This window comes from Ruegeria discodermiae, from assembly GCF_030758345.1.
GTDB lineage: Bacteria > Pseudomonadota > Alphaproteobacteria > Rhodobacterales > Rhodobacteraceae > Ruegeria_C.
The window spans coordinates 1-404,441 of record NZ_JAVAMO010000003.1 but is presented as its reverse complement, the minus strand read 5'-3'; the positions used below and the strand labels follow the sequence as shown (position 1 = coordinate 404,441).

The following is a 404,441-nucleotide window of genomic DNA, read 5'->3' as shown; positions in this document are numbered from 1 at the left end:
GGCCGTTCTACAGCGTGAAGGAAACGCAAAAGACGCAGTCGTGGGGCACTGTCGGATTGTATTCGGGTGGAAACCCTTTCGCCTCGGCTCGTTCGCGTTCCGGGTTTCTGTCTCACCTCCACTCCTTGGTGGTTAAGATGTGCCAGAAACCCTCGCTTAACAAATCGACCTCAACCGCCCAATTGGCGCTGGTGTCAGACAATTACCTGACAACGGACAGGTTTTTCACGGTCCATTTCTAGCTCGTCTCTCAAATCCCGATATCGACAATCGCCCGGGCCAAGATTGGTACCGTCTGCACGTTGAGGCCTGCGATGTTCATGCGGCTGTCGCCAACCATGTAGATGCCATGCTCAAGGCGCAGTTTCTCGACCAGGTCCGGCGCCGCTCCGATACGTGAGAACATGCCACGATGTTGCGCGATAAAGCTGAACCGGTCCGAACCGGACAGGCGCTGCAATTCATCGGCAAGTTGCTGGCGCAGGCCCAGCATCGAGAGACGGACCTCTTCCAGCTCCTGCTGCCAGTCGGCACGCAAATCGGCGTCATTCAGGATCGTGGTCACCACTCGCGCACCGTGATCGGGCGGGAAGGAATAGTTCTGGCGGTTAAGGAAGGCGAGCGTGGATTGGTTCAGACCCACCTGCCCTGCATCCTGGCTGATCGCCATCAGTAGGCCGGTGCGCTCGCGGTAGACTCCGAAATTCTTCGAACAGCTTGCCGCGATCAGGCATTCCTTGACCGAGGAGGCGACCAGCCGCGTCGCTGCCGCGTCTTCCTCCAGCCCATCGCCAAAGCCCTGATAGGCAATGTCGATCATCGCGATCAGGCCCTGTTCGTTGATCAGATCGACGACCGCCTGCCATTCCACCAGGTTGAGGTTCGCACCGGTCGGGTTGTGGCAGCAGCCATGCAGCAGGACCACATCGCCGGGGCGAGCCTGTTTCAGGTCTTCCATCATGCCACCGAAATCCACCCCGCGCGTCTCGGCATCGAAATAGCGATAGGCCACCATTTCCATTCCCAGATAGTTCAGGATCGAGACATGGTTGGGCCAGGTCGGGTTCGATACGAAAATCCGTGCCGAGGGGTTGGCCAAGCGCACCAGCTCAAACGCCTGCCGACAGGCTCCGGTGCCGCCTGGCGTGGCGACGGCAGCGATATTGGCGCGCGGCACAGCGTCGCCGAGGATCAGGTTGATCATTGCGTCCGAATAGGCCGGATCGCCAGCAAGGCCGGTATAGGCTTTTGACTCCTGCTCTTCCCAGACCTTCTGTTCAGCGGCCTTGACCGCGCGCATCACCGGTGTGATGCCCTCGGCATTCTTGTAGACACCAACGCCCAGATCGATTTTCTGGTCGCGGGGGTCTTCGCGATACATCTGCATCAGCGCCAGAATCTTGTCGGCGGGCTGCGGCTTGAGGTTTTCGAACATCAGGTTTCTCCGGTTGCGACGGGCAGGGTGGGGAAGGCCCCCCATTCAGCCCAGGAGCCGTCATAAAGGGAATGGTCGGACTTGCCGAGCCGCTCCAGCGCGAGCGACAGGATGGCGGCGGTCACGCCCGACCCGCAGGTTGTGATCGCGGGTTTCTTGAGGTCCACGCCGGCGCTTTCGAAGATGGCACGGCAGGCCTCGGGCGTTTTCATCGTGCCATCTGCATTCAAAAGCAGGGTATGCGGCACATTGCGTGATCCCGGAATATGGCCCGCGCGCAGCCCTTCGCGCGGTTCGGGGTCTGTACCCGCAAAGCGACCCGAGGGGCGGGCATCGATGATCTCGTGATCGTGCAGCTTGGCGGCGGCAGACACTTGCGTCACATCGCGGATCAGGTGGTTCTGAACCCGCACGGTCATGTGCCGATCGCGCACCACCGGCGGCAGATCTTCGATCTCGCGGCCTTCGGCCTGCCATTTGGGAAATCCGCCATCCAGCACGGCGACATTCATCTGGCCCATCAGCCGGAACAGCCACCAGACCCGCGCCGCAGACATCAGCCCGGCACCGTCATAGACCACCACCTGATGGCCATCCCCGACGCCCATGGCCCGCAGGCGGGACATGAACTTTTCCACTGGCGGGGCCATGTGCGGCAGGTCGGAGCGTCGGTCGGAAATATCGTCGATATCGAAAAACCGCGCGCCGGGGATGTGGGCCTCCTGATATTCGGCTTGGGCATCGCGGCCCTGTTGCGGCAGGTACCAGGACCCGTCCAGCACTCGCAGGTCGGGATCCTTGAGATGCGCCGCCAACCAGTTGGTGGATACCAGAGTTTTCGGATCGTCCTGCATCAGAGCCTCCGCCGTTGCCGCAAATTGGGCTTATACAAGCGGGTACTCTCACGCAAGGCGTGATCAGCCCGGACTAGCCATGATCCTTGAGCAAACGCTGCTTCTGACGCGACCAGTCGCGTTTTGCCTGGGTTTCGCGCTTGTCATGGGTTTTCTTACCCTTGGCGATGCCAATCTTCAGCTTGGCGATGCCCTTGTGATTGAAATAGAGCACCAGAGGCACCAGCGTCATGCCCTTGCGCTGGGTGGCGTTCCACAGATTGGACAGCTCTTTGCGCGAGACAAGCAGTTTGCGCCGCTGCCGTTCCTCATGTTTGAACGACTTGGCCTGCTCATAAGGCGCGATATAGGAGTTCACCAGCCACAGCTCGCCCTCTTCCACCGCTGCGTAGCTTTCGGCGATGTTCGAGCCCCCCGCGCGCAGCGATTTGACCTCGGATCCTTCCAGCATGATGCCGCATTCGATGTCGTCCTCGATCGCATAATCATAGCGCGCGCGCCGGTTTTCGGCGATCACCTTATAGTTGGGGTCTGTTTTCTGCTTGGCCATGGGGCGCAGATTTAGGCGGGCTTGCCCTCGGGTGCAAGCCATGTCGCATCCGGGGGTGGTTTCGGCCTGCTCAGGTCGCAAATTGGCAAGCGGCGGGTGGTTCGGGCTGACAGGCTGGCCTCATGACCCATTTGCATATTCCTCAGAGACTGGATCGCCGGGCCACCGGCTGCGACCTCGTCGCCTGAACCGCTCTGCGGGCCAAAGGCCCTTGAGCGTGACGGATGACGGCAAGAGTTGGAAATGCAAATGACGGGTTCCCCAAGGCTGCGGCTGGCCATCGATATCGGTGGCACCTTTACCGATACGGTTCTGGTTTCCGGAGAGGACAGGATCGTTGGCGCGACCAAGACGCTGACGACCCATGGCAACCCCGCCGAAGGTGCGATGCAAGGCGCGCAACATGTGCTGGCGCAGGCTGGGCATGACCTTGGCGATCTGTCGGGATTCATCCATGGCACCACGCTGGCCACCAATGCGCTGATCGAAAAGCGCGGGGCACGGGTGGCCACCATCACCACCGAGGGCTTTCGCGACATTCTGGAGATCGCCTATGAGAGACGCTATGCACAATATGACCTAAGCTTGGAGAAGCCCGATTTTCTGGTGCCCCGCGACCGGGCCTTCACGATCCCCGAGCGCATGGCCGTCGATGGCAAAGTGTTGCGTCCGATTGACGAGACGGCGGTCGATCCCTTGGTGAAGAAGCTGGAGGCAAGCGGGGTCGAGGCGGTGGCGATCTGTCTGCTGCATTCTTATGCAAACCCCAGCCACGAACACCGTTTGCGCGCGCTGCTGCGGGCAAAGCGCCCCGATCTGACGATCTCGATCTCATCCGATGTCAGCCCCGAAGCGCGCGAGTTCGACCGGCTGAGCACCACCGTGGCAAATGCCTATATCCAGCCGCTAATGGCCTCTTATTTGGATCGATTGCAGGCTCTGTTTAAGGCCCAAGGGCTGCAATGTCCCATCCTGATGATGACGGCAGGCGGGGGGATGTGCACGCTTGAAACGGCTAGGCGATTTCCGATCCGGCTGGTCGAGTCCGGACCGGCAGGCGGTGCGGTGCTCGCTGCTCATATCGCGGCGCAAGCCGGGCTGGATCAGGTTCTGTCGCTGGATGTCGGCGGAACCACGGCCAAGCTCTGCCTGATCGACAAGGCGCAGCCGCAAAGCGCGCGCCAGTTCGAGATCGGGCGCGCGGCGCGTTTCATCAAAGGCTCCGGCATGCCGGTGCGTATCCCGGTGATCGAGATGATCGAGATCGGCGCCGGGGGTGGTTCCATCGCCGCGGTCGACCGGCTGGGACGGCTGACAGTTGGTCCCAAAAGCGCTGGATCAGAGCCTGGTCCTGCGGCGTTCGGGCGTGGCGGCATCGCCCCCACGGTGACGGATGCCGATATCGAATTGGGGTTCCTGCGACCCGAAGGCTTCGCCGAGGGGCGGATCGCGATTGACCCGGCGGCGGCGCGCGCAGCGCTTGCGGATCAGATCGGCGCACCGCTTGATCTGAAGGTGACCGAGGCCGCAGATGGGGTCAGTCGCATCGTTCAGGAAAGCATGGCCTCGGCGGCGCGGATGCATGCTGTGGAATCGGGCAAGGATTTGAGCAGCCGTATATTGATTGCGTTTGGCGGCAACGGACCGCTGCATGCCGGCCGGGTCGCGCGCTCTGCTGGGGTGACACGCATCCTGATTCCGCCCAACCCTGGCGTCGGGTCCGCAGTCGGCTTCCTGTTCGCGCCAGTCTCGTTTGAAATCGTGCGATCCCGATACGCGCATCTTGAGAGTATGGACCTGTCGCAGATCAATAAGCTGTTTGACGAGATGATGGCCGAAGCAGGCGCTGTCGTTGCGCAAGGCGCGGGAGAGGCTATGCGGACCACCCAACGCAGCGCCTTCATGCGCTATGGCGGGCAGGGTCATGAAATCGAGATCGCGCTGCCGGACCATGCCCTGACCGATACCGATCTGCCTGACCTGATCTCTGCTTTCGAGGGCGAATACAGCAGGCAGTTTTCCAGGCCGGTGCCGGGGATGACGATCGAAATCCTGAACTGGTCGGTGCGGGTGTTCACCGATCGCCCGGCCGCAAAAGTTATCCGTAAAATCCCAATGCTTAGAGACTACTCATGCGAGGAAACCACGTGGATCACCAGCGACCTGGATGGAACACCGCAACGGGCCGCACATGTCGCCCGCGCTGACTTGCGGCCCGGAGATCTACTGCACGGCCCCGCGCTGATCACTGAGCCCCAGACCACGACCCTTGTGTCCAGCGACTTCACCGCGCAGGTCGATGCGATGGGCAATCTGGTGCTGACCCGCCGCCCGACAGGAGGTGTTGCATGACAAACGCCCATTCCCCCGCACGGTTGCAGGTCATGTGGAACCGCCTTCTGGCCGCGGTCGAGGAGCAGGGCCAAACCCTGATCCGCGCCGCCTTCAGCCCGATTGTGCGCGAATGCGGTGATATCTCGGCTGGGCTTTTCGATGCGCGGGGCCGGATGCTGGCGCAGGCGGTAACCGGAACGCCGGGCCATATCAACACGATGGCCGAGGCGGTGAAACACTTGATGCGGCGCTTTCCCACCGCGCAGATGCAACAGGGCGACATCTACATGACCAACGACCCGTGGCTGGCCTCCGGGCATCTGAATGACTTTCTGTTGCTTATGCCCGCCTTCCGGCAGGGCGGGGTGGTCGGCTTCACCGCCTGTACCTCGCATCTGGTCGATCTGGGTGGGCTGGGCATGGGGCCGGAAGGGTCGGATATCTATGACGAGGGGCTGCTGATCCCGCCCTGCAGGCTGGTGTCGCAAGGCGCGATGAACGCGAACCTGATGGAGATCATCCGCGCCAACAGCCGGGAACCTATAGCGAATGAAGGCGATATCTATGCCCTGATCGCCTGCTGCGAGGCTGGGGCAAACCGTCTGGTCGAGACGATGGAGGAATTCGGCCTCGACGATCTGGAGGAACTGGGGGGCTATATCATCGATACCTCCAGGAGGGGCACGCTGGAGGCCATCGCAAACGTGCCGAACGGGGTCTATCGCAATGTGTTGCGGACCGATGGCTATGAGAGCGAATTGGAGCTGCATGCCACACTGACAGTCTCTAACACTGGCATGCATGTGGATTTCACCGGGACGTCGGGCTGTTCTGGCAAGGGCATCAACGTGCCGCTTAACTACGCGACGGCCTATACGGTCTTTGCGCTGCGCTGCATTGTCGGGCCGGACATTCCCAACAATGCAGGCTCGCTGGCACCGTTCACCGTTGATGGTCCCGCCGGGTGCATCCTGAACGCGCAGCGGCCCGCGCCGGTGGCTATGCGCCATACGCTGGGGCAGTTGACGCCCGATCTGGTCTTTGGCTGTCTGCATCAGGCGCTGCCCGATCTGGTTCCCGCCGAAGGCGCCTCCTGTATGTTCGATCTACCCATGCGGCATACGCCCGAGGTGGCGCGGGCGGGTGGACGCAGCTTTGCCATCGAGCCGGTCCACAATGGTGGTACCGGCGCGCGGCCCTATGCGGATGGCCTGTCGACCACCGCCTATCCCTCGGGTGTTTATGGCTCGCAGGTCGAGATCACCGAAGCGGTCGCCCCGGTCACCATCTGGGCGCGCGAGTTGCGTCCAGATTCCGGTGGTGCAGGCACCTATCGGGGCGGATTGGGGCAGCGGATCGAAATGTCCTCGGCCAATGGTGCGCCGTTTTTGGTGTTTCTGTCGGTCGAACGTCTCAAACACCCGGCTCTGGGCCGCGCGGGCGGGCATCCGGGCGCAGCGGGCCGCATTCGCCTGCGCGGCGCAACCAAAGACATCCCTGGCAAATGCGAGCTGCGTGTCGGACCCGAGGATCACCTGATCTTCGAGACCCCCGGCGGCGGCGGGTTTGGCCCACCCGACAAGCGCGATGCAGACGCCATCGCGCTTGATCTGAAGCGCGGGCTAGTCACCGAAGCGGGGGTGAGGCGCGATTACGAAGGGGGTAAGAAATGACCTGCCCGGTTCCATATGTGGCCGCGATGGCCCCATATACGCTTGCCGATCTCGGCGGCGATCTGATCTCGATGGCGCAAAATGAAAGCGCCTTTCCTCCAAGCCCGAAGGCGCTGGCCGCCGCCCAGGACGCCTTGACGCAAACGCAGCTTTACCCCGATCCCGATTGGGTTGATCTGCGCCAGGCAATTGCGGAAACACACCAGTTAGACCCTGATATGATCCTGTGTGGCGCAGGATCGATGGAATTGACCGGCTGTCTGATCCGGGCCTATGCGGGTGATGGCCGCGCGGTTTTGGGCACCGAATACGGTTATGCGTTTGTGGCCTCCGCCGCGTTGCAGGCGCAGGCGGTTTACCGGCAAGTGCCGGAATCGGGGCTGACCGTGTCGATCGACGCGATCCTCGATAATGTAACCCCGGATGTGGCCGTGGTTCTTCTTTGCAATCCGGGGAACCCAACTGGCACGATGGTGCCGAGTGTCGAGGTCTTGCGCCTGCGCGCCGACCTGCCGGAGCATGTGCTGTTGGTGGTTGATCAGGCCTACGCCGAATTTTGCGATGCGTCCAATGACCCTTCCGGGATTTTTGCTTTGGCACAACGCGGCGATACGGTGATCCTGCGCACGTTTTCAAAGGCCTACGGGCTGGCGGGCGCGCGGGTGGGCTGGGGCTGTTTTCCGCCCGCTATTGCAGCGCAGGTTCGCAAACTGCTCAACCCCAACAACATCGCCGCCGTATCGCAGATGATGGCCGCGGCGGCGATGCGCGACCGGGCGCATATGCAAGAGATCGTGCGTAGAACCGAAGCCATCCGCAACCCGTTTGCTAGTCGCTGTCGCGCGCTCGGACTTGACGTGCCGCACAGCCATACGAATTTTGTTCTGCTCAGGTTCGGCAGCGTTGATCAGGCGGCGGAGGTCGATCAGGCGCTCAGGCGCGCCGGTCTGCTGATGCGCGGCATGGCGGGTTATGGCCTGCCAGACTGCCTGCGGGCCACGATCTGCGACGCAGCGGTGATGGAGCGCGCGCTGTCCATTTTGAAGGAGGCATTGTCATGACCGCTGAAAACCGGGGATTGGCGCGGATCGGGGTTTTGGTGCCCTACACCAACACCAATCTTGAACCGGACCTGATGCGGATGCGGGTGCCGGGCACGACGCTGCATGCCCAGCGTATGGGTGGGTATGATGTGGATGAGATCCCCGGATCGGACCAGATGGCCGGACTGGGCGCCTCTGATATCAGCCATGATCTGCGGATGATCGCGGGGGTGCGCCCGGATATCGTGCTCTATGGCTGCACCAGCGCTACCCTGTCTCACGGACCGACATTCGACACTAAACTGGCGAAATCCATCATTGATACCTGTCAGGCAAAATGTGTGACAGCCGCCGGTGCGCTTGTTGCCGCGCTTCAGGCGCTGGGGGTTCGGCGCATCGGGTTTTCTTCGCCCTATCTGGGCGAGATCAATCAGCAGGCGGTGCGTTTTTTGGAAAGCAAAGGGATAGGCACATTACGCTGCGCTGATATCGGCCGTGCGCTTGGCAATTACGGGCAGGGCGAATTGACGCCTGCTGAGATTCACGACCTGGCCCTTCGGGCCGATCACGCGCAGGCAGAGGCGATTGTCCTCTCCTGCACCGATATGCGGTCGGTTGAAGTGGTCGAAATGATTGAGGAGGCCCTGGACAAACCGGTCGTCACCTCCAATCAGGCGATGATGTTCTGCGTGATGCGGGCGCTGGGCCTGCCCCGGCATTCTACGCTGCCGGGGCGGTTGTTTGAGTGTCTGTGACGGTTCAGACGGCCCCTTCGTACTCGCCCCGCGCGGGATAATTGTTGGTAATCGCAAAATCCAGCGCGCCCACGAGTTCCGAGAAATGCGGCCGTACAAACGGCATGGTCTGAACTGAGCCATAGTAAAGCGTCTGCTGCGGGGTCACCATGAACAGGCCCGGCTCGGAAAACAGCGCCGGTTCCTCGATCCCGATCGAGGTCTTGCCGCGTGAGGTCGAGATATAGAGCCCCCATTCCCGCGCTTTTTCCAAAGGTAGATCATAGCCGAAGCGCAGCTTGGTTGCGCCGATCTTGTCGACCATCTCACGCGTCCGCTCTTCGCCATCGGAACTGAGAGCGACGGTCTTCACGCCGCGTTCCGCGAAATCGTCTACCCGCTTTTCTAGCTCAGTAAGGTAGGTGGCGCAGAGCGGGCAATGCAGACCGCGGTAGAAACAGATTACGGTTCCCTTGTCCGACCCGTCCGTGGCGAGATCGAATTGGCCATGGTCCAGCGTTGGGACGGACAGATCGGGGGTTTTCTGGCGCGGCATCAGCATGTTTTGGTCTCCTGTAAGTGGGGCTTGCCGATGGAGATAGCGCAAGTTAAGATCAGGAAAATATCAAAAACATGATCAAGACCCCGAAACATGGACCGCCTTTCTGCTCTCATGTCGCGATTTACCCTCTCCGTGCGCTCCTGTGCGATAGAGGAGGCGAATTTCGTGATCATCGCAGAGGCGCGCAACAGCCGCCCCGCATATCTGATCTACAGCGCGGGGGAAGAACTGGGCTTGCTAGAGCCTGACAAAAGTGCGGTTTTGCTGAGCGCACGTGTCACATGGGGAGGGCCGCAGAACCCGTTGCTGGCGGCATTGCCTGATGAGGTTCGCCAGGACCTGACCAACGACCTCGAGATGCAGGCGATAGTTGATCTGCTTCTCGCCGAACAAACAGCCGCGCGTTGCGGGTCGGCCTCGGTTCTAAACCGGCTGGGCGAGGTGTTGCTGGTCCGGCTGATGCGTCGCCAGATCGAACAGGGAGAGATGCAGGTGGGCCTGTTGGGTGGTCTGGCAGATTCCCGGTTGAGTCGGGCCATCGTTGCGATCCATCACCAGCCCGGGCATGACTGGCGGGTCGATCTTCTGGCGCAGGAGGCGGGTCTGTCGGTCAGCCGCTTTGCCGAGCTTTTTCGCCGGTCGGTGGGTACCACGCCGCTCGCTTATTTGCGGAGATGGCGATTGACCCTTGCGCGACAGGATCTCGAAAGGGGCGACCGTGTGCAGCGGGTCGCAAACAGATACTGTTACGGTTCGCCCGAGGCCTTGAGCCGCGCGGTTTCGCAGGAATATGGGCAGACCCCGATCCAGATCAGGAAAGCGGCCGCCGCTCAAAACGACGCGTTTCCAGTCAGCTAAGAGCCCTGAGGGTGGCTGCGATCAGATATTTGTCGTGACCCACCTTTGCGCCGAAACCGTCTCCCGCAATTTAAACCGCACTCAGGTGGTGCCATATCGGCTCATCATCATCTCGACGGCGCTTTCCACAACCTTTGCCATTTGCGCCTCGCTCAGGATGTCACCCCCCAGGATCACCGGCCAGAAGGCCTTGGCCTTGAGCAGAGCGAGGAACTGTTCGGCGGCCTCGTCGGGTTCATCTACGCTAAGCTGCCCGTCGGCAGTCGCATCACGCAGCATCTCGGCAAAGACCCGTTTCGAATCGATCTTGCCTTGAACCGACGCGGCGAGTTGCGGATTGCGCAGATTTTCGCTGATAAGCAGCCGGGCGATGGCCATCACCTCGGGCGAGGTCAGCAGGTGCCCTTCGGCCCGGGCGAGGTCGGTCAACTGGTCGCGGATGTCGCGGTCAGGGTCGTAGGCCATGCACAGCGCGTCGGCGAATTTCTCATAGAAGAGATGGACGATCGACTGGTACAGCTTTTCCTTGCTTTCGAAATACTTATATACCGTGCGCTTGGAGACCTGGGCGCGCGCTGTGATGCGATCCATGCTGGCCGCGGCAAAGCCCTTTTCCTGGAACTCGGCCACGGCGGCATCAATGATCTGCGCGTGCTTCAACGCATTGAAAGTGTCGCAGCTTGTCATACCTTCCACCTATAAGGCCAAGCTTCGGCATGGGTCAAATGGCGGCGTAAACTTGTGAGTTTACAGTCGCGCATCTCTTAAGTAGAGTAAACCTGCCAGTTTACCCGATGCGGGAAACAAGCGTGAACAGGAGATCCCTCATGGCACTGACGTTGAAATTGAACGGCGAGACACGAGATGTCGTCGCCGAGCCGGGCACCCCTTTGCTATGGGTTATCCGCGATGAACTGAAGCTGACCGGCACCAAATTCGGCTGCGGCGTCGCCTCCTGCGGGGCCTGTACCGTACATCTGGATGGAGAGCCGGTGCGGTCCTGTCAAACCTATGTCGAAGATGTGGAAGATGCCGAAATCACCACCATTGAGGGCCTTAACAGTGATATCTCGGCCGCTGTGCAGCAAGCCTGGACCGAGCTGGACGTGGTGCAATGCGGCTATTGCCAGTCGGGTCAGATCATGTCGGCGGTTGGGTTGCTGAGCGAAAATGCCAAGCCCACCGTCGAAGAGATCGACCTCTATATGGATGGCAATGCTTGCCGCTGCGCCACCTACCAACGCATCCGTGCCGCGATCCAGCGCGCATCCGATATCATGGAGGCCTGATATGACCTTGAACACATCACGCCGAGGGTTCCTCAAAAGCGCGGCCGCCGCTGTTGCCGTTCTCTATGTCGGGGCCCGCCCGGACGGGGCCATCGCCGCAGCGAATGCGGATGGCGCTATGCTCAATCCCTTCGTCAAGATCAGCTCTGACGGGACTGTCACCGCCATCGTCAAGCATTTCGAAAAGGGACAGGGACCCGCGACCGGTCTAACCACGTTGATCGCCGAGGAGCTGGGCGTTCCCATCGAAGATGTAGACTATGAATTCGCGCCCTCCGATGCCGGGACTTATAACAACTTGCTCTTTGGTCCGTTCCAGGGCACGGGCGGATCGACGGCCATGGCGAACTCGTTCATGCAGTATCGTCAAGCCGGTGCTGCGGCGCGGGACATGTTGCTGCAAGCCGCCGCAAATGTCTGGGATGTCGATATGGCCGAGCTGTCGCTAGAGGACGGCGTCATCAAGGGGGCCGGGCACGAAGCGCCGCTGGCCGAATTTGTCCGGGCCGCTGCCGGGATCACGCCCGCAGCCGAGCCGCGCCTGAAAGACCCCTCAGAGTTCAGGCTGATTGGCAGCGCCAATGTGCGCCGCAAGGACACGCCGCCTAAGATCAATGGCACGGCCATGTATGCGATGGACCTGCATCTGGACAATCAGATGGTCGTCGTGATCGCACATAGCCCGCGCATGGGCGGCCTTGTCGCCAGCTTCGACGAATCCGATGCCAAGGGCATCAAAGGCTTCATCCGTGCCGCAGAACTGCCCAACAAGGCCAGCGTTGCCGTGTTTGCAGAAAACACCTGGGCCGCATTGCAGGCGCGCGATGCACTGTCGGTAGAGTGGGATTTCTCGGCCGCCGAGGCGCGGTCCTCGGACGCGATCCGCGATCAGTTGATCGCCGCCGTGACTGCCGACCCGGAGTATAACGTGTCGGGCACTGATCAGGCTGAAGTCGCGGCCAGGATCGACGGTGCGTCAACAGTGCTGGATGAGACATTCTACTTCCCGCTGCTAGCCCATGCCCCGATGGAACCACTGACCTGCACTATTGAGGCGACCGCAGATGGCGGTGTCCTGCTGCATGACGGCTGTCAGATGCCCACGGGCCCGCATATGGCGCTGTCGCAGATCCTGCAATTGCCGATGGAGAAGGTGCAGATCAACACCCTGTTTGCCGGCGGATCCTTTGGGCGCCGTGCAACGCCTGACGCGGATTATCAGGTAGAGGCCGCGCTCGCTTTTGCGGTGACCGACCGGACCCGACCGGTGAAACTGGTCTGGTCGCGTGAGGATGACATCACCGGCGGCTATTACCGCCCGGCTTTTGCCCACCGGGTACGCGTGGGGCTGGACGACAGCGGCAATATCGTTGGCTGGGACCACCGGATCGCCGGTCAGTCGATCATGAAGGGCACCCCGTTCGAAAGCTTCATCGTTCATGACGGCGTCGATCACAGCTCGATCGAAGGTGTCCCGGATTCGCCCTACAACATCCCTGGTCAGTTTGTTGGCCTGACCGATGTGGCCAAGGCGACAACGGTTCTGTGGTGGCGTTCGGTGGGGCATACCCATACGGCCTATGTCATGGAAAGCATGATCGACATGGCCGCCAAGGCCGCCGGTCGCGATCCGGTCGATTTCCGGCTGGCTCTGCTGGAGGGCGGCGATAAGGATCAGGCGCGGATTGCCGGGGTTCTGAAGCTGGCCGCAGACAAGGGTGGCTGGGGCAAGGCGGCCGAGGGCCGGACGCAGGGCATCGCGGTGCACAAGTCCTTTGACAGCTACGTCGCGGAAGTGGTCGAGATATCGGGCGACGCCGACACCGGCGTGCAGATCGAAAAGGTCACCTGCGCGGTCGATTGCGGCATCGCGGTGAACCCCGATGTGATCAAGGCCCAGATGGAAGGTGGCATCGGCTACGGCCTGGGTCACGCCATGCGGGACGAGATCACGCTGACGGACGGCGAGGTGGATCAATCCAACTTCCCGGATTACGAGCCGCTGCGCATCGGGGATATCGGCGCTATCGAGGTGCATATCCTACCCTCGACCGAACCGCCGACCGGCGTTGGTGAGCCGGGCACGCCGCCTTCGGCCCCGGCTCTGGCCAATGCGATTGCCGCGACGGGGCTCCGGGTCACAGCCTTGCCGATGATCAATAACGGCGTGGAATTCATGTAACGCCAACAGCACCGTCGGCCTTGCTGGCGGTGCCTTTATCCACCCAGAGGGTGGCGCGAGAGCAGTCGGAACCTGCCAACCTCTGCCGCGCCCATCAGGCACAGGTCGGAGATCGGGTAGGGGTTGGGAACGCAGCCTTCGAAATACCCAGCCAGCACGGGTTGTAGCTGGTCCTGTTCATCTTGCCGCAGCGGTCCGGTCAGGGTCATGTGAAACTGGAACGCCTCCATCACAAACGGATATCCCCATTGATCCAGCAGCGCGCGCTGCTGTGGGGTCAGACGGTCGGGATTGCGCTTGGCGCGCTCTTCGACGCTCAAAGGCGCGCGCCATGTATTGGTCGCCTCGATGACCTGCGCCGCCAGATCATTGAGCGGTCGGGTTTCACCGCCCGGGCGAAAGGCCAAAAACGGGCCCAGCGAGGCTACCGACATCCGGTCCAGCGTTACTGGGCTCAATTTGCGCGCAAGATCGTCTGTCATGTCCCGAAGACTGTCGAGGGTCATACCCTGCGCCGGACGGAAAGGTGGGCGCAATGTGCCATGAAACCCATACTTTCTAGGTCGCGCTGTTAGTTTGCGATTCGAACTAGGTAGCCCATCCAACGCGGCAGGCACCGGAGTAAGGCCCGAAATCGAGTCCCAGCCGAGCCATTGAGCGGCCTTTTCGGCCAGTATTCCGCGCGGGGGCGTGTGAAATACTGCGTATCTACTGTAATTGTTCATTTTCGCCCTGGTGCCGTCGCCCGAGTTTTTCCTATAACTATTTGTAAATAATGGAAAACCTGTTTGTTTGATACAAGAATTATCCCGACTTACGGGAATCCCCGTATTTTCGACTCAACGGAAAATAGGTTAACACTGTCATCAGAGGTATCATAAGTGATGCGCCCCCAGCTCACACCTCCCCAAACAGGGACTGATCAATTACCGGTCAGTCCCTGTTGACTTTTCAGGACCCCTCCGATCACCCGCCTGCAATCACAACGTCAGTGCCCCAATCAGCGCAGGCCGCATTCAACTTGGCCGAAACTGGCCTGTCGGTGATGAAACAGTCCAACGCGCCCAATGTGGTGATCCGCGCCGGGGCGTTGCGTTGCAGCTTGGTGTGGTCGGCAACCAAGATCACCTGTCGGGACTGGCGAATGATGCTGCGGCTGACGCCCACTTCGCGAATGTCGAAATCCAGCAAATCTCCGTCCGGATCGAGTGCTGAGCAGCCGATGACCGCGTAGTCGAACTTAAACTGCTGTATGACATCAGTGGTGATGGTGCCAACAAGGCCCCCATCGGCCCGGCGCAACGTGCCACCGGTCACATTGACCTGACAGCCCGGGTTGGCGGCCAGAATGTTGGCGACGTTCATGTTGTTGGTCACCACAAGGATGTTCTCGTGGCTCAGAAGTTCCCCGGCAACTGCCTCGGTCGTGGTGCCGATATTAAGGAAGATCGAACAATCATTGGGCAGCCGCGCGGCGCAGGCGCGGGCGATGTCGATCTTGCCCGCATGGTTCAGCCCGCGCCGTTCTTCATAGCCGATATTGCTTGTGCCCGAGGGGAGAACCGCCCCGCCATGCACCCGGTCCAGCTTGCCGGCCTCGGACAACTCGGTCAGGTCGCGCCTGATGGTCTGCAGCGTCACGCCAAAATGCTGCGCCAGCCCTTCGACCGTGACCTTGCCATCGCGGCGGGCGATCTCGATAATCTCGGGATGGCGGAATGTCTGGGCCAATTCAGTCTCCTGTCACAGCAGCCCGCAGTGGCTGATGCATCTTGCACGGGGCTTTTCTCGGATTGCTATCACAGAAGACCCATAAATAAAGCAAAAAGGCGTTTAAACGAAATCAAATATCTTCCTTTTTGTTCGTTTTTTTGAGATAGAGCGCCATGGGAATAGATTCGGCCCAGGAGGCTCTGATGTCGACAGATGGCGAGACAGGCGTTTGCGATCTTTTTATCATTGGCGGCGGCATCAACGGCTGCGGCATTGCACGCGACGCGGCCGGGCGCGGCTATTCAGTGACGCTGGCCGAGATGAACGATCTTGCCTCGGCAACCTCATCAGCTTCGACCAAGCTCTTTCATGGCGGGTTGCGCTATCTTGAATATTTCGAGTTCCGGCTGGTCCGCGAGGCACTGATCGAGCGTGAGACGCTTCTGAAAGCGATGCCGCATATCTCCTGGCCGATGCGCTTTGTGCTGCCTTATCACAAGGATATGCGGTTTGAGAGCGAGACGCCGACGTCGAAACTGCTAAACCTCTTCATGCCCTGGATGAAGGGGCGCCGACCGGCCTGGCTGATCCGGCTGGGGCTGTTCCTTTATGACAATCTGGGTGGACGCAAAATCCTGCCGGGGACCTCGTCGCTCCGGCTGCGGGAAAGCGCTGAGGGCAAGCCGCTCAATCCCAAGTTCGAAAAGGCCTACGAATACTCCGATTGCTGGGTCGAAGATGCTCGCCTTGTGGCGCTGAACGCGCGCGATGCCGAGGCGCGCGGGGCAAAGATCATGACCCGTACCAAGGTGCTCAGCGCTAAGCGCGCGGATGACCTGTGGCATGTGACGATCGAAACCCCCGATGGCGAAACTCGCATCATCCATACCCGCATGCTGGTTAACGCTGGAGGCCCATGGGTCGGTGACATCATTCATACCAAGATCCATATCAACAGCCGCGCGGATGTCCGCCTAGTGCGCGGCAGCCATATCGTGACGAAGCGTCTCTATGATCATGACAAGTGCTACTTCTTTCAGGGTACAGACGGTCGGATCATCTTTGCGATCCCGTATGAAACCGACTTCACCCTGATCGGCACCACCGATGCCGAGCATCACGATCCCCATGACAAGCCGCGCTGCACGCCCGAGGAACAGGCTTATCTGCTGAACTTCGCTAACCAGTATTTTCAGACCCAGCTGAGCGATGCCGATGTGGTCTGGACCTATTCCGGTGTGCGCCCGCTTTACGATGACGGCGCCAGCTCGGCGACAGCCGCGACGCGGGATTACAAACTCAAGGTTGAGGCCTCAGGCGGCGCGCCCGTTCTAGACGTCTTCGGTGGCAAGATCACCACCTATCGACGGCTCGCGGAATCGGCGCTTGAGAAGATCACCGAGCATCTGCCGAACCCGAAAGGCCCATGGACCGCTGGCGTGCCGCTGCCGGGGGGCGATTTCCCGGTGGACGGGTTTGATCGGCTGGTTAGTGACCTTGCACGGGACTATCCGTTCCTCGGCCCCTACCACGCATTTCGTCTTGTCCGGGCCTATGGCACCGAGGCCAATGCAGTAATGGGCGATGCCAAAAGCCCCGAGGATCTGGGGCAGGATTTCGGTGCGACCCTCACCGAGCGTGAAGTGGTCTGGATGATGACCCATGAATATGCGCGCCGCGCCGAAGACGTGGTCTGGCGGCGGACCAAGCTGGGTTTGCGGATGAGTGGCGAGCAGGTCGAGCAGCTTGACGCATGGATGCAGCAGCGCCAGAACGGTGAGGTGCCCGGCGACGCCGCATGACAGATGGCGAGCGATCCGGCGATGACCAGACAGGAGCCGTTTGCCACGATGATCGCCAGCCTGATGATGTATCGGCGTCCCGAGTTGGACGGGGCGATTGCCCGGTATTGGGGTCTGATACGGGCCAATCTTGCCTTGTCAGGCGTCACCGCTCCGCAGGAATTGTCTCAGGAGGCCGAAGAATTTGCGGTCTGGACCGATCCGGAACTGGTGCTGAGCCAGACCTGTGGCATGCCCTATCGTCTCTGGCTGAAGGACAAGGTCGAACTGGTCGGAACGCCTGACTTCGGGGTTGAAGGCTGTGCGCTCGGTTATTACCGCTCTGTGCTGGTTGTGCGCGCGGATGACAGCCGGAACCGGGTCGAGGCCTTCGAGGCCGCGATATTCGCTTTCAATGAGAGTTTTTCGCAATCCGGCTATGCCGCGCCGTTTGCGCATACAATGACGCGAGACTTCTGGTTCGAACACAGGCTGCACACCCATAGCCATCTGAACTCGGCGCGCGCTGTTGACGAGGGCAAAGCCGATATCGCCGCGCTGGATGCGGTGAGCTGGCGGTTGATCAAGGCTCATGAGCCTTTTGCGGAAAAGCTGCGCGTTTTGGACCAGACAGAGCCGACCCCGGGCCTGCCGCTGATTACGGCAAAGGGACAACCCGCCGATAGGATCTTTGACGCGGTGCAAGTTGCCATATCGCTATTGGACGATGCTGATCGCCGCCTTCTGGGGCTGAAAGGGATCACCCGCATCCCGCGTGAGGCCTATCTCTCCATCCCGAACCCGCCTGAAACCGCCAGCGATTGAGCGCGCTTACAGTGGTTCACACAGCAGGGGTAGCAGATCGGATACGCGACTTTCTGCCTGTGTTAGACCCAAAACACGGTCGCTGACCGCAATCGCGCGGGTCTCACCCAGACAGGGCGCGGCGAAGGACATGTACTTTCCGATGATCTCCTCCTCGGACATGGGAACTTCCACCCCGCCGCGTGCATGCGTATCGCTAGAGCGCAGCACCTGGCCATCCGATGTCTCGACCTCTGCATCAGCGGTGCGGCAGGCCGGGAAACGGGCGTTGTGACCCTCGGTTTCGGCCACTTCGATCCGCTGTATCAGGGCGGCGACCACCGGGTCTGTCAGACCCGCCCCGGAAATCTGCGCAACGCCGATCTGCCCATGCACCATCTGGCTGGCAACGGCAAAGCGCAGCGAATACTGCGCTTGCGACGTGGTTTCGGGCATGCCGGGAAACAGGCAGGCGGCCTCGTGAAAGCTGTTGATCCGAGCGCGGGTGATCTGCTCGTGGGTCAGGCCATGGTCCTGCATGATGCGGGCAACGGCATCTATGGCGGCATGCGCCCAGCGGCAGATCGGGTAGGGTTTGATATATTGCTGCTCCATCTGCCAGACTTGGCCGAGATCATTCCAATGCGGCTCTATATTGGCATCTTCGACGGTAATCGCGGGCGCGCCGGTAAAGCCGCGCTCGGCAAGGATAGCGGCAGAGATACCGACCATCGCGCCCCAGCCGGAGCCATCATGGAGCATGGTCGGGTTGGCAATCTCGCGCATCATCTGTGATCGGGGGCCATGATATTCGGCGATGCCAAGCGCCTGTCGCAGTTGATCCGCCGAATGTCCCCGCAGCCGCGCGGCCACCGCTGCCACGCCAAGGGCGTTCCACGCGCCCGACGTGTGGTAATCGCTGACCGAGGCATGCAGCGCCAGACCCGCCCGCCCGGCGATCTCGTAGCCGATGGTGATGGCGGCCAATGCGTCGCGCCCGCTGAGATCCGGCAGATGCTGTGCCAGCGCGGCAAGCGCGGGAATGACAGCGACGCCGATATGGCCCTTGACCGGATTGAACCCGTCATGCGCGTCCAGATTGTCGGTCTGCGTCGCTGCAGCATAAGCTGCACCCGCCATGCTGACTTTGCGCCCGTCAAACAGCATTCTTGCAGCATGACCGGGATCATTACTGGCATAAAGCAAGTCTGCTGTGTCGCGCGCGATCACACCGGCTTCCATCGGGGTTGAGGCTGCGACGATACCGAGCGTGTCCAGCATCATGAGCGCGGCCGCATGCAGGGCGCTGTCGGGGATGTCCGACGGTTTCAAATGCAGGGCGAAGTCTGCGATCCTGTTGAAACGCTCGGTCATGGTCGTTCTCCCTGATCAGTTGCGCAAATGAAGGCCCTCTGGATCGAAGGGCGGCGTGGCAAGGCGCGTCGCCCGATGCGGCTTGCCGAGAATGAAAATCTCCACCTCATCGCCGGGGCTGGCCAGCACGGGGTCGGCAAACCCGATCGCAAGGGACTGGCCAACCGAATAGCCATAAGCGCCCGAGGTGACCCGACCGACCGGACGGCCATCGGGCAGAAAAATCGGCTCACCGCCGCTGGCATCGGCGTCATGGTTGGCCTCGACCGCAAAGACCGACAGCACCTCGCGCGGTGCGTTGTCCTTGATCTGCAGGTAGGCCTCCTTGTTGAGGAAATCCTTGTCGAGCTTGATCAGACGCTCCAGCCCGACTTCTTGTGGCCAGTATTCGGGGCTGTATTCCCGCCCCCAGGAGCCATAACCCTTTTCGATCCGCAACGCCCCCAGGGCGCGCCCGCCGACCGGCCCGCCGCCAAGGTCGTGCGCAGCCTCCAATAGCGCTGTATAGAGCCTGATTTGATCCCCTTCGGCGCAATGCAGCTCCCATCCCAGATCGCCAGTGAAGCTGACACGGATGGCAAGGCACGTAACGCCCGCCACCTCGATTGTTGCCGATCGCATGAAGCGGAAGGCGTCGTTGGACAGGTCGGCATTGGTCAGCCGCTGCAGCAAGTCACGCGCCTTTGGTCCGGCGACGTTGAACCCGGCAATGCGATTGGTCGCACGCTCAAACGTGGTGCCTTCGGGCCTTTCGACCATATCGAAGAAGCGCTGGTGATAGCGTTCGGCCATGCCCGAGCCGACCATCATATAGGCGTCCGCGCCGGTCTTGGTGATCGTGAAATCCCCGGCGATCCCGCCGCGGATGCCGATCAGCGGGGTCAGGCAGGACCTCCCTATATCGGACGGCACACGATTGGCTACCAGATGGTCCAGCCAGTCTTGCGCGCCCGGACCTTTGACCACGTAGTTGGCGAAGTTCGAGATATCGATGACGCCCACTGCCTCGCGCAGCATCCTGACCTCGCGCCCGACCGGTTCCCACCAGTTCTGGCGGGTGAAGCTGTTGGTGTCGACCGTCCCCGGTTGATCCGCAAACCACAGGGGATGTTCCCAACCGGAATTGAGGCCAAAGACGGCACCCATGTCCTTTTGCATCTCGTAAACGGGCCGCATCCGTGCGGGACGCCCTGCCTCGCGTTCCTCATTGGGGAAATGGATGGCGAAGCGATGCGTGTATTGATCCTGCACGCGGGCCTTGGTGAAAGCCTTGTCCGCCCAGTCATCAAAGCGCGCCAGATCCCAGGCGAACATGTCATATTGCGGCTCGCCCTCGATCATCCATTGCGCAGCCAGCAGCCCCAACCCGCCGGATTGCGAGAAACCGGGGATGATGCCGCCGCAGAGGAAATAGTTCTTCAGTTCCGGTACAGGCCCCCAGAGCGCGTTGGCATCCGGCGACCAGATCATCGGGCCGTTAATGACGCGCTTCACCCCGGCAGTGGCGGCAACCGGCACGCGTTCGGTCGCACGCATCACATTGTCCATGATCCGGTCCAGATCGTCGGGGAACAGGTCATGGGCGAAATCCAGCGGCGTGCCGTTCTCGGCCCAGAAGCGCATGTCTTTCTCATAGGCTCCGATCAGCAGCCCGTTGCCTTCTTGCCGGAAGTAATATTCGCCATCGCGATCGGCGATGGAAGGCAGGCGACGACCGAGGGCCGCAACCTCATCAATCGCATCGGTCACAAAATACTGATGCTCGGTCGGCTGCAGGGGCAGGGTCAGCCCCGCCATCGCCGCCACCTCGCGGCCCCACAGCCCGGCGGCATTCACCACCCATTGGGTGTGAATGTCCCCCTTCTCCGTGCGCACGATCCAGGATCCGTCCGGTTGCGGATCCGTCCCTAACACGGGGCAGAACCGCTCGATCGTGGCGCCCATCTTGCGGGCACCGGCGGCATAAGCATGCGTTACACCAGAGGGATCGACATTGCCGCCATCGGGTTCATACATGATGCAGCGGATGTCGTCGAACTGCGCCAAGGGGTGCAATTCCATCGCCTGTTCGCGGCTGAGCTCATGGAAATTCAGGCCATAGAAGCGCGCCTTCGCCTCTTGCAGGCGCAGCTGATGCTCACGCGCTTCGGTCTGCGCCAGATAGAGCGAGCCGGGCTGAAACACGCCGCAGCCCTGACCGGTTTCCTGCTCCAGCTCCTTGTAGAGGTTCATCGTGTAGTGCTGGATGCGGGTGACGTTGTTGTTGTCATGCAGCCCGTGAATGCCCGCTGCTGCATGCCATGTGGACCCGGATGTCAGCTCATCGCGTTCAAGCAGGAACACATCGGTCCAGCCCAGCTTCGCCAGATGATAGAGGACCGAGCAGCCGATCAGCCCGCCTCCGATGACGACGGCCTGTGCGTGGGTTTTCATAACGTGTGCGCTCCCTGCTTCCCCGTGCTGGGGATCAGAAAGCCACAGGAATCGAGTGGTGTATGGCCCGTTCCCGACATGGTGCGTCGGGAACGGGGTTGGATTAGCCGCAGATCGCCTTCATTGCGGCAAGGAACTGCGCCACCTCATGCTCGCTGTTGTAGTGGCACATCGAGACACGCACGCAGGCCTCCTGCCCAAGCGGGGTCAGGATGTTGCCGGAGTAATGATCGGCCTTGCGCAGATGGGTGCGCATGCCCTGATCGTTCAGCTTGCGGACCAACTCCACCGATGGGATGCCGTCGACCCAGAGCGAGACCAGCCCCTCGCGCGCGGGGTTGTCGATGCCGCCGATGATGTGCATGCCGTTCATGTCCTTCAGGCCCGGCAAGTTGCCGGTGCCGTGGATCATCGCATCGGTCAGCGCCTTTTCCTGGGCGTGAATGGCTTCTCCGGCTGCCACAAATCTGGCGCGGCGGTCGGATTCCCCGGATACTTGCGCGCCGAGCCATTCGAAATAATCCGCCAGATCCGACAATGTCGCGTAAGAGCCGGTATCGCGCGTACCCATCTCCCAATTGTCTTCGGGGCCGTCGATCAATGCGTTGTGGGGCAGGTGGGTCAGACCGTCCGAGATCCAGGCCAGCCCGTAACCGTGGCGCGAAAACACCTTATAAGGCGAGATCACATAGCCGTCGACATCATAACTGTCGATGTCTATCCGGCCATGGGCAGCGTGTTGGATGCCATCCACGATGATGACCGCCTGGGGCGCCACCGCCCGGATCGCCGCCGAGACTGCGGCCACATCCACCCCCATGCCGGTGACCGGCGACGTATGGATGATAGTTGCAACCTTGGTGTCGGGCGTCACCGCTTGCGCGTAGGCCTCGGCAGTGATGGTGCCGGTTGCGTCGTCATGCGGGATCAGGACGTGGCTCTGCCCGGCGATCTCGGCCCAGCGGGCGCAGGCGCTGCGCGTGGCAGGATGTTCCAGCGTAGAGCCTAATACGACGCCCGCTCCGGTGCCCAGACAGGCATTCATGATCAGGCGGAACAGCAGTTCGGTCCCGCTTTCGCCGACAAAGAACTGCCCGCCCTTGGCGTTCATGAAGGCTCGCATATCTTCCTTGGCCTTGGTGATGACCCGCACCAGCTCATGGCTGCCGGGATTGTCGCGGCCCTGATTGTCCGGGATCGCCGCATAGCGTGTTGACGTGTCGACCACCGAATTCAGGGTCAGTGCCCCGCCTGCGTTTTCAAAGAAGATGCGCGGACCCTGCTGTGGGCAGTGATCGATCTGGGCAAAGCGGGCGCGGATGCTGGTCAAAAGTTCCGGAGAGATCGATGGCATGGAGGCAAACCTTATTGGGGCAGTCACGACGAACAGACCCCAGCTTGCGGCGGTTTTCCAGCCTTGCCGCGACCTGAAACTATCACCTCAGCGACGTGATCTTGAAAATGTTCATATTTTGTTCTATATACCTTCTGTTAAGGAACAAGGATGTCTCTCATGGTTAACACCGCCCGTGACGCCTGGTTCAATGAGCCGGGAAATGATTATCACCTGCTGCCGGTGACCGATCGGCAGATGCAGTTTGCCACTGCAATTGCCACGCGGTCCGCACTGGAAATCCCGCCGGAGGCGCGGCGCGACAGGCGGCGGATGTCTGAATGGATTTCTGCGCATAAGGGACATGGCGCGTCGCCCTTTGATGCCTATCCCAGTGGTAAGCAGGTGTCTTATGCCGAGCGTCTGTCGCGTCTCAAACGCCGCCCGATCCCGCATGAGTGTTTTCGCAACAAGAAACGGATGTCAGAGTGGATTGACCGCAATCGCTGATGCTCAGGTCCCGCCATTGCGCGGATGCGTGCGCGTGTAAGACGCAATGGTGGCCGCAACAAACAGGCCAAGTAGCACATAGCCCGTAACCGCCTCTGCCACTGCCACACCACGGCATAGCCCGACGGGCTGCAGGTCGCCATAACCGACCGTGGTGAAGGTCACGTAAGAGAAATAGAGCATGTCGGAAGGCTTTTCTGCGCCAATGACGCAAAGGTCGCTATAGCCGAACGCGCCATAGACAGCGGCAAACAGGAATGGCACCACCTGAATGAAAGAAATCCCCATGATGACCAGTTGCCGCCGCGGGCTTTCCACAAGCACCACATGCAGCCAGATCTGCACCAGCAGCCAGATCGCCAACCCGATGGTGGCGATATTGCCAAAGGCATCCCCGGCCTGTTTCTCATCGAGATGGGACAGAAAATAAAACGCCGCACTGCTGACAAAGACCATGGCGGCGGCCCCCAGCAGAGTGCGGCGGAATTCATTTGCCAATGTGATCTGTTCGGACATTGCTGAACCGTCTGGGGGCTTCTCCAGTGGAACCATCACGCTTCAGCGCGCGCTGTGCAAGCCTTTGATGTTCGGCCCCTAAACCTGACCTAGATGCTCTTCGCCACGGGCGCGGGCCAGCGCGATCTGTTTCTGGCGCTCGCGAAAGCGGGTCTTGTCGGCCTCGCTGGTCTTGTCAACACACTGGTGGCAGGACACGCCCGCCTCGAATTCGGGCCGGTTGCGATCTTCGGGTAAGATCGGGCGGCGGCAGCCATGGCAGAGCTTGTGCGGCCCCTCGACCAGCCCATGGCCGACCGAGACACGGTTATCGAACACAAAGCACTCGCCGTTCCAGGTGCTGTTTTCTTGCGGCACCTCTTCGAGATAGCGTAGGATGCCGCCCTTGAGGTGGAACACGTCCTCGACCCCTTGGCCAAGCAGGTAATTGGTTGATTTTTCGCAGCGGATGCCGCCGGTGCAGAACATTGCGACCCGCTTGTTGTGGAACCGGTCCTTGTTGGCGGCCCACCATTCGGGAAATTCGCGGAAACTGTCGGTCTTGGGGTCGATGGCCCCCTCGAACGTGCCGATCGCGACCTCGTAGTCGTTGCGTGTATCGATAACCACCACATCGTCGGAGCGGATCAGATCGTTCCAGTCCTCGGGTTCCACATAATGCCCGACGCGCGCCTTTGGATCGACATCGGGCTGTCCCATTGTGACGATCTCTTTCTTCAGACGCACTTTCATCTTGCCGAAAGGTGGGTGATCGCTTGTCGCCTCTTTCCATTCCAGATCCGAGCAGCCCGGCAAAGCGCTAATATGGGCTAGCACCGCATCGATTCCCGCGCGCGGACCAGCAATGGTGCCATTGATGCCCTCGCCCGCCAGCAGGAGTGTGCCTTTCACGCCTTGTGCCTGGCACAGGTCCAGCAGCGCAGGCTTGAGGGCGGCAGGGTCCGCGAAGCGGGAAAAGTGGTAAAGGGCGGCGATCGTGTACATGGGGAAGTCCAGCTTGGTTTGGTGCCAAAAGGGCAGATAAGGCCGCCTCAGGCTCTGCACTGGGCCGCGGGCGTTTCCGGCGGCTTTGCTTTAGTCCCGATGGGCCGCATCCGCAAGACGCCGATTGACGCGGGGCGGCGCGATGCCTAGGCATTCAGAAAAACGGAGGATGACATGTCTGCAGCCCTTTTGGTCATCGATGTTCAAAACGATTTCTGCCCTGGCGGCGCGCTGGCCGTGCCCGGCGGGAACGAGATCGTGCCAGAAATCAACCGTATGATGGAGGGGTTCGAAACCGTCCTGCTGACCCAGGACTGGCATCCGGCGGGGCATTCCTCCTTCGCCAGTAGCCATGCTGATGCTGCGCCTTATGACTTGGTCGAGATGCCTTATGGCCCGCAGGTGTTGTGGCCGGATCATTGCATTCAGGGCTCGACCGGTGCCGCGTTTCATCCCGATCTGCGCACCGATGCCGATCTGATCCTGCGCAAGGGGTTCCGGGCCGCGATCGACAGCTATTCCGCCTTTTTCGAGAACGACCATGCCACCCCCACCGGGCTTGACGGCTATCTGCGCACGCGCGGGATCACCGAACTGACGATGGTCGGGCTCGCCACCGATTTCTGCGTGCATTTTTCGGCGGTGGATGCCGCCCGGCTGGGCTACGGCGTCACCGTACGGATGGAGGCCTGCCGGGCCATTGATCTGGACGGGTCGCTGGCGGCAGCGATCGAGGCGATGAGCGGTGCGGGTGTCATCCTGACCTGAAAGAGCCGGGTCGCGAAATCTTAACCTTTGTCAGGCACTCCGTTGAGGATAACGGAACAACTGACCGGGGTTGGGTCATGTCGCATGCCGGGTCGCCGCCGACCGACCAACGGACCGGATTTGAAAGCAAATACAGCCGACGCGGGCTGCTACGTCGCTACGCGCGCTGGCGCATTGTCAATTTCGGAACGCGCCAGATCGTGACCATCGTCGGCGGTCTTGCGCTGGTGCTGACCAACGGGCCCGCCTCGGGGCTGATCGCGTTTCTGGTCGCGCTACTGGGTGAAGCGGTCGATTGCCTGTATCTACGCTCTCTGCCGGTGCCGATACCGGCGGGGCGGGGGTACCGACGGATACGACAAATCTCGACTCTGACCGCCGCGTTTCAGGCGCTGACAATCGTGTTTTGTGTCTATGTCGGCTGGACCGGACCTGTCACCGGGCAGTCGCCGTTTTTTGCGATGGCGTTTCTGACCGGGGCCGCGATCGATGCCGGCCTGACCATGCCCTATCACCGCTGCGCCGCGATCGTGCGGCTGAGCATCTATGGTGCAACCGCAATCGCGCTCAATATCGGCGCGTTCCTGACCAGTTCGGGCAACACTGCCGCCTTGCTGCCGAACCTGTGCGGAATTCTTCTGCTGGCTTATATGGTTTTGCTCTTTCAGGGATTCGTGAACCACAATTTCAAACGTCAGCGCGCCTCAACGCTGGAGCTGCTGCGCAACAGCCGGAGGCTTGAGCGGCGGCAACGCGACGCGCAGCAATTGTCGCTTGTGGCCCGAAATGCCAATGACAGTGTCGTTCTTTCGGATTCGCAGGGTCGGATCACCTGGGTCAATGAGGCGTTTACGCGGATCACCGGCTATAGCGCGCAGGAAGCGATCGGGCGATTTCCCGGCGATCTTCTGAACACGCCAGAGACCGACCCCGAAACGCTTCGACGGCTCAAGGCGGCGATCGCATCAGGCAATGAATTTAGGGGTGAAATCCTGAATGCCGCCAAATCCGGGCAGCATATCTGGATCGAGATCAATCTGGTTCCGGTCAAATGCCCCGATGGGCGGGTCGAGGTCTGGGTTGCGGTCGAACGGGATGTGACTGCGGCACGCGCGCATGCCAGCGAAATGGCGGCGGCGCGCGAGGCGGCGGAACGTGGCGCGCGCGCCAAGGCTGAATTTCTGGCGACGATGAGTCATGAGTTGCGCACGCCGCTTAACGGGGTGATCGGGATGGCCGACGTCTTGCTTGAGTCCGAGCTGGATGAGGATCAGCGCGAAAACGCCCTGACAATCCGCAGCTCTGCGCGGGCGCTTCTGACCATCATCAACGATATCCTGGATCTGTCCAAACTTGAGGCGCGCAAGACGGTCCTGTGCCCGGTGCGTTTCGACCTGCTGAGTTGCCTGCGCGAAAGCACGCAATTGCTGACTCCGCAGGCGCGGTCCAAGGGTCTGCAGCTCATGTTCAGGGCGCGGACAGCGGTGCCGCCGCTGGTGCTGGGGGATGAGGGTCGCCTGCGGCAAATCCTCATCAACCTGATCGGCAATGCTCTGAAATTCACTGCCGAAGGCTGCGTGGGTGTCACCTTGTCGATCGCGCCGCGTGGTGATGCGCATACCGTGAAGATAGAGGTTTTTGATACCGGAATCGGGATCGCAGAAGACAAGCTGGATCATGTCTTTGATCGGTTTTCACAGGCGGATGCAGATATCAACCGCACCCATGGCGGTACCGGCCTGGGGCTGACCATCTCGAAAGAGCTGGTCGAGGCGATGGGCGGATCCATTACGGTCTCTTCCGTGCTCGGAAAGGGCACCTGCTTTCGCATCACGCTGCCCTTTGGCTTTGCGTCGCAAGCACAGATCGCTAATGGCAAGGCCGAGCCGAGCCCTGGCCTTGAGCTTGACGGCATGCGATTGCTGGTGGCTGACGACAACAAGGTCAACCGGCTGCTGATCCGCAAATTCCTCAAGGATGTGCCGCTGAACCTGGAGTTTGCCCATGACGGTGCGCAGGCGGTCGAAGCGGTACAGCGCAACCCGCCGGACCTGATCCTGATGGATGTCGCCATGCCGATAATGAGCGGGCTGGAGGCGGCGCGGATCATTCGCGCCCGCGATGGTGCGCAACCAAAGATCATCGCGCTGACCGCCAACACCTTCGATAGCGACCGCGCGGCCTGTCATGCCGCCGGTATGGATGATTTCCTGTGCAAACCGATCCGGCGGGATGACCTGATGGAACGGCTGGTGCACTATGCGCGGGCGACAGCCTCGGCCCGATGCGCGGCTCATTGAAATTGCCTTGGCGCAAAACCTGCCGTATCCATGACCGGCAGAAAGCCCGAGGTATGCCGTGGATATCGCGACGCGCGTCTATAACCATAAGTGGAAGATCGACCCGATTGTCCGGTCCCTGATCGACACGGATTTCTATAAACTGTTGATGTGCCAGTCGGTATTTCGCAATCGGCCGGATACGCATGTCCGGTTTTCGCTGATCAACCGGACCCTCTCGGTCCCGTTGGCGGATCTGATTGACGAGGGCGAGCTGCGCGAACAGCTCGACCACATTCGCTCGCTGCGCCTGAGCCGAGGCGAGAGCACATGGCTGCGCGGCAACACCTTCTACGGCAAGCGCCAGATGTTTCGACCCGACTTCATGGAATGGTTCGAAGGGCTGCGCCTGCCGCCCTATCACCTAGAACGGCGCGGTGATCAGTACGAATTGACCTTCGAGGGGCTATGGCATGAGGTTATGCTGTGGGAAATCCCGGCGCTTGCGGTGCTGATGGAATTGCGTTCGCGCGCCGTGATCAACGACATGCGCCGCTTTGAGCTGCAGATTCTCTATGCCCGCGCCATGACCCGCGTCTGGGAGAAGATCGAAAAGCTGCGTAGCATCGACGGTCTGGGCATTGCCGATTTCGGCACCCGTCGCCGCCATTCCTTCCTCTGGCAGGACTGGTGCGTGCAAGCGATGATCGAGGGGCTTGGGCCGGCCTTTACCGGCACCTCGAACTGCCTGATCGCGATGCGGCGCGAGGTCGAGGCGATCGGGACGAACGCGCATGAGCTGCCGATGGTCTATTCCGCGCTGGCCGAAAGCGACGAGGCACTGGCGCAGGCTCCTTATGATGTGTTGAGCGACTGGCACGAGGAACATGACGGCAATCTGCGTATCATCCTGCCAGATACCTACGGTACCAAGGGCTTTCTGGATCGTGCGCCGGATTGGCTTGCGGGCTGGACCGGTATCCGCGTCGATAGCGGCGATCCCGCCAAGGCGGCGCAGATTGCCATCGACTGGTGGCGCGCGCGCGGCGAAGACCCGCGCAAGAAGCGGATTATCTTTTCCGATGGTCTCGATGTGGACATGATTGCGGCTCTGCACCGGGAGTTTTCTGATCAGGCGATGGTCTCGTTTGGCTGGGGTACGCTGTTGACCAATGATTTCCGCGATCTGGTGGCGGATAATGGGCTGGCGCCCTTCTCGCTGGTCTGCAAGGCTGTGTCAGCCGATGGGCGGCCCACCGTCAAACTGTCGGATAACCCGGAAAAGGCGATGGGCCCGGCGGATGAGATCGCGCGCTACAAGCGGGTGTTCCAGGTTGGCGCGCAGGAAAAGATCGACGTGGTGGTCTGAGCCGCCTCAGCCATGATAAGCCGCGACGGTTTTCAGTTGCGAGAAGCCATACAGCGCCTCGAACCCTTTCTCGCGGCCATGGCCGGATTTGCCGACCCCACCAAAGGGCAGTTCCACCCCGCCCGCCGCGCCATAGTTGTTGATGAAGACCTGACCGGACCGCAGCCGTTTCGCTAGCCGCATCTGTCGCGCGCCGTCTCGGGTCCAGATACCTGCGACCAGCCCGTAATCGGTGCCATTGGCGATTGTCAGGGCCTCTTCTTCGGTATCGAAGGGGATGATGACCTGAACCGGGCCGAATATCTCTTCGCGTGCGAGCCGGTGTCCGGCGGGGACATCGGCAAACAGCGTGGGGCGCACGTAATGCCCCGCCTTCGGCGCATCAGCCAGCACGCTGCCTTGTGCGACCACATTGAGGTCAGAGCCAAGGTCAAGATAGCGCGAGACGATCTCTTTCTGCCGACCCGAAATCAGCGGCCCGACTCTTGGGTCCGACAGAGCGTGGCCAACAGTCAACGTGCCATACGCCGCCGCCATCCGGTCGCGCACCGCGTCATAGACCCCGCGCTGCACCAGAATGCGGGAGGCCGCCGAACAGGTCTGGCCCGCATTCTGGATGCCTGCATTGACCAGAAATGGCAGCGCGGCGTCCAGGTCCGCATCGTCAAAGACCAACTGCGGAGACTTCCCGCCCAGTTCCAACGTCACGGGCACCACATTGCCGCCCGCCGCCTGCTGCACCAAAGCGCCGGTTGCGACCGACCCGGTGAAGGAGATGTGATCGACATCGCCATGCGTCGCCAGCGCCGCCCCGGCCTCGGGCCCCAGCCCGGGGACGACATTCAGCGCGCCTGCGGGCAGCCCGGCCTCTTGGGCCAGATGGGCAAAGGCGAGCGCGGTCAGGCAGGCCTCTTCTGCCGGTTTCAGGACCGTTGCATTGCCTATTGCCAACGCAGCACCGACCGAGCGGCCGATAATCTGCATCGGATAATTCCACGGCACGATATGGCCGGTCACCCCATGCGGTTCGCGCAGGGTATAGATGGTATAGCCGTCGAGATAGGGAATGGTTTCCCCATGCACCTTGTCAGCGGCCCCACCGTAAAACTCGCAATACCGCGCCAGTGCCAGCGCGTCGGCGCGGGCCTGTGTCAGGGGTTTGCCCACATCCATCGCTTCCAGGCGGGCAAGGTCTTCGACCCTGTCACGGACCAAATCGGACAATCGCAGCAGAATGCGACCGCGGTCTGCTGCGGTCAGCGCCCCCCATTCCGACCCAAGTGCGGTACGTGCAGCGGCAACCGCGTGGTCCACATCCTCGGCCCCGCCGCGCGCGATCTGGCAGAGCTCGCTTCCATCGGACGGGTTGGTCAGGCTCAGCGTCTGGCGGTCCATCGCGGGTTGCCAGTCTTTGCCGATCAGGCAAAGCGTCGGGTCGAACCAGATCGGATCAGACATGAGGGTGGCTCCTGTGCTGGGTGTCGATATCGGGAAGAACCGGGGCGGCTGCGATCAGCGCGCGCGTGTAGGGATGGGTAGGATGCGAGAAGACCTGTTCGGTCTCGCCTTCTTCCACGATCCGACCCGCGCGCATCACCAGCACCCGGTCGGTGATCGTGCGCACGACACTCAGATCGTGGCTGATGAAGAGATAGCTCAGGTCATGGCTCTCGCACAGTTCAGCCACCAGATCTAGAATGCGCGCCCGGACTGAAACGTCCAGCGCCGAGACCGCCTCGTCGAACAGGATCAGATCGGGCTTGATGATCAGGGCACGGGCGATAGCGATCCGCTGCCGCTGTCCGCCAGAGAACTCGTGGATGTATTTGCCCGCATCGTCGGGTGACAGGCCAACGGCGCGCAGGGCCTCTGCCACGGCGTCGGCGCGTGCTGCGCCGGAGGGCGATTTTTCAAGCAGGTGATAGGGTTCGGTGATCAGCCGCGCGACGCGATGGCGGGGGTTGAAGCTGCCAAACGGGTCCTGAAACACCACCTGCATGCCGCGACGTACGGCAAGATCGGCACCGCGCTCCGTGTAGACCGACGCGCCGTTCAGCAAAATCTGGCCGCCCTGCACCGGCTCAAGACCCAGGATCGCCCGTGTCAGGGTCGATTTTCCGCAACCGGATTCGCCGACAAGCCCCAACCGCTCGCCTTTTCGCAGCGTGAAACTCACCCTGTCGACTGCGCGGTGATACTCAGCTGGCGCGAACAGCTTCGTGCGTGGCAGCCGGTATGCGCGCACCACGTTCTGGACCGAGAGCAGCGGTTCAGAGCTGTGTTTTTCCGGCAGGTCAACGCTGTGGCGCGACGCTTCGAACAGCATGCGGGTATAGGGGTGGCGCATCCTGGCGAAAAGCTGGCGTGTCGGCCCGGTTTCCACCACTTCGCCCGCACGCATCACCACGATACGGTCCGCCATGTCAGAGACCACCGCCAGATCATGGGTGATCATCAGCAGCCCCATGTCGAACTCAGCAACCAGCCCCTTGAGCAGGTCGAGGATTTGCGCCTGCGTGGTGACGTCCAGCGCGGTTGTCGGCTCATCCGCAATCAGCAGGTCGGGGCGCAGGGCGATGGCCATGGCGATCACCACCCGCTGGCGCTGGCCGCCCGACAACTCATGGGGAAAGCGGGTGGGTGAGAATTGATCCGGGGGCAGACCGACACGGTCGAGCATCTCATGGGCTTGTGCGCGGGCCTGATCTTTGGGCATGGCGCCATGGATCAGAATGGTTTCGGCCACCTGATCGCCGATCGTCTTGACCGGGTTCAGCGCGCTCATCGGCTCTTGAAACACCATCCCGATCCGGGCGCCCCGCAAGGCACAAAGCCGCGTTTCGGGCAGGGTGGTCAGCTCGGTCCCGTCCAGTTGGATCGCGCCGCTGATCTCGGCGCCTTCGGGCAGCAGTTGCATAATCGAAAACGCGGTTATCGACTTGCCCGAGCCGCTTTCACCGGTGACGGCAACGATTTCACCCTTGGCCACGGTTAGATCGACATCGCGCAGGATGGGCTTGCCCGCGATGGACAGGTTCAGGCCTTTGATCTCAAGCAGGCTCACGTGCGCACCACGCGGATGCGCGGGTCGAGCCAGTCACGCAGCCCGTCTCCCATCAGGTTCAGCCCCACCACGATTCCGATGATCGCAAGGCCTGGAAAGATGGCGATATGTGGGGCGATGGTCACCAATGTCTGGGCATCGGCCAACATGCGGCCCAGCGACGGGGTTGGTGGCTGCACGCCCAGCCCGACAAAGGACAGTGCCGCCTCGACTTGAATGCCGAGGGCGAACTGGATGGTGCCCTGCACGATCAGGATGCCGAGGATATTGGGCAGGATATGCTCGGCGCTGATCCGCAGGCGTGACTTGCCCGCAACCCGCGCGGCAAAGATGAACTCTCGCTCCCACAGGCTGAGCGCACCGCCGCGTGTGACACGGGCAAAGACCGGGATGTTGAAGAGGCCAAAGGCGATGATGGCATTGGTGGCAGAAGGACCGAATACGGCGGTGATCAGGATCGCCATGGCCAGCAAGGGGAAGGCGAAGATCACGTCATTGGTGCGCATGATCATCTCGTCGACCCAGCCGCCCTTGCGCTGGCTGGCCAGCAAACCCAGCGGGATGCCGAAGGCAAGCCCGATCGCCACCGCCACGATGGCCACACCCATTGACGTGCGGATACCGACCATGATCATGCTGAGGATATCGCGGCCGAAATGATCGGTGCCCATGGGATGGGCAAGGCTGGGGGGCAACAGTTTGTTGGGGATGTCCAGCTGCGCGTAGGGGTAGGGCGTCCAGACCAGAGACACCAGTGCCAGCCCCAACATCAGAGCCGTCAGAACCGACCCGATCCACATGCCCCGGCTCATGTGCGCGTCCTCAGTCTTGGGTCGACAAGTGCATAGGCCAGATCGACGAGGAAGTTCACCGTGATCACCACGAAGACCAACAGCATCACCACCGATTCCACTACAATCAGATCGCGCGAGTTGATCGACTGGAAGATCAGCCGCCCGAGACCCGGCAGATAGAACACCTGCTCGATGATGATAGCGCCCGCCAGCAGGAACGAGACCTGCAGCCCGATGATGGTCAGCACCGGGATCAGCGCGTTGCGCAGCCCGTGCCGCCAGAGCGCCTGCCCTCGGCTCAGACCCTTGGCGCGGGCGGTGCGCATGAAATCCTCGCCCAGCACATCCAGCAGGGCGGAGCGCATGACGCGGGCGAGGATCGACGCCTGTGGCAGGGCCAGCGCGATGGCGGGCAGGGTCAGCGCGTGCAGCCCGGTCCAGACCCCTTTGTCCCATCCGGGAAAGCCGCCCGCATTGAACCAGCGCAGGTTCACGGCAAAGACCAGCACCAGCATCATCGCGAACCAGAAATTGGGGATCGCGACGCCCAGCTGGGTGGTGCCCATCATCGCGGCATCGCCCATCTTTCCGCGTCGCGAGGCGGCGTAGATGCCTGCCGGAAAGGCCAACAGGATCGAGATCACCAGCGCATAGATCGTCAGCGGTAGCGAAACCCAGAGCCGGTCCGCGATCATCCCCGCCACCGGGGTGCGATAGGTATAGGAGGTGCCGAAATCCCCTTGCAGCATACCGCCAACCCAGGCGAGGTAGCGGTCGGGTTTTGAGGCATCCAGCCCAAGCTCGGTGCGCAATGCAGCCAATGTGTCGGGCTGCGCATTCACGCCCAGCATGAACAATGCCGGATCACCCGGCGCAATCTCGATCACGGCGAAAATCACCAGGGAGGCGACCGCAAGGCTCAGCACCAGGGAGATAAGGCGTTTCAGCGTGTAGCGCAGCATTGGGGCCACGTTAGGCCTGCGTCAGGCGCGGGTCCAGCATCTAGGGCGTGACCAGGAAGTTCAGGACCGCAAATCCGATGATCGCCGCATAAGACAATGGATAGATCCATTTGATCGCGTAATTGTCCAGCTTGGCCGCGGACGCCTCGCGCCCGGCCAGTTTCATGCGTCGCAGCATCACGTTGAACACGATCGCGGCCCCGGTCACCACGAACATCCATTGCAGGATGAAATCCAGAAAGGTCAGATATCCCAGCTTGGGCAGATCGTCGGAAATGACCCAGTTGAAGGCCACAAAAACCAGCAGGTTCGCGCCCGCGATCTCGATGCGTTTGCGGTACTCGTCCAGAAAGAACAGCGACCAGCTGACCGAGACCAGCACCAGCATCGGCAGGAAAATCCGGATCGCGTAGTACAGCACATGCCGTCTGCCGGTGAATTCCAGCGCCACCTTGTCACTCTCCAGCCCCGACAGGCCCACAACGGTTGATTTCTGCATCTGGGCGTTTTCGAGAATCCATTCCTCTTCGCCCAGCAAATCCCCAAGACCGGATTCCTCTTCCAGGATCGAATAGCGCACGGCGCGTGAGGGGAAGACGGAAACCACCTCGTAATAGAAGCGCTGCGTGTCGAACGGGTATTTGCGGAAGTCGAAATAGGGGGCTTGCAGGGTCAGCGATGATTTTTCGAAATAATTGGCTTCGCCCTCGCTGGTCACGGCAATGACCGATTGATGAATCCAGCGGTTCGATTGCTGGTTCTCGATCACGAAGGCGGGCACGATCGCAGCGTTTTCTGTGGCGTATTCCAGAAAGGCGTCGGTCTTGAACACCCGGACATCGCGTTCGTAATCGGCTAGCTCATAAGCCAGCGCGGGGTCTTTCCAGCGAAACCGCAAGGTCGCGACGGCGCCGTAGTTTTCGGATTTCTGGTCAACGAAGGTGATCTGGTCGATATGGATGCCGATCCCCACATCCAGCGGTTTGCCCGGTGTGCCCAAGGGGCGCCCATGGTCATTTTGCAGCAATCCCTGCGCCATAGCCTGTCCAGTCAGCATGAGCAGCATCAGCACGGTTGCCAGTAAGGCTGTCAGGGAAAAGCGGCGCAAATTCATCTCTTGAATGTCAAGCTGGCACGAGAGGGCGACGCATCCGCGTGGCGCGCCGCCCTTTTAGTCATTCTGACCAGGATATGCTGGTCAGGTCGATGGCCGCTGTGGGGGCGTCCGCCCACAGCCCCTGCACCCCGGCCTTGGCGACGCTGAGCTTGGCCCATTGGAACAGGAACCCATTCACGTAATCCTCCGCGATGATTTGCTGTGCCTGTTTGAGCAGGGCGTCGCGTTCTGCCGGATCGGTGGTGGTGTTGAGCGTCTCCATCAGGGTTTGGAATTCGGGATTGTCGTACTGGAAGTAATAGTCGGGCCGCGCATAGATGCCGATATCCATCGGCTCGGTGTGGCTGACGATGGTCAGGCCGAAATTCTTGCCCTTGAAGACCGATTCCAGCCATTGCGCCCATTCCACATTGATGATCTCGGCGGTGATGCCGACCTCAGCCAGTTGCGCCGCGACGATCTCGCCGCCGCGCCGCGCGTAAGATGGCGGCGGCAGATGCAAGGTGGTCTCGAACCCGTCAGCCATCCCGGCCTCGGCCAAGAGCGCCTTCGACTTTTCGGGGTCGAAGGCCGAATTGCCGGTCAGATCCACATAAGCCGGGTGATGCGGCGCGAAGTGGCTGCCGATAGGTGTGCCATAGCCGAACATCGCTCCATCAATGATCGCCTGACGGTCGATGGCATGGGCGATCGCCTGACGCACCCGGATATCATCAAAGGGCGGCTGTTTGTTGTTGGTGCTGAGGATCGTTTCGCCTTCGTTCGAACCGACCAGCACCTGAAAGCGCGGGTCAGCCTCGAATTGCGGCAGGTTTTCCGGCGCGGGGAAGTTGTCGAACACGTCCACATCCTCGGCCATCACGGCGGCAAAGGCGGCGGTGGGGTCCGAGATGAATTTGAACGTCGCACTTTCCAGCGCCGGGGCGTCGCCCCAATAGGCATCGTTGCGGGTGAGTTCGATGCGATCCCCCTGCACCCATTCCGCGAATTTGTAGGCGCCGGTGCCGACCGGGTTGGTCTTGATATCAGCGATGCTCGCCTCGGATACGATCACCGCGTCCCCCCAGGCCAGATTGAACAGCAGGCTGCCATTGGGGTTGGCCAGGGTCACCTGAACGGTCAGCGGGTCCAGCACGGTGACCTCGGCAATCCCGTCAAACAGCGCCTTCTGGGCGTTTGCGCTGTCTTCGGCACGGGCGCGGTCGAGGCTGAATTTCACGTCCTCGGCGCTCATCGGCGCGCCGTCATGGAAACTCACGCCCTCGCGCAGCTTGAAGGTATAGGTCTTGCCGTCGTCTGAAATCTCCCAGCTTTCGGCCAGACCCGGCACGATCGAGCCGTCGCCCATGAAGCGAGTCAGCCCCTCGAAGACATTGGTATAGAGGACTGAGTCGATGGCCTGCGCCGCAGCGCTTGTGGGGTCCAGATGCGGTGGTTCCAGTTGCAGCGCGATGGTGATGTCGCTCTGGGCATGGGCCGTTGACCACCACAGACCGGCGACCAATGCACCCGCCAGTTTCACAGACCGCGAATCGAAAATCCCCATAGTATCCTCCCAGAAATCCCTTTGGCCTTGGCCCGGCCTTTGGCCAACTCTGGTCGGAAACCTTAGGTCATTCAAGTATATGTTGGCGCAACCGGTCTTCATCTGGCGCGTGACAGTTGGTATCTCCGCCGGAACCGCAGTTCGTCGAAAGCAAGCTCATGAGCGCCACAGCCCGCAAGACAGCCCCGAACGCCGATGACATCCTGGGCCGGAAAGGCGGCGATCCGTTGGTCAGCCTGACCGCCTACACCACGCCGATGGCGCAGATGATGGATGGTCATTGCGATTTTGTGCTGGTGGGGGACAGTGTGGGGATGGTCCTGCATGGGCTGCCCTCGACGCTGGGCGTGACGATGGAGATGATGATCCTGCACGGTCAGGCTGTGGCGCGCGGGCTCAGCCGGTCGATGATGGTGATCGACATGCCGTTCGGGTCCTACGAAGAAGGCTCGGCGCAGGCGTTTCGCAACGCCGCTCGCCTGATGGCCGAGACCGGCGCGGGCGCGGTGAAGCTGGAGGGCGGGGTCGAGATGGCCGAAACCATCCGCTTTCTAGTGCGGCGCGGCATTCCGGTGATGGCGCATATCGGGCTGACCCCGCAATCGGTGAACACGCTGGGCGGCTATAAGGTTCAGGGCCGCGAGGAGCAGGCCGAAGCGGTACTGGCGGATGCGCGCGCGGTCGCGGATGCGGGCGCGTTCTCGGTGGTGCTGGAAAAGGTGCCCCAGACCCTGGCAGACCGGATCACCGCCGAGGTTGCAATTCCCAGCATTGGCATCGGTGCCTCGGCGGGTTGCGACGGCCAGATTCTGGTGGTTGATGACATGCTGGGCTTTTTCACTGCCTTCAAACCGAAATTTGTCAAACGCTATGCCGATCTTGGTCCTCTGGCCGAGGCGGCCATCGCCGAATACGCGGCTGAGGTGCGCGCCCGCACCTTTCCTGCTGCGGAGCATGTGTTTGCGGATCAGGCCCCGCAAAAGGCCCCGAAATCATGACCCGCATCCTGCGCCGTTTAAATGATCTTCGCGCTGAGACGGCGCAGTGGCGCTCTGAAGGCCAAAGCGTGGGTGTGGTGCCGACGATGGGCGCCCTGCATGAGGGGCATCTGTCGCTGGTCGAGGCGGCCAAGGCGCAATGTGATCGGATCGTTGTCACGATCTTCGTGAATCCGATGCAGTTCAACAGTCCCGGCGACCTGACCAGCTATCCCCGGGTCGAGGAAGAGGACGCTGGCAAGCTGTCGCCGCTGGGCGTCGATCTGATCTACGCGCCCACCCCGGAGGAGGTCTATCCCTCAGGCTTTGCCACAACCATCACGGTTGACGGGCTGACCGACATGATGGAAGGGCCAAACCGGCCGGGTCATTTCGATGGTGTCGCCACGGTGGTCGCCAAGCTGTTCCTCAAGACCCAGGCCGACCGGGCCTATTTTGGCGAGAAGGATTATCAACAGCTTCTGGTCGTGCGCCGCATGGCCGCCGATCTCAACATCCCCATCGAGGTGGTTGGATGCGAGACCGTGCGCGAGGCATCCGGGCTGGCCATGTCGTCGCGAAACCGGCGGCTGAGCGAGGCGGGGATGCGTCAGGCGGCGGCGTTGCATCAGGTGATGCGCGAAGTGGCGCAGGCCTTGGCTGATGGTACGCGGTTCGCGCCACTGCAGGCCGACGCGGTGCGGCGGCTGGAACAGGCGGGCTTTGATCCGGTTGAATACCTGGAATTGCGGGACGTCGAGACGCTCGCGCCTCTGGACAGCGTCAGCACCGATGCAAGGCTCTTTGCAGCGGCCTTCATCGAAGGTGTCCGCCTGATCGACAATATCGCCATCCCCGCGCGCTGAGGGCGCGCGTTCAGTTGGTGGCCGAGATGATCAGATCGGGACCAAAAATCGTGTCGGCGTATTTTTCGAGATAGATTTTGAGCCAGGGCGTGAACCTCTCGGGGTGCCGGGCAACCTCGGCCTGCAGATCGTGATAGTTGATCCAGCGCGTGTCCATGACCTCATCGGGGTTCGGGTCTTCTGCGACCGTCTTGCGGGCATGCGCCAGGAACACGTCGACCACCTCATGCTCAATCAGGCCCGAGCCCACATCAGCGCGGTATTCAAGCTGATGGCGGAATTCCGGGTAGAGCCCGGTGATTCCCAGCTCTTCGCGCAGGCGGCGCACGGCGCAAACTGACGAGGCCTCGTCCCAGTCGGGATGGGTGCAGCAGGTATTCGCCCACAGGCCGGGCGTGTGGTATTTGCACATGGCGCGCTGCTGGATCAGGATGTTCATGCCGCGAATGACAAAGACCGAAACCGCCTTGTGTTTCAGGCCGTGCTGATGCGCTTCCAGTTTGCCATACGGAACCAGCTTGCCATCGACCCAGGCCGGGATCATCGCCGCCATATTGATGTCTCCCTTCGGCCTGTCTGCGCAGGCCCTGACTTGTGCTGATTGCACCGGCCTTTATCCCGCCGGCGACAACAGCGCTGTAGCCAAAGTGAACCCAATCGGCCAGCCGTTCAATCGTGCGAAAGGCCGCAGGGGGGAACCTGCGGCCTTTTGTCGGCATCTCAAAACTTTGCCGGTCCTTTACTCGCTCGCGCTGGTCAGGAAGGCATAGATATCTTCGCCACCTTTTTTCAGCTTGAAGGTCATCTTGGACTTGGCTTTGGGGTCGTCCAGATAGGTCTGCAGGAATTTCTTGGGGTCCGTGGTATATTCGACAAAGGTCGTTTCGTCCCAGACCAGCCCGCCCTCGCCTGCTGCAACAAGGCTGGGGCCGTACTTGTAACCTTCTACCGTGCCTGCAGTCTGGCCAATGATACCATAAAGGTTCGGCCCGGTTTTGCCGCCCTTCACGATGACTTCGTCCGAGGCGGTGACGACCGCGTGGCATGCTTTGCACTTATTGAAGGCTTTTTTGCCCGCTTCTGCGTCGCCTTCAGCCAATACCGGCGTGGCGATCATCAGAGCGGCGATAGCGGCGCTAAACGTGTATTTCATACTCTGGCTCCATTTGCGTGGCTACCGACAAATGGGCGGTCGAAGTAGCCAAAGTCAATCGGATAGAATGCCGCGCCGCCCTCGCCTCGCGCTTATGGCAGTTCGCTTTTTGCGCTGCCTTGACGGATGTCAATCCAGCAGGGCAAAAGGTCGCCCTCAGCGGGGCGCGCCAGATAGGTTGCCCGCGCGATGGCCCGGCTGAGGCAGAGGGCTGCGGCATGGCCGATCAGGGTCAGGTCGACCTGTGGGTTTCGCAACTCGCGCGCGCTGGTCGAGACGCTGAACACCAGATCGCCGTCGCCGGGGCTGTGCGCAGGCACCACAGCGCGCGCGATCCCGTCATGGGCGGCGACGGACATCCGCTTGCATTGCGCCTTGCTTAGCGCGGCATCGGTGGCGACGATGGCGATCGTGGTATTGGCGCGCTCGTCGCCTTTGGGCGCAAACAACGCCGATTTACGGCTGCTCAGGTCCAGCCCCAACCCTGCGCGCACATCCGGGCCAAGGCCTCCGAACTCGCCGTTCAACTCAAACGGCGCGGCCCAGAAATGCGTGTCGCCCGGCGTGGTGACGCTGCCCATCGGATTGGCTGCGACCAGCGCGCCAACTGTCACGCCAGAGGGCAGAACCAGCGAGGCAGAGCCAAGCCCGCCCTTGAGATTGGCGCTCAGTGCGCCGGTGCCAGCGCCGACGCTGCCAAGGTCGAACATCGTATCCGCCGCTGCAAACGCCTCGCCTCCCAAGGTGGCATAAGGGTTTGTCGCCCAGCCCTTGTCGCCGCCATTGACCAGATCGAACAGGATCGCGCCGGGCACGATGGGCACCACAGCCTCGCCGACCTGAAAACCGCGCCCGGCCTTGCGCAGTGCTTCGGTCACGCCCGAACAGGCATCGAGCCCAAAGGCTGAACCGCCCGACAAGACCAGCGCATCAATCTGCGAGACGGTCTTGTCAGCGGCCAGCAGATCGGTTTCGCGCGTGCCCGGCGCGCCGCCCATCACATGGACCGAGGCGGTAAAGGGCGCGTCCGCCGTCATGACCGTGACCCCGGATTTCAGCGCCTCATCCTGCGCGTTGCCCACGCGCAGCCCGGCAATATCGGTGATCAGGTTGAGGGGCCCCGGTTCCATCGTCAGATACACCGCCCGCCATCCACCTCAAGCGCCGCGCCGGTGATCATTGAGGCCTCGTCTGAACACAGGAAGCAGGCCGCGTTGCCCATATCCTGCGGGGTCGAAAAGCGACCGATCGGGATGGTCGACAGGAACTTCGCGCGCATCTCTGGTGTGTCCTCGCCCATGAAGGACTTCAGCAGCGGGGTCTCGCCCGCCACCGGGCAGAGCGCGTTGACGCGAACGCCATCGGGGGCCAGCTCCACCGCCATCGTCTTGGTGGCGGTGATCATCCAGCCTTTCGAGGCATTGTACCAGTTCAGTTTCGGGCGCGGCGACAGCCCGGCGGTCGAGGCGATGTTCAGGATCGCGCCGAATCCCTGCGCCTTCATCTGCGGCACCAACGTGCGGGCGGTCAGGTATACCGATTTCATGTTTACCGCGACAACCCGGTCGAAATCTCCTTCGCTGACCTCTTCCAGCGGCGCGGGCATGTGAGTCACGCCTGCATTGTTGACCAGAATGTCGATCTGACCAAAGGCGTTTTCGGCCATATGCGCCATCTTCGCAACCGACACCGCTTCGGAAACGTCTGTCTCGCATGCGGTGCCGCCGATCTCAGCCGCAATCTGCCCGGCCGCCTCGCGGTTCAGATCGGCGATCAACACGCGCGCGCCTTCCTGCGCGAATTTGCGCGCGATGCCCGCGCCGAAGCCTGACGCGCCGCCGGTGACAATGGCAGATTTCCCCTCCAGCCGCATGGCCGCACCTCCTCCTGCTCTTGTGTTGTGCGAACCCTAGCAGCGCGCTGACGGGATGCCAGCCTATTCGTCGCTGATCCGGCCCCGCAATGCCTTGACCGCGCCGCGCGCTTTTTTGGATTCCAGCCTGCGCCGCACGGATCCGTATGTGGGCTTGGTGGGCACCCGGCGCTTCGGTTTGACTAGCGCGCGGGTAATCAGTTCGACCAGCCGTTCGCGCGCGATGTCGCGGTTGCGCGCCTGCGAGCGGGTCTCGTCGCATTGGATGATGATGGCGCCATCCTTGGTCCATTTCCTGCCGGCCAGCCGTTTCAGCCGCGCCTTGACCGGGTCGGGCAGCGAGGGCGAACGGGCCGCTTCGAACCGCAACTCCACAGCGGTGGAGACCTTGTTTACGTTCTGCCCGCCCGGCCCCGAGGCGCGCACGAAGCTTTCGGTAAGCTCCCAGTCGTGAATGGTGATAGTGTCGCCGATCCTGAGCATGGGCGGAGCTTAACCGGGCCGTGCAGAAACAAAAAGGGCCGCCCTGGCGGGACGGCCCTTCGAAAGTTCAGGAGGTTGGGTCGGTTAGATCAATCGACCAGCCGGAGCGCGCGCTCCGCCAAGGGCTGCCCTAGCAGGCGATCCCCCCGGTTGTTCCGACACCTCTCTCCAATCTCTTTCTCGACACTGGATCACCTCCTTTTCTAACTGTTGCGGTTACCAAGGAGCGTGACACAAGCTGTGCCGATCTCAAAGCGTTTTTTATGCGGGCTGCGCAGTTGCTGTCAGTCGCGCCACGATCAGGCGGAACGGGATCAGCGCCAGCAGCGCCAGCGCCAGCTTGACCAGCCAGTCGGCAAAACCCAGCGTCACCCAGAGCGGCGCTTCGGGCCCGGTGAGCAGGAAGGGCACGGGCTCCCACGCCCAGGAAATCGCAGCGTCGGCATTTGCGCCGAAGACCGTGACCGAGGCCGAGAAGGCGATGGTGAAGAACAGCGCCGTGTCCAGTGCCGAGCCGACCAGCGTCGAAACCAGCGGCGCACGCCACCAGCGGCCTGCGCGCAGGCGATCAAAGAGCGCCACATCGGTCAGCTGTGCGATCAGGAAGGCGGTGCCTGAGGCGACGGCGACGCGCAGCGGCACGGCGGGGCCGAATTCAAGCATGATCTGGCTGCCGATCAGTGAGCAGAGGATGCCGGTGACAAAGCCGGCAAACACAACCTTGCGCGCGGCCTTCACGCCGTAAACGCGGTTCATGATGTCGGTGACGATGAAGGCGCAGGGGTAGGTGAACGCGCCCCAGGTCAGCAGACCGTCGAGGATCAGGAACTGAACCAGAATGTTGGAGGCAACCACAATGGCGGCCATGGCAAGAATGCCGGGGAGGTAGGTACGTGTCATATCTTGGTGCCCGTTTTGACAAGGTAGCGGCGACTTGGCCCGATTCATTTCAGGCAGGCCGCGCTGATAGCCGCTGCTTACGGCTTTGGCAAGTCATTCCGGCAGGGTATATTCCACGATCTCGGTACGCAGGAAGAACATGAAATTGTCGTCCGAGATCATCGTCGCACGCAGTTTGCCCTCACCGTCGCGCCAGATAGAGACGCCTTCAAGGTTTTCATGGGCACCGGAGCGCGTGTCGAGCACCGTTTCCTCGTTTGTGGCAGCCGTGTCGCTCACCGTCCAGCGCCGCAACCGGCTGCGAAACCCCAAAGCCCCGGTCGCGCGCTCCAGAACATATAGTCGCCCGTCCGGGCCAAAGTCGGCCCCGACCGGCAGGTAATCATCGCGCTGCGGCAGCTTGTACGGGGTCGACCATCGCCGCCCGTCCCAGCGATAGACCGGGATGGAGCCATCTGCGGCGCGGCTGCTTTCGGGCATGGTGTAAAGCCGCCCCTGCGCGTCGATTGCGAGCGGTTCGAAGGATCCGTTGCTGGCCAGATACTTGAACACCTTGGGGCGCGGCAGCACTTTTGACCGGCTTTCGGGATCGGTATAGTGGGCGAGGCGATGCACCCCTTCGAACGAAATATAGTGGCCGCCGTCAGGGCCTATGGCCAGACCCTCGGAATCGCCCGCGCGTCCGATCAGGGGTTTGTTCTTGCTGGATCGCACCCAATTGGCGGATGTGACCTTTACACCGCTGACGCGCCCGTCCTCGCGCTGCAAATCTGCGCTCACAAGTATCGAGCGGTCGCTGAGCGCTAGCATCGAGCTGCCGTCATCTGACACTTCAAGCCCTGAAAACCCGCCGAACCACGGGGCCTTGGCGGTCCACAGATAGCTCCCCGCGGGAATCGCGCCGGATCGCTCCACCGCATGCACGCTGCCCGTCAGGATCAGGGCGCAGATCAGCGCGATTGCAGAACGGCAGCGCATTGCTGGGGCAGGTCGGAAAGGGTGTATTCACCGCGCTTCTTGGGCGCGGGTGCGTTGGGGTCACGCGGTTTGGGCGGTGGCGGGTTCAGGATATTGTTGACCCATTGCTGCGCTTCGGCACAGCCGTCCCCCTTGGGTGGCGGATCCTGATTAACGCAGCCACGCATGCCCTTGGGACAGCTCAGCCGCACATGGAAATGATAATGATGGCCCCACCAGGGTCTGATCTTGCGCAGCCATTTGCGGTTGCCCTTGGCGTTCTTGCACATCTCGACCTTGGCGCCGGGGAAGACAAAGATCCGCGCCACCCGCTTGTCCTTGGCGGCGGCTTTCAGGATTTCGTGATGCTGCCGGGTCCAGTTGGAATTGACAAAGGCACCCTCGGCGCGGCGCAACGAGATGGAAGAGATGTTTTCACGGTTCCGGCGCGACAGGTTCAGCTTGTCGGCCGGCCGCATCCAGATATCGATGTCCAGACCGATCTGGTGGCTGCGGTGCCCGCTCAGCATCGGGCCGCCGCGCGGCTGGCTGATATCGCCGATATAGAGCCCGTCCCAGCCCGGCTGCTTTGCCGCAAAGCGGCTCAGGTCCTGGATGTAGTCGATGGTTTCGGGGTGGCCCCAGTTGCGATTGCGCGACAGGCGCATCGCCTGCCAGGTCGGTCCGGTCTCGGGCAGTTGCACCGAACCTGCGGCGCAGCCCCGGGAATAGCTGCCATAAGCGGCGGGTTTTTGCCGGGAGCCATGGTCCTGCGCCCCGAACAGCTGCTTTGCCAGCGGAGCGGCATCAGGTGTACCAGCCATCCCGGCCAGTGCAGCAATCGTCACAAGTGCCCGTAAAAACATCAGGTCTGATCCCCTTCCGGTCTTACCCAGCGCAACAATATGAGGCCCAGAATAAACAACGCGATCACCGGGGAAACCCCCAATCTCGCATCTCCGAATACACCGGTCGCCACGCCGATCATCATGGGCGCCAGAAAGGCAGTTGCGCGACCCGAGAGGCCATAAAGCCCGAAGCTTTCGGTCGGGTGATCCGGCGCCGTGTGGCGCACCATCAGTGACCGGCTGGCCGATTGCAGCGTGCCGCCCATGCCGCCGATCAGGACACCGCAACCAAAGAACAGGATATCAGGAAGCGAGGACCCTTCGGGTAGCGTGATGCCGAAAATCTGGGTGCGGTCCATGCCGACGATCAGTGTGCAAACCGCAATCAGGATGAGGATGCAGCCACAGATGACCGGTTTCGGCCCCAGACGCTTATCCAGTTTGCCGCCGAAATAGACAAAGATTGCCGAGGCCAGAACGCTGACGATACCAAAGATCCCGATCTTGATCAGATCCCACTCCAGCACCAGCCGCGCATAGACTCCGCCAAAACTGTAAAGCCCGTTCAACGCATCGCGATAGAGCATTGAGGACCCGAGATAGGCTGACAGGCTGTAGCGATGCCGCAGATCCGCGATCGTCTGACCCAGCAGGCGAAGCGCCCCGGAAAACGAACCCTTCTTGCCGGTCCGCGGCCCGTCCCGGACCCACAGGAAATAGGGGATCATGAAGACAATGTACCAGGCCGCCGTCATTGGCCCGACAAAGCGGGTGCCTTCCATCTGCGCGGCGTTCAATCCAAATGCCGGGTCCAGGCCGATCAGGGTCTTGCCATTGGGCTGCTCGACAAAGAACAGCAGCATGATGGCCAGCGAAATCAACCCGCCGAAGTAACCAAAGGCAAACCCGCTGCCCGAAACCTCGCCCACATCCTCTTTGTCGCTGATATCGGGCAATTGTGAGTTGATGAAAATCAGCGCGTATTCCGCCCCAACAAAGCCAAGCCCGAAGGCCGACAGCATCAGCCACATGTTCGACCCGTCCGGCAGTGTGAACCACAACGCCGCAGAGCCCACCGCATACATCACCGAAAAGGCGAAAATCCACGGTATCCGACGACCGGTGACATCGGCAAACGCGCCCATCAGCGGGGCGCCGAAGGCAATGATCAGCCCGGTGATGGTCAGACAATTGGCCCAGACAACCTGCGCCCGCGCCGCCGCTGCCTGCCCGGAAAGCCCGGTTGTCGCAAAATACTCTGCAGCGACACCTGCAAAATAAGGCCCGAAGATGAACGTAACCAATAGCGAGTGATAGGGTTGGCTGGCCCAATCAAAAAACCACCAGCCCCAGACGCGTTTACGCGCGGATATTTCTGCCATGCCCGTCCTCAAATGCTCTGCTTAGAATAAGAGGGGCTGGGCGCGAATTAGACAAGCTTTTCCTGCATTGGTGGCCAGGGACGCAGCGCATCGGCCGCGCACCAGGCGGCAACCCAGTCGGGCATCGGGGGGGAGGCTCGATCCTGATGCCCCATCTCGCGCAGAACCTCGGCGGGTGGTACAATGCCGTTCTTGTCGGTCACGGCAGAGCGAAACAGGACGTGACTGGCGCATTCACCGTTCCGCTTCCACATGCTTTGTTCCAGATAGATGAATTTCTCATCCCAGCAGACCGCGCGCGAGCGCATCTCGAACTGCTCGAACCCGCGAATACGGCGGCGAAACCGGACGGTGGACCCGGCCATGGTCATGGCCCAACGCCGCCGGGTGATCGCTTTGATCAGCCCGACCCGCTGCGCTGCCATGGTGCGGCCAAGATCATAAAGCGTCATGGCGCGGCCATTGTTCAACTCAAGCCAGATATCCAGATCCCACGGCCAGCACCTATGGTTGGAGATGTGGGTTTCTGTCAGGTCAAGCGGGGACATGCGGCGCGCGACAAGCAGGTCCTTGACCAAGCGGACGATCGGGAACATGGGGCTCTCCAAAACGGTTTCCCGGTACACATGCCAAAAGTGACGCGAGCGTCAATCACGACGGCGCGGCATCCTTGCGCTTTTGCATATCAGCGATTACCTGTCGGGCAGATCATGAAGGAGAATTCTGACGATGATGGCAATCTACGGACCGCTGCAGCTGATCCTCAGCGTGGTTTATTTCTTCATCATCGTGCATGTGATCATGAGTTGGTTGATTAATTTCAACGTTCTCAACGTGCACCAGCAGCTTGTCGGGCAGATCTGGTACGGGTTGAACCGGCTGCTGGAGCCGATTTATCGCCCGATCCGTAACATCCTGCCGGATACCGGAGGTCTGGATCTTGCGCCGCTGGTGGCCTTTATCATCGTGCTCTCGCTGCAAAACTACATCCTGCCGACTCTGTTTGGCTTCATGTAGGCGTCACGCCCTCTTGTTCACCGATTCTTAGTGTGTGACACTGCCTGCCAAGAGCAGAGCAAAACACAGACCACAGGATCACCTGCCCATGCTGGACGCAGCGCCGCTTTTGCGGGATGTCTTCGGATTCGATGCCTTTCGCCCCGGCCAGGAAGAGATCGTCGATGCGGTGAGTTCCGGGGAAAACGTGCTGGCCATCATGCCTACGGGTGGCGGCAAATCTCTGTGTTTTCAATTGCCAGCGCTGCTGCGCGAGGGCGTGACGGTGGTGATCTCGCCGCTGATCGCGCTGATGCGCGATCAGGTCCGCGCGCTGCAAGAGGCGGGCGTATCCGCCGGTGCGCTGACCTCGGGCAACACGCCGGAAGAAAACGATGAGGTTTATGCCGCGCTAGAGGCCGGCGCGCTCAAGCTGCTTTACATCGCGCCGGAACGTCTGGCGGCGGGCTCGGCCATGGGGATGTTGCGGCGCATCGGCGTCAGCCTGATCGCGGTGGATGAGGCCCATTGCGTAAGCCAGTGGGGCCATGATTTTCGCCCCGACTATCTGCGCATCGGCGAGTTGCGTCGCGCGCTGGGCGTGCCGCTGGCTGCCTTCACGGCTACGGCGGATGCCGAAACCCGAGACGAGATTGTCAGCAAGCTGTTCGAAGATCAGCCGCCGCGCATCTTCCTGCACGGGTTCGACCGCCCCAACCTGCATCTGGCCTTTGCCGCCAAAGATAGCCCGCGCCGACAGATCCTCGATTTCGCCGATGCGCGGCGCGGGCAGTCCGGCATAGTCTATTGCGGCACCCGTAACAAGACCGAGGCTTTGGCCGCTGCCTTGCGCGAACAGGGCCACAAGGCCTGCCACTATCATGGCGGGATCGAGGCCGAGGATCGGCGGCAGGTGGAAATCCGCTTTGCCCGCGAGGATGGCCTGATCGTGGTGGCGACGGTGGCCTTCGGGATGGGCATCGACAAGCCCGATATCCGCTGGGTCGCTCATGCCGACCTGCCCAAATCCATCGAGGCCTATTATCAGGAAATCGGCCGTGCCGGGCGCGATGGTGCCCCGGCCGAAACGTTGACCCTGTTTGGGCCGGACGACATCCGTTTGCGGCGCGCGCAGATCGACGAGGGGCTGGCCCCGCCCGATCGCCGCATCGCGGATCATGGCCGCCTCAATGCGCTGCTGGGTCTTGCCGAGGCGCTGGAGTGTCGCCGCAAGACCCTGCTCGGCTATTTCGGGGAAGAGGCCGAAAGCTGCGGCAAATGCGATCTCTGCGCCCAGCCCGCCAAGGTGATGGATGGCACCCAGCCGGTGCGTATGGCCCTGTCGGCTATCCTGCGCACCGAGGAATGGTTTGGCGCCGGGCATCTGATCGACATTTTGGTGGGCAATGAAACCGACCGCGTGCGCGATCGGCGCCATGATCAGTTGCAGACATTCGGCGTCGGGCGGGCGCATAGCAAACAGCAATGGCAGGCGATCTTTCGGCAAATGATGGGCCACGACCTGATCCGCCCCGACCCCGAACGTCACGGTGCGCTGCGCATGACCGAAGCGGCGCTGCCGATCCTGAAAGGCAAGGCCAGCATCCGTCTGCGCCAGGACACGATCAAGGCGGCGGGGCGGCGTCCGGCGGTCAAGGCGATGGTCTCGGACGAGGACGCGCCGCTGCTCTCGGCACTCAAGGCCAAGCGCCGGGCGCTGGCTGAGGCCGCCAAGGTGCCCGCCTATGTGATCTTTCCCGACCGCACCCTGATCGAAATGGCCGAAAAACGTCCCGCGACGCTTGATGATATGGCGCGGATCAGCGGGGTTGGGGCGAAGAAACTGGACCGCTATGGCGCGATGTTCCTGCAGGTGATCACCGGCGCGGACGAAAGCCATCACCCGCAGCAGCGTAAACTCGCGGGTGCGGGCAAGGCGGCGCTGTTCGATCAGTTGCTTGAAGTGCAGACGGAACTCGCGCGGGGGGCCGATGGCACCCATAAACCGCTTAGTTGCTCGGCGGCGCAACTAGCCAAGGTCGCGCAGCTTAACGCGGATGACCAGACAGGGTTGCAGCGGGTACTGGGCGAAAGCCGGGCGGAACGTTTTGGCCCGGCGTTTCTGGACGTGCTGCGCGCTGCGGACTAGGTCTGTACTCAGACATGAGAAGGGGTGGATATGCTTGTAGTGATTTCTCCGGCCAAGCGGCTGGACTGGGCAGAGCGCGACATCGCGCTGACACGGCCCGATTTTCAGGATGATGCCATCCGGCTGGCGCGCACGGCACGCAACCTGACGCTGGGCGATCTGCGCAAGCTGATGGGGTTGAGCGATGATCTGGCGCGCCTGAACCGCGACCGGTTCCGGTCGTTTGCCGAAGACCCCGCAGCGGATATGGTACGCCCGGCGGCGCTGGCCTTTGCCGGGGATACCTATCAGGGGCTCGAAGCCGCCTCGCTGGATGCGGACGAGATGCGCTGGGCGCAGGATCACCTGCGCATCCTGTCAGGGCTCTATGGCGTGTTGCGGCCCTTGGATGCGATCCAACCCTATCGGCTGGAAATGGGCAGCAGGCTGAAGACCCGGCGCGGCAAATCGCTTTATGATTACTGGCGCGATCAGTTGAGCAAGGCGCTCAACGCGCAGGCCGCCGAGACCGGAACAGATGTGCTGATCAACTGCGCCAGCCAGGAATATTTTGGGGCCGTCGCGTCCGCCGCGCTGAAATTGCGGGTGATCACGCCTGTGTTCATGGAGGACAAGGCGGGCAGCCCCAAGATCGTCAGCTTCTTTGCCAAGAAAGCGCGCGGGGCGATGGCGCGCTACATCATCCGCAATCGCCTGACTGATCCGGCGGGATTGCTGGAGTTTGACACAGGCGGATATGCCTATCAGCCCGAGATGTCCGACCCCGACCGACCGGTTTTCCTGCGGCCTTATACCGTCGCTGCGCAGGCGTCGCCCGCGCAAACGGTCAGCGCCTGAGGTCGATTGTCATCAGAGAGGAGCGATGGCGGGAAAACTCTGACCGGTGGCGCGTCGCAACTCGTCAACGGCGTGCGCCAGCGCCGGGCCGACACTGTCGTGAATTCTGTCATCGCTCAGCACGTCCGATGTTGCGCCGCTGAAGAATGACACGGGTGCGCCAAACTCCGAGGGCCGATAAGGCGTCGCCAGCGCATTGATGGAGCGCGCGAAACGATCCGGACCACTGACAAACGCATAGCCATGGGCCAGCAGCTGGTCGCGGGCCTGTTCGGTCAGCCTTGTCAGCGCATCCCCCTGATCCGCGGGCAGGAGCGCGGCGAGCTTGCGGGTCTCTTCATCACTTAGCGCCCCGATATAGGCCGCCCCCGAGGAAGAGGAGAGCATCGGCATGCGATACCCCACATCCAGCCAGATCGAGTGCGACCCCGCTGGCCGCCAAGTCTTGACCATCAGCATCTTGCCGTCATCCTGAATCGCAACCCCGATCAGCGTGGCGGTCTCATCGGCCAGGCGCTGCATGATCGGCGTGGCGATCTCGACAAACGAAAAGGAGGCCGCTGCGATATTGCCAAGCGCGAGTGCTGCGGGGCCAAGCCGGTATTTCTCATGATGGCGCCCATGGGTCAGATAGCCCAGAGCGCAGAGTGTGAAGGTCAGCCGCGAGACCGTAGAGCGGGGGATGCCGGTACGCTCCGACAGGTCCAGATTGCCCAGCCCGTTATCGGTGGGGCGGAAGGCACGCAAAATGCTCAGGCCGCGCGCCAATGTGTTGGCGTAGCGCTTGTCACTATCGGGCATCGGCAGAGTTCCTGCTTGTCTCAGAGACGCCGCTGAACGCGATGAAGCGGTCGAGATGGTGATCAACATCGCCAAAGAGGTGGTCGACCATCACCAGACGACGGGCATGATGGGACATGGCGTATTCGTCGGTCATGCCGATACCGCCATGCATCTGGATACACTCCTCCGCAACCAGCGCGCCGACCCGCCCGATCAGGTTCTTGGTTGCACTCACATGGCGCTCGCGGGTGAGGCGGTCGGCCTCAAGATGACCGGCGAGATTGATCACCGCCGAGCGTGCCTGCTCGATCTCGATCAGCATATCGGCCAGCCGGTGCTGCAGCGCCTGAAAGCTGCCGATCGGGACGCCGAACTGCTTGCGCTCTTTCAGATACTCCACCGTCAGCGCCTTGCCCGTTTCCATCGCACCCAGTGCTTCGGCGCAAAGTGCCAGCGTCGCGCGGGCATGGGCCGCCTCCAGCGCCGTGTAAGCTTTGCCCGGAGGTCCCAGTCGCTGGCTCTGATCGACGGTGACAGCCTCCAAAGTGATACGGGCCGAGGACGTGCCGTCGACATTGACGTGCCCATGGCAATGCACGCCGACTGACGTTGAGGGGATCAGAAACAGCGAAACGCCATGCTTGTCAGCCGGATCGCCCTCTTCACGGGCAGAGACAAGTAGCATTCCGGCCTGCGCGCCGCCCAGAACATGGGCCTTGGTGCCGTTCAGCACGATCGCTCCGTCTGATGTGCTGGCGCGCGTGGTCACATGATTCAGATCATACCGCGATTGCGGCTCGGCATGGGCCAGAGCGAGAATGGTTTCCCCGGCAATGACCTGTTGTATCACATCGCTCTGACCCTCCGCATCCAAAGCGGCCAGCAGCCCGCCTGCCAGCACGGCTGATCCCAGAACAGGTTCGATCACACCGGCGCGGCCCAATTCCTCGAACACGACCATCAGATCGGTGCCGGTCCCGCCATAGCCGCCCTGTTCCGGGGCAAAGACAGCGCCGAGAATGCCCAGCTCGGCCAGTCCCGCGAACACGGCGGTATCATAGGCCTGACCGGAGGTCAGTACCGCCCGCCGCGCCTCGTGGCTGTAGCGATCCTTCAGGAAGCGCTGCAGCATGTCCCGCAGCATCATCTGGTCGTCACTCAGTCCGAAATCCATCTGCCTACCCTGTCAAAGCCCGAGCGCCGATTTGGCGATGATCGTGCGCTGGATCTCGTTCGAGCCGCCGAAAATCGACAATTTGCGCATGTTGAAATATCCCGGCGCGGCGGCAGGCGCATGTTCCGGGCCGAGCGGGTCTGCATTGTCGCCGCCATCCAGAAAATCGGGCAGGTAGGGCATTGCGTCCGGCCCCATCGCGCGGCGCAGAAGCGCGCTCAACTCCTGGCGCAGCAAGGTGCCCTTGACCTTGAGCATCGAGCTTTCGATGCCCGGCGCATGTCCTTTGGCCGCCGCGCTTATCATCCGCAGGTTGGTGGTGCGCATCGCCATCAGATCAATCTCGGCCTGCGCCATGCGGGCCGCGAAATGCGGGTTCTGATCCAGCGGCCTGCCGCTCGCCATGGTGTGCGCCGCCACATGTTTGAGCGTCGCAAGCGCGGCGTCGGAAAACCCCACGCCCGCAATGTTGGTGCGCTCATGGGTCAGCAGGTATTTGGCATAGGTCCAGCCCTTGTTTTCTTCTCCCACGAGGTTTTCGGCAGGCACACGAACATTGTCGAAAAACACCTCGTTCACCTCCGCCTCGCCATCGATCAGCACGATGGGGCGAACTGTGACGCCGGGTGTATCCATGTCGATCAGCAGGAAGGAGATTCCCTCCTGCTTCTTGGCATCGGGATCGGTACGCACCAGGCAGAAGATCCAGTTGGCATGCTGCCCCAGCGTGGTCCATGTCTTTTGCCCGTTGACCACGTAATACGCGCCCTCGCGCACCGCGCGGGTCCTCAGCGAGGCCAGATCGGACCCCGCGCCGGGTTCGGAATAGCCCTGGCACCACCAGTGCTCGCCGCACAGGATCGGCGGCAGAAAGCGTTGCCGCTGGTCCTCGCTGCCGAATTCAAACAGCACGGGCGCGAGCATCTTCAACCCAAAAGGCACGATGCGCGGGGCGTGGGCGCGGCAGGCCTCTTCCTCGAAGATCTGGCGCTGCACCGCGTCCCATTCTGCGCCGCCATATTCGCGCGGCCAGTTCATCGCCAGCCAGCCGCGCGCGTTCAGCATGGTGTGCCAGTCCTGCATCTCTGCCTTGGTCAACCGCTTGCCCAGCCGCACCTTGTCGCGGGTTCGTTCGGGTAGGTTTTCAGCGAGAAAGCGGCGCAGCTGTGCCCGGAATTGCTCTTGCTCTTGTGTATAGGCGAGGTCCATCAGAAAATCTCGAACAGGCCAGCGGCCCCCTGGCCACCCCCGATGCACATGGTCACCACGCCCAGCTTCGCGCCCCGGCGCCTGCCTTCCAGCATCAGGTGCCCGGTCATGCGCGCGCCGGTCATGCCGAACGGATGCCCGATCGAAATCGAGCCGCCATTGACGTTGCAGATCGCAGGATCAATGCCCAGCCGCTCGCGGCAATAGAGCGCCTGACTGGCGAAGGCCTCGTTCAACTCCCACAGGTCGATATCCTGTATCGTTAGTCCGTGGCGTTCCAGCAGGCGCGGCACCGCAAAGACCGGCCCGATGCCCATTTCATCCGGTTCGCATCCGGCAACCGCAAAACCCTTGAAGGCCCCCAGCGGTTCGACCCCTTCACGCGCGGCCACATCCTCATCCATCAGAACCAGCGCCGCCGCCCCGTCGGAAAGCTGCGAGGCGTTGCCTGCGGTGATGAACTGTCCCTCGCCGCGCACCGGGGCGAGGCCCGCCAACCCCTCCAGCGTGGTGTTGGGGCGGTTGCAGTCATCCATGGCAAACGTCACCTCCTTGCGGGTGACCTCGCCGGTGTCGCGATCCTTGAAGGCCTGCGTTACCTTGATCGGCACGATCTCGTCATCCAGTTTCCCGGCGGCCTGCGCGGCGGCAGTGCGCTGCTGGCTTTGCAGCGCCAGTTCATCCTGCGCCTCGCGGCTGACATTGTAACGCGCGGCGACGATATCGGCGGTTTCAATCATGGACAGGTAGAGGTCGGGTTTATGCGCGCTGATCCACGGCTCTTGTGCCTGCGGTGGGCGCGAAGGCGGCATCTGGCTGATACTCTCGACCCCGCCAGCAAGGGCGGCGGGGGCCTTTTCCATCGTGATTGCATGGGCCGCCATCGCAACCGCCTGCAACCCGGACGAGCAGAACCGGTTCACAGTTGCCGCCGCCACGGTGACCGGCAGCCCGGCCCGGATCACCGACTGCCGGGCGATGTTGCTGCCGGTCAAGCCTTCGGGATAGCCGCAGCCGACAAAGGCGTCTTCCAGCAGGGCAGGATCGATACCGGCCCGGCTGACCGCATGTTCGATGGCATGGCCCGCCATGGTCGCCCCATGGGTTTCGTTGAACGCCCCGCGATAGGATTTGGCCAACCCGGTGCGTGCGGTAGAGGCAATTACAGCTTGTTTCATCGCAATGATCCTTATGTGTTCAGGCTGGCAAAAGTCTTGCCCTCGGCCACCAACCGCTGCAGCAGCGGCGCGGGCTGCCAGAGGAAGTCATCCTCGGCGGCAAATGTGGTGATATCGCGCAGGATCTTATCCGGCCCCACCGTATCGGCATAATACATCGGACCCCCGCGCCAGCGCGGAAACCCGTAGCCGTTGAGCAAGGTGACATCCACATCCAGCGGGCGTTGCGCGATGCCTTCCTCGACCACCCGCGCGGCTTCGTTGACCATCGCCGCCATGTAGCGGTCGACGATTTCCTGATCGGAAAGCGCGCGTGCTATGACGCCCTTGGCAGAGCGTTCTTCTGCGATGATACCGTCAACCTCGGGATCGGGTGCGGGGCGGCCTTCGCCATAAAGGTAATAGCCCCTGCCGGTCTTGCGGCCAAAGCGGCCCATCTCGCAGAGGCGGTCGGCGAACTCGGCATAAGCCTCGCGCGGGTCGCGCCTGGGGGCCAGGCGCTTGCGGGTGGCCCAGCCGATATCCAGCCCGGCCAGGTCGCTCACCGCATAGGGCCCCATGGCGAGGCCAAATTCGACCAGCGCGCGATCGACGTCGAACGGGCTGGCCCCCGCGATCACCGCGCCGTCCAGCGCCTTGCGGTAATGCGACAGGATGCGATTGCCGATGAACCCGTCACAGACCCCCGCGCGGACCGCGACCTTGCCAAGGGTCTTTGCCAGCGCAAAGCCCGTCGCGGTGACCTCTGGCGCGGTCCGGTCCGCGACCACGATCTCCAGCAGCTTCATGACATGGGCTGGCGAGAAGAAATGGAGACCGATCACATCTTCGGGACGTGCGGTCATCGCGGCGATGGCGTCCACATCCAGATAGGAGGTGTTGCTGGCCAGGATCGCGCCGGGTTTGCAGACTGCATCCAGCTTTTCGAACACCTCTTTTTTCACATCGATGCTTTCAAAAACCGCTTCAATCACGATGTCGGACTGAGCAAATTCCTGGTAATCTGTTGTGGTTTTAAAACAATCAGACATGATTTCGCCATATTGTGCCTCACCCAGCTTACCCCGTTGCATTGCGCCTTCCAGCAGGCCGGAAACCGTCGCATATGCCCGATCTGTGGCCTCTGAATCACGCTCAACCAGGGTCACCTTGAGACCGGCAAGCAAGGCGTTCGTGGCGATGCCTGCGCCCATGGTGCCGCCGCCGACCACGCCCAGAGTCTGGACGTCGCGCGGGGCGACGCCCTTAATCTCGTCCAGCTTTCCAACCTGCCGCTCGGCAAAAAACGCGTGGATCATCGCGCCGCGCTGATCCGACGCCATCAGTTCCTTGAACAACGCCCGCTCCTGCGCAAGACCCTCGGCAAATGACAGGTCAATCGCGCCCCGAAGCGCGTCCAGAGCCTTTTGCGGGGCGATCTGACCACGCGCGGACTTTGCCAGCTTGGCGCGCGCCGCATCCATTGCACCCGGCTCCGGCGGATTGCAGACAAGGCGGCTGGTAGGGCGCGGTGCAGCGCCCGTTTCGATCAACGTTTTGGCATAGCCCAGACTCGCGTTCCGGATGTCGTCGCCGCTCGCAATCTGGTCGATCAGGCCAAACTCAAGCGCGTCTTGCGCACCGATCTGGCCACCCGAGGTGATCATGTTGATCGCATTGGACATCGGTACCAGCCGTGGCAAGCGCTGGGTGCCGCCGGCACCGGGCAACAGGCCCAGCATCACCTCTGGCAGCCCGAAGCGCGCCGAAGCCAGGGCAATGCGGTAGTGCCCGCCCAGAGCCAGTTCCAGCCCGCCGCCCAAAGCGGTGCCATGCAAGGCGATCACCACCGGTTTGGTCGAGGCCTCGATCTGGTCGATTACGTCGGGAAGCGAGGGCTCCATCAACGGTTTGCCAAATTCGCGGATATCCGCCCCGGCGACAAAGGTTCGGCCCGCGCAGCAGATCAGGATGGCTTTGACCTCCGCCATCTCTGCGGCCTGCGTGACGGTGTCAGAGAGCCCGGCGCGCACGGCTTGGGACAGTGCGTTGACCGGCGGGTTGGAGACTTGGATCACGGCAATATCGCCGTGAAGCTCCATCGTGACTGGGTGCGACAAAACCGGCCCCTTTCTCATTGCTGCCTCATATCGGCAGAGGGATAGAAGATTGCCATAGAAATTTCAATATGTGGAATTTGACGCCTATAAGTGGAATTTCACAAATCCGCGCAGCGAGACCTGACGCGGCAATCCGGGCCCTCTCACGTTCAGATTTGATCTTCGGATCAGTGGCGGCCTTCGCGCAGCCAGCCTGCCAGGATGAAACCGGCAGCGAGGAACAGGACCAGCCAGGGCGGTAGCAAAGCGGTTTGCGTCACATCGCGGGTTTCATAAGCGCCACGTGGTGTCAGCCCGATCCAGCCCCGACCAGCTGCGGGACGCCCTTCGCGCACCGATCGGATCGAGGGCAGCCCGTCTTCCAGACGTATGACGCCACCGCGCATGGTGGCCAGGATCGGGTCGAGAACCTCGCCCGTCGCAATAGTCTGTTCGAATTCGCGCGGGGCGGCGGGGCCAAGGCCGATCACCGCTTGGCGCTCGCCTTCCTGCAAGCGATAGAGGCCAATCTCTGGCCCCGTATAAAGCGCCTCAAACCGACCGGGTGAGACCTCCTGCAAGGTGACAGTCTCGGTCTCGCCATTGGGGCGGGTGATGGTCACCGGACCGACCTCTTCCTCAAGCGTGCGGCGGATGATGCGCATGGTGCGGCCCTGCGCATCGGCCCAGAGCGCCTCTTCCTCAAGCTCGGGTTCCTTCATCATCCAGTGCGCCAGCCTGCGCAGCAGTTCCAGTTGCGGACCGCCCCCCTCATATCCCCGGCTCCAGAGCCAGGCGTGATCCGAGGCCAGCAGCGCAACCCGACCTTCACCGACCCGGTCCAGGATCAGCAGCGGACGGTCGTCAATCCCGCTCATCACCACATTGCCGGACCGGGGGAAGACATCGACCTGGCGCAGCCACGCACCCCACTCCTCGATCCCGCCCAGATCGGCGGTAACCGGGTGGCGCTCGCCCAGTTCGGTCACCTGCGGCATGTAGCGTTCCTCGATCACGCGGGCGGTGGGTTGCGCGGGCAGGGTCGGCCCCAGCGGCGAGCGATAGATGCTGTCGGCCGTGGCAAAGTCGGGCCCGGCTGCGACCAGAACCGCGCCGCCATCGGCAACATATTGCGAGACATTGTCCAGATAGATCGCAGGCAAAATCCCGCGCCGCTTGTAGCGGTCAAAGATGATCAGGTCAAAATCGTTGATCTTTTCCAGAAACAGCTCACGTGTGGGGAAGGCGATCAGCGATAGCTCATCCACTGGCACGCCATCCTGCTTTTCGGGCGGGCGCAGGATGGTGAAATGCACAAGATCGACGGCGCTGTCGGATTTCAGCAGGTTGCGCCATGTGCGCCCGCCGGGATGCGGTTCGCCCGAAACCAGCAGCACCCGCAACCGGTCACGCACGCCGTTCATCTGGATCAGCGCGGTGTTGTTGCGGTCCGTTAGCTCGCCCTCGGCGGCAGGAACGGAGAATTGGATGACGTTGCGCCCGCCATGGGTCAGGGTCACAGGTAGTTCAATATCCTGCCCGATGGGAACGGTGAAGGTATCCGGCTCGGCCCCATCGACCGAGATCTGCAGCGGGGCGGAGCGCTGATCAGCAGGCGCAGCACCACTATCCTCGATCCGCAATGTCAGGGTCACCGGCTCATCGATGATGGCGAAGGCAGGCGCGTTCTTGACGATCAGGCGGCGATCCCAATCGTCGGATCGGCCCGATAACAAGAGGTGCATCGGCGCGGGCAGTTGCGGGGCCATGTCGGCATCATGCACACGACCATCCGAGAGCGCGATAATCCCGGCAACGCGCGCGCGCGGTTCCTCTGCCAGGACCTCGGAAAGCGCACTCATCAGTTGAGTGCCTGCGTCGCCTTCACCATCGCCGACGCGAACCCGGCGCAATTCGGTGTTGTCGCGGGCCTCGATCGTGGCGGCAAGGGCATCTGCCGCTTCTTGGGTCTGCTGCTGCCGGTCTGCGAGGGTCTGGCTGGCGCTCTGGTCTTCCAGCAGGATCACGATATCGCTGAGCGGCGCGCGGTCCTCGATCTGATAGGCCGGGCCTGCCAGCGCGCCCAGCAAGACGAGCGCCGCAAGACCTCGTAATGCCCAGCCTGACAAGCCGCGCCAGAGCGCCAATATGACACCGGCACCAGCGAGAATTGCCAGTACCAACAGCGCGGGCCACGGGATCAGCGGGTCAAAGACGATACTTCCTGTCATTGTCCCAACCTGTCCAGAAGGGCGGGCACATGCACCTGATCGGATTTGTAGTTGCCGGTCAGCACATGCATCACCAGATTGACGCCAAAGCGATAGGCCAGTTCACGCTGTCGCTCGCCCGCAAATCCGCGCCCAACCGGCAGCAGGGGGCGGCCGTTGCGGTCGATGGCCCAGGCTGCGGCCCAGTCATTGCCACCGATGATCACCGGGGTGACCCCGTCATTGAGATTGCGAAAGGGCATGCCTTCGATCTGTTCGGCATCGGGTGGGGCGGCTTCGACCCAGACATCCGCGCCCTGGTGGCGGCCGGGGAAGTCCTGCAGCAGATAGAAGGTGCGGGTCAGCACGTGATCGCGCGGCACCGGTTCCAGAGGTGGTACGTCCAGCGGGGCAGCCAGTTGCTGCAATTTGCGCCCGTTCGGGCTGCCTGCGCCGAACCGCGCGATATCTGCATCGCGCGTATCAAAGAGGATCATGCCGCCTGATCTGAGATAGGCGTTCAGCTTTGAATAGGCCGCATCCGAAGGTTGCGGCTGATCCGGCGAGATCGGCCAGTAGAGGAAGGGGAAGAAGGCCAGTTCGTCGCGCTCAAGGTCGATGCCGACCGGCTCCACCGGTTCCACAGACGTGCGATAGCTGAGCGTTTCGCTAAGCCCCCGTAATCCGGCTTGCGCCACATCATCGACATTGCGGTCGCCGGTCAGCACATGGGCCAGAACCAGCTCAGCGGTGGCGGACAAGGCGAAATCATTTCCTTCACCCTCCCGCGCGCGCGCGTCCGGCGAGACCAGCGAAAAGGCCAGCCCGAGCATAAGGGCGGGGGCCAGGGCCGCCATCCGCAAGCGCCCCGACAGCGCCAGCGAGGCGATCACATCAAGTAGCAGCAAGAGCAGCGCCAGGCTCAGCAACGGGCCACCCAGCGGGGTTTCGCGTTCGATACTCAACCCCTCGACCGGGATGTTGGCGGGCCAGGTCACGGGCACCAGATCGGCCTCGGCGGTCAGCACATTGCGGGCCAGCCGCCGGTCTTCGCTGGCATAGATACCGGGACGCAGATCGGGGCCAAGCGGGTCTTCGGCCAATGCAGCCCCCTCGACACCCGGCAGGTTGCCCGCCTCTTCCAGCGCGCCAAAACCGTCCAAAACCTGCACCGGGGTCCATGTTGTGCCCGCCAGATCCTCAGCCTCGGGTGGTTTTGCCGAGGAAGAAACTGCGAGCCGTTCCAGCATCTCGACGAACAGTCCCGATAGTGGCAGGCTTGACCATTCGGCATTGGCGGTGACGTGGAACAGCACGATCTGGCCCTGACCCAGCGGTTTGCGGGTGACCAGCGGCGTGCCGTCGCTGAGCGCGGCGATGACCCGGTCGGCCAGCGTCGGGTCCGGCTGCGCCATCACCTGCGCGGTGACCCGGACATCGTCGGGCACCGGCAGGCCAAAGAACGGCGAGGTGTCGGGGAAGGGGGCCAGCGCCTTGGGTTCGCCCCAGCTCATCGCGCCCCCCACAGACCGTCCGCCGGAGCGCAGGCGCACCGGCATCAGCGGATGCTCGTCATTGCGGCTGACCTCACTCGCGGCAAGGCGCGGCCCGGCAAAGCGCAGCAACAAGCCGCCTTCTTCGACCCATTCGGTCAGCGCGGTTTCTTCGGCACCTGACAGCGTAGCCACATCAGCCAGCACGATGACATCAGGTTTGGCGGGCAGGATATCGGTGAGCGCGCCGTTCAGCAGTTCGGCAGTTGGTTGCAGCGCCTGTTCCAGGTAGTGCAGCGGTGACAGCAGCTCCAGCCCTTCGCGGTCTTCGCGCCCGGCGATCAGAGCGACCTCACGGCGGCGCAGGCTGTCATCGGCCAGTGTCACGGCACCGGCGGAGCGTTGGCCCTGCAATTCGAACCGAGTGATCCGCGCGCGCAACTCCGAGGGCAGAGACAGCGCGGTTTCGGCATGGGTTTCCCCCGCCGCAAAGCTTGCTGTGGCCGAGGCCAGAACCCGCGCCGTGCCGCCTGGGTCGCGGCCATGGGCCAGAATGGTGCCCTCCTGCGGCAGCGTTGACGGGCTGCGAATGGCGCGCAGTTGAATGGCACCATCCTCAAAGAAAGAGGGCAACAAGCCCAGAACCGGTTTCTCGGTCTGATAGACGCTGAGGGGGCCAGCACTGTCGAGCGCGGCCAGAATCCGGTCGCGGCCCGCATAGTCCAGCCCGTCGCTGAACCAGCGGGTTTCAAAGCTCTCGTCGATGGAGCCAATAGCGGTCTCGGCCCCCGTGATCTGGGCGATCGCGGGTTGCCACGGCATCGGCTCCAGCCCCGGAAGACGGTTGCGCCAGACATCGGCGCTCTGGAAGACCGGTTGTTCCGGGGCGCTCAGGCGCAGGATCGACACTGGTCTGCCGGTGCGCCCGGCCTCGCCAAGCTGCGCATCCAGCAGCGCCATCTTGTCGGGCCAACCCGTGGCCCCGGCCCAGCTTGCATCCAGAACGATCAGCAACGGGCCAGAACCGCTGGCCTCGCGCGAAGGATTCAGCACCGGCCCGGCAAGGCCGGTGATCACGGCGGCCACGGCCAGCATCCGCAACAGCAGCAGCCACCACGGTGTCCGGTCCGAGACGCTTTCATCATCGCGCAGACCCAGCAGCAGGGTGACGGCAGGGAACAGGCGGCGGATCGGTGCGGGCGGGACCGCACGCAGGATCAGCCACAGAACCGGCAGCGCCAGCAGACCCAGCAACAGCCAGGGCGCGGTGAAGCCTATGCCGCCGATCACGGTCACCGATGGCCACCATCAAGCGCGCGGTAAATCCACAGCAGCGCCGCCTGGGCACTGTCGCTGGTATGATGCAGCCCAAACTGCCATCCGGTCGCGTGACATAGCTGGTTCAGCCTGTCCTTCCTTTCCGCCAGCCGGGCGATGTAACGCGGCTTCAGGTCCCCGGCCTTGAGGGTTTCGTGGCGAAACGTGCCGCCGACACTCTCGAAGATGGTCCGCCCCTGATATGGGAACTCTTCTTCGCTGGGATCAAGGGTCATCATCAAAACCCCGCGCACGCCGCGATCGGCGGCCTTGGTCAGGGCCAGTTCCACCTCGTCCAGATCGCCCAGAAAATCCGACAGGAACACGGCGCGCGCATGCGGGATCATGGCGCGATGTTCAGGGGGCTGGTAGTCGGGCTCGGCATCCTGCGCCCAGGCCTCGGCCAGACGGATGATCTGTGCATTGCCGCGGCGTGGTGGCAGCGTTGTGCCGGTCAGTCCAACGCGCTCACCACCCCGGATCAGCAGGATCGCGATGGCCAGCCCCACCAGCCGCGCGCGATCCGCCTTGGTCGGCAGGGCCTTGTCCGAGGCGAACCGCATTGAGGCCCCCTGATCGACCCAGAGCATCACCGATTGCGCAATCTGCCACTCGCGCTCGCGCACGAATTGCTGATCGCCGCGCGCCGAGCGGCGGTGGTCGATCAGGCGCTTGCTATCGCCGTGCTGTGCCGGGCGGTATTGCCAGAAATCGTCGCCCAGACCGGCGCGGCGGCGGCCGTGATCGCCCAGCAGGACGGTGCCCGCCAGATGCTCGGCCCGTGCCAGCAGGGGCGGCAGGCGCGATGCTTCGGCCTCGGATCGTTCCCTGAGGGTCAGGGCAGGCGTCACGCGGCGGCCTCGGTTCGGCTGAGGCCCTGCGCGGTACTGTCGATCAGATCGGAGAGGCGGTCACCGCGCGCGCGGGCGGCAAAGTTCAGCGCCATCCGGTGGCTGAGAACCGGGCGGGCCATGTCCAGCACGTCTTCGGCATTTGGCGCCAGCCGTCCTTGCAACAAGGCGCGCGCGCGCACGGTCATCATGAGGGCCTGTGCGGCGCGTGGTCCGGGGCCCCAGGCCACGGTTTCGGCCACCTGTTCGGACACGCCCACCTCATCAGGCCGGAAGGCGCGCACCAGATCGAGGATCAGATCCACCACCGACTCACCCACCGGCATCCGCCGCAGCAGGGTCTGGGCGGCGAGCAATTCGTCGCGGGTGAACACCTGCGTCGCCTCGGCCTCGTCCACACCGGTCGTGGCCAGCAGGATGTCACGTTCGGTCTCGCGGTCGGGATATTCCACATCGACCTGCACCAGGAAACGGTCAAGCTGCGCCTCGGGCAGAGGATAGGTGCCCTCCTGCTCGATTGGGTTCTGGGTGGCCAGCACATGGAACGGCTCGCCCAGCACCCGATCCTCGCCAGCGACGGTCACGGTCTTTTCCTGCATCGCCTGCAGCAGCGCCGATTGCGTCCGTGGGCTGGCGCGGTTGATCTCATCCGCCATCAAGAGCTGGCAAAAGATCGGCCCGGACACGAAGCGGAAATGGCGCGAGCCATCCTCGGCGGTGTCCAAAACTTCGGAGCCCAGAATATCAGCGGGCATCAGGTCGGGCGTGAACTGGATGCGGTTGCCATTTAGCCCCATCACGGTCGACAGCGTTTCGACCAGCAGGGTCTTGCCCAGACCGGGCAATCCGATCAACAGCGCATGACCGCCACAAAGCAAAGCGGTCAGCGTCAGGTCCACCACACGCTCCTGTCCGATGAAGCGGCGGGTGATCGAGGCCTTGGCCTGCTGAAGCTTTTCTTCCAGCGCTTCGATCTCGGCAACAAGGTCGGTTTGATCGGACATGACATTCCTTTCCATGGGCGTATATGGTTCTGAGTGTATCTCTCTCACCGGAAATGGCAAAACGAATGCGCGAACAAAAGACCGTTACACCCTCGGCAGATGGCATTGCGGCGTCAGTTCGCGCAGCCGCCAAACGCGGATTGCCGCCGGTGCATCTGTGGAACCCGCCCTTTTGCGGCGACCTGGACATGCGGATCGCGCGGGACGGGACGTGGTTTTATCTTGGCTCCCCCATCAGCAGGCCGGAACTGGTGAAGTTGTTCTCGTCGGTGATCAAGAAAGAGGATGGCAAGTATTTCCTCGTCACCCCGGTGGAAAAGGTCGGCATCACCGTGGATGGCGCGCCTTTTGTCGCCGTGGATTTCGAGGCGACAGGCAGCGGCACGGATCAGGTGTTGGAGTTTGTGACAAAGACCGAGGACAGCGCCATCGCAGGGCCGGATCATCCGATTCGCGTTGTCCGGGATGCACAGACCGGCGAGCCGTCGCCCTATGTTCATATCCGCGCCGATCTTGAGGCGCTGATCGACCGCAAGAGCTTTTATCGGCTGATCGAACTTGGCACCCATTCCGATGGCTGGTTCGGCGTCTGGTCGTCGGGTCAGTTTTTCCCGATCATCCCTTCGAACGAGTTGGATATCTGATGGCCAAGCGCGGGATTTGTTGACAGGCGCGGCTTTCTCGATTTATTTTTGCCGTAAAAATAAAATGGGAGAAAGCCGTGTATCTGGGACTTGATCTGGGCACGTCCGGGCTGCGCGGGCTGTTGATTGATGGCGATGGCCGTGTTGTCGGTTCGGCCGAGGCGTCCTATTCCAACCCGCATCCGGCACCGGGCTGGTCCGAGCAGGACCCGGCGGATTGGATCAAGGCCTGTCGGGCCGTGATGGCAGAACTGTCTGCGGCCTATCCACGGGAAATCAGCGCCTTACGCGGTATCGGGTTAAGCGGCCATATGCATGGCGCGACGCTGCTCGGGGCGGATGACACGGTGCTGCGGCCCTGTATCCTGTGGAACGACACGAGATCGGCCGAACAGGCGCAATGGCTGGATGCGCAGGCCGGTATCCGCGAAAGTTCGGGCAATATCGTGTTTCCCGGTTTTACCGCGCCCAAGCTGCTCTGGGTCGAAGAGCATGAGCCGGAGGTCTTTGCGAAACTCGCCAAGGTATTGCTGCCGAAGGATTATCTGCGCCTGTGGCTGACGGGCTCGCATATCAGCGATATGTCCGATAGTGCCGGAACCAGCTGGCTGGATGTCGGCGCGCGCGACTGGTCCACGCTGGCGTTGGAAACCAGTCATATCCGGCGCGAACAGATGCCGGAACTGGTCGAGGGCAGTGCTGCGGGCGGTCGATTGCGCGCAGCACTCTGCACCGAATGGGGCATCAAAGGCTCGGTTGTGGTGGCTGGCGGGGGCGGTGACAATGCGGCGGCGGCTTGCGGGGCGGGTTGTTTTGCCGAAGGCACCGGCTTTGTCTCGCTTGGGACCTCTGGTGTGCTGCTGGCGGCGCGCGACAGTTTTGCGCCCGCGCCGGAAACGGCGGTGCATTCCTTCTGCCACGCGGTGCCCGGGCGCTGGTACCAGATGGGGGTGATCCTCGCGGCCACCGATTGCCTGAACTGGCTCTCGCGCAGTGTCGGGCAAAGCCCCGAGCAACTGTCGGCGGCCCTGCCGCGTCAGGTCTCCGGGCCCGGTGCGCTGACCTTCCTGCCTTATCTGTCGGGCGAGCGGACGCCGCATAACGATGCCGCCATTCGCGGGGCCTTTGTTGGTCTTGATATCGGGATGGAGACTGACGCCCTGACCCGCGCGGTAATGGAAGGTGTCGCCTTCGCCCTGCGCGACAGTCTTGAGGCGTTGCGCAAGACCGGTGCCAATCTGGAAACGGTGCTTGCGGTCGGCGGCGGCACGCGGTCGCGGTTCTGGCTGGAAACGCTGGCCTCGACGCTGGGTCTGTCATTGGCCCTGCCTGCGGGTGGCGAGTTCGGGGCGGCCTTGGGCGCAGCCCGTCTGGCGATCTGTGCCGAGACCGGCGCAGACCCGGCGCAGGTCATGACCGCGCCCGAGATTTCGGAAACCATCGCGCCGAGCAGCGATCTGACGGCGCGCTATGACGAGGCCTACCAGACCTATCGCGCGCTCTATCCTGCGCTACGTCAGGCTGGGGCATGAGCAGGCTGCCATACACCCTTTCCGCCGCGCTATGTCTGGCATGCGCCGGTCTCGCAAGCGCCGATCTGCCCGATTTGGGGCCGCCCCCTGACTTCATCGACCCGGATATCGAGCGGGCTGCTCTGGGGCAGCTGCTGTTCTATGACCCGATCCTGTCCGGCAACCAGAATATCTCTTGCGGCACCTGTCACCATCCCCGGTTCGGCACCTCGGACGGGGTGTCTCTGTCATTGGGCGAAGGGGGTGTCGGTCTGGGGCCAGAGCGGTCCCCCGACCCTGAAAACCTGCCCGAACAGCGATTGCCGCGCAACGCGCCAGCGCTCTGGAACCTCGGTGCGCAGGAATTCACGGTCATGTTTCATGATGGTCGGTTGGAGGCTGACGAGGCGGAACCAAACGGCATTCGAACGCCGCTGGGCAGCGACATGACCACCGGTTTCGATTCGGTTCTGTCGGCGCAGAGCATGTTCCCGGTTCTGTCGGGCGATGAGATGGCCGGGCATTATTCGGAAAACGAGATCAGCCGATCGGTACGGCTGGGGATGCTCAGCCAGGAGGGCGGGGCCTGGGATCAGCTTGCTGCCCGCGTTCAGGCCATTCCCGCCTATTCCGAGCGGCTGGAGGAAGTGCGGCGCGCAGATGAAAGCGACGGCTTCCCCCTGATCTCGAACCTGATTGCAGATTTCATCCGCTTTGAATGGCGCGCTGATAACAGCCCCTTTGACCGCGCCATGCGGGGTGAGGCGGCGCTGGACCCCGCAGCGCAGCGCGGTATGGATCTGTTTTATGGCGAAGCGGGGTGTTCCTCGTGCCATTCCGGCTGGTTCCAGACCGACCACGCCTTTCACGCCATCGCCCTGCCGCAGATCGGCCCCGGCAAGGCGGCCCGCTTTGAAAACCACGCGCGCGACGAAGGCCGGATGCGGGTCACCGGTGATCCCGAGGATGCCTATGCCTTCCGCACGCCCTCGCTGCGCAATGTCAAGCTGACCGCGCCGTACGGGCATAACGGGGCCTATTCCGATCTGGATTCGATGATCCGGCACCATCTGGACCCGCTGGCGGGATTGCAGCGCTATGACCCGGGGCAGGCGCGTCTGCCCGCCCTGACCGGAGCCGAGGACACACGGGCGCTGAACGACCCGGAGGAGACAGCGCGCATTGCGGCGGCAAATGATCTTGCGCCGGTGTCTCTAAGCGACGCCGAGATCGCGGATCTGATCGCGTTTCTGGGGGCGCTGACGCATGACGCAAAGCGGCTGGGCGTGCCCGAGACCGTGCCAAGCGGATTGCCGGTGGACCGCTAAGGTCGCAGTGCAATCCGAGTGTTGGCCGCAACACTTTGCCAGACAGAAGGGGAACCACCTGGCCAGATCACCCGGATATCGGCTGACTTTTCCGCGCCCAGACCGAAATGCTGGGGCCCCGTGCTGCCGCCTGAATGGCCACCACCAGCGGTGATCTCCCGCGTCTGCAGGCCTTGCGCGCTGCGCACCTCAACAAACGCCCCCAGCGCCTGATGGTTCCGCGCGATGCCTGTGACATCCACCAGCAGCCAGTTGCCCTGCGCGCCAGTATTTTCGTAGAGCTCCATCGGCGCCCGCCGGTTCACCACCGCAAGATCGAGCGCACCGTCGAGGTTCAGATCGACCAGCGCCGCCCCGCGCGAGCGCGCCATTGAGGCGACCCCTGCCTCCGCGGCCCTCTCACCAAACCGCCCGTCATGTTGCTGCATCAGGAGCGTGTTGGGGTCTTTCATGGCGGCATCCGGCATCTGTTCGACATTGCCTTTGGCCACGAAGATGTCATCGCGCCCATCGTTGTTCACATCCCCAAATGCCGCGTGCCATCCGGTTGAGGGCCGACCGTCGCCGCCCGTATGCGGACGATGCGCCGTGGTGCCCCGGTCATAGGTGGCGTCGCGCCAGACCGGCCCGCCCGGCGCGGGATCGAAGCTCTGGAACTTCTGGTCGCCCATCGAGGTCAGATAGACTTCGGGAAAACCATCACCGGTCAGATCGCGCGAGGCGATGCCCATGCCCCAGAGGCTGTAGGGCAACCAGCCTTCGGCCTCGGCATAAAGGCGCGGGGTCTCTTCCATCGCCCACATCTGTTCCTGCCCGCCACGTACGTAGTAATGCCGGTCATTGCTGATCCTCAGATCGGCGCGGCCTGTGCGACTCCAGTCGGAAAACAGCATCGAGAGCGCGCAAAACCCGGGCTCCAAGTGTTCCGGCGGGCCATAGCGGTCGCCATCCGGGCGGTAGAGCAGGGTGGTATCGCAGGCTTCGAACGGGCCATCGGGATGGGTGCGGTCCACATAGGTGCCGAAAGCCAGCGTCGGCAGGCTTTGACCAGCTTCCCAGGTGGTGGAAAACGCGGTGGTCCAGTGATCGCCCGAGGTGAAACCCAACTCCTCGAAAGGCGTGAAAGTGCAATCGCCCTGACCGCGCAGCAAGAGATCCGGTCCGACCCGCAAAATGGCGAGGTCGAGCACGCCGTCGCCGTCAATCTCGACCGGATAGGCCCCGGTCACACCGGTCAGCGACAGGCTGTCCGGCGTGGCTTCCTCAAACTGCAAAGGCGCGCCCGGTCCGTCCGTCCGGTTGCGCATGAGCTGGGCAGGGTTCGCGCCACCGGCTGCATAAAGCTCAGGCAGATCATCCCCGTCGCAGTCAAACGCAGCAACGCCACCGCCCACGAAATGCTCCCAGCCGCCATCATAGACATGCTCGGGAATCGGGCGCGGTTCAAAGTTCGGCGTCTGAGGTTCGGCATGGCCGGGCCATGCCAATAGCAAAAGCGGCAGCGCCTTAAGTGATCGCATTGGTCACCTCTCGGGCGGCGCGGGCCGAGACCTGTTCGATCCCATATGCTGCGGCCCCCTTGGCCCACATCAGATCGCCCCAGTGATGCACCTTGATCTCTGGCAGCGGTGCGTCGATTTCGACGACCGAGCGTTTCACGCTGTCCAGAACGCGTTCCTCATAAAGATGGTCAAAGGCGATCTGCGCGCCTGACAGCACAATCAACTGAGGATCGAAGATATTGATCAGGTTCGACAGGCCCATGGCAAACATCTGGCCCGCCCGGTCCAGCACCGATTGCGCCAGCCGGTCGCCCTCGCGCGCGGCGGCCAGAACGTCACCCACGTTGTTCGGACGCTCGCCCATCGTCTGAATGTTGGCCTCGCGCAGCAGCGCATAATCGCCGACATAGGCCTCAAGACAGCCGCGCTGGCCGCACTGGCACAGCGCCCCGCCATTCTGCACCTTGGTATGTCCGAATTCCGCCCCGCAGCCGCGCGCGCCGCGATAGAGCTTGCCATCCAGGACAATCCCCATCCCGACGCCATGTTCGATGGTTACAACAAGAAAGTTGCGATAGCCCTGACCGTCACCAAAGAGCTGCTCGGCAATCGCGACCAGATTGGCGTCATTGTCGATGAAAACCGGGCTGGAGAGCTTGCGCGCCAGGATATCGCCGAATTGCACATTGCGTTCGGTCAGGGACGAGGACCAATGCACGAAGCCCTTGGCCGCGTCGATCTGGCCGGGCAAGCCGATGGCGATGCCGGATAGGGTGCGCATTTCAATCCCGGCCTTGGCACAGGTGGCCGCAACGGCTGTCTTGATCTCGTCCGCCAGTTCCTCGCCCGACATGCGGGCGTTGCGCAGATCATGCTCGTGCAAGGCAATCTCGGTGCCGCTGAAATCCACCAGCAGCACCGCGATGCTTTTCTGAGACACTTTCAGGCCTGCGATTCTATGCGCCTCACCCCTCAGTTTGAGCAAGACACGCGGACGGCCACGCTTGGCCTTGGCGCCGCCTGTGCCAGCTTCCTGGCTGATTTCCTCGATCAGGCCTTCCTCCAGCATATCGGCGGTAATGGCGGTCACAGTCGCGGGGCTGAGTCCCGTAGCGGACGCGATATCAATACGCGCGATTCGGTCGGCGGCGCGGATTTCTTCGAGGATTCTCAACCGGCTGACCTCTCGCTGGTCGGCTGCCGCAGGGGTGGGTCTGGGCGCGTTCATGGCGTTCAATCCTCTTTTGGCTCGTGAAACATTATACTGCGCAACAAGCTGTTTCAGGTTCTTTTGTCTAAGCCTAGCATATTTATTTTGACAGGAAAAATAAATATGCTAAAACAAGTCATGCTGAGGCCAAACCATCAGCACGCAATTTCTCAGGGAGGAGGAACACCATGAAAAAACTCGGACTCACTGCTGTTGCCGCAATGCTGATGAGCACAGCGGCATATGCACAGACTGTCGGCGTAAGCTGGTCGAATTTTCAGGAAGAACGCTGGAAGACGGACGAAGCGGCGATTGTCGCAGCGCTTGATGCGGCCGGTGCCGAATATGTGTCGGCGGACGCGCAATCATCGTCCAGCAAGCAATTGTCGGATGTGGAAAGCCTGATCGCTCAGGGCGTCGATGCGCTGATCATTCTGGCGCAGGACACGCAAGCCATCGGACCCGCAGTTCAGGCCGCCGCTGACGAAGGTATTCCGGTCATCGCCTATGACCGCCTGATCGAAGACCCGCGCGCCTTTTATCTGACCTTCGACAATGTCGAGGTGGGCCGGATGCAGGCCCGCGCGGTGCTCGAAGCGATGCCCGAAGGCAATTACGTGATGATCAAGGGCTCGCCCACCGATCCGAACGCGGATTTCCTGCGTGGCGGCCAGCAGGAGATTCTGCAGGAGGCGATTGACAGCGGCAAGATCACCATCGTGGGCGAGGCCTATACCGATGGCTGGCTGCCTGCGAATGCGCAGCGCAACATGGAACAGATCCTGACCGCCAATGACAACAATGTCGACGCGGTGGTTGCCTCGAATGACGGCACAGCCGGTGGCGCTGTTGCGGCGCTGACTGCGCAGGGCATGGAAGGCACGCCGGTCTCGGGGCAGGATGGCGACCACGCCGCGCTGAACCGCGTGGCCAATGGCACCCAGACCGTGTCGGTCTGGAAGGACGCACGCGAGTTGGGCAAGGCGGCGGGTGAAGCTGCCGTTGCGATGGCTGGTGGCGCGTCCGGCGCGGATGTCGACGGGGCAGGTGAATGGACCTCGCCAGCCGGTACCACCATGACGGCCAAGTTCCTGGCTCCGGTTCCGGTCACCAAAGACAACCTGACCGCTGTGGTTGATGCCGGTTGGATCACCAAGGACGCACTCTGCCAGGGCGTAACGGGCGGCCCGGCACCGTGTAACTAAGGCCATGTAATCAAGAACCATCGGGTGCTGCGCCAAGGTGCGGCACCCCACCCCCTACCACCGCTGAAACGAAGAGGTCTGACATGACAGACACAACGTCTCAGCCAATCCCCGAACGGCAAAAAGGCAACCTGTTCCAGCAACTGGAACTGGACCTGCGGCTATTGGGCATGATTGGCGCTTTCGTCATCCTGTGTATCGGTTTCAACATCCTGACGGATGGTCGGTTTCTGACACCGCGTAACATCTTCAACCTCACGATCCAGACCGTCTCGGTCGCGATAATGGCCTGTGGCATGGTCTTTGTGATCGTGAACCGCCATATCGACCTGTCGGTTGGGGCGCTGCTGGCCACAACCTCGGCCATCATGGCGGTGACGCAAACGCAAATCCTGCCGCATACGCTGGGTATGGGGCTGGGCAATCCGGCGATCTGGCTGATCACCTTGGTGGTCGGGCTGACGGCAGGCACGCTGATCGGTGCCTTTCAGGGCTGGATGGTGGGCTATCTGAGCATTCCCGCCTTCATCGTGACTTTGGGTGGCTTCCTGGTCTGGCGCAATGTGGCCTGGTATCTGACCGACGGGCAAACCATCGGCCCGCTCGACAGCACCTTCCTGGTCTTTGGCGGCACCAATGGCACATTGGGCGAAACCACAAGCTGGCTGTTAGCCGCTCTGGCCGCGGCACTGGCGATCTGGGGCCTTTGGGGCGCGCGCCGCGCAAAAGCCGGACATGGTTTCCCGGTCAAACCGGCCTGGGCTGAGGCCACGCTCTGCGCGATCACGGCTGGGGCCATCTTTGGTTTCATCTGGATCCTGAATTCCTACCACATCCCCAAACGCCGTCTGGAACGGATGTTCGAGGCACGGGGTGAGACCATGCCAGAAGGGCTGGAAGTGGGCTACGGCCTGCCGGTCTCGGTGCTGATCCTGATAACGGTTGCTGTTGTGATGACGATCATTGCACGCCGGACCCGCTTTGGCCGCTATATCTTTGCCACCGGCGGCAATCCGGATGCGGCAGAGCTGTCAGGCATCAACACGCGTCGCCTGACGGTCAAAATCTTTGCGCTGATGGGCTTCCTCTGTGCGCTTTCCGCGGTAATTGCTTCGGCGCGCCTGTCCAACCATTCCAATGATATCGGTACGCTGGACGAGTTGCGGGTGATCGCGGCTGCCGTGATCGGCGGCACCGCGCTGTCGGGCGGGTTCGGCACGATCTATGGCGCAATCCTTGGAGCCCTGATCATGCAGGCGCTGCAATCGGGCATGGCCATGGTCGGCGTCGATGCGCCATTCCAGAACATCGTGGTTGGCACGGTGCTGGTTCTGGCGGTGCTGATCGACATCATCTACCGCAAACGTGTGGGGGCAAAGTGATGACACGCAATCCAAAAAGAGCCGCAGGCGAAACGCCCCTTGTGGAAATGGACGATGTCTCGATCTCTTTCGGGGGGATCAAGGCAGTGGATCACGTCAGTGTCGATCTTTACCAGGGCGAAGTTGTGGGCCTGCTGGGCCATAACGGTGCCGGGAAGTCGACCCTGATCAAGATGCTCTCGGGCGCCTATCAGAAGGAAACCGGTGAGATCCGCGTGAATGGCCAGACGGTCGACATCCAGAACCCCCGCGATGCGCGCGCGCTGAATATCGAGACGATCTATCAGACGCTTGCGCTGGCGGATAACCTCGACGCGGCTTCGAACCTGTTTCTGGGGCGCGAGCTGGTGACGCCGCTGGGACTGGTGGACGATTCGGCGATGGAGGCAGAATGCCGCAAGATCATGGGCCGCCTCAACCCGAACTTTCAGAAGTTCAACGAGCCGGTCTCGGCGCTCTCGGGTGGCCAGCGCCAGTCGGTTGCTATCGCGCGGGCGGTCTATTTCAACGCCAAGGTCCTGATCATGGACGAACCCACGGCGGCGCTTGGCCCGCATGAGACCCAGATGGTCGCGGAGCTGATTCAGCAGCTCAAGGCGGACGGGATCGGCATCTTCCTGATCGACCATGACGTGCATGCAGTGATGGAATTGTGCGACCGCGCGAGCGTCATGAAGAACGGTCAACTGGTCGGTACCGTCGAGATCGACGATGTGACCGATGACGACCTGCTGTCGATGATCATCCTCGGCAAGAAACCGGGGGAAGAGGCGGCCTGAGCCTCTTCCCATTTTGAAAAAAGGAACCACGGGATGAGTACCGGATTCTTCGACGGCATCGAGAAGGTCAGCTATGAAGGCGAGGGCAGCGCCAATCCGCTCGCCTTCCGCCACTACAACCCCAACGAGATCGTCATGGGCAAGCGCATGGAGGATCACCTGCGCTTCGCGGTCGCCTATTGGCACAGCTTTGCGTGGGAGGGTGGCGATCCTTTTGGTGGCCAGACCTTCATCCGGCCCTGGCATCCGCAGGACGATATGGGCCGCGCCAAGCTGAAAGCGGATGTGGCGTTCGAGATGTTCGATCTGCTGGGCGTGCCCTATTTCTGCTGGCACGACGCCGATATCCGGCCCGAGCAGGGTAATTTCGCCGACAACCTCGCCACGCTGGAGGAAATCACCGACTATATCGGTGAAAAGATGACGGCCAGCCGGGCCGGTCTGCTTTGGGGCACGGCCAACATGTTCAGCCATCGCCGCTGGATGTCAGGCGCCTCGACCAACCCCGACCCGGAGGTTTTTGCCTTTGCCGCCGCGACGATCAAAAGTTGCATGGATGCCACCCACAAGCTGGGCGGGCAGAACTACGTGCTCTGGGGCGGGCGCGAAGGGTATGAGACGCTGCTCAACACTGACTTGGGCCAAGAACTGGACCATATGGGCCGCTTCCTGAACATGGTGGTCGATTACAAGCACAAGATCGGGTTCAAAGGCGCCATTCTGGTCGAGCCGAAACCGCAGGAGCCCTCCAAGCATCAATATGACTACGATGCGGCAACCTGTATCGGCTTCCTTCGTAAATACGGGCTGGAAGGCGAGGTGAAGCTGAACCTCGAACAGGGTCACGCGATCCTGGCCGGTCACAGTTTCGAACATGAGATCGCGGTGGCAGCTGCAGAAGGCATGCTGGGTTCGATCGACATGAACCGCAACGACTATCAGTCCGGCTGGGACACGGATCAGTTTCCCAACAACACGCCCGAGGTCGCACTGGCTTATTACCATATCCTGAAGGCAGGCGGTTTCGACACCGGCGGCACAAATTTCGACGCCAAGCTGCGCCGTCAGTCGCTGGACCCACAGGACTTGATCGCGGCCCATGTGGGCGGCATGGATATCTGCGCGCGCGGTCTGAAAGCCGCCGCTCAGATGATCGAAGATGGCGGGTTGGAACAGGCGTTGGCCGAGCGCTATGCGGGATGGTCGCAGCCGGAGGCGCAGGCCATGCTGGACAGCGATCTGGGCAGTATTACCGACCGCGTTCTGGCCGATGCGATAAATCCCGAACCCCGCTCTGGCCGACAGGAGATACTGGAAAACTACGTCAACCGCTTCGTCTGAGGCCTTAGGTCTCGGTCCAGTGGTGACAGGCCACCGCGCGGCCGGGTGAGATGGTTTCCAGCATTTGGCGGGCCTCGCGGCAATCCGCACGCGCCAACGGACAGCGCGGATTGAAATGGCAGCCGGGCGGCGGATCGAGCGGCGAGGGGATCTCGCCCTCGATCGGCGCGAAGTCGCGTTTGCGCTGATCCAGACGCGGAGCCTCAGCCAGAAGCGCCTTGGTGTAGGGGTGTTTGGGCGCGGCGAACAGCGCTTCGGTCGGGGCGCTTTCGACGATGCGGCCCAGATACATGATCGCGACCCGGTCGGCGATATGCTCGACCACGCTCAGATCGTGGCTGATGAACAGATAGGTCAGGCCCAGTTCTTCGCGCAGGTCCATGAACAGGTTGATGACCTGCGCCTGGATCGAGACATCAAGCGCCGCGATCGCCTCGTCACAGACCAGAAATTTGGGCTTTACCGCAAGGGCGCGCGCGATGCCGATCCGTTGTCTTTGCCCGCCCGAAAACTGATGCGGATAACGGCGCTTGAGCGACGGGTCCAGCCCGACCTTGCTCATGACCTCATCCACGTAATTCGACGCGTCCGAAGCCGAGACCAGCCCGTGCACCCGAGGCGCCTCACCGATGATATCCTCGACCCGCATCCTGGGGTTCAGGCTGGCGAACGGGTCTTGAAAGATCATCTGGATCGCCAGCGTGGCGGCACGTTTCTCGGCCCCCGTCAGCGCAGCGATATCCTTGCCATCGTAAAGCACCTGACCATCGCTCGCCCCATGTATCCCGGCCACCACACGGCCCAGCGTGGACTTGCCGCAGCCCGATTCCCCCACCAGCCCCAGCACCTCGCCCGGCGCGATGGAGAGGTCGACCGCATCGACCGCATGTACGGTCTCTTCCCTGATTTTCGAGCCGAGGCGCTGGGCGATCTTGCCCGCCACGTCCAGCCGTTTGGTGAACCGTTTCGACACGCCCCGGATTTCAAGCAGCGGCGCGGTCACGATGCGACCCCCACGGTCTGCGGGTGATGACAGCGCAGGTGACGCCCGTCGATATCGGTGATCGGCGGCGCGGTGTCACAGCCCGGCGTTGCGGCCCGGCAGCGTGGGGCAAAGGCGCAGCCCGTTGGCATCGCCAGCATGTTCGGCGTCATCCCTTCGATCTGATAGAGTCGCTGGCCGCGTTTGTTCGCAGATGGCACGGAGCCCAGCAGGCCCACCGTATAAGGGTGCAGCGGTCTGTCGATCACGTCATCGGTCGCGCCCTGTTCAACGATCCGCCCGGCATACATGACCGAGATATGATCGGCGAGGCCCGCGACGACGGCCAGATCATGGGTGATCCAGATCATCGCCGTACCGGTCTGCCGGGTCAGTTTCTGCGCCTCGTGAATGATCTGGGCCTGAATGGTGACATCCAGCGCGGTGGTCGGCTCATCGGCGATGATCAGGTCGGGGCGGTTGAGGAAGGCCGTGGCAATCGCCACCCGCTGGCGCATCCCGCCCGAGAGCTGATGCGGATAGGCGCGCAGCCGTTCCTCGGGTGAGGGGATGCCGACAAGGCCAAGCGCATCGCGGCTGCGCTCCCACGCGGTCTGGCGGGGGATGTCCTCATGCGCTAGGATCGCCTCGATCATCTGGGTGTCGATGCGCAGCACCGGGTTCAGCGTCATCATCGGGTCCTGAAAGATCATCGCGATCCGGTTGCCGCGCAGTTTCTGCAACTCGGGCTCCGGCGCATTGGCGATCTCGGCCCCGTTGAACCGGATCGATCCGTCAACAATCCGCCCCGGCGGATCAATCAGGCCCAAGATCGAGAACCCCGTGATCGACTTGCCCGACCCAGATTCACCCACCAGCCCCATCACCTCGCCCTTGCGCACGGTGAAATCGACGCCATCGACGGCTTTAACCACTCCGGCATGGGTAAAGAAATGCGTGCGCAGCGCGTTGACCTGCAGCACGTCGCTCATTTCTTCAGCCTCGGGTTCAGCACATCGCGCAACTGGTCGCCAACAAGATTGATCGACACCACCGTGAACAGCAGCGCCAGACCGGGAAAGACCGATATCCAGTAGCGCCCCGACAGCATGTATTCGAATCCGTTGGCGATCAGCACGCCCAGCGACGGCTCGGTTTGCGGCAGGCCAACACCAAGAAAAGACAGTGTCGCCTCCAGTGAGATGGCATGGGCAGTCTGTACGGTTCCCACAACGATCAGCGGTGCCAGACAATTGGGTAGGATATGGCGGAATACGACGCGCAAGCGCGACAGGCCAAGACATTGCGCGGCCTCGACATATTCCTTGTTGCGCTCGACCAGAGCGGTACCGCGCACGGTGCGGGCGTAATAGGCCCATTGCGCCACCACCAGCGCCAGGATGATCTTGTCGATCCCTTTGCCCAGAATGGCCACCAGCATCAGCGCCACCAGCGCCGCCGGAAAGGACAGTTGCAGATCGACCACCCGCATGATGATGTTTTCGGTGCGCCCGCCCGCATAAGCCGCCAACAGCCCGATCGCCATGCCGATCGCCAGTGCGATGATGCCGGAGGCGACACCGACCGACAGCGAGATGCGCAGCCCGTAAAGGATCGCGGAATAAAGATCGCGCCCCGACCCGTCCGAGCCCAGCCACATGGTATACCCGGCAAATGCTTCGGACCCGGGCGGCAGGCGCCCATCCAGCACATCGACCTGCGCCAGATCATAGGGGTTTTGCGGCGTGATCCAGGGGGCCAGCACGGCCAGCAAGATGATCAGCCCCAGCACACAAAGCGCCACGGTTGCGATGCGGCTTTCAAAAAACTCCGAGACGAAGCGGCGAAAGGGGGTTTCGACCTTTGCGGCCGGGGCAGCGGTCTCGGGGGCGATCACGTCACTCATGCGCCCTGATCCCGCAGACGCACCCTCGGGTCGAGGATGGAATAGAGGATGTCCACGATCAGGTTGATGAGGACAAAGAACAGAACGATGATCATCAGATAGGCCACCACAACAGGCCGGTCGAGTTGCAGGATGGCGTCGATCAGCAGCTTGCCCATCCCCGGCCAGGCAAAGATCGACTCGGTCACCACCGAGAACCCGATCAGGCTGCCAAACTCCAGCCCCATCACCGTGACCACAGGGATCATGATGTTCTTGAGCACATGCACAAAGACGATGCGGCGGGTCGACAGCCCTTTGGCGCGGGCGTATTTGACGTAGTCCTGCCCCATCGCCTCGCGCACGCCAGCGCGGGTTAGCCGGATCGCCAGCGAGATTTTCAACAGCGCCAGGTTCATCGCGGGCAGCAATACATGCGACAGCCCGTCCCGCGTCGCGAGGCTGGTCTCGATGCCAAGGATGTGCCCAGTATCACCGCGTCCTGTTGAGGGGAGCCAGCCCAGCTCGACCGCAAACAGCATGATCAGCATCAAGCCAACCCAGAAAGTGGGCAGAGAAAAACCCAGGATCGACCCGGCCATGATGCCCTTGGACAGCGGGCTGTCGGGATAGAGCCCGGCATAGAGCCCCAGCGGCACGCCCACCGCGACGGCAAGAAACAGCGCGCTGAAGGCAAGTTCCAGCGTGGCGGGCATATGATGCAGGATCAGTTTCAGCGCGGGTTCCCCAAAGATGAAGGAATTGCCCAGGTTGCCCTGCGCAGCGCCACTGACAAACAGCAGATATTGCTCCCAGATCGGCCGGTCCAGGCCAAGGCGACGGATGGTCGCCTCGATATCGGCCTGATCGGCGTCAGGGCTGACCAGCATATGCACCGGGTCACCAATGACATTGACGCCGAAGAACACGATCACCGACATCAGGAACACCACAAGAATGGCCTGCATCAGCCGCCTTATGATGAAAACTGTCATGGGGGTTCGCCTTGCCGGTCAAGGGGCCGGGCCACGTATCGCAGCCCGGCCCAAGTGTTTACTGTTTCACGACGCCGGTCGCGAAGGTATATTCATCGGTGCGCGGGATGTACTCCAGCCCCTTCTTTGCCGCCCAAGTGTTGACCTGGAAATGGGTCGGGATAATCGCCGCATTTTCGATCGCCATCTCGGTGGCCTTGGCCAGCAGTTCCTGCCGCTTGGCGTCATCCACGGTGCGCAGCGCTTCCTCGATCACCGCATCAATCTCAGCGTTGGAATGGCGGCCACGGTTGGACGAGCCAAAGCCCTTGTCCTTGTCATAGGTGTGGATCAGCGATTTGAGCGGGGACGAGGCCTCGCCCGAACCCGCGCCCCAGCCCACGAGGATGAAGCTGAACTCCGGCAGGCCTTCGGGGCTGCCTTTCGAGGCGCGCCCGAAATAGACCGAACGGGGCATCGTCTCGACCGAGGTCTTGATCCCGACCCGCGTCAGCATCTGGCCAATCGCCTCGGCGATCTTGGCGTCGTTGATATAGCGGTCATTGGGGCCATGAATGGTCAGTTGGAAGCCGTCGGGATAGCCAGCCTCGGCCAGCAGTGCCTTGGCGCCTTCGGGGTCATATTCCATCGGCTCAAGATTCTCGGAAACGCCGAAGAAGCCGTCCGGCAGCAATTGCCCGGCGGGCAGGGCGACCCCTTCCATCACCCGGTCCACAATGGCATCGCGATTAATCGCCTTGGAGATGGCGGTGCGCACCTTCGGATCCATTAGCGGGTTCTTGATCTGACCCCCGTCAGTGCCTTTCACGAAGGGCGAATTCTCGCGGAACTGGTCCAGATGCAGATAGATCACCCGGTTCGACACACCCTGGCTGAGCTGGATATCCTCATTGGCCTCAAGCGTGGCGATATCGGTGGTCGGAACACCCGCAATCATGTCCACATCGCCCGCCAGTAGGGCCGCAACCCGGCTGGGGCCGGATTTGATCGGGCGGAATTCCACTTCGGTCCAGGCTGGCGTATCGCCCCAATAGTTATCATTGCGCATCATGGTGATGCTCTCGCCGGGCTTGTAGTCACCGAATTTGAACGGACCGGTTCCCACCGCTGCGGTGCCGGCGTTGAAGTCCTCCGTGGTGGCGCTGCACCCGGCGGTGTCGGAAATGATCGGGATGGTCGAGATATCGTTCGCCATCAGCGGGTAGGGCTCTGCCGTCTTGATATGGACGGTATAGTCGTCGATCTTTTCAGCGGTCTTGCCCTTGAGATAGGCCCCGAAGCTGGAGGGCGAGTTCGGCACGTCTGGCGCACGGGTGATGGTGCAGATCACGTCATCGGCGTTGAACGGGCTGCCGTCGTGGAAGGTGACACCCTCGCGCAGTTTGAATTCCCATGTCAGATCGTCGATAGGTTCCCACGACACCGCGAGGCCGGGTGTGAGCGCCTGTTTCTCATCCTGTGCGACCAGACGGTCGAAGATATGGAACGCAATGGCGTTGTTGGGGCCGAGATTGTGGAAATGCGGGTCCATCGCGGTTGGCTCAGAGGCCAGTCCGATGGTCAGTTTCTCCGCAGATACAGATGTCGCGGCAAGCGCAAACAGGCTTGTCGCCACGGCAATGGCCGTTGTGACTTTTGTCATAAATCAGTCTCCCTGTGCGGGCGGTATGTTTTGCGCCCAGAACTGGCGCGATCTCCGCTTCACTGAAGGGATGCTACTCAAGTGGCGTTTCATTGCAATGGTTAAGCCTGAATGCGCCTCCCCGGCGACAGGTGACAGTTATGGTCTGCAAACGCGATAGGCAACGCAATTGGCGCTGGGAGTTTGCTGTCGGAGTTTTTTGGGGGGGTGTTCCTCGGCGCCGCGTTCAGGGTGGGGGCTGTTACACGCTGCGCCGAGGGAAGCTTTATGCAGCTACAGGGATTGTATCGCCTGCGTTTGCGGCGGGACTACGGAATGAATGGGACTTTATTGTGACACGCTGGCGTTGTGCTCCGGCAGGTCGAAACGCAGGCTCAGATGGTTGCAGCCAGCCCGTCTTTCATAGGCGATCTGATCCGCAAGCGTCCGGATCAGGTGCCAGCCGAACCCGCCCTCGGGCAGATCATTGGGTTCGGGGGGCGGCAGGGTGCGAGCTGACAGATTACGCAGTGGCAGCGGAGTGCCGAAGTCGGACAGCTCGATCTCAACGACCTGGGGTGCTGTGGAAACGCTGACCCGGATGCGACCGGGCGCACGCGGGCTATAGGCATGTTCGACGATGTTGTTGAGCGCTTCGCTGAGCGCGATGCGTATATCCTCCATTCGCGCCGGGGCGATGCCCGGTTTCGCGATATAGTTGCAGATATCCTTCACCGCTTGGCGCGCGGCCAGCGGTGTGGCGATCACGCTCAGGCGCAATCGGTCAGAGGCGTGGTCCAGATCCACCCGACTGTCTCACCGTGTTTGCGCCGACAGCGCCGCGTCGAGAGTGGGGAACAGGTTGAAGATCGTATCCATCCGGGTCAGACGAAAGACCTTCTCGACAATCGGGGTCAACCCCGCCAGATCCAGGCTGCGCCCTTCGCCAAGCTGCTTCATCGACGCCACAATCGCGCCCAGCCCGCTGGAATCGATGAACTCCACTTCTGACAGGTCGAGAATGACGCGCCCGGTGGCGTCGGCGGTCTGGGTGCGCATATCCTCTTTGAACTGGATCGCCATAGCGGCATCGATCCGGTCGACACCGACTGTGATGATGTGCGCATCACCGGCCACGGTGCTGCTCAGGCTCATATTCGAATTTCCCCCATTTTGAGTGCGATAGGTAGAAATACGCTAGACGGCAAATCTTACCATTCGGTATTCAAATGACGACAAATTGGGAGGATGTTCATGAAAGAGGTGGTGATCGCAGGCGCGGCCCGGACGCCGATGGGTGGGTTTCAGGGGGCTTTGGAACCGATGAGTGCGCCCGCGCTTGGCGGTGTCGCCATCCGCGCCGCACTTGAGGGTGCCGGTCTGAGCTCGGTCGATGAGCTGTTAATGGGCTGTGTTCTGCCTGCAGGTCAGGGGCAGGCCCCGGCGCGGCAGGCAGGCTTTGCCGCCGGTCTGGGCGAAGATGTGCCCGCCACCACGCTCAACAAGATGTGCGGCTCGGGCATGAAGGCGGCGATGATGGCTTATGATCAGATTGCGCTGGGCCATGCGGATACGATGGTTGCAGGCGGGATGGAGAGCATGACCAACGCGCCCTATCTGCTGCCCAAGATGCGCGGCGGCGCGCGGATCGGCCATGGTCAGGTGATTGACCACATGTTCCTCGACGGGCTCGAAGATGCCTATGACAAAGGCCGGTTGATGGGCACATTTGCCGAGGATTGCGCCGAGAAATACCAGTTCACCCGCGACGCGCAGGACGAATACGCGCTGCAATCGCTGTCCAACGCGCTGTCGGCGCAGGAAAGCGGGGCATTTGATGGGGAAATCGCAGCGGTGACGGTCAGAACCCGCAAGGGGGAGGCCCTCATTGCGGATGACGAGCAGCCCAAAACCGCACGTCCCGACAAGATCCCGACCCTCAAACCGGCCTTCCGCCCCGAGGGGACGGTGACGGCGGCAAATGCCTCTTCGATCTCGGACGGGGCGGCCGCGATGGTGCTGACCTCTGCCGAGGCCGCTGCCGCGCAGGGTCTCAAACCGCGCGCGCGTATCTTGGGCCATGCAAGCCACGCGCAGGCTCCGGGCTGGTTCACAACCGCGCCGGTGCCGGCGGCGCAGAAACTTCTCACCCGTCTGGGCTGGAGTACGGATGACGTTGATCTGTGGGAGGTGAACGAGGCCTTTGCTGTAGTCCCCATGTCCTTCATGCATGAAATGAGACTGCCGCGCGACAAGGTGAACGTGAACGGCGGGGCCTGCGCGCTGGGTCATCCCATCGGCGCCTCGGGCGCGCGTATTATGGTGACGCTTCTCAACGCGCTGGAGAAACGCGACCTCAAACGCGGAGTCGCAGCGATCTGTATCGGCGGCGGCGAGGGAACCGCGATCGCGATAGAGCGTCTTTAGACCTGCACCGCCCGTTACGCCGCGTAAGCGCTTGTCGCTGGCCCTGTGATTGGCGCAGCCTGCCGCCAAGGCAGGGAGACCATGCGACATGCGAAAGCTGAAGATCTTGTTCGGGTTCATTAACCTGTTGATGCCCGAACCACTGGTGGCGCTGATCTATACCGGGCGGCGCATGACGGTTGCGGGCCGCGTGATCGACGCCAAGGCGCAGGTTGTGAGCGATCTGGTGGCGCTGATGCGTGACCCCGATGAATTGCCACCTATTGAGGAAAGTCGCCGTCAGCTTGCGGCAATGGCCGAAAAGCTTGGCAAACCCTGCCCCGAAGGCGTTGCGACATCCGACATTCCGTTGCCGGGGGCTGTGGGCGACCGGCCTGCGCGAGTCTATGTTCCCGAGGGCACTGATATGCGAGGGGCGCAGCCCACGCTGCTCTACCTGCATGGCGGTGGCTGGATACAGGGCAGCATCGAGACCCATAACGGGCTGTGCGGGACTTTGGCCACGCAAGCCGGGGTGCGCGTGATCTCTTATGACTACCGTTTGGCACCCGAAGATCGCTTTCCCGCGGCCCCTGACGATATCCTGGCCGCCTACAACGCATTGATCTCGGCGGAGACGGATCTCTGCGTCGCGCCTGAGCAGCTTGTGGTTGGCGGTGATAGCGCCGGTGGCAACCTGACCGCTTGCCTGATGCACGATCTCGTTAGGGCTGGTATCCAACCTCCCCGAGCGCAGCTGCTGATCTATCCCGGCCTGGACGCGCGGCTGGAAACGCCATCGATGCGCGACCTGCGCGACCAGCCCCTGTTACCCGCCACGCGGATCGATTGGTATCTCAACCTCTACTTGCCCGAGGAACAGGACCGGCTGGACCCGCGCGTCTCGCCGATGTTCTCGGAGACGTTTGCCAGCCAGCCCGAGGCGCTGATCATTGCCGGTGGGCATGATCCGCTTTGGGATGACGCGCAGATCTATGCGGCCAAACTGACCGAAAGCGGGGTCAAGGCCGAGTTGTTGAACTATCCCGGCCAGATCCACGCTTTTATGTCCTTGACCAAGGTGATCCCACAGGGCAACGACGCAGTCGACAAAACCGCCGATTGGCTGCGGCGTGTTCTGAAAGGGTGAGCACAGCCCAGCAAGGGAAACCAGATAATGCGCGTTGACTATGCAACATTGGCCCAGACCATCACCTCGCTGACGGAGGGTGAAAATGATACCGTCGCGCTGATGGCCACGATCGCCTGCGAGGTGCATCATTCCGATGACCGGTTCGACTGGACCGGCTTCTACCGCGTGACCGAGCCCGAGTTGCTCAAGATCGGCCCCTATCAGGGTGGGCATGGGTGCCTGGTCATTCCCTTTGCGCGCGGCGTCTGCGGTGCGGCAGCGCGTACTGGCGAGGTGCAGCTTGTCGCCGACGTGGACGCGTTTGAAGGCCACATCGCCTGCGCCTGTTCCACACAGTCGGAACTTGTCTTGCCGGTGCGCGACAAGAAAGGCGAGATCATCGCGGTGTTTGATATCGACAGTGATCAGCCCGACGCCTTCACCGAAACGGATGCAGAGGCGCTGTCGCAAATCCTGTCCGGGGTCTTTGCCCGTTAGCGCCTTGGGTCTTTGTGCAATCAGGCACGGGGTGCTGGCAGCAGCCCCGCCTTTTGCAGCTTAGGCACATACCTGCGGCTAAGTGGTATCTCGGTGCCGTCGGTCAGGGTGACGATTGCCCGATCCTTGCTGCGCCGCACGTCCTTGATGCCGGATCGGGCCACCCAATGCGAGCGATGGATCTGATAGCCCTCAATCGGGGCGGCCTCTTTCATCGCGTCCGAAAAGCGCATCAAGATAAGCTCTTCGCCCTTGTCGGTGCGCACGCTGGTGTAGTGATCTTCGGCTGACAGGGACAGCAAACTGCCGCGTTTGGCGAAGGGCAGGCGGTCAAGGATCGCTGGCGTCTGGATGGGCTGCGATCCAAGCTGATGGAGGTGTTGCAGCGTGACCGTGATGACCATGGTCGCCCCGATCACACTCAACGCGAAGGATGCCATGTTGTTGGGCGGACCCGATCCAAAGGCCAGCAGGTTCAGCCCCAACACGGCGGCCAGTATGAAAACCCCGGCCACCGCGCCTTGCACCAGCCAGCCCACAAGGCCGCTCAATCGGGTGTTCGACAGCCAGGTGCCGAATGTCTGCGCCACAAGGAAGCCAATCGCATAGGTCACCCAGACCATCACCAGCATGTAGATCAGATGAGGCGCGAGGGTCATCAGGTCTCTCAGACCAAACGCGTCGATGATCATCAGAACAAGCGCGACGGCGCACAGGATCGTTGCCGTGGTGGGGTGCCTCACATGCTGCTGCAACTCGCGCAGCGCGAATGCCACGCGGGCGGGACAGGCGCAATTGTCTCGTATCTGGCGCATCTGAACTTGTTACCTCGGGGCGGGTGCCGATCAGAGTAGACGCGTTTCCAACAGCGCGAAAGGCCCAGAGGTGACGCTCGACCCGATCCTGAATGCTCCGCCAGCGATCCAGATTCACGTCTTTGCGGCGATACCGGCGACAGTGCTGGGCCCGTTCGTGATCTACCGCAAGAGGCGCGATCTGCTGCATAAATCACTCGGCTATGTCTGGGTTGTCGCAATGGCCGTGATGGCGCTGTCGTCTTTCTTCATTTCCGGTTGGAGGATCATTGGCCCGTTCGGACCCATCCACCTGCTCTCGATCTTTGTTCTCCACGGCCTGATTTCCGGCCTCATTGATGCGCGGGCTACCCGCATTACCGAGCACAAGGCCACCATGCAGGGCGTCTATTGGTGGGGGATCGGCTTTGCGGGGCTCCTGACGCTCATGCCGGGCCGTCGTTTGAACGAGACACTTTTTGCGAGCCATCCTGAGAATGGCTACTGGGTGATGGCGGCGGGGCTGTTATTGCTGATCGCACGCTGGTGGTTCGCGCAGGAGGGCAGACTCTTTTCGGTTTAGCCGCAGATCAGATGAGCCCGTTGGATGCGGCGAGCCCGACCAGCCCCGCTTGCACCATGATTATCCCCCACAGCCAGCGCGAAAACGGCTGTTTGCGGGTTTTGTGACGGAAAATCCAGCGGCTCAGCAAGGCTGCGGGGCTGCCGCCCAGGGCCGCACACCAATGCAATCTACGCTCGGGCACGCGCAGCCGTTTGCGCCGGGCGCAGAGTTTGTCCCAGCCGAACAGCGCGATCGTCAGGCCGTTTATGGCCCACAGGAAAAACACCACATTCCACATGCCCCGGGTGATACCGTCAGCGAAAATCCAAGCGCAATGAAAAAATGCTTGGAAATTTCACGGAATCGGGGCTAAATGAAAAACAGCGCAAAAATTTCACGAAGTTGACGGAGGGACATGTGAACGATCAGGCCCCGCAGCGAGCGACATTGGGGGTCGATATCCGCGCCTTGCGCAAGGCGCGTGGCCTCACACTGTCCGATATCGCCGGTAAGCTGGATCGTTCAGTCGGCTGGCTCAGCCAGGTTGAGCGCGACATGTCCGCGCCGACCATCTCGGACCTGCGCCAGATCGCGGAATGCCTGGGCGTGCCAATGTCGATGCTCTTTGCCCATTCCGCAGCCCCAGCCGAGGAGCAGGGCTATGTCGTTCGTGCCGGTTCGCGCCGCCCGATGGGCTCAGGCGAAGAGGGGCTGATCGAAGAGCTACTCTCACCCGATCTGAGTGATGAATTCGAAATGGTGCATTCGACCTTTCAGCCACGCTCTCAGATGCAGACCCCGGCAGATCGCCCGACCCAAGAAGTCGGCTATATGGTGTCCGGGCAGCTTGATCTGACCATTGGAGGGCGTCGGTTCACCGTCGGCCCCGGGGACAGCTTTCGCATCAAGCAGGAAGTCTATCACTGGGCCAACCCTTATGACGTTCCCGCCGTGGCCGTCTGGGTCATCGCCCCGCCGGTGTATTGATGAGCATCGAGGCCTGGACCATATTCGCGCTGTTCTGGGTGGTGTTTGTCACCACACCGGGGCCGAACGCGGTAAACTGCATTTCGAACGGGATGAGCCTGCCTTTTGCCAAGGCCATGATCGGTGTGCTGGCGATCCTGACGCAGGCCAGCGCCTTCCTGATCCTGTCGGCGCTGGGCGTTACCGCGCTGATCGCCGCCTCGCCCACAGGCTTTTTCATTGCCAAGCTGATCGGCGCTGGCTTCCTGATCTATCTGGGCATTCGCGGCTGGATGAACGCCTCAAGGCCGGCGCCCGCCACAGAACGGCCCGCCCGCCACGTCTATCTGCACGCGCTGGCCATTGCCACGATCAACCCCAAAAGCGTTGCGGGGTATCTCGCCGCGTTTTCCCAATTTGTGCAGCCGGATGTGCCGATCTGGCAGCAGATGGGGGTGATCATGCCGACCGCGCTGATCATCACCGCGCTTAGCTATACCGGCTTTACCCTGTTGGGCGCGCTCATGGGGCGGGCAGCATTGGGGGCGGTCTTCAACATCTGGGTGCGGCGCGTCATGGCGGGCTGCTTTGTCTTCTACGGGCTGTTGCTGGGTGCCAGCAGTACCCCTGCGGCGCGAGGATAGAGCGATGCACACGGGATCCTGTCTCTGCGGTCAGGTTGCGTTCACCATCGACGGCGCGCTCGCGCCGCCCTCGGCCTGCCATTGCACCCAGTGCCGCAAGCAGTCGGGCCATCACTGGTCTTCGACCGAGACTCACCAGGACAATCTGAGCTTTAACGCGAGCGAGACGCTTGGCTGGTTTCGTGCTTCTGACACCGCAAAACGCGGGTTTTGCAGGAATTGCGGGTCTTTCCTTTTCTGGCAGCACGCGGACGAGGACACGATCTCGATCTCCATGGGGGCGTTCGATGCGCCCACCGGACTGACCCTGAACCGCCATATCTTCGTGGCGGACAAGGGCGATTATTATGAACTCAAAGACGGTCTGCCCCAACGGGCACAATGAACGGGAACTAGAAAATGGCTGAATTTCCGACAACGGCACGTGTGGTCATCATCGGCGGGGGCGCGGTGGGCGTGTCGACGCTTTATCACCTCGCGAAGGCGGGCTGGACCGATTGTGTCCTGCTGGAAAAGAACGAGTTGACCGCCGGGTCGACCTGGCACGCGGCGGGTAACTGCCCGAACTTCTCGGGTTCCTGGGCGGTGATGAACATGCAGCGCTATTCGCTTGAGATGTACCGTACCCTGGCCGAAGACGTAGATTATCCGATGAACTATCACGTCACCGGCGCCCTGCGTCTGGGTCACACCAAGGAACGCATGCAGGAGTTTGAGCGAGTCGCCTCCATGGCCCGGTATCAGGGTCTGGAAATGGATATGCTGACCCCGCAAGAGGCGTTGGATTATTATCCCTTCATGGAAACCCACGATCTGATGGGTGTTCTATGGGATCCCCTTGATGGCGACATCGATCCGGCACAGCTGACCCAGGCCATGGCCAAAGGCGCACGCGATCTGGGTGCAAATATCCAGCGTTTCTGCCCCGCCACCGGCGTCAGCCGTGATGGGGACGAATGGGTCGTGCATACCGACAAGGGTGACATCAAGGCCGAATTCGTTGTGAACTGCGCGGGCTATTACGCCAAGCGCGTCGGCGAATGGTTCAAGCCCTATGGTGGGCGCGACGTACCGCTGACCGTCATGTCGCACCAGTATTTCCTGACCGAAGAAATCCCGGAAATCGAGGCCTGGACCAAGGCGAACGGTAAAAAGCTACCGATGATCCGCGACGTAGATACCTCTTATTATCTGCGTCAGGACAAGCATGGCCTAAACCTCGGCCCGTATGAGCGGAACTGCAAGGCGCATTGGGTCACGCCGCAAGATCCGATGCCGCATGATTTCTCGTTCCAGCTCTATCCTGACGATCTTGAGCGGCTGGAATGGTACATTGAGGACGCCATGGGCCGTGTGCCGCTTCTCGGCACCTCCGGCGTTGGCCGTGTGATCAATGGCCCGATCCCCTACGCGCCCGACGGGTTGCCGTTGATGGGCCCGATGCCCGGCGTGAAGAACGCGTTCGAGGCGCACAGCTTCACCTTCGGTATCGTTCAGGCCGGTGGTGCGGGCAAGGTCATGGCCGAGTGGATCACCGAAGGCGAGACCGAGTGGGACATGTGGGCCGTCGACAGCCGCCGCTATACCGAGCACGCGGATTTCGACTTCTGTCTGAAGAAGGCGCTGGAAACCTATGGCCACGAATACGCCATGCATTTCCCGCATCACGAATGGCCCGCAGCGCGGGGCAAGAAACTGTCGCCCAACCATGACCGGCTGGTTGCTGATGGCGGCCAGATGGGGGCCTATAACGGATGGGAGCGGGCCAACTGGTTCGCCAAAGAGGGCGACGACACCTCCGAGGCAGCGACCGAGACCTGGCTGCGCGATGGCCCTTGGGCGAATCGCGTTAAGGAAGAGGTCGAGGCAGTGCGTGATGGCGTTGGTGTCATCGACATGTGCGGTTTCTCGCGTTTCACGCTCACGGGCGAAGGTGCTGCGGAATGGCTGCGCGGGACGGTTGCCGGGGCGCTTCCCAAGGTGGGGCGGATGAACCTGATCTACCTCAGCGACAATCGCGGCCGCATCCTGACCGAGATGTCCTGCATCCGTCATGGCGAAGATGATTTTACGCTGATGACCGCAGCGGTCGCGCAGTGGCACGATTTCGAACTGCTCTGGCGCAACCTGCCCGAGGGGCTGACGCTTACCGATGTGTCGCGTGACTACACGACGATGCTGGTCACCGGTCCGAAGTCGCGCGACCTGTTTGCAAGCCTCTCCGATGCCGATCTGAGCGCAAGCTGGCTCAGCCTGCAATCCGCCACGGTTGCCGGGCATGAGGCTATATTGGCCCGAGTGTCCTTTGTCGGCGAGTTGGGCTGGGAGGTGCATGTCGCAACCCAAAATGCGGCCGAGGTCTATGCCGCTATCCGCGATGCCGGTGCGACACCCTTTGGCATGTATGCGCTCGATTCCATGCGGATCGAAAAGGGATACCGGACCTGGAAGGGTGATCTGTCGACGGATTATTCGATGCTGGAAGCAGGCCTCGGTCGCTTCGTCAAACTCGACAAGCCGCAGGATTTTCCCGGCAAGGCCGCGTTGCTGTCGGAAAAACAGCAAGGCTCCAAGAAAGGCTTCGTCACGCTGGTCATCGATGCGGGCGATGCTGACGCGCCTTATATGTCGACCGTGTTCAAGGGTGATGAGGTGGTGGGCGAGACCACATCCGGCAACTATGGCTATCGCGTGAACAAGTCGATCGCGCTGGGCGTGGTGCGTGCCGAATTGGCCGCGCCGGGCACCGAGCTTGAGGTGGAGATCTACGGCGAGCGCCGCAAGGCCATCGTGCAGACGGATGCGCCGCTCTGGGATCCAGAAAACGAGCGACTGCGCGCATGACAGCACCCGTGACTATGTCCGGCGTCCATCTGACCCGCCATGGCGGGCCGAAGGCGCTGGAATGGCGCGAGGATATTCCTGTTCCGGTCCCCGGACCGGGGCAGGTTCTGGTTCGGGTGGCCGCGGCCGGGGTCAACAACACCGATATCAATACGCGGGTGGGCTGGTATTCCTCGGATGTCACCGGCGCCACCGATGCGGTTGATCAAGATGTCGAGGCGGGCGGTTGGGGCGGTGCCTTGGCCTTCCCGCGCATTCAGGGCGGCGATCTGTGCGGAATTGTAGAACAGGTCGGGCCGGAGACTGGTTTTGAACCCGGTCAGCGGGTGACCTGCCCGATCAACCTGCCACGCCCAAGCCCCGGAAATCCGCAGGGCTTCATCGCCCTGGGTTCCGAGATCGACGGGGCCTTTGCGCAATATTGCCTGGTCGAGGCGGGTGACCTCTATGACGTCACCGCAGCGCCCCTCTCGGACATTGAGATCGCCGCCATTCCCTGCGCCTATGGCACGGCAGAAAACCTGCTGACCCGAGCTGGTGTCACGGCGGGCCACAGGGTTCTGGTCACCGGCGCGTCCGGCGGTGTGGGGCTCGCAGCGGTTCAGCTTGCGGCGCTGCACGGGGCCTCGGTGACCGGAGTGACCAGCCCGGTCAAATCCGCGGTGGTCCTGCAAATGGGTGCCAGTGACACGTTTGACCGGGATTCCGTACCGCCGCAGGACAGCTTCGATGCGGTCATCGACGTGGTGGGCGGCCCGGCCTGGCCCGACCTGATCCGCGCTCTCAAACCGAGGGGGCACTACGCGGTCTCGGGCGCGATCGCGGGTCCCATGGTCGAGGCCGATCTGCGCGAGATCTATCTGCGCGACATCACCATTCACGGCTGCACCCATCAGCCACCAGAGGTGTTCGGACGTCTGGTGGCGCTGATGAAGGCGGGTCACGTCAAGCCCCTGGTTTCGAAAACCTATCCGTTGCGCGAGATCACACGCGCGCAGGAGGAGTTTCAGGCGAAGACCCATCCCGGCAAACTGGTGCTGATCCCATGACGGATATCACGCTTCTGGATGGCTCGATCGGGCAGGAACTGGTCAAACGCAGCGGCGATCGCGCGACGCCGCTCTGGTCGACGCAGGTGATGATCGACCACCCGACTCTCGTGGGCGAAGTGCATGCCGACTACTTTCGCGCCGGGGCCACGATAGCCTCCACCAATAGCTACGCGCTGCACCGCAACCGGCTGGAGCGTGTCGGGCTTGAAGGCGAGTTGCTGCATCTGGTCGATACTACCATTTCCCAGGCGCGTCAGGCACGCGATGCCAACGGGTCGGGCCGGATCGCGGGCGTGCTGGGGCCGCTGCTGGCCTCCTATCGCCCGGATCTGCATCCGCCCGTGGATCTGGCAAAAGAGAGATATGGCGAGCTGGTGGCGCGGATGCGCGATCATGTGGACCTGTTTCTGCTCGAAACAGTGTCCTCTCTGCTTGAGGCCGAGGGCGCGCTTTTGGGCACCGAGGGCTGCGGCAGGCCGGTCTGGCTGGCCCTGACCGTCAAGGATGAAGACGGCACGCACCTGCGGTCGGGCGAAGACCTCGCAGACATTGCCCCGCTTGTTACACGTTTCGAACCCGACGCGCTGCTGATCAACTGTTCCCGCCCCGAGGCGATTCCGGCAGCGCTTGACCGGATCAAGGGTATTGGAAAACCCTTTGGCGCCTATGCCAACGGTTTCACCCGGATTTCCGAGGCGTTTCTGACGGAGGCGCCTACGGTCGATGCGCTGGAACACAGACAGGACCTTGGCCCCACCGCATACGCCGATCACGCCATGGGCTGGGTCGCGCAAGGTGCCACGATTGTCGGCGGCTGTTGTGAGGTCGGCCCGGACAATATCGCTGAACTGGCCCGAAGGCTGCGCGCCGCTGGCCACCAGATCGTTTAGAGGCGGCGGGAATGGCGGGCGAAACGAACCAACAGCCACGCGTGATCCATTTCGATGTGATCGTCGCGGATGGATTCGTTCTGACCGAGGTCGCCGGTGTGGTCGATGTGATCCGAACCGCCAACAGGGTCTTCCCCAAAGCGCAGTTCACATGGCTCTATCGGTCGCGCCGCGGCGGGCCCGTGTCGTGCCGCGCGGGCGCGCGTGTCGAGACCGAAAAGACCGACCGCAACGCCAATGCGGATTATGTCTTCGTGATCGGCAATGCCGATCCTGATCACCCGGACCTGTCGCTGGGGCGCATCGTGCAGGATTATACCTATCGCGGTGCGCAGGTGTTCCTGCTGGCAGAAGCGGCGACGCGTTATATCCGCGAGTTTGGCGGCCAGTCGGGGCAGCACACCACCCATTGGGAAAACTCCTTCATCCTGCGGGAACGGATGGAGCCGTTTGACGCCCGCCACGCGCTGGCCGCGCAGGTGGGGCAAGTGGTGACCTGTGCGGGTATGGGATCGACCATCGACGTGACGCTGGAACTGATCGGGCGGCATATGTCCAGCGCGGCGATGATGACGGTGTCCGACATCTTTCTGCATGAGCGGGTGCGCGACTATGCCTCTCCGCAACCCTATTCCGGCATCAAATCAACCACCACCGGCGATGAGAAGCTGGATCAGTGTATCAAGATCATGCAGGCCAATATCGAAGAGCCGATTGCAATTCATGAACTCGTTGGCACTTTGGGCCTGTCAAACCGATCGCTGGAACGCAAGTTCAAAACCTTTCTGGGGGCCACTCCCAACGGGTTCTATCGTGAGATGCGCCTGACCAAGGCCAACAATCTGCTGCTCAACACCACGATGAGCATCCGCGAGATCGGGCTGGCCTGCGGGTTTCCGAACGGGTTTTCTGGCATTTACAAGAGCTTCTTCGGCGTCACCCCGTTTGCGATCCGTCGCCGCCGCCGGAGCCCGGATCATCCCTGATTTCCGGCAAAGCTTGACGCTTTTTACAGGTTTTCCGCCGCATACCCGTGGCAAGACAGGCGCAACGGCAGAATCGGAGGTAAAACCATGGCAGATCTTCCCAGCAAGGCGCGTGTTGTCATCATCGGGGGTGGCGTGATCGGGTGTTCGGTCGCGTATCACCTGACCAAAAAGGGCTGGAGCGATGTTGTGCTGCTGGAACGCAAGCAGTTGACCTCTGGCACCACATGGCACGCGGCTGGTCTGATCGCGCAGCTGCGCGCGACCGCCAACATGACCAAGCTGGCGAAATACAGTCAGGAACTCTATGGCTCGCTGGAAGAAGAGACTGGTGTAGCAACCGGCTTCAAGCGCTGCGGCTCAATCACCGTCGCGCTCACCGAAGAACGTAAGGAAGAGATCTATCGCCAGGCCGCCATGGCGCGCGCCTTTGGTGTCGAGGTCGAAGAAATCTCCAACGAGCGCGTGCAGGAGCTCTATCCGCATATCAACCTCGACGACGTCAAGGGCGCGGTCTATCTGCCGCTGGACGGGCAGGGTGATCCGGCCAATATCGCGCTGGCCCTTGCCAAGGGCGCACGCCAGTGCGGTGCCTTTGTCAAGGAACGCACCAAGGTGACCGAGATCGTCAAATCCGGGCGCAGGGTCACCGGCGTTGACTGGGTATCGGATGATGGCAGCGCCTCGGGCCATATCGAATGCGACATGGTGGTGAACTGCGCTGGCATGTGGGGCCATGAAGTGGGCCGCATGGCGGGTGTGAACGTGCCGCTGCATGCCTGCGAGCATTTCTATATCGTCACCGAAAACATCGAAGGGATGACCCAGTTGCCCGTGCTGCGGGTGCCGGATGAATACGCCTACTACAAGGAAGACGCGGGTAAGATCCTGCTGGGTGCATTTGAGCCCGAGTCTAAGCCCTGGGCGATGGACGGTATTCCGGACTCGTTCGAATTCGACCAGCTGCAGGAGGATTTCGATCACTTCGAACCGATCCTGGAAAAGGCGGTGGAACGCGTGCCACTGCTGGCCGAGGCAGGCATTCACACTTTCTTCAACGGTCCTGAGAGCTTTACTCCAGATGATGCCTATCATCTCGGACTCGCGCCCGAGATGGACAATGTCTGGGTTGCCGCCGGGTTCAACTCGATCGGTATCCAGTCTGCGGGTGGTGCCGGTATGGCACTGGCGGAATGGATGGATACGGGCGAGAAACCCTTTGATCTGGGTGACGTGGATATCAGCCGGATGCAGCCGTTTCAGGGCAACAAACAGTACCTCTTCGAACGCTCCAAGGAAACGCTGGGCCTGCTCTACGCCGACCACTTCCCCTATCGCCAGAAAGCCACCGCGCGCGGCGTGCGCCGTACACCCTTCCATCACCACCTGTTGGAGCACGGCGCGGTCATGGGCGAGCTTGCTGGCTGGGAACGCGCAAACTGGTTCGCCAATGCCGGGCAGGAGCGGGAATACCAGTATAGCTGGAAGCGCCAGAACTGGTTCGAAAATTCCGCCGCCGAACATCGCGCGATCCGCGAGAATGTGGGCATGTATGACATGTCCTCTTTCGGTAAGATCCGGGTCGAAGGGCCGGATGCCGAGGCGTTTATGAACTATGTGGGCGGCGGCGACTATTCGGTGCCCACGGGCAAGATCGTCTATACCCAGCTCCTCAACCGCTCCGGCGGGATCGAGGCGGATGTGACCGTCACCCGCCTGAGCGAGCTGGCCTATCTGGTCGTCACCCCGGCGGCCACCCGTCTGGCCGACCAAACCTGGATGGAACGCCACAAGGGCGATTTCAACGTTGTCATCACCGATTTGACCGCAGGCGAAGGCGTGCTGGCAGTGATGGGCCCGAACGCCCGGAAACTGCTGCAAAAGGTCTCGCCTGGCGATTTCTCGAACGAGGTGAACCCGTTTGGCACCGCACAGGAGGTCGAGATCGGCATGGGTCTGGCCCGCGTTCACCGCGTGACCTATGTGGGCGAGCTGGGCTGGGAGGTCTATGTCTCGTCCGATATGGCCGGGCATGTGTTTGAAACCCTGCACGAGGCCGGACAGGACATGGGCCTGAAGCTTTGCGGGATGCACATGATGGACAGCGCCCGGATCGAAAAGGGCTTCCGCCATTTCGGCCATGACATCACCTGTGAGGACCACGTGGTCGATGCGGGCCTCGGGTTTGCCGTCAAGGCCAACAAGCCTGCCGACTTCATCGGCAAGCAGGCGGTGATTGAGCGCAAGGAAAACGGCCCCAAGAACCGATTGGTGCAGTTCAAGCTGACCGACGCCGAGCCGCTCCTGTTCCACAACGAACCGATCCTGCGTGATGGTGAATATGTGGGCTATCTGAGCTCTGGCAACTATGGCCATACGCTGGGGGCTGCTGTTGGTCTGGGCTATGTCCCTTGTGAGGGTGAAAAGGCCGCTGACGTGCTGGCCTCGACCTACGAGATCGACGTGTGTGGTGTGAAGGTAAAGGCTGAAGCCTCGCTCAAGCCGATGTATGATCCCAAATCGGAACGGGTCAAAGCGTGATATCCGGGGTCGGGGCTCTGCCAGACACGCCATGCAGCGGTGTCCCGACCCATCAGAATCCGTGATGAGCAACCTCACAGATATGAGTGTTTCCTTTGACCGGTGACCTGCCCTAAACACGGCTGGTATCATCCGGAGACCGGCCATGGCATTGACAGCATCTCCTGTCGAAGACGTCGACACGCCAAAGGGGCTGACGCTTGCGATCACTGCTTATGTGATGTGGGGGTTTCTGCCGCTTTATATGAAGCTGATGGCGCATATTCCCCCGGTCGAGATCGTCGCCCATCGCATCATCTGGTCGGTGCCGATTGCGGGGCTGCTGCTGGTGGCGCTGGGACGCACCCGCGACCTGAAGGCGGCGCTGAGCAATCCGCGGATGCTGGGCATGGCCTGTCTGACGGCCGCGCTGATCTCGGTCAATTGGGCGATTTATGTCTGGGCGATTGCCAGCGGCAACGCGCTGGACGCCGCCCTTGGCTACTACATCAACCCGCTCTTCAGCATTGCGCTGGCATCGCTGCTGCTGCGCGAGCCACTCACCCGCACCCAATGGGCGGCGGTGTTGCTGGCTGCTCTGGGCGTGGCGGTGCTTATTTTTGAAGCCGGAGAGCTGCCCTGGGCGGCGCTGGGCCTGATGGTCAGCTGGGGGTTTTATGCCTTCTTCAAGAAATCCCTGCCGATCGGTCCCAACCAGGGCTTCCTGCTGGAGGTGCTGATCCTGCTGATCCCGGCCCTGGCCTATGTCACCTGGCTGGGGGCTGCGGGAACGGGTCATTTCGGGCTGCTGTCGACCGACACATCCTTGCTGCTTGGCGCCGGGCTGGTGACTGCGGTGCCGCTGCTGGTCTATGCAAACGGGGCCAAGCTGGTGCGACTCTCGACCATCGGCATCCTGCAATATATCGCGCCAACGATGATCTTTCTGACCGCGATTTTGGTCTTTGGCGAGCAGATGGACACGGCCCGTATGATCGCCTTTCCCCTGATCTGGGCAGCTCTGGTCGTCTATTCGATCCCGCTGGTCCGTCAACTGCGCGCGCGGAGCTGATCGCGGATTACTTGCACGATCTGCTCGGCCCAGAGATCATAGAGCCGCGCGCCGGGATGGTATCCGTCCTGTGCTGCCAGCGACGGGTCATCCGGCAGGTCATGTGACAGGTGGTGAGCCTGCGGAAATTCCCGAGTGAGGGCATGTAACCCCTTGTCCAGCCGGGCGGCTTGCCGACCCAACACCCAGGCCAGCGGTTGCGGAAGGGCCGGAAAGTGCTCCATCTGCGGGACGCCTGAGACCACCACGCAGCGCGTCTGCAACGGGCCGGTCAGATGCGCCAGCAACGCGCGCTGCTGCGCCACAAATTGCGCCCGTGTTCGCCCTCGGGTCACGTCATTAACACCCAACGCGGTCACGGCCACGTCCACCTGTTCCTGGGACTTTTGTAAGCGGTCCAGCGTGTCTCGGGTTGTGTGGCCGGTGGTGGCCTCCAATCGCCAGTCGACGGTGAAGTCGCGCGCAAGTCTCGCAACGATCTGACCGGACAGCGCCTGATCTTGTGTCGTCACACCCACCCCGGCTGCCGAGCTGTCACCCGCGATCAGCAGGCGCAGCGGCGGTCCGTCGCCTGCGCGACCAGCGCGTGCGCCGACAGGCTCGGGCAGTAGTTGTGTTTTGCGCCGCACCATGAGGCCTTGCGCCAGCAGCACAGGCACCAGCGGCAGGCGCAGGATCTGATCCGGCGCGATCAGGACAGCGCCTCTCGGAAATGCAGGAACCGCTCATCGGTCATCACCCGCGCATTCATCGCATCGCGCAGGGCACCGACGGTCTTGTAGGGGCGCATGACCACCTCGAAATCCTGAATGAGCCCATCATCGTTCAGCGTGATCAGGTCGACTCCCACCGCATCCAGATCACCGACCTTACACTGAAATTCCAGCGCCCAATCCTTGTCATCGCCCAAGATGCGGCGGTAGCGGAACTCAGTGAACACCTGACCAACATGGCCTAAAACTGCGGCCACCGGTGCGCGGCCTGTCCAGGTCTTGTAGTAGGTTGGTGGCTGGAACCGAACATCCTCGGCCAATATCCCGGCGATCAGTGTTTCGTCACCTTTTGCGATGATCTCCTGCAATCTGGTGATGGTTGGATGCATGATTTCTCCTCTTTTTTGCAGCAAGCCTTGCGGATGTCCTGCCCGCAGGCAAGGACGACGTTGCGGGAGCGTTGTGGCTGCGATAGGCAGGCGCGCATGTCCGAGAGTTACGATCCCCCGCAGACCGCACTTGATATACTGCATGAAGACGCGCAACTGATTGTCGTTAACAAGCCTGCAGGGCTGCTCTCCGTGCCGGGCAAGGGCGCGCATCTGGCAGATTGCCTGCTGAGCCGGGTGCAGGCCGCCTTTCCGCAGGCGCTTCTGGTGCATCGGCTGGATCGGGATACCTCCGGCGTCATGGTCTTTGCCCAGACGCCCCATGCGCAGCGCCATCTGGGGCTGCAATTCGAGAAACGCCAGACGCGCAAGACCTATGTGGCGCGGGTCTGGGGCAGTTTGGAGCCCAAGACCGGCACGGTCGATCTGCCGCTGATCGTCGACTGGCCCAACCGGCCGAAACAGATGGTCTGCCATGAGACCGGCAAGCCCGCCACGACCGATTGGCGCGTCCTGCGCCATGAGGGCAAGACCACCCGCGTGCGGTTGATGCCCAAAACAGGCCGCTCGCATCAGCTCAGGGTGCATATGCTGGCGCTGGGCCATCCCATCCTGGGCGATCCGTTTTATGCCACCGGCCCGGCGCGGGACCATGAGCGCCTGATGCTGCATTCCGAAGAGCTGCGGCTTAAGAACCCCGAAGGCGGCACCTCGATGAAGTTCCGTGCCAAGCCGGATTTCTGAGCGCTACTTCTGTTCCCAGCTTTCGCGCGCGGCCAGAACCGTCTCGCGCCGTTCCGAGGCCCAGCGGACCAGCGGCATGTAGTGCTGCACAAACTCGCCCCCCAGACCCGTCAGTTCGTAATGCACTTCGATTGGCGGGCCGGGGATGACGGTGCGGGTCAGATAACCGTCACGCTCCAACGCGCGCAGGTTCTCTGTCAGCACGCGCTGGGTGATATCGCCCACGCCCCGCTTGATCTCGGAAAACCGCAAAGACCCTCCTTTCAACGACAGCAGGATCAGCGAGCTCCATTTGCCCATCACGGTGGTCAGGATCGCGCGGATCGGGCACTGTCCGTTTTCATCCATCTTGGTCTCAATGGTCAGCGGCATCGCGGTTCCTTTCAGGATACCAGGTATGGATTTAGTGCGTAATTGACACTTGGTTCCAAATTAATACCTCTATGCGGCATACACTTCAACTCTTGCCGGAGATCCGCCATGACCCCCAAGGAACTCGTATTACAAGCCGTGTCTGCGCTGTTCATCGACTTCGATCCCGAGGCCGCCAAAGAGCTGCTCGCGCCGGACTACATCCAGCACAACCCCGCCGTTCCCACCGGGGCTGCGGCGATCATCGGTTTCATCCCGGCGCTGCAGGAAAGCGGTGTGACTGCAACCATCCACCGGGTGATTGCCGAGGGTGATCTGGTGGTGCTGCACACCACCTATGACAACGCGCAGGCCTTTGGCGCTCAGACACTGGTCGGGTTCGATGTCTTCTGGGTTGAGGATGGCAAGGTGGCCGAGCATTGGGACAATCTGCAGCCTGCGGTGCCCGCCTCAGAGACTGCTAATGGCAATTCCATGACCGACGGGGCGACCGAGGTGACCGACCTGGACAAGACCGCCGAAAACAAGGCGCTTGTTGAAAGCTTCTTGCGCGATGTGCTGAACGGCGCCGCCCCCGAGCGGATCACTGACTATGTCTCGACCGAGACCTACATTCAGCACAACCCGATGATCGGAAACGGCCTTGACGGGCTGGGCGCTGCGCTGGCGGCAATGGCCGAGGCGGGGCAGGTCATGGCCTATACCGACACGCCGATCATCGTGGCCGAGGGCAATTTTGTCTTCGCCGCCTCCGAAGGTGTGCTGGGCGAGACACCCACCGCGTTTTTCGACCTGTTTCGGGTCGAGGACGGCAAGATCGTCGAACATTGGGATACGGTGTCCGAGATCCCGTCAGAGATGGCGCATGAGAACGGCAAGTTCTAGGCGGTTGCGGATCTGTATGGCCTGATCAGAGGCCGCATTCTTGACAAACAAGACCTGTGGGCCTTACGAGGACCACAGGTTCGGGTCCCCTGCCGCTCGCGGCCCTTGGGCTATGGTGAAACCCGATACGACATCATCTGTTGCCACTTTCCGGCGCAGTGACGACAATGCGAGCCTCGTCTTTTCAGATGCGCCCGTTACAGGAAACGAGGCAAGAAATGACTGACAACACTATCGCATCACTCGAAGATCTGAAGGCCCAGGCCAAGCGCCTGCGAGAAAGCCTGCGCGAGGCCGGGACGTCCGTGTCGCATAGCCAGACATTGGAGCTTGTCGCCCGCCAACATGGCGCGCGCGATTGGAACACGCTTTGCGCTCTGGCAGGCAATCGTCTGAAATTACGGGTCGGCGACAGGGTTCAGGGGCACTATCTGGGCCAGCCCTTCGTCGCCGAAATTCGGGGGCTGACCGTCATCGGCGATGGCGGGCATCGCCGGATCACGCTGCATTTCGATGAACCGGTCGACGTCGTGCGCTTTGACAGCTTCTCGTCCTACAGACAGCGTGTCAGCGGCGAAATCGGATGGGACGGGCGTTCAATCCGGCGCACCTCTGATGGCCAGCCGCAACTGGTGGTGCGCCCGACTTGAACGTCTGAGGGAAAGGCTGGCCAAGGCGGACTTAACCGCCTTGGTCCGCTTTACATGGTCATTCGGCCGTCCAGCCGCTGACCGCTTTCACTTCGAGGAAATCCTCGATCCCGAACACCCCACCCTCGCGCCCGTTGCCTGACATCTTCATGCCGCCAAAGGGTGACCCGGCGGCGCGGGACTGGCCGTTCATCTCGACCATGCCCGAGCGCAGCAGGCGCGCCATCCGGTTGGCGCGTTCAGGGTTGCCGGTCTGCACATAGTTGGTCAGCCCATAGGGCGTGTCATTGGCGATCTCGACCGCTTCTTCTTCGGTATCGAAGGGAATCATGGTCAGGACCGGGCCAAAGATTTCCTCGCGCGCGATGGTCATCTGATTGTTGGCATCGGCGAACACTGTCGGTTTGACATAGAACCCCTTGTTGAACCCTTCGGGCCGCCCGGTGCCGCCCGCAACCAGCCGCGCGCCTTCGTCAATGCCGGTCTGGATCAGGTCCTGAATCTTGGTCCATTGCACCTGATTGACCACCGGCCCGATATGGCGACCCTCGTCTGAGGCGCTGCCAACGGCGACTCTTGCCGCAACCTCAACGGCTGTTTCGACGGCCTGATCATAGACCCCGCGCTGCACCAGCATCCGGCTGGGCGCATTGCAGCTCTGGCCGGTGTTGTTCATCATATGCAAAACACCACGTTTGACCGCCTTTTCATCGGCGTCGTCGAACACCAGATTTGCACCTTTGCCGCCCAATTCCAGATGTACCTTCTTGAGCGTATCGGCCGCGTGTTTTGATATCGCCACACCAGCCCGCGCCGACCCGGTGAAGGACACCATATCCACATCCGGATGCCCCGAAAGCTGCGTGCCAACCCCCGGACCATCACCATTGACCAGGTTGAACACGCCGGGCGGGAACCCGACCTCATCCATCATCTCGGCAAAGATCATCGCGTTCAGCGGGCTTTCTTCCGAGGGTTTCAGCACCATGGTGCAGCCCGCCACTGCTGCAGCGCCAACCTTGAGCGTCACCTGGTTCATGGGCCAATTCCAGGGCGTGATCAGGGCTGCGACACCAACCGCCTCGCGGATGATCCGGTCATTGGGCGCATGATCCCCCAAGGGGCTGTCGAAGGAGAAGGCCTTGGCCGCGCGCACGAAATTCTTCAGGTGCCAGATGCCCGCGCCAACCTGCTGGGTTCGCGCCATATCGATCGGCGCGCCCATCTCATGTGACATGGCCTGCGCCAGGTCTTCGCTGCGGGACTGGTAAATCTCGGCCAGCTTTTCGACCAATGCGATTCGTTCAGCGGCCGGGGTGGCCATCCAGCCCGGAAGCGCGGCCTTGGCCGCGGCAACGGCGGCATCCGTATCTGCCTGCGTGCCCAGCGAAATCACCGCGCAGGGTTCTTCGGTCGAGGGATCGATCACGTGATGATCCTGCGGCTTGGTCGGGGCGACCCAGGCCCCGTTGATGTAAAAATCGCGCTTTTCCAGCATGTCTGTTCCTCCGAGGCATATAACCCGACCAATCGGTCGGATATTTGTGCGCACACTGGCACGCCAATCTGCGCGGGGCAAGGCTCTTGGTAGGTTGCGGGGATTTGTGCCGTTTGGCGCAATGATATGGGATGTACTCCCGGGGCAGAGGGGCTAGGCTCTGCGGTGACCGCGAGTCGTCTTTTCAACCCAATGGGAGGCTAGAATGGGTTTACGCATTAACGATACCGTTCCGAATTTCACCGCCGAAACCGATCAGGGAACCGTCCAGTTCCATGACTGGATCGGCGATAGCTGGGCGATCCTGTTTTCGCATCCCAAGGATTTCACACCCGTTTGCACCACCGAATTCTCGGCTGTGGCGCAGCTGAACGACGAATGGGCGGCGCGCAATACCAAGGTGATGGGTGTCTCGGTCGACGGTGTGGAAGATCACAAGAAGTGGAAGAAGGATATCGAGGCCTATGGCAACGCCAATCCCGGCTTCCCGATCATTGCTGATGACGGTCTTGAAGTGTCGAAAGCCTTCGACATGCTGCCTGCCGAGGCTTACCTGCCCGATGGCCGCACCCCGGCTGACAGCGCCACAGTGCGCTCGGTCTTCATCATCGGGCCGGACAAGCAGCTGAAACTGTCGATGACCTATCCGATGACTGTGGGCCGCAACTTTGCCGAGATCCTGCGCGCGCTGGACGGGCTGCAAATGTCGGCCAAGGGCGTGGCAACCCCCGCGAACTGGGTACCGGGTGAAGACGTGATCATTCCGCCGGCGGTCAGCAACGACGAAGCCAAGGAGAAGTTCGGCGAGTTCGAGACGATCTTTCCCTATCTGCGCAAGACCAAGGCGCCGCAATAAGGCAACCGGGCTTGGGGGGCGTCTGCCCCCCAAAGCCTGCTCTCCCCCGAGGATAGTTTCAATCAGATGAAGCTGCGGAACGCTGCGGATGCAGGTGCAGCTTCGCACGGTAGAGCGCGCGCTTGATTTCGCGGGTGAGTTTTTCGCTGGCCGGGACCGTCTTCTGAATGGTCGACCCGCCGATCTGTGCGGCGACCTCCTGATTGCCGGTCCCCATCAGCGCATGCACCGGTTGGCCGGTGATCCAGTGCATCTGCAGGAAGGTATCCACGGGCCGGTCAATCTCTCGCGTGGCGGCCAGCAACCGTTTGGCGGCGTTGAGGCCGACAAACTGGCACTGGCACTGCAGTGCGATTACCCTGGGCAGGATCAGGCGAAGCCCGTCGCGCTCGATCAGCGTTTCGGCAGCCACTTCGCGCTGTTTCACCGGCAGGCGGATATAGTGATCAGGTGTCGCCACCGCATTCAGGATCTCCAGCGCGGTTGCGAATCTGTCCGGGTCGATCTGCAGGTCGTCCTCGCAGGTGATGGCTCCGTCGATCCCTTCGTCGACCATCTTCTGCCAGATGCGCCGATGGCTTTCAAAGACGCCGATTTCGGTTGGCAGCAGGGAAAACGGATAATGCGGCCGGTGCAGGTTGCCCTCATGGCATGTCACATGGGCGATCTGCGCCGGGTCACGGCCCTTTACTGCCTCGATCCATTCCGCCTGCGGCAATTGGGTGCGCAGCAGTTCTGCATTGGGACGGCGCGCAGTGCTGGAGGACATATGGATGATGAAGCTGCGCATGCCTGGCGGGGTCTTTCCGGGGCATCTGCATCGGGTCCCCTATATTTTGTTTTGGTATAGGCAGAAAGCGTGCGTGGTTCAATTCATCCGCCGCACCGGTCGAGCATCGAGCGGCGCTGCCATGCGCAAGGGTGATTTTTCGCCGCTTGAGTGAGATTTTTCAGAATAAGATCGACAGGTTGCGGTGCAGATGTATCATTGCTCACGAGAACGTGTTCTCGCCCGGCGCCTTCAGAGCCGGGATTTCAGAATTAACAAATAAAGGATTCAACCGATGAAACTGAAAGCTGCTTTGATCGGCTCATTCGTTCTGGCCCTCGCTGCCTGTTCGCAGCCCGAGCCGGAACCGGTCTATGTTCAGCCCACCTTTGACAAGGCAGGGAATGCCAGTTGCCCGGGCGGCTATCAGCTTGCCACAACCGAAGCAGGCGCGACGGTCTGCTCGCCGATTACCCAGTAATCCGTTCCGCAGGTGGCCGTTTCAGGCCGCCTGCATCCGCGACGCGATCTGCCCCTCGCGCGCCGCGTGAGGTTGCGCTATGACAGCGCCATGTCACAGATTGAATCGCTCTTCGTCACCCGCCTGTATCGTGCTGCCCTGTCCGAATTCGAACCTCGAATCGATGCGGGCGAGCTGGAATCCTCCTGCGTCGTCATTGCCGAGGATGATGAGGCCGGGCAGGACTGGTGCGAGGCGAACGGCTATCCCGGCTACACGTCCTATGCGTCGCTGACCGATCTGCCCTGGCGGTTCCCGATCTTCGCCGATCTGGTCAAGGTGCTGGATGCCCATGTGGCGGCATTTACGCAGGATTTGGAGTTCGATCTGGATGACCGGGCGCTGAAGCTGGAAGATCTGTGGATCAATATCCTGCCCGAGGGCGGGATGCATGCCAGCCATATCCACCCGCACAGCGTGATCTCGGGCACCACCTATGTGGCGATGCCCAAGGGTGTCAGCGCGCTGAAGCTGGAAGATCCCCGCTCGGCCCGGATGATGGCCTCCCCGGTGCGCCGCAAGGAGGCGCGGCGCGAGTTGCAGCCTTTCATCTATGTCAAACCCGAGGTGGGGGACGTCCTGCTATGGGAAAGCTGGCTGCGCCACGAAGTGCCGATGAACATGGCCGAAGAAGAGCGGATCAGCGTCAGCTTCAATTATCGCTGGGACTGAGGCAGCGTGCCGCAGCGGGTTGATAGCGCCGCTTGATTGCTCTGGCGAAAATACGCGTTCCCATATACTCCAAGGCCCTGTGACGTAGCTCCGTCAAAGGGTTTGCATCCTTTCCCGTCAGGCAGAGGTGCAGGATTTTCTGATCGAAAATGGTCTGTTTTGCAGGGACATGCGTGCCATCGAGAAAGCCATAGCGAGGCACGATCCATATTGCAGTGACCTGCTTCAGAAGCGCGAGGGACACCTTGAAATGTCGCCGCATGCTTATCTGGGCGAGGACAATCTGGCGGTGATTGCCGCTGCATCCGAAATGAGCTCGCACGTGGCTGAACCCTGACCTGGCTTGCGTCTGCCTACACTTGTTTCATTCCGTCCGGACGCGATTTGACGTTACGGAATTCTATCGCTGATGCAATTTTTCTTAAAAACGAGAAATCATCCTGGCCTAAGGTCGGGATGGGCTCAATGACACGCCCCGCGGCGAGTCAGGCACGAAAGAGCATGCAATTAATTATAGTGCAGATGGCGCTTGCCACTGGGTTCAGAGCTGTCCGGCAATACGGCACCGAAGTTTCAACTGCCTGTGTGACCAACCCCTTGAGTTCAGCGTCACCATTCAGCAGCGCCAATACGGAGGAGAACCGAAATGAAAAACTGGTTGAAAACACACGACCCTGGCATACCTGCGGAAATCAACCCGGATCCGTATTCCTCGATCGTGGCGTCGTTCGAAGAGGCTGCCGAAAAATAAGCTGACAACGTCGCCTTTGACTGTTTTGGCCAGAAAATAACCTGTGCGTCGGTCGATGCGGCAGTCACCGCCTGCGACGGTGTTGCGGAATGTGCCTGCATTGGCCAGCCTGATGAAAAAACCGGCGAGTTGGTCAGCGCCTTTGTGGTCAGGGCACCCGGCGCTGAGGTCACAGAGGAACAGATTTCGCGCATTGCCGCCATGAGATGACGGCTGACAAGACCCCGCTCAAGATCACGTTCCTCGACGAATTTCCGAAATCCAATTTCGGCAAGATCTTGGGCCGTGAGTTGCGCGGCTGACGAATTGTCGGCCCGTCTCAAACCCGGTTGGCTACGCCCGCGTCTTCAAGGCGACCGGCGCGACCGGGTGACCCGCGATCCAACCATCGGACGTGGGCTTTGCTCAGGATTTGCCACCGGGGGTGAACGCGCTCATCAAGCCCCGCAGCAGGTCAGCATTCACGGAAGCGCCGGCAATCCAGCTGTTCAGGCTCTTTTCGGGCGAGAAGCTCTCGGCGTCGGCGAGAATTCTGGTTTCGACCGTTTTCAGCCATTCCTCCTGGAACTTCTGAATACTCGGCAGCCCGAGAAGTTCGTGCGCTTCGGCTGGCGTGAGTCGATGGTAATACTGATCTGCATAGAGGGTTCCTGTTGCTGTTTATTCGGAATCCCAAAATCCCATTGGCCGGTTTGATCAAGCGTTCATCATGCAACGAATCCATCTCATGCGAAGGCGGTTTGACCTGCAGGCCAGTCCAATTGCCGCCTTTCTAACGTTGTTCTGCAACGGCATTTGCCAGAGTGCTCTTATGTCACAATTTAATGGGCCAAGCCGTTTGGCAATAGCGTTCCCCTGAAGGCCAAGGTTGGATTGGCCCAGGATTGACGAACACTCAAAGTCGATGCCGTACATCAAATTGAATGTTTCGGGAGAACCCCAAATGACCGCGCCTGCGAGCTACTCAACACAAACTCTTGCCGATGCGGTTGGTCACGACTTTGGCCCGTCCGACCCGTTCGAAATCACCCAGGAGATGATCAACAATATTGCCGATGTCACCGGCGATCATCAGTGGATCCACGTCGACGTTGAAAAGGCAACCAAGTTCGGTCCCTTTGGCGGACCAGTCGCGCATGGGTTTCTGACTCTGTCATTGTTGGCTGCCGCGACGGAGAGTTCGGGTGTGGTACCGCCAGATGCAAAAGCCGTGCTAAATTATTGTTCGGGCAAAGTGCGATTCCTGGCCCCGGTTCTTGCCGGATCATCGGTGCGGTCGAACTTCAAACTGGTCGGTGTCCTGAGGCGGGGCGCTGGCGCAGCAATTTGCGCATGATTTCCAGAAGCGGTGCCACACGCTGACCCTCGCCGCGACGGCGGCGGGTCTGGTCATGGTGCCGGGCAATGTCGACGTGCTGCGCAAGATGGTAACCCACAAGCGGTACACCGACCCGGACTACATGATGAAAGTCGAGACCGAGCTTTATGGTGGCGAGGTGGCCTTCAAGAAGGAAATGCTGAAAAACCACACCATGGCGATGAAGGCAGGCGACAAGCGCGGCTATCTCTATCAGCTGCTGGCCGGGCTGGGCTGGACCAGCTACCTTTGGCTGCCCCGCATCAAGATCCCGACGCTTGTTCTGATGGGCAAACAAGACCCGGTTGTTCCGCCGGTTAACGGTAAGATTCTGGCGAGCCGATTGCCGAACGCAACGCTCGAACTTGTCGATTGCGGTCACATGTTTGTGCTGACACAAGCCGAGGCGATCGCGGACCGGGTCGAGCTGTTCACCCACGAAAAGGCCTTGGCGGAAACCTGATCCTTCGCTATGAACGAGGCTGGCAACACGATCGACATCCAAAAAGCTGCGGCAATCCGAAAGGTTCGGCGCAAGGCCACCGGTATCCTGGTTGGCCTGTCGCTGATATTCGCGGCCAGTTCCGCGATATCGGAACCGCCCACATGGCTGTTGCTGATCCGCGCCATGGCCGAGGCTGGTATGGTCGGCGGTCTGGCGGATTGGTTCGCGGTCGAGGCGCTTTTCCGGCACCCGCTGGGGCTGCCCATTCCGCACACGGCCTCGCTGCCCAAAAATCAAAAGCGCGCGGCTGGCAATATCGCCCGTTTCATCGATGAGTATTTCCTGGCGCCAGAGCAGCTCATGCGGCAATTGCGGCGGACGAACCCGGCGCTAAGGGCGGCCAACTGGCTGAACAGGACCGAAAACGCCAAGGCATTGAGCAGGACATTGTCAGAGCTTCTGCACGGTATCCTGCAAAGCCAGCTGCGTGGTGGCATTGGCCCGGCCCCAACGGCCTATCTGCGCGACCTGACGACAAAGCTCGTCGGCTCGCCCACTCTGTTGCGACAGTTCATCAAGTTGCTGAAAGGCAGCGTGCACAGCCAGTTGCTGAACGACATCCTGCTACAGGTGCGCGAGGTGCTGGACAAAAACCGCGACACGGTGATGACGGTGGTGCAGGACCGAAGCCGCTGGTGGATCACCACCTCTGTCGACAAGCGCATTACCGAGGTCCTGGTCGACGGCGTCCTGTCGATCATTGACGCACCCTCGGACCCGAAATCGTCGCTGCGCAAGGACTTCGAGACATCGATCACGATACTGATCGACCGTTTCCAGGAAACGGGCGGATCGCGGAGAATATCGATGAAGGGTTCAAAGCCTTTACCGAGTCGGCGAAATTCGACAAGTCCCTGCAGCAGGTTATGGCGGCGGTTCTGAACGAAGTGGACAAGAGCCTCGTCGAACACCCGGACCGGGTCGCCGACCTCACGGCGAAGGCGCTGCAGGACTTTGCCATGAGGTCCAGGACTCCGATGCGTTGCTGGACCAGCTCAATGCGCGCTTCGCCAGCGGGTTTGAGGCCGTGCTGACCGAAATCCGGCCTGCGATCGTCGACTACATCGCCCAAAGTATTGCCGATTGGGACAGCGACCAGCTTGCCACGCGCATGGAATCAGAGGTCGGGCGCGACCTTCAACTCATTCGGATCAACGGCGCGGTCCTGGGTGTATCTGCTGGTAGAGCCGCGTTGCAGCATGAGCATGTTGCACTGCAGCATTGCCCTCCCTATCTCCGTCTCATCGCGATATTCTGGAGAGATATAATGGCTGCCAAAGCAACTGCCACCAAGACCGATGCTACCGACGCCGTTACGAAAGCAACCAACACGATCGCCAATGTTTCGAACACCGTTTCCTCGCTGTTCGGCGCTTACGTGACTTCGGGCCGCAAGGTTGTCGAAGGCGTCATCGAAGTTGACAAAACCCTGCTGGGTTATACCAAGAACGCCGTTGAGGGCTACGTTGCCCTGGGCAAAGACACCATGCAGGCAAAATGCCTGAACGACGTCATCGACCTGCAGGCCGCACATGCCCACGCGTCGATCGAAAACGGTGCCGCAAACGCACGTGAAGTGATCGAGATGAGCCACACGCGCGTAAAGGAAGCTTATGCACCGCTGAAAGAAATCATCGACACCTATCGTCCGGGCAACGCTGCCTGAACATCGGTATCAGATGCCTGACAGTGCTGGGGCCGGCCTCACCCATTGTGGTGAGGATCGGCCCTTTCCTTTTTTGAAGGTTGGAATCCAAGGCACCACCATCCTGCGGTGCTTTAGCGGGCTGACCCCTGTTTCGCGTTTGAAGGCCCCCACAAACGCGCCTGCGCGAACCAACGACCAGGAACAAAAAAACCAAACCCGCACACTCTCATGGCGGTTGGGGAGCCTTGGCGGACAGGTCAATTGCTATGCCTTCAACGCATAACGGCCAGTCCCGATCATCGGTTGTTGACCCAACCAAGGGCACCTAAATGACCGTTATCGGTAACAGACCAGATACTCCGTCAGGAAATTCGTCCTGATACACTGAAAGGAAAATGACATGACATATACACTGACAAACACATCCGCCCCTATCGGAATTTTCGCGCGCCTGAACTCGTTTTTTCAAGAAGCGAAAGAGGCCCGCGCCCGCCACGCGCTCTATGTCCAGACCGTCAGAGAACTGGAGCGGCTGACAGACCGCGAACTGGCTGATGTCGGCCTGTCGCGGAGCAATATCACCGACACTGTGCATCGTCACGTTTACGGCAACTGATTTCGATCACACCGCCACTCGCAGGAAAGCGCCCTCGGTTCTCCGGGGGCGTTTTTTGTTGCGCCGAACCGGCGTGTTAGCCGGATAGCAGGCGGCGTTTCTGGGCCATTGCCTCGCGCTGCGTGCGTTCGATGCCGGTGCGGAAGGACTGCTCGACGAAGTCGAGATGCGCTAGCGCGGCCGCTTCGGCCCGTTCCGGATCGCCGTCGATCACGGCCTGTCCCAGTGCAAGATGCTGTTCAAGCAGCCGCTTGCCGGTTCCATCAATGGATTTGAGGTATTCGCGGTTATAAAACACACCCTGACGGGTCAGGTGATAGATCGAGGCCATGATGTGAATCAGCGTCGCGTTCTGGCTGGCATCGACAATTGCGGAATGCAGTTGGTAATCCGCCTCGCGCGAGCTTTCCTGATCATTCTGTTCCCAGGCACGCTGCAGCCGGTCGAGGATTTCGGTGATCCGCTCCTTGTCGGCCGTGGTGGCGCGCTGCGCGGCCAGCCTTGCGGCAAAGCCTTCCTGTTCGCGGCGATATTCCAGGTAGTCGAAAAATGCCGGTTCGTGGCGGCCGTAAAGGTCCAGCAGCGCGGGCATCATCGCTTGCCCCGTCAGGGGCGCGATAAAGCTGCCCTCGCCATGGCGGGTGGTGACCAGCCCGCGCTCTTCGAGAACCTGTAGTGCATCGCGCAGCTTGGGGCGCGAGACATTGAGCGTTTCGGCTAGGTCGCGTTCAGAGGGCAGTTTGCGGCCCTGTTTCAGGATCCCGGCGGCGATTAGCGCCTCGATCTGAGAGATCACGGCTTCTGAAACCGATTCGTGATCAATCGGCTCAAACAGCGACGTCGGGGTCAATTTGCTTGGCATAGCTCGGGCTCCGCGTTCTCTCGGTATGGTAAACTATATTAACCTCATGCGCGATCTTTTCAACAAAAACCGGACACCGGTTCTGAATTCATAACCTGCTGAATTAATAACAAAAGTGTTGCAAGTAAGGGTCAGTCAGCGAATCCGCGTGCCGCGCAAACAAGCCCAACTTCACGGGAATCCGAGCCTCATTGCGTTTCAAGTGGTAAATAAAATTGTTGACCTGACTTAGTGGTAAATTTAATAAACCACTCCAAGACGCAGGAAGTACCAGCGTCCTGACCAAGGGCGACACCGTCCATGACACTGTTGGAGGAGACATCATGAAAAACGTTCTGACCGGCCTGGCTGTTGCGACCAGCCTTTTGGCAGGCCCTGCCATCGCCGCTGATAAGATGCTGCTGAAAACCCCGATCGCGTTCTCGACTGCGCTGCCGGGTCTGGGCTCGCCCATCCCGCGTGTGGCCGAACAACTGGACCTGATGTCGGGTGGCACGCTGAAAATGAAGGTTTACGAGCCGGGCAAACTGGTGCCGCCGTTCGAGATTCTGGATGCCGTGTCATCCGGCAAGATCAACTCAGGCTACACCACCGCAGGCTATTGGGCGGGCAAAATCCCGGCTGCACCGCTGTTTTCCGCCGTGCCTTTTGGCCCGGAAGCGGGCGAATACATGGCCTGGCTCTATTACGGCAACGGCATGAGCCTGTATCAGGAGATGTATGACCAGGCGGGTTTCAACGTCAAAGTCATCCCCTGCGCCGTCATCGCCCCGGAAACCTCGGGCTGGTTCGCCACCGAGATCAATTCTCCCGAAGATCTGAGCGGCCTCAAGATGCGTTTCTTTGGTCTGGGCGGCAAGGTGATGCAAAAGCTCGGCGTCGCTACTTCGCTACTGCCCGGTGGTGAGATTTTCCCGGCGCTGGAAAAAGGCGCAATCGACGCCACCGAGTTCTCGATGCCCGCCATTGATGCCCGTCTTGGCTTCCACAAGCTGGTCAAGTTCAACTATTTCCCCGGCTGGCACCAGCAGGCGACCGTGTTTGAACTGCTGATCAACAAGGATGTCTGGAACGAGGCTTCGGAACAGCATCAGGCGATCATCGAAAACGCCTGCAAGGCTTCGATGGCGGACAGCTTTGCCGAAGGCGAGGCGATCCAGCATGCGGCGCTGATCGACAATGTCGAAAATAACGGTGTCGAGATCAAGCAGTGGAATGACGACATGCTGGCGACCTTCCAGAGCACCTGGGAAGAGGTTGCCGCCGAAGAAGCTGCCAATGACGCCTTCTTTGCCAAAGTCCTGGGCGACATGACCGAGTTCCGCGACGGCTACGCCGTCTGGAAAGAAAACGCGTTCCTCCCGCGCAAGTAATCAAACCTGCGCGCACCCGGGAGCGGCCGTTTCAATCCGGGCCGCTCCCACCCTGATTTTCAGAATTTTCCAGATCTGTTGGCCGCATTCCCGGTCCGACCCGTCATGCCCTGAGGAGGAGACCATGTCACAGAAGCTGCACACGCCCGATGATCCAATCGAAGTCTATGAGACTCTGCTGGAACATCCTGATGTTGATAACCAGAAACTGGCCACCGGCATCGACAAGACCATCAAGGGCATCGGCAATGTGGTGATGTGGGCCAACCTGCTTTTGGTTGCGGCCATCGTGTCTCAGGTGGCGCTGCGCTACCTGCTGAACCAAAACTACCCTAAGCTGGACGAGATACAGTGGCACTTCTACGGGCTGGTCACCATGATCGGCATCTCTTATGCGCTGGTCACCGACAGCCATGTGCGCGTCGACGTGCTGCATATGCAACTCAGCCGTCGCGCGCAGCGGCTTATCGAGGTTGTGGGCATCCTGACCCTGCTGACGCCGTTCATCTATCTGATGATCGATCAGGGCTATGACTATTTCTACGAAAGCTGGCGCGTGAACGAACGCTCTGACAGTCCCACCGGCCTGCCGGCTCGTTGGGCGCTCAAGGCGGTGATCCCGGTCAGCTTTGTCCTCCTGGCCTTTGCGGCAATTGCCCGGCTGTTGCATGACGCACACGCGCTGTTGTTCGGCCCCGAGGCTGAGCGCACGGGGTCCGGCCTGCGGCTGATCTTCTGGGCGCTGTTCGGTTTCGCGGTGGCGGCGACCGCGCTGACCTTCCTGGTGCATAGTACCGAGGAAAAGCTGGTCATCGTGATGTTCGTGACCTTCATCGCGCTGCTCTTTACCGGGTTCCCGGTGGCCTGGGCGCTGGCCGGTGTCGGCGTCGCTTTCTGCGGCCTCGCGTATCTGTTCGACAATGGCATGATGAACTGGACCGGGCTGGAAGAGACCCTGACCGGGCTCGACTACCTGACGCTCGGCGCGGTGGTGAACCGGGTCTATGCAACCATGTCGAACGCGGTTCTGGTGGCGCTGCCCATGTTCATCTTCATGGGGCTGATGCTGGATGAATCCGGTGTGGCGGAACGGCTGATGACCTCGATGCAACGCCTTTTTGGCACCGTGCGCGGCGGTTTGGCGATCACAGTGACCTTGATCGGTATCATCCTCGCCGCCTCGACCGGTATCATCGGCGCTTCGGTTGTGTTGCTGGGCGTGTTGTCGCTGCCTTCGATGATGCAGCAGAAATACGCGCCGACTCTGGCGGCGGGCGTGGTGTCGGCCTCTGGCACGTTGGGTATTCTCATCCCGCCTTCGATCATGCTGGTGATTATGGCCGATCAGATGGCGCTGTCGGTGGGCGATCTGTTCATGGCCGCCGTCTTCCCCGGTGTGATCATCGGCGGCCTCTACCTGACCTATATATTCATCATCGCGCTGATCAAACGCGACGTGGCTCCGGTTCCCGAAGGCGCCAAGCGCCCCGACTGGGCCGCCGTCAAGGACGTGATGATAGCCGTTCTGCCCACGTTGGCGCTGATCCTCGCCGTGCTTGGCTCGATCTTTGCGGGTCTGACCACGCCGACCGAAGCGTCTGGTGTCGGCGCATTAGGCGCGACCTTGCTGGCCATCGGCTATCGCAAGCTGACGCTGACCAAACTGGTCAACGTGCTAAAGGCGACCTTCAACACCACCGCCTATATCTTCGCGATCTTCCTGGGCGCGACGGTGTTCTCCTATGTGCTGCGCGAGTTGGGCGGCGATGCCCTGATCGAAGACATGATCGCGGGCACCGGGTTCGGTCCCAACGGCACGATCCTGTTTATCCTCTTCATCGTGTTCCTGCTCGGTTTCGTGCTGGACTGGATCGAGATCACGCTGATCGTGCTGCCTCTGATGCGTCCCATCGTGAACGGTCTGGGTGTCGATATTCCCGGCTTTGACGCGATTGACGAGCCTTCGCTGGTCTGGTTCGTGATCCTTGTCGCGGTCACCTTGCAGACCTCGTTCCTGACCCCGCCGGTTGGCTTTGCGCTGTTCTACCTGAAAGGCGTCTGCCCACCCGAGATCAAGCTGTCGCATATCTACAAGGGCATCATCCCCTTCGTGTTGCTACAGCTGACCGGTCTGGCGCTTGTCTTCCTTTGGCCCGCGCTGGCGACCTGGCTGCCCTCCGTGGCCTACTGAGAAGGAGGCTGACATGGATGACGCAACCCTCATCTCCTCTTTCCGCGATATTGTCGGGCGACGCCATGTGCTGACCGGCGCGCGGGCAACCGAGCGGTTCCGCAAAGGGTTCCGCTCGGGCGAGGGCGAGGCGCTTTGCGTCGTTCAGCCCGGCACCCTGATGGAGCAATGGAAGGTCCTGCAGGCCTGCGTTGCCGCCGACAAGATCGTGATCATGCAGGCCGCAAATACCGGCCTGACCGAAGGCTCGACGCCGTCGGGCAGCTACGATCGCGACGTGGTGCTGATCAACACCCGCCGCATGGACCGGATCGAGGTGCTGGGTGAGGGCGAGCAGGTGGTCGGTTTTCCCGGCTCGACGCTTTTTGCACTGGAAAAGCTGCTGGACCCGCTGGGGCGCGAGCCGCATTCGGTGATCGGCTCGTCCTGCATCGGGGCCTCGATCGTGGGCGGGGTGTGCAACAATTCCGGCGGCTCGCTGGTCGAGCGTGGGCCCTCTTACACGGAAATGTCGCTCTTTGCGCAGATCGACGCGCAAGGGCAGCTGAGCCTCGTGAACCATCTTGGCATCGACCTTGGCGACACACCGGAAGAAATCCTGACCCGGCTTGAAACCGGTGATTTCAACCATGATCCTGCCGCGACTAACCGCAAAGCTTCGGCCTCGGATTATGCCGATCAGGTGCGCAAGGTGGATGCCACCACGCCCGCGCGCTTTAACGCCGACAAGCGCCGCCTCTATGAGGCGTCGGGCTGCGCGGGCAAGCTGGGCGTGTTCGCCGTGCGGCTCGACACCTATGCCAAGCCCGAGCGGCAGAAGACCTTCTATATCGGCAGCAATGAGACTGCCGACCTAACCGAACTACGCCGCCACATCCTGGCCGAATTCGACACTCTGCCCGTTTCTGCCGAGTATATGGAGCGTGAGGCGTTTGACGTCACCGCCCGCTACGGCAAGGATACGGTGATGATGATCGACTGGCTCGGCACCGACCTGCTGCCGCGCTTCTTTTCGCTGAAAGGCGCAGTGGATGCCCGCCTGCGCAATGTGCCCGGTCTGTCGAATTTCACTGATCGGTTCATGCAGTTCATGGCGCGGCTGACCCCACAAGTGCTGCCGAAACGCATCCGCGACTTTCGCGACCGCTATCGTCACCATCTGATCCTGAAGATGCGTGATGACGGCATCGACGAGGCTGCAAGCTTCCTGACCTCGTTTTTTGCCGGGCGCGACGGCGACTTCTTCGAGTGTAGCGATCGCGAAGCCAAACTCGCCGCCCTGCAACGCTTCGCCGCTGCCGGGGCAGCCGTGCGCTATATGGCGATTCACAAGAATGACGTTGCCGATATCATCCCGCTCGACATTGCCCTGCGCCGCAATGATCGCGACTGGTATGAACACCTGCCGCCAGAGATCGAAGAACAGTTGGTGGCCAAGCTCTATTATGGCCATTTCATGTGCCACGTGCTGCATCAGGATTACGTCGTTCGCAAAGGGGCGGATGCCAAGGCACTCAAGGCGCGGATGCTGGAGATATTGGATCAGCGCGGCGCGGAATATCCGGCCGAGCACAATGTCGGCCACCTCTATCCTGCCAAGCCCGATCTGGCCGAGTTCTATAAATGCTGTGACCCGACCAACTCCTTCAACCCCGGCATCGGCAAGATGTCAAAGGCCCGCAACTACGCCGAAGAGACGGCGTGAGACGCGGGCCTCAATTACTGCTGATAAGGGTCCAGACTGTCCCGCAACCCGTCGCCGAGGAAGTTGAAGGCCAGCACCACGATAATGATCGGTAGCATCGGGATCGCGGTCCAGGGGTAGATCTCGATCGAGGCGAGGTTTTGCGCATCATTCAGCATCACGCCCCAACTGACCGCAGGTGCCCGCAGGCCAAGGCCGAGGAAGCTCAGCGCGGTCTCCCCGAGGATCATCGCCGGGATCGACAGCGTGGCCGAGGCGATCAGATGCGACATGAAGTTGGGCAGCAGGTGCTTGCGGATCACCCGGCCAGACCCCGCGCCCATCATCTCGGCAGCGCGCACATATTCCTCTTCGCGTAAGGACAGGAATTTCGCCCGCACGGCACGGGCCAGGCCGGGCCAATCAAGAATGCCCAGAATGACCGAGATGATGAAGAAGACGGCCACCGGCGACCAGTTCGACGGCACCGCCGCTGACAGGGCTAGCCACAAGGGCAGTTCCGGCAGTGAGCGCAAAATCTCGATCACCCGGTTGATGATCCAGTCGGTCCTGCCCCCGAAATACCCGGCGATGGAACCAAAAAGGATGCCTAGGGTGAACGATACGGTAATGCCGATCAGACCAACAGTCAGCGATAGCTGCGCGCCATAGAGAATACGGCTGAACACGTCGCGGCCCAGCCGGTCCGAGCCCCAGAGGAACATGGTCGCGCCTTCAGGGGCGCAGAACAGATGGGTATCGGACGGGATGAACCCCGCCAGCTTGTAATCATCGCCGTTGCAGAAGAACCGCAGGTTCTGCGGATTGCTGGTATCGGGGATGAACTTCCACTGGAAGGTCTCCAGATCCGGCTCGGCGGTGATCGGGTAGATGAACGGCCCTAAGAACTCCCCCTCATGGAAGAAATGCACCGCCTGTGGCGGGGCATAGAGGTGATCGCCATTGCGCTCGTTCGGCGTGTATGGCGCGATGAAACCCGCAAAAGGCAGCATCAGATAACTCAGCAGCAGGAAGATGCCCGAGAACAGCCCAAGCTTGTGGGTCTTGAACTTGCGCCAGACCAGTACCCAGTTCGGCGCATCCAGATCGCGCCGCTCAAGCTGTTGCAGCGAGGCTTCGGGATCATAAGGCGCATCGTCGACATAGCGACCGTCGGGCAGTTTGGTCATGTCTCGCGCCCCTCATAGCGAATGCGGGGATCGAGCAGCACCAGCAGCACGTCCGAGATCATGGTGCCCACCAGCGTCAGCAGCGCCACGAACATCAGGATGAAGCCCGACAGGAACAGATCCTGCGTTTTCAGCGCCGTCAGCAGGCTGGGTCCGATGGTCTGCAGGCCCAGCACGACCGAAACCAGAACCGAGCCCGACACCATCGAGGGCAACAGGTTGCCGATATCGGCCACGAAGGGGTTGAAGGCCACGCGCAGCGGGTATTTGGTCAGCATTCGCGTTGGCGACATGCCCTTGGCGATGGCGGTCTCGACATATGGCTTGCCCAGCTCGTCGAGCATATTGGCACGTAGCCGCTGCATCATCGCCGAGGCGCCCGAGGTGCCGATCACGAAGGTCGGCACGATCAGATGGAGCAGGATCGACTTGGCCTTCTCCCAGCTCATCGGAAGCCCTTCAAAACCCGGGTCCATCAATCCGCCAATCGGCAGGTCAAACAGCTTGTGACCGTAATAGAACATGATCAGCGCCAGCAGAAAGTTCGGCGTGGCAAGGCCCAGATATCCGATAAAGGCGGAACTGTAATCGACCCAGGTGCGCGACCGCGCTGCGGCCAGAACCCCCAGCGGCAGGGCCACCAGATAGACAAAAAGAACAGCCGCCAGATTGACCAGTACGGTCAGCCACAGGCTTTCGCCGACAATCTCGGAAACCGGGCGGTCAAACTCGAAGGACCAGCCGAAATTGCCCTGGATCAGCCCCGAAAATCCGTGCGGACCGGGCAGGAACCCCATCCAGATCATGTATTGCTGCCAGAGCGGCCGGTCGAGCGCGTATTCCTTGCGCAGGAACTCGGCCTTGGCCACGCCCGCCGATTGGCCCGAGGCCTGCAATTCCGCGATCTGGTTGCTCAGATAATCGCCGGGCGGCAGGTTGATGATGGCGAAGACCAGCACCGACACCACGAGCAGCGTGAGCAGCATCGTGATGAAGCGATAGATCGCATAGCGCAGGATGACCATTCAAGCGTCCCCGTCACTCGGCAAAAAAGAACTCGTCCATCCGGTGCACGCCGAAATGCGCGCCCGGGTCCCAGGCCCACATCCCCTTTTCGGGCACGTTGCGCAGCTTGTTTGACACCACCACCGGCTGCGGCGCGCCTGCCAGAATGCCGATGCCATAGACCTGGTCGGCATGGATGGCCAGCATTTCCCGCCAGGCCGCTTCGCGCGCTTCGGGCGTTGTGGCCTCGTCCCAGTCATGCAGCAGCTCCATCAGACGCTGCGCCTCGGGCAGGTCGGGGGCTTCGCCCACATCGCCGCCGGTCTGGTAATACTGACCCCATTTCGGCCAGGCCAGGAACACCTGATCGGTGGGGGCCAGATAGGCAGGCGACGTGTATTCGCGCGGCAAGCCGTTATCCCAGCCATACCAGACCGAGGCCATGGAACTGCCCGCAAAGACCCGATTGCGCAGGATGTCGCGATCCAGCGGGCGCATCACCAGCTTGACCCCGATCTCGCGCCAGGTGTCGGTCACGATCTGCAGGGCGTTCTCGACCTCCTGCCGCTCACCGGCGGTTTCGATGATGAACTCCATCGGGCGCCCGTCGGGCAGCAGCCGCGTCCCGTCAGGCGCGCGCTGGTCCAGCCCGGCCTCGTCCAGCAGGCGGTTGGCCTGTTCGGGGTCGAACTGCGACCAGGCCTCTCGGTTGTCTTCCTCGAAGAAAGGGCTTTCCGGCAGCACCGTCATCGAACCGGGCTTGGCCAGTTTGAAATAAAGCGCCTGGTTGATCGTATTTCGGTCAATCCCCAGCGACAGCGCCCGGCGCACCCGCGCATCGCGCAGCACCTCACGCCAGACATCGTCCTCGTAATTCAGGTTGGGAAAGATCGCGATCTGCGAAGCGACGCCGGTGCTCCAAAGCTGCGTTTTGTAATCACCTTCTGCCTCCCCTTTTTTGAGGATCGAGGCATCGCGGAAGTCCAGCCCGCGCGCCTGCAGGTCGGATTCGCCCGCGTTCGACTTGGCCGCCACCAGACCGGGGGCCACGATCTCCATCTCGACCACGTCGATATAGGGCAGCTGCACGCCGTTGGTGTCGATGCGGTGATAGTAGGGGTTGCGCACGAAATTGTGCCGGATCTTCTTGCCCGAGCTTGCGTTCACCCAGGGCTGCAGGGTGGGCAGCTTGTGATTGTCAAACTTGTAGAGATTGTCGACCTTGTTGTGCAGCGAGGCCCAGCTTTTGACCCGCTGATCCTCAACCTGTGCGGCCAGCTTCTCGGAATCGGCATAGTCGCCGTGATACTCTTTCAAGAATTCCGAGGGGCGATAGATGAAGGGCGGGCGGGCCTGCGCCAGCGCCTGCAGGAAATCGGGATTGGGCTGGGTCCACTCATAGATGATGGTCTGCTCATCGGGAAAGCTCACCTTGGGCAACTCGCCCTCGACACGCAGGAAGTCGGGCGGGCCCGAGGGGCTGAGCAGTTCGTTATTGGCCACATCCTCCCACCAATAGCGGAAATCTTCCGAGGTGAAGGGTGACCCGTTGGACCATTTATGGCCGGGGCGCAGATGCAGCGTGTATTTGCGGTTGCCCTCGTTTTCGAACGAGGCCAGAAGATCGGGCTTGATCTCGTAATTCTCGTCATACCCCACCAGCCGCGCATAGCCATAGACCACCATCTGGCGGATATCCTTAGAGCGGGTGATCATCGTGTTCAGCGTGCCGCCCTGGGTGCCGAATTCACGTCCCTTCGCCCCCAGATCGACGACGATCGGGTCGGCAGGCAGGCGTTCGTTGATGGGCGGCAGATGGCCCGCATCCACTTCGGATTTCCAGAAACTGCTTTCCTGCAGATCGGGCAGGGTGGTCGCGCCGACCGGCAGCAGCCCGGCAAGGACCAGCGCGGGGGCGAGCAGAAAACGGTTGTAACGAGTGTCAAACATGGCAACGTACCTTATGGCCAGGCTCCAGTTCCACAAGCGACGGTATCACCTGTTCGGTGAAACGAAAGGCGTCGTCCCACTTTTCCGGTGAGCCTGCGCCCTGAGCCACGAGTTTCAGGTTTATAGGCCGGTCTATATCAGGTTCCGGCTGCGCCGCGATCAGCGCTTTGGTATAGGGGTGTTTGGGGTTGTAGAACAACGTGTCGGGTGGGGCCTGTTCGACCACCAGCCCCTGCCGCATCACCGCCACCTCATCGGCAATCCGCGCCACCACGGCCAGATCATGCGAGATGAATAGATAGCTGAGGCCAAGACGTTCCTGCAATTCCTCCAGCAGGGTCAGGATCTGCTCCTGCACCGATACATCCAGCGCCGAGGTCGGCTCGTCGCATACGATCAGCGTCGGGTCCAGCATCATCGCGCGCGCCACTGACAGGCGCTGGCGCTGGCCGCCGGAAAACGCGTGCGGGTAGCGTTTGAGCATATCGGGGTTCAACCCGACCCGGCACAGCATCTCTTCGGCCTTGCCGCGCTGTTCGGTGCGGGTGCCGATGCGGTGAATCTCCAGCGGCTCGGTCATCGCGTCCTGCACCCGCATCCGCGGGCTGAGCGAGCTATAGGGGTCCTGAAACACCATCTGTGCCTGACGCTGGAACCGGGTGCGTTCAGCGCGGGACATGTTGTGGACCGCGATGGGCTCAGCGCCCGGCTGGGCGCGAAACAGAATCTCGCTACCCGGATCGGGCAGCTCCGCCCCAAGCGCGATCCGCGCGGCGGTGGTCTTGCCCGAGCCGCTTTCACCAACGATGGCCAGCGTTTTGCCGCGCGCCAGCTTCAGATCGACACCGCGGCAGGCATGGATCTTGATCGCGGGTTTCCAGCCCGACCCGGCGCGCATTGTATAGGTTTTCGAGACCTTGTTCATCTCAAGGATCAGATCGTCCTGCGGCATCGGCAGGCCAACAGTGTCGCGATCGGGGATTTCCGGCGCGGCGTTGAACAATTGCTGCGTATAGGGATGCGCGGGCGCTTTCAGGATCGCGGCGGCGCTGCCCGCCTCCATCACCCGGCCCTTGTGCATCACCACAACTTGCTCGGCCATATTGGCCACGACCCCAAGATCATGAGTGACCAGGATCAGTGCCATGCCGGTCTCGCGCTGTAATTCCTTGATCAGCCCCAGCACCTGTGCCTGCGTGGTCACGTCCAGCGCGGTTGTCGGCTCATCCGCGATCAGCAGGTCAGGCTTGGCCACCATCGCCATCGCGATCATCGCGCGCTGGCGCATGCCGCCCGACAGCTCGAAAGGGTAGGACCGGTAGGCGCGCTCTGGATCGGGAAAACCGACCCGTTCGAATTGCTGCAGAACCTGCCGCTTCGCGTCGCGCTCGCTGGCACCGCTATGCAGCCACAACACTTCGCTCACCTGATTGCCGATCCTGTGCAGCGGCGATAGCGAGCGCATCGGCTCCTGAAAGATCATCGAGACACGATCGCCGCGAATGTCGCGCAGCTTGCGCTCGTTAAGCTCCGACAGAACCAGCGGCGCGCCCGTGCCGCCCAGCGTGACCCGCCCCGAGGTGATCCGCGCCGTGCGCGGCAGGATGCGCAGCACCGCGCGACAAGAGATCGTCTTGCCGGAACCGGATTCCCCGACCAGCGCAAGCGTCTCGCCCTGGGCGACGCTGAAACTGACATTCTTCACAACCGGCTCGGCCCCACCGAAACCGATGCTCAGATCGTCAACTGAAAGCAAAGGGGTCATTCAGCCGGTCCTGGAACCATGGCCTCGCCGAAACATGTTGATTTTTTCATCCCCGTATACATTTTGCGTCACTTTCGCTTGCCGGTGCCCATGTAGTCAAACCCGAATTTGTGACCGGACCTCACGAAAAGCGGAGCTTGGCCCAATCCACCCTACACAATCGGCCAGCGATTTGGCATCACCTGCAGGACGCCGCGCGCATGTCGCCGCGATTGCAACGGAGTATCCCGCGTGAGCCAGACCCAGACCAGACTTGATCTTTTCATCGACCGGATGGTCTCGCAGCGGGCCTGTCTCGACTATGCGATTGCCCTGACCTCCGGCATGACCGGCCCGGTTTTCGAGCTTGGCCTCGGCAATGGCCGAACCTATCACCATATGGCGCAGCGGATCAGCGGTCGCGATATCTACGTGTTCGAACGCAACCCCGCCGCCCATCCGGATTCGACGCCGCCCGAGGAACAGTTGATCCTGGGCGATGTGCGCGAAACCCTTCCGGCGGCGCTAACCCGCTTTGGGGCCACAGCAAGCCTGATCCATGCCGATCTGGGTGGGCATAACCGCCAAAAGAACGATGCTTTCGCGCGCTTCGTCTCGCCGCTGATCGAACCGCTTCTGGCACCCGGTGGCCTGATGGTGTCGAGCGACCGGATGTATTTCGAAGGGCTGAGCGAAGAGCCCTTGCCGCCCGAGGCCGTGCCGGGGCGCTGCTTCATCTATCGCGCGCCCTCATCGGCCACATAGAGGAGAGCCAGCATGATCTTTTACGATTGCAAGACCGCCCCCAGTCCGCGACGGGCGCGGATTTTCATCGCCGAAAAGGGGTTGGAGGTCGAATCCCGCGACGTGGCTCTGGGCGAGGGCGCACATCTGGCACCAGAGTTTCGGGCCATCAACCCAAACGCCACTGTTCCTGTGCTGGTCACCGACGAAGGCGCGGTGCTGACCGAAAACCTTGGTATCGCCGCCTATCTTGAGGCCAAGTTCCCAGAGCCGCCCCTGATGGGCGAAACGCCCGACGAAAAGGGCCTCGTTCTGATGTGGAACGCGATCATGGAACAGCAGGGTGGTGCGCCGATCGCCGAGGCGCTGCGCAACTCCAGCCCCCGCTTGGAAGGCCGCGCCATCGTGGGCCCCGTGAACTTCCAGCAGATTCCGGAACTGGCAGAGCGGGGCAGGGTACGGGTCGGACTGTTCTTCGACCTGCTCGAAAACCGCCTGTCTGAGGTGCCCTACCTCGCGGGGGAACGCTTTACCCTGCCCGATATCAGCGCGTTGGTGTTTGTTGAATTCGCCCGCGCGATCCGCATGGCCGTCCCCGATGAAAACACCGCCACAGCAGATTGGTATGCCCGCGTGAAGGAACGCCCCAGCGCCTCTCTGTAAGCTCGCCAGAGCCAATGCGCTGAACTGCCCGACCAGACTGTACAGAAATGTCTAGACAGATGTGAACAGTCTGGCTAGCGTCTCATCCGACAGGTCCAAGGGAGGCTCGGATGAAGTCGCATTACCGCGTTGTCGTGATCGGTGGGGGCGTTGTCGGCGCCTCGGTTCTTTACCATCTGGCCAAGCTGGGCTGGTCTGATGTCTGTCTGATCGAACGCTCGGTGCTGACGGCGGGGTCAAGCTGGCACGCTGCGGGCGGCATCCACGCGCTGAACGCCGATCCCAATATCGCCGCGTTGCAGGCTTATACGATCGACCTGCTGCCCGAGATCGAAAAGGAAAGCGGCCAGAATATCGGCCTGCACATGACCGGCGGTCTGACCATGGCCGGAACGCCCGACCGCTGGGAATGGCTGCAATCGGCCTATCGCGTGTTCCAGTCCATCGGGATTGAGGATTGCCGCCTGGTCACCCCCGAGGAAGCGGGCGAGTTGAACCCGATCATGTCCACCGAGGGGCTGCTGGGTGGCATGTGGGCCGACCGCGAGGGCTATGTGGATACCACCGGCACCGTCCATGCCTATGCCGTCGCCGCCAAGAAACGCGGCGCCGAGGTGATCGAACACAACCGGGTCATCGAGCTGAACCAGACCGACGAAGGCTGGCAGGTGGTGACCGAGAAAGGCACGGTCACCTGCGAGCATGTGGTCAATGCGGGCGGCCTCTGGGCCAAGCAACTGGGCCGGATGGCCGGGATCGAACTGCCGGTCTCGCCGCTCAAACACCATTACCTGATCTCTGACACCATCCCGACACTGGAAAAGCTGGACTTCGAAGTGCCGATGACGGTCGATCTCGAAGGCTTCACCTATCTGCGTCAGGACCAGAAAGGCGTGCTGCTGGGCATCTACGAGATCGACCACGAACACTGGGCCATGGATGGCGCGCCCTGGGACTACGGGATGGAGCTGTTCAACGAACAGACCGACCGGATCGAGAATGAGCTGATCCTTGGCTTCGAACGCTACCCCGACCTGCAGAATGTCGGCGTCAAGACATGGGTGAACGGCGCGTTTACCTTCTCGCCCGATGGCAACCCGCTGGTCGGCCCAGTTCCGGGCATGCGCGGCTATTGGTGCGCCTGCGCCGTGATGGCCGGGTTCCTGCAAGGTGGCGGCGTCGGTAAGTCGCTGGCCGAATGGATGATCCATGGCGAGCCCGAGGCGGATGTCTATGGCATGGACGTGGCGCGCTATGGCGATTTCGCTCAGAACAAACGCTATATTCGCGAAACCACCGGCCAGTTCTATTCCCGCCGTTTCGTGATGACCTATCCCAACGAACAGCTGCCTGCCGGTCGCCCCCTCAAAACCGCACCCGCCCATGATGCGATGACGGCGGCGGGCTGCAAATGGGGCGTCAGCTGGGATCTGGAAGTGCCGCTCTACTTCGCACCAAAGGGGTTCGAGGAAACGCCGACCCTGAAACGCTCCAACGCTTTCGATATCGTGGCGGAGGAATGCCGCACAATCCGCGAAGGTGTCGGTCTGCTCGATATCACCGGCTTTTCCCGGTTCGAGGTGACCGGACCGAATGCCGAGAAATGGCTCGACACGCTGATGGCCTCGAAACTGCCCGCGCCGGGTCGCGCCAAACTGGCCCCGATGCTGAGCGAGACCGGCAAGCTCAAGGGCGATCTGACGGTGCTGAACTGGGGCGACGGCAGCTGGTGGATCATGGGCAGCTACTACCTGCGCGCCTGGCATATGCGCTGGTTCAACGATCATATGGAAGAGGGCGTCTCGGTCCGCGATCTGGGTGAGGAGATTTGCGGCTTTGCTTTGGTTGGTCCGAAGTCACAGGCCGTAATCGAGAAAGTGGCTGAGCAGGACATCTCGGGCCTGAAATTCATGGGCTGCGGCAGCTTCGACATCGGGATGCTGCGCACCCGCGTGGCGCGCATGTCGGTCACGGGCGAGAAAGGCTACGAGATCAATTGCCGCTATGGCGATCATAGCACCTTGCGCCAGATGCTGCTGGAGGCCGGAGCAGAGGACGGCATCCGCGAATGCGGCTTCAACGCCATGCTCTCGACGCGGCTGGAAAAGAGCTTTGGCATCTGGTCGGCGGAATTCACCCAAGGGTATACGCCGGGCATGACCGGCATGGATCGCTGGATCGACTGGTCCAAGGAATTCGTTGGCAAGATGGCGGCTGAGGCCGAACGTGACGGCAACGGCCCGGCGCAACTGCTGGTAACGCTGGAGATTGACGCAGACGGCGCTGATGCCAGCGGCTATGAGCCGATTTGGGCGGGGGATGAGAAGGTCGGTTTCGTCACCTCGGGCGGCTATGGCCATACCACCGGCAAATCGCTGGCCATGGCGCTGGTGAACCGGGATCAGGCCGCGGTTGGCACCGATCTGTCTGTGCATGTGGTGGGCGTGGAACGCGCCGCGAAGGTCATCGCGCCCTCGCCCTATGATCCAGATGGCAAGGCGATGCGACTATGAGCCGACGAGGACGGCGGGCGCGGTCGGCAGAGACCCCATCACGCAAGGTGGATTACCACAACCTGCGCAATCCGTTTCCACCGATGAACGCCTTCAGCGAGGACCGGATCGAGGCGCTGCATCAGGCCTCGCTGACGGTGCTTGAGGATATCGGTATCAAGGTTCTGCTGCCCGAGGCGTGCAGGCTTTTTGCCGAGGGCGGCGCGCAGGTGGACGGCGAGATGGTCTTCATCGGGCGCGATATGGTCGAGGCCGCCATTGCCTCCGCCCCCAAATCGATCCTGATGAAAGGCGCGGTGCCGGACCGCGACATCACGCTGGAACTGGGGCGGCTGGTGTTCCAGCCCGGCGCAGGCGCGCCCCATGCCACCGACCTGGAGCGCGGTCGCCGGCCCGGCACGATCAGCGATTTCCGCGAGATGGTGCAGATCACCCAGGCCTTCGATGTGCTGCATATGGTGCCGCCTTTGGTCGAGGCGCAGGACGTGCCGGTGGAACTGCGCCATTATGCCATGACCGAGGCGGAACTGACCCTCAGCGACAAGGTGCCGTTTCTCTATTCCCGCGGCACGCCGCAGGTGATGGACGGGTTCCAGATGATCCGGGACTTCCGTGGTCTCTCGGATGCCGAGTTCCAGGCGCAGCCCTGGTGTTACACGATCATCAACACCAACTCGCCCCGCGTGATCGACATGCCCATGGCGCAGGGGTTGATCGACTTTGCCCGCGCCGGGCAGATGTCCATCGTCACGCCCTTCACGCTGATGGGGGCGATGGCGCCTGTCACTGTGGCGGGCGCGATGACCCTCAGCCATGCCGAGGCGATGGCGGCGATCACGCTCACGCAACTGGCCAAACCCGGCGCGCCGGTCTGCTATGGCACGTTTACCTCAAACGTGGACATGAAATCCGGGGCGCCTGCCTTTGGCACGCCGGAGCATTTCACCGCCTCGCTGGTGGCCGGGCAATTGGCGCGCAGGCTGGGCCTGCCCTGGCGTTGTGCCGGGGGCAGCGCGGCCAACATCAACGACGTACAAGCCGCCAATGAAACGCAATTCGCGCTCTGGGGCTGCCTGATGGCGGGGGCAACCGTGGTGATCCATTCCGCGGGCTGGCTGGAGGGCGGGCTGACCGTGTCCTTCGAAAAGATCATCACCGATCTGGAAGTGCTGCAGATGGTGGCAGAGCTCTGCGCCGGAACACCCGCCACCGATGCCGATATCGCGCTGGATGCGCTGCGCGAGGTGCAGCCCTCGGGCCATTTCTTTGGCGCGGCGCATACGATGGAACGCTACCAGACCCAGTTCTATGAGCCGCTGGTGGGCGACTGGTCGAATTTCGGCACCTGGACCGAGCGCGGCGAGGTCGATGCCAACCACCGCGCCACCGGCATCTGGCAGGGCATTGTCGAAAACAGCACCGCACCTGCACATGACCCCAACCGTATCGCCGGTCTGACCGAATTCATCGCGCGCCGCACCCAAGAGGGTGGCGCGCCGCCGGAAAGCTGAGCAACATGAACACAAAACCGATCCTGCATCGTGACGATCCCGAGGCCGAACCGCTGGTTGGCAACATAAAAGTCACCCGCGACGACTGGCTGAACGTGGCTATGGATGTGCTGATCTCGGACGGGGTCGAGCAGGTCAAGGTGATGAACCTGGCCCAACGGATGGCGGTCTCTCGCTCGTCCTTCTACTGGTATTTCAAGTCGCGCCAGGATCTGTTGGATGCGCTCTTGGCGAAATGGCAGGCCACCAACACCGCCGCCCTGATCGCGCAGGCAGAGGCTCCGGCCAAAACCATCACCGCCGCCGTCTGCAACGTGCATCGCTGCGTGGTGAACACCGATCTCTTTGATACCGCACTGGATTTCGCCGTCCGCGACTGGGCCCGGCGCGAAGGCAAGGTTCGGCGTATGCTGGACCAGTCCGACGCCAGACGTCTGGCTGCGCTACGGGCCATGTTCGCGCGGTTCGGTTATGAAGAGCTGGAATCCGAGACCCGCGCGCGCGTCCTCTATTACATGCAGATCGGCTACGATCTGGCCCAGTTGAACGAACCGCAGGACCTCCGGCTGTCACTGGTGCCGCATTACCTGTTTGTCTTTACAGGCGTTGAACCTCTGCCCGAGGAAATCGAGGAATTCACCGCCTACACCCGCAGCTTCTGGAAGGAAGATCAGCCATGAGCAACCCTGACGCAATCATCATCGGAACCGGTGTCATCGGAGCAGCCATCGCCTTCGAGATGGCCAAGGCGGGGCATAAGACCCTGTCGCTGGACCGCAACGCGCAGGTGGGCCATGGCTCCACCGCCGGGTCCTGCGCCATCATCCGGATGCATTATTCCACCTTCGACGGCACCGCATTTGCGTGGGAGGGGTATCATTACTGGCGCGACTGGGCCGCGTATCTGGGCCTGCCCGAGGATGCCGATCTGGCGCAGTTCCGCGAAACCGGCTGTCTGGTGATGAAAACCGAGGCCAATGGGTTTCTGACCAAGCATATGAAGAACTCCGCTGCGTTGAACTGCCCGTTCGAGGAACTGACGCCGCAGCAGATTGCCGACAAGCTGCCGGTCTACGCGCTGGACAGCTATGCCCCCGCCAAGCGCATGGATGATCCGGAATTTGGGCAGCCTAATGGCGGGCACCTGAAGGGCGGTGTGCTCTGGCCCAATGGCGGCTATGTCACCGATCCGGCGCTGTCGGCCCAGAACCTGATGCAGGCGGCGCGCCAGCACGGGGCCGAGGTCAGGACCGGCGCAGAGGTGGTCGAGATCCTGCAAGCGGATGGTCGTGTGAAGGGTGTGAAACTGGCCAGCGGCGAGGAAATCCACGCGCCCGTCGTGGTGAATGTGGCCGGGCCGGGCTCGGCGCTGATCAACGGCATGGCCGGGGTGCTGGACGACATGACCATCGAGACCCGTCCGCTGCGGCAGGAAGTGGTGCATGTGCCCAGCCCCGAAGGTTTCGATTTCGAGAATGACGGCCTGATCGTCTCGGACAGTGACATCGCCTGTTATTGCCGCCCGGAACATGGCAATCACATCCTGGTGGGTTCGGAAGACCCGGAATGCGACCCGCATCAGTGGTGCAAGGATGACACCCATTACGACAGCAACTTCACCGATCAATGGACCACTCAGGCGATGCGCTATGCGCAGCGCGTGCCGACACTGGGCATTCCCTCGCGGATGCGCGGGGTTGTGGACCTTTATGACGCCTCCACCGACTGGATTCCGATCTATGACAAATCCAGCCTGCCGGGGTTCTACATGGCCTGCGGCACCAGCGGGAACCAGTACAAGAACGCGCCCATTGCGGGCAAGATGATGACCGCGCTGATCGACTATTGCGAGGGCGGTGCAGATCATGATGCGAGCCCGCTGCAATTTGAACTGCCCTATCTGGGTAAACAGATCGATGTCGGCTTCTATTCCCGCAAACGTCCGATAAACGAGGAAAGCAGTTTCTCGGTGCTGGGCTAGACCAGGTTGGCCAGAACACACCGCCTTGGGGTTTGAACGCAGCGGCACGGGCGGTGCCGCTGGACCTCCTGCGGGTTCCGCCTAGTTTCTGCGGTCAGGACATGACCCGGAGGGTGCCCCGTGCCAGAGCCAGAAACCCGCGTATTGATCCTGGGCAGCGCGCCGGATGCGATTGCGGCGCGCGACTGGCCGAAAGCACCCTTCACCCATATCGTGGCGATCAACAACGCCTGGCGGGTTCGGCGCGATTGGGATTTCCTGATCCACCCCGAGGATTTCCCGTCAGCCAACCTGCCGCCCGAGCGTGCCTCCGACCAGCGGATCGTGACCGCCGCCGACTACGTGCCCGCCCAAAACAGCTTTGGCGGGTTTGTTTTTGCGGGCGGCACCATGGCCTTCACCGCAGGGTATTGGGCGCTGGCGGTTCTGAACCCGTCAGTGATCGCCTATTTCGGCTGCGACATGGTCTATCCGGCCACCGGCAAAACGCATTTCTACGGCACCGGCGCGCCCGACCCGCTGCGTGCGGACGTAACCCTGCGCTCGCTTGAGGCGAAATCGGCCCGCCTCGCGCTCTTTGCCGCGCGGCAATCCTGCCGGATGGTGCGCCTGTCGCAGAGGGAGAGCCGCCTGGTTCTGCCCTCGGTACCGCTTTCCGATCTGGGCCACGAGGCCCTGCCCGACGCCACGCAGATGACCGGGGCATTGGCCGCCGAAGGCGCGCTGGGCTATGCCGTGCCGTCGGGCCGCTATTGGGAGAGTGAGCAGACCTTCGACCCCGCCGCCATAGATGCGGTCGACCGTCTGTGGCTTGAGGCTTATGCGCGTGCCACCGGTGTGCCAATTCCCGAAAGCTCTGCCGCCACCGATGCCCGCACCTCCGATGCGGCCTCGGCGCGCACCGGACCATAGCCGCGAATGTTATCGGGGGCGGCGAGTATCCGGCCCCAGCTTTCGGCATGTTCGGGGCTGGGGTCCGCCATGGCCTGATCGATCACCCCGTCATACCAGCCCAGCAGATCCCGATGCATCCGCGCTTCGTGATGATAGCGGAACGGATTGAACACCGATCCACGCAGCCACCGCGCCGCCGCCAGCCCGCGCAGCACCGGGCGCAGCCAGCGCCCGAAGGCCCGCTTCACGGGCCGCCCGCGCGCATCCTTGCGAAAACCCAGCAGCGGCGGGGCCATGTGATAGCGCAGGCGATAGTCGCCCTCGAACTGCCCGGTCAACTCTGCGGAAAAGCGCGCGTCACTCATCAATCGCGCCACTTCGAATTCGTCCTTATAGGCCATCAGCTTGAAGAGGTTGCGGATCACGGCGCGAAGCGTTGCCTCCGGTGCATCCGGCAGCGCCGCGCGAAACGCCGCGATCCGGTTGGCGTAGCGCTGCGCATAGCCTGCATCCTGATAATCGGTGAGGAAGCTCGCCCGGCGCGCGATCATCTGATCGAGGTTTTCCTCGTCCGCCTGCGGGTCGTGATAGCCATCCAGCCGGGAGGGATCAGCAGCCATGCAGCGCCCGATGGCAAACGCCAGACGGTTGCGCTCGACCGCCACCCCGTTCAGCAGGATCGCTTGCGCCAGCGCGATACCCGAGACCGGCACCAGCCCACGCTGCCAGGCAAAGCCCAGCAGGATCACATTGGCAAAGACCGTATCGCCCAGCAGAGCCTCGCTGGCCGCGTTGGCGTCGAACCCGGCCACCTGTTCGGCACCAACCGCCGCCCGGATCGCCTCTTCGCGGGCATCAACCTTAAGCCGCGCATCGCGGCGCAGCACGATGTCGCCGGTGGGCATCTCGGCGCGGTTCAACACCACTTGCGTGCCCGCGCGATAGTGCGCCGAGGCTTTGGGCGCAGAACTCACCACGATGTCACAGCCAATCACCGCATCCGCCGCACCCTGATCGATGCGCACCTGATTGAGGTCACCGGGGCGGTCGGCCAGCCGGATATAGCTGAGCACCGTGCCGAATTTCTGCGCAAAACCGGTGAAATCCAGCACCGAGGCGCCCTTGCCCTCCAGATGCGCGGCCATGGTGATCAGCGCGCCGACCGTCACAACACCGGTGCCGCCCACGCCGGTGACCAGCAGGTCATAGGGCCGGTCCAACGCGGGTAAATCAGGTACCGGCAGGCCCTGTTCCAGCCTGTCGAGGTCCAGCGTCACCGCGCGCTTGCGCCGTGTCGCGCCTTCGACCGTGACAAAACTGGGACAGAACCCGTTCAGGCAGGAGTAATCCTTGTTGCAGGAACTCAGATTGATCCGCCGCTTGCGTCCAAACGGCGTCTCTTTCGGCTCCACGCTCAGACAGTTGGATTCGACCGAACAATCACCGCAACCCTCGCAGACCAGATCGTTGATCCAAACAAAGCGTTTGGGGTCCTCCATCTGTCCACGCTTGCGGCGGCGGCGTTTCTCGGTGGCGCAGGTCTGTTCATAGATCAGGACGGTGACACCGGGAATGTCCCGCAACTCGCGCTGCACGCTGTCCAGCGCGCTGCGGTCATGGAAACTGGTGCCCGCCGGAAAATCGGCGCGACGGAATTTCGAGATATCGTCCGAGGCGACGGCGATCCGCTCCACCCCTTCGGCGCGGCAGGTCTGGGCGATGCCTGCGACGCTGATCGGGCCATCCACCGGCTGTCCGCCGGTCATCGCCACCGCGTCATTATAGAGGATCTTGTAGGTGATGTTGGTGCCCGCAGCGACCGCCTGCCGGATCGCCAGCGAGCCGGAATGATACCAGGTCCCCTCACCGAGATTCTGAAAGATATGCTTGCCACCATTGAACTTTGACGCGCCCACATGGGGCACGCCTTCACCGCCCATCTGCGCATAGCCTGCCGTCTGACGGTCCATCCAGCTTGCCATCACATGGCAGCCGATGCCGCTGGCCGCCCGCGATCCTTCGGGGATCTTGGTCGAGCTGTTATGCGGGCAGCCGGAACAGAAATAGGGCGTCCGCGTCGCGCCCTCGACCTGGATCAGGGGCGGGGGTGTGGCGGTCAGGGCGCGGGCTTTGGCGGGCAGGTGTTCGTCGGGGAAAAACCGGTCCAGTCGTGCCGCCACGATGGGCACCAGCATCAGCGGGCTCAACTCTCCGGTCCAGGGGATCAGCGGCTCGCCATGGCTGTCATATTTGCCGACCATCTTCTGCGGCTTGTCGCCCGGCCAGTCATAGAAATACTCCTTGAACTGGCTCTCGATGATGCCGCGCTTTTCCTCGACCACCAGCACCTCGGCCTTGCCGCGCACAAAGCGCAGCGCGTTGCGGCGCGCCAGTGGCCAGACCATGGCGACCTTGTAGATGTCGATGCCCAGACGGCGGCAGGCCGCCTCGTCCAGCCCCAGCAGACGCAGCGCTTCCATCAGGTCCAGATGGCCCTTGCCGGTGGTGACAAAGCCGAACCGCGCATTTTCGATGTCATAGATCCGCCGGTCGATCGGGTTGGCCTCGGCAAAGGCGCGCACGGCGCGCAGCTTGTGGCGGATGCGGGTCTCGATCTCGGGCGAGGGCAGGTCGGCAAGGCGAATATGCAGCCCGCCCGCGGGCAGGTCGATCTGCGGCAGGATGAAGCGCCGGTCGGGGCGCAGCGTGATCGAACGTGCGCTTTCCACCGTTTCCGAGACCGCCTTGAACCCTACCCAGGTGCCTGAGAACCGCGACAGGGCCAGGCCGTACTCGCCAAACTCCAGATATTCCGCGACCGAGGCCGGGTTCAGCACCGGCATGAACCAGCTCAGGAAGGCCGCATCCGATTGATGCGGCATCGACGAACTGACGCAGCCGTGATCATCCCCCGCCACCACCAGCACACCGCCTTTGGGGGCCGACCCGTAAGCGTTGCCATGCTTGAGCGCATCGCCCGACCGGTCAAGACCCGGCCCCTTGCCATACCACATGGAAAACACGCCCTCGACCTCGCAGGCGGGGTCCAGAACGGCCTGTTGCGCGCCCAGCACCGCCGTTGCGCCCAGATCCTCGTTCACGGCGGGCATGAAGGTGATGCGATCCGCCTCCAGCCGGGACTGAGCGCGCCAGAACTCCAGATCAAGCGCCCCGAGCGGCGAGCCGCGATAGCCCGAGACAAACCCGGCCGTGTTCAGCCCGGCGGCGCGGTCGCGGCGGGCCTGATCCATCATGACCCGCACAAGCGCCTGGGTTCCGGTCAGAAACACGTTTCCCTCTGTCAGATCATAGCGATCCTGCAGGCGATAGGTTTGAAACGGCGTCTCGTGACGGGTCATTGGAAAGCCCTGCGGTCTGGTATGTGTTTCTGAAAGGATAATCCGGCAGGGGCGGAAAGGGATTTCTGGCTGTATTGAATTTCGCGGAAAATTGGGTAAATTAACCGTAAATTGCGAACAGACAGAAAAGACTGACCACACAAAGCATGATCGATGACCGCGACCGCCAGATACTGACCCTCTTGCAGCAGGATTGCCGCATCTCGAATGCGGACCTGGCCGAGGCGGTGGGCATGTCACCCTCCGCGCTTTGGCGGCGGGTACGGGCGCTGGAGGAAACCGGCGTGATCGACCGCTATGGCGCGGTGGTGAACCCCGAGGCGATGGGGCTGGGCTTTGAGGCCATCGTGCATGTGCACCTGACGCGGCACGATCCCGAAAAGATCATCGAGTTTATCCGCGCCATCGAAACCAGCGCGGCGGTGCAGGAATGTTATGCCACCACCGGTCAGGCGGATTATCACCTGCGCGTGCTGACACGCGATCTGGCCGCCTATAACCGCTTTCTGGATGAGTTTCTGTTCCGTTTGCCTGCGGTCTCCAGCGCGCAGACCAATGTGGTACTGCGCACCATCAAGCGGGGCAGGCCGGTCACGGGATAAATGTCAGGTGGCGAAGGTCAGCCAGGCCCAGACCATGGCCACATAGGTCATCTGGTGCAGGAATTGATCAAACCCGACCGCATGCCAATAGCGCGCCTGATTGGGCTGCAACTCCATCTTGTCGGAATAATGCGCCTTGCCGTAATCGATGTTGAAATGGATGAACCATTCCAGCGCGATCAGCAGCAACAGAAACGCAAGCGGAGTTCCCACAATCAGCAGCACGATGGCCGAGCCGACGGCATGCACACCGGCATGAAGGGCGCGCCCCATATGCCAATACTCTCCGCGTCCAGAGAGCATGAAAGGTGTTTGCAGGAAGTAGTCGGCGAACATGTGTTTGATCTGAAACAGAAAAAACAACAAGATCACCGTGCCGATGGTGACGGACAAAAATGCCTCCCAGACTTTCGCTTATCGCAGATTACGGGCAAATTTCAGTGGCTGTAAGTGAACTTCTTCACATTAATAGCAGAAAAATCCGTGCTATTCCATTTGCCTGTGACGATCCGTGCGGGCTACGCTGTCGCTGTGGTAGCATGGTTAAGGCGCTATATTTCAGCGGCATAGCTCATATAAATCGGGGCGGGGAACATCGAACGGACGCTTTTTCAGTTCATCTGGAAATACTCAAAGCGCGACCAGCTTATTCTGCTGGCGGTGACCTCGACGCTGTTCCCGGTGCTTTATCTGACGCTGGAACTGCCAAAACGCATCATCAACGACGCCATCGGCGCCGCCAACCCGGTGATCCAGGTCTGGGGCATGACGTTCGAGCAGGTGACTTATCTCGGCATCTTGTGCATCGCGTTCCTGCTGGCGGTTCTCGGGCACGGGCTTCTCAAGATGCGCATCAACACGATGAAAGGCGTGCTGAGCGAGCGGATGCTGCGGCGCTTCCGGTATCAGCTGATCGCACGCGTGTTGCGCTTTCCGCAGCCCTATTTCGAACGGGTCAGTCAGGGCGAGCTGGTCTCGATGGTCACCGCCGAAAGCGAGCCGATGGGCGGGCTGATGGGCGATGCGATCAGCCAGCCGGTGCTGCAGGCGGGGCAAATGCTGACCATCCTGTCCTTCCTGTTCCTGCAAAGCGTCTGGTTCGGGTTGGCGGCGATTGCGCTGATCCCGCTGCAAGCCTGGCTGATCCCGATGCTGCAGCGCCAGATCAACCTGCTGAACAAGACCCGCATTCAGGAAGTGCGCGTGCTGGCCGCCCAGATCGGCGAAAGCGCGGCGGGCGCCTCGACCCTGCGCGCCAACGGGGGCTGGCGTCACCGGATGGCGCTGGTGACCCAGCAGCTGGGCCGCCTGTTCGAGATTCGCTTCCAGATCTACCAGAAAAAGTTCTTCATGAAGTTCCTCAACAACTTCATTTCGCAACTGACGCCGTTCCTGTTCTATTCCGTCGGCGGTTATCTGGTGCTGCAGGGCGCGGTTTCGCTCGGGGCGCTGGTGGCGGCGCTGGCCGCTTATAAAGATCTGTCGAGCCCCTGGAAGGAGCTGCTGGCCTATTACAACCAGACGCAGGACATGTCGCTGCGCTGGGATGTGATCCTGGAACGTTTTGCGCCCGCCGGGATGGTCGATGAAAAGCTGTTTGACGGCGACCCCGAAGAGCGTCCGAATCTGAGCGGCGATATCGTTCTGGATCATGTCTCGGTCCGGGACGCGGATGGCAATCTGGTGCTCGATGATCTGGACATCACCCTGCAAGCCGGGGGCGTGATCGGCATCGCCGCGCCCAGCGAAGAGGATCGCCGCGCGCTTTCGGCCCTGCTGACCCGCGAGTTGCTGCCCGCCAGTGGCAAGGTCGTCGTTTCGGGTCATGACCTTTCCTCGCTGCATCAGGCGGTGCTGGCGGCGCGGATCGGCCATGCCACGTCGCGCCCGGTGATGTTTCAGGGCACTTTTGGCGACAACGTGATGATGCCGATGCGGTTCCGTCCCAATGGCACGCCGGGCGAGGATGCCGAGCGCAAAGAGGCGATCCGCGCCGGTAACAGTGCCGATTCCTATTCCGCCGACTGGCTTGATCCCGGCCTGGCCGGGCTGGAGGACGCCAAGGCGCTGCGGGCCTGGTGGCTGCGGTTGATCGAGGGTCTGGGTTCTGGCGCGGCATTGTTCCGGCGCGGCACCGAGCAGCGGTTTGACTCGCTGCTGCATCCCGAACTTGCGACACGGCTGGTTGCACTGCGCCCGAAAGTGCAAGAGGCGGTGCAGGCGGCAGGGCTGGCAGATCAGGCCTATCTGATCGATCCCGACCTTTATAACCCGGCGCTTCCCGTGGCCGAGAACCTGCTCTTCGCCACTGCGCGGGTGCCGGTCACCCGCGATCTTCTGGCGCGCCAGGCTGAGTTTCTGAGCCAGTTGCGGCAATTGGGTCTGGACGAGACGCTGGTCAGTCTGACTCAGGATGTGATCGACATGCTGCGGCAGATCTTTGGTCTGGACGGCACCGATCATCCGCTGTTCCGCAAGCTGGGTTTAGACCCAAAGACCTATGAAACCGCCATCGAGCTGATCGAAAAGACCCGCGAAAACGGCCATGCGCTGAGCGATGCCGAACTGGCCAACCTGCTGGCGGTGCCCTTCGCGATCTCGGCCGACCAGATCGGCCCGGCCTTTTCCGAAGAGCTCAAAGCGCGCATTCTGGAACTGCGCCACTCTCATTCCCAGGAGTTGATGCGCTGCATCGGCGATGTCTTTACCCCGCTTGATCCGGCGACCTTTGCGCCCGGCTTGACGGTTCTGGAAAACGCGCTCTTTGGCAAGGTCAGCCAGATGGGCGGCACAAAGGCGGATGAGCTACGCAAGCTGGTAGCTGGTGTGCTGATCGACAGTGAGGTTCAGCCGCTGGTGGTCGAACTGATCTATGACATGCCCGTCACGCTGGGCGGGCAGAACCTGTCGGCCACCTATGCCGAGCCGCTGGCCTTCACTCGCGCCACCATCAAGAAACCCGATATCCTGATCCTCGACAACGCGCTGGCCAGCTATGACATGACCACACAGATCGCGGTCTACCAGAACCTGCGCGCGCTGCTGCCCGATAGCACCGTCATCTATATCAATGACGGGTTCGAGACGCCGGATGTCTTTGACCAGTATATCGAGGTGAAGCAGGGCCGCATCGTCAGCGAAGAGGCCGAGGACATGATCGCCGAAGACGGCGTCTCTTCGGCCGACTTGACCCGCAAGCTGCGGGCACTTGAACAAACGCCGCTCTTCTCCGGGCTGGACCGCAGCCAGCTGCGCCTGCTGGCCTTTGGCGCGCGCTGGTACAATGCCGGGGCGGGGGATGTGGTGTTCCTCAAGGATGATGAACCGACCGACGGCGCCTATGTGATGATCAAGGGCGATGCCGGGCTTTACCTGCCCAAACCCGGTGAAGAAGCGGATGAACTGATCCTCACCGTCGGCCCCGGCGCGCTGGTGGGCGAACTGGCCCTGATCCGCAAGGTCCCGCGCGCGCTGAGCATGGTGGCCGAGACCGACATCACCTGCCTGCGCATCGGCGAAGAGGAATTCCTGGCCGTGGTCGAGCACGACGCTGCCGTGGCCTATAAGCTGCTGCAGGTGGTGGCGGGGTATGTCTCGAACTAGAGGCCTTGTTTCGCCGTTCGTTCCGGTGCGTGAAGCTTTCTGAATCGTCACTCCAATGGCAGCCGCATCCTGCTTTTCATCTCACCTGACAGCTTGGCCTCAAAATCTATCGGGCCAATAGCGGGGCCTTGCGCAATGATCTCGTCCAGCAGAATAGCGACCATATCGGGCAGAATCTCGGCCATCCGTTGAAACACTTTTTCCGGGTCGCGTGCGACCTGCCCGTTTGCATCACCCGCAAAGATCGGACAGGACACACCAATAACGGGCCCTGCATCGACCTCGGTGGTCATTTTATGGACGGTCCAGCGGGTCCAGGGATCAGATCGCTCAACAAGGTCCTGATAGGGTTGTGCGCCAGCACCATGCCCCGCAGGCAGGTCGGCTGGATGAAAATTGATCGCACCCAGCGTCGGAATGGCCAGTATCTCCTCGTCAAGAATCTGGCCACAGCCCGTCACAACAATCAGGTCCGGGGCGCAGTCCGCAAGCCATCGGCGAAACCAGTCGGTTTTCAATTCGCCCGTGTAGACAGGTAACCCCGACTGCAATGCCACCTCAATCAAGCTTGCCGTTTGCGTCAGCCGCGCCTCAGGCGGATAAAACCGCCAAATGCGCCTTTTCATGCTGATTTTGGCCGTTTCCTCAACCGCATCGTCGGTCGAGACGGCAAGAAGCCGTATCTTGTCGGGCCAATCTTGTTCGTAAGAGATAAGCCCGTTCAGAAGGCTCTGTCCGATGTTGAAAGCCGCAAGCACGACAATCCTCAGGCCGGTTTCCGGTCGCGCGCGTTGCTCACTTGGTGCAGGCAAGATCAATTCGCCCCAGCGCGATCCCTCGACAGCAACGAATTTCCGGTCAGGGCCATCGCTTTCAAGCACACTGTTTAATCGGCTTTGGTCCATCGAACCTGAAATTCCCTGACCTGTCAGTTGCCGTTTCGGCAAGGAGTGAAAACGCACTTTGCGCGCTGCCTGTTAGCTGAGCAATGGCTGATTTCTCGCGCCTCGATTTCTGAGCCATCGGCTCCCTATTTTGATCGATAGCATGAAACACGGCGTCACTTGGGTGGCGCGCCGCCCATGAACGCATTGCCATCCGTATAGTTGCAGGGCGCCTCCTGCATCTGCAGATGCAGCCCATCGCCCTCATAGGGATGCGCGCGGGCCAGTGCCTGATCGACCTCAATGCCGAGGCCGGGCGTGTCGGGCGGGTTCACGAAGCCGTTTTCGACCTTCAGCGTCCCGCCGATCAGGTCGGAGTGGAACGGCGTGTCGATGCTCTCGATCATCAGCAGATTGGGGATCGAGGCAGCGAGCTGGATGTTGGCGGCCCATTCCACCGGTCCGGCGTAAAGATGCGGGGCCATCTGGGCGTTATAGGCCTCGGCCATGGCGGCAACCTTTTTCATCTCCCAGATACCGCCAGCGCGCCCCAGAGCCGGTTGCAGGATTGTGGCCGCGCCCGCGCGCAGCACCGGGGCGAATTCGGCCTTGGTGCAAAGCCGCTCGCCGGTGGCGACAGGGATCGAGGTGGCGCGCGCGACCTTTGCCATTTCATCGACATTGTCGGGCGGGATCGGTTCCTCGAACCAGAGCGGGCCATAGGGCTCGATGGCCCTGGCCAGCCGGATCGCGCCGCCGCTCGAGAACTGGCCATGGGTGCCAAACAGCAGATCGGCCCGGTCACCCACCGCATCGCGGATCGCCTCGCAAAACGCAACCGACAGGGAGATGTAGCGCATGGCGGGCATATGACCGCCCCGGATCGTATAGGGCCCGGCCGGGTCGAATTTTACTGCCGTATAGCCCTGTTGCACCATCTCGGCGGCACTTTCCGCCGCCATCTGCGGCGAGGTCCAGAAACCGTCCAGCGGATGGTGGGGCAGGGGGTAGAGGTAAGTATAGGCGCGCAAGCCGTCGTTCATCCGCCCGCCCAGCAGCGCATGGACCGGGCGATCGCGGTCCTTGCCGAGGATGTCCCAGCAGGCGATCTCAAGTCCCGAAAACGCGCCGATCACCGTCAGATCGGGGCGCTGGGTGAAACCGCTGGAATAGGCGCGGCGGAACATCAGCTCGATACTCTCGGGGTTTTCGCCCAGCATATGCCGCTCGAACACGTCGCTTATCACATGGGTCATCGCCTCCGGTCCCACCGAGGAGGCATAACACTCCCCCCAGCCGGTAACACCGGTATCGGTGGTCAGTTTGACCAGTATCCAGTAGCGCCCGCCCCAGCCCGGCGCGGGCGGAGCGGTGATGATCACGTCGAGGTCCTGCAGTTTCATCACTCTTCCTCCGATATGCGGGGATCAGCCCGCAGCCCCGTCCCGGTCAAACAGGATCACGTTGCGCTTGGCGCTGCCGGTCTTGGTGTCTGCAATCGCTTCGTTGATCTGATCCAGCCGCCAGCGGCCCGAGATCAGCTCGTCCAGTTTCAACCGCCCCTGCTGGTAGAGGTCGATCATCCATGGAATGTCCCGCTGGATCACCACATCGCCCATTTTCGACCCGATCATGCCTTGCCCGATGGCGGCGAGGATCACCGGCTCATAACTAGCCTGCGCGCCGGAATGCGGCATGCCGATCATCACGACGCGCCCGCCGCGCCCCAGATAGCGCGGCGCCTGCTCGTAGGCCGGGATCGCGCCGACCGTGACCAGCACCGCATCTGCGCCGCGCCCGCCCAACGCCTTGTAGGAGGCTTTCCACGGCGCGTCCTGCGTGCCCAGAACACCATGCGTGGCGCCGAATTCCTTCGCGATCTCCAGCTTTTCCTCGCTCATGTCGACGGCCACGATCCGGCGGGCACCGGCGATACGCGCGCCCTGAATGGCGTTGAGGCCGACACCGCCGGCCCCGATCACCACCACGTCCTGCCCGGCGCGCAGCTTGGCGGCGTTGACCGCTGCGCCGACGCCAGTGATAACGCCACAGGACAGCAGGCAGGCGGCCTCGCGGGCCATATCCGCGGGGATTTTCACGATCTGGCGGTGGCTGACCACGACCTTTTCCGCAAACGCGCCGCAGGCCATCGCTTGATCCACCGGCGCGCCACCCGCATCCTTCAAAGGTCCCGCCATCGTGTCATGCGGCGTTTCGCAGAGTGTGGGCGCGCCGCCCGCGCAGCTGGGGCAATCGCCGCAGGCACGGATCAAGGTAACCACCACCGAATCGCCCAGCTTGAAATCGCCGCAGGCATCGCCCGTCGCGGTGATGACTCCGGCGGCCTCATGGCCATAGATGGCGGGCAGGTTGCCGCCCCAGGCGCCCTCGGCGAAGGTGATGTCGGAATGACAGATGGCGACCGCGTCCAGCGTCACCTCGACCTCTCCCAGACCGGGCGGGGCCAGCGTCACCTCTTCGATGATCAGCGGTTCCCCAAATGCGCGGCAAACCGCGGCCTTGATTGTTGCCATGAAACTCTCCCCTGCTTCGGGTCAACGGTGGACCGGGGAATGGGGCTTCGCAAGACGGAAATCGTCAAAACCGGGTCGCTGCTAGACCTCTCGTCGGGGCACCCGCAGAAAAACGACCAAACCAACCGCCATCAGACCCAGCGCCAGCAGGAACGGCGCGCCGGGCAGGAAGACGGGCGCGCCTTGGCTGGTGAAGGCGGCAAACACACTGGTCATCATGAGCGGCGACAGGACCATCGACAGGGCCTGAACGGCGGCCATGACGCCCTGCAACTCTCCTTGCTGGTCGTTGGCCACGCGTTTCGACATCATGGCCTGCAAGGTGGGCGTAACCACGGCCCCGAGCGCGGTAATCGGGGTGAACAGCAAGGCAAAGAGGCCGCTGGTGACAAAGGCCAGCACGCCGAAGCCCAGAAATTCGAACAGGTGGCCATAGATCACCGTGCGCCGCTCGCCGAACCAGCGGGTGATGTAGCGTAGCAAGCCGCCCTGAACCAGCACCAGGGCGGTGCCATAGACGCCCAGCGACAAACCGATCATCTGCGGTGACCAGTCGAACCGTGCCAGCGTGAAATAGGCCCAAATCGCCGGATAGACATAGATCGCAATCGAATAGAGCAGATAGACCCAGAGCAGCCCGGTGATCCCCGGTATCTGCATCATGGCCCGGAATGCGCCCAGCGGGTTGGCGCGCCGCCAGGTGAAGGCGCGCCGGGTGGCGTCGGTCACGGTTTCCGGCATCACGAACCAGCCCAGCACGAAATTCAGCCCGGCCAGCAAAGCGGCAGCATAAAACGGCGCGCGGGTGCCCATCTCGGCCAGCAATCCACCGATCATCGGACCGATCACAAAGCCCACGCCAAAGGCGGCGCTGAGCAGGCCGAAATTGGTGGCCTTTTCTTCGGGTCTGGACTGATCTGCCACAAAGGCCGCCGCCGTGGCATGGGTGGCCGCCGTGATGCCGCCCACGATCCGTCCGATCAGCAACAGCCAAATCGAGCCCGCCACCGCCATCACAAGATAATCCAGCGCCATTACAATCAGCGACACCAGCAGGATCGGGCGGCGGCCATAGGCGTCCGAGAGGTTGCCCAGCACCGGCCCGAACAGGAACTGCATCACCGCAAAGACGCTGCTGAGCACGCCGCCCCAGAGCGCAGCATCCCCCAGCGTGCCGCCTTCGACCTCCAGGATCAGGGTTGGCATGATTGGAAAGATCAGCCCGATCCCCATGGCGTCGATGACCACGGTGGTCAGGATGAACACCAGGGGCAGACGCATCAGGGCTCGATATGTCCGATTTGTGTCAGGAATTCCGTGATGAGCGCGGCGTATTCTTCGGGCTGTTCAACGCAGGGCAGGTGGCCCGCGCGGCGGATCAGCTTGAACTCCGACCCCGGTATCAGCCCGACGGTTTCGCGCACCAGATCGGGCGGGGTGGAGCCATCCTCGGACCCGGCGATGCCCAGCGTGGGCAGGCGCAACCCGCTGGTGGGTGTATAGAAATCAGTGCCTGAAATGGCGGCGGAACAGCCCAGGAACCCCTCCAGCGGTTGCCGGATCAACATATTGCGCCAAAGCGTCAGTTCCGGCGTGGCGCGGAAGGCGCGGGAAAACCAGCGCTCCATCGTGGCATCGGCCAGCGCCTCGATCCCGCCCGCGCGCGCGGCGGCGATGCGCTCGTCCCACATGGCGGGCATACCGATCTTGGCCGCCGTATTCGACAGAACCAGCCCGCGCACCAGATCCAGCCGCTTCACTGCCAGCCCCTGCGCGATCATGCCGCCAATGGACAAACCCACGAACACGCAATCACGCACGCCCAGATGATCCAAAAACTGCTCGGCATCGCGCACCAGCGCGCCCATCGCATAAGGCCCGTCCGGCACCGAAGACAGCCCATGCCCGCGCTTGTCATAGCGGATGATCTTCAGCCCTTCGGGCAGATGTGGCAATATCGGGTCCCAGAGCCGCAGATCGGTGCCCAGCGAGTTGGCAAAGACCACCGGCGCGCCATCGGGGTCGCCATCAACGCGGTAGTGCAGCTGCACCGCACCCAGATCGGCCATCTGCATCGGCATCACCCTTTTTGTCCGTTGTCCAGCCGGACATGGGCCATGATCTGCCCGTGATCCGAAGCCAGCTTGTTATAGGGCGCCTCGGGATGGCTGCCATCGGTCAGGTGGTCGTTGAAGACGCTGAAATACTCCATCTCGCCGATCGCATTTGCATAGGCATTGTCAAAATGGCGCGACATGAAGATCTGGTCGATGCTCTCATAAACGCCGCCAAAGGCTGAGGTATAGACCATGTCGCGCAGGGATTTGCGGATGAACATCTTTTCCGCCGAGCGCAGGCGCACCCGGTCGACCGCTTCGGTGATCTCGCGGTTTTCCTTCGGCGTGTAGCGCTGATTGGGGTGCTTGGCGTCATGGCGCAGCATCCAGGAATAGTTCTTGAATGGCACCTCGCCGGCGATGATCTCGGAGCTGGCGGCATGTTCGCCATCGTTGAAATCGCCCAGCACCATCACCGGATGTCCCTTGTCCAGTTCCGCCACGATCTCGCGCCTGAGCACCCAGGCCTCGGCCATCCGCCGCAGGGCGGCGCGCAAGGACCCCATGGCGCGGCCCACCGGATCGTAAGAGGTCAGCACGGCCTCGGGGGCAAATTCGGCACCTTCGGGGCGGGGATATTCGCCCAGTTTCGATTTCAGGTGGCAGTTGAAGACGGTGATCACCGTGCCGCCCACCGCGATGCGCACCTTGAGGATCGGGCGCGACAGCCGTTCCAGCCGGAAATGGCCTGCATCTCCACCACCCAGCGCCGACATCGGAATCTCTACCGGCTTGTCGAGTAGCTGGATGACCTGGGGGTCTTCGGTAAAGCCATAGCGCGACAACACCGCCAGACCGGGCCGCCGCTCGCCGGGCGCGCCATCATTGATGTTGGGGGCAAAGGCCAGCATCGCCTGCTCATACCCGCCAAAAGCCAGTTTCCGGAAGATCGCCTTGCGGTGATAGCGTTTCGAGGCATCGGGGATGGTCGCCTCATTGGCCGCCATGCCACGCTGGTCGGTCTCTTCGATCACCTCGCGCAGGGTCTCGTCGTCAAAGACCTCTTGAAAGCCGACGATATCAGCATCCATGGTCAGCAACTGGTCGGCTAGCCAGTCTTTTTTCCAGGCGTATTCCTCTTCGGTGTAATGCTGAAACCGGTAATATTCCTGATCCGCGCCGATCAGGTTCTTGACGTTGAAAGAGGCAATGGTGAACCGGGTCATGATCTACTCCGCATAGCGCTCAAGGGCATGGCGGAACTGGGTGGCATCCACATTGCCGCCCGAGGCCACGACGATCACCGCCTCGCCCTCGATCTCGCCCCTGCGCAGAAGGGCTGCGGCCAGCGCCACCGCGCCGCCCGGTTCCAGCACCAGTTTCAGCCGTGCAAAGGCCAGCGCCATTGCGTGCAGCGCCTCGTCCTCGGACACGGCAAGCCCCGGCCCGCAGAGGCGTTTGATGATCGGAAAGGTGATCTGGCCGGGCTGCGGCGTCAGGATCGCGTCGCAGATATTGCCGCCCTCGCGCGGGTTGCGTTCGATCTGGCCCGACGCAAGCGAGCGGCGCATATCGTCGAAGCCTTCCGGCTCGCAAGGGCGCGCGCGCAGGCCCGGCGCATGCCCCTCCAGCGCCAGCGCAATACCCGAGGTCAGCCCGCCACCGCCGCAACAGACCAGCACATCCGCTTCGCTCACACCTGCGGCCTTGGCCTGCCGCGCGATCTCCAGCCCGGCCGTGCCCTGCCCGGCGATCACCTGCGGCTCGTCATAGGGCTTGATCAGGGTCAGGCCGCGCGTTTCGGCCAGTCCCGTGCCGATCTCTTCGCGGCTTTCACGCTCGCGGTCATAGAGCACCACTTCGCCGCCCAAAGCTCGGGTGTTGTCGATCTTCATGCGCGGCGCGTCCGAGGGCATCACGATGGTTGCGGGCACGCCGTGGAGCGCTGCCGCATGGGCCACGCCCTGCGCGTGATTGCCCGAGGAAAAGGCGATCACGCCGCGCGCGCGGGTCTCGGCATCCAGCGCCGAAATGGCCGACCACGCGCCGCGAAACTTGAAGCTGCCAGTATGCTGCAGGCATTCCGGCTTGATCAGAACGCGCCGTCCGGCAAGCTCGTCCAGAAAGGGCGAGGACAGCAGGGGTGTCTCGCGGGCATGGCCCTTCAGCCGGTCTGCGGCAGCTTCGATAAGGCTGAGGTCGGTCATATCTGTTCCAAAACCTGGTGAATAATGTCGAGCGCCTCGGGTTCGTCCAGAAACGGAACATGACCGCGATCGGGTACTTCGGCAGAGACAAGGCCCGGATGACCATCATGCATCTTTTGCAGCGTTTCAGCGGTGAAGAGGTCGGAATTCGCGCCGCGTATCACGCCGGTCGGGATGGGTTTCAGCGCCTCAAACAGAGGCCAGAGATCGGGCGGCGGCCCGGCCTGCGCCTGTTCCAGCAGCGCGTCGCGCAGCTTGGCGTCATAGCGTAGGGTAAGCCCGCCCTTGGTCTCGTCATACTGAAACGCCGCCTGCGCGCGCCAGCGCTCCAGCGGGACGCCGGGAAATTCGGGGTCCATGAACTTTTTGAGGCCCACTGCCGCCTGATCCAGCGTTGTGGAATTGGGTGCTATGCCGACATATCCCATGATCCGTTCCAGCCCGGCAGAGGCGATCTCGGGGCCGATATCATTCAGGATGACTGCCGCCAGACGGCCGGGATGGGTCGCGGCCAGAACCATCGACACCAGACCGCCACGTGACGTGCCCAGCAGCGCCACCTTGTCCAGGCCCAGATGGTCGAGCAACTCGATCACATCCTGCGCCTCGCGCCCGATATTGTAGTTCATATGGTTCGGATCAAAATCCGAGCCGCCGCGACCGCGAAAATCCAGCGTCAGCAGGCGCAGGCGGTCCAGATGCGGTTTGACGAAGTTGAAATCATCGCCATTGCGGGTCAGGCCCGGCAGGCAGAGCAGCGGCACACCCGTGCCCGCATCACTGAAGTGCAGCTTTAGACCGTCGGTTGTGGTGAAAGATGGCATCAGGCCCTCGCCAGGTCGGGGATGGAGGTCAGGTCGGACAGGATATGCGCCGGTCGCCAGGGCAGGCGGTCAACGGGTTCGCCCGCGCGGTTCACCCACGCCGTGACAAAGCCATATCCGCTGGCCCCGGCAGCGTCCCAGCCGTTGGAGCTGACAAACAGCACCGCGTCGCGGGGGCCGCCAAAGCGGTTCTGCACAAGGTCATAGACCTTTGAGTCGGGTTTGAAGGTGCCAACTCTTTCCACTGACAGCACTTCATCCAGCACATCACCGATCCCAGCCGATTGCACGGCCCCGTCCAGCATCTGAGGCGAGCCGTTTGACAGGATGGCGGTTTGCAGCCCGGCGGATTTCAACGCGGCCAGCATCTGCGGCACTTCCGGGTAGGCCTGCAATTCCCAGTAAAGATCCAGCAGGCGCTGGCGCAGCGCGGGCTGCCCGTCAAGCGCACAGGCCTCAAGCGCCCAGTCCAGCCCTTCCTGCGTGACGGTCCAGAAATCGGTATGGGCACCGGTGATGGCGCGCAGCCAGGTATATTGCAGTTGTTTCAGCCGCCAGTGATTGGCCACTTCGGCCCATTTGTCTGACAAGGCGGGAAATTCTGGTTCTGTGGCGGCCTGCCGCGCGGCGGCGGCCACATCGAACAGGGTGCCATAGGCGTCGAAAACGCAGGTTGTGATTGCCAAGATGCTGCCTCCCCTTTCGGGGCACAGTGGCACAGGTTTTCATCCGGTGAAAGATGCCAGCAGTCAGGTGTGAACAGGTGCAGCCTGACGCTCAGTCGGCGCTGCTGCCATAGCCAAGGAAACCGCCCGTCATGTCGATCACCACAGCCAATCGTGAGCTGTGCGTGCCTCTTTCAGCCGGTTGGGTCGCGCCCGGATATTGGGCGATTTGCGACATATCGGACTGAACCACGGAAATGACGAGGATCAACGCCACCGCTCCGCCTGCGCCATAAGTGGCGAGGCGGATGGTGCGCAGCAATCTGCTGAGCAGCGAGGGTGCGTGTGAGGGCGCGGGTTTGGTGAAATCGAGTGCGGTCATGGGATCAGGGTGATCTGCACTTGCGACAAAAAAACGGCATCGCAATGACGATGCCGTGGTTTTTGTCGCTTTGTTGAATCAGTGGAAACGATACTTACATCGCTTCCGGCTGCGGCATGCCCAACACATGGAACCCGCCATCGACGCGGATGATCTCGCCCGAGGTATAAGCCCCCGCATCCGAGGTCAGGTAAACTGCCGTGCCGCCCACGGCCTCCAGCGTGGCGTTGCTGCGCAAGGGCGCGTTCTGGTCGCAGAATTTCAGCGTCTTGCGCGCGCCACCGATGGCTGCACCCGCCAGCGTTTTCATCGGGCCGGGCGAGATGGCGTTGACGCGGATACCATCGGGGCCGAGGTCATTGGCCAGATAGCGCGTCGCTGATTCCAGGGCCGCCTTGGCCACGCCCATGACGTTGTAATTGGGCACAACCCGGTTCGAGCCCTGGTAGGTCAGGGTCAGGATCGTGCCGCCATTGTCCTTCATCATCGGATAGGCGCGGCGGGACACCTCGATCAGCGAATAGGCCGAGATATCCATCGAGTTCTTGAAATTGGCCCGCGTGGTGTCCAGGAAGCGACCGGTCAGTTCGGACTTGTCCGAATAGGCGATGGCGTGGACCAGAAAGTCGATTGTCGGCCAGCGGACCGCCAGTTGTTCAAACGCGGCATCCAGCGAGTCATCATCGGTCACATCCACATCGACCATGAAATCCGAGCCCACGCTTTGCGCCAGCGGTTCCAGCCGCTTGCCAAAGGCTTCGCCCTGATAGGTGAACGCCAGTTCGGCCCCCGCCTCGTGCATCGCCCTGGCGATGCCCCAAGCGATGGAGCGGTCATTGGCCACGCCCATGACGAGGCCCCGTTTTCCCTGCAATACTTGTGACATCATCTGTTACCCGTTGTATTTCGACAGGATCATCGACCCGTTGGTTCCGCCAAAGCCGAAGCTGTTTGTCATCACGCTGTCGAGCCCAGCATTCAGCACGGTCTCGGTGGCGATTTCCTCGGGCTTCAGGTCAGGATCGAGCGTCTCGACATTGATCGATCTGGTGATGAAATCATGCTCCAGCATCAGCAGCGAAAAGATCGCTTCAAGCGCGCCCGCCGCGCCCTGCGCATGACCGGTCATGGATTTGGTCGAACTGATCGGCGGCTGTTTGCGGTCGGCAAAGACACGGCGCACGGCTTCAACCTCGCCCACATCACCGACGGGGGTCGAGGTGCCATGGGCGTTGATATAGCCCACCTCGCGACCCTCGGGCAGGGTCGACAGCGCCAGCGCCATGGCCCGCTCGCCGCCTTCACCGGACGGGGCCACCATGTCATGGCCATCCGAAGTGGCGGCGTAGCCGGTGACCTCGGCATAAATCTTGGCGCCGCGCGCCTTGGCGCGCTCCAGCTCCTCCAGCACAACGATGCCGCCACCGCCTGAAATCACGAACCCGTCGCGATTGGCGTCAAAGGCGCGCGAGGCCTTGTCCGGCGTGCCGTTATACTTGGACGACATCGCGCCCATCGCGTCGAACAGGCAGCTAAGCGTCCAGTCCAGTTCCTCGCCACCGCCTGCAAACATCACGTCCTGCTTGCCCAGCATGATCTGTTCGGCGGCGTTGCCGATGCAATGCAGCGAGGTCGAACAGGCCGAGGTGATGGAATAGTTGATGCCTTTGATCTTGTAGGCGGTGCTGAGGTTGGCGCTGATGGTCGAGCACATGCATTTCGGAACCGCAAAGGGCCCAATCCGCTTGGTCGCGCCGGTTTTCAGCACGGTCTGATGCGCGCTCAGCATGGCACTGGTCGATGGCCCACCAGAGCCTGCGACCAGACCGGTGCGCGGGTTCACGACATCGCTTTCCTCAAGTCCGGCATCAGCAATGGCCTGACCCATGGCGATATGGGCGTAAGCCGCACCGGGACCCATGAAGCGCAGGGTGCGCTTGTCGACATGCTCCTTGACGTCGATATCCAGCGCGCCCGCGATCTGGCTGCGGAATCCGTATTCTGCCATTTCGGCGCTGGCGGTGATCCCGGATCGCCCTTCCTTGAGCGAGGCGAGAACCTCGTCAACATTATTGCCGATCGATGAGACGATCCCAAGACCGGTGACGACGACGCGACGCATAAGCGTTCTCCTTGAAATCTGGCGTGGGTTAGCTGTCGGTGGCCAGGCCCACTTTCATGTCTTTCACAAGGTAAATCTCTTCCCCGTCCGCCATCACGCGGCCATTGGCCACGCCCAGCTTGAGCTTGCGGTCGATGATCCGGGTGAAATCGACATAATAGGTCAACATCTTGCGGTCAGGCTTGACCATACCCTTGAGCTTGACCTCGCCCACACCCATCGCCATGCCGCGCCCAAGCATCCCGCGCCAGCCCAAGTTGAAGCCGGTCAGCTGCCACAGACCATCCAGGCCCAGACAGCCGGGCATGATCGGATTACCGGGGAAATGGCAGGTAAAGAACCACAGGTCAGGTTTGATATCGAACTCGGCCACCACATGGCCCTTGCCAAACTCACCACCATCGGCCGAAACCTCAGTGATCCGGTCCATCATCAGCATCGGAGGTTCAGGCAATTGCGCATTGCCGGGGCCGAACAGCTCGCCACGGGCGCATTTCAGCAGTTCTTCCTTGTCAAAGCTGCTCGGGTATTGGGCCATGCCTCGGCGTCTCCTGCAATTGGTCGCATGCGTTCTATAAGGCCCCCGTCTAACACCGGCGCGCGTCCTCCTGCAAGAGCAGCGCAACGACACAAATCCGGGCCGCAAGGCATTGCGAATGAATTTCATTTGAAACTTTACCCTGCAGAGCCCTATATAATATAGCGACTGTGTTCAGGTAAGCGATGATGAAGCCAGATAGCCAAGAAATAGCCACCAACTGGCTCGTTGATGCCGGGTTGCGACCCACGCGGCAGCGCGTTGCGCTTGCAGAATTGCTGGTGGGCGACGGAAATCACCGCCACGTCACCGCCGAGAGCCTATTCGAATCCTGCAAGGATACCGGCTCATCGGTATCGCTGGCGACGGTCTACAACACGCTGCGCGCGTTCTGCGAGGCGGGGGTGCTGCAGGAAATTACCGTAGACGGGTCGAAAAGCTATTTCGACACCAACACCCATGATCACCCGCATTTCTTCTGGGAAGATGAAAGCCGCCTGTCCGACGCCCCTTCTGAGGAGCTGGTGATCCAGCGCCTGCCCGACGCGCCGGTCGGGGCCGAGATCGCCTCGGTTGATGTGGTGATCCGGCTGCGCCGCAAATCCTCCTGATCCTCTATTGAGGTCTTGCGCTGAGGACGGCAGGGTATTGGCCTGACCTCCAACAGGTGATCCATGACTCATGCGCTTCTGACCCAATCCGATATCGAGACCTATCAGCGCGATGGCGTGGTGGTGATCCGGGGGCTTTTTGACGGCTATGTGGATCTGCTGCGCGCAGGCATTGCGTCCAATATGGAGGCGCCGGGGCCGTATGCCTCGGAAAACAAAAAAGCGGGCGAGACCGGGCGGTTCTTTGATGATTACTGCAACTGGACCCGGATCGCGCCGTTCCGGCAGGTGATCGAGGCCTCGCCAATGGCCGAGGTGGCCGCCGATCTGATGGGCTCGAACCGGGTGCAGATGTTTCATGATCATGTGCTGGTCAAGGAACCCGGCACCTCGATGGCGACGCCCTGGCATCAGGATGGGCCTTACTACTTTGTGCAAGGCCAGCAGACGGTCAGCTTCTGGGCGCCGCTTGATCCGGTGGACGAGGCGACGCTGCGCTGCGTGATCGGCTCGCATCGCTGGGAAAAAGAGGTGCTGCCGACCCGCTGGGTGGCGCAGGAGGGGTATTTCCCCGACGAAGGTCAATATCTGCCGGTGCCTGACCCCGATGCCGAGGCGATGCCCATCGCCGAATTTGCGATGGAGCCGGGCGATGCCGTCGCCTTCAACTTCCGCACCCTGCATGGCGCGCGGGGAAATACCAGTGACGCGCGACGGCGCGCCTTCTCGCTGCGGCTGGTGGGCGATGATGCGCGCTATGTCGAACGTCCGGGCCCCACCTCGCCACCTTTCCCTGGCCACGGGATGCAGGCGGGCGAGCGGTTGCGTGAGGATTGGTTCCCTGTCCTCTTTTGCAGGGCGTCAGACGCGTTTGACCGCAGCGCCAACGATTGACCCTACCGACCAGGGCCGAACGCTCCAATTTCCGCCATCAAACATCAGATCTCGTTAGCCGACCGACGCGGTGCGCGGCCAAAAGGCAGTTATGAGCCTGCTGCGCCGACAACGAAGGTCGGCTCATGTCAATCGCGACCCATGCCATCCGATGGAAACCCATGGGTCCTGGGCCTGCGTCCTACTTACCTGTCCCTGGCATTAGAGCTGGCTTGATCTGGGGTCTCCCGGTTGGTTTTCAGTGTTGAGCAGCCGCGTGGAGACCGCAAGAGTCTCAGGCGCTGGCGCGATGGTTGTATGTTACGTGGGTTATCATAGCTGAGCCGAGCGCGCCTGACACTGCGGTCAGAACGCAAAAAGGTGTCGTACCGCCGTGTGCTGCAAGGAGCTCGCGGTCGGAGATTTCCAAACCGACCGGTAGAAACGGGACGTGGATGTATTTTGTGTCCGCAGTGTCAAATACGACTTTCAATTCTACATGCTCGGGGATTTCGAAAAACTCGCGCAAGGCCGCTTTTGGGTGTGTCTTTAGCTGGCGCCCAAAGCCTTTGTCGTCCCGTATTTTCTTCAAGATGGAATCCAAGATATTTTGATCATCTCTGAAATGGTTCTCTTGGTACTTCATGTCTTCCACCTTCGCTTAGGTTTCGTTGAGCGAAGCAACGATCGATGCCGATATGGATGCGGTGAGCGTAAAGGCGACGGTAATTGCGCAGCCCGGAGTTGTTCCGCCTTGCACATTCATCAACTCGGCATCTGACACTTCTTTACGCGCTGGCGGGGCAGGGATGTGCAGGTATTTCACCTTTTCAGTGTCGCGCACGACACGGATATCGACATCCCCGAGGATACCATCTCCGAACTCGGCCAGCACTGCCTTCGGATCTGCCTTCAGCGATTGAGCAAAGCTCTCATCATTCCAGATCTTCTCAAGAAAAGCCGCTTTTTGAGCTTCGGCTGAATTGTAACGCTTGGTCTTCATGACTTCCTCCCAATTCTCGCGCGTCGCTGTACAACAAGGCCCGGTTTGCTAAGCGATCGAACCAAGCCAAGCGTGCTCGCCCGGCGTGTTCGCTGTATCGGCCCGCCTATTCCGCTAGAACGCGCGTTTCATCACAAAAGGTCCGGGCCAGCCAGCCGCGAGAGCGCCGCGATCGTTGGTACGGATTTCCAACCACCCCACCGCACGCAACATCTGGCGACAGGCCAGATGTAAAAAACATGCTGCACCGGACGGTCGAACACCTTTTCCTCCTGTCAACAAGATGGGATCGATTGCTTATCTTTAAACTTCGGCTGCATTAACTTCGCTTAAGCTTGCAAAAGGGCTGATCACAGGTCACTTCCGTGGCGGACGGTAGGGGCTTTGCCTGTCCCGGAGATGGACTGAGCTTGGGCTGCAAACATCGGGTCCTTCAACGGACTTGTTTCGATAAACACCGGTTGCTGCTTTTGAACGAGTTGCGCTTCGCCGCCCGCTCGGAGAACCGTGGAAGCCTACATTCGAAACCGTGGCTCAGAAGTCAGCAAAGTCTCGCACGGACGACCTTTGAACAGAAAGAAGAACAGGATCTGTCTGGGGCAGAAATGCGTGAGGCGGCGCATGTTTTTCTACCAGTTCTGTCCTCCGGAAGAGTCAAAGCTCCGAGGCGTTCCATACGCTTTGAACGCTGATGGGGTTGCGATCCGGTCGACCCCGGGGATGGAACCTGTTATCGCAGTGGCATCCAGACCAGCCAGACACAGCCCGGAGTAGCGAGCATGGATGAAGAAACCCCCACGGGCGAGCTGACCCTGCGTACCATGGCGATGCCTCGCGACGTGAACAGCAATGGCGACATCTTTGGCGGCTGGGTGCTGAGCCAGATGGACATGGCGGCGGGAATTACGGCCGGGGCTCGCGCCCAGGGCCGTGTAGCGACGGTTGCGATTGATGCGATGAAGTTCATCCGCCCGGTGCAGGTGGGCGATGTCCTGTGCGTCTACAGCCAGATCCAGCGGGTCGGGCGGACCTCGATGGCAATCGGGCTTGAGGCCTGGGTGCTGCGGGATCGCATCGGCTCGCGGCAGAAAGTGACCGAGGCGGTATTCACATTCGTGGCGATCGATGACGAAGGGCGGCCCCGCCCCGTCGAGGGCTGATCCCTATTTCGAAATCAGAACCTTGCCGGGTTTCGGTTTGGGCCATTTGCCATTGCCCTGCTGGATCACATGGACCAGCTCATGGGCCAGAAGCTTTTCGTTCTTGGCGTCGCCGGGTTTGGCCAGATAGATGTTGAACCCGTTGGTAAAGGCCTTGGCCTTGACCTTCTTGCAGACCTCTTTGCAATCGCCACCCACATGCAGGCGCACCTTGTTCAGCTTTGCCTTGTTGAATTCCTGCTCGATGCCTTTCTTGACGCCGGCAGGCAGCTTCAGCTCTTTGGTGCCCTTGGGAAGCGCATCACATTTCTTCAGTCGCGCCTTTTTGCCCTTGAGCGGCTCGGCGATCTTTTTGACGTCTTCTGGTTTGAGGGCCATCTGGCGGGTCTCCGGTTTCAGGTCATCGGGATTGAGCTAAACCGTCAGCACGCCTGCGGTCTGTGAATGTTTTCACAGCCTCGCGGCGTTTGGGAGGACCGGGCAGGGGGGCTGCCCGGTCGTCACGGGCTCAGGCCAGTGTGATTTCGTCTGCGCTTTCGCGACCGTCGCGACCGGCGCGCAGCTCGTAATTGACCTTCTGGTTGTCGGCCAGACCGGTCAGCCCGGCGCGCTCGACTGCGCTGATATGGACAAAGACGTCCTTGCCGCCATCATCGGGCGCGATAAAGCCGTAGCCTTTGGTGGTGTTGAACCATTTCACGGTGCCTTTGGGCATGCCGCTCTCTCCCTTGTCATAGTTGCTGCCCGCTTGGGTGCGGCAGCCCGGCGTCGTTGTCTGGATCGATAGACTGAGCGCCGGTGGTCGGAGACAGTGGTCGATATCAATAACGTAGCGCCCCTGATATGCCATCCGACAGGCCATCGGGCAAGCCTCGCCATTGCGCGGGACCCCGCGCGCGGCGGACAAAATAGCGAAAATCTGCTAGGATAGGGCGATCAAAACAGCCAAGGGGAGGGCGATATGACTTATGTGACAATCACCACCTGGGAAAATGCCGATGGGGTCGATTATGACCTGACCATCCAGAGTATTACGGAAAAACGCCTGCCCGCGCTGCGGGAATTGGGTGCGACCCGTGTGACCGTGGTGCGCACCAGCGAGCGCACAAGCGCTGCGATCAGCGAATGGCCCGATGCCGCCACCCGCGATGCCGCCGAAACCGCCATTGCCGCCGTGCGCAGCAAAGTGCAGTCCGAGGATTTTTCACGCATGACCGGAGAAATGAAGGGAGAGGTCGTCGCCGAAGTGTAGGATGGGTGTGACCACCCATCCCGAGCTCTTACTCTGCCGATTCAGGCGAGTTGGATGTTTGTCGCGCTTTCGCGGCCGTCACGGCCTGCTTCGACGTCAAACGTCACTTTCTGGTTGTCGGCAAGGCCGGTCAGGCCTGCGCGCTCGACAGCGCTGATGTGGACGAAAACGTCCTTGCCACCGGTTTCCGGTGCGATGAAGCCGAAGCCTTTGGTGGTGTTGAACCATTTCACGGTGCCATTGGCCATATCCGTGGTCTCCTGTTTTGATCTGTTGCCCGCGTCAGTGCGGCAACCCGGCGTAGTCGGTCTGGATCGATAGACTGAATGCCGTGTGAAGGAGACAGTGGGTCGAAAAAGAATAACGTAGCGCGTTTTACATGGGCGCGAACCGGTTGGATTGCAAGAGATTTTGCGCAACCCACGACAAAGCGGCGGTTTCCCCCGTCATTTGGGCAAACCGAGGCGCGGCGCGGGCATTTGCCCCGCCGATTTGTCTGTGTGTTTCTCTGTCTTTCCGGTTGGGCCAAGGAAAGTGGCGGCGCCGCCAATGCGGAAGGTGGGACGGGGTGATTCCCCGCGCCATGAAGCTGTCATATGCGCCCCTTGTGCCAGAAGGGGCCCGTTTCCTGTTGGGCCGGGGTGTCAGACCCGGACCGATGTCGCGACGGAGGGGAGTTTTGCCCGTAGTCGGTTAAGGGGCGGTGAGCAGGGCGCGCGGTGCTCCGGGTTGGCCTTTGGTGGCCTGAGCGCCACGGGCGCGCTAGACTGCCTGTATTTCCTGACCCCGAATTGAGGATTTCCAGATGTCCGCACCGCATGTCGTCACTGTGATTGGCACTTTCTCGATCCCTACCGAAAACGCCGCCGCCTTCCGCGAAAACTGTGCCGCCATGGTGGCGTTACGCGACAAAGAACCGGGCCATCTGGCCACGGCCTATGGCTTCGGCGCTGATGGCATGGCGGTCTCGCGTGAGGATTATGAAAGTGCCGAGGCGGTTCTGCAGCATATGCAGGTGGGTAGCCATATTTTCGAGAGCACCCGGGCGCTGGTCACGATCACCGGTGTTGAGCTGCATGGGCCTGCGGATGAGCTCGACAAGCTACGCGATCTATTCGGCACCATGTCGCCCCGGTACTTCGTCACGGAATACGGGTTCAGGCGCTAGAATCGCTTATTGGGGATGTCGCGGCCCTGAGTGCAGGGCCGCGACCGAAACTGTGTCAGAGCATCTGATAGCTGACCGGCACAAAGCGGAAACCATCGCCGCGTTGTTCGACAAAACCGGCGGCGGGGAAGGGCATGTGATAGCCGATCATCGGCACCCGGTCGGCGGCCAGCATGCCCAGCACATCGCGGCGGGACTGGGTGGCGGCGGCCTTGTCCATGTCGAAGGTGACCTCCCATTCGGGATGGGCGAAGGACCAGACATAGTGGTTGGCCAGATCGGCGGTCAGCACCAGTTGCTGCCCGCCGCTATCCAGCAGATAGACCATATGGCCCGGCGTATGGCCAAAGGCCGCTTTGGCGGTGATGCCCGAGGCGACACTGCCGCCATCTTCGATAAAGCTCATCTTCTCGGCCATCGGCGTGACATTGGCCTTGACCATGTCGCCCACGCGGTTGCCCTCATCAGCCTTGGCCCAGAAATCATACTCGTTTGATGCGGTCACATAGCGGGCATTGGCAAAGGTCGGTGCGCCCTCGGTCATCATACCGCCGATATGGTCGGGATGCATATGGGTCAGCACCACCACGTCGATCGCATCCGGGCTGACGCCCACCGCGTCCAGCGCGGTGACGATTCCGCCCTGGCCGAGCCCGGTGTCAAACAGAACGAGTTCGCCGCCCGCATCCACCAGCGTGGGCGTAAAGAAGAACTGCGCGCTGTCGGCGGGGATGAAGTTTTCTTCGGAGACCCTTTTGAAGTCTTCGTCCGACGCGCCGCCGCCGAAGATCTCTTGGGCGTCATCCCGCATGACGCTCCCATCCAGCAATGTGGTGACCGTCATGTCGCCCAGCTTGAAGGTGCGCGCCACCGGTGTAGCGGCCTTGCCGCCATGGCTTGCAGCCAGTGATGGGGTGGCGATTGCTGCGGCGGGCAGGGCGGCGGCGGATGCAATGGCCGCGCGGCGGGTGAGTTTGAGCGTCATGGTCTTCCTCCTGTTGGTGGCTTTCTTCGCCAGATAGGTCGCGAATCCGGACTTCCCAGCCCTGTTTTATCGCATCTATGTGATCGCGGCACAGAATGATAAAAACTTAATCTATGACGCAGAACAAAACCCTCCCGACCGGCGCTGATGTGAACGTGTTTCTGGACGCGGTGGAGCCCGCCTCCAAAGCTGCGGACGCGCGGGTGCTGGACAAGCTGTTTCGCCAGGTGACCGGGTTCGAACCGGTGATGTGGGGGCCGACTATTGTGGGCTATGGCCGCTATCACTATCGCTATGCTTCGGGGCGCGAGGGCGACTTTCTCGCCACCGGGTTTTCACCGCGCAAGGCGGCCCATTCGATCTATATCATGCCAGGCTACGCGGATTTCGGGCCAATCCTGTCACGATTGGGCAAACACAAGACGGGCCGGTCCTGCCTTTATGTGAACAAGCTGGCGGATATCGATCTGGACGTTCTGGGCGAACTTATCCGGGCCGGGCTGCGCGATCTGGAGCGTCACTGGCCGGTCGCGCCGAGCTGAGGCGCGGGCCGCGGCATGCGCGTCCTGTTTGCCATGGATGCCCGATAGTCACAGGTTGATCACGGCGTTGGCGCACAATGTTGGATTGTGCGACCTCTGTCGCTTACTACTTGGGCATCCGTAGCGCTCTGGTCACAACGGACGTCATCGCGGGTACCGAGGATAGCGCAGAGAGGTCGAGCCGTGCAGATACCAGCCCCGATTGAACGCATCAGCGCGTTCATCAGCCAGTTCTTTGTTGTCTTTGTGATCATTTCCGCCCTTTGGAGTTGGAACAGCCCGCAGGCTTTTGCCTGGGCAAGCGACAAGATCCCGCTGCTGCTGGGCATCCTGATGTTCGGGGCCGGCGCAACGCTGACGGTGGATGAGTTCAAGGAGGTGGGAAAACACCCGCTTTATGTCCTCGCCGCCGTCGCATCGCAATTCATCATGATGCCGCTTCTGGCCTTCTTTCTGGTCGAACTGGTTGATCTGCCTGACGTGGTTGCGTTTGGCGTGATCCTAGTCGGGGCGTGCCCGGGCGGGATCGCCTCGAATGTGATCACCCTGATGGCACGGGGCGACGTGGCCCTGTCGGTCTCGATCACCTCGGTTTCGACTCTGCTATCGCCGATCATGACGCCGCTGCTAGTCATCCTGCTGACTGGTTCGGATATCGACGTGGCACCGTTCGATCTGTTCCGCTCCATCGTGATGATCATCATCGTACCAATCAGTCTCGGACTCATCGCCCGGATGATCTTTGGACCCAATCTGGCCGATCTGATGAAGGTGCTGCTGCCGGTGATGAGCACTTTTTCCATCATGAGCCTGACCGGTGCCACTGTAGGCGCAAACAAAGAGGTCATCGCATCCGTCAGCAACGTGATCGTCTTTGTCGTCATCGCCCATAATGTGCTGGGCTATCTCGGAGGCTACGGGGTTGCCCGGCTGGTCGGCCTGCCATCGCGCCAGCGCAAATCTTATTGCTTTGAGATTGGGATGCAGAACTCGTCGCTGGCGGTTGCGCTGGCGACCTTGCATTTTGCACCAGCCGCTGCGGTTGCCGCCGCCATCTTCGGCGTCTGGCATAATATCTCGGGTCCCGCTCTGGCCTCGCTCTGGGCGTGGCGCGATGCAAAGCGCGGCATAACCGACTAGTGGACGGGTCCGTTGCTGGACAAAGCGGTGTGGCTGTGACAACAGACGCGCCAACAGGAGACACCCATGACCACCACCCGTTTCGCCCCCTCGCCCACCGGCTATATCCATGTGGGCAACCTGCGTACCGCGCTGATGAACTATCTGATCGCCCGCAAGGCCAGCGGCACGTTCATCTTGCGCATCGACGACACCGACCCGGAGCGGTCGAAGGAAGAATATGTCGACGCCATCAAACAGGATATGGAGTGGCTGGGCCTGCACTGGGACCGGATCGAGCGGCAGTCTGAGCGGCTGGACCGCTATGCCGAGGCTGCGGACAAGTTGCGCGGGATGGGGCGGTTCTATGAGGCGTTCGAGACGCCGACCGAGCTGGACCTCAAGCGCAAGAAGCAACTTAACATGGGCAAGCCGCCGGTCTATGACCGCGCCGCCCTCAGCCTGAGCGACGATGAGAAAGAGGCGCTGCGCGCCGAACGTGGCAATGGGGTCTGGCGCTTCAAGCTGGATCAGGAACGGATCAACTGGAGCGACGGCATTCTGGGCGAAACCTCGATCGATGCCGCATCCGTGTCCGACCCGGTGCTGATCCGGGGCGATGGGCAGGTGCTCTATACGATTGCCTCGGTGGTGGACGATACCGAGATGGGCGTCACCGATGTGGTGCGCGGCTCGGACCACGTGACCAACACAGCAACCCAAATCCAGATCATCGAGGCACTGGGCGGTACTTGTCCGCGCTTTGCCCACCACTCGTTGCTGACCGGCCCGCAGGGCGAGGCCTTGTCCAAGCGTCTGGGCACCTTGGCGCTGCGCGATCTGCGCGAGGCGGGCGTGCAGCCGATGGCGCTGCTCAGTCTGATGGCGCGGCTGGGGTCTTCGGACCCGGTCGAGTTGCGCAGTGACATGAGTGAGTTGGTCGAAGGCTTCGACATCACCCGCTTTGGCGCGGCCCCCACCAAGTTTGACGTGCAGGACCTCTATCCTCTGACCGGTCGGTATCTGCAGTCGCTGCCGCTCTCGGCGGTGGCCGATGCCGTTGCGGGGCTGGGCGTGCCGCTGGATATTGCCGAGCCGTTCTGGCTGATGGCACGCGAGAACATCACCACGTTGAACGATCTGGCAAGCTGGTGGGCGCTGTGCCGCGACGGGGCCGAACCGCTGATCGCGGACGAAGATACCCATTTCATCGCGCAGGCCATGACATTGCTGCCCGAGGGACCGCTCGGCCCCGATAGCTGGGGGGAATGGACCTCCGCCGTGAGAGAGGCGACGGGCCGCAAGGGTAAGGGGCTGTTCATGCCGCTGCGCAAGGCGCTCACGGGGATGGAGCGCGGGCCGGAGATGGCCACGCTGCTGCCGCTTCTGCAAGTGATCCGCGCGCGGGCGTAGTCCTAGCCGGTCTTGCGCAGAACCATCCGCAGGCCCAAACAGGCTAGCTCAATCTCGGCGGGGAACCGGCGAGTGAGCATCGCCCGGTCCTGCGCCGACAGCTTTCGGTGATCAAACGCGCCATGCGAGGTCGCCTCCAGCCAGTCGAAAAGAGCTTGGAGATTCTCGTAGCGTAGTGGCGTCTCGGGCCAGTCCAGCTTCTCGATCGCAAGCGCGTGAGGAGCGATCAAAGCGCGCCAGCCGACCTCGTCCAGATAGACGTTTTCCCCGAGCGCTTTGGCGCCTTCCGGCATCATGAGCAACAACTCGATCAGGGTTTCGATCGGTGCGCCGAGGAACTCGGTGACCATGCGCCCGCCCGGGCGCAGAACCCGCTCGATTTCGCTGAACAGGCGGTTTTGGTCCAGCACCCAATGCAGCGTATAGTTCGAATAGATGAGGTCAATGCTGCCATCGGACACCATCGACAGATCTTCGGCTTTTGTCTGAACGAAACGTATCGTCGGGAAGCTTGCGCCAAATTGCGCGCGGGCCTGCGCAAGGCGCTGCGGGTCGGGATCGATGGCGGTTAACTGACCGCTGGCTCCGATCCTTCGGGCCAATTCAGCGGTCAGCTCTCCGGTACCGCATCCCAGGTCGAGCACATGTTCGCCGTCCTTTGGTGCGGCGGTCTCGATCAAGCAGGTGCCCCGGTCTCGCTGCCAATGGCTGACCTCGGAATAGAGCTTCGCAAGTTTGCGCGTATCGCGCGACGATCCCGCCGGGGCGTCTTTCATATCGTACCTCCCCGGCGGGTTTCGCAAGCGCTGCTCGACTGGGCAGGCACCCTAGTTGAACCAGCTATCCACCGTCTCTGCATTCGCTTCCACCCAGGCCTTGGCGAACTCTGCCGGGTCCTGGTTTTCCACCGCCAGCGCATAGGTCATTGCCGATAGCGTGTCGGTGTCCAGTGAAACATTGCTTAACATCGCCGCCACTTCGGGCTGGTCGGCCTCAAGAGACGCCGCATAGCCGATATTGAGCGAGGCGGTGTCCCAGGCGACGCCCGCTGTCGATTTTTCCAGCCAGCCCGGCGTGGGCGAGGGTGGTACAATCACCCATTTGCTCGCGTCATAGGCGGGTTCGTCCAGAACCACCAGATCGTGACTTACAAACATGTGATGCGGGGTGTAGCAGAAGAAGACGATATCCCTGTCCGCCTCGATCGCGGCCTCGACATCGGCGAGCGCTGCGGCTTCCTCCATCACCTTCAGGTCCATGGTCTTGTCGTACCCATAAGACCGGGCGCGGATCTGTTCGATCGGGGTTGATCCCCAACCTTCCGCACCGATCCAGACCTCGCCTTTGCCATTGCCGTCAGTGTCAAAAAGCTTGGCCATATCCGGGTTGCGCAACTGCTTGATATCGGTGATCCCGGTTCTGTCTGCAGTGCCTTTGGAGACGCACATCGCCTGCGTCCCTTCGGCGGCGTGGGGCTTTAATTTGATCGACTTCTTGCCGTCGACATATTGCCGTTTGAGGTGGTCGAGATTGGGCATCCACGCTTCGGGATGGACATGGATCGTCCCGGCATCCATCCCCTCGAATACGGCGGTGTTGGACCCGTCCTGAAGCGCCACCTCCAGGTCGAGCCTGTCCTCGACTGCGACTTTCAGGATATGCGCCGTTGCCTGAACAGAAGGCCAGTTCGGCACGCCGATCACCACATCCGCTGCCATCACGGCGGGCGCATGGGATATCAGCGCAGCCGCGCAGCAAAGTGTCATCAGTTTGTTGGGAAACATCTCGAACTCCTCTGTGAAAGGGTTGTCGATCAACGAAAGGAGCCGGATTCGCATCCATCACATCAATCGCTTATATCCCGATGATACTTAATTCGCGGTTGGATTGCCACGGCGTGTATCGATGGCTGTCTGGCAGGGGTAGCGCGCTTGCCGCCTCAGAGCGTTTCGACCAGATCCACCCCGATCCGCGCCAACCGGTCATCGACAAAGCGGATCTCCTCGGCGCTCAGCGCCTGATGGCGGGCATAGCGCGGGGCCGCGCGGTCGTTCAGCACCGGCCCGGTCCAGCCATCGGTGGTGGCGATAAAGCGGTCGACACCCTCTGGCCCATAGACCCGCAAATAACCTTGAAACACCACGTCGAGGTAGCTCAGCACAATAGGATGGGCTGCCGTTGCAGGCGCGTGCTGATGTTCGGGCACCGCATAGACCGCGATCTCGACCGGTTTGCTCAGCGGATGCGAGATCGCCTCGGTTGCGGCGATCCGGTCATAGGCCCATTCGCGTTCATCCAGCGCCTGCCAGTCATCACCCGGCACATGGGCGATCATGCCATCGATCTCGGCCTGCGGGTCGGGGATCGCGGTCAGAAAGGCCACCGGGCGCAGATCGGTATGCCGCCAGGCCCGCCGCCAGCCGCGCAGCGTGGCGCGCTGGGGGTCGGGAAAGTCATGGGTGGCGGTGTTCACCAGGCTACCATAGCCAAAGAAATAAGGGTCTGCCATCGATTGTACCATGCGCAAGTTGGCGATTGATGTATGTCAAACCGGTATTTTGCCGCTTGTGCAATACAGGTGCATCACTTTCTCGCGAGGATTTCCGATGCGCATCACCAAACGGACGAATATCGCCATTCGATTGCTGATGTATTGTGCGGCGCATCGCGACCGGCTGGTTACCAAATCCGAAGTGGCTGCAACCTGCAACATCTCGGAAAACCATCTGGCGCATGTGATCAATCAACTCGGCCAGCTTGACATCCTGCGCACGGTACGCGGCCGCAACGGTGGCCTGGCGCTGGCGGTTGCGCCGGACCAGCTGCGCATCGGTCAGGTGTTCCGTCAGATCGAGGGCGATCTGCCGATTGCCGAGTGCTTTGCCGATGCCGACAATTCCTGCCCGCTGACCCAGGCCTGCCGCCTGCGTGTCGCACTACAAAACGCCGCCGAGGTCTTCTATGCCTCGCTGGATGAGATCACGCTGGATGCGCTGGTCTGTGATAACACCGACCTCTTGCGCCTGCTGCAACCGGTTCCTTGCAGCCGCAACACTACTCGCGCGCCCGCAGAACCCGGGCGGGGCGGGCCGACAAGGGACCCCATGCAAAGCAGAGCCCGGCCAGAAGCGTTGCAAGAATGCCGCCTGTGACAATGGCCAGCGCCGAGGGCCAGATCACCACGAATCCGGTATCCAGCACATAGTGGCTGACGGCCCAGCCGCCGGTGATGCCCGCTGCAAGCGCCACAATCCCGGCCGCGGCCCCCAAGAGCGCCGAGCGCAGCGCAAAGCTGAGCAGGATGCGTCGTCGCGTTGCCCCCAGCGTCTTGAGCAAGGCGGCCTCATAGGTGCGCGCCGAAACCGCCGCTGCGGCTGCGCCGATCAGCACCAGAAACCCGGTGGCCAGCGCCGCCGAGGCCCCGAGCGAGGTGGCCGCCGCCAGCCCTGACAGCACCTCGGCCACGCGGTTGATCGCGTCACGCACCCGGATCGCAGTGATGTTGGGATATTGCCCGGCCAGATCGCGCAGGATCGCGGCCTCGGCCTGGGGTTCGGCATAGACGGTTGCGATCACGCTATGAGGCGCGGCGGACAGGGCGGCGGGGTTCATCGACAGGACAAACCCCATCCCGGCGGTCGAGAAATCGACCTCGCGGAACGAGGTGATCTCGGCGGTGATATCGCGGCCAAGGATGTTGATCGTCAGCGTGTCCCCCAGGTTCAGGCCCATCTCGGCGGCCTCTTCGGCGGCAAAGCTGATCAGCGGCGGCCCGGTATAATCGGCGGGCCACCACTCGCCCGCGGTCAATCGTATGTTTTCGGGCAGCTCGGCGGAATAGGTCACGCCCCGGTCACCCTGCACCACCCAGTGATCGCCCGCCACCTCGCGGGCGGGTTTGCCGTTGATCTGGGTGATGATACCGCGCAGCATCGGTGCGCTTTCCACCCGGCTGACGGCGGGGTCACTGTCCAGCCGCGCGTTGAACCCCGCCATCTGGTCTTTCTGGATATCGACGAAGAAATAGCTCGGCGCGATATCGGGCAGGTTGCCCGAGATGGCCCGGCGCAGATTGCCGTCGATCTGGCCCACGGCGGCCAGCACCGACAGGCCAAGCCCCAGTGAGAGCACCACCGCGCCCGCGCCCTCGCCAGAGCCCGAGATCGCCGCCAGCGCCCATCGCAGCGCCGGGCGACCCTGCGCGCGCGGCTTGGCGGCGCGGGCCGCGCGGCGCACGCCAAGCGCGGCAAGCGACAGCGCCAGCAGCGCACCGGCAAGCCCGCCAGCCGTCCAGAGTGTCAACCAGGCCGAGCCGCTGAACCATGCCGCCAGCCAGACCAGCGCGGCGAGCCCGATCAGCGTCGCAAGGATGTAGCGCGCGCGTGGCACGCCGTGCAGCCCGGTCATGGCATCACGAAACAGGGTTGCAGGCCGGATCTGTTCGGTCCGGGCCAACGGCCAGAGCGTGAAGATCAGCGCGGTCAGCATCCCGTAGAGCGCGGCTTCGACCAGCGGGGCGGGGTAGATCGTGAACTCCGCCGGGATCGGCAGGCGCGATGCGATCAGCGAGCCAAAGGCCAGCGGCGCGCCCGCCCCGATGATTAGCCCGATTGTGATGCCCAGCAGCGACAGTACGCCGATCTGGATGAAATAGACCTGAAACACCGTGACGCGGTCTGCGCCCAGCGTGCGCAGCGTGGCGATGGTGGCGGTCTTGTCGCCCAGATAGGCGCGTACGGCGGCGGATACCCCGATGCCGCCCACCGCCAGCCCCGACAGGCCGACAAGGATCAGGAATGCGCTCAACCGGTCGACAAATTCGGAAATCCCCGGCGCGCCATTGCGGGCATCGGTCCAGCGCAGGCCCGAATTCTCGAACGCCGCGCGCGCTTGTTGGGCCGTGGCCGCCAGATCGGTCGCTTCGGGCAGGTCCAGACGGTATTTGGTCGAATAGAGCGTCCCCGGTTCCAGCAGGCCCGACTCCGCCAGGCTTGCCGTGCGCAGCAAGGTGCGCGGGCCCAGCCGGAACCCGTCGGCTGCGCCATCGGGTTCATGTTCGATGGCGGCGCTCAGAATGAACTCCTGCGTGCCCAGCCGGAACCGCTCGCCCACCGCAAGCCCCAGCCGGTCGATCAGCACCCGCTCCATCACCGCGCCGGGCGTGCCGTTTTCGCCCGCCAGCGCGGTGTCGAGCGGCAGGTCGGGGTCCAGCCGCACCGTGCCGATCAGCGGATAGGCGTCATCCACCGCCTTGACCTGCGTCAGCGCGCGGGTGGGCGTGTCGCCCCCAGCCACCGCCATCGAGCGGAAATCGACCACCTCGGAGACGGTGTTGGCCCTGTCCTCCATCCACGCGCGCTCCTCCTGCGAGGCGAAGCGATAGGTGAATTCCATCTCGGCATCGCCACCAAGCAGCGCGGCGCCTTCGCGCGACAGTCCGGCGTCAATGCCCGAGCGGATCGAGCCGACCGCAGCGATTGCGGCCACCCCAAGCGCAAGACAGGCCAGAAAGATACGGAAGCCCCGGACCCCGCCGCGCAGCTCGCGCCTCGCGATCCGGGCGGCTGTTGTCAGGCTCATTCCGCCGCCTCGCGGGCAGCGTCGGCAACGATGCGACCATCGCGCAGCCGGACCACCCGGTCGCAGCGGTCGGCCAGCGAATGGCTGTGGGTCACCAGCACCAGCGTCGCGCCATGTCGGTCGCGCAGATCAAAGAGCAGGTCCATGATCGCGCCGCCATTGGCCTCATCCAGATTGCCGGTCGGCTCATCGGCCAGCAGGATCGCCGGGCGCGGGGCAGAGGCGCGGGCTAGCGCCACGCGCTGCTGCTCGCCGCCTGAAAGCTGCGCCGGATAGTGATCCAGCCGGTGCGACAACCCGACCGCCTCCAGCTCGGCCTTGGCGCGGTGCAGGGCATCGCGCTCGCCTGCCAGTTCCAGCGGGGTCGCCACGTTTTCCAGCGCGGTCATGGTCGGGATCAGATGAAAGCTCTGAAACACCACGCCCATCCGGTCGCGCCGGAAGCGGGCCAGCGCATCTTCGTCCAGCGCGCTCAGATCCTGACCCAGCGCGGTGACCGTTCCAGAGGTCGCGCGTTCCAGCCCGCCCAGCAGCATCAGCAACGAGGATTTGCCCGATCCCGACGGCCCCACAAGGCTCAGGGTTTCGCCGCGCGGCACTTGCAAATCGATACCGCGCAGAATTTCTACCAGCCCCGCATTGCCATCCAGCGACAAACACGCATTTTCTAGGTGGAGTACGGGGTCGGTCATGGAAGGGTCCTATGGCGGTTTCAATGGGATATGGAGTGGTTGGCACGATGCGCAAGGTTCTGATGAGCAGTCTCTTTTGCCTCTGCGGCTTTATGGCCACGGCAGAGCCGGTGCAGATCGTGGCGCTGGGCGACAGCCTGACCCAGGGTTATGGGCTGGTGCCCGAGCAGGGTTTTGTTCCGCAACTGCAAAACTGGCTATCCGGGCAGGGCGTCGAGGTCGAGGTGATCAATGCAGGTGTGTCCGGTGACACCACCGCCGGGGGCGCTGCGCGCATTGATTGGGCACTGACGCCCGAGGTGGATGCGATGATCGTGACGCTGGGCGGCAATGACCTGCTGCGCGGGTTGGACCCGGCAGAAGCGCGCAAGAACCTGACGGTGATTCTTGAGGCCGCGCGCGCGGCAGAGGTCCCCGTTTTGCTGATCGGCATGGACGCACCAAGCAATTACGGGCCGGATTACAAACAGGCCTTTGATGCGATCTATCCTGATCTTTCGGCGCAATTTGGCGCGCTTTATGCCGAGGATTTCTTTGCCGGGCTGGATGCAGACACCCCGGCGCAGGCGCGCGCCTTTATGCAACCCGACGGTATTCACCCCAATGCCGAAGGTGTGGCGCGGATTGTGGCGGCCCTTGGCCCGCAGGTTGCGGAATTGGCGGAACTGGCCGAAGATCAGGGCAACTGACCCACGGCAACTCGCCCCGGCACCGGAGCCCTGCATGCCCGGACGTTTCTTTTTGACCACCCCCGTCGCGCGGGTAGCGCAGGCGTTTGGCGTGCCCGACCCGAGCGCGGCAGACGGTGCGCGCCGCAATATCCAGCCGGGGCAGGAGGTCTGGGTGCTGACCCTGGACGGGCTGCAGCGGATGCGCTGGGGGATCATCCCGGTGGGGCGGGTCAATGCGCGCGGTCGCCCGGTGATGGAGACGATTATCAACGCGCGTTCGGAAACTGTGTTTGACAAATCCGCCTTCGAGGGGGTGCGCCGCGTCGTGATCCCGGTGGATGGCTGGTACGAATGGACCGGCAAGACCCGGCGCAAGACCGCCTGGCGGCTCTCGGCGCGCGATGGCGGGCTGCTGCTCTTTGCCGGGATTGCCGATGTCTGGACCGCGCCCGGCGGGCGGGTGTTGCATCAGGTGGCGGCAGTGACCTGTGAGCCCAATGCGGATGTGCGGGATATTCACCATCGCATGGGGGTGATCCTGGCGCAGAAGGATGTAGGGCTTTGGCTGGGAGCGTCCGAAGAGGCGGCGCGGGACCTGATGCGGCCTTTGCCGGACGGCGTGTTGCAGATCGAGCCAGCGGAGGATGTCGACTGGTCGGGAGCGTAAGCGCTAAAACCCGCGCTCAAGCTGTTCCAGTTCCGCGCGCGTATAGCTCTGGGCGATGACACCGTCATCTCCGGGCTGAAAGAACGGGTCCTGCGGCAGACAGTTCAGCCCGCAGAGCTGGGTTACCCGCCCGGCGCGGCTGTCGATGAACCAGAGCCGCCCGCCCGGCGTGGCGACAAAGCCGTTGACCCGTTCGCGCCGGTCGCTGTCGATATCGATGACGGTGGGAAACTCGGCGGGCACATCGGGGTCATAGGACCCATGCGTATGCATCGAAGCGAGCAGCGTTGATCCCGGCAGCGGCAATTCCGGTGTGCAGCCATCATGCCCGCCCCGGACCATTTCGGAAAACCCGAGGCTGTCATCCGGCAAGCGCAGCAGATAGCCGCAATATTCCACATCGGTCGCAAAAGACAGCGCCTGCATCTCGGCAAAGCGCATCTTGACCGCCGCGACCTCTGCCGGGGTCGGGGTCGCGGGGTCTGTGGGAATCTGCCCGACCGTGCAGCCGACACAGAACAGCATCAGCAGCGTGGCCCGGACGGGATATGGCAGGGCAGGGATCAGAGCACCGTGACCACGGTTCCGATCGGCACCCGCTCATAAAGGTGGACCACATGTTCGTTCAGCATGCGGATGCAGCCGTTCGAGACCGCATGGCCGATGGTCTGCGGCTGGGTGGTGCCGTGGATGCGGAAATAGGTGTCGACCCCGTTCTGGAACAGGTAGAGCGCGCGCGCGCCCAGCGGATTATCCGCGCCGCCCGGCTGGATATAATCATTGTCGACGAATTTGGCATAGGCCACCGGATCGCGTTCGATCATCTCGGGCGTGGGGCGCCAGGTGGGCCATTCCTTCTTGACGTCGATGGTGGCGGTGCCGGTGAATTCCAGCCCGGCCTTGCCGACACCGCAGCCATAGCGCAGCGCCTTGCGCGGCTCGGTGACGTAATAGAGATAGAAAGAGCGCGGCAGCACCAGCAACTGACCCGGCAGGTACTCTTTCTTGATGCGCACTTCTTGCGGGGTCGGGTCAAATACGGCGGGTTCTTTGGCTAATGTGATCTGTGGCAGGGCGGTGGCCGCTGCGGTTGCCAGAAATGTACGGCGGGAAAGCATTTGGTTCTCGTCGGTTGATGTCGATAGGCCACAAGTGTTGCGAGGGCGCAGCCTTCGGTCAACTGTTCTGCATATATTCCGGCAGCAATCGCGGAATTGTGTGGTCCGCCTGCACCTTAAGCGCGATCTGAGACCCGTTTTGGTCGGTGCTCGCGTGGTCGCCGGGCAGGGATTGTCTCAGGAACCGCTTCGATCCAGCAGCGGGTCAGACAGCAGTTCCTCGACAAAAAAACTGAGCAATTGCAGCCGGCCGCTGACCCCGGCCTTCTTGTAGATCGCCGCACTTTGGGCCTTGATCGTGCCTTCCTTTGTCTGACGCAGGGCGGCGATCTCGGCCACTGACAGCCCCTTGATCGACAGCATCGCGACATCGCGTTCAGCCGCGCTCAGGCGCCATTCGTCAAACTGCCGGTCGATCACATCCGCAAAGGCGCCGCTGGCCACCGCGATCTGGCGCTGCATCTGTTTTTCGCGCGCCCGCTGGGTTCGGATCAGCGAGATTGTGGCCATCAGACCACCGATCAGGGCCAGCGCCAGAACCATCTCGAACTGGTGCAAATGCCTGAATCCGGGCGCCTCGCCCCCGGTCCAGTCCATCACGGCATCAACCAGAAAGAAGGTGGCGCAGAGCCCCTGCACCACCAGAAGAAGCCAGAGCAATGACGTTTGTTTATTCTGCATCCGGCTCCCTTGGGTCTAGCGCGTGTTAGTCGTCGTCTTCCTCCTCCATCTCGATGGCGGTCACCACGCCATCGGTCAGGTTCAGGACCAGTTCAGTCTCGACGCCATCTTTCACAAGTTCAACCTCGATCTCGCCATCCTCGAACTCGATCTCTTCCACCACATAGCCCTGCGCCTCCATCGCGGAGCGGATGGCGGCCTCGTCCGTGCCCAGTTTGTCGCCGAGCGATACGTTGGCCATCGCCAAGGCGGGGGCGGCGGCGATCAGGGCGGTGAGGGTCAGTGTCTTGAGCGTTTCCATATCGCATCTCCTTCATGCTGCGTGTTTGATGAGGCCGACCTGTGCAGCGCGCCGGGGGGTTGCGATTGGATTTCGGTTGGTTTTGGGGTCTATTGGACCAAGGTTTATGCTCGATTTCCGTCAAGTATCGACACGATAGCGGGGCATCCAAACCTTCGGAGTAAGCACGTGATCGAAATCAGACCCGCTTATCCGCAAGACCTTGATGCCTATTACCGGATCTCGCTTCGAACGGGGCATTTGGGGCGAGATGCCGGTGCGCTCTATGAAGACCCAAAACTGATGGGTCATATCCATTCCGCGCCCTATTTGCTGTTCTCACGTGCGCTCTGTGTGTCATTGCTCGCCGAGGGTCAGGTTGCGGGCTTTTGCGTGGGTACGATAGACACTGTCGCCTTCGCGGAGTGTCTGGAACGAAGCTGGTGGCCCTCGCTGCGGGCGTCCTATCCGATGCCCGACATCACCCGTAGCGACCGCTGGACACCGGATGAAAAACGCATTGCGACGCTGCATCGGCCCAAAGAGGTGCCTCGCGACATCGTTGATCGCTACCCGGCCCATGTTCACATGAACCTTCTGCCAGAGTGTCAGGGCAGGGGTTGGGGCACACGGTTGCTGAAAAAGTGGCTTCGCATGTCCCGCTCAATGGGTGTTCGCGCCATACATCTGGGCGCCAATCCGGGAAATGATCAAGCCATTGGATTCTGGCGCAGCCAGGGCTTTGAACATATCCCGGTGGCGGGCGATCAGCGCACGTGCTGGATGGCACAGGAGGTTTCGGAAGATGAGCATGGATAAGATTGTAGGCTCCCCGATCCGGAAGTTAATAGCGCTTACCGTCATCCTGCTGATCGCACTGATCGGCTACAGGTTGATCTTTCCTGATCGCAGCCCGCCTACGATTTACGTCGCTTTTGCTGAGGGCACCGAATTCAACGATGATGCACGCGAAGAGCTTGGCGTTTCGCTTGGACTTGATCGACAGTCGAGGCGCAACCTGTTGCTCGGGCAGAGTGAATTCATGATCGTGACCCGGTTGCAGGACCTGGAACCGCAACTCGCGGATATGGGCGGTCAAAAGGGGGAACTGCTGGTTCTGTTCCTGCTCGCGCCGCCTATTGGCGAGAGCCAGAAGCTTTTGCGTCAGCATATGGAACACCAAGGGATCGGGCTGCCCAAGGGGCGGGAGAGGGCGCGTGTCGTCCCTGCTATCGAACCCTTCACGCAGGACCTTGCCATGTCTGAGATCTGCGACGCTGCAATCTATGCGCGCGACGTGTTCAATGGCCTTGCGATTTTGGTTCGAGATCCCGGACAGGATGTGCCCGGAGTTTATAATCAAGCCTGCGGGTGTCTGTCCGACTAAGATATCTGGTGGTCGGCGTAAATTGGCAGACATGCGCAAAAGCGGTATCAGATGGCCCTTTTGCCGGAACGGAACACAAAAAAGGCCCCGATGTCGCCACCGGAGCCTTTGAATTCTGAAAGGAGGATCAGGGCGGCGGGTTACTCTGCGCTTGCCTCTTTCTTTTCTTTCTTCTCGGGCACGACCTCTTCGCCGGTTTCCTGATCGACCACTTTCATCGACAGGCGCACCTTGCCACGATCATCAAAGCCCAGCAGCTTGACCTTCACTTCCTGACCTTCCTTCAGAACGTCGGAAGGGTGGTTCAGGCGGCGGTTTTCGATCTGGGAGACGTGCACCAGACCGTCGCGCTTGCCAAAGAAGTTCACGAAGGCGCCGAAATCAACGATCTTGACGACCTTGCCGGTATAGATCGCGCCTTCTTCGGGCTCTGCCACGATCGCGTGGATCATGTCATAGGCCTTCTGGATGGCGTCGCCGTTGGGCGAGGCGATCTTGATCACGCCATCGTCGTTGATATCGACCTTGGCGCCGGACACTTCGACGATCTCGCGGATCACCTTGCCGCCCGAGCCGATCACTTCGCGGATCTTGTCGGTGGGGATGTTCATGGTTTCGATGCGCGGGGCGTGGACCGAGAATTCGTTGGTCTCGGAGATCGCCTTGCCCATCTCGCCCAGGATGTGAATCCGGCCGTCCTTGGCTTGCGCCAGAGCTTTTTCCATGATCTCGGGCGTGATGCCTGCGACCTTGATGTCCATCTGCAACGAGGTGATGCCGTTTTCGGTCCCCGCCACCTTGAAGTCCATGTCGCCCAGGTGGTCTTCGTCACCCAGAATGTCGGAAAGGATCGCGTAAGAGCCGTCGTCTTCCAGGATCAGACCCATGGCGACACCGGCAACCGGGGCTTTGAGCGGAACGCCCGCATCCATCATCGACAGCGACCCACCGCAGACCGACGCCATGGAAGACGAGCCGTTGGATTCGGTGATTTCCGACACCACGCGGACGGTGTAGGGGAAGTCGGTCGCAGCAGGCAGAACCGCCTGCAACGCGCGCCATGCCAGCTTGCCGTGACCCACTTCGCGACGGCCCGGAGGGCCCACGCGGCCCACTTCACCAACCGAATAGGGCGGGAAGTTGTAATGCAGCAGGAAGTTGGATTTGAAGTTGCCATGCAGCGCGTCGATGAACTGCTCATCGTCGCCGGTGCCCAGCGTGGTCACCACGAGGCCTTGGGTTTCACCACGAGTGAACAGCGCCGAACCATGGGTCCGGGGCAGCAGGCCGGTTTCGCTGACGATCGGGCGGATTTCGTCGGTCGCGCGACCGTCGATCCGCTTGCCGGTCTTGACCACGTCGCCACGCAGGATGCCGGCTTCGAGCTTTTTCATTGCCGAGCCGAGATTGGCGTCTTCCAGCTGCTCTTCGCTCAGCGCTTCCTTGATGGTCTCGCGGGCAGCGGCAACAGCGGCGGTGCGCTCCTGCTTGTCAGTGATCGCAAAGGCGGCGCGCATGGCAGTTTCACCGGCGGCTTTCACGGCCTCATAGAGGTCGCTGTAGTCCGGCGGGGTGAAGTCCAACGGCTCTTTCGCGGCGTCTTCGGCCAAATCGATGATCAGGTCAATCACCGGCTGGATTTGCTCATGGGCGAATTTCACCGCACCCAGCATTTCCGCCTCGGTCAGTTCATAAGCTTCGGATTCCACCATCATCACGGCGTCTTTGGTGCCGGCGACAACCAGATCCAGACGCTGCTCGGGGTTCAGGCGCAGGTCCTGCATGTCGTCCACGGTGGGGTTCAGGACGTATTCGCCATCCTCGAAACCAACACGGCAACCGGCGATCGGCCCCATGAATGGCGCGCCCGACAGGGTCAGCGCAGCAGACGCGGCGATCATCGCAACCATGTCCGGATCATTGACCAGATCGTGGCTGAGCACGGTGCACATCACCAGCACTTCGTTCTTGAAGCCCGGGACAAACAGCGGGCGGATTGGACGGTCGATCAGACGCGCGGTCAGCGTCTCTTTCTCGGTCGGGCGCGCCTCGCGCTTGAAGAAACCGCCCGGAACTTTACCGGCGGCATAGTATTTTTCCTGATAATGCACGGTCAGCGGAAAGAAATCCTGACCGGGCTTTTGGCTCCGGGCATAGGTCACGTTGGCCATGACGCTGGTTTCGCCCAGCGTGGCAATGACCGAGCCGTCCGCCTGACGGGCAACCTTGCCGGTTTCCAGCGTGAGCGTTTCCTCGCCCCACTGCATGCTTTTCGTCGTTACATCAAACATATGCGTATCCTAGATGGGAGCACTCCCGCCCCTGCGGGTCTCCCGTTTGCATGGCGGCCCCATTGCCGCCGACCCCAACCTATCTTCCTTCCGTGTGCCGGGGTCCGGGCACACCGTCTCAGATTCTGCGGCCATACAGCAGAACGGGCCAGATTGGAAGTGCCAGCGAACGGGATCGTCGGTTTGGCCGTTCCCTGCCCAGGCCGCAGCCTACGACCCGATCAAGACCCGCGCAGGTGACCCACTCAACCCCGTCAGGTGCAAGGGCATGGTGACGGCCTCGCCGCTGTCAGGAATTGTGTCGATGTGATCGACGCGGAGATCTTCCGCAAGAAACCGGCCTGTCCGGGTCAGATTGATGTGGAACCAAAGCGGGTCATCATCGGCGATACGCAATTCCCCGGCAAGAATGCAGACCTTCGGAGATCGCTCGATCAGCCTGCGCAACACATGCGGTTTGGCCAGATGCGGCCGTCGCGCGTCGAGCAGCAGATGCGTCTCGGCGTCCCAGTCTACCTGCAGGTCGTCCTCTTCCAGAGATCTGGCGTCGACGCGCCGGTAGCGTCCGATCATCTCCGCTGGCAGCAACGTTTCGATCGTTGCGCCGCCTGCTACGAAATGGGCCGGGGCGTCGATATGGGTTCCGGTCTGGGTCCCAAGCGCCAATTGCCAGACCTCGAAGCGCATATCGGCAACGCTTGACCAGGGCATGGCAGCGAAGGGTGGGTCGGAATAATCCTCTTCGGTGTAGATTGGCGTTTTGTTATTCAGTGTCAGGGTCAGGTCGATCCAGTCGGTCATTGCTGCGCTTTCGGGTCACTTGGTCAATCATCTTTGCGTCAGCGCGCAGTGTTCCTCAACAAAAAACGCCTGCTCGAATGAGCAGGCGTTCTGACGGTCATGTCTTTCGGGCTTAGCGGCGCAGGCCCAGACGCTTGATGAGGTCCTGGTAGCGGGCCTCGTCCTTGCCCTTGAGGTAGTCCAGCAGCTTGCGGCGCTGGGCAACCATCTTCAGAAGGCCACGGCGACCGTGGTTGTCCTTCTTGTGGGTCTTGAAATGTTCGGTCAGCGTGGCAATGCGCGAGCTGAGCACGGCAACCTGGACTTCGGGCGAACCGGTGTCGCCTTCCTTGGTTGCGAATTCTTTCATGACGCGTGTTTTTTCTTCGGTCGTGATCGACATCGGGGTCTCCTTGCAGGGTTAGAGTAAATGGCGCAGGCCGGGATGTCGTCCAGCACAGGCCCATGGAGAGTGAACCGACACGGTGATTCCGAGGCGGATGCGCGCGTATACGGGGAATTGCGGGCAATGGCAAAGGATTTATGTGCGCCATCTTGCCATGCAGCTTGGGCTATAGGGCGGCTGCGCCTTTTGCCATCAGCTCTGGCATGCTCTGGACGTCGACCAGCTGGATGTCGGCGGGGTCGATTGCCGTTTTCGACAGCAGGGTAGCGACCGGGATGCCATCCAGCAGAACATGACTCAGGCCGTTCTGATCGGGGTCGGGTTCGACCGTGATCTCTGCTTCGGTCTCTTCGGGGTTTTCAACCACCAGAACAAGACGGTCTTCAAGCGGATCGAAATCCATGACCGCCGCCCCGTCCTCCTCTTCGCTGCCGGAGTCGAGATAGAGCTGGTCTGCACCGGCACCGCTTGTGACGATGTCGCCCGCGCCGGCAAGGATCGTATCCGCACCTTCGCCGCCATTGAGGTAATCTATGCTCTCTTGGCCGATATCGCCGGTTCCGATCACCAGATCATCCCCTTCACCGCCAAAGAGGCTGTCCTGCCCCTTATCGCCCTTCAGCGTGTCGTCGCCATAGCCGCCATGCAACGCATCGTCATCGTGCCCACCATCGAGGCTGTCGGCGTCCTGACCGCCATAGAGCGTGTCGGACCCGTCACCGCCTCGCAGGTGATCCTGCCCGAAATGGCCGAACAGGCTGTCTTCCCCCTCGCCGCCGATCAGGGTGTCGCCACCGTCCTGCCCGTGCAGCGTATCGTCATGCGCGCCGCCCGAGAGTATATCCTGCCCATCGGCGCCATGCAGATCGTCATCGCCGCCGCCGCCGCTCAGTGAGTCATCGCCGCCATAGCCGTTGATCTGGTCATCGCCACTTGCGCCCTCAAGCACGTTGTTGGAGGCATCACCGGCTATGATCTGATGAAGCAAATCCGGAGGCTCCTCCGGTGTATCGGGGCCTTCCCCCTCACCGTTTCTTGCGCTTTCGGTTGAAGACGTGTCTTCGTCCGGTGTCAGATCATCCTCATCCGTTTCGTCACTCTGCTCAGGATCGATTGAGGTCAGCAGGACCGCGCCGCCTGCCGCCATCAGGCCTATGACGCTGGCAAATACGATCATCCTGCACCTCCGCCTGTTGCCGTGCCGCGCGTCTGAAGCAGAACATACGAAGAACGGTTGGGTCAAAGCTATAAAGCAAAGGTGGTTAATATCTGATTAAGCGGGCCAGGCTTCGGGTTGCTGCGCATAGGCCACATAGAGCGGATGACGCGGGTGGCCCTGCTTGGTCAGGCCCACATGAAACAATGCGTGCCCCGCGTCGCGCAGCAGAGCTTCGACTTGGGGGCCGCGGTTTAGATGCGCACCATGGGTGCCCCAGGCGGCGACCACCTGATCGGCCCAGGCGGCCCCATCCAGGATCGCAGCGTCGTTGTCCGGGCCAACGGGATCGGCAGTGCCGCGCATCTTGTGCGGGTCGGTCTCGCGCCAGGCAAAGATGTTGGTGACCTGAAACGCCCCGAACCCAAGCGCCCGCGCCCGCCGCTCGCAGCGCTCGACGGTAGGGTCGTTCTGCACTTCGGTGGCGGTCGAGGGGTTCAGCATCACAAAAAGGGCCTTGCGCCCGGTCGGGTCCCAGACCCGTGTGAGGCTGTACCGGTAGCGCTCGCATTCGGAATAGACCGCGATCGAAGGCGCATCGCCCTTGGTATGGGTGCGAGTGATCATTCGCGCGCCTTAACACGAGGCCTGAACGGTCGCAAATACGTTCTGGCGGCAGAAACTTGGCTATGCTGACACACGCGATGAAGAACGAGCGCCGAAGCGGTGGAATTCATGACCTAGCGCTCTGGCCCGGTCGGCGGATACTGTCGGCTGTGACGGGATCGTAAGTGAAACGGCGTTTTCTTCGGTCCGGGCTGGTGGTTCAGGTGCAAGGTGGAGACCCGATGAAAAAACTTGCGCGACGCGCGTTCCTGGTGGGCGCAGGTGGAGTGGCGGGCTGGGTCGCGGCAGAGCGGTTCGGCGCGAAGCAGCCGGTCTATGCCGGGACGAAGCGGATTGTGCCTGCCTCGGGTGAGGGCGTGCTCAACGATGCCAGCGGGTTGTCGGCGACCCCGATCCACAAACATATTGTTATCGGTGAAGACCCCGGTGAGGCCCTTGTGCAGGTGGTTCGCGATGAGATGCGCTCCGCGCAGCAGGACGGGCGCGCCTTTAATATCGGGGCGGCGCGGCATTCGATGGGGGGGCAGGCGATCCCGCGCGATGGCATTGCGGTGACTTTTGATAACGGCTGGATCGAACCGGATGCAGATGCGGGTGTCTTTCGCGCCCATGCCGGGGCGCGCTGGTCCGATGTGATCGCGGCTCTTGACCCGATTGGGTACTCCCCCAAGGTCATGCAATCAAACAACGATTTCGGCGTTGCAGCGACCTATAGCGTGAACGCGCATGGCTGGCCGGTGCCTCTGGGCCCGATGGGCTCGACCGTTCGCTCTCTCAGGATGGTGCTGCCCTCGGGCGATCTGGTCACCTGCTCGCGCAGCGAAAACGCCGATCTCTTTGCCCATGCCATGGGCGGCTATGGCCTGATCGGGGCGATTGTCGATATGGAAGTCGAGATGGTGCCCAACGCACGGCTCTATCCGCTTTATGAGGTGATGCCCGCAGATGAGTTCAGCAAGGCTTTCGAGGCGGCGCTTGCAGACCCGGAGGTCACGATGGCCTATGGCAGGCTGAACGTGCAGCGCGCGGCGTTCTTCGAGGAAGCGCTGCTGGTGACCTATCGACAGAGCGATGACCAGCAGAACCTGCCGCCCGCCGCCGGGTCGGGCTGGATGGCCCATGTGGCAAGCCGGATTTACCGGGCCCAGCTTGGCAGCGAGCCGATGAAGGATTTTCGCTGGTGGAACGAAACTTTTGTCGGCCCGAGCCTGAGCAGCGGCGATGTCACCCGCAACAGCCTGATCAACGAACCGGTGGTGACGCTGGATGACCGCAACCCGGACCGCACCGATATCCTGCATGAGTATTTCGTCGGTTTCGACCGGTTCAACGATTTCCTGATCGCCTGCCGCGAGGTGATCCCGGCCTCGTATCAGGAGTTCCTGAACGTCACCCTGCGCTATGTGGCGACCGACTCGGAAAGCACGCTGTCCTACGCCCCGGTGCCGCGCATTGCAGCGGTCATGTCCTTCAGCCAGGAACTGACCGAACGGGCAGAGGCCGACATGGCGCGGATGACCGAAACGCTGATTGACCGGATTGTCGCGATCGAGGGCAGCTATTATCTGCCATATCGACCGCATGCGCGGCTTGATCAACTGGTGGCGGCCTATCCGCAGGCCCCGGGTTTTGCCGCCGACAAACGCGCTCTGGACCCGGATCTGGTGCTGCGGAGCAATTTTTGGGACAGGTATCTGAGCAAGCTATGAGCATTCTCCAGAAAATCGCGATCTTCTACTTCGTCGCGCTGATGATCGCGGCCTCGATCAACTACATCCCCGGACTGACCGATGAGAACGGGCTGGCCTTTGGCATTTTTGCGCTGGATTTCTACGATGATGCGCTGCATGTGGCCTCGGCCCTCTGGGCGCTGGTGGCGGGGCTGATGTCGCGCAATGCGGCGCGGATGTTCCTGATCCTGTTCGGTGCGGCCTATCTGGGCGACGGTATCTTCGGCTTTTTCACCGGGTACGGGTTTCTGGATATGGGCATCTTTACCAATGCCTCTCTGGGTATGGACCTATCGCTGGGCCGCATCCTTGCGAACCTGCCGCATCTGGCGCTTGGGGGTTTTGCGCTTTATGCGGGCCTCTTCATCGAGCGTCGCGCATGAGGTTCCTGTTGCGCTGGATAGGGCGTTTGCTGCTGGTTGTCGCCTTGCTGGCCGTGGTGCTGGTGGCGCCGGTGATCTATGTGGAAACAAGCTGCCGGGGCGAGGGGGGTGGCGAGGCGTATGCCTCTCTGCTACCGTCCGAACATCACCGGGCGGAATCACGCACCTTCATGACCTATCCGGAATGGCACATCGTTCACTCCTATGACGATTATGCCAAGGTGATCAGCACCGGCGATCCGCATGAATTCGGCTATCTGCGCAGCATCGGACAATTCTGGTCCTCGCTCTGTCAGCTTTCCGAGAAATCGTCTGCGCATGGCGGCATCGACGGATCGACCAAACAGATGGTCTATGTGATCGGGTCGAGCTTCACGCTCGAATTGATGCTGAAGGCGGCCTACGAGGAAACCATCGGGCGGGTGGCGACAATGCTGCGCGGGTCTCAGAGGGCGGAAACGGACGATCTGTCGGCGGAGCAGGCCGCGGCGTATGCCCGGTTCCTGCAGCAGATCCCGTGGTACAAATGGGATTTCCGCGAAGATGCGCAGGCGTTGGAGGCGCTGCAGGTGCAGGGGCTTCGCGACCGAGAGCGCAAGACGGCGCTTGGCCTCGAATATGGCGCCAAGGCGGCTTATGCCGATGTGATTGCCGCCGCCGTGGCAGAGGTCGGCGCGGATGAGTTGACCCTGCGCATGGTGGTGCGGGGCACCGATCCGATTGACCTGGCATCTTATGACGAGGTGCAGCTTGTCGGGCGGCACAGCGACGGTTTTGTCATCGAAACGCCACGCTACCGGGCGCTGACCACCCTTCTGAGCGAGATGGCGGCCGACGGGATCGATTTTGTCGAGATCGCCGGAAATGACGACATCCTGTTCACCGCGATTTCTGCCGAGGCGGCGCGGCTGGATGCGCTCTACAGTTTTGCCCGACAGGGATACGGGGATTATCGTCATCTGATCTTGGTAAAGGTCGCGGATCTGGCCGACAGGCTGCGGGGGATGCAGGAGGATGGCCTCGAACTGGAACATATCCATGACTATTAGGCGGGTGCTGATTGCCCTGCCGCTGCTCGTTCTCGGGTGGCTCTCGACGCTGGTGGTGGTCAGCCTGATGAGCGATGCCGCGCCGGGTTATGTGGTGGTTCTGCCGTCTTCGGATTTCATGAACCGGTTGGAGCCGGACATGTCACTTCTTGCAGCAGGCCCGGTCTCCGTGACGCTTGCCGCAGAAGACCCGCGCGCCGCGCTGAGGCTTTATCGGGCCGGGGCGCGGCTGGTGCTGCCTGCCGGTCTGCCGGGATGCTTGCCCCTTCCCAGGCAAGCCTTGTAGCAGGGGCAGGGTTAAGCGCGCCCGCCGCTTTGGGCCAGCACGACGCCAAGCGCGACAATGCCCGCGCCAAGGGCCTGCATCCAGTTCCAGCCCGCGCCCAGAACCATCATGATGATCATCACATAGAAGGGCGCGGTGTTGATGTGAAACGAGGCCACCGTCACACCCAGCTTGCCGATGGAGGCGACAAACAGCACCTGGCTGAGCCCCAGCGCCAGACAGGCATAGATCAGCAGCATCCCGATCTGGCCCTGATCGATAGGCGCGCGCGGCATCAGGTCATGACCAAGGCCAAGCCCGATCAGACTGGCCGCCGCGATCGCGATCAGCCCCCCGGTCAGCGTAATCGTGCCCCGCCCGATGGAGGACAGGGTCGGGAAATCGCGTGCGGTCACCATGCTGGCCCAGGTAAACAGAATGGTGGCCCCCACCGCGCAGAATGCGCCGAGCCCGATCTGGCCAGGTTCCAATGAGTTGGTGGCAACGATGCCGCCGGCAATAGACGCCGCAACCCCCAAGGCAAGACGCCAGCTGAGCCGTCGGGTCTTTGTCAGGAATTCCAGAACCGCCCCCACCAGAGGTGCGCAAGAGGCGATCAATGCGACGGTGACCGGATCGGTCAGCGCTTGTGCCAGCAGGATCAGATACGTGCCGCCGCCAAAGCCGATCCCTCCGACCCAGAGCGCGCGCGCCCAATTGGCGCCCAGCATCTGCCTGTGTCCATCCAGCCAGAGCCACAGGAGGATCATGACCGGGACTGCTGTGGCGAAGCGCGCGGCAATCAGCGTCAGCGGCGGCCAGGTCTGCAGCAGCATCTCGGCCGCCGGAAACCCCGCCGCCCACATCATCATCGATGACATGGCCAGCAGGTTGCCGTTCAGCGCAAAGCCGCGCCCGCCATAGCCAGTGGGCTGACCACGCAGGGGATCGGGTCCGAGAGTCATCCCGCGATCCTTTTTGACTGTATGAAGACCCGGGCCGAATCGCCCTGTCCGGATCATCTGAGAATACTCCTCCCTCGTGATCTGGTCTGATTTCGACAATTGGTCGTTTTTGATCCTTTGGCACTTGCCGCCTGGCGCGTTTGGCGGTTTTCTCGGCCCGAAAAGAGATCCCATGCCGCGATTTGCCGCCAATATCAGCCACCTGTTCCCGGAACTGCCCTATGGCGAGCGGTTTCGCGCGGCGGCACGCGCCGGGTTTGAGGGGGTCGAGGTGCTCTATCCCTATGAGCATCCGGCCAAGGAAACCCATCGCGGGCTGCTGGCCAGCGGGCTGGAACTGGTCCTGATCAACGCGCCTCCGCCCAACTACACCGGCGGCAGGCCGGGCTATGCCGCCATTCCCGGCGGCGAAACGCGGTTCCGCTCTGACATGCGGCGCACCCTGCGCTTTGCCGGTGAGATCAAGCCGGGTCTCATCCACGTCATGGCCGGGTATGATCCGGGGCCGGGTGCGTTTGAGACATATGTGCAGAACCTGCAATGGCTTGCCGATCAGGCCCCGACGCAGCACTTCACCATTGAGCCGCTGAACCCGGTGGCGCAGCCGGGGTATTTCCTGAACGACTACCACTTGGCGAGCGATATCCTGACCGCAGTGGCGCGTGACAATGTGGGGCTGCAATATGACAGTTATCATGCGCAGATGATCCACGGCGATGCGGCAGGTATCTGGGAGCGGTTTGGCGCGGGCGCCTTTCACGCCCAGATCGGCGCAGCCCCCGATCGCAGCGAACCCGCACCGGGGCCGATCGATTTCCCGGCGCTTTTTGCCGCGATTGACGCCAGCGGATATGCGGGCTGGGTCAGCGCCGAATACACGCCCTCGCACCCCAACACTGCCGAGACGCTGGGTTGGATGTCATGGGGGGCAGGCCTGCCATGATCCCGCGCCGTTTCGCTCATGTTGTATTCAGCCTGATCACCTCGGGCCTGATGTCCTGCATCGTGACCTGCGTGGCGACGCTCAAGGCGGTCGGGTTCGGTCCCCACACCCTTGGCGACTGGATGGGCGCTTGGAGCCTGAGCTGGCCCATCGCCTTTGTGATCATCCTGATCGCCGGGCCCCGAATTCGGCGCTGGGTGGAGGACAAAACAGGCGGCGACTGAGTTTGGAAGGTAGTGAAGATTTGGGCTGATGCTGATAGTATTCGAACGATATGCGAAATAGCCTGCCCGGCCATCATATCCAAACTTCACGGATGTTCGCTTCATTGGCCGCTTAGCGGACAAAACAGCCGTCGGCATCGTGGAAACAAATGTCTGCTCTATGCTGATGATTCAAATTGGGGGGTCGAGACACATCGGGCAAACTTTGTGCCAACTTTTCGTACTGCAAAGTCTTTCTCAGGTGCTTATTTAGCTGTTTGACGACCGCGATTCTTGCCTTCATTTTGTTTCCAGCAAGTTGCTATAAGAGCGGCTTTCTCATCAAAACGAATGGTCCTTCTGGGTACGCTTGGAATTCCACAAATTCATAGCCGAGGGCCAAATAGAATTCTCGCGCGGTCAGTGAGGAATGAAGCATCATTTCTGGGATTGCCTTTTGTCGCGCTTCGTCTTCAATTCTTGCAACTAGCATTTTGCCCAACCCTCGCCCCTGAAACCCAGGGTCCACGAACATTGATCGCAGATAGTCATCTCTCAGCCCCACCGTTCCAACAAGTTCGGTGCCCATGAAGCAAAGAAGAATTAACTCGTTTTCAATTCTTTTGGTGACCGGCTCCGGTTCAAAAATCGTGCACAGCCTGTCGATTGACTTTTGATCATATTCCTTGGAATTCGAAACGCGAATTGTGCGTCGGATCAACCCACTGAGCGGAATTACATCGGCAACTGTTGCCTGTCGGATTTTGAGCGACTTCATCGCGGCAAACTTATCCCGGGACATGAGACATCGAGAAGCTGGCAGATACGACTAAGGCAGGCTGGAAGCACTTGGACTTCTCTATGTCTTTCACAAGAGTAAGCGGTTTCACAAAATTCATGGCGTTTCCTACCGGAATTATCGGATCAGATGATCCCATCACTATTGCAGACATTCTTTCGACGCGCAGCATCGGCAACTTTGGGCTCGAAGCCGACATTGGATTTGGCCATCTAACCCTCGCCCCCAAGGGTCAGTGCGCCTCCGCCCAGTTCGCCCCTTGCCCCGCGTCTACCACCAGCCGCACGTCCAGTTTCACGGCCGGGTCGGATGCGCCCTCCATCACGTCGCGGGCCGCTTCGATGGTTGCCTCCACTGCGTCTTCGGACACTTCAAACAGCAATTCGTCATGCACCTGCAGCAGCATCCTGGCAGGCAGGTCGGCGATGGCTGCGGGCATCCGCACCATCGCGCGGCGGATCACATCGGCGGCCGTGCCCTGGATCGGGGCGTTGATGGCGGCGCGTTTGGCAAAGCCCGCATGCGGACCCTTGGCATTGATCTCGGTGGTGTGGATCTTGCGGCCAAAGAGCGTCTGCACATAGCCGTGTTCCTTGGCGAAGGCGACGGTGTCATCCATATAGGTGCGGATGCCCGGGAACCGCTCGAAATAGCGGTCGATGAAGCCCTGCGCCTCGGAACGCGGAATGCGCAGGTTGCGGGCCAGACCAAAGCCGGAAATGCCGTAGATCACGCCGAAATTGATCGCCTTGGCCTGTCGCCGGATATCGGGCGTCATCTCCTCCAGCGGCACGTCAAACATCTCGGACGCGGTCATGGCGTGAATGTCCAGCCCGTCGGCGAAAGCCTGTTTCAGCGCGTCGATCCCGGCGATATGAGCGAGGATGCGCAGCTCGATCTGGGAATAGTCGAGCGACAGCAACACGTTGCCCGGCTCGGCCACAAACGCCTCGCGGATGCGGCGGCCTTCTTCGGTGCGCACGGGGATGTTTTGCAGGTTCGGATCGGTCGAGGCCAGGCGGCCCGTGTTCGCCCCGGTGATCGAATAGGAGGTGTGCACCCGGCCCGTATTGGGGTTGATGTGGGTCTGCAGCGCGTCGGTATAGGTCGATTTCAGCTTGCTTAACTGCCGCCAGTCTAGCACCCGGCGCGGCAGCTCATGTTCGGTGGCCAGATCTTCGAGGATATCGGCGCCGGTCGAATACTTCCCGGTCTTGCCGCGCTTGCCACCGGGCAGCGACATCTTGTCGAACAGGATCTCGCCCAGTTGCGCCGGTGAGCCGACATTGAAGGTCTCGCCCGCCAATTCGTGGATCTCCGCCTCAAGCCCCGCCATCTTCTGGGCAAAGGCGTTGGACATGCGGCTGAGCGTCTCGCGGTCGACCTTGATCCCGTGCATCTCCATCTCGGTCAGCACCGGCACCAGCGGGCGTTCAAGCGTTTCGTAGACGGTTGTCACCTGTGCTTGGTGCAATTGCGGCTTGAAATGCTGCCAGAGGCGCAGGGTGATGTCCGCATCCTCGGCGGCGTAGGCGGTGGCGTCGTCGATCGGCACCTTGTCGAAGGTGATCGCCGATTTGCCCGAGCCCAGCAATGGTTTGATGGGGATCGGGGTATGGTCGAGATAGCGCTCGCTGAGCGTATCCATGCCATGCCCGTGCTCGCCGCCATGCATCGCGTAAGACATCAGCATCGTGTCATCGATCGGAGCCACGGTGACGCCATAGCGGGCAAAGATTTTGGCGTCATATTTCATGTTCTGCCCGATCTTGAGGATGGACGGGTCCTCAAACACCGGCTTCAGCAGCGCCAGTGCGTCGTCCAGCGGCATCTGCCCTTCGGCCAGATCGTCCGATCCGAACAGGTCATCCGTGGCGCTCGCGCGGTGGGTCAGCGGGATGTAACAGGCCTTGCCCGGCTCCACACAGATCGAGATGCCCACCAGACCGGCGATCATTTCATTCAGCCCGGTGGTTTCGGTATCCACCGCAACCCAGCCGCGTTCCCGGATCTGGTCGAGCCAGGGCTGCAAGGCAGCCGCGTCGCGAACGCATTCGTAATTGGAGGCATCAAAAGCGATGTCTTCCTGCGGTTCGGCCTCGGGCTTGGCGGGCGCGTCCTTGATGGTTGGTGCCTCGACACCGAGTTGATCGGCGATGCGCTTGGTGAGGGTGCGGAACTCCATCTCGGCCAGAAACGCCATCAGCGCCTCGGGCTCGGGGTCCTTGACCTCAAGATCATCGAGGGTGAAATCCAGCGGCGTGGCCTCGTCCAGCTGCACCAGTTTTTTCGACAGCTCGATCTGGTCGCGTTTTTCGATCAGGGTCTGGCGGCGTTTGGGCTGCTTGATCTCTTCGGCGCGGTCCAGCAGCGTTTCCAGATCGCCATATTCGTTGATCAGAAGCGCGGCGGTCTTCACGCCGATCCCCGGCGCGCCCGGCACGTTGTCGACGCTGTCACCGGCGAGCGCCTGCACATCGACCACCCGTTCAGGACCGACGCCGAATTTCTCGAACACGCCATCGCGGTCGATCCGGCGGTTTTTCATGGCGTCAAACATTTCCACGCCGTCGCCGACCAGCTGCATTAGGTCCTTATCGGAACTCACGATGGTCACCTGTCCGCCTGCCTCGCGCGCCTGAACCGCAAGCGTGGCGATGATGTCGTCGGCCTCATAGCCTTCGATTTCCTTGCAGGCGATGTTGAAGGCGCGGGTGGCTTCGCGGGTCAGCGGCATCTGCGGGCGCAGGTCCTCGGGCATCGCCTCGCGATTGGCCTTGTAGAGATCATAGAGGTCGTTGCGGAACGTGTGCGATCCCTTGTCAAAGATCACCGCAACATGGGTGGGCGCATCCGGTCCGGTGTTCCCCTCGACATATTTCTGCAGCATGTTGCAAAAGCCCGAGACCGCACCGATCGGCAATCCGTCCGACTTCCGCGTCAGGGGCGGCAATGCGTGATAGGCACGAAAGATGAAGGCAGAGCCGTCGATCAGGTGGAGATGGCAGCCTTTTCCGAAACTCTGCGACATAGGACCCTCTTGCTTCGCGCGATGCCTTGTTTTGACACGGACGCGGCAAACCTGCCAGATGCCTTTTGGCGGCTTAGGCCCGGGGCCACCTCTTATCCGAGGCAGGACTGCGCTAAGGAGCGATATGAAGCCTATGCGAGAGTCGGACCGAGACGGGCAGAGGGGTCCAGATGCCGAAATCGAGACCAGCGACGCGCAGCATGTCGCCAACCCACACATTGCAGGTGTTGAAGAGGTTGAAGCGACCGCGTGCGGCAAAGAAAACATCGCTACGGGACAGGCCTTTGCCAGCCAGCCAGACCGGGTTTCCCGCATCATCGCGCGCGAAGCTCTCGGAAATGGCCGTAATAAGCAGGTCGAATTGCGCGTTGCTCAGGGTGAGGCGCTGCATATCCAGATCAGCGGGCAATGGCCCTGCCAGATCCAGCCGCATCACTGCTCGGTCCCCGAACAGGCCCTTCAGAACTGCGCCCGGGGTGACATCGGTGTAGTCGCCGGTTGTCGTGTAGAACTCCCGCGCGCCCCAGCCGATCACCAGCCAGCGCGCCTCGGGGTGGTCGATGGGCAGGCCCGCCGCAGCGGCGAAGCCAAAATGCGCGCGAGTCTCTGTGTCGAGCGGCAGCAGAAGATCGTAGTGGATGGGGCCGGAGAGCAAACCAATCTCGCGATCCTGCCCATCGGGGGCCGCGCCAGAGGCTCCGAAGGGAACAATCGCCCCGATCAGTGCGCCGATCAGATAGAGGCCCAGCGGAACGCTAAAGGCGAGCGCCAGCCCGGGCCACCACCTGCGGCGGGTCTTGTGGATCATGGCATTAAAAAAGCGCGGGCGGCCTTGTCCCAGATCAGCCCGGTGCGGGTTGCGATGTTGCGCATCTGTTTGTTCAGGGAGCGGTCGTTCAGACGTCGGCTCATGCTGCGCAGGGGGACCATGTTGCGCTCACCATAGCCGTCGATGAGAAAGAACCCTCTGACCTCACCTCTGTGGCCATAGACGATATTCGCCTCGTGAATGTCCCTTGCAACGACCTGAAGCTGGAAGAGCCTGCCCACCATCGTGTTGAGGTCCTGCAGCATCTCGTCGCTCAATTGCCCATCGCGACAAATCGAGGACAGGTGGGTCGCAAGCTCTCCGGTGTTGCTGGTAATGCGTTCAAAGACCGAGCCCGGCCCCAGATCGGTCTGCACCACCCCGAGCGCGCGCGCCAGCGGGGTATGGGCGATCTCCGGCCCGATTTTCAGTGCGGTTTTCAACTCGCACTCGATCTCTTTCAGCGTGTTGCGGTGGACGGCATCGGGAAACATCTTCCATGCCAGCCGCTTTGCCCAGGTGTGGTTGGCGTAATGCTCTTTGATCGGTTTGATCTTGATCAGCAGGTCCGGCTCGCCCGGGCAGGCATAGACCTTGCGATGACCGCCGCTGGCTACCGGTTCCTTGTCCGACAGATGGAAGAGCTTGGCGGCAAAGAGCATCCGGCCTCCGTCAACTTGGTCAGCCTTGTGGGGCGCGGCCCTTCAGGATGTATCGGCAATCGCAATAGGGGCATTCGACCCAGCCGATGTCTTCGGGGATTTGCAGCCAGACGCGGGGATGGCCGAGCGCACCTTCGCCGCCATCGCAGGCGACGCGGCTGGTCTCGACGATTCTGGTTTCCGGCGCGTCTATTGTCATCGCTGGCAGTCCTTCTGGTGTTGTCGGCCCCGCGGGCTTGGATTAGGTGCTTTTATGAGCGATGAGCCAGCAAGGGGCAAGACCGGCAGATGACGCAGGACGCCATACGGATCGAAGGACTGGTCAAGACCTATGCAGGCAGCGGGGGCATGGGCGACAAGCGGGCCCTGAACGGCATCGACCTGCAGGTGCCGCGCGGGTCGGTCTTTGGCCTGTTGGGCCCGAACGGGGCGGGAAAATCGACCCTGATCAACATCCTGGCCGGGCTGGTTCTGAAGACATCAGGTAAGGTCACGATCTGGGGCTTCGATCAGGACGCCAATCCGCGCCAGTCGCGCGCCTCGATCGGGGTGATGCCGCAGGAGCTGAACCTGGACCCGTTCTTCACCCCGCGCGGTGCGCTTGAGGTGCAGGCGGGGCTCTACGGTGTGCCCAGATCGCAGCGGCGCAGTGACGAGATCCTTGAGCTGGTCGGCCTGAGCGACAAGGCCGAGGCTTATGCCCGGACGCTGTCGGGCGGGATGCGGCGGCGGCTGCTGCTGGGCAAGGCGCTGGTGCATCACCCGCATGTGCTGGTGCTGGATGAACCGACAGCGGGCGTCGATATCGAGCTGCGGCAGATGCTCTGGGCCAATGTGCGCAGGCTGAACCAGCAGGGCATGACCATCATCCTGACGACGCATTACCTGGAAGAGGCCGAAGCGATGTGCGACGAGATCGCCATCATCAACCATGGTGAGCTGGCGGCGCGTGACAGTACCGCCAACCTGCTGGGCCGCCTTGATGCGCGTTCGATGGTGATCGTGCCGGACGGGCCGGTTTCCGACATGCCGCAGGCGGATGGGATCGAGGCGCATAAGCGCGAAGATGGCGCATTGGTGCTGAGCTATTTCAGCCGTCGCACCAGCGCCGAGCAGGTTCTGGCCGCCGTTCGTGATGCCGGGATCACGATCCGCGACGTCAAGACCGAGGAAGCCGATCTTGAGGATGTCTTCCTGTCCCTGACCGCCACCCGCTGACCTGTTTCACGCATCGCGATCCAGTCGCGCCTGGTAGCAATTGTTGCGAGACGAGCGGATGTGGATATAGGTGACCTCCGGCTTTGCAAAGATGTCGCTGGCAGCCTGCAGAAGGGTATCGGTCGGGGCGATGGTTCCGGTGCCATAGACGATCCGGTCATCCGTTCCATAACCCTTGATCAGGTAATCGGGCGATGAGGTTAGTATCTCGGGCAGAGCGCCGGTATCCTTGTGCCTGTCGCATGGTGCGGCACAAAGATAGATCGGACCGGTCTCGGCATAGGGTTGCAGCTCGGTAAATGGCATATGCGCCAGAATCAGCATCTCTGCGCCTTCAGGAATGTTGCGCAGGCAGTGACGGCAGGGATGACCCGGCCCGGTTGAGACGGCGCGCTCGGGCGCGTTGCCATAGGCATCAGGCGCGCCTGACTGATAGGCGCGGACCTGATCGGTGGGCAGGGCGGTTATTCTGGGCATGGGGGTCTCCTTTTTCCGGCAGTCTGGCTGATCCGCGCGGGTCGGGGCGATCCGTTTCTTGCGTAATGGAGGTTGCGGTCAACTTGCTATCTTGGTACCAAGGTTATTCTTTATGCTAGGGAGCGAACATGAAGAACATCACGCGGGTGCAGACCGGGCTGCGCCTTGAAACGCGGCTGCTGAAGACGATGAAGGGGCTGGCCGAATATCTCGATATGTCGGTGGCCGAACTGATCGAGGGCATGGCGCTGCACGCCTTTGAAGGCAAGGCGCCGTTCTCGGAGGCAACGCTGCTGAAGATCGCGGCGCTCAAGTCGGTCTATGATCTGGATTTGACCGCCGAGGATAGCCACCGCCTGATGGAGGACCCGGCATGACACGGGAACGATGCGATTATGCGGTTATGGCGCAGGAAATAGCCGCCGGTACATTGGGGCCCGAGGGCTTCACCCATCGCGCGCATTTGGGCGTGGCCTATGAAATCCTGTCGCGCCATGAGGTGTTCGAGGCAATGGCGATCTATGCCGGAGGCTTGCGCGCGCTCACGGCGGCGGCGGGTGTCCCCGAGAAGTTCAACGCAACCGTCACCTTCGCATTTCTCAGCCTGATCGCAGAGCGGATGGCGCAGGCGTCTTATGACAGCGCAGAGGCGTTTCTGACCCAGAACCCGGACCTGCTACGCAAGGGCCTGCTGGAGGGGTATTTTTCGCCTGATACCCTGTCTTCCGCGCTGGCACGGCGTGTGCCTCTGCTGTCGGCAACGCGGCAGGTCGGGGTGCATTAAGGCAAATTAATTTGACCCTCACGCGTGCGGACGCGACAAAGGCGGTTCACCATGGGGACGCCTGAGGATAGAAGGCAGCAAGAGCAGCTTCCGGAGTTTCTGATCATGTCCGCGCCCAAGCCCGTTGTCCTTTGCATTCTAGATGGCTGGGGTCTGTCCGATGACACAACCGCCAACGCGCCTTATCTGGCCAAAACCCCGACTTTCGATGCGATCATGGCGCATGGCCCGCAGGCGCAGCTGATCACGCATGGTCCCGATGTCGGCTTGCCGAGCGGGCAGATGGGCAATTCCGAGGTTGGCCATACCAATATCGGTGCGGGCCGCGTGGTCGCCATGGATCTGGGCCAGATCGATCTGGCCATCGAGGACGGGTCGTTTTTCGACAACGCCGCCCTGCAGGATTTCATCGCCAGGACAAAGGCCTCTGGCGGCACCGCCCATCTGATGGGGTTGGTGTCTGATGGCGGTGTGCATGGGCACATCACCCATATCCTCGCCGCCGTGAAAGCCATTACCGATGCCGGTGTTCCCGTCGCCCTGCACGCCATCACCGACGGGCGCGACGTGCCCCCGAAATCTGCCGACGGGTTTGTGGCGGAGTTGCTGGCGCAGCTGCCGGTTAACGCACAGGTCGCCACCGTCTGCGGGCGTTATTATGCGATGGATCGCGACAACCGGTGGGAAAGGGTCAGCCAAGCCTACGGCGCGATGATCCGGGGCGAGGGGCGCAAGGCCGCCAGTGCAGACGCCGCCGTGGCCGAGGCCTACGCCGCGGGCGAGACCGACGAGTTCATCCTGCCCACGGTCATTGGCGATTATGCTGGTGTGAATGATGGGGACGGGGTTTTCTGCCTGAATTTCCGCGCTGATCGGGCCCGCGAGATTTTGCGGGCCATTGGCGAGCCGGGTTTTGCTGAATTCGATACCGGGCCACGCCCGAAACTCGCAGCGTTGCTGGGTATGGTCGAATATTCCGATGGGCATAACCAATATTTGACCACGGCCTATCCCAAGACCCGGATCGTCAACACGCTGGGCGCTTGGGTTGCCAAGCAGGGCCTGCGTCAGTTCCGGCTGGCCGAGACCGAGAAATATCCGCATGTGACCTTCTTCCTCAACGGCGGCAAAGAAGAGCCAGAGGTTGGCGAGGACCGCTTCATGCCGAAATCGCCCAAGGTCGCCACCTATGACCTGCAACCCGAAATGTCGGCAGGTGAGGTTACAGACAAATTCGTCGAGGCGATCGAGGCGGGCTATGACCTGATCGTCACCAATTTCGCGAACCCCGACATGGTTGGTCATACCGGCGATCTGGAGGCCGCGATCAAGGCCTGTGAGGCGGTGGATCAGGGTTTGACGCGCGTTGTTGCGGCGCTGGACAAGGCGGGTGGCGCGATGATCTTGACCGCAGATCATGGCAATTGCGAAGTGATGGTCGACCCGGTTACCGGCGGGCCACATACTGCCCATACGCTGAACCCGGTCCCGGTCGCTCTGATCGGCGGTCCCGAGGGTGCGCGGCTGCGCGACGGACGGCTCAGCGATCTGGCGCCGACCCTGCTGGCGCTGATGGGGCTGCCCAAGCCCGAGGAAATGACCGGCGAGAGCCTGCTGGCATGAGATGGGCCGGACCCATAGCCGGGGTCTGCCTCTGGGCCGGGGCGGTGAGCGCCGAAACCGACCCGTCCGAGGCCGCGCAGATGGCGTCGCGGATGCTGCAACAGGCTTCGGTGGCGCTGGACGAGGCCGACAGCGCGCGCGATCGGGTCCGGGCGCTGACCGTGACGGTGCAGGCCTATGAGGCCGGGCTGGAGGCGATGCGCGACGGGCTGCGCCGGGCCGCGATCCGCGAGGCCGAACTGACCGCGCGGCTGCAATCCCGCGAGGCAGAGATTTCGCAACTGATCGGCGTGCTGCAAACCATGGAAAGCGCGCCGCCGCCGGTGCTGCTGCTGCACCCGTCCGGGCCGCTGGGTGTGGCGCGCTCGGGCATGATGCTGGCCGAGGTGACGCCGGGCCTGAACCAGCGCGCTCAGCATTTGTCGCAGGATCTGCGTGAGGTCAGCGATCTGCGCGAAGTTCAGGAAAACGCGCTGGCGACCCTGCAGGAGGGGCTCAGCGGCGTGCAGAGCGCGCGGGCGGAGTTGAGCAAGGCGGTCGCGGATCGCACCGACCTGCCGAAACGCTTCACCGAGGACCCGGTGCGCACGGCGATCCTGATCTCGTCCACCGAAACGCTGGACGCCTTCGCAAGCGGCTTGTCCGAGATTGCGGGGGCAGAGATTGCCGCAACCAATGCCGATATCTCTCAACGCAAGGGCAAGGTCGAACTGCCCGCAGCCGGCGTGCTGCTGCACCGGGCGGGTGAGGCGGACGCGGCGGGCATCAGGCGCGAGGGGATGCTGGTGGCCACCCGCCCCCGGGCGCTGGTCACCACCCCCACGGCGGCAACAATCCGCTATCGCGGGCCGCTGCTGGATCTGGGGAACGTCGTTATTCTGGAACCGCAGCCCGATCTGCTGTTTGTGTTGTCGGGGCTCAATGAAGTCTATGGCGAGCCCGGGCAGGTGATCCCCAAAGGGACACCTGTGGGCCTGATGGGCGGCGCGGGGCCGGAAATCGGCGCGATTTTGTCACTAAGCGGTGATGGCACTGGAACTGGCCGGTCGGAAACGCTCTATATAGAAGTCAGAGAGGGCGGCAGCCCGGTGGACCCGGAAACGTGGTTCCAAACCGAGAAGGATGGATAAACCAGCATGAAGAAATTCGTGATTGCGGCCCTGAGCGGCTCATTGGCGGGGATCGTCGCCACTTCACAAATCGCGGGCCCGTTGGTCGCGCAGGAAGCCAAGAACAATGCCGGCGTCTATGAACAGCTTGATCTGTTTGGCGACATATTCGAACGGATTCGCATCCAGTATGTTGAAGAGGTCGAGGCTGGCGAACTGATCGAGGCGGCCATTGATGGCATGTTGACCTCACTTGATCCGCATTCCAGCTACCTCTCGCCAAACGATGCCGAACAGATGCGGGTGCAGACCCGGGGTGAGTTCGGCGGTCTGGGTATCGAGGTCACGCAGGAAGAGGGCTTCGTCAAGGTCGTCTCGCCCATGGATGACACGCCTGCTGATGAGGCCGGTGTCGAGGCGGGCGACTTCATCACCCATGTGAACGGCGAAAGCCTGCTGGGCCTGACCCTGGACAAGGCGGTGGATTTGATGCGCGGGCCGGTGGGCTCCGAGATCGTCATCACCGTGGTGCGCGAAGGCGAGCAGGAGCCCTTCGATGTCTCGATCATCCGCGACACGATCAAGCTGACCGCCGTGCGCGCGCGCACCGAGGGCACCAGCGTGGTGCTGCGGGTGACGACCTTCAACGACCAGACCTTTGCCAACCTCCAAGAGGGCCTGATGGAACAGGTCGAGGAAGCGGGCGGTATGGACAAGATCAACGGCGTTGTCCTTGACCTGCGCAACAATCCCGGTGGTCTGCTGACGCAGGCGATCAAGGTATCGGACGCTTTCCTGGAAGAGGGCGAGATCGTTTCCACCCGGGGCCGCAACCCCGAGGATGGCGAACGCTTCAACGCCGGTGCCGGAGATCTGGCCGAGGGTAAGCCGATCGTGGTGCTGATCAATGGCGGCTCGGCCTCGGCCTCTGAAATCGTCGCGGGGGCGCTGCAGGATCATCGCCGGGCCATCGTTGTGGGCACCAAGAGCTTCGGCAAGGGCTCGGTCCAGACCGTGATGCCGCTGCGGGGCGAGGGTGCGATGCGCCTGACCACGGCGCGCTATTACACGCCGTCCGGGCGCTCGATCCAGGCGCTGGGCGTGTCCCCTGACATCATCGTGGAGCAGCCCCGCCGCTCGCCCGCCGAGGAGGAGGAAGAAGAAGAGAACAACCGTCCCTCCCGGTCCGAGGCCGATCTGCGCGGCAGCCTGAACAATGACAGCCTGACCGAGGACGAGATTCGCCAGATCGAAGAGGATCGCGCCAAGGTCGAGGCCACCGCCGCCCTGCGCGAGCAGGACTATCAGATGGCCTATGCGATCGACATCCTCAAAGGTCTGTCGGCCTTCGACAACGATTAAGCGCATCGCTGTGAAAACAAACAAGCCGCGCCTGTAACGGGCGCAGCTTTCTTGTGCAGATCACGCTGCCCGAAACGTGCTCAGCCGGGCCAAAGTTCGGTTTGCGGGTGGAACTGGGACCAGGCAAACCAGAAGGCCTGATGGCTGCCCAGGTCGGACCCATCCGCACCAACCGCCTTTACGCCCCCCGCATCAAGCTGCAGGCGGACGTTCTCATAGGCGATTTCCTTGCCCCGCTTTAGGGCAGCGATGGCCTTGCTGCGCTGGAAGGCCACCGGTTTGCCCGACGCGGTCACAACGCCGATAATGTCTTCCTGCACCGGCAAACGGGGATCGACATCGCCAACCGGAAAGATCGGGCCATCCGCGTCGCGGCCATTGCGGAAGTCAAAATCGCGACCCAGCGCCAGCGCTTCGACAAGCACGGTGGTCTCGGGGTGTTCCCTCTTCCAGGTGCCCCAGTCGGTTGTGATAACCGTGGCCTGCTTCAGCTTCAGCTTCTTCTTCGCGAGCGGTCCGGTGACGGCGTGACCCAGAAAGGTGTCGAATACCGAGTAGGTATTGACGTCATACATCACCTTGTTGGACCGGATCAGCAGCCCCGATGTGCGCAGCACCGGCCGCTTGATACCAGCGGGCAATTCGTCGGTGAAATAGGCTTGCGCGGCACCGCACAAGGTGCAATAGGGGATGCCCAGATCGCGCCCGCCCAGCGTATCGTTGACCATTTCGCGCACTTCCATGATGCGGCGCGGATAGGCGCGGTATTCGCCATTCACCTCGATCCCAAAGACGATATCGTCGTCCTTCAGCCAAGTGGCATCCTGGGCGCTACTGACTTGGGGGTTATCCGCTGCGGGGATGCAATTGCAGGGATCATGTGTTCTGTCATAGGCGCGATCATCGATCAGCACACCGCCCCAGGACACGTGACGCCAGTCGATGGTCCCCTCGACAAAGATCTTGTCCCAGCCGGGCAGAATGGTTGTGAAGATGGCGCGTTTTGTTTTCAGGTAATCGGGCGGGGCGGGGATGTCCCAGGCGATCAGATGATCGGTGATGGCCCCCCAATTGTTGCGCCGAGGGATCTTGGTATCCAGCAGGGATGAGGCCGCTTTGGTCAGCGTCGCGTTCAGATTGGGTTCCGAGACGAACCGCATCAAATCGCTGATGATCCAGACAATCCGCGGGTCCTTTGACGCCACGATTTCTTCCATCGCTTGGGTCTGATCGCGCCCCCAGGCTTCCTGCGCGATGCTGTCGACAAAGGCCACTTCCACCGCTTTGCGCAGTGCGTCGGAAAACGGGCCGCTGGGGATCGCAGGGGGTTCGCCGTACTGATCAATCACATAGTCGGGCAACGGGTCGGTCTGCTGCGCGCCCAGAGATTGGGACCAGAACAGGGACGCTGCGACCCATGACGCAACAAGAAATAACCGGGATCGAGAGCCAATTGCCGATGCCATAGGGGACCCTTTCGCAAGACTGTTTCACCATTAGACCTGCGCCCCGGCTGATGGGCCCACGGCGGTATGATCCGCTGCAAGCGCCTCGTTCAGCACATAGCGCGCAGTATGAGGAATTATCTGGGGCAATGCCTCATGCGGCCAATCACGTTCACATCAAAACTCCGTGGAGAACGGGGCGGGGGCTTCGTGACCAAAGCCGCGTTTGGCGCGCGCCTGAAATGGAACGCTGTGGGCGTCAGATCAGTCCGAAGGGGCCGTCAGCGTCCCCATTCGATGCTTTGCATCTCATGCAGGCGCGAGGCGGTGCGTTCGAATTCAAACGTGCCTTCGCCCTCGACATAGAGCATATCCGGTGCCGCCGCAGCCGAGCAGATCAGCTTCACCTTCGCCTCATATAGCGCGTCGATCAGCGTAACGAAGCGCTTGGCCTCGTTGAAGTTGTTGCGCGACAGGCGCGGGATGTCCTCCAGCACCAGAACCTTCACCGCTTCGGCCACCGCCAGATAGTCGCCGGGCCCCAGCATGTGACCGCAGAGATCATAGAAAGTCGCCCGCGCCACACCGTTGCGGAAGGCGGGCAATGTGACTTCGCGGCCTTTGACATGCAGGATCAGCGGCTCGGCGGGCCCGCCCGCCAGATCGCTCCAGACAGCGCGGATTTCCTGGCGCGCTTCGGGGCCGATCGGGGTGAAATAGACCTGCGAGGCCTCCAGCCGGTTCTGGCGATAGTCGGTCGGGCTGACCATCTCCCAGACCTGCATCCGATCCTTGATCAGATCGATGAAGGGCAGGAACAACTGGCGGTTCAGCCCGTCCTTATAGAGGTCGTCGGGGATGCGGTTCGAGGTGGTGACAACCACCACGCCAGCGTCGAACAATGCCTGAAACAGCCGACCCACGATCATCGCGTCGGTGATGTCGGTGATCTGCATCTCGTCAAAGGCCAGCAGTTTGACCGTGGCGATCACCTTTTCCGCAACCGGAGCCAGCGCATCCTCGACCCCGTCCTTGCGGGCATGATGCATCTGGGCGTGGATTTCCTGCATGAAGGCATGGAAATGCACCCGCCGGACGGGAACATCGCCCGAGGTGTCGACAAACATATCCATCAGCATGGATTTGCCGCGACCGACCCCGCCCCACAAATACAGCCCCTTGGGCGGTGGCGGTGCCTTGCGGAACAGACCGCGCTTGATGGGGGCGGTGAGTGCGGCGCAGATGCGTTCAAACTCCGGCAGAACCGCCTCCTGCGCCGCATCGGGTGTCAGGGTGCCATCGGCGACGCGTTCAGCATAAAGGGCGGTCAGGTCCGTCATGGCGAAGCCATAGCGCAGGGCGGGCGGGGTTGGAAAGCACGTCCATATCAATTTCCTTGATCGTTGCCCGCAAAACTCCTGATTTGACCGTCGCACATATCTCCGTAGGCTCGCTCCGGCCTGATTTGAGATGCCAGATGACCCATGATTCCCGCCTGATAACGCCTGTCCTGATCGTGAGCTGCATCATCATCACGGTGAGCTTTGCGGTGCGCGCCTCATTCGGGGTGTTCCAGATCCCGGTCTCTGACGAGTTCGGCTGGATGCGGTCCGAGTTTTCGCTGGCGATTGCCATCCAGAACCTCGCCTGGGGGATCGGGCAGCCGATCTTTGGCGCGATTGCGGAAAAGCTGGGCGACCGGCGGGCAATCGTTCTGGGCGCGCTGATTTACGCGCTGGGCATGGTGCTGTCGGCGGCTTCCGTCACCCCGCTGGGGCATCAGTTGAATGCCTGGCTGGTGGGGTTCGGGATCGCCGGGACAGGTCTGGGCACCGTGCTGGGCGTGGTTGGTCGCGCGTCCTCGGACGAACACCGGTCGATGGCGCTGGCAGTTGTCACCGCTGCGGGCAGCGTCGGGCAAGTGATCGGCGCGCCTGCTGCCGAATGGATGCTGGGGTTCATCAGCTGGCAGATGGTGTTTGTGATCTTTGCCATCGCGATCCTGTCGCTGTTGCTGACCCTGCCGATGATGAAGGCCCCCGCACCGGCCAGCAAGCAGGAGGTCGAAGAGAGCCTGAGTGCCATTCTAAAAAAAGCGTTTCGTGATCCGTCTTATACGATGATCTTTCTGGGCTTTTTCAGTTGCGGTTATCAGCTTGCCTTCATCACCGCGCATTTCCCGGCATTTGTGGCCGAGATGTGCGGCCCGATCGAGGTGGGCGGCATCTTGCATGGCATGGGCATCACCACAACCTCGGCGCTGGGCGCGGTGGCGCTGTCACTGGTGGGGCTGGCCAATATCGCCGGGACCCTGACGGCGGGCTGGGCAGGCAAACATTTCACCAAGAAATACCTGTTGGCGGGGATTTATTCGGCGCGCACGATCATTGCCGCCGTCTTCATTTTGATGCCGATCACACCGACATCGGTCATCATCTTCTCGGTGCTGATGGGCTCGCTCTGGCTGGCGACGGTGCCTTTGACTTCGGGGCTGGTCGCGCATCTTTATGGGCTGCGTTACATGGGCACGCTCTACGGGTTCATCTTCCTCAGCCACCAGATCGGCGGCTTCCTGGGTGTCTGGCTGGGCGGGCGGATGTACGACATCTATGGCGACTACACCGCTGTCTGGTGGGTGGGTGTTGCCGTGGGGGCCTTCAGCGCCGTGGTGCATCTGCCGATCCGCGAGACCCGAGCCGCCAGCCCGCAGGCCGCCTGATCAGTTCAGACCTTCGCGCAGCCGCTCGCGCATGATGTCCAGCACCTGTTCGGTGTGGGTATAGGTCAGGCCGTGCCCGGCGCCCTCGACCATCTCTTCGCGGGCCATGCGGCTCCAGCTGGTGAGCCTGCCCATGGCCGAGATTGGGATCGTCGTGTCTTTCTGACCCCAGATCGCCAAAACGGGCAGCCCGGCCTGATGGATCTCGCGGTGTTCGATCTCAAGCTCCTGGCTGAGCAGGCCGCGCAGGCTGGACAGAACCGCCGCGATGAAGCCTTTGTAAGTCAACTCGCGCTGCTGCAGGTCGGCCATACCGGGAACCGAACAGGGCAGCGCCCGTTCGGCATCGGTTTCCTTGCGGTGCTTGTAGGGGAACAGCAACATCATCAGCCAGTCGCCCAGCACCGCCTTGCCGCGGATGAAGCGGGTTACGCGATCAAGCGTGATCATCACGCCCGCCGGGGCGATCAGAACCAGATGGCGGACCTTTTGGGCGTGCTTAGCGGCGTAACACGTCGCGATGGAGCCGCCCATGGAATAGCCGATGAGGGTGATTTCATCGCTCACCTCTTCGACCTCCAGCACCTCTTCGAGCTGTTTGAGGAAAAACGCGGCGTCCTGTTTGCCTTCGGGCCGGTCCGAATAGCCCCGCCCATAGAGGTCATAGGTCAGCACCCGGTAGCCCATCGCGCCCAGCCCTTCGATCACGCCGTCCCAGACGAAAGAGGGCGTGGTCAGCCCATGCACGCAGACCGCGACCGGCCCGCGCACGGAACCGCCCCATTTCACGTGAGTGATGCCTTGTGACAATTGCAGGAAGTGACCGGGCGCGTCGCGTCTGGCTTCGTCATCCATGACCTTGCGCCGCGCCTCGGTGTAGTAAGGCAGCGCCACGATTGCAGCCAGCAGGATCAGGACAAGAACAAGGATCATCGGCTCTCCTGCCATTTTTCCAGAATGTAGCGGCTGGTCATCAGATCCAGATGCGCGCCGCCGCCATTCTTGAACAGCGTGGGTCTTGAGGGATCGCGGGCAAAGGCGCTCAGATCATAATAATCGGCCAGCAGGTCGTCGCGGGTGATGACCCCGGTATCAAGCGGCGTCTTGATCTCGCCGATATGGCCGATTGTGGTGTCAAAACTGTCCACATAGACCCGGCTCATGCGCAGCGCGTCGTCATCTGCCTCGCGCATATCCGCGCGATAGGCCCCGATCAAGTTGATATGCTGGCCCGGGCGCAGCCACGCGCCCTTGATGATCGGGTCCGAGGACATGGTGGCCGAGACCACGATATCCGCCGCGTTCACCGCATTGGGCAGCGAGGCGGCGACATCGGCATTCCCAACCGCCTTGGCCAGGTCTTCGGCCTTGGCCAGGGTGCGGTTCCAGATCGACAGGCGGGCCAGCGGGAAGCCCGCTGAGAAGGCTTCGCAGAGCGATTGGCCCACTGTGCCTGCGCCTACGATCAGAATGCGTTTGCTGTCGGGATCAGCCAGGTGCAGTGCGGCCAGCAGGCTATCACTGGCGGTTTTCCACTTGGTGACCAGATGGAAATCGATCAGTGCCGACAGGATGCCATCGCGATCAGCGAACAGATTCACCGAGCCATGGATCATCGGCTGGCCGTGATCGGGATTTACGGGAAAAACGGTCGCGGTCTTCACAGCCATACCCAGTCCGTCGATCCAGGCCGCGCGTGACAGCAGCGTGTCCTGTCCGCGATAGAGAAAGGTATCGCCGATCTCGGCCTTGGGCAGCTTGTGCCCGTCGGCCAGCGCCTGGGTCAGTTCGACCCAATCCAGCAGCGCCTCTCCCTCGGCGAACGGAATGATGGGGATGCTCATGCCGCCTGATCCGGCGTCACTAGACCATCGGAGACCAGCCGTTCGGCCCAGCCCTGTGGCCCCTTGAAATGGTGCGTCTGCCAGCCGCGGGCCTGAGCGGCCGCGATGTTCTTGGGCATGTCGTCGGTGAACAGCAGCGCCTGCGGCTCGACGCCGCAATCGGCCTCGACCTGCGCATAAATATCCTCGCGCGGTTTGACGGTGTTCATGTGACCCGAGATATAGCGGCGGTCGAACTCGCTGAGGAACGGGTAGACCTGTTCGGCCTGCTCGAAGGTCTGGATGCCGAAATTGGTCAGTGCAAAAACCGGCACGCCATTGGCCCGCAAGGCGCGTAGCAGGCGCACGGATTGAGGGATTTCGGGCGCGGCGATCTCGATCCACTTGTCATGCCACAGGCGGATCTCGTCAGCCCATTCGGGGTATTTGTCGACCCATTCATAGATCGTATCGGTGAAATGCCCGCCCAGATCCACCAGCTCGTTCATGCCGTGCAGATCGATCTCGGAAAACATGGCGCGGCGGCGGTCCTCGCCGATCACGCGGTCATAATAGCGTTCGGGCTGCCATTCGATCAGCACGTTTCCGATGTCATAAATGACGGCCTGTGGTTTCACTGCGCGCTCCTTCTGCCGTGAGTGCCCGCTAGCGTGTCGCTGCCCGGACCTCCCTTTCCAACACGTCCAGAAAACGGGAGCGGTCGGCTTTTGTAAAGGCTTTGCCGCCGCCCTGCATGCCCAGCGGATTGGCGGCGCGCAGATCGGCCATCAGATCGCGCATCGCAAGCTGTTGACCGATATTGGCAGCAGTGAAGGCCTCGCCATTGGGCCGAAGGCAGCGCGCACCGGCCTCGACGCATTTCGCGGCCAGCGGGATGTCTGAGGTGATCACGATGTCGCCCGGGCCGCAGCGCTCGGCGATCCATTTGTCGGCCTCATCCGCACCCTGATCGACCACCACGGTCTGCACCAGAGGGTTTTGCGACGGGCGCAACCCGCCATTCGAGACCAGCACCATCGCCAGCTTGTGACGGGTGGCCACCCGTTCCGCCTCAGCCTTGACCGGGCAGGCATCACCGTCGATGTAAAGCGTCACTATTCCGCTGCCTTGGCTGGTATTGATGCGGCTTTCTTGGCCGATCTGCGTACTTTGAACTCTTCGGGAATCGGCATCCGGTTGAACGCGTCGAGGCCCGCTATCTTGTAGGCCTCGGCCAGTGTCGGATAGTTGAATGTGTTCTGCACGAAATAATCCACCGTGCCTTTCAGGTTCATAACCGCCTGTCCGATATGGATCAGCTCGGTCGCGCCCTCGCCCACGATCTGCACCCCCAGCACGCGCCGGGTCTTGAGGCTGAGCAGCATCTTCAGCATGCCGTGTTCCAGCCCCATGATATGCCCGCGCGAGGTCTCGCGGAACCGCGCCACGCCGACCTCGTAGGGGATGCCGCGTTCGTGCAATTCCTCTTCGGACATGCCGCAGGTGGACATCTCGGGCACCGAGTAGATGCCATAGGGATACCACGGGCTTTCGGACAGGGTTGGAGTTTCAAGTGCGTGGCACGCCGCCACACGACCCTGTTGGAGCGACGTCGACGCCAGCGAGGGGTGCCCGATCACGTCACCGGTGGCATAGATATGCGGCACACTGGTCTGGTAGGTCTTGCGGTCCACCTCAAGCCGACCGCGATGGTCCGTTTCCAGCCCCACCGCATCCAGGTTGAGCGACGCGGTGGCACCTATCCGTCCGGCTGCAAACAACAGCATCTCGCCGCGCACATGGCGGCCATTTGCGAGGCTGACTTCGATATGGGTTCCCGCATCCTCGATGTTTTCGACCGCCGACCCAAGCCGCAGATCGACGCCGTTTTCGCGGATCTGGTGGGTGAAGTCCTGAATCAGGGTGCGGTCGATGAAATCGAGAAAACTGGCGCGCGGTTCGATCAACGCGACCCGCACATCCAGCGCCGAGAACATGGTCGCGTATTCCACACCGATCACGCCCGCGCCTATCACCACCAACGACCGCGGGATCTCCTCCATTTCCAGGAAATCATCGCCATCCACAACGGTCTTGCCGTTAAAAGGTACATAATCGGGGCGATAGGTCTTGGTGCCGGTGGCGATCAGGAACTTGGCCGCAGTCATGCGGGTGGTGTCGCTGGCCTGTGTCGCCACTTCGATTTCATGCGGGCCCACGAATTTCGCCAGCCCATTCAGCGTGTCGACATGGTTGCGGTTGAACTGGTGTTCCAGCACGTCGACCTCGTGATCGAGCGTCATGTGCAGCCGCGCCTTGAGATCCTCTGCGCTGATTTGGTCTTTGACCCGGTACGACCGGCCATAAAAGCTGCGCTCGCGCCAGCCCGACAGGTTCAGCACGGTTTCGCGCAGCGTCTTGGACGGGATCGTCCCGGTATGTACCGAAACACCTCCCAACCGGTCCTTGCGGTCGATCACCAGCACCTTGCGACCAAGTTTTCCGGCCTGGATGGCCGCCGCGCGCCCCGACGGGCCGGAACCGATGACAATCAGGTCATAATCATGATCCGCCATGGCTCAGTCCGCATGCAAAGCTTCAGCGTGGAACGTCATGTGATCTTCCATGAAGGAGGAAACGAAGAAATAGCTGTGATCATAACCCGGTTGCAGCCGGTTGACCGCCTGCTGGCGGCGCGCGGCCATGGCCTCGGCCAGTGCCTCGGGGCGCAGCAGCTTGATGAACTGGTCGCTGGTGCCGGTATCGATCAGGATCGGCCCGTCAAACCCGGTCTCGCGCATCATCAGTGTCGAATCGTGGCGTGCCCAGTTGCTTTCATCATCGCCCAGATAGGCGCTGAGCTGCTTTCGGCCCCATTCCGATCCGGTCGGGTTTGTAATCGGCGCAAAAGCCGAGACCGAACGGAAGCGGCCCGGCAGGTTCATCGCCAGCGTCAGGGCGCCATGCCCGCCCATGGAATGTCCGGTAATCCCTTGCCGTTCGCCATCAATGGCGAAATTGCCGGTCAGCAGCGCGGGTAGTTCCTCGGCCACGTAATCCCACATGTTGAAATGCGGCGCCCAGGGCTTCTGGGTGGCGTTCACATAGAAACCTGCCCCCTGTCCCAGATCGTAATCGTCATGATCGGCCACACCCTCACCACGTGGCGATGTGTCGGGAAAGACCAGCGCGATGCCTTGCTCGGCGGCCCAACCCTGTGCGCCCGCCTTGGTCATGGCGTTTTCATGGGTGCAGGTCAGGCCAGAGAGATACCACAGCACCGGAACCGGGCCATCCTTGGCCTCAGCGGGTAGGAACAAGCCAAAGGTCATGTCGCAGGCGCAGGCCTCTGAGGCATGTTTATAGACGCCCTGAACGCCGCCGAAACAGGTGTTTTCCGATAGAATTTCCATGTGTTCTGTCCTCTGGCCGAACCGGTCACGGCTATCGCTAGCCGGGCGGGCGGGGTCTGTAAAGGGCGCGAGGTCTCAGAAAGCGGAGGTCAGCGCAATCAGCGCGGGCACGGTCAGAATGCTGAGGCAGGTCGAGACGAAGATCGCCGCCGAAGCGCGATGTGGCGCAACCCCGTAATGGGAGGCCAGAATGAACACGTTGCCCGCCACCGGCAACGCCGCCGCTGCGATCACCACCGAGGCGGAAAACGCATCCAGCGGCAGCAGGACCAGCACCGCAAGCGCCACAAAAGCGGGGTGCAGGATCAGCTTGCAGAAGCTGAGCCAGCCCGCCACCGCCAGACGCTCTGCCGATTTCGACGCCAGCGAGGCGCCGATGGCAAACAGCGCTCCGGGTGTGGCGGCCCCGCCGAGGATGTTCAGAAAAGACTCCAGCGGCTGATGGATCGGCAGGCGCAGCGCCGACCAGATCAAACCGATGCTGATCGAGACGATCATCGGGTTCTTCAGCAGACCGATGCCGATCAGGCGCAGCATCTGCATGACAGGCACGCGCTCGCGCCCGCCATTGATCAGGATCACGATCAGGGATGAGAACACGATCAGATCGACCGACAGGACCAGCATGACTGGCCCGATTGCGGCCTCGCCAAACAGCACCGCCAGCATCGGCAGGCCCAGAAAGCCCACATTGCCGATGGCCGCGCATTGCGCCTCGATGGCGGTGGTGGGCACGTCCTGCCGCCGCAGGAAGCCCGCGATGGTCGCCACCCCATAGACCGCCGCCGTGCCGCAGAGATAGGCCACGATCAGTCGCCCGTTGAAAATCTCGTTGAAGGGCAGCGTCGCGGAAAAGCGGAACAGCATCGCCGGAAGCGCGAAGAAAAAGACGAACTTGGTCAGATAAGCGGTTGCCTCTTCGGTGAAGAACCGCGTGCGCCCGGCCCAGTATCCCAGGCCAATGATCGCAAAGAAGGGCAGGGTTCTGAGGAATATCTCGACCATGGGGCGATAGGTAACACCCCGCGATCAAAGCTCAACGGAATAATTCACATGTTAGCCGCTTCCGATCAGGATACCGGCCGCCAGCACCAAAGACCCGCCAAGCACCACCTGAAACGCGGCACGGAAGAAGGGGGTCTGCATATAGCGGTTCTGAATCCAGGCGATCGCCCAAAGCTCGCAAAACACGATCAGAAAGGCGATGGTGGTTGCGGTCCAGAACTCGGGGATCAGATAGGGCAGGGCGTGGCCCAGCCCGCCCACCGTGGTCATCACGCCCGAGGCCAGCCCGCGTTTCACCGGCGAGCCGCGCCCCGACAACTCGCCATCATCCGAAGCGGCTTCGGTGAAGCCCATCGAAATGCCTGCCCCGACCGAGGCTGCCAGCCCAACGAGAAATGTGGTCCAGGTGTCCTGGGTGGCAAAGGCGGTCGCGAAGATTGGCGCAAGGGTCGAGACAGAGCCGTCCATAAGCCCGGCCAGCCCCGGCTGCACCCAGGTCAGGATGAACTGCCGGTGCGAGTTGGCCTCTTCCGAGCTGCGCGCGTCATGGTCCAGAAACGTGTCCGACAGATGTGAGGCGGTTTCCTGATGACCGGCCTCTTCCACTGCGAGATCGCCCAGCAGCTTGCGCGTGGCGGCATCACTGGTGCGCGCTGCGGCGGTCAGGTAGAACCGCTCGGCATCGCGCTCCATGCCCTCGGCCTCTTCGCGGATACGTTCGATGCCCAGGTTTTCAACCAGCCAGACCGGGCGGCGCGTGTAATAGCCTGCCACATGTTCGCGGCGGATCAGCGGAATGGTCGGGCCGAACCGGTCCTCATGCAGCGCGATCAGGCGCCCCCGATGGGTGTCTTCTTCGGCGGCCATGCCCTCGAACATTTTGGCCGAGGCGGGATAATCCGCCCTCAATCGTTCGGCGTAACTGCGATAAATACGGGCATCATCCTCTTCCGATGAGATCGCAAGCGCCAAGACTTCCTGCTCGGTCAGGTCCCGGAAGTGTTTGCGGTGAGAGAGAAATTTCATGTTCGACTCAGTTTATTAGAATCATTCTAATAAATGATATCGTCACGTTACCGGAAGTTCATCCAGAAAATCGTTGAAACTGAACTGATCGGTTTTATTCTCTAGAGGCCATCCAACCAGGAGCTTTCATGACCGATACCTCGACCATCCTTCGCACCGGACGAAAATTCGATCAGGTGCTGAAAGGTGCCCGCGAGGTGTTCATGGCGGATGGATTCGAAGGGGCCAGCGTTGACGATATCGCCCGGGCGGCGAATGTCTCCAAGGCGACACTCTACAGCTATTTCCCCGATAAGCGTCTGCTGTTTCGCGAGGTGGTGCAGACCGAATGCTGCCGTATGTCCGAACAGATTCTGTCGATGGTGGATGAGTCCCAGCCCGCCCGCGAAGTGCTTTCGGTTGCCGCGCAGCAGCTGGTCGCGTTTCTGATCTCGGATTTCGCGCAGCAGATATTTCGGATCTGCGTCGCCGAACGCGACAGATTCCCCGAGCTGGGACTGGCCTTTTATGAGTCCGGTCCCAAGAACGGCAGGCGGCAGCTGGTAGAGTATCTGGAAAAAGCGATCGCAAAGGGTGAGCTGCAGATCGACGACGTGACGATGGCTGCCGAGCAGTTCTCAGAGCTTTGCAAGGCCAAGCTCTGGTTGGAGGCGGCCTTTGGCATTCGCGACCGTTTCGAACAGTCCGAAATCGACGAAGTGGCCAGACAGGCCGTCGAGATGTTCATGGCGCGCTATGGGGTCTAGGCGGCTTTCGGGCGCACATTGAACCCGCCTGCGACTTGCTTCAGTTCGAATTCTCCGGACTTTTGCAACAAGGTGCTGAGTTTGCTGCATCCATAACTGCGTGGGTCGAATTCATTGCTTTCCGATCGAATGAGGTTGCCAAGCTGAGCCAGGTGATACCACCCACCCTTATGGGGCAGCTTCTTCATGGCTCTCCTTATGAGAGGTGCCGCCTTGCTTGGCGGGTGTTTTGAAACGCTCGCCTGCTTTGCGCCATTTTTGCCTGAAGCAGCCTCGGCCGCGCCTTTGATCACCACAGACCGGTTGCAGGCCCGTCGCAGCGAGATCGGCATCTTTTCCTCGCCGATGCCGATAGCGATCAATCCCTGTTCCCGGATGCGATTGGCAAGTGCGGTGAAATCGCCATCGGAACTGACCAGGACGAAACCGTCAAATCGCCGGGTATGCAGCAGGTCCATCGCATCAATGACAAGCCCGATATCGCTTGCATTCTTGCCCGTAGTGTTTGCGCTCGCCTGCCGCGCAACCATCCCCAGATCGGCAACCACCTCTTTCCAGTTGCCCAGATGACTGCCGCTCCAATCGCCATAGACCCGCTTGAGCGCGGGATATCCGAATGCTTTCGCCTCTTTCAGGATCTGAGCGGCGAATTTGGAGGGAATATTCTCGGCATCGATCAGGACCGCAAGCACCGGCTGTTCGATTCGGGACATGCATTACCTCATAAGTGTCATTTTGGGACAATCCTGCATGAGGTTCATGGCAACAAAAAGACCGGGTGAAGGTTTCACCCGGTCAGCATTTCAGCCGCGCCTGGTCGCGTGTCAGTACACCACAACGCTGCGGATGCTCTTGCCCGCATGCATCAGGTCGAAGCCCGTGTTGATGTCGTCCAGACCCATGGTGTGGGTGATCATCGGGTCGATCTCGATCTTGCCCTCCATGTACCAGTCCACGATCTGGGGCACATCGGTGCGCCCGCGTGCGCCCCCGAATGCGGTGCCGCGCCAGCTGCGCCCGGTGACAAGCTGGAAGGGGCGCGTGCTGATCTCGGCCCCGGCGGGCGCCACGCCGATGATGATGCTCTCGCCCCAGCCCTTATGGGCCGCTTCAAGCGCGGTGCGCATCACGCCCACATTGCCGGTGGCATCAAACGTGTAATCGGCGCCGCCCTTGGTCAGATCAACTAGATAGGGCACCAGATCGCCTTCGACCTCGGTCGGGTTGACGAAATCGGTCATGCCGAATTTCTCGGCCATCGGGATCTTGTCGGGGTTCAGGTCGACGCCGACGATCTGATCGGCCCCGGCCAGGCGCAGGCCTTGAATGACGTTCAGCCCGATACCACCCAGACCGAAGACAATCGCGCGGCTGCCGATTTCGACCTTGGCGGTGTTGATCACTGCGCCGATGCCGGTGGTCACGCCGCAGCCGATATAACAGACCTTGTCAAAGGGCGCGTCCTCGCGGATCTTGGCCAGCGCGATTTCTGGCACAACCGTATGATTGGCGAAGGTCGAACAGCCCATATAATGCAGGACCGGGTCGCCATCGAGCGTGGTGAAGCGCGAAGTACCGTCGGGCATCAGACCCTGACCCTGCGTGCTGCGGATCGCCTGGCACAGGTTGGTCTTGGGGTTCAGGCAATACTCGCATTCGCGGCATTCCGGGGTATAGAGAGGGATGACGTGATCGCCCGGCTTCAGGCTGGTCACCCCGGCGCCGACCTCCAGCACGACACCCGCGCCCTCGTGGCCGAGGATGGCCGGAAACAGACCTTCGGGATCGGCGCCGGACAGGGTGAATTCATCGGTGTGGCAGATGCCGGTCGCCTTGATTTCGACCAGAACCTCTCCGGCCTTTGGGCCTTCCAGAATCACATCCATGATTTCAAGCGGTTTTCCGGCCTCAATGGCCACGGCAGCACGGGTGCGCATCACATGTCTCCCTCTGTGTTTTTCCTGACCCTGCGTCAAAGCGGGTGGGTTTTCAACACTCGTTTCACCGATGCCTAAACAGGCCGACGGGGTGGTTGTGGCCTCACTTAGCTTTTGCAATACCCCCCGATTTGACTTAGCCTCTCGCGCAAAGCCCGGGCAATAAGGGCGCTTTGGTCACAAGAAGAAACACGGGCGATGAACAGGCACACCTTAGATCTCAGGCTTTCGTCTTTCATGTTTGACGGGCGGCACCCCTCGCATTACCGCGACCGGGTTGGTGTGATCGAAGAGCGCGATCCCAACTACGACAACCGCTATGATTTCCATACGCTGATCTATGACTGCTTTTTTGACCGCGATGCGGGTGAAGTGGTTCTGATCTGCCCCTCATTGCTGAATTTTCGCTGCCTAATCGAACAGGCCCGGTTTTCGATTGACGGAACGGGGGTGCAGATCAAAGCCATCGATGCGCTTTCGCGCGGCAATGTGATCCGGTTCCAGTCGCCCGTGGACGCTCCAGCGGAACTGGGTTTCGAACATAAGCTGTTCTCCGGTGCAGTGGCGGTGAACGCGCTGCATACGGATGTGTTTGCGGGCAAGAATGCGGTTTACGCGATCTCCAAGGATAACAAGCTGGACTGGATCCAGGACTGGCTGGCCTACTACGTCAAGGAACATGGCGCGAATGCGGTCGTGATCTATGACAATCACTCCACCGACTACTCGATGGACGCGCTGAAAGAGACGCTTGCCTCGGTTGACGGGATCGAAGCGTCGGCGGTGGTGCGCGCCTGGTTCCCCTTTGGCCCCGGCGGGGCGGGCAACACAAACTTCAACTCCAAATTCCTGCATATGACCATGGTTGAGTTGGGCCGGCGGCGCCTGCTGTCCCAAGCCCGCGCCGTACTAAATGTGGATATTGACGAACTGGTCTATTCCCGGTCGGGCGCCTCGATCTTCGATGCCACCGTGGCCTCGGAGCAGGGCTATGTGCGCATCGACGGGCGCTGGGCCTTTGCCGACCCGCCCGAGGATGGGGCGCTGATCCGGCATGCCGATCACCAGTTCATCCGCAGCGACGGCAAACCGAAGGTGAACCGCAAATACTGCGTCGCCCCGCAAGGGCCGCTCAAGGGCCGCCCGTGGCTGACCCACCGGATCATCTCGCGCCGCGATCCGACCGATCCGGATTTCGGCTTCTGGCATTTCCGTAGGATTACCAACAATTGGGACTACAACCGCGAAGATTTCGACACCAACCTGCTTGAGGTCTCGCCGCGTCTGAGCGAGACGATGAGCCGCGTCTACGGCACTACGCCCAAGACCCCGGCAAAGCCGAAGCCAGAGGCCGGAGAGGTGGAGCGGCGCAGGGCCGAAACCCCGCTTCTTATCACCGCGATGAAGAATGAAGGCCCCTATATTCTGGAATGGGTGGCCTATCACCGGGCCATCGGGTTCGAGCAGTTTCTTGTCTATACGAATGACTGCTCTGACGGCACCGATCTGATCCTCGATCGCATGGCCGAGCTGGGCCTGCTTACTCATGAGCGCAACAACGTTCTGCGCCGTGGTCCGCAGAAAAGCGCTTTGAAATATGCCTTTGACCACCCGGCAACGGCGCGGGCCGATTGGATTCTGGTCTCGGATGTGGATGAATTCCTCAACATCAAGGTCGGCGAAGGCAGGTTGGATGATCTGTTGAACGCCGTGCCCGAGGCGGATGTGATCCCGGTCACCTGGCGGTTGTTTTCGAACAATGCGCGGGTCGATTTTTCCGACAATCTGGTGATCGAGGATTACACCGATGCCGAATTGCCGATTGAAAATGGCGGGCAGGAGCGGCGCTTTGTCAAATCCCTGTTCCGCCCACGCCCCGAGATCACCCGTTTCGGCACCCACGGGCCGGTGCATGAGCCCGAGGATTTCGCCAAGATCCGCTGGATCGCGCCCGATGGTGGCAGTGTCGATCCCAAGACCTGCACCCGCCCCCGGGCGCATTTCTCGTATCCGGTGGCGCAGATCAATCACTATGCCACCCGCTCCGTCGACAGCTATCTGGTCAAGCGCGACCGGGGGCGGGTCAATCACTTCCGCGACGTGATGGGGATGGATTACTGGACCAAGATGAGCCGGGGCGGTCAGAAAGATACCAGCATCACCCGCTGGATCGATCCGACGCTGTCAGAGATGGCGCGCATCGCCCAGGACAAAAAACTGGCTGAACTGCTTGCGGCATCAACCGAATGGCACAAGCAGCGGATTGCAGACCTGCGTGCGCAGCCCGAATACGAGGCGCTGCGCTCTGAAATCCTCGGCGCTGGCACACCGGCTGTCGCAGAGTGACCGCCACGCAATTTCAACCCTTCACATGAGGAGCCGGAGATGGAAACTGGCCTGTCCAAGAACCCGATTGACCACCTGCACCACAGGGCCGCCGCCCGGTCCGCAGAGTTCATCGAAGAGCAGGGCGCGACCTCGCTGATTTTTCCCAGGAAACAGCGGCTCTGGCCCTGGTTGGCGACACAGATACCCGATTCAGGCCTGATGATGGAATGCGGCGTTTGGAAAGGCCGGTCGATCAATGCGATGGCCCGGTTTCATCCCAACAGGACAGTTTATGGCTTTGACAGTTTTGAAGGTCTGTCGGAAAGCTGGGTCGGGGTCGATCTTGGGGCCGGGGCCTTTGATCTGAAGGGGCAATTGCCCGAAGTGGAAAGCAACGTGGTGCTGACCAAGGGCTGGGTCGAAGATACGCTGCCGCCCTTCTTCGAAAAAGAGCAGGGCGAGATCGCGTATCTACATGTCGATACCGACACGTATTCCCCGGCCAGGACAATCCTCGGCCTGGCGAAGTCCAGGTTCAAGAAAGGGACGATCGTCCTTTTTGACGAGTTGATCGGCTACCCGTTCTGGGAGGCGGGCGAATATAAGGCCCTGACCGAGGAACTGGATCGCGACCAATATGAATACATTGCCTTTTCGCAGATGCAGGCGGCCATCCGTATCATCGGTTAAGGCGGTGGGCCGGGTTGCGATCCGGCCCTAGTGCTCGGTCTCGTCTTTCTTGATCGTGAAGAAGAACGGGTCTTTCGGATCGGCCTCCACCACCTCCTGCGGGACGGCTTGCGGCCCTTGCAGAAAGACATTGGCGCCGAACTTTGCATGCATGCGCGACAGTTTCTCCATCCGCGCGCTGGTGAGTTCGTCGAAGAAGGCTGAATAGGTCGGTGTCTGCTTCAGGGCGTCGATCTTGTTGCGATGTGCCTGAAGCGTTGCGGTATGGGCCGCGGCGATATCGGGGTCCTGCATCAAAGCATCAAATTCGGCCTGAAGCTGCGGCAACATCCGCTGGATGGAGATGTCCGTGTCGGCGTTGTTGTTCATTCGAAACCAGTAGTTGAGCCCCTGATCGCGGTCGACATGGTTCACGCGGCCTCGGTCGCGCTTGACCAGAAAGCTCTCGGCGGATCGTACCGCGTAGTGGTTGAGCTGAACCAGATCATATCCATAGCTGTCCATCGTCGAACGCCAGGCATTGCGGTACATTTTCTTGGGCAGGGGTTTGCCGGACCCGTTGACCCAGCGGATCTGCTCCCAAAGCTGCGGCTTCAGCCCTTTGGGGCGATGTACGCCCAGCTTCTTGAAGAGGCCGGAATTGCGGTAGAGCGTTTTGAACCCCCAGGCCTGATGCGGCTTCCGGGCAAGCTCGGGCGCACAGGTGGTGAACTGGCTGGTGACGAAATCGGGCGTGAAATCATGCTGGTCGCCATTGCCGAACAGCCGCCATGTCATCGCGATCAGATTGACGTCGCCAAGCGCCTCGAGCAATGCGCCCAGCGTACCGTCACCGCATTTGATGTTGATGAATTCGTCCACATCCATGCAGACAACCCATTCCGCCTGCGCAATCACCGGCTCGCTGTCCGCTGCCGCAAGCGCCGCGTGCTGCGGTTTCATCGTTGTGCTGCGATAGGGGTTATCGCGATGCTGAAGAATGCCCTTTTCCTGCAGGACGTCCAGCAACGTGTCAGTGCCGTCGGTGCAATCGTTGGAATAGACCAGAAAATCATCGATCCCGATGGCGCGGTGATAGGCGATCCATTCCAGAATGAACGGACCCTCGTTCTTCATCGTGGTAACGATGGCCCTTCGTCCGTTGGTTTTCACATCCTGCTTTAGGGCCGGGGGCAGGGCTGGTTTGGTCTCGAAATGCCGTTCCAGCAACTCGATCAGCGGAGGGTGCGTTATCAGGCTGGATTTGGGCACGATGCGCGATATCGCGCCGGTCCGATGCCGCAGCGCCATGCAGCGATAGAAGGGCTGCATCTGATCAGGGTCGGGTGCGGCCCCGCCGATGCGGATGGCGCGCCACATGCTGTCTCCGGCCAGCGTCCCTGGCGCCACGCACCAGCGCCGTCGCGCGCGCGGTGCATCGAACTGCACGCAGGCATGGTCGCTGAACGCGGGATTGTTTCCGTCGCGGATGCGCCAGGGATAACAATGCCGCCCGATCATCGTGACATAACCCGTCGGGCTGGCGGCCGCGCGGTCAAAGACGCTTGGCCCCGGCGCGTCGCTGAGCAGATCATGCACATCGAAATTCGCCACCGCCCGCGCAGCGCCGAGATACCGCGCGCGCGCCCATTCATAGAGGATCACCTCGGCGAATGGCGCGTGCCAGGGATCGGGGGGCGGGACCTCCATCCGGTCCTTTCCGGGCGCTTCGGGCACACTATAGGGGTGGGTTTCCGCAGGCACCCCGTCGCGCCCCATCGGATGATCGGCGGAAACCACCAGCAGCGCGCAGTCCAAACCCCCTGCCGACAACTCGGCCCCCAGATCGCGGGCAAATTCCGGGTCCGTCCCCGGTGCGTTGCGGTCGAGGATCACCGCTCCGTTCAGCCCGTGGGTCTTGTGGTGGTAGTGCAGCCAATCCAGAACAAGGCTGGCCGGCTCGCCATTGCGCAGGGCCAGCGCCACGTTGCGCCCGGCAAACCGCCCGTGCTCGGGGGGGGAGGGCTGTATCGTGACCGCGCCACCGTCAAAGAGCATATCGAGCGGCCCGGACCACCTGACCGAGACCATGGGCGAGCCGCCCAATGTGCGTTGCGCGACGATTTCGGCGCGCGGCCCTGCTGCAATCGCGTGGAGTGGCGTGTCGTGGGTGAAGAACAGGTCCGCCTGACCCGGTGCGGTGAGCACGGCGTCCAGCAATGTGACCGCGCCAGTCTGAACCTTTTGCAGGCTGCAGAGCGACAAGGCGCCGGATGATGTTGGCTCGGTCATGAAATGCGCTGCCCGCGATGCGTTTGCTGTTTGCCGGGTCTGAGGGCCCGTTGCCTCACCGTTCTAAAGGTCCCGGCTTTCGCTGCCAACGTCTTTCCCTTGCGCCAGCAGCTCGGGCACCTGGCGTGTTGCTGAGAACATCCTGTCGGGATGCCCGAGTTATCCTGCGCTCCGTTTGTTCGATCTATCGACAGCTATCGGTGGTGGCTTGGTGGATATCCACCTGTCGGATCGGATGGCTGACGCCGCCGGGGCAGCGCAAACACCATGGCTCGCGTCAGGAATGGGCGCGTCTGCAGGGTGCCGCATTGCCTCAGTTGGTCGTGATTTCAACGCGTCAGGCTTGATTTGATGTGAAAATGCGGCAAGGCTGATCTTATGAACATGCAGCCTCCAAGCCGGTTTCCCGCCGGACAGGCCCAGACGCAGGTCGCATTCGACCGGCGCGAGCTTAGCCTCATTCTTTCGGTATATGGGCGTATGGTCGCCGCCGGAGAATGGCGGGATTACGGTATTTCAAACCTTCGCGACGTCGCCGTATTTTCAATTTTCAGGCGCACGGCAGAACATCCCATATACCGGGTCGAGAAACAGCCCAGGCTGCGCAACCGGCAGGGAATGTACTCGGTTGTCGGGATGGATGGGCAAATCCTCAAACGCGGGCATGACCTGAAAGCGGTGCTCAGGGTGCTGGAGCGTAAGCTGATCCGCGCGATCGACCTCGATTGAGCTTTCTCTGATCAGAGCCGCTTATGGGCCGTAACCGGCCCATCGCCCTGCGCCTGAATGCGCTCGATGGCGCCCTGCATTGGCTCATAGGCCACCGCCATATGGCCTGCATTTGCATGTAGAATGGTCTGCGGGTCCGCGACCCAGGCAACATGTCCTTTCCAGAACAGCAGATCGCCGCGCTCAGGAGCGTTCCCGTCGGGCAGTGTCTCCCCCAGGTCTGCCTGTTGCAGGTCGCTGTCGCCGGGACACGCCGTGCCACAGGCCAGCAGCGCGGCCTGCACCAGACCGGAACAATCAATGCCGAATCGGCTGTTGCCGCCCCAAAGATAGGGCGTGCCCAGAAAGCCAGCCGCCACCGCCACCGGGTCAGTCATGCAGCTGTCGATTTCGGACAGATGCACCTTTGGCACAAAGCCCAATGGCGTTTCGGCAAAGCTGATCGTGCTGCTGGTGATCGTCACAAGGCTGCCAAAGCTGAGCGTGGCGAGATCGGGGGATTTTATGTCAGCGGCGTCATAGGCATGGGTCGCGGGGGCGGAGACCCAATGTGTTGCCGGTTGCATCGCGGTGAGTGAAACGCCAGGCAGATAGCCGACATAACCGTCCTTGTCGGCCTGCACAAACGCCCAGCCGTCGCGCTCCTCAAAAACGCGCAACTTTTCGCCATAGAGAAGCTGCCGATCCCGCTTGCCCCCGGGCGAGCGCATTAGATCGACAACCGGCAGGTTGATCTGTCTTTCGGAACTCTGGACCCGGCGCACCCCCTCGGGCACATCGCGCAGATGGGCGGCGGCAACGCGGGCGTTCACCGGTGTCAGGCGCGGATCGCTCATAGGTCCAGCAAGGCGGGCAGGCTTTCCAGCAGGGCGCGCGGTCCCTGCGCCGCACCGCCTTTGGGACGGGCCGGGGCCTTTGCCGGTTGCCAGCCGTAAATGTCGAAATGGATGTAGCGCGAGGCGGTCACGAAGCGGCGCAGGAACAGCGCGGCGGTGATCGACCCGGCAAAGCCGCCGCCCGGCGCATTGTCCAGATCGGCCATGTCGGGTTCGATCATGCTTTCATACGGGGTATGGAACGGGAGCCGCCAGACCGGGTCGGTGGCCCGCGCCGCCGCCTCGCTGAGGGTGCGGGCCGCATCTTCGTCATCGGTGTAAAACGGAGCCAGATCCGGCCCCACCGCCACCCGCGCGGCGCCTGTGAGTGTCGCCATCGAGATGATCAGATCGGGTGCGTCCTCATCCGCCAGTGCGAGCGCATCGGCCAGCACCAGCCGCCCTTCGGCATCGGTGTTGTTGACCTCGACCGTCAGCCCCTTGCGCGAGGTCAGGATGTCGCCGGGGCGAAACGCGTTGCCTGCCACCGCGTTTTCGACCGCCGGGATCAGAACCCGCAATTGCACCGGCAGGCCCAGCGCCATGATCATCCGCGCAAGCCCCAGGACATTTGCCGCGCCCCCCATATCCTTTTTCATCAGCGCCATGGCCGAGGCCGGCTTCAGGTCGAGCCCACCGGTGTCAAAGCAGACACCTTTGCCAACCAGCGTCAGGCGCGGACCGGTGTTGCCCCAATTGAGCTCGATCAGGCGCGGCGCCTGTTCGGCGGCGCGCCCGACGGTATGGATCATCGGCAGGTTCTGAGCCAGCAGATCATCGCCCGCAATCGTGGCGGCGCGCGCCCCGAATTCTTCGGCCAGAGCGGTTGCCGCCGCTTGCAATTGCTCCGGCCCCATATCGGCGGCGGGGGTGTTGATCAGATCGCGCGTCAGCGCCTCGGCATTGGCCAGCGCCTCGATTCGGTTGCGATCGATACCGTCGGGCGTCACCAAACGCGCGCTGTTGGCTGATTTCTTCTTGTAGCGGTCAAAGACATAACCGGTCATCAGCCAGCCAAAGCATTCCGCCGCAAGCGCGTCACCGGTCATCTCGGTCTCAAGCCGGTATGTCCCCGCTGGCAGCTTCTCGGCTGCGGCGGCCAAGCTGAACCGCTTACGTGCTCGGCTGTCGGGCGTGCCATAGCCCAGCAGGGCACAGCAGGGCGCACCGCCGGAAGCGGAGATCAGCAGGGCCTGCCCGATCCTGCCGGTGAACCCGTTGGCCGCGACCCAGTCGCGGGTCGGGTCGTCCTGCTTGGTCAGCCAGCCCTCCAACGCAGATTGGTCGAGCACATGCGCTGGCAAGGCGGTTTCGGTCGGATCGGCGAAGGCGAGTGTCATGATATCTGCTCGGTGACTAGCTTTGGCTCAGACTACCTGCCCGGCAGCCGCCTGCAAGCCCCTCAGACCGTCAGATCGCGCTGATCCCAGATCGCGGTCAGCGACCTCTCGCCCACCCGGATCAGACGATAAAGCGTTGCGCCCGTGGCGACCGGATCTTCATTGTCGATCGTGTCGGTCACGTCAGCGGCCACACGCGCCAGCGCCACCATGCCGACCTGTTCCGCAATCGCGACCAGCGAGCGCGCGCTTTTGCGCAGATCGTTCCAGTCCTTGCTGCGCCAGAGCCGTTCACAGACCGACAGGCGAACGGCCAGTTCCTCGACCGCGCGGCACACCACGTCTTCGGCCGACGAATCGCCCAGATCGCGATAAAGCGCCGCCAGTTGGCCGGAATTCAGACGAACGGATTCGTCCTGTATCAATGTGACAATCTTGTCCACCACACACACCCTTGATTCATGTGCCCCCACGGCACGCGGCCATCCTGAGCCCGTACTGGTTTGCAAAAGGTTGCCTTGGGACTGCAAAAAAACTCGAATTCGCGGCAAATAGGAATTATTGCAGTCAAAACCAAACGAACAGGATAGGTCAAAGATCATGGAAAACGCCCGGCCCCTGCCAAGCTACCTCGTGCAGCGCTATCACGGATGGAAGGCCACAACTTATGCGGAAAACCATGCCTGGTACGAGCGGTTGGCCACCGAAGGTCAGCGACCCCGCGCGATGGTGATTTCCTGCTGTGACAGCCGGGTGCATGTCACCTCGATCTTTGGTGCAGATCAGGGCGAGTTCTTCATTCACCGCAATATCGCCAATCTGGTGCCGCCCTATCTGCCCGATGGCGACCATCACGGCACAAGTGCGGCGATCGAATACGCGGTGACCGCGCTCAAGGTCACGCATCTGATCGTGCTGGGTCATTCCCAGTGCGGTGGCGTGCAGGGCTGTATCGACATGTGCAATGGCAAGGCGCCACAGCTGGAAGCCAAGGAGAGCTTTGTCGGGCGCTGGATGGACATCCTGAAGCCGAAATACGATCTGGTTTCCGACATCGAGGATTCTGTCGAGCAGGCGCGCCAGTTCGAGCGTCAGGCCGTGGTTGCCTCGCTGGAAAACCTGATGAGCTTTCCATTTGTCGCCTCGGCGGTCGAAGATGATACGCTCAGCCTGCACGGGCTCTGGACCGATATCGGGGCCGGTGGGCTGGAGTATTACGATCCCGCCAGTCAGAAGTTCAAACCGGTTTGATACGCCCGCATCACTCCACCGCCATGGTCGCCATGCTGTCCGAAATTTGCGTCAGGAATTGGCTGCCAATGGCGGAGAGCGGTCGTTCCCGCGCGGTCACGATTACCACATCCAGCAGGATGCGCGGCGCGAACCGGCGCAGCACATAGCCGCCGCCATCGTCGCTGGATAGCGTGAACGGGTCGACAAATGTTGCGCCCAGCCCCTCTTTCACCATGTTGAGCGCGTTGCGGAACAGATCGGTCTGGCAGCGCACCCGCCAATGCGCGCCGACCGAATGAAATGCCTCGCGCGCGCGGCGGTTCACCATGTGATCGGCCCCCATCACGATAAAGGGCACGTCGCTCAGCAAGGCGGGCGTCAGCACGTCATGTTCGTCCAGCGGGCTGTTCTCGGGCAGGGCGCAAACGATTTCGAAGAAGAACGGGAGCTTGTGCAACCCGTCATGGCGCACCGGCAGCTCGCAAATCCCGATCTCGAACAGCCCGGCCATCACCCATTCCTGTATCTTCGAGGAATATTGCGACTGGAACGCGATGGTCAGGTTCGGCTTGTCGGCGGTAAAGCGCGCGATCTGGCCGGGCATGAAGCCGAAGGCCATCGCATGGCTGGTGGCCACCTGCAATTGTCCCGCCTTCTGGTTCTGCAAATCGACCACCGCTTGGTTCACATGGTCCAGGCCGCGCACGATCGTGTCGATCTCGTCGAACAGAACCACCGCCTCGGGCGTGGGCAGCAACCGGCCCCGGCTGCGCTCGAACAGGCGCAGCTTGGTCCGGCGCTCCAACTGCGCCAGGAGGTTCGATATCGCGGGCTGCGAGACGCCCAACTGCTCGGCGGCCCCGGTGACGGTGCCGGTGTCGATGATCGCGTGAAAGGCCTGATACTGCCGGAAATTGGTCTGCATGGAATCATTATATAAGATTTAGTGATACCCTGCCAAAAACATAATATTGGAAATGATGAGGCTGGGCGCGCACACTTCCCCATCGGTAAGAAGGGACGCGATGTCAAACCTCGATCAACGCATCACGGGTTTCGATCTGTGGCATCTCGCGCTGCCCGTGCGATCCGCGCGGGACCATGGTATCGGCCGGGTCGAGGGGCATTGCGAGGTCATCATTCTGCGACTGACCAGCGAAGACGGGAGCCAGGGGTTTGGCGAGGCCTCGCCCTGGTCGGTCTTCACCGGCACGCCCGAGGCAAGCTATGCCGCGCTCGACCGTTACATGCGCCCGCTGGTGGTCGGGCAGCGTATAGCGGACCGGGCCGGGATCATGGGGCAGGCAACGCGCGCGGTTGCCCATTGTACCGAGGCGAAGGCGGCGCTGGACAGCGCGCTGCTTGATCTGACGGGTCGGGTTTCCGGCATGCCGGTCTGGGCGCTTTTGGGTGGGCGTTGCCGGGATCGCATCCCGCTGAGCTGTTCGATTGCGAACCCGGATTTCGACGCCGATATCGCGTTGATGGAGCGCCTGCGCGATGATGGCGTTGGGATCATCAAGCTGAAAACCGGTTTTCGAGACCACGCCTTCGACGTGATGCGGCTGGAACGGATTGCCCGCGACTTCCCCGATTTCCGCGTCCGCTTGGATTATAATCAGGGTCTGGAGATCGGTGAGGCCATGGACCGCGTGCGCGACGTGGCGCAGTTCGGCCCCGATTTCATCGAACAGCCAGTGCGCGCCACCGAATTTGACATGATGGCGCGGCTGCGTGCCTCGATCGACATACCTCTGCTGGCCGATGAAAGCGTGTTTGGGCCAGAAGACATGACTCGCGCCGCTCGTGAAGGCATTTGCGACGGGGTGTCGATCAAGATCATGAAATCAGGCGGGCTGGCGCGCGGCCAGACGGTCGCCCGGATCGCTGCGGCGAACGGGTTGACCGCCTATGGTGGTGACATGTTCGAGGCAGGTCTCGCGCATCTGGCGGGCACGCATATGATCGCGGCGACGCCGGAAATCACCCTGGGGTGCGAGTTCTATCAGGCCAGCTACTACCTGCGCGAAGACATCCTGCAGACGCCATTCCTGGTTGCCGAGGGGCATGTGATCGTGCCGGATGGCGCAGGGCTGGGCGCGGTGCCGGATATCGACAGGTTGGCCCATTATGCCGTTCGGAGGTCCGAATGATCAGCATTGGGTCAATAAACGGTCGCCGCCCGCGCGGCCTGATCATACTGCCCGGACATCAGGCGCATCAGTGCCGACAACCGGCTCATCTGCTCGGCCTCGATGCCGACCTCGTTCATCGCGCGCAGCAGCAGCGCCTCGCGAACCTCGCGATACCGCTCGCAGGCCGCTGCGCCCTTTTCAGTGGCCTCTACCGTCTTTTCCTTGCCCTGTTTGCCTTCCTGCACCAGCCCGGCCTTGGCCAGTTTCTTGATCGCGTAGTTGACCGTGTGAGTATCCTCGACATTCAGTACAAGACAGATATCGGCCAGTTTCTTGGGTTTGCCGCGATGGCGCACGGTATGCAGCACGCAGACCTCAAGCGAGGACATATCCGCAAAGCCCGCCGCCGCCATGCAGCGTGTGGTCCAGCGGGCAAAGGCGTTGTGCGCGATGATCAGACCAAATTCGAACTCGCTGACCTCGGGAAAGCTGCCTTCGGCAAGGTGGGCCGACGAGACAACCGGACCAAGAGGGGTATCTGACATGTGTGCGCTCCGACCAATTCTGACGATTTATAAACATTTTGTTGACGTTTTGTCAATGTATGCGATCCTGTATCCCGAAGAATCGGTGTACGACAGGGCCGTGCCCGGCAGGAGATCGCAATGATCACAGAGCGCAAAACAGTGGCCATCATTGGCGCAGGCATCGTTGGGGTGTCGGCGGCGATCTGGTTGCAGCGTGAGGGTCACGAGGTCATCCTGATCGACCGCAAGGGTCCGGCTGAGGGGACGTCTTATGGCAATGGCGGGGTGCTGGCGTCCTGTTCCGTGGTGCCGGTCACAACGCCGGGTCTGATCGCCAAGGCGCCGAAGATGTTGCTGAGCGCCGATCAGCCGCTGTTTTTGCGCTACGGATATCTGCCGCGCCTGTTGCCCTGGCTGCGGAAATACCTTGCGCACGCCAATACAGCGGACACAACGCGCATCGCCTCGGCCCTGACCCCGATCATCGGTGACAGTCTGGAAGATCACACCGCACTGGCCGCAGGAACCGGGGCAGAGGGCTATATCCATCCTTCTGACTACCTGTTCATCTATGACGACCGGGCCCATTTTGCCTCTGATGCGTTCGGATGGAATCTGCGCAGGGCAAACGGCTTTCACTGGGATGAACTGGAGGGCGCGGCGTTTCGCGCCTATGACCCGGTCTTTTCCGAGGATCTGAACTTCGCTGTCCGGCTAGGCGATCATGGCCGGATTTCTGATCCTGGGGCTTATGTGCAGGCTCTCGCACGCCATCTTGAGGCACAGGGTACCCGGTTCCTGCGGGCCGATGTCGAGGATGTGGTGCAGGAAAACGGGTCGGTCACGGGCATTCGCGCCGGGGGCGAGACACTCGCCTGCGATGCGGCGGTCCTGGCCACCGGGGTCTGGTCCGGCCCGCTGGCCAAGAAACTGGGCCTGAAAGTGCCGCTGGAATCCGAACGCGGCTATCATCTGGAATTCTGGGAGCCATCGGTGATGCCGAAATCGCCAGTGATGATCGCGGGCGGCAAATTTGTCATCACGCCGATGGAGGGCCGGGTGCGTCTTGCTGGTGTGGTCGAGTTCGGCGGGCTGGAGGCCCAGCCCTCGCGCGCGCCGCTGGACCTGTTGCGCCGCAACGCGGTCAAGGCGATCCCCGGTCTGCGCGGCGCGCATGTGACCGAATGGATGGGCCATCGCCCGGCCCCGGCGGATTCGATCCCGGTGATCGGCGAAGTGCCGGGCATCAAAGGCGCGTTTACCGGCTTTGGCCATCACCATATCGGCCTGACCGGCGGGCCAAAAACCGGGCGCCTGCTGGCGCAAATGATTTCGGGCAGGCAACCAAATATTGACCTGAACGTCTATTCCCCGGCACGTTTCAAAAAGGCCGGGTAACAACAACCAAAAGAACCGACCAATCCAATCTGGGAGAAGAAAATGAAAAAACTGACACATCTGCTCGCCGCGACGGCCCTGACCGCAGCAAGTGCTGCACCGGCTCTGGCCGAGAAATGGGATATGCCGATGGCCTATTCCGGCTCGAACTTTCATTCGGTGACCGGCGCGGAGTTCGCCAAATGCGTCACTACCGGAACCCAGGGCGAGATCGAGATCGTGACGCACCCATCCGGTTCGCTATTCCCCGGCGCGCAGATCAAACGTGCGATCCAGACCGGGCAGGTTCCGATCGGTGAGCGGCTGCTTTCGGGTCACCAGAATGAAGACGCGATCTTTGGTGTGGATTCCGTGCCTTTCCTCGCGACCTCCTTTGATGATGCCGACAAGCTCTGGAATGCCGCCAAGCCGACGCTGGAAAAGGTGCTGGCCGATCAGAACCTGACGCTGCTTTATTCGGTGCCATGGCCGCCGCAGGGCCTCTATTTCCGTGACGAGGTGAACTCGGTCGCGGATATGGAAGGGGTCAAGTTCCGCTCCTACAATAACGCAACGGCGCGTCTGGCGGAACTGACCGGCATGCTGCCGGTCACCATCGAAGCCGCCGAGATCAGCCAGGCCTTTGCCACCGGCGTGGCAGACTCGATGGTCAGTTCTGGCGCCACCGGGTATGACCGCAAGGTCTGGGAAAGCCTGAACCATTTCTACGAGGTCGATGCCTGGCTGCCGCGCAACTACATCATGGTGAATTCCGACGTCTGGTCGGGTGTATCAGATGCCAACAAGGCCGTGGTTCAGGCCTGTGCCGATCTAGCGGAATACGCGGGCACATGGCGTGCGGTTCAATATACCGACTTTACCCTCAAGGGCCTGCGCGATGGCGGCATGAGCGTTGCCCCCGCAAGTGACCAGCTGAAGGGCGAGTTGCAACAGATCGGTGAAACCATGACCGCCGAATGGCTTGAGGCCGCTGGCCCGGATGGCGCGGCCATCGTCGAAGCCTTCAAAGCGTCCAAGGCAGAATAAACCTGACCTTCGGGGCAGGCCAGCGGTCTGCCCGAACCTCAATCAAACAAGGACAGGGGGACCTGATGGCACTCGCAAAGCGGCTGCGCGCCGCGCTTGATTTCCTGTATCTCGGCTCGGGCATTCTGGCCGCGCTCTGCCTGATCGCGATCCTGATCCTGATCGTGGTGCAGATGCTGGCCCGCTGGACCGGCGAGGTGTTTCCCGGTGCACCCGACTATGCCGGTTATGCCATGGCCGCCGCCTCGTTCCTGGCCTTTGCCAACGCGCTGAACCGGGGCGCACATATCCGGGTTTCGATCCTGATCAACGCGGTCGGGCCGAAGGCGCAGCGGATCATCAATATCTGGTGTTTCGCCATCGGCACCGCAGTGGCGTGGTACTTCGTCCGCTACTGCGTGAACTTCGTCTACTGGTCGTGGAAATTCAACGATGTCAGCCAGGGTCAGGACCGCACCGCGCTTTGGATACCGCAATCGGTGATGCTGCTGGGCGCGGTCATTTTTGCCATAGCGCTCACCGATCATCTGATCAGCCTGATACTGAAAGGTGATCACCGCATCCAGCGCGACCTCGTCGATCAGAGTTTCGGGGAATGACATGACACAGACCATAGGAACGCGCGCCATGATCCGCACCGCCGCCACCATTGCCCTATTTGCCATCGCGCCGGTTTTCGCCTTTGCCGAGGGGGCCATCACCCGAACCGAGTTGTCGCGCGCCGATGTGCCGGGCTCTGACACGCATGAGGTGATTGTCGCGCGGCTTGAGATCGAGCCGGGCGCCACGGTGCCGCGCCATACCCATCACGGCGACGAGCATCTTGTCGTCATCACCGGGGGCACCATGCAGACCGGCGGCGGCAAACAGATTCCGTTTCCGGATGGCATGGCCGCGCATTTCCCGCAAGGCGAGCCTCATGGCGGGCTGACCAATGTGGGCGATACCGTGATGATCGCCATCACCACCCATGTGGTCGAAAAGGGCAAGCCCCTGAACGTCCCGGTTGAATGATGCGGAAAGGATAAGACATGGAAGACTTTTCGATCATCATCCTGTTTCTCTTCGTGCTCTTCTTGCTGCTGGGCACCGGGGTCTGGGTCGGGTTGGCGCTGATGGGCGTGGCCTGGGTCGGGATGGAGCTGTTTACCTCGCGTCCCGTGGGCGATGTCATGATCACCACGATATGGACGGCCTCGTCCTCGTGGACCCTGACGGCGTTGCCGCTGTTCATCTGGATGGGAGAGATCCTGTATCGAACACGACTCAGCGAGGACATGTTCAAGGGGCTCGCGCCCTGGATGGCGGGTCTGCCCGGCGGGCTGGTCCATACCAATATCGTGGGCTGCACGGTTTTTGCCGCGGTCTCTGGCTCGTCGGCGGCGACGCTGACCACGGTTGGCAAGATGTCGATCCCCGAATTGCGCAAGCGGGAATATCCCGAACCGATGATCATCGGTACGCTGGCCGGGGCGGCGACGCTTGGCCTGATGATCCCGCCGTCTCTGACACTCATCGTTTATGGTGTGACCATCAATGAAAGCATCTCGAAGCTGTTTTTTGCGGGTATCGTGCCGGGTCTTGTGCTGGCGGGGATGTTCATGGCCTATGTGGCGATTACCAGCCGTGTCTCAAAGCAGTGGCACCCCAAGGGCGAACCGCCCCTGACCATGAGCCAGCGCATTGCCAACTCGCGCTTTCTGCTGCCGGTGATCTGCCTGATCCTTGTGGTGATTGGCTCAATGTATCTGGGCTATGCCACGGCAACAGAGGCGGCGGCGTTTGGCGTGATCGGCGGGCTGGTTCTTGCGGCCAGCCAGGGATCGCTCACCTGGAATACCTTTACCGAAAGCCTGATGGGGGCGACCCGTACCTCGGCGATGATCGCGCTGATCCTCGCGGGCGCTGCCTTTCTGTCGCTGTCGATGGGGTTCACCGGGTTGCCGCGTGGGTTGGCCGACCTGATCGCGCAGTGGGAGCTCAGCAAGTTCCAGCTGCTGATGGTGCTGCTGGTGTTCTATATCGTGTTGGGCATGTTCCTTGACGGGATTTCGTCGGTGGTGCTGACCATGGCGGTGGTCGAGCCGATGGTGCGGCAGGCGGGCATCGACCTGATCTGGTTCGGTATCTTCATCGTGGTTGTGGTTGAAATGGCGCAGATCACGCCGCCGATCGGGTTCAACCTGTTCGTGCTGCAAGGGATGACCAATCATGAGATGGGCTTTATCGCGCGTGCCGCTTTCCCGATGTTCCTGATCATGGTGCTGATGGTTTTTGTGCTGATCCTGTTCCCGGAAATCGCCACCTGGCTGCCCGAAAACCTCAGGCAAGCGCCGGGCGGCGGCTAGGCGCGGCCAAAACCTGACTAGGCAGGCGGTGTGAACCGCCGCCTGCACATCCCAAACCAACTGACCAGCAGAAGGGTCCGCAAGGGCAATCCCGCCGCATGACCGCGCTTATCTTCATCGCCAGATATGGGAAGCTTGCGCTGATCTGCGGCTTGCTGGCCGGGCTGCTGCTGCCGGGCCTCGCGCAGGTGCTGCGCTGGTGGATTCCGGAACTGGTGGCGCTGCTGTTGTTCCTGACCGCTTTTCGCATCGGCCCGGTTGATGCGCTTGCCAATCTGGGAGAGCTGGGCCGCACAGCTCTGGTGGTGCTGGTGCTGCAACTGGCGCTGCCGGTCGGGTTCCTGCTGATGCTGGGCCTGCTGGGCCTGCCGGTCACGCCCCTTGCTCTGGCGCTGGCGCTGGTCATGGCCGCGCCCTCGGTCACTGGGGCGGCAAATTTCGCAATCCTGCTGAATGGTGATCCTGCCCCGGCGCTGCGCCTGCTGATCCTTGGAACGGCGCTGCTGCCGCTGACCTGCATTCCCGTTTTCGCGCTGCTGCCCGGTTTCGGGGATATCGGTGATGTTCTGGCCGCCGCGCTGCGCCTGCTGATGGTCATTCTGGGGGCCGCCGCGCTGGGTTTTGCCCTGCGCCACTGGCGCGTGCCGGACCTGCCCGAGCAGGGCCGCAAGGCGATCGATGGCTTGACGATGATCGTGCTTGCCGTGGTGGTCATCGGGCTGATGTCCGCGATCCGCCCGGCGCTGGAAAGCGACCCGCTCGATCTGCTTCTTTGGGCAGGGGTCGCCTTTGCGCTGAATTTCGGCCTGCAGGGGCTGTCCTATGTCACGCTGCGCCGCAACGGGTATCCGGCTGCGGTGCCCACCTCCATCGTTGCGGGCAACCGAAATTTCGCGCTGTTCTTTGTTGCGCTCTCACCCGAGGCCACCGAACCGCTGCTGATCTTTCTGGGATGCTACCAGTTCCCCATGTATCTTACCCCGACCCTGCTGCGGAGGCTTTATGACCCACGCTGACGCATTTCCCCTGATCCGCCCGCTCGGGCTGGATGGCCTGCTGGTCAGTTTCTCCGACACGATGTCCGAGCCTGCCAATCGGGCGGCGCTTGCCTTTCGTGAAGCGGCCCGGCTGGATCTGCCCGATGGCGTGATCGAGACTTCGACTTCTCTGGCTTCGGCCTATTTCCGGTTCGATCCATTGACGCTGCCTCATAGCGAGCTGCGCGCGGCGCTTGAACATTTGCTTGACACGCGGGACTGGTACACCGCTCCTTTGCCGGAGGGCCGCAGGCTCTGGCGGGTGCCGACGGTTTACGGCACCGAACGGGCCCCGCAACTGGACGAGGCCGCCGCGCTGGCGGGGCTGTCGCCCGAGGAGGCGGTGCAAAGGCTCAGGGCGTCCCGCGTCCGGGTGCTGACCATCGGTTTCGCGCCGGGGCAGCCCTATCTGGGATCGCTCGGTCCCGAATTTGACATCCCCCGGCAGCAGGATCTGACGCCAACCGTGCCTGCGGGCGCGCTGGTTCTGGCGATCTCGCAATTTGTGCTGTTTTCCGGCGCTGCGCCCACTGGCTGGCGGCATGTAGGGCAGACTGCGTTTCGGTGTTTCCGTCCCGATCAGGAGCGCAGCTTCGCGCTGGCTCCGGGCGATGAGATGATATTCCCCTCCGTTTCGCCCGAGGAGTTCTCCGAGATCGAGGCGCGCGATCGTGACGGCAATGGCGGCGCAACGGTCGAGGAGATCACCGCATGAGCCTGATCGCCCACAGCATCGGCCCCGCTTGCACGATTCAGGATCAGGGACGACCGGGTTATCTGGATCAGGGCCTGTCCCGCTCGGGCGCGGCTGATCTGCTGGCGCTTCACGAAGGAGCCGCGCTGCTTGGTCAGCGTCCCGATTGCGCGGCGCTGGAAATGGCGGGGTTCGGTGGCACGTTCGAAGCGACGCAGGAGGTCAACATCGCGCTCACGGGCGCGCCGATGCAGGCCAGCATCGATGGTGCACAGGCTGCCTGGAATGCCTCGCATGTGTTGACCGGCGGGCAGGTGCTGACCGTCGGCGCGGCGCGGCAGGGCGTCTATGGCTATTTGCATCTGGCGGGTGGGATCGGTACAAAGCCTATGCTCGGCTCGCGTTCAGCTCATCTGACCGCAAAAGTCGGCAAGACGGTTGCGGCGGGGGACCTGCTGCCGACAGGTGCTGGTCATGGGCAGGCGGGCTTCAAGATCGGCAGCCCCGATCGTTTCACTGGCGGCACTTTGCGCGTCATCGCCAGCGTTCAGACCAGCCTGTTCAGCGCGGCAACGCTCGACCGGCTGGAAAGCACTGCCTTTCGCCGCGGTGCGCGCGCCAACCGGATGGGCATGCAACTGGACATGGAGGGGCAGGGATTTGCTGCCGAGGGGCAGTTGAACATCCTCTCCGAGGTTATCACGCCCGGCGACATTCAGATGACCGGCAGTGGCAATCCCTTCATTCTGCTGCCCGAATGCCAGACCACCGGCGGTTATCCAAGGATCGCCACGGTGATCCCCTGCGACCTGCCGCGCGCGGTGCAGGCCCCGGCTGGGGCATCGCTCCGGTTCCAGTTCGTGTCGCTCGAAGACGCTCTCGCCCTGCAGGCCGCGTTCGAGGCCGAACTGGCGCGTCTGCCCGGGCGCGTCGAACCACTGGTGCGCGATCCGCATGACATAGCCGATCTTCTGTCCTACCAACTTGTCAGCGGGGTGATCTCCGCCACCGATCAGGGAGACTAGACACATGACCTCAGTCGATCTCAACGCCGATATGGGCGAAAGTTTCGGCCCCTGGAAAATGGGCGATGATGAAAGCCTGCTCGACATCATCACCAGCGCCAACATCGCCTGTGGTTTTCATGCGGGCGATCCGGATGTGATGGCAAAGACCATGGCGCTGGCGGCGCGGAACGGGGTCGGCATCGGCGCGCATCCGGGCTTTGGCGACCTGCAGGGCTTTGGCCGCCGCCGCATGGTGCTGCCGCATGACAGCCTGCGCAATCTGGTGCGCTACCAGCTAGGCGCGGCGCGTGGCATGGCGCAGGCGCTCGGGACGCAGGTGCGACACCTGAAACTGCATGGGGCGCTGTCGAACATGGCCTGCACCGACTATGACATGGCACGCGCCTGCTATGAGGCCGCGCTAGAGGTTGATCCGGAGATCATCATCATGGTCCTAGCCGCCACAGAGATGGAGCGGGTCGTGCGTGATCTGGGCTGCTGCTGGGTGGGCGAGATTTTTGCCGATCGCGCCTATAATGACGATGGTACATTGGTGGACCGCTCGCTGCCCGGCGCGGTGATCCATGACCCTGATCTGGCAGGGCCGCGCATTCTGGAGATGGTGCGCGAAGGCGCGATCATCACCGAAAGCGGCAAACGTATCGAGACCTCGATCGACACGATCTGCCTGCATGGGGATACGCCGACGGCTGTGGCTCTGGCCCGTTCCGTCCGCCACTGCCTGACCGAAGGCGGGGTGGATGTGAAGATGTTTGGCGCATAGCGCTAAAAAAATGACGGCCACGTGGTGGGGCGTGGCCGTCAGGTCGTCATGTTACGGGTCTTGTTTGTTAGGAGGGCCCGATCATGAAACAGGTTACGTTGCGGGCCTGAAGCCTGCGGCAGGCCAGATCCGCCTGCTCGCGAGTCATGCCCTGAAAAGTCGCATCAAACCCTTTCGAGGATTGGTTGACCTTGCGCAGCGTACCATCCAGCGTCGACATCTCGGCCAGCGCGGTGCGCAGCAGGACCTTTTCGGCCTTATAGCGGGTGGTGTAGCGGCCCACATTGACGCCCCAGTGATGCCCGCCGGAGGTTGAAAGCCGCGTGACCACCTCAGGTTTCACCGCCTGTGTTTCCGCGTCGGTGGTGGCCTTTGCCAGGACCAGATTCTCCGGGCGCAGGGCCGGGCGGGTCGAGGAGGCGGGCGGCGGGGTTACGGTTTTCACGGTTTTCGACCCGACATCTGCGGCCACGATCGCGGCCGTGATGCCCGCCTGTATCCGGTCGCCATTCTGCTCGGCCGTCGTAGCCACTGCATCCGCGACCACAACTGTGCTTGCGCTTGGGCGCACACGCGGGCGCAGGCTCTTTTTGGGTGCGCCGGCCAAACGGATGGTCTTACCAGGGCTGGTATCGCCAAGGCCGGAATTGCCCGCATAGACCGGGCGGCTGGGCTTGCGGATCGGTGCGCGCGATGGCGCGCGGCGGAACCCCATATCGAGCAGTTCTGCCACTCGCGCATTGCGCGAGGCGGTCGATTGGCCGCCAAAGACGGTCGCAATGATGCGCTCATTGCCGCGCTTGGCCGAGGCAACAAGGTTGAACCCCGCCGCGCGGGTATAGCCGGTCTTGATCCCGTCGGCGCCTTTATAGGCGGCCAGCAGGCGGCGGTTGGTATTGTTCACGGTCTTGATTCCCGCATGGGTCGAGCGCCGCGAGAACAGATTATAATACTGCGGGTAATCATAGAGCATGTGACGGCCCAGCGTGGTCATGTCACGCGCCGTCGACAGATGCCCCTTTTCCGTCAGGCCATGAGCGTTCTTGAACGTGGTGCGTGTCATGCCCATTGCCTTGGCGGTCCGCGTCATGCGGCGGGCGAAAGCCGCCTCCGACCCGCTGATGGCGATCCCGATGGCCGTGGCCGCATCATTGGCCGATTTCACAGCCGCCGCCCGGATCAGATAGCGAAAGGCGATTTTTTGGCCCGAACGCAGCCCCAGTTTCGAAGGCGGCTCTGCCGCAGCGGCCTTGGGAATGCGCACCTTGGTGTCCAGATCAATCTCGCCGTTGCGCACCGCCTCGAACGCGATGTAGAGCGTCATCATCTTGGTCAGAGAGGCCGGATGCAGCCGCGTATCCGCGTTGCGGGAATGCAGAACCTCGCCGGTTCGCGCGTCGATTACCATGGCCGCGTAAGGCGCTGCCGCAACACTGAGCGGCAACAGCACACAGAGCCAAATCAGAGTGAGTATAATAAGGCCCCATCGGGCCGACTTCATCCGCCGAACCTGCACGATCATTTCTCTATCTGCCTCTGGCCGCCTGATTATTTCGGGCTGGCTCTGTTTGATAATTGCCCCAACGCTAACACAGCATCGGCGCGAAATAAACGGTGAGATTGGGCTGAGCGCAAAAAATGGGGCAAATGAGAAACCCATATCTTGTGGCTGACTCAGCCTTTTCCGCTAAGATTGGGATTGCCTAAAATTTGCTGCGCTTTCTTAATTTGCCCGGGTCATCCCACAGCACGCACCAGATCACAAAGCCCTGACAAATCGGGCAGTTCTCGGAACCGGGTTGCGTGTTGCGGGGTCTCGGCCCGTTCCAGATCCCACAGCAATGCGTGCGGCACGTGCACGCCCCAGCCTCCGGCCTCGATCGCGGGCACCACATCCGAGCGGATGGAATTGCCCACCATCATCGCATGTTCCGCGCCATCGCCATGGCGGGCGAAGACCTCCGAATAGATTGCGGGAGTTTTTTCCGACACGATCTCGACCGCGTCGAACAGTTCGCCCAGACCCGATTGCGCCAGCTTGCGCTCCTGATCCAGCAGATCGCCCTTGGTCACCAGCACCACCCGATGGGTCTTTGCAACCGCAGCGACCGCCTCGGCGGCATGGGGCAGCAACTCTATGGGATGGGCCAGCATCTCATGCCCCGCGTCGATCAGTTCCCGGATTGCAGATGCGGGCACCCGGTCTTCTGTCACCTCCAGCGCGGTTTCGATCATCGACAGGACAAAGCCTTTGATCCCATAGCCATAGCGCCCCAGATTGCGCCGCTCGGCGGCCAGCAGCCGGTCCATCAGGTGATTGCGCGCGGCATGATCCGCCAGCAGATCGGCGAACCGGTCCTGCGTCAGCTGGAAGAAGCGCTCGTTGTGCCAGAGCGTGTCGTCGGCGTCGAAACCGACCGTGGTCAGGTTGCGTGGCATGGGCTTCGTGTTCACGGGCTCTTTTCGAGGGTCGTAGAAACGTTATATAACCCCTCATGTGATTTCCAAGCGAGAGCGGATTCTCTGCACCATGCAGCCTTTTCTGGTAACAATGTCGAATGACCCGGACGATGAATCGGGCACCTCGATTCTGGTCGAAACCCGGCCAAAGACTCAGCGCCCGCCGCTCTATAAAGTGCTGCTGCTCAATGATGACTACACCCCGATGGAATTTGTGGTGCATGTGCTGGAGCGGTTCTTCGGCATGACCCACGCGCAAGCCTTCGAGGTGATGCTGACCGTCCACAAGAAGGGTGTTGCCGTTGTCGGTGTGTTCAGCCACGAAATCGCCGAGACCAAGGTGGGTCAGGTGATGGATTTCGCCCGCCGTCATCAGCATCCGCTGCAATGCACCATGGAAAAAGAGGAATGAGGCGGTTGACCGCCCCGGCCTCAAGGCGCAGGCTCACCCGCACCATTTGGTGACGGCGCAGGATCGACTCACGCGATGTCAATACGTCTAGACCTTGCCCGCGACAGCGGGCTGACGCTGTCCGATGCGCTGTCGGTGTTGCTGCCCACACCAGCGCAGGACTTGTCCGATCTGCCCCGGACCACCGAGATGGTGCAGCCCTTCAAGCCGTTTCACGACCATTTTGCGGATCAGGGATTTCGCTGTGCCCATGCCAGCGATGCGCGCTGCGATGACGTGATCCTGTTCCTCCCGCGTGCCAAGACGCAGGCACGGGGCTTTCTACATCAGGCCTGCCAGCGCGCCAGCGGCAGGGTTGTAGTGGACGGGGCCAAGACCGACGGCATCGACAGCCTGCTCAAGGAGGTGCGCAAGCGGGTGCCGGTTGAGGGGCCGATCTCCAAGGCGCATGGCAAGATCTTCTGGTTTGCCGCCGACGCGCAGGCGTTTTCTGACTGGGCCATGTCCGACATGGCGCTGGTCGGTGGTTACCGGACCGTGCCCGGCGTGTTTTCCTCGGACGGGATCGATCCGGCATCGGAGTTACTGATCGCCGCCATGCCGGATCGCCCCGGTGGGCGGATTGCGGATCTGGGGGCCGGGTGGGGCTATCTCTCGTCGCGGCTTCTGGAACGCGAGGGGGTGTACTCCATCGATCTGGTCGAGGCCGATCATGCCGCGCTGGAGTGCGCACGCCACAACGTTTCCGATCCGCGCGCGCGGTTTCACTGGGCCGATGCGCTGCGCTGGGCAGCGCCTGAGCCGGAGGATACCGTCGTCATGAACCCGCCCTTCCACACTTCGCGCGCTGCCGACCCCGCGCTGGGCCGTGGTTTTATCGCTGCTGCGGCGCGTGCGCTTGCGCCCAATGGTCAGCTTTGGATGGTGGCGAACCGCCATCTGCCCTATGAGGCCGCGCTGGAGGCGCATTTCAACCGGTTCGAAGAGCTTGGCGGCGATGCCCGGTTCAAGATTTTCAACGCCAGCCGCCCGCGCCGCCGGGTTGGGGCATCCTAGGTCAGAGCGGGAGAAACAGATGTCCTATTCCATTGCCGGAAAGACCGCCATCGTCACCGGTGGTGCCGCTGGCATCGGCCTCGCCATTGGTCGCCATTTCGCGGACAAGGGCGCCAATGTCGTGTTTGCCGACATGGATGAAAAGCGCCTCGCCTCGGAGCTGGGCGAAAATGGCGAGGCCGAGAATATCCGCTACTTTGCAGGCGATCTGCGCGAGAGGCTGACGCTAGCCAATCTGTTGTCGGCCTCGCTGGACGCGTTCGATCAGATCGACATTCTGGTCAACGGCGCGCGGCAGGTGGTGCCCACCGATCCGCTCGACATGGATGACGATTCCACACAAGCTTTGCTGAACCAGAACCTGATGCCCGCCTTGCGGCTGAGCCAATTGGTGGCCAAGCGGATGATCAAACAGGCCGGTGACAACGAAGACGCACGACAGGCAGGGGCGATCATCAACCTGTCCTCAGTGGCCGCACGGCGCACCCATCCGAACTTGCTGGCCTATTCCGTCTCGACCGCGGCGCTTGATCAGATGACCCGCTCCCTCGCCGTGGCCATGGCGCCGCACCATATCCGTGTGAACGCCATCGCGCTGGGCTCGATCATGAGCGCGTCGCTGCAATCCACACTCAAGGACAATCGCGAATACCGCCGCGACATCGAGAATCACACGCCGCTTGGCCGGATTGCCGCTGCGACCGAACTGGCCGAGGCGGCGCAGTTTCTGGCCTCTGAGGCGTCGGGTTTCATGACCGGTCAGATCATGACCTTGGATGGCGGCCGCACCCTGCTTGATCCGGTTGAGGCCCCGGCCCACTGACATGTTGAAAAAGGACAACCAATGACCCAAGCGATGGAGGCCCAAAAAGCGCAGGCCGCCGCGTGGTTTCGCCAGTTGCGCGACCAGATCGTTACCGCGTTCGAAACGCTTGAGGATAACCACGCCGAAGGCCCGCTTTCGGATGCCGAGGCGGGCCGGTTTGAGGTGACGAAGACACAGCGTTCTTCAGAGGATGGCTCGGATGCGGGCGGCGGGTTGATGTCGGTGATGCGCGGCGGGCGTGTGTTTGAAAAGGTCGGCGTGAATGTCTCCGAGGTCTATGGCACCCTGTCGGAGCGGGCACAGTCAGCAATGGCGGCGCGCAAGGGGCTGCCGGGGATGAAGGACGATCCGCGCTTCTGGGCCTCGGGGATTTCGCTGGTGGCGCATATGCAGAACCCCCATGTGCCCGCGGTGCATATGAACACGCGGATGTTCTGGACCCCGCATGCGTGGTGGTTCGGCGGCGGGTCCGACCTCAACCCCTGTATCGAGTATGACGAAGACACCGCGCATTTCCACGACACCCAGAAGGCGCATCTGGACCGGCATGGAACCGGGCATTATCCGCGCCTGAAGGACTGGGCCGATGAGTATTTCTATATCCCCCACCGCAAACGCGCGCGCGGTGTGGGCGGTATCTTCATGGATGATTATTGCACTGGTGACTGGGATGCGGATTTCGCCCTGACCCAGGATATCGGCCGCGCCTTCCTGCCCGCCTTTGTGCCCCTTGTCGAAAAACGGCGGGTGCAGCCATGGTCGGAGCCTGACAAAGAGGTGCAGTACCGGCACCGGGGCCTTTATGCCGAATACAACCTCGTCTATGACCGGGGTACGAAATTCGGGTTGGAGACAGGCCACGATCCCGATGCGGTGCTGATGAGCCTGCCGCCGATTGCGAAATGGTACTAGGCTGAGCGCCACCCGGCTTCGCGCATCGCCGCGCCATAGCTGGGGGCCATGTTCATCTGCGTGCCATAACCTTTGGCCAGCAGCAGCTTGTGCAGCCTCGGTAGGTTGTAGCAGGGCACATGCATGATCATGTGGTGTTCAAGGTGGTAGTTGACCCAGTAGGGGGCCACAAACAGCCGCGCCAATGGTCCGGCCAGCGTGGTGCGCACATTTCGGAACGGGTCGTCGGATTGCTCGGTGGCACCATGTTCGGCGATATTGCGCACGCGCAGGACGAACTGGAACCAGGTCAGATAGGGCAGCAGCCAGAAGGCCAGCCCCCACCACCAGTCGCCAACCAGCCCCAAGACCACCATCACCACCAGAAAGACCGGCACCGTGACCCAGAAATGCAAGCTCTTGAAGCTTTGCGCAAAATCGGCTTCCGCCGCTTCGATCGCCTCATGATCCCCCGCCATGCGGAGCGCCATGGCGATCTGGCCCACCAGTTGTTTCACCCCGGTCTGCCCGGTCAGATCCCGCGTGAATTTGCGCCGCATCGAGGCATGCGAGGTCGGGAATTTCGACGATAGCGGCAGGTCGGGGTCCTTGTCGGACTGGGTAAAGCGGTGATGGGTCAGGTGATAGCGCCGATAGGCGCTGAGGTCAGCCAGAATGGGCCGCGCGCAGAGCCATGTGGCGACAAAATCATTGAGGCGCTGGCGCTGGAACAAGGCGTTATGCGCAGCCTCATGCATCAGGATCGCGAGCCCGAGCTGTCGTGATCCCACAATCATTACCGCAAGAAAGAAGGTCAGCGGATTGGGCCAAAGACCGAACAAAGCGAGCGCCAGCGCGATGGTGCCCCAGCAATGCAGCACCAGCCAGGCTCCCCTGATATCCGACCGCTCGGCCAGCGGGCGGATTTCGTCAGATGTCAGATATGTCTTTCCCGGAGTCATGGCGGGCCACCTCCCTATGCGAAGTGTCCCAGAGAGGACGGGGCTCTGTCAAACAGGCCGTGGCGTCAGTCGCGCCATTCGAAAAAGCCCGGCCCCGCCTGTTTCAGCATATCCGACGCCATGTCGCGGCCCAGCTCTGCCCCATCCGCGATCGCGCAGGATCGCTCTTCGGACACGTCCTCGGAACCATCGGGGCGCAGGACCTGACCGCGCAGGCGCAGGGTGTCGCCGTCGATCTCGGCCAACCCGGCAATCGGCGTTTCGCAGGACCCGTCGAGCGCCGCCAGAAAGGCCCGTTCGGCGGCCAGCCTGTGTTTGGTTTCGCTGTGATGAATGCGGGCCAGCAAGTCGCCAGCGCGCGCGTCATCGCCGCGCCGCTCGATCCCGATGGCCCCTTGTGCGATGGCGGGCAGCATGTCGTCTGGTGAGATCGGGGTCGCCGGCACCTCACTCATGTCCAGCCGGTTCAATCCGGCCAGCGCCAGAAAGGTGCATTCGGCCACGCCTTCGGAGAGTTTGCGCAGGCGGGTCTGCACATTGCCCCGGAACTCCACCACGTTCAGATCGGGACGCCGGTTCAGCAACTGGGCGCGGCGGCGCAGCGACGAGGTCCCGACAACGGCCCCCTCGGCCAGATCATCCAGCGTAGTCAGCCCCGGAGAGATGAAGGCATCACGTACATCCTCGCGCGGCAGGAACGTATCCAGCACCAGACCTTCGGGCTGTGCGACCGGCATGTCCTTGGTCGAGTGCACCGCGATGTCGATATCGCCGCGCAGCATCGCCTCTTCGATCTCTTTGGTGAACAGGCCCTTGTTGCCGATCTCTTTCAGCGGGCGATCCGCGTCGATCAGTTTGCGATTGTCGCCGCTGGTCATGATCACGGTGATCTCGAACGCATCATGCGGCAACTCATGGGCCTTGGCGAGGCGATCGCGGGTTTCATAGGCTTGCGCCAGCGCAAGCGGCGAACCGCGCGTGCCGATTTTCAGAGGGTCGGACGGAGAGGGCAGTGCATGTGTCATGGCGCACAGCTTTAGTCGCGTCACTTTGCCCTGACAACGGGGGAATGCTTGACAAATTGCCGCTCAGCATAGACCGGTGTGGCGCAATCAGAATTGGGGGCAGGCATGGCTGAGACAAAAACGATACTGCGCGCCTTGGCGGGCGAGGTTCAGGACGTGCCGCCGATCTGGATGATGCGGCAGGCGGGGCGGTATTTGCCCGAGTATCGCGCCACCCGCGCGCAGGCCGGAGATTTTCTGTCGCTGTGCTACAATCCCGACCTGGCCGCCGAGGTCACGTTGCAGCCGATCCGCCGCTACGGCTTCGATGCGGCGATCCTGTTTGCCGACATCCTGCTGGTGCCACAGGCGCTGGGCGCTGATCTGTGGTTTGTGACGGGCGAGGGGCCGCGGCTGTCGACCATCACCACCCAGGCAGAGTTCGATGCGCTCAAACCGGCGATGGATATTCACGAGACCCTGTCCCCGATCTATGAGACCGTCCGCATCCTGTCGCGTGAATTGCCGTCCGAGACCACGCTGATCGGGTTCGCGGGCGCGCCCTGGACAGTCGCGACCTATATGATCGCGGGTCGTGGGACGCCCGATCAGGGCCCGGCCCATGCGCTGCGGCTGGAAAACCCGGCGCTGTTTGATGCGCTGATCAGCCGGATCACGGCGGCGACCATCGACTATCTGTCGATGCAGATCGAAGCCGGGGCTGAGGTGGTGAAGATTTTCGACAGCTGGGCCGGTTCACTGCCCGATGACGCGTTCGAGAAATACGCGGTCGAGCCGACCCGCGCGATCACCCGCGCGCTGAAAGAGCGCCATCCCGGCATCCCGATCATCGGCTTCCCGCGTGAGGCTGGCGCGCATTATGTGGGCTTTGCACGCGAAACCGGCGTTGATTGTGTGGCGCTGGACAATTCCGCCGACCCGGATTGGGCGGCGCGTCATGTGCAGGTCGATGGCTGTGTGCAGGGCAATCTGGCCTCGCGCCACATGGTGACGGGCGGGCAGGCGCTGGTGGATGAGACCCGGCAGATCGTGCAGGCGTTTTCCAAGGGGCCGCATATCTTCAATCTTGGCCATGGCATCACGCCGGATGCCGATCCCGAGAATGTGCAACTGATGATCGACACGGTGCGCGGCGGCTGACGCGCCTCATAGCTTGGCGGCGAATTCGGCGCGAATCTCGTCGCTGTGCGCGCCGCGTTGAGGGGCGGGCTTCGGCGACGTCTTCTGGCCATCAAAACGCGGCGCGGGTGCGGCCTGCAAAATACCGTCCATCTCATGCCAGGTGTGGCGATGCTGGTTTGCGGGATGGGACATGGCCTCGTCCGGGCTCAGAACCGGCGCAACGCAGGCATCGCTGCCCGCAAACAGATCAGCCCAATAGTCGCGGCTCTGCTGGCCAAAGATCGCGCCGAGCCGTTCGTTCAGACGGGGCCAGAGGGTGCGGTCGAATTGCCGGGCAAAATCCGGGTCCTCGGCCAGATTGAGACGGGCCAGAAATTGCCGGTAGAATTTCGGCTCAAGACACTGCACCGAGATATAACCGCCGTCACCGCAGCGATAGGTCCGGCTCCAATGCGGGCCGTCAAGCAGGCTTTCGCCGCGTTTCTGAGACAGGTTTCCCGATTGCCGTAAGCTCATCAGCAGGTTCATCATATGCGCTGAGCCGTCATAGATCGCGGCATCGACCACCGTGCCGCTGCCACTTGCCCGTGCCTTCAGCAGCCCGGCCACCAGCCCCGCCACCAGATACATCGCGCCCCCACCGATATCGCCCACCAGCGTGGCTGGCGTGAGCGGGAGGTCCCCCGGCGCGGAAGCATACCAGAGAGCACCCGAGAGCCCGATATAGTTCAGGTCATGCCCGGCAGCAGCGGCCAGCGGTCCATCCTGCCCCCAGCCGGTCATGCGGCCATAGACCAGGCCTGGATTGCGGGCATGGCAGGTCTCCGGGCCGAGCCCCAGGTTTTCCATCACACCCGGACGGAACCCTTCGATCAACGCGTCAGAACCGGCGACGATGCACAGAGCGGTCTCACGGTCGTCCGGGTCCTTGAGGTCCAGTTCAATCGAGCGTTTGCCGCGATCCAGCAGTGACCTGTCCGGCTGGCCCGGACTGGGCGGGCCGCCCTTGCGGTGAATGACGATCACATCGGCGCCCAGATCGGCCAGCGTCATGGCGGCGAAAGGGGCGGGGCCGAGCCCTTCGAATTCCACGATCCGTATCCCATCGAGCATTGGCGCCCCCTGTTCCTTTGGGCCTACCGTGGAACATTGATGCGCCGCCGCGCAAGCCTGCGCGATTTCTGCTGTTCGCGCAGGAACACGAACAGACCCGCGCCCATGATCAGGATCATACCGATCCAGACCTCAAGATCGGGCAGTTCCGCCCAGATCAGCCAGCCCCAGAACACCGCCATCGGCAGCCCCACATATTCAAAGGGCGAGACGGTGGCGGCATCGGCCAGCCGGTAGGCCTGGCTCAGAGAATATCCGATCACAGCGACATTCATGCCAAGCAGCAGCAGGTAGATCCAGTCGCCGTCATCGGGCCAAACCCACGCCCGAAACAAGAAAAGCAGGCTGGGGTCCTCGATACCTTCGGCAAAGCGCCCGTCACCGGCGATCAGGTAGAATCCCAGGCAAACGAGTATGAACACGAGCTGAATATAAAAGGCCAGAGCCGACGCTTTGGTTGTCACGCCAAGTTTGCGCGTCATCACTTGCAGTAAGGCATAGGTCAGGGCTGCGATCAGGGGCAGCAGCAGCACCAGACGGTTGGCCACCAGCGCTTCACCGCTTTCCCACGGGCGCTGCATGATGAGCACGCCGACAAAGCCGACCAGAACCGCGCCAGTGCGCAGCGGCCCGACCTTTTCCCGCAGAATCGGGACCGACAGCAAGGTGATGAAGAGCGGCGCGACGAAAAACATCGCTGTCACATCAGCCAGCGGCATCACCGCCAAGGCCAGAAAGAAGCTCATGTTCGAAATCACCACCATCAGCCCGCGCAGCAGATGCAGCAGCGGCTGCCGGGTCCTGAGGATTCCGAACCCGCCTTCATATTGCACCATCACCAGCGTGAACATGATCCCGATCGAGGCGCGAAACATCACGATCTGATGCAGCGGGTAGTCGCCCGACAACTGTTTGATGATCATGTCGTTGATCGAAATGCAGATCATGCCAACAACAATGCAGGCAATCCCGGCGGCGGGCCGGCTCTGGGCCAATGTCTCCATGTGGTGCTCCTCCGGCGGGCCGTGAATTTGCGCGCCTGATATCCTCCGGGGTATCAGAGCGAGCCGCGCTGTCCATAAGTATTGCGACCGGATGTGTCGCAACTCTCGAACCATCTGCGCGGCCTTGCAGAGTTTTTTGTGCATTTGCGCTCTGTTGCAGCGCTCCGTCGCGCGATAGGATCGCCCGCGCAACAGGGGCAGTACATGACCACAATTCTCTCGATAACGGACCTCAGAAAATCCTATGCGGACGGTTTTGAGGCCCTGAAAGGTGTCTCGCTGGACATTGAAGAGGGCGAGATACTCGCCCTGCTGGGGCCTAACGGGGCGGGCAAGACCACCCTGATCTCGACGATTTGCGGCATTACCATGCCGAGTTCGGGGTATGTGAGCGTTGGTGGCCATGACATTCTGAACGATTACCGCGCTGCGCGGCGGATGATCGGTCTTGTGCCACAGGAAATCGCGCTGGAACCGTTCGAAAAGGTGCAGAACACTGTGCGCCTGTCGCGCGGCCTGTTCGGGCTAGGGCGCGACGATGCCAAGATTGAGGATATTCTGCGCAAGCTGTCGCTCTGGGACAAGCGCAAGAACGCGGTCAAGGAGCTCTCGGGCGGTATGAAGCGCCGGGTGCTGATCGCGAAGGCGCTGGCGCATGAGCCGCGCATCCTGTTTCTGGACGAGCCCACTGCCGGGGTCGATGTCGAACTGCGCAAGGACATGTGGGAGATCGTGCGCGAGCTCAAGGAAAACGGTGTCACGATCATCCTGACCACGCACTACATCGAAGAGGCCGAGGCCATTGCTGATCGGGTCGGTGTGATCAACGGCGGCGAATTGCTGCTGGTTGAGGATAAGGACAACCTGATGGCGCAGATGGGCAGGAAGCATATCGAAGTGATGCTGACCGAACCCGTCGATGCGATCCCCGACGCGCTGAAACAGTATGACCTGACCCTGAACGGGGCAGGGAATGCGTTTGTCTATTCCTATGACATCCACGGCGAGCGCACCGGCATCACCTCGCTTTTGAACGATGTGGCTAAGGCCGGTCTGGTCTTGCGTGATGTGCAGACACGGCAGAGCAGCCTCGAAGAGATTTTCGTCAACCTCGTGTCAGGAGAGCAGGCATGAACTGGGCCGCCGTCGCCGCCATCTACCGTTTCGAGATGGCGCGGTTTTTCCGCACGCTGGCGCAGAGCTTTTTCTCGCCGGTCCTGTCGACCTCGCTGTATTTCATCGTCTTCGGCACCGCCATCGGCAGCCGAATTGAGACGATCGAGGGCGTGTCTTATGGTGCCTTCATCGTGCCGGGGCTGATTATGCTGTCGGTGGTGACGCTGGCGATCTCGAACGCGTCCTTCGGCATCTACTTCCCGAAGTTCCTGGGCACGATCTATGAGGTTCTGTCCGCGCCCATCAACTTTCTCGAAATTGTGATCGGGTATGTCGGGGCCGCTGCGACGAAGGCATTGTTCGTGGGTCTGGTGATCCTGGTGACCGCCACATTCTTTGTCGATATCCGGGTCGAGCATCCCATCGCCATGGCGGCGTTTCTGATCCTGACCTGTCTCAGTTTTGCGTTGCTGGGCTTCATCATCGGCATCTGGGCCAGTAATTTCGAACAGATGTCGCTGATCCCGCAACTGGTGATCACGCCGCTGATCTTTCTGGGCGGGACGTTCTATTCGATCACCATGCTGCCGCCGGTCTGGCAGACCATCACCCTGTTCAATCCGGTGGTCTATCTGGTCTCGGGTTTCCGATGGTCGTTTTACGGCCTTGCGGATGTGCCGATCTTTTTCAGCCTGCTGGCAATCGGCGCCTTTACCGGTATTTGCCTTGCCATCATCTGGTGGATATTCAAGACTGGCTGGCGCATCCGCAGTTAGGAGCCCGTTGCAAATATGCCCGCCCGGCCCGTGAAACGCGCCCTTGCACCATTTCTCTGCGGCAGCGTGCCTTGTCTGCGACGAGACGGCATTCTACATGGGCATTCATGAAACTGCGCCTGCCTTTCCTTAACAACCCGCCTCTTGTCGCCGTGGTCCGCCTGTCGGGCGCCATCGGGATGAGCGGTCGCGGCTCCCTCAACGACGTCACGCTGGCCCCGATGCTGGAACGCGCCTTCCGGCGCGGCAAGCCTGCTGCCGTGGCGCTCCAGATCAATTCGCCGGGCGGCTCGCCTGTGCAAAGCTCGCTGATCGGATCGCGCATTCGCCGCCTGTCCGAAGAGCTGAGCGTGCCGGTTTATGCCTTTGTCGAGGATGTGGCCGCCTCTGGCGGGTATTGGCTGGCCTCGGCGGCGGATGAGATCTGGGCAGATGAAAGCTCGGTCGTGGGGTCCATCGGGGTGATCTCTTCGGGGTTCGGCGCGCATATCTTTCTGGCGCGCCAGGGGTTCGAACGCCGCGTTCACACGGCGGGCCGGTCGAAATCCATGCTCGACCCGTTCGCGCCCGAGAAGGAAGAGGATGTCTCGCGCCTCAAGGTTTTGCTGGCGGAGATGCACCAGACCTTCATCAATCAGGTCAAGACCCGGCGTGGCGACAAGCTGAACGACAATGGCGATCTGTTCACCGGAGAGTTCTGGCTGGCGCGGCGCGCGCAGGAATTGGGCCTGATCGACGGGATCGGCCATCTCAAGCCCAAAATGCAGGAGCGGTTCGGAGACAAGGTGCAATTCCGCCGTTATGGCCTCAAGAAACCGCTTTTCTTGCGTCTGGGCACACAGGTCGCACAAGACGCCATCGCCGGGCTGGAGGAGCGGGCCGCCTACGCGCGCTTTGGTCTCTGACGTGATCCTGAAAGTTGTCCTTCTTTTCCTCGTAGGCATGGCGGTTCTGGCAATGTTCGGCAAATTGCGATTTCCGGGGCAGACCGCCTTGCGCTCGGCCCGATGCCCCGGCTGTGGTCGTTTTCGCATCAGCAAGGGACCGTGTCGCTGCGGACAGGGGGATCGTTCATGACGGCCTGGCTGCTCTCCGGCCTCGGCCTTGTCATCCTGCTCTTGGCGGGCGACGCGCTGGTGCGCGGCGCGGTCAATCTGAGCTTGCGGCTGGGCGTGCCCGCCTTGATCGTCAGCCTGACCATTGTCGCCTTCGGCACCTCGGCACCCGAGTTGCTGATCGCGATCAAGGCGGTTGAAGAGCATGCGCCGGGCATCGCGCTGGGCAATGTTGTCGGCTCGAACACGGCCAATATCCTGCTGGTGCTGGGCCTGCCCGCATTGCTTGCCACGTTGCACACCAGCGAATGCAACAGCCGCAAGACTTATGTCTTCATGCTGCTCGCATCGGTGTTGTTCATCGGGCTGGCCTTTCTGGGCACGTTCAATTTCTGGACCGGTGCTATCCTGTTGGCCGCACTGGCGCTGGTGCTCGCGGATGCCTTCCGCGATGCCAAAGCGCATCGAAGAGCCTGCGGCGGTGTCGAAGAGATTGAGGATTTGGAAGAGGCCGACCCCGACATGCCGTTCTGGCGCATCGGTGTCTATCTGGTGCTGGGATTGATAGGCCTGCCCATGGGCGCGCATCTGCTGGTTGAAAACGCCACGGTGATTGCCCGCACCTACCATGTCAGCGAAACAGTGATCGGCCTGACACTTGTCGCGATCGGCACCTCACTGCCCGAGCTTGCGACCACGATGATGGCGGCGCTGCGTCGGCAGGCGGATGTGGCACTGGGCAATGTCATCGGCTCGAACATGTTCAATCTGCTGGCCATTATCGGCATTGCCACATGGTTCGGCCCGATTCCGGTCGATCCCGAGTTCCTGGAGTTCGACCTCTGGGTGATGCTGGGCGCGTCGATCCTGCTGTTCCCGTTTGTGTTCCTGAAAAAGGACATCACCCGGATCTGGGGGGTGATCCTGACCACACTCTACGCCGTATATGTCGTGAGCGTTTTGCTGTAACCCGCTGGGGTGGAGGTTGGGCATGGCCCGGGCATTGGTCACAGGTGCAGGTATTCGGCTTGGCCGCGAGATGGCGATCTATCTGGCAGAGCGCGGCTTTGACGTAGCGGTGCACTACGCAACCTCTGAGGACGCTGCGCGCGAGGCTGTCGACACCATTACATCGCTGGGCCGCGCTGCGGTTGCGTTGCAGGCCGATCTGCTGAATGAGGCAAAGGTCGAGGCGCTTCTGCCCCGTGCTGCTGACGCCCTTGGCGGCCCGATCACCTGCCTGGTCAACAATGCCTCGGTCTTTGAGTATGACAACATCCGCTCGGCGTCCCGGCACAGCTGGGACCGGCACATGGAAAGCAATCTGCGCGCGCCTTTTGTGCTGACGCAGGCCATGGCGGCGCAGGGCTTTCCGGCTAGGACTGATCATAACGATGAACCGCAGGCCACCGGTCTGATCGTCAACATGATCGACATGCGCGTGCGTAAGCTGACGCCCGAATTCATGACCTATACGATTGCGAAGTCCGGGCTGTGGACCTTGACCCAGACCGCAGCGCAGGCGCTGACCCCCGCGATCCGGGTCAATGCGATTGGACCGGGTCCGACCTTGCGCGGGCATCGGCAGTCCGAAGAACACTTCGCCGCGCAGCGCGCCAACACGATCTCTGGGCGGGGTTCGAACCCGTCGGATATCAGCGCTGCACTCGGTTATCTGCTGGAGGCACACGCGGTCACCGGACAGTTGATCTGTGTCGATGGCGGCCAGCATCTGGGATGGCAGACGCCGGATGTTTTGGGGGTTGAATAGGCCTGCGCGATGCAAGTTTTGCACCGCTCGCATTTGTGTTACTTAACCGTTACAAAAATGTCTTTATTTTCATATACTTGCTATGTGTCCAAAAATATTTCTTTTAAAAACAATACGTTGAATTGTCGCCTAATATTTGTGCAAATCAAGGAAGCCCCCTGTTTTCAATGAATTTCTCTGGTTGGCCGGAAGATATACGCAAGGTTATCCACAGAAGTCGTGGATTTGTTTTCCCTTGAACTAGCCCTCACAAGATTGCAGCCCCCAGCCGAGAATCATATCTGTGGTCCATGAGTGACGCGCCCGACAGAATCACCGATCCCGCTCTGGTGGGGTATTCCTGTATTCAGGCCTATCTGAAGTCGCTGGACAGTTCACCCGGCGTCTACCGGATGCTGGATGCGCAGGCGCGGGTTCTCTATGTCGGAAAGGCGCGAAATCTGCGGGCGCGGGTGTCGAATTATTCCCGCCCGGGCCATTCCCCGCGGATCGAGCGAATGATCGGCGAAACCGCCTCGATGATGTTCCTGACCACGCGGACCGAGACAGAAGCGTTGTTGCTGGAACAGAACCTGATCAAGCAGCTGAAACCGAAATACAACGTGCTGCTGCGCGACGATAAGAGCTTTCCTAATATTCTGGTTTCCAAGCAGCACGCCTTTTCCCAGATCAAGAAACACCGGGGGGCGAAGAAGGAAAAAGGCACCTATTTTGGCCCCTTCGCCAGCGCTGGAGCGGTGAACCGGACGCTGAACCAGTTGCAGAAGGCGTTCCAGCTGCGCAACTGCTCTGATTCCATGTTCGAAAGCCGGACGCGGCCCTGTCTGCTCTATCAAATCAAGCGCTGTTCGGGGCCTTGTGTGGGTCTGATCTCGGAAGAGGATTATGCGGCGCGCGTGAAAGATGCCGGGCGGTTTTTGTCCGGCCGTTCCACTCGCGTGCAGGAGGACTTGGCTGAGCAGATGCAGGTCGCCTCGGACGCAATGGAGTTCGAACGCGCCGCCGGGCTACGCGACCGGATCAAGGCGCTGACCAGCGTTCAGACCAGCCAGGGCATCAACCCGCGCGGGGTGACTGAGGCCGATGTCATTGCGCTGCATATGGATAGCGGTCTGGCCTGTGTGCAGGTGTTTTTCATTCGCGCCAACCAGAACTGGGGCAATCGCGATTTCTATCCCCGCGTCGGCGCGGATGTTTCATCCGCCGAGGTGATGGAGGCGTTTCTGGGCCAGTTCTATGACAACAAGGAACCACCACGTCAGCTGATCTTGTCCGACGGGATCGAAAATGCCGATCTGATGACCGAGGCGCTGAGCGAGAAGGCCGGGCGCAAGGTCGAAATCCTCGTGCCGCAGCGCGGGGAGAAGGCCGAACTGGTCTCAGGCGCGCTGCGCAATGCGCGCGAATCTCTGGGCCGGCGCATGTCAGAAAGCGCCACCCAGGCGAAACTGCTGCGCGGGTTGGCCGAGGCTTTCGATCTGGATGCGCCGCCCGAACGGATCGAGGTCTATGACAACTCACATATTCAGGGCACAAATGCGGTCGGCGCGATGATCGTGGCTGGACCCGACGGGTTTATGAAAAACGCCTATCGCAAGTTCAACATTCGCGGTGACGATCTGACCCCCGGCGATGATTTCGGGATGATGAAAGAGGTGCTGAACCGCCGCTTCGCCCGGCTGCTGAAAGAAGATCCTGACCGGGAAAAGGGCCTCTGGCCCGATTTGCTGCTGATAGATGGCGGGGCCGGGCAGGTCAGTGCTGTGCAGGAGATCATGACCGCCCATGGCGTCGATGATGTCGCCATGGTCGGGGTTGCCAAAGGCGTGGACCGCGACCACGGCAAGGAAGAGTTCCACCGCACAGGACAGCGCCCCTTTGCGCTGAAACGCAACGATCCGGTGCTCTATTTCGTGCAGCGTCTCAGGGATGAGGCGCACCGTTTTGCCATTGGGACCCACCGGGCCAAACGTGCCAAGACAGTAGGGGCGACGCCGCTGGATGAGATTGCGGGCGTCGGGGCTTCGCGCAAGCGGGCGCTGCTGGCGCATTTCGGCAGCGCCAAGGCGGTCAGCCGCGCCAATCTGGCCGATCTCAAGGCGGTTGAAGGCATCTCGGCGGGGTTGGCGCAGAAGGTCTATGATTTCTTTCACGACAAGGGCTGAGTTGGCACTTGCGAGAATTATCGCGCCTCGTCTTTCGGTTCCCGCAAGGCCGCGATAAAGTCCACTCATGAAATGGAACGTGCCGAACATATTGACCTTGCTGCGACTTATCGCAGCGCCGGGTCTCGCCATCATGTTTTTGTATTTCACCCGACCCTATGCGGACTGGTTTGCATTGATCCTGTTTGTCTCGGCGGCGGTGACCGATTGGTTTGACGGCTATCTTGCGCGGGCCTGGAAACAGGAAACCAAGATCGGCGCGATGCTGGACCCGATTGCTGACAAGGCGATGGTGGTGATCGCGCTGATGATCCTTGTGGGCTATTCCACCGAACACTGGACGCCCTGGCTGGTCCTGCCGGCCACGGTCATCCTGTTCCGCGAGGTGTTTGTGTCGGGCCTGCGCGAGTATCTGGGCGATACTGCGGGCACGCTCAAGGTGACGAAGCTCGCAAAATGGAAAACCACTGCGCAGATGATCGCGATTGCGGTCCTGTTCAGTCAGGGGATATTCGAACATCATCTGGGCATGTCAGCATGGGGTATGGATCAGGCCTTGTTCGAGCAAATCCTCGCGGGCGATGTCAGTGACGAGGTTGGATTGCGCTGGAAGAATGCTGCCGTCGTCTGGTCCGGTCGGGTCGGGCTTTGGCTGCTTTGGATCGCGGCGACGCTGACATTGATCACCGGCTGGGATTACCTAAATAAAGCCATGCCACATCTGAGGGAGACGCGATAATGGACGTGCTCTATTTTGCATGGGTCCGGGAGCGTATCGGCATCCCGAAGGAAAAGATCGACACCGAGGCCGCGACAGTGGCTGATCTGGTGCGCGAACTGGTTGCCCGGGAAGAGCGCTATGCCGCGGCCTTTGCCGATCTTTCAGCACTGCGCGTGGCGCTGGATCAGGAGCTCAGCGGGTTTGACGCGCCCTTGACCGGCGTGCGCGAGGTGGCGTTTTTCCCTCCCATGACAGGCGGGTAGGCGCATGCGCGTCTCGGTTCAAGAAGAGCCATTTGATCTGGGTGCTGAGGCCAACCGCTTTGCAGAGGGCGATACCGGCAGCGGGGCCATCGTGACCTTTACCGGCGTGGTGCGCGATCTGGCGCAGGGCAATCTGGATGTGATGGAGATCGAGCATTATCCGGGCATGACCGAAAAGGCGATTGCCGCGATTGCCGATGACGCCCGCCAGCGCTGGTCATTGGCGGATGTTCTGGTGATCCACCGCTATGGCCAACTGGCACCGGGCGACCGGATCATGATGGTCGCCACCGCCGCGCGCCACCGCAAGGATGCGTTTGAGGCGGCGGAATTCCTGATGGATTACCTGAAATCCCGCGCACCGTTCTGGAAGAAGGAAATTTCAGGAGAGGGCAGCGATTGGGTTGCCGCAAAGGATGAGGACGAGGCCGCGCTCGACCGCTGGTGATCAGTTTACGCTGTTGAGCCGCGCGCGCAGTTCTTCTGCTTCCTGTCTGGCGTCGCGCAGCCCTTCCATGGCCGCGCGCAATTCTGCCTCTGTCTGGGTCAACTGGTTGCTCAGTTCCGCCTCGCGCTGTTGCAGATAGGTGATGGCCTGATCGCGGGTTTCCTCGGCCTCGTGCAGTTCCTGGCTCATCCGGTCCAGATCGGCGACGTCGCTTTGGCGGACACGGGTAAAGCGATGGACCAGCCAATTGGCGAACCAGCCCATGGCAAAGGCGACGAACAGGATGATCGCTGTGGTGATGATGAATTCTGTTCTGTTCATTTACTCGTCCTGTCCGCTTTCCGCGTCCTCTTCGACCGCCGCTTCGGGCTGTTGCTCGACCGCTTCCAGCCCGGTCTGGGTTTCCGGGATCGGTTCGGGGCGGATCAGATGGAAATTGATGCGCCGGTTGGCTTCGCGGCCCTCTTCGGTCTTGTTGTCGGCGATGGGGTCGTTCTCGCCATACCCGACGGCGGTGAAGCTTGAGGTCAGCACCCGGCGCGCGCGCAGCTCGTTCAGCACCGATTGCGCGCGGGCCTGGCTGAGCTGCTGGTTCATCTCTTCGCGGCCCTGACTGTCGGTATAGCCCTGAATCTCCATCCGGATGCCACCGCATTGATCCAGCACGTCTGCGATCCGATTCATCGTATCGAGCGACTCTCCGGCAATGGTGGCCGAGCCGGGTTCAAAGGTGATCTTCGCTTCGCTCTGGATCTCGGCGACCCGGCTTTCACACACGTCGGGATCGAGCGGTTTGTCGGCAGGCTCCGGAGGCTCTTCATAAATGATCGACAGGTCGAACCCCTGCGCCTCGCCCAGCTTTTCGGCCAGCATCCGCGCAGCTTCGGCGCTGGCATCCTCGCGATGGCTGACACCTTGCAGCGTCACGTTCTCCGGGGTGACGGTCAGCACGCCATTGCGCAGCAGCGACAGGGTTTCCAGCCCGGTCAGCACCCGCACCGGCCATTCCGGAGGCAGGTTCGGCACGATCCGTGTGGCGGTGTGCACCACGTCTGAGCCAAAGGCGGCCTTGGCATAGCTGTCCACCATGTGGCGCATGTTCTCGTCCGTGAGGCGTCCGCGAAGTTGCACCAGGCCTTCGGGGCTGAGCGTCGCGGTGAATTCCACCGGGCCGGCCGGGTCAGCCTCGACCGGCTGGGGCAGCACCGCGTGCAGGGCGAAGACCGCCGGCAGATCGGCTTCAAGCTCGCCGACAATCCGGTCAAAATCGGCTTGCGCGACCCCTTCGGCTGCAATCAGCGTAATATCCGCGTCCGAAATCGTGACCGAGCCTAGCCCCAGCGACCGCAGCGCATCAATGCTCAGCTCAGCGGCATCGGCCCATTTTGGCGAGGGCACGCCAAGGCCAATGACGCAGTTGTTTTGGCCCGGAATGCCCGCCCGTCGGGCCGCTGCTGCGATCCGGTCGCGTGCCTGGGGAGTATCGGCCGAACAGGCGTCGAACCGAGCGCCGTCCTCATCGATCAGAAACCGCAAGGTGAAGGGTGTGATCACCGGGCGCGGCGCAGAAATATCAAGCCGGATGCGCAGCCCGCTTGGCGCCACGCGGTTGAGCGTGTTTTCGATGCGGGTCTTGTCTTCTGGACTGTCGGCAATCGCAGTGACGCTGACCAGGTCCGGCCCGAGCGAAATCTTTGATCGTGGCAGCACCGACAGCGATGTTGCGGCAAATTCTATCGCCTCGCTCCAGCCGTCGGGCACCGCATAGTCGGCGGTTTCCAACAGGTCGGTCACAGGACCCCTATCGGAAATCCCGCGCAACTGGTCGATCAGCGCGGCGCGGTCCATGGAGGAGGGCACCAGCCCGATGATCGAGATACCGCTGTCGTTCCGCAGGATCTCTGCCGAAAACCGTGGCGCGCGCAGGTTGGCGGTGGGGGTAATCTCCATCTCGTCGATGACGCGTGAGGCATCGACCTCGTCCCCGACAACGGTCAGGGCGTTGAACCGTGTCGCTTCGTCGCTGGCGGTGCCGGTCAGAACCACCCGCAACCCGTCCGCCTCAACTTCGGCCCAGTCATGGCCTCCGAGGTCAAGCGCGCGGCGCACCGAGATTTCCGAGGCATCCTCGACCGCCTGAACCGCGAAACTGGCGGCGATCATGCAAAGCCCGGCAGCCACCGTAAAGGTCAGGGCAACAATGAACGTTTGAGAAGTACGCATGGGCCGAGTCGGTTTGTCGTCCTTTGGGTCAGGATGTCTTACAAGGCTGTTTGCCGGGGTGCAATCAAACCAGCAGGGCCGCACAGAAGAAGATCAGCGGGATCAAGCCGGTATCACGGTTGACCCGGAACAGCTGCAGCAGTTTCGCATTGTCTTCGATATCGAGCCCGCGCAATTGCCAGGCCATATGCCAGCCCATCGCCCAGGGCCCCGCAAGCGCCAGAACCAGCACCATCAGCGGCGCATCGGGCAGCGCGGCCTCGATCACTGCCCAGCCCATCAGGGTAACGGTTGCGACCAGAAAATACTTCAGCCAGTGCGCCGTGTTCTGACCGAACAGCCGCGCGGTTGATTTGATGCCGATCAGCTCATCGTCCTCAGTGTCCTGATGGGCATAGATGGTGTCATAGAACAACGTCCAGGCGATCCCGGCGGCATATAGGATGATCGCAGGCCACCCCAGCGACCCGCTATGCGCGGTCCAGGCCAGCAGCACGCCCCAGTTGAAAGCGAGGCCCAGAAACACCTGCGGCCACCAGGTGAAGCGTTTGGCGTAAGGGTAGATCGCTACGGGCAGCAGGCTGAGAACACCCATCGCAATCGCGGCCCGGTTGAAGCTGAGCAGGATGAGCAGCGCCAGCAGGCATTGCAGGATCATCCAGACATAGGCACCGGTCACGGTAACTTGTCCCGACGGGATCGGTCGCGATCTTGTGCGCGCAACCCGCGCGTCGAACTCGCGGTCGGTGATGTCGTTCCAGGTACAGCCCGCACCGCGCATCAGCCAGGCGCCGATGGCGCATCCGGCCGCAATCCACAGATCGCCCTTGCGCGGATTGCCGCCCGCCAGTATCGCCAGCGCCAGACCCCACCAGCAGGGGATCAGCAACAACCAGGTGCCGATCGGTCTGTCCGCACGGCTGAGCCGCAGATATGGGCGGGCAAATCCCGGTGCGTAGGTGTCGACCCAATTGCCCGAAACCGAGTCCGAGACCTGACCGTCTGGTGTTGGCGCATCGCCTTGCATATGTAGGCTCTCATGAGTGCAAAGATCAGGCTGTATGTAGAGCACCCGCTGGGGCAGGGGCAATCGGTTCCTTTGACGCGGGATCAGGCGCATTACCTGTTTGGGGTGATGCGGCTTGCCGTTGGCGCGTCTGTTGCGCTGTTCAATTCGCGCGATGGCGAATGGCTGGCCGAGGTGGCCGAGGCGGGCAAGCGCGGTGGGTCTCTGACCTGTATCGAACAGACAAAACCGCTGCAGATGCCGCCCGACCTCTGGCTGCTCTTTGCGCCGATCAAGAAGGCGCGCACGGATTTCATCGTCGAAAAAGCCGCCGAGATGGGCGCGCGGCGCATTGTGCCGGTGCAGACGGAATTCACCAATTCCGAACGCATCCGGCAGGACCGATTGCAGGCTCATGCGGTTGAGGCGGCGGAACAATGCGGCGGCACTTTCGTGCCAGAAGTGGGCGCGTTGCAGAAACTTGACCGCCTGCTGGCCGATTGGCCGCCGGATCGGCAACTGATGTTCTGTGACGAAGCACTAGTGGGCGCTGGAGAGGCGCTGCGTGATGCGGGGCCGGGTCCATGGGCGATCCTAATCGGCCCCGAGGGAGGTTTCTCGGAGGCTGAACGCGAGCGGCTGACGCGGGCCGATTTCGCTCATGCGGTCAGCCTCGGGCCCCGCATCCTGCGCGCCGACACGGCGGCGGTAGCGGCGATGACGGTCTGGCAGCAGGTGCTGGGGGATTGGTAGATGCAGCGCGCGACGCAAGCTGATGCCGCCGCGATCGACGGGTTCCTCGCGAGTCATATCGAGACGTCGATGTTTCCTCTTTCCAACCTGCGGACCCATGGTCTGGATGGGGCGCATCCACGCGCGATTTCGGTTTGGATCGACCCGGAAACCGGCGGGATGCTCGCGGTTACCCGCGAGGGCATGATCCTGCCGCAACTCCCGGGTTTCAAGGATTGGGCTCGGCTGAAACCGTTGCTGTTGGACCGATCACTGATCGGTTGCTTGGGTGAAACCGATCAGGTCCGCGCGCTGCTGATGGCCTGCGGGTTGCAGGATCGGCAGATGAACAACGACAGCGATGAGCCGCTGATGCGAATGGATCTCGACGACTTGACAGAACAGGAGGGGGAGGGTCGGCTCCTACCGCTTGCGGTCGCGTCGCGCGAGCTGATTGAGAGCTGGCGCACAGCGTATCATCTGGAAGTCATGGGCACACCTGCTGACCAGGCCGAGGCCTTGGCACGCCGCGATATCGAGAGTTACATCTCGGCGGATACCCACCGCGTGCTTGTTATCGAGGATGTTCCTGTCGCCATGACCGGCTTCAATGCGGTATGCGGCGATGTGATTCAGATCGGAGGGGTCTATACGCCCCCGGAGCTCAGGCAACGTGGCTACGCAGGCCGGGCGCTTCACCTGCATCTGGCCGAGGCCGCCCGTTCCGGCAAGGCGCGCGCGATTCTCTTTGCGGCTTCTGAGGCGGCGGCAGGAGTCTATAGGCGCACCGGTTTCGAGATCATCGGGTCTTATTCGATGTGTCTGTTCAGGGACCCCGAACGGATCGGTTGATCTCGCTTCCCTGCCGTTGGGGCTTGAAGATTTCACGGCACTGCACACCTTAACCATATTGGCGATACCGCCCGCGCGCACGTCACCGAAGAAAGGCCAGAGGCATGAGTTTTATTCGCCCCGAAGCAAAGCTGGCCCTCTGGAAATGGCGCGAAGTGCTGGTTGCAGCAGCGCTGCTTCTGGTTGGCCTCAGCTGGATCGTCGGGCCCGGCGGGTTGCTGGCGTGGCTCGGTTGGCTGCTGTTGGTCGCAGGCATTGCGCTGATCGTTATAGGTATCCAACGCGCGCGCTTCCGGTCGGGTACCGGCGGGCCGGGTGTGGTGCTGGTTGATGAAGGACAGATCAGCTATTACGGCCCTCTCACGGGAGGTGTTATTGCGGCGGCGGAACTGGATCAACTGTCGCTCGACCCGACGTCGAAACCCGCACATTGGGTGTTGCGCCAACCGGGGCAATCTCCACTTCACATACCGGTCAATGCCGAAGGGTCCGAGGCACTGTTTGATGTGTTCGCGGCTCTGCCGGGGTTGCACACCGAGGCCATGCTGGCGGAGCTTGGCGGCAGGTCCCCACACCCGGTTGTGATCTGGGAACGGCATTCGAGCCGCCCGCCGCAGATGCGGCTGCATTGACACCCGTCGCGTTTGTGACCACGACTGGCTTTTGAACGAAGCACTCAATATCGGAGCGAGCCATGTCCATTCCCCAATCCGGCGGTGGGCCGATCGAACGGCACGAACAACTGGCCGAATACCTTTCGGATGGATGCAAGCCGAAGGATCAGTGGCGGATCGGGACCGAGCACGAAAAGTTCGGCTATTGCAAGGACACGCTGAAACCGCTGCCCTTTGAGGGTGAGCGTTCGATCCTGGCGGTGCTGGAGGGGCTGCGCGACGGTCACGGTTGGGCACCCGTTGAAGAGGGCGGCAAGCTGATCGGGCTGGAAAAGGACGGGGCCAATGTCAGCCTGGAACCCGGCGGGCAGTTGGAATTGTCCGGCGCACCGCTGGAAACCATTCATGAGACCTGCGACGAGGTGAACGCGCATCTGAGCGACGTGAAGGATATCGCCGACAAGATCGGCGTGGGCTTTATCGGGCTTGGCGCCGCGCCGATCTGGACCCATGAGGACATGCCCCTGATGCCCAAGGGTCGCTATAAGCTGATGGACAGCTACATGCAGAAGGTCGGCACGATGGGCCGGGTGATGATGCGGCGTACCTCGACCGTGCAGGTCAATCTCGATTTCTCCTCCGAAGCGGACATGGTGCAGAAACTGCGTGTGGCGATTGCCTTGCAACCCGTCGCCACCGCGCTGTTTGCCAATTCGCCGTTTTTCGAGGGCAAGCCCAACGGCCACAAGAGCTGGCGCAGCCGGGTCTGGCGCGATCTGGACGCGGACCGAACGGGGATGGTGCCCTTCGTCTTTGACGAAGGTTTCGGGTTCGAGCGTTGGGTGCAATATGCGCTCGATACGCCGATGTATTTCGTCTATCGCGATGGTGTCTATCACGATGCGCTGGGCCAGTCCTTCCGCGACTTCCTGAAGGGAGAGCTCCCCGCGCTGCCCGGCGAAACACCGATGCTCAGCGATTGGGCTGATCATTTGACCACGCTGTTCCCCGAAGCGCGGATCAAGAAATTCATGGAGATGCGTGGCGCCGATGGCGGGCCGTGGCGCAGGCTTTGCGCCTTGCCAGCGTTCTGGGTTGGGCTGATGTATGACCAGAGCGCGCTGGATGCAGCCTGGGATCTGGTCAAGGGCTGGGACGCCGAAACGCGCGACAACTTGCGGGTTGAGGCTTCGGTTCACGGTTTGCAGGCGCAGGTTGGCGATATCGACATGCACGCGCTGGCGCGCGAGGTGGTGGCGATTTCCGAGGCGGGCCTGAAGGCGCGCGCCCGGCCCGGTGTGGGCGGCATGGTGCCGGATGAAACGCATTTCCTGAACGCACTCAAGGACAGCCTTGAGACCGATAAGGTGCCCGCCGACGAACTGCTCGACCATTACAACGGCGATTGGGGTGGCGATCTGACCCGAATCTATCGCGAGTTCAGCTATTGATGCGATAGTGGTGAGCGTCTGCGGGCGCGTGTCCCGGCGTCAAAGATCAATCCCGGAGGAATGCAATGGCCAGTGATCCGATTGAGACGCGCAAATCGACCGAGGGCATGGTTGATTACAACCGGAATTCCTCGGCGCAGCAGCAGCACGCGATCATGCAGGCCGATCATATCCGGCGGCTGGTGGGTAAGCTGAGCCGGGTCGAGCCGGAATTGCGGCTGGTCGATTACGGCTGCGGCCCGGGGATGAGTGCGATCGAAACCGTGCGCCCGGCGATTGAGGCCTATCGCGCGCAATTCGCCGATGCGCCGATCGCGGTCTGCCATTCGGATCAGTCGGGAAACGATTGGAACGCGCTGTTTGAGCTGGTGAGTGGCCCCGATGGCTATCTTTCCGGCAACGGCCCGCCGCGTGTCGAGGCGGCGATCGGGTCGTTTTATGACCGGCTGGTTGCAGACAACTCCGTGTCGCTGGGCACCTGTTTCTTCGCCAGTCACTGGCTCAGCCATGCGGTCCGGCTGGACGCTCCCGGCACGGTCTTGTTCAACGATCTGCAGGGCGCGGCGCGGGTGCAGCTGGCAGAGATGGCGCGGCGCGACTGGGTCACCTTCCTGCGCCATCGGGTGGCAGAACTGCAGTCCGGCGGGTATCTTCTGGTCTCCGCACTGGGGTCGGTTCCGGACGCCGCAGAAGCCAACGGAGCGGCCGCCGCCGGTCGCGGTATCTATCGCGCCATGCAGGTTGTGGCACAGAGTATGGCCGATGACGGGATGCTGGACGGCGATGTGCTGAACGGCTTTGTCTTTTCTCTTTGGTTCCTGACCGAGGCTGAGGCGTCCGAGGCGATTTCCGGTGATCCGGTACTGGCGGCGGCGTGCGAGATAGATCATCTTGCCGTGACGCCTGCGCCGAAAAACCCCGATGACCTGTTCAAGGACGAGATCGGTGATCCGGCGGAATACGCCCGGCTTTATGTGGGATATACGAAGGCGTTTGCCGATTCGACCTTGCGCACCCAGCTCTTCGAACCCTCTGCACAGACATCGGAGGTCGCCGATGACCTGGCTGATGAGTTTTATCGCAGGCTGGACGCGCTCTACCGCGCGCATACAGACACCTATGCCTGCGAAATCTGGCATCTGACCGTGGCGCTGCGGCGGCGCTGAGCCACTTTCATTGGAACAGCACAGAAAAAGGCGGCGGGTTACCCCACCGCCTTCCTGGTGTTCGACAGGGCCGGATCACTGCTGCAGCGAGGCAGGATCCTTGTCAGCGATATCTTCCCAGTTTGCGCTCGCCTTTTCGATGAAGCCGGGGATGTCGGTTTCCCAGCGTTCCTGAATGTCGGGCGAAATGTTCAGATAAAGCTTGTCATCGACGATCTTCCAGACATTCGGGTCACCGTCAAATTTGAAGCCCATCGCAGCACCGAAGGCGCAATAGCCGCCATAGACCGGCAGGTAGGCCTCGGGGTTGCGCTCGAACTCGGCTTTGTTCTCTTCCGAGGCGAAGCGGTAGGTGGCGTCATTGTAGCTTGAGGTGATCTTCCAGTTGCCCGGCGTTGCTTCACCTTCGGTGAAATAGGCAACGGGGTCATGTCCCTGCAGGGCGAGGCCGGTGGAGGATGCGTTCAGTTCTACGCCCGCGGCCAGTGCCGAGGTTGCAAGCGCAACCGAAAGTGCGACGCCGCTGATAAGAGTTTTGACCTTGTTCATGGTGCTAACCTTTCTATTGAGAGGCATCGACCTTCATCAGAAATGCGAAGCGGATGATGCCTGTGTGGTTCTGAGCGGCCCGTAATTTGCCCTCATGCAGCATCACCTGATCATCCGATTGCTCACGTTCAAAACAAGTAATGGTGATTGTGTGTCAGCGAACGGAACCTGTGCAGCGACGCTCAGGTTCCGGTGTTTTTTGGGGTGTCACGGACCCCGTTGGCTCAGCAGGTTAGCTAGGGTTCAACCCTGAAACGGCGCGGCTCCAGCCATCCAATCACGGGTTTGCGACGGGCAGCATAACCCGCGACCGAGCGGTCGAGACGATCCGCCAGAACGGGCAGGCGGCTGACCGGGACTTTCGGAAACAGGTGATGTTCGCGATGGTAGAACATCAGATAGGCCAGCCGCGCCAGTAAGCCCCGCTGGCTGCGCGCCGCAACACCACTGTCATGGGTGCCCTGATGGGTGATCCAGACCGCGAAAAGGGCTGCAAGACATTGGGCAACGCTCATGGCGGCCACATGCAGCAGCAGGATCTGCGACCCGGTCAGGAGCGCGGTGATGACCACGCCAAGCGCGAGACCCCAGTCGATCAGGATACGCTTGCGTCCTTTTGTGCTTGCGCCTTCCCAGGCGGCGCGGTTGATGTCGACCGGAAAGCGCGGGCCATAGATCAACACCTGGGGCAGGGACATATGCCCGCATTTCCCTTCGCAATCGCCGGGTCCCATCGCGTGTTTGTGGTGCAGCAGGTGGCAATGGCTGAACGCATGGTTCGATCCCAGCATCAGGGCGCTCAGCACATGCATCACCAGATTGTCTCCCTTGCGGGGCAGCCCGAGATTGCCATGGATCGCTTCGTGATTGAGGCGTAGCGCACAGAGAAAGAACATGAAGCTGCCGATGCCGCCCAGTGGCCACAGGGATGTGCCATAGAGCGTCAGGGACAGCAGCAACCAGGGCAGCGGCAGCATCAGTTCCTTCACTTTCGCCCAGGGGCTCAGTGCCACGAGATCGCTCCAGATGATGCCGCGCGGCGGCCGTTCCGGGTGGTGGGGTCGGGTCATGTGGGTCATCTGCGTACTCCCTTCGTACCTTGTTCAAAGTGAACCGCCTTTGATGTGTTACGGTAATAACAGTTATTTCTGTTATAAGTGAAATTTAAGGTCAAAATTTTTTACTCTGATGTCTCCTTCTGTCCCTTTGGCACCAGTCGAGCGATGCGCCCGCCCAGTTTGACCACGGCAAGCTGGATGCCGCGCGGCAATCTGCGCACGTCGACATACCAGTCGTCAAACATCTGCATCGTCTCCAGCGTCTCGTCGATGCGCGCGCGGGTTTTCACCGGGGTGCCGTCGGCCTCTGCCTCTTTCGCCACCTCGCGCAAGGCGGCCAGGGTCGGCGCAAACTCCCGCTCTCTGCGGCCTTCGACCACAGCCTTGGTCAGATCGAACATGTCCCGGATCGAATGGAAATGATCGCGGCGATCCCCCAGTTGCCGACTGGCCTTAACCAGCTTCCAGCTTTGCAGCTCTTTCAACCCGTTTGAGACATTCGAGCGCGCAAGACCGAGCGTGTCGCAGATCTCATCAGCGGTCAGCGGGTCAGGGGCAATATGCAACAGCGCATGGATCTGCGCCACCGAGCGGTTCACGCCCCATTTGGTGCCCATATCTCCCCAGTGAAGGATGAAATCCTGCATGGCCTGCGACAGTTGCATCATGCCTTCCTGTAATTTCTGTATGATCAGAAATTACAGATAACCGCGATTCGATCAAGAGGCTTGTTGGATCAGCGCTGGGTCAGGATTTCGAGCCGATCTTGGGCTCGGTCCCGGATTTGATCCGGGCGATGTTCGCGCCATGGCGGAGATAGACCAGCAGGGTCAGGATGATCCCGAGAATGAGCGTTTCTCCGTGGCCCAGAACAAGCGCCCAGAATGTCGACGCCGCAGCCGAGACAAGCGCGCCGACCGAGGACATCCGCGATACGGCCGCCGCCGCTAGCCATGTCAGGCAGCAGGCAACGCCGACGGGCCAGGCCAGCGCCAACCAGATGCCCAGAAAGGTGGCCACCCCTTTACCGCCCCGAAAGCCCAGCCAGATCGGAAAGCAATGGCCCAGAAAGGCGGCAAGCGCGGCATACTGTGCGGCTTGTTCGCCTGCAAAGTGGCGCGCCAGCAGCAAGGCGACCGCGCCTTTTGCGCCATCAAACAGAACGGTCAGGGCGGCGGCCAGCTTGTTGCCGGTGCGCAGAACGTTGGTTGCGCCGATATTGCCCGATCCGATCTCACGCAGGTTGCCCAACCCCATGATCCGCGCAAATACCATACCGAACGGAATCGAGCCCAGCCCGTATCCGACGACGGCCCATAAGATCAGCGCGTCGGTTGAAGTGTCGCCTGCGAACATCAATCTCTCCGGTAAACGGCCATCCCGGCCACATAGGTTGCTAGCACCCTACCTTGCATCCGCTGGCCGTCAAACGGCGTATTCTGCGATTTCGACTGAAGTGTGAAGCGATCAAGAACAAAGGGCGTGTCCGGATCGAACAGCACCAGATCAGCCGGTGCGTCCGGGGCCAAGCGACCGGAAGCCAGCCCCAGCCGTTTCGCCGGGTTCAGGGACATGGCGCGGAACAGGGTGGGCAGATCAAGCTGCTCGCCATGATAGAGCCGCAGCGCCGCGGGCAGTAGCGTCTCCAGTGCCACCGCGCCCGAGGCGGCCTCTTCAAAGGGCAGCCGCTTGCTTTCTTCGTCCTGCGGTGTGTGCATCGAGCTGATGATGTCGATCAGCCCGCTGCGCACTGCCTCGATCACCGCCTGCCGGTCGTCCTCCGAGCGCAGCGGGGGTTTGACCTTGAAGAAGGTGCGGTAGTCGGCCACGTCCAACTCGTTCAGGGTCAGGTGGTGGATTGAGGTCCCGGCGGTAATGTCGAGCCCATTGCGCTTGGCGCGCTCCAACGCGGGCAGGGCGCGGGCGGTGGTGATCTGGTCTGCGTGATAGCGGGCGCCGGTCATTTCCAGCAATGCGATGTCGCGATCCAGCCCCATCCGCTCGGCCATCGGCGACACGGCGGGCAGGCCATAGAGCGTCGCGAATTTGCCGCTGGTCGCAGCCGCGCCCTGGCTCAGGCCGGGTTCCTGCGGATGGGCAATGACCAGCGCGCCGCACGAGCGCGCATAGGTCAGCGCGCGCGAGAACACCTTGGTGTTGCTGACCACATGGTCGCAATCGGTGAAGGCGACGGCACCGGCATCCATCAGGAACCCGATCTCGGTCATCTCGCGACCGTCGCGGCCCTTGGTCAGCGCTGCCATTGGCAGCACGTTGACCGGCGTATCCGCCTGTGCCCGGCGAGTGACGAATTCCAGCGTCTCGGGCGTGTCGATGACCGGCAGTGTATCGGGCCGCGTCACGATGGTGGTGACCCCGCCCGCCGCTGCCGCCAGACCTGCGGATTTATAGCTTTCCTTGTGCCGCTCACCGGGCTCACAAACCTTGACACCGATATCGACGATTCCGGGCGCGAGGCATTTGCCACCACAATCGATCACCGTGCCGTCACTCGCGGGCGGCGCATCCGCGCCCCGCGCGGTGATCACGCCGTCGCGGGTCAGCAGCCAGCCGGGACTGTCGGTTCCGGCTTCGGGGTCGATCAGGCGAGCATTGGTGAACAGGGTGGCGGTCATGTCAGGGCCCCTTCAATCGCGGCTTTGGTGGCCGCCGGGTCGGCCTGGAACTTGATCAGATGCTTGTCGCCGGTCTTTGTGATGACCTGCACTGCGCTGCCCAGCATGCGCACGGTTTCGATCTGATGCAGCGGTATCGTCTGGACCGGGCCGCGCAGGGCGCCGTCGCGCAACTCCCAGACCACGCTCAGCTCTTCCGAGGCCATGTACCAGCCGCGCAGGACAATTGCCGCCAATCCGGCAGGCGCGCCGGTCCAGACATAGGGGTTACCCATCATCCACAGCAGGGCCATGGCAAGCGCCATGCCAAAGGCGGCGAGCCAGGCATGGGCCCGGATATAGGCCTGCCTGTCGGGCACGAAGCGGATCACAGGATCAGCCATAGAAGTCCGGCAAGGACGGCGATCATCACGATGGAGAAGATCGCAAAGCCGATGCGAACCGATCTGGCGCGGGCTTCGCGCGGTGAGGTGCGCGGGGCCGAGTAGGGTTCGGCGCTTTTGGTGATCAGCGGCTCTGCCGACCAGTCGACCCGGTCTTCGCGATAACAGCCGACCGGTTCCAGTCGGCTATCCAACGTCAAATCCATCGCCTTGCCCCGGAACGCCGCACTGCGTACCAGCATGACCCAGCCCATGATCTTGTCGAGCGCCTCGGCGTCCAGTTGATCTTCGGGAATGCCGCAGCCTTCGGAAAGGTAGTCGTGCAGGCCGAACCCTTCGAGATCCCAGACCGGAAAGATCTCGATCTCATTTGAATCGAGCCCCTCGACGCCCAGCAACTGCTCAGCCGCGCCCGGCTCGCGCAGGAATTTGGCGTGCTCCGGCGCCACATCCAGCGCATAGAGGCGCAGATGGCCGAACTCGTTTGCCTCAACGGTGACCGGATCGCTCATGCCGCCTCCCGGTGGTGTCGGGCCAGCAAGTCCATCGCGGCCATGCGTACGGCGACGCCCATCTCGACCTGCTCCTGAATAACCGATCGGTTGATGTCATCGGCCAGCGTGCCGTCGATCTCGACCCCGCGGTTCATCGGTCCGGGATGCATCACAATGGCGTCCGGCTTTGCCAGGGCCAGCTTGGCGGCATCGAGACCGTAGCGATGATAATATTCCCGTTCGGACGGAATGAATCCGCCATCCATCCGCTCCTTCTGAAGCCGCAGCATCATCACCACATCGGCGTCTTTCAGCCCCTCGCTCATATCCTCGTACAGTTCGGCCCCGAGCTCCGCGAAATGTCCGGGCACGAGGGTTGGCGGGCCGATCAGGCGGATGCGGTTCTCCATCTTGCCCAGCAGGATCAGGTTCGAGCGGGCGACACGCGAATGGGCGACATCACCGCAGATCGCGACGGTTAGCCGGTGCAACCGTCCCTTGGCGCGGCGGATGGTCAGTGCGTCCAGCAGCGCCTGGGTGGGGTGTTCGTGCCGCCCGTCGCCCGCGTTCAGCACGGCGCAGTTCACTTTCTGTGCCAATAGGTCCACCGCGCCCGATTGCGGATGGCGCACCACCAGCAGGTCGGGATGCATCGCGTTCAGCGTCATCGCTGTGTCGATCAGCGTTTCGCCCTTTTTGATCGAGCTGGCCTGCATCGCCATGTTCATCACATCCGCACCCAGCCGCTTGCCCGCCAGCTCGAAACTGGCTTGCGTGCGGGTGGAGTTTTCAAAGAACATGTTGATCTGGGTGAGGCCCGCCAGCTCATCCGCGTGCTTCAGCGATTGCCGGTTCAGCTCGACATATTTCTCGGCCAGATCAAGGATCGCGGTAATGTCGGATTGGGACAGTTGTTCGATGCCAAGAAGATGACGATGGGCAAAAGACATGGCTTGGCTCCGAACCGGTGTTGCCAGCGCTTATAGAAAGCTCGGCGGGGTGGAGCAATATCCCGCCTGCCTCAATCTGCGTCGCCAATGCAGGCGCCATCCTCGCCGCATTGCTGGCCCGGCTTGCACCAGCGGCCAAAGCCGCAATCCACCGCCTTGACCGGAACGCATCCGCGCCCGCGTGAGCATTTGAAGCCGGGGCGGCATTGCGATTCGGTCTCTTCGCACAGGAACCAGCCTGCGCGGGGGCAGCGCCCGGGCAGGCAGCCGCCGGGATCTGAGCGATCGACGGGGCGTTGGATGTCCTGCGTGCCGGGCCTCGGTTTGCACTGGCCCGCGCCTGCGCACACATTCCCCGGCGTGCAGACGGTGCCATCGGCGCATCGGATGGATCCTTGCGGTGCGCAGCGCAGGCCGCCATTCATGCAAAGCTGACCCGCCGGGCAACTGCGCCCGCCGCCGCAATACTCTCCGCCAAGGGGGACGCAATGGCCGTCAAAGCTGCAGCGTTGACCGGCGCTGCAGCAATTGTTCGCGCCGCATTGCAACTGCCCTGCGCGGCATTCTCCGAAACCCTGCGCCAGGGCGGGCAGACTCCAGCACATCAGCAAAGCGACCCAGAACAAGGCAAGCAATCGTGACATGGCCTTATGCTCGGGCGACACGGCGTCGCTGACAAGCGCTTATCGCCTTTCCTCCGATCACTTAGAGTTTAGACTGGCGTTATGGAATCGGTGTTTGACCCATATGCGGCAAAGGCCCTGCTGGAATGGCAGGTTGAACTGGGCGCGACAGATGCCATCGCTGATGTGCCGGTGGATCGCTATGGGCTGGCCGACAAGGCGCCAAAAGCCAAAGCTGCGCCGGTTACGCAGGCGGCGCAGCCACCTGCCGCGCGCGATCCGGTTGCCGTGGCAAAAGCGGCGGCGAAATCCGCCGGGTCACTGGCGGAGCTTCGCGCCGTGATGGAGGCATTTGAGCTCTGCGAATTGAAGAAAGGCGCACGCCAGCTGGTCTTTGCCGATGGCACGCCCGAGGCGCGCGTGATGATCATCGGCGAGGCGCCGGGCCGCGACGAGGACCGCGAAGGCAGGCCATTTGTGGGCCGCGCCGGGCAATTGCTGGACCGGATGCTGGACGCGATCGGGCTGAGCCGCGCCAATTCGGTTTATATCACCAACGTGCTGCCCTGGCGGCCACCACAGAATCGCGATCCCAAACCGGACGAGATTGGAATGATGGTGCCATTTCTGGAACGGCATGTGGCGCTGGCGCAGCCCGAAGTGCTGGTTTTGATGGGCAATATCAGTTGTCAGGCGGTGCTGGGCAAACGGGGCATTACCCGGTTGCGCGGCAAATGGGATCAGGCGATGACCCTGCCGGTGATGCCCATGTTCCACCCCGCCTACCTGCTGCGCCAGCCGCAGATGAAGCGGCAGGCCTGGGCCGATCTGCTGGAACTGAACGCCAAGCTCGAAGGAGGGTAGCGATGCGCATTCTGGCCTTTTCCGACCTGCATATGGCCCGCAACAGAGCCGCCGCGATTGTCGAGGCCAGTGGCGAGGCCGAATTGGTGATCGGCGCGGGCGATTTCTGCAACATGCGGCAGGGCCTGCCAGAGGCGATGGAGATGCTCTCCGGCATCTCGGCCCCGCTGGTTCTGGTGCCGGGCAATGCCGAAAGCGCCGAGGAACTCAGCGATGCGGCCCGCGACGGCGTTCATGTGCTGCATGGTCAGACGGTGGAAGTAGATGGCCTGTCCGTTTTCGGGCTAGGCTACGGCGTCCCGATGACGCCCTTTGGATCATGGTCCTGCGATCTGAGCGAGGCGGAAGCGGCGGAACTGCTGGATCGCTGCCAGAGCGCGGATGTGCTGATAACGCATTCACCGCCTAAGGGGACGGGGGATGTGACCTCGCAAGGGATGTCCGTCGGCTCGACCGCCGTGCGCGATGCCATCGAACGGCTGCAACCCAAACTGTCTGTCTGCGGGCATATCCATGACAGCTGGGGCGCGCGGGGCCGGATCGGCGTGACGCAGGTCGCCAATCTGGGACCGACCGTCAACTGGTTCGAGGTCGATGCATGATCGACCCGGTCACGCTGATCGCCTTCCTGCCCGCAGCGCTGGCCCTGAACCTGACGCCCGGCGCGGATATGATGTTCTGTTTCGGTCAAGGGCTCAGGTCCGGTCCGCGCGCCGCGATCGCTGCCAGTGCCGGAATTTCGCTGGGCTCGCTGGCCCATGTCACGCTCGCCGGGCTTGGGCTGGGCGCAGCGGTGGCGGCGATGCCGTGGCTCTTTGATGTGATCCGCTGGGTTGGGGTGGGGTATCTGCTCTATCTGGCGTGGACGGCCATCTGCAACGGCGCCGCGCCGCCCGATGCCCCCGGAAAGCCCGCCAAACATGCCTTCCGCGAGGGGCTTGTGGTCAATCTGACCAATCCGAAGGTGATCCTGTTCGTGCTCGCCTTCATCCCGCAATTCATCGACCCCGGCGCAGGCCCGATCCTGATGCAGTTCCTGATCCTTGGCGCGGTGATTGCGCTGGGCGGGTTTTTCGTCAATTCAGGTGTCGGGCTGATGGCGGGCGGGGCCAGCAGGCATCTTGTCGACAATCGCCGCGCCGGGCGCCTTCTTGGCTGGATCACGGGTGGCATCTTTGCGGCGCTTGCAGTTCGTTTGGCCGTTTTGGAAAGGGCATGACCACAGATGTCGCGCATTGATGAAAGCATGGAGTTTCTTCCGGTCCGCATCGCGGTTCTGACGGTCTCGGACACCCGCGCGCTGGCGGAGGACAAGTCCGGGCAGACCCTCGTGGACCGGATCGAGGCGGCGGGCCATTCCGTGGCCGACCGCAAAATCCTGCGCGATGAACGCGCCGGGATTGCGGACCAATTGCGCGCCTGGGTGCAGGACCCCGATATCGATGTCGTGATCTCGACCGGTGGCACCGGGCTGACGGGCCGCGACGTGACGGTCGAGGCGCACAGGGATGTTTATGAAAAAGAGATCGAGGCCTTTGGCACTGTTTTCACGTTGATTTCCATGGAAAAGATCGGCACATCGGCGGTGCAGTCGCGCGCGACCGGGGGGGTTGCGGGCGGCACCTATCTCTTTGCGCTGCCGGGCAGCCCGGGGGCCTGCAAGGACGCCTGGGACGGGATCTTGCAAAAACAGCTCGATTACCGTCATCGCCCCTGCAATTTCGTCGAGATTATGCCCAGATTGGACGAACATCTGCGACGGAAGTAAACTCTTCCTACGTTCAAGGCCTTGTAGGCGTCGATAGGGTTGGCAAATTCGCCAAGCCCGCTAACCTTTGGTGAGGCAGCGCAACGCCACCGGAGAAGGATGTAAGATGCGGTTTTTACGCCAGAGTCTGCTCGGCGTGTTCCTGGTGTCCATGACGCTGGCCCTGCTTTTGTATGCCGGCCATCTGGTATTTGACGCGGTGCGCACAAGCCTGGCCGACAAGGGGCGGCCTGTTGAGGCGCGCGAGCGGGTGTTTGCAGTCAATGTGGAAACCGCCGAATTGCAGGATGTGATCCCGGTTCTCGAAGCCTTTGGTCAGGTGCAAAGCCGCCGCACGCTGGAACTGCGCGCGGCAGCAGGCGGGCGGGTGCTAGAACTGTCACCGGATTTCGAGGAAGGCGGAACCGTTCGTGCTGGTGACGTGCTGGTGCGCATTGATCCGGCAGATGCCCAGACGGTCTGGGATCGCGCCGAATCCGACATGATGGATGCCGAGGCCGAGGAACGTGATGCTGAGCGTTCGCTCATTCTGGCCCGCGACGAGTTGCAGGCGGCCATCGATCAGTCAGAACTGCGCGACAAGGCGCTGCAACGACAGCTTGATCTGGCCGAGCGCGGCGTTGGCACTGCGGCGGCGGTCGAATCCGCCGAGCTTGAGGCCGCATCCTCGCGGCAGGCGGTTCTGGCGCGCCGTATTGCGGTCGCGCAGGCCGAGGCGCGGGTGGATCAGACCGAAACCCGCCTGATGCGGGCAAGCAGTGCCTTGTCCCTGGCTGAACGGGATCTTGGCGAAACAACCGTGACCGCGCGGTTCGACGGGACGCTGAACGACGTCAATCTGGTCGAGGGGCGCTTGGTCGCGGCCAATGAAAAGCTGGCCGAGCTGATCGACCCCGACGCGCTGGAAGTGGCGTTCCGGGTCTCGACCGCGCAATATGCAAGGCTGCTTGATGACGAGGGCGATTTGATTGCGGCACCGGTCATTGCCTCGCTTGAAATTACCGGCACCAACCTGACCGCGCGCGGCGTGATCAGCCGCGACAGCGCGGCTGCGGGCGAGGGCCAGTCCGGGCGGCTCATCTTTGCTCGGCTGGAAGCAGCACGGGGCTTCAAACCCGGAGATTTCGTCACCGTCGCGGTCGAGGAACCTACCTTGCAGGAGGTCGCGCGGCTGCCTGCCTCGGCCTATGACGCCACCGGGACCGTTCTGATCCTGGGCGCGGAGGACCGGCTGGAATTGCTGCCCGTCCGTCTCGTCCGTCGTCAGGGCGACGAGGTGCTGCTGCGCGGCGAAGGGCTGGCCGGGCGCGAGGTGATCGTCGGGCGCACGCCCCTGCTGGGGCCGGGGATCAAGGTCCGACCTGTGCGCGAGGAGGTGCAGGCGATGCCTGCCGCATCGCTGCTTGAACTCAGCGACGAGCGGCGTGCCCGGCTTGTGGCTTTTGTCGAAGGCAGCGACGACATGCCGCCCGAGATGAAGGCGCAGATGCTGGAGCAATTGGCTGAACTGCGCGTGCCCGAAGATCTGGTGCTGCGAATCGAATCCCGGATGGAAGGATAACCCGCCATGGTCCGCGAGATCCCAGGCGCGGCAGGCGGGCTGCTCAGCTACTTCACCCGGCACCGCACGGCGGCCAACCTGTTGCTGGTGGTTCTGCTGGTGCTGGGTGCGGCGGCGATCCCCAACATGCGGGCGCAGTTCTTTCCCGATGTGATCATCGAGGATATGCGCATCAGCGTCGAATGGGATGGTGCAGGTCCCGAAGATGTGGACAGCGCCATCGTGCAGGTGATGGAACCTACGCTGCTGGCGTTGGATGGCGTCTCGGGGTCCGAGGCCAGATCGCGCGAGGGGCAGGCATATCTGACGCTGGAATTTGAACCCGGCTGGGACATGTCGCGCGCCTCGGACGACGTGCAGGCGGCGGTTGACGGCCTGACGACCCTGCCCGAAGACGCCGATGAGCCCAAGGTGCGGCGCGGCGGCTGGCGCGACCGGGTCACCGATGTGGTCATCACTGGCCCGATCGAACCGGCGCAGCTTGGCCTGCTGGCGGACGAGCTGGTTACCCGCCTCTTTACCGCTGGCGTGGCCCGGACGACCATTCGCGGTGTTGCCGCTCCACGCACCATCGTCGAAGTGCCTACGATGCAGTTGATCGCCAATGACATCACCATGGCGCAGATCGCCGAGGCCATTGCGGGCGAGGTGGATACCAACCCTGCCGGTGATGTGACCGGCGCCAATGCGCGCGTGCGCACCGGCGTTGAAAAACGCTCGCCCGAGGATATCGAAGGTATCGTTCTGCGCTCCAACCCCGATGGCTCGAAACTGCTGGTCAGCGATCTGGCCACCGTCCGTGTCGAAGGTGTGGATCGCGAGCGCAGCTATTTCGTGGCCGACGATCCCGCCATGTCGATCCGCGTCGACCGCGCCGATGGTGGGGACGCCATCGACGTGCAGCGCGCGGTCGAAGAGGTCGCCGCCGAAATGCAGGCCAGCTTGCCGCAAGGCGTGACGGTTGAACTGATCCGCACCCGAGCCGAGGCGATCACCGGACGGTTGAATATCCTGGTCGATAATGGCTTGGTCGGGCTTGGTCTGGTTGTCTGCCTGCTGTTCCTGTTCCTGAACGCGCGTATCGCTTTCTGGGTCGCGGCGGGCATTCCTGCCGCGATGTTTGCAGCCATTGCGCTGATGTATATCGGCGGGCTGACCATCAACATGGTCAGCCTCTTTGGTCTGATCATCACGCTGGGCATTGTGGTCGATGATGCGATCGTTGTAGGCGAACACGCCGATTTCCGCGCCCGTCGGCTGGGGGAACACCCGATCGTCGCCTCGGAACGCGCCGCGCAGCGCATGGCAATGCCGGTTCTGGCGGCGACCCTGACCACGATCATCGCCTTCTTTGGTCTCACCGCAATCGGTGGGCGGTTCGGAGAGTTGATCCAGGACATCCCCTTCACCGTGATCGCCGTTCTGGCGGCCTCGCTGGTGGAATGCTTCCTGATCCTGCCCAACCACATGTCCCACGCCATTGCCCATTCGGCCAAGGAGCATTGGTATGATGCGCCGAACCGGGTGGTGAATCGCGGCTTCCGCTGGGTGCGCGATACCTGGTTCCGGCCGCTGATGGCAGGGGTGGTGCGCGCCCGCTATGTCGTGATCGCAGGCGCATTGGTGCTGCTTGCGAGCCAGATCGCGCTGTTCATTCAGGGTGATGTGCAATGGCGCTTCTTCAACGCGCCCGAGCGCGGCTCGGTGACTGGCAATATCGCCATGGTCGAAGGGGCAAACCGCGCCGACACATTGGAAATGCTGGCCGAACTGCAACGCGCCACGGATGCGGTCTCGACCCGGCTTGAGCAGCAATATGGCTGGTATCCCGTTGACTATGTCATGGTCGAGGTTGGCGGCAATGCCGGGCGCGCCCTGTCGGGGATGGAGGGCAAGGAAACCGACCTGCTGGGCGGCCTTTCGATCGAACTGATTGATGCCGACCTGCGCCTTGATAACGATGACGTTCCCTATTCCAGCTTCCAGTTCATTGCCGAGTTGCAGGAAGAAATCCGCCGCCATCCGCTGACAGAGGTGGTCAGTTTCCGCGGCTGGCGGTCCGGTCCCGGTGGCGATGCGCTGGATGTGCAGTTCTATGGGGCCGATGTCAGCACGCTGAAAGCGGCGTCCGAAGCTTTGCAGGCTGCCGTGCTGCGCTATCCGGAAGTATCGGCGGTCGAGGACAATCTGGCCTATGATAAGGAAGAGGTGATCCTGGATTTGACCGCGCAGGGGCAGGCGCTGGGCTTTACCATCGAAACGCTGGGCCGCGCGCTGCGCAACCGGCTGAACGGGATCGAGGCGGCCACCTATCCCGACGGTCCGCGCAGCGCCGAAATCCGCGTGGAACTGCCTGAGAACGAGTTGACCGCCGATTTTCTGGAACGCACATTGATGCGCTCGCCCGAAGGCACTTACGTGCCGCTGGCCGATATTGTCTCGGTCCAGCAGCGGACAGGGTTTTCGACCGTGCGGCGAGAGAATGGCGTGCGCGTGATTTCCGTCACCGGCGATATCTCCGAGGATGACCCGGCGCGCGCGGCAGAGATCGAGACTGCCCTGCGCACCGAAATCCTGCCCGAGATCGCCAGCACGCTGCAGGTCGAGTGGCGGCTGGCCGGGCTGAGCGAGCAGGAGGATGAGTTCCTGTCTGACGCCCGCACCGGGCTGATCCTCTGCCTGACGGGTATCTATCTGGTTCTGGCCTGGGTCTTTGGCAGCTGGACCCGACCGGTGGTGGTGATGGCGGTGATCCCCTTTGGCCTCGTGGGCACAATCTGGGGCCACTACATTCAGGATGTGCCGTTGAGCATGTTCACCGTGGTTGGCCTTCTGGGCATGACCGGGATCATCATCAATGACTCGATCGTGCTGGTCACGACGATTGATCAATATGCTGCAGAGCGCGGCCTTGTCCCCTCGATCATCGAAGGCGCGGCTGACCGGCTGCGCCCGGTGATGCTGACTACGCTGACGACCGTTCTGGGGCTGACACCGCTGCTTTATGAGGGATCGCAGCAGGCGCAATTTCTCAAGCCTACGGTGATCACGCTGGTCTATGGCTTGGGCTTTGGCGTCTTTATGGTGCTGCTGCTGGTCCCGGCACTGATCGCCATCCAGCGCGATATCGGGCGCCCCGTTAGCGCCCTGCGGCGCGCGCTGCGCGGCGCTGATCCAAGGGTTGGGCTGGCGATCCTGATCAGCGGGCTGGTCACATTCGGCTGGCTGGTTCCCACCATGATCTGGCCGCTGGTCACCGGGGCGCTGCCCGGGCCACTGGCATCTGTCACCGACGGCGGCGGAATTCGCAGCGGGTTGGTTCTGTTCTTTGTCGGGGCTCTGGTGATCTTGCTGCTGAGCTGGCTGATCTCGGCGCTTTATGCGGTACGCATCACCAGAACCCGCTCCTGAGCGCCAGTTGCAGCAGGTCGGGCACACGGGCGCTCATCGGCAGGTCTCCGGCCAGCACCGCTTGGGTCTCGAACCACCGCGCGTCCGAGACATCGTCCGCCGCCTGTAGCGTTCCACCGACATAGCGGCAGGCCACGCCAACCAGCAGATAGTGCAGATCGACGCTGCCATCCTCGCCATGCTGCAACAGGTCCAGATTGGTCAGGTAGTCGATCGGTTCGGCATGGATTCCGGTTTCCTCGCGCAGCTCGCGTGTTGCGGCCAAGAGCACGGTCTCGCCCCATTCCACATGACCGCCGGGAAACCCCCAAAGCCCGGCATCGGGCTTGTTGCGGCGTCGGGCCAGCAGCACCTCGCCGTCGCGCAGAACCACGGCCAGCGCACCGATCCTGGGAAGTTGCGTCATCCGCGCGCCGCCGGGCAGCCCTGAATGTCGACCGCATGTTTCGAGCCCAGCACGGTGATCCGGATTTCGGAGCGGTCTAGCGTCATCGGGCCATTGCCGTCGCCAACGAATTCCGATGAAGAGATCAGCGTATTGCCCTGCCTGCGGGATTGCGCCGGAGCAGCCCAGATCGCCGGATCGCCGGGTTCGAATATGGCAACTTCCTCTCCGCCCGCTGAAGGCATCGTGATCTGTGCCTCGATGCGGACGCCCTCACCGGTGGGCTGCAGGCGGCAGGTGACCGAGGTCACGCCGGCCTCTTTGCTGGAATAGGGCCGCTGCGCGAAGGCTGCGATGATCGCCGGGTTGCGACCCGCCTGGGTATCGAGCTTGTGATCGAAACCGAGCGTGCTGGGGATGCAGACATCCTTGCAGATGCCAAGCTCCATTTCGCCGCGCAGGCGCACCGGTTTGTTGGCGTTGCGCGGCGAGATTTCGACCGGCAGAACAAGCTGGTCAGTATAGCCGATGCTGCGCATGCCGTTCTGGTCATGTATTTCGGGCGTTGGCCAGGTGATGTCGATCCCGCCCAGATTGCGCGAGGCACCCCAGTCAAAGCGCGGGGGTATCCCGGCATCGCCGGGCGCGCGCCAATAGGTCTTCCAGCCATCGGCAAGGGTCAGACGCAGCGCGCCCAGATAGGTGCCATCCTCGGTCCGGCCCCCGTCCAGCACATCGAGCTGCACGATATCGTCCATGTTTTGCGACAGGGCTGGGGGGGCCGCCAGCGCGGCGAGCATCAGAAAAGGGAACGCGTGTTTCATCATGGTTCCTACATGCGGTCTTGTCCGGAAAATTCCAACTCACGTTAAGGTTAACGTGGGTATTTTCAACCCATGCGTGCTGCTGCTCTTGCGTCCGGCAGCAGGCGGGGCCATTGTTGTTACAGTAAGGAGATTTGCCGCAACATGATGGACCTTACCGGACAGCTTCTGATCGCCATGCCAGGCATGGGCGATCCGCGCTTTGAACACTCGGTTGTCTATATCTGCAGTCATGGCGAAGATGGGGCGATGGGCCTGATCGTGAACAAGCCTGCCGATCTGCGCATCTCGGCCTTGCTGACCCAGTTGGACATTCCCTGCAAGATACCGGTTGTCAATGACACACCTGTGCGGTTTGGCGGGCCGGTCGAAACCGCGCGCGGCTTCGTGCTGCATTCCACCGATTACGACGCCAATCTGCATTCGATGAATGTGGATGCCGCGTTCAGCATGACGGCAACGCTGGACATCCTCGAAGACATGGCCAATGGCGCGGGGCCTGCGCAGCGGTTGCTGATGCTGGGCTATTCAGGCTGGGGGCCGGGGCAATTGGAAAGCGAGATCGGCGAAAACGGCTGGCTGACGGTTCAGGCCGACCCGGCTCTGGTGTTCGATATTGCCGATGATCGCAAATGGGAAGCCGCGCTGAAGCTGCTGGGGATCGATCCGCTGACCCTTTCAGCCAGCGCCGGGCACGCCTGAATCCCGCGGTGCTGCGGCCCGGCCCAGGCGGTCGTTGATCGCAGCGCCAAGCCCCTCCTGCGGGATCGGGGCCACCGCAATCGGGCGACCGGTCCTGTCAAGCGCATGCAGCGCCGCAAAAAGCTGCGCTGCCGCCTCAACCAGATCACCTGAGTGCGACAGGTTCAGGTCGCAGGCCATATCGCCAAACCCCAGCAACACCTCATCGCCTTGCCGCTCGGACGCGTTAAGGCGGACGCTGGAGGCAGGCGCATAATGCGACTGCAACTGACCCGGTGCGATGATCGGCTCGGCGCTGTTATGGGCCAGCGGGGCAGTGCCGAGCACCCGCGTGATCTCTTTGGCGCTGACGCCGCCGGGGCGCAGCAAAGTGGGGTGCCCGAACAGCCCCAGGATCGTCGATTCCAGCCCTACGGTGCAGGGTCCGTCATCCAGTACGGCGTCGATGCGCCCGTCAAGCCCGGCGCTGACATGTGCCGCCGTGGTCGGGCTGATCCGGCCCGAGGGGTTGGCAGACGGCGCGGCAACCGGGCCATCGAATGCGCTCAGCAACGCGCGGGCCGCAGGGTGCGCGGGCACCCGCACCGCGAGCGTTTCGAGCCCGGCCGTGACCAGAGGCGATATACCATGCCAGTCGCGCGAGGGCAGAACCAGCGTCAGCGGTCCGGGCCAGAAGGCCCGCGCCAGCGCTTCGGCCTGATCGGACCAGGCCACGTAGCGCCTTGCGGCCTCGACCGAGGGCAGATGCGCAATCAGCGGGTTGAAGCTTGGCCGTCCTTTGGCCTCATAGATCGCAGCCACGGCGCGATCATCGCGCGCGTCGCCGCCCAACCCGTAGACCGTCTCGGTCGGGAAAGCGACCAGGCCACCGCTGCCCAAAATCCGGACGGCCCGCGTGATATCGGCGGGTGCGGCGCTCAGATGCTCGGTTTTTCTGCCCATCATTGTCGGTGACGCCGCGTTCAGGTTGCTTTCAATAGGGTGCCGGTTAGTTATTTACAAAAGCAAGTTCAATACGGAATTGACTCAGGCGTTGTCCTGCTCAGGCGGCAGATGCGCCTCCCGTGATCGAGGTTCCCATGTCCTATACAGCACCACTCTCTGATTACGAATTCCTGATTCATAACGTTGCGGGTCTGAGCGCGATCACCGCCACTGACCGGTTCGGCGATGCTGACCGTGATGTCGTATCCGCCATCCTGAACGAGGCCGGAAAGATGTGCCGGGACGTGCTGGAGCCGCTGCGCCGCGTCGGTGATCTGAACCCCGCAGTGTTGGAAAACGGAGTGGTGCGCACCTCTCCGGGGTTTGGTGATGGCTGGCAGGCAATTGCCGAGGGTGGCTGGGTCGGCATGAGCAGCAATCCCGAATTCGGTGGCATGGGCCTGCCAATGGCGGTCACGACAGCGGTGAATGAGATGATGAGCGCCGCCTGCCTGTCGCTGCAGATCGCACCTTTGATGACCCAGGGCCAGATCGAGGCGCTGGAACACCACGCCAGCGATGACCTTAAGGCGCTGTATCTGCCAAAGCTGATTTCCGGCGAATGGGTCGGAACCATGAACCTGACCGAACCGCAGGCCGGATCGGATGTTGGCGCGCTCAGCTCGCGGGCCGAGCCGAACGGCGACGGCACATATGCGGTGACCGGGCAGAAGATTTTCATCAGCTGGGGCGATAACGACTTTACCGACAATGTCTGCCATCTGGTGCTGGCGCGCCTGCCCGATGCCGCGCCAGGCACCAAGGGGATTTCACTGTTCCTGGTTCCGCGCAACCTGCCCGATGAAGACGGCGCAGCCGGTGTGGCCAACACGCTGAAAGTGGTCTCGCTGGAGCATAAGCTTGGCCTGCACGGATCGCCGACCTGTGTGATGCAGTATGACGGCGCCAAGGGCTGGCTGGTGGGTGAGCCGCATAAGGGCATGGCCGCCATGTTCACCATGATGAACAACGCGCGTCTGGGTGTAGGTGGGCAGGGTGTCGGCGTTGCCGAGGGGGCATATCAACACGCGCTGGCCTATGCGAAGGACCGCAAACAGGGGCGCAGCGCGCCAACCGGAACCATCCTGGATCACGCGGATGTCCGGCGCATGTTGATGGAAATGCGGGCCGACACGTTTGCCGCGCGGGCCATTCTGCTGGCCTGTGCCGGGGCCATCGACATGGGTCATGCCACCGGTGATGCCAACTGGGTCGCACGAGCGGCCTTCCTGACGCCGATTGCCAAGACTTTCGGCACTGAAACCGGCATCCGCGTTGCAGAGACCGGCGTTCAGGTTCATGGCGGCATGGGCTTTATCGAGGAAACCGGGGCGGCGCAGTTCTATCGCGATGTGCGCGTAACGGCGATATATGAGGGCACCAGCGGCATTCAGGCTATGGATCTGGTGGGTCGCAAGATGATGGATGGTGGCGAGGCTGCGGCCCGCTTGCTGGACGAGATCGAAGATCACGCCGAACAGGCCCGCGCCACCCTGCCGGAACTGGCAGAGCCGGTTTGGGAGGCGACGGAATCGCTGCGTGAAACCACCGAATGGCTGGTTGCTCAGGGAGATATGAACGACCGCTTTGCAGGCGCGCTGCCCTATCTGCGGGCTTTTGCCCGGGTGCTGGGCGCGCATTACCATCTGGTTGCGGCGCTGGCCGAACCCGAGGGGGCGCGGGCCAAGCTAGCGCGGTTCTACATTCACGCGCTGCTGCCACAATATTCCGGTCTGCTGGTGCAGGCGCAAAACGGGGCGGCTGACCTCTTTGCGCTCAGCGCTGACGATCTGGCCGCCTGATGGACGGCACACCAGAAACCGGTCTCCGCTTCCCCTGGCCAGAACCGCCCGCGCCGGGCGAGGCAATCGAGGTGGCAGAGGGCGTCTTGTGGATGCGCCTGCCATTGCCGATGAAGCTGGACCATGTGAATGTCTATGCTCTGGATGACGGCGATGGCTGGACGCTGATTGATACCGGCTTTTCGTCGAAGAAAACCCGCGCGATATGGCAGGGGCTGATCAATGGGCCACTGGCGGGCAAGCCGGTGCGGCGGGTTCTGGTCACCCACCACCATCCTGACCACATTGGCAATGCAGGCTGGTTCCAGTACGAGTTTGGCGCGGAGCTGGTTACCACCCGTACTGCGTGGTTGTTTGCCCGGATGCTGACGCTGGATGTGCAGGAGGTCTGGCCCGAAGAGACACTGGATTTCTACCGCAGCGCCGGGATGGCGCCTGAAATCCTTGAGGCGCGCATGGCGCAGCGGCCCTTCAACTTTGCCGATATGGTTTATCCCATGCCGCTGGGCTTTACCCGGATCAAGCAGGGCAGCGTGTTCCATATGGGCGGGCGCGATTGGGACATCCATATCGGCAATGGCCACGCGCCTGAACATGCGACGCTGTGGAGCCGTGAAGGTGATCTCGTCCTTACTGGTGATCAGATCCTCAGCTCCATCAGCCCCAATATCGGCGTCTACCCGACCGAACCGATGGCCGACCCGCTGGCGGAGTGGCTGGAAAGCTGCGAGCGGCTCTCGGGCCTTGCTCAGCCCGGACATCTGGCACTCGGTGGGCACAAACTGCCCTTTACCGGGTTGCCCTTCCGTATGCGACAGTTGATCGACAATCATCACAGTGCGCTGGACCGGCTCAAGGATCATCTGGATGTGCCGAAAGTGGCATCGGACTGTTTCCTGCCGCTGTTCAAACGCAAGATCGGCGAGGGCGAGTACGGGCTGGCCCTTGTCGAAGCAGTTGCGCATCTCAACCATCTTTACCACATTGGAGAGGTCGAACGTGACCGCCGGGCCGATGGCGCCTGGCTCTATCAGTGCAAGGGGTAAAGCATGGGTGACCAGATCGAGACGGCTGCAGAAGCGATCGAAAGCGATGCGCTGCCACGCTGCCACGAGGTGCATGCCGATCCCAAAAGCCCCGCGCGGATGAAACAGGGACCGCACCCGGTGGCGGAACCCGCGCAAAAGAAAAGCCCGGCGCAATGGGCCTATGAGCGGTTGATCATCTATATCCGCAATTTCGAGAAACAGCTGGATGCCAGGCATGAGGTTGCCATGGGCTTTACCGGTGGCGATGCCGGCGTGCTGCGGATCGAGGGTATGGGCTATTACGACCCTGACATTGTCACCTTCTACGGCAGCGATGGGAGCGGTGCAAAAACCCAGCTGGTCCAGCATGTGAGCCAGTTGAACGTGATGCTGCGGGCGCTGCCCATCCCCTCCGAAAAGGAACCGGCCAATCGTATCGGTTTCCGGCTGGCCGCTGATCTGGAAAACAACGCGGGCTGAGCGGTTTCGCTTGCCCTCCGAGCCGTTGACCCATTCTATGAGGGTAAACGGATGGAGGGACAGATATGGCGCATTTGACCGCAGTGGTGCGGGCGTATCGTGATGCCTGGGCAAGGCGGCGCGTCTTTGTGCCGCTCTATATGGTGTTGCGCCTGCTGACGGTTGCCCTGATTGCGCCGGGTGTCGCCCTGGCCGTAAACCTTGCGGTTTCGCTGTCCCATCAATCCGCACTGACCGACCAGGACATTGCTTTCTTCCTGCTCTCGCCAATGGGGTTCATCGTTGGCGTGGTTGTCCTGAGTATCGTGCTGGTCGCCGAGATTCTGGGTTTTGCCGTCATGGCCGCCTGCTTGCGGGTCGAAACCGGCAATCTCTGGCAGGCGGGAGCGGTGGCGCTGAGGCTTGTGTTGGGCAAGCTGATGCGGCTGCTGGAATTTGCGCTGCGGCTGGTGCTTAAGGTGCTGTTGCTGGTTGTGCCGTTTGCCGCGATTGCGGGGTTCATCGCTTGGTGGACCCTGACGGAATATGACATCAACTACTACCTCACATTCAAGCCACCCTCGTTCCTGATTGCTGCCGGTCTGATAGGTCTGGTGGTCGTTGTCATGGCCTGGGTTCTGATCCGGCGGCTGTCGGGCTGGGCGCTGGCGCTGCATATGGTGCTGTTCGAAGACATGCGCCCCAAGGCCTCCTTTGCGGTGAGCGTGTCCTTGATGCAGGGCAAGCAGACCGCGCTCAAGCTGCGGCTGGCGCTGTGGCTGATCCTGCGGGCAGCGATTGCCGCGCTGATCGCTGCGCTTGCAGGGGCGGCACTGGGTCTGATGCCGGTGACGGAAGGGGGCGGGCTGACGCTTGTGTTGCGGCTGAGCATGGCGGTTGTTGTCCTCTGGGCGGTGCTGGGTCTTGTGCTGGCGGCCACGGCGCTGGGTGCGCTGGCGGTGCTGCTGGACGGGTATCTGGACCATCCGGTGCATCTGCAAGCCCATCAGGGGCAGGCGGGTCTGCGGGGTCGTCTGATCGCGGCGGCCTGTCTGTCGGTGCTGGCGGTGGTTGCGGGCGGCTGGGTCGGCAACGCGGTTCTGGCGCGGGTCCAGGATGACAAGCCGGTTGCGGTGATCGCCCATCGCGGCGCAGCGGGGCAGCGTCCGGAAAACACTATGGCGTCGGTGCAGAAAGCTATCGAGGATCAGGCCGACTGGGTCGAGATCGATGTGCAGGAAACGGCGGATGGCGTGGTCGTGGTCATGCATGACAGCGACTACATGAAGCTGTCCGGCGTCGATTTGAAAATCTGGGACGCCACCATGGCCGATCTGGACGAGATCGATATCGGCAGCTGGTTCGATCCCGCGTATGGGGAAGAGCGTACTCCCACCCTGCGGGATGTTCTGGCCGCTGCACGCGGCAAGTCCAACGTGCTGATTGAGTTGAAATATTACGGCCATGACGAGGATTTGGAAAACCGGGTGATCGACATTGTCGAGGATCTGGGCATGGCCGACCAGATCGCCACCATGTCATTGAAGTACCAGGCGGTGCAGAAGATGCGCGCGTTGCGCCCGGATTGGCGCACCGGCGTGCTGGCGGCAACAGCCGTTGGCGATCTGGCGGGGCTGGAGGGCGATTTCGTCGCGGTCAGTACAGCAACGGCGCGTCCCGGCCTGATCCGCTCGGTGCAGGAGGCGGGCAAGGATTTCTACGTCTGGACGGTGAACGACCCGCTGGAAATGTCCAAGATGATCTCGCTGGGGGCGGATGGGCTGATCACCGACGAGCCCGCGCTGGCCAAGGAGGTGATCCGCATCCGGCAAGAGCTTGGTCCGAGCGAGCGGGTTCTTTTGTGGTTTGTCGAGGAAATGGGCGTAGATCTGACACAGGGCAGCTATCGTGACAACAGCCCGTAATCTCGCTCTGGCTTTCTGCCTTCTGGCGCTGCCCGCCTCTGCGCAGGACTTGGGCAAAGCGCTGGAGATGCCCGCGCATCGCACATTGATGGCGCTTCGCGCAACGGCTGATCTGAGCGCGTTCGAGACCGATGGCTGTTCCGGCGGTCTGTCCAGGTCCTGGGAACTGGTTGCCGAAACCTTCCCCGATTTCGAGCAGAGCTTCGAGGGTGCACCGCCTTGGGAGGAGTGCTGTGTCACCCATGACCGCGCTTATCACAATGCTTCTGGCGCGGAAGAGGCAGACCAGAGCTATGAGGCACGGCTGGTCGCCGATCAAGCTCTGCGCGCCTGTGTGATTGCCACCGGGGCGGAGCAGGAACAGGCGCTCGCCGATCGATATGATGTCTCGCGAGACACTGTGCGGCAGGCCTATGCGACTATCGCGGGGGCGATGTTTCTGGCGGTGCGGTTTGGTGGTGGGCCATGCTCGGGATTGCCGTGGCGCTGGGGCTATGGCTATCCGTCTTGCGATCCCTTTGGTTGGACCACCCCTGCGCGCGATTGACGTGGTGACACGGGCCTGCGAATCCAGTATCCACCTGTTAAAACGCGAATAGGATAGTGACCCATGGCAGACCACAAGCACGGCGAAATGGACATCAAGGAACAGATCTCGACCTTTGACGGTTTCGTCAAGTTCACCACCTGGACCGTTGTCGCGATCCTCGGGATCCTGGTGTTCCTGGCCGTTTTCGCCACCTGATCACGCTGGATTTCCCCTTGTTCCGCCCGCTTCTGGCCTGCGCCGTTGCGCTGACGCTTGTCGGCTGCACCCAAAGCGCGCCCAATGCTGATCCGCAAACCATTGCAGCGGTGTCCTACCGCGATCCGGGGCCAGCCTACCTGACCCTTTACACGATGGTGAACAACCGGACCGGCGGCGGCGGTCATTCATCGCTGTTGATCAATGGCAGCGAGCGGGTGATTTTTGATCCGGCCGGATCATTCCATGCCGATATCGTGCCGGAATATAATGACGTGCTCTATGGGATCACGCCCGCAGTTGAGCAGGCCTATCGCGGCGCCCATGCGCGCAGCACCTATCATGTGGTGCGCCAACGGGTTGAGGTGACGCCAGAACAGGCCGAGATCGCACTTCAACTGGCCAAACAGAACGGCCGGGTGATGGGCGCGTTCTGCTCAAATGCCACCGCGCGCCTTCTCAAGCAGGTGCCGGGGTTTGAACAGATTGATGTGGTCTATCAACCTGTCAAACTGCAGGAACAGTTCGCGCAAATCCCGGGTGTGGTCACCGACCGCTACTATGAAAATGACGATGAGGACCTGCAAAAAGGCCTGACCGAAGGCAATGCAGCCCTGAACCAGCAGGCTCAGGGTTAGGCGTTAGCCAGCCAGATAGAGCAACCCGTAAAGCGTGGCGGCCCCGCCGATGATCCCAAAGATCACGTTCCTGGTAATATAGCCCACTGCCAGCGCTGCGGCGGCGGCGCTCATATGGGCGAGGTCCGGTTTGCCGTCCGTGGCACTGGGCCAGACTACCAGCGGCGCGACCATGGCCGGGATGATTGCAGCCGCCGTGTAGCGAAGATGCCGGAGCAGCCAGTCCGGCATGGTGCGGCCCCCAACAAGGCCGATGAACACGAAGCGCAACGCAAAGCTGCCAACCGCAAGGCTTGCGATCACGATCCAGATCGTCGTCGGATCGAGGTTTTTCATGCCGCAGCCCTCCGCCGATCAAGGATCACCTCGCAGCGCGCGCCCGCCATCATCCCGGCGCAACCCGCAATCAGCAAGCCGAGGTTGAAGGGGACAGTAGTGCTCAGCAGTGCAACAACGATGGCGACCAGCGCGGCGACCACATGCGCCGGGGTTCTCAGCATTGGGCCGATCATGGCCAGAAAGGTGATCGGCAGGGCGAAATCCAGCCCCCAGCTTTCGGGAATGCGCGTGCCGACAACCGCGCCCAGATAGGTGGCCACCAGCCAGGCAGGGGTCAGCGGGGACACGACGCCAAAGAAATACCGAAGACGCTCCGACACCTTCATCCTGGGTTCTTTTTCGAATTGCATCATCGAACAGGCATAGCTCTGGTCGATCGTGAAATAGGCCGCAAACACCCGCTGCCAGAGCGGTGCCGCACCCAGATACGGCGTCAGCGAGGCCGAATACATCGCCACCCGCAGATTGACGGCCAGCGCGGACAGGATCGCCACAATGGTGGGGGCGTTGTCATTCAGCAGGTGCAGCGCGGTGAACTGTGCCGCCCCGGCAAAGACGGCGGCCGAGAATGACATGGTCTGCACCACGCTCAGGCCCGCCTCGGTCGCCAGCACGCCAAAAAGCATGCCAAACGGGAGCGCCATCAGCAGAAAGGGTTACCCATCGAGGAAACCTCTCCAGTAGTAGGATTTCGTGGTGGTGATTGCCATGATCCGATCCTAAGTTGGCCCAGACCGCAGTAACGGGCTTGAGAAAGGGTTGCAATTGGCCAGATCGGACAGTGTCTCGGATTATATCATCGCCCCCGACCCCAAGGCGGCCCGCCTGACACGCTCGGTTGAAGGCGTCGATCAGAACGGCGCGGCTGAGGTCATCTCGGTGGTCGAGGAACGGCCTCTGACCATCTTTCTCAACGCGCAGGAAATCGTCACCGCGATGACCATCGGTGATTATCCCGACTATCTGGCACTGGGGTTTCTGCGCAATCAGGGCATGTTGCTTGAGGATGACGAGATCACCGGGGTGGAGTTCGACGAAGAGCTTGAGACCGTGGTGGTCAGGACGCGGCGCGAAACCTCCTACGAGGACAAGCTCAAGAAAAAGACCCGAACCAGTGGCTGCGCCGTGGGCACGGTGTTCGGCGATATGATGGAGGGGCTGGAGGGGATCACCCTGCCGCAAACCACAGTACGCACCTCGTGGCTCTATGAATTGGCGTCCAAGATCAACCGCACCCCCTCGCTCTATCTTGAGGCGGGGGCCATCCATGGCACCGTTCTGTGTCAGGAGAACCGCGCCCTGGTCTATATGGAGGATGTCGGGCGGCATAATGCTGTCGACAAGATCGCCGGATGGATGCTGTCCGAGGGGGTGTCGGCGGATGACAAGATTCTCTACACCACCGGGCGGCTGACCTCGGAAATGGTGATCAAGACCGCGATGATGGGCATCCCGGCGCTTGCCTCACGCTCGGGTTTCACCGCTTGGGGTGTCGAGATCGCGCGAGAGTTGGGTCTGACCCTGATCGGTCGCATGCGCGGGCGGCGTTTTGTCTGCCTGGCGGGAGAGGAGCGGCTGGTGCGCGATGTGGATCCCGCCAGCGTGCCGGTCGAAGACAAGAAGCACCGACGCAAGAGTGCGCAGTGATGGCAGGGGGTGGAACATCATGAAACAGCCGCTCGGCGTCATACTGGCCGGAGGGCAGGCCACGCGGATGGGTGGTGGCGACAAGGGGCTTCTACCCTTGGGTGGCGCAACTCTGCTGGACCGGGTAATTGATCGGCTGGACCCGCAGGTCAGCGGGCTGGCCCTGAACGCCAATGGCGATCCGGCGCGCTTTGCCAAGCTGGGTCTGCCCATCCTCGCCGACAGCATTGAAGAGTTCGCAGGGCCGTTGGCAGGTGTGCTGGCGGGGCTCGATTGGGCTGCCGAACAGGGAGCTGAGACGATTGTGACAGCGGCGGCGGATACGCCCTTCTTTCCCTGCGATCTGGTGCCGCGCCTGCTGCTGGCCGCCGAAGACATGGCGCACCCACTGGCGCTTGCGGCAACGCCGGACCCGAAACGGGGCGTTGCTCGGCAACCTACCTTCGGGTTGTGGCCGGTTGCCCTGCGCGACGATCTGCGCGCGGCGCTGGCGGGGGGCTTGCGCAAGGTCGTGCTCTGGACCGAGGCGCATCAGGGGCGCGAGGCGCTGTTTGAGACCGGCAGCGTCGATCCCTTCTTCAATGTCAACACGCCCGAGGATCTGGCCCGGGCCGAACAGATGCTGGAGCGCGGATGAAGATCTTTGGCGTGACCGGCTGGAAAAATGCCGGAAAGACGGGGCTGATGGAGCGGCTGGTGGCCGAGATCACCGGCAGGCGCTATTCCGTCTCGACTGTCAAACATGCGCATCATGCGTTCGATGTGGATCAACCCGGGCGCGACAGCTACCGGCATCGCGCGGCGGGCGCGCAGGAGGTGCTGCTGGCCTCGGCCCAGCGCGTGGCGCTGATGCAGGAGTTGAGCGGCGCGCCCGAGCCGCCGCTTTCAGACCTGCTGGGCCGCCTCTCTCCGGTCGATCTGGTGCTGATCGAGGGTTACAAGCGCGAACCGCACCCCAAGATCGAGGCGTTCAGGGCCGAGGCGGGACATGCATTGATTGCGCCAACTGATCCCACCATCCGGGCGGTGGCAAGCGATTGCGCGCTGGAGATCGACCGCCCGGTCTTCGATCTGGAAGACACAGGCGGGATCGCTGATTTCATCCTCTCCGAGGTCGGGCTGTGACACCGTTCCAGACCATCGCGATGGTCGATTGGTCGGGCGGCAACGACACCGGACCCAAGCCGCGAAAGGATGCGATCTGGGCCTGTGTGATCCGCGCCGGTGCTTGCGAGGCACCCATCTATCTGCGCAACCGTGCCCGGGCGGAGGTATGGCTTGGTGATCTGATCGAAACCGAGCTGGCCGCCGGTCGCCGCCTGATGCTGGGCTTTGATTTCCCGTTTGGCTACCCGGCGGGCTTTGCGCGCTCCATCACCGGTACGGATGATCCGCTGACCCTCTGGGAGTGGTTCGCGGATCACATCGAGGACGCGCCGGACCACAATAACCGCTTTGATCTGGCGGGGCAGATCAACCGCCGCTTTGGCGGGGTGGGGCCGTTCTGGGGCAATGGTCTGAAACGCGATATTGTGGGTCTGCCGCGCACCAAAACCGGGTACCAAAATCCATTCCCGGACCGACGCGCGGTCGAAGAGCTTGCAAAGGGCAGTTTCACCTGCTGGCAGATGTCAGGGGCCGGTGCGGTTGGCGGGCAGGTCATGATGGGTTTGCCAGTTCTGACCCGGTTGCGCCACCGTTTTGCCGGACAAATCGCCGCTTGGCCGTTCGAGGCGCTGGACAAACCCGTGGCCTTTGTCGAAATCTGGCCCTCACTGACGCTGGGTACGTCTCCGGCGGATCGGATCAGGGACGCGTGGCAGGTCGAACATGTCGCGCGAGATCTGGCAGGGCTGCCAGCAGAGGAACTGACGCGCCGGTTGACCGTGGAGGCACCGGAAGAGGGGTGGATATTGGGTGTGGATCAGAACCGGAGCACGATAGCGCCACCGCCGCTGCGCAACGATTGTTTTGCGCTGCCTGCCGGAGTGAGTTGGACACCGGTTGACGATGCTCTGGCGCTGTTGCGCGATCGCCTGCGCGCGGTCACCAGCATCGAAGAAATCCCCGTGATGGATGCGATGGGGCGTGTTCTGGCCGAAGATTGCATCGCGCTGCGATCCAACCCGCCGCAGGCCAATACGGCGGTCGATGGCTATGGGTTCTCGGGCGGGTTGCCCGAGGGTGCACATGTGCTGCCTCTGGCCGATGGGCGTGCTGCGGCGGGTGCGGCGTTTGCAGGGACGGTTCCTGCAGGTCATGCCATCCGCATCTTGACCGGAGCCACCCTGCCCGAAGGGGTGGACACCATCGCGCTGCAGGAGGATGTCACGGTCGAGCCGGACCGGATTGCCTTGAACGGACCACTCAAGCAGGGCGCGAATGCGCGGCAAGCGGGTGAGGATGTCGCGCAGGGTGACATCGTGCTGGAGGCGAGCAGGGTGCTGAGCGCCGCTGATCTTGCGCTGGCCACCGCTGTCGGGATCGCCCGCCTGCGCGTGCGAAAGCCGCTGAAAGTGGCGGTTCTGTCCACAGGCGACGAGTTGACCGATCCCGGCGAAGATGCCGGGCGGGACGGGATTTATGACGCCAACCGCCCCATGCTGCTGGCTACGCTGCGCGCCTTCGGGTTTGAAGCAGTAGATGTAGGCCGGGTCGGCGATGACCGCGCGGCGCTGCGACAGCGCTTGGACGCGGCAGCGCAGGAGGCGGATGCGATCCTGACCAGTGGCGGCGCCTCGGACGGGGATGAAGATCATATGTCCGCGGTGCTGCGGGATGCGGGGGCGATGCAGGAATGGCGCATCGCGATCAAGCCGGGGCGGCCGCTGGCGTTGGGGCTTTGGCAGGACAAGCCGGTCTTTGGCCTGCCGGGGAACCCTGTCGCAGCCCTGGTCTGTACGTTGATCTTCGCGCGCCCGGCGCTGGCGCAACTGGCGGGTGCGGGGTGGTCAGACCCGCAGGGGTTTGACATGCCCGCCGCGTTTGAAAAGCGCAAGAAACCGGGCCGCCGCGAATATCTGCGCGCTAGGGTCCGGGAAGGCCGGGTCGAGGTCTTTGCCTCGGAAGGGTCCGGCCGGATTAGCGGGTTGAGCTGGGCCGAGGGGCTTGTTGAACTGGGGGATGGCGCCTGCCACATTAGGCCGGGCGACGCGGTTCGATACATTCCCTACGTCAGCTTTGGCCTCTAGTCGAAGGTCCCCGCGACCCGACCCAGCAGCATAAAGGCGCGCGCGGTGCGCGTTTCGCTCAGCGCCGAGATTTCCGCATCACTGGCATCCGGCTCGAATTCGGTGAACATCTGATCGAAGCGGCGCAGGAAGTGATGCGCGGCATCGCGAAAAATCGGGTCCTGCTTCATTCGGCCAGAAGTCAGCGCCAGCGACGAGCGATCACGTACACCGCCCAGCGACGCCACTGCGCGGCCACGCGCGCCTTGTGCGAATTGCCGCCAGATCTCGGGGCGGGCCATGTCGGGGCGCAAATCGTCCATATAGATGCCTTCCTGACTGAGCAGGGTCAGAACATCCTGCGCGGCTTGGATCAGCTGCGCCGATTGGCGGTTCTTCAAGGCGCGCCGGAGCGCGGAGAATCCAGCCGTGTCGTCGGCGCTTTCAGGAAAGTTCAGCGCGTGGATGAAATCCCCGCGCGGCATAGGCGGTGCCATGTCTTCGGGCGCATTTCCCAGGGCCAGTGTGGCTTGCTCGTCAGGCTCTGCCGGTGCGGGCTCGGCTGCAGGTTCCGGGCTTAGCAGATCCGAGCCCCGTCTTTTGGTCGAGAAGGTGGCCAGCGTGGTTTCGGTTTTCTTGGCGGTCTTCACGATTTCATCCAGCTTGCGCGTCACCGATGGCTCGGAGCTGATCGCGGCGTTTTGCTGCTGGCTGACATAGGCGTTGCGGATGGCGTCAATGGCGGCTTGCAGGCGCTGGCTTTCCTCGCGCATCACCCGGCTTGCCCGCGCTGCCATCGCGGCGACCCAGATCATCGCAACCGGCATGAAGATCGCCAGCATGGTGACAAACATGCTGACACTGTCGGCATTGGCGTCGTCTCCGGGCACGACCACAAAGAAGATCACCGAGATCACGAGCCACGCAACGCTAAGCGCCAGAGCGGCAATCTCGATCCCCGTGACCGAGGGCCGCGCCGGAGGGCGGTCATAGATTCCCAACTGGGTCGGTGACGTTTTGGTGCCGGGTTTCTTGCCGGTCATGGCATCGCTCCGTCAGGCGTAGGCGACTTTGAGAACCTCGTAGGACCGCTCGCCGCCCGGAGTGCGGACCTCGACACTGTCGCCCTCTTCCTTGCCGATCAGGGCACGGGCAATAGGCGATTTGATGTTCAGCAGACCGGCCTCGATATTGGCCTCGTGCTCGCCGACGATCTGCCAGGTCTTTTCCTCGTCCGTGTCCTCATCGACCAGCGTGACCGTGGCGCCGAACTTGATCGCGCCGCTCAGCTTGGCCGGGTCGATGACATCGGCAAGCGACAGCACGCCCTCAAGCTCCTTGATGCGGCCCTCGATAAAGGACTGCTTTTCACGGGCGGAATGGTATTCGGCATTCTCCGACAGATCGCCATGCTCGCGGGCTTCGGCGATGGCTTTGATGATGGCCGGACGCTCAACGGATTTGAGCTGTTTGAGTTCGCTTTCCAGCGCGGCGAAGCCGGCTGGTGTCATCGGGATTTTTTCCATGGTCGTCTTGCCCGCACGCTACAAATTGAGTCGCCCCGTCGCGCAAAGCGCCGGGGCGACAGAAAGGGTCGTCGTTTACCTGACCCAAAGCGGGGGTGGATTGCAAGGGTTCAATGCCCGGTTACGGGCGGATTGCAGCCTATGTGTAGGACACAACTTCGAACTCAATGCCGTTGTCATCGTCGAAATAGAACCGCCTTCCCGGCTCGTAATCGGCGTGGGATTTCGGCGTGAAGCCTGCGTCGATGACGCGCGCTTCGATCGCGTCTAGGTCGTCCACGACGATGCCCAGATGGTTCAGCCCGCCGATCACGTCATAGCTGCGCTCGGCGGAGGGCGACGCACTGGGCGGGGTATAGAGCGCCAGATAGCTGGACCCGGTGCCGATATGCACCGTGTAGCCGCTATCCATCGCGGTGCCCTCCCAACGGATTTTCCAACCGAACACGGCCTCCAGCCACGCGGCGGTGGCTTTGGGGTCGGCGACGGTGAAATTGGTATGTTCAAGCGTGGCGGTCATCTGCGTTCTCCGTAAAACTTCATTGCCACGGTCTACTGTAATTTCTAAACCTAACTTTAGGTCAAGGTGTTTTGGAGGGTCAGATGGCAGTATCAGAAGGCTTGCCGATCGGGGCGCTTGCCGGGCGTACCGGACTGGCCGTGTCGGCCATTCGCTATTACGAGTCGCAGGGCCTGCTGAAGCCCTGGCGAAATGCGGGTGGGCAACGCCGCTATCAGCGGGCCGATATCCGCAGGCTCAGCTTTATCATGATCGCGCAGCAATTCGGATTGTCCCTGCCGGATATTCGCGAGGTTCTGGCCGGGCTGCCCAACAACCGGACCCCCACGCCGAAAGACTGGGCGCGGATCGGGGAATTGTTGCGCGACCATCTGGATGCGCGAATCGATACGTTGCTGCGATTGCGGGACAATCTGGATGGCTGCATTGGTTGTGGTTGCTTGAGTCTGCCCAAATGCAAGCTCTACAATCCCGATGACACCGCAAAAGCAAAGGGCAGCGGACCCAGATATCTGCTCGGCGACCGCCCCGAAGTCTGATTTTGCCGCATTGCAGCAGTGTTACGCCGTGTTCTGATTGACCCGACGGTCATTCAGCAGGTAATCAGCCTCGAAACAAAGTTGCGCCCGAGGGGCGAATTCGGACAGGAACCAAGGAGCCCACGATGGCCGAGATTGAACGCGAAGCGATGGAATATGACGTGGTGATCGTCGGTGCAGGCCCTGCGGGCTTGTCGGCGGCGATACGTCTGAAACAGCTGGATGCGGACCTGGATGTCGTTGTCCTGGAAAAAGGCTCTGAGGTGGGCGCGCATATCCTGTCCGGCGCGGTGCTTGATCCCTGCGGCCTGGATGCTTTGATCCCCGACTGGAAGGAAAAAGGCGCACCGCTGAACGTGCCGGTCGAAGAAGACAACTTCTATGTGCTGGGTGAAGCGGGCAAGCTGCGCGTCCCCAACTGGCCGATGCCGCCGCTGATGAACAACCACGGCAACTACATCGTCTCGATGGGCAATGTCTGCCGCTGGATGGCTGAGCAGGCCGAAGAGATGGGCGTCGAGATTTTCCCCGGCATGGCGTGCTCGGAAATTGTCTATGGCGACAATGGCGAAGTGAAGGGTGTGGTTGCCGGTGAGTTTGGCAAGAACCCTGACGGCACACCTGGGCCGGGCTATGAGCCAGGTATGGAACTGCACGGCAAATATGTCTTCCTGGGCGAGGGCGTGCGCGGCTCGCTCAGCAAGGAAGTGATCGCGAAATATGATCTGCAAGCCGGGAAAGATCCGCAGAAATTCGGCGTCGGCATGAAGGAAATCTGGGAGGTCGACCCGGCCAAGCACAAGCCGGGCACTGTGACTCACACCATGGGCTGGCCGCTGGGCAGCAATGCCGGGGGGGGCTCGTTCATCTATCACCTGGACAACAACCAGGTCTATGTGGGCTTCGTGGTGCACCTGAATTACAAGAACCCCTACCTGTTCCCCTATATGGAGTTCCAGCGCTTCAAACACCACCCGATGGTGGCTGAACTGCTGAAAGGCGGCAAGCGCGTGGCCTATGGTGCACGCGCGATCACCGAAGGCGGGTATCAGTCGATGCCAAAGATGGTCGCACCCGGTGTGGCGCTGCTGGGCTGTTCGGTAGGCATGGTCAACGTGCCGCGCATCAAGGGCAACCACAACGCCATGCTCAGCGGCAAGGCGGCAGCCGAGGCAGCCTTTGACGCGATCAAGGCCGAGCGCTCGGGTGACGAGTTGTCGGCCTATGAGAGTGAAGTGCGCGAAGGCGCCATCGGCAAGGACCTCAAGAAGGTGCGCAACGTCAAGCCGATGTGGTCGAAATGGGGCCTTGTGCCGTCGCTGGCACTGGGCGGGCTGGATATGTGGACCAATTCGGCGGGCTTCTCGCTGTTCGGTACGCTGAAGCATGGCAAGACCGACGCTGCCGCGACCGAAGAGGCCAGCAAGCACAAGCCGATCGACTATCCCAAGCCCGATGGCAAGCTGTCCTTCGACCGTTTGACCAACGTCTCTTTCGCGATGACCAACCACGAGGAAAGCCAGCCCTGCCACCTGCAGTTGGCCGATCCCAATATCCCGCTTTCGGTCAATCTGCCCAAGTTTGCCGAACCGGCGCAGCGCTATTGCCCGGCAGGGGTTTATGAGGTGGTCGAGGAAGACGGCAAGGACGCACGCTTTGTGGTGAACTTCCAGAACTGCGTGCATTGCAAGACCTGCGACATCAAGGATCCGAGCCAGAACATCAACTGGGCCACGCCGCAGGGCGGAGACGGGCCGAATTATCCCAATATGTAGGCAAAAACACGGGTAATGGCGCAGTCGTGAGGCCTGCGCCATTGCCTCTTGCCATGCGAATCCCTAGCTTGTCCGCCGAGCAATGATAAAAGGCAGGCGGTTTCGTGTATTCCTTCCTTCGACCGGCGGCATGTGCCGCCATCGCGCTGACCCTGATGACATCTCAGGGCGTCATGGCCGATTCCGGCGCGGGCGCCTACCTTGCCGGGCGTCAGGCGGTCTATACGAGCGATTTCGAGGCCGCCGCGCGCTACTATGCCCGCGCCCTGTCCGAAGACGCGGAAAACCCCGCACTGATGGAACGGGTCGTCCAGTCCAGGCTTGCGATTGGCGATATCGACGGCGCATTGCCAGTTGCGCGGCAGCTCGAAGAGGCGGGTCTGCGCAGCCAGGCCGCGCATATGGCTGCCGTTGCCGGGCTGATCGCGGATGAAGACTACGACGCTCTGCTGGCGCGTGATCCGGAAAAGCTGGGTGTTGGCCCGCTGATCGACGGGTTGCTGGCGGGTTGGGCGCATCTGGGAACCGGCGCCGCCGCCAAGGCGCTGGAGCAATTTGATACGGTTGCGGCGCAGGATGGCTTGCAGGGTTTTGCGCTTTACCACAAGGCGCTGGCGCTTGCCTCGGTCGGAGACTTTGAAGGCGCAGAGGCGCTGTTCGCGGCCAATGACGGTCAGTTAACCACCATTTCGCGCCGCGCCGCCATCGCGCGGGCCGAGATTCTGTCACAACTTGATCGCAACGACGACGCGCTGGCGATGATGGATGACGTCTTTGGCTCGCGCACCGATCCCGGTCTGGATGACGTGATCGAGCGGCTGGAGGCCGGCGAGCGGCTGCCATTCTCGAAGGCACGCAATGCCAAGGAGGGCATGGCTGAAGTCTTCTTCACCATCGGCGCGGCGCTGAATGGCGAAGCGGCAGATAACTACTCGCTGATCTATATCCGCACGGCCAGCTATCTGCGCCCCGACCATATCGACGCTCTGCTTCTGTCCGCCGAATTGCTTGAAGATCTGGGTCAGCTTGATCTGGCGATCGATCTCTACAAACAGGTCCCGGCAAGCAGCCCCGACCACCACGCCGCAGAGCTTGGCCGGGCCGAGGCGCTGCGGCGTTCGGCCAAACCGGATGCGGCGATCGAGGTGCTGGAACAGCTCGCGCTCGACTATCCCGACCAGCCGATGGTGTTTTCATCCCTGGGCGACCTGTTGCGGCAGGAGGAGAAATACGAAGCTGCGGTATCGGCCTATGACCGCTCGCTGGAGTTGACCGCGCCTGATAATCCCGGGCTGTGGTTTGTTCTTTATGCGCGCGGCATCTCGCATGAGCGGCTTGATCACTGGGACGAGGCCGAGGCGGATTTCCGCAAGGCGCTGGAGTTGAACCCCGATCAGCCGCAAGTGCTGAACTATCTGGGTTATTCGCTGGTCGAAAAGCAGATCAAGCTGGATGAGGCGCTTGATATGATCCAGCGCGCTGTCGCAGGCCGCCCCGATAGCGGGTATATCGTCGACAGTCTGGGCTGGGTGCTATTCCGCCTGGGGCGCTATGACGAAGCCGTGGGTCATATGGAACAGGCGGTGGAGCTGATGCCGATCGACCCGGTGGTCAATGACCATCTGGGCGATGTCTACTGGGCGGTGGGGCGCACGCGCGAGGCCGAGTTCCAGTGGAAGCGGGCGCTGTCCTTCATCGACCCCGAAGAGACCGATGGTGAGGCCGACCCCGACCGCATCCGGCGCAAGATCGAGCTTGGTCTGGACGCGGTCCTGTCCGAAGAAGGCGCTGAACCGTTGCAAGTGGCCAATGACGGTTAGGGCCTTTGCGCCGGCCAAGATCAACCTGACCCTGCATGTGACCGGCCAGCGCGATGACGGCTATCACCTGCTGGATTCGCTGGTCGCATTTGCAGATATCGGCGATCATCTGGAGTTTGCCCCCGGACCCACACTGTCCATCGAGGTCACTGGCGAACATGCCGAAGGTGTCCCGGCGGATGCGCGCAACCTGATCTGGCAGGCGGCGCAGGCTTTCGGTTGGACAGGGTCCGTGCACCTGAACAAGGTTCTGCCCCATGGCGCGGGGATCGGGGGTGGCTCCTCGGATGCGGCTGCAACCTTGCGAGTTCTGTCCGATCAAGGGGCGGATATCCCGTATGAACTGCCTCTGTCGCTGGGGGCGGACGTGCCGGTCTGTATGGCGGCAAAAGCCGCGCGCATGCGGGGAATTGGTGAGCGGATCACCCCCGTCAGATTGCCGCCCCTGCCAACGGTGCTTGTCCATCCGGGGGTGCCGGTGCCGACCGGTCCGGTATTCGCAGCCCTTGCTTCCCGCGCGAACCCCGCAATGCCTGTCGATTTGCCCGAGTTTGACACGCCTCAGGACTGCGCAATGTGGCTTGGCGATCTGCGCAACGATCTGGAACGCCCGGCCATCGGTGTGGCACCCGAGATTGCCCGTGTTCTTGACGCACTCGGCGCGACCACCAAGGCCTTGCTGGTGCGCATGTCCGGCTCGGGATCAAGCTGCTTTGCGCTCTATCCCAGCATGAAAGCCGCCCATTTTGCTGCTTACGAAATCGGCGCGGCGCATCCCGATTGGTGGTGCCGCGCGGTCGCGCTTAGTTGAGGCGCGAGACCACGTAATCGGTCAGATCGGACAGCAGCGTGCGAATCTCGTGCTCCGGCAGGACCTGAAGCGCGGTGCGGGCCTTGTCCGCCCAGCGGTTGGCATCTGCGCGCGTCGCCTCCAGCGTGCCGTATTTGTTCATCAAAGCCAGCGCCTGTTCCAGATCGCCATCGCTCTGGCGGCCCCGCTCGATGGTGCGTTGCCAGAACGCACGCTCTTCCTCGGTGGCCTGCGCCAGGGCTTTGATCACCGGCAGGGTCAGCTTGCGTTCGCGGAAATCGTCACCGACATTCTTGCCGGTGGCCTTGGCATCGCCCTGATAATCCAGCAGGTCATCGGCAATCTGGAAGGCCACGCCCAACGCATCGCCAAAATCATAAAGCGCCTGTATCTGCGCCTGTGACGCGCCCGAGATCACGCCGCCCACCTCGGTCGCGGCCGAGAACAGCGCAGCGGTTTTGCCGCGCACCACCTGCAGATAGACCTCTTCGTCGGTCGCGAGATTGCTGGCCGCGGTCATTTGCAGTACCTCGCCCTCTGCGATGGTGGCAGCGGCATTGGCCAGGATGTCCAGAACCCGCAGCGACTCGGTTTCCACCATCAACTGGAAACTGCGCGCGAACAGGTAGTCGCCCACCAGAACCGAGCTTTTGTTGTCCCAGAGCAGATTGGCAGTCGGACGCCCGCGCCGCTGGCCGCTTTCGTCGACCACATCGTCATGTAACAGCGTCGCGGTGTGAATGAACTCCACCGTTGCGGCCAGTTTGATGTGATGATCGCCGGGATATTCAAACAGCCGCGCCGCGGCCAGCGTCAGCATCGGGCGCAGACGCTTGCCGCCTGCCTCGACCAGATGCGCGGTGACCTCGGGAATGCGCGGCGCATGGCGCGACGCCATCCGCGCCCGGATCAGGGTATTCACCCCCTCCATCTCGGTTTCAAGCAATTCGGCCAACCGCTCATGCGGTTTCGAGATCGTGGCGCTGTCCATCACACTCCCGTTGCAAGGCTCGACATTGGTCCCACCTTGCCCTTACATCCTGCTCTATGAAAGAACTTCTGCGCAGCACCGATCCAACCATCATGGCATTCGCAACCGCCCTTCTTGAAGGCGAGGGTATAGACTGCTTTCAGATGGACGTAAATATGAGCATCCTCGAAGGTGGCATAGGTATTTTCCCGCGTCGGATGATGGTGCGGCAGGATGATTATGACCGCGCGATCCGAGTGATGCAGGACAATGATATTCCGCTGGGGAAATGACTCAATTCAGCGAACAGGATTTGAGCTGCGACGCCCTTCTGGGTGGGCGATTGCATCTTTTTCAACCGCAAAAGGGTTATCGCGCCGGTGTCGACCCGGTGTTTCTGGCCGCCAGTATTCCGGCCCGGTCCGGTCAACAGGTCCTGGAACTGGGATGCGGGGCAGGAGCTGCGATTCTTTCGCTGGCCGCCCGCGTGCCCGATCTTGCGCTTTTTGGCGTCGAAATTCAGCCCGCCTATGCGGCGCTGGCGCGTCGCAATGCCGCGCATAATGGCTACGCTCTGGAGGTGGTTGGGGGGGATCTGGCCAACCTGTCTGCGCCGCTGCGCGATGCTCAGTTCGACTATGTCCTTGCCAACCCGCCCTATTTTCGCGGTGGCGCACACAGCCCGGCCGCAGACCCGGGCCGTCGCAAGGCGCTGGGGGAGGAGACGCCCCTGGATCTGTGGTTCGACGCCGGCGCGCGCCGTCTGCGCCCGCGTGGATATCTGCATATGATTCAGCGAGTTGAGCGCCTGCCGGAGATGATCTCTGCCTGTGCCGACCGGTTAGGATCGCTTGAGGTGCTGCCGCTTGCGCCACGCATCGGGCGGGCACCTGACCTGATTATTCTGCGCGCCCGCAAAGGCGGAAAAGCCGATTTTCGCCTGCATGCGCCGCTGATTCTGCATGCCGGTGCACGCCACGAGCGCGACGGTGAAAGCTATCGGCCCGAAATACAGGATGTACTGCGCAATGGCGCTGCACTTTGTTGGCCATAGGCGAAGTTTGGCGAATTCCGAAAATTCCCGACAAAAACCGTGCGCGTGCGGCGTGACAGACGCGAATAGATATGCTCATATCGGTCGGCAACTTATTCAGAGGAGGATTGCTATGAGCCTGAGTGCGCACCTGACCGAACTGAAGAAGAAGCATGAGCATCTCAGTCATGAAGTCGAAGAAGCGCAGCGTGCACCGGGAAGTGACGGGCTCCACCTGTCTCAACTGAAGAAAAAGAAACTCAAGCTCAAGGAAGAGATTGAGCGCCTGTCCGCTTAACCGGACAGGCTGGCGCGGGCCGCGATCAGGGCTCCGCCAGTGACCAGCGCGGCCGCGATTGCCAGGGCCCATGTCGGCTCGGCAATCCCGGTCAACATCAGGACGGCGGTCGACAGGATCGGCGCAGCGTATGAGCTTGTGCCGAGCAATTGTATGTCGCCAAGTTTGATCCCGATATCCCAGACGTAAAACGCCAACCCAACAGGGCCGAGGCCAAGCGCCACGAGTGAGAGCCAGCCGATTGTCGTCTGAGGCCAGACGGTTTCCTCCAGCGCGAAATGCAGGACCCAGGAGGCTATGGCGGTGATCACGCAGAACACGGCAACCGAACTGGTTGGCGTGTCGCCCACCCGTCGGGACAGGACCGAATATCCCGACCATGTCAGGGCGCACAGCAAGGCCAGACCGTAGCCCGCCAGATATTCGGTCTGAAACCCAGACCCGGTCCCGCTTGCGATGATCAGCGCCGCACCGGCAAAGCCGATCAGCGCGCCCAGCAGATGACCGGTGCGCAGTTGTTCGCCCGGCAGCAGGCCGGAAAACAAGACGATCAGCAGGGGCCAGAGATACGCGATCAACCCCGCCTGAGCGGCAGGTGCCAGCCGCAGGGCGGAGAAATACAGCGCGTGATAGCCAAACAGCCCGATAGCGCCGAACAGGAAGACCTTTGGCGGTACCGCGCGCAACCTGTCGAAGCCACCCGCGAGCCCGGTCCAGATCAGGCCGAGCGTGCCGCCGATGGTGAAACAGAGCGCGTTCATCAACAGCGGTGGAGTGGGAGCCGACCCCACCGTGAACAGCGCCAGCAAGGACCAGAGCAGGACGGCAACGAATCCAATGGCGGTGGCGCGGGTCTTGGTCATGCGGGCGGGATATCCTTGACGGGAATGAGGTCGATCTTGCCCCAAATACCTGCGGTTTTTTCGATTTCCGCAAGATACCAATCGCGGAACGCCGCGATCTGTGGTCGTTTTTCTGCTCCGGGAAGGCAAAGAAATGAAAACCGGGCCTCTGTTTCGATGGCGATCTTGAACGGCGTCACCAGACGGCCTTCCAGAACATCTTTGATGAGCAGGGGTCTGCGCCCCAGCAGGACACCCACCCCGGCGCAGGCGGCGTCGATGGAATGCTCAACATTGGAAAACTGCATGCCGCTGGGCTCAAACCCCGTGATCCCGATGGCCCGAAACCAGGCTGGCCAGTCGCAGGGCGGGGTAAGAAAGCCGTCATATTCGTTAATAACAAGCGGGGCATCAACAAGGCTCTCTGGTGTCGGGAACTGCTCCGCTAGGGCGGGTGTCATTGCCGGGGTTAACCATTCTTTGCGCGCATGCACCGCATAGAGGTCATCATAGCTCCCGTAACCGAAACGGATTGCCACATCGACGTCATCGCGATGCAAGTCAACCAGATGCAGCGAGGTCGAAATGCGCAGGTTGATTTCGGGATGGGTCTTGGCGAAATCGTAAAGCCTTGGGGCCAGCCATTTTGCGGTCAGGGCGGGCCCCGCAGCAACCGTGAGCGTGGTATTGTCCTGCAATCGTCGGGCGGCTTGCCAGGCATTCTGCAGCGCAGAGAACCCATCAGCAGTGCCGGGGGCCAGGGTCCGCCCGGCCTCGGTCAGCTCCACGGCGCGATTCAGCCGTCGGAAAACCGGCTGCCCCAGATGCTCTTCCAGCGATTTGATCTGAAAGGACAGTGCCGCCGGTGTGACATTCAACTCTTCGGCTGCCTTGGCAAAAGACATGTGCCGCGCGGCGGCATCAAAGGCACGCAGGGCGGTCAGCGGGGGCAGGTGATCCGGCATAGTCGAGTAAGAATTTCTTATGTGATGCTGTAAAATGTCTCGTTTGTGTAATTGGAATGCAACGATCATATTCAGATCAAGTCAAACGAAACTTTTCTGATAGGAGGTCCAGAATGATCGAAGTGACGACAAATCCGGCTGCAAGCCGTGCATTTCTCAAGGCGCATGAAGAGCGCGCGAAAGCTGTCAGATTGTTCTGGCAATGGCTAAGAGGTTCCCGCTGAACGAAGCGCGCACGTTCTTACGGGATGAAGCTGAGGGCCGGTCAAAGCGACCGGCCCTCTTTCGTTTGTCAGACGAAGAATTGTGCGCCATTGGCCGAGATGGTCGAGCCATTGACAAAGCCCGCATCGTCGGAGGCAAGGAAGGTCACGCAGCGGGCGATCTCTTCCGGTTCGCCCAGACGACCTGCAGGAATCTGAGCAATGATCGAGTCGCGCACCTTTTCCGGCACTGCCATCACCATCTCGGTCGCGATATAGCCGGGGCAGATCGCGTTGGCGGTGATGCCTGCGCGGGCGCCTTCCTGCGCCAGCGACTTCACGATGCCCAGATCGCCGGCTTTGGTCGCGGCATAGTTCACTTGAGCGAACTGACCCTTCTGGCCATTGATCGAGCTTATCACGATGACGCGGCCAAACTTGCGCTCGCGCATGCCGGGCCAGACCGGGTGAACCGTGTTGAACACGCCGGTGAGGTTGGTGTCGATCACGTCATGCCACTGCTGCGGGGTCATCTTGTGAAACGGTACATCGCGGGTGATGCCCGCATTGGCCACCACGATGTCGATCGGGCCAAGATCGGCCTCGACCTTCTCGATACCCGCTTTTGATTCGTCGTAATCGGCGACGTTCCACTTGTAGGTGGCGATGCCGGTTTCCGCGGTAAACGCGGCGGCGGCTTCTTCGTTGCCAGCAAAGGTGGCGGCGACATTGCAGCCTTCCGCTTTCAGTGCCTTGGAAATTGCCGCGCCGATGCCGCGTGAGCCGCCGGTGACGAGTGCCGTTCGTGCCATTGAGGGATCCTCCAAATTAATCTGGCCTTGGTAATGTTGTTACTGCCCTGATGCGAGATGCGCAATTATGTTGCTGTCGTTTTATTGTGTTTTGGAGCGTCCAATCTGTCGCAGGGGCGATTGGAGCGCAAAGAAAAGGGCGCTCGAAAGCGCCCTATCTGATAGGTAACGGAACCGCTCAATCCCGCTCAACGCAGAGCGCGACGCCCATGCCGCCACCGATGCAGAGCGTGGCGAGGCCTTTCTTGGCGTCCCGGCGCTTCATCTCGAAGAGCAGCGTGTTCAGCACCCGGCAGCCCGAGGCGCCGATCGGGTGACCAATCGCGATTGCACCGCCATTGACGTTCACGATGGAGGGGTCCCAGCCCATATCCTTGTTCACGGCGCAGGCCTGCGCGGCAAAAGCTTCGTTGGCTTCGACCAGATCGAGGTCGTCCACCGACCAACCGGCTTTTTCCAGCGCCTTGCGCGACGCATAGATTGGACCGACGCCCATGATCGACGGGTCCAGCCCCGCCGTGGCATAAGACGCGATCCGGGCCAGGGGCTCGATTCCGCGCTTCTCGGCATTCTCCGCCGACATCAGCAGCGTTGCGGCAGCGCCATCGTTCAGGCCGGAGGCGTTGGCCGCCGTGACCGAGCCGTCCTTGGTGAAGGCGGGGCGCAGCTTGCCCATGGCTTCCATGTTCGCGCCGTGGCGGACATATTCGTCGCTGTCCATCACGATGTCGCCCTTGCGGGTCTGGATCGTGAAGGGCGTGATTTCGTCGGCGAATTTGCCCGCCTTCTGGGCGGCTTCGGCCTTGTTCTGCGAGGCCACGGCAAATTCGTCCTGCATGTCGCGGCTGATCTGCCATTTCTCGGCCACGTTTTCGGCGGTCTGACCCATGTGATAGCCGTTGAACGCATCCCAGAGCCCGTCACGGATCATGGTGTCGATATATTTCATGTCACCCATCTTGTGACCGGCGCGCAGTGCGGCGGCATGGGGGCTGAGCGTCATGTTCTCCTGGCCGCCCGCAGCCACGATCTCTGCATCGCCCAGTTGGATGTGTTGTGCGCCCAGCGCGACAGCCCGCAGGCCCGACCCGCAGACCTGGTTGATCCCCCAGGCCGCGCTTTCCTGTGGCAGACCGGCATTGATATGTGCCTGACGGGCCGGGTTCTGACCCTGTGCTGCGGTCAGGACCTGACCCAAGATGGTCTCGCTGACCTCACCTTTGTCGACGCCCGCGCGCTCTACCACGGCCTCCAGCACAGCCGCACCAAGATCATGTGCTGGCGTGTTGGCAAATGAGCCGCCGAAACTGCCGACGCCTGTGCGCGCCGCCGATGCTATTACTACGTTTGTCATGTGGTCAGTCCTCTGCCGTCAGGGTCAGCGGGACTTGTTCGACGCTGTTGGGATCCTGAATTGGTCCCCAGAGCGCCCGGTCATCCCCGCTCTGACATTGGCAATAGCGCAATGCTGAAATTGCAGCAACCGGTAGCTTTGTTGCGCAGGTCCGGGTTGCGCGGCGCGCAAGCCGCGATCAGGCCCTGCGGCGCTGACTGTCGCTCTGCCAGGGCGGATTGACGCTGGGCGCACCAAACAGATAGCCCTGCAAGGCATCGACGCCCGTTTCGACCAGAAACCGGGCGTCTTCCTCGGTCTCCACCGATTCGGCCACAATCAGCATGTCGAATTCGCGTGCAAGGGCGATAAGGGATCGCACAACGGCCTGATTGCCGGTGTCGGAACTGACTTGGCGAACAAACTGCCCATCGATTTTCACGGCGTCGAAAAAGAAATCGCGGAACTGACTGAACGAGACCGGATCGGCGCCGTAATCGTCCAGCGCAAAGGCGATGCCCAGATCCTGCAGGCGGTCCATGAAATCGATCACCAACTCAGGCACCGTCATTGCCGAGCCCTGATTGATTTCCAGGATCAGCCGTTCCCCCAGCGCTTCGTCACGTTTCAGGGAGCGTTCCAGGATACGCATCCACCGGCTGTACCCGATCGAGCGCGCGGACATGTTGATCGACAAGCGGATATGGGGGGCTTTGGACAAGGTTTTAAGCCCGCTTTCCAACGCGATACAGTCAAGGTCGCGCCCCACTTCGGTGTTTTCGACTGCTGGCATGAACTCGCGCGCGGGGATCACCCGGCCGGTTTCATCGAGGACCCGGATGAAGCCTTCGTAAAAGGCGATCTGATTGGGTGTACGGGACTGCATCACCGGCTGAAATGCCAGCAAACATTGTTTGTGCCGGACCGCATCCTTGGCCATCTGCAGTACGGATTTGTTGCGCCGTTCCACCGCATTGTCGAGTGGGCTTTCGGCGCCTTCTGGCAGATCGGCCTTGCGGCGTTCTCGTTTCAGGATCATGACCCGGGTTCCTGCGCGACATGGAGACCGGGACAGCATTGGCCCAAAACTGTAAACAGGGGCTTAAGGCGTGGATTTTAGACGCATCACATGTGCCTGCCGGTCACCGCGCCATTTGTTTTGCGGTGCGTTTGGACAGTGGGGCGGTGTTTTGATTTGCCGAATTGACCGGGGCGAAGTGATCCGCGCGTGGCGGTTGCAGTTCTTGGAAACGCGGCTTTCGCGAAGTCAGGAGTTGCGGCAGGCTGACCAGAACACATCCCAGCGCGCCTGCACCCATCAATCCCAGACCGGAAACATAGAGCAGGGGAATGCCGGGCAGCACCTGCACAGCGAAAGTGGCAAGGAAAATTCCTATACATCCGGCAAACAGAAAAAGGCGCATAGACGTCGTCATGACCATCGTCATCCCAGCTTTCATTTTTGCGGGGCGACAGCCGCCCGGCACGAATTTCGCCGCTCTTCAAGTGAGGATTATGTAAGCGCCACTTGCTTGTATTCAATGGAGGCGCACTTCAGCGATCCGTGAACCATCGCGCAAGTCTTTGGCGGAATTTGGAAAGATAAAGGGAAAATCAGAGGCGTTTGTGACCGATTCGCGCGATTTTCCGGAGCGGCCGCGCTATTCGATCACCCAGCTTACAGGCACGCCCTTGCCTTTCTTGTGGGTAAAGGTCACCACATTGCCCCGGACCGAAACAGTCTGGCAATCCTGCGCAAGCGGCACCGCGTCGATGGTGATGTCGCGGCAGTAATACCGCCCGTCCCATTGCCAGTTGCCCGTGATCTCGCCCCCTTTGGGTCCCCGTCCGCTTACCGAGCCTTCGGGAGCGATCCTGACCCAGCTATGGCCCATCACCAGTTTGCGCCCGGCAACCTCCTCAAGGAACTGCTTCTCTTTCTTGATCTCCCCGGCGCTTGCCGTCGTGGCAACAAACCCGGTCAAGGCAATGGTCAGGAAAAGGGCAATTGGTTTCACGCGCGATACTCCCCGCTGGATGTGTGGGAGTATGCCACAGATTCCGGACCTGTCGTGTGATTCCCGATCAGCTTCCGGGGGCGATCAGTTCAGCAATGATGGCTTTGGCGCTGTCGGAGTTCCAGTCGGCATCGCCGCGCAGACGGGCGATCTCGTTGCCTTCGGGGTCAATGATCACCGTGATCGGCAGACCAAGTACCGCCATCTCCCGCGCCACGGCCATCTTGGGGTCCTGATGCCGGGGCAGGTTGTCGACGCCGATCTCGCCAAAGAACTTCTTGATGCCCGCAGGCGCGTTGCGACCGGTGGCGAGCGTCAGCACTTCGAACTGGTCACCGCCGAATTCTGACTGAAGCGCGGACAGCATCGGCATTTCCTTGCGGCAGGGCGCGCACCATGTGGCCCAGAAGTTCAGCAGCACATATTTGCCCTGATAGTCGGCGAGCGTTGCGGTGCCTGCGCCATCGGCGAGATCGAAGCTCTGGGACGATGCAGGTTTTGGTTCGAGGTGAAACACCAGCTTTTTCATATCGCCTTCGCGCAACGGCTCCAGCGTGCTCAGATCTTCGCCAGCCGCATTTGCACCCGAAGCGAGGGCGGTATAGACGAGCGCAAGCAACAGTTTCTTCATATCCCCTCCGAAGGGTTTTCAGACCAATGACAGACACGACCTCGAACCAGATGTGGGGCGGCCGCTTTGCCGCCGGACCAGACGCGATCATGGAGGCGATCAATGCCTCGATCGGGTTCGATCAGCGCATGGCTGCACAGGACATCGCAGGGTCGCGCGCCCATGCGGCGATGCTGGCCGCGACAGGCGTTATTACTGATAGTGACGCCGAGGCCATTCGGGAAGGGCTGCTCACTGTTTTGTCAGAGATCGAAGCTGGGGATTTCACCTTTTCCTCCGCGCTGGAAGACATCCACATGAATGTCGAGGCGCGGCTGAAAGAGATCATCGGCGAACCCGCGGGCCGCTTGCACACAGGCCGCAGCCGCAACGATCAGGTGGCGACCGATTTCAAGCTCTGGGTGCGCGATCAGTTGGACGCGGCCGAAAGCGGGTTGCTGGCCCTGATCAGCGCGCTTTTGTCACAGGCTGAGGCCGGGGCCGACTGGGTGATGCCGGGCTTTACCCATCTGCAAACCGCCCAGCCGGTGACATGGGGCCATCACATGATGGCCTATGTCGAGATGTTCGGGCGCGACCTGAGCCGTGTGCGCGACGCGCGCGCCCGGATGAACGAATCGCCCCTTGGTGCTGCGGCGCTGGCGGGGACATCGTTTCCGATTGACCGGGACATCACGGCCAAGGCGCTGGGCTTCGATCGGCCCGCGGCCAACTCGCTGGATGCGGTCAGCGATCGGGATTTCGCACTGGAGTTCCTGTCGGCCGCGTCGATCTGCGCCGTTCATCTCAGCCGCTTTGCCGAAGAACTGGTGATCTGGTCCTCGGCGCAGTTCCGGTTTGTCACGCTTAGCGACCGCTTCTCGACCGGCTCGTCGATCATGCCGCAAAAGAAGAACCCGGATGCCGCCGAGCTGATCCGCGCCAAGGTCGGGCGTATCTATGGAGCCAATACGGCGCTGATGATGGTGATGAAAGGGCTGCCGCTGACCTATTCCAAGGACATGCAGGAAGACAAGGAGCAGGTCTTTGACGCTGCTGACAACTGGATGCTGGCGCTGGCGGCGATGGAGGGCATGGTGCGCGACATGACCGCCAACCGCGACAGCCTGGCGGCGGCGGCGGGTAGCGGGTTTTCCACCGCCACCGATCTGGCCGACTGGTTGGTGCGGGTTCTGGGCCTGCCTTTCCGCGATGCCCATCACGTGACCGGAACGCTGGTGGCGCGCGCGGAAAGCCGTGGCTGCGATCTGCCCGATCTGCGCCTTGCCGAGATGCAGGAGGTCCACGGCGACATCACGCAGGATGTCTACAGTGTTCTTGGAGTTGAAAATTCGGTAAACTCGCGGACATCTTATGGTGGAACTGCGCCCGTTCAGGTGCGCGCGCAGGTTCAGAGATGGAAAGGCATTCTGGGATGAAACACCTCGCTGCCTTGGCCGGACTCGTATTTCTCGCTGCCTGCGAGCAGACGAGTACCGGCGTCGGTGCCTCGGTTGGTGCGGATGGTGGTGCGGTGGGGGTTGGTGCCAGTTCCGGCCCCGTCAATGTCGGCGCGGGCACGGGCGGCGTTGGCGCGAGCGTCGATGTTGTCGATACCGGCAATGCGGCGGTCACTGTCGGAACCGGGGGACCGGCGGCATCGGTGCGGGTCGGTAACTCGCCGATCCGGGTGGGCCTGGGCCTGGGTGGATTGAGGTTGGGACTATGAGAAAACTCTGCATTCTTGCTTTATTGGCAGTTGCGGCTTGCGGTGCCGATGGCGAACCGGTGCAGCCAACGCTCAACGCTTATGGCGGTTTTGGCGGCAGCGGCGGCTATGTCGGTGGTGCCGTCGGTTTGAACAAGGGGCCGTTGGGCATTTATCTGGGCTTCTGAGCCAGTAAAGACTGGCTGATCCCGCCTGGCGCGCTAGCTGCGGCGGAAACCGGAGATCGCCATGAGATTTGTCTTCCTCGCGCTCGCCATCTGGGGCGCGATCCACCCGATGTACTATTTCCTGCAGTGGTTCCGCGAGAACGGCTTTGACCTTTTTGCGATGGCGGATGCCTGGCACGCCAATGCGGCAAGTTCGGGCCTGGTCTGGGACCTGACCATCGCGGCCATCGCCCTGACCCTCTGGATCATCGCTGAGGTCCTCACCCGCCGGGCTTGGATCAATCTGATCGCCATCCCTGCCACCTTCTGCATCGGGGTCAGTTGCGGACTGCCCCTCTATCTGTTTCTACGCTCCAGACACTGAGGGACCGCAGAGATGGCGAAGCGCAACAAATTCAAACGTCGTGAAACCGTGGATGAAATCCTCGAACGGATCTCAGAGCGCATGTTTCCCGCTGAAATGGGGCAAGCGAAGCTGACGATTGACAGCCGAGGAGCGGATGGCGACGGCGTGCTGCACTGTTTGCTTTATAACACAGAGCGCTACTCGGCCTTGGCGCTCATTCAAGCCGGAGCTGATGTAAACGCCGTTGGGGACCTTGGATATGTTCCGCTGCATGTTTCAGCCTTCAGGAACGATGCAGAAATGATTCAAAAACTGCTTGATGCCGGAGCGGATCCGCGCGCGAAATGCGAAGCAGGCAAGACCCCATTGGACACTGCCATTGACCGCGGGTGTCTGGATGCCGCGAAGGTCTTAAGGAAGGCGACATGACTGTGCTTTCGAGTTGGCAAGGTACCGGTTTGTGGGGTGTTGCATGAAAACCAGATACAGAAACACCGATCTGGACCTTATCTCAACCGTTCCGCTTGATGGTCTCAACCAGAAGCTGGAAGCCGCTGGCATGATGGTTCTGGGCACTCATCAGAATGGAGACGGTGATTGGACCACAGTTTTGGGGATCATTGGCGAAGAGGATGACTGTTTTTGGGTGGATGTTGAAACCACCATTGTCGCCATGCTCAACATTTTGGAGAGCCTTCCCGAGCAAGAACGAAGAGCATTTGAGCAGTGCAAGCTGCGTGAATTCAATGCGGCCTACGATCTCGGAGATGCGCCTGTGGGCTTCAACCAGGGACTAAGTGTGGACACTATTTCGAGAATGGCCGCGCTCAAGACATCTTTGAGGATAACGCTCTATCCCGGTGATGGCTGATATTGATCGCCGCACTTGAGAGCGGGCTCTTGAGTGGCGGCGTCATTCCTTCATAGCCCCGGATACTTGATGACCACGCTCCTACTTGTCGTTCGACGTACCATCTTTGAATGACCGCTCCGGTTTCGAAGGTTCAGCGATCTGTGAAAGAGCAGATCAGTACAGGCGCAACAACCCCATTGATCCTGCAACGCATTTCAGTCTAAGCGCGGGCGCATGGATCATTTTCTTTATCGCGACGGCAGCCTCTATGCCGAAGATGTGCCGCTGGCCGAGATTGCCGCTGCGGTGGGCACGCCGTTCTATGTCTATTCCACTGCCACGCTCCTGCGCCATTTCCGACTGTTTGACGAGGCGTTGGAGGGAACCGAGCATCTGGTTTGTTACGCGATGAAGGCGGCCAGCAATCAGGCGATCCTGAAGACGCTGGCGCAGGCAGGCGCGGGGATGGATGTGGTCTCGGAAGGGGAGTATCTGCGGGCGAAAGCAGCAGGTGTACCCGGCGACAGGATCGTGTTTTCCGGCGTCGGCAAGACGGCAGCGGAAATCCGCACGGCGCTGAGTGGCGGTGTAAGGCAGTTCAACATCGAATCCGAGCCCGAGATGCAGGTAGTCAGCGCCATCGCCTCGGAATTGGGGGTGACGGCACCCATCACAATACGCGTGAATCCGGATGTCGATGCAAAGACCCATGCCAAGATCGCTACTGGTAAATCGGAGAACAAGTTCGGCATTCCGATTGCGCGGGCTTCCGAAGTCTATGCGCTGGCGGCCTCGCTGCCGGGGCTTGAGGTGATCGGCATCGACGTGCATATCGGCTCGCAACTGACCGAGCTTGCGCCGTTCGAGCTGGCCTACAGGAAAGTCGCTGAACTGACCGAGCAGCTGCGCAGCGAAGGTCACAGTATCCGCCGTCTCGATCTGGGCGGGGGGCTGGGCATTCCTTATGCGCGCTCTAACGAAGCGCCCCCATTGCCGGTGGAATACGGCGCGCTGATCAAACGCACCGTGGGTCATCTGGGCTGCGAGATCGAGATCGAGCCGGGCCGCCTGATCGCGGGCAATGCCGGGCTGATGGTGTCCAAGGTGATCTATGTGAAATCGGGCGAGGGTCGCGATTTCCTGATCCTGGATGGCGCCATGAACGACCTGATCCGGCCCGCCATGTATGAGGCCTATCACGATATCGTGCCGGTGATCGAAACTGCACCGGGTGCGGAACAGCAGCCCTATGACATCGTGGGGCCCGTTTGCGAAAGTGGTGACACATTTGCCAAACAGCGCAACATGCCCAAGCTCACTGCGGGCGATCTGGTGGCCTTTCGCAGTGCCGGGGCTTATGGCGCGGTGATGTCCAGCGAATACAATACGCGCCCCCTGATCCCCGAAGTTCTGGTGCATGAGGATCAATTCGCGGTTATTCGCCCACGCCCGACCTTTGACGAAATGATAAACCGCGATACCATACCTGCGTGGCTTTGACGCTTTAGCGGCGCTGGCCCGTCAGGAGGCCAAGTTACGTGTCAAACCGGTCCACATATCTGCCTGTCCCGCGCTGGTCGCTGGGATTGACCCGTATCGGGATGCTCTCGGAGCGACTCCTGCGTTGTTTTTGGCCCCTGATTTCGATCCTGTTGACGGCCTGTGCCCTGCTGATGCTGGGCATTCACGATCTTGTCCCGGTCGAGATGGTATGGGCCAGCGGCATTGCGGCTGTGGCCGGATCTTTGGCGGCGCTGGTCTGGGGCGCGCGGCGGTTTCACTGGCCGTCGCGCGGCGAGGCGCTGGCACGCTTGGATCAGACCCTGCCGGGCCGCCCGATTCAGGCGCTGCTGGACGATCAGGCGATCGGCGAGCGGGACGCGGCCTCGGTCGCGCTCTGGCGGGCGCATCAGGACCGGATGGCAGCACGGGCCGCCGCCGCCGCGCCGGTGCAGCCCGATCTGCGATTGGCCGCGCGCGACCCTTACGCGCTGCGTTATGCGGCATTGCTGGTGTTTTGCGTGGCGGTTCTGTTCGGTTCGGTCTGGCGGGCCGGGTCGCTAACCGACATGGCTCCGGGTGCCGCAACCGCCGCGCAGGGGCCGACCTGGGAAGGCTGGGTCGAGCCACCGCGCTATACCGGACTGCCGACGCTTTATCTGAATGATATCTCCGATCCGGAGATGCGCGTTCCTCAAGGCAGCCGCATCGTGCTGCGCTTTTACGGCGAGGTCGGCGCACTGCAACTGAGCGAAACGATTTCCGAGAGCGGCGCTGTAGCGGCATCCGAGCCGGAACAGACCCTGATTGTCACCCGCGATGGATCGCTGGCCATCAACGGCGATGGCGGGCGTGCCTGGACGGTCAACGTGGTATCCGATACCGCACCGCAGATCGCCGTGGCCGGTGTGCCCGAGGCGCAGGCCGCCGGGCAGATGAGTTTGCCTTTCACGGCCAGCGATGATTACGGCGTGGTCTCTGGCACCGCCGAGATCACGCTCGATCTGCCCTCGATCGATCGCCGCCACGGGCTGGTATCCGACCCCGACCCGCGTGAGACGGTCTCGGTCGATCTGCCAATGCCGATCACCGGTGATCGGGATATCTTCACCGAGGATCTGATCGAGGATTTCTCGCAACATCCCTGGGCCAATCTGCCGGTGACAATCACGCTCACTGCCCGCGATGCGGCGGATCAGGAAGGCATAGCGGAACCGCTGCAGACCAACCTGCCTGCGCGCCGGTTCTTCCAGCCCTTGGCCGCGGCGATCATCGAACAGCGGCGTGACCTGCTTTGGGCGCGCTCGAACGGGGCGCGCGTTGCGCAGATTTTGCGCGCGGTGTCGCACCGGCCCGAGGATGTGTTTCGCTCGCAAACCGCCTACCTGCGCCTGCGCGTGACCTTGCGGCGGCTGGAAACCTTCAACGAGTTTGGGTTGAAACCCAAGCAGCAGGAGGAGATCGCACAAGCGCTCTGGAATCTGGCGATCATCCTCGAAGAGGGCACTCTGTCGGACGCGCTGGAACGGCTGCGCCGCGCGCAGGAACGCCTGTCGGAGGCGATGAAAAACGGGGCCTCGGACCAGGAAATCGCTGAACTGATGCAGGAATTGCGCGAGGCCACAGACGACTATTTGCGCCAATTGCAGCGCCAGGCCCAGCAGGACAACGAAAACAGCGACGAGCGCCAGCAGGGTCAGGATGGCGAATCGATGCAGATGACGCAGGACGATCTGCAGCGCATGATGGATCGCATTCAGGAACTGATGGAACAAGGCCGAATGGCCGAAGCGCAGCAGGCGCTGCAGGAACTCCAGGAAATGATGGAGAACATGCGCGTCACCCAAGGCCAGGGACAAGGCCAGCAATCCGAAGGTCAGCAGGCGATGGAAGGTCTGGCCGAGACCCTGCGCAACCAGCAGGGCCTGTCCGATCAGGCGTTCCGCGATCTGCAAGAACAGTTCAATCCAAACGCCAACCGGGGCGAGAGCCAGGAAAACGAAGGCCGCAGCGGCGGGGCCGGGCGTGGTCAAAGCCACGAGGGTCAGGGAGGGCAAGGCCAAGGGGAGGGCCAGCGTCAGGGCGAAGGCGACGAACAAGGTGATGGCGGGCAGGGCTCGCTTGCGGATCGTCAGCAGGCGCTGCGCGATGAGCTGCGCCGTCAGCAGCAAGGTCTGCCCGGCGAAGGCACGCCCGAAGGCGACGCGGCGCGCGACGCGCTGGACCGGGCCGGCCGCGCCATGGAAGGCGCCGAGGAAGCGTTGCGGCAAAATGATATGGCCGATGCCATCGACCGGCAATCCGAAGCGATGGAAGCGCTGCGCGAAGGCATGCGCGCGCTGGGCGAGGCGCTGGCGCAGCAACAGCAGCAGCCCGGACAGGGCACGCAGGAAGGCGACATGCGCGCCCAGAACCGCGATCCGCTGGGGCGCAATCCGGGATCACAAGGCTCGATCGGAACCGACGAGCAGTTGTTGCAGGGCGAGGATGTCTATCGCCGCGCCCGCGAATTGCTGGACGAGATCCGCCGCCGCAGCGGCGAGGGAGAGCGCCCGCAGATCGAGTTGGACTACCTCAGACGGCTGCTGGACCGGTTCTGACCGGCCTATTGCGTGGGTAGAACGCCCGAGGCTGTTGCATCCAGCCAGATCCGAGCCTGATCGACAAGCGCGACATAGGCGCTGACCATCGGTTCGGCCTGCGGAACGCTTCTGGCGATCGCCGGGGCATAAAGATAGAGCAGCGCCAGCACCAACCCCAGCAGGATCATCGAAATGAAGCCACGGCGAAATCCGCCGCTTTGGCTTGCGGGCGGAACCTCATCCTCGACCTCGGGATCGATGTGTTCGGGCTCGGTCTCGCCATTGTTGCGCAGGGTTGAGTTGATCTCGTCGATATTGGGGAACAAGCCGCGCCGCGCGCCGGTTTCGGCGGCAGCGTGATCGGCGACGGGTTCTTCGCCGCGCATGCGGGCCATGCGCTCGCGGGCCTCGCGGGCGCGGCGTTCGGGCTCGTCGCCGGGATGGGTTTCAAGCCCCAATTCGGGCTGCGTTTCCAGACTGTCGGCCTCGGATGCGCGCAGCTGTTCTTCGCGTTCGGCCTCTTCGCGCAGAATGTCGGAGACGGCGGAATCGAGGTTGCGTGCGGCTGGTTCCGCCGCGATGATTTCTGGCTCTGGCTCTGGCTCTGGCTCTGGCTCTGGCTCTGGCTCTGGCTCTGGCTCTGGCTCTGGCTCTGGCTCTGGCTCTGGCTCTGGCTCTGGCTCTGGCTCGGGGGCTGGGGGCTCGGGGTCGTACTGAATCTCCGGTTCAGAGTGGTCTTCGGCAGGCTCACTGCTGTCCTCGACCTCCTTGGCAGGGGGCTCTTCGACAAAATCGGTCTGCGCCTCGGGGTGGTCGGGATGCGCTTGATACCAGGTTTCGCCGCAATTGGAGCATTGCACATCGCGCCCCTCAGGCGGGATCACCTCGCTCGGGACCTCATATTGAGCGCCGCAATTCGGACAAGTAAGACGCATTCTGCCTCCGGGCTTCGGGATCTGCCTGCTTTGGTTTTTTGCGCGATGATAAGTTCTTAATGTCTGGGCGAAAAGGGAGATTTGCAAAAACTCAACGGAAGTGTCGCCAAACCGCCCCGGTCGGGGCATTGAAACCACATCCCGACTAGGGCAAGAAGGCGGCCAAAGAACAAAGGGGGCAGTGTTGATCGAGCTCGAAAACGTGGGCTACAGCTATGGCGGTGGTGAGTTGCTGAGCAATGTCTCAGTGTCGCTTGCGCCCGGCTCGTTTCATTTCCTGACCGGCCCTTCGGGTGCGGGCAAGACCACCCTGCTAAAGCTCTGTTATGGCGCATTGCTGCCGACGGCGGGGCGGGTACAGGTGTTTGATCGGGACATGGGCGCCCTGGATCGTGACGATCTGGCCCTGTTGCGGCGCCGGGTCGGCGTCGTGCATCAGGATTGCCGTTTCCTCGATCACCTGCCGCTATCAGAGAATATTGCCTTGCCGTTGGTCGTCTCAGGGCGCAGTCAGGGTGGCGAGCAAGACAATCTCAAAGAGTTGATGAATTGGGTTGGCTTGTCTGCGCGCGCCGATGCCCTGCCGCCAGAACTGTCGGGCGGCGAACGGCAGCGCGCAGCGCTGGCCCGTGCGGTGATCATGTCGCCTGATGTGGTGCTGGCGGATGAGCCCACCGGCAATGTCGATTGGGACATGTCTCAGCGCCTTTTGCACCTGTTGGTGGAACTGAACCGGATGGGCAAGACCGTGCTGATCGCAACCCATGACCTGAGCCTGATCCGCGCCGCCAAGAGCCAGGTACAGGCCCGCGTGCTGCGCATTTCGAACAAGGGTCTGCAACTTGCGGGGGCTGATCTGTGAGCAAGGGAACCATCCGGGGATTGCTGCTGAGCGACAAGCAAGCCGACCGCGTTGTGCCGCCGACCGGGTTTACCGCGCAACTGACGGTCTTTGTTGCCGGCGCGATGGCGTTTCTGGCGGTGTTTGCCCTGGCGCTGTCGCTGGCGTCGGGCCGGTTGGCGGATCGTTGGTCTCAGGAGCTTGCGAAGGCTGCAACCCTGCGGATCAATGCGCCCGCCGAGCAGCGCGCGGCCCAGACCGAAACCGCGCTGAAACTCCTGCGCCAGACGCCCGGCGTTGCCAATGCCCGGGCGCTTTCCACCGAGGAACAGGCGGCGCTGCTGTCGCCGTGGTTCGGCCCAGACCTGCCCATCGATGCACTGCCGGTGCCGCAGCTGATTGAGGTTACCGCTGGTGAGCCGGGTTATGATATTGCCGGGTTGCGTCTGAGATTGAGCGCCGAGGTGCCGGGCGCGGTGCTGGACGATCACACGCGCTGGCGCGAACCCCTGGTCGATGCGGCCAACGGGTTGCGCCGCCTGGGCCTGATCGCGATCCTGCTGATCGGCGGGGCGACGGCGGCGATGATCACACTGGCAGCCAATGCAGCGCTTGCTGCAAACGCGCAGATCATCGCGGTGCTGCGGCTGGTGGGGGCCAAGGATCGCTATATCGCCGGAGCCTTTGTGCGCCGCTTCACCTTGCGTGCCCTGATCGGGGCAAGTGCAGGGGTTGTGCTTGGCATGATTGGGGTGATGTTGTTGCCCGCCGCTTCGGATGAGGGCGGTTTTCTGACCGGCCTTGGATTTCGCGGCATCGGCTGGGCGCTGCCCTTGCTGATCCCGGTGCTGGGTGCGGTAGTCGCCTTTGTTTCCACCTGGGCCGCCGCAAGGCGCAGGCTGAAGGAGTTGAGTTGATGGCGCTGCAATGGATCCGATCGCTGATCTTCAAGATCGTCATGTACGCGTGGATGGCGGTGCTGGGCATCCTGTTCTCGCCCTACGCACTGCTCTCGAAAAATGGCGCGCTCAGAGCCTGCAAACTCTATGCCCGCTCGGTGATCTGGATGGCGCGCTGGATGGTTGGCCTGCATGGCGAGGTACGCGGCGAGGTGCCGACCGGTGAGGTGGTGATCGCGGCCAAACACCAGTCATTTTTCGACATCATCCTGATCTTCGATGCGGTGCCGCGCGCGAAATTCATCATGAAGCGTGAGCTGCTCTGGACGCCCTTTATCGGGCTTTACGCCAAGCGGCTGGGCTGCATCCCGGTGGATCGCGGCAAGAAGGGCGCGGCGGTGGCCAAGATGGTCAAGGACGTGGCGGCGGAGTTCTCCGAACCCGGCCAGTTGGTGATTTACCCGCAGGGCACCCGTGTCGCGCCGGGCGTGCACAAGAAATACAAGGTGGGCACCGCGATCCTCTATGAAGGTCTGGAATACCCTTGCGTGCCAGCGGCGACCAATGTGGGCGTGTTCTGGCCGCGCACCGGCGTCCTGCGCAAGCCCGGCACCGCCACGGTCGAGTTTCTGCCCACCATTGCGCCCGGGACCGGGCGTGACACTTTTATGAGCGCGTTGGAGCAGGCCATCGAAAGCCGCTCCAACGCGCTGATGCACGAGGTGGGGTTTGATCCGAACGACGCGCGGTAGAGAGCTAAATATCGCCCGATCCCGCCGCGCCGCCGGGGTGCAAGATTGCGCGGATCATGCGGCACCGCTCAGACCGCCGCCGCGCCGATCCTTGAGACCTGCGAAATCCAGCGCGCGACATTGCCCGGCTTGGGCTGGCTTGCGCCTGCAAAATACGTGAAGCGGGTTGGCTTGAACCCGACAAAGCCCAGAATCTGCCCCCGGATCTGCCGGATGAGGGCCTGCCGATAAAACAGCCGCATGAACCAGCCCGGCGTGTCCGATGTCAGGATGACGCGCGCCGTGCGGCCTGTCAGCATCGGGGCGGGCAGGCCGCTCCTGGTGGTGTTGCGGGTGTCGAAGGTGCGCCCGGGGATGAACATCCGGTCGATCAGCCCCTTCAGTTTGGCGGGCAGACCACCCCACCACATCGGTGTCGTCAGAACCAGATGATCGCTCCATTCGAAATCCTGCAGCAGCTGTTCCAGAACGGGCTCCAGCGGTTTGAAGTCGTGATAGCTGCCCTGACCGAAATCATGGTCGAACTCCAGATCGCTCAGATGAACGATCCGGACCGCATGCCCTTCACTGCGGGCCGCACCGCCATAGGTCTGGGCAAAGGTTCTGGACAGGCTGCTTTCGGCAGGGTGCCCTTCTAGGATGAGGATTTTCTTGGTTGGCATGGGAATCTCCTAAAAATGACCATGGTCAGTTTTAGAATCAAAAAGTGACCATGGTCAATAAAAAATTTGACCATGGTCAAAAAGCATGCAACCAAGGCGTATGCAGAAGCCAGTTCAAAAACGCACGCTCAAAACCCGCGCCCGGCTGCTTGCAGCCTCTGTCGAGGTGGTCGCGCGCAACGGTTACGAGGCGCTTCGGGTGGAAGAGGTGGTTCAGGCCGCCGGTGTCGCCAAGGGCACTTTCTTTGCGCATTTCCACGACAAGGATGCGCTGATGGAAATCCTGATCGGGGAAAGGCTCGCCGCTTGTTTTGATGAGGTCGAGGGTGGCGCCGCGCCAAAAACGGTGGACCAGATCATCGCCGCGCTGGAGCCCATTCACAGCGTCATGACCTCGGAACGTTATGTCTTCGACCTGTTGCTGCGCTATTCAGGCGCAACCGCCATCACCGAGATCGGCCCCATTGCCCATTGCTTTGAACGCTATTTTCGCGTGGTCAGTGGCTGGCTCGAAACGGCGGATGTCCGACAGGATATCTCGGCTGACCTGCTGGCTGAAGGGGTCCAGGCCTTTGCCATTCAGGCCATGTCCCTGAGATTCTGCGCCCTGCATTCCGCAACGACATTCACCGACAGGTTGCAGGTCTATCTGGAGGCTTGGTTGACCCCGGCCGCCTGAGCGCTGCCGGGGCCGGATCGTTTAGCTGTGGATTGGTCCGTCGCCGCAGGCCAGCGCTGCCTCGCGCACCGCTTCGGAATAGGTCGGGTGGGCGTGGCAGGTCAGCGCCAGATCCTCAGCCGAGGCGCCGAATTCCATCGCCACGCAGACCTCGTGGATCAGATCGCCCGCGCCGGGGCCGATGATATGGGCCCCTAGAATGCGATCGGTGTCCTTGTCGGCGAGGATTTTCACGAACCCGTCGGCGGCGAAATTGGCCTTGGCACGGCCATTGCCCATGAACATGAACTTGCCCACCTTATAGGCGCGGCCCTGTTCCTTGAGCGTCGCTTCGGTCTCGCCGACATTGGCCACTTCGGGCCATGTGTAGATCACGCCGGGAATGACGCCGTAATTCACATGGCCATGCTTGCCGGCGACCTGTTCGGCGGCGGCCATGCCCTCATCCTCGGCCTTATGGGCCAGCATCGGACCGTCGATGCAGTCGCCGATGGCGTAGATGCCCTTGACGTTTGTCTGCCAGTCCTGGCCCACCTTGATCTGGCCGCGCGGGTTCATCTCGACGCCCAGCGCTTCGAGGCCCAGCCCTTCGGTGTAGGGTTTGCGCCCGGTGGCGACCAGAACCGTGTCGGCATCGATCACATGTTCGCTGTCATCCTTGCGCAGCTTGTAGGTGACCTTGGCCTTGGTCTTGGTGGCTTCGGTCTTTTGCACCGCCGCGCCCATCACGAAATTCATGCCTTGCTTCTTCAGGATGCGCTGGAAGGTCTTCTGCACCTCGGGGTCCATGCCCGGCGTGATCGCGTCGAGGAACTCGATGACGGTCACTTCAGAGCCCAGCCGCTGATAGACGGAGCCGAGTTCCAGCCCGATCACGCCTGCGCCAATGACCACCAGCTTTTTCGGGATCTTGCCCAGTTCCAGCGCGCCGGTAGAGGTGACGACCACCTTTTCGTCCACCTCCACACCGGGGAGCGACGAGGGTTCGGAGCCCGACGCGATGATGATGTTCTTGGCCGTATGGGTCTCGTCACCCACCTTGACCTGACCAGCGGCAGGGATCGAGCCCCAGCCCTTGAGCCAGTCGATCTTGTTCTTCTTGAACAGGAACTCGATGCCCTTGGTGTTCTGGTCGATCGTGTCGGCCTTGTAGGCCAGCATCTGCTTCCAGTCGACCGAGGGGGATTTGCCCTTGAGGCCCATCTTGGCGAAGTTGTGCTCGGCATCATGCAGGGAATGGCTGGCATGCAGCAGCGCCTTGGAGGGGATACAGCCGACGTTCAGGCAGGTGCCGCCCAACGTCTCGCGCTCCTCGACAACGGCGGTTTTCAGCCCCAGCTGGGCGCAGCGGATGGCGCAGACATAGCCGCCGGGGCCTGCTCCGATTACGATGACGTCATAACTTGCCATTTCAATGGTCCTTCACGATCTTGAGGCCTCAGCCTCGCCAGTCTCGGTACTTGGGCATGTACCGATAATTCCGGATTGTGACATTTGCACCCATCCTGACCCTAATAGCCGAATTCTTCGAAATCTCTCGCATAAATCACCTCGATCCGCGAAAGCGCCTCTGCCGAAAGCAAAGTCTTTGGATCAAAGCCTGATGCGTTCTTGTTTGCTTTTGGCACGACCCAACTGTCTGGAAGGCGAGTATCGAGGCGCTCTGCAATCGCCCTGTAGAATGTTTCCATATCCTCTGTTTTTCCAACCAGATGAGGTCGCAGAACCTTTGGTTTGACACTGGTCACCTGAGGTCGCCAATGCCGGTTGATGGCATCTTCGCCAAGGTTCTCAATCATGATCTGAATGTAATCCAGAAATTTCTCCATGCCCTGAGGGGTTCGAATATCGCGTTCCCAGTCAAAACCGACCAAGGCGTTCATGCGCAGCCGGTCGTCGGAAAGCCATATGTGCCGCTGATCTGCAGCGGCGCAAAGATACAGGAATGCCGATGTTGCCCGGCTGATCGGGTTTCGCACGGTGGTCAGGCGCAACGCGGAGTCCAGGACGGTGAGGCCCGCAGGTATATTTGAAAGTTCGCGAAACACGTTTGCCGACGCCAACCTATGCGCTGCGGCATCCGGGTTGATGTCGTAGGGGAGATTGACTTGCGTGGACAGCGGAACTCCGAATTCCAACTCAAACAGGAACCGTTTGGTTGACGATGTTCCAGTTTTTCCGTTGCCTTTGTAGACCCAGCGAACACTGGCTGGGGCAACAACCTGGTTCAGGAATATACGCGCGGACTCGGTCGACGGGAAATCGTCCGGATAGCGCTGCATCGCAGCTTCCAACAGGCTGAAACGCTCGCGAGGTCGCAACTCCGGTTCGTGAAATATCATCGCCATGGATCGCGCTACCGTAACCTAAGTGTTCTGGAAAGGAGGTTCCGCCAGCCGGGCGCAATGAAGGATGGGCGCACAGGATCGATTGCCTTTCGGGGTTACACGGGGTCCAGCAGCTTCACTTCGACATGCGCGACGCCGCCGCGTTCGTGATAAAGGGCGAAGCCTTCGGATTGCAAGAATGCCTTGGCCTGTTCGAGATCGGTGATCTCGAACATGGCGATGGCGTGATTGGCACGATCAGGGTCGCGCCAGACATGCAGGTCTTTGATCCCGGCGGATTTGCGCGCTGGTTCGTCCTCGCGGAAAACATCCAGCCAGACGTCGAAATCGGCCACATCGGCCTGCCAGAGTACATGTGTTGCCATGATTACAGGTCCATCAGCAGGCGACGGGGGTCTTCCAGCGCTTCCTTGACGCGCACGAGGAAGGTGACCGCGCCTTTACCGTCGACGATGCGGTGATCATAGGTCAGCGCCAAATACATCATCGGGCGGATCTTGACCTCGCCATTGATGGCCATCGGACGATCCTGGATCTTGTGCATGCCCAGAATACCCGATTGCGGCGGGTTTAGGATCGGTGAGGACATCAGCGAGCCATAGACGCCGCCGTTAGAGATGGTGAAGGTGCCACCCTGCATCTCGGCCATGGACAGCTTGCCGTCACGGGCGCGTTTGCCCTTTTCGGCGATGGCTTTCTCGATCGCGGCGAAGGACATCGCGTCCGCATCGCGGATGACCGGAACCACCAGACCCTGTGGTGTCCCTGCGGCAACGCCCATATGCACGAAGTTCTTGTAGACGATGTCGGTGCCGTCGATCTCGGCATTGACTTCCGGAACTTCTTTCAGCGCGTGGCAGCAGGCCTTGGTGAAGAAGGACATGAAACCCAGGCGCACGCCGTGCTTCTTTTCAAACTGGTCCTTGTACTGGTTGCGCAGCGCCATCACCTCGGTCATGTCCACCTCGTTATAGGTGGTCAGGATCGCGGCGGTGTTCTGGGCATCCTTGAGGCGTTTGGCGATGGTTTGGCGCAGGCGGGTCATCTTGACCCGTTCCTCGCGCGAGGCATCCTCAGCCGCGACCGGCGCACGCGGGGCCTGTGCGGCAGCAGGCGCGGCGGCGGGTGTCGAAGTTGCAGCGGCGGCAACAGCACGGGCAACATCGTCTTTCATCACACGCCCATCGCGTCCGGTGCCCTGCACCAGATCGGCGCTCAGACCCGCCTCCGCCATGGCTTTTTCAGCCGAGGGCGCATTCGCGATGTCCTTACCGCTGGTCGCCGCGCTGGCCGCCGGGGCCGCTGCTGCGGCAGGGGCGGGAGCGGCGCCGCTGGCCGCGCCCGAGATCACCGCCAGCTTGGCCGTCGCATCCACGGTGGTGCCTTCGGGTGCGGTGATTTCGGCCAGCACACCCGACGCCGGGGCGGGCACCTCGACCGAGACCTTGTCGGTTTCCAGCTCACACAGCATTTCGTCTTGCGCAACGCTGTCGCCCACCTGTTTGAACCAGGTGGAGACGGTTGCTTCGGTGACCGACTCGCCCAGCGTGGGGACCATCACATCGACCGAGCCTCCCGACGCCGCAGGCGCGGGGGCTTCAGCAGGTGCCGCAGCGGGTGCGGGGGCCGCGCCTTCGCCAGCCTGAATGGTTGCGAGCAGGGCATCGACCCCGACGGTGTCGCCTTCGGCGGCCACGATCTCGCCCATGGTGCCGGCAGCGGGCGAGGGGACCTCGACCGTGACCTTGTCTGTCTCCAACTCGCAGAGCATCTCATCCACGGCGACGGCATCGCCGGGTTTCTTGAACCAGGTGGCGACCGTGGCTTCGGTCACGGATTCGCCAAGCGTGGGAACACGAACTTCGGTTGTCATCGGTTACTTTCCTTCGATGCTCAGCGCTTCGTTCACGAGCGCTTCTTGTTGGGCTTTGTGTTGGCTGGCCAGACCTGTCGCGGGCGAGGCCGAGGTCGCGCGCCCGACATAGCGGGGGCGCGAGTGTTTGGCTTTGATGCGGGTGAGCACCCATTCGATATTGGGTTCGATAAAGCTCCAGGCGCCCTGGTTCTTGGGCTCTTCCTGACACCAGATGATCTCGGCACCTTTGAAGCGTTCAAGTTCGTTGATCAGGGAATGGGCCGGGAACGGATAATATTGCTCAATCCGCATGATGTAGACATCGTCGATGCCGCGCTCGTCGCGTTCCTCCAGCAGGTCGAAATAGACCTTGCCGGAACACAGCACCACACGCTTGATCTTGTTATCCGGTTTGAGCTTGGTGTCGGAATTGCCCTGCTGGGCGTCATCCCACAGAACCCGGTGGAAGCTGGACCCGGTGGTGAATTCCTCGGCCTTGCTGACCGCCAGCTTGTGGCGCAGCAGCGATTTGGGCGTCACCAGAATCAGTGGCTTGCGGAAGGTGCGGTGCAGCTGTCGGCGCAGGATGTGGAAGTAGTTTGCGGGCGTCGTGCAATTCGCCACGATCCAGTTGTCCTGGCCGCACATCTGCAGGAACCGCTCCAGCCGGGCCGAGCTGTGTTCCGGGCCTTGCCCTTCGAACCCGTGCGGCAGCAGGGTGACCAGCCCCGACATGCGCAACCACTTCGATTCACCTGAGCTGATGAACTGATCGAACATGATCTGTGCACCGTTGGCGAAATCACCGAACTGCGCCTCCCACAACACCAGCGCGTTGGGTTCGGCCAGTGAATAGCCATATTCAAAACCCAGCACCGCATATTCGCTGAGCATCGAGTCGATCACCTCATATTGCGACTGTCCGGCGCGGATATTGTTGAGCGGGTAAAAGCGGTCTTCGGTGTCCTGATTGACGAAGCCGGAATGGCGTTGCGAGAAGGTACCCCGCGTGGCGTCCTGACCCGAGAGGCGAACCGGGTAGCCTTCGGTCAGCAGCGAGCCGAAGGCCAACGCTTCGCCGGTGGCCCAATCGAATCCCTCGCCTGTCGCAAACATCTTTTTCTTGGCCTCGACCAGCCGCCCCACTGTTTTGTGCATGGGGAACCCATCGGGCACGCGGGTCAGCGCAGTGCCGACTTCAGCCAGTGTCTCGGGCTTGATCGCGGTGTCGCCGCGGACATATTCGTCCTTGCTCTTGTCCATATGCGACCAGCGGCCATCCAGCCAGTCGGCCTTGTTGGGCTTGTAGTTCTTCCCGGCCTCGAACTCTTCGTTCAGATAGGCCTGGAAGGCCGCCTTCATATCCTCGATCTCGCCTTCGGGGATCAGGCCATCCTTGACCAGACGCTCCGTATAGAGGCTGAGCGTGGTCTTATGGGTCTTGATCCGCTTGTACATGATCGGGTTGGTGAACATGGGCTCGTCGCCCTCGTTATGTCCAAACCGGCGATAGCAGAAGATGTCGATCACCACGTCCTTGTGGAATTTCTGCCGGAACTCGGTCGCTACCTTGGCGGCATGCACGACCGCCTCTGGATCGTCGCCGTTGACGTGGAAGATTGGGGCCTCAACCATCAGCGCGATGTCTGTCGGATAAGGGCTGGAGCGGCTGAAATGCGGCGCGGTGGTGAAGCCGATCTGGTTGTTCACCACGATATGCATCGTGCCCCCGGTCTTGTGGCCGCGCAGACCTGACAGGCCGAACCCTTCGGCCACAACGCCCTGACCGGCAAAGGCCGCATCCCCATGCAGCAGGATGCCCATCACCTTGGTGCGGTCGGTGTCATTCAACTGGTCTTGCTTGGCGCGGACCTTGCCCAGAACCACTGGGTTCACCGCCTCAAGATGCGAGGGGTTGGCGGTCAGGGACAGGTGCACGTTGTTGCCGTCAAACTCACGGTCCGACGAGGCTCCGAGGTGGTACTTGACGTCGCCCGAGCCATCCACATCCTCGGGCTTGAAGCTGCCGCCCTGGAACTCGTTGAAGATGGCTTTGTAGGGCTTGCCCATAACATTGGCGAGGATGTTCAGACGGCCCCGGTGCGGCATACCGATCACGATATCCTGCAGCCCAAGCGCGCCGCCGCGCTTGATGATCTGCTCCATCGCCGGGATCAGGCTCTCGCCGCCGTCCAGGCCAAACCGCTTGGTGCCCATGTATTTGACATGCAGGAATTTCTCGAACCCTTCGGCCTGCACCATCTTGTTCAGGATCGCCTTGCGCCCCTCACGGGTGAAGCGGACCTCTTTACCGAATCCCTCGATCCGTTCTTTGAGCCAAGCGGCTTCATCGGGGTTCGAAATATGCATGTATTGCAGCGCGAAGGTGCCGCAATAGGTGCGTTTGACGATCTCGACGATCTGGCGCATCGAGGCGACCTGAAGCCCCAGCACGTTGTCGATGAAGATCGGCCGGTCCATATCCGCATCGCTGAACCCGTAGGTGCGCGGGTCAAGCTCGGGATGCGGGGTGCCGGACCGCATGCCCAGCGGGTCCAGATCGGCCACCAGATGGCCCCGGATCCGGTAGGCCCGGATCAGCATCAGCGCCCGGATAGAATCGAGCACGGCGCGTTTGATTTGATCGTCGCTGACCTCGACACCGGCACTTGCCGCCTTGTCCTTGATCTTCTTGCCCGCTGCCTTGGTCTCGGCCACAGGCCATTCCCCGGTCAGCGCGCCGGTCACATCATCGGCCGGCATCGGTGGCCAATCATTGCGCGCCCAGGAGGGGCCAGCCGCGTCAGCCTTCACATCCAGTTCGGCATCGCCCATTTGTCGGAAAAACTCGGCCCAGGCGGCATCCACCGCGTTGGGGTCATTGGCATATTGGGCATAAAGCTGCTCCAGATAGGCCGCATTGTGCCCCTGCATGAAGCTGGAGGCGTGGAATTGGTCGTTGGGCGATTGGTCGGTCATGATGTTACCTCATGTGGGTTGGGACCGTATTTGTTGGTGCCGGGCTGGCTGGGGCGGGTCAGCCACCACAGCATCAGAAGCGGCGATAGTACGAGAATGATCAATGTCGGGATCACGATCAGGAGCGTGGCGCGGGTAAAGAGGATATCAAGCTGGTGTGCGCCGCTATGCCCGAAGGTCGAGGCAAGGCCGATGCCAAAGACCAGTATGGCGAGCGCCCCCAGCACCAGCAGCAGCGGAAACAGCGCATAAAGCCCGCTGCGCCCGCTATCATGCATCCGCCGCCACGCCACCGATAGGTGGGGCAGGAAGACGATCAGCGCGACGATGCTCTGTGTCGGGCCATTGGAGGTGGCGGTGGTCGTGGTGGTGTCACCCACCTGTGTTTGTGTCACTTGCGTGAAGAACTGCCAGTCGATGATTCCGGCCAGCGCGCTCCAAATCACGACGAACAGGAAGAAAAACCAGTATTCGACGCGGGAGGCCCGCCCCGAGAAGGTGACGTATTTCCGGAAGCAGGTTTTGACGGCATCGGAGAAAGTCATGCAGCTACTCCGGCAGGGTTTGCGCCGTATTGGTTGGGCCCATTTTCAGGCCGCACAAAGCCGATCCAGAAGCACCACAACACGCTTCCATACGGGATGAAGCTTAGTGGGATAAATGGCAAGAAAATACGGGTAGCAGATCCTGCGTACCCGGCGAGAAACAACAACGTGCAGAGCAATACCCCAGCTCCAGATACGCCGTTTATCCAAGCCGCGATATAAAACCAGCCACCGCGCCAGCCGTGATCCTTAAACCGTCGCGACACAGTCGGAAGCATTAAGAAACTAAACAAGAAAACCGAGGCTGAGAACATCAAGCCCAAAGGAAGGTTCTTTGCTGTAAACTCCCCGGATGCCATCGCTTCCGGGCCCAAAAGCCCAATGATCAGGCTAGCAGCTACCGTCTGGAAGCTCAGAACAAGCACAAAAGAGGCCAACAGCATCCACCAATATTCTGATCGCGAAGCGCGGCCAGAAAATAAGAACACCTTTCGGATGCCCAAGGATATGGCTTTCAGTGGTCCCACTACGGCTGTCTCGCCTGGGGGACACCGCTGGGCAGCGCCCGGCTTATCCCCCAAGGCGGGCGCTTCTCGCCCGCCATGGGGTGGGGCGCCGCCCTCAGCTCTGAGATCAGCGCTTGTCGCATCTTACCCAATCGCTTCCAGCACAGCCTCACCCAGCTGCGCCGGGCTTTCGGCCACGACGATACCGGCCGAGCGCATGGCTTCGATTTTGTCTTCGGCACCGCCCTTGCCACCGGCGACAATCGCGCCCGCGTGGCCCATGCGGCGGCCCGGAGGGGCGGTGCGGCCTGCGATGAAGCCTGCGGTGGGTTTTTTGCGGCCCTTCTTGGCTTCATCCGCCAGGAATTGCGCGGCCTCTTCCTCGGCCGAGCCACCGATCTCACCGATCATGATGATCGACTCGGTCTCGTCATCAGCCAGGAACCATTCCAGCACGTCGATATGCTCGGTGCCTTTGATCGGATCGCCGCCGATGCCCACACAGGTGGATTGCCCCAGACCTACATCGGTGGTCTGCTTGACGGCTTCATAGGTCAGGGTGCCCGACCGGGACACAACGCCAACTGAACCGCGCTTGTGGATGTGGCCCGGCATGATGCCGATCTTGCAGGCGTCGGGTGTGATGACACCGGGGCAGTTGGGGCCGATCAGGCGAGAGTTCGAGCCTTCCAGCGCACGTTTCACCTTCATCATGTCCAGAACCGGGATGCCTTCGGTGATGCAGACGATCACCTCCATCTCGGCATCAATCGCTTCGAGGATCGAGTCCGCCGCGAAGGGGGGCGGGACGTAGATGACGGAGGCGTTGGCCCCGGTCACCGCCTTGGCTTCGTGCACCGAGTTGAAGACCGGCAGATCGAGATGTGTCATCCCGCCTTTGCCTGGTGTCACACCGCCAACCATGTTCGTGCCATAAGCGATGGCCTGTTCGGTGTGGAAAGTCCCCTGCGAGCCGGTCAGGCCCTGACAGATGACTTTGGTGTTTTCGTCGATGAGTACGGCCATGCCGCGTTTCCTCTCTTTCTAGTCTTGTCCCGTTATGCCACCCGCATGCAAAGGACGCGGGGGCGTTGCCGTCTCAGATGACCTGCGCCGTCCAGTGCTCCGGTTGTTGTTTTGAGGCCATCGTCATTTCTTCTCCATCCCTGTGCTGGCAGGCGCCGGGGGCGAACCATCCTCGTGCAGGATCGCACGGGTACGTCTGCTGCCGGACAGCGCTTGGAGGTCACCCATTCGTGTCATCGCGTAGAGCTTTACCGCCAGGGTTATCGCCGCGTCGAGGTCGGAGGCCTCTGGTGGGGGATTGGTTTCCACCAGCCGCTCGACATCGCTTGAATAGAGTTGAACCTGCTGTGGGAATCTGCGCGCCCGCAGCGCTTCGCAGCCTTTGGCAGTCTCGGCCCGGATCCTTTCAAACTGCTGTGGCGTCATGCGCAGGGGCCTGCCCTGGTCAGACATTTTCGTGATCTCGTCGGCTACCGCGCCGCGCAGCGGATTGGTCCGCCCATCGCTCCCCAATTCCGGGATCAACCGATTGAACCGCAGGAGAAAGGCAGCTGCCTCGGCCGAAAGCGACTGGTTGACTCGCGGCGGCTGTTTGAGACCTTCGGGGCTGATGCCGAGGACATGGCAGAAGTCCGCGATCAGATCACCCTCGACCAGGAAGTCCCGGTCCAGAAGCCGTACGTCGAGCCGATCGGGGCCCACCACATCCTCCCAGCGCCGCACGGCGACATTCTGGTTCGCCCGCTTCAGCGGTCGCGTGTCCAGGAATTCGTCGAAGGTTTTGATCATGCCCTGTTTGAGGCGCTCCGAATAGCCGCTGAGCGCCAGTTCCTCGGGGGCACGAAGATACAGGACATACCGCACCTCGTCGAAATGCTTGCCCAGCAAATCGTCAAAGACAGCGATCAGTTCTGGCGTATTGAGCCATACCTGAAACTGTTCGGCGGACAGGACAAACTCATCCTCTTTCCAACGCTTTCGCTGGCGCTTGAATTGCTTGAGGAAATCGTCGCTGAAGGCCTTTTGACTCTCCAGGTCATGTATCCCGAGCTTGCCCCGCATTGGGCCTTGCGTGATCATCCTGCCTGCCGCCGAGCATGCTGCAACCCCGAATTCGACCTGTGCGCTGAAGCGCTTCGTATGACGCTGATATCGGATTCCCTGCTGCGCCAACGCGCTGCTATTCCGCTCCAGGAAGACCTGGATCGAGGTCGATCCAGCCTTGGGAGAGCCGACATGAACAATCGCTTTCATCGTTCAGCTTCCTTGCCCGGAGCGGATGTCGGATTTGGCAGGATCTGGCGCGCCTTGCCATCGTGGCCAGCTTGCTTTTGCGGTCGTGCCCTTGCGACGACGGTGCAAGGTGCCGGCGCAAAAGATGCGCCGCACGCTCGCGTGTGCCGGTTCCATCCGGGTGCAGCAAACGTTCCGGCCCGGGCAGATGCATCCGCACTTGCCAATACGGGCTTGCGCCGACGCAGACGCGGCCACATTCCGACCGGGCGCGTGGAGACGCCCGACAGGAACATTTCGCCCGCTTCTTCGCAGCGACCGGATGGAAGACTGGCTGGTGTCACCCCTTCACTGCCTTCACAATCTTCTCGGCACCGTCTTTCAGGTTATCCGCTGCGATCACGTCCAAGCCGGAGGTGTTGATGATCTCTTTGCCTTTCTCGACATTGGTGCCTTCCAGACGCACGACCAGCGGAACCTGCAGGCCGACCTCTTTCACCGCGGCGACAACGCCCTCGGCGATGACGTCGCAGCGCATGATGCCGCCGAAGATGTTGACCAGGATGCCTTTGACGTTGTCGTCCGAGGTGATGATCTTGAACGCTTCGGTCACTTTCTCTTTGGTCGCACCGCCACCCACGTCGAGGAAGTTGGCAGGCTCGGCCCCGTAAAGTTTGATGATGTCCATGGTGGCCATCGCAAGACCGGCGCCGTTCACCATGCAGCCGATCTCGCCATCCAGCGCGATATAGTTCAGGTCGTACTTGGAGGCTTCCAGTTCCTTGGGGTCTTCCTCGGTCGTGTCGCGCAGTTCGGCAATGTCGGGGTGGCGGTAGACCGCGTTGCCGTCAAAGCCCAGCTTGGCGTCGAGCACTTTCAGATCGCCACTGTCAGTCACGATCAGCGGGTTGATCTCCAGCATTTCCATGTCCTTCTCGATGAAGGCCTTATAGAGCTGGCCCATCAGCTTGACGCATTGCTTGACCTGACCGCCGGTCAGACCCAGCGAGAAGGCGATGCGACGACCGTGATAGGGCTGGTAGCCGGTGGCGGGATCAACCGAGAAGGACAGGATTTTCTCAGGCGTGGAGGCGGCGACCTCTTCGATGTCCATGCCGCCTTCGGTCGAGCACACGAAGGACACACGGCTGGTCTGGCGATCCACCAGCAGAGCGAGGTAAAGCTCGGTCTCGATGCCGGAACCGGCTTCGATATAGATGCGGTTGACCTGCTTGCCCGCCGGACCGGTCTGATGCGTCACAAGCGTGCGGCCCAGCATCTTCTTGGCTTCTTCGGCGGCTTCCTCGACGGACTTGGCCAAGCGTACCCCGCCCTTTTCACCTGCGTCGGACTCTTTGAAGCTGCCCTTGCCGCGCCCGCCCGCATGGATCTGCGCCTTGACGACCCAAAGTGGTCCGTCAAGCTCTCCGGCGGCGGTTTTGGCTTCGTCGGCGCGGGTGACGACATGTCCTTCTGACACCGGAGCGCCATAGCTGCGCAGAAGCGCTTTCGCCTGATATTCGTGGATGTTCATGAAAACTGTCCCGTGTGGCTGCGTTTGGGACTTTTTGGCGCGTGTGAGATGTGGATTTAAAGGGTTTTTTGCAGGAATGATGGAAAAACAGTCGTTTTTTGGCTTTTGTGATCACACGAAAAAAAGTGTGATCACAAAATAACATCGCGCCATGTTTCGATGATCCCGAAACCGGTTTGGACTGAATGATTCTGGCGGGAATGAAAAAATGCGCGCCCGTTGAGGGCGCGCATTGAAACTGCGCAATGGTGCGGTGGCGCTTAGGCCAGCGAGGCGTCGATTCCCTTGCAGGCCTCGACCAGACCTTTGACCGCGTTGACCGAATTGTCGAACATCGCCTGCTCGTCTTTGGTCATCTTGATATCGATAACACGTTCGACCCCACCCGCGCCGATCACCGTGGGCACGCCCACATACATGCCTTTGAGGCCAAGCGCGCCATCCACATGGGCTGCGCAGGGCAGCACGCGCTTCTGGTCTTTCAGGAACGCTTCGGCCATTTCGATGGCGGAGGTGGCTGGCGCGTAGAAGGCCGACCCGGTTTTCAGCAGGCCAACGATTTCGGCACCGCCGTCACGGGTGCGTTGCACGATCGCATCCAGATTCTCCTGCGTGGTCCAGCCCATCTTGACCAGATCGGGCAGCGGGATGCCTGCAACGGTCGAATAGCGGGTCAGCGGCACCATCGTATCGCCATGACCACCCAGAACAAAGGCGGTGACGTCTTTCATCGACACTTCGAACTCTTCGGCCAGGAAATGGCGGAAACGGGCGCTGTCCAACACGCCGGCCATGCCGCAGACCATATTGTGAGGCAGACCCGAGAACTCGCGCAGCGCCCAGACCATCGCGTCCAGCGGGTTGGTGATGCAGATGACGAAGGCGTTCGGCGCGTTGTCGCGGATGCCTTCGCCAACGGATTTCATCACCTTCAGGTTGATGCCCAGCAGATCATCGCGGCTCATGCCCGGTTTGCGCGGCACGCCGGCGGTCACGATGCAGACATCCGCACCGGCGATATCGGCATAGGACTGGGTGCCCTTGAGGCTGGCGTCAAACCCTTCGGAAGGGCCCGATTCGGCGATGTCCAGCGCCTTGCCTTCGGGAGTGCCCTCGGCGATGTCGAAAAGAACAACGTCGCCCAGCTCTTTCAGGGCTGCGAGGTGGGCAAGGGTGCCGCCGATCTGACCTGCGCCGATAAGCGCAATCTTGGGTCTGGCCATTGAAATGTCTCCACTTCCGAGATTGAAATCGCGGTTTTGCTAGTCGTTAATGCCGCCGCTTGCAAGTGTTCCGCGACGCGGCATGGGCGCGCGGGCGCTCTATCGCTTTGCGGGAGAGTGGGCTAAACCTCGGGCCGGGCAGTTCAATTTGGGATGGCGCGATGCCTGAGCTTGATCTCTGGTTTTTTGTGATCGCCATTCCGGCGGTGATGTTTGCGGGCTTTTCCAAGGGCGGGTTCGGGGGTGGTGTGGCCTTTGCCGGGTCCTCGATCCTGGCGCTTATACTGGAGCCGGGACAGGCGCTGGCGCTGATGTTGCCGCTGCTGATGCTGGTCGATGTGGCGACGCTGAAACCCTATTGGAGGCGCTGGAACACGCGCGATTCCTGGGTTCTGGTCCTCGGCGGGTTGCCGGGGGTCGCTCTTGGCGCGTGGCTCTACAAGGCGACCGATGCCGATCTGCTGCGTCTGCTGATCGGGAGTATTTCGGTGGGTTTCGTGATCTGGCACCTGTCACAAAGTCGCGGCTGGGTGCACGGTTTTCAGCAGCGCCTATCGGCATCGGCGGGGGTGTTTGCGGGGCTGGTTGCGGGGTTTACCAGTTTCGTCAGCCATGCGGGTGGGCCGCCCGCTGCGGTGTATCTGCTGTCTCAGCGTTTGGGAAAGACCGAATATCAGGCCAGCACGGTGATCGTGTTCTGGGTGATCAACTTCGCCAAGGCCATTCCTTATGCCTATCTTGGCCTGTTTTCGCTGGAAACGCTCTGGGCTGATTTCTTGCTGGCCCCCTTTGCGTTGCTGGGGGCCTGGCTGGGCGTGCGTGCGCATTGGCGGGTGCCAGAGCGGCTTTTCTTCTCGCTCGCCTATCTGCTGCTGACGATCACAGGATGCAAGCTGATCTGGGATGCGCTGTCCTGAACCGGGCGCCGCGCCTGAAACGCCGCGTGCCGCTTTTTTCAGGCCTTTTCGCCACGGGCCGGAATGGCCTCGGCCAAAGCCTCGTAAGACTGACCGGAAGCAACCAGACAGGTCATCCCGTTGGTCAGCGTGACGGTGATGGTCCAGGTTCCGGTGTCATCCGAGGCAAAGACCTCCATCACCGAGCCTTGCTGCACCAGCCCGATGCCACGGCGGCTCTCGCCGTATTTTTCGGACAGGCGGTCCAGCACCACCTCCCGAGGGGCGCAATTGCGTTGTTGGGCGTGCAGCTGCTGTGCGGCCAGCGCCATCAGGCCCAGCCCCATTGTCATCTTGATAAAGCCGCGTGTCATTGGGAACCTCACTGTTCTGAATGAATGAGAACAGGCTGCGCGACTGGCCCTGATGCCGGGTTAACGTCACGTTTCGGGCGGATGCAACGGGGGGGGGCTTGCTGCGCTGCGGCGAGAATTCACTTGAAGTTTCCGGCAAAAAATGCACCTCTCCGCGCAACAATATTGCTCAGGAGAGGCCTATGGACCAGCGCCAGCGACCTTATCGTTCCGTTCTGTACATCCCGGCATCGCGCGAGCGTGCCCTTGATAAAGCCAGAACGCTGCCCGTCGATGCCATCATCTTCGACCTTGAGGATGCAGTATCGGCCGACGAAAAGGATGCCGCCCGCGAAACGCTGAAATCCGCGCTGGCGCAGGGGGGTTATGGCAATCGGTTCCAGATCGTGCGAATCAACGGGCTGGGTACGCCTTGGGGCCGCGCCGATGCAGAAGCGGTGCGCGAGATGGGCGCTGATGTCGTTCTGGTTCCCAAAGTCGGGTCGTCGGCAGACGTGGATGCTGTGGCCGCAATCACCGGTGACATCCCGATCTGGGCGATGATGGAAACACCTCGCGGCATGCTCAACGCCGCGCAGATCGCGTCGCACCCGCTGATGTCGGGGTTTGTGATGGGAACCAATGATCTGGCCAAGGAGTTGCAGACCAACTTCCGCCCGGACCGCGAACCGCTGTTGACCTCGCTCGGCTTGTGCCTGCTGGCGGCCAAGGCCGAAGGGCTGGTCATCATCGACGGCGTCTATAACGCGTTCAAGGATGTGGACGGGCTGGGCGTCGAGTGCCAGCAGGGCCGCGATATGGGCTTCGATGGCAAGACGCTGATCCACCCGGCGCAGGTCGATATGGCAAATACCGCTTTTGCTCCCTCAGAAGGTGACATCGATCTAGCCCGCCGCCAGATCGCGGCCTTTGAGGAAGTTCACGCCCAGGGGCAGGGCGTCGCCGTGGTTGATGGCAAGATCGTCGAGAACCTGCATGTTGCAACCGCCCGTGAAATTCTGGCAAAAGCCGAGGCAATTCAGGTCTTGCAAGCGGAGAGCTAGCTTATGGGTTTTGTCCTTTTGGTCCTTGGTCTGGCGCTCTGGTGGGGCGCGCATCTTTTCAAACGTCTGATGCCAGAGCAGCGGCAGGCGATGGGGGACAAAGGGAAAGGCGTTGTGGCTCTTGGATTGCTGTTGGCGATCATCCTGATGGTGATCGGTTTCCGCATGACTCCGTTCATCCATGTGTGGGCACCACCCAGCTTCCTTGTGCATGTCAACAACCTGCTGGTGCTGATCGCGATCTGGATGATGAGCCCCGCAGGCCAGAAAGGCCGCCTATTGAACAATGTGCGCCATCCGATGCTGACGGGTTTTGGCCTCTGGGCGATCGCGCATCTACTGGTGAACGGTGATCTGGCTGGCATGATCCTGTTTGGCGGGCTTTGGGCCTGGTCAATTGTCGAGAAAGTCGTGATCAACCGGGCCGAGCCGCAATGGGTGCCGGGCGAACCCGGAACGCTGGCCAAGGACGGCATGTTCTTTGCGGGCTCGGTTGTTCTGCTGCTTGTTATCGGCTTGATCCATGGCTGGATCGGCCCGTGGCCCTTTGGTGGCTGAAGGAACACTCTGATGCCTTTGCTCTATCGCCTTCTGACCGAGGAAGACACCTCGGCCTTTTGTCACAAAGTCAGCGCCGCATTGGCCAAGGGCTGGGACCTGCATGGCGATCCGTCTTACGCCTATGACCACGCAAGCGGCAAGATGCGCTGCGCGCAGGCGGTCACAAAACAGATCGAGGGGAACTACACCCCGGACACGAAGCTAGGTGAACAATAATGAGCAAGACCAATTCGGGCTTTTTCTTTGAGGATTACAGCGTCGGGCAGACGTTGCAACACGCGGTGCCGCGCACCGTTTCGGGGGGCGAACGGGCGCTCTACCATGCGCTCTATCCGGCGCGCCATGCGCTCTATTCTTCGGACAGTTTTGCACAGGCCTGCGGGTTGCGGGCCAGCCCGATTGACGATCTGGCGGCGTTCCACGTGGTCTTCGGCAAGACGGTACCCGATATCTCGCTGAACGCGGTGGCCAATCTGGGCTATGCCGAGGGGCGCTGGCTGAAACCGGTCTGGGCGGGCGATACGCTGCGCTCGGAATCCGAGGTCATCGGGTTGAAGCAGAATTCAAACGGCAAGACCGGTGTGGTTTATGTGCGCACGCGCGGGCTGAACCAGCATGGCGAGGTGGTGCTGGAATATTGCCGCTGGGTGATGGTGCGCAAAAAGAACCTGGAAGCCCCCGCGCCCGAGACCGTGCTGCCGGAACTCAGCAAGGTCATCCCTGCCGATCAGCTTGTGGTGCCTGCGGGGCTGGATTTCTCGAACTATGACTTTGCGCTGGCGGGCGAGTCGCACCGCTGGGGCGACTACGCGGTCGGCGAAAAGATCGACCATGTGGACGGAGTGACCATTGAAGAAGCCGAGCACATGATGGCCACGCGGCTGTGGCAGAACACGGCCAAAGTGCATTTCGATCTGACCGTGCGGCCCGAGGGGCGCCTGATCTACGGCGGGCACGTGATTTCACTGGCGCGCACGCTCAGCTTCAATGGTCTGGCCAATGCGCAGATGATCGTGGGTTTGAATGCCGGGGCGCATGCCAATCCCTGCATGGCGGGCGACACGGTCCGGGCCTGGTCCGAAGTGCTGGAAAAGGCCGAAACCGACACGCCCGGCGTGGGTGCGATTCGACTGCGGCTGGTTGCCACCAAGGGCGGCGAGCCATTCCAGCTCAGAACAGAAGAGGGCCGCTATTGTCCCGAAGTGCTGCTTGATCTGGACTATTGGGCGCTGATGCCAATCTAGGAGCGAAGGCGCGCCAATCTGACAGGCTTTTGACTACACGCACGAAATTTCGTGCTAGGCTCAAACCATGTTCGGATTGCGCGCCTTCGCACTGACAACATTCATCTCGACTCCGGCGCTGGCATGTGATCTGGCGTTGGCGCTGGCGGTGGATGTGTCCGGGTCGGTTGATTCTCAGGAATACCGCATCCAGATGGACGGGCTGGCCCATGCACTGCGCGACCCGATCATCTCTGAGGCGCTGGTGCGGGGGCAGGCGCAGCTTATGCTGATTCAATGGACCGGTTCGTCGCGCCAGCAGGTCACCATCCCATGGACCACGATCGACAGCTTCGATGCGATTGACCGGTTCGCCGATGCCGTCGCTGCGGATAAGCGGGTCTGGCGCAACTTTTCGACCGCGATTGGAGAGGCGTTGGCCACAACCATGGACCGGTTTGATGAGGTGGCCACCTGCAAGCGGCATCTTATCGATCTGTCGGGCGATGGCATGTCGAACGAAGGGATTGAACCCACCAGCCTGCGCGCCGATCTTGCCGCGCGCAACATCACGGTCAATGCCATCGCCATCGAGCAGAGCGAGCCTGACCTGACGGCCTATTTCTTCGAGAACGTGATCATGGGGGATGGCGCATTTGTGGTCACAGCCGGGGGATTTCACGACTATCCAGAACGGATCAGGAAGAAATTGCTGCGCGAAGTGACTGAACAGACCGCTGCAGCGCAGTGAAATAAGATTCGTTTTCTTTCAATGCGGTCTGGGTGAATTGACCACGCCGTTGATCTTGCGCGCAACCTGTGATCACAGCAATTGGATGTGTGATCACAAATCCGAGAAACACAGCGTTTGTGACAAAAAACACGGACGGTTTGCGCTCGCAGCAGGTGACAGGCGGGAAAAATCCGCTAAAACCGATGCAGCTAACGGAAAGGAGCCATCATGGCAGATGTCAACAGGGGCAACCGCCCTCTTTCGCCGCATCTGACGATCTATCGTCCGCAGCTGACCTCCGTGACCTCGATCCTGACGAGGATCACCGGCAACGCGCTGATCGTTGCGGCGCTGCTGATTGTCTGGTGGTTTCTGGCCGCTTCAACCTCTCCCGAAGCGTTTGCCCGCGCGGATTGGTGGGTCACCTCGCTATTGGGCGATGTGGTCATGGCGTTGTCGCTCTGGGCGATCTGGTATCATACGCTGGCCGGTATCCGGCACCTGATCTGGGACAATGCGCTGGGGCTGGATATTCCCGTGGCCGAAAAACTGGGCTGGGCGGTCGTGATCGGCTCGTTTGTTCTGACCCTCATCACTCTCATCGTCGTCGCGTAAGGAGGCCCCTGATGCGTTATCTTACCGACCGCAAGCGGGCCGATGGCCTTGGTTCCGCAAAAACCGGCACCGCACATTTCTGGTCCATGAAAGTCAGTGCGGTTGCGCTGCTGTTTCTGGTTCCCCTTTTCATCTTCACATTCGGTCCAATGCTGGGACAGCCGCATGACGCGGTGATCGCCTATTACAGCAAACCGTTCCCCGCCATTGTTGCCGTGCTGACCTTGATCGTGGGCTTCAAGCATTTTGCCGAGGGCGCGCAGGTTCTGATCGAGGACTATGTTCACGGGCTGGCCCAAAAGATCCTGATCATTCTGGTCATCTGCCTTTCTTATGCAGCAGCCGCAGCGGGCGTTTTCGCCATCGCGCGTATTGCTCTTTGACGCGCCATAGGAGTTCAACACATGGCTGCTTATGAATACGAGACGCATGAATATGACGTCGTTGTGGTTGGTGCCGGTGGTGCCGGGTTGCGTGCTACGCTGGGCATGGCCGAGCAGGGGTTGCGCACCGCGTGCGTGACCAAGGTATTCCCGACCCGCTCGCACACTGTCGCGGCGCAGGGCGGGATTGCGGCGTCGCTGTCCAACATGGGGCCCGACCACTGGCAGTGGCACATGTATGACACCGTCAAGGGATCAGACTGGCTGGGCGACACTGACGCGATGGAATACCTCGCGCGTGAGGCGCCCAAGGCGGTCTATGAGCTGGAGCATTACGGTGTGCCCTTCAGCCGGACCGAAGAGGGCAAGATCTATCAGCGTCCCTTTGGCGGCCACACCACTGAATTTGGCGAAGGGCCCCCAGTGCAGCGCACCTGTGCGGCTGCCGACCGGACCGGTCACGCTATTCTGCATACGCTCTATGGGCAAAGCCTTAAGAACAACGCTGAGTTCTATATCGAGTTCTTCGCCATTGACCTGATCATGTCCGAAGACGGGCAGTGTCAGGGTGTCGTCTGCTGGAAGCTGGACGATGGCACGATGCATGTCTTCAACGCCAAGATGGTGGTTCTGGCCACGGGCGGATATGGCCGCGCCTATTTCAGCGCAACGTCGGCCCATACCTGCACCGGGGACGGTGGCGGTATGGTGGCGCGCGCTGGTCTGGCTATGCAGGACATGGAATTCGTTCAGTTCCACCCGACCGGGATTTATGGCTCGGGCTGCCTGATCACCGAGGGCGCGCGCGGCGAGGGTGGATACCTCACCAATTCCGAGGGCGAACGGTTTATGGAGCGCTATGCGCCCCATTACAAGGACCTCGCACCTCGCGACTATGTATCGCGCTCGATGACGATGGAAATCCGCGAAGGGCGGGGCGTAGGCAAGGATGGCGATCACATCCACCTGAATCTCAGCCACCTGCCCGCCGAGGCGCTGCATGAGCGTCTGCCGGGCATTTCGGAAAGCGCCAAGATTTTTGCCGGTGTTGATGTCACCAAGGAACCGATCCCGGTTCTGCCGACGGTGCATTACAATATGGGCGGTATTCCGACCAACTACTGGGGCGAGGTGCTGAATCCGACCAAGGATGACCCGACTGCGCTGGTGCCCGGCCTGATGGCTGTGGGCGAGGCGGGCTGTGCTTCGGTGCATGGGGCGAACCGCCTGGGCTCAAACTCATTGATCGACCTTGTGGTCTTTGGCCGTGCTGCTGCGATCCGCGCGGGCAAGGTCGTTGATCCCGAGGCGCCGAACCCGGTTCTCAATCAGGCTTCGGTGGACAAGGCGTTCGACCGGTTCGACAGCATCCGCAACGCAAGCGGCGCAGTGCCGACCGCCGAACTGAGGCTTGAAATGCAGCGCACCATGCAGGCGGACGCAGCGGTGTTCCGAACCTCGAAAACAATGGCCGAAGGCGTCGAGAAGATGACGGCAATTGCGGCCAAGATGGACGATCTGCATGTCACGGATCGCTCGTTGGTCTGGAACAGCGATCTTATGGAAAGCCTAGAATTGACCAACCTGATGCCCAACGCGCTGGCCACCATTGTCGGCGCCGAGGCGCGCAAGGAATCCCGCGGCGCCCATGCGCATGAGGATTTCACCACCCGCGATGATGAGAACTGGCGGGTCCACACCGTCTCTCGGATCGAGGGCAACAAGGTTGACCTCAGTTATCGTCCGGTGATTGTTGACCCGCTCAGCACCGAAGCCGAAGGCGGCATCAATCTGGAAAAAATCGCGCCCAAGGCGCGGACCTTCTAAGGAGAGGATGACATGGTACAACTGACCCTCCCCAAGAACAGCCGCATCACCACGGGTAAAACCTGGCCCAAGCCCGAAGGCGCGACCAATGTGCGCAAGTTCCAGATCTATCGCTGGAACCCGGATGACGGGAAGAACCCGAGCGTCGATACCTATTTCCTGAACATGGATGAATGCGGCCCGATGGTTCTGGACGCGCTCATCAAGATCAAGAATGAGATCGACCCGACGCTGACTTTCCGCCGGTCCTGCCGCGAGGGCATCTGCGGATCCTGCGCGATGAACATCGACGGTATCAATACGCTGGCCTGTATCTATGGCATGGATGAGATCAAGGGCGATGTGAAAATCTATCCCCTGCCGCATATGCCGGTAGTCAAGGACCTGATCCCGGACCTGACCCATTTCTATGCCCAGCATGCCTCAATCATGCCGTGGCTGGAAACCAAGACCAACCGCCCGGCAAAAGAGTGGAAGCAATCCATCGAAGACCGCAAGAAGCTGGACGGTCTCTACGAATGCGTGATGTGTGCCTCCTGCTCGACCTCCTGCCCGTCTTATTGGTGGAATGGGGATCGCTATCTCGGCCCTGCAGCGCTGCTGCACGCCTATCGCTGGATCATCGACAGCCGGGATGAAGCCACTGGCGAGCGGCTGGACGAGTTGGAAGACCCCTTCAAGCTCTATCGCTGTCACACCATCATGAACTGCGCAAAAACCTGTCCCAAGGGCCTGAACCCGGCCAAGGCAATTGCCGAGATCAAGAAGATGATGGTTGAACGCACGGTCTGATCTATAGAACCGGGACCTCTTTGAACCCCTAGCGCTTGCGCTGGGGGTTTTTGGTTGAATACGGCGCTGCGTTACGGATGCAAACAACGCATGCCCAGATTGCAAAGAGGTGGGGTGAAATCCGCGATCCGTCGTCTTATCCTGTTGTCAGGGAGGGTGTGGCACCAAAGGATCGGATCATGAAACTCTCCGAAACCCCCAAAACAACGGCGCAAGAAGCGCTGGACTATCTTGAAGAAGCCTGGGCCTATTACTGCCCTGTGCGGGTCGTGCCAGACCTGGACAAGCGTGAGCCGGAGTTGTTCGAATACGCCAACGCTGCCTGATTGTGCTTTCTGTCGGGCGCACAGGTTTGCCTTACAAACCGTAGAAGAGTAGAGATCGGGAATGCCCGTTCTCTTGTTATTGCTCGGCCTTGCGGTCTTTGTCTATTTCTTCTGGAGGTCCAGAACGACCAGCCTGACCCGAGATTGCCGCTGGCGCGAGCATCGCAGCGAGGACCTGTGGCGGTGCAGCGCCTGCGGTGCTGAGCAGAAAGGGTTGGACGAACCGAAAGCCTGCCTCAGGCAATAAGGCTTGCATCTTGCGGCGCAGTCTGGCCCTTTCCCGATGGGAGAGGGCTCAAAATGACTAAAACACCAGAAGATGCCGATGCGCGCCGCGCCGTAGCGCCGGTGATCTGCTATCCGAATGATACGTTGCCAGCGCCGGATCTGGCGCTTTACGCGCAAGCCCGGCAAGGCGCGCGGAAAGTCAGTGAAACGCTGGTTCCGCCGCGCGACGCGGGTTGTTTCGAGGTGCCAGCCGGTCATTTCTTTCGCATCACAAGTGTCGAGGGGCCGCAGGTTGGCGATCTGAACCTGTGGAACGTGTCAGATCTGTCCGAGCGTTTCTACTCCGGCAAGACCCGCGCGCTGCATGGCACGCATCTGACCACGGGCGAGCGCATGTGGAGCAGCTTTCCCTATCTCCGGCCCATGGCCACGATCGCGTCAGATACGCTGGGCTGGTATGGCATCGACAGTTTTGGCGGCTCGGTGCATGACGTGATCGGCACGCGCTGTGATCCTTATACCGGCAATCTGCTGGCGGGCACGCAGTACCATCATTGTTGCCACTCCAACCTGACCCGCGCCCTTGCGGATCACCTGGGTGTTTCGCCCGAAAAGGCCGAGCCATATGTGCATGATGTGTTGAATGTCTTCATGTGCACCGGGTTCACCCGCGACACCGGCCAGTACTTCATGAAAGCCTCGCCGGTGCGCCCGGGGGACCATCTGGAGTTCTTTGCCGAGATTGATCTGCTGGGCGGGCTCAGCGCCTGCCCCGGTGGGGATTGCTCGGCAGAACATTCTTCGGATGTCGCTGCCTGTTATCCGCTGTTGGTTGAGGTCTATGCGCCTGCAGAAGGCGTGTTGGAGGCTTGGTCCCCACCGGAACCCAACGGCTATGACCGGTCACATGGCTGGGGTCAGGGCAGCTGAGCCGCCCTGACATTTGTTCATGAGGCGAAGGCGGCCTCTAGAGCGATCTCGACCATGTCGCCGAAACTGCTCTGGCGCTGATCGCTAGGCAAGGCCTCACCCGTGAGCAGGTGATCGGACACGGTCAGAACCGCCAGCGCACGGCATTTGTGCCGGGCCGCCAGATTGTAGAGTTCTGCCGCTTCCATCTCGACGCCCAGGATGCCATGGCGCACCATCTGATCATTCAGGTCGGGGCGCTCGTCATAGAACACGTCCGAAGAATAGATGCCGCCGACATGGGTGGGGGTGCCTTTTGCTTCCGCTGCTTCAGTGGCTGCCTTGAGAAGGCTCCAATCCGCGCAGGGGGCAAAGTTCAACTCCCGGAAAATGCCCCGCGACGGCGTGCTGAGTGTTGACGCCGTCATCGCAAGGATCACATCACGCAACCCCACATCCTGCTGCATCGCGCCGCAGGAGCCGATCCGGATCAGGGTCTTGGCCTCATAGGTGCTGATCAGCTCGTTCACGTAAATGGAAAGCGACGGCATTCCCATGCCGCTGCCCTGAATGGTAACGGAATGGCCGTTCCATTCGCCGGTAAAACCCAGCATTCCACGTACGTCATTTACTTGCCGTACATTATCCAGGAACGTTTCCGCCGCCCATTTCGCGCGCAGCGGATCGCCCGGTAATAGAACCGTCTCGGCAATTTCGCCCGGTTTTGCACCGATGTGAATTGTCATCGTGAGACTTTGTTAATTCAGATTTCCAGATCGGATATATCGGCCCCTGAGGTCAGGGCGTCGTGAATCCATTGCGGCTTGCGACCGCGCCCGGTCCAGGTCTGTTCCGGGTTGGCCGGGTTGCGATACTTGGCGACGGCCTTGGTACCTTTGGTTGATTTCCTGGTATCACTTTGAAGTTCGGACAAGGAGAAGCCGAATTCAGCCGCTGCTTTCTCGGCCGCGATCAACGCGTCTTTTCTTTCCTTTTGCTCGGCGGTTTTGATCGCCTTTTCGACGTCGGACTGCAATTTCAGCAATTCCTTGCGTGACATCGCTTTCAGATCCATCCCCATTTCTGTCTCCTTTGAAACTCAAAAAAATAGCGTGGCGCTACAGCGCCACACTAGTGGTTTCAATGACGTTGTTCAGCGCCATTTTCAAGGAAATTCTAAAAAGTCTAGGCCGCTATTTGATTTGGATCGGCTAAGCTGACTATATCAGCCATAATCGAATTCAATTCGAAGTCTTTCGGCGTATAGATTTTGGCAACACCGACAGCTTTGAGTTTTTCAGCATCCTCGTCGGGAATAATGCCACCCACCACGACCGGAATGTGCCCCAGCCCTTCGTCCCGCATCCGCTGCATAACCTCTTCGACCAGCGGCAGGTGGCTGCCGGACAGTATCGACAGGCCGACCACATGGGCATCGTCCTCGATCGCGGCGGCAACGATTTCCTCGGGTGTCATGCGAATGCCGTCATAGGAGATATCCATGCCGCAGTCGCGGGCGCGGAAGGCGATCTGCTCGGCGCCGTTGGAATGGCCGTCAAGGCCCGGCTTGCCGACCAGAAACTTGAGCCGGCGCCCCAGCTTGTCGCTGACCGCATCCACCTCGCTGCGGAGGTCTTCGAGCCCTTCCGTCTTGTTCGAGACCGAGCGCGAGACGCCGGTAGGGCCGCGATAGGTGCCAAAAGCCTGACGCATTTCTTCGGCCCATTCCCCGGTGGTGACCCCTGCCTTGGCGGCCCGGATGGAGGGTCCCATGATATTGCCGCCGGACCGCGCGGTCTCGCGCAATGCGGCCAGGGCTTCTTTCACCGCATTGCTGTCGCGGCCACCGCGCCACTCGTCAAGGCGAGCGATCTGTTCCTGTTCCACAGCCGGATCAACGGTCATGATGCCGCCATCCTCGGTTTCCAGAGGCGAGGGCTCGCCCTCGGTCCATTTGTTCACGCCGATGACGATTGTCTCGTTGCGCTCGATCCGGTTCAGACGCTCGGCATTGGCATCAACCAGGCGGGACTTCATGTATTCGATCGAGGCAACCGCGCCACCCATGCCGTCCAGATTGTCCAACTCGGCGCGCGCGCCGTCCTTCAGCGCTGCAACCTTGGCATCGACCGCCGGGTTGCCATCGAAAAGATCGCCATATTCCAACAGATCGGTCTCATAGGCCAGAATCTGCTGCATGCGCATCGACCATTGCTGGTCCCAGGGGCGCGGCAGGCCCAGAGCCTCGTTCCAGGCAGGCAGTTGCACCGCACGGGCGCGCGCCTTTTTCGAAAGCGTCACCGCCAGCATTTCGATCAGGATGCGGTAAACGTTGTTTTCCGGCTGCTGCTCGGTCAGCCCCAGCGAATTCACCTGCACGCCATAACGGAAGCGGCGGAATTTAGGGTCGGCGACCCCATACCGCGTTTCGCAAATTTCATCCCACAGTTCGACAAAGGCCCGCATCTTGCACATTTCGGTGACAAAGCGGATGCCGGCATTTACGAAGAAGGAAATCCGACCCACCATAGCCGGAAAGTCTTCGGCGGGAACGCGCGGCTTCAACTCGTCCAGCACCGCCTGCGCTGTGGCCAACGCAAAGGCCAGTTCCTGCTCGGGCGTCGCGCCGGCCTCTTGCAAATGATAGGAACACACATTCATCGGGTTCCATTTCGGCACGTTCTCGTAACAGTACTCGGCCACGTCGGCGATCATCTTCAGAGACGGTTTTGGCGGACAGATATAGGTGCCGCGGCTCAGATATTCCTTGATCAGATCGTTTTGGACCGTGCCCTGCAGCTTTGAGACATCTGCGCCCTGTTCCTCGGCCACGGCAACATAAAGAGCCAGCAGCCAGGGCGCCGTCGCGTTGATCGTCATCGAGGTGTTCATCTGTTCCAGTGGAATCTGATCGAACAGCGTGCGCATATCGCCCAGATGGCAAACCGGGACGCCAACCTTGCCCACCTCGCCGCGCGCCAGCACATGGTCGCTGTCATAGCCGGTTTGTGTCGGCAGGTCGAAGGCGACCGAAAGGCCCGTCTGGCCTTTGGACAGGTTGCTGCGATACAGCGCATTCGAGGCCTTGGCGGTGGAATGACCGGCATAGGTGCGAATGAGCCAGGGGCGGTCTTTCTGCGGCTGCGTCATTTTGGGACCTCGCGATCAGATAGGGCAATAAAGTTTCACGAGATTGGGGTAGATCGCAATTTTCGGTCAATGTCAATTCGCTGCGTTGCGGCGCAGCCCGGCAAATCGTTAGATTGTAGCGGATATCGTTTGGTGGCAGTTTGGCGGCATGACTGAAACCATCGAGATGCCGCTCTGGCTGTTGCTGCTGATTCTGGGCTTCGCCATTGTGGCCGCTCTGGACAAGGTCATGTTGCCCTCGGTCAGGTGGTTCTTTCGTCGCCGACTTGAACGGGCCGTGGCGCGGCTGAACCAGCAGCTGACACGTCCGATCCAGCCTTTCAAGCTGATGCGGCGGCACGACATGATGCAACGCATCATTTTCGACCCCGAGGTCGGGCGGGCGGTACAGGCCCACGCGCATCAGCATGGCATCCCCGAGGCTGTCGCATCGGAAACCGCCCGGAAATATGCCCGCGAAATCGTCCCGTCCTTTTCGGCTTTCGCCTATTTTTCTTTTGCGATCCGCGCCGCGCGGCTGATCAGCAACGCGCTGTTCCGGGTCCGGTTGTCCTATGCGGATGCTGACGCGCTGCGCGCTATCCCGGAAGATACGACGGTTGTTTTTGTGATGAACCACCGCAGCAACATGGATTATGTGCTGGTGACCTATCTGGCCGCGGATCAGTCCGCGCTGTCTTATGCGGTGGGCGAGTGGGCGCGGGTCTGGCCGCTGAGCCGCCTGATCCGCGCCATGGGCGCCTATTTCATCCGGCGCAAATCGCGCAGTGACCTCTATCGCAAGGTTCTGTCCTGTTATGTACGACATGCGACTGAGGCGGGCGTGACCCAGGCGATCTTTCCCGAAGGCGGGTTGAGCCTGACCGGCGGAATGGGCCCACCCAAGCTTGGTCTTTTGAAGTACATGATCGACGCCGCAGAAGAGAGTGGCCGAGACGTGGTCTTTGTGCCGGTCGCGATCAACTATGATCGGGTGCTGGAAGATACCATCCTGACCGCTGCCGCCAGCCGCAATGAGCGGCGCTTTCGGGCGCGGATCGGAGTTATCTTTGCCTGGGTGCTGAAACAGATCTGGCAGCGCATTCTGGGTCGATTCCGCCGCTTTGGGTTCGCGGCGGTGAGTTTCGGAGAGCCGGTCTCGCTGGGCAGTTTCAAGGCCAGGTCGGATCGTGACCTGACAATTCCGCTGGCCCGGGACCTGTCGCGCCGGATCGGTTCACTTGTGCCGGTGCTGCCGGTGCCACTCGCCGCATGGCTGATGCAAAAACATGGCGAGATGACCCTTGAGGATGTGGTGGCTGAATTCCGGCGCATCATCCCGGCTCTTGCGGGCGGGCCGGCTATTCTGCCGGACGAAGATATCGCGACCGAGGCAAAGGACGCGCTGGAGCAATTGGTGGATCGTCGGATGTTGAAATTCGATGGCGGGCGTTATCGTGTGTCAGGTGATCGTGTCGATCTTCTGGCGTATTACGCCTGTTCTGTAGCGGACCGTCTGGAGGCGGGTCCGCTTGATTCTGCAACTGCAGAAGAAAATGCTGCATCCGCAAGGTCATAAAATTACAAATACCGGCCAAAATTGGTTGCAATGTTGCGTATCTGTGCATATCCCTTGCTAAACCCGCGATTCTGCATCGCGGCAAAGGCGAACAAAGGAGGCCAGCATGGCTTTGGACACAAACAACGGCTCGGCGGCCTACGAAGCGCCGGAAAAAGACCTGTATGAAATGGGGGAAATCCCTCCGATGGGCTATGTCCCCAAGCAGATGTATTCCTGGGCGATCCGCAAGGAGCGGCATGGCGAACCCAATACGGCCATGCAGCAGGAAGTGGTAGACGTGCCCGAACTGGGCAGCCATGACGTGCTGGTGCTGGTTATGGCGGCGGGCGTCAACTACAATGGTGTCTGGGCCGCGCTGGGTCAGCCGATCAGCCCTTTTGACGGCCATGGCGAGCCTTATCACATAGCGGGGTCCGATGCCTCCGGTATCGTCTGGGACGTGGGCGACCGGGTGAAGAACTGGAAGGTCGGCGACGAGGTGGTCATCCATTGCAATCAGGACGATGGCGACGACGAAGAATGCAACGGCGGCGATCCGATGTTCTCGCCCAGCCAGCGCATTTGGGGCTATGAAACCCCCGACGGCTCCTTTGCCCAGTTCACCCGCGTGCAGGCGCAGCAGCTCATGCCCCGCCCCAAGCACCTAAGCTGGGAAGAGGCGGCGTGTTACACGCTGACGCTGGCCACGGCCTATCGGATGCTGTTTGGCCACCACCCTCACGACCTGAAGCCGGGCCAGAACGTTCTGGTCTGGGGCGCGTCGGGTGGTCTGGGCTCTTATGCGATCCAGCTGATCAACACTGCCGGTGCAAATGCAATCGGCGTGATCTCGGACGAGGACAAGCGCGACTTTGTGATGGGCTTGGGCGCCAAGGGCGTGCTGAACCGTAAGGATTTCAACTGCTGGGGCCAGCTGCCGAAGGTTGGCAGCCCCGAATATGCGACCTGGTTCAAAGAGGCGCGCAAATTCGGCAAGGCGATCTGGGATATCACCGGCAAGGGCAACAATGTCGACATGGTGTTCGAACATCCCGGCGAGGCGACCTTCCCGGTGTCCAGCTTTGTCTGCAAAAAGGGCGGCATGGTCGTGATCTGCGCCGGCACCACCGGTTTCAACCTGACCTTTGACGTCCGCTATGTCTGGATGCACCAGAAACGCCTGCAGGGCTCGCATTTCGCCCATCTCAAGCAGGCGGCAGCGGCCAACAAGCTGATGCTGGAACGTCGTCTTGACCCCTGCATGTCAGAGGTCTTTACTTGGGCCGACCTGCCCGAGGCGCATATGAAGATGATGCGCAACGAGCACAAGCCTGGCAACATGTCGGTTCTGGTTCAAGCGCCCAAGACCGGACTGCGGACCTTGGAAGAGGTTCTGGAAGCCGGGCGTTAACCGGACACGAGGGCAATCGCCACTACAAAGGTCAGCGAATCACACGGATGATTCGCTGACTTTTTTTGTGGAGCGGGTGCGAAAATGTACTTCAATAACTTAGAAAACTTCCCCTCACTATTTCTGGGGAGTGGAAAGCAGCGAATTTCCTAACAAAATCGACACATGCTATAGTTGAAATTAACACTTCGTTAACGGTTGAGGGGAGAGTGTAATGGCAAGAAACGATTGGATCCTTGATGTGCTGGCGGATCTCAAGACGTTCGCATCGGCAAACGGGCTGGAGACCCTTGCCGAGCATCTGGGGGACACCCAGCTGATTGCGGCCGTCGAGATCGCCAAGCTTGAGGACGAGCCTAAGACACGGGTAGATGTACAGGAAAGCCGATTTGAGCCCCATTTTGGAGGAGTTGGACGCCACTGAAGGGCTTGATGGGCTGCAGGCCGTATCCATCGGTCTGCGTGATGCGCTGGAGATAGATCACATCGTCTATCACTGGGTGGACAGCGCGGGGGAACAATACGGGTGCGGCACCTATCCTGCGGATTGGATTCAACGCTATATCGACAAGGAGTATCTGCGCGTAGATCCGGTCATTGTCGGCTGCTTTCAGCGTTTTCACCCGGTCGATTGGAAAGCTGTCGACTGGTCCGGGAAAGCGGCCAGGGTGTTCTTGGCCGATGCGCTAAAAAACGGCGTCGGGAACCAGGGGTATTCGATCCCTGTACGGGGGCCGAGCGGGCAGTTCGCCCTGTTCACGGCCAACCACAATTGCAGCGATGAAGAATGGTCGGAGTTCAAGGAAACCTATGGCCACGACCTGATCCTGATTGCCCATTACTTCAATCGCAAAGCACTTGATTTCGAAGAAAACCGCAGCCCGCAACCGGTGCGGGCCCTGTCGCCGCGCGAGGTGGACGCACTGACCTTCTTGGCCTTGGGGTATAGCCGCGCGCAGGTTGCCCATTCTCTGTCGATCTCCGAGCATACACTGCGGGTCTATATCGAGAGCGCGCGCTTCAAGCTGGGGGCGCTCAATACAACCCATGCGATAGCAAAGGCGTTGAGCCAGGGATTGATCGTTATGTAGCGTGCAGCCTGCTGCAGTTTATTGCGCCGCCCGCTTCGGTGACCAGATATTAACCATTCTTACGTACTCCCTTTGTTCCAGATTTCGGACGACAAGGGGAAGTCAAATGCTACGTTATCTTTATGCTGATCAGCTGCATCAACATCGCGATCTGGCACGCGCAATGTTCCAAGACCGGGCAGATCAATTCAAAACAAGGCTCGGCTGGGAAGTTTCGGTTGATGAAAACGGCGAGGAGCGGGACCAGTACGATGCGCTCAATCCGCTTTATGTCATCTGGGAAAATGCCGAAGGGGGCCATGGGGGGTCCATGCGTTTTCTGCCCACAACCGGCCCGGTCATGGTTAACGATATTTTTGGCCATTTGACCGGTGGCGCACCGATCTGCAGCCCGCTGATCTGGGAATGCACGCGATTCTGCCTGTCGCGTGATGCTGATAGCCGGGTGGCTGCCGCCCTGATGCTGGGGGGCGGAGAGATCATGACCGGCTTTGGCATCAAGCATTTTGCTGGTGTCTTCGATGCACGCATGGTGCGCATCTACAAAGCCATCGGATCTTCGCCGGAAATCCTCGGGTCCGAGGGGGAAGGACGCGACCGGATTTCCGTCGGGTTGTGGGAGTTCACCGAAGAGGCGCGCAACAAGGTGGCAACACGGGCCGACATCCCGCTGGACCTGTCCCGGCTCTGGTTCACGCGCGCTTTCGGCTCGACAGGCCAGCACCGGTTCGCACAAACTGCCTGACATCGCAGCAAAGCTGCCTGCCGCGTCTGGTGATCTGCTGGGCGCGGCGATAGGGTCGCGGCATGAGCAGTGCCGAAGTTACATTTTCCGACGATCAGGCCGTCGCCTTTGACAGCGTGGCAGAGATGTTGCGCCACGCGGGCGTCGATCTTGATGAAGAAACGCTTCGCTTGTCGTCGGGCGCGGAAAGCTCGGGCGTCATGGCCGTGGTGGGCAAGGCCGGGTCGGGGAAAACCCTCCTGCTCGCCGAACTCTACAAGGCGCTGGAGGCGGCCGGTGTTCATGTCGTGTCGGGCGATTTCGAAAGCCGTAAGGCGCGTGAGCGCCGCACCCTGGCAATCCTGGCGCCGACCAACAAGGCTGCAAGCGTGCTGCGCCTGCGTGGTGTGCCCGCGACAACCATTCACCGCATTCTCTATACCCCGGTCTATGACCCGGAATATGAGCGCATCGCTGAGTGGCTGGCGGGCAATGGCGAGCGCCCCGAGATCGAGGGGCTGAGCGACGAGGCGCTGGACCGTGCCGCCGCGTTTTATGAGCGCAACAAGTCCATTCCCGGCGCGCTGGCCGCGGCGGGCCTGCGTGGCTCGGATTTTATCACTGGCTGGAAGCGCCGGGATGAGCCGCTGGATATCGGTTTTGTTGATGAGGCCTCGATGCTGGATGACCGGCAGTTCGACGACCTCAAGGAGATTTTTCCGACTCTGCTGCTGTTTGGTGATCCGGCGCAGCTTGCACCGGTGAATCAGTCGGGCTCGATGGTGTTTGACGGGCTGCCGGAGCCGCGCAAGCTGAACCTGCAGCGTGTTCACCGGCAAGAAGCCGATAACCCGATCCTGGACCTGGCCCATGCGCTGGCTGATCCCACCTTGGGCTTCCAGGACTTCGAGGACATGATCCAGGACACGGCCCGGCGCGATGATCGAGTGGTCTGGGGCGCACGGGTCGAAGTGGGCTTGATGGCCCGCAGCCCGGTACTGGTCTGGCGCAACGCCACGCGCATCCGCCTGATCAATGCGTTCCGCACGGTCCATGGTGCCCCGGAAGAAGCGCTGCTGGAGGGTGAGCCGCTGATCTGCGACGGGATCGAATTGCCCCTCAAGCATCGCAAGAAACGACTGGATCTCGAAGCGCGGGGGCTGATCAAGGGCGCGCAGGTTATCTATCTGGGGCCGGGGCGGAAACCGGGGTTTTCAAAGCTGCACGTTATCGGGGCCGAAGAGCCGCAGGTGAGCGCCGCTTCGATCGTGAAGATCGAAAAACCTGACGAGGAAGAACCCTTCATCCCCTTTGCCGCGCGCATGGGGGCGACCTTTTTGCATGGCGCGGCGGTCACGATCCACAAGGCGCAGGGCTCGCAATGGAACACGGTGCAGGTCTTTGGGCCTGACATCTACACTGCGGCCCGGATGGGGCGTGTCGAGGCCGGTCAGCCCCTGTGGAAACGTCTGGCCTATGTGGCCATCACCCGGGCGCAGGATCGGCTGATCTGGGTGGTGCGCAACCGGCTGTCAAAGCCCACCCATCCGCTGCGCGTCGATGATCTGCGTCAAATCCCGGCTGCGGCTCTGACGCTGGAAGGGCAGGAGGGGTGAGGTCGTCGATCAGCGGTTGCGCAAGACGGTAAAGGCGGCAGAGGCGCCCCAACCGGCGAAGATCGCGATCGCCAGCGACATCAGGCCATAGATTGCCGGTTGCTGTCGTGACAGGTTGAACAGGAAACGTTCCAATCCGACCTTCCGCACATCAATATCGGTGACGATTTGCGACACCACCTTGCCGCCACGGGTCAGAAAGATGCGCGTCTTGTAGTCGCCTTCGATCAGGTTGGCAGGCATCGAGATTGAGGTGCGAAACAAGGTCTGCTGGTCCACCGCGACCGTGTCCTCACGCAAGGAATAAAGCCCGTCCGCTTCACGGATTCGGATCACGGCTTCGGCAAACTCTTGTGCGTTCTGCACATTCATATCCGCGCCCACCGACCGGATCGCCTGCGGGACCGAGACCTTATAGCGAAGATCCTCCGTATGGCTGATGGCTTCGTTGAACGGCGCGCTGGTGGCAACGGCATAGAAGCTGGGTGCAGAATCGACCAGTACGCTGTCCACATTGACCCAGATGCCAAATTTCTCTTCTTTGCGTCGCACCATCACCGGTTCAGACGGGCCAGAGACCGTGATCACGACTTCCAGCGGCTCTGCATCGGGGATGGGGGCCTCACGTTTGACCGCGCCAAAGACCAGAATGTCGGACCCATCAAAGGTCGATGTGATGGCGACCCGATCCTGGCTCAGCCCCAGCACGATTTCTTCTTCCATAGCCAGCGCGGGATGCGCGGCGAAAAACAGCAGGGCAATGAGAGTGCGCCACATGATCAGTGTCCCCCCTCCGTGCCCAGCGAGAACAGCTCAGCCGGTTGCAGGAGCAGGTCCAGCGCCAGTTTGCCGCAGACGGCCAGAACCATCATCGCAAGCAAAACCCGCAATTGTTCGGCCTTCAGCTTGGTGCCGATCTGCGTTCCGACCTGCGCCCCGATCACACCGCCCACCAGCAGCAGCACGGCCAGCACCACGTCAACGGTGAAGTTGGTGGTGGCGTGCAGCATCGTCGTGAAGGCGGTGACGAAGATGATCTGAAAAAGCGAGGTGCCGACCACCACCTTGGTGGGCATCCCCAGAATATAGATCATCGCAGGCACCATAATGAAGCCGCCGCCGACCCCCATGATGGCCGACAGGATACCGACAAACACCCCAACGATCAGAGGCGGAAGGGCGGAGATATAGAGGCCGGAGGTGCGAAACCGCATCTTGAAGGGCAAAGCGTGGACCCAGCCGCGCTGGCGGCGCTTCGGCGGGGCAGCGCCATCCGCCCTGCGGGATTTGCGGATCGCGTTCAGGCTTTCGATGAACATCAGCCCGCCGACCACGCCCAGAAAGACCACGTAACAAAGCTTGACCAGCAGATCGACCTGCCCGAGGCTCTTGAGGTAGTTGAATACCACCACGCCGAGGGCCGCACCGGTCAGACCTCCGACAAGTAGCACGCCTCCCATCTTGAAATCGACCGTTCGCCGCCTGAAATGGGCCAACACGCCGGAAAACGACGATGCAACGATCTGGTTGGCTTCAGTCGCAACGGCAACAGCAGGGGGGATGCCGATGAAAAACAGCAGCGGCGTCATCAGAAAGCCACCACCGACCCCGAACATGCCGGACAGGACCCCAACGAGCCCCCCCAGACCCAGTAGCAGGAAGGCGTTGACCGAAACTTCAGCGATGGGAAGGTAAATTTGCATGTGCACTGTTAATTCAGGCGGCGTCAGAAAATCAACCGTTTATGCTGCTCTGCAGCACAGACCGGTGATCATTAAGTTTTGTATGTGGAGTGACCGCCAGCGGGAAAAGCGCCGGTAATAAGGTGAATTGCGCCCCAGATCTGCCTGTCACGGGTGTGTGATCGCGATTGTGGGCTTATCGATCACTTGAAACTGGCCTTGTCGCAGCGCGTATTCGGGCCGTCAGGCAAACGGGTCAATACCCGTTTGCCTGGAGAGTATTGTGGTTCAGAAATTCAGAACCGGGCAGCTGTCGTCGCTGGTATAGTCATGGACCTGGATTTCGCCGGCGATGATCTTGGCCTTGGCATCCTCGACCGAGGATTGCATGTCCGCATTGACCAGTTCGGCATTGTTGTCGTCCATGGCATAGCCCACACCATCAGCGGACAGATCCAACACCAATACACCCGGCTCCATGTTTTCACCCGCCTGCATGACGTTATAGACCGCGACATCCACGCGTTTCAGCATCGAGGTCAGAACCTTGCCCGGATGCAGGTGGTTCTGGTTGCTGTCCACGCCGATCGAAAGGATCCCTTCATCCGCCGCCGTCTGCAGAACACCCACGCCGGTACCGCCCGCCGCGGCATAGACAACATCGGCGCCCTGGCTGATCTGCGCCTTGGTCAGTTCCGATCCCTTCACCGGGTCGTTCCAGGCTGAGGGCGTTGTACCGGTCATGTTGGCGATCACGGTTGCATCCGGATTGGCCGCTTTTACGCCCTGGGCATAGCCACAGGCGAATTTGCGGATCAGGGGCACATCCATGCCGCCGATGAAGCCCACCGTGCCCGATTCCGAGGCCTGCGCGGCCATCATACCGACCAGATAAGACCCTTCATGCTCGGTAAAGCCGATGTTCAGCACGTTGGGCTGATCGACCCAGCCGTCAATGGTCACGAATTTGGTTTCCGGATAATCCGGAGCCACTTCGGCCAGCGGTGCGCTCATGGCAAAGCCCGTCGTGATAACGGGGTTTGCGCCTGCCTCGGCAAAGCGGCGTAGCGCCTGTTCACGCTGGGCTTCGGATTGCAACTCTATTTCAAGGTATTTGCCGCCGCTTTCCTCGGACCAGCGCTCGGCGCCATTATAGGCGGCTTCGTTGAACGACTTATCGAACTTGCCGCCCAGATCGAAGATCAGCGCCGGTTCCGCCGAAGCGAGACCTGCGGTCAAGGCAACTGCAGCTGCCGCTCCCATCAGGGATTTTATGAGGGTCATTGGATACTCCCGTTGTTATTTTGGTTGAGGGCGCGGGTCATCCCCAGAGCCCCGGTTGTCGATCAAGTGTCTATAACGCTGGCAATTAAGGCCGTGCCGGATGCCGGGGGTCAACCGCTTTTTGCAGTGATGGGTGGTTCGACGCGTGCTTTCCTTCACGGCAAGGCACGCTCCATTGCGATTGCGTCAACCCGTACGCCCGCCTCGCGCAGGTAATATCCCCGCCGAAACCCGCAAGTTACGTAGCCGCAACTCCGATAGAGCGCGATGGCGGCAGCATTGTCTTCGGCCACATCCAGAAACGCGTGCTCTGCGCCCTGTGCGGCGGCCTTGGAGTGCCAGAGCTCCATGCATTGCTTTGCCAACCCCTGTCTCTGGAAGTCGGGATGGGTGGCGATGGTGAGCAACTCAACCTGCTCGGTGATCAACGTGTAAACGGCAAAGCAGCGTCGGTCGCCTGTCTGATGCGTGAACCGGTTCGACAGCAGGGCCTCGAACTCATCCGCGGACCATGGCCGCGCCTCGGTGAAGGCGGCGGCATGGGTTTCTGCCATTTGCGCCGGTGTCATGGGTCCAGAATACGCGGTGGCGGATCGCTGGCCGGGGCCGCATCCGCAGGGCGTGCATAGACCGGGGCAGGGGGCGTTGTTGTCTCGGCGCGACGGTTTGCGGTAATCCGGGCAATGGCGTATACCAAATCCGCCGGATCAACCTCGGCATGCACCGGCCCGTCGACTTCGGACCGGGAACGCAGCTCAATACCTGTCTCAATGAGCAGATAAAGCTGGTCGCGGGGTGCGGGGATGGCGACCCTATGGGCGGGCGGGGAAGAAAACGCGCGGGCGTCAAAACCGTCCACCCCCACCGCCGGAATATCCAGGCCCAGCGCCAGACCGCGCGCGGCGGACACGGCAATGCGGATGCCGGTGAAATTGCCGGGGCCGGTGCCGACACCGATAGCGTCAAGATCGCGCCAGGTGATCCCGGCCTCGTTCAGAACCTCCTCCAGCAAGGGCATAAGACGCTCAGCCTGCCCTTTCCTCATGGCTTCGTGGCGTAGGGCCACCACTTCACCGTCGCGCAGCAGGGCCGCCGCGCAATAGGGGCCGGACGTATCAAAGCCTAGGATCAGGGTCATGTGCCGCTAGCGCTGTTCAGGGCGTCCCGGCCAGACCCCGCGGCGCGCTCAAGATCGTCAGCTATGTGCAGCCAGGGCATTCCCTTGTTGGCATGACAATGTATCTGCGGCGGCAGCGTGTCAGCCTGATCCAACAGACCGATCGGCACATAGATCTGACCGGGCAGATAGTCGAAGGTCGCGGCCAGGGGCGAGCCGCAATGATCGCAATTCCAGCGCCGCACAGCCGGATGATGCGAGGTTCCCTCACCCAACGCGGGCTCGGTGATCAGATCGGCGCGGTTGAAGGCTGCAAAGGCACCGACGGGCGCGCCGGTCCAGCGGCGGCAATCAGCGCAATGGCAATAGGCCACCGTCAGGGGCGGGGTGAGCGATGACAGCTGTGTCGCGCCGCAATAACACCGCCCGGTCACGACCGGGACGGCACCCGGATCAGACGGCAACCGGGCGCACCTCGGTCACTTCAGGGATATAGTGGCGCAGCAAGTTCTCGATGCCCATTTTCAGCGTCAGGGTCGAGGACGGGCACCCGGCGCAGGCACCTTGCATATGCAGATAGACGACGCCGCGATCAAAGCCATGAAAGGTGATATCACCGCCATCCTGTGCCACCGCAGGGCGGACCCGACTGTCGAGCAATTCCTTGATCTGATTGACCACCTCGCCATCCTCGCCGGTATGCTCGGCATGGCCCGAATTGGCCGCGCCACCCTCGTTGATGGCGGGTTGCCCGGATTGGAAATGCTCCATCACCGCGCCAAGAATGGCGGGTTTGATGTGATCCCAATCGACGCCGTCGGCCTTGGTGACGGTCACGAAGTCATTGCCCAGAAACACCCCGGTCACGCCGTCCACCGCAAAGATGCGGCTCGCCAGCGGCGATTTTTCAGCCGTATCGGCCGAGGGGAAGTCGGCGGTGCCCATATCCAGGACGCTCTGTCCCGGCAGGAACTTCAGCGTTGCGGGGTTCGGGGTCGATTCGGTCTGGATGAACATTTCCGGGTCTCCATGATCAGAGCAGCAGATATGCGGCCGGGCAGGCCGCAAGTCAAGGTTTAGAACAATTCTAAATCGAGCGGTGGCGAGGTCAAGGGCGGATGTTGTACCGCTTAGCCCGGCTGAGGTGGCCTCAGGTGATCGCTTCCAGCTTTTCCTTGCTCAGGTCACCGGGCACGATGGTGATCGGGATGGGCAGCGACCCGGACGAGCGGCTCATTTGCGTGACCAGTGGCCCAGGGCCTTTCTTGTCGGTCCCGGCCCCCAGCACCAGCACCCCGATTTCGGGGTCTTCGCTCACCTGGGCGATGATCTCGGGTACGGCTTCACCTTCGCGGATCACCAGTTCGGGTTCAACGGATTGCTTGTCGCGCATCCATTTGGCGAACACTTCGTAATGGGCATGGATGCGCTCGCGCGCCTCTTCCCGCATCACCTCGCCCACACCAATCCAGTGGTTGAATTCATCCGGCGGGATCACCGACAGGATCGCAACGCCGCCGCCCGTATGGGCCGCGCGCATGGCCGCGAAGCGCATGGCGTTCAGGCATTCGCGGCTGTCATCGAGGACGACCAGAAACTTCCGCATGAGGATGGCTCCTTTCTTTGTGGATCATGCCCCAGCAAATTGGGACTGGCAACCGGTGGTTTTGCAAGTGTCCCAAAGGGTTACCTGCTCGACGCCGCCCAGTCCCAATAAAGGTCGCGGACCCGCCGCGCAACCGGGCCGACCTGATAGCTGGTCTCATCCAGCGCGGTGACCGGGGTAACCTTGTTCATGTTGCCTGACATGAAGACCTCATCAGCGCCATGGAAATCCTCGAAGGATAACACTGCCTCATGCACCGTTACGCCATCTGCGCGCAGGTTGGCGATGTGGCGCGCCCGCGTGATCCCGGCCAGAAAAGTGCCGTTGGGAACGGGTGTGAACACCTCGCCATCCCGGACCATGAATATATTGGCCGTCGCTGTTTCGGCCACATTGCCCATCGCATCCGCGACCAGCGCGTTCGAGAACCCTTTCTGTCGGGCCTCGCGCAGCATCCTCGCATTATTGGGGTAAAGTGCGCCAGCCTTGGCGTTCACCACCGACGATTCCAGAACCGGGCGCCGAAAGCGTGTGGTGGTCAGCGTCGCGGCGGCACTTGGCGGGGCCAGGGGGATTTCCTCTAGGCAGATGGCAAAGCCGGTCTTGTCCGGGGTCGGCACAATCGCCGTTTGGTCGCCGTCGATACCCCAATACATGGGGCGGATGTAGACCGCCGTTTCCGGGGCATATGCTTTGAGCCCGTCTTCGACAATCGCCACCATCTCTTCGGTCGAGACGGTGGGCACCAGCATCATCGCCTCGGCGGAACGGTTGACCCGTGCGCAATGGGCGTCAAGGTCGGGGCTCAACCCGTTTACATGCCGTGCCCCGTCAAATACATTCGTGCCCAGCCACGCCCCGTGATCTGCCGCCCGCATGATCGGCACGTCGCCCTCATGCCACTGGCCGTCGAAATAGGTGCGAATATTCTTGCCCGTCGCCATTGCGTCCTCCGTGAACGGACGAAACCTAGGCAGGATTGCCGTACGCGTCCAGAGTCGTTTCGCCCCATCGGCTCATGTAAGGGTCGGTAGTTCATTGCGCTTCATGATGGTTCTGAGCGCGAAGTTGGATCGCAGGTTGCGGATGCCGGGGATCTGCATCAGCTGGTTTTCCAGAAATCGGTCGAAGGCGGCCAGATCGGCGGCCACGACGCGCAGCAGAATGTCGCGCGACCCGGTCATCAGGTAACATTCCATGACCTCGTCGCAGCTTGTGATCGCCCGCTCGAACGCATCGATCGCGGCCTTGTCCTGCCGGGCCAGTTCCACCGACACAAAGATCGACACGCCCAGACCCAGCTTTCCGGGATCAACCCGCGCGCCGTAACCGGTGATGACGCCCTGCTTCTGCAACCGCTCCACCCGCCGCGCGCAGGGTGTGGGGGAAAGCCCCACAGCCTCCGCCAGATCGGTCACGGTCATCCGCCCATCCCGTTGCAGGTGGTAAACGATTCGATGATCAATCGCATCCATCAGATTTGCTCCAATATTTCGGACTTTATTGGAGGATAACTCCAATACAGAGGCGCCAGATAGACAAAATTAGCGAGATTTTCTGTGCGCCCCGTGGGAAAATCCCACTGAAGACGGAGGAGAGAGATGGTTCTGACCCAGATCGACGCGCCCGGGCATGAGGGCGTCTGGCGTATTGAAGATGCCGAAAGCGGCCTATTGGGCCTGATTGCCATACACTCGACGCAGCTTGGCCCGGCGGCGGGCGGGGTGCGCATGCGGCCTTACGACAGTATGGAAGACGCGCTCGAAGATGCGCTGCGCCTGTCGCAGGGCATGACCCTGAAAAACGCTGCTGCCGGGCTGCCGCTGGGGGGTGGCAAGGCGGTGATCATGGGTGATCCGGCGCGGGACAAGACGCCTGGCCTTTTGCGGGCCTTTGGCCGCGGGGTCGCGTGTCTTGATGGGCGCTATTGGACAGCCGAGGATATGGGCATGACGCCAAGCGACATGGCCGAGATTGCAAGCGAGACCGGATGTGTGGCCGGGCTTGAACAGGGCAGCCATGCCAGCGGCGATCCCTCTCCGATCACGGCGCGCGGCATTTTCAATGCGATCCGGGCGGTGGCTCGGCACCGGCTGGGATCAGATGATCTGTCAGGCCGGACCGTAAGCGTGCAGGGGCTTGGCAATGTTGGCTGGAACCTGTGTGCGTTCCTGCAAGAGCAGGGCGCGCGGCTGGTGGTGAGCGATATCGATCCCGCGCGCACCGCGCGGGCCGAGGCCGAATTCGATGCAAGAGTTGTGGCGCGCGATGCGATATTCGATGTCGACGCCGATATCTTCGCACCCTGTGCGATAGGCGGCATACTGGATGCGGATCGGATCGACCGGCTGCGGGTCAAGGCCGTTGCGGGCGGGGCGAACAATCAGCTTGCCACGTCAGAAGATGGTCACCGGCTGCATCGGCGCGGTATCCTCTATGCGCCGGACTTCGTGGCGAATGGCGGTGGCATCATCAATGTCGCGACCGAGATCCTGCGCATTGACGCGCGCGAGGCGTGGGTTGCCGACAAGCTCGTCGCGCTCGACGCCACGATGGAGCGCATCCTGCACGCTGCCAAGGCTCGCGACGTGAGCCCGCACCACGTCGCCGAGGCGATTGTCGCGGAGGTGTTGCAGCGGGATGCGGCCTGAGGGCCCAAGCCTGCATTCTCAGGCTTGGGGAGGACTCAAGGGGTCAGAGGGACGCCGGCGGTACCATCCCGATGATATCGTAGGTCTGGCGCAGGATCGGAGCGGTGATTGCCCGCGCGCGTTCTGAGCCGCGGGTCAGAATACGGTCGATCTCGGTCTGGTCATTCATCAGCCGCGCCATCTCGGCCGCAATCGGGGCCAGTTTGGCCACCGCCAGATCCGCCAGCATCGGCTTGAATTCTCCGAACTGCTTGCCACCAACCTCGGCCAGGACCTGAACGACGCTCTGATCGCTCAGCGCCGCATAGATATCGATCAGATTGCGCGCTTCGGGGCGGCCCTCCAGCCCTTTCGCCTCAGACGGCAGGGCATCGGGATCGGTCTTTGCCTTGCGGATCTTCTTGGCAATGGTATCGGCATCATCGGTCATGTTGATGCGGCTGGCATCCGAGGGGTCGGATTTCGACATTTTCTTAGACCCGTCGCGCAGGCTCATCACCCGCGTGGCGGCGCCTTCGATCACCGGTTCGGTGACCGGAAAGAAATCGACGCCATAATCGTGGTTGAACTTGATCGCGATGTCGCGGGTCAGTTCCAGATGCTGCTTCTGATCCTCACCCACCGGCACATGGGTGGCGTGATAGACCAGAATATCTGCCGCCATCAGCGCCGGATAGGCAAACAGCCCCAGCGAGGCGTTCTGCGCGTTTTTGCCCGCCTTGTCCTTGAACTGCGTCATCCGCTGCATCCAGCCCATCCGGGCGATGCAATTGAAGATCCAGGCCAGTTGCGCGTGCTCTGGCACCTGGCTCTGGTTGATCAGGATCGATTTTTCTGGATCAAGGCCAGAGGCGATATAGCCCGCGCACAACTCGCGCGTGGCATGGCGCAGCTCTGCCGGGTCCTGCCAGACGGTGATCGCGTGCAGGTCGACCATGCAATAGATGGTCTCGAACTCCGATCCCTGCATCCGCACCCAGTTCCGCAACGCCCCCAGATAGTTTCCAAGATGCAGGTTGCCCGAAGGCTGCGCACCGGAAAACACGCGCGGCGTGAATGTGGTCTCGGTCATGAAAAGCGACTCCCGTCTGGAAAATTCGGCTTTCGTCGCTTACCCATGGGGTCCAATGACGTCAACAGGCGCAACAAGGACAATGAGATGAGCAGCCCCGGATACACCCCGCCCGTAAACCCGCTGCCGCCTGTGGTGGTGGCGCTGGTTCTGATCCTGATGGGGATCGAGATCATTTTCATGGCAGGCTCCAAGGGGCTGATCGGTGGGCCCGAGGCGGTTGGCTGGCGGGTGGCGGCGATCCAGAAATATGCGTTTTCGGGCGACATTTTCGACTGGATGGCCGAAACCGGGCGCTGGCCGTTCGAGCATCTGATGCGGTTTGTGACCTATCCCTTTGTCAGCGTGACCTTCACCCAGACGATCTTTGTCTGTGTCTTCGTGCTGGCCATGGGCAAGCTGGTGGCCGAGACCTTTGGCGCAGTCGCGATGCTGCTCATCTTCGTGCTGAGCGGGATAGGCGGCGCGCTGCTTTATGCACTGCTGCTGGACGAGCCCTATCCGCTGGTGGGCGGCTTCCCTCCGGTCTATGGGCTGATCGGGGCGTTCACCTATCTGCTCTGGCGCAAGCTGTCGCTGGTGGGCGAGAATCAGGCGCGGGCTTTCACGCTGATTGCGTTTCTGATGGGCGCGCAGCTTGTCTTCGGGTTGTTGTTTGGCGGCTCGCGGGATTGGGTGGCCGATTTGGCGGGTTTTGCCACCGGTTTTGGCCTGTCCTTCTTTCTGGCGCCGGGCGGCTGGGCACGGATTCGCGATCGCATCCGCCACGATTGAGCAGTCAGCCGCGCCGCATCATCTGCCGCAATTCGCCAAGGCGGAAGGCGCCCAGAATGTGCCCGGCCAGGTAATAGGAAAGGCCGCCAAACAGCACCAATGCCAGCAGCGCAGGGTAGCGCCATCCGGGCACCTGAAAGGCCCAGCCAAAGATCTGGTTGACGACGTAGAGTGCCACGCCCATCAGCGCCGATGCCAGTGCGATCCGCCTGGCCCGTGCGCGAAACCGGTCATCGGGCTGCGCCACCGCGCCCATGCGCAACGATCCCAACGCGAGAAGCGCGACCATCGACCAGCCCGCGATCGAAGCCGCGATGGCAGGGGCAATCCATCCGACAATTGGATAAAGGCCAAAAGCAAGCACTGCATTCACCACCATGGCCACCGCCGCATAGCGAAACGGAGTCTTGGTATCCTCGCGGGCGAAATACAGCGGTTGCAGCAACTTCTGTAGAACGAAGGCGGGCAGGCCCAGACCATAGATCGCCACCGCCAGCGCCATGGCGGCGCTGTCTTCGGCCCCGGTCGCGCCACGTTCGAAGAGAACCGAGATCAGTGGCAGCGGCACAGTGACCAGGGCCACCGCAGCAGGCAGCGACAGCATCAGTGTGAACTCACCGGCGCGGGAATAGGCGTTGCGCGCGCCGGTTTCATCGCCCGCGCGCAGCTTGCGCGACAGGTCCGGCAGCAGCACCACGCCAACGGCGATGCCCACCACGCCCAGCGGCAATTGATAAAGCCGGTCTGCGGCAAACAGCCAGCTGACCGCGCTTTCGGTTTGTGAGGCGACCAGCTGTCCGACCACCAGATTGATCTGGGTGACGCCCATCGCCAGCGCTGCGGGAACGGCAACAGCCACCATATGGCGCATCTCGGGCGTCAGCCGGGGCAGTCCGGGCCGGATGCGGATACCCGCCCGCTCGGTTGCGCCCCAGACCAGCGCCAGTTGCGCCACGCCTGCGACCGGGATCACCCAGATCAGCCAGGTGATGACCTCACCACCGCTCAGCGCGCCGATCAGCATGGCGCTGCAGGCTAGAATATTCAGCAGGACCGGCGCGGCAGCAGCAGCGGCAAATCGCCCGGTGGCGTTCAACACGCCGGAAAACAGCGCCGCCAGCGCCATGAACAGGATATAGGGAAAGACCACATGACCATAGCCAACCGCCAGATCAAACCGCGCATCCCCGGCAAAGCCTCCGGCGGTCGCCCAGACCAGAGCGGGCATAAAGACCATGCCAAGCCCCACCAGCGCCAGCACCGCCAGACCGAGCAGGTTGAAGGCCTGATTGGCGAAGCCGCGCGCGTCCTCACCCCCTTCGAGGCGTTTGGAAAACATCGGCACAAAGGCCGCGTTGAACGCGCCTTCGGCAAAAAAACGGCGAAACATGTTGGGCAGGCGGAACGCGGCGACAAAGGCATCCATCACCGGTCCGGGCCCGATATAGGCGGTGATCAGGATCTCTCGGACAAAGCCGAGGATGCGGCTGGCCAGAGTCCAGAAACCAACGGTGAAGAACCCCGAGAGCAGCCTGATCTGCTTCATGAATCGGCGCGCTCCGCACCATCGGAAATGGCCTTGCGCAACCGGTTTTCCAGCGAACGCTGCTTGCCTTCGGAATAGTATTTCAGCCCGAACATGTCCTTCACATAGAAGGTGTCGACAACCTGCGCGCCATAGGTCGCGATGACCGCATTGGCGACATAGACATTCGAGGCCGCCAGCGCGCGGGCCAGATCATAGAGCAGGCCGGGGCGGTCACGGGTATCAACCTCGATGATCGTGTAGATTTCCGAGCCGTCATTGTCGAAGGTGATATGGGTCGGGACGTTGAACGCCTCTTCGCGTTTCTTGATCTTGTCGCGTGATTTGAACGCGTCGCTGGCATCCACTTCGCCCCTCAGGGTCTTGTGGATCATCTGTGTCAGGCGGGGCAGACGCGCGGCCTCATAGGGATGACCTTCGGCATCCTGTATCCAGAATGCGTCCGTGACATAACCGTCCTTGGTGGTGTAGCTGCGGGCATCCACCACGTTCGCGCCAACCAGCGCCAGCGCGCCCGCGACACGGGCAAAGATGCCGGGATGATCGGCCATAGCAAAACAGGCACGGGTGGCATCGCGGTCCTCATCCGGGTCGAGCCGTATCTCTACCGCGCCCGCATCGCCGCTTTCCTCAAGCGCGCGCAGCATCTCGGCGAATTCGATATGGGCCGACAGGTTGAGACCCTGCCAATAGGGATCATAATGCCGCCCGGTCTCCGTCTTGAGATCGGCTTTCGACCAGCTTTCCAGAGCGGTGCGCAGCGCCTTCTTGGCACAAGCCCCGCGGTTGGCCCGGTTGAGGTCTTCCATCCCGGTTTCCAGAGCACGCTTGGTTTCCGCATGCAGCGCGCGCAGCAGCGTGGCTTTCCAGTTGTTCCAAGTGTTGGGACCAACGCCGCGAATATCGCAGACCGTCAGCACCGTCAGCAGGTCCAGCCGCTTGACCGTTCCAACGGCCTTGGCGAAATCGCGCACAGTGCGCGGGTCCGAGATATCGCGCTTCTGCGCCATATCCGACATCAGCAGATGATAGCGCACCAGCCATTCCACCGTCTCGCAATCGGCTTTGCTCAAACCCAGGCGCGGCGCGACCTTGCGGGCGATCTGCGCCCCGAGGATCGAATGATCCTGCTCGCGCCCCTTGCCGATATCGTGCAAGAGCAGCGCCACATAGATGACCTTGCGATTGATCCCCGCCTCAAGGATGCCCGAGGCCAGCGGCAGCGATTCGATCAGCTCGCCGCGTTCGATCTGAGCGAGGTTGATGATGCACTGTATGATATGCTCGTCCACCGTATAGCTGTGATACATGTTGAACTGCATCATCGCGACAATGGGTTCGAACTCGGGGATGAAGGCAGACAATACGCCCAACTCGTTCATCCGGCGCAAGGCGCGTTCGGGGTTGCCGTGTTTTAGCAACAGATCAAGGAAGATGCGTCGCGCCTCGCGGTTGTTGCGCATGTCATCGTCGATCAGGTTCAGATTGGCGGTGACCAGCCGCATCGCATCAGGGTGGATCAGCATCCCGGTGCGCAGACCTTCTTCGAACAGGCGCAGCAGGTTCACCTTGTCGGCCAGAAAGGCCTCGGGGTCCTCGATATCCAACCGGTTATGGACCACTTTGTAGCCCGCCTTTACCCGGCGCTTGCGGCTGAAAATCCGCTCCAGCAGCGGGCCGCTTTTCTTGTGAGCGGCTTCCAGTTTGGTCAGGAAGATACGGGTCAACTCACCCACGGCGGTCGCTTCGCGGAAGTAACGCTGCATGAACACCTCGACCGCCCGCCGCCCGGCACGGTCTTCATAGCCCATGCGATCGGCCACATCGACCTGCAGATCGAAGGCCAATTGTTCGGTGGCGCGTCCGGTAACCAGATGCAGATGTGACCTCACCGCCCAGAGGAAATCCTCGGCCTGAACAAAGGTGCTGAACTCCTCCGGGGTGAACAGACCCAACGGAACCAGTTCGGCCACATCCTGCACGCCATAGATATACTTGGCGATCCAGTAGAGCGATTGCAGGTCGCGCAGCCCGCCTTTGCCCTCTTTGACATTGGGCTCGACCATATAGCGCTGGCCCTGCTTGCGGTGGCGCTTTTCGCGCTCTTCCAGCTTGGCCTCGACAAATTCGCGCCCGCTCCGGTCGGACATTTCGGCTTTCAGCGTCTGGACCAGGTCCTCGGCCAGCGGCGCATGCCCGGCGAGAAAACGCTGCTCCAGCATGGCGGTGCGGATCGTCTGATCCTCCTGGCTCATGCGTACGCAATCCCGGATCGTGCGCGAGGAATGCCCGACCTTCAGCCGCAGATCCCACAGGATATAGAGCATGGATTCGATCACGCTCTCGGCCCAGGCGGTGATCTTGTAGGGCGTCAGAAACAGCAGATCGACATCGGAAAAAGGTGCCATCTCGCCGCGGCCATAGCCGCCGACGGCCACCACGGCGATGCGTTCGGACCGGGTCGGATTCGCCAGCGGGTGCAGGATTTCGCTGGCCACGTAAAGCGCGGTGCGCACCATGCCATCGGTCAGATAGGTGTAGGAGCGGGTCAGTGGCCGCGCAGCAAAGGGTTTCTCCGCAAAAGCCGTGGCGATGGCGTTGCGCCCGGCTTTCTGGGTGTCGCGCAGGATCGCCACCACTGCGCTGCGCAAAGCGGCATTGTCTGCTCCTTCAGCGGCAAGCGCCTCGATCTGGCCCATGATCTGGTCGGGATCGAAGATTTGATCCGGCGGACAAATCAGATCGCCCGCCAGTTCTGGGGTTATGCGCTGGATCTGCTCCGGGTCAGAATCCGGCACCGGAGAATGTTTGTGGAGCAGGGTCAATCACAACCACCTGTTTGTTCTGGATCGTGGCCACTGCCAATCCCCGTTGGTTCGTGCCATTCGGCAACAGGCGGAATATACCGCCGACGCCCTGGAAACCAGCCCCTTGTGTCAACGCCGCGCCGGTCAGGGCATTGGACTTGCCCGATCCGACCAGGGCTCCGATGGCGGCAATGCCGTCATAAGCCAATCCGCTGATCGGGTGCGGGGCGCTGCCATAGGTGGATTGATAGCGCGCGCGGTAGTTCTGGCTTTTGCTCGGATCAGGCAGAGCGAACCAGCCGCCCTGAACGCCGGGCAGCGCAAGCGTCTGCGCAGGAATGTCCCAGCGGGTCAGACCGATGAACTGCGTGGTGGCGTTGGACACACCCGCTTCGGGCAGAAGCTGCGTAAAGAGCGGCAACGCGCCCGCCGTGGTTGAGGTCAGAAACACCGAGGCATCGCCTGCACTGTCCACCGCCGCTTTTACTTGCGGAACCGCGTTGATCACACCTTGCTGCGACCGCTCATAAGGCACCGAACCGGCCAGCGTCGCGCCACTGTTGCGAATGCCGTTCTCGATAGCAGCCTTGCCGAGCTGGCCGCCCTCGTCATTGCTGTAGACCACAACCATCCGGCCTTTGCCCTGACGGGCTGCATAGCTGGTCAGCCTGTTGGCCGAGTTCTCGAAGGTGGAGCCCAGCACAAAGACGTTGCCGCCTGCGATATTGGTGTTGTTCGAAAAGGACAGAACGTTGATGTTCTTGTTTAGAACCGAAAGCCCGGCAGCGTTCACTGCTTGCGAATAGACTGGACCAATGATGATCTTGGCACCGTCATCAACGGCCTGTTGGGCCACAGCTGATGCCGTCGCCGCACTGCCCGCCGTGTCATAGACCCGCAGGTCGATCTGCACGTTCTGCAAATCCGCCATCGCCAGACGCGCGGCATTCTCAAGGCTCTGCGCCATTGAGGCATCACCCGAACGGCCCGACCCCTTGGGCACCAGCAGCGCCACCGGCACCGGTTTCGAGGTGTTGATGCTGGGGCCTCCGCTCGTCGCGGGCAGGTCGCACGCGGCCAGGAACCCGGCGGCGGTCAGCGCAAGCGCCGTTTTGGTAAATTTGCGGGTGGGCTTGAAAAACGCAAACATCTAAATGAAAACTCCCTGATCCTGAATCCGGGCGGCCGCCTGCGGACAGGCTGCGATAATAAACGTCATGAAAGGCGGGTCCAGCTTTGAATTTCCAGAAACTCCGATTGCTTCCCGGCCTTTACTTTATTGCCACGCCTATCGGGACGGCCCGCGATATCACGCTGCGCGCGCTGGATGTGCTGGCCTCTGCCGAGGTGATCGCCGCCGAGGATACACGCAGTTTGCGCCATCTGATGGATATTCATGGCGTGCCGCTCGAAGGGCGGCGGATTGTGGCCTATCATGACCATAGCGGCGCGGGCGCGCGCGCGCGGCTTCTTGAGGCGCTTTCAGATGGGAAATCAGTGGCTTATGCCTCTGAAGCGGGCATGCCGCTGATTGCCGATCCGGGTTATGATCTGAGCCGCGCGGCGGCGGAGGCCGGGCATAACGTGACGGTGGCGCCCGGTCCTTCGGCGGTTCTGGCGGCGCTGACGCTCGCCGGGTTGCCGACGGATGCGTTCTTTTTCGCGGGGTTCCTGCCAAGCGCGACCAAGGCCCGCCGCACCCGCCTGGAAGAGCTGCGTGAGGTGCCGGGCACACTGGCCTTTTACGAATCGCCCAAGCGGGTGGCTGACAGTCTGGCGGATATGGCGGCAGTGCTGGGCGACCGGCAGGCAGCGCTGTGCCGGGAACTGACCAAGAAATTCGAAGAGGTTCGGCGCGGGACATTGTCCGAGCTTGCCGCCGCGCTCAAGGCGCAGGGCGTGAAGGGGGAAATTGTCCTGCTGGTCGACCGCGCCCGGCAGGTTGCTGCAAGCGAGGAGGATGTCGAAAACGCTTTGTTAACGGCGCTTGAGTCACATTCGGTCAAGGATGCAGCGGAATTGGTGGCGCGTATGTATTCGCTGCCGCGCCGCCCGCTTTACCAGAGGGCGCTGAAACTTGGCAAAACATGACAGACCGGATCGGGTCCGGCGCGGCTATCTGAACCATCGCACCGGAGAGGCCGCCGAGGATCGCATCGCCTCGACCTATGGCGATCAGGGTTTCGCGGTCATCCATCGCCGCTGGCGCGGTTCCGCGGGTGAGATTGACTTGATCCTGCGCGGACCCGGCGGGCTGATCTTTGCGGAGGTCAAGCAAAGCCGCGATTTCGCCCATGCCGCGGCCTCACTCGGCTCACGGCAGATGAGGCGTATCTATTCGGCGGCGGCGGAATTTCTGGCGACGGAACCCTCCGGCCAGAACACCGAGGTGCGGTTTGATGTGGCGCTTGTGGACGCAACGGGCAGGTTTCAAATTGTCGAGAACGCCTTTGGACAGGTGTGATCCCCATTGAACCTGCCGCCCGGCTGCGCCATGTAGCGGGCAGATCATGAGGAGCGCGCCATGAAAATCGCCTTTCAGATGGACCCGATCGGAGACGTCGACATCAACGCCGACAGTTCCTTCCGCCTCGCCGAAGAGGCGCAGGCGCGCGGCCATTCGCTGTTTTTCTACAGCCCCGACAAACTGGCCTATCAGGAAGGCCGCATCACTGCGCGCGGTCAGGATATGAGCGTGCAGCGCGTTGCGGGCGATCCGGCTGTGCTGGGACCCGAGCGCAATGTCGATCTGGCGGAATTTGACGTGGTCTGGCTGCGCCAGGATCCGCCCTTTGACATGCATTACATCACATCGACCCATCTGCTGGACCGGCTCAGGGGGCAGGCATTGGTGGTCAATGATCCGTTCTGGGTGCGCAACTATCCCGAAAAACTGCTGGTGCTGGACTTTCCCGACCTGACACCGCCCACAACGATTGCCCGTGACCTCGACACGATCAAGGCGTTTAAGGCGAAACATGGCGACATCATCCTGAAGCCGCTTTACGGCAATGGCGGCGCAGGTGTGTTCCGGCTGGATGCGGGCGACCGCAACCTGACGTCGCTGCACGAGCTGTTTACCGGCTTTAGCCGCGAGCCGCTGATCGTGCAGAAATTCCTGCCTGATGTCAGCAATGGCGACAAGCGGGTGATACTTGTGGATGGTGAACCGGTCGGCGCGATCAACCGGGTGCCTGCGGCGGGCGAGACCCGCTCGAACATGCATGTGGGCGGGCGGCCCGAAAAGATCGGGCTCAGCGAGCGCGATCTGGAAATCTGTGCAGCGATAGGTCCCTTGCTGAAAGAGAAAGGGCAGATTTTTGTCGGGATCGACGTGATCGGGGACTATCTGACCGAGATCAACGTGACCTCACCCACCGGCATTCAAGAGCTTGAGCGCTTCGACGGCGTTAATATCGCCGAGAAAATCTGGCAGGTCATCGAAGCGCGTCTTTAGGCTGCGACCCGCGCCGAAATCCGAAAGCTCAGCGCCTCGGCCACATGCGGTCGGCGCACATGGTCCGAGCCGTCCAGATCAGCGATGGTGCGGGCCACGCGCAGCACCCTGTGATAGGCGCGGGCGGACAGGCCGAACCGGTCGGCAGCGTTCAGCAGCATCTGCTTGCCTTCGGCATCGGGCGCGGCGATCTCCTCCAACACGCCGCCTTCGGCGTCGGCGTTCTGGCGCAACCCCTCGTGATCTGTGAACCGCGTAGCCTGAACCTCGCGCGCAGCGGCAATCCGCGCGGCGACTTGGGCAGAACTGTCACCGCTCGGCGGCAGATCAAGATCGGCAAAGCCAACCGGGGGCACCTCCAGCCGCAGATCGAACCGGTCCATCAGCGGGCCTGAAATCCGGCCAAGATAATCTTCACCGCAAATCGGCGCGCGCGAGCAGGCGCGGGAGGCATCGGCCAGATGCCCGCATTTGCAGGGGTTGGCGGCGGCCACCAGCATGAAGCGGCAGGGGTATTTCACATGGGCATTGGCACGCGCAACCATCACCTCGCCGGTTTCGATCGGCTGGCGCAGGGTTTCCAGCACGGTGCGTGGAAACTCGGGAAACTCATCCATGAAAAGTACGCCGTTATGGGCCAGTGAAATCTCACCCGGTTTCGCGCCCTTGCCGCCGCCGACAATCGCGGCTATTGAGGCTGTATGATGGGGTTCGCGAAACGGGCGCGTGCGGCTGATCCCGCCTTCATCAAGCAATCCGCAAAGCGACTGGATCATTGAGGTTTCCAGCGCCTCAACTGCCGTCAGTGGCGGCAGGAGGCCCGGCAGGCGTGCGGCCAGCATGGATTTACCCGAGCCCGGCGAGCCGATCATGATCAGGTGGTGCCGCCCGGCGGCGGCGATCTCAAGCGCGCGTTTGGCGCGTTCCTGTCCCTTGACGTCATGCAAGTCGCGCTGGGCGTAAGGTTGCGTCACCTCCCCCGGTATGGCGGGGGCCAGCGGGGCCTGGCCGGTATAGTGCCGGACAACGGCGGCCAGTGTCTCCGCGCCGATGACTTGCGTTGCGCCAACCCAGGCGGCCTCGGCGCTTGAGGCTTTGGGGCAGAGCAGCGTGCGTTCTTCCTCGGCGGCGGTCATTGCCGAGGGCAGCGCGCCGACTACCGGGACCAGAGAGCCGTCCAGTGACAGCTCTCCCAATGCCAGCGTGGTTTCAGCCGCGTCTGCCGGGACGATATCCAGCGCGGCAAGCAGGGCAAGCGCGATGGGCAGGTCGAAATGGCTGCCTTCCTTGGGCAGATCGGCGGGAGACAGGTTGATGGTAATGCGCTTCGAAGGCAGTGCGATGGCCATGGCGCTGAGAGCGCTGCGCACCCGGTCCCGCGCTTCCGAGACGGCCTTGTCCGGCAGGCCCACCACTGAAAAGGCGGGCAGGCCGGGCGTGACGGCGCATTGCACCTCGACGGGCCGGGCCTCGACCCCCTGAAAGGCGACAGTATACGTGCGCGCGACCATGTTTCCCCACTTGGTTAACAAGGGATTGCTAGCGCGGGCATGGTTTAAGATCGGTTAACAGATGCGGATCAGGAAAGCGGCCATGGAATGATCTTTGCATCCACCGGGTAGGGGAAGGGATCGTAGGTGACCTCAAGCGCCTTCTCGCGCCACGCCAGAACCGCCGGGTCGGTCAGCAATGCCTCGCAATAGGCCCGATTCTCGGTTGAGACCGGCAGGCCATAGCCCACGATTCGCGCGGCAACGGGGGTGTAGAACACATCTGCCAGCGAATAAGCGCCGAAGAGAGGCCCGTCCTGCGCGCCGGAGATCTGTCTGGCATGTGACCACAGTGTTTCGATCCGGCTCAGATCTCGCTGAGTCCCTTCAGAGGGGGCGAAACCCGCGTAGCTGTGCAGCAACTGCATCGGGCATTGCCCGCGCAGATCACCAAATCCGGCGGCCATTTCCGCACAAAGCCACCGCGCCGTTGCACGCGCGGCGGGAGCTTGAGGCCAGAGGTTGGCTTCCGGGTGCAGCTCGGCCAGTGTTTCGGCCATGGCGAGGCTTTCGCCCACTGGCGCGCCATCGGGCATCCGCATGCAGGGGACCAGTCGCGCCGGTGCGACAGGTTGCAAATCCTGCGCCATGGTGCCGGAATAAAGACCCACCAGATGGGTGTGGCAGGGAATGTTGAATTTTTCGAACATCAGCCAGCCGCGAAGAGACCAACTGGAGAACAGGCGATCGCCAATATAAAGGTCATAAGTCATGGCGCGCAGTCTAGGCGCGCGCCCGAGTACCGGTAAAACGCTGAATTGTGAGCGGGGTCATCACGGAAGGTGATTGATACGGCCCACCTTCCAGCCAGAAGTAGAATGGGTCAGTTCGGTCACCGACAGGTTGTCGATCCGATGGCCAAATGCCTCTTCCGCGTCCAGCTGCAACGCCCGCTGCACCTGTGTCAGGATCACGCCGAAATGTGCTACGATGATCAGGTCCCGTCCTGTATGGGCGGCGATCAGGCGGTCTATGGCCGTATCGACGCGGGTACGGACCTCATTCCAGCTTTCGCCATTTGGCGGGCGCACATCGCCGGGCTGTTCCCAATAGGCGCGGATGCGCACGGGGTCTTCGGCCTCGATCTCGGCAAAGGCGCGCAGCTCCCAATCTCCGAAGTGGATTTCCCGCAAGGCCTCGTCATGCGGCAGACGGGTGCGTCCGGTTTCAACGGCTGACGCGGTATCGACCGCGCGGATCAGGTCCGAGGAGATCACCAGGGCCCCGCCCGGCAAATGTGCCGAAAGACGCGCGACCGCCGCCCTGTCGCTCAGATCTGCGGGCAGGTCGGACCAGCCCACCATGGTTTTGGCGTGGGTTGGGCCATGGCGCACGAGATGCAGCCGGGTCATGGCAGCGTCCCTTTCAGAACCTGCGGCAGACCCGCGACAACCTGCACCACCAGATCGGCCTCAGCCGCCAGGGCGATGTTCAATCGCCCTTGCGCCTCGCGAAACTGCCGCACCAGCGCGTTGTCGGGCACGATGCCGTGCCCCACCTCGTTCGACACGATCACCACATCCGCCGTGCATTCCCGAAAGGCTGCCAGCAACTGCGCCTGTTGGACCTCAAGATCGTGTTCCGCCAGCAGATGGTTGCTCAGCCACATGGTTGCGCAGTCGATCAGGCAGAGATCCCCTTCCGAGCAGCCGCGCAGAGCGGGCGCAAGGTCAAACGGGGCCTCAATCGTGGTCCAGCCGGTGCCACGCTGGGTGATATGACGGTCGATCTTGATCTTCATCTCATCATCAAACACTTGTGATGTCGCGACATAAAACCTGTTTTTTGCTGACTTAACAGAGAGTTGCTCGGCAAAAATCGATTTCCCCGAGGCCGCGCCTCCTAGTACCAGGCTGTATTTCGGAAACAAGTTCTTACCTCAGAAATGATCCATGTGCCGCGATCCTGCGTACCTAGTTCAACTGCGCAAAACAAGCGCTCGCGGTAAGGCCGACATTCTGGGAGGACTGAATGCCACTGGACACTTCGAACGACATGTCGATGTCGCGTCAGGCGATGAAGGCAGAGCTTCTGGATGCCGAGACCGAGTTGCGCCTTGCCTATGCCTGGCGGGATGAGCGCGACGAACAGGCGCTGCACCGGCTGATAACGGCATATATGCGGCTGGCGATTTCGATGGCGGCCAAGTTCAAGCGTTATGGCGCGCCGATGAACGATCTGATTCAGGAGGCCGGGCTTGGCCTGATGAAAGCCGCCGACAAGTTCGACCCCGATCGCGGCGTGCGCTTTTCGACCTATGCGGTCTGGTGGATCAAGGCCTCGATCCAAGACTATGTAATGCGCAACTGGTCAATGGTGCGCACTGGCTCGACCTCGTCGCAGAAATCACTGTTTTTCAACATGCGCCGGGTTCAGGCCCGGCTGGAGCGTGAGGCCGCCTCGGATGGTATCGCGCTGGATCGGCATCAGTTGCACGAGAAGATCGCCTCGGAAATCGGGGTGCCGCTGCGCGATGTCGAGATGATGGATGGCCGGTTGGCGGGGTCCGACTTTTCGCTCAATGCGGTGCAGGCCGCCGATGAGGATGGTCGCGAATGGATCGATGCGCTGGAGGACGATGGCGATCAGGCGGCTGAGACGGTTGAACATCGTCATGACACCGAACAATTGCGCGAATGGTTACTGACCGCGATGCAGCGTCTGAACTCGCGGGAGCGCTTCATCGTGCGCGAACGCAAGCTGCGCGATGTGCCCCGGACGCTGGAAAGCCTGGGGCAGGAATTGGGCCTGTCCAAGGAGCGGATCCGCCAGTTGGAGGCTGCAGCCTTTCAGAAGATGCGGAAGAGCCTTGAAGCGCAGTCGCGAGAGGTGCAAGACTTGCTCGCATGAGACATGCGCTTGTTTGGCTTGTTGCCGCCACAGTAATTCTGGCCGCCCCGTTTCGGGCGGCTTTTGCGTCTGACCTGATCCCGGACGATATTCTCGACCAGATGAAACAGGCCGATGTGGTGATCCTGGGCGAGATCCACGACAATCCGCACCATCACCAGATTCAGGCCGAGGCGGTGCGCGCATTGCAACCCAAGGCCGTGGTTTGGGAGATGCTGACCGAAGAGGCCGCGGCGCGGGTGAACCGCAACCTCATTTCCGACGAATACAAACTGGCGCTTGAGTTGAAATGGGCCGAGTTGGGCTGGCCGCCGCTGGAGATGTATCTGGATATTTTCCGCGCAGCCCCCGACGCGCCGCTGCATGGCGCATTAGTCCCGCGCGCTGCAGCGCGAAGCGCAATGGAGCGTGGCGCGGCGGTGGCTATGGGTGCGGATGCGGCACGCTATGGTCTGACCATCCCGCTGCCGCCTGATGAACAGGCTGCAAGGATCGCCGACCAGCATGCGGCCCACTGCGAGGCCCTGCCCGAAGATATGTTGCCGCAGATGGTCGATGTACAGCGCCTGCGCGATGCGGTGCTGGCCCGCACCACGCTTGAGGCACTCGGCGAGGATGGCGCGCCCGTTGCGGTGATCACCGGAAATGGGCACGCACGCAAGGATCGCGGCATCCCGGTCTATCTCGCCCGCAGGCGGCCCGGTGTAAAGGTCTTTGTTCTGGGGCAGTCCGAGGATGGTCAGATCCAAGGCGAGTTTGATGCGATAATCGATAGCCCCACCGCCGAGCGCGAGGATCCCTGCAAGGCGTTCGAGTGATCCTGTCCCTCGATTCGGCACTGGCGGATTTCAGATCGCTTGCCTAGTGTTGGCGCAATCTTCGAACCGCGAGGGCCGCGATGCTGGCATCCAAGAAAATCCTGCTGATCATCGGGGGCGGTATCGCCGCCTATAAGTCGCTCGAACTGATCCGGCGTCTGCGCGAGCGCGGCGCCTCGGTAACCCCGGTACTGACCCGCGCGGCGGAGGAGTTTGTTACGCCCCTGTCGCTATCAGCTTTGGCGGGCGAGAAGGTCTACCGCGATCTCTTTGATCTGACGGATGAGGCCGAAATGGGCCATATCCAGTTGTCGCGTTCGGCTGATCTGGTGGTGGTGGCCCCGGCGACGGCTGATCTGATGGCCAAGATGGCTGGTGGGTTGGCGAATGATCTGGCCTCGACCCTGCTTCTGGCCACCGATACGCCCGTGCTGATCGCACCTGCGATGAATGTGCGGATGTGGGATCATCCCGCTACCGTTCGGAACCGGGCGCAATTGGCTGCCGACGGAGTTCTTTTTGTCGGACCGAATGAGGGTGACATGGCCTGCGGCGAATACGGGCCGGGGCGTATGGCGGAGCCTGCGGAAATACTCGCGGCAATCGACAGCCAACTGGGTGACAAGCCGCTGGCGGGCAAACGTATCCTTGTCACCTCCGGCCCCACCCATGAACCGATCGATCCGGTACGCTATATCGCCAACCGATCCTCGGGCGCGCAGGGCACGGCGGTGGCGCGGGCTCTGGCTGCGCTGGGTGCCGAGGTGGTGTTCGTCACCGGCCCCGCAGATGTTCCCCCACCCGCAGGGGTCGAGGTGATCCGGGTTGAGACGGCGCGCAACATGGCTTCGGTGGTCCAAGCCGCATTGCCGGTTGACGCTGGCGTCTTTGCCGCCGCCGTGGCTGACTGGCGGGTAACCAGTGCCTCGGATCGCAAGCTCAAGAAAACCCGCGATGGCGTTCCCGCGCTGGAATTCGCGGAAAACCCTGACATCCTCAAGACCGTCTCGCATCTGGAAAAGGACCGGCCACCGCTGGTCGTTGGGTTTGCAGCCGAAACCGAAGATGTAGTTGCCAATGCAACCTCTAAACGGACGCGCAAGGGCTGTGACTGGATCGTGGCCAATGATGTCAGCCCGGCTACCGGCATCATGGGCGGGCAGGAAAACGCTGTGATCCTGATTTCCGATGACGGCGCCGAGGAATGGCCGCGCATGCCGAAAGAAGAGGTGGCCGTGAAACTCGCGCGCCGCATCGCAGATGCGCTGATCGACTGACGGAGAGAGAGTGATGGTATCCATTCGGGTGATCCGCGAAGAGGGGGCCGACCCCTCGATCCCCTTGCCCAGTTACGAAACCACCGGCTCGGCCGGGGCGGATATCCGCGCCAGCCTGCCTGATCGCGGATCGGTGGTGTTGGAACCCGGCACGCGGGCGCTGGTGCCGACGGGCCTGCGGGTCGAGATCCCGGCAGGCTACGAAATCCAGGTCCGTCCGCGCTCGGGTCTGGCCTTGAAACACGGCATCACCCTGCCCAACACGCCGGGAACCATCGACAGCGACTATCGCGGCCCACTGGGAGTGATCATGATGAATGCCGGGACCGAAGCAGTTGAGATCACCCATGGCGACCGGATCGCACAGCTTGTGGTGGCCCCCGTTGTGCAGGCCCGCTTCGATCTGGCGGATGGCCTGTCCGATACCGCGCGCGGCGCGGGCGGATTCGGGTCGACAGGAACCGCCTGATGCTGCTGGTCTTTGTCCTCGCTGCGGCGTTGTGGAGTCTGGGCTGGATGCTGGATGTGCCCCGGCGCAATCGGATCGGCGTGGTTGTGGGGCTGTTCCTGATCGTTCTCTGCCTTCAGCTTGTCCTGCCGGGCGGGCATCCGGTGCGGGAGATGACCGGAAAGTCACCCGCGCTCTGGCTGCTGTTGGCGGGGTTTGGCATTCTTGCGGTGATCTATGGCCGTTTCGTTTCGGGCATGCGGGCGCGGGTGCAGACGGCGGAACCCGAGACACCTGCGAAATCCAGCGGCACGTTTTCGGAGACCGAGCTGGGACGCTATGCACGTCATATCGTGTTGCGGGAACTGGGCGGGCCGGGTCAGAAACGGCTGAAACAGGCGCGCATACTGGTGATCGGTGCAGGTGGGCTGGGCGCGCCTGCGCTGCAATATCTGGCGGCAGCCGGGGCAGGGACCATCGGTGTGATCGACGATGACGAGGTGGAAAACGCCAACCTGCAGCGCCAGGTGATCCACCGGGACGCAGATATCGGCATACCCAAGGTATTCTCGGCTCAAAAGGCGATGGAGGCGCAGAACCCCAACGTGGTGGTGCGCCCCTATCACCGCCGCCTGACCGAGGAGATCGCCGCAGAACTCTTTGCGGATTACGATCTGATCCTTGATGGCACCGATAATTTCGACACACGCTATCTGGCGAACCGGATAGCCGTGGCGCAGAAAAAGCCCCTGATCTCAGGTGCGCTGTCGCAATGGGAAGGCCAGATCAGCGTGTTTGATCCGCATTTTACAGGCCCCTGCTACCAGTGCATTTTCCCCGAAGCTCCCGCGCCCGGTCTGGCCCCGTCTTGTGCCGAGGCAGGCGTGATCGGGCCGCTGCCCGGTGTCATCGGCTCAATGATGGCACTGGAGGCGATCAAGGTGATCACCGGTGCGGGTGCCCCCCTGCGGGGCGAGATGCTGATTTATGACGGGCTCTATGGCGAGACGCGCAAGATCGCCTTGAAGAAGCGCGAGGACTGCCCGATCTGCGGCGCGGTCTGAGCTGTAGCGCCTTTTTGCGCCCCGCTCTGGACCATCTTTGCTCGCGCGCCTAGCTTGTCGCGCAAAGGAGACATCTATGACCAACCCGATCCTTGCGGACTGGACGACGCCCTTCGCCATCGCGCCATTCGATACCATTTCTGACGACGATTTTGCGCCTGCGCTGGAGCGTGCGCTCGCGACACATAATGCCGAAATCGACCGGATTGCCAGCAACCCAGAGGCTCCCGATTTCGCCAATACCATTGAGGCGATGGAGGCGGCGGGCGCGGATCTGGACAAGGTTCTGTCGGTCTTCTTCACGGTGGCCGGTGCGGACAGCAACCCGGCGCGCGAGGCGTTGCAACGTGATTTCTCGCCCCGGCTGGCGGCGCATTTCGCCGAAATCTCCGGGAACAAGGCGCTGTTCAAACGCATCGCTTCGGTCTGGGATGCCCGCGACACTCTTGATCTGAGCGAAGAGCAGCAAAGGGTGCTTATGCTGACCCATCGCAGCTTCGTCCGCGCCGGGGCGGCGCTGGAGGGTGACGCCGAGGCACGGATGAAAGAGATCAAGGGGCGGCTTGCCACGCTGGGTACCGAGTTCACGCAGAACCTGCTGGCGGATGAGCGTTACTGGTTCTTGGACCTCTCCGAGAAAGATCTGGAGGGCCTGCCCGATTTCGTGGTCGAGGCCACCCGCGCTGCGGGGGCCGAGAAAGAGGCCGCGGGTCCCGTTGTCACCCTGTCCCGCTCGCTGATTGTCCCCTTCCTGCAATTCTCGCCGCGCCGTGATCTGCGCGAAAAAGCCTATCGCGCCTGGACTGCGCGCGGGGCCAATGGCGGGGATACTGATAATCGCGATATCGCTGCCGAAATCCTTACCCTTCGCGAGGAACGGGCGCGGTTGCTGGGCTATGACAGTTTTGCCGACTACAAGCTGGAAACCGAGATGGCGCAGACGCCCGAGCGCGTGCGGGAGTTGCTGATGCAGGTCTGGACCCCGGCCAAGGCGCAAGCGGACGCGGATGCACAAACGCTGACCGCGATGATGCAGGCCGACGGCGTCAACGGTCCGTTAGAGGCCTGGGACTGGCGTTATTATGCCGAGAAACGCCGCAAAGCCGAGCATGATCTGGATGAGGCCGAGCTGAAACCCTACCTGCAGCTCGACCGCATGATCGAGGCGGCCTTTACCTGTGCCAAGCGCCTCTTCGGTCTGGAATTCGCGCCGTTGGATGTGCCGCTCTATCACCCCGATTGCCTGGCCTGGGAAGTGACCCGCGATGGCGCGCATGTGGCGGTGTTCATCGGGGATTACTTCGCGCGGGGCTCGAAACGCTCCGGCGCATGGTGCAGCGCGATGCGGTCTCAGGCCAAGTATCCGAAGGTACAGACACCTGTGGTAATCAACGTGTGCAATTTCGCCAAGGGCGACCCGGCGCTGCTGAGCTATGACGATGCGCGCACGCTGTTTCACGAATTTGGCCACGCGCTGCACCAGATGCTATCGAACGTGACCTATGAGAGTATCTCAGGCACCTCGGTCGCGCGCGATTTCGTGGAACTGCCCAGCCAGCTCTATGAACACTGGCTGGAAGTGCCGGAGGTGCTGGAGGAGTTTGCGACCCATGCCGAAACCGGCGCGGCCATGCCGCGCGACATGCTGGACAAGGTACTGGCGGCAGCCAATTTCGACATGGGGTTCCAGACGGTGGAATATGTGGCCTCGGCACTGGTGGACTTGGCCTTCCATGAGGGCGCTGCACCGGTTGATCCGATGGAACGGCAGGCCGAGGTTTTGACCGGGATCGGCATGCCAGCGGCCATCGGCATGCGCCACGCAACGCCACATTTCGCCCATGTCTTTGCCGGTGATGGCTATAGCTCGGGCTATTACAGCTATATGTGGTCGGAGGTGATGGACGCCGATGCCTTCGCTGCCTTTGAGGAGGCGGGTGGCGCTTTCGACCCGGACCGTGCCAAAGCGCTTGAGGCACATATTCTGTCCACCGGCGGCTCGAAAGAACCCGAAGAGCTCTATACCGCGTTCCGGGGCCGCCTGCCAGGGGTCGAGGCGCTGTTGAAGGGCCGGGGGCTGGTGGCGGCCTGAGATCAGGCAGGCCTAATAGCCGTGATCGCGATCCACCAGATGCAGGAAGGGCTCGCCCGTTTCACCTCGCCGGATATTCTCGGCAATGATCCTGACTGCCGTCTCGGGCCGTGTCTCCGAGGCGATATGCGGGGTGACTGTGACCTGACTGTGTGCCCAATAGGGATGGTCGGCTGGCAGCGGCTCTGTGCGGAAGACATCCAGTGTGGCATGCCCGATCTGGCCGCTGTCCAGCGCGGCCAGCAGTGCATCATCGTCAATCAGCGGCCCGCGTCCGGGGTTGATGATCACCGCGCCGCGCGGCAGCCTTGCCAGCGTATCAGTATTGAGGATGTCGGTTGTCGCCGGGGTGTCCGGCAGCAGCAGCACAAGGATTTCCGCGCTGTCCAACGCCTCTAGCAGGCCCGCCTCGCCATCATAGCAGGTCAATCCCGGGATTGACTTTGCGGTGCGGCTCCAGCCTGTGGTGTTGAAACCGAGACTGGCCAGCGCCTCGCCTGCGGCCTGTCCTAGCTCGCCCAGCCCCAGCAGGCAGATGGTGCGGTCCTGCGACAGCGGCGGTACAAAACGGCGCCACACACCGTCCTGCCCATTGATATGTAGATCCATGCCGAGATGATGGCGCAGCACGTGACCTGTCACCCATTCCGTCATGCCCTGCCGCAGGCCCTGATCCACCATCCGCGCCAGCGGGACGGTCAGAGTTGGGTTGCCGACAATGCTCTCGGCCCCGGCCCAGAGGCTCAGCACCGCCTTGAGCCTTGTATAGGGCGTGAAATCGCTGAGCCCGCCATTGGGGGCGTAGACGATATAATCGACTTCGGCCGGATCAAACTCGATGGCGAGGGTGAAGGCGATGCCGGTATCGGCGATCGCAGCCTCTAAAAGCTCGCGATACTGGGGCCAGCGCTCGGGATGGGCGGAAAACAGGACATTGACGCTCATCGCGGGGGTCTTTCTTATCTGGCCCGATGAATATGGGCGCTTTGAACAAGGCCGAAGGCGGCCAGCAGCACCAGCATGGCCGAGCCGCCATAGCTGACCAGCGGCAAGGGCACGCCCACCACCGGGGCCAGCCCCATCACCATCGACATGTTCACCGCAAAGAACAGGAAGAAGTTCACCGCGATCCCCAGCGTGACCAGCGACGAGAACCGGTCGCGTGTAGCCAGCGCGGTGACCACGCAGAAGATGATGATCAGCGTATAAAGCGCCAGCAGAGAGAAGCCGCCGACAAAGCCGAACTCCTCCGCCAGGGTTGTGAAGATGAAATCGGTATGCTTTTCCGGCAGGAAGTTCAGTCGCGATTGGGTGCCCTGCATGAAGCCGCGCCCCGACCAGCCCCCGGACCCCAGCGCGATCTTGGACTGGGTGATGTGATATCCTGCCCCCAGCGGATCGGTTGACGGATCAAGGAAGGTGTCGATGCGCCGGTATTGATAGTCCTTGAGCAATTGCCAATCGGTCCCGCGACTGTTGAAAACGGCAAAGATCAGCCCGACGCCTGCGCCAATCACGGCGCCGAAATAGGCCCAGTGCACCCCGGCAAAAAACATCATCGCGCCGCCTGCCGCCAGCAACAGGATCGCGGTGCCCAGATCGGGTTGGCGCAGCACCATGAAGGTGGGGAAGAGGATCAACAGCACCGGCAGAATGACCCAGATCGGTCGCGAGGTGCGCTTGGCCGGTAGCCAGTCGTAATAGGCGGCCAGCAGCATCACCAGCGTGACCTTCATCAATTCCGAGGGTTGCAGCCGCATGAAGCCCAGATCGATCCAGCGTTGCGCGCCCATGCCCACCGTGCCGACCAGTTCCACCGCAAAGAGCAGCGCGATAGAGGTCAGATAGGCCACCACAGACATGTTGCGCCAGAACCAGATCGGCACCATCGCCACGATCATCATCACCGCCAGCCCCAGCGCAAACCGCTTCATCTGCGGCTCGGCCCAGGGGGTGAACGACCCGCCCGCCACCGAATAGAGCATCAGGAACCCGACCGAGGCGACGCTGATCAGCAGCAACGTCAGCGGCCAGTTCATGAACAGGAACTTGCGCAGCCCTGTGGGCGTCGATTTGACGTTATGCTCGAGGTAACTCATGCGCGGTCGCTGCCATCCGAGGGGGCAATCCCGTTACGCAGTTGGTCCAGCCGCTCTTGCTGCTCCTTGATGCGCTCGCGATCCTTGGAGGGGTAAGCCTCCAGCGGAGGATTGCCATTATAGAGCGCTTGCAGCATCACGTCGCGCGCCACCGGGGCTGCCGCCTTGGAGCCGCCGCCGCCATGCTCGACCACCACAGCCACCGCGTATTTGGGCTTGTCGAATGGCGCGTAACACACGAACAGCGCGTGGTCGCGGCGTTCCCAGGGCAGGTCGCTGTTGCGGATCACGCCCGCGGCGCGTTCGGCCTTGGTGATGTTGCGGACCTGGCTGGTGCCGGTCTTGCCCGCCATGCGATAGCTGTCCTCGATGATGCGCGAGCCATAGGCCGTGCCGCGCCGGTCGTTTGAGACCGCATACATCGCATTGCGGATGTAGCGCAGGTTGCGTTTGTCGATATCCAGCGGCTCGCCCGCGCCTGAGGGCTGTTCGATCCCGTCGATGGATTTCACCAAGCGGGGCGTGACCGAGCGACCGGTGGCGATGCGTGCCGACATGACTGCAAGCTGCAGCGGTGAGGCCAACATGAAGCCCTGGCCGATCGAGGCGTTTGCAGTGTCGCCGACCAGCCAGCCCTCACCATGCACCCGTTCTTTCCAGGCCTGGGTGGGCGTCAACCCGCTGCGCACGGCGGACATGGGCAGATCGTGCTTCACCCCCAGGCCCAGCTTATTGGCCATGGCCGAGATGTTGTCGATGCCGGTCTTCACCGCGACGTCATAGTAATAGACATCGCAACTGCGTTTGAGCGACAGCAGCAGATCAACCGTACCGTGCCCGCCGCGTTTCCAGCAGTGGAAGCGGCGATTGCCGACCTTGTGGAAGCCGGGGCAGTAAGACGTGTCGCCGGGGCCGACGACGCCCGCTTCCAACGCGGCCAGCGCGGTGACCATCTTGAAGGTCGAGCCAGGCGGGTAGGTGCCCTGCACCGATTTGTTGGCCAGTGGGCGATAGGGATCATCGGTCAGGCGTTTGTAATCGGCCACCGAAATGCCACGTACAAAGAGATTGGGATCAAAGCTGGGGGCCGAGACGATGGCCCGCAGATCGCCGGTGTCGCAGTCGATCACCACGGCGCTGGCGCTTTCGCCCTCGAGCCGCGCCTGCACATATCTCTGAAGATCGCCATCGACCGACAATTGCAGGTCAGCACCGGCATCGCCCTCGCGGCGGCTGAGTTCGCGCATCACGCGGCCCCCTGCGTTGACCTCGACGCGCTTGGCGCCCGCGCGCCCGCGCAACAGGTCCTCGCGCTTGGCCTCAAGACCCACCTTGCCGATCTGGAAGCGCGGGATGCGCAGCACCGGTTCGGGGTCTTCCATCTGGCTCAAGTCATAATCGCTGACCGGGCCGACATAGCCGATGACATGGGCGAAATCGCCTTTTTGTGGGTAGTGGCGCGCCAGCCCGACCTCGGGCGTGATACCGGGCAGGGACGGGGCGTTGACCGCCACTTTCGAGATCTCCTCCCACGTGACCTGATCGGCCAGCGTGATGGGCAGGAAAGCGGGCGCGCGGCGCATCTCGGCGCGGGCGCGTTCCAGGTCTTCGGGATCGAGATAGATCAGCTTGGACAGATCGCTGATCACCTTTTCCACGTCGCCGGCATCCTCGCGCACGATGATGATCCGGTAAGAGGGCGAGTTTTGACCCAGTATCTTGCCATTGCGGTCGAACAGCTGGCCCCGCGCGGGCGCGATCAGGCGGATATTGATCCTGTTTTCCTCGGCAAGCAGCCGGAATTCATCGGCCTGATCCACCTGCATGTATCGCATCCGCATGCCCAGTGCGCCGACAAAGGCGGCCTGCAATCCGCCCACGACCAGCGCGCGGCGCGAGACTTGCCGATGGGTGACTTCCAGTTCCTTGGGATTGCGTTTCATGATCTGGCTCCCAGCGCATCCGCGTCGGATCGTTTCATCTTGCGCACCCCGAACACAACCTGACTGATGACCACGGCGACCGGGTAGAACAGGATCGTCAAAACCAGTTGTGACACCGATAGCAGCAGGGGTGGCGCGCCGATCTCGGTCAGGCCCAGAATCGCCCGGTCGGCGGCGAAGATCGCAAACAGCACCCCGGCGACGGTGAGCCATTCGGTGGCAAAATTGGTCTCGCTGGCGGGTGTTGCTGCCCGGCCCCGCAAAAAAGCACAACCCGCCACAACCATCGCCGCCAGCAAGCCCGGCGGTTTCTGCAACAGAAGATCGATCGTCAGCATGGCCGCCGCGACCAGCAGGGTCGGCACATAATCGGGCCGCCGCATCACCCAGGCGAAGGTGAAGGCCACGAACAGATCGGGCGGCGCCAGATGGCGTGGAACGGTGTCCAAGGGCAGCAGGTGAAAGAACAGGATCACGATCATCAGGCCGCAATAGACCAGCCACATAAACCAGGTGCGCGAAGAGAGGCTAGCCATCTGCGCCTCCTCCGGTCTCGGGCACCAATGCGGTATCCGAGGGTCGCATCGGCCCCACAACGCCGCCGGGATCGGTGACTGGGTTGGTGCCCTGATGGCGCAGTACGCGCAGGAATTCCAGCCGCTCATAGTCTGCCGACAGCCGCACGCGCAGCCTACCGGCGGGGTCTGCCGCAACCTGTCCGATCAGCAATCCGGCGGGAAAGACGCCGCCATCGCCCGAGGTGATGACGCGGTCGCCGGGCCGGACCAACTCGCGATTTTCCAGAAAATCCAGCACCGGCGCGGCAGAGTTATCGCCCGCAATCAGCGCATTCTGCCCCGAGGGCTGGATCGTGGCGGGAATGGCGCTGGCCGCATCGGTCAGCAGAATCACCCGCGCCGTATTCTGCCCCACGCCCGAGATCCGGCCCACCAGCCCGATCCCATCCATTGCGGCCCAACCATCAACGATTCCGTCCCGTGCGCCCACGTTTAGCAGCACGGATTGGCGGAAGGGCGAGCCGCTATCGGCCATCACCACGCCGGTGATATAGGTCAGGCGCGGGTCTAGGCGCACATTGTTGAGGTCCAGCAGCCGGGCGTTTTCCTGCTCCAACTGCAATGCAGCTTCCTTCCAGGCGCGCATCCGCCGCAGCTCGCTGCGCAACTCTTGGTTCTGTTCGCTCAGACGCTGGTAGCTTTGGAAATCGCGCAGCAGGTTGATGGTGGCGGTGACCGGCACCATGGCCCAATCCATTGATGGGACGACCTTATCGGTCACTTGAGCACGAAAGCGCTCCACACGCGGGCTGTCGATGCGCCAGACCAGAAAGATGCCGATCAGGCACAGCAGAACAACCCCCAACAGCAGTCGCTTCAGGGGGCCCGAATAGTCTTCGTGCTGTGATCGGTCCTTGGCCAAAAGGTCCTCTCAGCGGGTTCCTACCGGTGCGGGCAAGCCCGAACGCAGTGAACTGTCCCCATAAGAAGGGTGCGCGCCTTAGCTGTCGTAGTCAATCGCGTGGCGCAGTTGCTTTTCGTATTCCAGCGCCTTGCCGGTCCCCAATGCAACACAATTGAGGCTTTCATCGGCGATCGACACCGCCAGACCGGTCTGCTCGCGCAGCGCCAAATCCAGATCGCCCAGTAACGCACCGCCACCTGTCAGCATCACGCCGCGGTCAACAATGTCTGCGGCCAGATCGGGCGGAGTGGTTTCCAGCGCGGTCATCACCGCCTCGCAGATCTGCTGCACCGGTTCTGCCAGCGCCTCGGCCACCTGGGCCTGGCTGATCTCGATTTCCTTGGGTACGCCATTCAGCAGGTCGCGTCCCCGGATCTGCATCGACTGGCCGCGCCCGTCATCAGGCATACGGGCGGTGCCGATGGTGGTCTTGATGCGCTCGGCGGTGGTTTCGCCGACCAGCAGATTCTGCTGGCGGCGCAGGTAGTTCACGATGCCCTCATCCATGCGGTCGCCACCAACGCGGACCGAGCGGGCATAGACGATATCGCCCAGTGAAAGAACGGCTACCTCGGTGGTACCGCCGCCGATATCCACGACCATGTTACCGGTCGGATCGGTGATCGGCATACCCGCACCAATGGCCGCCGCAATGGGTTCGGCGATCAGACCGGCACGCCGGGCACCCGCCGACATCACCGACTGGCGGATCGCCCGTTTTTCCACCGGCGTCGCACCATGGGGCACGCAGACGATGATCTTGGGCTTAGAGAAGGTCGAGCGTTTGTGCACCTTGCGGATGAAGTGCTTGATCATCTCTTCGGCAGTGTCGAAATCGGCGATCACCCCTTCGCGCATCGGGCGGATCGCCTCAATGCTGCCCGGTGTCCGGCCCAGCATCAGCTTGGCGTCTTCGCCTACGGCAAGCACCTTCTTGACGCCATCCTTGACGTGATAGGCCACCACTGAGGGTTCCGACAGGATTACCCCGCGCCCCTTGACGTAAACCAGCGTGTTCGCGGTCCCCAGATCGATGGCCATGTCCGACGAGAACAAGCCGCCAAGATTTCCAAACACCGACATATTTGCGTGATCCTGTAGAGTGCTGCCCAGTTGTCCTGCGACTCTGATGATCGCAGGAATTTTTAACCTTATAGGCCTCTACAGGTGGTGGGGGAAGGGCCGAATCCACCTAAATCAGCGCGATTCCGCCCTCCCTGACGTCAAAGCGCGATGCGGAAGCGGGCAAATCCGTCCGGTCCGTCGCCCGCAGGCTCGATGGTGACACCTTGCACATCCTCGACATAATCGGCTGCTTTGGGGCCGGTGTCGAACAACACGCTGGTATCGGGTAAAGGGGCAAAGGACCAGTTGGCATCCGCCTTGGGGCTGATCGTGCCTTTCTCGACAATATAGCGCACGATCACGTCGCGGTTGGTGTCGGGCCCTTCAAAGACGATGGTGTCGCCCATGGCACCCGGGAACTTGCCGCCGCCGCCTGCGCGGTAGTTGTTTGTGGCGATGATGAACTGCGCCTCAGGATCAATCGGTGCGCCGTTGAACTGCAGGTTCACGATACGATTGGCGTCGGGGTTGATGACCTCGCCCTTGGGGTCGAATTTCGACGGCTGGCTCAGGTCGATCTGGTAGGTCACCCCGTCGATCACGTCGAAATTATAGCTGGGGAATTCCGGGTTCAGCAGCACCTGATCCGCTTTGCCCGCTTCGACCTGATTGAACATGCCCGCCGAGCGTTCCAGCCAGTCTTTGACCTGCGCGCCGCTGACCCGAACCGCACGCGCGGTGTTGGGATAGAGGTAGAGGTCCGAGACATTCTTGATCGCCACATCGCCCTTGGGCACGTCGGTGAAATATTCCGGCCCGCCCCGGCCACCGGCCTTGAACGGCGCCGCGGCGCTCAGGATCGGCAGACCTTCATGTTCGGTACCCTTCAGCATCTGCTCGATATACCAAAGCTGCGCGATCGAGACGATCTGCACCGAGGGGTCATCCGCCACCAGCGCGAAATAGGAATGCAGCGGTGCGTCGGTCTTGCCGACGGCGCGGCGGACATAGGCCAGAGTCGCGTCATGATCCCCCTGCACGCTGTCCAGCACATCCTGCTGGCTGTCGACCAGCGCGGTGATCGAACGATCTTCGTTGCGTTTCGAGATCGGGCGCGCCTCGGTCGCGTGACTGACGATCTTCCATTCATTGCCCGAGCGTTCCAGCATCAGGTCGATCAGACCCAGATGCGAGCCCCAGAACCCGCCCATCGCGGCGGGTTTGCCGTGGATCGTACCCTTGGCCACATCCACCGCCGCGATGCCGTCATAATCCGACGAGGGGAAGACCCGGTGATGGTGCCCGGTCAGCACGGCATCGATGCCCTCAACAGCCGCGAGCGGGACGGAAGCGTTTTCCATCCCGTCACTGTGGTCGGCCTCGCCAATACCGGAATGCGAAAGCGCGATGATGATATCGGCGCCTTCTTCCTTCATCTGTGGCACATAGGCCTGCGCGGTGGCCACGATATCGCGAGCCTGCACCTTGCCCTCCAGATGGCGGCGGTCCCAGTTCATGACCTGAGGCGGCACGAAGCCGATCAGGCCAACCTTGATCGGGTGGGTTTCGCCGCTGCCATCGGTCAATTTTTTTTCGAGGATCACGTAAGGCTTGATCAGCGTCTTGTCCTTGGTCGGATCGCTGCCCATCTCCAGCGCCACATTGGCGCTGACCACAGGGAATTCGGCACCTGCCAGAGACTTCGCCAGGAAATCTAGCCCGTAGTTGAACTCGTGATTGCCCAGCGTTGAGGCGTCAAAACCCACGGCGTTCATGGCTGTGATGATCGGATGGCTGTCGCCTTCCTTCATGCCCCGCTCATAGGCGATATAGTCGCCCATCGGGTTACCCTGTAGGAAGTCGCCATTGTCGATCAGCATTGAGTTGGTGGCCTCGTCCCGGATATCCTTGATGATCGAGGCAGTACGAGCCAGACCCACCGTATCGCGCGGCTTGTCGGCGTAATAGTCATAGGGAAACACATGGACGTGCAGGTCGGTGGTCTCCATTAACCGCAAATGCGCCTGATTGGCGGCGGCGCGGGCCGAGAACGGATGAAGCGCGATGAAACCGGCGGTTCCGGCAAGGAAACCCCGGCGGGTGAGCGAAAGTGACATGGTATCTTCCCTGAGATTGCGTCGCGAAGGGGCAGCATTTGCTTGTTTCGAAAGGATAGCAGTGAAGATGAGTGAGCGATAGCAACAACGTTAGCGAAATCTTGCCGTTAGCAGCGCGCAAAAGCCACTAGTTGCGAGCCTGCACAGGTGTCGCAGGGTGTCTGAACCTATCTTAATCCATCTTATAGGCTCAACATATTCGGTGCTCCCATGTCGGTTAAGTTGAAAGGGGGCAGAATGCCAACCCTTTCCGTTACCAACATGAAAGGGAGCAACCATGACCAATTCCAATCAGGCCAAATCGGAGAAACTGGCCGCTCTGTACGAGCGTGTCCAACAGGACGAGGCGTTTCGCAAACTGCTGAAAGCCGACCCGAAGAGCGCCGTCGAGCCCTATATGGGCAAGTTACCCGATGGTGTAGAGCTCAAGGTCGTTCAGAATACGGGCGACACCAAATACCTCCACGTTCCAAGTGCGCCCAATCAGCGCGAGGTCTCGGATGGCGATCTTTTGGGTGCGCAGGGCGGCACTGGTGGTTTTTGTGCCATTACCGTATTGACGCTAACTGTCGGGCTTGGGACTGCGGTGGCCTCGCTCGGAATAACAAATCAGAAGTGACGCGCAACATAGCGCGCCAATGCGCGGTCGGTCAAAACCTCCAGCAAGGCGAAAGACTCTCCGCCTTGCTGGCGTCTTTCAAGTCAGGTCCTTGTAGCTGATCTCGCGCGCATCCGCGCCCGGGCCGGTTTTCTCGCGCCGCACCATCAGGCGGTTCAGGGCGTGGATATAGGCTTTGGCCGAGGCGACGACCGTGTCGGTATTGGCCGACTCGCCGGTGGCGATCATGCCGTCCTCGCTCAGGCGGACCGCAACGGTGGCCTGCGCATCGGTGCCCTCGGTCACGGCGCTGACCTGGTAGAGTTGCAGCCGCGCCTTGTTGGGGTGGATCTGGCGGATCGCCTTGAAGGTGGCATCGACCGGGCCGTCGCCTTCGGAGGTCTCGGTGACGTCTTCGCCGTCCACCTGCATCTCGACCGTGGCTTCGGCGGGGCCGTTGGTGCCGCAGGTGACCTTCATCGAGACCAGATGCAGGTGATCGTTTTCGCCATCCTCCTCGATCCGCACAAGCGCGATCAGGTCGTCGTCAAACACCTCTTTCTTGCGATCGGCCAATTCCTTGAACCTCACGAAGAGATCCTTAAGCTGGTTGTCGCCCACCTCATAGCCCAGCGTCTTGAGCTTGTCGCGCAAGGCGGCGCGGCCCGAATGTTTGCCCAAGGGCAGGGCGGTGCCCGCGATGCCCACATCCTCGGGGCGCATGATCTCGAAGGTTTCCTTGTTCTTCAGCATCCCGTCCTGATGGATGCCGCTTTCATGGGCAAAGGCGTTCTTGCCCACGATGGCCTTGTTGAACTGGACCGGAAAGCCCGAAACAGTCGCGACGCGATGCGAGATGTGCTTGATCTTGGTGGTGTCGATGCCGGTGCTCCACGGCATAATGTCATTACGCACTTTCAGCGCCATCACCACCTCTTCCAAAGCGGTGTTGCCCGCCCGCTCACCGAGCCCGTTGATGGTGCATTCGATCTGGCGTGCGCCACCTGCGACAGCAGCCAGCGAGTTGGCGGTCGCCATGCCGAGGTCGTTGTGGCAATGGGTGGCAAAAACCACCTCATCGGCACCCGAGACCGTTTCGATCAGCTTGCGGATCATCTCGGCCTTTTCCATCGGCGCGGTGTAACCCACCGTGTCGGGGATGTTGATCGTGGTGGCCCCGGCCTTGATCGCGATCTCGATCACCCGGCAGAGATAATCCCACTCGGTCCGGGTCGCATCCATCGGCGACCATTGCACATTATCCACCAGATTGCGGGCATGGGTCACCGTGTCATGGATGCGGTCGGCCATCTCGTCCTGGGTCAGGTTCGGGATGGCGCGGTGCAGCGGTGAGGTGCCGATGAAGGTGTGGATGCGCGGGCGCACGGAATTGCGCACGGCCTCTGCGCAGCGGTCGATATCCTTGAAATTGGCGCGCGCCAGCCCGCAGATCACCGCGTCCTTGGATCGTTCGGCAATCTCGGATACGGCGTTGAAATCCCCCTCGGAGGCGATTGGGAAGCCCGCTTCGATGATGTCGACGCCCATATCGTCCAGCAGTTCCGCGATTTCGAGCTTTTCGGCATGGGTCATGGTAGCGCCCGGGCTTTGCTCGCCATCGCGCAATGTGGTGTCAAAGATCAAGACTCGGTCTTGTGTCATAGGTCCGGTCCTACTCAAATAAAGGGTTTTGGGGCAGGGGCGCGATCGCTGTCGCCCGAGTTCGGTTCACCGACCGGTTCGATCAGCAGCACCTTGACTTCGGTCTCGGCCCGAGGTCGGTGCACGACACCTTTTGGCACGACGACCATCTCTCCGGCTCCGAAGGTGACAGACGGCGCATCGTCGTAATCCATAGTGACGCTGCCTTCGAGCACGAGAAAGAAATCGTCGGTGGTGTCGTGTTTGTGAAACGGAAACTCGCCCTGGAATTTCACCACCATCACATCGTTGTCGTTGTAGCGGGCCACGACATGCGGGTCCCAGTGCGAGGAAAACTGAGCCAGTTTCTCGGCAAGATTGATTTTATGCATGGGTCTTTCCTAATCCTGAATGCGGTTCAATCGGTGCGACTGCATCCCCTCTAAGCGCACGCACCGACTGCGGTCACGCTCAGAGGCAGATTAGGATCAGTAGGCCACGCAGGGACGCGCCGCATGCGGCGTGGGTCACTGGAATATCTGCGCGGTTGATCATGAGGCGAGTTTATACAGGCGCAGCAGGGAATGGGAAGAGCGAATTCGACCAAGGCGTTGCATTGACCTTGGGCCCGGCCCCCCTAGCTGGGCGTCATGGAACGGGCATTGGTAATCGGCGCATCGGGCGGAATAGGTCAGGCAGTAGAGGCTGCGCTGCACGCGCGGGGTGTGTCGGTCGATGGGTTGTCGCGCTCGCGAGATGGGCTGGATCTGACAGATGAGGCCTCGGTCACGCGCGTGCTGGGCGCAGTTGATGGGGTCTATGATCAGATCTTTGTGGCCTCGGGTGGGCTGGAGATTGACGGGGCTGGTCCGGAAAAGACCATCCGCGCGATCCGTGCAACCGCGATGATGGATCAATTCGCGCTGAATGCCGTTGGCCCGGCGCTGGTGCTGCGCGATGCGGCGCGGCTATTGCCACGCGACCGGCGCTGCGTCTTTGCGGCTCTGTCAGCGCGGGTCGGTTCCATCGGGGACAATCGGCTGGGTGGCTGGATCAGCTACAGGGCAGCCAAGGCAGCCCTTAATCAGGTCATACGGACGGCGTCAATCGAGTTGAGCAGGACCCATCGTGACAGCATCTGCGTGGCGCTGCATCCGGGAACCGTCAGGACCGGGCTAACCCAAGCTTATGCGCGAGGGCACGAGACCATGTCGGCAGAGGATGCCGCAGTGAATCTGCTGTCTGTGATCAACGAGCTTGCTCCGGCCCAGACCGGTCAGTTTTTCGACTGGGCGGGTAAACCGATCGAGTGGTAGGTCTCAGCCATCATCTTTGAGTGCGCCATTTTCCCAGGTGCCGGATTCCTCCTGCCCACCTGCATAGCGCATCGTGCCTTCACCCTGGCGTTTGCCATTGCGGAAATTGCCCTCGTAGACATCGCCATTGGCATAGGTGGCCACGCCGTTGCCGCTGATCTTGCCGCCCTGCCACTGGCCGGAATATGTGAACCCATCGGCCATGACGATCTCGCCCTGGCCCTCGCGCTGACCCTTGTTGTAGTCGCCAGTATAGACCGAGCCGTCGGGATAGGTGGCTTTGCCCTGTCCGTGGCGCAGCCCGTCCTTCCAGTCGCCTTCATAGCGGTAGCCGTCAAGATAGGTCATCACCCCGGTGCCGTGGTTCTTGGCGTTCTTGAACTGGCCGTCATATACAATGCCATTGGCATAGATCGCCTTGCCTTGCCCTTCGATGACGCCCGCAATCCAGTCACCTTCATAGCTTGAGCCATCGGGATAGATGATCTTGCCCACGCCATCCGCCAGATCGGCCCGGAAGTCGCCTTCATAAACCGAGCCGTCGGGATAGGTGACGCGGCCTTTGCCCTCGATCTGGCCTGAGACCCAGGCACCGGAATAGCTGTAGCCATCGGTGCCGGTGAACGTGCCCTGCCCGTGGCGCTGATCATCGGCGAAATCGCCGCTATAGGTGTCGCCGTTGGCATAGGTCACCTTGCCGGTGCCTTCGCGGCGGCCTTCGGTCAGCGAGCCCTCATAGACATCGCCATTGGGCTGGGTCAGACGGCCCTCGCCGCTGATCTGCCCCTCAGACCAGAGGCCCACATAGACCAGGCCGTCGGGCAGTTTGAGCGTGCCTTGCCCATGCCGTTGCCCGGCCTTGATCTCACCCGCGTAGCTGGCGCCATCGGGATAGCTGATGGTTCCGGAGCCTTCCTTGCGCCCCTCGATCCAGTCGCCCTCATAGACATAACCGCCGGGGCTTTGCATCACGCCTTTGCCGTGGTGTTTGGCATTCTGAAACCCACCCTCGTAACGCACGCCATTGGCATAGGCAGCGACGCCTTCGCCGTTGATGACGCCGTTCAGCCAGTCGCCCTCATAGGTGCCGCCATCGGCAAAAGTGATCTTGCCCTTGCCCTCGGGCTTGCCCTTGACGAAATCGCCCTCATAGATCGAGCCGTCGGGAAAGCGCGCCACGCCTTTGCCGCGAATCTCTCCATCAGTCCAGTCACCGGTATATTCATAGCCGTTGGGCAGGCGATAGCTGCCGGTGCCATGCTGCAACCCGCCGCGGAAGGTGCCCTCGTAAACACCGCCGATATCGTCCTGCTTGGTCAGAACCGGGCCTTCCTGAGCAAGCGCGGGGCCTGCTGCCCCGACTGCAATTCCGGCGATGATGGTCCTGCGGATCGTGTTCATCTGTGCCTCTGTCTGCTCATTTCCGTGCATCGCTGCACGTGTTTCCGCAAAATTAAGTCAGGCGGCCTCCGGGGGCAATGTCTTTTGCCGCATTTGGCTTTCCCTCTCGGCGTGATCTGGTAAATGGCAGGTTGACCTTTACTGCATGAGGGCGGCATGGCCGACAGTTTCCGCATCACACTGGCGCAACTCAATCCGGTGGTTGGCGACCTTGAGGGCAACGCTGCCAAGGCGCGCGCAGCCTGGCAAGCAGGCAAAGAGGCAAGCGCCGATCTGGTCGCGCTGACCGAGATGTTCATCACCGGCTACAACGCGCAAGATCTGGTGATGAAACCCGCGTTTCACCTGGCGGCAATGGATCAGGTGCGCGCGCTGGCGGCGGCATGCGCCGATGGTCCGGCGCTTGCCATCGGCTGCCCTTGGGCTGAGGATGGCAAGCTTTATAACGCGTATTGCATTCTCAAGGATGGCAAGATCGCCAGCCGAATGCTGAAGCATCACCTGCCAAACGACACGGTGTTTGACGAGGTTCGAATCTTTGATGCCGGTCCTCTGGGAGGTCCCTATTCGGTTGGCAACACCCGTGTGGGATCACCGATTTGCGAGGATGGCTGGTTCGAGGATGTGGCTGAGACGCAGGCCGAGACCGGGGCAGAATTCCTGCTGATCCCCAACGGTTCGCCCTATTTCCGCAACAAGATGGATGTGCGGCTGAACCATATGGTTGCCCGCTCGGTCGAGACGGGGTTACCGGTGATCTATCTGAACATGGTGGGCGGTCAGGACGATCAGGTCTTTGACGGCGGCACATTTGCGATCAACCCGGGCGGCGCGCTGGCGCTGCGGATGCCGGTGTTTGACGAGGCGATCACGCAGGTTGACCTTGAGCGTGGCCCCGAGGGGTGGCGCATCCAACAAGGCGAGATCGCACCGCTGCCCGATGAATGGGAGCAGGATTATCGCTGCATGGTGCAGAGCTTGCGCGACTATTGCGCCAAGACCGGATTCGGCAAGGTGCTGCTGGGTCTCTCGGGCGGGGTGGATTCGGCGCTGGTCGCGGCCATCGCGGTGGATGCTTTGGGCGCTGACAATGTGCGCTGCGTCATGTTGCCCTCGGAATACACCAGCCAGGCCTCTCTGGACGATGCCGAGGCCGTCGCCAAGGCGCTGGGCGTGCGCTATGACTATGTGCCGATCTCTCAAGGGCGTGCGGCGATCACCGAGACGCTTGCGCCATTGTTCGAGGGCACCGAACCGGGCCTGACCGAGGAAAACATCCAGTCCCGTCTGCGGGGCTTGCTGCTGATGGCGCTCTCCAACAAGTTTGGCGAGATGCTGCTGACCACCGGCAACAAATCCGAGGTGGCGGTCGGCTATGCCACGATCTATGGCGACATGGCGGGCGGCTATAACCCGATCAAGGACCTCTACAAGACCCGCGTGTTCGAGACCTGTCGTTGGCGCAACGCCAATCACCGCGACTGGATGATGGGTCCCGAGGGAGAGGTGATCCGACCCTCGGTGATCGACAAACCGCCAAGCGCCGAGTTGCGGGACGACCAGAAAGACAGCGACAGCCTGCCGGATTATCCCGAACTGGACGCGATCCTGGATATTCTGGTGGACCGGGATGGCTCGATTGTCGATTGTGTGGCCGCTGGTTTCGACGCCGAGACCGCGCGCCGGGTCGAGCATCTGGTTTATGTCAGCGAGTATAAGCGGTTCCAGTCGGCCCCTGGTGCCCGCCTGACGCCGCGCGCCTTCTGGCTGGATCGACGCTATCCGATCGTGAACCGCTGGCGCGACCGGACATGAGCGCATAGTTACAACCCTGGGTTTCTGTTAGCGCTTGCGGTGCGGCCATGTTTGTGCCACATTTGCGCCCAACAAACTCCACATTGGTGGAGGGACTTTCGCATTTCAATTGCGAATACAAGGGCCTAGACGAGCAGGAAAACACGCGCTCCGCACGGGGGCGGGCGAGGTGCTTAACTGCTTGGGGTTGTGCCATGACCGACAAATCCGTTTATATTCCTGCCAAGAAAGCGGATTGGGCGCAGGCGAAACCCAAGAAGAAACCGTCTCGGGACGTGTTTTCGGAACAGGCGATCCGCGCGTTTATGGACAAGCATCTGAACGAGACGACGCCCTCACCGCAAATGCGCGGGCTGAAAGCGCGCAAGAAAAAGCCAAAAACTGCCGCTGAGCCGGAGACCTTCAAGATCGCGCAGCCGCAAGACGAACGCTGGCCGGGACGGCTCGGCGCGCTGCTGAGTCGCCTGCGCAGCCGGTAGATACATACGTCATGCCGCGCACTACGCTGCGGTGGGCTCAGTATCCCATGGGAGCGGAATGGCGCGCCAGCCTGACCTGAAGGCTCAATTCCCAGAAAATCCCCCGAAACCCTCACGCAATCCTCAACCCTTCCGCAAGCATGGACCCTGCGGGACGGGTATCTATTTTCCCATAGAAAGCTCGGCACCCTGCCGACCCGGATATGGAGAAAAGCATTGAAACTCATGAAGAAAGGCGCAAAAGGCGCTCCCGTCAAAAAAGTTCAGGAAAAGCTCAACAAGGCTGGCGCCAAACCCAAGGTGACCGTGAGCGGGGTGTTTGACGATGCCATGATGAGCGCGGTCAAGGCATTCCAGAAAAAGCACAAGCTGAAGATCGACGGGATTGTCGGCGACAACACGATGGCCGCGCTTGATGCGCGGGGCAAGGCGCCGAAATGGGGCGTCAAGGATATCTCGCGCGGGCTGAAGCAATTGCGGATGAAGAAAAAGGACCTGACCACATCCCGGATCGACATCGCGGTGCTGGCGGGCGAGCATCACAAGAACAAAGAGATCAAGTCAGCCTACCGGCTGTTTGACATCTCGGCCGAGACCTACAGCAAATACCTGCTGCAATTCACCCGGAAGATGGAGCGGATCGAGGAGTTGCGGGTGGATTTCCAGCGCTACCTGAAGGGCAAGCCGCACGAACAGAAACTGGCCGAAAGCGAGGCGCAGGACCTGTTCAAGGAGATGCAGAAAATGAACAAGATTGCTGCGAAACTCGAACGCATCTTTGAGCGCGACCACGATATGTTCCTGCAAAAGCTGGACGATACGGCGGTTGCGGCGTGACGAGTAAGAACGTCATGTGGGCTTTCCCGCCCACCCGACGTTCGCTAAGTTGAACACTCATAGTCTGATCGTTGGTTCCGAAGTTGTGTAAGTTCAGCGTGAGTGTCCTTATCCAAGCCTAGATCCTCTAAGCTATGTATCGGCTTTAGGCCTTTTGGTACTAATTTTCCCGACTTTGAGCTCAAGAATATCGGACTCAATTCACGCAGATAACGAGTTTCGTTTATGCCAAATGTACGATCGTCTTTTCGAACCGAAAGGAATATTGCATTCGCTCCAAAATCTGCCAATGACATAAAAAGGTCATCCTTTTTCTTGACTGCTGAAATCGAGAACCGATCAACGTTGCGTATAGGAAGAGAACGTTCGTCGAGTGGATTGGTTTGAATGGAGTGTAAGAAAGAGATCAAGCTGCTGTACTGTTGTGTTCGGGCCTCGACGCAGACTCTGACTTGCTCTTTTGGGATGTTGAATGAGCCAAGAACCTGACCAATACGTTCAAATAAATACTGTGATACTTTGTTGTAGTAGTGCGTTGGGGTCTTTCTTGCTTCGCTCAAGTACTCCAGTAGCGTGAGCTTGTTGGAAATGACACCAAGCATCCCGACCGGCTGAGTTGCGATAGTCCTGCTTAGATGAATCCTTTCAAAGTGGTTCATGCTAGTTGCATGTATTCTCCCCTTTCGGTCTCGAAATTCTGAAAGAGCCTCTGAAATCTGTTCGCGATTATCTTCATTGAAGATCGCTGCGCACATACAAAAATACTGGGTAGGACCCGGGCTAGGGTCGGGGCGTACGTTCTTTAATCCCACATCCCCAGACTCATCTATTACGATTGTATACATAAGCTTGGGGTAGAAAAGTAATGGTGGAGGATCAAGGTCCGCCTTGGCAGGCTGTCAACCTTACAAAGTTATTGTGTCCCAATTACTTGGGTCCAACGCATTAGGTATCCAAATGTATACTTTTTTCTTCACAATACTCGAAGTGGTGCACGATTAACTCTACCCTAATGCGAGGAGGATCAGGCCCAACCGTCCATTCTGGAACGAGTCGTCCCAAACCGAAATGTTCCGCTAGCCAAGCGCCGGAAAGAACCCATTCAGACCTTCAAGGATGAGTTCGATGCCGAGAGCGCCGACGATCATGCCCAGCAGGCGGTTCAGGACCAGTTGGGCAATCGATGGCAGGAACTGCGCAAAATAGGATGCGATGGCTAAGCACAGGGCGATGGCTCCGGCCACGGTCAGGATCAGCAGGCTTATGAGTGCATCATGGTTCCAGTGGAAGTCCTCATGCGAATAGACCATGACGGCGCTGATCGCGCCGGGTCCTGCAAACAGCGGCACTGCCATGGGGAAGATACCTACCGCGACCGGATGGGTGCCGCCCTCTGTGGTGTTCGTCTCGGTCTCTGACCCCATCAACCCCAGCATATTCAGGGCAATCAGCAGAATGACCAGACCGCCGAGCAGCTTGAAGGCGTCAATCGTGATGCCGAAGACCGCCAGAATGGATGGCCCAAAATAGGCAAAAACGAACAGAATCGCGGCGGTCGCTGCCGAGGCGACGAACCCGGTCACAAGCCGACCCCTGCGCGTCATGTCGGCGGTCTGTTGCAGGAAAATCGGAATGCTTCCGGGTATGTCGATAATTGCGATCAGGGCGATGAGAAACTTGACGTACTCGGCCCAATCGAATCCGGCAACCTCGGAGGCAATTCCGGAAGTCACCTCACAAACTTCTTATGCTTCAACCGTTTGGGTTCCAGTGCGTCTGGGCCGAGACGGCGTTTCTTGTCTTCTTCGTAATCCTCGAAATTGCCCTCGAACCATTCCACATGGGCGTCGCCCTCGAAGGCGAGGATGTGGGTGCAGATGCGGTCGAGGAAGAAGCGGTCGTGGGAGATGACCACGGCGCAGCCGGCGAAATCGACCAGCGCGTCTTCCAGCGCGCGCAGGGTTTCGACGTCGAGGTCGTTGGTCGGTTCATCGAGCAGCAACACATTGCCGCCCTCTTTCAGCAGACGGGCCATGTGAACGCGGTTGCGCTCACCCCCGGAAAGTAGCGAGACTTTCTTCTGCTGGTCGCCGCCCTTGAAGTTGAAGGATGAGCAATAGGCGCGGGAATTGACCTGTGCGTCGCCCAGTTGGATGATCTCGGCCCCGCCGGTGATGGCTTCCCACACGGTGTCATTGTCTTTCAGGTCGTCGCGGGACTGGTCGACATAGGACAGCTCGACCGTGTCGCCCAGCGTGATGGTGCCGCTGTCGGGCTGTTCCTGACCAGTGAGCATCTTGAATAGCGTCGATTTACCGGCACCGTTGGGGCCGATGACGCCGACGATACCGCCGGGGGGCAGGGCGAAATCCAGCCCTTCGATCAGTTGCTTGTCGCCCATATGTTTCGACAGACCCTCGACCTCGATCACCTTGCCGCCGAGGCGCTGGCCGTTGGGGATGACGATCTGGGCGCGGGTGATCTTCTCGCGCTCGGACTGGCTGGCCAACTCGTTATAGGCCTGGATACGGGCCTTGGATTTCGCCTGACGGGCCTTCTGGCCCTGCCGCATCCATTCGAGTTCACGTTCCAGCGTCTTCTGCTTGGACTTGTCCTCGCGCGCTTCCTGTTCAAGGCGTTTGGCCTTTTGTTCCAGCCATGCGGAGTAGTTGCCCTCGTAAGGAATGCCGCGGCCCCGGTCGAGTTCGAGGATCCATCCGGTGATGTCGTCCAGGAAATAGCGGTCATGGGTGACGATCAGGATGGTACCCTTGTAGTCGATCAGGTGTTGCTGCAGCCAGGCGATGGTCTCGGCGTCCAGGTGGTTGGTCGGTTCGTCGAGCAGCAGCATGTCGGGCGCTTCGAGCAGCAGTTTGCACAGCGCCACGCGGCGTTTCTCACCCCCTGACAGGTTGGCGATTTCGGCATCATCGGGCGGGCAGCGCAGCGCCTCCATGCTGACATCAATCTGGCTGTCGAGATCCCAGAGGTTATCGGCATCGATCTTGTCCTGCAATTCGGCCATTTCCTCGGCGGTCTCGTCCGAGTAGTTCATCGCCAGCTCGTTATAGCGGTCGAGGATGTCCTTTTTCGACTTCACCCCCAGCATCACGTTTTCCCGCACGCTGAGGCTTTCGTCCAGTTTCGGTTCCTGCGGGAGGTAGCCGACCTTCGCACCCTCGGCGGCCCACGCCTCGCCGGTGAAATCGGGGTCGAGCCCTGCCATGATCTTCATCAGGGTCGATTTACCCGCGCCGTTGACGCCGACGACGCCGATCTTCACGCCGGGCAGGAAGGACAGGTGAATGTTTTCAAAGCATTTCTTGCCACCGGGGTAGGTCTTGGAAACACCCTGCATGTGGTAGACATATTGATAGGCGGCCATATCGTGTCCTTTGAGGCGGAGAAATCAAGTTGGCGAGCTAGATAGCCAAGCCGGAGGGGCGGGGCAAGCTGGTGGTTTTGTGAATTATGCCTGCTCATGATTTGAGGTAGCCTGACCGGGCTGAAAGAGGGGCATGATTTGTCGCAATTGGCGGATTTGATAGCGGGTTGGAGGCAACCCGGTCGGATCGAGTGGATCGGTTTGCGGCCAGATCGGCGTGCGGAGATTGTTCGCGTGGCCTCAGCCATGATTGCCGGGGATGGGTTGGAAGGGGATCGCGCTCGCGCAGGCAAGCGGGCGGTGACGCTGATCCAGCAGGAGCATCTGGAGGTGATTGGTCGGTTTCTGGGGCGCGGGCCGGTCGCGGCGGAGGTGCTCAGGCGCAATCTGGTGATCTCGGGCATCAATCTGGCCGCGCTCAAAGGACGAGAGGTGCAGGTCGGTGCAGCGGTTTTGCGCTTTACTGTGATCTGCGCGCCGTGCAGCCGGATGGAGGAGGCACTGGGCAATGGCGGATACTCCGCCGTGCGCGGGCATGGCGGCTGGTGCGCCGAAGTGGTGCGTCCCGGGCCTGTAAGCCTGGGGGATCTGGTGCAACCTGTTGATTGACAAGGCGGCACAGTTCTGAACAACAGCAGAGAATGTTGCGAAGCTCCATACCATATGCGCGGCCCGGGCAGGTCATCGGGTTGTTCGGCGGGTCGTTTGATCCGCCGCATCGGGGGCATGTCCATGTCACGCTGGAGGCGATGAAAGCGTTTGGGCTGGACCGGGTTTGGTGGCTGGTCTCGCCGGGCAATCCGTTGAAGTCACGCGGGCCGGCCCCGATGGATCAGCGGCTGGCGGCGGCGCGCAGGGTGGTCCGGCATCCGCGGGTCGAAGTGACGGATATCGAGGCGAAGCTGGGCACGCGCGCCACGGCGGATACGATCCGGCGCTTGCGGGCGCTCTATCCGCAGGTGCGGTTCGTCTGGCTAATGGGCGCGGACAACCTTGCGCAATTCCATCACTGGCAGGAGTGGCGTTCGATCATGGAGTCGGTCCCCGTCGGGGTCGTTGCCCGCCCGGGCGAGCGCATCTCAGCGCGGATGTCCCCGGCGGCGCAGATCTACCGGGGCTGTCGGTTAGACGGGCAGGCGCGCCATCTGCTTGGGCAGGCACAGGCCCCGGCCTGGTGTTTTGTCAACGCGCCGATGATTGATTTGAGCTCCACAAGGTTACGGGCCAAAGGAGGTTGGATCGCGTAAAGGGCGAGCTGTTTTGGGTCACAGCGGCGTGAAGTTGCAACATAAACTCTTAAAACTGCAATTGTCCGGTTGCCCCGGGATTCAGGCATCGGTTTTATACCGGCATGAGATCTCGCGTTTCAAGACGAGCCTTTCTGAGCGCCGCCGCCTCCTTGGCGGCGACTGGACCGTTGCTTGCTGCCGCGCCGAAGACCTCGCTGCGTCCGCAGGCGCGGGTCAAGCGCAGTGCGGCCGAGCGGGTCATCGCCGCCTCGGGCCTGAGTGGAGAGGTGAGCTATTCGGTGGCTGATGCCACGACCGGCGAGATTCTTGAGACTTTTGGAGGCGAGGCGGCGTTGCCGCCCGCCAGTGTGGCAAAGGCGCTGACGGCGCTTTATGCCTTGGCGGCGCTTGGCCCCGACCACCGTTATGAGACCCGCCTGATTGCGGATGGTCGTATTGAGGACGGTGTGCTGCATGGCAACCTGATCCTTGCCGGGGGCTCTGATCCGACGCTGGATACCGAGGCGTTGGCCGAGATGGCCAAGCAGTTGCGGGAATCAGGCCTGCGCGAGGTGCGCGGCACGTTCAAGGTTTATAACGGGGCGCTGCCGCATACCCGCAGCATTGATCCGGGTCAGCCGGATCATCTGGGCTATAGCCCGGCAGTGTCCGGGATCGCACTGAACTACAACCGTGTACATTTTGAGTGGAAACGCGGCCCCAACGGGTATTCAGTGACCATGGATGCCCGGACCAGAAACTACAAACCGCGGGTCAGCATGGCGCTGATGCAGGTCGTGAACCGGCGGGTCCCGGTTTATACCTATGAGGAGGCGGCGCGGCTCGACAAATGGACCGTGGCCAGCCAGGCGCTTGGCAATGGCGGTGCGCGATGGTTGCCGGTGCGCAAACCCGCGCATTATGCGGGTGATGTGTTCCAGACGCTTGCTCGGGTCAACGGGATCGTGCTGGGCAAGGTCAATGTCACGCAGTCCCGGCCCGGCGGCGCCATTCTGGTACGCCACAAGAGCGCGCCTCTGGTCGATATCCTGCGCGGGATGCTGAAATATTCCAACAACCTCACCGCCGAGATGGTAGGGATGAGCGCCACAAGCGCGCTCTATGGGCGGCCTGAAACACTGCCTGCCTCGGCAAAGGCGATGAGCGACTGGGCTGCCGAAACCTATGGAATGCAGAACACGCTTATGGTGGATCATTCGGGGCTGGGCGATGGGTCTCGTATGGCACCCGAGGATCTGGTGCGCGCCTTCGCGGTGGCCCATGAGACCGACGAATTACAGCCCTTGCTGAAACGTTTTCCGATGCGGGATTCCGAGGGGCGCGAGAACCGCGCACATCCGATTCGGGTGGAGGCGAAGACAGGCACACTCAATTTCGTATCCGCATTGGGGGGCTATGCCACCGGGGCGGACGGGCGCGATCTGGCTTTTGCCATCTTTACAGCAGACATGGAAAAACGTAGCAAAATCGCCCGCGCCGACCGAGACGTGCCACCCGGCGCGCGGGCCTGGAATCGCCGGTCGCGCCGTTTACAGCAGAAGTTGATAGAGCGCTGGGGAGCGCTCTATGACAGCTAAACCTCAGACTGTATGGCGAGCGCGCGCGCCACGTTCGATCGCGGCGGCGTGCAGGCGTTCGACGTTCAACTCGTAGCGGATTTCTTCCAACAGGCGCAGTTCGGTATCCGCCAGTGATCCGTCAGCGGCGGCCACGTCGCAGGCCAGGGCATATGCGGTCTCGTTCAGCCGTTCCGGCAGGTTATCGCGGATCAGTCCAAACAGCGCGTCCAGACCGTCAACTTGTTCGAACAGGTCGAACACGGTCTGGGACACGAAGTTGATGCGGTCGATATCATAGTCAGCGAAGACCGGCAGCATGTTGACGGCTGCCTGTATCTTGACCAGTTCCGCCGTGCGGATGTTTTCGTCCGACGCGGACACGGCCACCATGATCGCCACGAGGCAATCTTGGGGCGTCATCGGGTGGGGGGCTTGTTGTGTCATTCGCGCGTGTCCTGCCGGGTTGTGAAATCCTGCGCACGATACGAAGCGATTGGACCGGGTTCAACTGCGACGTAACGAATTTTGGCTCTATCTGGGGATCGCTGGTTTGCGGGGTGTTCCGGTTTGATCAAGTGCGGTTTGGTGCAGCGTTCTGTCGATCTGTGCATCAACGGGCGATTGACTTATGCTGCATCCGCACAATAGGAGATGCCGGGCCGGTTGCATGGGGCAGTCCGGCACTGTGGCCCCGAATGGCCATCCCGATGGAGACCGATATGTCTGAACTGCGTGAAACCGCTCTTGCGTCCAAGGCCTGGCCTTTTGAAGAGGCGCGTCGGGTGCTCAAACGCTACAGACATGCCCCTCCGGAAAAGGGCTATGTGCTGTTCGAGACCGGCTATGGCCCCTCGGGCCTGCCCCATATCGGCACCTTTGGTGAGGTGGCGCGGACCACGATGGTGCGCCGCGCCTTTGAGGTGATCAGCGACATTCCCACCAAGCTGATCTGCTTTTCCGATGATCTGGACGGGCTGCGCAAAGTGCCCGGTAACGTGCCCAATCGGGAGCTGATGCAGGAGGCGCTGCAGAAGCCGCTGACGTCGGTGCCCGATCCGTTTGGCACCCATGACAGTTTTGGTGAACATAACAACGCCATGCTGCGCCGGTTCCTGGACACGTTCGGGTTCGAATATGAGTTTATCAGCTCGACAGAGTTTTACGGCTCGGGTCAGTTCGATGAGGTGCTGCGTCGCTGTGTCGAGCGCTATGACGAGATCATGGCGGTGATGCTGAAAAGCCTGCGCGAGGAACGCCAGCAGACCTATTCGATTTTCCTGCCGATCCATCCCGAGACGGGCCGGGTTCTGTATGTGCCGATGAAGTCGGTGAATGCCGAGGAGGGCACGATCACCTTTGACGACGAGGATGGCCGCGAATGGACGCTGCCGGTCACAGGTGGCAATGTGAAGCTGCAATGGAAGCCGGATTTCGGAGCGCGCTGGGCGGCGCTGGGCGTCGATTTCGAGATGTTCGGCAAGGACCATTCCACCAATGCCTCGATCTACGGGCGCATCTGCCAGATCCTCGGCACCAAGGCGCCTGAGAACTACACTTATGAGCTGTTTCTCGATGATCAGGGGCACAAGATTTCGAAATCTTCCGGCAATGGCGTGTCGATCGACGAGTGGCTGACCTATGCCAGCGCTGAGAGCCTGTCTTATTTCATGTATCAAAAACCCAAGACCGCCAAGCGGATGTATTTTGACGTGATCCCGAAGGCGATGGACGAGTATCACCAGCAGTTGCGGGCCTATCCCGGTCAGGACCTGAAGGCCAAGCTGAACAACCCGGTGTTTCATATTCACGGCCATAACGTGCCGGCCTCGACCTTGATCGTGCCATTCGGGATGCTGCTGAACCTCGCCTCTGTTTCAGGGGCCGAGGATAAGGAGGCCCTGTGGGGCTTCATTCGCCGTTATGCGCCCGAGGCCAGCGCCGAAAGCCATCCCGATCTGGATCAGGCGGCCGGGTTTGCGGTGCGCTATTTCAACGACTTCGTGAAGCCGACCCGCACGTTCCGCGCCCCGACGGATCAGGAACGCGAAGCGCTGGAGGCGCTGCGCGCCGAACTGGCAGCCTATGATGGTCCGGTTGAGGATGAGGCGCTGCAATCGGTGGTCTATGCGGTCGGGCGCGACCGGTTTGATCCGCTACGGGGCTGGTTCACGGCGCTCTATGAGGTGCTGCTGGGCGCCAGCCAGGGGCCGCGGTTTGGCGGGTTCATCGCGCTCTATGGCGTGGACGAAACCATCGCGCTGATTGACAAGGGGCTGGCGGGCGAGCTGCTCTGACCTTTGACGTGCTTGCGCGCCGGGCTACCTTTCTGACTGGAAACGGAGGGTAGCCCATGCGTCATCTGATTTTGTCCCTGATCCTTGGGCTGGGCCTGTCCCTGTCGGCGCAGGCCCAGAACGATGAGATTCAGTCCAATATTCAGGCGCAGATCGACGCCTTCAAATCGGATGATTTCGCCACGGCCTTTACGTTTGCCAGCCCCTCGATCCAACGCCTGTTCGGGACCCCGGAGAACTTTGGCGCGATGGTGCGCAATGGCTATCCGATGGTCTGGCGGCCTGCCGATGTGCGCTTTCTGGAGCTGCGCGAAGTGGCGGGCCAGCTGTGGCAGAAAGTGATAATTACCGACGCGGCAGGCAATTTGCACGTGTTGGATTACCAAATGGTCGATTTTGAAAACGGCTGGAAGATCAACGGCGTACAGATCCTTGATGCGCCGGGCTCTGCGGTATAGCGCAACACCACCGTGACGGTGCGCTAAGCCAAGTTTGACCTATCCCGAATATCCCTTTGAGCAACCGGGCTGCGCCCCGGATTGGGTTTGCTGTGCGCGCAGGCGCGTTTGGGAAAGGGATCGGGATGAACAAGGCAATCACGGACGGGATCGTATTCATGCCTCCGGCATTCAGCGCGGGGCTGAATGTCTGGTCGAGCGGAGACGGCAGGCCGGGCTCGGGGACATATGCGAACGCGCCAAATGCGGCTTTTGTTCCGGCGGATGCAGATTTCGGCGGCTGTCTGGAGATGCAGAAGACCAGTGCCACGCAGAAGCTGCGCTACATGGGGCAGACCCCCTTGCTGCCGGGCTGTTACTTGCGCGTGCGCGCGCGCGTGAAGGCGATCTCGGGTACTTTGCCCACCGTGCGCATTGCCGGTTGGGCCGGTGGTGCGGGTGAGGCGCAGGTAACAGGTGTTCCCACCAGGGGACCGGCAGTGGCGCTGACAAGTTATGGCGAGGTTGTCGAGGTTTCTGCGATTGTTGGCACCGGGCGTCGAGACGGCGTTGATCTGCCCTGGGGAAGCGCCGCCATTTTCGGGCATTTCGGGATCAATCTGGAAGGGCCCAATGGCGGGATTGTCCGGATTGACGATATCGAGATCGAAGATGTCACCGGCTTTTTCTTGCGCGACATGATCAATGTGGTCGATATCCGCGACTACGGGGCGGTGGGCGACGGGGTCACGAGTAACAACGCGGCATTTGTGGCGGCGGATGCAGCGGCGGATGGACGGCGCATATTGGTGCCCGAGGGCGTGTATCATCTAGCCGACTCGTTGGCGCTGTCCTCGGAGGTTGAGTTCGCGGGCACGGTGACGATGCCGACGGCTAAGACCTTGGTGCTGACCAAAAACTTTGATCTGCCCAGCTACATCGCAGCCTTTGGCAACGAGGAACTGGCCTTTCGCAAGGCGTTTCAGGCGTTGCTGAATAACTCTGATCATGAATCACTGGACATGGGCGGGCGCAAGGTTTCAGTTACTGGTCCGATTGACATGCAGGGGGCGGTGCCGAACCGGACCAGCTATGCGACGCGGCGCATCATTCGGAACGGGCAGTTGGATGCGGCCCCCAGTTCGGCCTGGGATACTGAGACCTTTGCATCGCAATGCACCTATGACCCCTCGTCGGATAACCGCAAGCTGCGAAATGTCGCAAACATCGCAAATATCCCGGTCGGAGCGCTGGTCACTGGCAACGGTGTGGGGCGTGAGGTTTATGTGCGATCCAAGAATGTGGGCGCGGGTGAGATCACACTGAACACGTCGCTTTATGACGCGGCAGGCACGCAGAATTTCACCTTCACAGCGTTCAAGTACCTGCTGGATTTCAGCGGCTTCAGCCAGCTTTCGAAGTTCGGAATGCAGGGGATCGAGTTTCAGTGCAATAGCAGGTGCAGCGCGATCCGGCTGGCGCCAAATGGCATCATCTTCAATGTCAGCGATTCCTTCATCTCGCGTCCCAAGGATCGCGGTATCACTTCGATCGGGGGTGGGTGTCAGGGCATGCTGATTGATCAATGTCAGTTTCTGTCCTCAGAGGACGCATTGAACGTCGCTGGCCGCAAGTCGATTGCCCTGAACGTCAATGCCAATGACGTCAAGTTGCGCAACAACCGTGCGACGCGGTTTCGGCATTTCGCGGTTCTAGGTGGCTCGAACCACATTGTTCTGGGCAATCATTTCTTTCAGGGCGATGGGGTGGCGAACGGGACCCGCACCGCAGGTCTGGTGCTGGCCAACACCTATGTCAGCACCGGCCTGGTCGGGAACTACGTCGATAACTGCTATATCGAATGGACCAACGAGAGGGACGCGACGCCGGATTACAATTCGGAGTTCTCGTTCAGTGCGCTGAGCATCACCGACAACGTGTTCCTGTCGAGTGATGTGGCGCCCTGGTTCAGCTATATCGTGGTCAAGCCGCACGGTGTCGGCCATTTCCTGAACGGGGTGACCGTCACCGGCAACAAGTTCCGCAGCACCAACGGAGCGATCGATCGGGTTGAGCGGGTCGATACCAGCTTTGCCGGATTTGACTATAGCCGGTTCAAGGACGTGCAGTTTAACAGCAATTCCTTTCATGCGATCGAGCACCAGGTGGCCAATCCGATCCGGGTGCGGCACACCCAGTCCAGCGATGCCAAGACCTGGACCGTCGACCCCGGCGAAAAGCTGCCATTTGGGGCAAGGGCACGTGCCGTCGATTCCGTGGTGCCGATCGGGGCGGTGGTCAACTGGACCGGTGTGGCGAACCACGGGATGCCCTACGTGCTGCTTGAGCGCGGGTCGGATCGGAACAAGGTCGATGTGGTGTGGCAGACGGCCGTGCGCGGTACCGCCGATGTCCTGGTACGTATCGACAAGGACAAATGAGTGCGGCGCTCGGGCGGCAGCGGCATGGTGTCGCCCGAGCGCTCAGAAATTCCGCCAGAAGCCAAACTTGAGACCGAACCCGTCAGGATGCGCGGAGCGGCGTTCGACCCCGATCAGCCAGCGCGTGCCCTTTTTGCCGCGAAGAAGCAGAGCGGGAGTGACGGTCCAGTAAAGCTCATCGTCTCGGACGTGGGCGGTTTCGATCTGCAGCAGCGGGTTCACAAAACGGTCAGCGGACATTCCCAATGTGAGATCGAATTTGCGGATCTGCTGGCCGATACCGGTCCGGTGTTCCAGTGCGACGTCCGCCGCAACCCATGCCGGGCCGAGGCCGGTGGTGACACCGCGACCATAAGACAACGTGACCTTGTGCATTGCCGCTGTCCGGCCCAGCCTGTGATGCGCGCCGGTGCCAAGTTCGATCGCAAAGCGATTGCGCCAATCCGGTGGCGAGAGCGGCAGACGGGCAAAGACCAGGGCGTGACCGCTATTTCCGGCCCGGTCATTGATATCGATACCTAGCGTCAGGCGGTTCAGCAGACCGTATTCGGCATAGATCGCACTGCGATATTCTACCACTTCGCCCGGTTGGTATCCGGTTGTGGTCGCCGACAGAAAACCGCCACCTTTTTCCTGCAGCCACGCGCCCGCGCTCCCCGGTGTTGCACCACCTAGGACCATCAGCGACATCAGCAGAGATCGGATCGTCAGCACCATCTGCTGAGAAACTTCGTAAACCTTGGTTAACGAGTGGTTATCATGAGGCGATCGGTGGGCGTTCCGCGGCGTTTTGTGCATTGCCCCGCATCGGCTGATCGCTAAGCTGCCCCTTAGCATCCAGGGGAGGACGCATGGGTCACGTCATCACAATCGCGCAGCAGAAAGGGGGCTCGGGCAAGACCACGATGGCCGTCAATCTTGCGGTTGCCTTTGCGCGCGCCGGCAAATCCGTGGCGCTGATGGATACCGATCCGCAGGGCTCTGCCGGACGCTGGTTCATGACCCGTGTCGAAGACCGCGAAGATCCGGGGCTGGAGTTTTCCACCGCCTCGGCCTGGGGGGTCACCTATGAGGTGCGTAAACTGTCCGATTCCCATGACATCGTTATCATCGACACGCCGCCCAAGGCCGACAGCGATCTGCGTCCCGCGCTGCGCTCCAGTGATTTGGTGCTGATACCCGTTGCGACCTCACATCTGGACCTCTGGGCGGTTGAGACCATCCTCGATCTAGCCAATCGCGAGGGAAGACCCGCTCTGATGGTCATGACCCGCGCCCGCCCGGGCACGAGACTGGGCGTCGACGTGACCGCAAAAGCCTCGGAGATGGAGGCGGATGTGGCCGAAGAGGTGCTGGCGAACCGGGTGGTCTATGCCGAAACGCTGGGCAAGGGCAGTGCGGTGCTTGAGGCGCCGAAAGGCCCAGCACATCAGGAAGTCACTGGTTTGATGCAGGAAATCGAGCGCAAGCTGCAAAAGCTGTGATAAACTGAACATCAGCCAGGGAGGACCCCATGCCAACAATTTCCAAATCCGCGACGGTTCAGACCGTCATAACCACCTTCGAAATGACCCCGGGCACCTGCCAGGACCTGCTTGAGGCGCTGACCGAAGCCTATGCCGAGTTCATTTCGAAACAGCCCGGCTTTGTCGCGGCGGGCTTGCATGTGAACGATGCCCAGACCCGGATCGCCAACTACTCGCAATGGCAAAAGCGCGAGGATTTCCTTGCCATGCTGCGCACGCCCGAGATGCGCGATCGCAATCGCCGCATTCACCAGCTCTGCAAGAGCTTCGAGCCGGTGATGTATGATGTTGCCGAAACCTTCAATTGACCTGATTTGAATCAAGGCCGCGAGGGCAGGGATATTCCACCATGATGCGGGTCAGTGGAGGGCCCCGTCATGTATCACAATATCCTTGTCCCGATCGCTTTTGAGGCAGAGCGCGATGTCTCTGGCTCGCTCAAGTTGGCGCGTTTGCTGGCAACATCCGATGCCCGGATCACGTTGCTGCATGTAGTCGAGCATATTCCGGCTTACGCCATCAGTTACCTTCCTCCGGAATACATGATCGAAATGCGCAAAGGACTGCAGGCGGAGCTGGATGCAAAGGCTGCCGAGTTACCAAACGCAAAGGGCGTGCTGATCGAAGGTCACGCGGGCCGGTCGATTCTGGATTGGGCCGAAGTGAATAAACCTGATCTGATCATCGTCGCTTCGCACCGGCCGGGGATGCAGGACCTGTTGCTGGGCTCGACCGCTGCCAAGATCGTGCGGCACGCGCCCTGCGCCGTGCATGTGGTGCGCTGATAGCAATTGCGCGCCCGCCCGTTTGACGACAGATTGAGCGCCGTGCCGGTGTCGCAACAGGAGGGCGCGCATGACCGATGGTGTCGAACAGGAATTGCGTGCCTTGCGCGAAGAGATCGAGCGTTTCAACAGCCATCGCTTTGTGCAGGTGCAAAACTCGCTTGGACGGATGCTGTTTCAGGCGCTGCTGCGCGGGATGGCTGTTGGTCTGGGCACGGTGATCGGTGCTTCCATCCTGGTCTCTGTTTTGGTCTATATCCTCAGTCAGATCGACTTTGTGCCGGTGATCGGGGACTGGGCCAAGGAGATTGCCGAGGAGATCAAAGCCCCCAATGGCGAGGTTGAGCCGGGCGCTCAGGGTGGCACATCTGCTTCGGAGTAAAGTTGCGGTCGGAGAACTGGCTGCATTGTTGCCCCAAGGCGGACAATTATCAAGATTTCACGCAACTGTGTTCCAGATCACAGACACCCTCGCTTCGGCGAATCTATGGTGTCGGTGTTGTTATTTTCAACATTTCAGATGGGGGCACAGCCATGCATTATACCAAGCACACAGCCGCCCCGGGTCGGCGGGGGGCGCGTTATTGTACGCTAGATAGTCCGACCACATTTGTTGCGCGAGTCAGGCATTTTTTGCTGCGCTGTTTCGATATGCAATATCGGGTGAATCAGCAAAACAGCCGACAGGACACGGCGACACGGCAACGGTTACAGTAACGACGCCGATCGGCGCTCAGACTGTGCATCAAGTGCGGCCCCGAATTTTTCGGGGCCCCATTTTTCGCCCAAGGCCTGCGCATCAAGGCCGCCTGGGTTTGCGGGGTCAACCCGCCTGCAAAGGGGGGTCGCGATCGAGGTTTGTCGAAAAGGAATCCGTATGGGCGACCGCGCCCTGCAATGTCAGGGCTGCCGACAGATCGTGAACATCGACCGGATAACACGCCGTCTGTCGTAGACGGGAATATTGTGCGTTATTTGGGTCGCATGTGGCACATCATGTGATTCCAACTGCCTAGTGACCAGAGTGAGAAACTCGGAAATGTCACATGCCGCCGGATCAAAGAACCCGGCTTCTGTTCTGATTGCTTGCTCATGGACTCCTCCCTTAAGTGTCATTCGCTGCGCATATCGGTCCCGGTGGCCTGGGCCTTGGCGGCTTTAGGGATTGTTACCATCAAAGTTGCATGTGTCACGGTTGATCCGCGCCGTCTTGTGGCGAGA

General features: G+C 61.6%; 407 protein-coding genes and 1 pseudogene. 204 read left to right on the top strand and 204 right to left on the bottom strand.

All coding sequences use genetic code 11. The annotated features are described in order from the left end of the window. Positions 1-250: 250 nt before the first annotated feature. The 3 genes from Q5Y75_RS11090 to smpB form a co-directional block, all read right to left on the bottom strand. Positions 251-1,435 carry an amino acid aminotransferase gene (locus tag Q5Y75_RS11090; RefSeq protein WP_306197233.1) on the bottom strand — a complete coding sequence of 395 codons (1,185 nt, stop codon included), beginning with the start codon at positions 1,433-1,435 and terminating at the stop codon, positions 251-253. Further along, on the bottom strand, positions 1,435-2,289 hold the full coding sequence (sseA, locus tag Q5Y75_RS11085) for a 3-mercaptopyruvate sulfurtransferase (protein ID WP_306197231.1): 855 nt from the start codon (positions 2,287-2,289) through the stop codon (positions 1,435-1,437). Before sseA ends, Q5Y75_RS11090 begins: the two co-directional genes overlap by 1 nt. Before the next feature lie 73 nt (positions 2,290-2,362). Beyond that, complete coding sequence (smpB, locus tag Q5Y75_RS11080; protein ID WP_306197267.1) at positions 2,363-2,839, bottom strand: SsrA-binding protein SmpB; 477 nt, start codon at positions 2,837-2,839, stop codon at positions 2,363-2,365. A 249-nt stretch (positions 2,840-3,088) separates the two neighbouring features. Here smpB and Q5Y75_RS11075 point away from each other — a divergent pair, with 249 nt between their 5' ends. From Q5Y75_RS11075 to Q5Y75_RS11060, 4 genes are read left to right on the top strand one after another with little or no spacing between them, the layout of a single operon-like run. Beyond that, positions 3,089-5,191 (top strand): hydantoinase/oxoprolinase family protein, encoded by a 2,103-nt coding sequence (locus Q5Y75_RS11075; protein ID WP_306197230.1) that lies wholly within the window; start codon positions 3,089-3,091, stop codon positions 5,189-5,191. Continuing rightward, a complete protein-coding gene (locus Q5Y75_RS11070) occupies positions 5,188-6,846 on the top strand; it encodes a hydantoinase B/oxoprolinase family protein (RefSeq protein ID WP_306197228.1) in 1,659 nt (552 codons plus the stop codon). Before Q5Y75_RS11075 ends, Q5Y75_RS11070 begins: the two co-directional genes overlap by 4 nt. Then, positions 6,843-7,907, top strand: coding sequence for a pyridoxal phosphate-dependent aminotransferase (locus Q5Y75_RS11065; protein ID WP_306197226.1), 1,065 nt, complete (start codon positions 6,843-6,845; stop codon positions 7,905-7,907). The genes Q5Y75_RS11070 and Q5Y75_RS11065 overlap by 4 nt, the downstream gene beginning before the upstream one ends. Next, positions 7,904-8,644: a maleate cis-trans isomerase family protein gene (locus tag Q5Y75_RS11060; RefSeq protein ID WP_306197224.1), complete on the top strand. Its 741-nt coding sequence runs from the start codon at positions 7,904-7,906 to the stop codon at positions 8,642-8,644. Before Q5Y75_RS11065 ends, Q5Y75_RS11060 begins: the two co-directional genes overlap by 4 nt. Before the next feature lie 4 nt (positions 8,645-8,648). Here Q5Y75_RS11060 and Q5Y75_RS11055 read toward each other — a convergent pair whose 3' ends face one another. Continuing rightward, on the bottom strand, positions 8,649-9,185 hold the full coding sequence (locus Q5Y75_RS11055; protein ID WP_306197222.1) for a peroxiredoxin-like family protein: 537 nt from the start codon (positions 9,183-9,185) through the stop codon (positions 8,649-8,651). A 90-nt stretch (positions 9,186-9,275) separates the two neighbouring features. Between Q5Y75_RS11055 and Q5Y75_RS11050 the strand changes: the two genes are divergently transcribed. Beyond that, positions 9,276-10,043, top strand: coding sequence for an AraC family transcriptional regulator (locus Q5Y75_RS11050; protein WP_306197220.1), 768 nt, complete (start codon positions 9,276-9,278; stop codon positions 10,041-10,043). Positions 10,044-10,124: 81 nt separating this feature from the next. Here the strand turns inward: Q5Y75_RS11050 and Q5Y75_RS11045 are convergent, their stop codons facing one another. After that, on the bottom strand, positions 10,125-10,730 hold the full coding sequence (locus tag Q5Y75_RS11045; protein WP_306197218.1) for a TetR/AcrR family transcriptional regulator: 606 nt from the start codon (positions 10,728-10,730) through the stop codon (positions 10,125-10,127). Positions 10,731-10,870: 140 nt separating this feature from the next. Here Q5Y75_RS11045 and Q5Y75_RS11040 point away from each other — a divergent pair, with 140 nt between their 5' ends. Beyond that, positions 10,871-11,332 carry a (2Fe-2S)-binding protein gene (locus Q5Y75_RS11040; RefSeq protein ID WP_306197216.1) on the top strand — a complete coding sequence of 154 codons (462 nt, stop codon included), beginning with the start codon at positions 10,871-10,873 and terminating at the stop codon, positions 11,330-11,332. Between the two features lies 1 nt (position 11,333). Further along, entirely contained in the window at positions 11,334-13,514 is a 2,181-nt protein-coding gene (locus tag Q5Y75_RS11035; RefSeq protein ID WP_306197214.1) for a xanthine dehydrogenase family protein molybdopterin-binding subunit, read from the top strand. Positions 13,515-13,549: 35 nt separating this feature from the next. On the opposite strand, the gene Q5Y75_RS11030 is transcribed toward Q5Y75_RS11035, so the two are convergent. Beyond that, positions 13,550-14,239, bottom strand: a complete 690-nt coding sequence (locus Q5Y75_RS11030; RefSeq protein ID WP_306197212.1) for a DUF1045 domain-containing protein — start codon at positions 14,237-14,239, stop codon at positions 13,550-13,552. Between the two features lie 241 nt (positions 14,240-14,480). Further along, positions 14,481-15,245, bottom strand: coding sequence for a DeoR/GlpR family DNA-binding transcription regulator (locus Q5Y75_RS11025; protein ID WP_306197209.1), 765 nt, complete (start codon positions 15,243-15,245; stop codon positions 14,481-14,483). Positions 15,246-15,430: 185 nt separating this feature from the next. Between Q5Y75_RS11025 and glpD the strand changes: the two genes are divergently transcribed. Both glpD and Q5Y75_RS11015 read left to right on the top strand, forming a co-directional pair. Further along, positions 15,431-17,029, top strand: coding sequence for a glycerol-3-phosphate dehydrogenase (glpD, locus tag Q5Y75_RS11020; RefSeq protein WP_306197207.1), 1,599 nt, complete (start codon positions 15,431-15,433; stop codon positions 17,027-17,029). Positions 17,030-17,050: 21 nt separating this feature from the next. After that, positions 17,051-17,833, top strand: coding sequence for a phosphate/phosphite/phosphonate ABC transporter substrate-binding protein (locus tag Q5Y75_RS11015; RefSeq protein WP_306197205.1), 783 nt, complete (start codon positions 17,051-17,053; stop codon positions 17,831-17,833). A gap of 6 nt (positions 17,834-17,839) precedes the next feature. On the opposite strand, the gene Q5Y75_RS11010 is transcribed toward Q5Y75_RS11015, so the two are convergent. From Q5Y75_RS11010 to Q5Y75_RS11000, 3 genes are all read right to left on the bottom strand, one after another. Next, a complete protein-coding gene (locus tag Q5Y75_RS11010) occupies positions 17,840-19,186 on the bottom strand; it encodes an MmgE/PrpD family protein (RefSeq protein ID WP_306197204.1) in 1,347 nt (448 codons plus the stop codon). A 15-nt stretch (positions 19,187-19,201) separates the two neighbouring features. After that, complete coding sequence (locus tag Q5Y75_RS11005; RefSeq protein ID WP_306197202.1) at positions 19,202-21,619, bottom strand: GcvT family protein; 2,418 nt, start codon at positions 21,617-21,619, stop codon at positions 19,202-19,204. A 103-nt stretch (positions 21,620-21,722) separates the two neighbouring features. Then, entirely contained in the window at positions 21,723-22,973 is a 1,251-nt protein-coding gene (locus Q5Y75_RS11000) for an aminotransferase class V-fold PLP-dependent enzyme (RefSeq protein WP_306197200.1), read from the bottom strand. A 159-nt stretch (positions 22,974-23,132) separates the two neighbouring features. Here Q5Y75_RS11000 and Q5Y75_RS10995 point away from each other — a divergent pair, with 159 nt between their 5' ends. Continuing rightward, positions 23,133-23,462 carry a hypothetical protein gene (locus Q5Y75_RS10995; protein ID WP_306197198.1) on the top strand — a complete coding sequence of 110 codons (330 nt, stop codon included), beginning with the start codon at positions 23,133-23,135 and terminating at the stop codon, positions 23,460-23,462. A 3-nt stretch (positions 23,463-23,465) separates the two neighbouring features. Here Q5Y75_RS10995 and Q5Y75_RS10990 read toward each other — a convergent pair whose 3' ends face one another. Together Q5Y75_RS10990 and trhO are read right to left on the bottom strand one after the other, a co-directional pair. Next, positions 23,466-23,978: a potassium channel family protein gene (locus Q5Y75_RS10990; protein ID WP_306197196.1), complete on the bottom strand. Its 513-nt coding sequence runs from the start codon at positions 23,976-23,978 to the stop codon at positions 23,466-23,468. A 78-nt stretch (positions 23,979-24,056) separates the two neighbouring features. Further along, complete coding sequence (trhO, locus tag Q5Y75_RS10985) at positions 24,057-24,962, bottom strand: oxygen-dependent tRNA uridine(34) hydroxylase TrhO (protein ID WP_306197194.1); 906 nt, start codon at positions 24,960-24,962, stop codon at positions 24,057-24,059. A 174-nt stretch (positions 24,963-25,136) separates the two neighbouring features. On the opposite strand from trhO, the gene pncA reads away from it, so the two are divergent. The 3 genes from pncA (at position 25,137) to pncB (ending at position 29,378) form a co-directional block, all read left to right on the top strand. Continuing rightward, positions 25,137-25,730: a bifunctional nicotinamidase/pyrazinamidase gene (pncA, locus tag Q5Y75_RS10980; RefSeq protein WP_306197192.1), complete on the top strand. Its 594-nt coding sequence runs from the start codon at positions 25,137-25,139 to the stop codon at positions 25,728-25,730. 77 nt (positions 25,731-25,807) lie between these two features. After that, positions 25,808-28,030: a hybrid sensor histidine kinase/response regulator gene (locus Q5Y75_RS10975; RefSeq protein WP_306197190.1), complete on the top strand. Its 2,223-nt coding sequence runs from the start codon at positions 25,808-25,810 to the stop codon at positions 28,028-28,030. 58 nt (positions 28,031-28,088) lie between these two features. After that, entirely contained in the window at positions 28,089-29,378 is a 1,290-nt protein-coding gene (pncB, locus tag Q5Y75_RS10970; RefSeq protein ID WP_306197188.1) for a nicotinate phosphoribosyltransferase, read from the top strand. Between the two features lie 6 nt (positions 29,379-29,384). On the opposite strand, the gene Q5Y75_RS10965 is transcribed toward pncB, so the two are convergent. The 6 genes from Q5Y75_RS10965 to Q5Y75_RS10940 form a co-directional block, all read right to left on the bottom strand. Continuing rightward, positions 29,385-30,836: an aldehyde dehydrogenase family protein gene (locus Q5Y75_RS10965; RefSeq protein ID WP_306197186.1), complete on the bottom strand. Its 1,452-nt coding sequence runs from the start codon at positions 30,834-30,836 to the stop codon at positions 29,385-29,387. After that, positions 30,829-32,442 carry an ABC transporter ATP-binding protein gene (locus Q5Y75_RS10960; protein ID WP_306197184.1) on the bottom strand — a complete coding sequence of 538 codons (1,614 nt, stop codon included), beginning with the start codon at positions 32,440-32,442 and terminating at the stop codon, positions 30,829-30,831. Before Q5Y75_RS10960 ends, Q5Y75_RS10965 begins: the two co-directional genes overlap by 8 nt. Then, the gene (locus tag Q5Y75_RS10955) at positions 32,439-33,254 is read right to left on the bottom strand and encodes an ABC transporter permease (protein WP_306197182.1); all 816 of its coding nucleotides are present in this window, start codon (positions 33,252-33,254) and stop codon (positions 32,439-32,441) included. The genes Q5Y75_RS10960 and Q5Y75_RS10955 overlap by 4 nt, the downstream gene beginning before the upstream one ends. Next, complete coding sequence (locus Q5Y75_RS10950) at positions 33,251-34,198, bottom strand: ABC transporter permease (protein ID WP_306197265.1); 948 nt, start codon at positions 34,196-34,198, stop codon at positions 33,251-33,253. Before Q5Y75_RS10950 ends, Q5Y75_RS10955 begins: the two co-directional genes overlap by 4 nt. Positions 34,199-34,238: 40 nt before the next feature. Continuing rightward, entirely contained in the window at positions 34,239-35,312 is a 1,074-nt protein-coding gene (locus Q5Y75_RS10945; protein ID WP_371933251.1) for a ligand-gated ion channel, read from the bottom strand. A 61-nt stretch (positions 35,313-35,373) separates the two neighbouring features. Next, a complete protein-coding gene (locus Q5Y75_RS10940; RefSeq protein ID WP_306197178.1) occupies positions 35,374-36,861 on the bottom strand; it encodes an ABC transporter substrate-binding protein in 1,488 nt (495 codons plus the stop codon). Positions 36,862-37,019: 158 nt separating this feature from the next. Between Q5Y75_RS10940 and panB the strand changes: the two genes are divergently transcribed. Both panB and panC read left to right on the top strand, forming a co-directional pair. Beyond that, positions 37,020-37,859, top strand: coding sequence for a 3-methyl-2-oxobutanoate hydroxymethyltransferase (gene panB / locus Q5Y75_RS10935; protein ID WP_306197176.1), 840 nt, complete (start codon positions 37,020-37,022; stop codon positions 37,857-37,859). Further along, complete coding sequence (panC, locus tag Q5Y75_RS10930; protein ID WP_306197263.1) at positions 37,853-38,704, top strand: pantoate--beta-alanine ligase; 852 nt, start codon at positions 37,853-37,855, stop codon at positions 38,702-38,704. The genes panB and panC overlap by 7 nt, the downstream gene beginning before the upstream one ends. A gap of 10 nt (positions 38,705-38,714) precedes the next feature. Here panC and idi read toward each other — a convergent pair whose 3' ends face one another. The 10 genes from idi to Q5Y75_RS10880 form a co-directional block, all read right to left on the bottom strand. Then, complete coding sequence (gene idi / locus Q5Y75_RS10925) at positions 38,715-39,257, bottom strand: isopentenyl-diphosphate delta-isomerase (RefSeq protein WP_306197174.1); 543 nt, start codon at positions 39,255-39,257, stop codon at positions 38,715-38,717. Between the two features lie 186 nt (positions 39,258-39,443). Continuing rightward, on the bottom strand, positions 39,444-39,857 hold the full coding sequence (locus Q5Y75_RS10920) for a c-type cytochrome (RefSeq protein WP_306197172.1): 414 nt from the start codon (positions 39,855-39,857) through the stop codon (positions 39,444-39,446). A 92-nt stretch (positions 39,858-39,949) separates the two neighbouring features. Continuing rightward, a complete protein-coding gene (locus Q5Y75_RS10915; protein ID WP_306197170.1) occupies positions 39,950-40,987 on the bottom strand; it encodes a P1 family peptidase in 1,038 nt (345 codons plus the stop codon). A gap of 2 nt (positions 40,988-40,989) precedes the next feature. Next, positions 40,990-41,730, bottom strand: coding sequence for an SDR family oxidoreductase (locus Q5Y75_RS10910; protein WP_306197167.1), 741 nt, complete (start codon positions 41,728-41,730; stop codon positions 40,990-40,992). A gap of 63 nt (positions 41,731-41,793) precedes the next feature. Beyond that, complete coding sequence (gene arfB / locus Q5Y75_RS10905) at positions 41,794-42,213, bottom strand: alternative ribosome rescue aminoacyl-tRNA hydrolase ArfB (protein ID WP_306197165.1); 420 nt, start codon at positions 42,211-42,213, stop codon at positions 41,794-41,796. 261 nt (positions 42,214-42,474) lie between these two features. Then, on the bottom strand, positions 42,475-43,113 hold the full coding sequence (locus tag Q5Y75_RS10900) for a queuosine precursor transporter (RefSeq protein ID WP_306197163.1): 639 nt from the start codon (positions 43,111-43,113) through the stop codon (positions 42,475-42,477). A 93-nt stretch (positions 43,114-43,206) separates the two neighbouring features. Further along, positions 43,207-44,091, bottom strand: coding sequence for an esterase-like activity of phytase family protein (locus Q5Y75_RS10895; RefSeq protein WP_306197161.1), 885 nt, complete (start codon positions 44,089-44,091; stop codon positions 43,207-43,209). After that, positions 44,064-44,936 (bottom strand): penicillin-insensitive murein endopeptidase, encoded by an 873-nt coding sequence (mepA, locus tag Q5Y75_RS10890; RefSeq protein ID WP_371933250.1) that lies wholly within the window; start codon positions 44,934-44,936, stop codon positions 44,064-44,066. Before mepA ends, Q5Y75_RS10895 begins: the two co-directional genes overlap by 28 nt. Beyond that, the gene (locus Q5Y75_RS10885; protein WP_306197159.1) at positions 44,936-46,300 is read right to left on the bottom strand and encodes an MFS transporter; all 1,365 of its coding nucleotides are present in this window, start codon (positions 46,298-46,300) and stop codon (positions 44,936-44,938) included. The genes mepA and Q5Y75_RS10885 overlap by 1 nt, the downstream gene beginning before the upstream one ends. Before the next feature lie 47 nt (positions 46,301-46,347). Next, positions 46,348-46,896, bottom strand: a complete 549-nt coding sequence (locus Q5Y75_RS10880) for an acyl-CoA thioesterase (RefSeq protein WP_306197157.1) — start codon at positions 46,894-46,896, stop codon at positions 46,348-46,350. A 133-nt stretch (positions 46,897-47,029) separates the two neighbouring features. Here Q5Y75_RS10880 and Q5Y75_RS10875 point away from each other — a divergent pair, with 133 nt between their 5' ends. From Q5Y75_RS10875 to yaaA, 3 genes are all read left to right on the top strand, one after another. Continuing rightward, on the top strand, positions 47,030-47,317 hold the full coding sequence (locus Q5Y75_RS10875) for a YggT family protein (protein ID WP_306197155.1): 288 nt from the start codon (positions 47,030-47,032) through the stop codon (positions 47,315-47,317). Positions 47,318-47,405: 88 nt separating this feature from the next. Beyond that, positions 47,406-49,445 (top strand): DNA helicase RecQ, encoded by a 2,040-nt coding sequence (gene recQ / locus Q5Y75_RS10870; RefSeq protein WP_306197153.1) that lies wholly within the window; start codon positions 47,406-47,408, stop codon positions 49,443-49,445. Between the two features lie 30 nt (positions 49,446-49,475). After that, complete coding sequence (yaaA, locus tag Q5Y75_RS10865; RefSeq protein ID WP_306197151.1) at positions 49,476-50,282, top strand: peroxide stress protein YaaA; 807 nt, start codon at positions 49,476-49,478, stop codon at positions 50,280-50,282. A 12-nt stretch (positions 50,283-50,294) separates the two neighbouring features. On the opposite strand, the gene Q5Y75_RS10860 is transcribed toward yaaA, so the two are convergent. The 9 genes from Q5Y75_RS10860 to Q5Y75_RS10820 all read right to left on the bottom strand — a co-directional run bounded on the left by Q5Y75_RS10860 (position 50,295) and on the right by Q5Y75_RS10820 (position 63,579). Next, positions 50,295-51,083, bottom strand: coding sequence for an IclR family transcriptional regulator (locus Q5Y75_RS10860; RefSeq protein WP_306197150.1), 789 nt, complete (start codon positions 51,081-51,083; stop codon positions 50,295-50,297). After that, positions 51,073-52,239 carry an acyl-CoA dehydrogenase family protein gene (locus Q5Y75_RS10855; protein ID WP_306197148.1) on the bottom strand — a complete coding sequence of 389 codons (1,167 nt, stop codon included), beginning with the start codon at positions 52,237-52,239 and terminating at the stop codon, positions 51,073-51,075. Before Q5Y75_RS10855 ends, Q5Y75_RS10860 begins: the two co-directional genes overlap by 11 nt. A 12-nt stretch (positions 52,240-52,251) precedes the next feature. Further along, a complete protein-coding gene (locus Q5Y75_RS10850; RefSeq protein ID WP_306197146.1) occupies positions 52,252-53,448 on the bottom strand; it encodes an acyl-CoA dehydrogenase family protein in 1,197 nt (398 codons plus the stop codon). Beyond that, a complete protein-coding gene (locus Q5Y75_RS10845; protein WP_306197144.1) occupies positions 53,448-54,626 on the bottom strand; it encodes an acetyl-CoA C-acyltransferase in 1,179 nt (392 codons plus the stop codon). Before Q5Y75_RS10845 ends, Q5Y75_RS10850 begins: the two co-directional genes overlap by 1 nt. Positions 54,627-54,637: 11 nt before the next feature. Continuing rightward, on the bottom strand, positions 54,638-56,743 hold the full coding sequence (locus Q5Y75_RS10840) for a 3-hydroxyacyl-CoA dehydrogenase NAD-binding domain-containing protein (RefSeq protein WP_306197143.1): 2,106 nt from the start codon (positions 56,741-56,743) through the stop codon (positions 54,638-54,640). 149 nt (positions 56,744-56,892) lie between these two features. After that, positions 56,893-58,935 (bottom strand): hypothetical protein, encoded by a 2,043-nt coding sequence (locus Q5Y75_RS10835; RefSeq protein ID WP_306197141.1) that lies wholly within the window; start codon positions 58,933-58,935, stop codon positions 56,893-56,895. Then, positions 58,932-61,703, bottom strand: coding sequence for a DUF4159 domain-containing protein (locus Q5Y75_RS10830; RefSeq protein WP_306197139.1), 2,772 nt, complete (start codon positions 61,701-61,703; stop codon positions 58,932-58,934). Before Q5Y75_RS10830 ends, Q5Y75_RS10835 begins: the two co-directional genes overlap by 4 nt. Next, positions 61,700-62,575: a DUF58 domain-containing protein gene (locus Q5Y75_RS10825; protein WP_306197137.1), complete on the bottom strand. Its 876-nt coding sequence runs from the start codon at positions 62,573-62,575 to the stop codon at positions 61,700-61,702. The genes Q5Y75_RS10830 and Q5Y75_RS10825 overlap by 4 nt, the downstream gene beginning before the upstream one ends. Continuing rightward, on the bottom strand, positions 62,572-63,579 hold the full coding sequence (locus Q5Y75_RS10820) for an AAA family ATPase (protein ID WP_306197135.1): 1,008 nt from the start codon (positions 63,577-63,579) through the stop codon (positions 62,572-62,574). Before Q5Y75_RS10820 ends, Q5Y75_RS10825 begins: the two co-directional genes overlap by 4 nt. A gap of 65 nt (positions 63,580-63,644) precedes the next feature. On the opposite strand from Q5Y75_RS10820, the gene Q5Y75_RS10815 reads away from it, so the two are divergent. From Q5Y75_RS10815 to Q5Y75_RS10805, 3 genes are all read left to right on the top strand, one after another. Then, positions 63,645-64,223 (top strand): DUF1285 domain-containing protein, encoded by a 579-nt coding sequence (locus Q5Y75_RS10815; protein ID WP_306197133.1) that lies wholly within the window; start codon positions 63,645-63,647, stop codon positions 64,221-64,223. Between the two features lie 77 nt (positions 64,224-64,300). Further along, positions 64,301-65,755 carry a xylulokinase gene (gene xylB / locus Q5Y75_RS10810; RefSeq protein WP_306197132.1) on the top strand — a complete coding sequence of 485 codons (1,455 nt, stop codon included), beginning with the start codon at positions 64,301-64,303 and terminating at the stop codon, positions 65,753-65,755. After that, on the top strand, positions 65,752-67,062 hold the full coding sequence (locus Q5Y75_RS10805; protein ID WP_306197130.1) for a cytochrome-c peroxidase: 1,311 nt from the start codon (positions 65,752-65,754) through the stop codon (positions 67,060-67,062). Before xylB ends, Q5Y75_RS10805 begins: the two co-directional genes overlap by 4 nt. Here Q5Y75_RS10805 and Q5Y75_RS10800 read toward each other — a convergent pair. Both Q5Y75_RS10800 and Q5Y75_RS10795 read right to left on the bottom strand, forming a co-directional pair. After that, on the bottom strand, positions 67,059-68,582 hold the full coding sequence (locus Q5Y75_RS10800) for a CRTAC1 family protein (RefSeq protein ID WP_306197128.1): 1,524 nt from the start codon (positions 68,580-68,582) through the stop codon (positions 67,059-67,061). The genes Q5Y75_RS10805 and Q5Y75_RS10800 overlap by 4 nt on opposite strands. Beyond that, the gene (locus Q5Y75_RS10795; RefSeq protein WP_306197126.1) at positions 68,569-69,792 is read right to left on the bottom strand and encodes an ROK family transcriptional regulator; all 1,224 of its coding nucleotides are present in this window, start codon (positions 69,790-69,792) and stop codon (positions 68,569-68,571) included. The genes Q5Y75_RS10800 and Q5Y75_RS10795 overlap by 14 nt, the downstream gene beginning before the upstream one ends. 170 nt (positions 69,793-69,962) lie before the next feature. On the opposite strand from Q5Y75_RS10795, the gene xylF reads away from it, so the two are divergent. The 4 genes from xylF to xylA all read left to right on the top strand — a co-directional run bounded on the left by xylF (position 69,963) and on the right by xylA (position 74,481). Continuing rightward, on the top strand, positions 69,963-70,979 hold the full coding sequence (gene xylF / locus Q5Y75_RS10790) for a D-xylose ABC transporter substrate-binding protein (protein WP_306197124.1): 1,017 nt from the start codon (positions 69,963-69,965) through the stop codon (positions 70,977-70,979). An 83-nt stretch (positions 70,980-71,062) separates the two neighbouring features. Then, a complete protein-coding gene (locus Q5Y75_RS10785; protein ID WP_306197122.1) occupies positions 71,063-72,361 on the top strand; it encodes a sugar ABC transporter permease in 1,299 nt (432 codons plus the stop codon). Then, the gene (locus tag Q5Y75_RS10780; RefSeq protein WP_306197120.1) at positions 72,361-73,140 is read left to right on the top strand and encodes an ATP-binding cassette domain-containing protein; all 780 of its coding nucleotides are present in this window, start codon (positions 72,361-72,363) and stop codon (positions 73,138-73,140) included. Before Q5Y75_RS10785 ends, Q5Y75_RS10780 begins: the two co-directional genes overlap by 1 nt. 33 nt (positions 73,141-73,173) lie before the next feature. Next, positions 73,174-74,481: a xylose isomerase gene (gene xylA / locus Q5Y75_RS10775; protein WP_306197118.1), complete on the top strand. Its 1,308-nt coding sequence runs from the start codon at positions 73,174-73,176 to the stop codon at positions 74,479-74,481. A 4-nt stretch (positions 74,482-74,485) separates the two neighbouring features. Here the strand turns inward: xylA and Q5Y75_RS10770 are convergent, their stop codons facing one another. The 7 genes from Q5Y75_RS10770 to Q5Y75_RS10740 all read right to left on the bottom strand — a co-directional run bounded on the left by Q5Y75_RS10770 (position 74,486) and on the right by Q5Y75_RS10740 (position 81,119). Continuing rightward, on the bottom strand, positions 74,486-75,484 hold the full coding sequence (locus tag Q5Y75_RS10770) for an ABC transporter ATP-binding protein (RefSeq protein WP_306197116.1): 999 nt from the start codon (positions 75,482-75,484) through the stop codon (positions 74,486-74,488). Then, the gene (locus Q5Y75_RS10765) at positions 75,481-76,455 is read right to left on the bottom strand and encodes an ABC transporter ATP-binding protein (protein WP_306197113.1); all 975 of its coding nucleotides are present in this window, start codon (positions 76,453-76,455) and stop codon (positions 75,481-75,483) included. Before Q5Y75_RS10765 ends, Q5Y75_RS10770 begins: the two co-directional genes overlap by 4 nt. After that, positions 76,452-77,369, bottom strand: coding sequence for an ABC transporter permease (locus Q5Y75_RS10760; protein WP_306197111.1), 918 nt, complete (start codon positions 77,367-77,369; stop codon positions 76,452-76,454). Before Q5Y75_RS10760 ends, Q5Y75_RS10765 begins: the two co-directional genes overlap by 4 nt. Continuing rightward, positions 77,366-78,343: an ABC transporter permease gene (locus tag Q5Y75_RS10755; protein ID WP_306197109.1), complete on the bottom strand. Its 978-nt coding sequence runs from the start codon at positions 78,341-78,343 to the stop codon at positions 77,366-77,368. The genes Q5Y75_RS10760 and Q5Y75_RS10755 overlap by 4 nt, the downstream gene beginning before the upstream one ends. 58 nt (positions 78,344-78,401) lie before the next feature. Then, complete coding sequence (locus Q5Y75_RS10750) at positions 78,402-79,985, bottom strand: ABC transporter substrate-binding protein (RefSeq protein WP_306197107.1); 1,584 nt, start codon at positions 79,983-79,985, stop codon at positions 78,402-78,404. A 327-nt stretch (positions 79,986-80,312) separates the two neighbouring features. Next, positions 80,313-80,771: an ATP-binding protein gene (locus Q5Y75_RS10745; RefSeq protein WP_306197105.1), complete on the bottom strand. Its 459-nt coding sequence runs from the start codon at positions 80,769-80,771 to the stop codon at positions 80,313-80,315. A 9-nt stretch (positions 80,772-80,780) separates the two neighbouring features. Further along, positions 80,781-81,119, bottom strand: a complete 339-nt coding sequence (locus Q5Y75_RS10740; RefSeq protein WP_306197104.1) for an STAS domain-containing protein — start codon at positions 81,117-81,119, stop codon at positions 80,781-80,783. A gap of 99 nt (positions 81,120-81,218) precedes the next feature. Between Q5Y75_RS10740 and Q5Y75_RS10735 the strand changes: the two genes are divergently transcribed. The 3 genes from Q5Y75_RS10735 to msrC all read left to right on the top strand — a co-directional run bounded on the left by Q5Y75_RS10735 (position 81,219) and on the right by msrC (position 84,000). Further along, positions 81,219-82,391, top strand: coding sequence for an acetyl-CoA C-acyltransferase (locus Q5Y75_RS10735; protein ID WP_306197103.1), 1,173 nt, complete (start codon positions 81,219-81,221; stop codon positions 82,389-82,391). 88 nt (positions 82,392-82,479) lie between these two features. After that, positions 82,480-83,520, top strand: coding sequence for an alpha/beta hydrolase (locus Q5Y75_RS10730; protein WP_306197101.1), 1,041 nt, complete (start codon positions 82,480-82,482; stop codon positions 83,518-83,520). 27 nt (positions 83,521-83,547) lie between these two features. Next, a complete protein-coding gene (gene msrC / locus Q5Y75_RS10725) occupies positions 83,548-84,000 on the top strand; it encodes a free L-methionine (R)-S-oxide reductase MsrC (protein ID WP_306197100.1) in 453 nt (150 codons plus the stop codon). Positions 84,001-84,020: 20 nt separating this feature from the next. Here the strand turns inward: msrC and Q5Y75_RS10720 are convergent, their stop codons facing one another. Beyond that, on the bottom strand, positions 84,021-84,815 hold the full coding sequence (locus tag Q5Y75_RS10720) for a LytTR family DNA-binding domain-containing protein (RefSeq protein ID WP_306197098.1): 795 nt from the start codon (positions 84,813-84,815) through the stop codon (positions 84,021-84,023). 70 nt (positions 84,816-84,885) lie between these two features. Here Q5Y75_RS10720 and Q5Y75_RS10715 point away from each other — a divergent pair, with 70 nt between their 5' ends. Continuing rightward, positions 84,886-85,377, top strand: coding sequence for a DUF2306 domain-containing protein (locus Q5Y75_RS10715; protein WP_306197095.1), 492 nt, complete (start codon positions 84,886-84,888; stop codon positions 85,375-85,377). Between the two features lie 7 nt (positions 85,378-85,384). Here Q5Y75_RS10715 and Q5Y75_RS10710 read toward each other — a convergent pair whose 3' ends face one another. Further along, positions 85,385-85,645 (bottom strand): DUF1294 domain-containing protein, encoded by a 261-nt coding sequence (locus tag Q5Y75_RS10710; RefSeq protein WP_306197093.1) that lies wholly within the window; start codon positions 85,643-85,645, stop codon positions 85,385-85,387. 131 nt (positions 85,646-85,776) lie between these two features. On the opposite strand from Q5Y75_RS10710, the gene Q5Y75_RS10705 reads away from it, so the two are divergent. The 9 genes from Q5Y75_RS10705 (at position 85,777) to rarD (ending at position 96,333) form a co-directional block, all read left to right on the top strand. Further along, positions 85,777-86,346, top strand: a complete 570-nt coding sequence (locus tag Q5Y75_RS10705) for a helix-turn-helix domain-containing protein (RefSeq protein WP_306197091.1) — start codon at positions 85,777-85,779, stop codon at positions 86,344-86,346. Beyond that, positions 86,346-86,969, top strand: coding sequence for a LysE family translocator (locus Q5Y75_RS10700; RefSeq protein ID WP_306197089.1), 624 nt, complete (start codon positions 86,346-86,348; stop codon positions 86,967-86,969). Before Q5Y75_RS10705 ends, Q5Y75_RS10700 begins: the two co-directional genes overlap by 1 nt. Positions 86,970-86,973: 4 nt before the next feature. After that, positions 86,974-87,354 (top strand): GFA family protein, encoded by a 381-nt coding sequence (locus Q5Y75_RS10695; RefSeq protein ID WP_306197087.1) that lies wholly within the window; start codon positions 86,974-86,976, stop codon positions 87,352-87,354. Positions 87,355-87,368: 14 nt separating this feature from the next. Further along, positions 87,369-89,813 carry a GcvT family protein gene (locus Q5Y75_RS10690; RefSeq protein WP_306197085.1) on the top strand — a complete coding sequence of 815 codons (2,445 nt, stop codon included), beginning with the start codon at positions 87,369-87,371 and terminating at the stop codon, positions 89,811-89,813. Continuing rightward, positions 89,810-90,862 carry a zinc-binding dehydrogenase gene (locus Q5Y75_RS10685; RefSeq protein ID WP_306197083.1) on the top strand — a complete coding sequence of 351 codons (1,053 nt, stop codon included), beginning with the start codon at positions 89,810-89,812 and terminating at the stop codon, positions 90,860-90,862. The genes Q5Y75_RS10690 and Q5Y75_RS10685 overlap by 4 nt, the downstream gene beginning before the upstream one ends. Further along, a complete protein-coding gene (locus tag Q5Y75_RS10680) occupies positions 90,859-91,755 on the top strand; it encodes a homocysteine S-methyltransferase family protein (protein ID WP_306197081.1) in 897 nt (298 codons plus the stop codon). Before Q5Y75_RS10685 ends, Q5Y75_RS10680 begins: the two co-directional genes overlap by 4 nt. Positions 91,756-91,766: 11 nt before the next feature. Beyond that, on the top strand, positions 91,767-92,741 hold the full coding sequence (locus tag Q5Y75_RS10675; protein ID WP_306197079.1) for a GlxA family transcriptional regulator: 975 nt from the start codon (positions 91,767-91,769) through the stop codon (positions 92,739-92,741). Positions 92,742-92,828: 87 nt separating this feature from the next. Then, entirely contained in the window at positions 92,829-95,282 is a 2,454-nt protein-coding gene (locus tag Q5Y75_RS10670; RefSeq protein ID WP_306197078.1) for a GcvT family protein, read from the top strand. 145 nt (positions 95,283-95,427) lie between these two features. Beyond that, complete coding sequence (gene rarD, locus Q5Y75_RS10665) at positions 95,428-96,333, top strand: EamA family transporter RarD (RefSeq protein ID WP_306197076.1); 906 nt, start codon at positions 95,428-95,430, stop codon at positions 96,331-96,333. Here the strand turns inward: rarD and Q5Y75_RS10660 are convergent. Together Q5Y75_RS10660 and Q5Y75_RS10655 are read right to left on the bottom strand one after the other, a co-directional pair. After that, positions 96,312-96,965, bottom strand: a complete 654-nt coding sequence (locus tag Q5Y75_RS10660; RefSeq protein ID WP_306197074.1) for an SGNH/GDSL hydrolase family protein — start codon at positions 96,963-96,965, stop codon at positions 96,312-96,314. The two genes, rarD and Q5Y75_RS10660, sit on opposite strands and share 22 nt — an antisense overlap. A gap of 59 nt (positions 96,966-97,024) precedes the next feature. Next, positions 97,025-97,435: a nuclear transport factor 2 family protein gene (locus tag Q5Y75_RS10655; RefSeq protein ID WP_306197072.1), complete on the bottom strand. Its 411-nt coding sequence runs from the start codon at positions 97,433-97,435 to the stop codon at positions 97,025-97,027. A gap of 96 nt (positions 97,436-97,531) precedes the next feature. Between Q5Y75_RS10655 and Q5Y75_RS10650 the strand changes: the two genes are divergently transcribed. Then, complete coding sequence (locus tag Q5Y75_RS10650) at positions 97,532-98,179, top strand: RluA family pseudouridine synthase (protein ID WP_306197070.1); 648 nt, start codon at positions 97,532-97,534, stop codon at positions 98,177-98,179. A gap of 3 nt (positions 98,180-98,182) precedes the next feature. Here the strand turns inward: Q5Y75_RS10650 and Q5Y75_RS10645 are convergent, their stop codons facing one another. Continuing rightward, positions 98,183-98,551 (bottom strand): winged helix-turn-helix transcriptional regulator, encoded by a 369-nt coding sequence (locus tag Q5Y75_RS10645; RefSeq protein WP_306197068.1) that lies wholly within the window; start codon positions 98,549-98,551, stop codon positions 98,183-98,185. A gap of 108 nt (positions 98,552-98,659) precedes the next feature. Here Q5Y75_RS10645 and Q5Y75_RS10640 point away from each other — a divergent pair, with 108 nt between their 5' ends. Beyond that, positions 98,660-99,436: a nuclear transport factor 2 family protein gene (locus tag Q5Y75_RS10640; protein WP_306197066.1), complete on the top strand. Its 777-nt coding sequence runs from the start codon at positions 98,660-98,662 to the stop codon at positions 99,434-99,436. A 218-nt stretch (positions 99,437-99,654) separates the two neighbouring features. After that, complete coding sequence (locus Q5Y75_RS10635; RefSeq protein WP_306197064.1) at positions 99,655-100,086, top strand: glyoxalase superfamily protein; 432 nt, start codon at positions 99,655-99,657, stop codon at positions 100,084-100,086. 58 nt (positions 100,087-100,144) lie between these two features. On the opposite strand, the gene Q5Y75_RS10630 is transcribed toward Q5Y75_RS10635, so the two are convergent. Then, on the bottom strand, positions 100,145-101,584 hold the full coding sequence (locus Q5Y75_RS10630; RefSeq protein WP_306197062.1) for an aldehyde dehydrogenase family protein: 1,440 nt from the start codon (positions 101,582-101,584) through the stop codon (positions 100,145-100,147). Positions 101,585-101,789: 205 nt separating this feature from the next. Here Q5Y75_RS10630 and Q5Y75_RS10625 point away from each other — a divergent pair, with 205 nt between their 5' ends. Beyond that, on the top strand, positions 101,790-102,440 hold the full coding sequence (locus tag Q5Y75_RS10625) for a peroxiredoxin (RefSeq protein WP_306197060.1): 651 nt from the start codon (positions 101,790-101,792) through the stop codon (positions 102,438-102,440). Between the two features lie 58 nt (positions 102,441-102,498). Here the strand turns inward: Q5Y75_RS10625 and Q5Y75_RS10620 are convergent, their stop codons facing one another. Next, positions 102,499-103,230, bottom strand: coding sequence for a glycosyltransferase family 25 protein (locus Q5Y75_RS10620; RefSeq protein WP_306197058.1), 732 nt, complete (start codon positions 103,228-103,230; stop codon positions 102,499-102,501). On the opposite strand from Q5Y75_RS10620, the gene Q5Y75_RS10615 reads away from it, so the two are divergent. The 4 genes from Q5Y75_RS10615 (at position 103,214) to Q5Y75_RS10600 (ending at position 104,738) form a co-directional block, all read left to right on the top strand. Further along, positions 103,214-103,384, top strand: a complete 171-nt coding sequence (locus Q5Y75_RS10615) for a hypothetical protein (RefSeq protein WP_306197057.1) — start codon at positions 103,214-103,216, stop codon at positions 103,382-103,384. The genes Q5Y75_RS10620 and Q5Y75_RS10615 overlap by 17 nt on opposite strands. Before the next feature lie 120 nt (positions 103,385-103,504). Beyond that, complete coding sequence (locus tag Q5Y75_RS10610) at positions 103,505-103,690, top strand: hypothetical protein (RefSeq protein WP_306197055.1); 186 nt, start codon at positions 103,505-103,507, stop codon at positions 103,688-103,690. Between the two features lie 90 nt (positions 103,691-103,780). Continuing rightward, positions 103,781-104,401 carry a 2OG-Fe(II) oxygenase family protein gene (locus tag Q5Y75_RS10605; RefSeq protein ID WP_306197053.1) on the top strand — a complete coding sequence of 207 codons (621 nt, stop codon included), beginning with the start codon at positions 103,781-103,783 and terminating at the stop codon, positions 104,399-104,401. 127 nt (positions 104,402-104,528) lie between these two features. Next, positions 104,529-104,738, top strand: coding sequence for a hypothetical protein (locus Q5Y75_RS10600; RefSeq protein ID WP_306197052.1), 210 nt, complete (start codon positions 104,529-104,531; stop codon positions 104,736-104,738). A 272-nt stretch (positions 104,739-105,010) separates the two neighbouring features. Here Q5Y75_RS10600 and Q5Y75_RS28645 read toward each other — a convergent pair whose 3' ends face one another. Then, the gene (locus Q5Y75_RS28645; RefSeq protein WP_306197050.1) at positions 105,011-105,475 is read right to left on the bottom strand and encodes a hypothetical protein; all 465 of its coding nucleotides are present in this window, start codon (positions 105,473-105,475) and stop codon (positions 105,011-105,013) included. Between the two features lie 545 nt (positions 105,476-106,020). On the opposite strand from Q5Y75_RS28645, the gene Q5Y75_RS10590 reads away from it, so the two are divergent. The 5 genes from Q5Y75_RS10590 to Q5Y75_RS10570 all read left to right on the top strand — a co-directional run bounded on the left by Q5Y75_RS10590 (position 106,021) and on the right by Q5Y75_RS10570 (position 109,278). Further along, positions 106,021-106,488 carry a MaoC family dehydratase gene (locus Q5Y75_RS10590; RefSeq protein WP_306197049.1) on the top strand — a complete coding sequence of 156 codons (468 nt, stop codon included), beginning with the start codon at positions 106,021-106,023 and terminating at the stop codon, positions 106,486-106,488. Further along, positions 106,466-106,972, top strand: coding sequence for an alpha/beta fold hydrolase (locus Q5Y75_RS10585; protein ID WP_371933252.1), 507 nt, complete (start codon positions 106,466-106,468; stop codon positions 106,970-106,972). Before Q5Y75_RS10590 ends, Q5Y75_RS10585 begins: the two co-directional genes overlap by 23 nt. A gap of 9 nt (positions 106,973-106,981) precedes the next feature. Continuing rightward, positions 106,982-107,896 carry a DUF445 domain-containing protein gene (locus Q5Y75_RS10580; RefSeq protein WP_306197045.1) on the top strand — a complete coding sequence of 305 codons (915 nt, stop codon included), beginning with the start codon at positions 106,982-106,984 and terminating at the stop codon, positions 107,894-107,896. Then, on the top strand, positions 107,856-108,680 hold the full coding sequence (locus Q5Y75_RS10575) for a DUF445 family protein (RefSeq protein ID WP_306197259.1): 825 nt from the start codon (positions 107,856-107,858) through the stop codon (positions 108,678-108,680). Before Q5Y75_RS10580 ends, Q5Y75_RS10575 begins: the two co-directional genes overlap by 41 nt. Before the next feature lie 382 nt (positions 108,681-109,062). Continuing rightward, positions 109,063-109,278: a DUF1127 domain-containing protein gene (locus tag Q5Y75_RS10570; RefSeq protein WP_306197044.1), complete on the top strand. Its 216-nt coding sequence runs from the start codon at positions 109,063-109,065 to the stop codon at positions 109,276-109,278. Positions 109,279-109,354: 76 nt separating this feature from the next. Here the strand turns inward: Q5Y75_RS10570 and Q5Y75_RS10565 are convergent, their stop codons facing one another. Then, complete coding sequence (locus Q5Y75_RS10565) at positions 109,355-110,140, bottom strand: FadR/GntR family transcriptional regulator (RefSeq protein WP_306197043.1); 786 nt, start codon at positions 110,138-110,140, stop codon at positions 109,355-109,357. A 323-nt stretch (positions 110,141-110,463) separates the two neighbouring features. On the opposite strand from Q5Y75_RS10565, the gene Q5Y75_RS10560 reads away from it, so the two are divergent. The 3 genes from Q5Y75_RS10560 (at position 110,464) to dld (ending at position 115,409) form a co-directional block, all read left to right on the top strand. Further along, positions 110,464-111,513 (top strand): TRAP transporter substrate-binding protein, encoded by a 1,050-nt coding sequence (locus Q5Y75_RS10560; protein ID WP_306197041.1) that lies wholly within the window; start codon positions 110,464-110,466, stop codon positions 111,511-111,513. Positions 111,514-111,637: 124 nt separating this feature from the next. Then, on the top strand, positions 111,638-113,704 hold the full coding sequence (locus Q5Y75_RS10555; RefSeq protein ID WP_306197040.1) for a TRAP transporter large permease subunit: 2,067 nt from the start codon (positions 111,638-111,640) through the stop codon (positions 113,702-113,704). A gap of 13 nt (positions 113,705-113,717) precedes the next feature. Next, a complete protein-coding gene (dld, locus tag Q5Y75_RS10550) occupies positions 113,718-115,409 on the top strand; it encodes a D-lactate dehydrogenase (RefSeq protein WP_306197038.1) in 1,692 nt (563 codons plus the stop codon). Between the two features lie 14 nt (positions 115,410-115,423). On the opposite strand, the gene Q5Y75_RS10545 is transcribed toward dld, so the two are convergent. Genes Q5Y75_RS10545 through Q5Y75_RS10530 form a run of 4 tightly spaced genes read right to left on the bottom strand, consistent with a single transcriptional unit; the run spans position 115,424 to position 121,298 of the window. Continuing rightward, on the bottom strand, positions 115,424-116,578 hold the full coding sequence (locus Q5Y75_RS10545; RefSeq protein WP_306197036.1) for an ABC transporter permease: 1,155 nt from the start codon (positions 116,576-116,578) through the stop codon (positions 115,424-115,426). Next, positions 116,575-117,603 (bottom strand): ABC transporter permease, encoded by a 1,029-nt coding sequence (locus Q5Y75_RS10540; RefSeq protein ID WP_306197034.1) that lies wholly within the window; start codon positions 117,601-117,603, stop codon positions 116,575-116,577. Before Q5Y75_RS10540 ends, Q5Y75_RS10545 begins: the two co-directional genes overlap by 4 nt. 13 nt (positions 117,604-117,616) lie before the next feature. Continuing rightward, complete coding sequence (locus Q5Y75_RS10535; RefSeq protein WP_306197032.1) at positions 117,617-119,533, bottom strand: ABC transporter substrate-binding protein; 1,917 nt, start codon at positions 119,531-119,533, stop codon at positions 117,617-117,619. After that, a complete protein-coding gene (locus Q5Y75_RS10530; protein WP_306197030.1) occupies positions 119,526-121,298 on the bottom strand; it encodes an ABC transporter ATP-binding protein in 1,773 nt (590 codons plus the stop codon). The genes Q5Y75_RS10535 and Q5Y75_RS10530 overlap by 8 nt, the downstream gene beginning before the upstream one ends. Positions 121,299-121,529: 231 nt before the next feature. Here Q5Y75_RS10530 and Q5Y75_RS10525 point away from each other — a divergent pair, with 231 nt between their 5' ends. The 7 genes from Q5Y75_RS10525 to Q5Y75_RS10495 all read left to right on the top strand — a co-directional run bounded on the left by Q5Y75_RS10525 (position 121,530) and on the right by Q5Y75_RS10495 (position 129,601). Then, a complete protein-coding gene (locus Q5Y75_RS10525) occupies positions 121,530-122,042 on the top strand; it encodes a class I SAM-dependent methyltransferase (protein ID WP_306197028.1) in 513 nt (170 codons plus the stop codon). A 12-nt stretch (positions 122,043-122,054) separates the two neighbouring features. Beyond that, positions 122,055-122,684 (top strand): glutathione S-transferase family protein, encoded by a 630-nt coding sequence (locus Q5Y75_RS10520; RefSeq protein ID WP_306197027.1) that lies wholly within the window; start codon positions 122,055-122,057, stop codon positions 122,682-122,684. 110 nt (positions 122,685-122,794) lie between these two features. Continuing rightward, positions 122,795-125,197: a GcvT family protein gene (locus Q5Y75_RS10515; protein WP_306197026.1), complete on the top strand. Its 2,403-nt coding sequence runs from the start codon at positions 122,795-122,797 to the stop codon at positions 125,195-125,197. Continuing rightward, the gene (locus tag Q5Y75_RS10510) at positions 125,194-126,708 is read left to right on the top strand and encodes a trimethylamine methyltransferase family protein (RefSeq protein ID WP_306197023.1); all 1,515 of its coding nucleotides are present in this window, start codon (positions 125,194-125,196) and stop codon (positions 126,706-126,708) included. Before Q5Y75_RS10515 ends, Q5Y75_RS10510 begins: the two co-directional genes overlap by 4 nt. Positions 126,709-126,713: 5 nt before the next feature. Then, positions 126,714-127,388: a TetR/AcrR family transcriptional regulator gene (locus Q5Y75_RS10505; RefSeq protein WP_306197021.1), complete on the top strand. Its 675-nt coding sequence runs from the start codon at positions 126,714-126,716 to the stop codon at positions 127,386-127,388. Continuing rightward, on the top strand, positions 127,385-128,689 hold the full coding sequence (locus Q5Y75_RS10500) for an NAD(P)/FAD-dependent oxidoreductase (protein ID WP_306197019.1): 1,305 nt from the start codon (positions 127,385-127,387) through the stop codon (positions 128,687-128,689). Before Q5Y75_RS10505 ends, Q5Y75_RS10500 begins: the two co-directional genes overlap by 4 nt. A 120-nt stretch (positions 128,690-128,809) precedes the next feature. Then, positions 128,810-129,601 carry a hypothetical protein gene (locus tag Q5Y75_RS10495; protein WP_306197017.1) on the top strand — a complete coding sequence of 264 codons (792 nt, stop codon included), beginning with the start codon at positions 128,810-128,812 and terminating at the stop codon, positions 129,599-129,601. Here Q5Y75_RS10495 and Q5Y75_RS10490 read toward each other — a convergent pair. Beyond that, positions 129,508-132,942: an indolepyruvate ferredoxin oxidoreductase family protein gene (locus Q5Y75_RS10490; protein ID WP_306197015.1), complete on the bottom strand. Its 3,435-nt coding sequence runs from the start codon at positions 132,940-132,942 to the stop codon at positions 129,508-129,510. The genes Q5Y75_RS10495 and Q5Y75_RS10490 overlap by 94 nt on opposite strands. Positions 132,943-133,088: 146 nt before the next feature. On the opposite strand from Q5Y75_RS10490, the gene Q5Y75_RS10485 reads away from it, so the two are divergent. Then, positions 133,089-133,544, top strand: coding sequence for an Lrp/AsnC family transcriptional regulator (locus Q5Y75_RS10485; RefSeq protein ID WP_306197013.1), 456 nt, complete (start codon positions 133,089-133,091; stop codon positions 133,542-133,544). A 3-nt stretch (positions 133,545-133,547) separates the two neighbouring features. Here Q5Y75_RS10485 and Q5Y75_RS10480 read toward each other — a convergent pair whose 3' ends face one another. Further along, positions 133,548-133,937, bottom strand: coding sequence for a DUF3307 domain-containing protein (locus Q5Y75_RS10480; RefSeq protein WP_306197011.1), 390 nt, complete (start codon positions 133,935-133,937; stop codon positions 133,548-133,550). Positions 133,938-134,123: 186 nt separating this feature from the next. Between Q5Y75_RS10480 and Q5Y75_RS10475 the strand changes: the two genes are divergently transcribed. Next, complete coding sequence (locus Q5Y75_RS10475) at positions 134,124-137,147, top strand: ABC transporter transmembrane domain-containing protein (protein WP_306197258.1); 3,024 nt, start codon at positions 134,124-134,126, stop codon at positions 137,145-137,147. A gap of 47 nt (positions 137,148-137,194) precedes the next feature. On the opposite strand, the gene Q5Y75_RS10470 is transcribed toward Q5Y75_RS10475, so the two are convergent. The 13 genes from Q5Y75_RS10470 to fabA form a co-directional block, all read right to left on the bottom strand. Further along, positions 137,195-137,959, bottom strand: coding sequence for a formyltransferase family protein (locus tag Q5Y75_RS10470; RefSeq protein WP_306197008.1), 765 nt, complete (start codon positions 137,957-137,959; stop codon positions 137,195-137,197). Positions 137,960-138,207: 248 nt separating this feature from the next. After that, positions 138,208-139,434, bottom strand: a complete 1,227-nt coding sequence (locus Q5Y75_RS10465) for a mandelate racemase/muconate lactonizing enzyme family protein (protein ID WP_306197006.1) — start codon at positions 139,432-139,434, stop codon at positions 138,208-138,210. A gap of 24 nt (positions 139,435-139,458) precedes the next feature. Next, positions 139,459-140,565, bottom strand: a complete 1,107-nt coding sequence (locus tag Q5Y75_RS10460; protein ID WP_306197004.1) for a Zn-dependent alcohol dehydrogenase — start codon at positions 140,563-140,565, stop codon at positions 139,459-139,461. 81 nt (positions 140,566-140,646) lie between these two features. Then, positions 140,647-141,846, bottom strand: a complete 1,200-nt coding sequence (locus Q5Y75_RS10455; protein ID WP_306197002.1) for a TCR/Tet family MFS transporter — start codon at positions 141,844-141,846, stop codon at positions 140,647-140,649. Then, positions 141,846-142,640 carry a 3-oxoadipate enol-lactonase gene (gene pcaD / locus Q5Y75_RS10450; RefSeq protein ID WP_306197256.1) on the bottom strand — a complete coding sequence of 265 codons (795 nt, stop codon included), beginning with the start codon at positions 142,638-142,640 and terminating at the stop codon, positions 141,846-141,848. Before pcaD ends, Q5Y75_RS10455 begins: the two co-directional genes overlap by 1 nt. Positions 142,641-142,645: 5 nt before the next feature. Then, positions 142,646-143,848, bottom strand: a complete 1,203-nt coding sequence (locus tag Q5Y75_RS10445) for an endonuclease/exonuclease/phosphatase family protein (protein WP_306197001.1) — start codon at positions 143,846-143,848, stop codon at positions 142,646-142,648. 3 nt (positions 143,849-143,851) lie between these two features. After that, complete coding sequence (locus tag Q5Y75_RS10440; RefSeq protein ID WP_306196999.1) at positions 143,852-144,829, bottom strand: threonine ammonia-lyase; 978 nt, start codon at positions 144,827-144,829, stop codon at positions 143,852-143,854. Beyond that, a complete protein-coding gene (locus Q5Y75_RS10435; RefSeq protein ID WP_306196997.1) occupies positions 144,826-145,653 on the bottom strand; it encodes an alpha/beta fold hydrolase in 828 nt (275 codons plus the stop codon). Before Q5Y75_RS10435 ends, Q5Y75_RS10440 begins: the two co-directional genes overlap by 4 nt. Further along, a complete protein-coding gene (locus Q5Y75_RS10430; RefSeq protein WP_306196996.1) occupies positions 145,653-146,339 on the bottom strand; it encodes a haloacid dehalogenase type II in 687 nt (228 codons plus the stop codon). Before Q5Y75_RS10430 ends, Q5Y75_RS10435 begins: the two co-directional genes overlap by 1 nt. A 91-nt stretch (positions 146,340-146,430) precedes the next feature. Next, the gene (locus Q5Y75_RS10425) at positions 146,431-146,700 is read right to left on the bottom strand and encodes a hypothetical protein (protein WP_306196994.1); all 270 of its coding nucleotides are present in this window, start codon (positions 146,698-146,700) and stop codon (positions 146,431-146,433) included. A gap of 94 nt (positions 146,701-146,794) precedes the next feature. Beyond that, positions 146,795-147,586, bottom strand: a complete 792-nt coding sequence (locus Q5Y75_RS10420) for an enoyl-ACP reductase FabI (RefSeq protein ID WP_306196992.1) — start codon at positions 147,584-147,586, stop codon at positions 146,795-146,797. Between the two features lie 6 nt (positions 147,587-147,592). Further along, complete coding sequence (fabB, locus tag Q5Y75_RS10415) at positions 147,593-148,822, bottom strand: beta-ketoacyl-ACP synthase I (protein ID WP_306196991.1); 1,230 nt, start codon at positions 148,820-148,822, stop codon at positions 147,593-147,595. Positions 148,823-148,850: 28 nt separating this feature from the next. Continuing rightward, positions 148,851-149,360, bottom strand: coding sequence for a bifunctional 3-hydroxydecanoyl-ACP dehydratase/trans-2-decenoyl-ACP isomerase (fabA, locus tag Q5Y75_RS10410; protein ID WP_306196989.1), 510 nt, complete (start codon positions 149,358-149,360; stop codon positions 148,851-148,853). A gap of 188 nt (positions 149,361-149,548) precedes the next feature. On the opposite strand from fabA, the gene irrA reads away from it, so the two are divergent. Then, positions 149,549-149,971, top strand: a complete 423-nt coding sequence (gene irrA / locus Q5Y75_RS10405) for an iron response transcriptional regulator IrrA (RefSeq protein ID WP_306196987.1) — start codon at positions 149,549-149,551, stop codon at positions 149,969-149,971. Positions 149,972-150,034: 63 nt separating this feature from the next. Beyond that, the gene (locus Q5Y75_RS10400; protein ID WP_306196985.1) at positions 150,035-150,865 is read left to right on the top strand and encodes a phytanoyl-CoA dioxygenase family protein; all 831 of its coding nucleotides are present in this window, start codon (positions 150,035-150,037) and stop codon (positions 150,863-150,865) included. Between the two features lie 274 nt (positions 150,866-151,139). On the opposite strand, the gene Q5Y75_RS10395 is transcribed toward Q5Y75_RS10400, so the two are convergent. After that, complete coding sequence (locus Q5Y75_RS10395; protein ID WP_306196984.1) at positions 151,140-151,490, bottom strand: hypothetical protein; 351 nt, start codon at positions 151,488-151,490, stop codon at positions 151,140-151,142. A 15-nt stretch (positions 151,491-151,505) separates the two neighbouring features. Further along, the gene (locus Q5Y75_RS10390) at positions 151,506-151,847 is read right to left on the bottom strand and encodes a hypothetical protein (protein WP_306196982.1); all 342 of its coding nucleotides are present in this window, start codon (positions 151,845-151,847) and stop codon (positions 151,506-151,508) included. A 779-nt stretch (positions 151,848-152,626) separates the two neighbouring features. Between Q5Y75_RS10390 and Q5Y75_RS10385 the strand changes: the two genes are divergently transcribed. Beyond that, positions 152,627-153,007 carry an acyl-CoA thioesterase gene (locus Q5Y75_RS10385; RefSeq protein WP_306196980.1) on the top strand — a complete coding sequence of 127 codons (381 nt, stop codon included), beginning with the start codon at positions 152,627-152,629 and terminating at the stop codon, positions 153,005-153,007. Between the two features lie 3 nt (positions 153,008-153,010). Here Q5Y75_RS10385 and Q5Y75_RS10380 read toward each other — a convergent pair whose 3' ends face one another. Continuing rightward, on the bottom strand, positions 153,011-153,385 hold the full coding sequence (locus Q5Y75_RS10380) for an eCIS core domain-containing protein (protein WP_306196979.1): 375 nt from the start codon (positions 153,383-153,385) through the stop codon (positions 153,011-153,013). A gap of 130 nt (positions 153,386-153,515) precedes the next feature. After that, positions 153,516-153,722, bottom strand: a complete 207-nt coding sequence (locus Q5Y75_RS10375; protein ID WP_306196977.1) for a cold-shock protein — start codon at positions 153,720-153,722, stop codon at positions 153,516-153,518. A gap of 246 nt (positions 153,723-153,968) precedes the next feature. Between Q5Y75_RS10375 and Q5Y75_RS10370 the strand changes: the two genes are divergently transcribed. Further along, positions 153,969-154,259, top strand: coding sequence for a hypothetical protein (locus Q5Y75_RS10370; protein ID WP_306196976.1), 291 nt, complete (start codon positions 153,969-153,971; stop codon positions 154,257-154,259). A gap of 41 nt (positions 154,260-154,300) precedes the next feature. Here the strand turns inward: Q5Y75_RS10370 and Q5Y75_RS10365 are convergent, their stop codons facing one another. Continuing rightward, complete coding sequence (locus tag Q5Y75_RS10365) at positions 154,301-154,507, bottom strand: cold-shock protein (protein ID WP_306196975.1); 207 nt, start codon at positions 154,505-154,507, stop codon at positions 154,301-154,303. Positions 154,508-155,064: 557 nt separating this feature from the next. On the opposite strand from Q5Y75_RS10365, the gene Q5Y75_RS10360 reads away from it, so the two are divergent. Next, complete coding sequence (locus Q5Y75_RS10360; protein WP_306196973.1) at positions 155,065-155,427, top strand: antibiotic biosynthesis monooxygenase; 363 nt, start codon at positions 155,065-155,067, stop codon at positions 155,425-155,427. Between the two features lie 55 nt (positions 155,428-155,482). Here Q5Y75_RS10360 and Q5Y75_RS10355 read toward each other — a convergent pair whose 3' ends face one another. Then, positions 155,483-156,412 carry an MBL fold metallo-hydrolase gene (locus tag Q5Y75_RS10355; RefSeq protein WP_306196971.1) on the bottom strand — a complete coding sequence of 310 codons (930 nt, stop codon included), beginning with the start codon at positions 156,410-156,412 and terminating at the stop codon, positions 155,483-155,485. Between the two features lie 113 nt (positions 156,413-156,525). Between Q5Y75_RS10355 and Q5Y75_RS10350 the strand changes: the two genes are divergently transcribed. From Q5Y75_RS10350 to gltX, 3 genes are all read left to right on the top strand, one after another. After that, positions 156,526-156,954, top strand: coding sequence for a DUF1801 domain-containing protein (locus tag Q5Y75_RS10350; protein WP_306196969.1), 429 nt, complete (start codon positions 156,526-156,528; stop codon positions 156,952-156,954). Between the two features lie 183 nt (positions 156,955-157,137). Beyond that, entirely contained in the window at positions 157,138-158,094 is a 957-nt protein-coding gene (locus tag Q5Y75_RS10345) for a bile acid:sodium symporter family protein (RefSeq protein WP_306196967.1), read from the top strand. Between the two features lie 66 nt (positions 158,095-158,160). Further along, entirely contained in the window at positions 158,161-159,486 is a 1,326-nt protein-coding gene (gene gltX / locus Q5Y75_RS10340; RefSeq protein ID WP_306196965.1) for a glutamate--tRNA ligase, read from the top strand. Positions 159,487-159,488: 2 nt separating this feature from the next. On the opposite strand, the gene Q5Y75_RS10335 is transcribed toward gltX, so the two are convergent. From Q5Y75_RS10335 to Q5Y75_RS10325, 3 genes are all read right to left on the bottom strand, one after another. Further along, entirely contained in the window at positions 159,489-160,262 is a 774-nt protein-coding gene (locus tag Q5Y75_RS10335) for a class I SAM-dependent methyltransferase (RefSeq protein WP_306196963.1), read from the bottom strand. A gap of 51 nt (positions 160,263-160,313) precedes the next feature. Further along, positions 160,314-161,270 (bottom strand): ABC transporter substrate-binding protein, encoded by a 957-nt coding sequence (locus tag Q5Y75_RS10330; protein ID WP_306196962.1) that lies wholly within the window; start codon positions 161,268-161,270, stop codon positions 160,314-160,316. A 155-nt stretch (positions 161,271-161,425) separates the two neighbouring features. Then, complete coding sequence (locus tag Q5Y75_RS10325; RefSeq protein WP_306196960.1) at positions 161,426-161,995, bottom strand: gamma-glutamylcyclotransferase family protein; 570 nt, start codon at positions 161,993-161,995, stop codon at positions 161,426-161,428. Positions 161,996-162,092: 97 nt separating this feature from the next. On the opposite strand from Q5Y75_RS10325, the pseudogene Q5Y75_RS10320 reads away from it, so the two are divergent. Further along, positions 162,093-162,536 (top strand): annotated as a pseudogene (locus tag Q5Y75_RS10320) (RrF2 family transcriptional regulator); the annotation flags it as partial. Positions 162,537-162,540: 4 nt separating this feature from the next. Here Q5Y75_RS10320 and Q5Y75_RS10315 read toward each other — a convergent pair. Both Q5Y75_RS10315 and Q5Y75_RS10310 read right to left on the bottom strand, forming a co-directional pair. Further along, positions 162,541-165,066 carry an ABC transporter permease gene (locus Q5Y75_RS10315; protein ID WP_306196958.1) on the bottom strand — a complete coding sequence of 842 codons (2,526 nt, stop codon included), beginning with the start codon at positions 165,064-165,066 and terminating at the stop codon, positions 162,541-162,543. Next, entirely contained in the window at positions 165,063-165,758 is a 696-nt protein-coding gene (locus Q5Y75_RS10310) for an ABC transporter ATP-binding protein (RefSeq protein WP_306196957.1), read from the bottom strand. The genes Q5Y75_RS10315 and Q5Y75_RS10310 overlap by 4 nt, the downstream gene beginning before the upstream one ends. 11 nt (positions 165,759-165,769) lie before the next feature. Between Q5Y75_RS10310 and Q5Y75_RS10305 the strand changes: the two genes are divergently transcribed. Both Q5Y75_RS10305 and Q5Y75_RS10300 read left to right on the top strand, forming a co-directional pair. Beyond that, positions 165,770-166,447 carry an arylesterase gene (locus tag Q5Y75_RS10305; RefSeq protein WP_371933249.1) on the top strand — a complete coding sequence of 226 codons (678 nt, stop codon included), beginning with the start codon at positions 165,770-165,772 and terminating at the stop codon, positions 166,445-166,447. A gap of 34 nt (positions 166,448-166,481) precedes the next feature. Continuing rightward, on the top strand, positions 166,482-167,096 hold the full coding sequence (locus Q5Y75_RS10300; RefSeq protein ID WP_306196955.1) for an SOS response-associated peptidase: 615 nt from the start codon (positions 166,482-166,484) through the stop codon (positions 167,094-167,096). Between the two features lie 3 nt (positions 167,097-167,099). Here the strand turns inward: Q5Y75_RS10300 and Q5Y75_RS10295 are convergent, their stop codons facing one another. From Q5Y75_RS10295 to Q5Y75_RS10280, 4 genes are all read right to left on the bottom strand, one after another. Further along, positions 167,100-167,621 (bottom strand): DUF4329 domain-containing protein, encoded by a 522-nt coding sequence (locus Q5Y75_RS10295; protein ID WP_306196953.1) that lies wholly within the window; start codon positions 167,619-167,621, stop codon positions 167,100-167,102. Positions 167,622-167,659: 38 nt separating this feature from the next. Continuing rightward, a complete protein-coding gene (locus Q5Y75_RS10290; RefSeq protein WP_306196951.1) occupies positions 167,660-168,214 on the bottom strand; it encodes a L,D-transpeptidase in 555 nt (184 codons plus the stop codon). 177 nt (positions 168,215-168,391) lie between these two features. Then, positions 168,392-168,895 carry a helix-turn-helix transcriptional regulator gene (locus Q5Y75_RS10285; protein WP_306196948.1) on the bottom strand — a complete coding sequence of 168 codons (504 nt, stop codon included), beginning with the start codon at positions 168,893-168,895 and terminating at the stop codon, positions 168,392-168,394. Between the two features lie 25 nt (positions 168,896-168,920). Then, a complete protein-coding gene (locus Q5Y75_RS10280) occupies positions 168,921-169,196 on the bottom strand; it encodes a PepSY domain-containing protein (protein WP_306196945.1) in 276 nt (91 codons plus the stop codon). 168 nt (positions 169,197-169,364) lie between these two features. On the opposite strand from Q5Y75_RS10280, the gene Q5Y75_RS10275 reads away from it, so the two are divergent. After that, the gene (locus tag Q5Y75_RS10275) at positions 169,365-169,994 is read left to right on the top strand and encodes a GNAT family N-acetyltransferase (RefSeq protein WP_306196943.1); all 630 of its coding nucleotides are present in this window, start codon (positions 169,365-169,367) and stop codon (positions 169,992-169,994) included. Beyond that, positions 169,987-170,562, top strand: a complete 576-nt coding sequence (locus tag Q5Y75_RS10270; RefSeq protein ID WP_306196941.1) for a hypothetical protein — start codon at positions 169,987-169,989, stop codon at positions 170,560-170,562. The genes Q5Y75_RS10275 and Q5Y75_RS10270 overlap by 8 nt, the downstream gene beginning before the upstream one ends. 140 nt (positions 170,563-170,702) lie before the next feature. On the opposite strand, the gene pnp is transcribed toward Q5Y75_RS10270, so the two are convergent. From pnp to Q5Y75_RS10245, 5 genes are all read right to left on the bottom strand, one after another. Next, positions 170,703-172,853 carry a polyribonucleotide nucleotidyltransferase gene (pnp, locus tag Q5Y75_RS10265; protein ID WP_306196939.1) on the bottom strand — a complete coding sequence of 717 codons (2,151 nt, stop codon included), beginning with the start codon at positions 172,851-172,853 and terminating at the stop codon, positions 170,703-170,705. Between the two features lie 210 nt (positions 172,854-173,063). Next, positions 173,064-173,654 carry a cyclase family protein gene (locus tag Q5Y75_RS10260; RefSeq protein WP_306196937.1) on the bottom strand — a complete coding sequence of 197 codons (591 nt, stop codon included), beginning with the start codon at positions 173,652-173,654 and terminating at the stop codon, positions 173,064-173,066. Positions 173,655-173,766: 112 nt separating this feature from the next. Next, positions 173,767-174,036 (bottom strand): 30S ribosomal protein S15, encoded by a 270-nt coding sequence (gene rpsO / locus Q5Y75_RS10255; protein ID WP_306196936.1) that lies wholly within the window; start codon positions 174,034-174,036, stop codon positions 173,767-173,769. A gap of 169 nt (positions 174,037-174,205) precedes the next feature. Continuing rightward, positions 174,206-175,216 carry a calcium-binding protein gene (locus Q5Y75_RS10250; RefSeq protein ID WP_306196934.1) on the bottom strand — a complete coding sequence of 337 codons (1,011 nt, stop codon included), beginning with the start codon at positions 175,214-175,216 and terminating at the stop codon, positions 174,206-174,208. 96 nt (positions 175,217-175,312) lie between these two features. Then, positions 175,313-175,822, bottom strand: coding sequence for a DUF1643 domain-containing protein (locus Q5Y75_RS10245; protein ID WP_306196932.1), 510 nt, complete (start codon positions 175,820-175,822; stop codon positions 175,313-175,315). 221 nt (positions 175,823-176,043) lie between these two features. Here Q5Y75_RS10245 and Q5Y75_RS10240 point away from each other — a divergent pair, with 221 nt between their 5' ends. From Q5Y75_RS10240 to Q5Y75_RS10225, 4 genes are read left to right on the top strand one after another with little or no spacing between them, the layout of a single operon-like run. Continuing rightward, positions 176,044-177,531, top strand: coding sequence for an FAD-binding oxidoreductase (locus tag Q5Y75_RS10240; RefSeq protein ID WP_306196930.1), 1,488 nt, complete (start codon positions 176,044-176,046; stop codon positions 177,529-177,531). Next, positions 177,528-177,935, top strand: coding sequence for a hypothetical protein (locus Q5Y75_RS10235; protein ID WP_306196929.1), 408 nt, complete (start codon positions 177,528-177,530; stop codon positions 177,933-177,935). The genes Q5Y75_RS10240 and Q5Y75_RS10235 overlap by 4 nt, the downstream gene beginning before the upstream one ends. Then, complete coding sequence (locus Q5Y75_RS10230) at positions 177,932-178,984, top strand: hypothetical protein (protein ID WP_306196927.1); 1,053 nt, start codon at positions 177,932-177,934, stop codon at positions 178,982-178,984. Before Q5Y75_RS10235 ends, Q5Y75_RS10230 begins: the two co-directional genes overlap by 4 nt. Beyond that, positions 178,974-179,270, top strand: coding sequence for a hypothetical protein (locus Q5Y75_RS10225; protein ID WP_306196925.1), 297 nt, complete (start codon positions 178,974-178,976; stop codon positions 179,268-179,270). The genes Q5Y75_RS10230 and Q5Y75_RS10225 overlap by 11 nt, the downstream gene beginning before the upstream one ends. 11 nt (positions 179,271-179,281) lie before the next feature. Here the strand turns inward: Q5Y75_RS10225 and Q5Y75_RS10220 are convergent, their stop codons facing one another. Beyond that, positions 179,282-180,214 carry a DMT family transporter gene (locus tag Q5Y75_RS10220; protein WP_306196923.1) on the bottom strand — a complete coding sequence of 311 codons (933 nt, stop codon included), beginning with the start codon at positions 180,212-180,214 and terminating at the stop codon, positions 179,282-179,284. 172 nt (positions 180,215-180,386) lie between these two features. On the opposite strand from Q5Y75_RS10220, the gene Q5Y75_RS10215 reads away from it, so the two are divergent. Together Q5Y75_RS10215 and Q5Y75_RS10210 are read left to right on the top strand one after the other, a co-directional pair. Then, a complete protein-coding gene (locus Q5Y75_RS10215; protein ID WP_306196920.1) occupies positions 180,387-181,157 on the top strand; it encodes a hydroxypyruvate isomerase family protein in 771 nt (256 codons plus the stop codon). Next, positions 181,154-181,381 carry a DUF2798 domain-containing protein gene (locus Q5Y75_RS10210; protein WP_306196918.1) on the top strand — a complete coding sequence of 76 codons (228 nt, stop codon included), beginning with the start codon at positions 181,154-181,156 and terminating at the stop codon, positions 181,379-181,381. Before Q5Y75_RS10215 ends, Q5Y75_RS10210 begins: the two co-directional genes overlap by 4 nt. 301 nt (positions 181,382-181,682) lie before the next feature. Here the strand turns inward: Q5Y75_RS10210 and Q5Y75_RS10205 are convergent, their stop codons facing one another. The 5 genes from Q5Y75_RS10205 to Q5Y75_RS10185 form a co-directional block, all read right to left on the bottom strand. Continuing rightward, complete coding sequence (locus Q5Y75_RS10205) at positions 181,683-182,162, bottom strand: GNAT family N-acetyltransferase (protein WP_306196917.1); 480 nt, start codon at positions 182,160-182,162, stop codon at positions 181,683-181,685. A 229-nt stretch (positions 182,163-182,391) separates the two neighbouring features. Next, positions 182,392-185,190 carry a DNA polymerase I gene (polA, locus tag Q5Y75_RS10200; protein ID WP_306196915.1) on the bottom strand — a complete coding sequence of 933 codons (2,799 nt, stop codon included), beginning with the start codon at positions 185,188-185,190 and terminating at the stop codon, positions 182,392-182,394. Between the two features lie 112 nt (positions 185,191-185,302). Further along, positions 185,303-185,998, bottom strand: coding sequence for a TIGR02117 family protein (locus Q5Y75_RS10195; RefSeq protein WP_306196913.1), 696 nt, complete (start codon positions 185,996-185,998; stop codon positions 185,303-185,305). Further along, on the bottom strand, positions 185,995-186,660 hold the full coding sequence (locus Q5Y75_RS10190) for a YrbL family protein (RefSeq protein WP_306196911.1): 666 nt from the start codon (positions 186,658-186,660) through the stop codon (positions 185,995-185,997). Before Q5Y75_RS10190 ends, Q5Y75_RS10195 begins: the two co-directional genes overlap by 4 nt. Positions 186,661-186,679: 19 nt before the next feature. After that, positions 186,680-186,859, bottom strand: a complete 180-nt coding sequence (locus tag Q5Y75_RS10185; protein ID WP_306196910.1) for a zinc-finger domain-containing protein — start codon at positions 186,857-186,859, stop codon at positions 186,680-186,682. 89 nt (positions 186,860-186,948) lie between these two features. Here Q5Y75_RS10185 and Q5Y75_RS10180 point away from each other — a divergent pair, with 89 nt between their 5' ends. Next, positions 186,949-187,878: an ABC transporter ATP-binding protein gene (locus Q5Y75_RS10180; RefSeq protein WP_306196908.1), complete on the top strand. Its 930-nt coding sequence runs from the start codon at positions 186,949-186,951 to the stop codon at positions 187,876-187,878. A 6-nt stretch (positions 187,879-187,884) separates the two neighbouring features. On the opposite strand, the gene Q5Y75_RS10175 is transcribed toward Q5Y75_RS10180, so the two are convergent. After that, on the bottom strand, positions 187,885-188,355 hold the full coding sequence (locus Q5Y75_RS10175; protein ID WP_306196905.1) for a DUF1203 domain-containing protein: 471 nt from the start codon (positions 188,353-188,355) through the stop codon (positions 187,885-187,887). A gap of 128 nt (positions 188,356-188,483) precedes the next feature. On the opposite strand from Q5Y75_RS10175, the gene Q5Y75_RS10170 reads away from it, so the two are divergent. From Q5Y75_RS10170 to Q5Y75_RS10150, 5 genes are all read left to right on the top strand, one after another. After that, positions 188,484-188,732, top strand: coding sequence for a hypothetical protein (locus Q5Y75_RS10170; RefSeq protein ID WP_306196903.1), 249 nt, complete (start codon positions 188,484-188,486; stop codon positions 188,730-188,732). Beyond that, positions 188,729-189,139, top strand: coding sequence for a hypothetical protein (locus Q5Y75_RS10165; RefSeq protein WP_306196902.1), 411 nt, complete (start codon positions 188,729-188,731; stop codon positions 189,137-189,139). Before Q5Y75_RS10170 ends, Q5Y75_RS10165 begins: the two co-directional genes overlap by 4 nt. Positions 189,140-189,244: 105 nt before the next feature. Next, the gene (gpmI, locus tag Q5Y75_RS10160; protein WP_306196900.1) at positions 189,245-190,762 is read left to right on the top strand and encodes a 2,3-bisphosphoglycerate-independent phosphoglycerate mutase; all 1,518 of its coding nucleotides are present in this window, start codon (positions 189,245-189,247) and stop codon (positions 190,760-190,762) included. After that, positions 190,759-191,892: a murein hydrolase activator EnvC family protein gene (locus Q5Y75_RS10155; protein ID WP_306196898.1), complete on the top strand. Its 1,134-nt coding sequence runs from the start codon at positions 190,759-190,761 to the stop codon at positions 191,890-191,892. The genes gpmI and Q5Y75_RS10155 overlap by 4 nt, the downstream gene beginning before the upstream one ends. 6 nt (positions 191,893-191,898) lie before the next feature. After that, on the top strand, positions 191,899-193,233 hold the full coding sequence (locus tag Q5Y75_RS10150) for a S41 family peptidase (RefSeq protein WP_306196896.1): 1,335 nt from the start codon (positions 191,899-191,901) through the stop codon (positions 193,231-193,233). Positions 193,234-193,313: 80 nt separating this feature from the next. On the opposite strand, the gene Q5Y75_RS10145 is transcribed toward Q5Y75_RS10150, so the two are convergent. Both Q5Y75_RS10145 and zapE read right to left on the bottom strand, forming a co-directional pair. Next, positions 193,314-194,699 carry a DUF3179 domain-containing (seleno)protein gene (locus Q5Y75_RS10145; protein ID WP_306196894.1) on the bottom strand — a complete coding sequence of 462 codons (1,386 nt, stop codon included), beginning with the start codon at positions 194,697-194,699 and terminating at the stop codon, positions 193,314-193,316. A gap of 260 nt (positions 194,700-194,959) precedes the next feature. Beyond that, complete coding sequence (gene zapE, locus Q5Y75_RS10140) at positions 194,960-196,018, bottom strand: cell division protein ZapE (protein WP_306196892.1); 1,059 nt, start codon at positions 196,016-196,018, stop codon at positions 194,960-194,962. A gap of 137 nt (positions 196,019-196,155) precedes the next feature. Between zapE and Q5Y75_RS10135 the strand changes: the two genes are divergently transcribed. Then, positions 196,156-197,397: an MFS transporter gene (locus tag Q5Y75_RS10135; RefSeq protein ID WP_306196890.1), complete on the top strand. Its 1,242-nt coding sequence runs from the start codon at positions 196,156-196,158 to the stop codon at positions 197,395-197,397. Here Q5Y75_RS10135 and Q5Y75_RS10130 read toward each other — a convergent pair whose 3' ends face one another. The 8 genes from Q5Y75_RS10130 to mbfA all read right to left on the bottom strand — a co-directional run bounded on the left by Q5Y75_RS10130 (position 197,398) and on the right by mbfA (position 204,664). After that, the gene (locus tag Q5Y75_RS10130; RefSeq protein ID WP_306196886.1) at positions 197,398-198,330 is read right to left on the bottom strand and encodes an alpha/beta fold hydrolase; all 933 of its coding nucleotides are present in this window, start codon (positions 198,328-198,330) and stop codon (positions 197,398-197,400) included. Beyond that, positions 198,327-199,241: an ornithine cyclodeaminase family protein gene (locus tag Q5Y75_RS10125; protein WP_306196884.1), complete on the bottom strand. Its 915-nt coding sequence runs from the start codon at positions 199,239-199,241 to the stop codon at positions 198,327-198,329. Before Q5Y75_RS10125 ends, Q5Y75_RS10130 begins: the two co-directional genes overlap by 4 nt. Further along, positions 199,238-199,858, bottom strand: coding sequence for an HAD-IA family hydrolase (locus tag Q5Y75_RS10120; protein WP_306196882.1), 621 nt, complete (start codon positions 199,856-199,858; stop codon positions 199,238-199,240). Before Q5Y75_RS10120 ends, Q5Y75_RS10125 begins: the two co-directional genes overlap by 4 nt. Before the next feature lie 28 nt (positions 199,859-199,886). Further along, positions 199,887-200,339, bottom strand: coding sequence for a YaiI/YqxD family protein (locus Q5Y75_RS10115; protein ID WP_306197252.1), 453 nt, complete (start codon positions 200,337-200,339; stop codon positions 199,887-199,889). Next, entirely contained in the window at positions 200,336-201,796 is a 1,461-nt protein-coding gene (gene sthA / locus Q5Y75_RS10110; RefSeq protein WP_306196879.1) for a Si-specific NAD(P)(+) transhydrogenase, read from the bottom strand. The genes Q5Y75_RS10115 and sthA overlap by 4 nt, the downstream gene beginning before the upstream one ends. Before the next feature lie 3 nt (positions 201,797-201,799). Then, the gene (gene fghA / locus Q5Y75_RS10105; protein WP_306196877.1) at positions 201,800-202,633 is read right to left on the bottom strand and encodes an S-formylglutathione hydrolase; all 834 of its coding nucleotides are present in this window, start codon (positions 202,631-202,633) and stop codon (positions 201,800-201,802) included. A gap of 75 nt (positions 202,634-202,708) precedes the next feature. Further along, on the bottom strand, positions 202,709-203,638 hold the full coding sequence (locus Q5Y75_RS10100; protein ID WP_306196875.1) for an AEC family transporter: 930 nt from the start codon (positions 203,636-203,638) through the stop codon (positions 202,709-202,711). Positions 203,639-203,689: 51 nt separating this feature from the next. Then, positions 203,690-204,664, bottom strand: coding sequence for an iron exporter MbfA (mbfA, locus tag Q5Y75_RS10095; protein WP_306196872.1), 975 nt, complete (start codon positions 204,662-204,664; stop codon positions 203,690-203,692). Between the two features lie 128 nt (positions 204,665-204,792). On the opposite strand from mbfA, the gene Q5Y75_RS10090 reads away from it, so the two are divergent. Next, positions 204,793-205,410 (top strand): TetR/AcrR family transcriptional regulator, encoded by a 618-nt coding sequence (locus Q5Y75_RS10090; RefSeq protein ID WP_306196870.1) that lies wholly within the window; start codon positions 204,793-204,795, stop codon positions 205,408-205,410. Here Q5Y75_RS10090 and Q5Y75_RS10085 read toward each other — a convergent pair. Next, positions 205,407-206,123: an NYN domain-containing protein gene (locus Q5Y75_RS10085; RefSeq protein ID WP_306196869.1), complete on the bottom strand. Its 717-nt coding sequence runs from the start codon at positions 206,121-206,123 to the stop codon at positions 205,407-205,409. The genes Q5Y75_RS10090 and Q5Y75_RS10085 overlap by 4 nt on opposite strands. A 111-nt stretch (positions 206,124-206,234) precedes the next feature. Next, complete coding sequence (locus Q5Y75_RS10080; RefSeq protein ID WP_306196867.1) at positions 206,235-207,347, bottom strand: S-(hydroxymethyl)glutathione dehydrogenase/class III alcohol dehydrogenase; 1,113 nt, start codon at positions 207,345-207,347, stop codon at positions 206,235-206,237. Positions 207,348-207,545: 198 nt separating this feature from the next. On the opposite strand from Q5Y75_RS10080, the gene Q5Y75_RS10075 reads away from it, so the two are divergent. Both Q5Y75_RS10075 and Q5Y75_RS10070 read left to right on the top strand, forming a co-directional pair. Further along, on the top strand, positions 207,546-209,693 hold the full coding sequence (locus Q5Y75_RS10075; RefSeq protein ID WP_306196864.1) for a glycosyltransferase family 2 protein: 2,148 nt from the start codon (positions 207,546-207,548) through the stop codon (positions 209,691-209,693). 39 nt (positions 209,694-209,732) lie between these two features. Further along, a complete protein-coding gene (locus Q5Y75_RS10070) occupies positions 209,733-210,365 on the top strand; it encodes a class I SAM-dependent methyltransferase (protein WP_306196862.1) in 633 nt (210 codons plus the stop codon). 27 nt (positions 210,366-210,392) lie between these two features. On the opposite strand, the gene Q5Y75_RS10065 is transcribed toward Q5Y75_RS10070, so the two are convergent. Next, a complete protein-coding gene (locus Q5Y75_RS10065; protein ID WP_306196860.1) occupies positions 210,393-212,636 on the bottom strand; it encodes a glycosyltransferase family 2 protein in 2,244 nt (747 codons plus the stop codon). Positions 212,637-213,014: 378 nt separating this feature from the next. Between Q5Y75_RS10065 and Q5Y75_RS10060 the strand changes: the two genes are divergently transcribed. Then, entirely contained in the window at positions 213,015-213,365 is a 351-nt protein-coding gene (locus tag Q5Y75_RS10060; RefSeq protein WP_306196859.1) for a DUF2794 domain-containing protein, read from the top strand. Between the two features lie 11 nt (positions 213,366-213,376). Here the strand turns inward: Q5Y75_RS10060 and Q5Y75_RS10055 are convergent, their stop codons facing one another. The 3 genes from Q5Y75_RS10055 to Q5Y75_RS10045 all read right to left on the bottom strand — a co-directional run bounded on the left by Q5Y75_RS10055 (position 213,377) and on the right by Q5Y75_RS10045 (position 216,032). Beyond that, positions 213,377-214,201 (bottom strand): C40 family peptidase, encoded by an 825-nt coding sequence (locus Q5Y75_RS10055; protein ID WP_306196858.1) that lies wholly within the window; start codon positions 214,199-214,201, stop codon positions 213,377-213,379. Next, complete coding sequence (locus Q5Y75_RS10050) at positions 214,198-215,580, bottom strand: leucyl aminopeptidase family protein (protein WP_306196856.1); 1,383 nt, start codon at positions 215,578-215,580, stop codon at positions 214,198-214,200. Before Q5Y75_RS10050 ends, Q5Y75_RS10055 begins: the two co-directional genes overlap by 4 nt. A 62-nt stretch (positions 215,581-215,642) precedes the next feature. Further along, positions 215,643-216,032 carry a hypothetical protein gene (locus Q5Y75_RS10045; RefSeq protein WP_306197250.1) on the bottom strand — a complete coding sequence of 130 codons (390 nt, stop codon included), beginning with the start codon at positions 216,030-216,032 and terminating at the stop codon, positions 215,643-215,645. A gap of 148 nt (positions 216,033-216,180) precedes the next feature. Between Q5Y75_RS10045 and Q5Y75_RS10040 the strand changes: the two genes are divergently transcribed. Further along, entirely contained in the window at positions 216,181-216,831 is a 651-nt protein-coding gene (locus Q5Y75_RS10040) for a carbonic anhydrase (RefSeq protein WP_306196854.1), read from the top strand. Positions 216,832-216,841: 10 nt separating this feature from the next. Here the strand turns inward: Q5Y75_RS10040 and Q5Y75_RS10035 are convergent, their stop codons facing one another. Beyond that, a complete protein-coding gene (locus Q5Y75_RS10035) occupies positions 216,842-217,738 on the bottom strand; it encodes a LysR family transcriptional regulator (protein ID WP_306196852.1) in 897 nt (298 codons plus the stop codon). A 100-nt stretch (positions 217,739-217,838) separates the two neighbouring features. Here Q5Y75_RS10035 and Q5Y75_RS10030 point away from each other — a divergent pair, with 100 nt between their 5' ends. Then, the gene (locus Q5Y75_RS10030; RefSeq protein ID WP_306196851.1) at positions 217,839-218,966 is read left to right on the top strand and encodes an enolase C-terminal domain-like protein; all 1,128 of its coding nucleotides are present in this window, start codon (positions 217,839-217,841) and stop codon (positions 218,964-218,966) included. Between the two features lie 11 nt (positions 218,967-218,977). Here the strand turns inward: Q5Y75_RS10030 and Q5Y75_RS10025 are convergent, their stop codons facing one another. Then, a complete protein-coding gene (locus tag Q5Y75_RS10025) occupies positions 218,978-219,493 on the bottom strand; it encodes a winged helix DNA-binding protein (protein ID WP_306196850.1) in 516 nt (171 codons plus the stop codon). Positions 219,494-219,613: 120 nt separating this feature from the next. On the opposite strand from Q5Y75_RS10025, the gene Q5Y75_RS10020 reads away from it, so the two are divergent. The 9 genes from Q5Y75_RS10020 to Q5Y75_RS09980 all read left to right on the top strand — a co-directional run bounded on the left by Q5Y75_RS10020 (position 219,614) and on the right by Q5Y75_RS09980 (position 227,769). Continuing rightward, the gene (locus tag Q5Y75_RS10020) at positions 219,614-220,873 is read left to right on the top strand and encodes an NAD(P)/FAD-dependent oxidoreductase (RefSeq protein WP_306196849.1); all 1,260 of its coding nucleotides are present in this window, start codon (positions 219,614-219,616) and stop codon (positions 220,871-220,873) included. Between the two features lie 42 nt (positions 220,874-220,915). Continuing rightward, entirely contained in the window at positions 220,916-221,899 is a 984-nt protein-coding gene (locus Q5Y75_RS10015) for a TRAP transporter substrate-binding protein (protein ID WP_306196847.1), read from the top strand. Positions 221,900-221,964: 65 nt separating this feature from the next. Continuing rightward, on the top strand, positions 221,965-222,498 hold the full coding sequence (locus Q5Y75_RS10010; protein WP_306196845.1) for a TRAP transporter small permease: 534 nt from the start codon (positions 221,965-221,967) through the stop codon (positions 222,496-222,498). A gap of 1 nt (position 222,499) precedes the next feature. After that, positions 222,500-222,913: a cupin domain-containing protein gene (locus tag Q5Y75_RS10005; RefSeq protein WP_306196842.1), complete on the top strand. Its 414-nt coding sequence runs from the start codon at positions 222,500-222,502 to the stop codon at positions 222,911-222,913. Positions 222,914-222,930: 17 nt separating this feature from the next. Beyond that, positions 222,931-224,247 carry a TRAP transporter large permease gene (locus Q5Y75_RS10000; RefSeq protein ID WP_306196840.1) on the top strand — a complete coding sequence of 439 codons (1,317 nt, stop codon included), beginning with the start codon at positions 222,931-222,933 and terminating at the stop codon, positions 224,245-224,247. Between the two features lie 98 nt (positions 224,248-224,345). Then, positions 224,346-225,263, top strand: a complete 918-nt coding sequence (locus Q5Y75_RS09995) for a hypothetical protein (RefSeq protein ID WP_306196839.1) — start codon at positions 224,346-224,348, stop codon at positions 225,261-225,263. After that, positions 225,250-225,999: a 5-oxoprolinase subunit B family protein gene (locus Q5Y75_RS09990; RefSeq protein WP_306196837.1), complete on the top strand. Its 750-nt coding sequence runs from the start codon at positions 225,250-225,252 to the stop codon at positions 225,997-225,999. Before Q5Y75_RS09995 ends, Q5Y75_RS09990 begins: the two co-directional genes overlap by 14 nt. Further along, on the top strand, positions 225,996-227,003 hold the full coding sequence (locus tag Q5Y75_RS09985; RefSeq protein ID WP_306196836.1) for a 5-oxoprolinase subunit C family protein: 1,008 nt from the start codon (positions 225,996-225,998) through the stop codon (positions 227,001-227,003). The genes Q5Y75_RS09990 and Q5Y75_RS09985 overlap by 4 nt, the downstream gene beginning before the upstream one ends. 4 nt (positions 227,004-227,007) lie before the next feature. Beyond that, positions 227,008-227,769, top strand: coding sequence for a LamB/YcsF family protein (locus tag Q5Y75_RS09980; RefSeq protein WP_306196835.1), 762 nt, complete (start codon positions 227,008-227,010; stop codon positions 227,767-227,769). A 67-nt stretch (positions 227,770-227,836) separates the two neighbouring features. Here the strand turns inward: Q5Y75_RS09980 and Q5Y75_RS09975 are convergent, their stop codons facing one another. Continuing rightward, positions 227,837-229,291, bottom strand: coding sequence for a D-alanyl-D-alanine carboxypeptidase family protein (locus Q5Y75_RS09975; protein WP_306196833.1), 1,455 nt, complete (start codon positions 229,289-229,291; stop codon positions 227,837-227,839). 215 nt (positions 229,292-229,506) lie between these two features. Beyond that, the gene (locus Q5Y75_RS09970; RefSeq protein ID WP_306197248.1) at positions 229,507-230,208 is read right to left on the bottom strand and encodes an HAD family hydrolase; all 702 of its coding nucleotides are present in this window, start codon (positions 230,206-230,208) and stop codon (positions 229,507-229,509) included. Between the two features lie 91 nt (positions 230,209-230,299). Between Q5Y75_RS09970 and clpS the strand changes: the two genes are divergently transcribed. From clpS to hemF, 4 genes are all read left to right on the top strand, one after another. Then, complete coding sequence (clpS, locus tag Q5Y75_RS09965) at positions 230,300-230,641, top strand: ATP-dependent Clp protease adapter ClpS (RefSeq protein WP_306196831.1); 342 nt, start codon at positions 230,300-230,302, stop codon at positions 230,639-230,641. A gap of 75 nt (positions 230,642-230,716) precedes the next feature. Further along, entirely contained in the window at positions 230,717-231,697 is a 981-nt protein-coding gene (locus Q5Y75_RS09960) for a class I SAM-dependent methyltransferase (protein WP_306196829.1), read from the top strand. Between the two features lie 19 nt (positions 231,698-231,716). Beyond that, positions 231,717-232,520 (top strand): SDR family NAD(P)-dependent oxidoreductase, encoded by an 804-nt coding sequence (locus tag Q5Y75_RS09955; protein ID WP_306196828.1) that lies wholly within the window; start codon positions 231,717-231,719, stop codon positions 232,518-232,520. 21 nt (positions 232,521-232,541) lie between these two features. Further along, positions 232,542-233,435 (top strand): oxygen-dependent coproporphyrinogen oxidase, encoded by an 894-nt coding sequence (hemF, locus tag Q5Y75_RS09950; protein ID WP_306196826.1) that lies wholly within the window; start codon positions 232,542-232,544, stop codon positions 233,433-233,435. On the opposite strand, the gene Q5Y75_RS09945 is transcribed toward hemF, so the two are convergent. Both Q5Y75_RS09945 and hemC read right to left on the bottom strand, forming a co-directional pair. Next, on the bottom strand, positions 233,432-234,376 hold the full coding sequence (locus Q5Y75_RS09945) for a fatty acid desaturase family protein (protein WP_306196824.1): 945 nt from the start codon (positions 234,374-234,376) through the stop codon (positions 233,432-233,434). The two genes, hemF and Q5Y75_RS09945, sit on opposite strands and share 4 nt — an antisense overlap. Positions 234,377-234,441: 65 nt before the next feature. Continuing rightward, positions 234,442-235,401, bottom strand: a complete 960-nt coding sequence (hemC, locus tag Q5Y75_RS09940; RefSeq protein ID WP_306196822.1) for a hydroxymethylbilane synthase — start codon at positions 235,399-235,401, stop codon at positions 234,442-234,444. A 105-nt stretch (positions 235,402-235,506) separates the two neighbouring features. Between hemC and hemE the strand changes: the two genes are divergently transcribed. Next, positions 235,507-236,541 (top strand): uroporphyrinogen decarboxylase, encoded by a 1,035-nt coding sequence (gene hemE, locus Q5Y75_RS09935; RefSeq protein ID WP_306196820.1) that lies wholly within the window; start codon positions 235,507-235,509, stop codon positions 236,539-236,541. A 6-nt stretch (positions 236,542-236,547) separates the two neighbouring features. Here hemE and Q5Y75_RS09930 read toward each other — a convergent pair whose 3' ends face one another. Both Q5Y75_RS09930 and Q5Y75_RS09925 read right to left on the bottom strand, forming a co-directional pair. Then, entirely contained in the window at positions 236,548-237,636 is a 1,089-nt protein-coding gene (locus tag Q5Y75_RS09930; protein WP_306196818.1) for a CaiB/BaiF CoA transferase family protein, read from the bottom strand. A gap of 23 nt (positions 237,637-237,659) precedes the next feature. Next, positions 237,660-238,640 (bottom strand): DMT family transporter, encoded by a 981-nt coding sequence (locus Q5Y75_RS09925; RefSeq protein ID WP_306196816.1) that lies wholly within the window; start codon positions 238,638-238,640, stop codon positions 237,660-237,662. A 204-nt stretch (positions 238,641-238,844) separates the two neighbouring features. Between Q5Y75_RS09925 and Q5Y75_RS09920 the strand changes: the two genes are divergently transcribed. The 9 genes from Q5Y75_RS09920 (at position 238,845) to Q5Y75_RS09880 (ending at position 246,955) form a co-directional block, all read left to right on the top strand. Then, on the top strand, positions 238,845-239,774 hold the full coding sequence (locus Q5Y75_RS09920) for an ABC transporter ATP-binding protein (protein WP_306196814.1): 930 nt from the start codon (positions 238,845-238,847) through the stop codon (positions 239,772-239,774). Beyond that, the gene (locus tag Q5Y75_RS09915; RefSeq protein ID WP_306196812.1) at positions 239,771-240,532 is read left to right on the top strand and encodes an ABC transporter permease; all 762 of its coding nucleotides are present in this window, start codon (positions 239,771-239,773) and stop codon (positions 240,530-240,532) included. Before Q5Y75_RS09920 ends, Q5Y75_RS09915 begins: the two co-directional genes overlap by 4 nt. A gap of 107 nt (positions 240,533-240,639) precedes the next feature. Beyond that, entirely contained in the window at positions 240,640-241,437 is a 798-nt protein-coding gene (locus Q5Y75_RS09910) for a S49 family peptidase (protein ID WP_306196810.1), read from the top strand. Positions 241,438-241,605: 168 nt separating this feature from the next. Further along, on the top strand, positions 241,606-242,556 hold the full coding sequence (locus Q5Y75_RS09905; RefSeq protein WP_306196808.1) for a calcium/sodium antiporter: 951 nt from the start codon (positions 241,606-241,608) through the stop codon (positions 242,554-242,556). 22 nt (positions 242,557-242,578) lie between these two features. Beyond that, on the top strand, positions 242,579-243,358 hold the full coding sequence (locus Q5Y75_RS09900; protein WP_306196806.1) for an SDR family oxidoreductase: 780 nt from the start codon (positions 242,579-242,581) through the stop codon (positions 243,356-243,358). A 290-nt stretch (positions 243,359-243,648) separates the two neighbouring features. Continuing rightward, the gene (uvrC, locus tag Q5Y75_RS09895; protein ID WP_306196804.1) at positions 243,649-245,523 is read left to right on the top strand and encodes an excinuclease ABC subunit UvrC; all 1,875 of its coding nucleotides are present in this window, start codon (positions 243,649-243,651) and stop codon (positions 245,521-245,523) included. Between the two features lie 67 nt (positions 245,524-245,590). Next, positions 245,591-246,262, top strand: a complete 672-nt coding sequence (gene pgsA / locus Q5Y75_RS09890; protein ID WP_306196802.1) for a CDP-diacylglycerol--glycerol-3-phosphate 3-phosphatidyltransferase — start codon at positions 245,591-245,593, stop codon at positions 246,260-246,262. Next, on the top strand, positions 246,262-246,507 hold the full coding sequence (gene moaD, locus Q5Y75_RS09885) for a molybdopterin converting factor subunit 1 (protein WP_306196801.1): 246 nt from the start codon (positions 246,262-246,264) through the stop codon (positions 246,505-246,507). Before pgsA ends, moaD begins: the two co-directional genes overlap by 1 nt. A gap of 4 nt (positions 246,508-246,511) precedes the next feature. After that, positions 246,512-246,955: a molybdenum cofactor biosynthesis protein MoaE gene (locus tag Q5Y75_RS09880; protein ID WP_306196799.1), complete on the top strand. Its 444-nt coding sequence runs from the start codon at positions 246,512-246,514 to the stop codon at positions 246,953-246,955. Here the strand turns inward: Q5Y75_RS09880 and Q5Y75_RS09875 are convergent, their stop codons facing one another. The 3 genes from Q5Y75_RS09875 to ubiA form a co-directional block, all read right to left on the bottom strand. Beyond that, complete coding sequence (locus tag Q5Y75_RS09875) at positions 246,956-247,276, bottom strand: hypothetical protein (protein WP_306196797.1); 321 nt, start codon at positions 247,274-247,276, stop codon at positions 246,956-246,958. Then, entirely contained in the window at positions 247,277-249,178 is a 1,902-nt protein-coding gene (locus Q5Y75_RS09870) for an OmpA family protein (RefSeq protein WP_306196795.1), read from the bottom strand. It lies immediately after the preceding gene. A 64-nt stretch (positions 249,179-249,242) separates the two neighbouring features. After that, the gene (gene ubiA / locus Q5Y75_RS09865) at positions 249,243-250,205 is read right to left on the bottom strand and encodes a 4-hydroxybenzoate octaprenyltransferase (protein ID WP_306196793.1); all 963 of its coding nucleotides are present in this window, start codon (positions 250,203-250,205) and stop codon (positions 249,243-249,245) included. Between the two features lie 12 nt (positions 250,206-250,217). Here ubiA and Q5Y75_RS09860 point away from each other — a divergent pair, with 12 nt between their 5' ends. The 5 genes from Q5Y75_RS09860 (at position 250,218) to Q5Y75_RS09840 (ending at position 254,999) form a co-directional block, all read left to right on the top strand. Then, complete coding sequence (locus tag Q5Y75_RS09860) at positions 250,218-250,937, top strand: 16S rRNA (uracil(1498)-N(3))-methyltransferase (RefSeq protein WP_306196791.1); 720 nt, start codon at positions 250,218-250,220, stop codon at positions 250,935-250,937. After that, a complete protein-coding gene (locus Q5Y75_RS09855) occupies positions 250,938-251,768 on the top strand; it encodes a GNAT family N-acetyltransferase (protein ID WP_306196789.1) in 831 nt (276 codons plus the stop codon). It begins immediately after the preceding gene. 104 nt (positions 251,769-251,872) lie between these two features. Continuing rightward, a complete protein-coding gene (locus Q5Y75_RS09850; protein ID WP_306196787.1) occupies positions 251,873-252,400 on the top strand; it encodes a hypothetical protein in 528 nt (175 codons plus the stop codon). A 62-nt stretch (positions 252,401-252,462) separates the two neighbouring features. Further along, entirely contained in the window at positions 252,463-253,833 is a 1,371-nt protein-coding gene (locus Q5Y75_RS09845; RefSeq protein ID WP_306196785.1) for a glutamate--cysteine ligase, read from the top strand. 65 nt (positions 253,834-253,898) lie between these two features. After that, positions 253,899-254,999, top strand: a complete 1,101-nt coding sequence (locus Q5Y75_RS09840; RefSeq protein ID WP_306196784.1) for a class I SAM-dependent methyltransferase — start codon at positions 253,899-253,901, stop codon at positions 254,997-254,999. Positions 255,000-255,074: 75 nt separating this feature from the next. On the opposite strand, the gene Q5Y75_RS09835 is transcribed toward Q5Y75_RS09840, so the two are convergent. The 9 genes from Q5Y75_RS09835 to Q5Y75_RS09795 form a co-directional block, all read right to left on the bottom strand. Next, entirely contained in the window at positions 255,075-255,548 is a 474-nt protein-coding gene (locus Q5Y75_RS09835) for a YHS domain-containing (seleno)protein (RefSeq protein WP_306196782.1), read from the bottom strand. Between the two features lie 236 nt (positions 255,549-255,784). Continuing rightward, a complete protein-coding gene (locus Q5Y75_RS09830) occupies positions 255,785-256,627 on the bottom strand; it encodes a fatty acid desaturase (RefSeq protein ID WP_306196780.1) in 843 nt (280 codons plus the stop codon). 101 nt (positions 256,628-256,728) lie between these two features. Then, positions 256,729-257,271 carry a GbsR/MarR family transcriptional regulator gene (locus Q5Y75_RS09825; protein WP_306196778.1) on the bottom strand — a complete coding sequence of 181 codons (543 nt, stop codon included), beginning with the start codon at positions 257,269-257,271 and terminating at the stop codon, positions 256,729-256,731. An 82-nt stretch (positions 257,272-257,353) separates the two neighbouring features. Then, a complete protein-coding gene (gene plsY / locus Q5Y75_RS09820; protein ID WP_306196776.1) occupies positions 257,354-257,962 on the bottom strand; it encodes a glycerol-3-phosphate 1-O-acyltransferase PlsY in 609 nt (202 codons plus the stop codon). Further along, positions 257,962-259,242 carry a dihydroorotase gene (gene pyrC, locus Q5Y75_RS09815; protein WP_306196774.1) on the bottom strand — a complete coding sequence of 427 codons (1,281 nt, stop codon included), beginning with the start codon at positions 259,240-259,242 and terminating at the stop codon, positions 257,962-257,964. The genes plsY and pyrC overlap by 1 nt, the downstream gene beginning before the upstream one ends. After that, complete coding sequence (locus Q5Y75_RS09810; RefSeq protein ID WP_306196772.1) at positions 259,239-259,625, bottom strand: hypothetical protein; 387 nt, start codon at positions 259,623-259,625, stop codon at positions 259,239-259,241. The genes pyrC and Q5Y75_RS09810 overlap by 4 nt, the downstream gene beginning before the upstream one ends. Further along, a complete protein-coding gene (locus Q5Y75_RS09805; protein ID WP_306196770.1) occupies positions 259,610-260,137 on the bottom strand; it encodes a hypothetical protein in 528 nt (175 codons plus the stop codon). The genes Q5Y75_RS09810 and Q5Y75_RS09805 overlap by 16 nt, the downstream gene beginning before the upstream one ends. Beyond that, positions 260,134-261,069: an aspartate carbamoyltransferase catalytic subunit gene (locus Q5Y75_RS09800; protein ID WP_306196768.1), complete on the bottom strand. Its 936-nt coding sequence runs from the start codon at positions 261,067-261,069 to the stop codon at positions 260,134-260,136. The genes Q5Y75_RS09805 and Q5Y75_RS09800 overlap by 4 nt, the downstream gene beginning before the upstream one ends. Before the next feature lie 71 nt (positions 261,070-261,140). Further along, a complete protein-coding gene (locus Q5Y75_RS09795) occupies positions 261,141-261,713 on the bottom strand; it encodes a scavenger receptor class F, member 2 (RefSeq protein WP_306196766.1) in 573 nt (190 codons plus the stop codon). An 81-nt stretch (positions 261,714-261,794) separates the two neighbouring features. Here Q5Y75_RS09795 and Q5Y75_RS09790 point away from each other — a divergent pair, with 81 nt between their 5' ends. The 6 genes from Q5Y75_RS09790 to Q5Y75_RS09765 all read left to right on the top strand — a co-directional run bounded on the left by Q5Y75_RS09790 (position 261,795) and on the right by Q5Y75_RS09765 (position 269,296). Next, positions 261,795-262,556 (top strand): uracil-DNA glycosylase, encoded by a 762-nt coding sequence (locus Q5Y75_RS09790; RefSeq protein ID WP_306196763.1) that lies wholly within the window; start codon positions 261,795-261,797, stop codon positions 262,554-262,556. Positions 262,557-262,558: 2 nt separating this feature from the next. Then, positions 262,559-263,158, top strand: a complete 600-nt coding sequence (locus Q5Y75_RS09785) for a metallophosphoesterase family protein (RefSeq protein ID WP_306196762.1) — start codon at positions 262,559-262,561, stop codon at positions 263,156-263,158. Then, entirely contained in the window at positions 263,155-263,775 is a 621-nt protein-coding gene (locus Q5Y75_RS09780; protein ID WP_306196759.1) for a LysE family translocator, read from the top strand. The genes Q5Y75_RS09785 and Q5Y75_RS09780 overlap by 4 nt, the downstream gene beginning before the upstream one ends. A gap of 6 nt (positions 263,776-263,781) precedes the next feature. Beyond that, positions 263,782-264,324 carry a molybdenum cofactor biosynthesis protein B gene (gene moaB, locus Q5Y75_RS09775; protein ID WP_306196757.1) on the top strand — a complete coding sequence of 181 codons (543 nt, stop codon included), beginning with the start codon at positions 263,782-263,784 and terminating at the stop codon, positions 264,322-264,324. A gap of 106 nt (positions 264,325-264,430) precedes the next feature. Then, positions 264,431-265,885, top strand: coding sequence for an efflux RND transporter periplasmic adaptor subunit (locus Q5Y75_RS09770; RefSeq protein WP_306196756.1), 1,455 nt, complete (start codon positions 264,431-264,433; stop codon positions 265,883-265,885). 6 nt (positions 265,886-265,891) lie between these two features. Then, positions 265,892-269,296, top strand: a complete 3,405-nt coding sequence (locus tag Q5Y75_RS09765; RefSeq protein WP_306196754.1) for an efflux RND transporter permease subunit — start codon at positions 265,892-265,894, stop codon at positions 269,294-269,296. Here Q5Y75_RS09765 and Q5Y75_RS09760 read toward each other — a convergent pair. Continuing rightward, the gene (locus Q5Y75_RS09760; RefSeq protein ID WP_306196753.1) at positions 269,277-269,702 is read right to left on the bottom strand and encodes an NUDIX hydrolase; all 426 of its coding nucleotides are present in this window, start codon (positions 269,700-269,702) and stop codon (positions 269,277-269,279) included. The two genes, Q5Y75_RS09765 and Q5Y75_RS09760, sit on opposite strands and share 20 nt — an antisense overlap. Beyond that, complete coding sequence (locus Q5Y75_RS09755) at positions 269,699-270,505, bottom strand: protein-disulfide reductase DsbD domain-containing protein (protein ID WP_306196752.1); 807 nt, start codon at positions 270,503-270,505, stop codon at positions 269,699-269,701. Before Q5Y75_RS09755 ends, Q5Y75_RS09760 begins: the two co-directional genes overlap by 4 nt. Positions 270,506-270,652: 147 nt before the next feature. Here Q5Y75_RS09755 and Q5Y75_RS09750 point away from each other — a divergent pair, with 147 nt between their 5' ends. After that, positions 270,653-271,207, top strand: coding sequence for a YqgE/AlgH family protein (locus Q5Y75_RS09750; protein ID WP_306197246.1), 555 nt, complete (start codon positions 270,653-270,655; stop codon positions 271,205-271,207). Here the strand turns inward: Q5Y75_RS09750 and Q5Y75_RS09745 are convergent. Further along, the gene (locus tag Q5Y75_RS09745) at positions 271,184-272,152 is read right to left on the bottom strand and encodes an L-threonylcarbamoyladenylate synthase (RefSeq protein WP_306196750.1); all 969 of its coding nucleotides are present in this window, start codon (positions 272,150-272,152) and stop codon (positions 271,184-271,186) included. The genes Q5Y75_RS09750 and Q5Y75_RS09745 overlap by 24 nt on opposite strands. A gap of 134 nt (positions 272,153-272,286) precedes the next feature. Here Q5Y75_RS09745 and Q5Y75_RS09740 point away from each other — a divergent pair, with 134 nt between their 5' ends. The 7 genes from Q5Y75_RS09740 (at position 272,287) to Q5Y75_RS09710 (ending at position 278,788) form a co-directional block, all read left to right on the top strand. Further along, a complete protein-coding gene (locus Q5Y75_RS09740; protein WP_306196749.1) occupies positions 272,287-273,993 on the top strand; it encodes an acyl-CoA dehydrogenase in 1,707 nt (568 codons plus the stop codon). Further along, entirely contained in the window at positions 273,993-275,039 is a 1,047-nt protein-coding gene (locus Q5Y75_RS09735) for an MBL fold metallo-hydrolase (RefSeq protein WP_306196747.1), read from the top strand. The genes Q5Y75_RS09740 and Q5Y75_RS09735 overlap by 1 nt, the downstream gene beginning before the upstream one ends. A 3-nt stretch (positions 275,040-275,042) precedes the next feature. Next, positions 275,043-275,501 (top strand): DUF6173 family protein, encoded by a 459-nt coding sequence (locus Q5Y75_RS09730; protein ID WP_306196744.1) that lies wholly within the window; start codon positions 275,043-275,045, stop codon positions 275,499-275,501. A gap of 65 nt (positions 275,502-275,566) precedes the next feature. Continuing rightward, on the top strand, positions 275,567-277,405 hold the full coding sequence (locus tag Q5Y75_RS09725; RefSeq protein ID WP_306196742.1) for a glycerophosphodiester phosphodiesterase: 1,839 nt from the start codon (positions 275,567-275,569) through the stop codon (positions 277,403-277,405). Further along, positions 277,389-277,952: a helix-turn-helix domain-containing protein gene (locus Q5Y75_RS09720; RefSeq protein WP_306196740.1), complete on the top strand. Its 564-nt coding sequence runs from the start codon at positions 277,389-277,391 to the stop codon at positions 277,950-277,952. The genes Q5Y75_RS09725 and Q5Y75_RS09720 overlap by 17 nt, the downstream gene beginning before the upstream one ends. A gap of 63 nt (positions 277,953-278,015) precedes the next feature. Continuing rightward, positions 278,016-278,150: an aa3-type cytochrome c oxidase subunit IV gene (locus Q5Y75_RS09715; protein ID WP_306196738.1), complete on the top strand. Its 135-nt coding sequence runs from the start codon at positions 278,016-278,018 to the stop codon at positions 278,148-278,150. 17 nt (positions 278,151-278,167) lie between these two features. After that, a complete protein-coding gene (locus Q5Y75_RS09710) occupies positions 278,168-278,788 on the top strand; it encodes a hypothetical protein (protein ID WP_371933248.1) in 621 nt (206 codons plus the stop codon). Between the two features lie 3 nt (positions 278,789-278,791). Here the strand turns inward: Q5Y75_RS09710 and Q5Y75_RS09705 are convergent, their stop codons facing one another. Beyond that, positions 278,792-279,124, bottom strand: coding sequence for a branched-chain amino acid transport AzlD family protein (locus Q5Y75_RS09705; protein WP_306196736.1), 333 nt, complete (start codon positions 279,122-279,124; stop codon positions 278,792-278,794). Next, positions 279,121-279,777 carry an AzlC family ABC transporter permease gene (locus tag Q5Y75_RS09700; RefSeq protein WP_306197242.1) on the bottom strand — a complete coding sequence of 219 codons (657 nt, stop codon included), beginning with the start codon at positions 279,775-279,777 and terminating at the stop codon, positions 279,121-279,123. The genes Q5Y75_RS09705 and Q5Y75_RS09700 overlap by 4 nt, the downstream gene beginning before the upstream one ends. Before the next feature lie 109 nt (positions 279,778-279,886). On the opposite strand from Q5Y75_RS09700, the gene Q5Y75_RS09695 reads away from it, so the two are divergent. The 4 genes from Q5Y75_RS09695 to Q5Y75_RS09680 are packed head-to-tail and all read left to right on the top strand — an operon-like array spanning position 279,887 to position 283,965. Continuing rightward, positions 279,887-280,774 (top strand): formate dehydrogenase accessory sulfurtransferase FdhD, encoded by an 888-nt coding sequence (locus Q5Y75_RS09695; protein ID WP_306196734.1) that lies wholly within the window; start codon positions 279,887-279,889, stop codon positions 280,772-280,774. A gap of 19 nt (positions 280,775-280,793) precedes the next feature. Continuing rightward, positions 280,794-281,411: a molybdenum cofactor guanylyltransferase MobA gene (mobA, locus tag Q5Y75_RS09690; RefSeq protein ID WP_306196733.1), complete on the top strand. Its 618-nt coding sequence runs from the start codon at positions 280,794-280,796 to the stop codon at positions 281,409-281,411. After that, positions 281,408-281,899 (top strand): molybdopterin-guanine dinucleotide biosynthesis protein B, encoded by a 492-nt coding sequence (gene mobB, locus Q5Y75_RS09685; protein WP_306196731.1) that lies wholly within the window; start codon positions 281,408-281,410, stop codon positions 281,897-281,899. Before mobA ends, mobB begins: the two co-directional genes overlap by 4 nt. Next, entirely contained in the window at positions 281,896-283,965 is a 2,070-nt protein-coding gene (locus Q5Y75_RS09680; RefSeq protein ID WP_306196729.1) for a molybdopterin-binding protein, read from the top strand. Before mobB ends, Q5Y75_RS09680 begins: the two co-directional genes overlap by 4 nt. Here the strand turns inward: Q5Y75_RS09680 and Q5Y75_RS09675 are convergent. The 3 genes from Q5Y75_RS09675 to Q5Y75_RS09665 all read right to left on the bottom strand — a co-directional run bounded on the left by Q5Y75_RS09675 (position 283,962) and on the right by Q5Y75_RS09665 (position 285,990). Continuing rightward, the gene (locus Q5Y75_RS09675; protein WP_306196727.1) at positions 283,962-284,987 is read right to left on the bottom strand and encodes a hypothetical protein; all 1,026 of its coding nucleotides are present in this window, start codon (positions 284,985-284,987) and stop codon (positions 283,962-283,964) included. The two genes, Q5Y75_RS09680 and Q5Y75_RS09675, sit on opposite strands and share 4 nt — an antisense overlap. 12 nt (positions 284,988-284,999) lie before the next feature. Next, positions 285,000-285,470, bottom strand: a complete 471-nt coding sequence (gene greA / locus Q5Y75_RS09670) for a transcription elongation factor GreA (protein WP_306196726.1) — start codon at positions 285,468-285,470, stop codon at positions 285,000-285,002. A 139-nt stretch (positions 285,471-285,609) separates the two neighbouring features. Beyond that, positions 285,610-285,990 (bottom strand): VOC family protein, encoded by a 381-nt coding sequence (locus tag Q5Y75_RS09665; RefSeq protein WP_306196724.1) that lies wholly within the window; start codon positions 285,988-285,990, stop codon positions 285,610-285,612. 83 nt (positions 285,991-286,073) lie between these two features. On the opposite strand from Q5Y75_RS09665, the gene soxR reads away from it, so the two are divergent. The 4 genes from soxR (at position 286,074) to Q5Y75_RS09645 (ending at position 290,935) form a co-directional block, all read left to right on the top strand. Next, a complete protein-coding gene (gene soxR, locus Q5Y75_RS09660; RefSeq protein ID WP_306196722.1) occupies positions 286,074-286,529 on the top strand; it encodes a redox-sensitive transcriptional activator SoxR in 456 nt (151 codons plus the stop codon). A 125-nt stretch (positions 286,530-286,654) separates the two neighbouring features. Then, positions 286,655-288,304 (top strand): electron transfer flavoprotein-ubiquinone oxidoreductase, encoded by a 1,650-nt coding sequence (locus Q5Y75_RS09655; protein WP_306196720.1) that lies wholly within the window; start codon positions 286,655-286,657, stop codon positions 288,302-288,304. 155 nt (positions 288,305-288,459) lie between these two features. Then, on the top strand, positions 288,460-290,124 hold the full coding sequence (locus tag Q5Y75_RS09650) for a tetratricopeptide repeat protein (RefSeq protein ID WP_306197240.1): 1,665 nt from the start codon (positions 288,460-288,462) through the stop codon (positions 290,122-290,124). Beyond that, the gene (locus tag Q5Y75_RS09645) at positions 290,114-290,935 is read left to right on the top strand and encodes a 4-(cytidine 5'-diphospho)-2-C-methyl-D-erythritol kinase (RefSeq protein ID WP_306196718.1); all 822 of its coding nucleotides are present in this window, start codon (positions 290,114-290,116) and stop codon (positions 290,933-290,935) included. Before Q5Y75_RS09650 ends, Q5Y75_RS09645 begins: the two co-directional genes overlap by 11 nt. Here the strand turns inward: Q5Y75_RS09645 and Q5Y75_RS09640 are convergent. After that, positions 290,928-291,926 carry a polyprenyl synthetase family protein gene (locus Q5Y75_RS09640; protein WP_306196716.1) on the bottom strand — a complete coding sequence of 333 codons (999 nt, stop codon included), beginning with the start codon at positions 291,924-291,926 and terminating at the stop codon, positions 290,928-290,930. The genes Q5Y75_RS09645 and Q5Y75_RS09640 overlap by 8 nt on opposite strands. A 56-nt stretch (positions 291,927-291,982) precedes the next feature. Between Q5Y75_RS09640 and Q5Y75_RS09635 the strand changes: the two genes are divergently transcribed. From Q5Y75_RS09635 to Q5Y75_RS09625, 3 genes are all read left to right on the top strand, one after another. Continuing rightward, the gene (locus tag Q5Y75_RS09635) at positions 291,983-292,198 is read left to right on the top strand and encodes a putative signal transducing protein (RefSeq protein ID WP_306196713.1); all 216 of its coding nucleotides are present in this window, start codon (positions 291,983-291,985) and stop codon (positions 292,196-292,198) included. Continuing rightward, a complete protein-coding gene (locus tag Q5Y75_RS09630) occupies positions 292,195-292,959 on the top strand; it encodes a tRNA1(Val) (adenine(37)-N6)-methyltransferase (protein ID WP_306196711.1) in 765 nt (254 codons plus the stop codon). Before Q5Y75_RS09635 ends, Q5Y75_RS09630 begins: the two co-directional genes overlap by 4 nt. Positions 292,960-293,071: 112 nt before the next feature. Then, the gene (locus Q5Y75_RS09625; protein WP_306196709.1) at positions 293,072-293,236 is read left to right on the top strand and encodes a YdcH family protein; all 165 of its coding nucleotides are present in this window, start codon (positions 293,072-293,074) and stop codon (positions 293,234-293,236) included. Here Q5Y75_RS09625 and yddG read toward each other — a convergent pair. From yddG to Q5Y75_RS09585, 8 genes are all read right to left on the bottom strand, one after another. Then, a complete protein-coding gene (gene yddG, locus Q5Y75_RS09620; RefSeq protein ID WP_306196707.1) occupies positions 293,233-294,099 on the bottom strand; it encodes an aromatic amino acid exporter YddG in 867 nt (288 codons plus the stop codon). The two genes, Q5Y75_RS09625 and yddG, sit on opposite strands and share 4 nt — an antisense overlap. Beyond that, on the bottom strand, positions 294,096-295,043 hold the full coding sequence (locus Q5Y75_RS09615; protein WP_306196704.1) for a transcriptional regulator GcvA: 948 nt from the start codon (positions 295,041-295,043) through the stop codon (positions 294,096-294,098). The genes yddG and Q5Y75_RS09615 overlap by 4 nt, the downstream gene beginning before the upstream one ends. Positions 295,044-295,335: 292 nt before the next feature. After that, positions 295,336-296,058 carry an acetoacetyl-CoA reductase gene (gene phbB / locus Q5Y75_RS09610; RefSeq protein WP_306196702.1) on the bottom strand — a complete coding sequence of 241 codons (723 nt, stop codon included), beginning with the start codon at positions 296,056-296,058 and terminating at the stop codon, positions 295,336-295,338. Positions 296,059-296,236: 178 nt separating this feature from the next. Beyond that, positions 296,237-297,412, bottom strand: coding sequence for an acetyl-CoA C-acetyltransferase (locus Q5Y75_RS09605; RefSeq protein ID WP_306196700.1), 1,176 nt, complete (start codon positions 297,410-297,412; stop codon positions 296,237-296,239). A gap of 178 nt (positions 297,413-297,590) precedes the next feature. Beyond that, positions 297,591-298,430 (bottom strand): EAL domain-containing protein, encoded by an 840-nt coding sequence (locus Q5Y75_RS09600; RefSeq protein WP_306196698.1) that lies wholly within the window; start codon positions 298,428-298,430, stop codon positions 297,591-297,593. 103 nt (positions 298,431-298,533) lie between these two features. Continuing rightward, a complete protein-coding gene (locus Q5Y75_RS09595; RefSeq protein ID WP_306196696.1) occupies positions 298,534-298,815 on the bottom strand; it encodes a hypothetical protein in 282 nt (93 codons plus the stop codon). Between the two features lie 237 nt (positions 298,816-299,052). Beyond that, positions 299,053-299,409, bottom strand: a complete 357-nt coding sequence (locus tag Q5Y75_RS09590) for a hypothetical protein (protein WP_306196694.1) — start codon at positions 299,407-299,409, stop codon at positions 299,053-299,055. 67 nt (positions 299,410-299,476) lie between these two features. Next, positions 299,477-300,040: a TlpA family protein disulfide reductase gene (locus Q5Y75_RS09585; RefSeq protein ID WP_306196692.1), complete on the bottom strand. Its 564-nt coding sequence runs from the start codon at positions 300,038-300,040 to the stop codon at positions 299,477-299,479. Between the two features lie 26 nt (positions 300,041-300,066). Here Q5Y75_RS09585 and argH point away from each other — a divergent pair, with 26 nt between their 5' ends. The 8 genes from argH (at position 300,067) to Q5Y75_RS09545 (ending at position 307,214) form a co-directional block, all read left to right on the top strand. Then, positions 300,067-301,458, top strand: coding sequence for an argininosuccinate lyase (argH, locus tag Q5Y75_RS09580; protein ID WP_306196690.1), 1,392 nt, complete (start codon positions 300,067-300,069; stop codon positions 301,456-301,458). Then, positions 301,455-301,748: a hypothetical protein gene (locus Q5Y75_RS09575; protein WP_306196688.1), complete on the top strand. Its 294-nt coding sequence runs from the start codon at positions 301,455-301,457 to the stop codon at positions 301,746-301,748. The genes argH and Q5Y75_RS09575 overlap by 4 nt, the downstream gene beginning before the upstream one ends. Then, positions 301,745-301,915 (top strand): hypothetical protein, encoded by a 171-nt coding sequence (locus tag Q5Y75_RS09570; RefSeq protein WP_306196686.1) that lies wholly within the window; start codon positions 301,745-301,747, stop codon positions 301,913-301,915. Before Q5Y75_RS09575 ends, Q5Y75_RS09570 begins: the two co-directional genes overlap by 4 nt. Before the next feature lie 61 nt (positions 301,916-301,976). Continuing rightward, the gene (locus Q5Y75_RS09565; RefSeq protein WP_306196685.1) at positions 301,977-302,279 is read left to right on the top strand and encodes a DUF2834 domain-containing protein; all 303 of its coding nucleotides are present in this window, start codon (positions 301,977-301,979) and stop codon (positions 302,277-302,279) included. Between the two features lie 12 nt (positions 302,280-302,291). Continuing rightward, positions 302,292-302,690, top strand: a complete 399-nt coding sequence (locus tag Q5Y75_RS09560) for an ankyrin repeat domain-containing protein (RefSeq protein ID WP_306196684.1) — start codon at positions 302,292-302,294, stop codon at positions 302,688-302,690. Between the two features lie 43 nt (positions 302,691-302,733). Further along, positions 302,734-303,132: a hypothetical protein gene (locus Q5Y75_RS09555; RefSeq protein WP_306196682.1), complete on the top strand. Its 399-nt coding sequence runs from the start codon at positions 302,734-302,736 to the stop codon at positions 303,130-303,132. Positions 303,133-303,348: 216 nt separating this feature from the next. After that, positions 303,349-304,614 carry a diaminopimelate decarboxylase gene (gene lysA, locus Q5Y75_RS09550; RefSeq protein WP_306196680.1) on the top strand — a complete coding sequence of 422 codons (1,266 nt, stop codon included), beginning with the start codon at positions 303,349-303,351 and terminating at the stop codon, positions 304,612-304,614. A gap of 38 nt (positions 304,615-304,652) precedes the next feature. Further along, positions 304,653-307,214: a TIGR02302 family protein gene (locus Q5Y75_RS09545; RefSeq protein ID WP_371933247.1), complete on the top strand. Its 2,562-nt coding sequence runs from the start codon at positions 304,653-304,655 to the stop codon at positions 307,212-307,214. 5 nt (positions 307,215-307,219) lie between these two features. Here the strand turns inward: Q5Y75_RS09545 and Q5Y75_RS09540 are convergent, their stop codons facing one another. Continuing rightward, positions 307,220-308,131 carry a zinc-ribbon domain-containing protein gene (locus Q5Y75_RS09540; RefSeq protein ID WP_306196678.1) on the bottom strand — a complete coding sequence of 304 codons (912 nt, stop codon included), beginning with the start codon at positions 308,129-308,131 and terminating at the stop codon, positions 307,220-307,222. A 184-nt stretch (positions 308,132-308,315) separates the two neighbouring features. Between Q5Y75_RS09540 and Q5Y75_RS09535 the strand changes: the two genes are divergently transcribed. Genes Q5Y75_RS09535 through Q5Y75_RS09525 form a run of 3 tightly spaced genes read left to right on the top strand, consistent with a single transcriptional unit; the run spans position 308,316 to position 310,623 of the window. Next, a complete protein-coding gene (locus Q5Y75_RS09535; protein WP_306196676.1) occupies positions 308,316-308,993 on the top strand; it encodes a cell division ATP-binding protein FtsE in 678 nt (225 codons plus the stop codon). Continuing rightward, positions 308,990-309,889 carry a cell division protein FtsX gene (locus Q5Y75_RS09530; RefSeq protein WP_306196675.1) on the top strand — a complete coding sequence of 300 codons (900 nt, stop codon included), beginning with the start codon at positions 308,990-308,992 and terminating at the stop codon, positions 309,887-309,889. The genes Q5Y75_RS09535 and Q5Y75_RS09530 overlap by 4 nt, the downstream gene beginning before the upstream one ends. Continuing rightward, a complete protein-coding gene (locus Q5Y75_RS09525) occupies positions 309,889-310,623 on the top strand; it encodes a lysophospholipid acyltransferase family protein (protein WP_306196672.1) in 735 nt (244 codons plus the stop codon). Before Q5Y75_RS09530 ends, Q5Y75_RS09525 begins: the two co-directional genes overlap by 1 nt. 68 nt (positions 310,624-310,691) lie before the next feature. On the opposite strand, the gene Q5Y75_RS09520 is transcribed toward Q5Y75_RS09525, so the two are convergent. Next, positions 310,692-311,285 carry an NAD(P)H-dependent oxidoreductase gene (locus Q5Y75_RS09520; protein ID WP_306196670.1) on the bottom strand — a complete coding sequence of 198 codons (594 nt, stop codon included), beginning with the start codon at positions 311,283-311,285 and terminating at the stop codon, positions 310,692-310,694. A 100-nt stretch (positions 311,286-311,385) separates the two neighbouring features. Here Q5Y75_RS09520 and Q5Y75_RS09515 point away from each other — a divergent pair, with 100 nt between their 5' ends. After that, the gene (locus tag Q5Y75_RS09515) at positions 311,386-311,964 is read left to right on the top strand and encodes a TetR/AcrR family transcriptional regulator (protein WP_306196668.1); all 579 of its coding nucleotides are present in this window, start codon (positions 311,386-311,388) and stop codon (positions 311,962-311,964) included. Positions 311,965-311,985: 21 nt separating this feature from the next. Here Q5Y75_RS09515 and lpdA read toward each other — a convergent pair whose 3' ends face one another. The 11 genes from lpdA to mdh all read right to left on the bottom strand — a co-directional run bounded on the left by lpdA (position 311,986) and on the right by mdh (position 325,213). Continuing rightward, on the bottom strand, positions 311,986-313,374 hold the full coding sequence (gene lpdA, locus Q5Y75_RS09510) for a dihydrolipoyl dehydrogenase (protein ID WP_306196665.1): 1,389 nt from the start codon (positions 313,372-313,374) through the stop codon (positions 311,986-311,988). Positions 313,375-313,475: 101 nt separating this feature from the next. Continuing rightward, positions 313,476-314,312 (bottom strand): sulfotransferase family 2 domain-containing protein, encoded by an 837-nt coding sequence (locus tag Q5Y75_RS09505; protein WP_306196664.1) that lies wholly within the window; start codon positions 314,310-314,312, stop codon positions 313,476-313,478. Between the two features lie 95 nt (positions 314,313-314,407). Continuing rightward, positions 314,408-314,677 carry a hypothetical protein gene (locus Q5Y75_RS09500; RefSeq protein ID WP_306196662.1) on the bottom strand — a complete coding sequence of 90 codons (270 nt, stop codon included), beginning with the start codon at positions 314,675-314,677 and terminating at the stop codon, positions 314,408-314,410. 2 nt (positions 314,678-314,679) lie between these two features. Further along, positions 314,680-316,185: a 2-oxoglutarate dehydrogenase complex dihydrolipoyllysine-residue succinyltransferase gene (gene odhB / locus Q5Y75_RS09495; RefSeq protein ID WP_306196660.1), complete on the bottom strand. Its 1,506-nt coding sequence runs from the start codon at positions 316,183-316,185 to the stop codon at positions 314,680-314,682. 3 nt (positions 316,186-316,188) lie between these two features. Continuing rightward, positions 316,189-319,146 carry a 2-oxoglutarate dehydrogenase E1 component gene (locus Q5Y75_RS09490; RefSeq protein ID WP_306196658.1) on the bottom strand — a complete coding sequence of 986 codons (2,958 nt, stop codon included), beginning with the start codon at positions 319,144-319,146 and terminating at the stop codon, positions 316,189-316,191. Then, complete coding sequence (locus Q5Y75_RS09485; protein WP_306196656.1) at positions 319,143-319,691, bottom strand: DUF805 domain-containing protein; 549 nt, start codon at positions 319,689-319,691, stop codon at positions 319,143-319,145. Before Q5Y75_RS09485 ends, Q5Y75_RS09490 begins: the two co-directional genes overlap by 4 nt. Then, positions 319,688-320,218 carry a DUF805 domain-containing protein gene (locus Q5Y75_RS09480; protein WP_306196654.1) on the bottom strand — a complete coding sequence of 177 codons (531 nt, stop codon included), beginning with the start codon at positions 320,216-320,218 and terminating at the stop codon, positions 319,688-319,690. Before Q5Y75_RS09480 ends, Q5Y75_RS09485 begins: the two co-directional genes overlap by 4 nt. Before the next feature lie 123 nt (positions 320,219-320,341). Then, the gene (gene sucD, locus Q5Y75_RS09475; RefSeq protein WP_306196653.1) at positions 320,342-321,223 is read right to left on the bottom strand and encodes a succinate--CoA ligase subunit alpha; all 882 of its coding nucleotides are present in this window, start codon (positions 321,221-321,223) and stop codon (positions 320,342-320,344) included. A 123-nt stretch (positions 321,224-321,346) separates the two neighbouring features. Further along, positions 321,347-322,477 carry a hypothetical protein gene (locus Q5Y75_RS09470; RefSeq protein WP_306196652.1) on the bottom strand — a complete coding sequence of 377 codons (1,131 nt, stop codon included), beginning with the start codon at positions 322,475-322,477 and terminating at the stop codon, positions 321,347-321,349. Between the two features lie 319 nt (positions 322,478-322,796). Then, a complete protein-coding gene (gene sucC / locus Q5Y75_RS09465) occupies positions 322,797-323,990 on the bottom strand; it encodes an ADP-forming succinate--CoA ligase subunit beta (protein ID WP_306196651.1) in 1,194 nt (397 codons plus the stop codon). A gap of 260 nt (positions 323,991-324,250) precedes the next feature. Continuing rightward, the gene (gene mdh, locus Q5Y75_RS09460) at positions 324,251-325,213 is read right to left on the bottom strand and encodes a malate dehydrogenase (RefSeq protein WP_306196650.1); all 963 of its coding nucleotides are present in this window, start codon (positions 325,211-325,213) and stop codon (positions 324,251-324,253) included. Between the two features lie 161 nt (positions 325,214-325,374). On the opposite strand from mdh, the gene Q5Y75_RS09455 reads away from it, so the two are divergent. Further along, positions 325,375-326,130 carry a sulfite exporter TauE/SafE family protein gene (locus tag Q5Y75_RS09455; protein ID WP_306196649.1) on the top strand — a complete coding sequence of 252 codons (756 nt, stop codon included), beginning with the start codon at positions 325,375-325,377 and terminating at the stop codon, positions 326,128-326,130. A 38-nt stretch (positions 326,131-326,168) separates the two neighbouring features. Here the strand turns inward: Q5Y75_RS09455 and Q5Y75_RS09450 are convergent, their stop codons facing one another. After that, positions 326,169-326,483 (bottom strand): hypothetical protein, encoded by a 315-nt coding sequence (locus Q5Y75_RS09450; RefSeq protein ID WP_306196647.1) that lies wholly within the window; start codon positions 326,481-326,483, stop codon positions 326,169-326,171. 182 nt (positions 326,484-326,665) lie between these two features. Here Q5Y75_RS09450 and Q5Y75_RS09445 point away from each other — a divergent pair, with 182 nt between their 5' ends. The 11 genes from Q5Y75_RS09445 to Q5Y75_RS09395 all read left to right on the top strand — a co-directional run bounded on the left by Q5Y75_RS09445 (position 326,666) and on the right by Q5Y75_RS09395 (position 335,144). Next, entirely contained in the window at positions 326,666-327,526 is an 861-nt protein-coding gene (locus Q5Y75_RS09445) for an HpcH/HpaI aldolase/citrate lyase family protein (protein ID WP_306196645.1), read from the top strand. Between the two features lie 3 nt (positions 327,527-327,529). Continuing rightward, positions 327,530-328,084, top strand: coding sequence for an NnrU family protein (locus tag Q5Y75_RS09440; RefSeq protein WP_306196642.1), 555 nt, complete (start codon positions 327,530-327,532; stop codon positions 328,082-328,084). 12 nt (positions 328,085-328,096) lie between these two features. After that, on the top strand, positions 328,097-328,303 hold the full coding sequence (locus Q5Y75_RS09435) for a DUF1737 domain-containing protein (RefSeq protein WP_306196640.1): 207 nt from the start codon (positions 328,097-328,099) through the stop codon (positions 328,301-328,303). Further along, positions 328,303-329,331 carry a MaoC family dehydratase gene (locus Q5Y75_RS09430; RefSeq protein ID WP_306196638.1) on the top strand — a complete coding sequence of 343 codons (1,029 nt, stop codon included), beginning with the start codon at positions 328,303-328,305 and terminating at the stop codon, positions 329,329-329,331. The genes Q5Y75_RS09435 and Q5Y75_RS09430 overlap by 1 nt, the downstream gene beginning before the upstream one ends. 67 nt (positions 329,332-329,398) lie before the next feature. Next, positions 329,399-330,061, top strand: a complete 663-nt coding sequence (locus Q5Y75_RS09425; RefSeq protein WP_306196636.1) for a DUF1194 domain-containing protein — start codon at positions 329,399-329,401, stop codon at positions 330,059-330,061. Positions 330,062-330,271: 210 nt separating this feature from the next. Next, complete coding sequence (sdhC, locus tag Q5Y75_RS09420; protein WP_306196634.1) at positions 330,272-330,658, top strand: succinate dehydrogenase, cytochrome b556 subunit; 387 nt, start codon at positions 330,272-330,274, stop codon at positions 330,656-330,658. A gap of 11 nt (positions 330,659-330,669) precedes the next feature. Continuing rightward, positions 330,670-331,041, top strand: a complete 372-nt coding sequence (sdhD, locus tag Q5Y75_RS09415; RefSeq protein ID WP_306196631.1) for a succinate dehydrogenase, hydrophobic membrane anchor protein — start codon at positions 330,670-330,672, stop codon at positions 331,039-331,041. A gap of 21 nt (positions 331,042-331,062) precedes the next feature. Then, positions 331,063-332,868, top strand: a complete 1,806-nt coding sequence (gene sdhA / locus Q5Y75_RS09410) for a succinate dehydrogenase flavoprotein subunit (RefSeq protein ID WP_306196629.1) — start codon at positions 331,063-331,065, stop codon at positions 332,866-332,868. Positions 332,869-332,880: 12 nt separating this feature from the next. Continuing rightward, positions 332,881-333,660, top strand: coding sequence for a succinate dehydrogenase iron-sulfur subunit (locus tag Q5Y75_RS09405; protein ID WP_306196627.1), 780 nt, complete (start codon positions 332,881-332,883; stop codon positions 333,658-333,660). A 179-nt stretch (positions 333,661-333,839) separates the two neighbouring features. Next, positions 333,840-333,986 carry a hypothetical protein gene (locus Q5Y75_RS09400; RefSeq protein ID WP_306196625.1) on the top strand — a complete coding sequence of 49 codons (147 nt, stop codon included), beginning with the start codon at positions 333,840-333,842 and terminating at the stop codon, positions 333,984-333,986. Between the two features lie 300 nt (positions 333,987-334,286). Continuing rightward, a complete protein-coding gene (locus Q5Y75_RS09395; protein WP_306196623.1) occupies positions 334,287-335,144 on the top strand; it encodes an urea carboxylase-associated family protein in 858 nt (285 codons plus the stop codon). A 17-nt stretch (positions 335,145-335,161) separates the two neighbouring features. Here Q5Y75_RS09395 and deoD read toward each other — a convergent pair whose 3' ends face one another. From deoD to Q5Y75_RS09380, 3 genes are all read right to left on the bottom strand, one after another. Beyond that, positions 335,162-335,869 (bottom strand): purine-nucleoside phosphorylase, encoded by a 708-nt coding sequence (gene deoD, locus Q5Y75_RS09390; RefSeq protein ID WP_306196621.1) that lies wholly within the window; start codon positions 335,867-335,869, stop codon positions 335,162-335,164. A 17-nt stretch (positions 335,870-335,886) separates the two neighbouring features. Continuing rightward, a complete protein-coding gene (locus Q5Y75_RS09385) occupies positions 335,887-336,204 on the bottom strand; it encodes an H-NS histone family protein (RefSeq protein WP_306196619.1) in 318 nt (105 codons plus the stop codon). Positions 336,205-336,308: 104 nt separating this feature from the next. After that, a complete protein-coding gene (locus Q5Y75_RS09380) occupies positions 336,309-338,273 on the bottom strand; it encodes an ethylmalonyl-CoA mutase (protein WP_306196617.1) in 1,965 nt (654 codons plus the stop codon). Positions 338,274-338,421: 148 nt separating this feature from the next. On the opposite strand from Q5Y75_RS09380, the gene Q5Y75_RS09375 reads away from it, so the two are divergent. The 6 genes from Q5Y75_RS09375 to Q5Y75_RS09350 all read left to right on the top strand — a co-directional run bounded on the left by Q5Y75_RS09375 (position 338,422) and on the right by Q5Y75_RS09350 (position 344,655). Next, positions 338,422-339,831 carry a 1-acyl-sn-glycerol-3-phosphate acyltransferase gene (locus Q5Y75_RS09375; protein ID WP_306196615.1) on the top strand — a complete coding sequence of 470 codons (1,410 nt, stop codon included), beginning with the start codon at positions 338,422-338,424 and terminating at the stop codon, positions 339,829-339,831. Positions 339,832-339,937: 106 nt separating this feature from the next. Further along, positions 339,938-341,224, top strand: coding sequence for a crotonyl-CoA carboxylase/reductase (ccrA, locus tag Q5Y75_RS09370; protein WP_306196612.1), 1,287 nt, complete (start codon positions 339,938-339,940; stop codon positions 341,222-341,224). Positions 341,225-341,438: 214 nt separating this feature from the next. Then, entirely contained in the window at positions 341,439-341,648 is a 210-nt protein-coding gene (locus Q5Y75_RS09365) for a hypothetical protein (RefSeq protein ID WP_306196609.1), read from the top strand. Continuing rightward, positions 341,596-342,315, top strand: coding sequence for a helix-turn-helix transcriptional regulator (locus Q5Y75_RS09360; protein ID WP_306196607.1), 720 nt, complete (start codon positions 341,596-341,598; stop codon positions 342,313-342,315). The genes Q5Y75_RS09365 and Q5Y75_RS09360 overlap by 53 nt, the downstream gene beginning before the upstream one ends. A 106-nt stretch (positions 342,316-342,421) precedes the next feature. Then, entirely contained in the window at positions 342,422-343,060 is a 639-nt protein-coding gene (locus Q5Y75_RS09355; RefSeq protein WP_306196605.1) for an acyl-homoserine-lactone synthase, read from the top strand. Positions 343,061-343,122: 62 nt separating this feature from the next. Next, positions 343,123-344,655, top strand: coding sequence for an ATP-dependent DNA helicase (locus Q5Y75_RS09350; RefSeq protein ID WP_306196602.1), 1,533 nt, complete (start codon positions 343,123-343,125; stop codon positions 344,653-344,655). A gap of 9 nt (positions 344,656-344,664) precedes the next feature. On the opposite strand, the gene Q5Y75_RS09345 is transcribed toward Q5Y75_RS09350, so the two are convergent. The 10 genes from Q5Y75_RS09345 to Q5Y75_RS09300 form a co-directional block, all read right to left on the bottom strand. Further along, on the bottom strand, positions 344,665-345,432 hold the full coding sequence (locus Q5Y75_RS09345; RefSeq protein WP_306196601.1) for a TIGR02186 family protein: 768 nt from the start codon (positions 345,430-345,432) through the stop codon (positions 344,665-344,667). Positions 345,433-345,434: 2 nt separating this feature from the next. Further along, complete coding sequence (locus Q5Y75_RS09340; RefSeq protein WP_306196600.1) at positions 345,435-346,358, bottom strand: sulfite exporter TauE/SafE family protein; 924 nt, start codon at positions 346,356-346,358, stop codon at positions 345,435-345,437. A 267-nt stretch (positions 346,359-346,625) separates the two neighbouring features. Then, on the bottom strand, positions 346,626-347,621 hold the full coding sequence (locus tag Q5Y75_RS09335) for a BMP family lipoprotein (protein ID WP_306196598.1): 996 nt from the start codon (positions 347,619-347,621) through the stop codon (positions 346,626-346,628). A 155-nt stretch (positions 347,622-347,776) separates the two neighbouring features. Continuing rightward, the gene (locus Q5Y75_RS09330; protein ID WP_306196597.1) at positions 347,777-348,190 is read right to left on the bottom strand and encodes a GNAT family N-acetyltransferase; all 414 of its coding nucleotides are present in this window, start codon (positions 348,188-348,190) and stop codon (positions 347,777-347,779) included. Continuing rightward, the gene (gene tsaB / locus Q5Y75_RS09325) at positions 348,187-348,759 is read right to left on the bottom strand and encodes a tRNA (adenosine(37)-N6)-threonylcarbamoyltransferase complex dimerization subunit type 1 TsaB (RefSeq protein ID WP_306196596.1); all 573 of its coding nucleotides are present in this window, start codon (positions 348,757-348,759) and stop codon (positions 348,187-348,189) included. The genes Q5Y75_RS09330 and tsaB overlap by 4 nt, the downstream gene beginning before the upstream one ends. Then, positions 348,756-349,202 carry a GFA family protein gene (locus Q5Y75_RS09320; protein ID WP_306196595.1) on the bottom strand — a complete coding sequence of 149 codons (447 nt, stop codon included), beginning with the start codon at positions 349,200-349,202 and terminating at the stop codon, positions 348,756-348,758. The genes tsaB and Q5Y75_RS09320 overlap by 4 nt, the downstream gene beginning before the upstream one ends. After that, positions 349,192-349,755, bottom strand: a complete 564-nt coding sequence (locus Q5Y75_RS09315; RefSeq protein ID WP_306196593.1) for a NifU family protein — start codon at positions 349,753-349,755, stop codon at positions 349,192-349,194. The genes Q5Y75_RS09320 and Q5Y75_RS09315 overlap by 11 nt, the downstream gene beginning before the upstream one ends. Before the next feature lie 133 nt (positions 349,756-349,888). Next, positions 349,889-350,344, bottom strand: a complete 456-nt coding sequence (locus Q5Y75_RS09310; protein ID WP_306196591.1) for a universal stress protein — start codon at positions 350,342-350,344, stop codon at positions 349,889-349,891. An 80-nt stretch (positions 350,345-350,424) separates the two neighbouring features. Next, positions 350,425-351,288: a branched-chain amino acid aminotransferase gene (locus tag Q5Y75_RS09305; RefSeq protein ID WP_306196590.1), complete on the bottom strand. Its 864-nt coding sequence runs from the start codon at positions 351,286-351,288 to the stop codon at positions 350,425-350,427. A 72-nt stretch (positions 351,289-351,360) separates the two neighbouring features. Continuing rightward, positions 351,361-351,819 (bottom strand): Lrp/AsnC family transcriptional regulator, encoded by a 459-nt coding sequence (locus Q5Y75_RS09300; protein WP_306196589.1) that lies wholly within the window; start codon positions 351,817-351,819, stop codon positions 351,361-351,363. A gap of 126 nt (positions 351,820-351,945) precedes the next feature. Between Q5Y75_RS09300 and Q5Y75_RS09295 the strand changes: the two genes are divergently transcribed. After that, positions 351,946-352,995 carry a Glu/Leu/Phe/Val family dehydrogenase gene (locus Q5Y75_RS09295; RefSeq protein WP_306196586.1) on the top strand — a complete coding sequence of 350 codons (1,050 nt, stop codon included), beginning with the start codon at positions 351,946-351,948 and terminating at the stop codon, positions 352,993-352,995. Between the two features lie 43 nt (positions 352,996-353,038). Here the strand turns inward: Q5Y75_RS09295 and trpS are convergent, their stop codons facing one another. Further along, positions 353,039-354,067 carry a tryptophan--tRNA ligase gene (gene trpS, locus Q5Y75_RS09290; RefSeq protein ID WP_306196584.1) on the bottom strand — a complete coding sequence of 343 codons (1,029 nt, stop codon included), beginning with the start codon at positions 354,065-354,067 and terminating at the stop codon, positions 353,039-353,041. A gap of 87 nt (positions 354,068-354,154) precedes the next feature. On the opposite strand from trpS, the gene Q5Y75_RS09285 reads away from it, so the two are divergent. Then, positions 354,155-354,841, top strand: a complete 687-nt coding sequence (locus tag Q5Y75_RS09285; protein WP_306196581.1) for a rhomboid family intramembrane serine protease — start codon at positions 354,155-354,157, stop codon at positions 354,839-354,841. Positions 354,842-354,845: 4 nt separating this feature from the next. Here the strand turns inward: Q5Y75_RS09285 and murJ are convergent, their stop codons facing one another. The 3 genes from murJ to Q5Y75_RS09270 are packed head-to-tail and all read right to left on the bottom strand — an operon-like array spanning position 354,846 to position 360,344. Beyond that, positions 354,846-356,387: a murein biosynthesis integral membrane protein MurJ gene (gene murJ / locus Q5Y75_RS09280; protein WP_306196580.1), complete on the bottom strand. Its 1,542-nt coding sequence runs from the start codon at positions 356,385-356,387 to the stop codon at positions 354,846-354,848. Continuing rightward, positions 356,384-359,212: a [protein-PII] uridylyltransferase gene (locus Q5Y75_RS09275; protein WP_306196578.1), complete on the bottom strand. Its 2,829-nt coding sequence runs from the start codon at positions 359,210-359,212 to the stop codon at positions 356,384-356,386. Before Q5Y75_RS09275 ends, murJ begins: the two co-directional genes overlap by 4 nt. Then, complete coding sequence (locus Q5Y75_RS09270) at positions 359,172-360,344, bottom strand: penicillin-binding protein activator (RefSeq protein ID WP_306196576.1); 1,173 nt, start codon at positions 360,342-360,344, stop codon at positions 359,172-359,174. The genes Q5Y75_RS09275 and Q5Y75_RS09270 overlap by 41 nt, the downstream gene beginning before the upstream one ends. An 86-nt stretch (positions 360,345-360,430) precedes the next feature. On the opposite strand from Q5Y75_RS09270, the gene rsmI reads away from it, so the two are divergent. Genes rsmI through gshB form a run of 3 tightly spaced genes read left to right on the top strand, consistent with a single transcriptional unit; the run spans position 360,431 to position 362,651 of the window. Beyond that, positions 360,431-361,285 carry a 16S rRNA (cytidine(1402)-2'-O)-methyltransferase gene (rsmI, locus tag Q5Y75_RS09265; protein WP_306196573.1) on the top strand — a complete coding sequence of 285 codons (855 nt, stop codon included), beginning with the start codon at positions 360,431-360,433 and terminating at the stop codon, positions 361,283-361,285. Further along, complete coding sequence (locus tag Q5Y75_RS09260) at positions 361,272-361,658, top strand: YraN family protein (protein ID WP_306196570.1); 387 nt, start codon at positions 361,272-361,274, stop codon at positions 361,656-361,658. The genes rsmI and Q5Y75_RS09260 overlap by 14 nt, the downstream gene beginning before the upstream one ends. Positions 361,659-361,718: 60 nt before the next feature. Further along, entirely contained in the window at positions 361,719-362,651 is a 933-nt protein-coding gene (gene gshB, locus Q5Y75_RS09255; RefSeq protein ID WP_306196568.1) for a glutathione synthase, read from the top strand. Here the strand turns inward: gshB and Q5Y75_RS09250 are convergent. The 4 genes from Q5Y75_RS09250 to cobU form a co-directional block, all read right to left on the bottom strand. Continuing rightward, positions 362,648-364,162: a YifB family Mg chelatase-like AAA ATPase gene (locus Q5Y75_RS09250; protein WP_306196566.1), complete on the bottom strand. Its 1,515-nt coding sequence runs from the start codon at positions 364,160-364,162 to the stop codon at positions 362,648-362,650. The genes gshB and Q5Y75_RS09250 overlap by 4 nt on opposite strands. A gap of 68 nt (positions 364,163-364,230) precedes the next feature. Further along, positions 364,231-364,914, bottom strand: a complete 684-nt coding sequence (locus Q5Y75_RS09245; protein ID WP_306196564.1) for a glutathione S-transferase — start codon at positions 364,912-364,914, stop codon at positions 364,231-364,233. Between the two features lie 60 nt (positions 364,915-364,974). Then, on the bottom strand, positions 364,975-365,553 hold the full coding sequence (locus Q5Y75_RS09240; RefSeq protein ID WP_306196562.1) for a histidine phosphatase family protein: 579 nt from the start codon (positions 365,551-365,553) through the stop codon (positions 364,975-364,977). Further along, positions 365,550-366,071 (bottom strand): bifunctional adenosylcobinamide kinase/adenosylcobinamide-phosphate guanylyltransferase, encoded by a 522-nt coding sequence (cobU, locus tag Q5Y75_RS09235; RefSeq protein WP_306196560.1) that lies wholly within the window; start codon positions 366,069-366,071, stop codon positions 365,550-365,552. Before cobU ends, Q5Y75_RS09240 begins: the two co-directional genes overlap by 4 nt. 101 nt (positions 366,072-366,172) lie before the next feature. Here cobU and Q5Y75_RS09230 point away from each other — a divergent pair, with 101 nt between their 5' ends. The 6 genes from Q5Y75_RS09230 to Q5Y75_RS09205 all read left to right on the top strand — a co-directional run bounded on the left by Q5Y75_RS09230 (position 366,173) and on the right by Q5Y75_RS09205 (position 372,750). Continuing rightward, positions 366,173-367,051 (top strand): RNA polymerase factor sigma-32, encoded by an 879-nt coding sequence (locus tag Q5Y75_RS09230; RefSeq protein ID WP_306196558.1) that lies wholly within the window; start codon positions 366,173-366,175, stop codon positions 367,049-367,051. Continuing rightward, entirely contained in the window at positions 367,048-367,869 is an 822-nt protein-coding gene (locus Q5Y75_RS09225; protein ID WP_306196557.1) for a ChaN family lipoprotein, read from the top strand. Before Q5Y75_RS09230 ends, Q5Y75_RS09225 begins: the two co-directional genes overlap by 4 nt. 80 nt (positions 367,870-367,949) lie before the next feature. After that, positions 367,950-369,146 (top strand): bifunctional phosphopantothenoylcysteine decarboxylase/phosphopantothenate--cysteine ligase CoaBC, encoded by a 1,197-nt coding sequence (coaBC, locus tag Q5Y75_RS09220; RefSeq protein ID WP_306196555.1) that lies wholly within the window; start codon positions 367,950-367,952, stop codon positions 369,144-369,146. A gap of 13 nt (positions 369,147-369,159) precedes the next feature. Then, positions 369,160-369,615, top strand: a complete 456-nt coding sequence (gene dut / locus Q5Y75_RS09215; RefSeq protein ID WP_306196554.1) for a dUTP diphosphatase — start codon at positions 369,160-369,162, stop codon at positions 369,613-369,615. Continuing rightward, positions 369,615-370,658: a HesA/MoeB/ThiF family protein gene (locus tag Q5Y75_RS09210; RefSeq protein WP_306196552.1), complete on the top strand. Its 1,044-nt coding sequence runs from the start codon at positions 369,615-369,617 to the stop codon at positions 370,656-370,658. The genes dut and Q5Y75_RS09210 overlap by 1 nt, the downstream gene beginning before the upstream one ends. Positions 370,659-370,734: 76 nt before the next feature. Beyond that, positions 370,735-372,750 (top strand): M3 family metallopeptidase, encoded by a 2,016-nt coding sequence (locus Q5Y75_RS09205; protein ID WP_306196549.1) that lies wholly within the window; start codon positions 370,735-370,737, stop codon positions 372,748-372,750. A 12-nt stretch (positions 372,751-372,762) separates the two neighbouring features. Here Q5Y75_RS09205 and Q5Y75_RS09200 read toward each other — a convergent pair whose 3' ends face one another. The 7 genes from Q5Y75_RS09200 to Q5Y75_RS09170 all read right to left on the bottom strand — a co-directional run bounded on the left by Q5Y75_RS09200 (position 372,763) and on the right by Q5Y75_RS09170 (position 381,456). After that, positions 372,763-373,695 carry a 2-hydroxyacid dehydrogenase gene (locus Q5Y75_RS09200; RefSeq protein ID WP_306196547.1) on the bottom strand — a complete coding sequence of 311 codons (933 nt, stop codon included), beginning with the start codon at positions 373,693-373,695 and terminating at the stop codon, positions 372,763-372,765. Between the two features lie 14 nt (positions 373,696-373,709). Further along, positions 373,710-374,849 (bottom strand): rod shape-determining protein RodA, encoded by a 1,140-nt coding sequence (gene rodA, locus Q5Y75_RS09195; protein WP_306196545.1) that lies wholly within the window; start codon positions 374,847-374,849, stop codon positions 373,710-373,712. Continuing rightward, positions 374,846-376,792: a penicillin-binding protein 2 gene (gene mrdA / locus Q5Y75_RS09190; protein ID WP_306196543.1), complete on the bottom strand. Its 1,947-nt coding sequence runs from the start codon at positions 376,790-376,792 to the stop codon at positions 374,846-374,848. The genes rodA and mrdA overlap by 4 nt, the downstream gene beginning before the upstream one ends. Beyond that, positions 376,789-377,328, bottom strand: a complete 540-nt coding sequence (locus Q5Y75_RS09185; RefSeq protein ID WP_306196540.1) for a rod shape-determining protein MreD — start codon at positions 377,326-377,328, stop codon at positions 376,789-376,791. Before Q5Y75_RS09185 ends, mrdA begins: the two co-directional genes overlap by 4 nt. Beyond that, positions 377,321-378,232: a rod shape-determining protein MreC gene (mreC, locus tag Q5Y75_RS09180; RefSeq protein ID WP_306196539.1), complete on the bottom strand. Its 912-nt coding sequence runs from the start codon at positions 378,230-378,232 to the stop codon at positions 377,321-377,323. Before mreC ends, Q5Y75_RS09185 begins: the two co-directional genes overlap by 8 nt. A gap of 78 nt (positions 378,233-378,310) precedes the next feature. After that, complete coding sequence (locus Q5Y75_RS09175; protein ID WP_249707463.1) at positions 378,311-379,357, bottom strand: rod shape-determining protein; 1,047 nt, start codon at positions 379,355-379,357, stop codon at positions 378,311-378,313. Positions 379,358-379,497: 140 nt separating this feature from the next. Further along, positions 379,498-381,456 carry a bifunctional 2',3'-cyclic-nucleotide 2'-phosphodiesterase/3'-nucleotidase gene (locus tag Q5Y75_RS09170; protein WP_306196536.1) on the bottom strand — a complete coding sequence of 653 codons (1,959 nt, stop codon included), beginning with the start codon at positions 381,454-381,456 and terminating at the stop codon, positions 379,498-379,500. Between the two features lie 277 nt (positions 381,457-381,733). Here Q5Y75_RS09170 and Q5Y75_RS09165 point away from each other — a divergent pair, with 277 nt between their 5' ends. Beyond that, positions 381,734-382,075, top strand: a complete 342-nt coding sequence (locus tag Q5Y75_RS09165; RefSeq protein WP_306196534.1) for a hypothetical protein — start codon at positions 381,734-381,736, stop codon at positions 382,073-382,075. Between the two features lie 78 nt (positions 382,076-382,153). On the opposite strand, the gene Q5Y75_RS09160 is transcribed toward Q5Y75_RS09165, so the two are convergent. Then, entirely contained in the window at positions 382,154-383,716 is a 1,563-nt protein-coding gene (locus Q5Y75_RS09160; protein WP_306196533.1) for a 2-isopropylmalate synthase, read from the bottom strand. A 14-nt stretch (positions 383,717-383,730) separates the two neighbouring features. After that, positions 383,731-384,087, bottom strand: a complete 357-nt coding sequence (locus Q5Y75_RS09155; RefSeq protein ID WP_306196531.1) for a cupin domain-containing protein — start codon at positions 384,085-384,087, stop codon at positions 383,731-383,733. Positions 384,088-384,345: 258 nt separating this feature from the next. Here Q5Y75_RS09155 and Q5Y75_RS09150 point away from each other — a divergent pair, with 258 nt between their 5' ends. Beyond that, entirely contained in the window at positions 384,346-385,011 is a 666-nt protein-coding gene (locus Q5Y75_RS09150; protein ID WP_306196530.1) for an SDR family NAD(P)-dependent oxidoreductase, read from the top strand. A 3-nt stretch (positions 385,012-385,014) separates the two neighbouring features. Here the strand turns inward: Q5Y75_RS09150 and Q5Y75_RS09145 are convergent, their stop codons facing one another. Continuing rightward, entirely contained in the window at positions 385,015-386,412 is a 1,398-nt protein-coding gene (locus Q5Y75_RS09145; RefSeq protein ID WP_306196528.1) for an MORN repeat-containing protein, read from the bottom strand. A 156-nt stretch (positions 386,413-386,568) separates the two neighbouring features. On the opposite strand from Q5Y75_RS09145, the gene Q5Y75_RS09140 reads away from it, so the two are divergent. The 3 genes from Q5Y75_RS09140 to Q5Y75_RS09130 all read left to right on the top strand — a co-directional run bounded on the left by Q5Y75_RS09140 (position 386,569) and on the right by Q5Y75_RS09130 (position 389,543). Then, positions 386,569-388,227: an NAD+ synthase gene (locus Q5Y75_RS09140; protein ID WP_306196525.1), complete on the top strand. Its 1,659-nt coding sequence runs from the start codon at positions 386,569-386,571 to the stop codon at positions 388,225-388,227. A gap of 194 nt (positions 388,228-388,421) precedes the next feature. After that, a complete protein-coding gene (locus Q5Y75_RS09135) occupies positions 388,422-388,706 on the top strand; it encodes a hypothetical protein (RefSeq protein WP_306196523.1) in 285 nt (94 codons plus the stop codon). Between the two features lie 225 nt (positions 388,707-388,931). Then, a complete protein-coding gene (locus Q5Y75_RS09130; protein ID WP_306197237.1) occupies positions 388,932-389,543 on the top strand; it encodes a peptidoglycan-binding domain-containing protein in 612 nt (203 codons plus the stop codon). Positions 389,544-389,587: 44 nt separating this feature from the next. On the opposite strand, the gene Q5Y75_RS28480 is transcribed toward Q5Y75_RS09130, so the two are convergent. The 3 genes from Q5Y75_RS28480 to ettA form a co-directional block, all read right to left on the bottom strand. Continuing rightward, the gene (locus tag Q5Y75_RS28480; RefSeq protein ID WP_371933246.1) at positions 389,588-390,388 is read right to left on the bottom strand and encodes a DUF3800 domain-containing protein; all 801 of its coding nucleotides are present in this window, start codon (positions 390,386-390,388) and stop codon (positions 389,588-389,590) included. 231 nt (positions 390,389-390,619) lie between these two features. Beyond that, a complete protein-coding gene (locus Q5Y75_RS09125; protein ID WP_306196521.1) occupies positions 390,620-391,276 on the bottom strand; it encodes a MarC family protein in 657 nt (218 codons plus the stop codon). After that, positions 391,273-392,928, bottom strand: coding sequence for an energy-dependent translational throttle protein EttA (ettA, locus tag Q5Y75_RS09120; protein WP_306196519.1), 1,656 nt, complete (start codon positions 392,926-392,928; stop codon positions 391,273-391,275). Before ettA ends, Q5Y75_RS09125 begins: the two co-directional genes overlap by 4 nt. A gap of 234 nt (positions 392,929-393,162) precedes the next feature. On the opposite strand from ettA, the gene Q5Y75_RS09115 reads away from it, so the two are divergent. The 3 genes from Q5Y75_RS09115 to dacB all read left to right on the top strand — a co-directional run bounded on the left by Q5Y75_RS09115 (position 393,163) and on the right by dacB (position 395,755). Continuing rightward, positions 393,163-393,537, top strand: a complete 375-nt coding sequence (locus Q5Y75_RS09115) for an MOSC domain-containing protein (RefSeq protein ID WP_306196517.1) — start codon at positions 393,163-393,165, stop codon at positions 393,535-393,537. A 35-nt stretch (positions 393,538-393,572) separates the two neighbouring features. Beyond that, on the top strand, positions 393,573-394,175 hold the full coding sequence (locus Q5Y75_RS09110; protein ID WP_306197235.1) for a nicotinate-nucleotide adenylyltransferase: 603 nt from the start codon (positions 393,573-393,575) through the stop codon (positions 394,173-394,175). 104 nt (positions 394,176-394,279) lie between these two features. After that, the gene (gene dacB / locus Q5Y75_RS09105) at positions 394,280-395,755 is read left to right on the top strand and encodes a D-alanyl-D-alanine carboxypeptidase/D-alanyl-D-alanine endopeptidase (protein ID WP_306196514.1); all 1,476 of its coding nucleotides are present in this window, start codon (positions 394,280-394,282) and stop codon (positions 395,753-395,755) included. A gap of 3 nt (positions 395,756-395,758) precedes the next feature. Here the strand turns inward: dacB and Q5Y75_RS09100 are convergent, their stop codons facing one another. Further along, complete coding sequence (locus Q5Y75_RS09100) at positions 395,759-396,181, bottom strand: tellurite resistance TerB family protein (RefSeq protein WP_306196512.1); 423 nt, start codon at positions 396,179-396,181, stop codon at positions 395,759-395,761. A 275-nt stretch (positions 396,182-396,456) separates the two neighbouring features. Here Q5Y75_RS09100 and Q5Y75_RS09095 point away from each other — a divergent pair, with 275 nt between their 5' ends. The 3 genes from Q5Y75_RS09095 to Q5Y75_RS09085 all read left to right on the top strand — a co-directional run bounded on the left by Q5Y75_RS09095 (position 396,457) and on the right by Q5Y75_RS09085 (position 400,909). Beyond that, positions 396,457-398,031 carry a lysine--tRNA ligase gene (locus tag Q5Y75_RS09095; RefSeq protein WP_306196509.1) on the top strand — a complete coding sequence of 525 codons (1,575 nt, stop codon included), beginning with the start codon at positions 396,457-396,459 and terminating at the stop codon, positions 398,029-398,031. Positions 398,032-398,087: 56 nt separating this feature from the next. Continuing rightward, positions 398,088-398,489: a DUF4864 domain-containing protein gene (locus Q5Y75_RS09090; protein WP_306196507.1), complete on the top strand. Its 402-nt coding sequence runs from the start codon at positions 398,088-398,090 to the stop codon at positions 398,487-398,489. Positions 398,490-398,614: 125 nt separating this feature from the next. Next, positions 398,615-400,909, top strand: a complete 2,295-nt coding sequence (locus tag Q5Y75_RS09085) for a glycosyl hydrolase family 28-related protein (RefSeq protein WP_306196505.1) — start codon at positions 398,615-398,617, stop codon at positions 400,907-400,909. A gap of 42 nt (positions 400,910-400,951) precedes the next feature. On the opposite strand, the gene Q5Y75_RS09080 is transcribed toward Q5Y75_RS09085, so the two are convergent. After that, complete coding sequence (locus Q5Y75_RS09080) at positions 400,952-401,626, bottom strand: hypothetical protein (protein ID WP_306196503.1); 675 nt, start codon at positions 401,624-401,626, stop codon at positions 400,952-400,954. 134 nt (positions 401,627-401,760) lie between these two features. Here Q5Y75_RS09080 and parA point away from each other — a divergent pair, with 134 nt between their 5' ends. From parA to Q5Y75_RS09060, 4 genes are all read left to right on the top strand, one after another. Beyond that, positions 401,761-402,393 carry a ParA family partition ATPase gene (gene parA, locus Q5Y75_RS09075; RefSeq protein ID WP_306196501.1) on the top strand — a complete coding sequence of 211 codons (633 nt, stop codon included), beginning with the start codon at positions 401,761-401,763 and terminating at the stop codon, positions 402,391-402,393. A 29-nt stretch (positions 402,394-402,422) separates the two neighbouring features. Next, entirely contained in the window at positions 402,423-402,743 is a 321-nt protein-coding gene (locus Q5Y75_RS09070; protein ID WP_306196499.1) for an antibiotic biosynthesis monooxygenase family protein, read from the top strand. Between the two features lie 69 nt (positions 402,744-402,812). Continuing rightward, entirely contained in the window at positions 402,813-403,220 is a 408-nt protein-coding gene (locus Q5Y75_RS09065) for a universal stress protein (protein ID WP_306196496.1), read from the top strand. Positions 403,221-403,290: 70 nt separating this feature from the next. Next, positions 403,291-403,602: a DUF5665 domain-containing protein gene (locus tag Q5Y75_RS09060; protein ID WP_306196494.1), complete on the top strand. Its 312-nt coding sequence runs from the start codon at positions 403,291-403,293 to the stop codon at positions 403,600-403,602. Positions 403,603-404,441 lie beyond the last annotated feature (839 nt).

Coding starts and splice junctions, on each gene's coding strand:
- Q5Y75_RS11090 (WP_306197233.1), bottom strand. CDS start 1,435: ATGTTCGAAAACCTCAAGCCGCAGCCCGCCGACAAGATTCTGGCGCTG.
- sseA (WP_306197231.1), bottom strand. CDS start 2,289: ATGCAGGACGATCCGAAAACTCTGGTATCCACCAACTGGTTGGCGGCG.
- smpB (WP_306197267.1), bottom strand. CDS start 2,839: ATGGCCAAGCAGAAAACAGACCCCAACTATAAGGTGATCGCCGAAAAC.
- Q5Y75_RS11075 (WP_306197230.1), top strand. CDS start 3,089: ATGACGGGTTCCCCAAGGCTGCGGCTGGCCATCGATATCGGTGGCACC.
- Q5Y75_RS11070 (WP_306197228.1), top strand. CDS start 5,188: ATGACAAACGCCCATTCCCCCGCACGGTTGCAGGTCATGTGGAACCGC.
- Q5Y75_RS11065 (WP_306197226.1), top strand. CDS start 6,843: ATGACCTGCCCGGTTCCATATGTGGCCGCGATGGCCCCATATACGCTT.
- Q5Y75_RS11060 (WP_306197224.1), top strand. CDS start 7,904: ATGACCGCTGAAAACCGGGGATTGGCGCGGATCGGGGTTTTGGTGCCC.
- Q5Y75_RS11055 (WP_306197222.1), bottom strand. CDS start 9,185: ATGCTGATGCCGCGCCAGAAAACCCCCGATCTGTCCGTCCCAACGCTG.
- Q5Y75_RS11050 (WP_306197220.1), top strand. CDS start 9,276: ATGGACCGCCTTTCTGCTCTCATGTCGCGATTTACCCTCTCCGTGCGC.
- Q5Y75_RS11045 (WP_306197218.1), bottom strand. CDS start 10,730: ATGACAAGCTGCGACACTTTCAATGCGTTGAAGCACGCGCAGATCATT.
- Q5Y75_RS11040 (WP_306197216.1), top strand. CDS start 10,871: ATGGCACTGACGTTGAAATTGAACGGCGAGACACGAGATGTCGTCGCC.
- Q5Y75_RS11035 (WP_306197214.1), top strand. CDS start 11,334: ATGACCTTGAACACATCACGCCGAGGGTTCCTCAAAAGCGCGGCCGCC.
- Q5Y75_RS11030 (WP_306197212.1), bottom strand. CDS start 14,239: ATGAACAATTACAGTAGATACGCAGTATTTCACACGCCCCCGCGCGGA.
- glpD (WP_306197207.1), top strand. CDS start 15,431: ATGTCGACAGATGGCGAGACAGGCGTTTGCGATCTTTTTATCATTGGC.
- Q5Y75_RS11015 (WP_306197205.1), top strand. CDS start 17,051: ATGACCAGACAGGAGCCGTTTGCCACGATGATCGCCAGCCTGATGATG.
- Q5Y75_RS11010 (WP_306197204.1), bottom strand. CDS start 19,186: ATGACCGAGCGTTTCAACAGGATCGCAGACTTCGCCCTGCATTTGAAA.
- Q5Y75_RS11005 (WP_306197202.1), bottom strand. CDS start 21,619: ATGAAAACCCACGCACAGGCCGTCGTCATCGGAGGCGGGCTGATCGGC.
- Q5Y75_RS11000 (WP_306197200.1), bottom strand. CDS start 22,973: ATGCCATCGATCTCTCCGGAACTTTTGACCAGCATCCGCGCCCGCTTT.
- Q5Y75_RS10995 (WP_306197198.1), top strand. CDS start 23,133: ATGGTTAACACCGCCCGTGACGCCTGGTTCAATGAGCCGGGAAATGAT.
- Q5Y75_RS10990 (WP_306197196.1), bottom strand. CDS start 23,978: ATGTCCGAACAGATCACATTGGCAAATGAATTCCGCCGCACTCTGCTG.
- trhO (WP_306197194.1), bottom strand. CDS start 24,962: ATGTACACGATCGCCGCCCTTTACCACTTTTCCCGCTTCGCGGACCCT.
- pncA (WP_306197192.1), top strand. CDS start 25,137: ATGTCTGCAGCCCTTTTGGTCATCGATGTTCAAAACGATTTCTGCCCT.
- Q5Y75_RS10975 (WP_306197190.1), top strand. CDS start 25,808: ATGTCGCATGCCGGGTCGCCGCCGACCGACCAACGGACCGGATTTGAA.
- Q5Y75_RS10965 (WP_306197186.1), bottom strand. CDS start 30,836: ATGTCTGATCCGATCTGGTTCGACCCGACGCTTTGCCTGATCGGCAAA.
- Q5Y75_RS10955 (WP_306197182.1), bottom strand. CDS start 33,254: ATGAGCCGGGGCATGTGGATCGGGTCGGTTCTGACGGCTCTGATGTTG.
- Q5Y75_RS10950 (WP_306197265.1), bottom strand. CDS start 34,198: ATGCTGCGCTACACGCTGAAACGCCTTATCTCCCTGGTGCTGAGCCTT.
- Q5Y75_RS10945 (WP_371933251.1), bottom strand. CDS start 35,312: ATGAATTTGCGCCGCTTTTCCCTGACAGCCTTACTGGCAACCGTGCTG.
- Q5Y75_RS10940 (WP_306197178.1), bottom strand. CDS start 36,861: ATGGGGATTTTCGATTCGCGGTCTGTGAAACTGGCGGGTGCATTGGTC.
- panB (WP_306197176.1), top strand. CDS start 37,020: ATGAGCGCCACAGCCCGCAAGACAGCCCCGAACGCCGATGACATCCTG.
- idi (WP_306197174.1), bottom strand. CDS start 39,257: ATGGCGGCGATGATCCCGGCCTGGGTCGATGGCAAGCTGGTTCCGTAT.
- Q5Y75_RS10920 (WP_306197172.1), bottom strand. CDS start 39,857: ATGAAATACACGTTTAGCGCCGCTATCGCCGCTCTGATGATCGCCACG.
- Q5Y75_RS10915 (WP_306197170.1), bottom strand. CDS start 40,987: ATGGAACCGGGGCCCCTCAACCTGATCACCGATATTGCCGGGCTGCGC.
- Q5Y75_RS10910 (WP_306197167.1), bottom strand. CDS start 41,730: ATGCGGCTGGAGGGGAAATCTGCCATTGTCACCGGCGGCGCGTCAGGC.
- arfB (WP_306197165.1), bottom strand. CDS start 42,213: ATGCTCAGGATCGGCGACACTATCACCATTCACGACTGGGAGCTTACC.
- Q5Y75_RS10900 (WP_306197163.1), bottom strand. CDS start 43,113: ATGACACGTACCTACCTCCCCGGCATTCTTGCCATGGCCGCCATTGTG.
- Q5Y75_RS10895 (WP_306197161.1), bottom strand. CDS start 44,091: ATGCGCTGCCGTTCTGCAATCGCGCTGATCTGCGCCCTGATCCTGACG.
- mepA (WP_371933250.1), bottom strand. CDS start 44,936: ATGTTTTTACGGGCACTTGTGACGATTGCTGCACTGGCCGGGATGGCT.
- Q5Y75_RS10885 (WP_306197159.1), bottom strand. CDS start 46,300: ATGGCAGAAATATCCGCGCGTAAACGCGTCTGGGGCTGGTGGTTTTTT.
- Q5Y75_RS10880 (WP_306197157.1), bottom strand. CDS start 46,896: ATGTTCCCGATCGTCCGCTTGGTCAAGGACCTGCTTGTCGCGCGCCGC.
- Q5Y75_RS10875 (WP_306197155.1), top strand. CDS start 47,030: ATGATGGCAATCTACGGACCGCTGCAGCTGATCCTCAGCGTGGTTTAT.
- recQ (WP_306197153.1), top strand. CDS start 47,406: ATGCTGGACGCAGCGCCGCTTTTGCGGGATGTCTTCGGATTCGATGCC.
- yaaA (WP_306197151.1), top strand. CDS start 49,476: ATGCTTGTAGTGATTTCTCCGGCCAAGCGGCTGGACTGGGCAGAGCGC.
- Q5Y75_RS10860 (WP_306197150.1), bottom strand. CDS start 51,083: ATGCCCGATAGTGACAAGCGCTACGCCAACACATTGGCGCGCGGCCTG.
- Q5Y75_RS10855 (WP_306197148.1), bottom strand. CDS start 52,239: ATGGATTTCGGACTGAGTGACGACCAGATGATGCTGCGGGACATGCTG.
- Q5Y75_RS10850 (WP_306197146.1), bottom strand. CDS start 53,448: ATGGACCTCGCCTATACACAAGAGCAAGAGCAATTCCGGGCACAGCTG.
- Q5Y75_RS10845 (WP_306197144.1), bottom strand. CDS start 54,626: ATGAAACAAGCTGTAATTGCCTCTACCGCACGCACCGGGTTGGCCAAA.
- Q5Y75_RS10840 (WP_306197143.1), bottom strand. CDS start 56,743: ATGAGAAAGGGGCCGGTTTTGTCGCACCCAGTCACGATGGAGCTTCAC.
- Q5Y75_RS10835 (WP_306197141.1), bottom strand. CDS start 58,935: ATGACAGGAAGTATCGTCTTTGACCCGCTGATCCCGTGGCCCGCGCTG.
- Q5Y75_RS10820 (WP_306197135.1), bottom strand. CDS start 63,579: ATGTCCGATCAAACCGACCTTGTTGCCGAGATCGAAGCGCTGGAAGAA.
- Q5Y75_RS10815 (WP_306197133.1), top strand. CDS start 63,645: ATGCGCGAACAAAAGACCGTTACACCCTCGGCAGATGGCATTGCGGCG.
- Q5Y75_RS10805 (WP_306197130.1), top strand. CDS start 65,752: ATGAGCAGGCTGCCATACACCCTTTCCGCCGCGCTATGTCTGGCATGC.
- Q5Y75_RS10800 (WP_306197128.1), bottom strand. CDS start 68,582: ATGCGATCACTTAAGGCGCTGCCGCTTTTGCTATTGGCATGGCCCGGC.
- Q5Y75_RS10795 (WP_306197126.1), bottom strand. CDS start 69,792: ATGAACGCGCCCAGACCCACCCCTGCGGCAGCCGACCAGCGAGAGGTC.
- xylF (WP_306197124.1), top strand. CDS start 69,963: ATGAAAAAACTCGGACTCACTGCTGTTGCCGCAATGCTGATGAGCACA.
- Q5Y75_RS10785 (WP_306197122.1), top strand. CDS start 71,063: ATGACAGACACAACGTCTCAGCCAATCCCCGAACGGCAAAAAGGCAAC.
- Q5Y75_RS10780 (WP_306197120.1), top strand. CDS start 72,361: ATGACACGCAATCCAAAAAGAGCCGCAGGCGAAACGCCCCTTGTGGAA.
- xylA (WP_306197118.1), top strand. CDS start 73,174: ATGAGTACCGGATTCTTCGACGGCATCGAGAAGGTCAGCTATGAAGGC.
- Q5Y75_RS10765 (WP_306197113.1), bottom strand. CDS start 76,455: ATGAGCGACGTGCTGCAGGTCAACGCGCTGCGCACGCATTTCTTTACC.
- Q5Y75_RS10760 (WP_306197111.1), bottom strand. CDS start 77,369: ATGAGTGACGTGATCGCCCCCGAGACCGCTGCCCCGGCCGCAAAGGTC.
- Q5Y75_RS10755 (WP_306197109.1), bottom strand. CDS start 78,343: ATGACAGTTTTCATCATAAGGCGGCTGATGCAGGCCATTCTTGTGGTG.
- Q5Y75_RS10750 (WP_306197107.1), bottom strand. CDS start 79,985: ATGACAAAAGTCACAACGGCCATTGCCGTGGCGACAAGCCTGTTTGCG.
- Q5Y75_RS10740 (WP_306197104.1), bottom strand. CDS start 81,119: ATGAGCCTGAGCAGCACCGTGGCCGGTGATGCGCACATCATCACAGTC.
- Q5Y75_RS10735 (WP_306197103.1), top strand. CDS start 81,219: ATGAAAGAGGTGGTGATCGCAGGCGCGGCCCGGACGCCGATGGGTGGG.
- Q5Y75_RS10730 (WP_306197101.1), top strand. CDS start 82,480: ATGCGAAAGCTGAAGATCTTGTTCGGGTTCATTAACCTGTTGATGCCC.
- msrC (WP_306197100.1), top strand. CDS start 83,548: ATGCGCGTTGACTATGCAACATTGGCCCAGACCATCACCTCGCTGACG.
- Q5Y75_RS10720 (WP_306197098.1), bottom strand. CDS start 84,815: ATGCGCCAGATACGAGACAATTGCGCCTGTCCCGCCCGCGTGGCATTC.
- Q5Y75_RS10700 (WP_306197089.1), top strand. CDS start 86,346: ATGAGCATCGAGGCCTGGACCATATTCGCGCTGTTCTGGGTGGTGTTT.
- Q5Y75_RS10695 (WP_306197087.1), top strand. CDS start 86,974: ATGCACACGGGATCCTGTCTCTGCGGTCAGGTTGCGTTCACCATCGAC.
- Q5Y75_RS10690 (WP_306197085.1), top strand. CDS start 87,369: ATGGCTGAATTTCCGACAACGGCACGTGTGGTCATCATCGGCGGGGGC.
- Q5Y75_RS10685 (WP_306197083.1), top strand. CDS start 89,810: ATGACAGCACCCGTGACTATGTCCGGCGTCCATCTGACCCGCCATGGC.
- Q5Y75_RS10680 (WP_306197081.1), top strand. CDS start 90,859: ATGACGGATATCACGCTTCTGGATGGCTCGATCGGGCAGGAACTGGTC.
- Q5Y75_RS10675 (WP_306197079.1), top strand. CDS start 91,767: ATGGCGGGCGAAACGAACCAACAGCCACGCGTGATCCATTTCGATGTG.
- Q5Y75_RS10670 (WP_306197078.1), top strand. CDS start 92,829: ATGGCAGATCTTCCCAGCAAGGCGCGTGTTGTCATCATCGGGGGTGGC.
- rarD (WP_306197076.1), top strand. CDS start 95,428: ATGGCATTGACAGCATCTCCTGTCGAAGACGTCGACACGCCAAAGGGG.
- Q5Y75_RS10660 (WP_306197074.1), bottom strand. CDS start 96,965: ATGGTGCGGCGCAAAACACAACTACTGCCCGAGCCTGTCGGCGCACGC.
- Q5Y75_RS10655 (WP_306197072.1), bottom strand. CDS start 97,435: ATGCATCCAACCATCACCAGATTGCAGGAGATCATCGCAAAAGGTGAC.
- Q5Y75_RS10650 (WP_306197070.1), top strand. CDS start 97,532: ATGTCCGAGAGTTACGATCCCCCGCAGACCGCACTTGATATACTGCAT.
- Q5Y75_RS10645 (WP_306197068.1), bottom strand. CDS start 98,551: ATGCCGCTGACCATTGAGACCAAGATGGATGAAAACGGACAGTGCCCG.
- Q5Y75_RS10640 (WP_306197066.1), top strand. CDS start 98,660: ATGACCCCCAAGGAACTCGTATTACAAGCCGTGTCTGCGCTGTTCATC.
- Q5Y75_RS10635 (WP_306197064.1), top strand. CDS start 99,655: ATGACTGACAACACTATCGCATCACTCGAAGATCTGAAGGCCCAGGCC.
- Q5Y75_RS10630 (WP_306197062.1), bottom strand. CDS start 101,584: ATGCTGGAAAAGCGCGATTTTTACATCAACGGGGCCTGGGTCGCCCCG.
- Q5Y75_RS10625 (WP_306197060.1), top strand. CDS start 101,790: ATGGGTTTACGCATTAACGATACCGTTCCGAATTTCACCGCCGAAACC.
- Q5Y75_RS10615 (WP_306197057.1), top strand. CDS start 103,214: ATGATGAAGCTGCGCATGCCTGGCGGGGTCTTTCCGGGGCATCTGCAT.
- Q5Y75_RS10620 (WP_306197058.1), bottom strand. CDS start 103,230: ATGCGCAGCTTCATCATCCATATGTCCTCCAGCACTGCGCGCCGTCCC.
- Q5Y75_RS10610 (WP_306197055.1), top strand. CDS start 103,505: ATGAAACTGAAAGCTGCTTTGATCGGCTCATTCGTTCTGGCCCTCGCT.
- Q5Y75_RS10605 (WP_306197053.1), top strand. CDS start 103,781: ATGTCACAGATTGAATCGCTCTTCGTCACCCGCCTGTATCGTGCTGCC.
- Q5Y75_RS10580 (WP_306197045.1), top strand. CDS start 106,982: ATGAACGAGGCTGGCAACACGATCGACATCCAAAAAGCTGCGGCAATC.
- Q5Y75_RS10570 (WP_306197044.1), top strand. CDS start 109,063: ATGACATATACACTGACAAACACATCCGCCCCTATCGGAATTTTCGCG.
- Q5Y75_RS10565 (WP_306197043.1), bottom strand. CDS start 110,140: ATGCCAAGCAAATTGACCCCGACGTCGCTGTTTGAGCCGATTGATCAC.
- Q5Y75_RS10560 (WP_306197041.1), top strand. CDS start 110,464: ATGAAAAACGTTCTGACCGGCCTGGCTGTTGCGACCAGCCTTTTGGCA.
- Q5Y75_RS10555 (WP_306197040.1), top strand. CDS start 111,638: ATGTCACAGAAGCTGCACACGCCCGATGATCCAATCGAAGTCTATGAG.
- dld (WP_306197038.1), top strand. CDS start 113,718: ATGGATGACGCAACCCTCATCTCCTCTTTCCGCGATATTGTCGGGCGA.
- Q5Y75_RS10545 (WP_306197036.1), bottom strand. CDS start 116,578: ATGACCAAACTGCCCGACGGTCGCTATGTCGACGATGCGCCTTATGAT.
- Q5Y75_RS10540 (WP_306197034.1), bottom strand. CDS start 117,603: ATGGTCATCCTGCGCTATGCGATCTATCGCTTCATCACGATGCTGCTC.
- Q5Y75_RS10535 (WP_306197032.1), bottom strand. CDS start 119,533: ATGTTTGACACTCGTTACAACCGTTTTCTGCTCGCCCCCGCGCTGGTC.
- Q5Y75_RS10530 (WP_306197030.1), bottom strand. CDS start 121,298: ATGACCCCTTTGCTTTCAGTTGACGATCTGAGCATCGGTTTCGGTGGG.
- Q5Y75_RS10520 (WP_306197027.1), top strand. CDS start 122,055: ATGATCTTTTACGATTGCAAGACCGCCCCCAGTCCGCGACGGGCGCGG.
- Q5Y75_RS10515 (WP_306197026.1), top strand. CDS start 122,795: ATGAAGTCGCATTACCGCGTTGTCGTGATCGGTGGGGGCGTTGTCGGC.
- Q5Y75_RS10510 (WP_306197023.1), top strand. CDS start 125,194: ATGAGCCGACGAGGACGGCGGGCGCGGTCGGCAGAGACCCCATCACGC.
- Q5Y75_RS10505 (WP_306197021.1), top strand. CDS start 126,714: ATGAACACAAAACCGATCCTGCATCGTGACGATCCCGAGGCCGAACCG.
- Q5Y75_RS10500 (WP_306197019.1), top strand. CDS start 127,385: ATGAGCAACCCTGACGCAATCATCATCGGAACCGGTGTCATCGGAGCA.
- Q5Y75_RS10490 (WP_306197015.1), bottom strand. CDS start 132,942: ATGACCCGTCACGAGACGCCGTTTCAAACCTATCGCCTGCAGGATCGC.
- Q5Y75_RS10485 (WP_306197013.1), top strand. CDS start 133,089: ATGATCGATGACCGCGACCGCCAGATACTGACCCTCTTGCAGCAGGAT.
- Q5Y75_RS10465 (WP_306197006.1), bottom strand. CDS start 139,434: ATGAAACTGCAGGACCTCGACGTGATCATCACCGCTCCGCCCGCGCCG.
- Q5Y75_RS10460 (WP_306197004.1), bottom strand. CDS start 140,565: ATGGCAACAATCAAGGCCGCGGTTTGCCGCGCATTTGGGGAACCGCTG.
- Q5Y75_RS10455 (WP_306197002.1), bottom strand. CDS start 141,846: ATGCGTCTGCCCCTGGTGTTCATCCTGACCACCGTGGTCATCGACGCC.
- pcaD (WP_306197256.1), bottom strand. CDS start 142,640: ATGCAGATGGCCGATCTGGGTGCGGTGCAGCTGCACTACCGCGTTGAT.
- Q5Y75_RS10445 (WP_306197001.1), bottom strand. CDS start 143,848: ATGACCCGGTTCACCATTGCCTCTTTCAACGTCAAGAACCTGATCGGC.
- Q5Y75_RS10440 (WP_306196999.1), bottom strand. CDS start 144,829: ATGACCGACCTCAGCCTTATCGAAGCTGCCGCAGACCGGCTGAAGGGC.
- Q5Y75_RS10435 (WP_306196997.1), bottom strand. CDS start 145,653: ATGCCATCTTTCACCACAACCGACGGTCTAAAGCTGCACTTCAGTGAT.
- Q5Y75_RS10425 (WP_306196994.1), bottom strand. CDS start 146,700: ATGACCGCACTCGATTTCACCAAACCCGCGCCCTCACACGCACCCTCG.
- Q5Y75_RS10420 (WP_306196992.1), bottom strand. CDS start 147,586: ATGTCACAAGTATTGCAGGGAAAACGGGGCCTCGTCATGGGCGTGGCC.
- fabB (WP_306196991.1), bottom strand. CDS start 148,822: ATGCGTCGCGTCGTCGTCACCGGTCTTGGGATCGTCTCATCGATCGGC.
- fabA (WP_306196989.1), bottom strand. CDS start 149,360: ATGGCCCAATACCCGAGCAGCTTTGACAAGGAAGAACTGCTGAAATGC.
- irrA (WP_306196987.1), top strand. CDS start 149,549: ATGAAGCCAGATAGCCAAGAAATAGCCACCAACTGGCTCGTTGATGCC.
- Q5Y75_RS10400 (WP_306196985.1), top strand. CDS start 150,035: ATGACTCATGCGCTTCTGACCCAATCCGATATCGAGACCTATCAGCGC.
- Q5Y75_RS10395 (WP_306196984.1), bottom strand. CDS start 151,490: ATGAAGTACCAAGAGAACCATTTCAGAGATGATCAAAATATCTTGGAT.
- Q5Y75_RS10390 (WP_306196982.1), bottom strand. CDS start 151,847: ATGAAGACCAAGCGTTACAATTCAGCCGAAGCTCAAAAAGCGGCTTTT.
- Q5Y75_RS10385 (WP_306196980.1), top strand. CDS start 152,627: ATGGATGAAGAAACCCCCACGGGCGAGCTGACCCTGCGTACCATGGCG.
- Q5Y75_RS10380 (WP_306196979.1), bottom strand. CDS start 153,385: ATGGCCCTCAAACCAGAAGACGTCAAAAAGATCGCCGAGCCGCTCAAG.
- Q5Y75_RS10375 (WP_306196977.1), bottom strand. CDS start 153,722: ATGCCCAAAGGCACCGTGAAATGGTTCAACACCACCAAAGGCTACGGC.
- Q5Y75_RS10370 (WP_306196976.1), top strand. CDS start 153,969: ATGACTTATGTGACAATCACCACCTGGGAAAATGCCGATGGGGTCGAT.
- Q5Y75_RS10365 (WP_306196975.1), bottom strand. CDS start 154,507: ATGGCCAATGGCACCGTGAAATGGTTCAACACCACCAAAGGCTTCGGC.
- Q5Y75_RS10360 (WP_306196973.1), top strand. CDS start 155,065: ATGTCCGCACCGCATGTCGTCACTGTGATTGGCACTTTCTCGATCCCT.
- Q5Y75_RS10355 (WP_306196971.1), bottom strand. CDS start 156,412: ATGACGCTCAAACTCACCCGCCGCGCGGCCATTGCATCCGCCGCCGCC.
- Q5Y75_RS10350 (WP_306196969.1), top strand. CDS start 156,526: ATGACGCAGAACAAAACCCTCCCGACCGGCGCTGATGTGAACGTGTTT.
- gltX (WP_306196965.1), top strand. CDS start 158,161: ATGACCACCACCCGTTTCGCCCCCTCGCCCACCGGCTATATCCATGTG.
- Q5Y75_RS10335 (WP_306196963.1), bottom strand. CDS start 160,262: ATGAAAGACGCCCCGGCGGGATCGTCGCGCGATACGCGCAAACTTGCG.
- Q5Y75_RS10330 (WP_306196962.1), bottom strand. CDS start 161,270: ATGTTTCCCAACAAACTGATGACACTTTGCTGCGCGGCTGCGCTGATA.
- Q5Y75_RS10325 (WP_306196960.1), bottom strand. CDS start 161,995: ATGGCAGACCCTTATTTCTTTGGCTATGGTAGCCTGGTGAACACCGCC.
- Q5Y75_RS10315 (WP_306196958.1), bottom strand. CDS start 165,066: ATGAGCCTGACAACAGCCGCCCGGATCGCGAGGCGCGAGCTGCGCGGC.
- Q5Y75_RS10310 (WP_306196957.1), bottom strand. CDS start 165,758: ATGACCGACCCCGTACTCCACCTAGAAAATGCGTGTTTGTCGCTGGAT.
- Q5Y75_RS10305 (WP_371933249.1), top strand. CDS start 165,770: ATGGCGGTTTCAATGGGATATGGAGTGGTTGGCACGATGCGCAAGGTT.
- Q5Y75_RS10300 (WP_306196955.1), top strand. CDS start 166,482: ATGCCCGGACGTTTCTTTTTGACCACCCCCGTCGCGCGGGTAGCGCAG.
- Q5Y75_RS10295 (WP_306196953.1), bottom strand. CDS start 167,621: ATGCTGTTCTGTGTCGGCTGCACGGTCGGGCAGATTCCCACAGACCCC.
- Q5Y75_RS10290 (WP_306196951.1), bottom strand. CDS start 168,214: ATGCTTTCCCGCCGTACATTTCTGGCAACCGCAGCGGCCACCGCCCTG.
- Q5Y75_RS10285 (WP_306196948.1), bottom strand. CDS start 168,895: ATGCAGAATAAACAAACGTCATTGCTCTGGCTTCTTCTGGTGGTGCAG.
- Q5Y75_RS10280 (WP_306196945.1), bottom strand. CDS start 169,196: ATGGAAACGCTCAAGACACTGACCCTCACCGCCCTGATCGCCGCCGCC.
- Q5Y75_RS10270 (WP_306196941.1), top strand. CDS start 169,987: ATGGATAAGATTGTAGGCTCCCCGATCCGGAAGTTAATAGCGCTTACC.
- pnp (WP_306196939.1), bottom strand. CDS start 172,853: ATGTTTGATGTAACGACGAAAAGCATGCAGTGGGGCGAGGAAACGCTC.
- Q5Y75_RS10260 (WP_306196937.1), bottom strand. CDS start 173,654: ATGACCGACTGGATCGACCTGACCCTGACACTGAATAACAAAACGCCA.
- rpsO (WP_306196936.1), bottom strand. CDS start 174,036: ATGTCGATCACGACCGAAGAAAAAACACGCGTCATGAAAGAATTCGCA.
- Q5Y75_RS10250 (WP_306196934.1), bottom strand. CDS start 175,216: ATGATCGTATTTGCCAGCGTCATAGGCCTGATGGCGGCAGGCGGCGCG.
- Q5Y75_RS10245 (WP_306196932.1), bottom strand. CDS start 175,822: ATGATCACTCGCACCCATACCAAGGGCGATGCGCCTTCGATCGCGGTC.
- Q5Y75_RS10240 (WP_306196930.1), top strand. CDS start 176,044: ATGAAAAAACTTGCGCGACGCGCGTTCCTGGTGGGCGCAGGTGGAGTG.
- Q5Y75_RS10235 (WP_306196929.1), top strand. CDS start 177,528: ATGAGCATTCTCCAGAAAATCGCGATCTTCTACTTCGTCGCGCTGATG.
- Q5Y75_RS10230 (WP_306196927.1), top strand. CDS start 177,932: ATGAGGTTCCTGTTGCGCTGGATAGGGCGTTTGCTGCTGGTTGTCGCC.
- Q5Y75_RS10225 (WP_306196925.1), top strand. CDS start 178,974: ATGACTATTAGGCGGGTGCTGATTGCCCTGCCGCTGCTCGTTCTCGGG.
- Q5Y75_RS10220 (WP_306196923.1), bottom strand. CDS start 180,214: ATGACTCTCGGACCCGATCCCCTGCGTGGTCAGCCCACTGGCTATGGC.
- Q5Y75_RS10215 (WP_306196920.1), top strand. CDS start 180,387: ATGCCGCGATTTGCCGCCAATATCAGCCACCTGTTCCCGGAACTGCCC.
- Q5Y75_RS10210 (WP_306196918.1), top strand. CDS start 181,154: ATGATCCCGCGCCGTTTCGCTCATGTTGTATTCAGCCTGATCACCTCG.
- Q5Y75_RS10205 (WP_306196917.1), bottom strand. CDS start 182,162: ATGTCCCGGGATAAGTTTGCCGCGATGAAGTCGCTCAAAATCCGACAG.
- polA (WP_306196915.1), bottom strand. CDS start 185,190: ATGTCGCAGAGTTTCGGAAAAGGCTGCCATCTCCACCTGATCGACGGC.
- Q5Y75_RS10195 (WP_306196913.1), bottom strand. CDS start 185,998: ATGATCCACAAGACCCGCCGCAGGTGGTGGCCCGGGCTGGCGCTCGCC.
- Q5Y75_RS10190 (WP_306196911.1), bottom strand. CDS start 186,660: ATGCTCTTTGCCGCCAAGCTCTTCCATCTGTCGGACAAGGAACCGGTA.
- Q5Y75_RS10185 (WP_306196910.1), bottom strand. CDS start 186,859: ATGACAATAGACGCGCCGGAAACCAGAATCGTCGAGACCAGCCGCGTC.
- Q5Y75_RS10180 (WP_306196908.1), top strand. CDS start 186,949: ATGACGCAGGACGCCATACGGATCGAAGGACTGGTCAAGACCTATGCA.
- Q5Y75_RS10175 (WP_306196905.1), bottom strand. CDS start 188,355: ATGCCCAGAATAACCGCCCTGCCCACCGATCAGGTCCGCGCCTATCAG.
- Q5Y75_RS10170 (WP_306196903.1), top strand. CDS start 188,484: ATGAAGAACATCACGCGGGTGCAGACCGGGCTGCGCCTTGAAACGCGG.
- Q5Y75_RS10165 (WP_306196902.1), top strand. CDS start 188,729: ATGACACGGGAACGATGCGATTATGCGGTTATGGCGCAGGAAATAGCC.
- gpmI (WP_306196900.1), top strand. CDS start 189,245: ATGTCCGCGCCCAAGCCCGTTGTCCTTTGCATTCTAGATGGCTGGGGT.
- Q5Y75_RS10155 (WP_306196898.1), top strand. CDS start 190,759: ATGAGATGGGCCGGACCCATAGCCGGGGTCTGCCTCTGGGCCGGGGCG.
- Q5Y75_RS10150 (WP_306196896.1), top strand. CDS start 191,899: ATGAAGAAATTCGTGATTGCGGCCCTGAGCGGCTCATTGGCGGGGATC.
- Q5Y75_RS10145 (WP_306196894.1), bottom strand. CDS start 194,699: ATGGCATCGGCAATTGGCTCTCGATCCCGGTTATTTCTTGTTGCGTCA.
- zapE (WP_306196892.1), bottom strand. CDS start 196,018: ATGACGGACCTGACCGCCCTTTATGCTGAACGCGTCGCCGATGGCACC.
- Q5Y75_RS10135 (WP_306196890.1), top strand. CDS start 196,156: ATGACCCATGATTCCCGCCTGATAACGCCTGTCCTGATCGTGAGCTGC.
- Q5Y75_RS10130 (WP_306196886.1), bottom strand. CDS start 198,330: ATGATCCTTGTTCTTGTCCTGATCCTGCTGGCTGCAATCGTGGCGCTG.
- Q5Y75_RS10125 (WP_306196884.1), bottom strand. CDS start 199,241: ATGAGCATCCCCATCATTCCGTTCGCCGAGGGAGAGGCGCTGCTGGAT.
- sthA (WP_306196879.1), bottom strand. CDS start 201,796: ATGGCGGATCATGATTATGACCTGATTGTCATCGGTTCCGGCCCGTCG.
- fghA (WP_306196877.1), bottom strand. CDS start 202,633: ATGGAAATTCTATCGGAAAACACCTGTTTCGGCGGCGTTCAGGGCGTC.
- Q5Y75_RS10100 (WP_306196875.1), bottom strand. CDS start 203,638: ATGGTCGAGATATTCCTCAGAACCCTGCCCTTCTTTGCGATCATTGGC.
- mbfA (WP_306196872.1), bottom strand. CDS start 204,664: ATGAAATTTCTCTCTCACCGCAAACACTTCCGGGACCTGACCGAGCAG.
- Q5Y75_RS10090 (WP_306196870.1), top strand. CDS start 204,793: ATGACCGATACCTCGACCATCCTTCGCACCGGACGAAAATTCGATCAG.
- Q5Y75_RS10085 (WP_306196869.1), bottom strand. CDS start 206,123: ATGTCCCGAATCGAACAGCCGGTGCTTGCGGTCCTGATCGATGCCGAG.
- Q5Y75_RS10080 (WP_306196867.1), bottom strand. CDS start 207,347: ATGCGCACCCGTGCTGCCGTGGCCATTGAGGCCGGAAAACCGCTTGAA.
- Q5Y75_RS10075 (WP_306196864.1), top strand. CDS start 207,546: ATGAACAGGCACACCTTAGATCTCAGGCTTTCGTCTTTCATGTTTGAC.
- Q5Y75_RS10070 (WP_306196862.1), top strand. CDS start 209,733: ATGGAAACTGGCCTGTCCAAGAACCCGATTGACCACCTGCACCACAGG.
- Q5Y75_RS10065 (WP_306196860.1), bottom strand. CDS start 212,636: ATGACCGAGCCAACATCATCCGGCGCCTTGTCGCTCTGCAGCCTGCAA.
- Q5Y75_RS10060 (WP_306196859.1), top strand. CDS start 213,015: ATGAACATGCAGCCTCCAAGCCGGTTTCCCGCCGGACAGGCCCAGACG.
- Q5Y75_RS10055 (WP_306196858.1), bottom strand. CDS start 214,201: ATGAGCGATCCGCGCCTGACACCGGTGAACGCCCGCGTTGCCGCCGCC.
- Q5Y75_RS10050 (WP_306196856.1), bottom strand. CDS start 215,580: ATGACACTCGCCTTCGCCGATCCGACCGAAACCGCCTTGCCAGCGCAT.
- Q5Y75_RS10040 (WP_306196854.1), top strand. CDS start 216,181: ATGGAAAACGCCCGGCCCCTGCCAAGCTACCTCGTGCAGCGCTATCAC.
- Q5Y75_RS10035 (WP_306196852.1), bottom strand. CDS start 217,738: ATGCAGACCAATTTCCGGCAGTATCAGGCCTTTCACGCGATCATCGAC.
- Q5Y75_RS10030 (WP_306196851.1), top strand. CDS start 217,839: ATGTCAAACCTCGATCAACGCATCACGGGTTTCGATCTGTGGCATCTC.
- Q5Y75_RS10025 (WP_306196850.1), bottom strand. CDS start 219,493: ATGTCAGATACCCCTCTTGGTCCGGTTGTCTCGTCGGCCCACCTTGCC.
- Q5Y75_RS10020 (WP_306196849.1), top strand. CDS start 219,614: ATGATCACAGAGCGCAAAACAGTGGCCATCATTGGCGCAGGCATCGTT.
- Q5Y75_RS10015 (WP_306196847.1), top strand. CDS start 220,916: ATGAAAAAACTGACACATCTGCTCGCCGCGACGGCCCTGACCGCAGCA.
- Q5Y75_RS10010 (WP_306196845.1), top strand. CDS start 221,965: ATGGCACTCGCAAAGCGGCTGCGCGCCGCGCTTGATTTCCTGTATCTC.
- Q5Y75_RS10005 (WP_306196842.1), top strand. CDS start 222,500: ATGACACAGACCATAGGAACGCGCGCCATGATCCGCACCGCCGCCACC.
- Q5Y75_RS10000 (WP_306196840.1), top strand. CDS start 222,931: ATGGAAGACTTTTCGATCATCATCCTGTTTCTCTTCGTGCTCTTCTTG.
- Q5Y75_RS09995 (WP_306196839.1), top strand. CDS start 224,346: ATGACCGCGCTTATCTTCATCGCCAGATATGGGAAGCTTGCGCTGATC.
- Q5Y75_RS09990 (WP_306196837.1), top strand. CDS start 225,250: ATGACCCACGCTGACGCATTTCCCCTGATCCGCCCGCTCGGGCTGGAT.
- Q5Y75_RS09985 (WP_306196836.1), top strand. CDS start 225,996: ATGAGCCTGATCGCCCACAGCATCGGCCCCGCTTGCACGATTCAGGAT.
- Q5Y75_RS09980 (WP_306196835.1), top strand. CDS start 227,008: ATGACCTCAGTCGATCTCAACGCCGATATGGGCGAAAGTTTCGGCCCC.
- Q5Y75_RS09975 (WP_306196833.1), bottom strand. CDS start 229,291: ATGATCGTGCAGGTTCGGCGGATGAAGTCGGCCCGATGGGGCCTTATT.
- Q5Y75_RS09970 (WP_306197248.1), bottom strand. CDS start 230,208: ATGCCACGCAACCTGACCACGGTCGGTTTCGACGCCGACGACACGCTC.
- clpS (WP_306196831.1), top strand. CDS start 230,300: ATGCAGCCTTTTCTGGTAACAATGTCGAATGACCCGGACGATGAATCG.
- Q5Y75_RS09960 (WP_306196829.1), top strand. CDS start 230,717: ATGTCAATACGTCTAGACCTTGCCCGCGACAGCGGGCTGACGCTGTCC.
- Q5Y75_RS09955 (WP_306196828.1), top strand. CDS start 231,717: ATGTCCTATTCCATTGCCGGAAAGACCGCCATCGTCACCGGTGGTGCC.
- hemF (WP_306196826.1), top strand. CDS start 232,542: ATGACCCAAGCGATGGAGGCCCAAAAAGCGCAGGCCGCCGCGTGGTTT.
- Q5Y75_RS09945 (WP_306196824.1), bottom strand. CDS start 234,376: ATGACTCCGGGAAAGACATATCTGACATCTGACGAAATCCGCCCGCTG.
- hemC (WP_306196822.1), bottom strand. CDS start 235,401: ATGACACATGCACTGCCCTCTCCGTCCGACCCTCTGAAAATCGGCACG.
- hemE (WP_306196820.1), top strand. CDS start 235,507: ATGGCTGAGACAAAAACGATACTGCGCGCCTTGGCGGGCGAGGTTCAG.
- Q5Y75_RS09930 (WP_306196818.1), bottom strand. CDS start 237,636: ATGCTCGATGGGATACGGATCGTGGAATTCGAAGGGCTCGGCCCCGCC.
- Q5Y75_RS09925 (WP_306196816.1), bottom strand. CDS start 238,640: ATGGAGACATTGGCCCAGAGCCGGCCCGCCGCCGGGATTGCCTGCATT.
- Q5Y75_RS09920 (WP_306196814.1), top strand. CDS start 238,845: ATGACCACAATTCTCTCGATAACGGACCTCAGAAAATCCTATGCGGAC.
- Q5Y75_RS09915 (WP_306196812.1), top strand. CDS start 239,771: ATGAACTGGGCCGCCGTCGCCGCCATCTACCGTTTCGAGATGGCGCGG.
- Q5Y75_RS09910 (WP_306196810.1), top strand. CDS start 240,640: ATGAAACTGCGCCTGCCTTTCCTTAACAACCCGCCTCTTGTCGCCGTG.
- Q5Y75_RS09905 (WP_306196808.1), top strand. CDS start 241,606: ATGACGGCCTGGCTGCTCTCCGGCCTCGGCCTTGTCATCCTGCTCTTG.
- Q5Y75_RS09900 (WP_306196806.1), top strand. CDS start 242,579: ATGGCCCGGGCATTGGTCACAGGTGCAGGTATTCGGCTTGGCCGCGAG.
- uvrC (WP_306196804.1), top strand. CDS start 243,649: ATGAGTGACGCGCCCGACAGAATCACCGATCCCGCTCTGGTGGGGTAT.
- pgsA (WP_306196802.1), top strand. CDS start 245,591: ATGAAATGGAACGTGCCGAACATATTGACCTTGCTGCGACTTATCGCA.
- moaD (WP_306196801.1), top strand. CDS start 246,262: ATGGACGTGCTCTATTTTGCATGGGTCCGGGAGCGTATCGGCATCCCG.
- Q5Y75_RS09880 (WP_306196799.1), top strand. CDS start 246,512: ATGCGCGTCTCGGTTCAAGAAGAGCCATTTGATCTGGGTGCTGAGGCC.
- Q5Y75_RS09875 (WP_306196797.1), bottom strand. CDS start 247,276: ATGAACAGAACAGAATTCATCATCACCACAGCGATCATCCTGTTCGTC.
- Q5Y75_RS09870 (WP_306196795.1), bottom strand. CDS start 249,178: ATGCGTACTTCTCAAACGTTCATTGTTGCCCTGACCTTTACGGTGGCT.
- ubiA (WP_306196793.1), bottom strand. CDS start 250,205: ATGCAAGGCGATGCGCCAACACCAGACGGTCAGGTCTCGGACTCGGTT.
- Q5Y75_RS09860 (WP_306196791.1), top strand. CDS start 250,218: ATGAGTGCAAAGATCAGGCTGTATGTAGAGCACCCGCTGGGGCAGGGG.
- Q5Y75_RS09855 (WP_306196789.1), top strand. CDS start 250,938: ATGCAGCGCGCGACGCAAGCTGATGCCGCCGCGATCGACGGGTTCCTC.
- Q5Y75_RS09850 (WP_306196787.1), top strand. CDS start 251,873: ATGAGTTTTATTCGCCCCGAAGCAAAGCTGGCCCTCTGGAAATGGCGC.
- Q5Y75_RS09845 (WP_306196785.1), top strand. CDS start 252,463: ATGTCCATTCCCCAATCCGGCGGTGGGCCGATCGAACGGCACGAACAA.
- Q5Y75_RS09840 (WP_306196784.1), top strand. CDS start 253,899: ATGGCCAGTGATCCGATTGAGACGCGCAAATCGACCGAGGGCATGGTT.
- Q5Y75_RS09835 (WP_306196782.1), bottom strand. CDS start 255,548: ATGAACAAGGTCAAAACTCTTATCAGCGGCGTCGCACTTTCGGTTGCG.
- Q5Y75_RS09830 (WP_306196780.1), bottom strand. CDS start 256,627: ATGACCCACATGACCCGACCCCACCACCCGGAACGGCCGCCGCGCGGC.
- Q5Y75_RS09825 (WP_306196778.1), bottom strand. CDS start 257,271: ATGCAACTGTCGCAGGCCATGCAGGATTTCATCCTTCACTGGGGAGAT.
- plsY (WP_306196776.1), bottom strand. CDS start 257,962: ATGTTCGCAGGCGACACTTCAACCGACGCGCTGATCTTATGGGCCGTC.
- pyrC (WP_306196774.1), bottom strand. CDS start 259,242: ATGACCGCCACCCTGTTCACCAATGCTCGCCTGATCGACCCCGAAGCC.
- Q5Y75_RS09810 (WP_306196772.1), bottom strand. CDS start 259,625: ATGGCTGATCCTGTGATCCGCTTCGTGCCCGACAGGCAGGCCTATATC.
- Q5Y75_RS09805 (WP_306196770.1), bottom strand. CDS start 260,137: ATGAGCGATCCGGTCACCGTTGAGGCAAACGAGTTCGGCCATCTGCGC.
- Q5Y75_RS09800 (WP_306196768.1), bottom strand. CDS start 261,069: ATGTCTTTTGCCCATCGTCATCTTCTTGGCATCGAACAACTGTCCCAA.
- Q5Y75_RS09795 (WP_306196766.1), bottom strand. CDS start 261,713: ATGTCACGATTGCTTGCCTTGTTCTGGGTCGCTTTGCTGATGTGCTGG.
- Q5Y75_RS09790 (WP_306196763.1), top strand. CDS start 261,795: ATGGAATCGGTGTTTGACCCATATGCGGCAAAGGCCCTGCTGGAATGG.
- Q5Y75_RS09785 (WP_306196762.1), top strand. CDS start 262,559: ATGCGCATTCTGGCCTTTTCCGACCTGCATATGGCCCGCAACAGAGCC.
- Q5Y75_RS09780 (WP_306196759.1), top strand. CDS start 263,155: ATGATCGACCCGGTCACGCTGATCGCCTTCCTGCCCGCAGCGCTGGCC.
- moaB (WP_306196757.1), top strand. CDS start 263,782: ATGTCGCGCATTGATGAAAGCATGGAGTTTCTTCCGGTCCGCATCGCG.
- Q5Y75_RS09770 (WP_306196756.1), top strand. CDS start 264,431: ATGCGGTTTTTACGCCAGAGTCTGCTCGGCGTGTTCCTGGTGTCCATG.
- Q5Y75_RS09765 (WP_306196754.1), top strand. CDS start 265,892: ATGGTCCGCGAGATCCCAGGCGCGGCAGGCGGGCTGCTCAGCTACTTC.
- Q5Y75_RS09760 (WP_306196753.1), bottom strand. CDS start 269,702: ATGACGCAACTTCCCAGGATCGGTGCGCTGGCCGTGGTTCTGCGCGAC.
- Q5Y75_RS09755 (WP_306196752.1), bottom strand. CDS start 270,505: ATGAAACACGCGTTCCCTTTTCTGATGCTCGCCGCGCTGGCGGCCCCC.
- Q5Y75_RS09750 (WP_306197246.1), top strand. CDS start 270,653: ATGGACCTTACCGGACAGCTTCTGATCGCCATGCCAGGCATGGGCGAT.
- Q5Y75_RS09745 (WP_306196750.1), bottom strand. CDS start 272,152: ATGATGGGCAGAAAAACCGAGCATCTGAGCGCCGCACCCGCCGATATC.
- Q5Y75_RS09740 (WP_306196749.1), top strand. CDS start 272,287: ATGTCCTATACAGCACCACTCTCTGATTACGAATTCCTGATTCATAAC.
- Q5Y75_RS09735 (WP_306196747.1), top strand. CDS start 273,993: ATGGACGGCACACCAGAAACCGGTCTCCGCTTCCCCTGGCCAGAACCG.
- Q5Y75_RS09730 (WP_306196744.1), top strand. CDS start 275,043: ATGGGTGACCAGATCGAGACGGCTGCAGAAGCGATCGAAAGCGATGCG.
- Q5Y75_RS09725 (WP_306196742.1), top strand. CDS start 275,567: ATGGCGCATTTGACCGCAGTGGTGCGGGCGTATCGTGATGCCTGGGCA.
- Q5Y75_RS09715 (WP_306196738.1), top strand. CDS start 278,016: ATGGCAGACCACAAGCACGGCGAAATGGACATCAAGGAACAGATCTCG.
- Q5Y75_RS09705 (WP_306196736.1), bottom strand. CDS start 279,124: ATGAAAAACCTCGATCCGACGACGATCTGGATCGTGATCGCAAGCCTT.
- mobA (WP_306196733.1), top strand. CDS start 280,794: ATGAAACAGCCGCTCGGCGTCATACTGGCCGGAGGGCAGGCCACGCGG.
- mobB (WP_306196731.1), top strand. CDS start 281,408: ATGAAGATCTTTGGCGTGACCGGCTGGAAAAATGCCGGAAAGACGGGG.
- Q5Y75_RS09675 (WP_306196727.1), bottom strand. CDS start 284,987: ATGACCGGCAAGAAACCCGGCACCAAAACGTCACCGACCCAGTTGGGA.
- greA (WP_306196726.1), bottom strand. CDS start 285,470: ATGGAAAAAATCCCGATGACACCAGCCGGCTTCGCCGCGCTGGAAAGC.
- Q5Y75_RS09665 (WP_306196724.1), bottom strand. CDS start 285,990: ATGACCGCCACGCTTGAACATACCAATTTCACCGTCGCCGACCCCAAA.
- soxR (WP_306196722.1), top strand. CDS start 286,074: ATGGCAGTATCAGAAGGCTTGCCGATCGGGGCGCTTGCCGGGCGTACC.
- Q5Y75_RS09655 (WP_306196720.1), top strand. CDS start 286,655: ATGGCCGAGATTGAACGCGAAGCGATGGAATATGACGTGGTGATCGTC.
- Q5Y75_RS09650 (WP_306197240.1), top strand. CDS start 288,460: ATGACATCTCAGGGCGTCATGGCCGATTCCGGCGCGGGCGCCTACCTT.
- Q5Y75_RS09645 (WP_306196718.1), top strand. CDS start 290,114: ATGACGGTTAGGGCCTTTGCGCCGGCCAAGATCAACCTGACCCTGCAT.
- Q5Y75_RS09640 (WP_306196716.1), bottom strand. CDS start 291,926: ATGGACAGCGCCACGATCTCGAAACCGCATGAGCGGTTGGCCGAATTG.
- Q5Y75_RS09635 (WP_306196713.1), top strand. CDS start 291,983: ATGAAAGAACTTCTGCGCAGCACCGATCCAACCATCATGGCATTCGCA.
- Q5Y75_RS09630 (WP_306196711.1), top strand. CDS start 292,195: ATGACTCAATTCAGCGAACAGGATTTGAGCTGCGACGCCCTTCTGGGT.
- Q5Y75_RS09625 (WP_306196709.1), top strand. CDS start 293,072: ATGAGCCTGAGTGCGCACCTGACCGAACTGAAGAAGAAGCATGAGCAT.
- yddG (WP_306196707.1), bottom strand. CDS start 294,099: ATGACCAAGACCCGCGCCACCGCCATTGGATTCGTTGCCGTCCTGCTC.
- Q5Y75_RS09615 (WP_306196704.1), bottom strand. CDS start 295,043: ATGCCGGATCACCTGCCCCCGCTGACCGCCCTGCGTGCCTTTGATGCC.
- phbB (WP_306196702.1), bottom strand. CDS start 296,058: ATGGCACGAACGGCACTCGTCACCGGCGGCTCACGCGGCATCGGCGCG.
- Q5Y75_RS09605 (WP_306196700.1), bottom strand. CDS start 297,412: ATGACAAACGTAGTAATAGCATCGGCGGCGCGCACAGGCGTCGGCAGT.
- Q5Y75_RS09600 (WP_306196698.1), bottom strand. CDS start 298,430: ATGATCCTGAAACGAGAACGCCGCAAGGCCGATCTGCCAGAAGGCGCC.
- Q5Y75_RS09595 (WP_306196696.1), bottom strand. CDS start 298,815: ATGCGCCTTTTTCTGTTTGCCGGATGTATAGGAATTTTCCTTGCCACT.
- Q5Y75_RS09585 (WP_306196692.1), bottom strand. CDS start 300,040: ATGAAGAAACTGTTGCTTGCGCTCGTCTATACCGCCCTCGCTTCGGGT.
- argH (WP_306196690.1), top strand. CDS start 300,067: ATGACAGACACGACCTCGAACCAGATGTGGGGCGGCCGCTTTGCCGCC.
- Q5Y75_RS09575 (WP_306196688.1), top strand. CDS start 301,455: ATGAAACACCTCGCTGCCTTGGCCGGACTCGTATTTCTCGCTGCCTGC.
- Q5Y75_RS09570 (WP_306196686.1), top strand. CDS start 301,745: ATGAGAAAACTCTGCATTCTTGCTTTATTGGCAGTTGCGGCTTGCGGT.
- Q5Y75_RS09565 (WP_306196685.1), top strand. CDS start 301,977: ATGAGATTTGTCTTCCTCGCGCTCGCCATCTGGGGCGCGATCCACCCG.
- Q5Y75_RS09560 (WP_306196684.1), top strand. CDS start 302,292: ATGGCGAAGCGCAACAAATTCAAACGTCGTGAAACCGTGGATGAAATC.
- Q5Y75_RS09555 (WP_306196682.1), top strand. CDS start 302,734: ATGAAAACCAGATACAGAAACACCGATCTGGACCTTATCTCAACCGTT.
- lysA (WP_306196680.1), top strand. CDS start 303,349: ATGGATCATTTTCTTTATCGCGACGGCAGCCTCTATGCCGAAGATGTG.
- Q5Y75_RS09540 (WP_306196678.1), bottom strand. CDS start 308,131: ATGCGTCTTACTTGTCCGAATTGCGGCGCTCAATATGAGGTCCCGAGC.
- Q5Y75_RS09525 (WP_306196672.1), top strand. CDS start 309,889: ATGGCGCTGCAATGGATCCGATCGCTGATCTTCAAGATCGTCATGTAC.
- Q5Y75_RS09520 (WP_306196670.1), bottom strand. CDS start 311,285: ATGCCAACCAAGAAAATCCTCATCCTAGAAGGGCACCCTGCCGAAAGC.
- Q5Y75_RS09515 (WP_306196668.1), top strand. CDS start 311,386: ATGCAGAAGCCAGTTCAAAAACGCACGCTCAAAACCCGCGCCCGGCTG.
- lpdA (WP_306196665.1), bottom strand. CDS start 313,374: ATGGCAAGTTATGACGTCATCGTAATCGGAGCAGGCCCCGGCGGCTAT.
- Q5Y75_RS09505 (WP_306196664.1), bottom strand. CDS start 314,312: ATGGCGATGATATTTCACGAACCGGAGTTGCGACCTCGCGAGCGTTTC.
- Q5Y75_RS09500 (WP_306196662.1), bottom strand. CDS start 314,677: ATGGCAACACATGTACTCTGGCAGGCCGATGTGGCCGATTTCGACGTC.
- odhB (WP_306196660.1), bottom strand. CDS start 316,185: ATGACAACCGAAGTTCGTGTTCCCACGCTTGGCGAATCCGTGACCGAA.
- Q5Y75_RS09490 (WP_306196658.1), bottom strand. CDS start 319,146: ATGACCGACCAATCGCCCAACGACCAATTCCACGCCTCCAGCTTCATG.
- Q5Y75_RS09485 (WP_306196656.1), bottom strand. CDS start 319,691: ATGACTTTCTCCGATGCCGTCAAAACCTGCTTCCGGAAATACGTCACC.
- sucD (WP_306196653.1), bottom strand. CDS start 321,223: ATGGCCGTACTCATCGACGAAAACACCAAAGTCATCTGTCAGGGCCTG.
- Q5Y75_RS09470 (WP_306196652.1), bottom strand. CDS start 322,477: ATGAAAGCGATTGTTCATGTCGGCTCTCCCAAGGCTGGATCGACCTCG.
- sucC (WP_306196651.1), bottom strand. CDS start 323,990: ATGAACATCCACGAATATCAGGCGAAAGCGCTTCTGCGCAGCTATGGC.
- mdh (WP_306196650.1), bottom strand. CDS start 325,213: ATGGCCAGACCCAAGATTGCGCTTATCGGCGCAGGTCAGATCGGCGGC.
- Q5Y75_RS09455 (WP_306196649.1), top strand. CDS start 325,375: ATGCCTGAGCTTGATCTCTGGTTTTTTGTGATCGCCATTCCGGCGGTG.
- Q5Y75_RS09450 (WP_306196647.1), bottom strand. CDS start 326,483: ATGACACGCGGCTTTATCAAGATGACAATGGGGCTGGGCCTGATGGCG.
- Q5Y75_RS09445 (WP_306196645.1), top strand. CDS start 326,666: ATGGACCAGCGCCAGCGACCTTATCGTTCCGTTCTGTACATCCCGGCA.
- Q5Y75_RS09440 (WP_306196642.1), top strand. CDS start 327,530: ATGGGTTTTGTCCTTTTGGTCCTTGGTCTGGCGCTCTGGTGGGGCGCG.
- Q5Y75_RS09435 (WP_306196640.1), top strand. CDS start 328,097: ATGCCTTTGCTCTATCGCCTTCTGACCGAGGAAGACACCTCGGCCTTT.
- Q5Y75_RS09430 (WP_306196638.1), top strand. CDS start 328,303: ATGAGCAAGACCAATTCGGGCTTTTTCTTTGAGGATTACAGCGTCGGG.
- Q5Y75_RS09425 (WP_306196636.1), top strand. CDS start 329,399: ATGTTCGGATTGCGCGCCTTCGCACTGACAACATTCATCTCGACTCCG.
- sdhC (WP_306196634.1), top strand. CDS start 330,272: ATGGCAGATGTCAACAGGGGCAACCGCCCTCTTTCGCCGCATCTGACG.
- sdhD (WP_306196631.1), top strand. CDS start 330,670: ATGCGTTATCTTACCGACCGCAAGCGGGCCGATGGCCTTGGTTCCGCA.
- sdhA (WP_306196629.1), top strand. CDS start 331,063: ATGGCTGCTTATGAATACGAGACGCATGAATATGACGTCGTTGTGGTT.
- Q5Y75_RS09405 (WP_306196627.1), top strand. CDS start 332,881: ATGGTACAACTGACCCTCCCCAAGAACAGCCGCATCACCACGGGTAAA.
- Q5Y75_RS09400 (WP_306196625.1), top strand. CDS start 333,840: ATGAAACTCTCCGAAACCCCCAAAACAACGGCGCAAGAAGCGCTGGAC.
- Q5Y75_RS09395 (WP_306196623.1), top strand. CDS start 334,287: ATGACTAAAACACCAGAAGATGCCGATGCGCGCCGCGCCGTAGCGCCG.
- deoD (WP_306196621.1), bottom strand. CDS start 335,869: ATGACAATTCACATCGGTGCAAAACCGGGCGAAATTGCCGAGACGGTT.
- Q5Y75_RS09385 (WP_306196619.1), bottom strand. CDS start 336,204: ATGGGGATGGATCTGAAAGCGATGTCACGCAAGGAATTGCTGAAATTG.
- Q5Y75_RS09380 (WP_306196617.1), bottom strand. CDS start 338,273: ATGACGCAGCCGCAGAAAGACCGCCCCTGGCTCATTCGCACCTATGCC.
- Q5Y75_RS09375 (WP_306196615.1), top strand. CDS start 338,422: ATGACTGAAACCATCGAGATGCCGCTCTGGCTGTTGCTGCTGATTCTG.
- ccrA (WP_306196612.1), top strand. CDS start 339,938: ATGGCTTTGGACACAAACAACGGCTCGGCGGCCTACGAAGCGCCGGAA.
- Q5Y75_RS09365 (WP_306196609.1), top strand. CDS start 341,439: ATGGCAAGAAACGATTGGATCCTTGATGTGCTGGCGGATCTCAAGACG.
- Q5Y75_RS09360 (WP_306196607.1), top strand. CDS start 341,596: ATGTACAGGAAAGCCGATTTGAGCCCCATTTTGGAGGAGTTGGACGCC.
- Q5Y75_RS09355 (WP_306196605.1), top strand. CDS start 342,422: ATGCTACGTTATCTTTATGCTGATCAGCTGCATCAACATCGCGATCTG.
- Q5Y75_RS09350 (WP_306196602.1), top strand. CDS start 343,123: ATGAGCAGTGCCGAAGTTACATTTTCCGACGATCAGGCCGTCGCCTTT.
- Q5Y75_RS09345 (WP_306196601.1), bottom strand. CDS start 345,432: ATGTGGCGCACTCTCATTGCCCTGCTGTTTTTCGCCGCGCATCCCGCG.
- Q5Y75_RS09340 (WP_306196600.1), bottom strand. CDS start 346,358: ATGCAAATTTACCTTCCCATCGCTGAAGTTTCGGTCAACGCCTTCCTG.
- Q5Y75_RS09335 (WP_306196598.1), bottom strand. CDS start 347,621: ATGACCCTCATAAAATCCCTGATGGGAGCGGCAGCTGCAGTTGCCTTG.
- Q5Y75_RS09330 (WP_306196597.1), bottom strand. CDS start 348,190: ATGACACCGGCGCAAATGGCAGAAACCCATGCCGCCGCCTTCACCGAG.
- tsaB (WP_306196596.1), bottom strand. CDS start 348,759: ATGACCCTGATCCTAGGCTTTGATACGTCCGGCCCCTATTGCGCGGCG.
- Q5Y75_RS09315 (WP_306196593.1), bottom strand. CDS start 349,755: ATGTTCATCCAGACCGAATCGACCCCGAACCCCGCAACGCTGAAGTTC.
- Q5Y75_RS09310 (WP_306196591.1), bottom strand. CDS start 350,344: ATGCGGAAGTTTCTGGTCGTCCTCGATGACAGCCGCGAATGCCTGAAC.
- Q5Y75_RS09305 (WP_306196590.1), bottom strand. CDS start 351,288: ATGGCGACGGGCAAGAATATTCGCACCTATTTCGACGGCCAGTGGCAT.
- Q5Y75_RS09300 (WP_306196589.1), bottom strand. CDS start 351,819: ATGGATGCGATTGATCATCGAATCGTTTACCACCTGCAACGGGATGGG.
- Q5Y75_RS09295 (WP_306196586.1), top strand. CDS start 351,946: ATGGTTCTGACCCAGATCGACGCGCCCGGGCATGAGGGCGTCTGGCGT.
- trpS (WP_306196584.1), bottom strand. CDS start 354,067: ATGACCGAGACCACATTCACGCCGCGCGTGTTTTCCGGTGCGCAGCCT.
- Q5Y75_RS09285 (WP_306196581.1), top strand. CDS start 354,155: ATGAGCAGCCCCGGATACACCCCGCCCGTAAACCCGCTGCCGCCTGTG.
- murJ (WP_306196580.1), bottom strand. CDS start 356,387: ATGAAGCAGATCAGGCTGCTCTCGGGGTTCTTCACCGTTGGTTTCTGG.
- Q5Y75_RS09270 (WP_306196576.1), bottom strand. CDS start 360,344: ATGTTTGCGTTTTTCAAGCCCACCCGCAAATTTACCAAAACGGCGCTT.
- gshB (WP_306196568.1), top strand. CDS start 361,719: ATGAAAATCGCCTTTCAGATGGACCCGATCGGAGACGTCGACATCAAC.
- Q5Y75_RS09250 (WP_306196566.1), bottom strand. CDS start 364,162: ATGGTCGCGCGCACGTATACTGTCGCCTTTCAGGGGGTCGAGGCCCGG.
- Q5Y75_RS09245 (WP_306196564.1), bottom strand. CDS start 364,914: ATGACTTATGACCTTTATATTGGCGATCGCCTGTTCTCCAGTTGGTCT.
- Q5Y75_RS09240 (WP_306196562.1), bottom strand. CDS start 365,553: ATGACCCGGCTGCATCTCGTGCGCCATGGCCCAACCCACGCCAAAACC.
- Q5Y75_RS09230 (WP_306196558.1), top strand. CDS start 366,173: ATGCCACTGGACACTTCGAACGACATGTCGATGTCGCGTCAGGCGATG.
- Q5Y75_RS09225 (WP_306196557.1), top strand. CDS start 367,048: ATGAGACATGCGCTTGTTTGGCTTGTTGCCGCCACAGTAATTCTGGCC.
- coaBC (WP_306196555.1), top strand. CDS start 367,950: ATGCTGGCATCCAAGAAAATCCTGCTGATCATCGGGGGCGGTATCGCC.
- dut (WP_306196554.1), top strand. CDS start 369,160: ATGGTATCCATTCGGGTGATCCGCGAAGAGGGGGCCGACCCCTCGATC.
- Q5Y75_RS09210 (WP_306196552.1), top strand. CDS start 369,615: ATGCTGCTGGTCTTTGTCCTCGCTGCGGCGTTGTGGAGTCTGGGCTGG.
- Q5Y75_RS09205 (WP_306196549.1), top strand. CDS start 370,735: ATGACCAACCCGATCCTTGCGGACTGGACGACGCCCTTCGCCATCGCG.
- Q5Y75_RS09200 (WP_306196547.1), bottom strand. CDS start 373,695: ATGAGCGTCAATGTCCTGTTTTCCGCCCATCCCGAGCGCTGGCCCCAG.
- rodA (WP_306196545.1), bottom strand. CDS start 374,849: ATGAGTTACCTCGAGCATAACGTCAAATCGACGCCCACAGGGCTGCGC.
- mrdA (WP_306196543.1), bottom strand. CDS start 376,792: ATGAAACGCAATCCCAAGGAACTGGAAGTCACCCATCGGCAAGTCTCG.
- Q5Y75_RS09185 (WP_306196540.1), bottom strand. CDS start 377,328: ATGGCTAGCCTCTCTTCGCGCACCTGGTTTATGTGGCTGGTCTATTGC.
- Q5Y75_RS09175 (WP_249707463.1), bottom strand. CDS start 379,357: ATGTCGGTGTTTGGAAATCTTGGCGGCTTGTTCTCGTCGGACATGGCC.
- Q5Y75_RS09170 (WP_306196536.1), bottom strand. CDS start 381,456: ATGTCACTTTCGCTCACCCGCCGGGGTTTCCTTGCCGGAACCGCCGGT.
- Q5Y75_RS09165 (WP_306196534.1), top strand. CDS start 381,734: ATGACCAATTCCAATCAGGCCAAATCGGAGAAACTGGCCGCTCTGTAC.
- Q5Y75_RS09160 (WP_306196533.1), bottom strand. CDS start 383,716: ATGACACAAGACCGAGTCTTGATCTTTGACACCACATTGCGCGATGGC.
- Q5Y75_RS09155 (WP_306196531.1), bottom strand. CDS start 384,087: ATGCATAAAATCAATCTTGCCGAGAAACTGGCTCAGTTTTCCTCGCAC.
- Q5Y75_RS09150 (WP_306196530.1), top strand. CDS start 384,346: ATGGAACGGGCATTGGTAATCGGCGCATCGGGCGGAATAGGTCAGGCA.
- Q5Y75_RS09145 (WP_306196528.1), bottom strand. CDS start 386,412: ATGAACACGATCCGCAGGACCATCATCGCCGGAATTGCAGTCGGGGCA.
- Q5Y75_RS09140 (WP_306196525.1), top strand. CDS start 386,569: ATGGCCGACAGTTTCCGCATCACACTGGCGCAACTCAATCCGGTGGTT.
- Q5Y75_RS09135 (WP_306196523.1), top strand. CDS start 388,422: ATGACCGACAAATCCGTTTATATTCCTGCCAAGAAAGCGGATTGGGCG.
- Q5Y75_RS09130 (WP_306197237.1), top strand. CDS start 388,932: ATGAAGAAAGGCGCAAAAGGCGCTCCCGTCAAAAAAGTTCAGGAAAAG.
- Q5Y75_RS28480 (WP_371933246.1), bottom strand. CDS start 390,388: ATGTATACAATCGTAATAGATGAGTCTGGGGATGTGGGATTAAAGAAC.
- ettA (WP_306196519.1), bottom strand. CDS start 392,928: ATGGCCGCCTATCAATATGTCTACCACATGCAGGGTGTTTCCAAGACC.
- dacB (WP_306196514.1), top strand. CDS start 394,280: ATGAGATCTCGCGTTTCAAGACGAGCCTTTCTGAGCGCCGCCGCCTCC.
- Q5Y75_RS09100 (WP_306196512.1), bottom strand. CDS start 396,181: ATGACACAACAAGCCCCCCACCCGATGACGCCCCAAGATTGCCTCGTG.
- Q5Y75_RS09095 (WP_306196509.1), top strand. CDS start 396,457: ATGTCTGAACTGCGTGAAACCGCTCTTGCGTCCAAGGCCTGGCCTTTT.
- Q5Y75_RS09090 (WP_306196507.1), top strand. CDS start 398,088: ATGCGTCATCTGATTTTGTCCCTGATCCTTGGGCTGGGCCTGTCCCTG.
- Q5Y75_RS09085 (WP_306196505.1), top strand. CDS start 398,615: ATGAACAAGGCAATCACGGACGGGATCGTATTCATGCCTCCGGCATTC.
- Q5Y75_RS09080 (WP_306196503.1), bottom strand. CDS start 401,626: ATGGTGCTGACGATCCGATCTCTGCTGATGTCGCTGATGGTCCTAGGT.
- parA (WP_306196501.1), top strand. CDS start 401,761: ATGGGTCACGTCATCACAATCGCGCAGCAGAAAGGGGGCTCGGGCAAG.
- Q5Y75_RS09070 (WP_306196499.1), top strand. CDS start 402,423: ATGCCAACAATTTCCAAATCCGCGACGGTTCAGACCGTCATAACCACC.
- Q5Y75_RS09065 (WP_306196496.1), top strand. CDS start 402,813: ATGTATCACAATATCCTTGTCCCGATCGCTTTTGAGGCAGAGCGCGAT.
- Q5Y75_RS09060 (WP_306196494.1), top strand. CDS start 403,291: ATGACCGATGGTGTCGAACAGGAATTGCGTGCCTTGCGCGAAGAGATC.